This is a genomic window from Gracilimonas sp. (assembly GCF_040218225.1).
GTDB lineage: Bacteria > Bacteroidota > Rhodothermia > Balneolales > Balneolaceae > Gracilimonas.
Genome location: NZ_JAVJQO010000002.1, coordinates 115,343 through 571,809 on the forward strand (window position 1 = coordinate 115,343; position 456,467 = coordinate 571,809).

Consider the following 456,467-nt stretch of genomic DNA (forward strand, 5'->3'; position numbering starts at 1 on the left):
GAAATTTTGGGCATATGGTTTCCTTCATCGACCAGGAAATTGTAGCTGTACCTCTCGCAGAGGCCACAAAAGGAAACAACCTCGTTGACCCGGACAGCTTTTTAGTTCAAACGGCTAAAGGTGTTGGGATTAGTTTTGGGGATTGAGTATATCCCATTAATAAAGACGAGCTTCTAAGGCGGTTAATTTTACAAATCATGACTTTTATGAAATTCAATTTAGAGCATTCTATAGAAATTTTGCAGCGTACTCCAGCTATTTTGAACGAGATGCTAAGTAATCTGCCATCAGAATGGACAAGTGCCAACGAGGGGCCTAATATCTGGAGTCCTTTTGATGTGGTCGGCCATCTGATTCACGGAGAGAAAACCGACTGGATTCCAAGAATGAAAATTATTCTTTCCAGCCAAACAGATAAAACATTTCAACCCTTTGACCGGTTTGCACAGTTTGAGGAAAGCAAAGGTAAATCTCTTGAGCAACTACTTGAAGAATTTAAAAACTTACGAAATGCGAACATTGAACAGCTGAAAAATCAGAAACTTGGTTCTGGCGATTTTGAGAAAAAGGGTTTTCATCCTGATTTTGGGGAAGTAAATTTATCTCAATTATTGAGTAGCTGGGTGGTGCACGATCTTAACCATATCGCACAAATATCACGTGTAATGGCCAATCGATACAAATCAGAAGTAGGCCCTTGGGTCAACTATCTGGGAATATTAAAGCCATAACATTTTAATGGCTTCTACCCCACCCTGAACTTCAGTTCATCAATTTTAGACAGAATTTCGTCCCGATCCATCTCACGATATCGCTCCGGAAGTAATTCTTTAGACGTACATTCTATCACGGCACTGAGCGTCTGAAGTTCAACTTCTTCCGGATAGGTTGGCGGAAGAAAATCGGCTAAAGCCAGGTCCAGAATTTCGGGGGTTACTTTCTTTCTTCCCTCAGCAGCTGCGCGGAATTTAGCTCGGGTTAAAGCGGCTTCCATATCGGCACCTGAAAAGGTTTTGAAACCCTCTTCAATCACGGCAGGAATGTAATCTTCAGTCATCTGAAGGCCGGTTTTCTTTTTCATGGCTTCAAAGAGCTCCACACGTTCCTCATTGGTATGAGGCGGAAACAGGGCAAGGTGTTCCTCGGCTCTTCCCTGTCGCTTCAGGTCAATAGGCATGAGATCGGGACGCGCGGTCATCAGGAACCATACAATACGACCCCGGTTTTCAGTATCGCTCATAAAGGTAGCTATTTGTGAGAATACACGGCTTGAAACGCCACTGTCACCGCTTGCATCACGATCACCGAGGTAGGCATCCGCTTCATCAATCATCACCGCTACCGGCGACATCGCCTTCAAAAGAGAAAGTATTTTTTCCAGGTTTCCTTCCGTCACCCCTTGCCACTGACTTCGGAAGTTTTTGAGTTTCACCATGGGAATACCAACTTCACTCGCGAAGCAGGTTACCAAAAAGGTTTTACCGGTTCCTACCGGACCACAGACCAGATATCCCATAGGCATTACATCCTGTCGGCCCGATTTTAAAGCTTTGACTGCCTGTCGGAGATGTTTTTTTACATGGGTGTGGCCTGCTACATTGTCCAGAGAGTATTGGGTTTCTACAAACTCCAGCAACCCGTATGCTTCTGCCTCAATCAGCTCTTTCTTGGTTTCTGACAAACCCTCGAAAGTGATTCTCTCCTTATTCTCCCGGGCATGAGATAACACGCTTCGGATGTTCACAAAATTCAGTCCGGCCGTTTGCTGAGCCACGATATCCGGCTTTACATCTGAGAGTTCTTTCCAGGTATCATTCTTGGTCTCGAAATCAATGAATTCCCTTCTCTCCCGTTCTCCCGGAATATTGATTTTTATATCTGTGGTATAAGGATTTTGAACGAGCGTTTTATTTAAGTCAGCCAGGTTTTCCGTAATCATCACCGTGGTGAAATCAGAAGCCAGAAACATAGGGTCGTGAGCCCAGCGCGACAAATAGACCATCGAAGTTCGGTCTTCATTTCCAATCGAAGCTGCATCACTCATCGGTACTATAGTCTCGGCATAATCAATAATGAGGGCCACACTTTTCTTTTGATCCAGACGAAGACGGAAATACTGTTCCAGCAACGACATTACCCTCACGGGGTCCTTAGGCATCTTCTTGGCGTATTCCGTTCCCACCAAACTATCCCGTCCGGCGATGGCCTGGTTGAAATCTGCCTGGGATTCCTTATCCCTGAAATAAATACCTGAAGCGCGATCATAGAAAATCACGAAATCCCGGGCACCGAAGAACTCATCCGACAGAAAAGACTTCAGGCGATGAAATTGAGTTCCTTCATCCGTTTTAAGAGACACTAAATCGTGTACGTTCCCGTGCAGTATAAACTGATTGATGGTTCTGCTCAGATACTTTCGAGCAAATTCCTGAGACCATTTTGGATAGTGATCAAACATATTCTTTAATTTTCAAAGTGAATAAGTAACAAAGTAACATAGTGCAAAGCTTCTCTGTCACTATGTTACTTTGTTATTCAATTAAAATGAGCTTAACCGTTTCAATGCGACTGGGTGTGGCTTTACTGATAATGAATTTCTTACCCTCAACCACCACTTCCTCATTTACTTTCGGAATACGCCCCAAATGATTAATGATGAATCCCGCTACGGTATCATACTCGGAAGGTTCCAGTGGGAGTTCAATTTCATCAAATTTTTCCATTAACTCCTGAATTTCCACATTCCCGCTTACCACATACGTATTTTCGGAAAGCTTTTTCATGATCTCGTCTTCCACATCATATTCGTCCTGAATATCACCAACTACCTCCTCCAGTAAGTCCTCGATGGTGACCATCCCCGCAGTACCTCCGTATTCATCCAACACAATAGCTACCGACATGTTCGACTGCCGGAACTCGGTAAGCAAGTCTTTGGATTTCTTACTGGAAGGAACCAGCTTAACCGGACGAATAATTTCGTTTAAAGATTTCGGAGTGTGAAAGAAATCATGTGCAAATACGACTCCGATTACATCATCAATAGACTCTCTGTAAACCGGTAGTTTTGAATGTCCCGATTGTATGAACATATTCAAAACTTCTTCAATGGGCGTATCTTTTTCTACTGCTTCTATTTCGATACGGGGAATCATTGAGTCTTTAACCCGCTTGTTGGACAGTTCCAGAACATTGTGTAGGATCTCTGAATCGTCTTCATCAATATCTTCACTGCCTCCGCTGTCCCGAAGCTCTTTAAAGATCATTTCCACATCCTGCCGGCGATAATAGCTTTCTACTACCTCAGCATCTTTTACCAGCCAGCGAATCAGAATATTAGATGAGCCTTTCGAAATTTCGATAAGCGGACGAAACAGATAATAGGCGACCCGCAGAGGAACCGAAATCACTGCGATCATATTATCAGCCAATGCCCTGAAAATAGCTTTGGGCAAAATCTCACCAAATAACATGATAACCACAGAAGCAATAATAGTCTGGATAATCAGGATTTGAATTTCAGAAGGAACAACCCCAAACCAGGCTTCTCCATAAACCTGAATCGGTTCAACAAGGAAAATTGCCATGAATGTAGCATAGAGTACATTAACAATATTATTTCCAACAAGGGTTGTTGTCAGAAATGTTTCCGGTTTACGGGTAAAAAACTCTATAGAATTGGACAGAAAGTTATTCTTCCGTGAGGCTACTTCCAGCTTGAGCTTATTGGCTGTTACAAAAGCAATTTCAGAACCAGAGAAAAAGCCACTCAGCAATATGGTTATGACAATCAGGACAAACTCAAACATGGCTTACCCCGGTTTTTTTAATTGTGAAGAGAAAAAGAAATGTGCTACCCGATGGAGGTTCGTCTTTCATTCAATACTTAGTTCGTTTCTATTTACCGGAGAAATTGGGCTTTCTCTTTTCGAGAAAAGCACTGGTTCCTTCCCTAAAATCAGCAGTACCGCATAATTCTCCAAACAGACTGGCTTCAGATTCATATCCTTTTCCTGAGCCTACCTGTTTTACCGCCTGAAGAGCATTTTTAATAGCTAATGGTCCTTGCTTCATAATTTTATTCAGCATTGATTTGGCTTCATCAATTGCAGAATGCCCGGTAACCTGATTTACCAATCCTATTTCGAAGGCTTCAACAGCTTTAACCTGCCGGCCAGTCATAATCATTTCAAGGGCCTTGCCTCTACCCACAAGCTGGGTAAGCCGTTGGGTGCCTCCATAACCCGGAATCAATCCCAAACTAACTTCGGGTAACCCAAAAGCAGCCTTTTCAAAAGCAATTCGCAAGTGGCAAGCCATAGCCAATTCACATCCGCCACCCAGAGCATATCCGTTTACAGCCGCAATCACAGGAATGGTCAGATCTTCGATCTTCTGAAAAATATCCTGTCCTTTTTTTGATACTTTTTCTCCTGAAACGGGATCTAATGAGCTCAGTTCTTTGATATCAGCACCGGCAACAAAAGCCTTTTCACCAGCCCCGGTAATTACCAGCGATTTAACCTGATAATTCTCTTTGATGTCATCAATTGCTTTATCGAGTTCCTCTAATACCTGATTATTCAGGGCATTGAGTTTATCGGGACGATTAATGGTGAGCGTACAAATGCCGGATTCATCGACTTCTGTAAGAAGCGTTTCGTAAATCTGGTCCATATTCTATTCTTTGACTTTCTTAGCGGGTTTAATTTCCGTTTTCACTTCGTCTGAGAGTTCATCCAAAATGGAATCAAAATCCAGATCGTTCTCCCACTCCGTAGTGTACTCAGGTAAAATATCCTGATCTAAGTCGTCAATCAATTGTGAAGTTTCCTCAACTTCAGTCAGCAGATTATCAAGCTGGAAGCCAATCTCTTCAGGATTACTCATCGTCATAGACTGCTCGTAGATATATCTGACGGCATCTTCAATGGTTTCAAGATGAGTTTCACACACCAGATATTTCTCTTTGGCCACGTTAAATTTCTTCAGGCGCTTTTGCATGATGGCAACACGCCGGGCTTTTGTGCGCTTCAGCTTCTCCGATTCCAGGGTCTTAATTTCTTCAATTTGCCGTACTACCTCTTCCTTTAAGCTGCTTTCCAGTGATGTATTCAAATACACTTCATACCGCTTAATCAAATCAAGCAACGTCAGGTAATTACCCAGTAGCTCGTCAATTTTTTTACCGATGTTATCCAATAAGCCTTGCGAACTGTAAGGAAGCTTCTCAAAGTTCTCCTGAACCAGTTTAGCCAAATGCTTCAGTACCAGAAATCTCTTTTGAGATTTATTATCCAGCGATTGAAATAATTCTTTTTCGTTATTGGCTGCGTGACGTTCTTTGATTTTCTTCAGCTCCAGTTTTTTACGGAAGCGCGGTAATTTGGGAACTATACCCAGGTACATTAACTCAAGTCCAAAAACAGAAGTGAGCAAAAGACTGGAAAAATCTCCCAGTCCGGTCATAAAAAAAGCGGTAAGCGTGGAAACCAGCAATACCCCCAAATTTATGGGGTTCATAAAAGCTTCCCGGGTATAGTTGATATTCAGTTCGTCACTCATGATTCAGGTTCTGATGAATTATCTTTGCTGTCTGAAGCCGGTTTTTTATTGCCAATCGTTTTTTCGGTTCTGATTTCATCAGCATGCTTTTCTATTTCGTTATAGAGCATACCCATTTCGGCTTTTACCTGCTTCAACGTCTGCTTGGCTTTTTGCTTTTTCAGCTCTTCGTCAAGTTCTTCTTTCTTAATTTTACTGCCGGCCTCAGTATCTTCGTCTTCCAGGCTATCCATAGCTACATCAAGCCGGGCTTCTACGTTTGTAACCTTTTCACGCACTTTTCCCAGGAATTCATCGACCGTTTCGAGAAGATTATCAGCATTCATATTATTGACTGCCTGGGATATTTTCCCTTTCTGCTCTGCTCTTTTCAGCCGTTCTTTAGCCTCTTTAATACGCCGATAGTGTTCTTTGTACTCTTCTTTGAGGCGTTCCCGTTCTTGTTCGCTTTTGCTGCTCATGGCTATTTCCTATGAACTGCTTTTTTCTTTGTTGCCTACAGTCTTGGAGCTGTCTTTTTCTTTAGCTGGTTCTTCTTCGTCAATATTGATAGAACCGCTCTTTTCGCCCATTTCCATCTTGAATTGCTCAACTAATGATTTAGCACGCAGTTTCTCAGCATTAGCTTCGATTTCCATAGTCTCGGTGTCAATGCTATCGAGTGCGATTTCCATACGGGCTTCGTTCTTAGCTGACTGCTCATTGATACGGTTGATCATCTCATCATGAGTGGCATCAATCCCGCCCACTTCAAACTGTTCCAGCGTATCCGCAATTTTGGCTTGCCATTCAGAGCGCTCACTTGCGCGAAGAGCTTCTTTAGCTTCCTGTATCTTGCGATCTTTCTCACGCATAAACACTTTTTTCACCTTAATAGCTTTTTCGTAAGCCTTTTCTGCAAAGGCAAGCTGATCTTTGGTGTGTGCGTAATTTTCTTTCGCCTTTTCTAGTTGAAGCGCATAACCCTCAGCAATATCATCCCGATTAGCTTGGATAGCTGACTTAACTTTAGCTGTTAAATCCTGTATCGCTTTTTCATTGCGATTCATTTCCTTTTGGAGCATCAACAGGTTGGCTTTAACCGTAGCGATATTCTCGTTCATCTGGGGAATTTGATCGTTTAAGTCCCGGATGTTTTGCTCAAGGATGAGTTTTGGATCCTCCATTGAGCTTATTAAGCCACCGAACATTGATTTGATAGCGCGGATAAATCGTTGAAACATAGTACTTTCCTTTATTTTTTAATGCCCTGTTAAACTACAAACTAAATTAACCGATTATTAGTGTATTTCAAGCAGTTAAAGCTCAAATGCCCTGCTGCCGTTTTTGTCGATTGTGTGACTTACCAAATGCACTGCCTCGGGTTTAGTTTCGGCAATAGTTACTGCCCCGAATAACTGCTCGCTTGCAGCGTCTATTGCTGATGGCTTGTTCGTATAACCAGTCAAAATTGTTTCACCTTTTGAAATTTTGTCTCCAATTTTCTTTTGAAGAACAATTCCGGCCTGTGGATCTACGTCTTCTTCCTTGGTTTTACGGCCTGCACCCAGCTCAACAGAAGCCATCCCAATTTCAAAAGAATTCATCTCTGATACATATCCATCCTTTTTGGCTTTAATTTCAAATTCGTAACTGGCTTTTGGATATTTTTGGGGTGATTTAATCATATCCGTATCTCCACCCTGCTCTTCAACAATATCCAGCCACTTCTGAAAAGCAGCTCCGTTTTCAATTTGTTCTTTGCTGATTTCAATCCCCTCCCTAACATCTCCAGCCTTTCCACCAAGATAGATCATGGTTCCTGCCAAAAGATGAGTAATCTCCATGATATCATCAGGTCCATCGCCATGCATGGCATCTATACATTCTTCCACTTCCAGCCAGTTTCCGATTTTATATCCAAGGGGCTGATTCATATTGGTCACATACGCAATCGTTTCTTTTTCAAACTGAGTACCAATCCCAACCAATGCCTCTCCCAGTTTGATGGCATCTTCTGTTGTCTTCATAAAGGCGCCGGAACCCACTTTCACATCCAGCACCAAAGCATCAATTCCCTCAGCCAGCTTCTTACTCATAATACTTCCCGCAATCAGTGGAATGGATTCTACGGTGGCTGTTACATCACGGAGAGCGTATAAGCGTTTATCAGCTGGAGCAATTTCCTTGGTTTGCCCGGCAAGCACCAGATTATGTTTTCCGATAATTTCTTTATACCGGGCCAAATTCATATCTACTGTAAATCCCGGAATTGACTCCAGTTTGTCAAGCGTTCCGCCGGTATGACCTAACCCCCGTCCCGATATCATTGGCACAGGAACTCCGGCAGCAGCCACCACCGGTGCTAGAATCAGCGACAGTTTATCACCCACCCCGCCTGTTGAATGCTTATCCACTTTCTTTCCTGAAACATGCGAGAGATCAACAATTTCTCCGGAATGAAGCATTGCTTCCGTGAAAGCAGCCGATTCTTCATCATTCATTCCATTCAAGAAAGCGGCCATCAGAAACGCACTAATTTGATAATCAGGAATCTCATCGGCTGTATATAAATTAATAAGATGCTGAATCTCTTCTTTCTCCAGAGTTTTCCCATCTCGTTTTTTGCGAATAAGTGAAACTATATTGTATTTTGAATCCATATCGAAGTATAGGCTTAATCCAACTTTTTTTCTCATTCAATCAGCACTTTTTGATACACGTTTCAGCCGACCAAAATCTGTATAAAATTGAGGAGCTCATTCCTCCGCAAACAGAGCTTAATCTATATAATCCTTCAGACGGAATCCCGGACCTGAATCAGGCCGATGCCTTGTTACTTCGAACTGTAACCCATTTAACCGCAGATACTTTCCCGAATCCTCCAAAAAATCTCAGGTTCATCGGAACCGGGTCATCAGGAACTGATCATCTGGACAACGAATACCTGGAAGAAAAGGGAATTACCCTCGCCAGTGCAAATGGCTGTAATGCCCGTGCGGTTGCCGAGTACGTAATGACCTCCATTCTGCTGTGGCGCGAAAAAGAGCAACCTGACGAATCGTTTGGGAGTGTGGGTGTGATTGGGGTTGGCAAAGCCGGATCTGCAGTTGTTGAGTTACTCACTAATTTTGGGATTGATTGTGTGCAGTACGACCCACCCAGGGCAGAAAGAGAGCCTGATTTTAGCTCAGTCTCGCTGCAAGAAGTCTTGAATTGTGATATTCTCACCTTTCATGTGCCCCTGAACAGAAAAGGAAATTATTCCACCTTTCACTGGCTTGATGAAGAAAAGCTAAAAGGCCGTTCTTACAAATTGATCATTAACGCTGCACGGGGTGGAGTTATTAACGAGTTAGCCCTGATGAAATATTATGTTGAAGGTGATATTCAGGATTATATCCTCGATGTATGGGAAGATGAACCTGATTTTAACACCGAAGTGGCTAAACATGCATTTATCGCTACGCCACACATCGCCGGTTATTCCGAGCAGGCTAAAGTCAACGCTACAAAACTAGTTTGTGATCAATTGGCTAAATTTTTTAATCTGGCTTCCGGGCCGGTTCACTACGAAATACCCGAACGTGCTGAGGATCTCGCTCACATTCAGTATGATCTAACCAAACTCATTACCCGCCTGCATCCTATTCTGGGTTATGACAAAGCCCTGAGAGATTTATCTGGCCGACCGGATAAGAAAGTCTTGTTTCGGAATCTGAGAAATGAATGGCCATATCGTTTTGAGTATCCTTCCCTGAAAATCAGGAAAGAACTTCTGGAAGAGTTCCCTGAATTGAAGAAACTTGGTGTGAAGGCAACGGATTAGTTAGTCCGGGTCTTTGTGATCGTAGCTTAATACTCTCTTCAAGATCCACTCTCCGTCTTCCAACAGCCACAAGTGGGTAAATCGGGCAAAGCCGGTTTTGTACATTTCTTTGCCTGGCTCCAGAATATAAAATTCGTGTTCTCCCCGCTGAATTGCACCGTATAGTTCTCCGTTATCCTTCAATTCAAATGCCTTGAGTGTTCAAGGTATAAGTTTACGGATGGGCTTTTTCTCAGACCCTGAGCAAATATTATTGCTGTAAGCAACGAAAAATTCTTCTCTGTCCTGAAATCCTCCGGTGTCATGATAGAATTCAAGGTCAGCGGCCATTAAACCTTCAAACTTTTCTTTGTTGCACTTGTTAAATCCCTCTATAAATAAAAGACTGTCATTTGCAGCCAGTGTCTGAAATAATTCTGAATGATCATCAATCTGCGCATGAATTCCAGAAACCGGGATCACCAAAAGTGGAAGAATCAAAACATGATACTTGAGAAAAGAAAGAAATGAAGACATAACGTACAGAAGAATTGATTCAGATTTCATTACCGGAGATGGCTACGCAGAATTTTTTTCCATGTTGCAATGAAGTCTCAATGCCGATTAAAAAGAAGAAATAATTTTAACTCCCTAAGCATTGGCAGTAGTTATTTTTCTAAAATTGTTGCATAATTGTAATTGTGAATTCTTCTAACTCCATGTATTACAGATGAATAAAAATCTACTTCATATTTTCTATGTCTGTTTGTTTTGCCTCTTATTTCAGGGATGCAAGACCTGGCACACTCTTGAATATGAGACCGATAATCAGCCTATTCAATTAGGTCCTCACCAAACAGCTTTAAAAGCAGATACCATGGGAGTCATCACTGGATATTATCGTCTGCATTCCGAAGATGATGTCTATTCCGAATCGGATAATGTGAGCGTAACTTTAGGCGGAGACGAGTATATAGAAGAAAATATCAGTACAACCATCTATCGTTCACTGGAGGATAACCCTGATCATTTCATCGCCGACGGTGTACTGCAAGTTGAAGTTGAGCAAGGAATCACATTTTGGGGCTTCTTAAAAACGGTAATTGCCGGAGCTATTACGGGAGGTGACTCAAGCGGAGGAGAATTTTCAACCCAAACAATCCGCCACTCCGGAGTTATTTATAAAATTGATTCAAAAGAAGAAAAAGATGAGAACAAGTAACTTCAATTTGCCCCTTTTGGTCATATTTCTTTTAGCAGGAATAACCTTTTCGGGATGCTCGGTTGGTGCAAAAATAACAGTCACCGCTTCGGAAATTGATTACCCGGTATCGCACACCAGCAGTTTTTATAATCAACAGGATCGTTTGCAAACTGAAGAACAATACGAAGCAGTAAAAAACTTCGGTTTTACCTTCACAAAATGGGGCGTTTCCTCTCTTATTGAAATTGAAAACAGTGAAGATATATCTAACCGGTTAAACAAAATTATTGAGAAGAATGGTGGAGACGCCATTGTTAATCTTCACATTTCAGTAAACAATCCAACCGGAAAAAATGGATTGCTCTGGTTTTCAAAAACTATAACTACAACGGCTTCCGTCCTTTTTTCTTTTTTAGCCATTTCAGACCCAAAGCCGGAATTTGCGGCCATTGCTGTGGGGTCTACAGCCGCCGCTTTATTTACCCCTGCTGCCGCGGATATCAGAGTTGAGGGTACGGTAGTACGGATTTCAGAAAGAAGAACTGATTGATTAGTCAGATACTATTCCCCGTGTGAAAGGCTTTCAATATTTATAACGCCTTCCTTTGTGAATATCATATTCCACTCCGGCCTATTTATGAGTTTCTTTAGCTCAACAGCTTCACCATTTACTTTGGCAGTCGGATATATGAGTCTTAATCCATGGCTGTAATCCTCATAATCTTCACTATGAACCAAAGACAAAGGTTGAATGGGATCATCCACCGCATAATGCCATCCGTAAATAGCTAACCTTCCAATTTGTTCGATTAACCGATTCGTGATTACCACATCTTTTTTATGCCCGGAAACCAACCTCCCCTTTTCAACCCCTTTAAGCTGTTTTTCGATCATCTGCTGATGCCTTCTATAGTAATCGTTACTTCTCATTTGCTCACCGGGCTGCATCGGAATGGGCTGAAGTTTAACATGAGCCTTTGAGTAAATTGAGTCTACCATAACAGATGTTGGGAGATACATACCCAGTGACGATGCGATCTTTCTGGCTGCCGGAAGCGACAACGGCATACGAATGAAATCTCCCTCTGTCCCTATCGACATATAATCACAAGTGACCAAAATTACAGCCTTTTCATTATTGGTGTTCTTAAAGCTTACCGGAACCAATTCCCTCAAGAAAGAAGGAATCTGTCCTTCCAGTATCCATTCGGCGGCAGCTCTTTGACGAGCCTCATAATCCAGCGACCTTGTTTTGATCAAAAAATCAGTTGCGGTCCTAACTTGCTCACCTGAAATAGCTGGCAAATCAAGCATTGGAGTGCTTTGTACATTTTGAGCATTTACATGAACTGACAGAAGCACCAACCAAATAGGTGCATACAGGCTTAAATGAGAATAACCTTTGGCGTATTTAGCATTCCTGATGAGTATGTAAAAGACATCATTCATTTTTTAAGTCGCTTTTTTGGTATGAATATGAGCAAAAATATTCTATTGTTTAATCTTAATTTAACATAGCCCTTCGAAATCATCATTACCTTTGGGCTGTAAAAAAAATATGATCAGTACATTTACGGGCATAAAATTTTAAAGAAGAGAATTAACGCACATGACCTATAATTTCTTCGACTTTCTTCAATTAATTGGTGCGCTTGGGATTTTTATATATGGGATGAAGGTGTTCAGTGACGGACTTCAAAAAGTTGCTGGAAATCGCCTGCGTGCAATCCTCAAAGGCATGACCACCACACGTTTTCGTGGTATATTTACCGGGTTTGCAGCAACAACCATTACACAATCTTCAAGTACTACTACGGTGATGGTTGTCAGTTTTGTAAATGCTGGTTTGTTAACCTTTCTGGAATCTACTGGTGTTATAATGGGGGCCAACATCGGTACTACGGTTACCGCTTGGATGGTCTCTATCTTTGGGTTCAAGATGCAAATCACCCCTATTGCAGTCATGCTAATTGGTATTTTCTTTCCTTTTATGTTCTTCGGAAAGGAGCGCCTCAAGGACCTTTCGGAAGCTATGATTGGTTTTGGTATCCTTTTTATTGGCCTCGATTTCATTAAGAATGCAGTCCCTAACATCCAGGATAACCCTGAGATGTTCATGTTTGTTGACCAATTCACTGAATTCGGGTTCTTTTCTATTCTTATTTTTGTTTTTGCAGGTACTTTATTGACTCTTGTCACCCAATCCTCATCGGCTTCTACAGCCATTACCCTGGTTATGTTATTTCAGGGATGGATTGATTTTCCAATTGCAGCCGCTATGGTACTTGGGGAAAATATCGGGACTACCGTTACTGCTAATATCGCTGCAGTTGTTGGGAATGTGTATGCTAAAAGAGCGGCCAGATTTCACTTTGTGTTCAATGTTTTTGGGGTGATCTGGATGCTCATACTTATGCAACCTTTTCTTATGGGGATCGATGGTATAATGGGCTATTTCTCACCTGAAGCCGGGTCGGTTTTAAATACAACCGACCAAATGGGAAGGGCAAATGCAACACTGGCACTTTCTCTCTTCCACACTACCTTTAACGTTCTGAATGTATTATTACTTATTTCTTTCGTGCCTTACATGGTACGCTTCATTGAAAAATACCAGAAAGAAAAAGACAGCAACGACAGTATTTATCGCCTGCAATACATTTCATCAGGAATGATGTCGTCACCCGAATTATCTATCTCCCAGGCTCATAAAGAGATTGAACTCTTTGCCAAGCTGATTGAAAAAATGCATTACAGCTTAAAGGGATTGTTTTTAAACAAGCAGGGAAAGCAGGACAAATTCCTTAAGAAGATCAAGAAACGGGAAGAAATCACCGATACCATCGAACTGGAAGTAGCGGAATACCTCACTAAAATTTCGAGCACTAATCTTACAGAAAACTCAACCCGTCGGATCCGTGGCATGCATAGCATTATTAATGATCTTGAACGCGTTGGCGATATCTATTATCAAATGTCCAAAACGTTTGAAAGAATGCTGGCCGATAACATCACTTTGAATGAACCCGTGATGATCCGTATTCGTGAGATGATGAACCTGATTCATGAAGCTATCCTCTTGGTGCGCAATAACCTTGAAGAAGACTATGGTACCATCAATCTGGATGAAGCCATGGAAATTGAATCCTATATAAACTCCTACAGGGATGAATTACTGGAATTTCACTACAGCCAGCTTGAAAATAGTGCGTACAGCAATAAAGTAGGTTTTGTGTTTCTGGATTTTGTAAACAGAATGGAGAAAATTGGCGACCATATCTTCAATGTAAATGAAGCACTTGCCGGGGTAAAAGTTAAAGCTGCTTACGAAAGGGTTGTGGAAGAACGTGGCTAACGCTGTTAAATAGTTTTACACAAAAACGGTTTTGGTGTTTTTTTGTGAGTGAACAATTGCTTAGGATTGGCACTTAAATTTCTCACTCACAATTCGCTGCTTTTGAGACGTATAGCTACTTTATTTCTGGTACTCTTTTTTATTCAATTTCAGGCCACCTCCTTCGCTCAGACTTTATCGGAGAAAATCGGGCAAATGATTATGGTTGGTGTTGAAACCAGCCAGCAACACCAGGACTCTTTGATGTATGATATTGAACACCGAAACCTGGGCGGAGTATTGCTGTTTGCCTACAACCTTCGGTTCCCCAGTCAAATAAGAACTCAGAATTCCCGATTTCAGGGGGCTGCCAAAACGCCTCTTTTCCTGGCAACTGATCAGGAAGGTGGTATTGTAGCCCGCCTTGATGAGCAAAATGGCTTCGAACGCACTTATTCCGCTCACGAACTTGGCACTGAATTCAATTCAGAAGACTCAACCCGAAACCATGCGGCTCTAATGGCCAGCTGGATGGTAAATTCAGGATTCAACATGAATCTGGCTCCCGTGGTTGATGTAAATGTAGACCCCAACAGTCCTGCTATTGGCGGACTCGACCGCAGCTATTCCAGTGATGAAAATGTGGTATATCAGCATGCTTCCTGGGCAATAGATGAGTTTCATAAGCAAAATATTGCCACCTCGCTCAAACATTTTCCAGGTCACGGAAGTGCTGTTTCAGATTCACACGAAGGATTTACCGATATCACCGATACCTGGGAAGACCGTGAACTTGATCCCTTCAGATTCATTGTTGAAGATGGATATAATGATGCCGTGATGACCGGCCACTTATTTAATCAGAACTGGGATGAAGAGTACCCCGCTTCGCTGTCAAAGTACTCTATCACAGATATCTTAAGGGACAGTCTTGGCTTTGACGGAGTCGTAATTTCAGATGAGCTTTTTATGGGAGCCGTTCAGGAAAATTATGGCATGGAAGAAGCTATTATTCAGGTCGTTAACTCTGATACCGACATTCTTTTGTTCAATAGAAATCTATATCAGGATAAATCGCTTACGGGGTATGTTATTTCTCTAATCACAGACAAGATTGACGAAGGCATTATTTCCGAAGAAACCATCAATAAGTCTTACAACCGCATTATGGCGCTGAAAGAGAAGCGCATACCCACAAGTTCAGAAATTGACTACCTGCCTTCTGACGACGACCTCCCCCGCACTGTTGAAATTGCCAACTATCCGAATCCCTTCAACCCTACTACAACGATCTCGGTTTCTCTGGATCAGGCTAGTCAAATACAGGTTCAGGTTTTCAACTCTATAGGCCAAAAAGTGCAGACATTGGTACAATCTCAGCTTTCATCAGGTATTCATGAATTCCGGTTTGATGGAAGCAACCTGAGTTCAGGAATGTATCTGGTTGTAGTGAGTACCCCTGAAATCAGGGAAGTACACAAGATGATGCTCATTAAATAGCTGCATAAAAAAAGTCCACCGCTTAATGCGACGGACTTTATAGCTTAAAAACCGAATCTGATTATTCGAATTCAATAACATCAGCTGTGATGGTAACCTTCGCTTTGGTATAAAGAACAAAATTAGTAGTACCTGAATCGTATTGGATATTTACCAAAGCCAGTTTTCTTCCCTCTGCAGGAGAATTCTGTGCTTCAAAGTTTGTCCATAAATTTTCACGGGCATCCTTGTACAGGGTTTTGCTTCCATCCAGGGGAATTAAGCCCATTGAATTTGTAGCCATACCCCAGGAATAACTTCCACCCAAAATATATGCCGACTCAGCCGTTCCCGTTACGTTCTTGGCTACAATGGTATAGTTACCCTCCTTCAGCTGGACTTCGGTGCTGTTGCTGGCTACAAACATACCGGCGTTTCCGCAACCTGTGAATAATAATACAGATACCAAAAGTGCTAATAATGTATATGATTTCATCATGATGAATTTTGTGAGTTAAGATTGAAACTGAATGAAAAGCTTAAACAAGTATGTATACTTTTGATGAAGTTTTTGGAACTAATTGTGTCACTTCATTCAAATTTCTCTTGAGAAATACCCATCCCCTTTTTCATTCGGATAACTCAAACGGATTTTAAACCAAAAGGTTCAGAAAAAATGAACAGCGTCTTTTTTGTTTGAAATGGAACTTGCCGGTCAAACTATTATTGAAGGAATAGCAATATAATCAGCAATAAAGCGGTGATATTGGAAAAGGCTGTTCGGATTAGGTTCCACTTCACCCATCTTGACTCAAAATTATTTCGGGCTTCTGCCTGTTCCGAAGCATCCATCTCATCTATATTCAATTCTTGAAGAATGTTATTCAATGGGATATTTATTCGAATAGTAGGTAACTGAACCCCAAGCAGATAAGTGCCTACAGCTAACATCATGAAGGCCCACCCTATGGAGTCAAGTTTGCCTAATCCTAAAATAGCAGTAATAATTAAAGCAATAATGGAACCCACCCAGAAGATCATAAAAATGACTTGTCCGTTTTGAATCACGCGGTCAATAGCTTGAAACGCACGGATAAACTCTCCGTCATTTAGATTTTTAATACCCGGCATCACCACAATGGAAAAGGCCATTAAAAATCCGCCAACTACAGAACACAAAAATGTGGCCGTGATTAAAGTGATTTGAAAAATATCCATGGTGAGTTCCCCGAAAAATTACAACTGAGTTAAAACCAATAATTGTCAGGCAGAATGTAATTAAGCACAAAAAATTAATCCACCCTTTTAACCTCTCTTAATTCGGAGTATTAGTCCAGCTTATATCATCCTTTGTAACCACAAGGTCAAAGTAGTCCGAATCTGAAACCAAAGTAGAAATATCTATGGGGCCGCCCACTTCCATCATCGGTTCGCCCCAGAGTCCTACTTCTGTAGATGTTACGCTATACACATGGTACACGCCGTTGGCATTTCGGGCATGTAATCCGTCTTCCGAAATCTCATCGGCCGGAAACGCGATTTTGTGGAAAGTAAAGCCGTCAAAACTACCTCCTCCGCCACCAAGCATCGGTGGTTTTTGCACATAACTCTGTACAGAAGCAGATATCGTTATCAGATCCTGACGTACAGCGTCATTATTCAAAGAATTTGATGCATCGCCAAAAACCGTAATGGCGATAACCGTTGCGATACCTACTAATACCGTAACCAATATTACCAGGAGTAGTTGTTGCTGTCCCATAAGCCTAACGTAGATTTAATTTGACCTATAATATTGAAGTATGGGAAATATCAGAATTAGAAATTACTCATCTAATTCGCGCTCAATGATTTTCAAAGATTGGAATGTGAGCCAAAATTTAAAGAATCAGGACTCCTGGCTGATCTATAGCAGCTAATATTTACTTATCACTACTTTTCCTATTAACAACGGATTGGACAAGCTCATCCATAAAAAAATCATGCTCATCAAAGTTTCCGAAAACATTGGTAAAAGCAACCACCAGTATCTCTGACTCAGGATGAAAAGCCAGCATGGAGTTGATCCCTCCCGGCCCATCTCCCAAAGAAGTATATAATACCCCATATGGCTTATGGTGAACCGTAACAATACCTTGCCGAACCGTCCCCGGATCTTCATTTTGAATGTTGTCCCCAATCGACAAAAGCCAATTCTTACTTTCTTCAGTCAGGAAATCATCAAAATACACCGCTTCGCCCAGTTTCAGGAGATCGGCTGCCGTACTGACCATGCCAGCACTGGCATCTATTTGTTCAACGGCTGCTGTTGTATTTATCAGGCTGTCGTTAGCCGGTTCAAAAATAGATGGAAGCTCAATAAAGCTGCGTATGATTTCCGAGTCTTTAAGGTAACCCTAAACTGTTGGGGAAACTTCGATGCTTCCGGTATCGGTTTGGGTGCCATAGAACCCGGTATTTCGAAGTTCCAACGGGTCGATTATGGTACTCTTGAGATACTGACGAAAAGAAACACCTGAAATTTTTTCGATGATCAGACCGAGAAGAATTGTATTCGTATCCGAATAATAGTGACCCGAGCCCGGTTTGCCCTGTGGTTCAGCATCACCGGTATGTGCTAGTTCAATCAACTGTTCCGGTGTCCAGCTAATGCCATCCGCTGCTTTGCTCCCGATGTAGGTATTCACATATCGCAGGTCGTTATTAAAACTGTATATTCCGCTTGAATGATCTAATAAATGATGGACTTTTATTTTATTTTTTAAAAGGAATGTCCCCAATCAGGGAATTGGGCAGCAACGTATCAACCGAACTTTGCAGGGATAACCTGCCCTCATCGATGAGTTTTAAAACCGCTACCGATGTAAACAATTTTGTTACGCTGGCAATATGGAACCGGTCATCTGCACGCATGGGCGTTTGGTCTTCAATACTTGCCAATCCTTCACTCCCTATCCACGGTTTATTATCCCCCTGCTGAATACCCACAATGATACCCGGATATCCTTGCTCTATTCCACTTTCCAGTACTTCCTGATACTCACGATTTGAACAGGCAACAAAAGTCAGCCCAGCCACTACCAGAAACAACAAGCGCTTCCTATTTTTTGTATGTATAGACATAATCAGGTGATTATTTGAATTGATATTGCTTTGGCAATCAAATCTCGTCCGATTTAAAACGCTTTGTTAGCCGTGCGAGAATTTCTTTTTGGCTTCATTAGCTTCAATGACTTTGAGTTCTGGTGGACCACCGCCGTGCATTTCACTTTGAGGAAACCACTTAACCCAGAATCTACCATCATTGGGGGCGCGATATAAAATTTCCCAGCCTGATTTGTCGACTGCCAATTTTTCCAAATAGTTCTCCGTCAAGTATTCAATTCTATTATAGGTTTCATCCTTAGAGAACCCATCTTCGGTTTCTATCCAGCCACCTGAAATTTTACTTTCCTCTGGGCCAATCTCTTTCTTCATATTTGGTAAGTACGGCTAACGACCCAGTGTTTAAACGGCGCGGAGATTATGAGTTAATAAACGTCTAAAAAGTTAAAACAAGCAACTCCTGAACCAACGGCACGTCCGCGTCCCCAGTTAATGCGCCTTGTTATGCCTGAGCAGCTTTAATTGGAGCAATTTCTTTGCTTGGTCGATGTGAGGATAAATCATGCATAGCCTGCAGATTTAACCAAAACTCAGGAGAGGTATTGAACGCTTTCGATAACAGCCAAGCGGTATCCGAAGAAATGCCTCTTTTCCCGCGTACAATTTCATTAATTCGCTGGATAGGAATATCCAAATGGTCGGCTAATTCCTTCTGCGTTAATTCCATTGGTTCAATGTACTCTTTCAATAAAATCGTCCCGGGATGTGTAGTTATTCTGTTTTGTGGAATCATGGTTTTCACCTTTTTCTAATGATAATCGACAATGCCTACATCAAATGCACTGGAATCTTGCCAACGAAAAACGATTCTCCATTGGGCATTAATTCTAATACTGTGATATCCTTTATAATCTCCACGCAGTGCTTCTAATCTGTTGCCTGGAGGTGATCGTAAATCATCTAGAGAAGTGGCAGCATTCAGTATATCTAATTTGTAGATCGCTGAATCAAGGATTTGAGTAGGTAACTTTCGAACTTTACTGCTCGAATTTCCATGAAACAGATCTGATGTTGCTTTATCTCCGAATGATTTGATCATTCTTTAATTTAATGGATTAACGGTATCCATGCAACGAAATTGTTTTGTGAAGGCATAACGGTTTGGCAAATAAGCGGCGCAGCTAAGTCCCTGAATGTATGGAACTAAACGCAAACGCGTTCGCTTAATTTGCTTTGTTATACCAACAGCCTATTTTATTTTGAAGCCCAAATTCTTTCTTGTTCTAAGACTGCCTCAGCATGTTTTTTATCTCCACTCTGTCCTTTCTGCCGATCATCCAATGATTCAAGAAGTGCAGCCCGTCCATACAGTGTTACGGTATCATCGTTATAAATTTTTGTCTCTCCTCGTGGTGCTCCGATATATTCTCCATTGCTTCGTTTTATTCCCAATACCAATATGCCTTCATCATGTAATTGCAAATCATTTAAGGTTTTGTCAGCCAGCCAATCTTGTTGTTCCACTTTTATTTCTGAAACCCGATAATTGTCTGAAAGATGAAGGAGACTATAATAATCCCTGACGTCTAAGGTCGTATAACGATTAAGTGCACGGTTGATGAGGTAAGAGAGTTTACGGTCAATCCATTTACTTTGCACCAAAAGCAAAAGCGCAATCAGGCCTACCATCAAAACCACTATTTCAATGGAAATATATCCGATCCGCTCGAGGGATATAAAACTGAGAATGAGCGATGAAATGGTTGAGATGACCCCTGCACTGCCAAGAAAAATTAATATCATCAAAATTTTACGGCGGACGGGATGATTAACTACATGCTCTGATTCATTTGTTGTAAACCCTGTTCCCGTAAATGCTGATCGAGCCTGAAATCGAGCAGCATCTTTTGATAGTCCTGTTTGAATTAATGCTGTGGCAGCTATTCGGGTAATGAGTATGGAAAGAGAAATAATAACCAGAAGTGAAATAATAGCAATCATAGCTATACCCATTTAATTAGTTTTTAAAAAGTAATATAGAGAATATTGAAAGAATAGAATGAATTGGAATTGGATTGTGAGACCTATGGGAATTGGCACAATTATTGTCATATAATTTTAGATAATATAATTATGTAGGGCGAGGGCTGATTCTAATTTAATTTTCAACCCTTTAAAATAGTTCCTCCCTCTTGCCCTAAAATGTTAATTTAGAATAAAATTAATGAAGGAAGGCACTTACGAAAATCAAAAACTGATAGATACCCTTGAACAATGCATCTCCCAATCTAATTTGGGAGTGGTCATCCTTGATAAAAATTTCAAAGTAATAAGTACTACTGACAAAATAACAGAGTGGTTCGGATATCAGTTGGAGGAACTCCAAAATAATGCCGCTACTGAACTGGCCTTTAATACCGTTGATGAAGAAGACCTGCAACTGGCTCTGAAGTCAATCGACTCACTCCTGGAAGGAAAGATGAAGAGCACATGTTATCATTTCCGGATTATTGCGAAGGATGGTTCGGTCAAACACACACGTTGGTACACCACACTTATAGATGACCAACAAGGGAATCCTCTTTATTTTATCTCAATAGTCGAAAACTTTACCGGTCTAAAGGAACTTGAAGACAGCCAGCAACGATTTGCAGAGATACTGGAATCCACTCCCGATTTTATAGGTCTTGCAAAAGCCGACGGGAATGTAATGTTCGTCAATGGGGTCGGGCAATCCATGTTAGGGTTTGAACAACTGGATGTTACCGAAACCAGAGTCTCCTGTTATGTTCCTGATGATACCTACCGTCACCTGCAGGATGAAATTTTCCCGTTTGCTTCCAGGTTTGGTTCATGGACTGGAGAATTCAATTTGCAGCGTTCCGATGGCACTCCGATTCCGGTTGCTGCGGTCATAAATGCCCACAAAAACAGTGATAATGAAACCGAGTACTACTCAGCTGTTTGCCACAATATTACCAACTATCAATCCATTCAGGATTCCCTGCGGGTTAGGGAAGAACGCCTGCAACTTGCTATGGAGGGTGGCAACATTGGATTCTGGGATTACTATCCGCAGGATAACCGGGTTGATTTTGACAAAGAGTTGATGTCAGATGCTTTGGGGTATCTTCCTGCTGAATTAAGTCAGAATACTGAAAAGTGGAATAAACTCATCCACCCCGAGGATCTGAAGCCTGTTAAAGATCGACTCAAAAACCATATTATTGGAAATCTATCTCATTTTGAGGCTGAATTTCGCTTGAAAAGAAAAGACGGTTCCTGGTGCTGGATACAATGCAGGGCTAAAGTAGTGGAAATCGATGATAATGAGTCTCCGTTGCGGATTACCGGGATATACCAGGACATCAACGACCGAAAGGCTTATGAACAACAACTGGAACAATCGGTCATGGAAAAACAGGTTTTGCTCCAGGAAGTCCACCACCGGGTTAAAAATAACCTGGCTATTATTTCGGGTCTGATGCAGCTGCAGGATTTTACTAAGCAAAATGAAGCTTTTTCGGACCTGTTGCTTACTTGTCAAATGAGGATCAAAACCATTGCTATGATTCACGAGATTCTCTATCAGTCCGAAAGTCTTTCAAAGATCGATTTTAACTTGTATGTCCACAACCTGAATGAGCTTATCAGAAATACCCTCAATCCCAAAAAAGGAATTAGGCTTTCAATTTCATGTGAGCCATTTCTGATCAATGTAAATCAGGCCATACCCTGCGCACTGATATTAAATGAATTGATTACCAACTCTGTTAAACATGCATTCCCGACAGACACGAAAGGTACCATTACCATCAATGTTACCATGGCCGATAATATTATAAGCCTTGAAGTTAAAGATGACGGCATAGGCCTGCCCGAAGATTTTGAGCAAATAAAAGACCACTCTTTGGGATTCACAATCATTGATGTACTTGTAAAACAGTTGAAAGCAGAATATGAAATAACCAGCAAAGAGGGGACGGTTACACGTCTCTCATTCAAGCGAGAAGATTTGTCCGGATCAGCAAGTTCAATGATGGATTGATAGATCTATTCGATAACCTTCTCAACCAAAGGAGCCTTACTCTATTGATCCAGACTCAAGGCAAATTTCCGGAAGTGGGTATAACATATTATTATCCGAACGAGGGTATTGTTAGGGCGAACGAGCCGAAACCGCCTTTACGCGCTTTCGTCCTCCTTCTTGTTCGCATAATGTGATTTTTGGGATGTTATCAGAACGGTCGTTAACCTAAGCTGTTCGTACAATATCCGCCTACGTTGAGCTAAGATAATACCTTATCTGATATTTTCAACTGTCATCAAATCCCAAATAACTGCTTTGCCGTCTCCGTGGTTTGGGCATCTATTTCTTCCGGGCTCCTATCAAAAATATCGGCGAGCTTTTGGGCGGTGTATTTCATGAAGGCCGGTTCGTTGCGTTTCCCTCGCTTTGGGGCGGGCGACAGATACGGAGCGTCGGTTTCCAGAACCATCTTGTCCAGTGGCAGCTGAGCTACGGTTTTATCTACTCCGCCGTTTTTGAAGGTCACCACACCGCCAATCCCCAGATGAAAGCCAAAGCCGATGGCCCGCTTCCCTTCTTCCACTGTTCCGTTAAAACAGTGCCAGATACCGGTCAGGCGGCCGTCCTGCTCGTCTTCCAGGATATCCAACACATCGCCGGTACTTTCCCGGTTATGAATGATGATCGGCTTTTGCACCTGCTTTGCCACTTTGCAGTGCAATCGAAGGCTTCGCTTCTGTTCCTCTATGTGATCGGTGCTCCAGTAGTAATCCAGTCCGGTCTCTCCCACTCCGTAAATGTCGTCCCGAGAACAAAGCCTCAATAATTCCTCCTCAAAATCATCCGGCAGGCTTTCCACGTCACAGGGATGAATTCCGGCCATTTTATAGAAGTCAATTTCGGGGTGACTCAGCTTCTCCATCTGCTCCAGCGATTGGAAGTCGATAGCTGGCATCAGGATTGCTTTCACGCCTGCTTCCACGGCTCGCTGGTTTACAGCGTCACGGTCTTCATCAAATTTGGGAAGGTATATATGGGAATGGGTGTCTATCACAAGAATTTTGGTTGGTTAAATCTGGGTTAGTCGAAATCATTCAATTAAAACTGCCAAGTCATTTCACGGCGTATGCCTGAAATCTGGTTGTGTTCATTATCTGCTTTTATAATAATAGTTAGCAGATCGAAAGATCCTGAATCGAGCTCAGGATGACAACTCAAAGATGATGCCCGGGCAGACTAAAATCATGAGCAAATTCGTCAATTAAAACAAACATACCCATGGCTTCTATTCCTCTTGGGCACATTACATTATCAAATTGTTGTTTGTTCCAAAACTAGTGAAGATTGTGTGGAATTATTCAGATTAAGCCTTATTTTGCGGGTTCTATCTTTTTCAGACCTGTCCTGTTTTAACAGGCCTTGCATCGAAATCAAAACCTAATCATTTTTTGTTTTATGTCTTCTACCCCACTCATCCGCCCTGAGTTTGAAAAGTATGAGAAAGTGTCTACCAAAGTTTTTGATACGGCCAAAATTGCTTCTAAATATGCTGCCGACGAAATCGCTTCGCTGATCCGTGAAAAAGCTAAAAAAGGAGAGCAAGCTGTACTGGGACTCGCTACCGGTTCTACCCCAACTCAGCTTTATGATGAACTGGTGCGGATGCACAAAGAAGAAGGCCTGAGTTTTGAGAATGTAGTCACCTTTAACCTGGATGAATACTACCCAATGGATCCCGACTCCATTCATAGTTATGTCCATTTCATGAATGAGTACCTGTTTGACCATGTGGATATCAAAAAGGAAAATATTCATATCCCGGATGGCACGCTGGATCGTGAAAAAGTGTATGAATTCTGCCGTGATTATGAGGAGAAAATCGAGGCGCTGGGAGGATTGGACATACAGATTCTGGGTATTGGACGTACGGGTCACGTTGGGTTTAACGAACCGGGTTCATCCATCAATTCCAGAACCCGCCTTATTGCCTTAGACAGTCTGACTATCCTGGATGCCGCCAGCGGATTCTTTGGGGTTGAAAATGTTCCCCGCCGTGCCATCACCATGGGTGTTGGAACCATTATGAAAGCGGATCGCATCTTCCTGATGGCCTGGGGTGAAGGAAAGGCCAAGATTGTTCAGAAAGCCATTGAAGGTGATATCACCAGCCAGATTCCCGCTACCTTTCTTCAAAAACATCCAAATGTTGAGTTTCTGCTTGATGATGCTTCATCTGCAGAACTGACACGAACCAAAACTCCATGGCTCGTTGGCCCTATTGAGTGGACCGATGAACTCCTCCGAAAAGCCGTTGTTTGGTTAAGCCTGTATCTGGAAAAACCTATCCTCAAGCTTACGGATGAAGATTACAGCGAGCATGGCATGAATGATGTGCTGATTGATATCGGACGTGCATATAACGTGAACATCCGCATCTTTAACGAGATTCAGCACACCATCACCGGATGGCCGGGCGGTAAACCCAATGAAGATGATACCTATCGCCCGGAGAGAAAATCTCCTGCCAAAAAACGGGTACTTATTTTTAGCCCCCACCCCGATGACGATGTGATTTCCATGGGTGGAACCTTTATCCGTTTGGTAGACCAGGGACATGAAGTTCATGTAGCTTACCAGACTTCCGGTAACATTGCCGTTTTTGATGATGAAGCCATTCGTTTTGCTGATTTCGTAACGGATTATCATGAAAACTTTGGCCTGGAGAATGAAGAAACCGTCAACCTTTTCAATGAGGTAAGAGAATCTATTAAGAAAAAGCAGCCGGGTGAAGTTGATTCCGAAGAAGTGAAGACGATCAAAGGGATGATTCGGCGCGGCGAAGCCAAAGCGGCCTGCCGGTATGTGGGAATCCCGGATGAGAACATGCACTTCCTGGACCTGCCTTTTTATGAGACCGGAAAAGTTCGTAAAAAGCCGATTGGCCCGGAAGACATTGAGATCACCAAAGATATTATCAAGAAGGTGAAGCCGCACCAGATTTATGCTGCCGGTGATTTATCTGACCCGCATGGAACACACCGTGTATGCCTGGATGCCGTTTTCAGTGCTTTGCGTGAACTTCAGGATGAAACGTGGATGAAAGACTGCTGGACCTGGTTATACCGTGGAGCATGGCAGGAATGGGATATTGAAGACATTGAAATGGCTGTTCCGCTAAGTCCGGAGGAAACCGACCGTAAGCGTAAAGCGATTTTCAAACATCAATCGCAAAAAGACCGCCCACTGTTTCCGGGAACTGACAAACGTGAATTCTGGCAGCGAGCTGATGACCGTACACGCACAACGGCCAGACTCTATGATAACCTTGGACTCGCCGAGTACGAAGCTATGGAAGCTTTCGTACGCTGGAAAGAGTTGGATTGACATCTTTAAATACAAAAAAGCGAAAGACATATTTCTTTCGCTTTTTTTTTACCTATACTTCTGACTTCGATTCAGACAAAGCTTAACTAAAAATCAGCACCGGCATGAGTTTAATAGCTAAACTAAAGAAAAATCCCTGGTTTTGGATTCCATCTCTTTATTACGCGCAGGGCCTCCCCTATATAATGGTCGTGGAAGTTTCTGTCATTATGTATCAGAACCTTGATATTTCCAATGCTGATATCGGTTTATATACCAGTTTGCTTTACCTCCCGTGGATCATTAAGCCTTTCTGGAGTCCGCTGGTAGAGAATACAAAAACGAAGAGGTGGTGGACTATCGGAATGCAATTTGTGATGGGAGCCGCCTTTGCCGGAGTTGCCCTCGTGCTGCTCACCCCTTCTTTCTTCTCATTCAGCCTGATTGTTTTATACTTATTGGCTCTCGCTTCTGCAACGCACGACATTGCCGCAGATGGGTTTTACATGATAGCCCTGAATGAAGAGAAACAGTCATTCTTTGTTGGAATTCGATCTACTTTCTACCGAATAGCTATTATAAGCGGTAAAGGTTTATTGGTGATATTGGCCGGCTATCTGATCGAAAGCGGAACTGAAGTAGATTATGCCTGGGCTGTCACCTTTGGAATACTAGCCGTTGCCATGACTGTTTTTGCACTTTATCACACTCTATCTATTCCCAAACCTGATGGTGATGTTGCTGAAGAATTTGAAACCACCAAAGATCAGTTAACGGCCTTTATTAAGGTATTCGTTGATTTCTTTAAAAAGAAGCAAATCTGGGTAGCCCTGGCGTTTATCCTGTTTTACCGGTTTGCAGAAGGTCAGCTCGTAAAAATGGGACCTCCCTTTTTCCTTGATGAAGTTTCCGCGGGCGGACTTGGCCTGTCAACATCAGATTTAGGGTTCATCTATGGTACCATTGGCGTGATTGCCCTGACCATTGGTGGTATTATCGGCGGTGTGGTTATTTCCAGAAAGGGATTAAAGTATTGGTTATGGCCCATGCTGATTGCCATGAACGTACCTAACCTTGTGTATGTGATACTAGCCTATTTCCAACCCGAGTCACACATTTTGATAAGTGCTTTTGTAGCCATTGAACAATTCGGATATGGATTCGGATTTGCGGCATTCCTCATGTTCCTGATTTATGTAGCCCGTGGAGAAAATAAAACAGCTCACTACGCTTTTGGAACCGGCTTCATGGCTTTGGGGATGTTAATTCCCGGTACCATCAGTGGTTTTATGCAGGAATGGCTTGGTTACCTGAACTTTTTTATCTGGGTAATGATCGCAACCATTCCCATTTTTATTGTAACAAAGTTCGTGGAAGTCGATCCTGAGTTTGGGAAGAAAAAAGAAAAACAGGAATAAGAGAATAATTTCGACATCCGGTGAGTTTTTCATATACCCTTTTTTACAAAGAATAAAATCTTTAACCCTCTATTACATAGCATCTTATAGTTAATAAATGCATCTTCATTAATTCCATTATGATCTGTAAATCGTTAAAACAAATAAGCATGAATTCTTTTTTATATCGCGCAACCACCGGCCTATTGGTGGCACTCTTTTTCTCCGTAACATCGTTTGCTCAGCCTTCTCCGAATGGAGAACCGGAAGTTCTTATCAGTGCGGAGAGTACTGATTTTATGAGCCCGGTATGGTCGCCGGATGGCACTAAGATTGCCTTTACTTCATCCCGCCAGCAAGGACTTTGGATAGCAACGGCAAATGGCGGTGATATTCAACAAATTACAGATCAGTCTGCCGGATATGGATTCTCCTGGTCGTCAGATTCGCAGTCCATTTTAACCCGTGTTTCCGAATATCAGAATAAGAGAAGGAAACTGGCTGTTAAAATCTTTCATACCAATGGAAGCGAGCCAACTCAGGTAACCGAATTCAGAGACGATATGCCAACCCTCCCGAAATGGGCGAATTATGATCAACAGGTAGTATTGATATCCAATAATGATATCGAGTCTTTCGATTCAGGAAAGGAAGTTTCAACCCGGCAAAAAGCTTCAACCACCAAACCTTTTTATGTGCTGAAGTCTAATCAAATTGCGAAAGGCATGGTTCCCTCCAACAGTACCGAGGATATCTCCCCTTTCGATGACGCTCAATATCTGAACCTGGAAGTATCTCCGGATGGAAGAAAACTCGCCTTTGAGATTTACGGCGGGAACTTATATGTGATGAATATCGATGGATCCAATTTAATGGATTTAGGCAGGGCCAACCGGGCCAAATGGTCTCCCGACAGTCAATACCTGGTCGCAATGGTAGCTGAAGACGATGGCCATGATTATACAAAATCAGATTTGTATGCATTGAGTATAGATGGAGAGCAACGCATTAACCTTACCGCTTCTACCGATATCATTGCCATGAATCCGGACTGGTCTCCCCAAGGCGATAGAATAGCTTTTGATAGCCCGAATGATGGGAATATTTACATCATGAACATCAGCAATTAACCTCCCTAAATCTATTAGTAACTAAGCAGCAACCATCTACAAATCGGCATTATGAAGAATTTTATTTCCGCATTAGCACTCGCAACCATCGTTTTCTCTTCCCCGCTTAACGCCCAAACAGTAACCGGCCTTGATGGCTTTAGCATTTTCCTGGACCCGGGGCACAGCCAAACCGAAAACATGGGACTTTATAATTATTCGGAAGCCGAAAAAGTACTTCGGGTAGGGCTTGCGCTGCGTGAGATGCTGCTTACGCAAACCGACATTGATACAGTATACATGAGCCGTACCAATGACTCACAACAAGTTTCCCTGTCTCAAAGAACAGACCTGGCCAATAGCCTGGCACCTGATTTTTATCATTCGATTCATAGTAATGCTGGATCTAATACAACCAACAACACCCTCTTTCTCCATGGCGGCTGGCGTTCAAATGGACAAACCGTAGAGAAAACGCCCAATGGTGGAAAAGAGATGGGTGATATCATGGAAGTGGAACTCACTGATGCCATGAGAATACCTACCATAGGAAACTGGGCTGATCGTAATTTTTATCTGGGCGGGTCTGTTCAGAATCATGCCAATCAATATCCTTACCTGCATGTAAACAGAACAACCAACATGGCTTCTGTGTTGAGTGAAGCTGGATTTCATACAAATCCAACGCAGCAAAAAAGAAATCTGAACTCAGATTGGAAACGCCTTGAAGCACAGTCTTTCTTTTGGTCAGTACTTGAATATTTAGATGCAGAACGGCCTCCCGTTGGTATCGCTGCTGGTTATATCACCAATGCCGATAACGGCCTCCCAATTAACGGAGCTACTATTTCTATCGGTGATTCAACTTATACTACCGATACTTTTGAGTCGCTTTTTAGTAATTACGTAACTAATGAAGGAGAGCTCCAAAACGGGTTTTATTACATGGAGGGTTTGGAAAACGGACCAGCACAAGTCATCGTTGAAGCCGAAGGTTTTTATACCGAGACCGTTGATACCAACATTATTTCCACGGATTTCACCTTTACCGATGTTGCTCTTATTTCAAATGTACCTCCTATCATAAGTTCCACTTCGGTAGGTACTGATAATGAAATCAATCCCGGCGAAGACCTGGTTATCAATTTTAGCAGAAGTATGAACAAAGACTCGGTCGTGAATGCATTGAGCTTCACTCCGGAAGTAGAATACAGCCTTAGCTGGAACTCAGCTGGTGATGAACTTTCTGTAACTACAGACAATTTTGATTTTGAAAGCAACTATACATTAAAAATAGATTCCACAGCCGTTGATAATTCTACTTATGCCCATAATCTTGATGGTGATTCAGATGGTACGCAAGGCGATTCATACGTATTAGATTTTGAAACAGGACCCGTCGACATTATACCTCCGGCTATTTCAGGTATTCGCCCCACAAATACGCAGCTGAATGAACTCAGACCTATTATTAGTGCGACTTTTGATGAACATCTGGATACCACACTTTTTGACGATACAACCATCGAAGTAAGCAAAAGCGATTACACTGTTCCAGGACAAACCGTTTATTACACTGTTGGAGACCGCAGCGTACTCAACTTTTTCCCATCCGAGCGACTCGATAAATCCCGGAACTATACGCTCTCTTTCTCCAAGTCGATCAGCGATACCGCTGGGAACAGCCTTGGTTCTGATGTTGTACGAACCTTCCCTACCGGGGACCAGGATATTGTAAATGAAATTAGTATAGATGATTTCGAAGGCGGTATAAGCTCATGGTGGGAGCCATCTCAAAGCGGAAGCACTGATGGCTATGTTGCAGAAGAAACCAATGTGGAGATAAGTTCTGACATGGTAAATCTTCTTACAAATAGCAGTGAAGCTATGAGGGTAAACTACGGATGGGATACCACAAGCACAGCCAATCTCATACGTGAATACCGAAGCAGTACAACTCCTACATTTGCTAATAATCTTGTCGTTCAGGCCTATGTTTTTGGTGATGGAAGCGGTAACAAATTCCGGTTTATGGTACGGGATGCCAACGGTCAGCTCGAAGGAAGTACGTGGTATGACGTAAATTGGCTGGGCTGGAAGCTGGTATCATGGAATTTAGCTGAAGATGAGATTGTACCTTGGGCTAACGGAAATGGTGACCTTAATGGTGATCTGTATATAGATAGCTTCCAGTTAACCTACACAGAAGGTTCTCCAACTACCGGCTTTATTGTATTTGATGACCTCCGGGCTGTGGAAATGGGGCTGGCTACATCCAACGAAGATGATCCTGTAGCAGCAGATATTCCTAAACAATTTGAACTGAAGCAGAACTACCCGAACCCATTCAACCCTTCAACAAACATCAGTTTTGGGTTACCTGAACGCAGTGAAGTCACCTTAAAAGTGTATGACATGCTTGGGCGTGAAGTATCTACGGTTTACTCAGGAATAAAATCTCAGGGTTTCCATACTATTCAGTTCGATGCCTCTGCCCTTTCAAGTGGTGTATATCTATATAGAATTAATTCTGACTTTGGAAGTATTTCAAAGAAAATGACACTGCTTAAATAAAGCATTTTACCCAGTGACATCTTAAATGAAAATTCACCATGCGCTATTTTTTTCTCCTGATACTTTTTGTAACCGGGGCTGGTCATATTTTTGCCCAGCCCTTATTCGAGCAAGGTCATTATTATGATTTAGGGCAGAATAAAACAGAGGGGCTGATTAGTATATACTCTGTCATTGACGAAAACCCGTACTTTCTCTTTAAAAAGAAACACAGAGGCAAACAGGATACCGTTTTCTTTCGCGATGTTAGTGAGATCAATGTCTCAGACTTTAAGTTCATCAGAAAAGACACAAAAGTGCTAACCGTGGAAGAAGCGGCCAACGATTCTGCCTTCACAGAAGAAAGTTTGTTATTACGGGTGGAAGTCGAAGGCGAAGCAACTTTATATAGTGTAAAATCGGGAGACGATTATACCTTTTACTTCTCTATGCCCGGCCAGATGCCCGAACAGCTCATTTATGCTCAATACTTTAGAAGCGATGGCAGACTAGCCCGGGATAATGCTTTCCGGGAACAGCTTGCAAGCAGCCTGCAATGCGGATCCTATGATTTTTCTTTTCTCCGGTATAATAAAGAACAGCTAATAACGGCTTTTTCCGATTATAACAATTGCGTACAGGAAAAATTTAAGAGATACACAGGAATTCCTTCCCTCTCTGCAAAGTATCTGAATGTTGGAATTAGCTATGGGAGATCTAAATATTTTGTGGAAAGCACGAATGTAATTCTGGATACAGAAAACGCCAGGTTTACTGGCACTACTCCGTACATCGAGGCTGATGTGGAATATCTTATCCCCTCTTTAAAGAATCGTATTGGTTTCTTTTTTACCGGTGGGTATGTGAAGTTTAGCGATAGCGACGAAAGAATATTACTTGGTACCCAACAGGTAATAGACCTGGAATATCAGGTTATCCAAAGCACTATTGGAGTCAGGGGATACTGGCCTGTCAACAATGCTCTTAAATTATATGGAGAACTTGGCCTTGGTAAAGATTTTGAATCCGGAAAGGGTATTTCCATCAACTATGAGGTTGATGGTCGTGGGTACCAGGATTTCGATAACACAAGACTTACCGGCCACCTGACGGGCGGAATTGGTATCGCATTTTTTAACAGATACATCATTCAAGCAAAATTCAAGCACCTGGACACCCAAGTTTCCGGCCGCTCTTCTGATCAAAGAGTAAAGCAAGCCTTATTTATGGTTGGATTTAAGTACCTCTTAAAAAGCTATTATAAGTAGCGCCTTTTATTTTTCAGGCATATCAGAAACCGTTTCAAGGTATCCATGCTGTAAATAAAACTCCTCAAGCCCTTCCACAATTTGTTCGGCCATTTTATACTGAAAATCCTGATCCGTTAGCAAAATTTCTTCTTCAGGATTAGAAATAAAGGCCGTCTCAACCAGCACATTTGGAAATTCTATCGGTGCATTCAGCGAGAAATTAAAGCTGCCCGTTAACCCATAATCTTTAAACCCTAATTCAAGCATTTTATCGTACATGATTTCTGCAAGGGGCTTAAAGGCCATGTGCTTATAAAACGAACCTGTGCCTCTGATATCCATCGGATCACTTCCATAACCAATCGAGTTTGTATGAATACTCACCAGGATATCTGCATTAGCCTCAAGGGTTCTTTCCTTTCTCTCACTCATATAAACATAGCTGTCATCAGTTCTGGGCAATACCACCTTCGCACCTCTTTCCTCCAGCAGTTCCTGCAACTTGTATGATATTTCAAGAGTCACATCTTTCTCCAGATTTCCTGCAGCTCCCAGTGAGCCATTATTATCTCCACCGTGGCCAGCATCAACTGAGATTGTTCTGCCGTCTAGCGGACTGTTGAAATTGGTTACTACCGGAGGCCGCTTTACTTCAACATTAAGCTGAGAACCCCATCCATATCCCACAGTATAGCCCCAGTTTTGGCTGCTATTAAGCTCAATCACTAACCGGAAGCGGTCATCTTCAACCTGCTGCCAGGTCACATCTTTTATTCCTTCTGAGCTTTTATGCTTTATTTTCCAGTTTGTATTGGAAGTTGCTCCAAATACATCAACGATGATTCTGTTGGGATCCAGTTCCTGGTACGTGATGTAAGGCAGTTTTTCTGAAAGTGTGAGCGTGATCAGGTCCGACTTATCTCTTCCTGAAACACGAATATTACCTGTTAATGATTCCGAAGGTGAAACGTATTCACTCTTTAGTTCTACAAACCGAACCGGTATCCACGCACTCAGGCTTCTGGAAAGCTTAACCCGGTAATTATCTTCTTTTTGGCCAATAATATTAAGCTTCACTCCTGGCTCGAGTTCTCCATACCGTGCTCCTCCCAAACGGTCAGACCCCATTCCGATATTCAGGTATGCTGCCTCATCCACAACTTCTGCTACGCGTGGCAGTCCGTTGAAACTTACGGTATAATCACTCTTTTTCTTTTCGTGGGAGAAAAGACCTTTCTTCATTTTAAAAGTGATGTGTTTGTCTTTTACTAAATCACCCGGCTTTACTGTATAGCTTCCCTGATATAATCCTTCTATTCCCGCTACCTCTTCAGGCACTTCCTTCATCGGAATATCATCTTTGAAATAGTCGATATTAAAAACCACTTCTTTACCCGGTGTTCCCAGGAATTGAACCTCGAGAACCTCGCCCGTCATCAGCCAAAGCTCACTGGCAGGTTTCATAAATTGACTGGAAATTACGCTCCCTTTCGTATCAATAGCTTTGGGAGGCTCTGGTCGTACCAAATACATGGTTTTTGACATTTCCTCTCCATTCAATTCAACCCTGAATTCAATTTGAGTAGTGTCATCCCGATGCTCTATCATATCGATAAATGCACCGCTTGAATACACTTTCACTGGCTTACCATTTATATAAGCTTCCGCAGCTGGATTTGTATTGGCTGCCACACGATATCGGGAATAGCCATAGGTAACCGTATCCGTTTCAGGGATCACGATATTCAGATATAGTGAATCACTGGTTACCAGGGAAGAATCAACCCGCAAAGAATCGACCTGAGCCTGCAGGCTTTGAAAACTGATTAGTGATATAAAAAAGGCTATGATTAAGCTTAAATACTTCATGTAATAATTAATTGTATAGGTAATAAGTTGATGATTTTTCTATGAAAGCAGCCGTGTCTTTAGACAAGTACTCTTCAATGTCAGAAACCTTATAATTCTTGCTGAATAACTTCCTGATTTGATCAGTACCTGTAACTTTCTCAAACATACTCCATCGGTTTTTGCCCATTTCGAAAACATTTTTATCGGGATACATTTCCTTATGAACCTGCATAAACCAAAACTGCAGCTTCATTAAATGAGCTTTGGTGTAATCGTTGAAATGAATTTGAACGCCATGCAAAGTCTTACCCTGATCTCTGCCGTAGAAAGGTTTGAAAACGGTCGGACGAAAAATCACACCTGGTATTTCCAGTGCATTCATGCGTTCTGCGAGTTCCCTTTCATCAATCCACTCGGCTGCAAATACCTGGAACGGTAATGTATAGCCAACACCTTCTGAGAACACTCCAAGCTCTCCCATTATTCCCGTGGCTACGTAAAAATAGGCGGAATATTCGTGCGGGATATGCGGTGAGGTAGGCACCCAGGGCAAACCCGTTTGATCAAAAGTCATGTCCCTTTTCCAGCCTTCCATCTCCACAATGGTAAGCTTGCACTTTTTACCATCTTTCAGCCAACCTTCATTATTAATCATTTTGGCAACTTCACCCGGTGTAAGCCCATAGATGTATGGAACCGGGAACTGGCTTACAAATGAAATGTAGCCTTCTTCTACAATATTGCCTTCCACTTTCTCTCCGCCCAACGGATTAGGACGATCCAGGACCACAAATTCAAGGTCGTGTTCTGCAGCAGCTTCCATCGCTAAACCCATTGTACTGATATAGGTATATGAACGAACGCCAATATCCTGAATATCATAAACGAGTACATCAACATTTTCCAGCATCTCGGGTGTTGGTTTTCTGGTAGCTCCATACAGCGAAAACACGGTTACACCCGTTACCTCATCCACATAGGTGTCTACCTTATCTCCAGCTGCAAACTCCCCTCTAACTCCATGCTCAGGTCCGTACAAAGCAGTGAGCTCTACTCCGGGAGCATTGTAGATCAGGTCAACTGTAGAAACCAAGTCCGAATTTACACCAGTAGCATTGGTTATAAGTCCTACTTTCTTCCCTTTAAGCATTTCAAAGTTATTTTCAGAAAGTACTTCAATTCCAGTTTTGACCATTTCTGAGGATTGACCAAAGCTTGGTGAAAACCCCAAAAAACTCATAAGAAGTAAAAGGAAAACATTTTTAATCATAATAAAATGGCTGATTTTTTTTTCGTTTTAAGCTGTTGAAGTTATACATTCTCAACCTGAACTTCAGGCACTAATGATTACTACTTGTAAAAAATAAAAACCCCTCGCAATCAAATGCCCAGCAATAAAATAAGAACAGTAGAACAACTTACTTTAAAAGAAAAAATTGGACAGCTTTTTTTAATAGGGTTCAGGGGGAACGATATTTCTGAAAGCTCTGAAATATTGGAGAATATTGAACAGTATAAACCCGGTGGTGTTATCCTCTTTGATAAAGACATGGTACACGACCAACCGGTTCATAATATAAAATCACCGGAACAGGTACGTCGCCTGACCGCCTCGTTAAAAAAAGCCTCAGAATCTCCGCTATTAATTGGCATCGATCAGGAAGGCGGTTTAATAAACCGGCTCAAACCAGAATATGGATTTCCGGAAACGTTGTCTCACCAAAATCTGGGTGAAAAAGATGATGTTGAGTTTACAAGATCACATTCCCTTCATATTGCAGAAACTCTTGCTAAAGCGGGTATTAATCTGAACTTTGCCCCTGTTCTTGACCTGAGTTCCAACCCGAAAAGTTCTATTATTGCGAAACGGGAACGCTCATTTGGCAAATCTCGCGAGAAGGTAACCCGGCATGCAAGAGCTTATATCGAAGGCCACCTGCAAGCAAATATTCTCACCTGCTGTAAGCACTTTCCGGGACATGGCAGTGCAGAAGGCGATACCCATGCTGGTTTCGTTGATGTGACTGATACTTGGAAAGAAGATGAGCTGGAGCCTTACAAAACATTAATCACCGAAGGGAATTGTCAAATGATTATGACGGCTCATATTTTTAATTCTAAGCTGGACGAAAATATGCCTGCCACCCTTTCTGAAAATGTTCTGCAGCATATTTTGAGGGAAAAGCTGAGCTTTACCGGTGTGGTAATTTCAGATGATATGCAGATGCGCGCCATTTCAGATCATTATTCCCTAAAAGAATCTCTGGGAAATGGCCTTAATGCAGGGCTGGATATCTTCTGTTTTGGCAATAACCTTCTCAAAGAACAAGTAGAACTTAAGGACGCCATTGCTGCGGTTGAACAATTACTGGATGAAGGAAAAGTAACAGAGAATCGAATCGATGCCTCCGTTTCCCGTATCCTCGATCTAAAAGCTAAACTGTAAGAGTTCTACTTCCCGAGATGGTTGTCCACCAATCTTTCAATGGGCTTTCTTACAATAATACCCAGCTTCAGTCCTCTCTTTGCGAGAACCTTTTCCAATGTTTCTCTGTGAATGGCTGCTATGGAACCGACAAAGCCAATGTCTTTATCTGTAATATCTCCAAAGTAGGCGAGCTGCTTTTCTGCAAAATCCTCAAAGCCACTCCGAACTATATCTTTGATAAAATCGTGCTCTGCAAAATCACCCAAAAGATGTGAAAAAGAAGCCACAAATCTATTCCCATTGGGCTCCTTATATACTTTTTGCAAAATCTGATCCAGCTCCATATCGTGTCTTTTTTCAAGTTCCTTTCTAAGATCAGAAGGCATCAAATTATAGAAATAGCTTCGCAGGATTCTCTTACCGAAATACCCTCCGGAACCCTCGTCACCCAGTGTAAAACCAAGTGAAGGAATCTGGTTTATGATTTTCTCTCCATCATACAGGCAAGAGTTAGAACCTGTTCCCAGAATACAGGCTACTCCCGGCTTATCCCAGAAGCAAGCCTTGGCAGCTGCCAACAAATCGGTATCAACGGTAATGGTTGCACTACCAAAGCAAGTTGATATTGCTTTTCGAATTATGCCTTTGCTCCTTTCGGTTCCACATCCCGCACCATAGAAAAAGATTTCGTCAACGGTTTTATCTTTGAGGGCACTAACCAGTCCTTCATTAATAACCTTCGTTAACTGCTCCAGAGACATGAAATATGGATTCAAACCATCAGTATGAAAATATTCTTTCTCCCCATTTTGATTGACTAAAATCCATTCTGTTTTTGTTGAACCGCTGTCTGCTATTAGTATACTCATTCATCCATTTTAATTGATTGTAGCGAAGATACTTAACACATTATTTCATTACCACTTTGGTTTCTTTTTTTATACTATTCGGGCTAATTAATGAAAAAATATGACTACACTAAGCGGCATTTCTTCCGGCAAACGACTTGTATCTTTGGACTTTTTCAGGGGGGCTACAGTGGCCGCCATGATTTTGGTAAATAACCCCGGATCATGGTCTCACATTTATGGACCTTTAAAACACGCTCCCTGGCATGGTTGGACTCCAACAGATCTTATATTCCCCTTTTTCCTGTTTATTGTTGGGGTTTCCATTGTTCTGGCATTTACCAAAGCGAGAGCCAAAGGTGCAGATGATTCGGATTTACTGAAGAAGACGCTGGTCAGAGCCGCCAAGATATTCGGCCTTGGGCTTGCCCTTTCTGCTTTTCCATACCTCACCTTCATTCCCGACTTTGGTTTACATCAAAACCTGATTGATATACGGATTCCGGGTGTTTTGCAAAGAATCGCCATCTGCTATGCTATTGGTGCTACTCTTTTTCTTTACACTAAACCCAAAACCCAAATGCTCACCCTTGCCGGACTTCTGATAGGATACTGGATATTGATGATGGGTATCCCGGTTCCCGGTTATGGGGCTGGAGCCATCGACTCCGCAGAAGGTAATCTTGCAGCATACATTGATCAAATGCTATTATCTGGTCATATGTGGAAAGAGAATTGGGACCCTGAAGGATTGCTTAGTACACTTCCTGCCATTGGCAGTACACTGATTGGAATCTGGACGGGCAGAATGTTAATGAGCGACAAGGACACCGAATCCTCAAGAACTTTACAGTTCTTTATTTGGGGATTTATACTCATCATGCTCGGTTATGTGTGGAGCTGGATTTTCCCAATTAACAAGAATATCTGGACGAGTTCTTACACGCTTTTCACAGGCGGACAAGCCATGTGCATTTTTGGGCTCTGCTATTGGTTTATTGATGTTAAAGGGAAACAGCGTTTTACCGACTGGGGCGTTGCCTACGGCATAAATGCCATTACCGTCTTCTTTCTGAGTGGAATCATTGCCCGGTTATTTAATATGATCCGGTTTTCATATGGCGGTGAATCCTATACGCTGAAAGGGTGGATCTATGAAGTGGTTTTAAACTCGATAGCTTCACCCATCAATGCCTCTGTTTTATATGCGGTACTATGGATTGTATTGTTTTACCTGCTGGCAGCCTTTATGAAAAAGAAAAACATCATTATAAAAGTTTAGCTCTTTTATTTTATAAGCGTCATTTTTCTGGAAATGGTAGCTTCACCTGTAGTCAGTCTGTATAAATAGATTCCAGATGATAATCTGCTTGCATCAAAATTAATGGTGTGGCTACCAGCACCCAGCCTCTCATCTACCAGGGAAGCTACTCTTCTGCCCAACACGTCAAAAACTTCCAGGTCAACCTGATCTGCACTTGGCAAGGTAAATGAGATTTTCGTAGTTGGGTTGAAAGGGTTTGGATAGTTTTGTTTCAAAGAAACATCTGTTGGAATTTCAGTATCTCCGGTTTTTTCATTGGAAACAGCCGTTTGGTTTGGATAAACAACCTCAAGATTATCAATAAAAATAGAACCCGAGTACCTTTCTCCGGTTTGCTGATCCGATGCCAGCTTAAAGCCTATGCTCTTGATTGTTATGGGATAGTAGAAAGTATTGAAAGGGTCAACAGGGCTAAGGTCACTCATCAGAGAGGGATAAATATCGAAGTCAGTACTTTCTGCCCATTTTTTTACACGAATCGTGAAAGATTCACCATTATTATCCTCCAGGGCTAAGTCGATCAAATGCTTTTTACCATCTGTTCTGGCATGGAAGTTAATGGAATCTGGCACCCCAAATACCGGGATATCTGTTTCCAGATAAGCCCATACAGTAGGTGTATTATTATATTCAAACTCGTAGTCCAATCGCAGGGAGTGTTCACCATCAGTGGCAACACTATCTACCAATACCAGTGCGGAGTTTTCCAGATCTATATTCAGTCCATCCAAAGACCAGCCATCAAGGCTCTCAAAACTGCTTAGTAATTCCCGTCCAGTGCCAATCTGTACTTCTACTTCAGCTGTATCTGAAACTCCATCGTACGTTCCGATTACATTTGTTATTCCTTCACTAATCCCTTTAAAAGTGCCATTTGTGATCATTCCTATGTCCGGGTTTTCAACTTCCCAGCTAATACCGGCATTTCCGACTTCCTGTTTCTGCCCGTCAAAATCATATGACTCGTTGAAATAATTAAATGCATAGGAACTATCGGTAACAGCATGCTGCGGGAAGATTGAGAAATCGGTTATGCCTTTTACAATAACCATCGCGGTATCTTTAAGTCCCTCATATTCCAGATACACATATCCGGTATCCGGAGTGTTGCCGGCAGTAAAATTTCCTTCACTGTCTATTGCAGCATCAAAACCTTCACTTAGAGAAAAACTCAGGTTTTGAGAATCAAGCTCGATGGGATAATGATTTACATCACTCCCACTTACTGAAAAGTTAAATGTATTTCCTCTGTATACTTTCTTAAAAGACGGAGCCAGATTCAGGTTCTCAAGCAAACCGGTTTTCTCTTTTGATGAAACCACCATCAGTGCATTAGCAACAGCTCGTTCACCAATTCCATCTGAAGGATCATTAACTACATTGTTGTGAACCACCATGGTCGTAGAACCTCCACCATCAAGATTCAGGGCATTCTCAACTCCAAATCTTTTCATGAACTCACCCATTTCTGTCAGAGTCATTCCTGCACTTGAAGCCTGTCTTCCATCAACGGTCATCAGGTAAAGTTTGGTAGAGTCTGCATTAAAACCCACTGCCGTCCTGGGATGTCTTTCCGGCCAATCACCCTCATTATTCCCATCATTCAGAAACTTACCACGGCCACCTACAACCTCTTTTATATTGTCGTAACCGGGTAATAACTGATGTTCTACACGTACAGTATCTCCGGCCTGAAATCCATCCAGATCGTTTGCAGAAGTCCCATGTCCGGATAGTACAAAAGTAGAATCGGTAAACTCGGCATCACCGGCAGATATTTTCTCGACTACTACTGCTCGTACTTCACCATTTACAACCCATTCATCAATACCTTTTAAGATAAGTTCTGTACCAAACTGGTTGGTTCCGGTTGATGATCCGAAATACTGATTGTAATAAACCAACGCATCTGTGGTTCGAGCCTGATTTATTCCTGTAATATCAAATTCATCATTCCCCGATCGTAGTTTACCGGTATAAGCAGTAGGGTTGATGAAAACTTTTTTGTCTTTTGTGTATCCAAATACATCCCTGCTAATCGGCTTTTTTATTATTTCCCCTTTTATAACCTGGGCATTAGTTGGATTTCCCCCTCCATAAAAATCACCGTTAACCGCTGCAACTACCTGATGTCCTTCAAACGATTTTCTCTGCGACATGGAACTGGTTTTTTCATAACCGCCAAAAGTATCCTGAGCTTTTACTGTTTCCAGTTTTGTTTCAGATTTAGTGAGATCTACTTCTACAACATCAAATGTCCAGGGAACGGCAGGAGCTTCGATTGTATAGTGAAATATCCCATCACCAATTTGCTGCACACTCAAAGTATCATATTTAATTTGAGCAATGCTCTGGATTGATAGTATGCTTAGTGCAAAAATTAAGATCGACTTCTTCATATCAGGTGTTGTAAGTGTTAGGAAATAATGTTTAATGTACAGTCAGAGCTCTTGTTCTAATCTTTATCTACTTCCACGTTATAAAGACTATCCTGTCTTTGCTCCAAATGTTGCCTCTCTTCTATTCTCTGTCTTTCTACGGTATCGTCGGGCTCTAGCTGATGCTCCCATTCATACTCAACCGGATACCACTGTAAAATATCTTTTTTTCCAAGTTCCAGAACTGTATAGCCGGGTTTAAATCCTAACCAATTACCTCCCCACCAGGCTGCAGAGGCAGCTTGAGAGGTGATATACCATACATCATTAAATCTAAAGTCTTCACTGATATGGGTATGTCCCTGAAGTAAAGCTTTTACATTATGTCGTTCCAGAACATGCCGAAGCTCTATGTTATCCTGTAGAACGAATGGGCTCATAGCCATCATCTCAAAATCATTATTAATTTGCCCTTTATGAGAAAAAGCAGCTAAGTGCGAAACCGCAATTGTTGGCATGTCTTTATGATCACCAAGATCGTAACGAAGCCAATCCAACTGCTCTTCACCGATCATAGCTTTATAAGCCGGGCCATTTTCGCCTTCAAACTCAAAAATCGAATTCAAAATCACAAAGTGCCACCCGTTGTGATTAAAACTGTAGTAATCTTTTTCCATCCCCATCTCTTGCATAATCATTTTTTTCCCAATGCCGGGATGGTCGGCAGGAACTTTTCGGCGTGATGATAACCCCAGTACATCATGGTTTCCAATGCAATTGTAATAAGGCATCCTTAGCTCATCAGTAGCACTTTTATAGAGCCGGATGGATTCTTTATAGGTCTCAAGTTCTGTGTACAAACCATCAAACACCATATCTCCACCCATCAGTACCAAATCTGGGGAAGGTTCCAATGAGTTTATGGATTCGATACATTTTTTATACCCTAGATGTCCCTGTCGCCGGGATGTTACATGCTGATCGGTAAGGTGAACAATCCGAAAGCTTTCCTCATTATTCTTGCTAGTATTGAAAAAAGTGCCCATTCCCAGGGCACTAATTCCAACATTTTTTAAAAACGATCTTCTGGACGACATTACTTAATGAGCGTCATTTTTCGGGTCATAGAAACATCTCCCATCTTCAGCTGGTAAATATAAATACCTGAAGACAATTTGGATGCATCGAAGTTAACCGTATGCTCTCCGGCAACCATAGTTCGCCCTACAAGCTCTGCAACTTGTCTTCCAAGCATATCATAAACCTTCAGAGTCGTAAAGCCACTATTAGGCAGATCGAAGGTTATCCTTGTAACCGGGTTAAAAGGGTTAGGATAGTTTTGTGACAATGATATCTGCTCCGGAGTTTCCGTTGTTTCCTCATTTGAAACAACAATACCTCCTTCAACTGCAGATGTAGGCTCACTCTCTACATTATTTCTGCTAACAGCTGTTACAAAATACCAATGACTTTCTTCTGAAGGCGGGGTGACATCCGTATAGCTCGTTTCTCCTGTAACGGCAATCAAGTTGTAAGGGCTCTCCATTTCTTCGACTGCATTAGGTGAAGAACCGGCATCGACACGATAAATCGCATATTTAATCAATGTATCGACATGACCGGCAGCGGATGTTTTAGTCTGTACATCGATTTGAGGTCTATCCCAGCTTAATTCAAATACATACTCTTTCTCCGAATCCCTGTTAACAACAAGGTTTTCAGGTGAATTGGGAATACTTGTATCCTTCCAATCCATCGTAGGCTGTAAAGCTGCATACTTGTAGTAATTATTCTTTAGTGAATCAGCAAATCCTTTGGACGAATAGGTTGTAATGTTACTTGACCTGAAGAACACACTTCCTGATATATTTTCATTATTTCTATTGTGCCGGATTTGACGAGGTATTTCATCTGCATCAAATAGTGTATTTGAATAGGTACTGCTGCTAGAACGGTATAGTCCATGTCCGGGGTATATATGCCGGCCATTAGCTGCAGCTTGTTCAGCCCACCAATCAGCGAGTTTTCCATAATCCTGTCCGGTACCAAATCGGGAGAAGGCCCAATATAGCTGTGGTGTTATATAATCTATCGTTTGTGCTTCCAGCCAGGCCACTCCATCACCATAGACAACGCTGTAAGCATCCATACCGCTGATTCCACTTGGCACTCCGCTTTTCCATATTCCAAAAGGACTAATACCAAATTTCACCCATGGTTTCACAACCTGAATACTATCGTGAAGCATTTCTACAAACAGATCGATGTTATTTCTTCTCCAATCATCTTTATTATCAAACCCTCTTGGGTATTGAGCGAAGGTATCATCATCAAGGGTATCATTATTGTTGCTGGCCATATGATTGGGTGGATACGGGTAGAAGTAATCATCAAAATGAATACCATCGACATCGTAACGGTTCACTACATCCATTACAACATCAATATTGTAATCAATTACTTCAGGTAAGCCCGGATTCATAATGGCAATTGCATCATTCATTACAAACAACCATTCCGGATGCTTATTAGCTACATGCATAGAATCTCGTGCGGTAGTACCCGGAAGTTTATTTTTTGATTCTGCATCATAATACCTTCCCAGGAACGGCTTTAAGCTTTCATCTATATTTTCATTATTAAATACTTTTTGGGTAAAATCGCCCGGGATCATGCGCATAGCCCGATATGGGTTCAACCAGGCATGAAGCTCCATCCCTCTTTTGTGGGCTTCTTCAATTACAAATTCTAAAGGATCCCAATATGGATCCGGAGCAACACCTTCTTCGCCGGTAAGGTACTTCGACCATGGCTCAATGTCAGAATCATATAGTGCGTCTCCTTCTGTTCTTATCTGGAAATACAGTGTATTTATACCAGCAGCTTTCATGTCATCCAATCGGTCTAACAAGCTTTGTTTCTGAAAGCTAACGGGTATGTTGCCGGATGCGGGCCAGTCTAAATTAATGACCGTAGCCATCCATGTAGCTCTAAATTCTTTTTTTGGTGGCTGATTCTCTTGAGCCTGAACATTTATGTAACAAAACAGGCATAGCAAAAGGATTGAAATGGGTTTTCTTAACAACATGATTTTATAATTTCGATATATAGAAAAAAAAAGGCAGCACAAGGCTGCCTTTTTTGTGGCTTTATGCCTTTTACTTAATAAGAGTCATTTTGTTCGTTAAACGAACTCCGTTTGTTTGCAACATGTAAATATAAACGCCTGAAGACAGGTTAGACGCATCAAAAGATACGGTATGATCGCCTGCACTCATGCGAGAGTTTACTAATGTAGCAACTTCACGACCAGTCATGTCATACACTTTAATTGTAACAGGACCAGCTTCGTTAATCGAATACTCGATATTGGTAGTTGGGTTAAATGGATTCGGATAGTTTTGCTTTAGGGTATATCCTTCTGGAATATCAGATTTTCCATTATTCTCGTTAGAAGTATAAACCTGCTCGGTTGTAAACTTCTGAACATCAACAGCCGTTTCTGTTGCGCTGAAAGCACCAACATAAGCGATAGTACCATCAGGTGAGAAATCTAGACCACGAGGTCTGGCTTGATCATATCCTCCGGAAACATCAGCACCAGCTACCCATTCAATACTATCCAATGCGGTTGGTGTGGTCTCAGGATCAAGATCTGCATAATCAAATGCATACCATGTTTGTGGCTGATATGGCTCGCCCGGAACATCATTCAATGAACCTGAACCTACCCATAGGTGGAATGTTTGTGGGTGAAGGTCGAAGCTTTCAGCTCTGATTCCTCTTAGTACAGTATCTGGTACCGTTGGGAAACTTTCGAATTCACTTGCACGAGCATAACGCAATACTCCAGGACCAGTATAACCAGCCCACCAGATTGTATTACCATCCGGAGAAACCTGAAGATCACGAGAGAAACCTGAAGTCAGAGTAAGCAGTTCTTCCGGGTTTTCAAGATTTGAATCATACTTGATAATCGGAGCATCTGTGGCTACTACAGCAGATACATAAATGTTTCCATTTTTATCAGCAGAAGCTTCACCAAGAGAACCAATACCTGGATCAACTTTGGCGATACCCATACCTGTTGTATGATCTACCTTGTAAACACGGTTAAACTGAGAGATAATAATGTCTCCATTATAATCTGCTTCAATACCACGTCCTGAATAACCTTCGTAAGCTTCACCTTGCCACACCTGACCTAAAGTATCAGCTGGGGTGTCATCTTCATACTCAATAACTTTGAGTGGTGAAAACGAAGCTGGTGTACCATCAGGATTATAGATGTAGATTACGCGTGTCGCTACTTTTACCCCGGTTCTGTTTAGTGTAACACTATCGGTTGCACCAAAAGGTTGTATCCAGATTTTACCTTCGCCGTCAACGGCAACACCATGAACTTCTACCCATGTATCACCTTCTTCCGGTACGAAAGTATCGTCCTGAGTCCAATTTTGTGCAAAAGCCAATGCTGGTATAAGCATGAAGCTAAGCACGGTTAGTATTTTATTCATTTTCATAATTATCTCCTTTGTATCTGTTTATCTATGCGTTTGATTATTTAGATTAAGTATTTGTGTTATCGTTTCAGTTAAAAACCGAAAATTCCTGCTCTTGTGCGGTCATACATATTCAAAAAATTGATACTGTTCTCATCATCTCCTCTTACAGTAACCACAGCAAACTCATCATCACGCCAGGTTATACTCGTAATTCCGGGCTTCAGCATGCCTTCATAAAATGCTTCATGTCTTCCATCCGGGTATACCCGTACCATGCTTGGTTTCGATACATCATCTATTTCTCTACCCGTTGTTATAATCAATTCACCGTTTGAGGCCAAAATCATATCCGAAATGCTACCGCCGTAATGTTGGGAATAATCAAAATATAGTCCACCCTGAGTCAAATTACCTCCACCATCAATGGTGAATTTCCATACTTTTTGGCCTCCCTGAATTTCACCTCCAACATACAGCTCATTATTGGCAGCATAAAAAGCCACTGATGAAAATGCACCAGCGAAATTCGTTTTAGACTCGGCTCTGTTAGTTACATTAAACCGGTGAATTTGGTCACTATCTACACCTACAACCCATAAGAATCCGTTATTATCAAAAACCATGTCACGGATCTTGAGAGCATTTGTAGTTGAAGCAGCCCAAACGTCTTCCTGCAAATCGTTGCCAAAAGTTTTCACGAAAACTGCCCGCAAACTCTGTTGTGCCAGAAAAAGATCCCCATTTGGGCCTACTGCCAGTGCAGAATAGCTGTTAAACCTCATAGTACTGTCGGATGGATAAGGGTTATCATCATCGTCAAGCTCACCCTGATATCGGGTGTTATCGGTGGTAACGGTCCCATCCGGAGAAATTCGGGTATAACGAATAATTCCGTTCGTATTTATTATAGCGTAAACATTGTTTTGTGCATCTACAGCAACAGGGGTGTTTGGATTGTTTGAGGAAGCGACTCCGGGATAAAGCCCAAAAGGCTGAATCAGATCATAGAGGTATGAGTCACTAAAAAACTCAGCTCCTCGTACAGATACCCTAACATTTAAATCGTCTCCCCAAATAGTTCCAGGCCGTACTACAAGTTGTGTTTTAGTTGCACTTTTGACGACACCCGCAGATCCACCAAAATTAATGGTGACACTATCAGGATCTGTTGCAAAGTTCTCTCCGGTTACGATAACGGAATCAACCCCAGCCAGATATCCATCTACCGGTGTTATATTTGTAACAACAGGGTTTGGCCTTGAAGGCTCATAATCAGGATCATATACACTGTTACCTTCTTTACAAGATATTAGCCCTGTAGTTAAAACTACCAATAATACGATGTGATTTATTTTTCTAAACTTCATACTTACTAATGTCATTTAAAATCCTATTTGAGCACTAAATCTGTTTACTTCACCAAATACACCAAACTGAGTGTACGAGTAGTCAACACTTAAGACCATGGGGCCAATAGGTTGCTTTATACCGGCACCAAAAGTTAGCTGCTCTTCATCTTTTGGAAAACCATATCCTCCCCTTATTACAAATCGATCTATGAACGTGTACTCCAGACCAAAAAGCAGTTGCTCATCGTAATCACGAGGCCTGTTTGCATCAATGCTGACAAGAAGAGAGTGAACATCCGGGTCAAGGTTACTTAGATCTAACACATCCATCGAAATTCCAATTTTGAAAGTAAGAGGGAGTTCAGCCCCTTCATCGTCGTAACTTACTTCAGGAGAAAAGTTTCTGAGCGCCATACCAAAGTTCAAACTCTCAAAACCTGTTTTATAAAGTACACCAAAATCGAGTACTCCTGTACCCGCAGAAAACGACTGTAATTCATAACCTCCGGAACCATCCATGGTTACAGCTGCTTTTCCTAAATTCTGATTACTGTACCTGAAGTTAGCACCTACCGAAAACTGATCTGTAATCGCATTTGCATACGACAGACCTACAGCAAAAGCCGTTGGATTTATAGTTCCTAAATCAACATACCCTTGTTCATTGTCTGCCCGGGCAGTGGAAAGGATTTCTCCATAATCAACAGAAATAGCGTTTACTCCAATAACACCATATTTCCCATCAGCAGGCTGATAAACCAGCGAAGCTGAATTGTGATTGATATCAGCAATCCATTGAACCGCACCTACACTAGCCGTATACGTACCATTTATATAAGCCATAGTAGCTGGATTGTATAAGGCTGAATAAGCGCCCATCTCTACAGATGTAACCGCTTCAGACATCGCCGAAGCTCGCGGAGATGGCGATACACTTAAAAATTTCATACTTGTTTGCGCCCTCTTCTTTTGTCCATATATATCTGTGGTACAAAGAAGCGCTAAAATACAGAGGAATAATGCTTTACTTAATCTCACTTTTACACCTATAGTATGATTACAATTTTTCTTGTAGCTACTTTACCAAACTCATCATCGTTTGGATCTTCGTTGATAATTCGGGCAATATAAATGCCACTAGCTACTCGTTGACGGTAGTCTGTTTTGACATCCCAGTAGATATCTCCACTTCCATTTGTATTGGTCAAAGTCTTTATTTTTTCACCTAACTCAGTATAGATGTTTATTGTACATCTGCTGGGCACTTCAAAGAATGCTACCCGGTCTTCACTGGCTACACTTCCAAATTTCAATTCAACAGGTGAGTTTGCCCTGTATGGATTCGGCACCACACGAATATCTTCCATGGCTTCACCCGCAGGTCTGAGCAGTCGGGCCGGATCATAACTTTGCATATAATAGCGGTTGCTTATCAACTCAGTATTTGTCGGTGTTTGTCCGGTCGGGTCGTTATTCAAAGATCCTACACTAACTATATAATAATAGTAGTCAAGTCCGCGGATGGGCGGATCAAGCAAATATTCAGGGCCACGATCTACGTCACCATCTTTGATAAAGGTTTCACTGGCGTCAGCCTCATAGAGAAGCCGGTAAGTACTGTCCAGTCTTCCCGATGCACGATAAATTCTAAAGCCATTAAGATTTGATGTGTCACCGGTATATTCCCATTCAAGGTCAATTCCATTACCTGCAGAAGTTACTGTAAAAAGACTGGGAGGTTCCGGAGCCTCTGGGATTGCATAACCCGACTCATAGTTTGCAATAGCTCTTTCAAACGTTTGAAATAAAGAATCTCTACCCTGGAATACTACCCTGTTCTTTTGTTCGGCATCAATCTCACCTCTCTTGAATGCAGCACCCGTTTCATTTGCCAATTCCCTTGATATACCTGATGAAGCCTCAGCAATAACTATAGTCACACTGTCTCCGAAGGCAATATCGTATGGACCGTAACCATAGGTATATGCTTGCCCGCCCTGTTCATCCGGTGGAGTAGGTGCATTTGTTGGGTTTACAAAACCATCGAATCCACTTGGCTCTACAACATAGGCATGTCGTGGGGTCACCCTTCCGCGGCTCATCATTTCATATTCTTCCTCCATTTTCGTGACATTAAAGGCGTCGTTGTTACTATACAATTTATCATCATTGTGCTCATAAGACATGGTAAATGGCTGTCCGGGGTCATCCGTTGGGTCTGTAGATGAAGCATCAGCATGCAAGGTTACGGTTCCAACAAAGTGATAGGCTGCAAGCCGGCCTGTGGTGTCATCAGCAGATAAATAACCACCTGTAGTATTCGGGACAAATATCGGAGCCCCAATATTGTCATAGTTTGGAGTTGCAAAGCTTGGGAAATACCCATGCCAGGCAAAAGAAGCTCTGAAATCTTCGGGTTCACCGGGTCGTGCACCATCACCCCGCTGATCATTCATTGTATTAACACCCCAGCCTGTCGCATTACCGATGGTATACCGGGAAGCTTTAACGGGAGCCATACGATTCAGAAAATAAGGAATAAATCCTGTGATGTCCTGACCAGGCATTTCAATTTCCGGATCACCATCCGTATTACCCGTATTTATAAATGTATACTCAATTACGTGGTAATTGTCATGAAACTCTTGGCCAAACTGTTTTATCGTACGTTTTACCGTAACTCCAATAAGTGTGTTCATTTCGGTACGAATCACACGATCGGCATCGAGATTTGGATCAACCCGGTCGTTCTGTACACTCTTGGAAAAAGAATCTAATCCATCAACATTTACTGAAGGCGGCTCAAACTTACTCACCGTTTCCATACTTACCGGATAAAATTCTCCCAAACCAGTTACCCGGGGGCCAACATGAACAACCCGTCGATTAAAAGTGGTTCCGTTTTCATCGGTATAATTGGTAACACCTAACCAGAGAGCCTTCATAGCCTGAGCATCCTGCCCTCTATAAATAGCAGGCCATTGCCAGCCACCCTGTTGTTCATTGATAAAGCCTTCTTCAATTTCTGAGCCAATACTGGAATAAAAATTGTGAAAAGAGCCAACTGATAACCACCTGTTTTCTACTTGCGAATAGGCATTAACAGATAATCCTATTGCTATTAGAAGCGAAGCACAGATATACTTATACAAATTCTTTCTACTCATTACGCCTTTTTTATTTTTACAACTCTGTTATTTAAAAAGAAAATCTTACACCGAAGCGGATCGTTCTGGGATCAAGAAAATTAAAGAACTGCTGATTGGGCATATTAATGTATGCCTTATCATCCAGCACTTTGTTTACATACCCCTTGTCAGCTTCCACAAAAGCTCCATCTTCATACTGATAGTACGCTCCTTCCTGTGTATTGTAGTATAATGCCCTGCCATTAGGATTACTGACAGTATTCAAATCAGTAGTTGTTTCGATAGGCACATATTGTACATCGGCAGGGCGGTAATCACCTGGCTTATCACTTCCGGGCACCCTGGAGCTTAGTAAATTAATTTCCTCAAGCTTTCCTTTTGGAAGGTGGAGTGATGCCATATAATCTAAATAGTCATTACCGTCAATGAGTCCCGAATTAAAGATATTAAAGTTTCTTCGGTTGATAACATTACTTACATCTGCAAAGAATCTCACATTCGAACCATCACCCAGATCAACACGTTTTGTTATTCGAAGGCTCGTACTCCAACTGTCTCTGTACTGTAAATTGTCTACAACTCCTGGGATTGAGCCACCACCGGTATAAGTGAATTTATCTCCAGCTCTCCAGCTAACCAAAGGAACAATTTGCCATCTTCCTAACGGGTAGCCACCAAGAAATTGTGGTCCTAATTCGGGTGGTGTCTGGAAATACAATTGCAGACGTGCGAAAGGACGAGGAGTTGATCTTGTTATATCGTTATCTGCTGTCAGGCGTTCATACTGTCGTTGCTCAAATGGGTTTTCGTAATTCTCAAGCGTTCCAAAGAAACCTGTCGTTTGAACATCATAGGTGTAATTAATCTCTCCCCAGAAAAATCTACCTCTTTGTTTTCTAAGTGTAAGTTCCACACCACGAATATCTTCATATGAAAACGGACGACTTACCGTATAGCTGCTATTATCTCGCCCGGTAAATGAAACCTGAATAGGCTGATTACTTAGATCTTTGTAATAGCCACTTATTCTCACCAGGTAATTGTCAAAAAGGTTTTGCTCATAGCCAAGCTCGTATGCAACGGTTTTTGGCAGAGGATTATTAGGCGAAGCTAACCTTGTTACTGTATTGGTAAATGGCTCAATACGGACTAAATAAAGGTTTTCTGGTTGTGGAAGCTGAACGAAATGACCATAGTTGAAAAACAACTTACTGTCATCCGTAATTGGGAATGAAACACCTAATCTTGGCTGTAATACAAGTTGTGGATCTACATCAGAAGTAGCAGCGGTGTCCAGCGCCGAGGCATTTCCTGTAGAGAATAAATCGGTAAAGGGCTCATAGTCATACCAGTCAACATTCGGGTCGTTGTAAGTTAAACGAAGTCCAAGATTGGCAATCATTCCTTCGAACTCAATTTTATCCTGCACATATGCTGCAATACGATATGGAGTTGTGTTCCAAACCGAGCGTGTTCGACCGGAAGGAAGTACCTTATCAAATGATCCATAATTGATTCGGCTATCCGTTCTTGTAAAATCAACTCCTGCTTTTACCAAATTATACCGATCCAGCTGACTGGTTATAGCAAAATTCACATTCAGATCTGAAACTTCACTGCTATCCCGGGCAGTACTCATACCCACTCCCATCCTCATACCTGAAGCCAGGCCGAAAGAAGTTTCATCAAAAAAGCCAAAAGGAGCTTCGCTAAAACCAACACCACCTATTGTATATACATCGGAAGTATCTCTGAATCCCCCGGGGTTGGTGCTTGTTTTATTGAAAAAGTTATTAATCTTAATTTCGTAAAAGGTATTATTATTTATGGAATGCGTGAACTGAGCACCGATGTTCCTGCTTATTTTTTCAGATGGTGCCCAGTAATCCGTAGCGAACAATCTGGATTCAATAAAACTAACCTGATCCATATCAGCTGAAATATCCGTACTGCTTGTGAAGAAATGAGAATCTCCAACAAAGTCACCAGAAGAACTACCTGTTTGACTTTCAGAAGTTCCTGTTTCCCGACTATACATACCATCAATTGAAAGCTTCATTCCGGGACCAACATTACTTGTCAGCTTGGTTTGCCAGGTTGTTTGATCATACCTGTCTCTGGAAAGAGGCACCATATACATTTCCTGTGTCTGTCTTAGAGAAACAGAAAAGCGAAGATCACCTAATTTATCACTAATTACAGGAAACGGACCACCTACCGTTAAATCAATCTCATAATCCGGCTCCGTAATCGCAAAATCTTTTCGGTGCTGATATAAAAATGCCTGCTGAGCAGCTTCAGGTGTTAAATCATTGGTTGGGTCCTCATCAGCAAGTAAACTTTGTGAGAAAGCATTCCAGCCCTGGAATGATGGGTAATTTCGCTGTGTGTAAGTATCCCAGGCGCCATTATTCGTTCCTGTCCAGGCTACTTCATCATCTAAATAGGGTCTAAGCCAATATGAATTCGGACTGTTTATATCCTGCCCGACATTTTTTTGCTGGGGCGGTGTAATTCGAAACAAGCCATCCACAGTATAGCGATCAGGACTACCTTCCTTACTTGTCACATTAATAAGACCCGACCGAACATTTCCATATTCAGCATTAAAACCACCGGTTTGTAACTGTACATTTTCTACTGAAGTCACACTGATACCAGTAAAAGGGGTATTATCACGACCTGATCGAAGGGCAAAACCATTTAAGTTAAACGTTACCTCATCTGAACCACTACCGCGAATGCTCAAACCTTCAACACCAGCCTGCAACCCAACCACATCAGTGACACTGGCAACAGGTAGTGCATCAATATTTTCTTTACTAATGTTAGCCTGACTTGAAGAAACATCTCTTTTAACCACAGGTTTTTCGGCTACAACTACTACTTCCTCTCCCTCAAAGGTTTCTTCGGACATTTCAATATTAACCTCAGTCGTCAGGTTAATATTTACCTCTACCTCTTCCACAACAACGGGTGTAAAACCTATAAAAGAAGCTTTTATAGAATACGTACCAGGTTTCACGTTCAGAATTTGATAGTATCCATCTGGCTGGGTAGCTGTACCCTGAGTAGTTCCTTCGATAATAACATTCACCCCTGGAAGCGGTTCCCCATTCGTATCAGTAACAAAGCCGGTTATCTTACCAGTTTGTGCGAGAAGGGATTGTGAAATGAGTAAAAAGAAGAAGAATGATAGTAGCTTTTTAACATCCATAAACAGATCAAATTATTTTAGCAGTAGAAATCCCGCTGTAGGATTTTTTCAGTATTGACTGAATCCGCATAGTATAAAATTCTGATTAAGAAATAAACTTTTGTTGAAGAATTTTTTAATAAAAATGAATTTCATAAACAGCCTGGGTTTAACATTGCTTTCAAATAATCAACCCTTCTGTCAAACTATATCCATGAAGCGCCTTATACCCTTATAAAAAAACTCAACTCCGGTATTAAATTCTGTTTCACAATCAGCAAAATTATGTTTTTAAATACTTTACCAGAATATTTTCTAATGAATTAGTGAGATTTAACTACTAAAAAACCCTTATTCAGTTGATTTCCTTATTACCAAAAAAACTTTCCAACTCATCAAATAGCGAATTTTGAGCACATCGATTTTTCAAAATAGTAGCGAAAATTATCTTAGATATTTTTTTTAAAACTGATTTAAAAGACCACTTTTTGAAAAACAGCTATAGAATTCAGACGGAAATCTTCAATTATTGGCCAGAAAATTGAGAGTTCTTGATCATTTTGCTTTACAAAGACCCTCACTCCTTTCTGTTAACAGTCGATTGTTCTGGCGAAACCAATAGTGTTTTAAATACGAGTAGATGTTAGCTACATAAGTTTTGCCTTCAGGATTTTTAACGTTTTTAAGGTCAGCCTTTCAAATTTAAATTGAACTTTAGCATCAATCACCTGATCTGGCTATTATTCAATGAATCAAATTTTACCTATGAGCCTTACGTATACCAACTACCTTAAAATCGACGAACTGCTTGAACTTCAGCAGCTTAAATCTGACCCACCTGAACATGATGAAACCTTGTTTATCATTATTCATCAAACCTATGAATTGTGGTTCAAACAAATTTTACACGAGTTCGGTAAGCTTCGAAAAAACCTGGAAGCCGGTAATACCTGGGGATCGCTTAAAACCATGCGGCGGATTTTGACCATTCTTAAAACTATGGTCTCACAAATTGATATTCTTGAAACCATGACCCCCCTTGAGTTCAACAGCTTTCGGAAATTTCTGGGGCAGTCCAGCGGATTTCAATCCCTTCAGTTCCGGGAGATGGAAATTATATGCGGCCTTCGCTTTCCTTTAATGAAAGAAGCCCATAAAGATCAGCCCAAACATATAAGGATATTGAAGAAGCGAATGGAAGAATCCACCCTGTGGGAAAGTTTCTGTGCTTACCTAAGAACCAGGGGTTATAATATTGAACCCAAACGCGTAAACGAAAAAGGACTGATTCATGAACCTTCGGATGAAATTCAGGAAGTATTGGTAGAAGCTATGCAGAATGATCCGGAGGCAGCTCTTATTGCCGAGCTGTTTGTAGATTATGATGAAGGACTTCAGGAATGGCGGTACCGGCATGTCAAAATGGTGGAGCGAACCATTGGCACCAAGAAAGGCACTGGTGGTTCTGATGGAGCGAAGTATCTTCATAAAACCCTAAACCATGCTATTTTTCCAGACCTGTGGGAAATTCGATCTAAATTTTGACTTATCCGAACATTTGATACCCAAAATCAGTTACCTTTGCACCCTTAATCTTAGGTTTATCCTCATTTTATATGTCTGATATTGATTTCTTAGCCAATAAGCTCTCTCCTCATTATTCTCATTTTGATGTTGCCAATCGACTGCTCTTTACCGGGCATTCTCACCAGGCCTGGCCCGATGTAGCCCGTGAAGGACAAACCGAATATTTTGATGTGTGCGCAAAGCATGTGGATAACAAATGGGACATCGCTTTTGAAAAGACCGAAATACTGAGAAATTACCTTCGTGATTTTTATGATGACCCAAACGGATTCTACTGCCGGGAAGAAAGTACCCATGTATTGTTTGTTAGCTGGATGAGCAGTTTAGATCTGAAAAATAAACCAAAAATCATCTCCACAGATGGAGAGTTTCATTCTTTGTTTCGTCAGCTGCACCGGCTGGAAGAAGAAGGCTTGGAGTTTGTTCGTGTAGCAACCGAACCCGATGAAAGTTTTGCTGAACGCATCATAGAAGAGATGGATGACCGAACGTCTGCCATCATGCTTTCCCGTGTATATTTTGAAACCTGCCTTATCAATACACATTTAACTGAAATTGCTGCAGCTGCCAGAGAAAAAGGAATCCCAGTTTTAATTGATGACTATCACGGAACCAATGTTGTTCCCCTTTCTATTCGTGAAGCCGGACTTGAAGACTGCTTTATTCTGATAGGAGGATATAAATACCTGCAATGGGGAGAATCAAATTGCTTTCTGCGCTTTCCTAAAGATTGTAATTACCGTCCAGCTATCACCGGATGGTTTGCTGCCTTCAGTTCACTCGATAAACCCAGAACGGACGCTCCAGTAGAATACGATAACGGCAACCAGCGCTTTGCGAGTGGTACTTATGACCCCTCTTCTCAGTTTCGGGCTGCAAAGGTAGTTGAGTTTTTTCAGGAACACGGGCTATCCCCAAATGTACTGCGGGAACAATATTTGGCTCAGGTTAAAATGCTAAGAGAACGGTTTCTGGCTAACCAATTTGACAAATCTGTGATACGCCTCACACACGAAGAACCGCTGGAACGAAACGGAGGATTCTTGTCTTTAACCTCCCCGCATGCAAGGCAAATTCGAGCTTCGCTAATGGACAATGGAGTCTTTACGGATGCCCGTGGTGAAATTCTGAGATTTGGACCTGCTCCATACATCACTTCCTCTCAGATAGATCAGGCTATGATTGAGCTAAAAAATGTTGTGAAAAATCTCTCTTAAAACTTTTTTTGTAAGGAATCTCTTTAAAGTTGCTCTAACATATATCACACATAAATAACTTTTTGGGGAAATATTTGCAATTAACACAACTGAGATTTGTCTATCACATATATTGAACATATATTGAAATCATTCAATTGAAGGTGACATAAAGTGTCACTGTTGTCCATTATATTTGCCTAAAATAAATTCAAAAAACCGAATACCATGTCAAAAGACGATCGAATGAAAGCCCTCGATATTGCCGTAGGGCAAATTGAAAAACAACACGGCAAGGGAACAATTATGAAGCTGGGAGCCGAAGCTATACAGGATATTGATGTAATATCCACCGGCTCAATCATGGTTGATTATGCACTTGGGGTACAGGGGATTCCACGCGGACGTGTAACTGAAATTTATGGGCCTGAGGCTAGTGGTAAAACCACCCTCGCCCTTCAGGTGATTGCGGAAGCACAAAAGGCCGGTGGTTATGCCGCTTTTATTGACGCTGAACACGCCTTTGATCCACGATATGCCAAAGCCCTGGGAATTAATGTAGAAGAACTATTAGTCTCCCAACCCGATAATGGAGAGCAGGCGCTTGAAATTACTGAAACTCTGATTCGCTCAGGTGCACTCGATGTAGTTGTAGTTGACTCTGTAGCCGCTCTTGTTCCCCGTGCTGAATTAGAGGGTGAAATGGGTGACTCACACATGGGTCTTCAGGCGCGATTGATGTCACAGGCCATGAGAAAGATTACCGGTATCATTAACAAAAGCCGGACATCCTGTATCTTCATCAATCAGGTTCGCGAGAAAATCGGAGTTATGTTTGGTAACCCGGAAACAACCACCGGTGGACGTGCTCTTAAATTTTATTCCTCCGTCCGTATTGATATTCGCCGGATTGGGTCCATAAAAAGTGGCGACGAAGTAATTGGTAACCGAACCAAAGTGAAAATAGCTAAAAATAAAGTAGCTCCTCCTTTCAAAGTGGTTGAATTCAATATCATGTATGGTAAAGGAATTTCACGCATCTCTGAGATCCTTGATCTTGCCGTGGAATATGACATCATTGAGAAGCGAGGAAGCTGGTTCCGCCATGGTGGAGAGCCTATTGGTCAGGGATCGGATGCCGCCATGCAATTCCTTGAAGAAGACCCTGAATTGGCGAAGAAAATTGAAGGTCAGGTTCGCAAAAAGCTAATGGGCGAATTACTGGATGAAGAGATCGAGGAGCAAGAAAAGGAGAAGAAAGAGAAAGAAACCGTTGAAGAAGAAGGATAAATACCAGCGGTATTCGGAGGAAGCGCTAAAGCTTCTTCCGGCTCCTGTCTCGGAAATTCAGGTCCAGAAAAAGAATAACAGTCGTTATTCTATTTTCGTAGACAACCAGTTTCTGATTGGAGTCTCTGATTCTACTCTTACCAAACTAGATATTAAGAAAGGCGTTGAAATAACGCCTTCTTTTTTACAGCAAATTGAGCATCAGGAAGAACAATGGGCTGCCAGAGAATATATGTTTCGCATTCTATCGCGTCGCGACCACTCCCGAAAGGAGTTAAAGGATAAAGCGTTCAAAAAAGGGTACTCGGGTAGCTTTATCGATGAAATCCTTGATGAGTTCGAACAGAAAGAATACATCAATGATCATAAGTTTGCCGAAAAGTATGCAGCTGATAAGTTCGAGTTCAATGATTGGGGGCCTTATAAAATCAGAACACAACTCTTTAAAAAAGGAATTTCGAAAGCCGTAGCAGAACGTGTTATCAATAACACTTTTGGTGATCAGGCGATTAAAGAAAGCATACTCTCCTTAATCACCAAAAGAAAAAAAAGATATCTTAGAGAACCAGAAGAAAAACGCCGCAAGAAAGTTTTCGACTATTTAATGAGAAAAGGCTACGATTCAGAAAATATTTTAAAGCATCTGGATGAACTTCTTAATCTTATTTCAAAAGAATGAGTCTTTTAGTAATCGATCGCTCCCCTTCCATTTCCAACCGATAGAAATATACACCACTGGCAAAATCGGCGGCGTTCCACTGAAAGTTATGTGTACCGGCAGTTTTTATCCCATCAACTAATGTAGCCACTCTTTGCCCAGTTAAATTAAAAATCTGGATTTTAATTTTTTCAGAACCATCGAGACGGAAAGATATAGTTGTAGATGGATTAAATGGATTGGGGTAATTTTGATATAATTCAATTCCATTCGCACTCTGTGAATCTCGTTCGTTGCTAACAGGTTGTGAGGTTCTTGAAAAAAGATACGTTTGGGTATAGTACCTATTACTTTTCAAGCGGTTTCCGGTTGGGGTTTTTCCGGTACTATCAGTGTTGATTCCACCAACAGCTACGATATAATAATAGTAATTGGTACCACGCTCAGGACTGTCTAAAAGAAAATAACCGGGATAGTTTCTCCGGGATGACGGCTCGCCATCAACAATTAAACGCTCTTCATTGTCCGCTTTATAAAGTAAGCGATAAGTACTATCTACTTTCTCTGATGCCCGATAGATTTCAAAACGCTCAATATTGTTGACCAAACTTTGGTCATATTCCCAATCCAAAACAATTCCTGAATCTGTTGAGCTAACTTCAAACCTTGAAGGAGGATTAGGGGCCATAGGTATTTGGTAGCCTGACTTAAAATTAGCTAAAGCACGCTCAAACGTTTGAAAAAGAGAATCCCTTCCTTGAAATACTACTTCGTTCTTTTCAACATCTGTTATTTCACCCGTCTTAAATTTTAACCCTGTTTCATAAGCCAGCTTTCTTGAAATGCCAGCTGCAGCTTCGGCTACAACTATCCTTACACTTTCTCCCGGTTCAAGGGAATATGGACCATAACCCGATGTATACGAAAATCCTCCACCCTGCCCTAAAGATGGATCTGCCCCCGGATCAATAAATCCCTCATAGCCTTCCGATTCTACTTGAAATGCATGTCGGGGTGAAGTCCTCCCAACACTCATCATTTCATATTCCGAGTTCATTTTATCAATGTTAAATGCATCGTTGTTACTAAAAAGAGGATCATCATTATGCTCTTCAGACATTGTAAAAGGCTGGTCAGGATCATCGGAAGGATCTGAAGAAGAAGTATCAGCATGTAACGTTACTGTTCCAACAAAGTGATAAGCTGCAAGTCTGCCAGTCGTATCATCAGCAGCTAAATACCCTCCCGAAGTATTTGGATTAACGATCGGAGCTCCAATATTATCATAATTAGCGATAGCAAAATCAGGGAAGTACCCATGCCAGGCAAAAGAAGCCCTGAAGTTTTCGGGTTCTTCAGGATGGAGCCCATCTCCCCGGCGATCATACATCGTATTTTTTCCCCAACCTGTGGCAGTTCCAATAGTATATCTTGACTGCCTTACAGGGGCCATCTGGTTCTTAAAGAAAGGGATAAATCCTTCAATACTTTGATTTGGAAGTTCTATTTCTTCATCCTTATCAGTATTGCCGGTATTGGTAAATATGTATTCTACAATATGATAATTATCGTGATACTGCTGACTGAATTGCATGACCTTACGTTCTACAGTAACTCCTAATAGCGTATTCATTCTGCTGTACAAAACTCGATCCGCATTCAAATTTGGATCTACTTCATCTACTGTGGTGTTGTTTTTATCCTCTAATCTATCACCTATTTGAATCTCCGGCTTAGGGAATTTTGAAATCAATTTAAACTCAACCGGAAAAAATTCTCCTTCTCCAGATACACGCGGTCCCACGTGAACCACCCTGTTTTCATATTTGGTTCCTGCACTATCTGTAAAGTTTGTTACTCCTAACCAAAGGGCTTTAGATGCCTGGGCATCCTGTGCTTTATAGATCGCAGGCCACTGCCAACCAGCCTGTTGATTAGGGATAAAGCCCTCTTCAATTTCAGAACCTATATTTGAATAGAAGTTGTGAAAACTTCCAACATCTAACCATTTATACTCAACCTGACCAAAAACTTCACTTGTTATAAAAGAAAAAAATATGACTAAAAAAGTAACTGCTTTTTTCACTATGTTTTGTTTATTGCAATTGATAATCAACTAAGTTTATAAATTAAATAGCAAAGATTCCTTGAGAAATATAACACTAGAACGGGTCGTAAAATTTATTCTTGGGGCAGCAGCTGTGGCTGTAGCACTGTTGATTTTATATAACTACTCTACACTGGTTATTTTTCTGATATTGGCTATGATTCTCAGCTATATTCTGGATCCTTTTGCCAACCGGTTACAATCTGCGGGACTGAACCGGACTTTTGGAATTACTTTGATTCTCGCCACTGTGATTTTGATCCTTGTTTTTATCTCAACCAGTGTCATTCCAATCATCGCTAATCAAATGGCAGAGCTAACGGCACAGCTCAGTATTGAAAACATCCGGCAGATAGCTGTAAAAGTAGAGAACCAGCTAACAACCAAGTTTGAGTTTCTCCCGGATGGTTTTTTGGAAGAAAATATTACCGCTGTAATGAATGAGCTATTTAATGTTAATCAGATTTCTACCATTGTAAGCGACGCACTCAGCATCTTTACCAATATCTTTTCAGCCGTTTTAGTCGTTCCTTTTGCTGCCTTCTTTTTCCTAAAAGATGGAAGCAAAATTCGCCGAGATTTACTTCAACTTGTTCCGAATAAGTACTTTGAGACCACACTTACCGTAATTGACAAAATTGAGCAACGTCTTGGACTCTATTTCAGAAGCGTTCTCTTCCAGAGTTTCCTTGTTGCATTATCGTCCTGGACCACATTGAGTATTGCCGGCTTAGACAACTCAATGTCGGTAGGAATTGCGGTAGGCTTGGCTAACACCATCCCCTACTTCGGGCCTATTTTAGGATATTTTTTGTCCATCATTGTGTCCATCATTGAAACCGGAAACTTCTCGTTAGTAGCTGCCTGTATACTTGCTATTTTTGTGGTACAGATGCTTGACAACATCGTTTTTCAACCCATGCTCTTTTCCCGTTCAGCCGATATGCATCCGGTAGCCATCTTGTTCATTATTTTAATTGGAGCAGAAACAGCTGGAATTATCGGAATGTTGGTTGCCATCCCTATAGCAACGGTGGTCAAAATCACTATTACTCAGGTAAGCTGGAGTTTTAATAATTACCAGGTATTCCGAAGAGATATCACCCAATCATCAGGGCCACCCGGATAGCAAGAAAGTCCTTCATCCAAGCTAAACATTTACTATCTTCTTCGCCCAATCAGGCACTGCAAAATACACTACCCACTTGAAGAATATTGTTGTTTTTGCCTCCGGCTCGGGCACAAATTTCCAATCTATTATTGACGCTGTTCAGCGTGGTGATATTTCTGCCCGTATTTCTGGTCTGATCACAAATAAATCGGGTATCAGAGCTATTGAAAGAGCTGAAACGAACAATATTCCAGTTCAAGTTATTAATCCTGATGAATTGACTAATGAAAATGAGTTTGGAGTTGAACTCATTCAGCAGCTGGAAGCCTGGAATACGGATGTAATTGCTTTAGCAGGTTATCTGAAAAAAATTCCTTCTGCGATAATCAAAAAATATCCAAACCGGATATTAAATATTCATCCTTCGCTGCTGCCAAAATACGGTGGAAAAGGTTTCTATGGCTCGAATGTTCACAAAGCCGTTATCGAAGCCGGAGAAAAGGAATCTGGTTGTACCGTGCATGTAGTTACCGAAGAATTTGATGAAGGACCCGTTCTTGCTCAAACAAAAGTTTCTGTTCATGAGAATGATTCCCCAGAGGAATTGGCTAAACGAATTTTAAAGCAAGAGCATCGTCTCTATCCTGAAACCATACAGAAACACATTCAAAACTTATAAAACCCAAAATCCATAAACGTGGCACTCAAACCTCTCTCATCCCTTCCAAGAACACCCCTCAAAATTAATCGCGCACTCCTGTCAGTTTCAGATAAAACCGGTTTACCTGCATTAGCCAGAGCTCTGCACACTGCCGGTGTCGAAATTATTTCAACGGGAGGAACCGCGAAAGCTATTGAAGCAGAAGGAATTCCCGTTAAAGATGTTTCTGAGGTTACCGGATTTCAGGAATGCCTGGATGGGCGGGTTAAGACCCTTCATCCGATGGTTCATGGAGGAATTCTGGCACGCACCTCTCACGAACCCGATGTGAAAGAAATTGAAGAACTCGGCATCACTCCCATCGAATTAGTTGTAGTGAACCTTTATCCTTTCAAAGATAAAGTAGCTGACCCAAATGTTACACCAGCCGATGCTACAGAGTTTATCGATATTGGCGGGCCAACCATGATTCGCGCAGCGGCCAAGAATTTTGCGCATGTTTCTATCTTGAGCTCTCCTGACCAATACACAGGCTTTATTGAAGAATTGGAAGAGAAAATGGAAGTGTCTTTTGAAACCCGGCAGAAACTAGCCAAAGCGGCTTTCGCGCATACTGCCGATTATGATAGCGCCATTGCAAACTACTTTACAGACTTGATTGAAGAGGAACCGGCTAAGCAATTCAACCTTTCTCTCCCACTCTCACAAGAACTCAGGTATGGAGAAAACCCTCATCAGAAGGCTGCCGTTTATGGAAATCAAAATGACTTTATCGATTGCTTTCATGGCAAACAGCTCAGCTACAATAACTACCTAGACGTAGATGCCGCTTTGAATATCATCTCTGATTTTGATGAGGATGAGTCCGCTTGTGCAATTATTAAACATACTATTCCAAGTGGAGTTGGCGTAGCAGAAAACCTGACGGAAGCCTACAAAAAGGCGTTTAGCACCGACCGTGTTTCACCTTTTGGAGGAATTGTAGTTGTTAACCAGCGAATGGATCTGAATACAGTAAAAGCCATTGACGAAATTTTTACAGAAATAATAATTGCTCCTGATTATTCTGAAGACGCCCTGGAACTTCTCCAGCAGAAAAAAAATCGTCGATTAATCAGGATCAAAAAGTCAGTTCGAGAAGTACAAGCTTCATCATTCCGGTCTATCTTTGGAGGATTGCTGAATCAGGATGCCGATTTAGCTCCTGCCAAGCCGGATGAATTTGAAATTGTGAGTAAGCGGAAGCCAACGGATCAGGAAATGAAAGACCTGCTTTTTTCGTGGAAAGTAGTTCGGCATATTAAATCCAATGCGATTGTGTATGCCAAAGATGGTCGAACATTAGGAATAGGTTCAGGCCAAACCAGCCGGGTCGATTCTTCGGAAATAGCCGTGGCAAAGGCGGAGAAAGAAGGCCTGAATTTAACAGGCTCGGCAATTGCTTCAGATGCCTTTTTCCCTTTTGCCGATGGTGTTGAAGCCGCAGCTAAAGCCGGAGCTAAAGCCGTTATTCAACCCGGAGGAAGTATTCGGGATGAGGAAGTAATCGCCAAAGCAGATGAATTTGATATGGCGATGATATTCACAGGTAAGCGGCATTTTAAACACTGATTTTTTGAGTGTGAAAAAGATCAAATAATTTCGTTTTATAAATTTCCTATTATTCGTTGTTTATACATTCGCAAATACAATTTCAATATTGTATTTTCTCATGATTCTATCATCCCATTTAATGTTCAAATCACTTAATCAGCGCAAATGTCAGATTCCAGCGGAGCAAACCCTTCACAGTCTTCAAAAAAACAAGCTCAGAAGGGCTTTTTAGATTTTCTTTACACCGATATAGCTATTGACCTAGGAACTGCGAACACGTTGATATACTCTCGCGGGGAAGGTATCGTATTAAATGAACCTTCTATTGTGGCTCTCAACCAGCAAAATGTACCTGTTGCTACTGGTCATCAGGCGCGACTGATGCACGAGAAAACGCACAACAAAATCAGAACAGTCCGCCCACTGCGTGACGGTGTTATTGCAGATTTTGAGGTTGCTGAGCAGATGATCCGGGGTATGATCAAAAAAGTAAAGATGAAGTGGTATTCTACCACACGTCAGATGGTGATTTGCGTACCCAGTGGAATTACTGAAGTAGAAAGACGAGCCGTACGGGACAGTGCCGAACATGCAGGAGCCAAAGAGGTTTACCTTGTTGACGAACCCATGGCAGCAGCCATTGGTATCGGTTTAGATGTGCACGAACCTGTAGGTAGCATGATTGTAGATATCGGAGGTGGAACTACTGAAATTGCCGTTATTGCGCTCTCCGGAATTGTATATGCACAGTCAGTACGGTTGGGTGGAGATGAACTTAATGAAGACATCATCAATTACTTTCGCAGAAACCACAACTTGTTGATAGGTGAAAGGACTGCCGAAAAGATTAAATGTGAAATTGGTTCAGCCGCCCCACTCGATGAGGAACTGGAGATGATCACCAAAGGCCGTGATCTGGTTAATGGGGTTCCAAGAACACGACATATAACTTCAAAAGATGCCAGAGAAGCTATTGCTGAATCTGTAAACACTATTGTGGAGTCAATTACAAAATCATTGGAGCAAACTCCTCCTGAACTTTCAGCGGATATTTTAGACCGCGGAATTATGCTCACCGGTGGTGGTGCATTGTTAAAGAACCTGGATAAATTGATCATGGAAACGACCGATCTTCCGGTTCATATTGCTGAAGACCCATTAACAGCCGTTGTTCGTGGAACCGGTGCCATACTTGAAAATCTCGAATATTACCGTCCGGTAATTTCCTAATACTCTGGAAATGAATGCGATTTAGATCGTTCAATTTAAGTGATGCTAAAGACTACATAGTTACCGCTCTTATCTTGCTTTTCGCCTTTGCTATTATGGTTGGCAGGCATCAGGGGGGAATTGACACCCTGCGAAAGATTTCCGTTACGGGTCTGAGTTTGCTTGAAGAACCATTAGCCAACATCCGGGTATACCGGCAAGCGTTAAACACAAACACCTATCTTCAGCGCCAAAACATTCTGTTGCAGGATGAACTCAGCCGGCTGCGATCTATTGAACAGGAAAACCGTGAATTGCGCAGACTTTTAGGCTACCAGGAACGTAGTCAGTTTGAATTAGCTCCTGTTTCTATTGTCGGAAAACAGCTTACCGGCCTGAATAATACCTTGACAATTGATGCAGGAAAAGCTGATGGCTTGGAAGATGGAATGCCACTGGTGACTTCAGACGGGTTAATTGGGAAAATTGTTCTTACTGGTACATACTATTCTCAGGTAATGCCTTATTATAACTCTTTATTTAGAGTAAGTGCTCGTATTCAGGAGAATCAAGCCCATGGAATTGTCAGCTGGCCCGGGGATCAATATGGAGAACTTGTGATGGATTTTGTACCCAAGACCATTCCAATAGACAGTGGGTTTGTTGTAGAAACTTCTGGCAACAGCAATCAATTCCCGGGCGGTATTCCCATTGGTAGGGTGATTAGGTTTGAACCCGAACCCGGCCGGGAAACCCAAAGAATTTACTTAGAGCCATTTGTTATGCTGGCTGATATTGCCCAGGGCTTTGTCATAGAGTTCCAGCCCGATACGAATATTGTCAACCTTCAACAGGATTATAACCAGCTTTTCGAATGAGTGTTGAAACCTTAAAAGATTTTTTGATTGGCTTGTGCTTTATTCTTGCTGAAGTACTCATTTTTCAGCACCTAAGCTTATTTGGAGCCACACCAGACCCCCTCCTTCTTTATTTACTTTGGCTTGCCATGAAATACGATCGAATCAAATTAGTGATTTTTGCTGCTGCGCTTGGGCTGATTCAAGACTCGCTTTTTGATTTCTGGGGACTGCACATGTTTGCTAAAACACTGATGAGTTTTGCCTTTTTTAATTTTGTGAACAGTCGCAAAGAGGGAAGATTATTGCTGTGGCAAATTTTTCTTGTAATCTCCGTTGCAGCCATTTTTCACAATCTCATATTCCTTGGATTGAGTAGCTTTATTGAAGCATATACTACCGGATTTATTCCTATAATTTTTATCCTTGGCAACAGTTTATATACTGCGCTACTTGGAGTGATGCTTTTCATTTTTAAAGGAAATTAATACACATGCCAACCGGGCAAACAAATCGAACAAGAACTTCTATCCGTGCTCTGCAGGTAATTATTCTTGGTCTGTCGCTAATTGTGCTGGGCCGTATTTTCTATCTGCAGATCGTGGAGTACGAGGTATATGCTGCTTTAGGACAGGAGAACTCAGTAAGGCAGGAGTATGTAGATCCTGCCCGCGGCTTGATTTATGATCGCAATGGCAGACTAATAGTAGATAATGAACCTATATTTTCTATTACAATAACTCCTTCCCTTTTCGACAAAAGTAATATTCCTCTTTTGGCTGACCTTTTAGGTGTTTCTGATTCCCTTTTGACTGTAAAGGTTCAGGAAGCTCAGCAATATTCCTGGCACCGAACCTCCAGACTATTTACTGAAATTGACTTCCCTACATTCTCAGCCATACAGGAAAATCTCTGGCAGTTACCCGGTATTGGGCACCAAATCGAAAGTAAGCGCCACTACCCTACAGAAATGAAGGCCTCCCATATTCTGGGATATTTACGCGAGGCAAATGAAAGTGAATACCGACAGTCTGAAACCATTCGGCTGGGTGATAAAATCGGGAAGAGTGGTCTTGAAATGATTTATGAGGACTCTTTAAGGGGAGAACTGGGAATCAGATATCTGAGAGTAAATGCTTTTGGACAAGCGCTTGGAGATTTTGAGGAAAATGAGATTGGCCGAAATCCTGTTCAGGGTAGCGATATTATCAGCACCATTGATACTGAACTCCAGATTTTTTCGGAAAAGCTGATGGAAGGCAAACGAGGTGCTGTAATTGCTATGAATCCAAATACCGGAGCGATTCTGGCCATGGTTAGTTCTCCTACCTATGACCTTAGTAAACTCGCTGGAAGATTAGATCAGGATTATTGGCAATCTATTAATGCTGATTCTACAACACCTTTGTATAATCGTGCAATATCGAGCCGACAGCCACCCGGGTCAACCTTTAAGCCGCTGATGGGAATCATAGGTCTGCAATTGGGAATTATTACTCCGCAAACAAAGATATATAACAGCGGTGCTTATGTGCGAGGGAGATCATACCGAGATTTAGCTCCGGTAGGCGAATATGATCTCCAGAAGGCTATTACTTATTCAAGTAATACTTATTTCTTCTCCCTAATGGACAAAATTGCGACTCAGGGAAAACTTAATGAGTGGAGCAATCTGGTTAAGGATTTTGGACTTGGAGTGTCCAGCAGTGTCGACCTGCCAAATGCCAATTCAGGCCTTATTCCGGATAGCACTTATCTAAACCGAAGATTGGGAGAACGAAGATGGGGTTTAGGTGATTTGATTAACTTCGGAGTTGGGCAGGGAATGGTTTCCGTTTCTCCCATTCAAATCGCACAAATGACGAGCACCTTTGCCAACGGAGGGTATCGGGTAAAACCTCATTTGGTACAAGCATTCCGGCAGCCGGACGGAGAATTAATTCGTGTTCAAACGGAGAAAACTAAAATTGATTGGCTACGAGATGAATACCTCGATGTTATCAAGAAAGGGATGCGTGGGGTTGTCACCGAAGGAAGCGGCCGCTGGTACGCTAATCACCCAAAAATAGAAATTGTTGGCAAGACGGGAACTGCTCAAAACCCGCACGGCATAGATCACGGCTGGTTTACTTCTTATGCTCCGCTCGATAATCCCGAAATTGTAGTTACAGCTTTTGTAGAAAATGCTGGTTTCGCATCTACTTCGGCAGCTCCGATAGCATCTCTGGTAATCGAAAAATATCTCCAGGGTGAAACAACCCGACCATATGTTTACAATTATGTCTTGAATTTTGAACCTAAAGAAGAACAAGACGAGAGTCCTTCCCCCCAGATAAATCAACAAGAAGGAAATGAATAATATAAGGGAATTTAGCTGGTCGGTAATATTTGCATGGGGAGTTCTTTTCACCATAGGCATTATAGCCATTTATAGTGCTACCCAGGGGCCTGTATCTCAGTTTCTGCCAGAGTACATTCAGAATAACTTTTATAAACAAATAGTCTGGATTCTGGTATCGATTGTACTTCTTGTTGCTGTTCAGCTTATATCCCCCCGATCTTTCATTCAAGTTTCATACTTGCTTTACGGCATCGGAATCATCCTGATGCTGCTAACCCTGGCTTTTGGTACAGAAGTAAACGGAGCAAAGAGCTGGCTGCGATTTGGTCCGTTTAATCTTCAAAGTAGTGAGTTCATGAAGATTGCCACCATATTAGCAACTGCAAATTATCTGACCAGTCGTCGTGATATATCTGCTGAAAATGCCCGTTATGCACTTATTGCCGTACTGATCATTATGCTGCCAACCTTCCTCGTTTTACTTCAAAACGACCTTGGAACAGCTCTCATCTTTTTAGCTTTAATTCCTGTGATGTTATTTTGGTCTGGGCTACCATACGGAGTTTCTCTTTTTATTATTTCACCAGCCATAATTGTATACCTGAGTGTAATTGAGTGGTATTATGGCTTGATTGCAGCTGTAGTACTAACATGTCTTATCTTTTTTATTCAGCGAAGGATTTGGCTCAGTATTACTTCTCTGATTACAGGTCTTTTGACTGTCTCTGGAGTACAACTTGCTTTAACTCAACTGCTTAAACCACACCAGATAGCACGAATTGCTGCATTTACCAACCCGGCTTACGATCCTACTGGTGCTGGCTGGAATGTGATTCAGGCCAAAACAGCTATTGGATCAGGTGGTTTAACCGGAAAGGGGTTTTTAGAAGGAACTCAAATTCAGCTTAAATTCCTTCCCGAGCAATACACCGATTTTATTTTCTGTGTAATTGGCGAAGAGTTCGGATTTGTTGGAGCTGCTATCGTTATCCTCACTTTCTTATTCCTGTTCATCAGGATGTTGAACATGGCAGGAAATCATAAACACCCTTTCGCGCAGCTTGTAACCGTTAGTGTGGCTTCCGTCTTTTTTGTACACTTTTTTATCAATGTAGGCAGTGCTTCTGCCCTGCTTCCGGTAATTGGATTACCTCTTCCATTTGTGAGTTATGGCGGCTCCGCTTTTATAACCAATACCCTGATGCTGGCTATTTGTTTGAACATGGATTTCTATAAACGCGAGTTCAGTATTTACCGTTAGCTGGTTTTATTATTTTGCGTACGTAGCTTATCCGTGCCTAGTTTGAATGAAGTCCGATGGTACTCCGTATATCCAAACTCTTTTAACCCCTTTTTGTGGATGGCAGTTGGATATCCGACATTCGTATTCCATCCATATTCCGGGAATACTTCATGCAACTTTTTCATCAAGTCATCCCGATAGACTTTAGCCAGAATTGAAGCAGCCGCAATACTCATTGATCGGTCATCTCCCTTCACTAAGCACGTGTAAGGAATCAGGGAACTGATAAATCGATTTCCATCTACCAGTAAATAATCCGGGGTGATCTTTGTAGAATCCACACATTTTTGCATCGTGTGAAGTGAAGCCCAGAGAATATTCAACTCATCAATTTCAGCAATACTTCCCTCCTGAACAGTCCATAAAAGTGCTTCTTCCTTGATTTGTTGAGCCAGCTCATTTCGCTCATCTTCTCCAATGGTTTTACTATCCCGTATTTTAGGAATATCTGTTTCAGGATGGAACACCACACCCGCTGCCACTACTGGCCCTGCAAGGCATCCACGCCCTACTTCATCAAGCCCCATAACATGTGTATAGCCTTCTGCCCACAACTGCCGTTCAAATTTTAACCGATCGATGATACTATTCCTTTTTTATTCAGAATCTGGTATTGAATATATCCATGAATTCAATTCTTTTCTGAGATAATGGAACTCATTTGACTAACTAAGTATTTGATATGGAAAAGGGATCTGATTATGCATTTTAAATATTTCGAGTGGGATGAACGGTTCGCCAAAAGTAACGGAAAATCTCCTTTTGATACATTGTGGGATTTATTTCAACAGCTTTTAACTATTTCCAGCGGTGAAGTTAAACAAGCTCTGAAATGGCTTACAGACCTCGATAATGAGTACGATATTACCGGCCAGTTTGATGACGGTTATTCATTAGGTGATTTTATTGATGAACTTCGGGAGCGCGGCTACATCGATAAAGATAGCGATGGTAGCGGATTCATTATGACAAAGAAAACAGAACGCAGCCTCAGAAAGCGTTCCTTAGAAGAGATTTTCAAGAATTTAGAAAAAGGCGGTGTAGGCTCTCATAAAACTCCGCATACAGGTAAAGGACTGGAGCGACAACCGGAAACCCGAAAATGGACTCAGGGCGATGATATTGGCCAAATAGATAGTGTTGGAACGATGCTGAATATGCTTAATCACAGCAGTATTGATGCTTTTAATCTGCAGGAAGATGATCTTGAAGTTTATGAAACCGACCACTATACATCAAATGCTACGGTTCTTTTAATTGACCTAAGCCACTCTATGATACTTTATGGAGAAGATCGTATCACCCCTGCAAAGAAAGTAGCTATGGCTCTCTCAGAGCTTATCATGAACAATTATGCCAAAGACTCACTGGATATTGTAGCTTTTGGAAATGAAGCCTGGAAAATTTCAGTTGACGACCTCCCCTATTTGAAAGTTGGCCCTTATCACACTAATACAAAGCAAGGACTTGAAGTGGCAAGGCATATACTTCAGCGTAAGAAATATGCCAACAAACAAATTTTTATGATTACCGACGGCAAGCCTTCTTGCATCATAGAGAATGGCAAGCTTTATAAAAACAGCTTCGGTCTGGATCGTAAAATTGTAAATAAGGTGCTTGACGAAGCCGTTAAATGCCGCAGAGATCAAATTACCATTACCACCTTTATGATTGCTCAAGATCCTTATTTGCAAAGTTTTGTGCGCGAAATGACTGAAGCCAATAAAGGAAAAGCTTATTTTGCCTCTCTGGATAATTTAGGGGGCTATATTTTTGAAGATTACATCCAGAACCGTAAAAAGAATGTGAAATAAAAAAAGCCGCTCATCTCTGAACGGCTTTAAGTTCTTATCTAAAGAAAGGTACTACCTGCTAGTTGAAAACACCCAGTTCCTGCATTACAGCATCAGTAATGTCATACTTTGACTGATATTCATCAGAAGCATACAAGATGATAAGATCGCCGCTTGAAGTAGTAGTATTCAACACATAGCTGAGACCTTTCTCTCTGGCAACTGCGTCAATAGCTGTCCCAATTTGAGTAAACATAGGACCGAGCAATTCCTGACGTCGTTGTTGTAGTGCTTGCTCTGCTTCCTGTTGTGCAGTACTCAGATCTTGCTGCAGCTGTGCCAGACGCTCCTGTTCTTTTTGGTTTGCTTCCTGAGAGATAACACCAGCCTTTTGCTCATAAGCCGCTACCTGCTGCTGGAAGTCTTGTTCTTTTTTCAATAGTTCTTGCTGCTTCTGCTCTGCAAAATTTTGCAGTCTTTTTTGAATAGCAGCCATTTCAGGCATTTTTGCTAGTACAGCTTGCGGATTTACGTACCCGATTTTCATTTCTGCATCCTGAGCCTTGGCAACATCCATTGTTGAAAAGGCAATCAAAAATGAAACAAGTAATAAGCTTAATTTCTTCATTTGTATCGTTTTATTGGCTTTGATTATTTTAATTTTGCTATAATTTTATCAGTTATATCAAGACCCTCATTATCTGCAAAAAAGATAATGGCGTCACCGTAAGAGGTACCTTCGTTGAGTACGAGATCAAGACCCATTTCCTGGGCAACCTCCTCCATGGCTGTATTCATTCTTTCTATAATCGGAGCCATCAACTCATTTCGCTTTTGACGAATTTCATTCATCATAGACTCCCGGTCTTGCTCAAATTGATCATTTAATTCCATTAACTCCTGCTCTTTATTAGCTCGTTCCTGTTGAGACAGGTTGGCCATTGAAGATTCGTAGTTTGAGAAAATCTGTTGAAGGTCAGTAGCTTTAGCAGCAAGCTCCTGATCTCTTTGTTCAATTAGTGTGTTTATTTGTTGATCAACCTCCTCTACTTCAGGAAGCTCGTTAAGAACTCGGGCAGGATTAGTGTATCCAATTTTGACCTGCGCCAGAGCATCCTGGAGTGCAAAAACGCTCAGGAAAAGGATAATGGCAGTAGTTCTTTTACTCATATTTATAAATCTATCGTTTTTTCTAATTTAAAAGTTTTTTCTAACAATTGTCGTTACTGTTCTTCTATCTCGATGCCCAGTTCTAACAAAATGTCGTCGTTTAAATTGTATTCATTATTAGCGTAAACCATATAAATGTCGCCTGAGCGGTCAAATACAAAGTCAAAAGATTGCTTTTGAGCTACAGCCCTTACAGCTGTGAAAATCTGACGCTGAATGGGTTCCAACAATTCGCGTTGTCTTGAAAAATATTCACCTTCAGGACCAAATTTTTGAGCAAGAAATTGTTCTTTTTCTCTTTTCTTTTGCGCTATTTCCTGCCTCTTCTGATTACGAATTTCATCGGTATATAGTATTTCTTTAGCCTCATAATCTTCCTGAAGCTGTTGAATCTCATTCTCGAGCTCTTCAACCTGTTCTTTCCATTGGCTGCTCAATAGATCCAGTTGTTGCTGAATACCTTCATATTCCGGAATCTGCTGTAGAATGTAGTCAGACTCGTAGAACCCAATTTTTTGTTCCTGGGCCCATAAAGTCTGAGATAGACCTGCAAACAGTACAGTAATAATCAAATACTTGTGTAGTTGCTGCATTAGAACGGTGCTCCTATGTTAAATAAGAATTCCCAGTTACCCGGTTGTATATCATTTCCATTAGGTACAGTTACACCATCAAGCCTGTAACCATAACTTAGATCAATCAAACCTAATATTGGAAGATACAATCTAACACCAAAACCAGCTGATCTTTTTACACGGAATGGATCGAAGTCGTTAAAATCCAGATAGGAATTACCCGCATCAGTAAAAGCATATGGAATTATCTGTACCTGCTCATTTGAAACAGCCGGATATCTCATCTCCATAGAGTACTTACTAAAGATTGTACCTGCAACTTTACGCCCGTCAACGATAGGGGAAATACTTGTGGTTGTGCCCCCCGGGTAACCACGCAGGTCGATATTATCATACAAGAAGCTTTGCCGCTGCTGTAGCTGAGTTCCACCAACCAGGAATTTATTAAGCTCACTTCGTTTATCCTGAGTAAAATATCCTATATAACCGTATTGCACCTGGCTTGTTAACACCAATTTATCAACAATTGGCACATGATGCTGGTACTCCGTTCGGAGTTTGTAATATTCTGAGAATCCAGGCAATGGAGGCGCAGCTTCAAAAGAAAGTGTAAATTTTGATCCTGTTATTGGGGAAATAGGATTATCAACAGAGTTTCTTTCCAGTACCTGCTCGAATGTTAAAAGGCTGGATGTTCCGTCAGCAAGAAAAGAAGAATTTCCTTCAATATTGTACAACTGGTATCCAATAATTGACCGGGTTGAGAAATAATCATCTGGCCATTTCAGTCGCTTACCCATCGATACTGAACTTGAAAACAGCTCATTTCTTTCCGTAGATCCACTGTAGTTCAATAAATTATAAGAAACATTGACACCTACAGAAGTCGGTTTTCCCCGAAACCAAGGCTCCTGAAATCCAAAACTGTAACTCTGATATCCTGTTCCGGTAACCTGAACTCCCAATGATAAATTTTGACCATCTCCTGAAGGGATAGGCGTCCACCCTCCTTTTTCAAATGCTCTTTTTAAAGAAAAGTTATTAAAGTTCACCCTTGCTGACAGAATTACCCCGATAGTTGGGCCGCCGTACCCACCTGAAAACTCGAAATTACTTGTGCTTTGACTGTCATCTAATCGATAATTTATATCAACAGTTTTGTCTTGCTGATTAGGTAACACATCAGGTTCAATATTTTGCGGGTCAAAGAATCCCAGTGTTCCCAGTTCCCGAATAGTTCTGATGATCGCATCTCTGCTATAGCGGTTTCCAGGAGTGGTTCTAAGTGTCCGGCGAACGACGTCGTCGTGAGTTCGTGTATTTCCAGAGAAACTGACGTGCCTTATCGTTGCAATCTCGTCTTCATATATATCGAAATGAATGTCAAGGGAGTCATCTGCCACTTTTGTTATGGTAGGAATAGCCTGGAAGAATAAGTACCCTATATTCTGATAGAGGCTGTTAATATCGGTGTTCTTTTGGTTGATATTTACATTCTGATCAAACTTTTGCTGATTAAATATATCTCCTCTTTGAAAACCAAGCGCCTCAGATAACCGCTCATCGCTATACACAGTATTGCCATCCCAGGTAACATTTCGAACCTTATATTGTGGACCTTCTTCGATGGTTACTACAACTCTAAGCCCTGTTTTATCCTTAAATAAGCCATCATGTTTATAAGTATAAACTGAGTCTTCGATAATCCGGACATCTGTAAATCCATTTTGGCGATAGAAACTCAGAACGCTCTCTTTCCCTTCTTCAAATTCTTCTTCTTTGTATACTTTTTTACCGAATATTTTCCACCATGCATCTTCTTTAAGCGGTTTTATCTTTCTGCGGAGCTTCCTGTCTTTAAACTCTTCGGCACCCTGAAAAACAATATCCTTAACCTCTAAGCGCTTACCCGGCTTTATGTCAAAAATCAACCTAACACGGTCTTCTACGTTTTCTACTTCTTTGGTACTTGTTTCTATTTCAGTGTACCAAAACCCTTTATTCTCATAAAACCGTCGAATGGTATTCTTTGCCTGCCCAATTGCAGATTCTGTTATAACTGTTCCGGGTGTTAGTACTAATAAGTCTTCCAGATCACGACGTTCAGAGCGCTTTATTCCCTTTAATTTGTACTCCAGGATTCTCGCTTGTTCTTCTACTTTGATAAGAAAACTAATGCCTGTGGAAGTACGTTCTGTGACATAGATCTTTACATCAGAAAAAAGACCTGAACGATACAAACGACTTATTGCTCGGGTCAGCTTCTCCCCACCCGGATAGGTAATAGAGCTTCCTTCAACGAGTGTACTCGCATTTTTTATAAATTGCTCTCGGGTGTTTTTATTCCCTTCTACTGTAACCTCCATAATTTGATATTCAACAGGGGTTAGTTCAGTTGGGTCTGTTAATTCAATATCCTGAGCCTGTAAAAGATGAGATGTGAAGCCGAATGTCAATAAAGTTGCAAAAAGTAATCTTTTCAAAAGTAACAACACGCCTTTTGGTTAATGCTTATGATTTTTTGTTTACTAAACGAGATGAATATGATTTTTCGTCTTTAGATGATTGAATTTTTCCAAACCTTCGATCTCTTTGTTGATAGGAACGAATGGCTTCATATAATTCATCTCTTCTGAAGTCTGGCCAATAGGTTTTTGTAATGTAAAGTTCTGAATACGCCAATTGCCATAATAAAAAGTTACTGATACGATACTCTCCACTGGTTCGGATAATTAAATCCGGGTCCGGTACATCTGCGGTAGAAAGGTGATCGCTTATCATCTGATCGTTAATAAGTTCCGGATCTAAACGGCCTTCCTTTACATGATTGGCTATTTTCTTAACTGCCTCAGTAATATCCCAACGACCTGAATAACTCAGTGCCAAGCACAATTCCAATAGTTTATTGTCTTTAGTGAGTTCAATTGCCTCCTGAAGCTCATTTTGACAATTTTTAGGAAATCGATTCATCTGACCTATTGTTGCCAAACGGATGTCATTCTTATTGAGGTTTTCCGCTTCTTTTCTGAGAGAGGACACCAATAACCTCATCAAACCCTGAACTTCCGCTGACGGACGGCCCCAGTTCTCCGTTGAAAATGCATAGAGCGTCAGGTATTTGACGCCTAATTGGGCACAAGATTCTGTGATATCACGAACTGAGTCGACCCCCACTTTATGACCGTGAAGACGAATACTGCCTTTGCTTTTAGCCCAGCGCCCGTTTCCATCCATAATGATGGCTATATGAAGAGGAATCTCACCCGAGTTCTTCAGGTTCTCCTGGTTCTTCTTATCGTCTTCAGTCTGTATGGTGTTTGTTAAAGTAAGCTCTTTCAAGTGATTTTTAGGGCTGTTTTTGAAGCTTTGAAAATTAGAGCTTTGCTTGTCCTTTATCAAGGTAAATAATCTTTTCAGGAAGTTAGTTTTTGTTCCATTGATATCATCTCCAAAAGGGCTAACGCGGCTTCTCCGCCCTTATTCCCTTTTTCGCCGGCTCGTTCCATAGCTTGCTTAACATCATCGGTAGTTAAAACTCCAAACGCCACGGGTTTATTATGTTTTAAAATTAAATCGGTTATTCCCCTGTTTACAGCGTCACAAACGTATTCAAAATGAGGAGTTCCTCCCCTGATTACTACTCCAAGAGCTACCACTCCAGCTACATCGCGATTTTCTATCACTTTCTGTACCGTCAAAGGTATTTCGTAAGAACCAGGACATTTCACTATGGTGATATCTGTCTCATCAATTCCATTTCCTTTCAGTGCTTTTAAGGCTCCTTCAAGCATCTTGTCGGTAATCATTGAATTCCACCTGGATACCACAATACCAATCTTCACTTTTCCGGGGTTTGTATCTCCTTCTATCAACTCTGCAGCCATACTAATTCTTTATTTCGGTGATATTTTTTCGTTGTTCTGTCATTTTTTTCATCTTCTCAACATGCTTGTAAGCAATAGTGACTACTCCCATATTTGTATATCCGGCTTCCGCACCCTCATGTGTATCACTTCCTCCTGTCATCAATAACCCGTGCTCCTCACAAAATTCTGTGTATTTTTTTTGAAGCTTGAAGTTATGACTGGGATGAATACATTCAATTCCATCAATGCCTGCCCCTACAAATGACTCTAGTTCATCCGAAGAATAAAGCTTGCCCGGATGAGCCACCACACTTGCGCCACCTACATTTCTGATAATCTCAATTACTTCACGGTAATCAGGGTATGTACTTTCGATGGAACCTAATTTCTGATTGCTAAGGTATCGGATAAAAGCTTCTTTAGGACTACTTACATATCCTTTTTGTGCAAGCACTCTTGCCAGATGGGGTCTGCCAATATTAGCTCCATTTGCTTCAGCCCAAACCTCATCATAATCTACATCAATACCTGATTTTTTTACAGTTTTGATAATTCCTTTTATGCGGTTTTTACGGGCTTTTTTTTGCTCGTTAAGAAATTCTTCAAGGTAATTTGTGTCCGGATCAAAATAGTACGCAAGTATATGTACTTCCTTATCTCCCAGCACAGATGTAATCTCTACCCCCGGGATTAGCTCGATATCCAGTTCACCAGCCTTTTCAATAGCCTGAAAATACCCTTTACACGTATCATGATCTGTAATAGAAAGGCTGACAAGCTTTTTATCCTTTGCCACCTGTACAGCCTCCTCAGGCGATAAACGGCCATCAGAGCAAGTGGTGTGGATATGTAAATCCGCTTTAGGGAGCATTCTCTATTCCCCTGAAAGCAGCTTGTTTAATTCCGCTTCGTTTGCAATAAATTCCAGGGCCTTAAGCACATCGGGGTCAGATTTAAGCCCGGCCTCTACTCTTCCTGACTGCCCCGCATAACGTGAAATTAACTCCAGGTAAAGCGTTCTGCGAATATCGGCTTCATCCTTGTTGAACTGCGTTTCTTTCTCATTCGATATTGCTGTTCTCAATCCATTTAATTGGTTTTCTGCCCCCTCTACTCCTGAAAGTTCCTGGGATAAATCATCAAGTAATTTTTCTGAGTCAGTCGTAAAATTAAACTCCTGTTCAGTAAGATAATCCCTGAATTCTGAATAAACTTCATCAGGCAACTCACCATATTCAAATGAATTATGTGTGGCCTCATATTCTGTTGCAAAATCGAAATACATTCCCTGTTGAAGTAATGCTATCTCAAGAATGCTCAGCTCACCTGTACCAGACTCTATATCGGGCTCAATACCTCTTCCCTCATATACCGTTCTGCCATTTCTGGTTTTAAACTCTCTTTTGGATGAATCCGCATTCATAACAGCAGAGTTGCGCCCCTGATGAGTGTACTGAATAGATTGTATACTTCTTCCACTCGGAATATAGTAACGGGAAATAGTGATCTTCAGAGAGGTGTTATAAGGCAAGGGTTTAACAACCTGAACCAAACCCTTTCCAAAACTTTGCTCACCTACTATTAAAGCACGATCTAAGTCCTGAAGCGCACCAGCAACCACTTCTGAGGCACTGGCACTACCTTCATTCATCAAAACTACCACAGGTTTTTCAAACATTATAGGTTCGCGGGTCGCAAAAGTCTGGTTGTATTCAGCTACTCGTCCGCGGATATCGACAACAGTGATACCGGGTTCAATAAATTTATCAATAATACCAACCGCTTCCTGTAATATTCCGCCCGGATTATCCCGCAAATCAATAACCAAGCCATTTAAGTCAGTACTTTCAGTCAAACTAATCATGGCTTCTCTGACTTCTTCCGCGGAGTTACTGCCAAATTGGGTTAACCGTACATATCCTGTTTTCTTTTCATTTCCAATCAATCCGGAATATGAAATATTACTCACTTCAATGCGCTGGCGGGTCAGTGTGAAATCGAGCGTTTGATCTAATCCAAACCGTTCAATAGAAATGGTAACTTCAGAACCCACCTCACCACTTGTGAGTGCGTTTACTTCTTCAGGTTGAAGTCTTTCGGTAGAAACACCATCAACAGCAACAATGACATCACCAGCCCGAATGCCTACCTGCTCAGCCGGACCTCCTTCCGCAGGTGCAATCACCACGACTTCGCCGTCCCGATATCCAGCTTCAATACCAATGCCAGCATAATTTCCCCGTGACATAATCTCAGCCTGCTCATTCTGAGATTCATTGAACATGACCGTGTAAGGATCAAGAGTCTCTAGCATCGCGTCGAGACCGTTTCGCATTAATACCTCGGGATCTACTTCATCCACATATTCGAGCGCAACGTTTTCATATGCCTTGCTAAAAATGCTGAAGTTCTTTTTTATCAGGAAATAGATATCCGACTGTTGTGCAGCAATGCCAACCGAAGCCAGCACAATCAGTGCAGTCGCAAAACCTGCTTTATATTTCCCTTTCCTCGTCATGCTTAATTAGTTGGCAGAAATTCTAAGTGTCTGACCTACATAAATGCGGTTTCCGGAAATGTTATTCAGACTTCTCAATTGACTTAATCCTACGCCAAAACTTTCAGCAATTTCACTCAGTGTATCATTCTGTTTAACGGTGTAGGTAGTATAATTGTCACTATCTGTAGAGGTTGCTGAAGCAATAAATATGTCCTCGCCGCGTCTTTGCTTACGTTCAATGGCTTGCTTTTCTGCATAGCTCATTTCATTAACTTTTTCATAGTGATTCTTACGGCTATTTGGGACATGAATAGTGAGTGATTGCCCAACACGGATGGTATTTCCGATTCCATTCCATGTACGAATATTCCATGCCCTGACATCATACCATTCAGCGATATGTCCAACGGTATCACCTGTCTTCACTTTGTAAGTAACGGCAGTAGAATTTGCTGGAGCACTGACCTGAGAAGAAGATGTTCTTCTGGTAGTTACGCTTCGTTGCTGATTTGTGGGTTTGTTAGCTGAAATTTGTGTAGCACTTCCCTGAGGCAGCGGAACAACGATTTTCTGTCCTGGATAAATAGTGCTCGATAAATTCTCATTGGAACCATATAAACCTGCTACAGTAGTTCCATATTTCCGTGCGATAATACCCAAAGATTCCCCTCTTTGAACCGTGTGCATAGTAATATTCTGACTGCGGCTTTCTTTTGGAATCTCCTTGTAATTAGCCAAAAACTCTTCCTGATCTGTATCCACAGGAATTTTTAGAGGATACTTACCGCCCGGAGGTGTAGCCCATCGCAGTAATTCAGGGTTATATTCTTTCAATTCTTCGGTAGTGATTCCAGCTGCAGCAGCTAAATCAGCCAGTTCCATCAAACCGTCCACTTCCACTACTTTATAGGAATAAGGCTCTCCGGGATAAGACTTCTGGAAACCAAACTCTTCCGGATTCATCCCAATAAGTGTCGTAGCTATAAATCCTGGTACATAACCACGGGTTTCTCTTGGGAGATACGGATATGCAGCCCAGTAATCTTCCACTCCACCTGCTCTGTTTATGGCTCGTTTCAGGCCCCGTGGACTGATGTTGTAATTTGCCATGGCCAGGTGCCAGTCACCCCAAATGTTGTACAGATCTCTTAGATGGCGTGCAGCTGCACGAGTAGCTTTTTCAGGGTCACGGCGTTCGTCAATCCACCAGTTTGCCTCCAACCCATAAACGGAGCCGGTTGCACGGATAAACTGCCACATTCCAACTGCTGCGGCCCAACTTCTAGCACTTGGGTTCAAGCCACTTTCAATAAATGCGAGATAGGTAAGTTCTTCTGGTACACCTTCTTCTCTGAAAATTTTGCGCATCATTGGCTGATATTTAACCGCACGCTGAAGCCATGTTTCCATTACTTCCGGCCGGCGAAGTGTGTAATATACCAGGTGGCGATTAACCTTATCATTTTGGATAAGCGGAACGTCTGTTTTATTCAATGGCAGATCGTCAGGGAAGTCATAATCTTCTTTCATCCAGCTATCATCTTCCGAGAATAATTCTTCCTGGATCGCAAAAATTTCACCTTCCGGCTCATTACCAACCTCTGTGATACCATAAAACTGGCGATATTCTGAGATTACGGAGCGATACAATTCTGTGAAGCGCCGGTCCCCCCGAATTTCAGGATAGTCATCCAAAAGACCCTGAGTAGCAGCCACAGCATCATTTATTTGAGCTTCAGCTTCCAATGGATCGTTACTTACCTGTGCTTCCATAGCCTTAATATGGATACGATAGATATCCGAAATTCGGCTCATAATGTCTTTCTGGAAGTTATCCAGTTCCTGCATAGCTGGCTGCTGGATAACACCATCACCATCCTCTATACCTTGCATTGGGCTTTTATAGTCTAAAAGCCGGAGAGGCATGTCTTTCAAATCAAGTGTTGCAGTTGTGTCCTGAGCAGAAATGCCCGGAGCGATAAACATACAACAGGTTATGGCAATAGCCGTTTTTCGTAACTTCTTAAGCATGTAGTTGGAGATGATTTTAAATTTTTATCTAAAGTACTAATTATTGCATAGAATTGGGAGAGTTGAACTCACGGCATGAACAACGCAAAAAATACCAAATTAGCGCTCTTCTTTCTGAATTTTTCCAGATTCGATGATTTGCTTTTCCTGACCGGTCCATCGCTGTACCAAGGGCCACCTGCGCCCGGTTCCAAATGCCTTAGCCGAAACTTTTAGCCCCGGGGGTGCCTGAAACCGCTTGTGTTCATTTAAATCTACTAATCGGAGGGTTTTATCTACGATTTGCTCTTCAATTCCGCTGCTGATGATTTCTTCTCTTGATCGCTGCTCTTCCAGATAGTATTTCAAAATGGCATCTAAAGTTCCGTAATCTGGTAAAGAATCTGAATCTTTTTGATCAGGGCGTAATTCAGCACTTGGAGCTTTTGTCAAAATGGCGTTCGGGATCACTTCTTCCCTATAATACTCTTCGTTCAACCAGCGACAAATATCATACACTTCAGTTTTATAAATATCTGAAATTACAGATAGTCCACCCGCCATATCACCATAAAGAGTGCAATACCCAACAGCCATTTCAGATTTATTACCCGTATTGAGGAGCATATATCCAAACTTATTGGCAATCGCCATCAACAAATCTCCGCGGGAACGACTCTGCAGATTCTCTTCTGCTACATTGAATTCTGCACCTTCAAAAACCAGAGAAAGTGCCTTTAAATATTCATCATATATATTTTTGATTGGGATTTGAAGCAGTTCAACACCCAGATTTTGAGCCAGTTTTTCAGAGTCGAATACACTGCCTTCGGATGAAAACTCTGAAGGCATCGTCACAGCTTTTACATTTTCAGCACCGAGGGCTTCCCTCGCGATCGTGCAAACAAGAGCAGAATCAATTCCTCCGCTCAATCCCAGAATAACTTTTTCGGCTGCCTTCGATTTTTTCAGGTAATCCCGAACACCCATTACCAGCCCCTCAAACATTACCTGTTCTTTGGATGGGGTTTCTAGATTCTTTTCAACATCAGTAATTGCTTCAACTACTTCAGTCTCTTCATTAAAAATGAGATCCATAAAATGTGGCTCAAATCGCTTTGAACGGGCAATCATTTTTCCTGAGCCATCAAATGCCAAGGAATCGCCATCAAACAGTAGTTCCGTTTGTGCTCCAACCTGATTCACATAAAACAATGGAATCCCAAGCTGCCGGGCATGGTTCTGGAGCATATTCTTCCGGGTTACCGGCTTATCTTTATTGAAAGGAGATGCTGAAATATTAATGATCGCTTTCGCTCCTTTTTTTGCAAGCACCTCGGCTGGATTCACATCATAAATGTGGTACTGAATATCGTTATCGTTAAACCATATATCTTCGCAAACCGTAATCCCGAACGGAAATCCTTTGATAACCACCGGCTCAAATTCATTGCCAGGCTCAAAATATCGCAAGTCATCAAACACATCATACGTTGGAAGTAGTGCTTTATGAACCCTTTCAAACTCTTCTCCATGTTGAGCAACAATAGCTGAATTATAACATCGGCGGCCTTTTCCGGTCAGGTTATCCGTAATAGAACCGAACACAACCGTTGTTTCTCCCGTTGAATCAATAATTTCGTTGTTCATCTTGTAGATCAGTTCCCGAAAAACTTTACGCTCCATCAAATCCATTGGAGGATAGCCACAGGTTACCAATTCAGGCAGTAGTAACAGTTCTATTCCGTCTTCCTCAGCCTGTTGTATAGCCGATAGAATCAGTTCTTTATTTCCGCTCAAATCCCCGATTATGGGGTTCAGTTGTTGAAGTCGTATGCGCACAATCCCTTAATTAATTCGATTTAAGATAAGTAGATAACATGAAAGTTGAGAGTTGATAAAGTGTTGAAAAGAGTAATCACTTTATCACCCTATCAAGCATTATTTTACGTACACCGTTTTGGTATTTACGAATTCACGAATGCCATACAAACCAAGCTCTCGTCCATATCCGGAATTTTTGATTCCACCGAATGGAAGTCTTGGGTCTGATTTAACAAAGTCGTTGACAAAACAACAACCGGCTTCCAGTTTTGCAGCTGCAATTTCTTCAGCACGATCCACATCCTGAGAGTAAACAGAAGCTCCCAACCCGTAATTTGTATCATTGGCTACTCTGATGGCTTCTTCCTCATCTTTCACTTTTATGATGCTAGCTACCGGTCCAAAAAGTTCCTCTGAATAAGCTGGCATTCCGGGTTTTACATTCGTCAATATAGAGACCGGGTAAAACGCCCCTTCTCCTTCTGGCTTTTCCCCTCCAAGTACTAACCGGGCCCCATGTTTAACACTCTCCTGAACCTGTTTATGAAGCTGGTCTCTAAGGTCAACCCGTGCTTGTGGACCCACATCTGTGTGTTCATCAAATGGATCCCCCACTTTTCTGTTCTCCATCAACCTGGTGAATTCATCCAGAAATTCATCATAAACCTCTTCCACAACCACAAATCTCTTAGCAGCAATACAGCTTTGTCCACTATTCAAAAGCCGAGAGTTGACACAAGACTCTGCACTGGCTTCTATATCAGCGTCCTTCAGGATGATAGAAGGATCGCTGCCACCAAGCTCGAGAACGGTTTTCTTAAGCATTTCACCAGCCTGAGCGGCAACGGCTTTGCCTGCACGGGTACTGCCCGTTAAAGTCACTGCGGCAATTCCTTCATGCTGTATAACTTTTTTCATACCTGATTTATCCCGGATAATACTTCGAAATAAATCTTTGGGAACACCAGCCTCATGAATAATCTCTTCGATCTTTAATGCGCAACCCGTGGTATTTTCTGAATGCTTTAGAATAGCACCGTTTCCAGCCATTAAAGCGGGAGCTGCAAACCTGAAAAGTTGCCAGAACGGAAAATTCCAGGGCATGATTGCCAGCACAACTCCCAATGCATTGAAGGTTACATAGCTTTTGGAAGCACCGGTTTTCACAGCATCATTCGCTAAAAAAGCCTCCGCATGTTCGGCATAATATTCACAAACCCATGCACATTTCTCAGCTTCTCCTATTCCCTGATTCAGCGGCTTCCCCATTTCTTCAGCCATTAACCGACCAAGTTCTTCTTTCCGTGTTTTTAGTATTTCAGCAATTTTATTCAGATAAGAGGCCCTTTCTTCAAAGGATTTTAGTTTCCAATCACTTTGAACCACATTCGCCTTTTTTATAATCGTATCCACTTCATCAAAGCTCATCTCTTTATAGTCTTTGATGACTTTTCCGGTTGCCGGATTAATAGTTTTCATAATATTCTCCTTTTATCACCCTTAACAAAAAGGGACTTAATCGAATTCAAAGTTTCAGGCGTGCTTCTGTACCGCAGATAGAATGATATGAAGTACTTCTTCCAAAAGTTCATCTTCAATAATCAGAGGCGGAGCTAAACGAATAAGCGTATTGGAGTGAAGAGTCCAGCCCAGCAAAATGCCATTCTCAAAACAGTCTTCAACAACTTTTTTAGTCAGATCCCAGCTTTCCAGCTGAAGCCCCAGCATAGCTCCTTTACCACGGACTTCTACAATACCTTTTCCGGTAAGTGTTTGCTTGATCAACTTTTCAATTTCTTTAGCACGCTGAAGGTAATTTCCAGATAGCAGTTCTCTGAGATTGGCAAAAGCAGCTGCGGCCGAAACAGGGTGACCGCCAAAAGTAGTCACATGATTAAGCGGTGGGTCGTATTTAAACGTCTGAAAAATTTCTAAGGATGAAACAAAAGCTCCCATAGGCATCCCTCCGGCCATTGCTTTGGCCAGGCAAAGGATATCCGGAACGACCTGGTATTCTTCAAACGCAAATAGGTTTCCTGTACGGCCGAAGCCGCTTTGAATTTCATCAAAGATCAAAAGAGCACCTGCTTCATCGCATTTAGTCCTCACTTTTTTCAACCACTCTTTTCGGGCAGGGATAATGCCACCTTCCCCCTGAATGGGCTCCATAATAACCGCAGCTGTTTTATCATCGATAAGATCTAATCCTTCATCCGAATTAAAGTCTAGAAAATGGACATCCGGCAACAGCGGTAAATATGGATCCCGATACACATCGCGGCCGGTTACGCTTAGAGAACCATGAGTATCTCCGTGATAACTGTTTTTAAAACCGATCAGTTTTGAACGACCCGTGAATTTTTTGGCGAGCTTTAAAGCCCCTTCTGTAGCTTCTGTACCGCTATTTACAAAATATACCTGATTTAATTTTTCAGGCAGATTTGAAGTCAATAATTCGGCAAAATCTACCTGCGGTTTCTGGACAAACTCTCCATATACCATCACATGAAGATGTTTATCTACCTGTTCATGAATGGCCTGAATTACTTTAGGGTGACGATGTCCGAGGCTGCTGACGGCTATTCCAGATATAAAATCAACGAAGCGCTTATTATCTGTTGTGAATAAATATGGGCCCTCCGCGTGAGATATTTCCAATCCCATGGGGGCATCACTGGTTTGAGCTATGTGCTTAAGGAATTTATCTAACACTGAATTGGCCGAATTTTTTCCTTAAGGTAATAATTCTTGCCGGATAGTTGAGGGCTGATAAAGTGATTTTGGCTCTATCAACTTCAAATTCCAAACTTAATCATCCCATTCATCAAGGAGCTTTAGAAATTCTTCTTGCATGGCTTTCCCTTTATTGCGGGCATACCAAAGATGCAGATTTTCAGTTGCCGCCTTATTTTCTATATCAGGATTTGCCCGTTCGCTCATGTATATATCCTGAATCTGTTTTGGCCGGGGCCCCCAGGTTCCCAAAACATTCAGGGTTTCGGTATCCAATGCAATCAGTTTGGGAATGGAGCGCGAACTATTGGTTAAAAACTCATCCATCACTTCAGGGTACTGGTCTCGGAGAATGAGCTTCAACTCGATGTTATGTGAAAGCGAAGACATTTTATAAATAAACGGTAAAGATTGTGCTGCATCCCCACACCAGCCCTCCGTTATAACCAGCCAGGTCATCTTCTTTGAGAAGTTGTTAAGTTGATTGGCAAGTTCGTCTGATATGTTCGCCCTCTTCTCCCATTTAGAAGATCGGTGAATGTTCAGCTTTGTGTATTCCAGCATATCGGGGCGGTTATCTTCGTTAGTAGTCCGGCCTTCATTAAATAACTTATTTACCAGATCTGTGTATTCGCCAAATGAATATGCTTTTTCAAGAAGACTTTTTGTAATAATTGAATCTACAGCTGTTTCCATAAATGATATTTAGCTCAAAAAGTTAATAGTGCGTCTTTCGATGAAAATTTTAAGTAACCGACTATATGGAAGTCTTAACAATCTGATTTCTTACCTCTTTCGTAGTCCATGAAAACAAATTTATTTGGAGATTTCATGAAGAAGATAAAATCAGCGTTGGTTATAAGTGATAATATTATTGTGCTTCAGGAAATGAAGCGAATGCTTGCTAATCTGGAAATCAAACATGTTTTTGAAGCTTATGATTCGGACTCAGGATTAAAATCAGCAAAAAAATACCAGCCCGATTATACATTTATTGATATGGATTTGGGAAAGAATTCTTCATTAAAAACACTTGAGTTGATAGAATCAAAAACCAGTACTCGTATTATCCTCATGGAGAAAAAGTGTGTCTTGAAAAATGAAATCTTAACCAATTCAAAATATACCCTTCTTGAAAAACCAGTGACATTAAACAGACTGAACGATATTGTACACCCAAATCTTAGTTTTGCTGCTTTATTACAGGAAGCACGTAAGCTGGTTAAAGAAGAATCTGTAGCAACAATGTTCCAGATATAAAGATGACAAAACTTAAAGAAGCGAAGAACTTTATACGCATCACAATGTCATATTCAGCTTGCTTGCCTTCCAGTTTCCAGACGAATACACTTAGTGCCAAGTAAGCTATAAATGTAACAACCCCAAAAATAGTCCCCAGCAGCTGGTTTTGAAGGTAAAGCATTATAGTTATTAACATGGCACCACCGATAAACAGAATCGCGAAAAACCACTGAACGCCCTTTAACCCGAATTGAACAGCAAAAGTATGATCACCTCTTTCCAAATCTTCCTCTGTTTGATAGACCTGAGAAACCGGATATAAGCTTAGGATAATAGCAGCTACCCCTATCGCAATTATATCCTGAGTAAAAGTGATTGGATAACCTCCCGCTGCAAGATATCCAAGGAAAAATGAATTTGTACCGGTGCTGATTCCAATGGCAATGATACTACGAACAGGCCTTCCTTTCCATCGTGCCAGCGGAGTTGAATACAGCCAGAAAAAGATCATGCTCACCCCATAAATTATAGCATAATTCCAACCAACCATAGAAGCCCACCCTAATCCCGCGAACTGAATAATCAAAGAGGCTGGCCACATCCATTTGTTCATTTTTGGCGGCGATTTTAACCCACCAATAGGTCCTTCATCTTTATCCCACCAAGAGTTGTAGGCTGTAGCGCCTCCGAAAAGCAGTACATGTACATTTAAGAACTGAAGCCAAAACTGCCGCCAGTTGATATCTTCAACAAATAACGCAGCCAGTAAATACCCTCCGGAAAGGATAAAAAACTGGTAGTGCAAACGAAGATGTATAATGAATTTCAGTAACTGTTTCAAAATTACTACACCTGATTGTTCAACATTAAAGAGCGCCTCTTCACGCCCAATCTAAACTTTAAATTTAAACTTTGAATTTTTAATTCCTGAATAATCATTCCTTATCTTTGTGTCATGTTATTAGAAAGAGAACAAACTGAGACAGAAAATCTTGTGGCTGAGCACGAATGGCTTCATGAAAAACAGAATCATGAGGAGCGTGTAGATGCCTTGCTGAATGACTACCTGGAAGCACGATCACGCCAGGAGAAGAATCCAGTCATGGATTTCATGTTTGAGTATTATGCATTCCGCCCATCTGGTTTAAGAAGATGGTCTCCGGGAATGGGCCTGGCATTGTCCTTTTCTGATTTTGATCAACTTCCCGAAATAAGTGAACTCACCATTCAGGAGGATATCGCATTTGTTGATCCTGCTTTGTTTCCTGAGAAGCGGATATCTTCGTTAAAATGGATGCTGAAGATGCTGGAGAATACACAATCCAGCCGGCCCTCTTTTGGGTGTTTTGGAATGCACGAATGGGCCATGGTTTATAAAACGGATAACCCACGCCATCAGCAGGTTCCTATGCGAATGGAACGGGATGAACTAGCAGAATTTGTGGAATCAAGACCGCTTTTGTGTACTCATTTTGATGCTTTCCGTTTTTTTACCAAACCTGCCAGGCCCATGAATCGGTTTGAATTATCCCGGGAAAAATTTCACGAAATGGAGCAACCCGGCTGTATCCATTCCAATATGGATTTATACAAATGGGCGTTTAAAATGTATCCGTGGATTCCCAGCTCTTTAATTCTGGATGCTTTTGAATTGGCCGTCGAAGCACGCTACATTGATATGCAGGCCAGTCCCTATGATCTAAGAGCGCAGGGATTGGAACCCATCAAAATTGAGACCGAAGCAGGACGGAAAGAATACAAGCAGAAGCAGGAAATGATTTTCCAAAAAGGCCTGCCTATTCGCGAGCAAATTATTGAAAATATGAGGGGTATTTTAGAGAGAGTTGAGAGTTGATAGGGTGATTGGAGTTATATTTTCTATTTAGTCCTTATCTAAAACAGGGGCAAATTTAAGAGTCATTATGCATCACTGTATCAACTCTCAACGCTCAACGCTCAACTCTCAATCCTTACTGATGCCGGTAATATACTTTTGCAACTACTTTCCAGCCGCTTTCGAACTTCAACAACGAAAGATAATCAGTAAACACATGCTTACCCTCATGGTGTAGTTCTAGTTCAACAGAAGCTGCATTTCCGGTAACACTTATGCTAGTAAACTTGGATTCCCAGACATTCTTTTCAGGATCAAAATCGGGACTTTCTTTTCGGTTCTTAGTGCTTTCAATCCAGTTTGAGATGGGATACCTGCCAATTTCTTCTCCATTCACAGAAAAGATCGCAAAGTCTTTATGAAAGGCTTCAGCCATCGCTTCCGGATTCAATTCATTAAAAGCTCCATGAACGTAGCCATTCATAATTACTTTTTTAACGGCTTCTTCTTCCTTTGGAATGTACTCGGTGGCATTCATTCCCACGAGTAGAAAGACAAATACAAAAACAGAACTTAATAGTACAGATCGCTTCATAATGTAATCGGTTTGGTGAGTATTGATACTGACTTATCACGTTAATGAATTTAATTAGTTACAAGATGGCGTTGAAAGTTGTGAGTTGATATAGTGCGCTCACTAACTGAATAATTTCTTTAGAGCCTGATTCACTTTTCTGACTTCTTCATCGCCAATTTCAAAATAGAATGTAGCACGAATAGTTTTGGGACCAAACGGAATCATCACAATGCCTTCATTTTCCAATTTCTTTAAAGCAGAAGCAGCATCTGCCTCCAACACATCAAAAATCAGGATATTGGTTTGTAGGCTATCCATATCTACTGAAAGCTTACTGCATTCGGAAATTACTTCAGCTACTTCCCGGGCTCTGCGGTGATCTTCTTTTAACAAATCCCAATGATAATCTACCGCATATTCGGCCGCCGCCGCAAGCAGGCCAACCTGTCGCATCCCCCCGCCCCACATTTTGCGGTACCGGCGCGCTTTGGCAATATTCTCTTTTGAAGAAAGCAACATAGAGCCGACCGGAGCTCCCAGCCCTTTGGAGAAACAAATTGAAATAGTATCAGCGATCTTTCCGAAATACTCAGATTCTATACCGGTGGCTGTCATAGCATTCCAGATACGAGCTCCGTCCAGGTGAACCATCAGGTTATGATCATCAGCAAACTCTTTGATCTCGCTCAATTCTTCTTTTGAATAGCACACACCTCCGCCTTTATTCGTCGTATTTTCGATGCATACTACTTTGGTTTTGGGCTCCCAATCAAAATTTCCACGGACATTATTTTCCAAAACACCGCGATTTAATTTCCCTTTGCTTCCCTGTAAAGTCTTTACCTGAACACCGGAAAGTGCCGGTGTTGCCGACGTCTCATAATTGAAAATGTGTCCCTTTTCATCAATCAGGATTTCATCTCCGGGTTCGGTTAATACCTTAATGCTCAACTGGTTACTCATGGTTCCGCTTGGCACAAACAGCCCGGCTTCCATCCCAAACATTGCCGCCATTTTATCCTGAAATTTATTCACGGTCGGGTCAGACTCAAATACATCATCCCCTACTTCAGCCGATATCATGGCCTTTAGCATTTCAGAAGTTGGACGGGTTACAGTATCGCTTCGTAAATCAATCATACTTTCATTTTGCTTTTTCATTTTCAAGGAATATAATCAATACCTGATGCGAACATAAGTCACGCTTTCTCAGCACATGAAAAAATGTTTAAAAGTTTACCACGCTCTTTTGGGGTATTCTGTCTTTCCGGAGGTTTGTTGTATTGAAGATTGAGGCCAAATACGATGTAATTATAGCAGGTGGTGGATTGTCGGGACTAAGCCTGGCCTGGTACTTAGCCAAAGGTGGTTACAAGGGTGAGGTACTTGTAGCAGATTCAACCTTTGCCCCAACCAACGACAAAACCTGGTGTTTCTGGACCAATAAAGAGCCTCCTTTTCGGGACATCGTTTATAAAAGATGGAAAAAGACCTGGGTTTCAGTTCTGGACTACAGCACATTCCGCTATTTGAATGAGTACAGCTATTACTGTATTCGAAGCGGAGATTTCAGGGAATATGTGCTTCGTGAACTGAAGAAGTATAAAAACTTTGACCTGTTGGAAGACAACATCCTCGACTTTTCATCCAGCAATACCAAGGCTGTGATGCTCACCAAAGGGGGCGACAGCTATATTGCCAATCACATTTTCCAAAGTGTGATGAAGCCAAAAAACCTGGACAGGTCTCAAATTAAATATCCTCTCATTCAACATTTTTTGGGATGGGAGATAAAAGCTATTGAACCTGCTTTTGATCCAGAGACATTCACCATCATGGATTTTGACAGCGAGTTCTCGCCGGGAGTTGGGTTTATGTATGTGCTTCCCTTCACCCCGGAAAAAGCACTGCTGGAATTCACCGTATTTTCAGGGGAGCCTATGGAGAAGAAAAAATATAAAAAGAAAATCAGGCATTACCTGTTGCATGAACTTGGGCTTGACAAGGATCACTATGAAATTGAACGAAAGGAATATGGGGAGATCCCAATGGAGGACCGGCCTCACATTCCTTTTTATGATAAAAACATATTCAACTTAGGAGCTGTGGGTGGGCAGACCAAGCCCAGTACCGGTTACACCTTCACGCGTATACAAGACTACACCCAGAAGCTTGCCCAGAATCTCATTCAGGGATTTGATCCACTTCCGCCTCAGCAATCGAAATTTAAGTACCGGTATTATGACCTGCTTTTGCTGCATATCTTAACCAATTCGACGGAAGACAGCCTCCGGGTATTCCGGTCACTCTTCAAAAAAAATAACTTTGACGAGCTTTTCAGGTTTCTTGGGGAAGAGACCAGTTTTAAACAAGACTTAAAGATCATGTCATCTGTGCCCTACATCCCTTTCTTCAAGGCGATATGGAAGAACTTATGAAACGATAATAGCTGCATATCCATTTTATGAAGTGAATTTTCAAAAAAGGAACAATGTATTATGGAAACTGAGAAGCTCCAAGATTATACAACCGACCTTTATGCACTTCTTAAACACACTCAGAAAGTTGTAAAAACGCAAAAGAGTTCAAATAAAGTAAGTCATTCAAAAGCTGTTGATTTACTCCACGATATTGATGTGGCATTATCCGAACAGCTGACCGATTTTGATGCAATGGAAGATCTGCTGAATGACGATACCGCTTCAACCATCAAAGAAAAAATGGCTACGGTCTCTGGTTCATTGGCTGGTTTAATGAATACACAGCGCGAAGATCCTGTTTCAAAAATGTTGCGTGATGATTACACCGCGTTGAGCATGATTGCATCAGGCTATACCATGTTACATACCGTAGCATTAGGAGCTGGTGAAGACAACCTGGCTGAATTTACCAAATCCAGCCTGACAACCATCGCTGCTCTGATTACAGAAACAAGCCGTGTAATGCCCCATATTGTTGCAAGTGAACTTGATGTGGAACAAATAGCGGAAGCGGCAGAGACTAATACACAGGAATGCTGGAATCCAGAGACTATGATGGCTGAAGCCTGATATTAATTTTGATTTACTCGTGCTACAGAGCCCGGTTAGCGCCGGGCTTTTCTATTCTGTAAACAGGTATTGAGAAAGCATTGTTAGCGCAGCGGTCTCAGCTCTCAGTCTGTTCTTTCCAAGGGAAATCATATGTGCTCCTTTATCTTTCGCCAGCTCTATTTCCCTATCCGAGAAACCTCCTTCTGGTCCTACCAGCAATAAATTCTTTTCGTGCTTCAGAGGTTCAGGCCTTTGGACTTCCGCCTCAACATGGGCCATCACCGAATGATACCCTTGATACTGCTTGAATACATCATCCAGTGAGCTTAAATACTTTACTTCGGGCAGCCATCTTCTTTTACTCTGTTTAAATGCACTTATAACAATCGATTGCAGGCGATCTTCATTTATTTTTGAACGCTCTGAATGATCAGCATTAAACACACAAATTTCCCAGGCTCCCAACTCTACAGCTTTCTCAACAGCAAATTCCAGCCGATCTCGTTTTTTTATAGCTCCAAACACCATCACTTTTTTTGTCTTCGGTTCCGGCTCTTGATCGGTTTCCAGGATATCAGCAAATACCGATTTTTTTGATATAGATGAGACCTTCGTTTTATATAAACTTCCCTTCCCATCAGAGGCGTACAATTCGTCACCTACATTAAAACGCAATACTTTGGATGCATGAGCCGCTTCCTGATCAACCAGTTCCAGATGATTTCCGATAATATGTTCAGGATGTGTAAAAAAGATATTATCCATAAACCAGCTATTAAATTAAGCTATTCGGTATTCGATTTTCTCTTGTAATAAACTCCGGGCTCAAATTCAGTTTCGCCGGTTTCAAACATTAGTTCTATGTAGGGAATGCAGAGTCCGCACCCGCAGCTGCAAAAATCCTCTGCCTGAAGTTCTCCTACAGATGTAATGTCTTTCTCTTTAGCAAAGGCTTTTACTTCTTTGAAGCTCCGGCTGTGACAAATACATCTGTTGACCAAGTATCGACTCATGGTTGCTTGAAATGCTTTCCGAGCTTTAAGTCCTGTCCCTGGTAATTGCTATCAATTTCTTCACCGTATACAAAGTCAGGTTTTTCGGCATTCGGCTCAAACTGCATGCTAAACATCGTCTGTCCATCTTCGATCATAAAGGGAACATCGTGCGAACGTACTTCAAGTACGGCCCGGGCCCCCTGATCTTCCACCGATCCCCCAAAACCACTATCGAAGAAGCCCGCGTAATGCGTACGAAGTTCACCTGACCCGGTGTCGTAAGCCATCATTTCACAAGCAAGGTGGGCAGGAACCCTGATTCGTTCTTTGGATGCAAAAATATAGAAAGCCTCCGGCTCCAGAATAAGCTGATCGTTTTGCTGAGCATAGATTGGTTCCCAAAATTCTTCAACGGCATAATGATCTATATTCTCCAAATCGATATAATTATTATGCTTCTTGGCTTTATAGCCAATAATGTCACCCTTCTTTCCTTTCAGGTCCACACTCATGAAGAGTCCCTGTTTTACCTTGATCTTCTCCATAGAAACAGGCTTTCTTTTCTCATTAAAAAGAAGCGGATCAGCAGCATGTATCCTGAGCAGGTCCTGATCCGGGAGTACCTCAAAACCATGGCGAACACGGAGCTGATTTAACCGCTGTCCGGTTTTCACTTTTATGGAGAATGATTTAGGAACAACCTCAAGGTACATTTTACCGCGGTACCCGGGAGTGATTTCTTCAAAACGATGGGAATAATCAGTAATGACTCTGGTGAATACATCCAGTCGACCCGTAGAACTTTTCGGATTTGCCTTAGCGGAAAGATTTTCAACAGTTCCTAATTTCACCTCACTCTCTTCCTGGTTCCCATTAAAAAGTCCCTTTTGAATCGTATTATTTGATTCCGGAAGCTTGAGCTCTTCCAGCAGGGGAATGATGTATACACAATTTTGCTCCAGCACGGCCCCGCCTGTAATCGGCACTTCATACATTTTCAGCTTTTCCACTTTCTCTTCTACCGTATCATTTTCTGGCAGGAAACTACAACGAACACGATATGCAACTTCTCCAAGACGTAAATCAATAGAATTGGGCTGAAACTGATCGTCCTGAATCGGATGGCTTGGATCAGAGGTTATAATACCAAGAGCATGAAGCAACTTGAGTTTTTGAACCGGTAAAATTCCTTTTGTGCGAAGCTGAACTTCTTTCAGAGTCTCGGGCATATTCAAATAGCGTGCTTATTTTCGACTGAAGATAACGACCACGTTCCAATATTCAATATTGAATATTGAATAGTGATTATTCATTTTTGATTCAATATTCACGTCATTTTATAAGACTCATCTTTCTGATAGAAACCTGATTACCAGCTTTAAGCCTATAATAATACACTCCGCTTGCTAATTCACCGGCATTCCATGATACCAGATAGGCGCCTGCTAACTTCCTTCCATCCACTAACTTTTCAACTTGCTGCCCCATAACGTTATATATAGTCAGCGAAACATCGGCTGCTTGTTTTAATGTGTATTTTATAGTTGTGACTGGATTAAATGGATTTGGATAATTTTGCTCCAAACTGAATCGGTCAGCTTTCCCGTCATCTTCATTATTCACCATCTCGGAATGGGTTAAACGGATACCAAGCCGCGGCATTAATTCTGTATTAACTGATTTAAACACCGGTTTTTTGAGTTCACTTACATGCTGTTTTTTCTGACGAGCTTCAATTTGAAATGAATAGGAATCTCCTTCTTCCATATGTATGGTTTCGCCGGTTTCGTAATCCGTAATTATGAAAGACCAGCTTTCGGGAATATTATGGAAATCAGGCCAGCTGAGTATATACGTTCCGCTTATACCTGCATCAAAGATAGCAAGTTCATACTTTTGATTCTCAATGGGATTCTCGGCCCTTGCATCCTGTACCAGCAATTCAGTTTTTGAATTATCATTTGTATGCAAGAAGCCCAGATATGGAGTTCCATCGAAGGGATACATTTTACTTCCATCATAAGCATCGAGTTGTTCTGAGGAATGCGGGCTAAAGAAAAGTTTATTTGATATGTCTTTCTGACCCGTTGGTGCTTCCAGATGCAATTCAATGAGCCTGTAAGCATCATTTTTCTGTTTTGAAAAATAGTATACTTCTGCTTCATCAGAAGTTTGTGCAGACATCGGAATAGTCAATCTGGTTGTTTCATTGTCATCTCTTTCAATAAAAAAACCAGACCAGGTACTAACTACGGCCCCGGTTCCAAAATTAACTGTGTTCAATCCATTTGAATCATAAAAATAAAGCGGACTCTTCAATCCCCCGTTAATCCCACCGCTGCCATTTCCCTGAATATCATCAAGGGTTATGTTGCTCAAAAAAGGATTCCCAATGAGCGTAAATTTTTCTGAGATATCAATATTAACATCTGATGCAGGTTCCTGGCCTGAGGCATCCAGTTTTAAAGGAAGTTCGGTGCTGCCATTCAGATTATTATCAAAAAAGTAGGCCAGAAACCCCAAACCATCTCCCCAGGATGAATAAATATCATCCGGTGACAGATACCCGTTTCCTGCCGAACCATCTGATGCCGGATTAATGTATATGTTTGGATCTGCTGTTGCATTGTTTCCACCCGCGATACCCTGAACCGCCATATCGTCTGCGATTTCTGTTACAGAAGCATTTGTTACCGGAAAAGAGAGCACTCTCCATCCTGCTTCACCCGAAATTTCTACTTGTGAGGCAATGGGTTCAATTTTGATCTTAAAATTTCGGCTGGTTGTAAACGTATAGGTCGAATCCTCTGCCATGGCTATGATTGAATCTTCATCCTCATCAATGAAATCCAGCTTCCACAAATTTGAAATGTTTTTAAAATCAGTCCAGCTAATCGTCAGTTCCCCAAAAAAATCGGCATGTTCCACTTCAAGACTATAAACCTGAACAGTATCAGGGAATAAATGGCGGGCATCCTGAACTAATTGTACTTCTCCAGCCCCAAAATTTTGCACAAAATACATATAGGGATTTCCAGGAGTGATTGAAGCCAGTTTTGAGCCATCGTATCCATCCTGATCTTCAGTTCCATTGTCATGGAAATACAACTTGTTGCTATAATCCTTTGTGCCGTTATCAGCATCCAGTTGAAAAGAGATTTCTCTAAAGCTGAACTCAGCTTCCGGATCAGATACCGGAGATGCAAGCGTGTCAAAATAGGCCCTGCGGATGAGTGTGGTATCATGAATAAAGGGATTTTTGTTTCCCTGGATACTTTCGATTCTCAAACTTCGGGCTACTTCATCTGCATTAACAGGATCCTGGGCATGCCATTCGTAAAGCGTCTCTTTCATATCCGAGAAAAATGCATCATTGGTGCCTTCAGAAACTACATCAGAATTATCTTGGTAAAGAGTCCAAAAATAGAAAATGGCACGGGCAATATTTCCTTTAAAATCTTCCCTTGGCTCAAACGCTGTAGTTGTAGCTTCACTGTATAAATTAATATTGGAAACGGGAATACTGGACGATTGTGTCCCATTATAGAGCCAGGTATCCGTTTCCGCATCCGAAATCTCCGCAAACTTAAGGCTGCCCCGAATTGAATTAACGGTCTGCCAAGTTGGGAAAAGATGATGAATATCACTGACCATCGGTGAGGCCGAATCAAAAAAGCCCTGAGGCCATACATGCTCGGTGTTGAATTCCGAACCGGATGAACCGGGAGTTCTGGAGCCATCTGCCGTTACCTCAAGCCCGGTATATACACAATAGATTTTCCCACTTGAAGTCACATCCAGCGAGATAAACATAGAATCTCTGGCAGTGTTGTAGCTTTTGATGGTGGTGGGATAGTAATCCTCTTTTATTGATGAAATAAGTTCTGAACCATACTCATCTGGAAGTATATCTTCAGTTTGTGCTTTAAGAAGTGAATGAAATCCACAAAAAAACAGGGTGATAAATAGGAGATTAAATTTTTTGCTGATCAAAAAGACACCTGAATCAAATTAAAAAATGGTACCTGAGTTTATTAATCAGGTACCATTCAGTGAACAATAACTTATCAATGCTGTTATAAATCAATGTCATTCATTTCAGCATCTTTTGCTTTTTTCCGATCCCGTAACTTTTTGATGGCATATCCTCCGCCAGCCGCTGCAAGCAAGCTTAATCCCCCATCAATAGGAGCCTGAGATGGAGCCGATGGCAAGCCCGGCTGAGCCACTGCAATTGTTGAAAGTAACAGGATGAACGCGAGTGCAATAATAATATAAATCAGTGTTTTCATAGTCTTTATTTTTTAAAAAGCTATCAGCTTTCAGATCTAAATTTCTTATTTAATTAATGTCATTTGTCGGGTCAATACCTGATTGCCAGCCTGCAAGCGGTAGTAATAAATACCACTGGCATTATTAGCTGCATTCCAGTTTACACGGTATGTACCTGCCGACTTATTTTCACCAACAAGCGTTGCTACTTTTTGTCCCATCAAATTATAGATGGTCAATGACACCAGCCCGGCCTCAGTCACACTGTACTGAATTTGTGTAGTCGGATTAAATGGATTTGGATAATTCTGTTCCAGAGCAAAGCTTTCCGGAGTGGCATCGGGCTCATTGCCCGTCGTTGTGTTAGTTGAAAGTGCAATGCCAAACCTTGGTGTTGCTTGCTCAGCTGAAGCTTCCACAGCAGCGGGATTCAGAACACTGGTTGCCCGTACTTTCTGTACTGCATCCACATCAAATTCATAGGTACTACCCGGAATCATATTTTTAGTATTTCCGGTTTCAAAGTCCGTTAGCGTAAATGACCAGTCATCGGGGATATTGGTCATCTCTGGCCAGCTTAGTGTATACGTGCCACTAACTCCTGCATCACTTAAAACAAGTTCATAGGTTTGTTCTGTTTCCGGATTTAGTGACCGAGCATCCTGTACCAATAATTCATTGCCTTTACCGAAATCGTTTACGAATGAGATAAATGGTGATCCGTTTAGAGGTGTAAGTTTACCTCCATCAAAACCATCACGACCTTCTGCAGACTGATCAGAAAAATATAATTTCCCGGATCGGTCAACCTGATTATTCGGCGCTTCCAATAACAATTCAATTTCTCTGAACTCTTGTGGCTTTTCTTTAGAGAAATAAGAAGCCGTGGCGGCATCTGAAGTTTTACCAGCCTCAGGGAAAGTTAACTGAGTAGTAGAACTGCTGTTTCTCTGAATAAAGAATCCCTGCCAAGTGCTTATCACTTCTCCGTTAGCAGAGCCGAAGTTTTCAGTTATCCAGCTTCCACTGCCATCAGTAGCCACTCCGTCATCCCAGAAACTCGCCGGACTTATCAGTCCATCATTTACACCCTGACCTGAATCATTTCCTGTTAGCTGATCAAGTGCAAAGTTACTGGCAAATGGGTTTCCAACCAATGTCCAGGTATCAGAAAGGGTAACATCCACATCTCCGGAAGGCTCGGTTCCGGAAGCATCCAAAGTGATAGGCAGTTCTGAACTTCCATTTGAACTATTGTCGAAGAAGTACATAATGAAACCCAATCCGTCGCCCCAGGGTGTCGTAACATTTGTTGGGGTAGTATATCCATTCTGGGCAGTACCATCGGATGCGGTATTGATGTAAAAGTTAGCATCATCGCCAGTGTCAGCTCCTCCTGTAATTCCCTGAACGGCAGCATCGTCAGAGACATCTGCTACGGTTCCGTCTTCAATAGGCAGAGAAAGCATGCGCCACCCGGCGTTGCCTGAGATTTCGATGCTGCCATCCAACTCCCCGGGAGTGGCTTCTGATCTTTCACCTTCCACAAAAGCCTGGCTGCCTAATGGAAATTGAAAATGTCGGGTTCCATCTCCAACCGAAATAGTTGTTGAGTCTATGTTCGTACTATTGTATTCAAGCACCCATCTTCTTCCTGTACCAAAGAACAAATTTGTATTACCTTCATTATAATTTACTCCAGAAATAATTGTCCCCCATTCGGTTTCAAATTCAGCTTCAGTAGCCCCCCTGGTTATAATTAAAAACCCATTGCCTGGAATGATGGCTGAACCTGATCCATCACTGCCAATATCAAAAGTATATTCGCTGCTTACACCATCAGAAGAATATCTTATAAGATTACTTGAAGTAAGATCAACCGGGTCCGGACCAGTATTATATAGTTCAATAAATTCTGAATTGAAGTCAGAAGCCGCATCTGATACTTCAGTAATAAAAACACTGCCATTTGAAGGATTCACAATATTCTCAATAGAAATTGCACCCGATGTTGCCCCTGTCAAACCTGTTGAAGTAACTGAAACTGTATAATCATCGACAGCATCAAACTCGACATCACTAAAAGTTGCAATCCCATTTACAGCTGTAACAGGAGTGGTAGCAGAAAGTGCTCCTGAGCCACTTGCTTTGCTAATGGCAACAGAAGCTGAACTATTTTCATCAACCGAATTGTCTTCTCTTTGAACTTCTACAGTAAATGAACTAATAGCTGCATCTACAGCACCAGAAGAAGGAAAATTTTTTATCACGAGTTTAGTCGGAGCTGCAAGAACCTCAAAAGCAGAACTTGTTCCAGAGGTTAATCCAGAAGCATCATCAGAAGCCGTTATAGACACTCCGCTTTCAGCTTCATCATAGGTTACTCCTGATATTGTCACTGTATTAGAGCCATTTGCCATTACTCCAGTAACAGTATCTCCTAAACTACCAGTTCCTGTTGCCAGAGTCAGTGTAATATCCGTCTCAGAATCTACGTTTGCAGGATTATCATCCGAATCTTGAGCCTGTACAGTAACGCTAAAACCAGTTACTTCAGTTGGTGAATCTCCATTATTAATGGTAGTAATAACTAATTTTGTTGCTGCATCGCCTGAAGGAGGAGCAATTCCGAATCCTGTTAAATCTGTACCTCCGGCTACTTGTGAGAACCTTGTACTTGGATCAGTAAATCCCGTAGATCCAGTTGTTATACCTTCATTCAATTCAATATTCTGATTATATGTTTGTACTCCATTACCACTCCATCCCGAACCAGGGTCACCTGTACCAGGATCACCAAATACATCTGTCTCTACCCCGCCATACTCTACAGAAAGAGCATCATCACCATTAAAAGTGAAGCTTTTCTCTTCAAAAAGTATAGAGGTTAATCCTTCATTTGTTAAATATGTTTCTATGTCAGAAGTCCCAATCACCATCACATCACCAGGAGCCAGTGTCCCAGAAGAAACTGTATAATCCTCTTCTAAAGGATCTCCATTGGTACCTTTTTTTATCACAAGGTTATCAACTGAAAAATCTAATGTAGAACTGGTATTATTCCAGATTTCAATTCCCTTAGGAGTAGTACCTGAACTCGTTTCTATATACTGTGAAATAATTTGCCCCTGTACCCCCAAAGAGAAACTTAAAAGCATTAAAAGCGAAAAAAGGAACGTAGTAATCTTCTTCATAAATAGTCTTTTTTGTATTGTGATTGCTATTTGTACCCTTCGTTATTTTAAAGAGCGATTTAAAATGTGAAGCAAGAAAGACAATCTCTGTTATTAAATTGTTTCTATTTCTTAACCCCTTTCTTAAAAAAACACTATTCGGGGATATAATCCCCTCCGCGGACAAACATTAAAGACTTCTAATAAACTTTGTGTGCATGTAAAGCTCATCTTCCCAAAAAAAGAAAAGCCGGATAAGAAATCTTATCCGGCTTGAGTTGCAAATCCTGTAAATAAAAAAGGCCCCAAATCGGAGCCTTATAAAATCTTACTTTTTCTTCTTGTGTCTGTTTTTTCTCAGACGTTTTTTACGCTTATGCTTAGCTATTTTCGCGCGCTTTCTTTTTTTACCGCTTGGCATAAATACTCACCTACATGTGTTTTATAGAAATTACTGTTGTTCGAACAGCTTTGAAAATAAGAAGTTTTATCAGGTTTTCTAAATCAATTTTCAACCATATGTGCTTCATTCACTGCTTCTTTAAAATCTTTAGACATTTTAAGCACAGGTGCAAACTGCTCCGGCACAATCACTTCTTCGTTTGTTTTTGGATTACGGGCTACTCTTTGAGCTCGTTTAACAACTTTAAAACTGCCAAATCCTCTAAGCTCAATGTTCTCCCCTCTCTTCATAGCGTCAATAACAGTTTCCATAAAACCGTTAACAACAGCTTCAGTTTCAACTTTTGTTAAACCTACAGATGAAGAAATTACATCTACAATATCTGCTTTAGTCATAATCTAAAAGGTTGTTTATAAGTTTGTCTATAGTTTCTTAAAAAATACTATAATGAAAACAAAGCTTCCGAAAAATCGTTCACAAGATTGAAGAAATTACAAAGTTGGCTTTCATTGTTTTACATTCTATTCTTTCTTCACTAAAAGTCAACACCGCAATTCAAGCTTCCGTTTACTTTCTCAACATATTACTTATATAAGCTGAAACTACTCACATTGCTTTTGCAAATGTTAATCCTTTAATATTCCCAAATGTTTTTTACTTTCAGCCTGCCCTCGTATAACATTCTTAACCTATAATATTTTATTCATGGAAGTATTTGAACAAATTGTAAACTGGCTGAATAATCTGGTTTGGTCTACCCCGGAACAATTCCCACTCATGGTTGTGGTACTTTTGGGATTCGGAATCTTTATCACTCTTCGCCTTGGCTTTGTACAGATCAGACGTTTTGCTCACGGTGTAAAATCTGTTATGGGAACCTATGACAACCCTGATGACACCGGAGACGTCAATCACTTCCAGGCTCTGACAACTGCGCTTTCTGCTACCGTTGGAATCGGTAATATTGCAGGTGTAGCCATCGCTATCCACTATGGTGGGCCCGGAGCTCTTTTCTGGATGTGGGTTACAGCCTTTTTCGGGATGGCCATCAAATACACCGAGTGTACACTTGCGGTTAAATATCGTATTCAAAACGCCGATGGTTCTGTATCCGGTGGACCAATGTATTACATCGAAAAAGGACTCGGCTCCAACTGGAAATGGCTGGCCGTCTTTTTTGCTGCAATGGCCGTTATTTGTTCTTTCCTGACCGGTAATGCTGTTCAGGCGAACACCGTTGCCGATACCATGTACAGTACTTTCCAAATCCCAAGCTGGGCATCTGGTCTGTTTACCGCCACTTTTGTGGGAATTGTAATTGTAGGTGGTATCAAGCGAATTGGCCAGGTTACTGCTCGCCTGATGCCGGTTATGGCTCTTATCTATGTGTTAGGAGCGCTTATTATTCTTGCCATCAACGCTGATGATGTGATTCCTGCTTTCGGAACCATTATTACTTCTGCTTTTACTCCTGAAGCCGGACTCTTTGGTGTGGGTTCAGGATTATTCCTGACCACTCTGGTTTGGGGTATTAAACGGGGTTTATTTTCTAATGAAGCCGGACAGGGGTCAGCCCCCATTGCCCACGGTGCAGCAAAAACAGAAGAGCCTGTACGTGAAGGGGTAGTAGCACTGCTCGAACCTTTTATTGATACCATTGTTGTTTGTACAATGACCGGCCTTGTAATTGTAAGTACCGGAGTTTGGGAACAACGCCACAACATGGTTTATGAGCCTGGCAACAGTAATAATGCTGTTGAAATCACTGACGGAAGCAATATGCTGATTATTGAAGATGGTGAACCAATTAATGGTACTGTTGAAAGAAATGACTTCCCTACCGGTAAGTTTTTCATTGATGAAGCTCAGAATACTACATTTTCCGGTACCCTTGAAATGGTAGATGGTGTTGGGGTATTCACAAATGAAGCCGGCGAACAAGTAGCCACAATCTATACCAATATTATTGAAAACGGAGCTCCGCTAACTTCCCTTGGATTTAAAAAAGGTCTCGCTCCTATTTTCCCGTATGGAGATTATATCGTAACCATCTGTGTGCTTCTTTTCGGAGTCTCTACAGCAATCAGCTGGAGTTACTATGGTGACCGTTCTATTCAGTATCTGGCAGGTGATAGGTCCATTATTTACTACAAAGTAGTTTACCTCGGGATGCACTTCCTTGGGGCTATATTCCCGCTTGCCACGGTTTGGGCTATTGGGGATATCGCACTTGGATTGATGACATTCCCAAATATCATCGCATTATTTGCCCTTTCAGGCTCTGTTGCTGTAGCCAGTAAGAAATATTTCAACAAAATGGACGAGCTCGAAGCAAAAGGCGAAATTTAATTATGAATCGACCTGTAACTGAAATAGATCATCCGGTTGTAAAGCGGTATCTGAGTATCCTTCGGGATAAAAGAACAGAAACCGCTCCCTTCCGGCGGGCTATGGGTACAATTGGAACCATTCTCGCTGCTGAAGCTCTCGTTGATCTGCCACTTCAGGAGTATGAAGTTGAAACACCCATTCAAAAAACAACCGGTTACAAGCCGGCTGCTGAAGTTTTTGTGATACCTATTCTCCGGGCGGGACTAAGCCTGGTGGATGGTATCATCAGTTTTATGCCCGATGCTAAAGTAGGCCATATTGGGGTTTATCGTGATGAAGAAAGTCATGAGCCGGTTAACTATTATCATAATTTTCCCGGAGGCTTAACAGGTGCTTACACACTCGTTGTTGACCCCATGCTAGCCACCGGCGGTAGCGGATCTCATGCCATCAAGTTTCTTAAAGAGAATGGAGCGGATAATATCCGGTTCGTTTCCCTGATAGCTGCTCCGGAAGGTATTAAACGCCTGCAAGATGATCACCCCGATGTACCCATCATTACAGCTGCTATTGACGAGAAGCTGAATGAAAATGCATTTATTGTTCCCGGCCTTGGCGATGCCGGTGACCGGTATTTTGGAACCCTGTAACTTTTTAAGCGAACAGCTTTAAGAATACAACCGACGGCTAAACCGTTATCAGCATATGATGCTTAAATACCCTCTGATATTTTCCATTTTGCTGTTTATTGGCTTCGGCTGTGGTGAGCTTACCGAATATGAAAATAAACAGGTACAGGAAGCTTTAAGTGACTCTCTGTTTACCACTACCGAAAGCTGGGGTATCAACATGGAGATCATGGAAGATGGTAAACTCACGCTGAAGCTGTCAGGCAGCTATGCATCTTCTATTAAAAATGAGAACCAAAACATCACTAAAATCTCCGGACCGGTTTACATTGAAATTTTTGATACAGAAGGCGAACCTGATACATTTGTGTACACCGACAGTGCTATTCACCTTCCTGATAAAGCTGCTTTTGAGATGTTCGGAAATGTTCGTGTTAACGCCCCGGAAGGCAAAAAACTCCGGTCTGAATATCTGAAATGGGAACGCGAGAAAGATCGGGTAAGTACTCCTGAGTTTGTGATTTTCATCTCCCCGCCTGATAGTATTGCCGCTCAGGGTTTCTTTGGTAATTCTGATCTCACCAATTACACATTGAATGAAGGCGGTGGACGTGCAGTCATTGATTAGTTATAAACTAATTCATCGTAATTGTATATTCGGTTTATGAATAGATTTCTTAGCTCATTTAAATCTGCCGGATTTGCATTACTGCTGATTGTGCTTTTCATCAAGCCATTTTCAGGGACAGCCCAAAGCGTTGTTAATATCGAGTCATTTAGCCGTGCCGTGGGAGCAACTTTAGATGGAGAGCAGGTTCAGAAACTATATAATGCGCGTCTTACTACCGGAAACATCGAAATGGTTTGTGATAGTGCGTGGCGTTTTATCAACCGAAGTGAAATAAGAGCTTTTGGGAATATTCAGATTGAAACCCCTGATGAAACGATCTGGAGTGACACCCTTTATTATTACACGAACAGAGATCTGAGCCTGCTCAGAGGCCGGGTCATAATTCAACAGGACAGCACTACTCTTTTTGGGAAACGGGTAGACTATAACTTCTTCACTAAAGTGGCCTACTTCGACAGCGGAATTAGGCTGGAAGATCAGGATGGCACACTCATAGCAGAAAGAGGAACTTATTTCCAAAATCAGGACAGTGCTATTTTCCGAGGAAATGTACAGCTTTCCGACTCTGCCCAATATGCTGAAGGCGACAGTTTATTCATCAACCGAACCTCCAAATACCTGCAGCTTTACGATAATGTTTTTGTAGTTGATAGTACCAACAATGGCACTCTAACCGGGGATTATCTGGAGGCTGATTCTACCGGGCGTCGTTTCGTGAATGGGAACGGTTATTTGCGAAGGGTAAGTGCCGATACCACCGATACAACACACATCAATGCCAATCAGCTTTTGCTTCTGGATCAGGATTCAACTTCCCTTATTCGGGGCTACAAAAATGTCAGGGTGTGGTCGCCTAAATTTTCTTCTGTTTCAGATACTCTCTTTTATGATTCATCTACAGAAATCTTTGAACTGATTTCCAACCCCATTGCGTGGCATGATAATATTCAGCTTACCGGCCCTTATATCGCCGTTCAGATGGACAGCAGTGAAGTCCGGGAGCTTAAATCTTTCCATAAAACTATAGCTGTTCAGGAAGACAGTGCCACCGGCCGACTTCATCAGATTAAGGGCGATACGCTGATTGCTGATTTTACCGATGGGAGTATCTCACGCATCAAAATCTATCCGAAAAGCCAGGTTCTATATCACACTCAAAATGAAGACGGCGATCCAGATGGAGCTGTTGAATACTCATCCCCGCAAACCATTATGTATTTTAGCAATGGAGATTTGAAACGGGTGGTTGCCGGTAAGAACGATGGGTATTTCTTTGAAGAGTTTCCAGGACTGGCTGATCGCCGACTCGATGGTTTTGCCTGGAATCCTGAGCGTCGTCCTACACGGCCCAAAACCGAAGTTGCCCCCCGCTTCCCTCCTGTTCCTCAAGAACGGCCTTTTGCACTCCCTCGAAGGTTTGTTGAATACATAAACTTGAATTCGCAAGATCCAGTCGGCGAATAGATTACCTGATGTTCAATCATTTCCCTATTTAAAAGGAATCAATTACATTACTGACAGTCTTTACCCGAAACTAAAAATGGGGGTACCCATGGATTGGTCAATCTTGGTAAGCATTTTTCTTTTTTATGCTATTCTTGTTGGTTTAAATATTCCAGCATCATTCCTTGGAATTGAATTTGAACGGGATTCAAAACCAAAACTCTGGTATCAGCCACCCGGATTTGTGATACCTATCATTTGGTTTGTACTCTTTGCAATGTTGGCATTATCCCGTCATCACCTGCTTCAAATTGGGCACGACGAACTGCAATGGCCACTTTTTATACTTGCCTTTATCTGTGCAGCCTACGCCTACTATACCATCGGGCTGTCAAAAGTAACAGGCATTTCGGTTTCCTGGCTTGGCCTTGCCGGAAATATGATCGTCATACTGTTTGCCGGCTATACAACTTATGTAATCTATCCCGAATCCATCTTTTCAGCTCTGCTTGTAGTGCCAACTATTCTATGGACAGCACTCGCAAGCCTGATTATTGTCGGTGAAATGAAGCTGAAGAAAGATACTCCACCTACAGCTGGACATCATTAAAAAAGCCAGATCCCTGCTTTTACAAAGATCTGGCTTTCTACTTTCGATGTTCCTTGTTCAGTGTTCCTACGCTTCCTGAAGTTCCAGGTTCTGATCAACCACGCGTTTTTGGACATCATGCGGAACTTGTGCATAATGTGAGAACGCACGCGTGTAAGTTGCACTGCCCTGAGTCATAGACTTCAGTCGGGTTGAATAATGGTCCAGTTCTTCCAGTGGCACATGGGCTTTGATTTTCTGAATAGAACCTTCGCCATCCATGCCTTGGATTTGCCCGCGCCGGGTACTCAGATCGCTCATCACATCTCCCATAAAGTCAGAAGGAACGGTAACTTCGATTTCATAAACAGGCTCCATTAGCTGAGGATTGGCTTGCATAAAACCATCCCGGAATGCCATTCGTGCTGCTGTTTTGAAAGCCGCTTCGTTGGAATCCACCGAGTGCATCGAACCATCAAAAACAGAAACCCGGATATCACGGGCACGGCAACCGCTCATCGGGCCGTTCTCCATTTTCTCCATTACTCCTTTAAGAATTGCAGGCATAAAGCGGTTGTCAATCACACCACCCACAATACAATTCTGGAACACCAGTTTACCACCCCAGTCCAGTTCATGCACCTGCACATCCCGAACCTTCAGGTCATCCGGTGGCGACATACCTTCTGTATAAGGCTCTATCAAAAGATGAACTTCGGCAAACTGACCAGCTCCGCCTGATTGTTTTTTGTGTTTGTAATGAGATCGTACTCCTTTGGTAATCGTTTCCCGGTAAGGAATTTTAGGAGTGATGAACTCGACATCCAGCTTGAACCTGTTTTTCAGCTGATCCTCTATCACTGCCAAATGCTCTTCCCCCTGACCATGAATGATAACCTGCCGCAATTCCTGACTATGTTCAATAACCACCGAAGGATCTTCCCGATGTATCTGATGCAAGGCATGTCCAAGCTTATCTTCCTCACCTTCTTTCCTGAGTTTAACAGCCGTGCGGATAGTCGTTGGAGGGAATTCAATGCCCTGAAGTTTGATATCGTGTCCTTTTTCATGAAGCGTGTCGTTAACCTCCCCATCTTTCAGCTTCACTACGGCACCGATATCTCCGGTTTGAATTTCATTGATCTCGATGCGCTTATGGCCTTCTGTTAGAAACAAACTCCCCAAGCGAACCGAAGAATTATTCGAGCTATTGATCAAATCCATTCCCGGCCGGATGGAACCGCCATAGGTCTTAAAATAGATCAAATCCCCTACATGAGATTCAGAATGGGTTTTAAATAAAAACATCACGGGTTTGCCGTCCGGATCAAGTTCAAACACTTCTCCGTCTTCGGTTTTAGGCGGATTTCCTTCCAGAGGATTCGGAGCCACATCATCCAGAAATCCCATTACCCGTCCGGTTCCCATATTTTTGGCTGCACAACTCACGAACAACGGATAAATCTGACCGTTTACCAACGAAATATGCAATCCTTTCTGCATTTGTTCTTCGTCCAGCTCCCCCTGTTCAAAATAGATGTCCATCAGGGTTTCATCATTCTCAGCGATGGTTTCCACTAATTCCTGGTGTAACTGCTGGGCCCGTGCCTGTTGTGATTCGGGAATAGGAAGTTTATCAGGCTTTCCTCCCTTCTCCAGGAATTCATACATCGTCATGCGAAGCACATCAATAATGGCATGAAAGTCGGGTCCTTCGCTGAATGGATACTGAACCACAGTTACCTGACGTCCAAAATGTTCTTTGGCTTCATCAACGGTTTTCCAGAAATCAGACTGATCCGTATCCGGTTTATTCACTACAAACATAGACGGCACACTATACTTTTGCACATATTTCCAGAGTGAATCGGTAGCTGTTTCCACGCCTTGTTCAGAGTTCAATACAAAAATAGCGGTATCAGCAATTCGGACAGCGCCTGCTACTTCCCCAATGTAGTCGGATGTTCCCGGCGTATCGATGAGATTAATTTTATGCCCCCGCCAATCCAGGTTCATGAAAGATGAAAAAATTGATTTTTGCTTTTCCTTCTCCAGGTTGTGGTAATCGGAAACGGTATTTTTTTCTTCGACCGATCCTCGTCGGTTAATGGCTCCGGCTTCGAAAAGCATCGTTTCGGCCAACGTTGTTTTTCCGGAGCCTGAATGCCCCAGCAGAACAACATTACGGATACGGGTAGGATTATATACTTTCATGGTGTCTCCTTTTTTTCTCTTTTATCAACTGCCACAAAATCTCTAAAACACGAAATAATTAATTACTTTTAGTGCTTCGGTGCTTTAATGGCGAAATTTCTGCTATGTTTGTTGATAGCAGATTAACTTGTCAAAAAGCGCGACCAACTTTTGCGCCAAAAATTCAATGAACAGTACCCATTCTTTTTGAACAGAATGTGAAGATCAAAAATAAACGGAGTCACGAATAAATCAACATGAAAAAGATTTTATTAATACAGACCGGGGGAACCATTGCCATGAACGCAAAAGGTGCGGGTGTTGAACTGGATCCGGAGAGATGGTCGAAAGTACTGTATGAAGAAATTCCTGAGCTAAATGAAATTGCTGAGATCGTCACTTATCCTCTTTTCTTTGAAGACAGTTCTGATCTTAACGCCTGGCACTGGATAAAGCTGACCGGCTGTATTGAAGAGAAGTATGCCGAATTTGATGGTTTTGTGATTCTCCATGGAACCGACACCATGGCCTATTCTGCATCCGCTCTTAGTTTTGGACTGAAAAATCTGGACAAACCCGTAATATTCACGGGCTCCCAATTGCCAATGAGCACCATCCGCAGTGATGCTCGACGGAATCTCGTAAACGCGATCGAATTGGCTACGATGGATTTTAAGGAAGTCGGGATTTGTTTCAACGATGCGCTTTATCGGGGAAACCGGGCTACCAAACTCAGCATTGGTGATTTTGATGCCTTTGGCTCCCCCAACTTCTCCCCTCTCGCTGATATCGGCATTCAGATTGAAGCCTTGGTTCAGGATCAATTCGGAAACGGTGATTTTGAGAACGCGGCTAAATATTCTGATGAGGTTTTTGTGCTTACGGCTCACCCCAATCTCAACCCTGAGCTGCTGATGGACCTGAAGCTGGAGAAAGTCAGAGCAGTTATTCTCAGAGCGTTCGGGAGCGGTAATTTTTGCGTGAAGGGTGAAAAGAGTCTCCTGCCTTTCCTTGATAAATGTCGTAAACAGGATGTGATTGTAGCTATTGTTTCCCAGGCCGATTATGACTCGGTTGATCTCACCCAATATTCAGCAGGAAGAGCCGCCTTAAAACATGGAGCCGTCAGCGGAAATGACCTTACCCTGGAAGCTGCTGTAACCAAACTCATGTTTTTATTAGCACATTACGATTCCAAAAGCGATATTGAGGAGCGTTTCCAGCAATCGCTGGTCGGGGAACTTACACTTTAACAATTGAGAATAGAACACGGATGATGCTGATTTGGCAGATCGTTACGGATTTGTGTTATTATCCTTCAGTGATTATCTGTGTTATCCGCGTTTCTTGCCAATATCACTAAATCTAATATTATGTTTTTCATTTTTGATGTAGAGACTATTCCGGATTTTGATTTCATTCGCCGGGTACTTAATGACCCGGATTCTGACCAGGAGCTCTTGCTGGAAAAAGCCAGCGAAGAACTCGCCCGCAATGCTTCCGGGTTCCTTCCTCCCATGTATCACCGAATGGTTTCCTGGGTTGGGCTTTGGATTGAAAACACCGGTGGGCCAAAACAGAAACTTGCCTGGAGCGGTGAGGACGAAAAAGAAGGCCTTAAACAGATTTTTGATGCCATAGGCACCTACAAGGATTTTGGACTTATTCATCATAACGGTAAAGGCTTTGATATTCCGGTTCTCACCTATCGTGCTATGAAACATGGGCTCCAAATGCCGGTTCGTATGCATGATTATGACATCCGCTATCGCTACAGTCGCCACAATATTGACCTTGTTGATGAATTCAGTAACTACGGTGCAAGTTCCTGGCCCAAGCTTAAACATCTGGGACAGCTGATTGGCATTCCCTTCAAACAAACCGGAGAAGGTAACGAAGTGCTGGCCATGTTTCAGCGGGGGCAACTCGACTTAATTGAACATTACTGCTACGAAGATGTGATGGCAACCTATATCGTTTGGCTCTATCACCAATTCACGGCTGGGCATATTCCCGAAGATCAGTTTAACAATTTAAAAGATAGGGCGATGAGTAAGCTGGAAGAGATTCAGAGTGGTTCTCCTAAACAATAATTTTAACTGACATAAATACTCAACATTATGAAATATACATTATTAGTAATTTTACTTGCTTTCACTACCGCTTGTGGCAGTAAAAAACAAGAAGAAAACAATGTTCAAGCATCTGAACCGGAAGCAATGGCAGTTGAAGCAGCACCCTCAGAAAATCAATATTACGATTATTCAAAAATCGATGAGACTTTAGCCATAGATGTAAATAGCATCTCCTGTAAATATTTAATGAATAGTATTGTTTCATGTGACTTTAATGTCACCAACCCAAATCAAAGAAATCTCTATGATTTGTTTGTAACATTTTATCCCATTAATGAAAATGGAGAAACCGGCGAATTAGGGATTTCACAAATGGATGCAGGAGATTATGCTGAGCTCAAAGCAGGCGAAACTGGCTCTTTTTCTGCAGTTTTGACCTCCTTCCCGCGAAGTACTGAATATTTGCGATTTACCATTGAAACCAATGAAAAACCATACGATTCAAACATTCAGGATTTTGATACGGATCAAATTCAAGGACTTTAGACTCTTTACAACGGTATGCGGTGGAACTAAAAACCGCTATACCACCCGGTCCGGATCGCTGAAATCCGGTACTTCTCCGCGATAGCCAAAAATGGTTTTTATCAGCTTAACCGACCATTCGCTTTGGTTTTTGATATACCATTGATCAGCCGCGCGACGGGCTCCCAGTCCCCAGCTTGGATAAGGATGAATGGTATCGGCGATTCCACGAAGTGAAACTCCGTTCTTCATAGCAACCGCATATTCGGATATAAACTCTCCCGCATGGGCTCCCACTACGGTTGCTCCCAGTATCTTCCCGGATAACTTCTTCGCAAATATTTTGACCAATCCTGTAGCTTCATTTTCTGCAAGCGCCCGGTCAATTTTGGAATAAGGGAAACGATATACTTCGTATTTTTCTCCTTCTTCTTTTAGCTGTTTTTCGGTTTTTCCAACATGAGCCAATTCCGGATCAGTAAAAGTAACCCAAGGAACCAGATCCTTTTCAATCTTCATGGGAACCACTTTAAGCAATGCTTTAGTAGCAGCAATTTTGGCCATATGTTCACTCATGTGGGTGAATTGATAACGGCCGGTAACATCTCCCGCTGCATAAATATGAGACTGATTGGTTCGGCAGGATTCATTAATAATTATATTTCCTTTTTCTGTGTTAACCCCGGCTGCTTCCAGATTCAATGTCGAAGTATTCGCCCTTCGTCCGGTAGCCATCAATAGCGCATCACCTTCAATTACTTTACTTGCCCCGTTAACTTGCACATGCACTTTAATGCGATTTCCCTCCTGTTCTGCTTTCTCTACAGAAGCTCCCAATTCATACTTTACTCCCTGCTTTGATAATTCACCCTGAAGAATACTGACCAACTCCGGATCATCATTAGCTAAAATGCGATCAGCCATATCAATTACCGTAACCTCAGAGCCAAGGTTTACAAAAGCCTGAGACATCTCCGTACCAATCGGTCCGCCGCCTATAATCAATAACTCTTTGGGCAAATCACTAATCTCAAAAAGACTTTCATTAGTGAGGTAGTCAACACTTTCGAGTCTGGCGATGGGTGGGACAAATGCTTTGGCTCCGGTAGCTATAATAAAGTATTTGGATGATACGGTACGGACTCCGCCCTCATTGAGTTCAATATCTACTGTATGAGAATCTTTGAAGGAAGCTTTTCCTGAAACCACTTCAATACCCATGTCTTCAAAAATCTCCGGGCGGTCGGCATCGTGATAAACTTCTTTTCGCACCTCATCTACATGCTGCATCACTTTCTTGAAGTCGACCTTTGGCTCACCGTCAATCAGCCCATATTTGCCGGCATCTTTGATTTGACGAGCTACTTTCCCGGCTTTGAGAAGGGTCTTGGACGGAATACAGCCGGTCCACGTGCAATCACCACCCAGACGATCCGCTTCTATCATCATGGTTTTAGCCCCGAAATTAGCCGCGATTCCCGAAGCCGTTAAGCCTGCAGCTCCACCTCCAATCACGATCATATCAAAATCATATCCAGCCATAAATCAATGTCTCCTTTTTAGATAGTGATGACTCAACCATCTGTGAGCTTACTTCATTTCAATAACTTTTTCGACTCCGAAAGTAAGCATTGAAGATCAATGATCTATGACTGGATTATCTGTTTGCTTGTTATCAGGCTAATAATGAATTCACCTTCTCGTCTTCATCAGTATTCTCTTCCCTGTCTTTACGAAGCACAGCCTGTGCCGAAGCCAAATGCGCTACCGGTACGCGGAATGGAGAACAGGACACATAATCCAAGCCCGTGTTGTATGCAAAGTTGATACTCTCAGGGTCGCCGCCATGCTCACCACAAATTCCGACTTTCAGGTTTTCATTTACCATCCGGCCAAGGCGGGTTCCTGCTTGCACAAACTGACCAACGCCTTCTTCATCCAGCACCTGAAACGGATCTTGCTTCAGGATTCCCCTTTCGATATAAGTTGGAAGGAACTTAACGGCGTCGTCCCGGCTGAATCCATACGTCAGCTGCGTGAGATCATTGGTCCCAAATGAGAAGAAATCGGCTTTTTCTGCGATTTGATCAGCCAGAATTGCAGCCCGGGGAATTTCAATCATGGTGCCAATTTTATAGTCAAGTTTTTCACCATGTTCTGCTAATATTTCGCGGGCTGTTTTGTCTACTAATGCCCGCTGGTGTTCGAATTCTTCCACGCTTCCCACCAGCGGAATCATGATTTCCGGAAGAACTGTCTTTCCTTCTTTCACCAACTCAAGTGCGGCTTCTATGATGGCTTTGGTTTGCATTTCGGTTATCTCAGGATAGGTAATACCCAGCCTGCATCCCCGGTGGCCCAGCATAGGATTGAATTCTTTCAGCTGATTCACTTTGTTCTCGAGAATATCAGTGGTAACTCCAAGTTCACTGGCTACCTTTTCGATCTCGTCTTTTTCCTGTGGGAGGAACTCATGCAGTGGTGGATCGAGCAAGCGTATGGTAACAGGGAGGCCTTCCATCGCTTCAAAGATCTCGATGAAGTCCTGTTTCTGGAAAGGAAGGAGGTTATTCAATGCCACGACCCTTTCTTCTTTGGTATTGGCAATGATCATCTTACGCATGAAATTAACCCTTCCCGGCTTAAAGAACATATGTTCTGTCCTGGCAAGGCCTATTCCTTTGGCTCCATAGGAGCGAGCAAGCTCGGCATCTTCAGGTGTTTCAGCGTTTGTTCTCACTTTCATCACCTCGATGTCGCTTACCCAATCCATAAATACCCGGTACTCTTTACTGAATTCGGGCTTGGACAGTTCTTTTTTACCCAGAATCACTTTACCTGTATTTCCATTAAGTGAAATCCAGTCGCCTTCTTTAACCGTGATTTCTCCGTTAGTGAATGACTTGGTTTTGTAATTAATCACAATATCACTGCAACCAGCTACACAAGGTTTACCCCAGCCCCGGGCTACTACAGCAGCGTGACTGGTCATACCGCCACGTGAGGTAAGAATGCCTTCAGCTGATGACATCCCTCCTACATCTTCAGGGCTTGTCTCAATGCGTACAAGGATAACTGTTTCTCCTTCTTTAGCCGCTTCTTCCGCTTTCTTCGAGTCAAAAACTACCTTACCAACAGCTGCTCCAGGTGAAGCCGGAAGTCCGGTTCCCAATACTTTACTACCATTTAAAGCATCTTCCTTGAATTGTGGGTGCAGAAGCTGTTCTATGTGACCCGGATCTACCAAATCACGAATGGCTTCATTTTTAGTGAGAACTCCCTCATTCACCAAATCAACGGCAACTTTAACAGCGGCCGCTCCCGTTCGTTTTCCATTTCTTGTTTGGAGGATAAACAGGCTCCCATCCTGAATGGTAAATTCGATATCCTGCATATTTTTATAATGGGCTTCCAGCTTTCGGGTATACCCCACTAGTTCTTTATAAATCGCAGGATTACGGCTTTGAAGTTCAGCAATATGGCTCGGTGTTCTGATGCCTGCAACAACGTCTTCGCCTTGTGCATCAAGCAAGAACTCTCCGTACAGTTTAGACTCTCCGGTAGATGGATTCCGGGTGAAGCAAACACCGGTTCCGCTTTTCTCGCCCATATTCCCGAATACCATCGCCTGAACATTCACTGCCGTACCTATCAGCCCATGAATATTACTGATTTGACGATATTTGATAGCTCTTGCACTATTCCATGATTTAAATACCGCGTTAATGGCAAACTTCAACTGCTCAACCGGGTCATCAGGAAACATATGCCCTGTCACTTTTCGGTAGATGGCTTTATATCTGTCTGTGAGTTCACGCAAATGAGAAGCATTTAGCTCGATATCATCTTCGACCCCGACTTCTTTTTTGAGCTTTCCGATAGCTTCTTCAAAGTAATCGTGGCCAACTCCCATTACCACATCTCCAAACATATCTATAAACCGGCGATAGCTATCATAAGCAAAACGTTCGTTTCCGGTTTTCTTTATGACAGCCTCAACCACTTTATCATTAATTCCCAAATTCAGGATGGTATCCATCATTCCCGGCATAGAAACGGCCGCTCCGGATCGTACCGAAATAAGTAAAGGATTCTTATCGTCCCCGAGCTTTAAACCCATTTCTGTTTCAATATGTTTGACACCTTCCATCACCTGACCAAAAAGTTCTTCAGGCCACTTCATGCTGTTTTTGATGGTGCTTCTGCACGCCTCTGTTGAAATCGTAAAACCCGGGGGAACCGGAATTCCTATTTTGCTCATTTCAGCAAGATTAGCTCCTTTTCCCCCCAACAGATGTTTCATTTTCCTGTTTCCATCCGTATTAAATCTACCGAAGCGATATACATATTTATCTGGATTAGCCATAACAATACCTCTCTGCACTTTTAGTTAAGAACAAGGTCTTTTGCCTGGCTGATATACCAACTCTTTCAACCCGGTCTTAAAGACCGAACAGTGGTAGTATTCAAAATAAATATGAAGTAATTATGTATATGGCTTAGAAAAGCGCTATCACAGATATTTAGTCAGTTTCAGGAAGGCCAGAATCTGCCTCTTCAATTCTGTATTTAACTTTATTATATGTAGACCAAGCCCCATATGCGATCATCACCACGACCACCCCGTACACCCACCATGGCACATTCTCCCCTGCGATGATCAGATAAAGATAAGCTGAAATAAAAAAGAACGTAGAGCTCAAAGCAGGTATAACTATCGATTTTTTCTGGCGATAATTTCTAACCAACCATCCAATACTCAACGTGAAGAATGGAATTGCCCCAACATAGATGCTGCCAAAAATAATGGGATTCACGCCATAATCGTCTCCGAGACTAAAAAACCATTCTTTTGCTATTTCAATAAATTCGGCCATATGGGTAGTTTTTAAATTGTGTAATAGTTACGAACGAATATATACTAATTAGCCTTGTTTTGATGATATTATGAGTTAAATTCTTACAAGTATAATACGGCAAACCTTTTTGAGCAGATTTAGAAATTACATATCTATTGCATTTCTGTTTCTGGCAGTTACAGGAACTCTTATTTCTATGGCTCACTACCATAGCGAAGGATTGGAATGTCTGCATCATGCCAATGAACAGCATTATGCTGAGACCGACCCGGTTTGCCCCGTTTGTACTATTGTTACCTACACTCCGGTTACAGAGCCAAGCTCATCTATTCATATTTTGGAGTATCAGGAAAGCCTGATTTCAATACCGGAATTTTTTATTTCTGATGAACCTTTTACTCCCCTTCTTGGCCGCGCCCCACCAGCCACGGTTTAAATAAGACTTATTTCCCTGCCTGTTTTTCAGGCTAATTATTCTTTTTATCAACTTATTTAAATCATTATATCCATGAAAAAAGTAAATCTTTTATCAACGGCAAAGGCTGTATTAACTTTCATTATTTTCGCCGGAATTCTAACGGCTTGTTCAAACTCCACCTCTTCGGAGGAGGATGAGCATGAACCTGTTGGATTTGTCATTTATCAAGGCTCAGATCAAGTCATCTCTAAAAACCTGAATGACAATACTACAGCCAGCTTATCTATCAGTGCCAATGCTTCTATACAATATCGTGTAGCATTTCTTGATCTGGAGGGAGATGTATTCACCCCAGAAAAAGATGAGCACAGCCTTCGGTTTGAAACCACCGATGGAACCGGCAGTATTTCAGTCCGTCAGGAAAATAGTGGTGAACCATTCCTTTTTACCCTTTCAGGTAATAACGCCGGTGAAGCTTCCTTTAGTTTTGAGCTTTTGCATGTAGGATCAGCAGAATTCGGTCCTGCCACTGTTTCTGTAACCATTACTTCTTCTAATTAAGTGAAGAAGACAACCTTATTTCTGTTATTTCTAGCTCTAATAACCGGCTCAAGGTCGGTTATGGGGCAGAATAACAGTTTTTCAATATCAGGAACTGTTACAGACGTGGAAACATCTGAACCTGTTCCTTTTGCTTATCTCCACATAGAAGAGCTGAACCGAACCATCACCACCAATGTGGATGGAAAGTTTGAAATTCGGAATATTCCAAAAGGCACGTTCACGCTAACCGCTCATCGCATTGGATTCCGAACCCAATCCAGAACTGTAATTGTGGAAGGTGAAGATTTGGAACTTGAAATTCGACTCAGTTCAACCGTTTTGAGTACCCAGTCTATTGAAGTGGTTGGATTAAAGGATCAACTTAATGGTTCTGGGTTAGAACATGCTTCCAAAAATGTTTTTGGCAGTGATCTAAGGAGAAATCTTGGTTCTACATTATCTCAAACTCTTTCAAACCTTCCTGGCTTTGATCAGCGAACAAATGGATCTGCACCCGGACGACCAGTAATCAGGGGGCTTGGTGACGAACGCGTTGTCATCCTTCAGGACGGAATGAGTACGGGCGATATTTCAGCACAATCATCAGATCATGCTGTAACTACCGATCCATCTTCAGCTAATGAAATTGAGATTGCACGTGGACCGGCCGCATTGGCTTATGGGTCTAATGCTATTGGTGGGGTAATCAACATTGTTAAGAATCAGATTTCCACCTCCCTTCCCAATAATATCAATGGATCATTATCTTTGAGTGGTGAATCCGTTAACCGTGGAGCATCCGGAGCTCTGAGCGCTCAGATTCCATATAAAGATTTAGCTATACAAATGGACTTGAGTGGACGGTTGGCCAATAACACCCGAACTCCCATCGGCCCTACAGAAAACACCTTTTTCCGTACTACAAATGATGGTGTTGGAATAAGTTATATACAAACCTGGGGTTATATAGGGGCTTCAGGAACACTCTATCAAAGTAAATATGGTATTCCACCAGATCCCAACGGTCATGAAAATGGAGTAGATATTGAGATGCAGAAATGGCAATACGACGCTAAGTCAGAAATTATTCTGCAAAATAATCTCTTTAAAGTGCTGGAAGCTGAGCTCTCCTTCAAAGATTATAATCATAAAGAAATTGAAGGTAAAGACGCTCAGGGTAGACAGGTTATCGGAACGGAGTTTGATCTACTCACAGCCAATTTCAGTTTACGAACCAAGCATCGGGAGTGGGGTTTATTTGACCGTGGATCGATGGGAATTACTTCTGAATTTGAAGATTATCAGGTAATGGGAGCCGGAACGCCACCTTCCCAAAGTTTCAAGGTTGGTGCATACATTATTGAAGAAGCAGACTTTGATGCCCTTCACCTCGAGGCTGGTCTCCGGGTTGACTTCATACAAAACAACACGAATGAAAGAGACTTGTTTTATCCTGTTGGAGCAGTAAATGGTAACATCGATTCTACTTTTTATAAAGACCGGAGCTTTCCAGCGGTGGCTTCATCATTTGCAGCGATTTACCAGCTTGGCAGTGGGTTTTCTGTTGGAGGAAGTTTTATTCACTCGTTCAGAGCGCCCTCTCTTGAAGAACTCTACTCAGAAGGCCCGCACCTTGCCTCCTATTCTTTTGAAATTGGAAACCCAGATCTGGAGCCGGAGCGCGCTTTAGGCAAAGAAGTCTTTATTAGGTTCAATGAAAATACACTTAATGCTGATTTTACGATCTTCCACAACGATTTCAGCAATTACCTGTATGCCCGAAATACCGGAAGACAAAATGCCCAGCGCCCTACCCTTCAGGATTATCAATTTGTAGGAACAGAGGCCTTACTTTACGGAGCTGAGTTTTCAGGTGAACTGCAATTTTTGAAAAATTTCGTTTTTGATCTCTCCATGAGTTACACTATCGCAGAACGAAAGGTGTCGGAAGCAGAACAAGCTAATTCGGGAACGACCGGCAATACCCGCCCCCTTCCCCAAATTCCCCCTTTTAAAATTAAATCATCTCTTAAATACGCGAAAGATAGATTTGAAATAGGAAGCAGAGTGCGGTACTCAGCAGAACAGGATCGTACCGGGGAGTTCGAGACACCAACTGAAAGCTATGTGTTGCTGGATGTTTTTTCACAATACAGGCTGGAAGGAGATAATCTGATGCATACATTTTCACTTAATATTAATAACCTGCTGAATACAGAATATTATGATCATCTTTCCAGAATAAAAGATCTGAGACCTCAGCCAGGAATTAATGTGAGTCTTTTATACCGGATGTACTTTTAGCCAATTCGATAGTCTCCCAAAATAAAAAAGCCCTGGAAGGTTCAGTTCCAGGGCCTTAGCTTTAGGTTTCAGCTTTAAGGAGTAAAAATCGACTAACTGTTAGGGTATAAACATTAATCTCACCTTTAAGCTGATTACAAGAGTATCACCAATCTCATTTGTTACACTTTTTTTTAAAAAAAATTTCCCTCTGCATAAAATTCGTCTTTTCAGCTATTTAAGAGGCAAATTTAAAGTCTGGAAAATCTTTTTTTTTAGATTTTGATAAATACTTTTGAGTCAATATTCTCTATTGATCATTACATTAAAAAAAGAACCTGTGACATACGTTAGCTTTTTAGAAACTCCTATTGGTCACCTCCGAATTTTATCGAACGGAGATGGCATTACTGAAATCAAATTCATGGACTTTGACGGACCGGAAGATCCTGACGTCCATACCGAATCGGCCAAAACTCAGCTCAGGGAATATTTTGAAGGTAACAGGGCAAGCTTTCATTTAGAGTTACAACCTCAGGGAACTAATTTTGAGCAAAAAGTATGGAGAGAACTGCTCGAAATTCCGCAAGGTTCAACCACTTCGTACGGAAGCATTGCCAAAAAACTGGGTGATGATAAAGCATCGCAAGCCATTGGTAAAGCAAATGGGAAAAACCCCATAGCCATAGTTATCCCCTGCCATCGTGTTGTCGGTTCTGATAATAAATTAACAGGGTATGCAGGAGGTGCTCAACGTAAAGAGTGGTTGCTCAAACATGAGGGGGCCTTACTTATCTAACTAAATTTTACGGCGAACGACCTCCGTTTGTATTACATTCACTTCATCTTATCAGAAAACTATTCACTCGTATGAAATTCACTATATCTCTGTTATCAATTCTAATTTTTTCAGCTTTATCGATTCAGGCGCAAATGCCTGACGCCCCGCAACGAACAGAGGGTGATGGACCTTATGAACGACTGATTATCCGCGGTGTAAATCTCATTGATGGAACAGGATCTCCGGCTACCGGCCCAGTTGATATTGTAGTTGAAGGAAATAAAATAGCGTCCATTCAAACAGTAGGCTATCCTAATCTTCCAATCAACGAAAACAGACGACCTAAAGCCGATGATAAAACAAAAGTAATTGATGCTGAAGGAATGTACCTACTCCCCGGTTTCTTTGATATGCATGCTCATACCGGAGGTGGTGCTCAGGGAACTACTCCTGAATATGTTTATAAACTTTGGCTGGCTCATGGAATTACTTCTATCCGTGAACCCGGGTCTTTCAATGGCATGGATTGGACACTTCGGCATAAAGAATTGAGTAGAAAAAATGAAATTACTGCTCCACGCATATCTGCATGGATTGGTTTTGGGATGGGAAGTGATAAACCGATCACTACACCTGAACAAGCCCGAAAATGGGTCCAAATGATTCACAAAGAAGGAGCAGATGGAATCAAATTTTTTGGAGCTTCTCCGGAAGTATATGCAGCAGCTATTGATGAGGCCAATAAATTAGGGCTTGGCACCATGACACATCATGCCCAAACCCGAGTAGTATATAATGATGCACTCAAATCCGCTCAGCTAGGGTTAACCTCCATGACACATTGGTATGGCTTACCTGAATCTATGTTTGAGGATAAAATTATTCAGGATTATCCACTAGACTATAATTATAACGACGAACAACATCGTTTTGAGGAAGCCGGAAAGCTTTGGAAACAAGCTGCTGCTCCAGATTCAGAAAAGTGGGAATCGGTTATGGATGAGATGCTCGAACTTAATTTCACACTCAATCCTACATTCACCATTTATGAAGCAAACCGCGATTTGAGTGCTCAGCGCCGAGCCGAATGGCATGAAAAATATACCTTGCCATCCCTGTGGAAATTTTATGCCCCAAGTCGCATTTCTCATGGTTCTTATTGGATTGAGTGGGGAACAGAACAGGAAATAGCCTGGAAAGAAAACTTTGCCCTATGGATGCAGTTTGTGAACGAATATAAGAATAAAGGCGGACGTGTTACTCTTGGCTCTGATGCAGGCTATATCTACAAGCTGTACGGATTTGGTTACATACAGGAAATGGAGCTCTTTCGGGAAGCAGGATTTCATCCATTGGAAATCTTCCAATCAGCTTCATTAAAAGGAGCTGAAGTGCTTGGTGTTGATGACCAATTAGGTACTATTGAAGTGGGGAAACTTGCCGATATGGTAATTGTAGATGCCAACCCTATGAAAAACCTGAAAGTTTTATACGGAACCGGAGCCATTTACGTCAACGAGGATAATGAGCCTGTTCGCAGGGGCGGGATTCGATACACCATTAAAGACGGGATTGTATTCGATGCCAAAGAGCTACTGAAGGATGTAGCTGAGATGGTGGAAGCTGCCAAGTCGGAAGAGACCTTTGAAATTACTCAACCCGGTTTAGACTATTAATATTAATCACTAAAAAAATTACGAAACGATTATGAAAAGCATACGCACCTTTTTGTTAATACTGATTATCGGAATTTCAACTTCAGCTTATGCCCAGGAAAGCAAGACAGCTGTTGGTGGTTACCTTTCCGGAATCTCAGCTAAATTCACTATTTCTGAGTCTTCAGCAATTCGTACCGATCTGGGACTCACCTTGATCGATTTTACGCAAATCGATCTGACTGCTTATTATCAGATCTATAAAACCGAGAATTCTCTCGGTGTTGAGTCAGGCACGTTAACCCCTTATTACGCTCCGGGTATTCGTATCTCATATGTAGATGCAGGAGCAAATGTTGACGGTGATGTATCCTATGGCATAGAGTTTCCACTCGGGGTTGAGTATGGTTTTGAAGAAGCCCCTTTTGAAGTCTTCATAGATATGGGCCCCTATCTTACTATAAACCCCAATCAACTTTTCGGATTCACCGGATCCATCGGATTCAGATATCAGCTATAGAAATAAAAAGGCGCCTTTTTACAGGCGCCTTAATTGTATCAATAAGATGTTCTTCTACATTCCGGGAAGCAACATTACCGCATTTTGAACCATCCGGCTTGGCCCTACCCAAAACATGCGATACTGGGTATTATCAAGCAAGAAAACCACTTTCCCGCTTCCCATATTCTCAACAGCGGCAAAAGCCATTCCAGCAGCTTGCTCTTTATTTTCTTGGGAAGCATACCCCGAGGCCAGCACCTCATCTCCTTCTTTCACATAATAGCCCACCGTTTGAAATGAAGTTGAAGGGACAATACCATCATCGCCAAACTTCAGGGAATAAACTCGTTCCGGCATCCCGAAAGCCAGCGGATTAGTAGTATCCAGCATCCCCTTGAATGCAGATCCGGGAATGCGTTCAAGGCCAAATACATCTTCCCGGTTTGCATATTTAGTGTATGCCTTGGGATCTATCTCTGTGCTGTCCTCATCTTCCTCAGAAAAAAGTTCCACTCCGGTAAAACCTGACCGATCTTTCGTGAGCCAGCTTCCGCTGCCTTCTGTTCCGATCAAAACTCCGCCATTTCGGACCCAATTTTTCAAAACTTCCATCTCAGAATCATTCCAGACTCCATTCAAACCACCCCATGCGCCGGGCATCAGAATAACATCATAGTTATCAAGGTCATTGCTGGAAAAACTGCCTGATCTGATTCTGCTGATCCCAAACTCCGTCCACTGATCAAACAAAAACCAAAGCTGGCCGGCTGTATAGGAACTAAAGGGAGAGTCTATCATCAATGCTACGTTCGGCTTCTTAACCGGCTGAGAATCACCAGAAGCCAAATCCATACCTTTACTCATTCTTCCGGTGTTGAAGCCTTCTATCACAACATTCGCTTCTGTAGCCACCTTCTGCATATCGGCCGCAATTTGATCCCTCTTCTCATAGTTTCGGCCAACTAATACAATGAGTGAACCTTCCGAATAGGTTTTCTCTCCATTATTGAAACTTCGGCGCGCACTGCGAACATTGTATTCCATTTCCCAGAGTTTGGCTAATGCTTTGGGGGCATGACGCTGCTTCCAGTCTATTACATAGGCATATTGAGCTCCGGCATTTTTCAATCCTGAGTTGTAAGTCAATTCTTCTGTTACCATTTCAGTATTTGCATCAACTCCACGAGTAGTCCAGGTTGCATCCAGATTATAAGCAAGAGGCACCGACCAGGTCGCCATATCGTACATCACCGAATCCTCAATTTCCATCTGCTTTCTGAACAGTGTATTTATGAACAAGTGCTTAGGCTGATCTGTCTTAATAATGAAATCACCCGATTTGAAATTTCTGTTCGATGAACTTCCATCCCAATAACTAAAAGAATTTCGCTGGCTGAAATCCTGAGTAGCCCGCTCTACTTTCACGCCATGCTTCATCAACATGTTAACTACCTGATAGGTGTAGTCGTTTTCATTATTCGGGAGAATATACGCTTCGGTGTTTCCCTTTTGGGCTGATTGTGAAACAGAGTTTTTGAAGTAGCTCAGAAGTCCTTGCTTATTCTCTACCGCCGTTTTCACAATTGACACACCATTCGTGTAATGATCAAACACGCGTTGCCGCAGAGTTAGTATATAGCCGTCATCGGTTTCTACCGCACGGCCACCGCGGCTATGTCCACCCTGTTCAGCCAGCATCCCTATACCGCCCATCACGCTGGGATAAGAAGAACCATACCCCGGGTAAAAGAAATCGAAAGCCTCACGTGTAGCATAATTCACTCCGGCCTCGTCAAATTCCTCAATCAAACCGCGACCAAAAGCATCTGCCCACTTGTCATATTCTGAAGGAAGCTCCAGGTTTCTCGGAGTAGTACCCGGCATGGCAAAATAGTTATTGTTGAAACCCTGCTCATGAAAATCCATATGCACCTGGGGCATCCATTGCTGGTAAGCGGCTATTCTTCCCTGAGATTCAGGATGAACCAGCCACACCCAATCCCTGTTCAAGTCAAACCAATAGTGATTTGTGCGACCCCCGGGCCAAATTTCATCATGCTCAAGGTCTTCTGAATTCGTATTTAAAATATTGGCGCGGGATGATTTGTACCAATACACATAGCGGTCCCGGCCATCAGGGTTAATCATGGGATCGATGATAACCACCGAGTTTTCCAGCCATTTTAGTGTCTCCTGATCGGCACCGGCTACTAACCGATACGCCGTTTGCATAGCCGCCTCGCTGCTGGATGGCTCATTCCCATGCACATTATAACTAAGCCAAACAACCACCGGCTTTTCTTCTATGCCGGAAGATTCAGGATTGTTTGCCAACTCCAGGTTAGCCTGCCGAATAGACTCAATATTGGCCTGATTTTCACCCGAACTGATTACGGCATAATATAAATCACGTCCTTCATAGGTAGTCGCATACTTGTGAAAAGTAATTTTATCAGATTCCTGGTCAAGTTGTTTAAAATAGTCCATCACCTGGTGGTGAAAGGTATACTCCTTTCCCAGCTCATAGCCAAGATAATCAGATGGAGAAGTTATTTCGGAGTCATAGGATAGTTCGGGATGAAATTGAAATCGTTCTAAAGCAAATTCATCCTGCCCGAAAATAGTATTGGTTATGAGTAGGAAAGCAAAGAGAGTCAGTATTTTTTTCATTTCAGATATTTTAAAATTTGATTGAAGCAAAGCTTTTTCAAAATAGCGGTATTATGTTAACAAGAAAATCCTTTGCTTTTTGAGGATTTATCTCAATTTTGAGATATGAAAAAAGCACTAAAAGTTTTTTTAATATTTGTTATAACTGTTGTAATTCTTTCCGGAGCCGTGGCATTAATCGCTCCAACCTTTCTGACTGAACCTTTAAAAAAAGCTCTCACTGAAGAATTTAGTCGTCAAACCAATCGGGACTATACCCTTGATTTCTCCACTTTCCACATCGGTATCCTCCGACGTACTATAACTGTAGATTCTATCGTCGTTCAACCCGATAGTGCCTCCCCACAAATAAAGAGAATTGCTGCATCCTCGATATCTATCGATGGTATTCAATGGTTCAGCTTAGTCAATAAACCATTTCCCAACTTTAAAACCATCACAATTAATGAACCAGATGTAGAATTGATTAACCGAGGTTTTTCAGCTTCTGCATTCTCAAATTCCGGAGGCAATTCAACCAATGATATAGCTAAGAAACTTGCCACATTTGATCTGTTTATAAAAAGCGGAAAAGGCCGGATTATCCGCCCCAATAAACAGGAAGTCTTTCGTGTTGATGATATCTCTGTAGAAGCAAGAGATATAAACATAAACGAACTTCTGGATGGCTCTCAAATCGTTTTTATGGATAACTTAATCCTCAGTGGCTCTGGACTGCGACTTTCAATGGAGAAGAAACTCTATGAAATAACAGCCGGGGATTTCAGCTTTAATAAAAAATCGGAGTATGCTTCACTGACCGATATTGCTCTTAACCCGCTGGCTCCAAAGTATCGATTTTCCGAAATTAAAAACCGCCAAATAGATCGCATTGATCTGAAGGTGCCAAAAATAGAGTTTATAGGCTTTGAAATGGATTCTCTCGCATCCCAACATTTTGAGATGGATTCCATGCATATTTCTGGAGCCCGAATGGAGGTTTTCCGGGATAAGTACAAAGAACGTCCGACCAGTATTCAGCGCAAACCACTGCTTTATGAGGTTGCTAACGCCATCGATTTCTCTTTTGGGTTAAACAAAGTTGCTATTTCAGAAACTGATATCACCTATGAAGAACATAAACCGCCCTCTGAAAAACCCGGAAGTATTTCTTTTAACGATATAAATGCAACTATTGAAAACTTTCGCACAGAAAGTCATCCTCGATTTTATGAAGACTCTCTGAAATTAAATGTGGACGCATTATTCATGAATGTCGCAACATTGAATTTAGATGTGAGTTATGCCGTTTTTGATAAAAATAACACCCACACAGTAGACGTGACTCTTGGAAGTTTTGATCCTCAGGAAGCCGGAGAAATGCTTCAAAATGTGGGGTTCGTCAAAATTGAAGACGGACTAATTGAAAGTCTGTCTGCTAACTATACCTTGAACTCTTCATCGTCTTTCGGGGAAGTAAAAGTCTTGTATCGGAATTTAAAAGTTTCTTTTCTTAATAAAGATAACCCTGAAAAAACAGGAGTGAAGCAGGTTCTCGGAGATTTTATCGCTAATACTTTTGTACTGAAATCTGATAATCTTGGCGAAAATGCCCGGATCGGAGAAATCAGTTTTGAACGGGAGGTTGAAAAATCTATTTTCGCTTATTGGTGGAAATCCCTGCTTGATGGAATTAAAGAAGTGATCAAATAAATTTATGAAAACCGTACTCACCCCTCCTACCCTATCTGACATCCGGGAAGCACAACAAAGGATTTCAGAATATGCACACCGTACACCTGTGCTAAACAGCAAACAGGTTAATCAAAAAATGGGTGCCCAAATTTTCTTTAAATGTGAAAACTTTCAAAAGGTCGGCGCTTTCAAATTCCGTGGAGCAAGCAATGCTATTTTTTCTTTGACCGATGAAGAAGCCGCCAAGGGTGTAGCTACTCATTCTTCCGGAAATCATGCACAGGCGCTGGCTTTGGCAGCTAAGCTAAGGGGCATTCCGGCTTATGTTGTGATGCCTGAAAATGCCCCAAAAGTAAAAGTGAAAGCCGTCCAAAACTATGGAGCTGAAATTACTTTTTGTGAGTCAACCTTACAAGCCCGCGAATCAACACTTGAGAAAGTAGTAGAGAAAACCGGCGCAACTTTCATTCATCCTTATAACGATGCCCGAATTATCGCCGGACAGGGAACAGCAGCCCTGGAACTGCTGGAAGATCATCCCGATCTGGATATGATAATGGCACCTGTAGGCGGCGGTGGGTTATTGAGCGGAACTGCATTGGCAGCTAAATCCATCAAGCCAGATATAAAAATTATTGGAGCAGAACCTGCTAATGCTGATGATGCCTACCGTTCTTTCCAAAAAGGTGAACTCATACCTGTTAGCAATCCTGATACCATTGCCGACGGATTACGTACTTCTTTAGGTGAACTGCCCTTCTCTTTAATCCGGGAATATGTTGATGATATTGTAACCGTTCCTGAAGAATCTATTATTGAAGCCATGCGTTACGTGTGGGAGCGCCTGAATATGATTATAGAAGCTTCCTGCGCCGTTCCCGTAGCAGCTGTTTTTGACGAAAAAGTAGAGGTAAAAGGAAAAAAAGTTGCCATTATCATTACCGGTGGAAATGTGGATTTGGATAACCTTCCCTGGTAACAAATTACTTGACTCACACTATAATCAGGTTCAGATAAAAAAATAGCACCCTCACTATTCTTTTTCACATAGTGAAACAATTCCTTTCTTAAATTCGTCCTTAGGTAAACAATTTACTGCCATGGGAAAAAAAGAAGATAATAAAACTCGCTCTTTCACTAACGATCTGGACCGTCACTCTGATTTTGATCATGATCCCGATTTTGATTTAGATGAATATATCCGCAACCAAAGTCAGGAATCAGGAAACATTGTTATTGAAGAAGAAACCAAAGATCCTGATCGCTATCTTTTCAAGAATGCCATCCTCATTTTCATCGTTTTTGCTGCTGCTTTTTTGTGGTTTAATAATTGGAATCCATCAGAAGCTTTTACCTTTGTTTTTGGAAATAATGAACAGGCAACTGAGGTAACTGCCGGAGCCCCAGATATTGATCGACTAGAAATTGAGATTCCGGAACCTCCTGAAATTCCAACTGTACCTGGTGTTGAAGCACCACCTGCACCAGCCAGTAATCTGGATATGAGCATCACTGAGTATCTATCTGTTTTACAAGACAAAGGCTACCTTGGAGATGAGATTTCAGGCTTTTCGGCCCGGCAGCTTTATGATGCAAATGTGCCCGTCTCTTACCTTGATGAACTTCAGAATGCAGGCTTTTTAGAAGACCTATCTTTCGTTTACATCACCAACTATTATCAAAACCAAATTCCATTATCCTATCTTGAAAGACTGCAGGATGCCGGTGTATATGAAGAATTATCGTTTGTGGATGTAACGGCCTATTACAATGACGATATTCCTGTAGAGTATCTCGTTACACTAAATGAAGCTGGTTATCTAGAGGAATTATCGTTTGTGTATGTAACCAATTTCTATAATGCCGGTGTTACCGTAGAGTTTTTAGACCAGCTTAAAGAACAGGGTTTATATGACGACCTCAGCTTCCTGGATATTGTGGATTTGTATCAAAGGGAAAATGGGGACGGTTAAACTAATTGAACATCAACATGAAAACAAAATACAGAGACAGCAATAGCGATCCGGATTTTGATCTGGATGAATACATCAGGGAGAAAAGTAAGGAGAACGATGAGATGTCCTACCAGCCTTTGCCTGAAGAAGATGACGGCTCGATGTTTAAAAATGCCGTCCTGATTTTCATGGTATTTGCTGCTTCTTTTCTTTGGTATCACGACTGGAGTCCTGCACAGGCATGGTCTTCTGTCTTTGGGAGTGATCAACAAAATGTGAATGTCAATATTCCCGACATTAACATTAATATTCCTGACATTGATATTCCGGAGATGGCTCCTTTACCAGATTTCAGCTTTGAAGGAGGCTTTGCTGATTATTTAGTGGAAATCAATGATGCAGGTTTAGACAACCTTTTTTCAAATTCCGGATACCAGGCACTTTATCAGACCGGAGTTCCCATCGAATATTTAGAGCAGCTAAATAATGCCGGATATCTGGAGGACGATTTTTCATATTCTGCAGTCATCGGACTTTATAACAGTGGAGTTCCTGTAGAATATATTGACGGACTGAATGAAATGAACTTACTGGATGAATTCTCCTATTCTGCTATCATTGGGTTATATAATTCAGGGGTTTCCTTAGATTATGTTTCTTCTTTAAACGAAGCCGGTTACCTGGATGTATTTTCCTACTCTGCCGTGATTGGATTGTATAATGGTGACGTAAGCATTGACTATCTGAATACTTTATTCGAAAATGGCTATCAGGATGTATTTTCATATTCAGGTATCATTGGCTTGTACAATGGCGGGGTAACTGTGGATTACCTGAATCAGCTCTCACAGAACGACCTGCTTAACGAGTTTTCTTATTCGGCAATAATTGGGATGTATAATGGCGGAGTAACGGTAGATTACATAAATGGTTTAGCTGAACGGAACCTGCTTGGGAACCTTAGCTACTCAGATATCATCCGGATGTACAATACGGATCAATAATCAAGCATTGAAATCTATAATCTATAGAACTTTAGGCTCGTCTAAATCACGAAACTGTAATTCGTAAAGGTGACTATAGAGTCCATTCCGTCCAATTAATTCGATATGGGTTCCCTGCTCCACAATCTTTCCTTCGTCCAACACAAGTATTCTATCTGCATGCTGAACCGTTGATAAACGATGAGCAATTACAAAAGTAGTACGATTTGTCATAAGCCGAACCAGGGCTTCCTGAACCTGGGCCTCTGATTCCGAATCCAGAGAAGATGTTGCCTCATCCAATAACAGAATAGCGGGATTTTTGAGAATTGCTCTTGCTATGGCCAACCTTTGGCGCTGTCCACCACTCAGCTTAACTCCCTTCTCTCCGATTAAAGAATCATATCCATTTTCCGTTTGCATGATGAAGTCGTGGGCATTTGCATCTTTAGCTGCCTGTATAACTTCCTCATCAGTAGCTTCCAGTTTCCCGTATGTAATGTTTTCCCGGATAGTAGTACCAAACAGATGAACTTCCTGAGGTACAATGGAAATATGTTCGCGAAGAGATTTAAACTTCAAATCCTGAATATTATTTCCATCTACAGAAATAGAACCTTTTTGAGGATCATAGAATCTTGGGATTAAATTTAACAGCGTGGTTTTCCCCGCCCCGCTAGGCCCTACCAGTGCTATCGTTTTTCCGGCTTCGGCTTTGAATGATATACCTTTCAATACATCTTTTTCTCCTTCGTAACTGAACCACAAATTCTCAACTTCCACTTCTCCATGCACTTCAGTTATGGCTCTCGCATCAGGATTATTCTCTATTTCAGGGGTTTCTTCTAGAAGTTCAAAAATACGTTCCGAAGCTCCAGCTGCAGTATTTACAGCTGTATACAATCTGGATGTCTGGCTGATTGATCGTGAAATGTTTAATGCATAAATAATGAACGCAACTAGATCTCCGGCAGTGAGCCGATCTGCAAGTACTTCTTTCCCGCCGTACCAAAATATGATAACCAAAGTGCTCATAAACATGATTCCCACACCCGACCAGAACAGCTGGGTTAGCACCATTTTTCGGCGGGCCGTCTTAAATAATTTTTCTACTGCTGTTTGATAACGGCCCACTTCATAATCTTCCCGCACAAATGCTTTCACCAGGCGAACAGCTCCAAGGGCATCTTCTGCCACGGCGGTAGAGTCAGCAAGTTCGTCCTGAATATCTTTGGAAAGATGACGGATCTTCTGACCAAAATAGCGGGTTGCCAAAGTGACAAAAGGTACCGTAACAAAAATCACCATGCTAAGCCGCCAGTTCAGAACTACCATCAATGAGACAGAACCAATCAGCGAAAAAGAAATAGTTAGTAACTGAGGAAGTGAATCCGTCAAAGCTGTTCTGATTGAGCCGACATCATTCGTAAGTCGTGAGGTAATTTCACCCAGTCTGCGCTCAGCAAAGAACTTAAACCCCAACCGGTGCAGATGCTCATATACTTTTTTACGCAGATCAGTAACCACGCGTTCTCCCACCCACTCCAGGTGATAATTTCCGAAAAAGGAGAATGCTGCCTGAAGCACAAAAAGCCCGAACAGCCCCATTGCCAGCCAGTTTAATAACTCGTTATTACCCGATTCAAAAACCGCATCCAGTAATTCCCTCAACCCCAAAGGAACTGTAAGCCATACAGCTGATGCTAATATGGTGACTATTGTTGCTGCATAAAAGCGCACACGATACGGCTTGCTAAGAGCAAATATCTGCTTCAGCGTGAGCCAAAGCGACTTAATTGATTTATTCTCTTTTTCGGGATTCTTACTCATCAGCTGTATTTAAATGCCACCAATAATAAAAGGCTTCATTTTGGTTTCTGCAATGGTATCCAAATACCGTGCCGCAGTTTAAAAGTCTGACATAAAATTAATCCAATTCAAATGAGATTTTTTGCACTCAAATCACTATCTATACTTAAACTTAAATCTAGTTTTCAGGTTATGGATAGCGAAATTCTGACGTGGATTTTTTTAATCGGGGGTATTCTGTTAATGTTCCTGGAGGCAGTCCTTCCCGGAGGCGTGGCATTTCTTCTTGGGTTTAGCGGTTTGGGAGTGGGTATTCTCAGATACTTTGGCTTTCTGCAAGACCCGTTTACAGCAACATTTGTCTGGCTGATGTCGTCAACTATTCTAACCATTGCTATTCGTCCATTCATCAACAAATATTTTAAAGGAGAAACTTCCTACAAATTTGCCGACGAAGATTATGAAGCAATGGACCAAATCGCCGAAGTCACTGAACCAATTAACGACCTGGATAATGAAGGCCGTATCAGGTTTCAGGGAATTTCCTGGCAGGCGCGTTCGCTGGAAGGTGAAATCCCAACCGGAGTGCAGGTTCGAATAAAATACCGGGATAACACAACCTGGATTGTAGAACCAGTAGATATTATAGAATCAAAGAAAAACCAACTTAAAGACTCAAACCAAAGCTAATATGTGGACCACAATTTTAGTAGTAATCGTTTTATCCTACTTCGTGCTGACACGGCTCTTTCAAATCGTGGAAATGCGTGAAGAAGTTATTCAGGAGCGACTAGGGAAATACAAAAAGACTCTTAAACCTGGGTTTCACTTCCTGATTCCGTTTGTAGACCGGCCCGCGTACAGCCAGGAAATGCGAGAGCAAGTGTTGGATGTACCAAGCCAAACATGTATCACCAAAGACAATATTGAAGTTGCAGTAGATGGCCTCGTGTACCTGAAGGTAATGAACTCTCATAAAGCCAGCTATGGAATTTCGGATTACCAGGCAGCAGCTGTGAACCTTGCCCAAACCACAATGCGAAGTGAAATCGGTAAAATGACGCTGGATGATACCTTTTCAGAACGAGAAAAAATGAATGAAAACATCGTTCGTGAGATTGATAAGGCTGCAGATCCATGGGGGATCAAAGTGATGCGATATGAAATAAAGAACATCCGCCCTTCCAGTGAAATTGTGGATACTATGGAGCGGCAAATGGAAGCTGAGCGAGCCAAACGAGCTGAGATTACAAATTCCGAAGGTCATAGACAGGCACGCATCTATGAGTCTGAAGGTGAACAACAAAGCCAGGTTTTGATTTCTGAAGCTCAGCGTCAGCGAAGAATCAACGAAGCAAAGGGACGGGCTAAAGAGATAGAATTGGTTGCCAATGCAACAGCTAAAGGACTTAGGAGAGTAGCTGAAGCGATTCAAAAACCAGGCGGAGATATCGCAGTTAAAACCAAGCTTGTTGAACAATACATCAAACAGTTTGGTAATATTATACAAAACTCAAATGTGTCGGTTCTCCCTACCGAAACGGCAAATCTTAAAACCTTTTTTGAAGGTGTAAGTACTATCAGCGACCACACAAAAAATCCAACAAACAAAACCAAAACATCTAACCGAGGAGAGCAATAATCATGGAAATCATGGAGACAATTAGTCAGGTTTTATTAGGTGTATTTTCGGTTTTTGTAATGTATAAATTCATTCGCTCACTACGGTTGGTTCCCAACCAGTACGCATACATTGTTGAGCGTTTGGGGAATTATCAAAAGACATTAGGCCCCGGTTTTCATGCTCTTATCCCCTTTGTAGACAAGGTCGTTTATAAACAGGATTTGCGTGAGGAAACCATCGAGGTAGAACCACAGGAATGTTTCACCAAAGACAATGTGAAAGTGGAGGTAGATGGCGTAATCTATCTGAGTGTGATGGATCCTGTTAACGCAAGTTATGGCGTCACCAACTACCGGTATGCTGCCGTACAACTTGCCCAGACCACAACCCGTTCTGTTTTGGGTAATATGGAGCTGGATCAAACTTTTGAAGAGCGGGCTGCTATGAGCCGCGAAGTTGTAAGTGTGCTTAGTGAAGTTGAACAGCTATGGGGTATTAAGGTACATCGCTATGAGATTAAGAACATTCTGACCCCTCGTACCGTCCAAAAAGCCATGGAAAGACAAATGACGGCGGAGCGCGACCGCAGGGCTATTATTGCTAAGTCTGAAGGTGTAAAAGGTTCTAAAGTAAATGATGCTGAAGGGATGAGAGCCGAAATCATTAATATCTCCGAAGCCGAAATGCAGCGCCGTATTAATGAAGCTGAAGGTCAGGCCGAGGAAATTTTATCCATCGCAGAAGCAACGGCAAAATCTATTGAAGAAATAGCAGGAGCGCTCTCCCAGCCAAAGGGTAAAGAGGCAATGCAACTTCAACTTTCTGAGAAATATCTGACCGTTCTCTCGGGGCTTGGCAGAGATGAAAACAGCGTAATTCTGCCAAAGGATATTTCCAACTACGATGCTGTTATGAATGGCCTCTCGCTTGATGAACTGACAGTAAAGAAAAAGGAAAGTTGAGTCATAGATCATATCTAACTATAGAGGGCAGTTCATAAATCATGAATTGCCCTTTTTTATTATTTATATTCCTTCCTGCGGAAAAAAGCCGCCTGAAACCAACAGATTCACTTTTATAAAATTCCTTAGAAATGAACGCATTAGATCCGGCTGTACAAGAAAAAATTGACAAATGGTTAAACGGAAGCTATGACAAGGAAACCAAATCAGCCATTCAACAAAAACTCGACGATAAGAAATTCGATGAGTTGACTGATGCATTTTATAAGGACCTGGAATTCGGCACTGGCGGACTTCGCGGGATCATGGGAATTGGTTCAAACCGTGTTAATAAATATACGTTTGGTATTGCCACCCAAGGCTTAAGTAATTTCCTGAAAAAAGAATATCCTGATCAGGATCTCAAAGTTGCCATTGCTCATGATTGTCGGAATAATTCTGAACAGTTGGCGAAAGTTGTTGCTGACGTCTTCACCGCTAATGGAATTAAAGTGTATTACTTTGATGCCCTGCGCCCTACCCCAGAGTTATCTTTTGCCATCAGAGAGCTTGGCTGCCAAAGTGGGGTGATGCTAACGGCATCCCACAATCCCAAAGAATACAATGGATACAAGGCCTATGGCGCTAATGGCGGACAGTTTGTATCTCCCTATGATAAAATGGTAATGGAGGAAGTTCAGAAAATTGACAGCGTTGATGATGTCAACTTTAATGGAAATGATAAGCTGATTGAAGTTATTGGCTGGGAAATGGACGAAAAATACCTGAAGGCTCTTACAGATTTATCTGTATCTGAAGAGGCTATAAAAAGGCAAAAGGATTTGAAGATCGTATTCTCTCCTATTCACGGAACTTCGCGAAACCTGGTACCGGAGGTTTTAAAACGATACGGATTTGAAAACGTAACTGTGGTCGAAGAACAAATGACGGTTGATGGCAACTTCCCTACGGTTGTATATCCCAACCCTGAGGAAAAAGAAGCACTCAATATGGCATTAGAAAAAGCTAAAGAAATTGATGCTGATCTGGTTATGGCTACCGATCCGGATGCAGACCGGGTTGGAATTGCCGTGAAAGATATGACTGGAGAATTTGTGCTCCTGAACGGAAATCAGACAGGTTCACTCATAATCAATTATATGCTAACGGCATGGGAACAAGCTGGCAAAATAACCGGCAATGAGTACATCGTTAAAACGATCGTTACTTCTTACCTTATTGATCGCATAGCCAAAGCTAAAGGAGTGGAATGCTTTAATACCTTAACAGGATTTAAATATATTGGTGAATTAATGACCGGGCTTGAAGGTAAAAAGCAGTTTATAGCCGGTGGAGAAGAAAGCTATGGCTACCTGATAGGCGATCATGTGAGAGACAAAGATGCGGTTGTGTCCTGCGCTATTATCGCAGAAATGACTGCTTTCTATAAAGATCAGGGAACCAGCTTGTATGAAGCGATGCTCGATATGTATGTAGAGCATGGATTTTTCCGTGAAAACCTGGTTTCGGTGACAAAGAAAGGAAAGTCAGGTGCGGAAGAAATTCAGCAGATGATGATGAATTTCAGAGCCAATCCACCAAAAAAACTGGGAGGTTCTCAGGTTGTGACAGTTAAAGATTATCAGACTGCCAAGTCTAAAAATATCGCCACTGGAGAAGTAACCGATATCGACTTGCCAACATCAAATGTTTTGCAGTTTATTACGGAAGATGGTGCCATCGTATCCGCAAGACCTTCCGGAACTGAACCAAAAATTAAATTCTACTGCAGTGTTAATACAAACCTGATGAGTACAGAAGATTACAATCAGGTTTCGGCTACTCTCGACAAAAAAATTGAAATGATGATTGAGAGCTTAAAGAGCTAATTTTACGATTCTTGGTTCTTTTTTTGCTTTTCCTGAGCCTTAAAGAAAGATAGGAAGGGTCTTTACTTTCATTATAAAACCTTATTAATTATTCGGTGTGTTTGATGGTTATTTATGGAACACCACGGGGCTGATTTTGTTGTATTAGTACAGTTCAACTAAAATTAATGAGGTAATAACTATGAGTGTAGTGAAAAGAGATACCATTGAGAAGCTAATCAATGAAACAAAGGATATTAATGTCACTATATTTTTACCTACTCATAAAACCGGTGAAGAAGGCAAGCAAGATACGATTCGGCTTAAGAACCTTATTCAAAAAGCAAAGAGTGAACTCATAGAAAAAGGCTGGCAAGAGAGTAAAGCAGAAGATCTCTTTAAAAAAGTTCAGTCTTTGACCGAAGAAAATCAGTTCTGGCTACATCAGGATAAAGGATTAGCTTTATACATAAATGAAGATTACTTCGACTACTTTAAAATACCGGTAAGTCCTGAAGAGAATTACTACATCGCTGAAAATTTTCTTATTACCCCTCTTTTGGAGCTTCAAAATCATCACGGCATTTATCATGTGCTCATGCTTAGTCAGAATGAGACAAAAATGTTCAAGATTGCTCCCGACTTAACTACCAAAGTCGAGTTTGAGAGTGTCCCAACAAGCATGAAAGAACATCTTAAATATCATGTCCACGAACGATCCATTCAGCAACATACCGGTACCAGTGGCAAAAATGCTATGTTTCATGGGCAAGGAGGCGATACAAATGAAGATGATAAAGAGCTTGAGCTTTTTCTAAAGCATATTGAAAATAAAGTGACCAAATATCTTAAGAAAGAAAACGGGCCACTCATAATAGCCGGACCAGAAAAAATGGTTGCCTATTATAAAAAGGCTAACAAATATTTTAATGTATTACCTACAACTATTACCGGTAATGTTGATAACAAGAGCGCAGATGAAATTGCTAAAGAATCGTGGAAGATTGCCAAAGATTATTTCCAGCAGGATATTGAAAGTGATATTGAACGGTTCAACAATCTGCAGGGAAGCGAGTTAATCTCTACTGAAATCGAGGAAATTGTCAAAAGCGCTTATTACGGTAAAGTCGACACGCTTTTTGTTCCTATGGGTTACAGGCAGTTTGGTGTTTTTCATCCCGATGAGAATCGCGTGGATATGTCAGAATCACTTAATGGTGAATCGGTTGACCTGATTAACTACGCAGCTATATCTGCCATCAGGACCGGAAGTACCTTATATGGCTTGCCACAAGCTGAGGTACCAAAAAATTCAGGATTGGCTGCTATTTATCGTTACAAAAGCTAGCATCCTGATAAATTAAATAAAGGGGCCGGGTTTGTAATAAATTCCGGCCTTTTCATTTTTTTGTAAGCATAACGGGAAGCTCAATATCGAACCTGTTGCCTCTATCCCCCTCATCAGATATGGACAAAGTCCCCCCGGCTTTTTTCAGCAACAAACGAATCGCCTGAAGATTCAGAGCTATACCTTTTTGATTTAAATCCTGGTTGTTATTAAAAATCTGACCGATTTGATCATTGGTTAACTTTGATCCTGTATTTTTGATAGTCAGTAACAGGTAATTTGATTTTGAAGCGCATTTATACTCCTGCCTCACCATGACCATTTCTCCCTCTAAGGTAAACTGTATAACATTTGAAATGAGGTTTCCTGCAATTTGAAGGACCTTACTTTTTGGAAAAGGCAAGTCTTCGCACTGCTGGTGATTAGCAATAGTAAGGTCAATATCTTTGATTTGAGCCTGTGGCTCATATAACTCCTTAAGCTTTTCTTTCAGAGTCAATAAATTGAATTCCTGTTCACCCGGTTTTCTTTCCCCATTTTGCTTTTCTGATGAAAGCCTTTCATTGGTAATGTCCAGTAAATTATTACCTGCTTTTTCAATTAAGTCCAGGTAGCGGACAATCTCACCAACCTGTTTCTCTAGATCCTGATCTTTAATAAGCTGAATCAAACCAAGAATACCACCAATAGGTCCGCGGATATCATGATTCAGTTTTCTTTTAAAATTATATCCCGCTATTAATCCGGACTGTAATTTTTCAACCTTCTTGCGGGTTTCAAGTCGTTCTACAATTTCGCTGGATATAATTTTTAGAAGCTCAGCTTTTTCCTTGGTTATTCTTTTTGAGTTGGCATCTAGCATGCACAATGTACCAATTTTAAACCCCTTGCTGGTTATAAGTGGTATTCCGAAATAATATTTGAGCCTTGGAGGATAAGCTACATATTTCCTTTCTCTGAACCTCTTGTCCGTACTCAGGTCTTGAACTTCAAAAGCCTGCTCACTCAATATCGTGTATTGACAAATACCTTCCTTTCTGGGCATTTGTTCTATATATAAGCCGTAGGATGCGACGGTCCACTGGGTGAAAGAATCTATCAGGTTGATAAGACAGATTTCAGTTTCCGCAATCTTAGCTGCTAACTTTGCCAAATCCTTTAGTAAAGGATCTAAACCCGAATAGTCTAAATCAAATGCAGATAATTCTAATATCCTTTCTAATTCCTTTTCAGGAACTGGATTCAATACACTGGTTTCCATGCGATAAATTTATCTATTGATTACCAGTGTTATCGATGGAGCTATTAGAAACTTAAGTATAAAAGTTCATAAATAAGCCAATTAGTAATCAGAGCAACTCGAAATTCTTTCCGGCTTTCTGCAGCACAATCCCATCCATTTCTAACTGAAGTAAAGATACTAAAAGCCGGCTGGTGCTGATTCCAATTGCATCACTCAAATCATCTACCTGAAATGATTCTTTTTCTAAAGCTTCACAGATTTTTATAGCGGTCTCATCAAGTTCTTTATCCCGCCAGTTTACTTTTTTCTCTTCTTGTGATATTTCTGCTCCGGAAGAATGCTCAACAGGTAATTCTTCCATAATGTCGTCTACCGTTTGAACCAGTTTAGCTGCACCTCTCTTAATCAGATAATTACATCCTGTTCCTGAAGGACTTCCCAGTGGATGTGGTACAGCAAAAACTTCCCGGTTTTGATCCAATCCAAGATCCGCTGTAATCATGCTTCCCCCTTTAATACCAGACTCTACAACCAATACCCCAAGACTCATTCCACTTACAATACGATTCCTTACCGGAAAATTGCCTGCATCAGGATTGGTTCCAAGAGTAAATTCAGTGATAACAGCGCCCCCCGATTTAACAATTCGATTCGCTAAATCAGCATTCTTTTTAGGATACAGGTTATCAATCCCTGAACCCAGCACGGCCACAGTAGATGCATTATGTTCCAATGCAGTTTGATGAGCTATCGAATCAATGCCATACGCCAAGCCGCTAAAAATGCACAATCCTTGTTCAGCCAATTCGCCCGTTAACTTCTTCGCCATATTCCGGCCATAAGCCGAAGTATTTCTTGTTCCGACAACAGCAACTCCCGGTTTAGAAAGGGCTTCGGGATTGCCTTTAATCCAAAATAGAGCAGGAGGATCATATATTTGTTTTAAAAGAGGAGGATAATCAGGATCACCTATAGTAATAATTTCAGAACCGGTTTTCTCTGTCTCCGAAATGAGAGCATCCACTTTTTCCCAGCTGTCAAACGCCAGGATCGAAAGTGCAGAGGCCTCTCCAATACCTTCAATAGACCGGAGTTTTCTTTTTCCAAGGCTGAATATTTCTTCCGGCTCGTCAATGTTTTTAAGCAGTTTATAAATGCGCCGGCTCCCAAACCCCGGAATTAAACTCAGCGCAACCAGTACCCTACGTTTCTTCTTGTTCTTTCCCATGTTGAATGTATTCCCATAGTTTCTCTCTCAGCTCGTCTATACCATGACCAGTAGCTGACGAAATAGGAATAACGGGAATTTCATCATCAAAGTGAAGTTCTTCTTCTAACTCAAACCCTTGTTTTAAATCCATTTTAGTAACTGCAAGAATGCGGGGTTTGTCGAGAAGGTCCTTTCGGTAGGACTTCAGTTCATTTAAAAGGGCCTCATATTCGTACTTAATGTCCGTCATAACGCTGACCATAAATAGCAACACATTATTGCGTTCAATATGCCGGAGAAACTGAATTCCAAGCCCTTTTCCTTCGTGAGCCTCTTCAATAATTCCAGGAATATCAGCCATTACAAAACTACGGAAGTCCTCAAATTTAACCACACCAAGGTTGGGCTCCAGCGTAGTAAAAGGATAGTCGGCTATTTTTGGTTTAGCATGTGATAAAGCCGAAAGCAAGGTACTTTTTCCGGCATTTGGAAACCCTACCAATCCCACTTCAGCTATAAGTTTAAGTTCCAGCTCTACGGTTCGTTCTTCGCCGGGTTTACCTTCCTGGGCATGCTGTGGGGTTTGGTTGGTAGAACTGCGAAAGTGCCAGTTTCCCAAGCCTCCCTTCCCACCTTTGGCTATCACCAGTTTTTCTTCGTGATCAGTAATTTCACCCAGCCTCTCTTTAGTGTCTGCATCAAAAACTACTGTGCCGAGCGGTACTTCCAGAATTTCATCTTCACCTGCAGCGCCAGAGCTTTTACTTTTTGCCCCGTTTTCCCCATTTCCGGCCCTCACATATTTTCGGTATCTGAGATCAAGTATAGTATTCAGCTGTTCGTTTCCAACCAGGATAACATCACCACCCTTGCCCCCATCTCCACCGTCAGGACCTCCTTTTGGGACATATTTTTCCCTTCTGAAGTGAGCAGAGCCATCTCCACCCCTTCCGGCCGTTACATAAATTTTAGCGTAGTCAGCAAAGCGCATAAAGTGTTTTTCTTTCAGTCAAAAGTACTTAATCAAAAGCACAATTAGATTTTCAGCATCCGGATCTCAGGCATTCGCCACGAGATGACACCTGGTTTAATTATAAATTTTCAAAAATGAAGTTACTCATCAGTTGATAGAGGTGTTTCCTGGCATTTCCACCATAAATACTGTGAGCTTTGTTGGGATAGATCATGGTTTCAAAGTCAACATCAGCCTCTATCAACGCATCTATCATTTCAACAGAATTCTGGAAGTGAACGTTGTCATCCCCGGTACCATGAATCAGTAAATAATTGCCTGTAATCTGATCCACTTTTGTGAGTGGTGCTCCTTCGTTATATCCCTCAGGATTCATTTGAGGAGTCTGCATGTATCGTTCGGTGTAGATGGTATCATAAAAACGCCAGCTGGTTACCGGTGCTACCGCGATGGCCGTAGTAAATATATCTGAACCTTCAGCCAATGCTAAAGATGACATATATCCACCATAACTCCAGCCCCAGATTCCGACACGGTTTTCATCAACATAAGGCCATTCTGCAATTTGTTTGGCAGCTGCAATCTGATCAGCCGTTTCTAACTGGCCCAGTTTCTTATACACCTGCTTTTTGAATTGCCGGCCCCGGGCTCCTGTTCCGCGATTATCTACTGAAACCACTACATATCCCTGGTTTGCAAGGTACTGATGCCACATGGGGCGCTGCCCACTTCCAAAAGCTTTTGTTACTGTCTGGCTGCCGGGGCCACCATATACATACATCAACACCGGGTATTTTTGGGTAGAATCGAAATCAGCCGGTTTCAGTACATAAGCGTTCAGGCTGGTGCCATTTACGTCCAGTGTAAAAAATTCTTTTTCTACAAAACTGTATTCTGCAAGGGTCTCGCTTAGGCCGTTATTGTCCTCGATAATTCTCACACTACGGCCATTACTTCGATGCAGACTCATCACCGGAGGCTTATTATAATCTGACCAGGTATCAATATAGTATTTGAAGTCCCGGCTCATGTTAATATCATGCCAGCCAGTGCCTTCGGTAAGCTTGTCTTTTTTCTTACCATCAATTCTAATGCTGTAAAGATGCCGCTCAAGAGACGATTCTTCTGTACTCACATAGTATAATTCATACGTTCTTTCGTTGTGACCTATCAGGTCTGTGACATCCCATTTTCCGGAAGTAATCTGCTCTAACTGCTTTCCCTGCGTGTTATACAGGTACACATGATTGTATCCGCTTTTGTCACTTGTAGTAATAAACTGCTCTCCATTTGTCAGGAAATACAGGTTATCATGAACATCCAGCCAGGTATCGCTTTGCTCTGTGAGGATCACTCTTGTTGAACCGGTTTCAGCATTTGCAAAAAGTAAATCCTGCTTATTCTGCAATCGGTTCATTCTGCGAATGGCCAATCGGCTGTTATCCCGGGTCCAGTTAATTCGCGGAATGTACTGATCGGTCTCTTCTCCTACATCCATCGTCACTGTTTCACTGGAATCAAGATGGTACACATGAATGGATACAATGGAATTTTGCTCTCCGGCCTTAGGGTATTTAAACTCTACTTCTTCCGGGTAGAGAGAGCCCCAATTGGTCATAAAAAATTCTTTCACCCGCTCTTCATCGAAACGATAAAAAGCGATCCGGTCTCCCTCGGGCGACCAGAACCAGGCTTTGGCAAAACCAAACTCTTCTTCATACACCCAGTCGGCGGCACCGTTAATAATCTTGTTGAACTCGCCATCAAAGGTGATTTGAGTTTCCTCACCGGTCGATAAATCAACCCAAAACAAATTATTGTTTCGAACAAAAGCGGCACGATTGGCTGAGGGTGAAAGTTCAGCATATTGCTGCTTTTCTTCAGAATTCGTCAGCTTGCTGAAATCACCTGATTCAATTTCATATACGTAATAATTCTCGCGGGTACTTCGGCGCCAGATTTGTTCTACATCCGTTTTAACGAGCAGCTTGGATTCATCCGAAGAAAATTGATAACCCTGAACCCGGATGGTATCGCCATCAGCATCCGTAAACTCATTTCCGTTAAACAGAACCTCTTCTGATCCATCAACAATATTAAACCTAATAATCTGATTATCTCTCGTAGCCGAATAATATTCACCATCATTCATCCAGCGCACGTTTTGCACGTTATTAGGTGAAAACGTCCCATCAAAAATATGTTCAAACTCAATAGGTTTTTTATCCTGAGCTACTGTAGCTACAGAACATATTGCCATCAATATTATTGAGAGTCTAAATACTTTCATAAATGATAAATTTGGATTAAAAAAGAAAAGAACGCCGGTTGAGCATTCTTTTCTGTGGTACTGTTTAAATGTCTTTTACTTCTTATGGAGAACCAGCTTCAGCAGCTTGGTAAGTTTTGACTTCATCTTGGTTCGGGGAAGGATGAAATCCAAGAATCCATGTTCGAGTAAATACTCCGCTGTTTGGAATCCTTCGGGCAGATCACGTCCAATTGTTTGCCTGATCACTCGCGGACCTGCAAATCCGATTAATGCACCCGGCTCAGCAATATTGAAATCACCGAGCATAGCATAACTTGCCGTTACTCCACCAGTAGTAGGGTCTGTCATATAAGATATATATGGAACCCCGGCTTCCTCGAGCTGAGCCAGCTTAGCTGAAGTTTTTGCCATTTGCATCAGGCTGAGCACACTTTCCATCATACGGGCGCCACCTGTTTGAGAAATAATCATCAATGGAATTTTATTTTCTCTGGCGTGATCAATAGCTATACCTAATCTTTCTCCTACAACCGACCCCATACTTCCGCCGATAAAAGAGAAATCCATGCAGGCAACAACCAGATCCAGCTTATTCATTTTCCCAACCCCAACGCGAGCCGCATCACTTAACCCCGTTTTTTCCTGATATTCTACCAGACGGTCTTTGTATTTCTTTCGGTCTTCAAACTCCAACGGATCGGTAGGCTGAATTTCCTGCCCGATTTCCTTGAATTTTCCATTATCAAAAATAATCTCGAAATACTTTTCACTTCCAATTCTGAAGTGGTATCCACTTAGCGGATCAACCCAAAGGTTATCTTCCAGCTCGCGTTTATGGATGGTTTCACCGGTTGTAGGAACTTTAATCCAAACCCCTTCCGGCATTTCTTTCTTGGTGTTGGTCTGGATGTTTTCGTCTTTTCTTTTAAACCAGGACATATACTGAGTTTTGTGAATTTTTCAGAGTAGTAAAATAAAGATTCTGAGTGTTAATTCTGAATCTGTTTATACGGAAGTATTATTAACCTGACTGCTGCTCAAATAATTTGATTCCAGCTCTTCAGCCGTTGTTTTTTTGAAAAATTGTTTACCCGATGAACTATTAAAAAGAGCGAGCAGAGCATTAGCCGAAATGTTTGTGGTTTCCTGCACTTCAAGTCCTTCCAATTTGTCTTTATTTAAACGGTCAATTCCGGTCCCTATAATCTTCTCACCGGGATTCAGCATCGGCTCAATTTCGGTAAGCTCCAGAATTTCTGAACCGGATGCAGCTGTAAGCTCCCCGGTAACCTCAAACTTTTGATGATACAAGTGCTTCCGCCGTGCATTAATCACAGCATGAACCGTTCCCTCACCGGCCGATTGAGCAAAACCTGCGAGGGTATTCCCAGCATAAATATCTATGTCTGAACCAAATAACATTCCTTTCACGGCACTTGCAGCAATCCGGAGCCCTGTATATGAGCCAGGGCCTGTACTAACCAGCACGGCATCAAGATCAGAAATTTTGAAGTTTTGCTCGTTCATCAAATCACGCACAAATAAAAACAAAAGCTCTGAATGCGAACCTTTTCGTTCGGTTCGTTTCTCAAACACATTTCCTTCTTCATCCTGAAAGGAAACCGAGCAAATATTGGTAGCTGTTTCGAAAGCAAGTATCATAGAATAGAAATTGACATCCTGAGGCTTTTATCAAAGAATCCTGATAAATGACAGGTCTGATATAAAGATCATTTTAGCTCGTTCAGAACCAACTGACCTTTATTAAAAATACCAACCGCCCGTCCTTTTAACTTTTTATCCAGATACGGAGAATTTTTGGACTTGGAGCGAACATTTTTTGGAGTGAACGTCCATTCCTCATCGGTATTAAAAAATGTCAGATTGGCTCTGGCTCCTTCCTTGATCTCCGGAGATTCAAGGTTCAGAATTCTGCGTGGATTGTATACGAGCTTATCCATCAGCTGCTGAAGATTCAATTTTTTAGTTTGCAGCAGCCGCTGATTGGTAATTGACCAAGCCGTTTCCAATCCAATGATTCCATTTGGAGCGTATATGAATTCAACCTCTTTTTCCTCTATGGCATGGGGAGCATGATCAGTACAAATAGCATCGATGGTTCCGTCTACTAATCCCTCAATCATTGCATCCACATCTTCCTGAGTTCGGAGTGGCGGGTGCATCTTAAAATTCGTATCAAAATTCTGCTTCTCAATCTCTTCATCGGTTAAATCAAAGTGATGAGTACAAACTTCAGTGGTAACATTGATACCCTTTTTCTTGGCTTGCCGAACTAAGTCTACCGCATTTTTTGTACTGATATGTGCTACGTGGATGTGTCCGCCAGTGTATTCAGCCAGCATAATATCCCGAGCAATCATCACTTCTTCGGCAATTCCCGGGGTTCCATCCAAACCAAGACGCGTTGCCACTTTACCCTCATTCATATGACCAGGCCGGGATAGTGCCAAATCTTCTTCATGATTAATGATTGGCAATCCCAGCATGGAAGAATATTCCAAAGCCACACGCATCACTTGTGAATTATACACCGGATCGCCATCATCACTAAAAGCAACAGCTCCGCCTTCTTTCAGGTCGGCCATTTCTGCTATAGATTTTCCTTTTCGCTCTTTAGTTACACATGCAATCGGATGAACATCTACCGCCAGTTTTTCTGCTTTTTTTATAATGAATTCCACCACATCGCGGGTGTGTGTGGCTGGCTTGGTGTTAGGCATGCAAGCCACTGCTGTAAATCCCCCGAAAGCTGCAGCATCGCAGCCGGTTTTTATGGTTTCTTTGTGTTCGAAACCTGGCTCACGCAAGTGCACATGCATATCCATCCAGCCCGGTGAAACATAGGCTCCTTCAAAGTCGTGAGATTCTTCCCCTTTTCCAGCTTTTAGCCCAGCACCAATTTCTTTGATCATGCCTTCCATGATACGAATATCAACGGTGTCTTTGCCTTTCTGAGAGTTACTGACAGGTTTCAGGTTTTTGAGGAGCATGAATTTATTTTTGAGCTTTCAGGTTCGACCACAAATATACCGTGATTCGGGGCTAAAGCACAAAGGGACTTTGGGATGTTTTCTGAATACCCAATACCCAATACCCAATACCCAATACCCAATACTCAATACTCAATACTCAAACACTATTTACTTCATCACTCTTTTAAAACCTCTATATTTGTAGCCGATCTTGAACCTGCAATCAACCCCCATGCCCGATAAACAAATTCCGTTTCTTTTTGATATTCCATCTGTTGCTGAGCTTACCGAGAAAATCAAAAATCTGTTGGAGCAGAATTTTGTAGATATTTTGGTGGAAGGTGAAACCAGTAATGTAAACCAAAGCCGGAACGGGCACTATTATTTTACGCTGAAAGACGCTGATGCCTCCCTGCCCTGTGTGATCTGGCGAAGCACTGCACAACGGCTCGATATCAATCTTACCGACGGACAACAAATTGTTGTAGGAGGAGACATCCAGGTTTATGCTCCGCACGGCCGCTACCAAATGATTGTTAACCTGGTGCAACAAGCCGGGATCGGGAAGCTTCAGCAGGCTTTTGAAAAGCTGAAGGCAAAGCTAAAAGAAGAAGGCTTATTTGATGATACTCATAAAGTGGCTTTACCCAAATTTCCGGAACGAATTGGTGTGATCACTTCCTCTACCGGAGCAGCCTTTCAGGATATACGATCTACCCTGGAGAAAAGATGGCCGCTCGCTGAGGTCAAACTCTACCATGCTAGTGTGCAGGGCGTAAACGCCGCCCCGGAAATCGTGGAAGGCATTAATTACTTCTCCAATCATAAAAATGTGGATGTATTGATCATAGGGCGTGGAGGCGGTTCACTGGAAGATTTATGGCCCTTCAACGAAGAATCGGTAGCGCGTGCAGTCTACCATTGTGAAGTACCGGTTATAAGTGCCGTTGGTCATGAAGTTGATTTCTCTATTTCCGATTTTGTGGCCGATGCCCGTGCTGCAACGCCAACTCAGGCTGCCGTACTAGCTGTTCCAGACATCAATGAAATCCGGTTCATGGTAGAAGATTACACCAAGAAGCTGGAAATGAACACCACCGGAGCCATTGAATTATATAAAGAAAAAGTGGCTAATATGGCGAAATCACATGCATTGCTTGCGGTGAAACAGAAGATGGAATCAGCCCGGTCCCGCATTCTAACTTTGAATGAAAAGCTGGAGCACCGGACGGAATCATTGGTTCGAAACCGAAAAGAACGTCTGACCAAATTATTTCACTCCTTAGATAAGCAGAATCCTAATGCACCCCTTGAAAAAGGGTTTGCCCGGGTATGGCAGGATGGAAAATGGATTCGTGAATCTCAGGCCTTCAAAAAAGCCTCTGGCTTCGATTTAGAATGGAAAGATGACAAAATCCCGGTTGAAAGATAAAACCCATATAACGGTATTAGGCGCCGGTGTTTCCGGTTTAACAACAGCCATTGTTCTTTTGGAAAATGGCTACTCTGTTAAAATCATTTCCAAACAACTACCTAAGCAAACAACCTCTGCCGTAGCTGCCGCCATCTGGTTTCCATACGAAGCCTACCCTGCTCATAAAGTATCCGTGTGGAGTAAAAATTCGCTGCTTCAATACCGACGTCTTTCTCAGGATGATTCTTCTGGTGTTTCATTTATTCCATTTACAGCTTATTTAAATACTGATGAGCAACCCTGGTGGCTGGATGCATTACCTTCAGAGAATATCTTAGACCGTAAAGTCTCTAGTCCGATCGATCCTAACCACCGAGGATTCAAGCTTTTTGTTCCACTTATTGAGACACCCATTTATTTAGATTACTTAGTGAACCGTTTTAAGGAATCGGGGGGCGAAATCCTTCAACAGGAAATTTCATCCATAGAAGAACTTGATGAATACCCATTGGTTGTTAATTGCCTGGGTTTGGGGGCAAAGCATTTATTTGATGACCACCTGCTATTTCCTATACAGGGGCAGGTTGTAAAAGTAGAACCATCGGCTGAAATTGAAGGCTCGGCTACTGAGTATCCATTGGGTAAAAACGGGGATGAAATGGCGTATATCATTCCCCGTAGAGATGGCATTATTCTGGGAGGTTCAGCCAAAAAACATCAGTCTTCCACTAAAACAGATGATTCCCTGACCAACCGCATTATTCATTATTGTTCCGAATTTGAACCGAAAGTCGCCAAACTATCCGTTTTAGAAACAAAAGTTGGATTGCGGCCCGGTCGGTCTGAGATCAGATTGGAAAAAGACGCGACTTTGCCTGTTGTACACAATTACGGACATGGTGGTGCCGGATATACAGTTTCTTGGGGCTGTGCAGAAGAGGTTCTGAAGCTCCTCTAAATAATCAGGTACTGATTTTCTTCATCAATTCTTTACCTGAACTTACTACCATCCAAAAAAACCGGGAGGAATTGTCATGTGCCTGATCAAAGTAAATACCCATAATTTTGAACTGGATGCTATTCCATGTGTAGACCTGAAAAATCCGAACAGCGCTGATCTGTTCAGGTATAACCGAAGCTGGATTTTAGCCCGTTTTGAAGATGGTATGGTTATCACAAAGCTTGATACCCCTGAGGAAGCTTTTATCGAATACCTGCCGGCTGAAAAAGCCTGGAAGCCTGTTTCTGCACCCGGATATATCTTTATCAATCAATTGTATGTTGCTGAAGATCACCCTGATGACTGGTTTAAATCCGAACTTCTGCTGCACTGCGAAGTTGAAAACAGCAAGAAGAACGGTATTGTTTTAATGTTGCCCAACGAATCATTTAAAAACAGCCAGCACTTCTATTTAAGTCGGGGATATCTTGAACATGCTCATCTTCCCGGATTCACTTTGTTAATAAAAAAATTCAAACCAGAAGCACCATCACCTTCTTTTGCTCTTTCCATGGAAGACAAACCGAATCCTATTCAAGCTCACCTGGTAACCATCAAATATGCAGACCAAAGTTCATTCATAAATTACTACATCTATGAGATGAAAAAAGTTTTTGAAGAGATGGGCTTTGAGGTTCAGCTAAAAAAACTACTTAGCGCGTCAGAAGCCCGTGAATCTGGCTCCCCTTATGGCACGTTCGGAGTTTTCCTGGATGGACATTTTCTGACCTTTCAACTTTTAAACAGAAGCGAAATTGAAGAGCTGATTGGAACTTTAGATCTAAACGAGATGTATCCTGAAGTAAAGCATTTATATGGTCGGCCGGTTGACTTCGATTTGTACTAACCGATATGATATCACATTTATAAACAGGTTAGTTGACACTTATAAGCCGATTTAAGGAAAATGGACTTCTGTCGATAAAGGAATGACATACTTCACAAACTCTAATCAGTAACATTAATCTACCAAGAGAATGATCTCCAGAATAGGTTTTACCATTGCAGTATTGGCTGCATTTTTTTTGAATGTACAAGCACAGGATAACAGTAATTTCAATTTTTCAGGGAATGCCCGTTTTTCTTATGGAAGCTCCTCCGGAGAAGCTTTTGAACATTTCGAAGGGACCTCTTTCTTAAGAGTTCGTGTTGGTGCTTTTTATGGTTTCAATGAAAATCACGGCTTTAAAGCTCGTTTGGCAACTACCCAATCCTCTGAATTTCCGGAAGCCAGCTTTACGATAAAAGCTGATGGCGGCGGTCTCAATACCGGCAGTATTTCATTCGATGAATTCTATTATCAGTTTAAAAACGAAAAAACTCAGGTAAAAGCAGGACGTTTCCAGCATACTCCAAAAGTACTTTCCAATGCCGGAAGAAGTCATATGCGCTTCATGAGTAACAACATCAATATCCATTGGATTGACGGTATTTATGTGAAAAGAAGCCTGAATGAAGACTGGTACGGTGAGGTGATTGGCGAATATCAGCCCCGCAATCACACCTCCTATTCTTACCGGGGCCCGCTTAACTTCGGAAACAATGAGCATAATGTTGCTTCTTACCTCGGCCTTGAAAACCGGACCCGTGATGACAATAACTTCATCCAAAAAGGATTTGGATTATTCGTTGCGCCCAATGCCTATCTCAAACCAAGCGGATACAGTACATATTTTGCCGTCATGAGCCACCTGGTCTACGACCTTCCGAAACCTGATGCCCTCAATGGCGGTAGCTTCCGGGTCGCAGCTGAGCTTGGCCAAAACCTGAATGCTGCTTTTGAAGATGGAACCAGTGCCGTACTATCCTTAGGCATCAATAATTTCGCCGATAAACATCAATTTATGGTAGAATTTGCAAGAACAGATTCTGATTGGTTAACTCCGAATGTATATGCCCCAAATGCCGATGAGCTCGAAATTCGGTATCGATATTTTATTTCTGATGATTTAAACATTGACTTCCGATATCGAATTCGTGAGTCCCGAAGTGATTTCGTTGACACAAACTATAACTTCTTTGCACGAGCTACCTATTCTTTCTAACTGAATAAGGGATTAATCTAAGCTTCTTGCTTAGGGTAGCAGCCGAGGATTTTAAGCTCCTCGGCTTTTTTATTGAGTTCATCCAAACCCACCGAAACTTCCGGGTCATCAATATTGGCATGGATATCCAGATAAAAAGAATATTTCCATGGTTCATTAAGCCGTGGCCGGGATTCCAGCTTGGCCATATTAATTTTGTGCTTGTGTAAAATGTTCAGGCATTCGATCAAGGAACCTTCATCATTGGATGTAACCATCATCAATGATGTTTTAGCTGGTATCTGTAGATCAACCTGAACCGGTTCTTTTGAAGCTATCACAAAACGGGTAAAATTTTCCTTTTGGTTGGCTATGTCATGTTCAATAACATGCAATCCGTATAGATCAGCGGCATGAGCACCGGCAATAGCTCCCTGAGAAAGATCGCCATCCTCCAGTACTTTCTTGGCCGACATTGCTGTATCAAGATATGATTCCACTTTACAGCGTGGTAGCTTGGATAAAAACTGCGAACACTGAGCTATAGCTTGAGGGTGCGACATAATCCGCCGAATCTTACTCAGCTCCACAGGTTCAACCGCCATCAAACAATGAACTACTTTCAGAATTTCTTCTCCCACGATATGAAGTTTTTCATTCCCTAAAATATCATAAGTATCGTTGATAGAACCCGCAGTAGTATTTTCAATGGGTAACAGAGCGTAGTCCACCTTTTCCTCCAAAACAGCTTGGGCAGCCTGTTGAAAAGTGTCGTAACCGATGGCTTCAACTTTTGAATAGCGCTCGCTGAAATGCCGGATAGCAGCCTGGTGACTGTAAGCCCCATCGGTTCCCTGGTAAGAAACCCGAATAGCATCGCCGTTTGGTTTTTCATTTTGATGGTCAACCAGAGAATGCGTTTGAAAGCGAACTGAGTTAGTTATAATCTCCCTGAATAAATGCTCTGCATAATATCGATCCAGCCCTACTTCGTGTGCCAAATCCCGGATTCGGTTCAGGAGTTGCTCCTCTCTTTCGAGATCCCGGATTCCCTTTTCATTCTTGAGTTTCAAATCCGAGACTTCCTTTACCAAACCCTGCCGCTGGGCTAGCGCCTTCAGGATGGTACGGTCTATTTCATCCAGCTGTTTGCGGATGGATTCTAAATTATCTGACATAAAATTATTAACTATCTGTGAGTGAGTACTGGAAAGTAGTAAAAGTGACGGGGATATGAAGAAGGAATTTCATCAGGAATAAATGAATGATTACAATTTGGGTAAGTGACTGGGGCGTAATCAGTAACTAATTTTCCAGTCTTCCGTAGCAAGCCTGCAACTCTAAAGAAAATTATACACTAAGTTAATGACAGAACGGAATATCAGCAGATCAAAAACCTTGGCAATCTTCATTTTCACAATCCTTTTTGGATTTATCCTGTTTATTATTCCTAATCTGTTCTTCGGTATTACAAAAGTTGGCGGCGGACTAACCGGAATCAATTTACTATATATTGCCCTTTTCCAGTTCTGCACGGTTACTTTACTCATCTACTACTCCCTTAAATGGATTGGAAAAGATTTTAAATTTATCGGGTGGTCGTGGGAAAACTGGAAGAAAGATGGCGGACTTGGCCTGATTGTTGGATTAGGCTGGGCTGTTTTACAATTTGCCTGGATTATTCCAGCTACCGGGGGCGCTTCGAGAGCTGATATTTCCCAAATTCTAGATATGATGGACGGAACCGTTATTGGGCTGATCTCATATATCTCACTTGGGGTTATTGGCGGAGGCATTACAGAGGAAATCTACAATCGAGGCTATTTCATCAACATTTTAAAAAGCACGTTCAAGAATCCGAAAACCGGGCTTTGGATCTCTGCCATTATTTCTATTCTGTTTTTTGCAGCCGGACACTTACCCACCAATATCATAGAATGGATTGATATTATGGTTCCCACAATTATGTATACACTTCTTTTTGTTTTCACTGGTCGTTTAGCTCCTTCCATTATAGCACATAGCATATACAATATGACGGGAATCCTTGCAGTCTACTTTTTGTACTACGGCTGATGCTTTTCACTTATTTGGCTTAAAAGTCTAAATTAACTATCGTGGTTAATCACTTTAATAAAGACCTATATCATGTTGAAGTTAATCTTCCTTCCACTGTTCACTTTACTATTTCTTAGCCAACCCAACGACCCTGCTACCGAAATAGATGCTTTCTGGGGTGAAATGAGCCGAACCGTAGCGGAGGGCGAATTCGAAGAATATGCGGCCTTATATCATGAGGATGCTGTTTTAGTGAATGGCATTTCCGGAGAAAGCTATCCTATTACTGATGCCCTGGGCGGCTGGAAGCAAGGATTTATGGATACTAAAGCTGGCAAAATGTCGGCCAGTGTAGAGTTTCGGTTCAGTACCAGATTACATAATGAAACCACAGCCCACGACACCGGTATTTTTCACTATACCTCACAAATAAATGGTGAAGACCCACAGCCTATTTTTGTGCACTTTCAGGGACTTTTGGTTAAAAAAGATGGTGAATGGAAGCTGGTGATGGAGTATCAGGAATCCATGGCATCAGAAGAAGAATGGAATGAGTTGAAATAATAATTACTCATTTTTATTAAAACTTTTTTCCAGATGCTCCGTAGTTTGCGGCTATGATTTATGCACTTATCGCCCTGTTCACATCCTGGCTTATCGTCTATGTATTGGAGAAAAGAAATCTATTAAGTATTTGGTTTACACCTTTAAATCAAAGAGCCAGGGAATTCATGACCGGGTTTATCATCCTCGCAATACTGAGTGCCATCACTCAACTATTTCTGGGATACTTGGGTGGTACTTACTGGCAGCTGAATAATAATATTACCGCCGACCTGGTTTTCAATTCAGCCTTTTATGATTTGAAATCTGTTTTATTTGAAGAGCTGACGTTCAGGGGCATCATTCTATACTTACTACTTCGATATACTAAAAGAACTCAATCCTCTCTTTTGATAACAGCAGCTGCTTTCGGTATTTATCACTGGTTTACCTTTGGTGTATTAGGAAACGTGATGGCAATGATTGTCGTGTTCATTACAACCGGATATATGGGGTATGTTTTCGCGGTTTCCTATGAAAAGACTAGCTCCGTTGTGCTTCCCATAGCCATTCACTTCGGCTGGAACCTTATTAACAACACTGTGTTTTCAAATGGCCCGAATGGAATTCAAATTTTTGAGGCTGTTCAGGGTCATCCTCCCTTTGATCTTGGAAATTACTCTGGTCTACTCTCTCTGGGGTGGTACTTGCTCATTCCTACAGTTGTTCTGATTATTCTTCACAATTTTTATACCCGTCAAACCAGAGACTTCAAATTATTATAGCTTAATCAAGGTTTGGAACGACCTAAAGTTCTAACTCGTTGCGCGGTAGAGAATACTGAGTCTAACTTAACTATGAGCGCCACCAAATCAAGTACATTATTCGGAACTGATCGCAGGGTTATCGCGCTTGGTGTAGCCCGAATGGCTGATGCAATGGGCAATTCCTTTCTCATCGTTGTATTACCACTTTATATCGCCAGCGGAAGTGTTTCAGGAGAACTCTTTGGGTTTTCAGAATCACTTATCACCGGACTTGTTTTAGGATTATATGGTCTGGTAAGCTCGGCTTTTCAACCCTTTGCCGGCCGGTTATCTGATAAAGCCGGAAAAAGAAGATCGTTTGTTATACTAGGATTGGTGCTCTTCATGTTTGCCAATTTTTCGTATGTATTGGCCGACAGCTATGAAATCCTTTTTGTAATTCGTGCAGCCCAAGGTATAGCTGCAGCTCTGACTATAACCGCCAGTATAGCTTTGGTCAGTGAAGTGAGCAGAACCGAAACCCGTGGTGAAAATATGGGTGTGTATAATTCCTTCCGGCTTATTGGTTTTGGAGCCGGCCCGCTGTTAAGTGGTATTCTGGTAGAAGCCGGACCTTATCCGGTTCCTTACATTGGAGAGATCAATGGATTTATTGCCTCTTTTTGTGTGGCAGGATTCATGGCCTTAATTAGCGGATTGCTTGTTTCTATCATGGTAAGTGATCCGGAAGAAACCGAGCCCAGCACTGAAAAAATGGTATTCAGAGTTACCTCAGATAGCCCCGATTATACACTTGACCCTATCTTTGCGTTGGGATTAGCTACATTTATTATGAGTACCGGATTTGCCTTGCTCGCCTCCATCGAGCCACAGATAAATGAACGGCTTTCGCAGGGAGCCTTCATTTTTTCTATTCAGTTTAGCGCACTCGTTGGGATGCTCGCACTCGTTCAGCCTTTTGTGGGCCGGCTTAGCGACCGGTATGGACGTAAAGTATTTATTGTAGCCGGATTGATTGGGTTAGTGCCCATCACACTTGCCCAGGGACTTTCAACAGAGTCGTGGCATCTTATTACAACCAGAGCCTTACAAGGTATAAGTGCAGCTATGGTTTTTGCACCGGCTTTAGCGCTTGCCGGTGATTTAACCAAGGCCGGACAGGAAGGGGCCCAGCTTTCTGTTCTTACTGTTTCCTTTGGAATCGGCATTTCTTTTGGTGCTTTTATCTCCGGATTTGCTATCCGTTTTGGTTTTATTGCACCTTTCGCTATCGGAGCTGCTTTAGCTGCCCTGGGAGCAATCCTGGTTCAGACTCAGGTTCCTAAAAAACCTGATGACTAGTTTTCATCTTCATTAAGCCAGCCAAACCTGCGTTGCAGCGATTTTATAGTTATAGCGTGTCGTTCGGTACCCCGGGTACCCAGCAGAAATCCGATGGGTTTGAGGTCATCTACATTCTCACATACAATCTTAAACAAACCGAGGTAAGGTATGATGATCAACATGCCTGGCAGTCCCCAAATCATACTGGCTGCAATCAAAGAAAAAATAATCACCAGCGGATTTATCTGAACATATGAGCCGGTGATATTCGGGGTAAGGATATTATTCTCTAAAAACTGAATAATCAGAAACTGGATAATAATCGGGATAGCCAAACCCGGAGTTCCTGTTCCCAGCGAAAAAAGCAATACCACGGCATAGCCAAGCACGGTTCCCAGGTAAGGAATCAGATTGAAAAGAGCGGCTATAATTCCAAATAGCAGGGCATAATCCAAGCCAATGATGTAAAACCCAAAGGAGTTTAATCCCATCAAAATAAAACATACAATTACCAGTCCTTTCAGGTATTTAGGTACCACTTCCGAAGCCTGATTAATAATATTTTGCGCCGTTTCTTCCTGACTGTTGTATATAAGCATCGAAATAAAATCACGAAATTTATCCCTATAAAACAGAAGCAGAAAGGTATAAACGGGAATCAGACCAAGGCTCAGCAAAGTGTTAGTGGTAGCGGTAAAAAGCTGACTTAAATATTGCCCCGTTTCTCCAAGAGACTCAATCAGTGAATCTATCCCTGAAATATAAATACCCGTGTAAGCACCAATGGTATTGAAGATGCTTTGAATATTTGTTTCAAACTGATCTTTCAATTTCGGAAAGTCCTCAGTGAAGCTCGCAGAAAGTGTGCCAATTGCTGTTACAACACCCGTTACAATAGCTATAAAACCCAGTATCACTATAAAGTTTGTGGCTATGCGCGGAATTTTATGCTCCTCAAGCCAATTGGCATAAGGAAAAAGCAGGTAAGCCAGCATAATGCTCAGGAAAAGAGGCACCAAAAGCGGTCGGGCTAAAATCAGTGCTGCTACAACCAGAAAGGCAAAAGCCAACCTGATGGTATTTCGTAGTAAAAGCGGGTATTCATTCATAGGGTTTAATTTTTCTACCTGAGGATACAACTCGTATCCGAATTTATCACTATAAGTATAAACTTAAGACTATATTATTTTTTCTATCAGGATACGACTTTGTTCCCTCTTTTTATTACACTGTTGATTCACTCTAACTAATTGTGCGCCTTATGAAAAGAATAATCGCTCTCTGCTTTGCTTTTTTAATGTATGTAAATGCTTTTGCACAGCTTAGTCAGTCCGACATAGATTTCGCTGTAGAATACCTGAATGCAACTCAACAGAACATTGTGAATTTGGTTGAACCTTTATCTGATGAAGCCTGGAATCATAAGCCGGAAGACGGAGGATGGTCAGTAGCCAACTGCCTGGAGCATATCCTGATTACTGAATCATCTTTTTTCCAGATGGCACAGGGGTATATGAGTCAGTCAGAAGCTAACCCTAATTTTGATAGTTCCTTATCCGATGGAGTTTTAATTGGAATGATGGCTAATCGCGGAAATCGTGTTCAAACAGCTGAACAGTTCGAGCCATCCGGAAAATGGACTACCAAACAGGAAATGCTGGATGCGCTGGAAGCCTCCCGAACCAAACTGATAAACTACCTTTCTGATTCAGAAATGAATCTCAGACACCATAAAGCAAATACTCCTTTTGGAGAGCTTGATACGTACCAGGTTTTCCTGCTTGTTGCCGGCCACAGCCAGCGACATACCTTCCAAATGCAGGAAGTGCTCGGTGAAATGGAAGGAATGTAATCAATTAAGCAGCCTGTGCAGAATATTATCCGGCCGGTACCCATCCAAAGGAATACGGCCGGAAATTTGCCATTGAGTACCTTCCAAAAAGTTACCGTATTCAGGATTATCAAACACTATGGCATAATCCAGAACTACATAAAACAAGTCTAATCCAAAGCCGAGAGACTGATAGGACATATCCGCTTCAAACCCACCTGCTTTTCTCAATCCCCATCTAATTGCAACTGTTTCCATAAACTTAACTTCGGCACCAGAATGCATCCAAATTTGCTGTTCTGGTTCAATGACTTTGTTATTAATCCCATCGTAATAGTTATAACTACCCCAGGAACTTGCCAAAGCTTTAAATGGATTCATAGCTACATAATAGGTCCCCGACTCATTGACTCTGGATTCTCTGCGAACTAATAATTTTGATGCATTTTGCATCACCCTTAGCTCCACAAAATTATACCCGTTTTTCTTCTGTAAGGATATAAATGTAAAGCCAACACCGGCTTGTAACCTTGTCGGTAATGAAGAAGATCTTTCAGAATTATAATAATCTACTCCTTTAAAGTAATTCACTCCTTTGCCAAAATTCGTCAAGGCCAGTCCGGAACTTGGCTTAATTGTTCCGAAATCATATTTCATGGAAAACTCATGTTGCAATCCTAAATCCATACTCCATGCATATACAGGCTCCACTTTTTGGGCAGAAACCATGGTCCCGATAGCCTCACCGCTGTATAAATAATTTAATGCGGCTCCTATCTTTAAGTTATTTTCAAATTGACGGGCATAGGCAAACTTTGTGATTAATTCAGTATTTCTGAATTTATAATTCATATTTTCGTAATAATAAGTTGTAACTAACTGACCACCTACTCTAAATCCCTGAATCGAAATTCCAATGGTGGATTTGTTCACATCATAGGTTCCCGACAATTGATAGCTTTTATAATCTAAAGCGTATGGGTGCTGAAAAGCATTAAAGTCGGGTGAAAGTTTTAGTACCTCATCCTCTCCAATTCCTGCCGGGTTTACAAATATACTACCATACCCATCGCTCAATGAAACGGTAGCTGTACCTAGAGAAAGACTTTTAACGTCAAAATTTTGTGTAGGTAATGGAAAAGCTGTGATATTTAACTGAGCGATAATAGAAGTTGAACCAGCCAGCATCAGAAACACCGATAAGATTACTTTCATAAAAGAAGTGATTAGTTAAATGTAATCGTAACGGTTTGCTTACATATAAATCGGGTTTAATTTCAATGTAATCTTGACGGTTAAAATTTTGATCCCAAAAATTGAGGACTTTATTCTTTTACAATTACAAATTGTGCCTGGTCAACTTTAGCTACGGTTGCAAAAAAAGATTTAAACTCTTCATATTCCTCTCTGGAAATATCTCGTTCTTGTATTATCAATTCTCTTTCCATCAAGATTTTACCCTCTTCTTTGGTTAGTGAAAAACGAAAGCTTCCGAAGTTATTTTCTACCAATTCATCGGCAGGTAAAGCCTCAACAGTGTAGCCTCCAGGAAGTTCAAATATCGTGGTGTCTATTTCTGAAAATTTATATGGAAGTCGCAACGCAGTTGACCTGAACTCTTCATCCGGGATATAAATATTCCACCTGTTCAACTTATTAACAGGTACAAATAATCGTTTAGATGAAGCTGAAGCAAAATCGCTGGCATTGATATTTGCCTGATAACCTGTTTCAGGTTCCTCATCGCTAAGTCCCAAAAACTTGTATGACTCAAGGCTAAAATCGTTAAGGGTAATGGATTTTATTAACCATTCTTCCCTCTTTTTCTCCGATAATGGCCTCAGTTGATGTACCATATCGTCATCCATTGCACCTTTATTGTGAAGCTTTGATAACAAAGAAGCAGAACCATCTTCACTTAACTTCACCTCAACAAATCTACTTACAACATTTTGTTCAGCATCAGAAATTCCTGTATTCATGATTTTGCCTCCCTCTGAAGTAACCAATAAGGCATTCTTACCTTCATTTCCGGCTCCAATTCTTCCAGGTTTAATATACTTGCTCGTACATTCAAGCCAAATAACCTCCCCACTTTGAAGTGTTACCCTCAATATTACATGATTGAATTGGTTTGATGGAAATTCTGCAATGACTTCTGGACTACCTATACCATTTCTGATTAAAGCTGGCTGAGCTTTTATACCCGCATATTCAAGAATGGCATGCATATAATTAACTAATGCTTTACAGTCACCGTATTTATTTTTGTACACAAAATCAGCTGAAAATGGTTCCCACCCTCCCAGGCCTAGTTGAATACTTACATATCTTACCTGGTCCTGCATATATTTATAAAGCGTAATGACTTTATCTCTCTCACTTTCAATTCCCGCTAACAACCGATCTATTTCTTCCCTGGCAGACGCCGGAAGTTCTCTTTTGCCTGCTGCAAGGTGATAGTACCATTTCCCAAACGACTCCCAGCTGCTTGCATCACCTTTGCTATTTTCTACTTTGAAGTTCGATGCAGAAACCACAACATTTGGAAAAATTTCTGAATATGGTGGACTGTAAACCTCTCGCTTTTTAGCTAATTCGGTATTTAGCTCCCATTTTGTACTTCTGTAATCAGCTAATTCTGTTACTGTTGGGTCACCCTCTATATTTTTACTGAAGTACCTTACGTTGCCTTTCGTATAATCTTTTATCTCAAATGATGCTTCATTAAGTGATTGACTATATGATTTTGGACGCCAACTTGGCAAGTTTAGCGTACCAGAATATTTGTATTTGTATTTATACTCAATGGTATATGGATATGAATAATAATAAGCCTCCAGCACTTTTACCCTTGCATCCGTAAAGAAATTACTGCCAGATGCACTAAAATCTTGAGCATCATCAATGGTGTAAACTCCTACTACCATCCCAGACTTATTTGTTACCTGAACATCCAAATACTCAAGTTCTCTAAAATGGTCATAGAAAAGCTGGAAGTTCCCCATATGCCTGTGCTCTTCATCGAGTATGGTAATGACTCCGTGTTCGGTATACTCTGCTTCGTCTTCACTGTAAAAACTGAGCACAACTTCCTGATCCCTAACACTTGATGATGCTCCAAGGGTATAAATATCGCTTACTGGTTTTATATACTCAGGATTAGGTTCGAATAGAATTTTCTGACCACCACACCCTGAAAAGATGAGTACCAAAGAAATCAGCGCAAGTTTATTCATCATCTTCATATTCCTAAATCTCTTTCTTTAATACTATGTTTTCACTGTGTCTGGTAACCAGGTCTTCATACATATCTTTAATTTTTTGATATTCTTCCGGCATAAATTTTTTCTTTTTTACATTAAAGATGTATTGAAATGAAATCGTATTTCCCATGGTCTGTACAATCCGCTGAAAATGCGCATCCTGAGACGGTAATGCATGTAAGACCGATTGGGGTATTTCATCAACCTTCCACCCTTCTGGAATAATTATATTTACAATAAGCCTTTTATTGAATGGGTAATCATATTCAACCGGATAGGTCCTCTCCTGTAGCTTAAAAGGATTTTTTGAAACACGGTCTGTGATCATCGGGTTGAGGTAAATGATACCAACAGAATCTTGTCCATTTTTATGAAATTCTATTTCGTATGAGTAAGGCTCTGTCAGGCTTGCTTGCTTCACAACCATGGTGTCAATATTGATACCATCGGCATTAAAAAAGTCGCTACTTTCTATAGACTCTGTTTTTGTTGAATCCATTTTCTCACGGTCAGCCATTGCAAAAAACCCTTCGTTTCTTGCACTAAGATCCCCTTCATATCCACCTGTTTCATCAATCGTCAGGTTAATTAATTTTATCATGCTGTGCTGTACCGCGTTATCGATATTAATCCAGATCGGACTTCCTTCATGAATCAGCAGCCCTTCCCCATTTGTAGTTGTGGCCGGAAGAAGGTTAAACGGTCTCTTTTCGTTATTTGCGTCTAACAAATAGTACCTATCGTCTACTTCTACATAGGCTATGGTGTGATTGAATTGAGAAACAAGTGGGAAAAGCTTAATAATCTCTCCATTCATACGGGTACTTAAAATTACCGGATACGATTTAAGCCCGGCCTCTCTCAGCATTTGTATCAGAATCAGGTTAATGGTACCGCTATTGCCACTACTGCTTTCATAGGCATCTTCAAGATCTTCGAATGCATAAATGCTGGTTCGCTCATTCCAAACCATCACTTCTGATATATGATCAAAAATCTTCTGTACTTTCTCTAAATCAGAATCACCATCAGTAATCAAATTATTTACGGCCGCTTTTAATTTTCTACTGCTTTCAAGCCGTTTACCAAAATCCCCGTCATCTAAAAGTTCTTGTGATAGCTCTGGCCACGTAGACAAAAAGTTTGTGACATAACCATCCGGAGACGTGAATGATGAGAGCTGAAACCTTACGTGCGATAAATAATCAACTGTTGCTTTCATATAAGGCTCGGGCCTGATAGCCGGTAAATTTTTCATGGCGTAAAAGTGCTTGTTCATCATTACACTTTCAGACCGATTCCCTATTCTTACAAAACCGACATGCGTGGATTTATCGGTACTATGGTATTCCTGAAAGCCTCTTTTAACCGAAAGGTAGCTGAACCATTCGGGGATGTTGGTCGTGTATTCACTCCAAAGAACCGGGATCTCCCGTTGAAAAAACCAGTCAGGAAAATCAACCGGATGATTCGACCATAATTCATATTCATACTCAAATACACTTCCCTTTTTTAAATTAGGGAGACTAAATTTTTCCTCCGACCAATTGTCTGATATTTTTTCTTTATAAACATCTCTTCGGCCAATATCCTCTTTGCTGACCTTCCCATTCTCTTCTAAATTATAAGTTTGGGCATTTATTTTTTTTACATCTTGCTCTGGATCAGTAGTTCTGTATCTGATACCTATTTCCCCTAAATCAAGCCCTTCATCTGTCAGGATTTTTATTCGTATATGCCGTTTAAACTTCACATGAAATTTCTCATTGTAGTACTCAACAAACGTCTCTCCTTTATCAAAAAGCACAACAGCCTTTGCCGTTGAGTCATTTTCATACACTGTCATCTCAAGTTGATGCTTCGGCACATCACCAAAATCATAAACCTGCTGAAATGCATAGCTCACATCAAAAGAAAAAAGTAAAAGTGTTAAAAGGATGATATTCTTCATTGTTACCAGTTTTGTAATTCTGCAGTGTACAGAATTTAATTTTGATTAATTTTTTTGATGACCACCGTTTTTGAATGACTTGCTGCTAACTCCAGAAACATCTCTCTAAGTTTTTCATAATCCCCGACTTCGTAAAACATCTTGTTGATAAAAAACTCCGAAGTTATACGAATGTTTGAATCAGTTGAGCTTACTTGTAAGCTGAACATCCCTTTATTATCAGGCATTGAAACCGTTGTAGATGCTGGCAATTCATCAATCATATATTCCTGAGGAATCTTTATGATTATGCTCTTGGATTCTTTAATGGGATATGGAAAGTAAAGCGGAAACTCACGGGTTGGTGCTTCCAATAAGTTTTCCTGATCGGCAAGAAACACAAATGGATTAAAATAATTTACTTCTCTGAGGCTGTCACCGTTGAACATATCAAAACTGAATTGTGTGAAATGAACGGCCGTATTATCGTAATTCCCCATCCCCCGAATAATTACTGTATCAATGTGTACATTTTCGATCTCTTTTAACATCCCTTTAGTAGCGTCCTCCATATTTCCTGCAGTCAAAAGATTTCTCCGGCTTTGTGCAGGGTAGCCTATACTGGTATTCGTCCATTCTGCCTTAGCTTTACCTGACAAATCAATTTCATAAGACAGAACCGAATTAGTTTCAGACTCTTGAGATGGCACAACTTCATACCATCCATAGCTATCGTCTTGTACTACATAGGCAAATTGATACAAGTTCTTAACCGGAGGTAAAAAGACAGATCGTTTTCCTTCAGTAGCATCTAATGTAAATACTCTGCCACCTAACTCTACAATTGCAACAATATGGTTAAACTGGTTTATGATGGGATAATCGGTTAGCACCAACCCATTACTACGTGTACTCATAAGACCATAAGACGCATCTATGCCTGCCTCCTCGAGCATCTTGTAAAGCAGAATATTAATGTCGCCGGAAGACCCTGTTTTATCCCTAAATGTATCTCTGATTCCTTTTTCCGAAATAACCTGATGACGGCCATTAAAAGACAAATAGGTAGAAGTAAACTCAAAGATTTTCTTCATCTTCTCTATTTTTGACGTCATGCCCTGCGTTAGCTCTTCAACCTTAGCCCGAATTTCTCTGTTGGTCTTTTGTTTACCAATATTTCGATGGCTTCTTATTTCATCAGAGATTTTTTCCCAATCTTTCAGATATTCAATTTTACTTCCATTATCCCTATAGGCGAAATTCAACTGCGTGAATACCTTGGAAATAAAATTATCTCTGCTATCTATAAATGGAAGATCTTCAACCGGGGGCAAACTATCCTTCGAAATTTCAATAAAGTACTCATTTTCATATGCCTGTTTTAAGCTGCCAGACCTGGTTATATAATGAGTATCTGTTCCTTTAAAAACCATATGATATTTAAACCGCCAGGGTATTCTCAAATATATGGAGCTATGTTGAACAGGTATTTCTTTGTGAAACTCCCAATCAGGTAAATAAAATGGGTTGCCCAACTTTTTTTGATAAGAATATTCCAGAATGGCTCCCTTCTCAACATTCGGCATTGTGAACTTTTTTGCATAAATATCTTCCACAAGCTTTTCTTCAAAAACATCTTTTCGTGATATTTCTGATCTCTTGAGATTCCCCTTATCCATAGTATATGTAACTGCCCTTACATCATTAATGTGCTGGTCTATATCCCGATCAAAAACCAGTTCTATGTTACCGTAATCAAGACCAGACTCGTTTAAGATTTTCAGCCTGGTGTGTCTTTGCATATACACATTATAGCGATCATCGAAGTGGACTTTAGCTACATCAAAAAGTGCAATAGCTGGAGAAGTACTATCATAAGATTGGTCGTAGTTAAAAAAATCAGCGATTCTCACATCCCCGAATTCACGATCCTGAGCAGAAAGTGAATAGCTAATTGATATAAAGAAAGCTACCACAAATAGAATGAATGAAGAGCTTAATCGCATTCGGACTACTTTTTTAAACTAAATTCCCTTTAAATAATTTCTGAGAGATTAGTTTAAACTTTTCTTTAATTCAACTCTAAATCATTGTTTTTTGTTATAATTCTACTCATGTAACAAAAAAACCCTCATCAGTAAATGAAGAGGGCTTTTAAAAAGGAAACTAATTTCACTTATCCGTCAGCCATGCAACACCTGGTAATTCTTTACCTTCCAGGTACTCAAGACTCGCCCCACCGCCTGTAGAAACGTGGGATACATCATCACTAAGTCCGGCTTTTTTGATAGCTGCAGCCGAGTCTCCCCCTCCGATAATAGTGGTTGCTCCAAATTTAGTGGCTTCTGCAAGAGCTTCAGCAACAGAAAAGGTTCCATCCGCAAAGTTCTCCATTTCAAATACGCCCATAGGCCCATTCCAGAGTACGGTCTTGGCAGACTTAATCTGATTTCCAAAAGCAATAGAAGATTGTGGTCCAATATCTAGTCCCATCCAGCCTTCTTCGATACCATCTTCATCTACCACTTTATGTTCAGCATCATTTTTAAATTCTTTTGCTACCACAGAATCTATCGGTAACATAAACCGGATGCCCTGATTCTCTGCCTTTTTGAGCAGTTCTTTAGCTAACTCTACTTTGTCGTCTTCAACCAGAGAATTCCCAATTGGCCAGCCTTTTGCTTTATAGAACGTGTAAGTCATTCCACCGCCAATAATGATGGTATCCACTTTAGGAATCAGGTTTTCGATTACCCCAATTTTATCAGAAACCTTGGCTCCACCCAAAATAGCCACGAAGGGCCGGTCGGGATCGTTTATACTTTCTTCCAGATATTTAATTTCTTTTTCCAGTAAAAAACCGGAAACTGCCGGCTGAAGATATCGGGTTACCCCGGCTACCGAAGCGTGAGCCCGGTGACTGCTTCCAAAGGCATCATTTACAAACAGATCGGCATGAGCAGCGAGGGCTTTGCTGAATTCTTCATCGTTTTTCGTCTCTCCTTTGTGGAAACGTACATTTTCCAAAACAACCACTTCTCCATGTTTGGCATTATATATAGCTTCCTCGGCTTTTTCCCCAATACAATCTTCAGCAAAATGGACTTTAGTATTGATCAATTCGGCTAAATGGTCCGCTGCTGGTTTCAGTGAAAACTCAGGTTCCGGAATCCCCGATGGCCGGCCAAGGTGACTTGTCAAAATCAACAGCCCCCCATGATCAATGACATGTTTAATAGAAGGCAGCGCTTGTACAATTCGATTGTCATCAGTGATTTCACCATGTTCGATGGGCACGTTAAAATCTACGCGCATTAGTACTTTTTTGCCTTTTACATCGACATCGTTGAGTGTGAGTTTAGCCATGAGTTGAGTAATGAATTTGTTATTTATTTCAGGTGTAAATGTACCAAGATCTCTTCACGAAATGAAGTTTTAATGAATTGAAATAGAATCCACTTCGGCCAGATAAGCATATAAAAACGTTACTCTTTTGAATCCTAATATTGAAAGCGCTTTTATGTCTGCTTTTCAATCAAATAATGGATATTTTCTCAGGGCAAAAAATGTAACTCAAATCTAACCTGTTGAATGCGAACGGTATATTTAGATCACGCCGCCACCACTCCATTGGATGATCGCGTGCTGGAAGCCATGCTTCCTTACCTGAAAGAAAATTATGGCAACGCCAACTCTCCCCATCACCTTGGGCAGAAATCCAAGGTTATTGTTGAGGATGCCCGCGAAAAAGTGGCTACTCTGATAGGTGCTGAACCTTCTGAGATTATTTTTACCAGCGGCGGAACCGAAAGTGACAATGCGGTTATTAAAGGTGTACTTGCTGTTTCTGGCGACAAGAAGGAAGTTATTACTTCCGAGCTCGAACACCATGCTGTACTTCACACCGTTGAGTTAGCGAAGATGCAGGGTGTAAAACCCGTATTTGCCAAATCAAAGGATTGCGGAACTATAACCGCTGATGCTGTAAAAGAGGCTATCACGGAGAATACCGCCTTAGTAACCATTATGCATGTCAATAATGAAATTGGCACCATCAACCCGCTAAAAGAAATTGCCGAAGTGTGTAAAGAGCATGGTGTACCACTTCATTCTGATACCGTTCAAAGCCTTGGGAAAATCCCGCTGAATGTAAAAGACCTTAATATTGACTTCCTGAGCGGGAGTGCCCATAAGATCTATGGCCCAAAGGGAACCGGCATCATGTATATAAAAAACGGCTCAAAATGGATTCCATGGATGCAGGGTGGCTCACAGGAACGTCGCCGGCGCGGAGGCACGCTGAACGTTCCTGGTATCGTTGGCTTTGCCAAAGCACTTGAACTTGCGGTTAGTGAAATGGATAATCATACCCGTCGTTTCAAGAAACTTCGTTCTCTCCTGCTTAGCACTATGGATGAGAAACTGGACTTCAAGTACAATGTAAATGGCCCTAAAGATAATGGAGTGCCGCATATTGTGAATTTATCTTTTAGTGATGATCAGGGTAAATACATAGATGGCGAGATGCTGCTTCTGAATCTGGATATCGAAGGAATTTGTGTTTCTAACGGTTCCGCTTGTACATCCGGAGCTGTAGAGCCTTCTCACGTACTCAATGGAATCGGCATGGAAGAAGGGCTTGCAAAATCCAGTATTCGGGTTAGCTTCGGAAAGCAAAACACAGAAGAGGATGTACTTTACTTCGTTGAAAAGCTGGACTCTGTATTAAAAAGAATGTTTTCTGTAGCCTGATGAAGAAAAATATTTGCGTGTATTGCGGTTCCCGTGAAAGTAATAATCCTCGTTTCCCCGAATTGGCCCAACAAGCCGGCAGGGAAATAGCCCGCCGAAACTGGGGTGTGGTTTACGGAGGCGGAAAAGTAGGGATGATGGGTAAGCTTGCTGACGCTGCCCTCGATAACGGTGGTGATGTTTTTGGGGTGATACCAACCCGACTTAAAAAAGCGGAAGTTGCCCATACTGAACTTACAGATCTTCACGAAACACAAGACATGCACACCCGAAAAGCACTCATGGAATCTCTTTCAGATGCTTTCCTTATCCTGCCGGGTGGGTTTGGAACCCTTGATGAGTTTTTCGAAATCCTGACCTGGAGGCAACTGGGCATTCATGATAAACCCATATTTCTGCTTAACAGCGAAGGTTATTTTGATGGATTGGTGAAGTTTACGGAAAGTGCTATTCAATACGATTACATTAGCAAAAAAAGCCTGAACCTATTTAAGGTGTGTACTGAGATTGACTCTTGTATTGAGATGCTGGAACGTTTTTTCGAAGAGGATTGATTCTTTCTCCATAAACAAGTTTCAATCTGCTCATGCCAAAAATTTCCCAGAATAATCCGCTTCCGCCCTGCCCGGTAACTCCAAATTGCATCCGAACTTCAGAAGAATATCTGGCAGGAGTTGAAAAAGTGTATGAAGCCTTCGTCCGTGTTTTTGATGAAGAAGCATACCGATGGGAAGTGATTGACCCAAAACGAATAGAATTACACGCCGTTTACCGAATTCCTGTTTTTGGTTTTAAAGATGATGTAGATGTAATTATGGAAGAAGCCGCAGGCATCACAACTGTTTATATCCGAAGTGCGAGCCGGCTTGGTGCCTACGACCTTGGCGTCAACAATCGCAGAGTTAAACGCATTCTCAAAAAAGCAGAGAATAAGATTAAGAGCTAATTCTTGGCTATATTCACCCGACGTAATCAAAGAAAAATAATATTAGCATATGTACGAAGGTTTATTACACGCGCATTCTGGTCTCCGATGGATTGTTTTGGTTTTAATTGTTTGGGCTTTATTCAAGTCTGCCACCGGCTGGGCTGGCAAAAAAGATTATCAAAAATCAGATAGACTGGCTGCATTGCTGGCACTGATTTTCACCCATATCCAGTTGTTGATTGGCCTGGCTCTTTATTTTATAAGCCCAAAAGTATCCTTCCAGTCCGGAGTAATGGAAAGTCAGTTGTTACGTTTTTATACCGTCGAACATATGTCAATGATGATCATTGCTATTGCACTCATCACTATTGGATTTAGTACAGCCAAACGTTTATCAGACTCTGTGGCAAAGCATAAGCGAATTGCCATCATGTATGGAATTGGGCTGGCTATCATCCTTGCTTCAATCCCATGGCCTTTCCGCGGATTGGGTGCCGGATGGTTTTAGACCAACTCTTCAAATAACTTTCTTACAGGCTCATCCAGGATATATACATTATCCAGTTGCTCAATATTTGGGATAGGTATTTCCTGTCTTTTATCCTTTTTATCTATACCCACAACCAATATGCGGTTAGAATGATACTCTGATGTAGGGATGAGTTTCAGGTATCGTTTTCTGGTAGCTGAAAGCCCAATGTAAGCTGTATCATCATCCGAAAAATCTACACCTCTGCCAAACCCTCCTGTTTTAATGGTATCCTTAAACTGCCATTCCTTATCGAAAATTTTGGTTGACAAATCACTGCTATCTTGTACCCAGTAATCACCATCTATCTTACGTACAGAATGTGGGCTCTGTAGACGTAATTGTATCACTTCCTGTTTATCAAGATTGATAATACCTCCATCTCCCTGCTTTTTTACCAACATCTCGAATAACACCCTATAAAAAAGCCAGCCGTTGATGGAGTGAATAAGTACACACAAGTCTCCATTATAGTCTCTAAAAACCTGGTTGCAGTGAAAGCGATCTTTTACTTTTTCTATGTCTTCATCCCTATCGATATCATCCAGACTTAATCGGAATGTATCAAGTGACCTTTTTTCTACAACCTTTCTTTTTTCAGCATCATATCCAATAGCCTGATCATACTCTGTATTAGAAATCCAGAGCAAGTCATCTATGAAATGGATGTCGTGTAAATCCCCGATTTCACCTAAATCTAATACTTCAAACTCCCTGGTCTTCGCATTTAATCTTCGGATTTCATCATTAACCGAAACAAATAATTCATCAGGAAAGCGGGCCAGGTCCCAGGCTATCGAACTTACTCCTACTTTTCCCCAGTCATTAAAAAAATTAACCTGTTTTACCCTTTCATCGGGCGTAACCAACTGTACGGGACGAACTTTGCTTCTATCGATTTTTTGATCCTCTTTTTTAGCATTCTGTGATCCTAAAACCAGCAAATGATGATTAATTGCCATTTTTTGAAATATTATTAAACAGTTACTTATTTAGCTATTTAGGATAGCGAATGCTCTCCACCATCTCCTGCACATCTTCCGGTGGTTCTGGGAAAATCATACCAACTGCAAACGAAACCAGAAGGTTCAGAATCATTCCGAGTGTACCAATTCCTTCCGGTGAAATACCAAACCACCAGTATTCCGGTGAGTTGAATTCAGGGAAGGCAATCTTGAAGAACACCACATAGGAAAGCGTGAACAGTAGTCCGGCGATCATTCCGGCGATAGCTCCCTGGCGGTTCATTTTCTTATAAAAGATGCCAAGTATGATAGCCGGAAAAAATGAAGCCGCAGCCAGCCCAAAGGCAATAGCTACCACTTCTGCCACAAAACCCGGGGGATTAATGCCAAAATACCCGGCTACAACTACTGCTGCTGCTGCCGAAATACGTGCCCACATCAACTCGGCTTTATCAGAAATATCGGTTTTAATCTGCTTTTTGATTAAATCATGTGATACAGCTGTGGATATTACCAACAATAATCCTGCAGCTGTCGAAAGGGCCGCTGCCAAACCACCTGCGGCTACCAATCCGGCAACCCAGGCTGGCAAGTTTGCGATTTCAGGATTAGCCAGAACCATGATATCACGGTCTACATAAAGTTCATTATTAGTATCTGTGAGTTCATTGTTGACCTTTACCTCACCAAATGCTCCCCGAATTATTTCTCCATCGGCATTTCGCTGAATATCCGGTAATCCTACCATAGCTTCACCGGGAGCATAGGTAATAATGCCGTCATCATTTTTATCCACCCAGGTTAGTAGTCCCGTTCGTTCCCAGGTATTGAACCAGGCAGGCATTTCCGTGTATTCTTCTTCACTAACCGTTTCCATCATATTGTATTTGGCAAAGGCAGCGATGGCCGGAGCTGTCGTATACAGAATAGCTATAAAAATCAGTGCATAACCTACCGAAACGCGGGCATCTTTCACTTTGGGAACGGTAAAGAATCGTACAATCACATGTGGCAGTCCGGCTGTACCAATCATTAATGCGGCAGTGATAAAGAACACATCCTGCATGCTTTTAGTACCACTGGTGTAGGCTGCAAACCCAAGTTCAGTGTGCAGTTGATCAAGCTTCTCAAGCAGATATTGTCCTGATCCATCCGCTAAGGTCGAACCAAATCCAAACTGCGGAATGGGATTACCTGTGAGTTGAAAAGAGATAAAGAAAGCGGGTACCATAAAAGCAAAAATCAGCACACAATACTGAGCAACCTGCGTGTAAGTGATTCCTTTCATCCCTCCTAATACTGCATAGAAAAACACAATTGCCATTCCAATCAAGACTCCAAAGTCGATGTTTACTTCCAGGAATTTTGAGAATACAAGCCCTACACCGCGCATTTGTCCGGCTACGTAGGTGAAGGAAACCACGAGTGCACAAATTACCGCGATCGTTCGGGCAAAGTTGGAATAATATCGGTCTCCAATAAAATCCGGTATGGTAAACTTTCCGAATTTCCGGAGATAAGGCGCCAGCAATAAAGCCAGAAGCACATAACCACCTGTCCACCCCATCAGGTAAACAGAGCCGTCATAACCCATGAAGGAGATTAAACCAGCCATAGATAAAAAGGAAGCCGCTGACATCCAGTCTGCGGCTGTAGCCATGCCGTTTGTAATCGGATTTACATGAGCTCCTGCAACGTAGAAGTCACTGGTAGTAGCAGCTTTTGCCCAAATCGCAATTCCAATATAAAGTGCAAAGGTTATCCCAACTAAAATATAGGTCCAAACTTGTACATCCATGATCAGTCCTCATCCACTTTAAATTCGCGGTCCAATTTGTTCATCAAATACACATAGACAAAAATGAGGATTACAAATGTGTAAATAGCGCCTTGTTGTGCAAACCAAAAGCCAAGCTTAAAGCCTGCAATCTGAATTTCATTTAAGGCAGGTACGAGTAAAACTCCAAACCCATATGATACCACAAACCAGATGCTGAGCAAGATACCCAGGTATTTCAGGTTTCTTTTCCAGTATCCTTTCAAGTCGCGTTCTTCCATCTGTATGACCTCCATAGTTTTATTCCGGCTTAGTATGCGGTATTTGAAGGAATGAATCAAATTTTGGCTGGACAGAATCCGTAAAAACGGAAGGAATCATTCCTGCACACTTCTAATTATATTACTCCACATAAAAAAAGGAAATTATGAAGTATCATAAGTTGGGTAATTCGGATATAGAAGTAAGTGAAATCAGTTTTGGGTGCATGTCTCTTGAAGTAGAGAAAAACCCGGATTCCACTTCTTCCCTTCTCCGTGAGGCTCACGATAAAGGCATTAATTTCTTTGACACAGCTGATCTATACAATCGGGGTTTGAATGAAGAAGTAGTTGGAAAGGCGCTGAAACCGTACAGGGATGAAGTCATTATTTCGACCAAGGTAGGAAATGTGTGGAATGAAGATGGTTCCGGCTGGGAATGGAATCCCACAAAAGAATATATTTTAACCGGGGTGAATGAAAGTTTGCGCCGCCTTCAAACAGAATATATTGATTTGTATATGCTGCACGGTGGCACTATCGATGATCCCATTGACGAAATTATTGAAGCCTTTGACCGGCTTAAGGATCAGGGGAAAATCCGTGCTTATGGAATCTCCTCCATCCGGCCAAATACTATACGTCAATATGTGGAACGATCAAGAATGGATTGTGTAATGATGCAATATGGTTTACTGGATCGCCGTCCGGAAGAAGAAAGTCTGGACCTGCTTGCTGAACATGACATCAGCGTTATAACCCGGGGAACGCTTGGAAAAGGATTACTCATCGATAAGGCCCCACATGACTACCAGGGATATTCCAGACAAGAAGTTGAGGCTCTTCAGAAGGTTGTCAATAATACAGGAAATCCAATTTCAGTAGCCGTTCAATATGTTCTGCAACATCCGGCTGTTGCTTCTGCTGTTTTGGGCATAAGAACAAAAGAGCAGCTTGATGAAATTATCCAGGCTTCAGACCAACCTATCCAAGCCAGCCAATTAGAAGCTGTTAAAGAAATACTAGAGCCTAAGTTTTACGAGCAGCATAGATAGCTTATCAGTCGTTATATTTTTCTTTCTCAGGCTAACTTTAAATCGAGAATCAAAATATCTCAAATCTCTGTAATTTCGCTGCAATATTGATACATTGGCTATCTAGAATTTCATCCTATACCATACATGGCTATTCACTACATCACGGAGAATAAAGATCTCGAAAAACTAAATTCTGAGCTTCAGCAGTCCAAAGAGTTTGCTATAGACCTGGAGTTTGACCGCAATCGGTATCGATATGGGTTTAACATGTGTCTGATGCAAATCTATGACGGAGATGATTGCTATCTGGTAGATCCCCTGAGTCATAATCTGGACATTAAAACCATTTTTCCTGCTATTGAACATCCGGATGTTCAGAAAGTAGTGTTCGCTTTCGGAGAAGACCTCAGGCTACTTCATTCCCTTGACTGCTTCCCCAAGAACCTGTACGATCTGGATGCCGCTACCAGCCTGTTGAATTATGAACCGGCTTCCCTAACCAATCTCATCAAAGAGGTTTTAAATGTAGATGTAAATAGCTCATCTCAGCAAAGCAATTGGTGGAAACGCCCTCTTTCTGAAAATCAAAAACAATATGCCGCTGATGATGTCATTTATCTGCTCGAGTTCAAAGCCAAACTTGACGAACAGGCTGAAAAGCATGGTATTCTGGACTGGATCAAACAAGAGAATGCGATATTCGATCATCTTGATTACAGTGATGAAGATCACAACAACCTCATCAAGGAAAAGGACAAAAATAACCTCACCGTTTTTGAATGGTTTATCTATTGCAGGCTGATGGATTTCTTTGATGAAAAGGCCCGTGAACTGAACAAGCCTATGTACCATCTGGTAAGCAAAAAAATTGTGAGTGATTTGGCTCAAAATCCCACTCGTGTACATGACTGGAAACAAACCAAAGGTGTTTACGGAGGGATTAAGAATGAAAGTTTTAAATCTCAGTTACAGTCGGTACTTGATTCTTCTATCCATGAAGCCAAGGAGCAGCAATTATCTGATTCCCGTAAGGCAAGCGACACAATGTCCAGTCAGGAATACCGGGCTATGAGAAATGAGCAAAACCAGATCAATGACATCAAAAATAGGTTGCTATCTCCCATACAAGATCGGTTGGTTACGGATTTTGGCAAACATGCCAAGTCTTTTATCCTTCCCAACCGGCTCACCAAAGAGATTATTGCCGGTGAAACTGAACTGATGCCTGATTATAAAGTGAAACTGCTCCGAAGATATGCCGAAGAGCTGGACCTGGATTTGAGTGAATATGTATAGCTAGCCTACAACCGGTGCTTGCCATCAGAGGCTACATTTTCTACGGTCCACTCCAGTCGCTCCTGAAATGGATGCTGACGCACTTCACAGTTCTCCACTTTGCATAGTGAGCAAGAAAATTCCTGACAGAAATCGGTATGGATGAAAATCTCAATTCGGTTTCCAAACTTCTTGGTGATGAGTGCTTCAATTTTATCTAACTGAGCATGTGCTTCCTTAACAGTCAGATACCAGGGTAGAGTTAGATGAGCATCTACATGCAGGATACGACCATATTTGGTGATCCTAAGATTGTGAAGATCAATCCATTTTGGATCCCGGTTTTGCTGTAAATAGGTAATCAAATCTGCTAGCAATTCCTCATCTGCTTCATCCATAATTCCAGCTATTGCTGCTCTCAGAATCCTGAAGCCCATCCTGATAATCAGCAACGCAAACAGAATAGCTACAGCTCCATCCAGCCATAGGATATTAGTGAAGCGAATAAGCACCAATCCTGCAATAATACCCATCGTGGTATAGGTATCAGTTTGCAGATGACGCCCGCTTGCCTGAAGGGCTAACGAGTCGTTCTTTTTTCCGGTTTGATAAGCCCAGTACCCAAACCCATAGTTGATTACCGCTGAAATGGCGATCAGAATAATCCCAAGATCCAGGCTTTTAAGAGGTTCGGGATTTATAAAGCTTTGAATAGCTTCAGCTACAATAAAAAGTCCGGCAAGGGTAACAAGCGTCCCTTCTATTCCAGCTGATATAAACTCAACTTTTCCGTGTCCATAGGGATGATTTTCATCCTTTGGTTTTGCCGACAAATAGAGACTATATAAGCCAATAAACCCACTGAGTACGTTCACAATACTTTCAAGTCCATCGGTTAAAACGGCTACGGAATTGGTCAAATACCAGGCAGCCATTTTGATAATAAACAGTATCACCGCAACCGCCACGATAAACCACTGAACCCGGATATTTTCCTGAGCTTTAGCCATCAGGATCTATTCACCAAACATTTCTTCGTAATCTTTGATAGAAGCTTCGATTACTTTGTAAGCATGATCGGCATCAAAGATTCCTTGCACATATACATCGTTTTGATTTTTTCCCGGAATCAGTTTGTAAGTTCCAAAATAGTGACGGAGCCGCTCAATCAGCACAGGAGGCAAATCATTCACGCTGTGAATATTGCTGTAATAGGTATCATTATCCAGGACGGAAATGATTTTATCATCGGCTTCATCATGATCTACCATATGCAATCCGCCAATTACCCGGGCGCTTAAAATCACCTCGTTTCGATCAATGGGACGTTCACTCAGCACGCAAATATCCAGTGGATCGCCATCTCCTTTTACATCTTCATTCGACAGTTCTCCAACATGATTCCCGCAATAAGTCCGGGGAATGAATCCGTATAGAGATGGTGGCAAAGACGAACTTCGTTGTGGGCGATCAACCCTCATATAACCGGTTTTCTTGTCCACTTCGTATTTAATGGTATCGAATGGGGTAAGTTCGATGAAAGCGTTGACGATCTTTGGCTGTTCGGCGCCAACTTCCAGTCCATGCCACGGATGCGGCCTCCATCGGAAAAAAGGATTGGGAAAATTCATAGCTCAATGGTGAGTGTTAGAATTTTGATGTAACTAAAGTTAAAACTAATGACTGAGAGTTGCTGATCCGAAATTTTATTAAATAAAAAAACCCCGGTGGTTAACCGGGGTTTGAATTTTAGTTGTCTTTCAGCCCTTGAGCTGAACGGTCATCGGGTTTGGGTGCTGGTGTCATCTTGTTGGATGACTCATCCACCATCTTCATCACTTCTTCGACTACCCGTTCCATCTGTGGGTCACGGCCCTGCATCAGCATATTCGGATTATCCCAAACCGGGATGTCAGGGCGAACTCCCTCGCCTTCCCAGAACCAATGCCCGTCATTATCATACAAACGTGCACCCGGAACGGTAATACCACCGCCATCGATCAGCTGATGTCCGGTTGCCGGACCCACTAAAATACCCAGCGTACGTTCCCCAACAATAGGCCCGGCTTCCAGTTCCTGGAATGCCCATGGGAGTCCATCTCCACCAGAGCCTGCCCAACCATTAATAAGCATTCCCATTGGTCCGGTATTAGTGTGAATAGGCTGTGTATGGTCTTTTCCGTGGCGCCAATGCAGATTATAAACTACCGGTCGCTGCATTAACTCGAGGAATCGGTCAGCCAGCTGACCTCCGCCATTAAACCGTTCATCAATGATAAAACCTTTTTTATCCAGCTGACCGTAGTACATTCGAACGAGCTCCAGCTGTCCCTGAGAAGAGGTGTTCGACATATAGATATATCCGAGTTTACCGTCAGATAACTCTTCCACGGTCTTACGGTTATTCTCAATCCAGGCAAGATAGCGCAACTGACCTTCTTCGCCCTGACTTAGGGTATTCACAATTACTTTCTGAGCACTAGCCGGTTTTCCATCAGAGCTAATCATAAGTGCAACGGTTTCTCCGCTTAAGCCTTCAAAAGCTGCATATGGATCTTTATCCGAATCTAATTCCTCACCATTCACAGAATGAATGTAATCCCCTGCATTTACAGTAACTCCCGGCCGGTCAAAAGGAGACCGAATTTCCGTATCCCATTCCGCCGGAGTGATGATTTTTTTGATCCGATACTTACCATTAGCTTTCTCCCAGTCAATTCCGAGGTAACCGGTTCCCCTGAAATCCACACTTTCGTTATCACCGCCGAACGTATAGGTATGACCTGCACTCAACTCTGCGGCCAGATTCGACTGCAGATTGGAAATATCCCAGCGGGTTCGTGCATCATCAATAAGAGAACCATATTGTTCTTTCAATCCATCCCAGTCTACACCGTGCATATCCGGATCGTAGAAGAAATCACGATGTCGCCTCCAGGTATCGGTAAAGATTTGTCTCCACTCGTCTTTTGGAATCAAATCCATCACAAGGCCATCTGTAGGAACCGGCTTCTCAATGCTCTGCCCGGGCTGAGGCTGAATAATTCCATACTGTCCACGGCTTTGAACCAGCAGCGCTTTACGATCGGCTGTAGGCACAGCTGCGCCAACGCCTTCCATGATCACGACTTCCTCGCGTTTATCCACATCATACGCCACAAGCTTTGGCGGACCTCCATCCGATCCGGTATTTGAAAAACGCATATATACGATCATACCTTCGCCAAATTCGCCCAACACATTCCCCATGTTTCCAGGAGCTACGGGGAGAACTGTAATCCGTTTTTCAAATCCATCAAAGTCGATTTCAACATTAAGCTCTTCTTCTGCTTCTTCTTCAGAACCTTCTTCTTTTTCTTCCGGCTCCTCCGGAATTTCATCATTTTTAGGCTGCAGTAAATAAGGCACTTCCTTGGTGAGGCTCACGGCAACCAAATGTGTGGAATTCGGATAGACCCAGGTGTTGTCGTAATCTGAGTACACCGCATCGAAATTTCGGTTGGTGGTGTAGTATAGATATTGTCCATCATTGCTGAAAACCGGATTTGATGAAGTATAGAATCCACTTGTTGCCCGATGTAATTCTTTGCTTTCGGTATCATAAAGCATGATTGCATAGTTGGCATTGTCCATTCCTGAAGTGAATGCTATCCAGCGGGAATCCGGCGACCAGGAAATCGGGTAGCCATCTCTTCCACCGTGACCTACATTCCAGTTTGTATTCCCGACTTCTGTTACATTCCCATTATTTACATTGACACTATATATGGTATTAGTCTCATCAATAAACGCAATATGCTTGCTATCCGGTGACCAATACAGCGAATAGCCATAACCTTTGTCGCGGGAAGTCAGTTTTTGCGGCTCACCTGGTCCATCCGCTTTCGCTAAATAAATCTGATACTCACCATCTGCATCACTCCAGTAGGCAATGTGTTTTCCATCAGGCGACCATGACGGATGCCGGTCAAAAGCTCCGCTCGATTTCGTCATATTCATGGAATACCCTTCCGTAGCCGGCACATTAAATAATTCACCCCGGGCTTCAAAAACCACCCTTTTTCCTTCTTTGGAAGCAGTCATATGCTGGATGTTATTACTCACATCCACTTCCCGAGGCATTTCATTAGACAGATCACTGACCACATCAATTTCTACTACTTCATATTCATTGGTTTCGGGATTCATGAGATATAAATCACCGCCCATCTCAAAGACCAAATCTTCCGGTCCAGCCGACAAAAACGAAATATCGAACTCCTCAAAATTGGTAACCTGATTCATACTTCCGTCAGCGGTATTGTATTCCCAGATGTTAAGTCTGAAATTTTCTCCCTGATCAGACAGGAAATAGACTTTATCACCAAACCAGGCCGGCTTACCGTCGTTATATTCATTATCCGTAATTCGTTCTACCTTGTTGCTTTTCATATTATAGATCAGGATATCAGATGCCAGTCCGCCTTTATATCTTTTGAACGGATAATTCTCTGTGATCTTGGTGATGTAAGCTAACTTGTTACCATCGGGTGAAAAACTTGCCAGCTCTCCATAAGGCAGTTCCAATTTCTCCGGCATTCCACCTTCTTTGGAAACCATATAAAACTCATTAGCCGAACGCTGCCCCATTTCTCGCCGCGAAGCAAAAAGCAGACGCTCTCCATCCGGATGCCACTCCACCATCCGATCACTAAACGATGGATAAGTTACCCGATGTGGAATCCCACCTTTCACCGGAATCACATATACGTCATCATTTCCATTGTAGCTGGCTGTGTAGGCAATTTCGGTTCCATCTGGTGAAAAACGTGGCCAGGATTCTTCTCCCTGAGACGAAGTCAGCTGTACAGCGGTTCCTCCATCTTTGGGAGCCAACCAGATATCGCCCCCGTAAACAAAGGTAATTTGTGATTCAGATACATCCATGTAGCGCATCAGCTTGGCACTGATTTGGGCATATGCAGAGCCCGTCATCGCCACAATGGTTAGCGTGAGTATAAGTCGTTTCATGTTGGTGAAGTTTTGATTTGAATTAGTTGGTAATACCTTACCCCGTTGAATACCAAGCGGTATTTACAGTAAATCTTTGATAATTCCCAATCGCAGAAATTCAGCTCAAAGATTCAGATGAGGCTACGGGATAGATTGGGTGAGTGTTGCAGGTTGACTTGGCATGATTAACGCATAGAAACTTTAGCAACCTCGCCCCCCTGAATTCCCTCCAAGGAGGGGAAACTCATGATTTAACGTGGAGCGGAAGAGTGAAACTCATCTGTGAAATCTCTGAATCCAAAAAATCTGTGTTCCAATAAAAAACCCCGACTGGCGATCGGCCAATCAGGGTTTATCCTGTTCTCCATGAAAGTTTATGAATCTCCCATCAAAGCTTCGTCCGGGAGATTGCTTCAGGTTGGGCATTCGCCGCAACCTTCGCAATGACAATCATTTATTAATTACGAGCAGCCGGTGGTAGAACCACAGGTGATACACTTCATGCAGGTTCCGTTACGGACCATGGTCATGCTGCCGCATTCCGGGCAGGCTTCGCCGGTGTATCCCATTTGCTTGGCTTTGTCGTATTCACTTTCATAACTATCGGCCTGTACCGCTTTTTGCTGAACCTGAGCACTTTCGCTGGTATCAACAGCGGCCGGTTCGGGTTCAGCTACGGTCTTTTTTGCGACAGCATCTGATGATGTTGCATTTGGGGCTTTCGCCTCGGTCTGTGTGTCCGCTTTTGCTTCTGGCTGGGCATCAGCAGTTGGACGTAAATTTCGGGTTTCAATCTGATCAGCCGGTACATGTGCCAGATCTTCTCTGCCCAGGTAGGTAACCGCCAACTCGCGGAAGATGTAATCAATAACCGATGTACTCATCTTCACGTGTGGGTTTCCATTTACCATACCGCTTGGCTCGAACTTGGTGAATACGAATGCATCCACGAATTCTTCCAGAGGTACGCCATGTTGCAGTCCAAGTGAAATGGAGATCGCAAAGCAGTTCAGCAAGCTTCGGAAAGCGGCACCTTCACGGTGCATGTCAATAAAGATCTCACCCAGCTGGCCGTTTTCGTACTCGCCGGTTCGGAGATAAACGCTTTGTCCGCCAATCTTCACTTTTTGTGTGTAACCTTCGCGCCGGAATGGAAGTCGCTGGCGACGGGCCACATATTTGTGGATGATTCGCTCCGCCACCTCAAGCACTTTATCCTGTGCCATAGTGGTTTCAGCATCAGCCGGAGCGTCTTCTTCCTCGTCAATTTCTTCCAGCACATCCGCCATAGAGTTCAGCGGCTGGCTGAGTTTGGAACCGTCACGATACAGTGCATTTGCTTTCAGCATCATCTCCCATGAATCCATATAAGCGTCCTTCATATCTTCGATAGTCGCTTCATTTGGCAAGTTGATGGTTTTTGAAATAGCACCTGACAGGAACGGCTGAGCAGCAGCCATCATGCGAATATGTCCTTTTGCAGAAATGAATCGGGTTCCGATTCGGCCACAGCGGTTCGCGCAATCGAATACCGCGTAATCTTCTTCTTTCAGATGTGGTGCACCTTCAACCGTCATGGTTCCGCATACATAATCGTTGGCTTCCTGGATTTGTTCTTTGCTGAATCCAAGGTAGCGCAGCATATCAAAGTTCATATCGTTGAGCTGCTCTTCGGTAATATCTAACACCTCCTTGCAGAAGTCTTCGCCCAACGTCCACTGATTGAAGGCAAACTTGATATCAAAACTTCCAGGCAGTGCTTCGTTGATCGCATCAATCTGCGTTTCAGTAAAACCTTTCTCACCCAATGTTTCAGGGTTGATGTGCGGACAGCCTTCCACAGAACCAGCTCCTTTTGCGTAGTTGATGATATCCTCAGATTCCTTCACAGAATAACCGAGATTCTTCAGCGCCTTAGGAACGGCCTGGTTGATAATCTTGAAGTAACCACCACCAGCCAGCTTCTTAAACTTCACAAGAGCAAAGTCAGGCTCAATACCAGTGGTATCACAATCCATCACCAAACCAATGGTTCCGGTTGGAGCAAGCACGGTAACCTGTGCATTTCGATAGCCGTGTTTTTCGCCCAGCTTCAGCGCTTTGTCAGAAGCTTTTTTAGCGGCTTTTACGAGGTAATCAGGACAGATGGAAGCATCGATACCCATTGGCTTCACTGTTAATCCTTCATAGTCTTTCGGATCAGCGTTATAAGCTGCACGGCGGTGATTGCGAATCACCTTCAGCATATGTTCTTTGTTACGCTCGTAGCCTTCAAACGTACCAAGCTCTTTCGCCATCTCGGCTGAAGTAGCGTAGGATGTCATGTGCATGGTTGCTGTAACCGCTCCTGCAACAGCAGCTCCTTCTTCACTATCGTACGGAAGTCCCTGTACCATCAGCGCAGCACCAATATTGGCATAACCCAATCCAAGCGTGCGGAATACATAGGAAAGCTCCGCTATTTCTTTGGATGGGAACTGAGCCATCAGCACCGAAATCTCCAGGACAACCGTCCAGATTCGGGAGGCGTATTCCAGCGACTCAATATCAAATTCCTTGTACTCACCATCGCCTTTGAAATATTTCATCAGGTTCAGGGAAGCGAGGTTACATGCGGTATTATCAAGGAACATATACTCCGAGCAAGGATTACTTGCATTAATCGGGCCATCTTCGGGGCAGGTATGCCATTCATTGATGGTGTCGTGGTATTGTGTTCCCGGATCGGCGCATGACCAGGCTGCATAGGCGATGTCATCCCAAAGCTCTCGGGCCTTCATTGTTTTCATCGGCTTGGGATCGCGGCCTTCTTCTTCCGCATCATCCAGTTCAACCCGACCATACAGATGCCAATCTTTATCTTCCTTCACAGCTTTCATGAACGAATTTGGCACCCGAACGGAATTATTTGAATTCTGACCACTTACGGTAGAATATGCTTCGGAATTCCAATCAGTGTCGTAAGTATCAAATTCCAGATCAGTAAATCCTTGTGCCGCCAGCTGGATTACACGCTCTATATAATTAAGCGGAACCTGATTTCTCTTGGCTTTACGGATTTCACTAGCCAGTTCTTTGTTCTTCAGCGGATCACGACTCATAGCTCCGTTAAACGTCCGGCCTTCAATTTCTACCGGTGTGTGGCAAAGCTTGATGATATTCTTCAGGTGCTTTTGAACGGTTTTAGAACCAGCCACCAATGCGGCTACTTTCTGCTCTTCGCGAACTTTCCAGTTAATGTATTCTTCAATATCCGGATGATCCAGATCAAGAGTTACCATTTTAGCAGCGCGGCGGGTTGTGCCACCAGATTTAATGGCGCCGGCTGCCCGATCTCCGATTTTCAGGAAGCTCATTAAACCAGAACTTCTTCCGCCACCACTCAGCGGCTCAGCAGCTCCGCGGATTTTTGAGAAGTTACTTCCGGTTCCGGATCCATATTTGAACAACCGGGCTTCCCGAGTCCAAAGATCCATGATACCGCCTTCGTTCACCAGGTCGTCATCCACACTTTGAATGAAGCAGGCATGCGGCTGCGGGTGTGTATAGGCATCTTCGGATTTTTTGAGCTCTCCGGTTTTACCATCAACGTAGTAATGCCCTTGTGCAGGTCCGTTAATTCCATATGCCCAGTGAAGTCCGGTATTGAACCACTGCGGACTGTTCGGTGCGGCCATCTGATTGGCCAGCATGCACGCTAATTCATCGTAAAAAACTTTCGCATCTTCCTCGCTGTCAAAATAGTCGTGTTTCCACCCCCAATAAGTCCAACAACCCGCCAAACGATGAAAGACCTGCTTGCTATCAATTTCATGTGTATAACGTTCTTCTTCGGGAAGATCCTTGAGCGCTTTTTCATCAGCTTCAGATCGCTGTAACCATTTCGGCACTCCCTTTTCTTTGATCTTTTTCAGTTTCGCAGGAACCCCGGCCTTACGAAAATATTTCTGAGCTATAACATCTGTTGAAACCTGAGACCAGCTGTCAGGAACCACAACGCCTTCCATATGGAATACCTGTGAGCCGTCCGGGTTTTTAATTTCTGAGGTGCGTGTTGCAAATTCGATTTCGTCAAATGGAGTCTTCCAGTCAGACTTAGTATAGAAGCGAGTAAATTTCATTGGCGTACTTCGTTTTTATTCGTGTTGTGTTGAAACCTTCGTAGATGAGAGACAATTTTAAATACCCAATCCCGATGAGTTATCTCCTAAAGAAGTACGAATTAATATAGACGAGCAGAGGTGATTGGGCAAGAAAAAAATCAAATACTTTTCCACAAAATCGGGGACTTATCCACATCTGTGAATTTATGATTTACTAACTTGACAAATCAGAATGTAAAAATGATTTTTTTATTATATATGTATCCGAAAAAACAAACATGCGCAAAGGAATATTCTTCCAAAAAAGCGTGATAAAATTATCTTAAACGATATTTTTGAGCCAGAATTAAACATACATTAAAGAAAAAAGTTATCCACAATCATTTTTCCACAGGAAATATATAATTCTATTTTTATATAATTATTATTCATTATTTAATAGTCAATATTTAGAATAATTTAGTTTAAACATAATTGATCAATATATGTGCAATTTTAATTCTACATATAAGGCAATAAAAGAAAGGGATATTGTAAAAAGCCTTGCCTGCAAATGCGTAGAGGATATTAACAAATAGTATGCTGAAACAGACCGGGTATCATTATATTTGAACAGACACCCGGTTTTTTCATCTCCTTATTATATGCGAATTACAAAAATCAGAATGAGAATTTCGCCCCGCCTTTGAAATTAAAGCCGGGAGTGTTGAAACCATAAACTTCGGTATACTCTTCATCCAATATGTTATTTATGGATGCAAACAATGTGAGTTGCTTGCTCAGTAATTCATACTGTAAATTGGCATTCACCAACACATAGCTATCCAGTTCAACTTCTTCATTGGCAAACGTCTGAGTGTTATAATAAATGTCTTTTCGATCTCCCATAAATTGTCCACTCAGGTTGATACTGAAATCAGGGGTAAGTTGCTGGTTTAGGTTTGCTCCAAAACTATGATCAGGACGACGGATCAGGTTATCAGTTTCCTGCCCATTCTGAGTTATAGCTCCGTCTAAATAATTGTAGAATACTTCCACTTGTGTTTTGGGTAAGCTATAACCTACTGACAACTCAATTCCAGAATCATTTTGTTCGTTTACATTGATATAACCTAACGTACCGTCATAGGAAATTAAATCATCAATGCTTCTTTGGAAATAAATTGCAGAAGTCGTGATTCTGCCATCTAAAGTATGAAACTCTATCCCTGTATCTAAAGTGAGGCTTTCCTGCGGTTTCAAATCCGTGTTTGCCCCAAACGGACCAAACAGCTCATTAAGTGTTGGCGCTTTGAATCCGGAACTGAGGGAAGCCAGCAGCTTAATCTGTTCGGTAACATTATAAACCGGTGCAATATTAAAGGTCCAGTTGCTTCCATATTCTGAGTGGCTATTAAGCCGTAACCCCAGCTCACCATTCAGTCCAAATCCGGATCGTAAAAAGGCTGTCGCATATGGACTCAAAATCCGGGAACCTTCATCAATCCCATCCAATTGAAAGTTCAGATCCTGAAAATTAAAACCAGCCAGGAACCGGACTTTTTCAAATTTGTTGTGGATGCCGTATAGATCAGAATTAAACAGCGATGCTTCGGGATTGAATACCCCAAAGCCATCCGTAAACTTTCTTTCTGTTTGTGTGAACGTTGCGGCTTCTTTGATTTCGAAATGCTCACCTTTGTAGTTAACTCTTACTCCGGTGTTCAGCAGATCAGCTTCGTAACGATTATCGGCATCAGAAAAAGCACCTGCATCATAATCCCCATCATATTGGGAGTAATTCAGAAATGGTGTGACAGTTAGTCCCTCCAACGGCTTGACGGATACCTGGGCATTGATTGCATTACGCAGAAACCCATCTTTTGTGAAATTGGAGCCACTCTGCGGTTCCGCTTCAGAAATGCCGTCTGTTTGTGTTCGTGTCAGGTTAACCGAATAATCGATTAGATTTGATCTTCCGCTGGCACCCAGCTCCCATTCGTTGGTATTAAAAGAACCGTAGGACGCTTTTCCGTTTATATTGAAAGTTCCTTCTTCACTATCTCGTGTAATAATATTAATAACACCGGCGATGGCATCTGATCCATATAATGTACTCATGCTGCCTTTTACGATTTCAATGCGCTCTACATTTTCAAGAGGCAAGAGCCGAAGGTCAAAAGCTCCTCCTTCTCCGGAAGGATCGGTAGCAGGGAAGCCATCAATAAGAATAAGCGTAAATCGGGTTGTTGCTCCCCGAAGATAAACTGACTTGTCTTTACCAGGACTTGATACTGCGCCATTAATGGTAATTCCATTTTGTTGATTTAATAATTCTGAAATTGATAAGCCTGCATGCCTTTCAATTTCCTTCCGTTCAATTACAGTAACCGGCTTTGTTGTTTCCCGGTCGGTTGTAGGTGTTTTTGATGCTGTCACCACTACTTCTCCCAAATCGAGGGTATCAGCAACCTGAGCATAGCCGGGTTGATAAACCGCCAGTAAAAAAATGATAGGTATAGTGTATAGAAACTTCATTTATCTTGTTTATTGGATTATAAATATAATTAGGCGGGTAAAAACTTTTATCTGAAGTAAATACAGTAATGCCACGGCTGGTTTTCAGCGTGATAAAAATGAGATAAAGTTCAGAGCTAAAAGCATTGTTTTTTGAGCTGCACATCCTTTTACCCGAAAGAGGTGCATCGGTTAAATGATGGCAGGTCTCCTGGCTTCTCCGATTGCAGCGCCTTCCCGTTTCTTTTAGGAAACAGTGGCAAAGGTGAGGCTGCACTTCATCCGCCGGCTGGCGAATTCGGATTACAGTTGCGGGAACAGCTCTCGTTTCTCACGAGATTCCCTTTTAACTCTGGGTGATGAAATAAAAACATCTACCCGAGACCATCATTAATTCGCCGCTAAACTAAATACATTTTTTTATAAATCAAATGCCGAATTCCCTAAGTCGATCTGTTTCATGAGAATATCGGCCTGACACTGATGTTGTAAAAAACTGACAATTCCCTACCAAACATTGACTTAGTCTCTGTTTCTGTTCATAATCCCAACAGAGAATACTCGGCTTTAAAATCAATCAATTCAGAAAGGATATCATGAAAAACATGAATAAAGTAATGCTTTTTTCAGGAGGCATTTTTCTTGGGTTTTTACTCGCATTCACATTCATACAAGACAAAAATGCTCCGATAACTTCAGCGATGATTCAGGATGCTGCTTCTGTAATCGGACTTGAGTTCACACAGACTGAAAGAGATACTATGATTGAATCGCTTGAAGATACCCGGGAAGATCTTCAAACGATTCGGGATTTTAAATTGAATAATTCGGTTCCGCCCTCCCTGAATTTTAATCCGATTCCTGTAGGCAAACGCTTTGACTTTCAACAAAGATCACAAACCTGGGACCTGCCTGAAAATGTAGCTCTTCCTGAAAACAAATCGGATCTGGCTTTTTATACCATTGAAGAATTGGCTTCACTCATCAAAGACCGAAAAATCTCCTCTGTTGAACTCACTGAATTTTTTCTGGACCGAATTGAACAACATGACGAAGAGCTGGAAGCTATTGTTACTGTAACCCGTGAAAGAGCTCTCCAGCAAGCCCAACAGATGGATGTGGAACTTGAGCAAGGCACTTACCGCGGACCACTTCACGGCATTCCATACGGAGCAAAAGACCTGCTGGCCGTTGAAGGTTACAAAACAACCTGGGGGGCTATGCCTTTTAAGGATCAGGTAATTGATGAAACTGCAACTGTTATCCAGAAGCTGGATGAGGCTGGTGCTGTTTTGATAGCTAAAACAACCCTTGGCGCACTTGCTTATGGAGATATTTGGTTTGGAGGCCGGACAAATAATCCATGGGATTTGGAGCAGGGATCAAGTGGGTCTTCTGCGGGGTCGGCTTCAGGTACTGCAGCCGGACTCTTCCCTTTTGCAATCGGTACTGAGACTTTAGGTTCTATTGTTTCTCCTTCAACCCGTAATGGAACAACCGGACTGCGGCCTACATATGGAAGGGTAAGCCGAACCGGAGCTATGGCCTTAAGCTGGAGTATGGATAAAATAGGTCCGATTACCAGAAGTGTGGAAGACGCAGCACTGGTTTTTAATGCTATTTATGGTCCGGATGGAAAAGACCAAACCATCATCGACCTCCCGTTTAACTACAATGCGGATCTGGATATCACCAATCTAAAAATTGGATATATAAAATCTGCCTTTGAACAAGACTATTGGAATAAAGAACGGGACAGCCTGGTATTGGAAACTTTCAAAGATCTTGACGTTGAGCTCATTCCTATTGAGCTTCCCGAGTTTGAAACCGGCGCGCTTAGCATCATTCTTACTGCTGAAGGCGCCGCTGCTTTCGATCAGTTGACATTAACCAATCAGGACGACACAATGCAGTGGCAGGAACCCAATGCGTGGCCGAACACCTTCCGGGCTGCTCACTTTATCCCGGCAATAGAATATATTAATGCCAACCGGGCCAGGTATCAGCTTATTCAGAAAATGGATTCCGTGATGGAACAGGTGGATGTCTATATCTCCCCTTCTTTTGGTGGAGGAAATTTACTGATAACCAATTTAACCGGACATCCAAGCGTGGTATTACCCAATGGGTTTACCGATGATATGCGTCCGACGAGCATCACTTTTGTGGGTGATTTATTCGATGAAGCAGCCGTCCTTTCTGTAGCTAAAGCTTATCAGGATGCTACCGATCATCACAAAAAACATCCGCCAATTTTTAAAGAGTAAGCTGGTGACTTAAGTTAAAAGCCAGCACTCAATTGTAGTGCAAATACATTGTCATCCAATTCAGTGCCGCCATTAGTGGAATAAAGGTACGAAGCTTTCAGAATCACATTTCGATCCAGCTTAAATCCCGTTGTGAATTCTATGCGTTCCCGGTCATACGTCCATTTCTCATAGTTATATGCAGACTGATTGTTTTTGAGGTCGCCTGAAATCAGACGCTCCAGCCTTATTGCTGCATATGCTCCGGGCAGAAATGGAAAATCAGCTATTAACTCTGAGCTTATGTGCTGAACCTGGACTTCATCCTCCCAAACAAACAATAGTGGGGTGCCAAGTGAATCAAAATAAGGGGCTTCCCATTTACTCCAGTTATAGGATGCCAAAAATGTGAAGTAGTGATAAGACAGTTCTACATCTGTTCCAAACAACGTTTGGGTATAATTCTTAAGTTCATCATCGGACAGCACTTCGTTCATCTCGTCTCTTTTCATATATGAACCATGGCTCAGAGAAAGACCTAATCTACCCCATACAAAAGGTTGAAAAACTAGCCTTCCGGTAAAAGCTGGAGTGGCATGTTCCCCGTATTCAAAATGGCTTGATGCAGCCGCCAGAGTTGCTGCAAGATTATATCTGAGCCAACCCGAATCTCCTACCCTATTCCCTATCATAATTCCTTGAGTATACATACGCTGATAAACCATAGTCAGGCCTGTTATGTCGTCCCCATAATCCACCCCATCAATTAAGGTACCCAGAGTTTTACTGATTGGAAGACCTGAGGCATGTGATAGTGGTAAGTGAACAAATGGATTATCAGAAGAAAGTACACGGCTGGAATAGGCTCCATAGGGTGTTACAAAGCGACCAGCCGTAATCGTAAAGTTGGACTCATCAACTGGCATGTAGTTGATATTCATCACCGAAAAGAAAGGAGAACTAAGCTGCTTTCCATCGTAGTAATCAGCCTGTAAAGCAGCAGAAACAAACCATTTCCTTGAAATGTTACCGCTGATAAATAATCGTAAATAAGGGGTGTAAACGGATATATTTTCATTCGGAGTTTGGTTCACGTAAGGAGATGAATCGCTCCCTCCCTTCCGAATTTCGAAATCAGCAAGACCACCAATCTGAACCTGCCCTTTTACGGATAGGGAATGAAAATTAATTCCTAAAAAAATTACAAAAACAAAAATCGTTTTGATTTTCATGACAAACCTCCCCGGCTTTCAGCAATGGAAGTCATCCGTTCGGTATCCCAGTCAATCTCATAAATTTGAACTGGCTTCTCAATTCCTTTTACTTTTATTGTTTCAAGTTCATTGATGGGCACTTTGCGTTCCAGGTTCAGAAAAACAGATTCTGAGATTAAGATCTGGTGTTGTTTAGCTGCCGAACACAAGCGGGCTCCCAAATTAACGGTACTACCTAATACTGTAAAATCCATTCTATTCTCACTCCCCATGGCTCCCATAACCACTTCACCGCTGTTAATGCCTATACCAACTGCTAAATCTTCTTCCTCTTTCTGCAAAAGAGACTTCAATTTCTTCTGGATTTGAACGGCTGCATTTACGGCCTGTTGCTCTTTGTCTTCCCCCTGAAATACAGCAACCAGCTCATCACCCACAAACTTGTCTACGTCTCCCCCAAAATCATGTACGAGGTCTGCCTGATAACTCAATAAATTATTCAGCATATCAATGACCTGCTCGGGAGTATGGTTTTCGCTCCATGCAGTGAAACCACGTATATCAGAAAAAAGAACCGTGATATCTCTTCGTTCGCCTCCAGGCTCAATGCGTGATATATTTTTCTTTATCGCATCAAGTGTGGCCTCCGAAACAAACTTCAGCATAAGAAGCCGTTCGCGCAGTCCTTCAACCAATTCATTAAATGCACGGGTTAACTCACCGATTTCATCCCGGCTGGTAATGGGTACTTCTTCACTGAAATCTTCTTTCTCTACCCTTCGGACGCCATCTAACAGTAAATAAATTGGTTTTGTGATTCGGCTGGTAATCCAGATACTAATTGCAATAGCCCCTGCAATTGCAAATATCCCAATACCAAATATCAACAATTGTAAGTTTTGAAGAGGAATCAGCTCTCTTGTCAGAGACTTTGCCACTGCATAATACCCGTCAATTCCCTTAATGCTGCCCGTGGTTTCAAACATTGGCGCAATATAAATAAGCCAATTTTCAGACCCCAGAGACACTTCGGTTGAGGTTGCCTGTCCATTTTTAAGTACTTCAAACGTCGCAGCGTGTATATTCCTTGAAAGTGTGTTTTTATTGGAAGATGAAATGCTTTCGAAAGAACCCGCCAAAAGCTGATTATCAACATAGTATAGTACTTCGAGCCCCATATCTCTGGAAAGTTGTTCGGTCTCAAGCTGCCTGATAGGAAATCCATAAGATAGAGTTCCACCCAACTGATTTCCTGACCAAACCGGAATAGTGATTACATTGAAATACCTCTGACCTTCTTTCCAAATATAGCTTTGAACTGGCATTTCTCCCTGTAATGCCGTGCCTATTCCAGCCCTGTCTGCAATTGAATATCTTGGAAGAGGAGCTGATGACATTTGCCCAAGCGGCCTTCCTTCCGGGTCACAAATAATCAGTAATCCCGCTGAGTCAGGATTCATATAGAATTCGCTTGGAACAAGTGAATCCGGAATAATAGGATCGAAATCCAAAAGATACAGCAAATCTTCCCGGAGTACATGATTTACAGTAGCCGTATCACCGGTAGAAATGGCGGCCTTTAAACTTGGGATATCGGCTAACAAAATGGCTGTTTGCCTTAACTGGCGGAAACGGATATCCTGGATACGTTCGAATACTCTGCCTGCTTCACTAAAGTTGGAGTCAATATCCTGTCTGATTCGCGATTCCAGAATCTGGCTGGAACTGAAAAGAAGGATCAAAACGGTCGTCAGAACCAGTGCTACAAATCCTGTCAGAAGTTTCCATCTCAAACTAAAGAATTGACTGCTGTTCATAGCTTAAAAATTAAGCGTTACAGTTCCAACTTCAATAGCTTCTTCTGAAATAATTTCGACTGGAATAGCTTTCTCCTGATAACCGAGTGCATAAACTCGAAGCTGGTAATCTCCAGAAGCAATATGATCAAAAGAAAATGAATCCCCGTTCTTTACTTTGGTCCATGTTATCACACTTGGCGGCATTACATAAATTGTAGCACGCATGTTTGAATGAATATCACAAAAAACATCTACCGCACCAGGTTGATCAAACGTTACATCCAGATACTGACCTTTAGGTCTGCGTCCCACATCAAACCTTTTCTTTGGGGAAAGACTAAATACATTGTGATATACAGGATCGGAATTGCGAATTCTGACAGAGCCATGTTGACGAACAGGCAATAAGGAAGGACTAAATGATAAATCTTTCTGGTCGAGCAAAACCGGTGTTTCCGAGGCTTTCCCCGATGACGAAGATGAGCTTTCAAGCCAAATCAATACAGAATCGGTCACTGATGCCGTAGAGCCCGCTGATCGTGAAGGTCGCCCATATCTTCCTCCCACACTCACAGAAGTCTCCTTGGCAGTCAACAGCACAACCCCTTCAACCTTTCCATGAGGTTGGCTTTGTCGGGCAGATACAAATTCTTGGGGTATAATCAGAAAAAAACTGAAAACAGCCACATACGATAGAACTAGCGTCCCCTTCATCATACTGAGTTTAATTAGCATTGACGTTACTTTAAAAACCCTTTGCTCAATCAAGTCAATCTACTAAAAATAACCTATTGTTGTAACCACGTAATGCGAGATACAAAAAGACTGTATTAAATCATAAATTCGCCTTTTCCGGGTCTCATAATTCCTTTATTAAGATTTTACCATAGCCAATTAAAAAATTATTTATTATATATTTACTAGTTAAATGTTATGGGTTATAAATAATCGGGCAAAGCAATGATGAAGAAAGAGGTTATTGTACGACCAAAAAAATGGCTACTCCTCTCATTATACACGATAGGACCACTCTCTATATTTATCTGTACCTATGTGTTAATTCAGCTTTTTGTTGTAGGAACTAATGAGCCTTTTGCTTTTAAAGTAATTTTGTCTGCCGTTTGCACTCTGGCTATTGTAGTAATCGCACTACAGCTTCCCACCTACCACAGGTTTAATATTGTTTTTAGCAGGGATGGGATTTTTCAAAATGGGATTATCAGCAAAAAATTAGCCTACGATGAAATTGAGAAAGTAGTGGTTAGAAGTGCTGGTGTAGAAATATATGGTGACAACTATTTCAACAATATTACCATTGCCGACTTGTATATCAACTACGAGGAGGCGGCCGAATTTTTAGCTGAAATGGTTAAGGACAGAAAAGATATTTACATCACAGGTAACCGGACGTTTGTGCAAAGTTTTAAAAACTCCATATAGGCTAAATAAAAAAATCGCCCGGAACACTTTTCTATAATTTTTCGGTTTGAAATCTTAAAGAAACAAGGCCGCGGACTTTAATTTCGACCTTCCCACCAATTATACCGTAGTACTTTCAGTGACTTTGTTCACTAGTTAATTAGCACAAACCCCGAACAATTGTCAATAAAAAAATCACCTATTTTCCCACAACTTTCCCACAGAGTTATTCACATTTTTTGTGGATAACTTTCTCTTTATTTTCCTAAGTATCAGTTAATTATAATTGTAGAGCATTCCATTTTTTCACAGGATTTCCTGATAATCTGTGCATTGAAAAATATGCCTGAGTATCATTAAAGGTTTTGGCAGGTGGCTTAAATAGGCTTGTTCTATTACGGGAACTTGCTCAGAACATGTTGATGAAAACCTGTCCTGGTTGAAAACATTTGTAATACTACAATTCACTCAAAGTACTGCTTGAGCCTTTCTCTTTGTCTTTCCTGAACTCAATTTGATAGGTAACACCACCCTTTCCCGTTATCGTCCATTCTGCACCAATTTGGCTTAACAGTGCCTTTATTAGGGTAATGCCCAAGGAGTTCTTTCTTGCCAGGTTTTCTTCACCCGAAAAACCAATCCCATTATCTTTTATTCTGCTATAGATAATTTCATTCTTCTCCTCAAGCTCTACTCTTAATTCTCCACTTTTTCTTCCGGTAAAAGCATGTTCAAGAGCATTGGAAATAATTTCATTAAGAGCCAAAGCAAAGGGAATAGCCTGATTTATATTTAGTTCAATATCTTCAATTTCGGTATGTATTTTCACCTCGGTATTACCAATCTTGATGCTACTCTTAATCTGATCGATCAGGTCGTCTATGTATTCAAGTATAGAAATTTTACTCAGGTTTTGAGATTGATATAGTTTCTCATGGATCATGGCCATGGTTTGAATGCGCATCTGGCTTTCCTGAATCAACCGCTGAAATTTCGGGTCAGAATATTCATAAACCTGTAGTTCCAGCAAACCTGAAATCACAGCAAGGTTGTTTTTTACTCTGTGATGAATTTCCTGCAGCAATACTTCTTTTTCATTTAACGTAGCCCGTAATTCATTTTCTCTCTTTTTTAGGTCACTAATATCCTGGCCAGTACCGATGATAAATGTTTCACCATCTCTTTCAAACAAAACTGCATTTACATTACGGGCTAAAGTCTTCCCATCTTTTGTTATAGGATTGGATTCTAAGCTTACTTTACCATGTTTAAGAAGTTCATCTACCTTACCATGTAAAAGCTGTTTATTCTTTTCGGAGTATTGATCAAGCATTTTCCTGTTTAGCAGTTCTTCAACAGAATACCCTAAATCGTGAGCAAGATTTTTATTCGCTCTCAACAAATTCAGGTCTTTATCCAGCATAAAAAATGTACCTGGCAGCCCGTCAATAATAGCATCAACAAATCTTTTTTCTTCAATCAGTTCCCTCTCCATTTCTTTTTGTTTACCAATATTTAACCCAATAATCAGAAACACTTCCTCCCCATCCATCATAATAGTGCTACCCCGCCAAAAATAGGGGCTTATCTTTCCCCTCTTATGTTGCAAGTTCACTTCTTGCCCCGCAGACTTATTGGCCAGAATTTTTTTCATGGCTTCAATAAGGTCTTTATGATTCTCTTTGGGAGTAAAGTCAAAAGCTGACATGTGCTTAAGTTCTTCGGCTGAGTATCCAGTCAGTTTTTCACCTGTTTTATTCCAGAGCAGAAGGTTCATTTTTTTATCAACCACTGTAACAATACTAGGTAGGTTATCTAGTATCTGCTGGGTAAAGTTTCTCTGTTCAATAAGCGATTCTTTCATTGAAAGCCGCTTCAGGAAATTCCCAATGATTTCTACGGAAGTCTTGAGTGTCAGTAACTCATAATGCTCCCATGAACGAACTTCGCCCGTAGAATCAAAACCCAGGAAACCAAACCAATCATCCCCCTGAAAAACAGGAAGCAGTAAAACAGATGAAATCCCTTGCATCTCCATCAATTCACGTTCTGGAGAGGGCAACGCAGAACTTGGCTGATTAACAATAAGATTAGATGAAAGCCTTTGTTGAAAAAAAGGAAATTCTTTGTAGGGAATATCTTGTAATTCCGGATTATTGATCTGTGGCTCAACACCTTCGGCACAGGCTTCAAACTTTTGGCTTACCAATAGGTTGCCATCTTCAGTAGTTTTATTGGTAAAGAAGTAAACCCGATCAGTTTCTGTTATTCTTTGCAGGATTTGAAGCACTTCCTCAAAGACGCTAATATCCGAGGCGTCTACTAATAAATTCGAACATTCAGCCAGTGCGTGTTGGTAGGAAAGCCTGCTTCTTAATTCTTTCTCGGTCTCTCTTTGGGCTTCCAGCTCGGATTTTTTTCGTTCAGTAATTTCAAAGGATGTTCCCAAAATTGATTCGGGTTTGCCCGAATCATTATACTGCAGTTTAATTTCATCTCTTAGCCATATGAGCCGGCCATCCTTTCTCTTAAAGCGGTATTCATTGATTGCAGTTCCCCCATTTTCAAGCACTTGAAAGAACCTGCCGGCCACTTTCTCCTTATCGTCAGGATGAATACGACCAGACCAAGCACCACTTTTCGTAAAAAAATAATCAGCCGAAAAACCTAGTATCTTTTCAACATTAGCGCTTACAAAAGTAACAGGGTATTCGCTTGTAGATGCACATTTGAAAGCAATAATACTGCCATCCTCGAACAGCTGTTCTACATCCGTACTGGTTAGTGTTTTCCGATTATCCTTCATTATTTTTATAAATATTCCCTGAAACCTGTCCTAAAATAGTAAATTTACCTTCTCAAAACCTTTGCTGATAAGATTTTAACGATCTTACTATCTTGTTGAGCCTTTAGTTTATTATCGGAATAAAAAGTTAAAAATTAAGTGTGCTATGCCTGATCAATATAAAGTACCTGCTCAAACCCGAATTGGACACGTTCACCTGAAAGTATCTGATTTGGATCAATCACTGGATTTCTATTGCAGGTTGTTGGGCTTCGAGCTCATAACTACCTATGGTGATCAGGCTGCTTTTATTTCTGCGGGAGGCTATCATCATCACATTGGGTTAAATACCTGGCAGAGCTTAAATGCTCCTCCTGCCCCTCGAAAAAGTACGGGCCTTTTTCATACGGCTATCCTCTATCCCACCCGAAAAGATCTCGCTGAGATTTTACAACGGCTCATAGATGCTGATTACCCATTATCGGGAGCATCGGATCATGGGGTATCGGAAGCACTATATTTGGATGACCCCGACCAGAATGGGGTAGAACTATATTGGGACCGACCTGAAAATGAATGGCCAAAAAACGAAGATGGCTCGTTAAATATGTTTACAAAAGCTTTAGACATTCAGGATCTTCTAGCTGAAATTGACTAACTACTAAAAATTTTACTGAATCATAATATTCTCAACGTTATCTTTGATAAAAATTTTAAACCAATCTCATCTTCAATGAAAAAGCTCCTTACCCTTTTATCCATATTTGCTTTAGGATTTACCTCAACCGCTAATGAAGCTCTTCGCTGGGGACAAATTGGTCACCGTGCCACCGGGCATGTTGCAGAGCAATACCTCACGGATAAAGCTGCATCAGAAGTAAAAAGAGTGTTAGGGAATCAATCACTCGCCGAAGTAAGTGTCTGGATGGATGAAGTTCGCTCTGACGATGCTTATGATTTTATGGCACCATGGCATTATGTAACCATACCTGAAGGCGAAACCTATGAAACGGTAGAGAAAGCCGAAGGTGGTGATATCATTTGGGCGTTGGAAAAGGTGGTTAAAGAGCTGAAGGAAGGCAATCTCACCCAAAAACAAGAAGAGGAAAATCTGAAGATACTCGTTCACCTTGTTGGTGATTTGCATCAACCACTTCATGTGGGTAATGGAACCGATCGTGGTGGAAATGATGTCCGGTTACAGTGGTTCTGGAGCAACTCGAACCTGCATCGTGTGTGGGATAGTGAAATGATAGATGACAAACAACTTAGCTTCACAGAGCTTTCTGATTTTATAAACCACCCTTCAGACCAGCAAATCAAAAAATGGCAAAGTACCTCTATCAGAGACTGGGCTTATGAATCGCAAGCTTTGCTTCCACAGGTATATGATTTCCCGGAAGACAAGGAACTAAGCTACGAATACTCCTACAAGAACTGGGATACTGTAGAGGAACGATTGGTAAAAGCAGGTGTTCGAATGGCCGGTTTGATAAATGAGATTTATGAGTGATGAAGTAGATAAGTGGGCTATTTTTAAAGATAATCCCGGATTCATAAACCTGCGATTCAGAAGCTGAACTACAATCCATCAAAATTAGTTAATTTCCATAATCTATAAGTCGCTCACTACATCACTTCATTACCATATCACTCCCTTCAATCTTCATAAAGTGTAAAAACTTAAATCGGGTTTGGTATTGGCAAATATTCAGGGGATCTTTGGTACACAAATTAAAGGCAACATCGGTATTTATTTATTAGTACAGTATTTATTTCCCTTCTATAGTTTGTATAACTAACACACAATCTTCACAGCCGATTTTAGAAATGAAGTATGCTCATATTGAAGCATATAGTACACTGTGCCTGTGAAAAAAACACTTATTATTTATTATGGAATACGGTAAAATTAAATGGTTTGACGGCCAAAAAGGATTTGGTTTCATTAAACCTGAAAATGGTGAAAAAGATGTCTTTGTTCACCGAAACAACGTCGAAAACCTCGGGTTTAACGAGGATATCAACGACGGTGAAGAAGTTGAATTTGCTGTTGAAGAAACAGACAAAGGACTTAGCGCAGTAGATGTATATCTGCTCGAATGATGTCCTGATTCAATAGATCTGAATGCCTCACATAGATTTATGTGAGGCATTTTTTTTATCTGCTATTCTTTTCTTGAAACATCTCCCCGGTTCAGCTACTCTTGTTCTAAACCAACCATGGGGAATACAAATGATTTTATATAAAAAACGACGACACTATAAGTATACTTTGGTCGAATCCTATTCCAGAACACTTGAAATTCAGCCCGATGAGAAGCTGGGTAACAACTTTATGTATCTGGATACAAACGGAAAACTCTATATTTCAAAAGGGTACTCCTGGGATGGTCCAAGTGGCCCAACCCTGGACACTAAAAACTTTATGCCGGGCTCATTGGTACATGATGCATTGTACCAGTTGATGAGAGAAAAATATTTGGATTATGAGTACAGAAAGTATGCAGATGAACTTCTCAGAGATATGTGTGTAGAAGACAGTATGAGTAAGATTCGGGCTTTCTTCGTGTATTGGGCAGTTCGCATATTCGGAGCTTCTTCAGCTAAACCAGACACTCTTAAAGCTCCATAAAATAAACCAGAAAAGCGCCATTGCGAGGAGATCGCCTCATCGAAACAAGATAGTTTAGCTCAAACTATAATTCTCCTCGCGATGACGGTAGGTTTATAACCGGATCAATACCTTGCAGGCATTCCTTCTTCCGGAATGGAGTTTTCTATGAATACCCGGATGTCTTCATTGGAAGTAGCCAGGTCTTCAGCGCGCAGGTACATCATATGTCCACTTCGGTAGCCTTTAAATGAAAGGCGATCTTTTAATCTGCCACTGGGATCCATATTCCACATGGTGTATTTCGCATCGAAGTAATTAGTACCACCGTCATAATAACCAGATTGTATCAAGGTGTGAAGAAATGGGTTTTCAGCCATTGCTGATCTTAGATCTTCTCCGGTGTTATCTCCACTACGATTCCATGGGTGAACCGGTCCAAAAGTCCAGTACTGCAGATCGGTTTCATAACCAAGTTCACTCCGGAGATAGTGGTTGATTGCAGGTGTAAATGCATGATTCCAGGCCGTTAAAGCAGGGTCGTAATCGTAGCGCTCACCCGCATTTTCACGGTCCACTCCGCGGTAACGAGAATCGAGTCGGCCAACCGTCAAACCCTGATCTCTGAGTAACTCTTTCCAGAAAAATGAAGTTGAGATTCGCAGATTCCGGTCCAGAATAGATTGTACCGATAATCCCGAATATTCAGATACTTTTTCTGCAATACGTCTTTTTTCTGTCTCTTCTAAGAATCCACCTTTAGCAAGTGCAGGTATAAATTCATCAATAGCAAAAGCTTCCACTTCGGGAAGAATTTCATCCAGATCTTTACTTTGCAGTTCACTGCCCAGGGCATTATGGTACCAGGCTGTTGCGGCATAGTATGGCAAAGCGGTAGCATCTTCTACTGCCCCCTCTCTCTCAACACCAAGTCCGGTTGGAGAAACTAAAATCACTCCATTCAGATACATCCAGTAAGAAGACTGAAGCTCATTAGCCAAACCGGATACACGAGTTGTACCATAGCTTTCACCAATAAGGTATTTTGGGGAAGGCCAGCGATTCTGCCGGTTTACAAATGTATTGATCCAGTCGGCCAGGTACTCAATATCAGCGTTCACGCCAAAAAACTCAGAACGATCTGTTTCAGAATCAATGATACGGGAGAAAGCCACATTTACCGGATTCACAAAAACAATATCAGCAACGTCCAAAATAGAATGTGGATTATCTTCTACTCCGTAGGGTTGAATAGGAAAACCTTCGTCATCAATTTTCAGTTTTTTAGGTCCGGTATAACCAATGTGCATCCACACAGATGCCGAACCCGGGCCTCCGTTAAATGAAAAAACCAATGGGCGACGCTCTTTATTTTTTATATCTGAACGCTCGTAATAAGTATAAAATAAAGTGGCTATTGGTTTTCCTTCCTCATTCCATACTGGTTGGTTACCGACGGTGGTTGTATAAGGAATCTTCTTGCCTTTGATAGTAACCTGATGGTCAGAGGTCTTGGACCAGTCTACTTTGGATACCCGTTCAGTTGGGGAAGAATCGGGGGCCACGCTTACAGCCTGGCTAACACCCATTTTAGGAAAAGCTGCTATCGAGAAACTGCATAGAAATACAAATGCTTTTATACCTGCTTTCATAGTTAGAATAATTTTTTAATTGAAGAGTAACGATGAGTATTTACCAATTCTGGAGCTGAATTTCCTGTCAAATTCGGTAAATATTATTTTTTAGGATCAACCTTAAGCTCGTTTTCTAGCTTAAACCGAAAGCTTTTATATAAACTGTCTCTTTGAACTCTAAGTCTTATTCTCGAATCCTGTCTTTTCTGAAAAATATTAAGCACATCATTTAAATTCATACGAGCTGCTGCCTCCCCATTTATGTACTTAATAATGTCTCCAACCTGAACCCCATCCTTCTGAGCAGGAGAGCCTTCCCTTATATCGGAAATAACATAAATTGGAAGATTCGGAACAGGAGTGTTTACTTCTATTCCACTAAGGTTGTAATTAAAGTCATCTCCAAAGTCTTTATTTTTTCTTAGTAGTATATAACCACCCTTATAGTGAAAAATAATTTTAAATCGACGGAGCACTTCTCCGCCAAGACTTCCATTCCTGTCACCTAACTCAAAAGCTTTACGTATGGCAAAACTATCAGGGTAAGCTACAACAGGTTGTTCAAAAATATATTCACTTCCCAGTTTCATTTTTTGAACCCTACCCAAGTAGCCATTTACGTTTCCACTCAGCCCTACACCAATAAGAGTACTGATATTTGATTGGGGAACTACAATGCTATCATGAGTCATTGTATAAAGGGAAAAAGCATTACTTGATCCGGAATCAATCAACAACCGGATTTGAGTATACGAGACTCCCGGATTATGCTTAAAATCGAGTTCTATGTATGGTTTTTTTTGCTCAATATGAATTGGAAGCTTAAACCACTTTCGATGCTTGGGTAGTTCTTCAAACTTCTCTTCAAATTCTACTGGGTCATATAAGACCAACTTTTTATTTTGATAATCAATTTCAACTGCATATTGAGAAAATAAATCGTACCCGATTAAGCCATGAACGTACGTTCCCATTAAAGAGGAAAGCTTAAAAATATCCGTCTTTAGAAAAAGAATTTCTACATTATTTCCCTCAATCCTTCCAATATTAAGTTTGTTTTGATCAGCATAAAAAGCCTCAACTGGTTCTCCTTCACCCAAACCCGATAGAGTAACTGTTCGTGAGCTTTCCAGAAAAACTTCTTCCCCATTTGGCAAGGAGCTTATAAGTGTGTTGCTTACGCCAGTATCAACTATAAACTTCAAAGGTACTGACCCATTTACACTGGCTTCTATAATAATCAGGTTATTTATAAGCTCGAATGGAACAATAACCGGCCGATCAGGTCTCCCATTTATATTAAATGTAGTTTTCTCAGTTTCACTTAAGACCGTATTTTGGGCACATATTTGCTTTTCATCTATAAAAAAAGCCGAAAACAAAACCAAAATTCCCGAAACTAAACTCCGGTACCCGCTAAGCTTTTTATATGCCGACAAATTAGTCACTGGATCCAAATTATATTCATTCTAACCATACCAGACACCCATATAAAAGTACTCATGATCACATTTATTGTCTGGTTAGTTTACAAGTAATCTAGCTCAGAACCTCTTAATCAAATTTCAAACAAACAATCCTAATTTTCCTGTTGTACATATCTACTAAATAAACAGGGCATTATTTGGTATTAATTGTAATAAAGAAGATATTAGAGGTGATGCAAATGTATGGTAAGAATCAGTATTAGTAATTTAGTTTAGTATTTGTTTCCCCTCTATAGTTTGTACAACTAACAAAAAATTATGCAGCCGCACTCTTAAATACTTCATTAACTGAACTTTAAGGATACGCTGCGTTCAATACAACACAACACATTATGGAATACGGTAAAATTAAATGGTTTGATGCACAAAAAGGTTTTGGTTTCATCGAACCTGAAAATGGTGGAAAAGATATTTTTGTTCACCGCAACAACATTCAAAACCTTGGATTTGAAGAGGGGCTTGCTGATGGTGAAGAAGTAGAATTCGAAGTCGAAGAAACTCCTAAAGGCCTTAGCGCTGTAGAAGTTTCAAGAGTCGGATAATTCTATCCATTGATTCTTTATTTATCAACCCCTCACTTGAATCAAGTGAGGGGTTTTTTTATACCTTCTATTTCCTTTTGATAGTACTATGATTGATAAACCATTTGATCTCATCCTTATTGGAGCAACCGGATTTACCGGCAAACGGGCTGCTCATTATCTCAAAAAACATGCCCCGGAATCTTTCAAATGGGGGATTGCCGCCAGAAATCCAGATAAAGTCACAGCACTATCCCATGAATTGAATATCCCGGATGATCGGTGCTTTATCGTCGATAACCTTAATAAAAGAAAGGTTGAGGAAGTTGTTCAAAAAGCAAAGATAATCATTACTACAGCTGGTCCATTTTCACTGTATGGAGAAAATGTAATTTCAGCATGTGCCACCTATGGAACTCATTACCTGGATATAACCGGAGAAGTGGGCTTTATTAAAGAAATGACCATCAAATACGAAAAGGATGCTGAAAATAGCGGAGCTCTTCTGATTCCTTTTTCCGGCTTCGATTCTGTACCTGCCGACATCACTTCTTATCTGCTGCAAAAAGAATTTGATCATCCCGAAAAGCTAAGCATCAAAAGCTATTATTCAATTAGTGGAGGATTCAATGGCGGCACAATCGCTACGATGCTGAACAAGTTTGAAACCGGTGAGTACAAAAAAATGAATGATCCTTCATTATTACTGAATGGTGACAATGTTCAGCAAATACATACTCCCAAAGACGTTCAGTTTTTTGGGTTTGACACCGCTATAAAACGCTGGTCGGCACCGTTTATCATGGGAGCTATTAATTCCAAGGTAGTTTATAAAACAGCCGATTTAATGAGAATTCAGGGCATACCTTATGCTGAAAGCATCTCTTACAGCGAGCACTCTACCCTTGGTAAATGGTATAATCCCCTCCCTTTTTTAGTGGTATCAACAATTGTGCTTTCTATAACTTTTTTTGGGCCCTATAAATGGTTCAGACATCTACTCCAAAAAATAATGCCTGCACCAGGAGAGGGGCCTTCTGAAGAACAGATTGAAAATGGGTATTTCAAGCTGCGAGCTATTGCCCGAAATGAAAAAGGACAAAAGGCTTCTTTGAAAATGAGGTATCCTGGTGATCCGGGAAATAAATCTACCGTATTCTTTTTATGTGAATCAGCTCTCTGCTTAGCTGAAAACTCAGACAAACTGAAGTCACAATCGGGAATTAAAACCCCTATATCGGCATTGGGTAATTTACTTGTCAAACGACTTTCGAAACGTGGACTAATGATAACACTAGCTAAAGAATGATTTTGGCATAATTATACGTATTTTGAGTGATGGCAATGATTAACTAAAAATGGGGCTTCGTGAGTGTAGAAAAGGTTACGTTCAATAATAAAATTGATAAAGAATTCAGCCGCACCGTCAAAAAAAGGGTGAACGAATATTTTTCAGAAAACAATCTATCTCAGCATGCAAATGCAGCTATGGTCATTAAGACTATAGCTTTGTTGACTCTTTATTTTGGAGCTTATGCATTAATCATAACCGGTCAGCTCTCCCTTGGTGCAATGTGGGTTCTTTGCATTGCCATGGGAGTTGGAATGGCTGGTATCGGCTTTTCTGTAGCTCACGATGCTCTTCATGGAGCCTACTCTTCCAACAACACGGTTAATTATCTGCTCGGCCTTACTTTTGATTTAATGGGTGCTAATGGCTACATCTGGAAAATTACCCATAACATTATTCATCACACCTACACGAATATTCACGGCCATGATGAAGACCTGGAGGTAGCCGCATTCATTCGCCTTTCTCCACATTCCAAGCACAAACCTGTACATCGCCTGCAGCATATTCTGGCGTTTTTTGCTTATAGTTTTGCCACCTTCTTCTGGGTTTTTGTTAAAGACTATTGGTACTTTTTTAAAAATCCTTTAGGTCCTTACGAAAATAAACAACACCCGATTTCTGAGTGGGTTACTTTGGTTGTGACAAAAGTCATTTATTATGGCTACACCATTGCCTTACCATTACTCCTATTGGATATCACCTGGTATCACTGGCTAATTGGATTTATGAGTCTCCACCTAACCGCTGGTTTTATTCTGGGGATTATTTTCCAACTTGCTCATGTAGTAGAAGAAACGATGCACCCTGAGCCCAACGAAGACAACGTTATTGAAAACCACTGGGCGATTCATGAAATGATTACAACCAATAATTTTGCCCGGGAAAACAAACCTCTGTCCTGGTACATCGGCGGACTTAATTTTCAGATTGAGCACCATCTCTTCCCAAAAGTGTGCAGTATTCATTATCCTCAAATCAGTTATATAGTAGAAGAAACAGCCAAAGAATTTGGCATTCCCTACAATCATCACCCGACGTTTCGCCAAGCCGTTGCTTCACACTATAGAACACTCAAAAACTTTGGGGATCCAGATTTTAAGTGGCAGCCAGCCGAAGCCGTTTAAGTTCTAATATTAAATAGACTTTCATTTCCATACATTCTGGCTATACAATACGTCAGGGTAAGTAATGCAAATAAGCGGCCGTAATCTATACAGCATAGTCTGTATCTGGGTTCTATTTTTATTATACAGTACACCATCAATAGGTCAACCACTCGCTGAGAGAGGCGTAATTGATTTATCTGTTGTTGACTTTCAGGAACAAAAATCTATTCAATTGAATGGAGAATGGGGTTTTTATTGGAAAAAACTTGTTCCACCTGAAAAGGTAAATATCGACTCATCAACGTCTTTTGTAGACTTTCCTCATCTCTGGAATGAAGATCCTGAACTATCTTCTTATGGATACGCCACCTACAACTTAACCATCCTCAAACCTAAAGACCATCCGCCGCTATCACTAACCATACCTGATCTATATACTGCTTATACCCTTTATATAAACGGCGAGGAAGTTTCACGAAATGGTCAGGTGGCCACTAGCAGAGAGACCTATACTCCTTTTTGGTTGCCTCAAACTGTTTCTATTGACCATTTTACTTCCGATACGCTGCAGATGGTTTTGCATGTATCTAATTTCAGACACAGCAAAGGTGGTATACGTTTACCCATAAAATTAGGGACAGAAGAATTTCTTGAGCGCGAACGAACAATCGAAATCGGTTTTATCCTTCTTTTAACCGGTTGCCTTTTTATGATTGGGCTTTTCTTTATGGGGCTTTACCTATTTGGCCGGCATGAGGTCCCTATGCTATATTTTGCTTTTGTTTGTTTCTTCTTCAGCTATCGCATTTTTGGAACTGAACTCTACCCCCTTCACTATTTATTCCCATACCTGCCCTGGATACTCACCATTAAAGCTGAGTACTTTTCGCTTTACTTTACAGCAGCCATTTTCTGTCTTTTTGTACAGAAATTATATCCTCAGGAAACTTCAAAAAGGATCATCTATACCTTTGCAGCAATTTTTGGAGTTTTGTCGCTCATTACTCTTCTCTTCCCTCCGTTCTATTTCACATCTCTGATCAACTTGTTTTTTGGTGCTATTCCGGTGGCCCTCGCTTACATTACCTGGATTTATATAAAAGCTGCTTTAAATAAAAGAGAAGGTGCTGGTTTTGCGCTGGCTAGTGTGGTTATGGTTTTCACTGTTTTTATGCACAATCTTCTGGAGTATCTAACGCTGGTTGAAGAAAACCTTCTACTCAATTTCATTGGGTTTTTCTCCTTCTTCTTTTTGCAATCGCTGATTCTTTCCTATCGGTTTACAAATTCCTTAAGTCGGGCAAGGGTTAAAGCAGAAGAAGCAGCCAAAACCAAGAGTCAGTTTCTGTCTACCATGAGCCATGAAATCAGAACTCCTCTGAATGCGGTGATTGGGTTATCTGATTTACTGCTTGAATCAAACTCGGAACAGGAAAAGCAGGAGTTTGCACAAAACATCAAGCAAAGTGGTGAAAACCTGCTCGATATCATCAATAACATCCTGGACTACTCTAAATTTGAATCTGCAGGAATTGAACCCATTTTGCACCCTGTCAATATCAGGCAGGCAATTAAAGAAATATTGAATATGCTTTCTCCGCTTTCATCCGGAAAAAACATTTCTATTTCTCTGGAAATAACTCGAGACACTCCTATGTGGTGTGTCACTGATGAAACACACTTTAAGCAAATACTGATCAATCTTATTGGAAATGCGATTAAGTTCACCTCTGAAGGTAAAATCTCCATACTTGTCCGGCCCAATTCAAACTTCGATAAACCGGGTAACTTATTATTTGAAATTACTGACACAGGGACTGGTATTTCAGAAAAAGATGCTCACCGGCTCTTTAAAAGCTTCACTCAGGTAGATTCCAGCCGAACACGCAAGCATGGAGGAACCGGTTTGGGACTTGTTATTAGCAAAAAACTGGTAGAGGCTCTTGGTGGTGATATTTGGTTTGAAAGCGAAGCAGGTCAGGGAACATCATTTTTCTTCACTATAAAAGCTGAAGAAACTGAACCTGATGAACAGAATAAAGAAGATTTTAAATATGCAGATCATGATTCAGGTACAGATCTAAATGCGCTTAAAATTTTAGTTGTCGAAGATAATTTTATGAATCAAAAAGTGATCACCAGCATACTCAGTAAAAATAATCTAAATCCTGATATTGCCACCAATGGACAGGAAGCACTTAAACAGCTTCATTCGAAAACCTACGACTTGGTTTTTATGGACATGGAAATGCCTGTTATGGATGGTATTGAGGCTACCAAACAAATCAGAAATACCCTGCCTGAACATAAACAACCAATTATAATTGCGATGACCGCCAACGCTTTTTTTGAAGATCGCGAACGTTGCATAAAAGCTGGCATGAATGACTTTTTATCCAAGCCCATCTCAGTTGAAATGGTAAAATCCTCTCTTAAAAAATGGTTCTCATAATTTTACAGAGCTTTACGCTTACGTATCATTTTTTTTCAAATAGATATAAAAAGGTTGCTTAAAATTAGCCATAGTTTAAATTCAAATGTCAAAATTCAACATGGTTAATATCCCATCGTTACCAATTTTATTAGCGACTACCATTGGATTTTTAATTTCTGGCTGCACTCAACAACCAAATGTGTCAGAACAAAATGTATCTCGCATTATTCAAACCTTAAGTTCTGACCAAATGAAAGGTCGGCATGCTTTTGGAAGTGGAATTGATAATGCCGCTGATTTTATTTCTGCAGAGTTTGATCAAATCGGACTTTCTACCCTGCCTGATCATGACAGCTACAGACAGGAATTCAATATCTATGCGTTGAAACCAAAACAGGCCCTGGTTTCGGTTAATAACAAAGAATTAGGAGATCAGCATTACTTTGGACTTACCAATGCTGAAATGGTTAACTGGACCCCTGAAAACTCTGATGTCCATTACATATCTGAACAGGATAATTATCGTGATAAGTTTGGTGAATATTCTTCCGATGATCAATCATCGGTTATCATTGTTGATAAAGAGCATGAAAAATGGTTCCATCGTTATCGAACCTATTTTACCCGGTCAAACCGCACGTTCGAACTCGACTCAAAACCCAATGACGTATTCATTCTTTTTGACGGTAAAATTGACTCTTATGATATTACCTTAGAAAACAATATTAAAAGTCAGACCCTTTCCAATGTAGTCGGAAAGATTGAGGGGAAGCGCGAAAATGAGATCGTTCTTTTTACTGCTCACTATGACCATATCGGAGTAGTTTCAGCCGTTGATGAGGATTCAATAGCAAATGGTGCAAATGATAATGCCTCTGGGGTTTCTGCTGTAATAGAGCTGGCACGTTATTTTCAGAAAATGCCTAAACCCGAACGAACGCTTTATTTTGTGGGGTTCACAGCAGAAGAAGTAGGTGGTTACGGCTCTAAGTTTTTTTCCAGGCAGTTAAATCCTGATAAAATCACAGCTATGTTTAACATAGAAATGATTGGTAAACCAGCCGTTGAAGGGCCAAACTCTGCATGGATAACTGGTTTTGATAAATCCACCTTTGGAGAAATTCTTCAGAACTCTGTATCTGACTCCAACTTTGTATTTTATCCTGATCCTTACCCAAATCAGAACCTATTTTATCGTTCTGATAATGCGACTCTTGCCAAATTAGGTGTCCCGGCTCATACAATAAGCACAACACCTATCGATGTTGATCAGGATTATCATAACGTTACCGATGAGTTTAGTACGTTAAACATCTTACACACTACCAACACTATAAAAGCAATTGCCAAAGCTGCAAAAGTGATCATTTCAGCAGAGCAAACTCCGACCCGCATTACCAACGAAGAAGAAAATTTAACTTCTAACAACTAGTTTATGCCATACCACTGTTGTGTAATGCAGTGGATGGAACCTTGTCCCCATACCAAATCAGAGCATTCTATACCAATGACTTTCCTTCCCGGGAAGTATTTTCGAAGTAGTTCCAGTGCTTTCCCATCATACTTTTTATCGTAAAGAGGAACAAGCACAGTTCCATTAGCTATATAGAAATTAGCATAGCTGGCAGGTACGTATTCTGAGCCATCCACCGTTGCCCCGTCTATTTTAGTTTGAGGAAGTGGAAGCGTTTCAATATTGAGTTTATTCCCCCCTTTCAATTCAACCTGTTTCAGGATTTCAAGGTTTTCCTGCAATGCTTCGTAGTTTACATCTTCTTTATCTTCGCAAACCATCGTCAGAACGGTGTCTTTATTCAGCCAGCGGGTGAGGTCGTCAATATGGCCATCGGTATCGTCTCCCGCTAACCCTCTTTTAAGCCAAATAATTTGATTGACACCAAGGTATGTTCGCAAGTATTTTTCGATATCTTCTTTAGAAAGATCAGGGTTACGGTTTTCGTGAAGCAATACTGATTCGGTTGTAAGTAATGCTCCATCTCCATTTACATCAATCGAGCCACCCTCCAAAATAATCCCCGGACGAACCCGGTTCACTCCGTATTTATCAGCGATAAAAGCAGGAATGGCATTATCATCCTCCCACGGCGGATACTTTTCGCCCCAGGCATTATAATCCCAATCCGTGATCACAAAATTGCCCGACTCATGCTGAACAAAAATGGGGCCACAATCACGAGCCCACACATCATTTATCTTTTGCTGATGTATGATCACCCGATCCAAATCCACAGCCCGGCCAGAAAGCTTCTGCATTACCCGGTTTCGAATTCCAAGGCTTTCAACAAACAAATGTATCGGTTCAAAGAAATGCAATTCTTCTATGATTCTGCAATAAACCTCTTCCACTCTTTCCAGTCGTTCTCCTGGCCAGGTTTTACGATTTGAGGGCCAGTGAAGCTGGGTAGCTGAATGCCGGGACCACTCTGCAGGCATCCGTAAATCTGAAGTATCCACTAATCGTCTATTCTTTTTAAAATGGGTTTGTACAATTCGATTCTCCGATCCCGGAAAAAAGGCCAGGCTTTGCGTTGTTTATCAATCTCACCCAAATCAATTTCAGTGACAAGAATTTCTTCTTTGCTTCCTGCTTTATTTAGTATCTGCCCAAATGGCCCGGCTACAAAAGAACCACCCCAGAATTTAGATCCTGATTCCTTACCCACCCGGTTTACGGAAGCAACATAGCAACCATTGGCTATCGCGTGGCTTCGCTGAATGGTTTCCCAAGCATCCTGATATTCTCTTGCCTCTTGTTTGCCTTCGGTGGCGAGTGTGCCTATAGCCGTGGGATAAAACAAGATATCAGCCCCTTTCAAAGCAGTAATGCGAGCTGCTTCCGGATACCATTGATCCCAGCATATCAAGGTGCCTATTTTACCATAGGCTGTATCAAAAACTTTGAAACCGGTTTCTTCATCACCGGGAGTAAAATAGTATTTCTCATAAAATCCAGGGTCGTCGGGAATGTGCATTTTTCTATAGCTTCCCAATACACTTCCGTCAGCATCAATCACTACCAGGGAATTGTGATAAATACCCTTTGCTCTTTTTTCAAAAAAAGGAGCAACCAGCACAATTTTGAGTTCCTTAGCTAAACCCGAAAGGCTTTTTACCAAGGCTCCATCCAGTGGTTCTGCCCAGTCAAAGTTTGCTTCATCATAATCCACACAAAAATAGGTGGTATTAAAAAGCTCTTGAAGACATATAATTTGAGCTCCTTTCTCTGCAGCTTCTCTTATCAGTCCCATTTGTTGGTATAGATTGTCTTTGGGATTTTTGGAGGAAGAAGTCTGTATTAACCCTATTGATACTTTTTGTTCACCCATAAAAATAGATTTTAGTGAACTGATAAATTATGGAAAGTCCTGACCAAATAGAATGCATAAAAAAAGGAAGGCGAAATGCCTTCCTTTCATTCTGAGCCCCGAAAACCCCATTTGTAAAGCAAAAGATATTTGCTTGTACTTATACTTGTATGCGTAAAGAAAATCTAAAAGGGTTCATTTTCTTATTTAATGAGAGTCATTTTATCGGCATTACATCATTTATTACGAAGCAGAGAAGAGAAACCGCTCATTCCCAATCGCAGAAAAGACAAAATTTTCTCAATCAGGGTTTATCTGAATTTCACGGTTCCGGCTTTTAAAGCACCCAACGCATTAATTATTAAGCTATTAACTTTACTTCCTTTAAAATTAATTTAATTTTGACTTTAATCCCTCAGCTTTGAATTTTCTGTTATTATTTGAGCAGCATTCATTACTAAGGGTTTCGGATGAAAAAAGAAGAAGTAACTCAGCTTTTACAACGGCTTAAGTCGGGAGAAAATAAAGTTTACGAACAGCTTTATCCTCTTATCTATGGAGAGCTGAAACAGCTTGCTTATCGCCATATGAGACACCAAAGAGATGATCATACTCTTTCCAAAACAGAGCTGGTTCATGAAGCCTATCTGAAAATGATTGACCAGTCAAATATCAGCTTTACCGATAAAAGTCACTTTCTGGCTATAGCCTCTAAATGTATGAGGCAAATCCTGATCGACCATGCCCGAAAAAAACATGCTCAAAAACGAGGTGGAAAAAATAAGGACCTCACCTATATCGATGAACTTTTCAGCAAACAGAAGAAACAAGCTAAAGAACTAATTGATATCGATGATGCTTTGAATGAGCTTGAAAAACTAAATTCACGTCTGGCTAAAGTTGTTGAAATGAGGTTTTTTGGGGAAATGACCATTGAAGATACTGCAGAAGCACTTAGTATCTCTAAAAGCACAGTAAAAAGAGATTGGATGAAAGCAAGAGGATGGCTCTACAAAGAGCTTAAGGGGAAATTCGAAGTATAGAAATGAGCGTTCCGGGAATCATTCTACGTAGAATATTCTAAAGGATGTTTTTGGAAGGCGAGTAATTCATTGGCAATTTTTTATTTATGGACAATTATAACTGGCAAACAGTTGAAACGATTATAGATGAGGTTTTAGAACTACCTATCGACAAGAGAGAAGCATATCTGCTGAAAAGATGTAAGGGCAATGAAGATCTGCATAATGAAGTAAAATTACTGCTTGCTTCCATTACTGAATCTGAAGGATGGCTTGAACATCCTGAAAAATACAAAGAAGGATTATTTGACCAGGCATCCCAAGACCTGTCTTCCCTTTCCACAGACCATTCTGTAATTGGAACCAAAATCGGCTCATATATCATTACGGAGAAAATCGGCGAGGGAGGAATGGGCTCAGTATTTCGGGCCGAGCGTGCTGATGAGGACTTTACTCATGAAGTAGCGCTGAAAATCATTCAGAAACACCGTGCTACTGATGAAAACATCCAACGATTCAAGAAAGAACAGCAGATCCTTGCAAATCTAAAGCATCCCGGAATTGCTCAGCTTTACGATGGCGGCGTTACGGATGAGGGCTTTCCGTTTATTATAATGGAATATATTGATGGTGAGCCAATCACCGAATATTGCCAGCAACAAAACTGTTCCATAGAACAAAAAATTGAGCTGTTCAAAAAAGTACTGGACGCCGTTCAATATGCACATGAAAACCTTACCATCCATCGCGACCTGAAACCGGATAACATTCTTATTGATCAGCAAGGAAATGTAAAAATCCTCGATTTTGGTATTTCTAAACTTCTTGATGATGACGACTTCAGCATTACCAAAACCGGGACACAGATTTTAACACTGAGATATGCCTCTCCTGAACAGATTATAAACGGAAACATCACCACGGCTTCTGATTTCTACTCTCTGGGTGTGATTCTCTATAAACTTCTTACCGGGCAGGAGCCTTTTGATCTGGACGACCTGACCAGATACCAGGTTGAACAAATCATTGTAGAAAAAGAACCTGAACTGCCAAGTTCGGTTGCAGGAAAGGATACCAGAGAAAAGCTGAAAGGTGATCTCGATGCGATTATCATGAAATCAATTCGCAAAGAGCCGGAATCACGCTACCGTACCGCCAGTGATTTCCTCAACGACCTAAACAATTATAATGAAGGATTACCGGTTTCAGCACGTGACGACTCATTCCGCTACCGTTCAGGGAAATTCATGCGCCGGCATCGTCAGGGTATCACTATTGCCGCTGGTATCCTGATTGGGATTTCAGCTTTAATTGGATTTTATACCTGGAGGATTACCCAGGAACGAAATCAAGCACAGCTTGAAGCTCAAAAAGCTGAGGAAGTGGCTGGATTTCTTACCGACCTTTTCAGTCAATCAAACCCCTATTTTGAAGAGTCTGAAAGTGGTCTGGATCAGACACTGGGTTCCATACTTAGGTATGGTTCCGACAAGATTGATGATGAACTTATAAATCAACCCGAGATTCAGGCTGAAATGAAAAGTGTGATCGGCGATGTATATAACAGTCTTGGTGAATTTGCGAAGGCCGAAACACTACTTACAGACGCTCTTGAGTTACAAAAACAAATCAGCTCAGGCCCTGATTTTGCACAAGCTGAAGCCATGAGAAACCTGGCCTTTCTCTACCAGGAACAAGGCAGATTCTCTGAAGCAGAGTCTTTACTCATTGAAAGCATTGGCTACTTTGAACAAACGGAAGAAGGTCTTGAAAATCAGCCTGCTATTTCTGCTCTAAATCACTTAGGAAACCTGATGTGGTTTAATAAGGGGGATTATGATACGGCAGATTCAATGCTCACTAAAGCACTAAATTTGCGGTACACAATTCATGGACAGGAGAATCATGCACATGTAGCCAAAAACCTCAATGATCTGGCTACTCTTTTTCATGCTCAGGGTTTGTATAACCAGGCAAGGCCTTATTACAGACAGTCGGTTGAAATGTATCAGGAGGTCTTGGGAGATCATCCAAATACCGCCATCATTATGAGTAACTATTCGGCTCTGCTCAGGGAAAGTGGCCAACTCGAGGAAGCCGAGAAACAACAGCTTGCTTCCCTTGCCATGCATCGTAATCTTACAGATGAAAATAGTATTGACGTGGCCCTTGGTATTGGAAGTTTAGGCCATATTAAATTGGAACAGGAACAGTATAAAAAAGCAGACTCTTTACTAAATATTGCCTTCCAAAAACTAACCAAACTCTATGGAGATCAACACCCTTATGTTTCCCGTACGAGGCTAAATCTGGGGAGAATAGACCTGCGGACTGGAAACTATGATCAGGCAGTGGAAATACTCAATCAGGTAAACGAAGAGTATAAACAAATTTATCCTCCCAGCCATCCACGAACCTCAGATCCTCTTTTTGCATTAGGACTTGCCTACCTGGAAACCGGTCAACTTAAAAAAGCAGAAGAAATGCTGAAGAAAGCCCATGAAATTCGCCTCAGCGGTTACCCTTCTGATAGCTGGAGAGTGGCTCAGACAAAAAGTGCCTATGGATTTAGTTTATCTCAACAAGATAAGTTTGAACAATCCGATTCGCTGTTAGTTGATGGGTATCGCGAGCTTGGCAGTTCAATTGGATTGGATTATCCTTTTACAGAAACTGTAAAAGAGTGGCTTGAAATACACTATACCAGCTGGGAAAAACCAGAACGTTTAGAGCTAATTGAAAAAACAGTAACTGAGAATAATCTCTGATTTTTATATTATTTCCACAGCTTAAGCAGCAGAAAAGTAAATATTTTTGAAGCCTTGCCTCGACCTTGCTTTAATAATTCAAGTATTCATCCTTCTTGTCAATCTTATTTAAGTAAAGAAACCCATCTTCATTACTTAGAAAAGCGCTTCCAAGCTATTTCATTAATCTTTTCGTATTTAAGTTTTACGGTCTTGAAAGGTTAATATTATTAGAGCTTCTCCTTACCTTTGAGACTTATAAAATTGAACCACAAAAAGTGATATGAGTGTAGATACAATGACCCAGCCAAATTCTATAAAAAGCCTGGATTATATTGGTTTGGGTGATAATGAAAATGTGTTTTGGAACCTCTCACCTTCTGAACTCTATGAACAAGCTATCCTTCGTAATGAAGCTGTTCTAACCAAAGATTATGCATTGCGTGTTCTCACGGGTAAGTTCACAGGTCGCTCTCCCAAAGATAAATTTATTGTAGATCAGCCTTCTATCCACGATGATATTGACTGGGGAGATGTGAACCAGCCTATTTCGGAAGATGTTTTTGACAACTTGTACGAAAAAGTTGTGAACTACCTGCAAAACAAGGACCTGTTTGTGAAAGACTTGTTTTGTGGAGCGGATGAAAATAACAGACTTAATGTTCGTGTTGTTAGTGAAGCGGCTTATCATGGCCTTTTTGCTCACAACATGTTTATTCGTCCTACCGCTGAAGAGCTGGAGAATCACGAGCCGGAATTTACCGTTTTAGCTGCTCCCCACCTAAAAGCAGATCCGGAGAAAGACGGAACCCGAACCAGTACTTTTATCCTGTGTAACTTTGATAAAAAGATCATTCTTATTGGTGGTACTCTTTACTCTGGGGAAGTGAAAAAAGGAATTTTCTCCGTAATGAATTACCTGCTTCCTAAAAAAGGCGTGATGGCCATGCATTGCTCTGCAAACCATGACGAAAATGGAAAGACGGCTGTATTTTTTGGCCTGTCCGGAACAGGTAAAACCACCCTTTCTGCGGATCCTGATAAAACACTTATTGGAGACGATGAACACGGCTGGAGTGATGAAGGTACTTTTAATTTTGAAGGTGGCTGTTACGCAAAGACTATTAATCTCTCTAAAGAGAACGAACCGCTGATTCACGCCACAACAAAAATGCCGGGTACCATTCTGGAAAATGTGGTACTGGATGAGAACCGTGAGCCTGATTTCTCCGATGTCAGCCTGACTCAAAATACCCGCTGTTCTTATCCGCTGGAGTTTATACCAAATGCTAGTAATACCGGGAAAGGCGGACATCCTGAAAACATCATCTTTTTAACATGTGATGCTTTTGGCGTACTCCCTCCCATTTCAAAACTAACTCCCGACCAGGCTATGTATCACTTTATCAGTGGTTATACAGCCAAAGTTGCTGGAACAGAACGAGGTGTAACAGAACCACAAGCCACTTTTTCAGCTTGCTTTGGAGCTCCTTTCATGCCTTTGCACCCAACGGTATATGCAGAATTACTGGCAGAGAAAATCCGTAAGCATGATGCCAATGTATGGTTAGTTAACACGGGATGGACAGGTGGTGAGTATGGTGAAGGTCACCGAATGAAGCTGCCTCATACCCGTAAAATGCTAAGCGAAGCCATTGCCGGAAACCTTGAAAAGGCAGAATATCAAAATGACCCAGTTTTCGGTTTCCAAATCCCGACCTCAGTTAATGGCGTTCCTTCAGAAGTTCTGATTCCACGAAATACATGGAAAGACAAAGAAGCTTACGACAAAAAAGCCAAAATCCTGGCTGAGATGTTTATCCATAACTTTGAACAGTTTAAAGATGAAGCAAGTGAAGAACTACTTGCTGCAGCTCCCAAAGCCGGATAAAAATTAACGTATCGATCATATCGATATCTCCTGAAAAAGCCTGCGTCATAATCGATACAGGCTTTTTTTATTCTTCGGCTAAGGCGTTTAGTTTTTCCAGATTGTCCTGAACCCGAAGTGCTTCTATAGCTTCGTCAATTCCGCCTTTCATGATGTTATCTAAATCATAAAGCGTAAGATTGATGCGATGATCGGTGAACCTGCCCTGCGGAAAGTTATAGGTACGAATTTTAGCAGAACGGTCGCCTGTTGAAACCTGACTTTTACGTTCAGCCGCTCTCTCTTTTTGCTTTTGCTCCAGCTCAATATCATACATCTTGGCCCGAAGCATGGTCATGGCTTTTTCTTTGTTTTGATGCTGTGAGCGCTCTTCCTGACACTCAACTACAATACCTGTCGGTTCATGAGTCAGGCGAATAGCTGAATCCGTCTTATTTACGTGCTGTCCACCAGCACCACTGGCACGGAATGTATCAACCCGCACATCTCCCATGTTAATATCAATATCTACTTCTTCAACTTCCGGAAGAACGGCTACAGTTGCAGCTGAGGTGTGAACGCGGCCCTGACTTTCGGTTTCAGGCACCCGCTGTACCCGATGTACACCACTTTCATACTTCATCTTTCCAAACACTTCATTCCCTTCCAGCTGAAATACAATTTCTTTATATCCGCCTTTCTCAGAGTGATTGATACTCATGATACTCATCTTCCAGCCCTGCTTGTCGGCATATCGGCGATACATTTCAAACAAATCTCCAGCGAAAATAGCGGCTTCATCGCCTCCTGTACCTGCTCTAACCTCAATAATGGCGTTCTTGGAATCCTCCGGATCTTTAGGAATCAGCTTCATCTTGATTTCCTCTTCCAGATCGGCCAGCTGTTGCTTAATCTCTGTATTCTCTTCGCGAGCCATTTCCGTAATCTCGGCATCCTCATTCATCTCAATGAGTTCTTTATTGCCCTTCTGCCGGTTCTTCAGATCACTCCAGGTGTCATAATCCTGAACCAGTTCCTCCAGGTCGCTACGTTCTTTGGTGAGCTCGGTATATTTATCAGGATCGTCAAAAACGGACGGATCGCTCATCGCCGCATTTACTTCTTCGAACCTTGATTTAATTTGTTTTAGCTTTTCTTCTATATCCATTGTAGAACTGATATTATTTCAGCGCTAAAATTACGGAATTGTGATGTGGATTGATATAGAAAAAGCCGATTCAATTTCCTGAACCGGCTCTTCGTCATGAAGTCTAAATCTTGCTCTTACTTAATCAGCATCAGCTTGCGGGTTTGGGTGAAGTTCCCCGCTTCAATTCGGTAGATATAAGTACCAGATGATAAATTGCCAGCGTCAAAGTTAACGGCATGAGTGCCAGCTGCTTTTCGTCCATTAACTAAAGTGGCTACATTTCGGCCCAGCATGTCAAATACCTGAAGTTTCACTTCTGTAGCTTGAGGCAAAGCAAAACTAATTTTTGTGCTTGGGTTGAAGGGATTTGGGTAGTTTTGGTGAAGGCTGAAAGCCGTTGCTATTTCATCAGGGGTTTCATTGGAGACCGTGTTTCCAGTTCCATAGGTATATTCCATCTTATAATCAGGTCTCCATTGTCCCTCATATTCATATTCATAAAGCAGATTAGTAATTTTCCCATCTGTATAATTTGCAACCGTACGGCTAGTACTATATTCGAGGGTATCAGCATATGTGTCCGTCTCAGAGTTATAAGGTTGCCATGCCCACTTAAAAACTTTCTGATTCTCTGACTCATCAACTAATACCCTGTATTCGTCTATGTAATATTCTCCGCTTTCACTGTCTTTATATTCATATTTAATTTCCATGTCGTACCAGAGGAAGAAATCAACCCAATATTCTTCCATATCCAGGAATTGATCCAAAGTGATTCCATAGTAAGTGTCTCTGAAATAATCTTCGTAGCCTTCATCGCTATCTACTCCTTCATCTATAATATTTTCATCTACACTTCTTAAAACCCCTTGATCACCATAATTATTATTTCGAGATTCGCTCTCATAACTAATGGTCCCATCTTGGTTGTAAACGAATTCAATTTTCCAGTTTGAAACCCATTCATCCATTTCCAAGTCATCTTCGGTGTACTGTACTATATTACCTTCTTCATTATAAGTTATGGCTATTCGATAATCTGAAGTCCATTCATCATCGAAATCATCATATTCATACTCATAAATGAACTCTAGATTTCCAGATTCGTCAAACATAAGTACGGCTTTTTCCTGAGAGTCTAATTCCTCTTGGTCATAGTATTCATTTAAAATCGAATATCCGCTTTCACCTTCATTAGAACTAAAAGTGTATTTGTCTTCCAGTAGCCATTCCTGAAAGACTCCAGCGGTATCATTATTGGCATAATATCCTTCAATCTTTTCAATGTTATAAGGAGTATTCTTCGCTGATTTCATTCTGTTATGACTTACACCAGCTAAACCTAAAACCTTCAATGCCGATCTTCTTTCCGTTTTACTGTTCACATGGTTTTTTAAAAAATCAACTTTCCCGAATTGCAGGGAGCTTCTATTATTTTTACTGAGATTTTCTTGAGAATATGCAACCTCAGGAATTGTTAACCCAATGATTACTAAGCTTCCAAGTAATCCTTTTTGTAGTACCCTTAGTGTCCTTCGTATCTTTATTTTCATAACTTTAATACCTGTTTAATTGTAATGTTTAATTAGAAACACCTTCAGATTTACCGCATTTACTAAAGCAAGATAATTTTGAAGTTGTTATTTAATCTAAACTTAATATATACTCTAAGTCTATGCACTACATATTTATGCAGTAATTTTAATTTATCTTTCCTTTCCCTGCTTCTCTATCTAAAACCCAATTACTCATCACTCAAAATATCCTTACCTTTAAAAGAAAAACTTCAATATGTCACGTACTTCAATACCCGCGAACCTTAAGCTTGGATTTTTAGGTGCTGGTCAGCTGGCCCGAATGAGTTCTCTTGAAGCTTTTCGATTTGGAATTCAGGTAGCTGCATTCTCTGACAGAACTGAGAACGAACCACTTCAATTTATGACACCTTATTCTACCTCCGGGTCTTTTGAATCGGTGGATGATATGGTGGAATTTGCCAAAGGCTGTGATGTCATCACCCTGGAAAACGAATTCATCAGTTCCGAGATCCTGAAAGAAGTACAGGAAAAAAGCGGAACACCAATCTATCCTTCGCCGGATAGCTTTGCATTGATTGAAAACAAGCTGATTGAGAAGCAAACTTTTGAAGCAGCGGGAATTCCTGTCACCCCTTATAAACTGGTCGAGGGAGACTCTGATTTAAAGGAATTCGGGGAAGATAATGGATGGCCTTATATGCTCAAATCTTCCAAAGGCGGTTATGATGGGTACGGCAATGAGACTGTGAACAATCTTGATGAAGCAAAAGAAGCTTTTTCAAATCTTGGTGGCGATAAAGGACAGGATATTCTGGCTGAAGCTTTTGTGGATTTCACCAAGGAGCTTGCGGTTCAGGTAGCAAGGAATGAAACCGGCACTGTTGTTTATCCATGTTGTGAAACCGTTCAGAAAGATCATATTTGTGTCGCTGTTTTATCTCCTGCTCCCGTTGAGAAAATAGTACGGGAAATGGCTCAGGAATTAGCCTTTAAAGCCACTGAAGCTATCGATGGAAAAGGAATTTTTGCCTTCGAGTTCTTTCTTACAAAGGATGGTTCACTGATTCTGAACGAGTCAGCCCCCCGGCCTCATAACTCTGGTCACTATACCATAGAAGGAACCGTGGCTTCCCAATTTGAAAATCATGTCCGTGCTGTTTTAGGTCTACCTCTCGGTTCAACCCGATTAAACAAACCTGCCGTTGCAATGATTAACCTGCTGGGTACACATAAACGTCCTGCTGAAACCGACCATATAAAAGAAGCCATGGAAACCGAAGATGGTCATCTTCATGTATATGGAAAAGTGGATAGTAAAGTAGGTCGTAAGATGGCCCACTACACGCTGCTGGGTGATAGTCTGGAAGAGACTTATAAAAAAGCGATGCATGTCACCAGGGAATTCGAAATTTAAAGCCTTGTCATGCTGAACTAGTTTCAGCATCTTCATACTAACAAATAACTAATATAAAGTGATGAGCAAACCAATCGTCGGAGTAGTTATGGGCAGCGACAGTGACTGGCCCACCATGAAAGAAGCCGCTGAAATCCTCGATTATTTTCAGATTCCATATGAAAAGCGTGTGGTTTCCGCTCACCGAACACCCGATATCATGGCCAGCTATGGTAAGGAAGCCAGAGAACGGGGAATTCAAGTGATTATAGCGGGCGCAGGTGGCGCTGCTCACCTTCCGGGTATGCTTGCCAGCCATACTACCCTACCGGTAATTGGTGTTCCTGTTAAAACTACAGCCTTAGGTGGTGTAGATAGCCTTTATTCGATTGTACAAATGCCCAATGGTATTCCCGTGGCAACCGTGGCAATAGGAAAAGCAAAAAATGCCGGATTACTCGCCATTCGTATGCTGGGCATGGACGATGATTCTCTAACCAAAAAGCTGGAAAATTACCATCAGAAAATGGCACAAGAATCTATGAAGAAGACAGAAAATTTAAAGTAGACTGAACTTTTATCTTACCGGCATTCAGTATATCCAGGCTCAAAAAAGACACTTACTTAGTATTCATCATCAAAATAAAGCCCTTCAGCAATATACCGAAGGGCTTCTTTGTACTACAAATAAAGTTCGTTTTATTATTTTAACAAAGTAATCAACTGATTCTTTTGATAGCCATCAGCTTCCATCCGAACGATGTAAATACCACTTGCAAGATTATCTGCATTAAATAAAACCCGATGCTCGCCTGCAATTTGAGAAGTATTAATTAATGTAGTTATAAAGCGTCCTAGCATGTCGTACACGTTGATACGCACATTACCGGCTTTCTCCATGGAGTATGTAATACTCGTTGTCGGATTAAATGGGTTTGGGTAGGCCGGATTCAGACGAAATGAAACTGGTTTTTCAGGTTTTTCTGTGCCTGTAGATATACCATTCCATTCAAACTTATACTTATAAAGGTTCATCCCTTGAAAAGGATAAATTGTAGAGACAATTTCATCAAATAACCCTGCTGAATTATAAATATAGTTCTCTTTGGTATAAACAACCCATTCTTCTGTTTCTGCACCTGTGTAAGTAAAGAAACTTAAAATGGTAGAATCGGCTAGTGTTTTACCATTGTAATATTGAACTAAACTGAGGTAAGGTTTCCATTCATCATCTTCCCAGCTTAAGGCATTAACAAATTTTGTATCCAATGCTTGGTTTGGAGTATTGTAAATAGTAGTGTATTGCAGTTCGAAGTTCACCCATTTCTCACCATCCCATTCCTGTGATAAATAATCAGGATACTGAATAAATGAAGTCAACATAGAAAACTGTATGCTTTCTAAGATATTGAGCTCAACCTGATACAGTTCTTCCAGTGTCAGATTCGGATACAATTCCCTGCCATAATTTACCCAACCACCCATATTATCGCTGATCTGAGTAGTTGCAATCAATGTATCATTCTCAATTTCAAATGTATAATACTCGGTTGGTACCCATTCCTCATTTTCCCAGTAAAGTGTAGTAGCTTCTGTAATTTTTCCACCCACGACTGTGAATTCATCTTTATACCCAACAATCCATTCGTCACCTTCCCAATCTTCGTAAATCACTTCTGAAATAATACCCGTGGTGTAATCGTATGTATATCTTTCATAAAACTGCAACCCACCGGTCACAAAATCAATTTCCTGATGGGTTTCCTGTTTTAGCAAACCATTTTGATATTCCTTGGTTGTCAGTTCGTGTGTAACCCATTCTTCGTCATCAAGGCTGAGCACTTCCTGACTCACCATTTTGCCATTATCATAGTCCATCTCGATTTTTGTACCAGTAAACCAGACTCCTTCTGACATAAAAGAAACTTCAATTCCTGTTAATAAGTCGTTATCCGCTACTTTAAGCGATCTGGAATGATGTTGTGCTCTTGCAGTACGCTCAATAAACTTTTGAAAAGTTGATTTATCCTTATTCAAAGAGCTTGATATAGAATTTTGTGCTTGTGTAATAACACCAGATGAAGCCACAAGCAGGCATACTGTCATCCAGCATAATTTTGATTTCATAGTTTAAAGTATTAATTGTTTTAAGTTGCGATACACACAACTGATTTCGCCGGCTGGAAAAGCAGAGCCTGACTACATTTCAGGTGAGTTTTATCGACCAATATTACGACTAATTTTGAGAATAGTTATATGGCCATAAAAAAAATTATTGCCTTAAATCCTTTGTGAAAGGTCTAAAATAACGTACTTTTAGAATGGATTTACGATGATACTTAGACTTTTGAATTCATTCAGATTTTAGCTCTGATTTCTCCTATATCCGATAATTTTTAACCACATTTTGATACTATGAATATTTATATAGGAAACCTTAGTTATGATGTTTCCAGCGACCAACTCAGAGAAGTTTTTGAAGCTTATGGTGAAGTAAGTTCAGCCAAAGTTATTACCGACAGAGGTTCAGGCCGTTCAAAAGGTTTTGGATTTGTTGAGATGGATAACAAAGCTGAAGCTGAAGCCGCTATCGAACAACTCGACGGTGCCGAAATTGACGGTCGCCCTGTAAAGGTAAATGAAGCCAAACCCCGCAACTAATACTTCGGGTTATAAAATTTTCAGCCCCCGCTCATGTATATGATCGGGGGCTTTTTTATTAATTTTTTTCTACGGATCCATTTTTTGAAGTAACTTTTTTGATCCGGATCAGTACATAACTAAGTCATTTAAATTCAACTAACTTAGGGAGCTATTACTATGATTATGACCACCACCAATCACCTGGACAGAAAAGAAGTACAAAAATATCTGGGTATTGTAACGGGAGAAGCCATTTTGGGAGCAAATATCTTTAAGGACTTCTTTGCCGGTATCAGGGATATCGTTGGCGGACGTTCCGGTGCTTACGAAAAAGAACTGCAGCAAGCACGTAAACTGGCTTTCGAAGAAATGGAATTAAAAGCCAACAGTGTAGGTGCTAACGCCATAATCGGCATCGACATTGATTATGAGACCATCGGAGCAAATGGAAGTATGCTCATGGTTTCCGTAAGCGGAACAGCTGTTTCTGCTGAATAAGTATAATTAGATAAAAAATTGTAGAGACACGAGGTTTTGTGTCTCTACAATAATCATATAGACCTTATCCAAACATGTCTTTCATTTTTGAGAAGAAATTCTTCTCACTTCCATCCAGGTTGGACGGATCAAAATTTTCGGACCCTTTAAACGATTTCATCGCCTCTTTCTGCTTGTCGTCTAGTTCTTCTGGCATATATACGTTCAGTCTAACGTACTGATCTCCATCACCAGAATTGTTCAAGCCCTTAATTCCCCGGCCACGCATTCGGAGCATTTTACCTGGCTGAGTTCCGGGATCAATTTTTAGTTTTGCTTTACCTTTAAGCGTCGGAACTTCCACCTCTGTTCCAAGCACAGCATCAGGAATACTCAGGGTTAGATTGTAATAGATATTATTACCGTCACGGTCAAAGTGCTCGTGTTCTTTTTCTTCAATCAAAACGATTAAAGCACCGGCAGAACCACCTCGTCGGCCAGCATTACCTTGCCCCCTTAGAGTAATGTAATTGCCATTAGATACACCGGATGGGATGTTAACCTTAATGGTTTCTTCGCCTTTCACACGGCCTTCACCACTGCATTTCTTACATTTATTCTTGATAATCCGGCCTTCACCATTACAGTTTGGACATGCCTGAACATTCACCATTTGACCGAGCATAGTTCGGGTTACCTGGCGAACTTCACCCATTCCATTACAGGTGCCACAGGTTTCAAAATCTGAATTAGTCTCGGCCCCGGTACCATTACACTCATCGCATTTAATCTGCTTTTTGATTTTGAGCTTTTTTTCTGCTCCAAATGCAATCTCTTCAAGGGTAAGAGGCATTCGGATTTTCATATCTGAACCTGGCTGCCCAGGTTCTTTTCTTCCACGTGATCGGCCTCGTCGGCCTCCCCCGCCTCCAAAGGCTTCTTCACCAAAGAATCCGCTTCCAAAGATATCCCCAAAGCGGCTGAAAATGTCTTCGAAGCCCATATTATCAAAGTCGGCTCCGCCTCCAAATCCGCCCTGGCCATTTACTCCCTGATGGCCAAACTGATCATATCTGGCTCGCTTGTCAGAATCTTTGAGCACTTCGTATGCTTCAGATGCTTCCTTAAATTTTTTCTCTGCTTCTTTATCCCCCTTATTGCGATCGGGATGGTACTTCATAGCCATTTTCCGGTAGGCTTTCTTTATATCGGCCTCCGAAGCACCTTTATCAACTCCAAGTATTTCGTAATAATCTCTTTGGGTAGACATATTTTACTCGCTTACAATTACTTTAGCATGACGAATTGTTCGATTGCCGATTTTGTAGCCACTGTCCAGAACTTGAAGCACTACATCACTTCCGGTTTCCTCATCAGGAGCCGGTTGCTTCATCATGGCATCGTGAATATTTACATCGAAAGGAACGCCTGTTTCATTTATTCGCTCGACGCCGTGCTTTTCCAGCACTTTCTCAAATTTGTCAGCAACCATTTTCACTCCTTCGAGAAAACTATCCTCAATCTCAGATTCTTCCGCTGCTTTAAGTGTGCGAAGCAAATCATCACTTATGGGCATAAAATCTTCAAGAGCGCCGGCTTTAACCTCTTCAAATAGCTGTACACGTTCGCGCTGAACTCGTTTACGGACGTTTTCTAACTCAGCTGCCTTTCGAAGCAAACCATCTTTAGTGTTAGCCAGCTCTTTTTCCAGCTCTTCTATTCTGGCTTCTTGTTCATCCTTAGCTGATTTTTGCTCCTCAGATTCGGTTGCTGTAGCTTCTTCTTTTTCTTGCACGTTTTCAGTAATCTCTTCCTGAGTCGAGATATCCTCTTCTGAAATTTTTTCTTTGCTCATCTACCTTTCGTAAGTGTTATTGCTTAAAATTTGCTTTATTTATGCTGTTTAGAGCAAATAGTATGCCATGAATCTCTCCACTCTTTTAAAGTGACAAAGTTACTTCATTCTGACATCTCATTAAGAAACTGGCATAAAAAAGCCCCCGCTCATGTATATGAGCGGGGGCTTCAAAGTTCTGTTAGCAGTCGTTTAGTTCAGGAATTCATCAAATGTCAATGAGACATAATAGATGGCACCCAAACTTGGTCCGCCGTAGTTCAGAATATGTCGGTTGTTGGTGATGTTGCTTCCTCCAACTTTAACAATCGAGTTAAGGCTGTTCAGCTTATACGATACCTGGGCATCGATTGTGGATACCGCAGGAACGGTTCCATCTGCAAAAGAAGAAACCCATCTGAACTCATCCTGCCATCTCCAGGTCACGTTGAAACCCAGACTTTCGGTCAGACTTCTGTTGCTTAAACCAACATTAACTTTATGCTCCGGAGTGTTATAGTCGAAGATAAAGCCTTCATTCTGATCGGTAATCAGTTTATTCCAGTTGTAGTTTGCACTTACCTTAAAGTTGCTTGGCAAGCTATAGTCGAACCCAACTACAGCACCTTGCGATTCTACCTCGTTGTCAACATTGGTATACACCTGGAAGGTGTTAAGTGCTGAACCGGACAATAGCAGTGGCGCCGTTTGTGCAGTCAATGGCAGAATTTCACTATCCTGTATAACTCCATCACTGTTCTGATCCTGGTTGATCTGACGTACGCGGAACTGAGCAATAAAATCGTTATAGATATTGTAGTAATAAGCCATGTCGAAGAATAATTTATCTCCTAACAGACCTTTATATCCAATCTCAAACGTCTGGATTTGCTCTGGCTTAACGGGCTCAAAGTTATTGTAAGGTACCAGTTCTCCCGCTGCAGCAGGATTTCCTGCTAATACTTGCGTGGTGAAGTCCTGAACACTTTCCAAAGTGAAGGCACTCTGAGTAATGTTATACTTATCCGTGAGGAAAGGCAGACCACCTAATAATCGGGCCGTAAGTACATTCAAGTCGATGTATTGCCCCTGTGTAGTCGGGTTGCGGAAACCGGTTTGGTATGAAGCCCGCAGGTTTTGATTATCAAAGGTGTTAATCACCGTTGAAATACGTGGGTTAAACTGCCCATCGAAGTTCTCATTCTTATCATAACGCAGAGAACCGATCAGTTTAATCCGATCCTCCATAAAGGATTTAGAACCCTGAACAAACCCACCAAACTCGTTAATCTCTACGCCACCGTCATCATCAAAGATGGTTCCATTAGAGCGCAGTTGATACTGTCTGAAGCTCACACCAGCCTGAAGATCCATAAAATCTATTTCATTTTTGAAGTTGTACTGTCCTTCAGTGTGTAGGAAGCGGGACTGATCATCGAAAAGAGCACCATTAGGTACTACATTTTGAAGAGCTGTATTCTTAGCGTTGTTAAAAGCATCAGAACCAGGTGCAAAACGGTTTGCATCGGCTGCTGCCCGGGCTGCTGCATGGAATTGACTCACTACTGCCGTGTTACTCAGGATAGCGTTAACCGTAGCTTGGTTGTACGAAGGGTCGCCTCCCTGAGCTTGGGCTGCCGCTTGAATAAGCCCGCCGGCAAACGTACCGCCATAGGCTCCATACCATTGTGAGGTATTCAGATACTGATCATTAATAGAAAATCCAACAAAATCAGCGATGTAAGAATCTCCGGAATTTTCAAAAGTTCCGTAAGCCTTCACCATGAAGTTATCGCCTTCAAGCTGAATCTTGTGCTGGGAGATATTAAAGTTCTTCAGGCTGTAACGTTGAGCTCCACTGTAAACCGAAGTTCCGTAACCGTAATTAAAGGTATAGCTGGCTTCAACAGCATCATTCAAACGGTAGTGTAAAGATGTTCCGAGCTTCAGGTTTTCAGCTCCACTGTCAACGAGATATTCTTCCCGATATCCTGTCCTGGCAACCGGCTGGGCTGGCAACGCCGCTAAATATTGTTCAACTTCGTTTTCCGGTACACCTGTTTGGGCCGAAACGTTTTGTGCGATTTGTGTTCGGGTAGGTCCGGGCAGGCCCAATAATGCAATATTGAAGGTACCATCATCTCCGTAGGTATGAACTCCGTCATAGGCTGGGTTGTTCGCAAAACCGTTATTCAGGGATGAATTTTTGTCGGAATAATTAATACCTCTCCAGTCTTCAGCCTTCGAGTAAGAGAAATTCACTTTAAAAGCGAATTTGTTATTAAATGATTTGGCATAACGAATCGCCGTTTCAAAAAGCGGCTGTGCATCTTCCGGTTCACCTAATGTTGGACGGCTGTCAAGATGATTTACCCCTGATTTAACCATAACGCTTAAGCCGGGATAGTTAAATGGGTCCTTGCTGTTCACCAACAGAATACCGTTAAAAGCATTTGGCCCGTATAGTGCGGAAGAAGCACCCGGGATAAATTCCATGCTCTCTACATCTAACTGAGAAGGGCCATTCAAATTCCCGATGGGGAAGTTAAGCGCCGGCGCCTGGGTGTCCATTCCATCGGTTAACTGCACCATTCGTGTGTTACCGGTAGAATTAAATCCCCTTGCGTTCACAATCTGAAAGTTGATACTGCTGGTAGTCATATCAACACCTTTAAGGGTGCTAAGCGCTTTGTAATAATCATCGGAAGCAGCTGTTCTGATCTGAATTGCATCCTGGCGCTCGATCGTAACCGGTGCTTCTAAAATACTTTCCTCAACCCTGGAAGCCGAAACAACAAGGTCGCCACCCGAAATGGTTTGTTCTTCCAGAACAATTTCAAGATCTTCAACAACGGCTTCGGTTATTTCTACTCGCTGAGATGTAAATCCAACAATAGATACAATAAGCGTTAATGGAGGATCTTGCTGCGCGGTTAAACTAAAGGTGCCGTCAGGACGCGTAGAAGTCCCGATTACTTTACCGTCAACCCTGATGTTAACCCCGGCTAATGGCTCACCATTTACATCAGTGACTATTCCCGATATTACTGTTTCATCTTCTATGTTCGATGCGTACGTAACTGTGCTACACACGCAAAAGATAAGTATCATACACAAGGTAAATACTCGTTGAATCATGTTGCTCATTGTATTGATCCTTTTGATTATGGTTAGAGAGGCCAACTATTTATACCGTCTGTAAAATAAGTCCATATTCATGGAAACTCGTATTTTGGCCGAACTTTTATATAACACCAAATAAAAGTCTGTTTTTGGGATAAATGCAAGCGCTTCCACTACTTTTTATTTATGCATCATTGCTTTGCTTCTCTTATCCTTAGCAGAACTTTACCTACACCCTTTAAGGACAGTATTCATGAATGTTTCAGTAAAATCAATTTTTAAATTTCTGCAGATATTATTTCTTGCTTTTCTTTTATCTAATTGTGAGTCAAAGGTTAAAAAGAACGCCTCTGATTCTGCAGAACCGGTTTCTTACCTGGCCCTTGGCGACTCGTATACCATTGGCACCGGTATTGATCAGACAAATAATTATCCCAACCAGTTGGCTGATTCTCTTTCAACACTTGGCTTTCAAGTTGATACCACTCAGATTATCGCCACAAATGGCTGGACTACAACCGATCTTAAAAATGGGATTGCTGAGAACAAACCACCGTCTGATTTTGACCTCGTTTCTTTATTAATAGGAGTAAATAATCAATATCAATGGCTGGATATTGAGCTATATCGAGCGGAATTCCGTGAATTACTGGAGCAGGCTGTTGAATTTGCCGGTGGGAAAAGTGAGAATGTATTTGTTATCTCTATTCCCAATTATGGTGTAACCCCTTTTGCCCAGTCTAAAGACCCTGAAACCATTCGCAGAAAAATTAAAGAATACAATAACATAGCTGAAGAAATCAGTAATGAATTTGATATTTTATTTATAAATATTACCCCAATATCAGAAATGGCAGCTAATGACCTTTCATTGTTAGCTTCCGACGAGCTCCATCCATCCGCAAAAATGTACAGCATGTGGATTGAGGAGATGTTACCAACAGTAACTCAAATTATAGAACCATGAAAGCCGAATTTAACCTCACCCACCTTTCAGCTTCCAAAGATCCTTTAACCGATCGGATCACATTCACCGAAACCATCGAATTCAGACTTTGGATGGCAGTCGCTGTACTTAGTTATCTGAGTTTTCATCTCTTCAGCTTACTTGATATTGAATTGGCAGGATGGCAGCAGATGCTTCTTGCTGCAGGTATGGTAGTAGGTTATGGATTCGCATTTATGGGAGTGCTGTTCAGAAGCAGCGCAGGGAAAGCGGCAATATCAAAGGATGAAATCAGGCTATATCCCACAAAAAAAAAGAAAAATTTCCAGATGTTCCTATTCCTGTCACCAAAGAATCCGAGATCAAAGTTTATGTAGTCCAGAAACTCAACTGGTTCACCCCTAAAGCTATCTTACATTTTTCTGTTTCTAATGAAGGTCATGAGAATGAATTCACAATAAAATTGGGGAACAAAAAGAGTAAAGAACAATATTTGGAGTTGTTGGAAGGTTGGTACAGAAGCGGATATTCTTTAGAGGAGTATGACATTACAGGTAGCCGAATTTTTAAATTAGACCGAGGAAAATCGTATGCAGACATTCAAAAAATCAAAGCCGAATATGGTATCAGCTGGTAAAAAACTCTCAAAAATCACCCTTGTTGTTTCCATGATGTTTCTGGGCTTTGGCGAAAAAGCTTCCGCCCAAAATAACCCGGACGAGCGAACCATTACCATAAATATGAGTTCATCTGAACTATTGCCGGCCGACCTGATTATCTTTAATGTGAATATTAACGCGGAGGCCGAAACTCCCCAGGAAGCGTATCGAGTTCATAAAGAAAGGGAATCTCTTTTAGCTAAACTATTAAAGCAGAATAAGATCGAGGAAGAAGATATTGATTATGAACCTATTCGTATGAATAAGGTAAGTGCAAACTATCGCAACCAGGATGATTCTAAGGTTACACGAACTAATCAATCTGTAAGCCTTACTTTTAGCGACTTTTCTATTTATGAGAAGATTCAAGTCGCGTTAATTGAAAATGGCTTTGATTCTTTTAACGGGCAATTTTCTTCTACCGAAATTTCTAAAGGCAAGGAACAGGCTTTGATAAGTGCCATCGAGTCAGCAAAGAAAAAAGCTGAGCTCATTGCTAAAACTTCCGGGGTTACATTGGGCAAAGTTCAAACCATCAATTACTCCGACCATCAAATCGGAATACCTCAAAAGTCCAGTCTTATGTCTATGGAGGCCATGAGAAGCGATGCCTCTATGATGGATTTTAGCCAAACAGTTTCCGTAACTGCCAACATAAACATCTCTTTTAATATTGAATAAGTAAGAAAATTGTCATCCCGGGCTTGACCCGGGATCTCTACGTGCTCAGATCCTGAATCAAGTTCAGGATGACTAAGAATTCACGGCTCAACGGCATTAACAGCTTCAAAATATTCAGCAGCTTTAGTCAGCCCCTCTTGTCCGTTCATTTCTACATACCAGTACTGCTCGATTACCCCTTTCTCACTTTGCATAAGCAGCTGCATAGTTCCCTGTGATTTGTGTTCAGCAATCACCCAGTTTCCGATAATGTTATAATTCATCCGGTCATTCACACCAAAGGTTTGGTTTCGGTTAAACTCAAATACCTGTCCCGGCATTACTTTGGTTTCCGGATGTCCCTCCAGCTGAGTAAAGGAAACACCGGGATCTTCTTCTCCCCTTCGTATAAAGGCTTCCAATGCAATAGGTCGATCTGATTCCGGTAAGGTTTTCAGGGCTTGAAGAGCAATTACAGCTGAAGCTTTATGATGTCCATGCGTGGTTTCATAAGGAAGCATTAGAAACAGAAAATCATAGCCCCCCTGCTGCATGATGTTGGCAAGCTTTGTCCGCGCCCAATCCGTATTCCATTTTTCCAGGGGAATACTCACATCTTCGGTATACTCAAAATCCGGCTGGTCCAGAAAGAAGTAATTCCGGATTCCAACAATATTTCCCCCGGCCATTAGCTCCTTCTTCCTGATTCCGGGAAGCCACGCCCGTCCCACTTCCTCCTTATCCAATTCCTTTCCATAAATATAATTTCCAAGGGTTGAGTATGTATAACCTCCTTCGCCATTGGTTAGAAGTGCCAAATCAACAACTCCATTTAGTAACCTGGTAGTCTTAAAAATAGTGGCTGAGAAGAGCGCATCGTCATCAGGATGGGCGGTTACTAACAGGACTTTGGGTTGATAATTGAGGAGGGTATCCTGGGCATTTATATTGAAAAATAAGATCAGGAATGTACAGATTGTAAAAAGTAGCTTTTTCATAAATGAAGTTTTGTTTCAATAAACTTTATCAAAATAGAAACTGAAACCCTCTAAATCAGAGGCTTTTTAAATGAAATCTTTACAAATATTCCTTCAACACATCCCAAACCGTTTCCGCAATAATTCCATGTCCTTTTGGGGTGGGATGAATGCCATCTCCCTGAATCAGTTCTTCACTCCCTCCCAGCTTATCCATGATTAAGGGAATGAGAGGCAGATCGTTTTCCTCAGCCAGTTCCGGATAAATAGTCTGAAATTCTGAGGTATACTCCTGCCCGAGGTTTGGAGGAACTTGCATTCCAGCTAAAATGATCTGTCCATTCGGGTTTTTCCTTTGGTATTTATCGATGATGGTTTGAAGGTTTTCCTTTGTTGAACTTAAGTCAATTCCTCTCAATCCATCATTTCCTCCCAACTCCAGCACCATAATGTCGATGTGTCTGCGTAGAATCCAGTCGATGCGGCGCACACCTCCGGCTGAAGTTTCTCCGCTCAAGCCACCATTAATCACTTCATAGTTCAGGCCAAGTGAATCTATTTTCTCTTGTATCAATGCCGGAAAAGCCTGTTCCTGCTGAACGCCAAGGCCAGCGGTAATACTATCCCCGAAAAAAAGAATGGTTTTTGTTTCGCTATTCTGGGCTGATACCAAAAATGAAAAACTTGTTAAAAAGGCTATCGCAATTATCAATTTCTTAATCATAGACAACAATTTGAATTATATCTCGTACTTTTCTCAAGATTTTACGGAATGTTAGAAGGCAATTCCCTTGTTAGTTTCGGTATCACCAAAAATAAGAAACGTGTCAAATATACTCGAAGTTCATCAGTTATACCGCAAGTTTGAAAGCGGCTCAAAAATATTAACCGTCGTAGACGATATTAACTTTTCCATTGAGGAAGGTATTTCCTGCGCTATAGTCGGGCCTTCCGGTTCTGGAAAAACAACCTTGTTGGGTTTATGCGCCGGATTAGACCGTCCCAGCTCAGGAAGTGTTTCCCTAAACGGGATTCCTTTAAATCCCCTCAACGAAGACGAACGCGCTCAGGTCCGAAATCTGCATGTGGGATTTGTATTCCAAACCTTTCAGCTTGTTCCTACCCTAACCGCTGTTGAGAACGTAATGGTTCCGCTGGAATTGCGTGGAGAAGCAACACAGGAAGTTCGTGAGCGGGCCATAGAGTTACTTACAAGCGTTGGACTTGGCGATCGAACCCATCACTACCCTACACAGCTTTCGGGTGGAGAACAGCAGCGTGTAGCCATTGCCCGTGCATTCATTAATCAGCCAAAAATCCTATTTGCGGATGAACCCACCGGCAACCTGGATACCGAAACCGGAGAGTACATTGAAAAGCTGATTTTTGATTTAAATGAACAGCAAGGTACAACCCTGGTTTTAGTTACTCATGACCTGGAACTAGCCAAAAAATGTGACCGCATTATCAAACTTAGAAATGGTCAGGTTTACGAAGATAGTTTTGCTGAGCAACAACCTGAAGCCGTAGCCAAATAGTCCATGAGTAAGAAAAATTCTATGTGGTGGACTTTCAAAATGGCGTGGAGGGATTCCCGTTCCAACCGATCTAAGCTTTTCCTTTTCATGGCGGCTATCATTGTAGGTGTTGCTGCCCAGGTAGCCATTACTTCTTTCAGAGATAACCTGAATACAAGTATTGAAAATCAGGCGAAGGAGTTACTAGGCGCTGATCTTGAAGTGGAACGAAACGCGCCTTTTCAGCCCGAACTACAAGAGGTGCTTGACTCCCTCGGCGGTGAAGTTACAACTGGTTTGGGTTTCAATTCTATGGCTTTCTTCCCAAAAACCGGAAACACACGTCTTTCTCAAATCACGGCTTTTGAAGGGAACTTTCCCTACTACGGAGACTTAGTCACCGAACCTGCTTCAGCAGCAGATGTTTACCAGGAAAATCAGTCCGCTTTGGTGGATGAACCTATAATGAGATTATTCGGAATTGAACCGGGAGATTCCGTAAAAATCGGTCAGGTTACCTACAAAATCGAGGGAGCTATTATTGAGATTCCCGGTCAGCCTGTAGCGGCTTCTTTCTTCGGCCCTCGTATTTTTATTCCTAAACAAGGGGTAGAAGAAACCGGGTTACTTCAAAGGGGTAGCCGGCTTGAGTATATCTCCTATCATAAGTTCCCGGAAGGTACCGATATGGCCTATGTAGATGACCGGCTTGATCAGCTCAGGGACGAACAAAACCTGCGTTTTGGTTATGATACCGTTCAAGAGCGTGAGGAAGAAGTTGGAGAGGCCATCCTATACCTGTCTAATTTTCTGAATTTAATTGGCTTTATTGCTCTTTTATTGGGAGGAATTGGAGTTGCCAGCTCAATATTTGTTTACATCCGTCAAAAAATTAACACGGTGGCTGTGCTTCGTTGTGTAGGTGTGTCCTCTAATCAGGCGCTATCAATTTATCTCATTCAGGCCACGGCAATGGGTTTCATTGGTTCTGTACTTGGGGCCATTCTAGGCTCGATTGTACAGCTATATCTGCCCGTATTAGTGCAAGACTTTCTTCCTGTAAATATTGAATTATATGTATCATGGGTTTCTATTTTTATTGGAGTGGGAACGGGTGTGATTATCTCCATTTTGTTCGCCCTTTTCCCTCTGCTTGCAGTGAAGAAAATATCGCCCTTGTTTTCGTTGCGTTCTGTAGAAGTCAATCTATCCGGACTTCTTCAAAGTTCTACTAAAATTATTCTGGGCGTGATTCTGGCTGTTTTCATCACTGCTTACGCATGGCTGATGCTAGGCGAGCTCTTACCCGCTCTGTTTTTCACACTTGGTCTTGCCGTTTGCCTGTTATTATTAACGGGATTTGCCAAGCTGATTATGAAAGCCTCCCGCAAGTTTCTACGAGCTGGATTCAGCTACGAACTACGCCAGGGACTTGCCAACCTTTATCGTCCAAATAACCAAACAACAACCCTGTTGCTTACTTTTGGTTTGGGCGTAACAATGATTAGTTCATTATATCTAACCCAGGATATGCTGCTTGATCAAATTAATTTTGGAGGCCAACAAGATCTTCCAAATCTTGCGTTATATGATATTCAATATGATCAGAATGAAGGGGTTAATGAGATTATCAGATCCAGCGGCCATGAGTTGCTTCAAAATGTACCCATAGTCACCATGCGCATTCAGGGAGTAAATGGATATACCAATGCAGAATGGGACGAGGATACTACAAGAAATGCAAGTGGCTGGGCTTTGAACAGGGAATACCGTTCAACTTACAGAGATTCTTTACTCCCCTCTGAAACATTGGTGAAGGGTGAATGGATTGGAAATGTGGAAAATATGGAAGAGCCATTTCCAATTTCCATTGAAGAGGATCAAAGAGATAATCTCGCCATCGATATCGGTGACACCTTAACCTGGAACGTACAGGGTATTCCTATTCAAACCTATGTGGCGAGCACCAGAACCGTAAAATGGGATCAGCCTCAACCTAATTTCTTCGTTGTATTTCCTTCAGGAGTCTTAGAGTCAGCTCCCCAGTTCTTTGCAACTACTGTAAATACCACCAGCCGGGAGGCTTCCCTCTCTCTTCAGCAGGATCTTGTGCAAAGTTATCCAAATGTTTCTGCCATAGACATTGGGCAGGTCCTTGAAACAGTTCGTAATTTCATAGACAAAGTAACTTTTGTGATTCAGTTTATTGGATTGTTCAGCATCATAACGGGTCTGATAGTTCTTGCCGGCTCAGCATCTACCAGTCGTTTTCAGCGAATATGGGAGGCTGTTTTACTTCGCACGTTAGGAGCAGCAAAGAAACAGGTCATTAAAATACAGGTCATTGAATACGTACTTCTCGGAGTGATGGCTTCAATTACCGGCCTTATTCTTTCGCTTGGAGCAAGTACGTTAATTGGGTATTTCTATTTTGAAATTGAATTTGTACCCAACTTCTTCATCATTGGTGTTGAGATTCTGATTCTTACTGCCCTGGTGCTTCTAATCGGATTATTGAATACGCGCGGAGTCCACAATAAGCCACCTCTTGAGGTTTTAAGAGCTGAGGCAGCCTAAGATCAACCTTTTGTTCTTGAAATCTTAGAATCTGGAACATCCTTCCCATGATCTCTTTTTAAGTGATAGAATGACAACTAAATCATCTATCATGAGATCATTACGTTTTAAATCCTTAGTAGTAATTATTCTTCTTTTACTTCCCTTTGCCTCCTGTAAAAACTGGAGCAAAACGGCTAAAGGAACTACCATCGGAGCAAGTGCAGGAGCATTGGCCGGTGCTATAATTGGAGAAGCTGCTGGTAACACAACTACCGGAGCAATAATTGGAGCTGCGGTTGGTGGTGCAACAGGAGCCGCCATTGGTAACTATATGGATAAGCAGGCTGAAGAACTGGAAGAAGAACTTCAGAATGCAGAAGTAGAACGTGTTGGAGAAGGAATTAAAATAACTTTCGATTCTGGTATCCTATTTGATACCGAATCCTATGTAATAAAAGATCCTTCCAAAAGAGACCTTGAAGATTTAGCCAGAGTTCTTAGAAAATATGAAGACACCAACATCATGTTTGGAGGCCATACCGATAGCCGCGGCTCTGAAAGCTATAACCAGGATCTTTCCGAGCAAAGAGCAAGATCTGTAGCTGAATTCATGGCTTTTATAGAAGTCGACCCTGAAAGAATGACCATTGTTGGATACGGTGAAAACCAGCCTGTAGCTACAAACGACACTCCTGAAGGCCGCCAACAGAACCGACGGGTTGAAATAGCAATATGGGCCAATGAAGAGCTAAAAGAAGCAGCTGAGAATGGGAAAATAGGTGGCTGATATCAAAATACTTATCAGTTATTATTATAGTCCTGTGGTTATGAAACTGCAGGACTTTTTTATTTCTTTTGTCAAAAACTATCACGATTCTAAAAGGGCCTTTTAAAATTTTAGTTTACAGATGAAAAAAATAAAGAAAAGACTTCCCATCCCCTCTTTTTTAAGACATAAGCAGAGTTCAAAAAAGCCAGGTCAGGCTCCCGGAACTCTCCATTTTACTGGTGAAAAGCGGCTGGATAACGTTTTAATGAACCTTTATGATTATGATGTTGAACACCTGTCAGAACATGATCTTTCAGAAATTGATGACAGCAAGCCTTATCTGGATTCTCCGTCAAAAACCTGGATTAATGTATGTGGTCTTCATGATATTGAGAAACTGAAAGATATCTGGGACTATTTTAACCTACACCCTCTTATTCAGGAAGACATACTAAATACTCACCAACGGCCAAAAATTGAAGAATATTCAGACCATATGTTCTTTGTCCTGCGAATGATGAGTATCGAAGATGAGACAGGGGGGTTAAAAGTTGAACAAGTGAGTATTGTGTTATCTCCGAATTCTGTGCTTTCATTCCAGGAGGACGATTACCCCATCTATGAACCGGTATTACATCGTCTCAGAAATGCAGCTCCGCGCCTTCGCAAGCATGGCCCCGATTATCTAGCCTATGCCCTGATTGACACTATAGTAGATCATTATCTGAAGGTAATGGAAAAGATCGGAGATGAAATCGAAGAGCTCGAAAATGAAATTCTGCAAAAATCAGACGAATCTATCCCAGAGAAAATCCATGCCTTGCGTCGTAAACTCATTTACTTCAGAAGATCTGTTTGGCCTATGCGGGATAGTCTGAATTCACTGCTTAGAGAAGAATCACATCTTGTTCACGAGGAAAATAAAATCTTCTTCAGGGATGTTTATGATCACCTTGTTCAAATCATAGATGGTATTGAAAACTATCGGGATATGGTGATGGGTATGCTTGACATGTATATGTCACAAGTCAGTAATAAAATGAATGAGGTAATGAAAGTACTGACAATCATCGCTACTATATTCATTCCGCTGACATTCATTGCCGGAATCTATGGAATGAACTTTGAATATATGCCTGAACTTGGATGGAAGTGGGCTTATCCAACGGTATGGGGTCTCATGATTGCAGCAACCATAGGAATGGTCTTTTATTTTAGAAAAAAAGACTGGTTGTGATAACATAAAAAAAGGCCTCAATCACGAGACCTTTTTCTAACTAACTACGGAGGTTTTATTGGGGATTCAAATCTTCTTAAAACAGCAGTCTAACTCCAGCCAATATTTTTAACGTATTCACTTCATGATCTATGACTTCTGATCGGGCAACATTGTCGGAGTAGTCAAAATAGTTGTACAGAGTTGAACGGTCGTTCCAAAATGAATATTGCCCACTTACATCAATAACAATACTTTCAGTTACTTTAGCAGAAAAACCAGCAGAAATTACATTTCTATCTGCTTCATACACCTTACTCTTGGCAGGCAGATATCCGTAACCGGCTTTCAAGTCAACACCATCATTAATGGCAAAACTCAGACCGGCTTTAAGATTGAGAACTCTTTGGTAGGAAGACTCCATAAAGTTTTCAAGAGCTTCTTCATTATCTCTCAGTGAAACTTCCTCGTCAAAATCCAGGTCATTACCTGAAATTAAGTCTAGCTTTAAATTAGAGTAATCAATCATTTCACCTGACACTGAAAAATTAAACTTTCCAATGTTGTTCAGGGCAATACCCGCTTTCAGCTCTCCGGGTTTTTCAATTCGGTATTCATAATCCTGGCCACTGGCAAAATCTGCCTGAAAAGGGGTAGAGCCATCATCCAATTCTGTTCTTATTGAGGAGTAATAGCTTTCTCTGACTACCAATGTAGATGGTAATAAATAGCTAACCCCAACATTCACTTTTGGATTGACCTTATAAATGATCCCAGATCTTAGTGTAAAGCCAACTATCTCTGCATCAATTTCATCATGGGTTAAAATGCTGTTGATGTCAGTCCCTTCCTCCGAAACATCTGATGGGATAAAATTATAATTGTAGTCATTCTGATCATCGAGCTCTAAAAAATCTCGCCGATAGGTATAATTCCCGGAAGTTAGCCCTGCAGAGATACCCACAAAAAGGTCTTTTTGAAACTCAGTGCCAAAAAAGAATGAGTACTCTCCTATGTTTGTGGTATGTGTAATTTCAGCATCCTGAGTTATGCCGGGATAATCCTCAAAACCGATTCTGAATATCGATTCCAGGTAAGTCGAATCAACATCACCCCAATCTGTCGCGTAGGTATCAAAAGCAATGTCGTAATAGTCACTGGATGGTTCCCGAAATTCATCTGTAATCGTACTTTCTGAATTTCGCCCACCAACCCGGTATAAACCTCTTTGGTTATTTAGCTTATTGTAACCAGCACCCATCACAAAACTACCCTGTTCGGTTGGAATTTTATATATAAAACCCAGATTCCCGAGCCTGGTATTTTCATCCTCTGTAGTTATCGTATTTCCGAGATAAGTATTTTCATATTCTAAGCTATTATTGAACAGGCTAAAGCTTACATATCCATCCTTAACTAAAGCTATACTTGCGGGATTATCTGCAAAACTTCCATAACCATTTTGGGAAGCGACTGATGGAAAAAAACCTGTGGCCGCATCACCATTAAAATCCTGAGCACTAAACTGTAAGGCTAAATTTGAATATGACACCTGTGTATTTCCATCCTGCGCATTTATTTTGGATGAAATCAATAGCAAGGGTAATAAGAGAAAGAATTGAATCCTCTTCATAGATTATTTAATAATAATTTTGGGTTGATTAAAACTGGTGACTTAGTTTCCGCCCCGGCTTTTTTTCTTTGAACTACTTGATGAACCACGACTTCGGGTACCTGAAGATCGACTGGAAGATGAACTTCTTGTAACTTTTGCTCCTGAACTTTTCCTTGATGAACTGTTAGAGAAACTGCCTCTGTTCGTACTTCTGGAGCTACTGGTATTAATTCGGCTGCGTAAATTAAAATCAGAAGACGTTGTATTGAAAATGGAGCGGCTAAAAAAGTCTCGAAATGCTGATCTTGATGAAGAAGATCTATTTAACCCACTAGTACGAACTTTACGAGCGGGAATAGTGTATGACCTGCCATTGTAGTCAGAAATATCGATGGTTCTAACTGAGGTGCTGCTTAGTGCGGAATCATTATTACCTCTGGATCTTGATTTGGTCCCACTGCTTCCATTGCTCTTACTACCCCGATCTTTACCTACGGAAGACCCGCTTCCTCTGCTTCGGCCATTATTGTTACTGGAACCAGAACGACTTTTACCAACTGAAGAACCTCTTGTGCGAGTTCCGCTGCTGCGCCCCACTGATGTACCCCGGTTGGTTGATGAGCCAGAACTTCTTACACGGACGCCTGAATTGATGCCTCTTGACCTTGTAAGTCCATTTCCTCTGGTATTATTAGTTAAACCTCTTCCTGATCTTGTCCTATAATCACCCGAATTACTTAACCCAGATCCACGGGGTCCTTTACGATATATATCAGCATTACGACTATATTTTTTTGACTTGTGGTAATTATTATACACGATGATAGTACTTCCATAGTAAGAAGGGTATCCATACCAATCCCACATGCCGTAATAAGGGTGATAGCCTGGATATCTGTAAAAGCTGTGCCCGAAACCAAACCCTGCATATCCATACATTGGATAACCAAGTCTTGAATATCGTGAAGAACGAAAACCATTAAATGAATAAGGATAATCGTTATAAGCTAACCATACATTGAAATAGGAATAACTTCCATAATTAAAACGATACCATGTACGGAATTGGTTTCTATGGATAATATTAGAGCTATACCAATTATTATAAAACCAAGCACTATCCCAATAATCAGGTCTAAGGTCATCTGTTGCATCATGATATCCATCTCCATAGCCAATCCAATACATTTTCTCCGGATTGGAATAATTAACACCCGTTGCAAAATGATCTTTATACCATTGCTCGGTTTCGTAGTCGATGTAGTAAATGCCATCTTCTTCGAGTGCTAATTCTTCATCAAGGTATTCCTCTTCCTCATTTATATAATATGAAGTACCACTATTATCGATATCCGTTGATTTTCCTTCCTCAAATCCATCCCAGGAGTAGTAATCAGCGTATCGATCACCCTCTATTGGGAATTTATCAAACGTCTGAAATTGAGTGTAGCAACCTGTAAACAGGAAAGGCAAAAGGAATAGAAAAAACCGGTTTGTTGCTTTTTGAAATTTCATGATGGACACCTTTTCAAGACTTCATTTTAATTTACATATCTAATATGGAACATTTTTTTCTAAAATTTTATCACATGATAATGTTAAAGGCTAGATTTCACCGCGCAGCGATTTGGCAATCACTTCTGCCTTTGAGTTAACATGGAGTTTTTTATAAATATTCCGGATATGTGCGCGAACTGTGTCTATAGATATATCAAAACGATCTGCGATCATTTTATAGCTGAGTCCATCTACCAAACCATTCACTATATCCTGCTCCCGGTTAGTGAGCATACTGTCTTCATTTTTCTTTGGGGCTTCTTCATTAAAATGAGAAATCACCTTTCGGGCTATCTGTGGCGACATTGGAGCACCACCCTTCAATAAGTTCTCTATTGATTCCTTGATATCTGGAAGTGAAGTGTGCTTAAGTAAATAACCAGAAGCACCGGCCTTCAAAGAATCAAATATTTTATGTGAATCGTGATAAACTGTAAGCATAATAATTTCTATTTCCGGGTATTTCGACTTAATAATCTCCATCCCTTTTATCCCAGACATTCCGGGAAGCTGAATGTCCATCAGCATTACGTCCGGCTTTTGGTGCTCTTCAAGGTACTCCAGCATTTCCTCGACAGAGTCTACCGCTACCGGACACTGCATTTCCTTTTGCATATCCAGATAGCGCTGTATTAAATCCCTGATTTTCTTGTTGTCTTCCACAATTCCTACAACAGCCATGATTCTACTCTAGTCCTTAGTTAGTATTTAATTTTCCCTCAACTTTAATTGAGAACCCATCCTCCGTGTTAATAGTAATATCTGCGCCAATTCTTTTCGCTCGCATATCCATGTTACGCAAGCCATGTCCTGTTTTCTTGGTTCCTTTTCCTGAAGTTCCGTTATCGGCTATAATAAATTCAAAATAGCCGTTCCTGTTTTCCATCTCAATATTCACACGGTCTCCATTTGAATACTTGGCGATATTATTAACAGCCTCTTTAAAAATTAAATACACATTTTCTTTAACAGAAACAGGAAGTTTATTATCCATTTTGAGATTATCGAAATCATAATTCACTTCCATATTTTTCGACTCGAGTGTATGAAGTATGTAATCCTGCATACGGTCTGTTAAGTCTCCAAGGGTGTCATTTCGGGCATCTATCGACCAAACTATATCATCCAGACTAGATACAATTTTCCGGCATTGCTTTCCTATTTGTTCAAGCGACTTTTTAAACTCGGTGTCAGCATCTCCTGCTTGCAAAAAATCAGACTGAAGGGCAATCTCTGTCAAACTAGCTCCAACATCATCATGAAGGTCACTGGCAATGCGAACTCTCATTCTTTCTATATCTACCATTTTACGCGCCCGGTAGTAGTTATAAAAAAGAAATATGATTCCGACTACAATTGCGAGAACAAGTATCCAGAACCACCATTGCATCCAAAAGGGAGCCGCAATTGTAAATTTAACTTTCTCGATATCAGGACTCCATGCGCCGTTTATATTTCTGGCATGTACCTGAAACGTATATTCTCCCGGAGGCAAAGACGGATATTTTACTGAACGAGCAGAAGTTTGTTGCCAACCTGCATCAATCCCATTTAATTTATATTCGTATAAAATTTGGTTGGGAGCAGTAAAATTGATGCCCGAATACTGAAATTCAATATTGTTTTCTTCATGAGATAGCAAGAAACGTTCATCAGGCTGATACTCTCTACCGGATACATTCACCCCAACAATATGTACCTTGGGCGGCACCTGATTTCCTTTATAAGTTCTTGGATTGAACCGGCTGAGTCCTTCCACTGTACCAAACCATAAGTACCCTTCTTCATCCTCGTAAACTGCACCCAGATTTAACTCATCAGCAATAAGGCCTTGTTCTTTATTAAGAACTTTAAATGCTTGTCTTTGATCATCTTGTCCTTCACCAAAATATATATCCGCATCAAACCTGACCACTCCGTTGGTTGTGCCAATCCAATACAACCCATTCTCATTCTGGTGTATAAAGTAACAAACCCTGTCGGGAAGGCCTTCATCCTGAGTAATGCTCTGAAATTTTAATCCATCAAACCATGCAATACCACCAAAAGTAGAAGCCCATATTCTGCCATTATCATCTTTAAGAAGGTTCATTACTGCATTATTAGGCAGGCCTTCCTGTATAGCAAAACTTTGAAACTCCCCTTCTTTAAAGCGAGTAATGCCACCATAAGTGGCAATCCAAATTGAACCATCATCTCCTTCAATGGAAATCAGGACGCGGTTGCTTGCCAAACCATCTTCTGTTGTAATTTGGTTGAATGTACCATCCTGGAATCTAATAATGCCATCATCATAAGTACTGATCCAATATGTTCCATCAGATGCTTCCATAATATTCCGAACCTTTGGGTAAGGAAATTCCTGGTCACTGAAAACCTTAACACGCGTACCTTCTATATACGCCAACCCTTCACCCATTCCTATCCACATTCTGCCTCTAGAATCTGTAAAGAGCGTGTATACCTGATTATCAGGCAGCTTACTATTAACTTCGTAATCATTGAAAGTACCATTTGCAAGAGCTGTAATTCCTCCTCCATAGGTCGCTATCCAAAACCTTCCATATCCATCTTCTGAGAAAGATGTAACTAGTTTATTAGGCAAGCCCTGTTCTATATCGTAGTTGGCGAAATAATTTCCCAAAAATAAGTTTACACCTCCACCATATGAACCAAACCAAATATTCCCTTCCAGATCCAACAAAGATGAGTATATCATTTCAGTTGAGAGTCCCGACTCTACTGTATAGTTCTGAAATTGATTTCCATCGTAGTAACTAGCTCCTTCCTCAGTCCCAACCCAAACATCTCCATCATCGGTAATCGTCAATGTTTGAACGAGATTATTTACTAAGCCATCTTTGGTTTCTAAAAGTGTAAAGTTATCTCCATCATACTTTATAAGTCCCCCTCGTGTACCAATCCAAACATTATTATCTCCATCTACTTTAAGGTCACGTATGCGCTGATTTGGCAATCCTTCTTCTTCAGTAATATTAACAAAATTACCATCTCTCAAAATAGTGACACCCTCTCGGGTCGCAAACCAAAGTTCCCCATTACCTCGCTCTGCTATCGCACGGACACGATTGTCTACCAAACCATTAGAAGTAGAATACTGGGTTAGTAACTCTCCCTCTGAATATTGCCAAACACCATTTCCATCTGTTCCAAACCAAAAATCACCCAGATTGTCTTCATAAATGCTTATGACCGTCATATTTTGCAGAGAAGAGAGTACGGGAACTGAATGGATACTATCGGCCTCCCAAAAATTTACGCCAGCTTCAGAACCAATCCAAATCTTGCCCCCACTATCCTTGAACAAAGATCGAATACGACTGCTATTGAGTCCATGCTCTTCGAAATAATTTTGAAACCGAATACCGTCAAAACGGTTTAGCCCATATCCGGTTGCAAGCCATATGTAGCCCTCGTCATCCTGAGTTAAATCGTAGACTACCGATTCGCTTAGTCCTTCTTCTATAGAAAAAGTTCGGAATGGGTAGCGTTGCGCTTCCAGAAATTGGGTTAAGCCAATGCTTATATAAAATATGAGAAGTAATCTTTTCATCACTTTAAATGTAACGCAAACAAGTGGAGATTAGTAGGACAGAAATCCTCTGATATAAAAAAAGTCCCACACATTAATAATGTATGGGACTTATATCTCACGAATAAAACTACCCGAATATTATCCGAGATAGGCTCTCAAGGCAGCACTTCGGTTATGATGTCGTAGCTTACGGAGTGCTTTTTCTTTAATCTGTCGTACTCGCTCACGAGTAAGGTCAAATCTTTCTCCAATTTCTTCCAGCGTAAGTGAATGTTCCCGGCCTATTCCAAAATATAGACGAATAACTTCAGCTTCACGGGTTGTAAGTTTTGATAGTGCGCGTTCAATTTCCACTTTCAGAGATTCTCCCATCAAATCAAAATCGGGATTTGGAATCTCTTCATTTTCCAGAACGTCTAACAGGCGGTTGTCTTCGCCCTGTGCAAATGGTGCATCCATCGATAAGTGACGACCGGAAATTTTCAAAGTATCAGCTACTTCCCCAACGCTCATCTCAAGGCTTTCAGCAAGCTCATGGGCTGAGGGAACACGCTCATATTCCTGCTCTAATTTAGAGAGCTCTTTACCAATTTTGTTGAGAGCCCCAACACGGTTTAATGGAAGGCGAACAATACGTGATTGCTCAGCCAGTGCCTGTAAAATAGACTGACGAATCCACCAAACAGCATATGAAATGAACTTGAATCCACGGGTCTCATCAAAACGTTTTGCTGCTTTGATCAAACCGAGGTTTCCTTCGTTAATCAAATCACCCAGAGAAAGCCCCTGGTTCTGATATTGTTTAGCAACAGAAACCACAAATCGAAGGTTAGCTTTGGTAAGATCTTCGAGTGCTCTCTGACTTCCTTTTTGAATTTCTTTGGCTAGCCGGACTTCGTCATCCGGGGTAATAAGTTTCTCTTTTCCAATTTCGTGCAGATACCGATCTAATGACTCTGACTCACGGGTAGAGATTCCAGAACTTTTTGCCACTGTAAATACCGTTTAATGAATGTTTGCGTACGCTAATGCGCAGATGATATTATGAATAAGCTTTGTGTAATCACGCGTGAAAAGCTTAAATATTGCGTCTGCGACTTAATGAATTTTACAATTGACTAATATACGAAATTCTTGCTGAATATTAAATTTGAGCAACAGGATTATCAACCTCTAATTATTAGATAGAAACGATTTGCCCGGGAAGTCATTCTCAACCCTAAAAAACTCCGCTACACTGCAGGCAATATTGGAGAAAGCAGCTCCGGTTCCGAGGTTTTCCTTCTTTGCTCTCCCTTTTGGAAAAACAAGCAACGGCACAAATTCCCGGGAATGGTCGGTACTATCTGAACATGGATCATTTCCATGATCACCGGTAATAATGAGCAAATCTCCTTCTCTTATTTTTGAAACGATGGCAGGAATGGCGCGGTCAAATTCTTCCAGACTTCCAGCATATCCTTCGGGATCTAAACGATGGCCGAAAAGCTGATCGGTATCAATCAAATTCACAAACACAAAGCAGTTATCCATTTGAGCCGACATCAAGCTCAATAGCTGGGAAATACCCTCCGCATTGCTTTTAGTCGGACGGTATTGGGTAAATCCTTTTCCGGCAAATAAATCAGCGACTTTGCCAATCGAATAAGTTTTTATGCCAGAATCATACAATTTTTGTACCAGGTTATTCTCTGGTGGAACGGATGAGTAATCATGGCGTTTATCTGAAATTCGTTCAAAATTCCCAGGCTTTCCGGTGAATGGGCGGGCAATGACCCGCCCTACTTCGTGCTCCCCGATGCAAACTTCATTGCGCGCAAAATCACACCATTCATACAATTTCTTTACCGGCACAACATCTTCATGGCAAGCAACCTGGAATACGCTGTCGGCTGAAGTATAAACAATAGGGTGACCGGTTTTAAGGTGCTCTTCGCCATAATCCCGAATGACATCTGTCCCTGAATAGGGTTTATTGCAAAGTGCTTTCTCTACTCCAATTCCCTTGCAAAAGTCGTCGATAACAGTTTGTGGAAATCCATTCGGATAAGTTGGAAAAGGGTTTTCAAGCTGAATACCAGCTATCTCCCAATGACCTGTGGTTGAATCTTTACCGGCAGAAACTTCTCTTAGCTTTCCAAAGGCTGCAAGCGGGCTTTTATTTTCAGGAACCGAAGCCAGAGGAATGATATTTCCAATGCCCATTTTTTGAAGATTAGGTAGCTTAACCCCTGTTTTTTCTGACACATGACCCAGTGTATTCATCTCAGCATCACCGTATTGACCGGCATCTTCCTGCGCCCCCACTCCGAGTCCATCTACAACAATGATATAGGCATTTCCCATTATGCTTCCACCAACTCTGCTTCCTTGTCATTCATGACTTTTGACAATGCTTTCTTCGCTTTTTCCATAACCTGATAAGCGTTTGCTGATTGTTCGGTAAGCTTGGTATATCCAACCTTGAACTGAGGGCGCATGGTCCCTCCAATAGAAAGATTCATGCCTGCTTCCAGCTTTGATTTCATCTTTTCCATCCAGAAAGAAACGGCTTCCTCATCATCACTTTGAATCAAAATCGCGTATACATAATCAGAGTTGTAACCTACAAATCCAGGAATTCCATATCGGGATGGATTTAAAACGGATACAAAATCGGTTTGAATTTTTTGCAGATCTTCCAGCCTGAATTTTGTTCGGAGTGCGGATACATCATCCGGAGCCACCAGCCCCAACCAAGTATTTTCTGATGTGCCTTTTTTCAGTTTTTCCAACTCATTATTAAGAGCAATCTCCCATAACTCAGGAGTAAAAGCACCAAAATTCTGGGTTAAAATTTCCTGAACCATCCCTGACTTCTTGACTGAAGACTGCACGCTCAAAGCAGCAACCCGAACTAAATTTGAGAGTTTATGCTTTGTCGATTCCTTAAACGTAAGTGGATCGTTATCATAACAAACCACAACACCTTGTCTGCGGTCATGGATCATTACAGGGATGGCGTAAGTAGCTCCTTCGGTTCTTTTTTCAGACGAAGTAATACGTCTTGGGTTATTATTGAAATGCATCGTGAAAATAGGCTCCCCTTTTTCAAGTGCTTCGTAGGCTACGCTTTTTTCTTCCAGCTGAAGTCCCAGTTTTGGGGGATTCTTGGAGTTTTGAGTTCTTAGAATCACATTCCATGATTCCATACCGGGAGCCAAAAGCACAGCCCCTCCATTAGAGAGGTTTTTCTGCATCTCTTCCATCATTTTTGCAAAAATTTCTACACGGTGACCTCTATAATCCAGCTTATTCAGAGATTCCTCGTAATCTTCCCACTCCTGTTGATGTTCATGCAAGTCGACTACTTCGAGGTAAGTATCAAGCACATTCACCAAGGCATTATTATATGCCATAATGCGGTCCTGAATAGCTTCCTGATCCAGTTCTTGCTCACTTTCAAGCACGGTAAGCGCAACTGTTTCTCCTTTATTTATAAAAGGAACAATCAAAATGTGTTTAGCCTGCACAAAATCGAAATAATGAATCAGTTTGGCTTTCTCGATATCCTCTCCCACCACTAACTGAATAATCTCGTCGGTATCCTTAAACTTATTCAGGAAATGGTTTTCAAATGCTACCCGATCCTGAAACATTACATTGGGAAGCCCGGTACTGTTGGTTTCCCACACAAATTGTTTACGAGCCCGGTTCACCCAGCACAAATAAGAGAGTTGTACTTTTGTTGAAGTTCGAAGTAAATGCACTAAATCCTGAAGGATCTGCTTGTATTCCCGTAAGGCTTTTTCTTGTCGGTCTAAAGACATTCTTGATATTTTAAAAGTGTATTAAGCTATTGGAGTGTATGAAATTTCGGGGAATTTAATTAGCGAGCTCTTTTGCCATTTCCTCAGCTTCTTCTACCATGCGTTCAAACGAAGCAAGGCCTTTATTCCAAAAATCAGGTTGAGTTATGTCCAATCCCATTTTAGCCACCAAATCATGTGGCCATTCTGAACCTCCTGCACTCAACAATTTCAGATATCGGTCCGGGAAACCCTCCGGACGCTGTGTGTATTCTTCATATAAAGCCAATACCAGCAATTCCCCGAAAGCATAAGCATATACATAGCCCGGGGTATGCAGGAAATGCGGAATATAGCTCCACCAAATGCTATACTCATCAGTAAGGGTAACAGCATCTCCATAAAGTGCCTTCTGCTGCTCCATCCATAATTCAGAAAAGCGTTCTTTGGTTAACTCACCTTCTTCTCGTCGAGCCGTATGCATGGCATGTTCAAAACGGTTCATCGAAATCTGACGAAATACCGTAGCAATGGTATCATCAATTTTTCCAATCAGCAGAGCCAGCTTTTCTTTTGGATCATCCAGTTCTTTCATCAGTTTTTGGAACACCAGCATTTCGCCAAAAACGGAGGCGGTCTCTGCCGTGGTTAGCGGTGTTGAAGATTGCAAAACTCCCTGCTGGCGTGATAAGTACTGATGTACACCATGTCCCAGTTCATGAGCCAGTGTCTGAACGTCCCGGATTTTCCCATCAAAATTCATGAATACATAAGGGTGAGCCGAAGGAACTGTACTTGCCGAATACGCACCACCTCGTTTGCCCGGCTTAATAGCCGCATCAATCCAGCTCTTCTCAAAAAACTCTTCTGTAATCTCTCCCATCTGTGGGTGAAACTTACTGTAAGAGTCCAATACCATTTCTTTGGCTGAATTCCAGCTGATCTTAGCTTCATTTTCCAGGATCGGAGCATATCGGTCATAATCTTTCATCTCATCAAGACCAAGCAGCTCACGCTTTAGCTTATAGTAGCGTTGCACCAGCTCATATTTCGAAGTCACTGACTCGACAAGAGCCTCAACCGTCTCTTTGTCCGTTTGATTGGACAGGTTCCTGGAGTCAATCCAACTATCGTACCTTCGAAGTTTATCGTTGGTTGATTTATCAGCTAATACGGTATTAAAAACAAAAGTGAGCTGACGGCTCAGATCATTGAATTTATCTGTCAATGATTTATGAGCACGAATTCTTAAATCCCGGTCGCTTTCATGCAGCTTACTCAGTACTTCCTGTTCGCTAAGTTCCTCCCCATCCAGTTCGAATTTGGCAGAACCCAGTGTTTCATCAAAAAAACGAACCCAGGCACTTCGCCCGGTAACGGATTTGGCTGACATAATCTTTTCCTGACCTTCTTCCAGCACATGCTCTTTATATCGGCGAGAACTCTCCAGGTAGTGTTTGTATTTACTAAGCTCTTCGCTCTCAATCAATTTTTGGGCTTCTTCATCAGGAACCTGTAGCCATTCTACATCCAGAAAAACCAGCTTTTGGCTTACCTCAGATGAAAGTTCATTCGATTCAGCTACCAGCTTTCCGTAAGCTGTGTTGGTGGTATCTGTTGACCACTGCAGATACGCAAAAGATCCAATTTTACCGGATAGGTCCAGAATTTTCTCATATTCATCCAGCATTTTCTTGAAATCAGAGGCATTTAGTTCAGCTATCTTACCCCGATATTTTTTACCAAAAGCTCCAGCATGTTCAACCACCTGCTTTTTGTCTTTGGCAAGTTGTGGGTCTTCGTTTGATGAATAAAGGTCAGAAAGATCCCAGTTTATATTTTCCGCCCCTGTTTTTTTCTTCGATGAATTCTCGCTCATTCCTTAATCTTTTGAGTCTTTCGCCAGTTTGATTTTACGAGCTTGAATATAGGGGTTGCCGAAAGCGAATTAAAGACATCTTTCGAACTAAAGTCAGAATATTATTAATGGGAAAACATCCGTGTTCTTCTTACTGAAATTCAATATTTAAATCGAACTTTAGCGCCTAGATATTTGAATGTGGGCCTCTTTCGGAGATCTCAAATTTGAATCTCAACTTAAATCTTCCCTTTGTAACCACATCATAATCTGCATGAAGCTGGTCAAGTTGGGCTTGAATAAGATTCAATCCCAGGCTTTTTGAATTATGGAAAGTATTATCACCCCTAAAACCCGGGCCATTATCCTGGTAGGTAAATTCCAGGTGATTTTTATCACTCTTCATTGATATATCTATGCGACCATCAAAAATTTTAAGGAAGGCATACTTAAATGAATTGGTCAATAGCTCGTTCATTAGTAATCCGAGCGGGATCGCCTGATTAATATTCACCTCATAGTCTTCCAGATCGAGATTTATCTCTACATCTGTTTTCATTTGCATGGTTCGATGAATAGCCGGTATCAACTGATCTAGGTAATTCTTGATATTGACTGACGACAGTTTTTCAGTCTGATACATCAGTTCATGAACCATAGCAATGGAATGAATCCGGTTAATACTCCGCTGAAGAGGCAGCTTCAATTCACTATCTGTTTCCATGCTTTGCAACTCAAGTAATCCGGAAACAATCGCCAGATTATTCTTTACACGATGATGGATTTCTGAAAGCAAGGTCGTCTTTTCCCGAAGAGCATCTTTAAGGATTGTCTGCTGATCATTAATCTCCCTTTCAAACTCGATTCTCTTGGTAATATCAATAAAGGTAGTAACAACACGCTCAAGGTTTCCCTCTTCATCGAGGTCTGGGTTTGAATCTACCTGAAACCAGTGATATTGTTGTTCTTTCGGGTTGTATACACCCATAATTACATCCCGCACTTCCTTTTTTGTAGCAATGGCGATGGCCGCAGGAAGTTCATCACCTGGAAATTTTGAGCCGTCTATTTTTATTATGTCCCATTTCTCATCATAAACCGAACGACCATACAAGTCATTTTTGGTGACACCCAGCAATTCTTCTGCTTTAGTATTGGATAATAAAATGCTTGAATCAACATCCTGAATTACTACCCCAAGCTGCAAATCATCAATTAATGTATTTAGTGTTTTATCAGAAAAATCATTAGCCGTTTTTTCTTTTTCCACAGCAACCAGATCGTGCCCAATATGGATGATCAGATTCTTTTTCTGGCTGGAATTTTTAGTTTTTGTGCATTCCCACTTTACGCTTTTGTATCGGTTGGTATTCTTTACTCTATTGCGATTTATTATTTGCAATGGCCCTTTAAAATTTTCATTCGAACAGACCACCATCCCTTCAGAGATAGACTCAACGTCAGTTGGATGGAGCGTATCTTTAAAATTCAGGGCCGTAAAACTTTCCGGTGCGTGTAAAAAGCTATTTTTATAGTGCTGGTTTGCAAAAACAATATCTCCCTTGGTATTTGTTACAACCAAGTACGTACTCTTAGAATGAATAAGCCATTCATTTATCTCTAAGGCAAGGTCTTTATGACTAAACTTCAATGTAGTATTTCCTCAAGGCAACGTTTAATCGGATGTACCTGTAAGGCCCCAACTTAAATTAGCCAATACACCTATCTTAAATGTGCTCTCTGTTTAACTCGTATTTATTCCTTCCAATAATTACTTCGAATGTAGCTAATGGAAAAGTACAATACCACTGGCCGTAAAGTTTTCTTTTTACCCTTTGCGTATTTTTAACTTAGAGCTTTCAGAAAATGTCGTTTTTTAAGAATGTAATCCTTAATTTTCGGGTTAGTTAAATACATGCTAAATATTCAAAATCTGAATCTTTAGAGCTGAATTTTCATTACCTATTTAAATCGCTGCCAAAACCCTGTAGAGGTTAATCACCATTGAAATCACTTGAAGCCGTATTTGGCCCTAACTCTGCGCTTGTAGAAGAACTATACGATCAATATAAAAATGAACCGGAATCGGTTCCTGCCCATTGGAAAAGATATTTTGATGAACTTGAGGGTAAACCGGTAGACGCTACCGAGCCTGAAGAATTACAACCTTCAGAATCAACTACAACCGTATCTTCGAATGGTGCTGATGCAGCTGAAGCAAAGCAAGCTCCCTCTAAAAACAAAAAGGAGTCTAAAAAAGAAGTAGAAGCTCCTAAAAATGCCACTCTTGAGAAAATAAAGGGCGTGGCCACAAAGATCGTAGAGAATATGGACGAAAGTCTGGAAGTACCTACGGCAACTTCTCTTCGGGTGCTTCCTGTAAAAATGATGGTGGAAGACCGCAGCATTATCAACCGCCATTTATTAAGACGAAATGAACCCAAAGCTTCCTTCACTCACTTTATTGCCTGGGCAATTATCAGGGCGCTTAAAGATTTTCCAAATTTAAACAGCTCTTACCTGTATAAAGACGATAACCACTATCGTGTAGTGCCTGATTCTGTGAACCTGGGTGTGGCTGTTGACCTTCAAAGTAAAGACGGTTCACGTAACCTGGTGGTTCCAAACATTAAGGGCGTAGATAAAATGAACTTCAAAGAGTTTTTGCATGCTTACGCGGAACTCATTGACAAAGCCCGAAACGGGAACCTCCAAATTGAAGACTTCCAGAATACCACCATTAGTATTACAAATCCTGGTACTATAGGAACGGTTTCTTCCGTTCCCCGCCTGATGAAAACCCAGGGAGCTATTATTGCTACCGGTGCTATTGACTATCCTGCTGAATATCGTGCGATGTCAAAAGATGTACTGAATCAGCTTGGTGTAAGTAAAGTGATGACGGTTACTTCTACTTATGACCACCGCGTTATTCAGGGAGCTGAGTCCGGCATGTTTCTGAAGAAAATGGATGATTTGCTCAGCGGACAGGAAGATTTTTATGAGCAGATTTTTGCGGATCTGGATATCCCCTATGAACCTCTTCCTTATGGTGAGGACACTTATTCTGGTCCATTTGGCGGTGGTTCTCCAACACTTGAGCATGACAGCCGTGTCGTCGGCGTTTGGAGATTGATTAACATGTATCGTATGCGCGGACATGTTCTTGCTGATCTTGATCCACTTCAAAAAGAGCCGGGTAAAAACCCGGAATTGGATCTGGATTACTACGGACTTTCACTATGGGATCTCGACCGTGAGTTCTACTGCGGAGGACTTGGAGGGAAAGAGCGGGCTACACTTCGCGAGATCATCAGTCTGCTCCGTGATACCTATTGTGGAAATATTGGTGTTGAATATATGCACTTGCTGGATCTTGAAGAGCGTAAGTGGCTTCGTGAGTCCATGGAATCTACCGGCAACAATGCCCAGCTTGAGAAAAATGACAAGCGTGAAATTCTGCATAAGCTGAATCAGGCGATGGCCTTTGAAGAGTTTCTGCATAAGAAATACATCGGGCACAAGAGATTTTCTCTGGAAGGAGCCGACACGCTCATCCCTATGATTCACTTCATGCTTGAACGAGCTGGTGAACATGGAATTGAGAAAATGTTTATGGGTATGGCTCACCGCGGACGTTTAAATATGCTCGTAAACATCATGAACAAACCTTATCACCGGGTATTTGCAGAGTTTGAAGGAAACATTGACCCCGACTCTATTCAGGGCTCCGGTGACGTAAAATATCACCTTGGTGCCAGAGGAGTTCATAAAGCTGCTAATGGAGCTGAGATTGATCTTCAGCTCATGCCAAACCCTTCACACCTTGAAGCTGTAAATCCGGTAGTTGAGGGTGCTGTTCGTGCCATGCAGGATCATCACGAAAAAGAAGATCCTGCCAAACGCGTAGTTCCTGTACTCATGCACGGAGATGCCGCATTTGCAGGACAAGGGGTTGTAGCAGAAACTCTGAATATGTCGCAGCTGGAAGGTTATAAAACCGGTGGCACAATGCACATAATCATCAATAACCAAATCGGGTTCACTACCCTGCCAAAAGACGGGCGATCCACTGAATATGCTTCCGACCTTGCTAAGATGATACTTGCTCCTATCTTCCATGTGAATGGAGATACGCCGGAAGCAGCTGTTCATGCGATGAAAATGGCACTGGACTATCGTCAAAAATTTGGCAAGGATGTTATTATTGACCTCATCGGTTATCGTAAACACGGACATAATGAAGGCGATGAACCTGCTTTCACACAACCGGGCATGTACAAAGAGATTAACGACCATGCGCCGGTTCGCGATCTTTACACCGAACACCTGGTTAAAAACGGGGAGCTCACCAAAGAGGAAACCCAGCAGATTTTTGATGAATTTGATCAACTGTTGCAGGAAGCTTTCGAGGATGCTAAAAAAGCTCCAAATCTTGAGATTACAGAAAACCTGATAGATCGTACTGAAACTCCTCAGGATAAATGGAAAGCTTATCCGGATACCACCTATCCTGCTGAAGATCTCAAGGAAATTGCCGTTAAGTTAAATACGGTACCTAAAGACTTTGACGCCAATCCCAAGTTGCTCAAACAACTGGCTAAAAGAGCAGAAATCGTTAACAATAACGAAAAGAAAATAGATTGGGGTTTTGCCGAGCTCCTGGCTTTTGGCTCACTGCTGAAAACAGGAACTACCATCCGCCTTACCGGGCAGGATGTAGAGCGGGGAACTTTCTCTCACCGCCATGCTGTACTGCACGGAACAGAGACTAATCAAAAGTTCACGCCGCTAAACAACCTTACTGAAGATCAAGCCAGATTTCATGTTCATAACAGTTTGTTAAGTGAATTTGCAGCTCTCGGTTTTGAATTTGGATACAGTGCTGAAAAACTGGATGCCCTGGTGATCTGGGAAGCTCAGTTTGGTGATTTTGCTAATGGAGCTCAGGTCATTATAGACCAATTCATTTCTTCAAGTGAAGCGAAATGGGGACAAAAAACAGCCTTAGTAATGAACCTCCCCCATGGATATGAAGGTCAGGGGCCGGAGCACTCATCAGCCCGACTGGAGCGTTTCCTGCAACTTTGTGCAGAAGACAATATGCAGGTGATGAATCTAACAACTCCGGCTCAATATTATCATATGCTGCGCCGGCAAGCCCTCCAGGAGCACAAGCGTCCGGCTATACTGATGACACCCAAGAGTTTGTTGCGTCACCCAATGGCAACATCCAGCAGAGATGAACTGGCTGATGGAAAATTCCAGCCTTTCATCGTAGATAAAGACTTCACCGATCCTAAAAACCTCAAGCGTCTTGTAATCTGCTCCGGTAAAGTGTATTACGACCTTCTCAAATATCGGCAAGAGAACGAAATCGAAAACGTAGCTATTGCCCGGCTTGAGCAATTCTATCCATTTGCTGATGACGAGATTATGGATCAACTCAAAGACTTCACCAATGTAAAAGACATTGTATGGTGTCAGGAAGAACCTAAAAATATGGGTGCCTGGAACTTTGTAGCTCCACGATTTATGGAGCTCTTACAAGATGGGCAAAAACTCAGTTATGCAGGCCGTCAGGCTTCCGCTTCTCCAGCTGCGGGTCAGAAGAAGATTCACGAAGCTGAGCAGAATAAGCTGATCGAGGATGCTATGAAGGTTTAATTATTTCGAGTAATTTAAAATCTAAAGCCCGTCAGTAATTTACTGACGGGCTTTTTTATTGCTTAATCATCTGCTGAAAGTTACTTTTGTATCTATGCAAGAAATAGGTCCTTTTAAATGACAAAACTAAAATCTGTCAAAGAATACATTTCAAAGCATTCGCAGTGGACAGAAAGCCTGAACCATCTGCATAAGCTCATCTCCAAAACTGAACTTGAATCAGATATCAAATGGGGACAGCCAACCTATTCTTTGGATGGAAAGAATGTTGTGGGTATCGGAGCTTTCAAAGAGCATTTCGGTCTTTGGTTCTTTAATGGTGCTTTGCTGGATGATCCCGAGGGACACCTTCATAATGCCCAGGAAGGCAAGACCAAAGCTATGCGCCAGCTTCGATATACCTCTTTTGAAGAATTGGACGACAAGATTATTACTGAGTTTCTGCATCAGGCTATTGAGAATCAGAGAGCCGGTAAAGAAGTTAAAATCAATACCAGCAGAGAAGCAAAAATACCTCCCCTGCTTGCAACTGCTTTTGAAAATGATGAAGAGTTAAAAACACAGTTCGAGGAGCTAACTCCGGGCAGGAAGCGGGAATACGCTCAGTATATTTCTGAAGCTAAACAAGAGGCCACCAAACAGCGACGACTGGATAAAATCATCCCGATGATTAAACAAGGAGTCGGGTTAAGTGATAAATATCAGAAGTAGTAAAATATTTAACCTACATCATCGCCTTCCTCAAGTAATTTCTTTTTATTTCCTTAACTAGCCATATTCATTTGCAGTTGTAGTTTTTCCGGCTAAATTAAATCATAATGCTTTGTATGCAATAGATTTACCCGATTACTGTTCAAATTAACCCACGAAATTGGTGATATATAATGAAGAAATTAAAACTCACACTCGTAGCGGTATTATGTCTTATTCTGATATTGATAATCATACAAAATACGGCTTCTGTTGAAGCCCATTTTCTATGGTTTTCAACGGACATGTCGCTGGTGGTTCTCTTATTTTTAACCGGAGTTATTGGTTTGATATCAGGTCTGATACTTGGATTTCTTATTAAAGGTAAAGATCATAAAAAACCTTCCACAGACGCTGAATAATTTACATCGAATGGAGAACTCTTTCAGAGTTCATATTTAAACTCGTAGAAGTGTTTTCCGTCCTCAATGTTGATAGCCATCTTTCCCGACAACCCCTCCAGTTCATCTGTTCCGGAATCAGGAACTACTTCTAAAATCAACTTTTGATCTCCTTTATTCATAATCCCAAAGTGCTGCAACACAAAACTCCCTTTCTTCCCTGATAAAGTTCCTGTTACCTGCTCGATGGCTACATATCCTGCTGATCCCTTGACGGGAGTCATCGCACTCAACATCTCTCCTTTACTGGTAGCATTCAGTTCCCCTTCAAACGTTTTGTCAATCGACATACGGTTCAATGAAATACCTTCTGCTCCTTTAGCATAAGCCTCGATTGGATTCAGCTTTACTTCAAACTCACCCGATATTTTCATGAATCTTTGCTTTGAAATTTTGCAGCTAACACAGCCCCCAGATAAGCCATTGGGATATATGCTCCCAACAGATCTACAGCGTTAAACCAAAGTGGTGACGGTAACACAGCCACATTTGCAATTCCTCCTATCAAAAAGAATGCCCCAACACCCAGTGCCCATTTCTTTTGAGATGATGTTGCGATTAGCGCCGTTAATAACGCCCCAACCAAAGTGCCAAGAGCATGAGCCAGAAATGGCATCAAAAAATTGATGGGTTTGAAAAGATGCATGGACTCCTGCAGTCCTTCCATGGTAGTCACATCTGCCCCTGCCGGTGGAGGGATAATAGAACTGCTGATCATGATAATTCCCATATTAACAAATCCCCCAACCACCAATCCGGTAATTAGAGCAAGAATATTTCTGACGACTGGTTTCATAGCAATTGGATTAATTGACTGTAAGACAGGAGATTATAGTGAAACCGTTAAGCAATAAAAAACCCCGCACAACAAAATGTGCAGGGTTTCTAAATCTTGTCAGAGATTTATGAGGGATGATGGTTTACATCATTCCGCCCATGCCTCCCATTCCTGGCATTCCGCCGCCCATGCCACCTGGCATGCCGCCTCCGCCGTTGTCATCGTCGTCGCCTTTAGAAGGCTTCTCAGAAATAACAGCTTCGGTGGTGAGCATCAATCCTGATACAGAAGCAGCATTTTGCAGTGCTGTTCTTGTTACTTTGGTAGGATCAATTACACCGGACTTAATGAGGTCTTCGTACACTTCGGTACGGGCATTGTAACCAAAAGCTCCTTTGCCATCCAGTACTTTCTGTACTACTATAGCTCCTTCAGCACCGGCATTATTTGCAATGGTGCGAAGCGGAGCTTCAAGCGCTCTTCGGATAATTTGGACACCAACATTTTCATCGTCATTGGCTCCTTTAATTTTGTCAAGAGCAGCGATAGTTCTCAGCAACGCTACGCCACCGCCAGGTACAATACCTTCTTCAACAGCAGCACGTGTTGCATGTAAAGCATCCTCTACTCGTGCTTTCTTCTCTTTCATTTCAACTTCAGAAGCAGCACCGATGTAAAGAACAGCAACACCGCCTGCTAATTTAGCAAGACGTTCCTGCAATTTCTCACGGTCGTAATCAGAAGTAGTGTTCTCAATCTGAGTCTTAATCTGATTTACACGAGCCTGAATGTCGGTGTCTTTACCGTTACCATCAACAATAGTAGTATTGTCTTTATCGATAGTGATACGGGAAGCTTTACCGAGGTAGTCAAGAGTAGCATTTTCCAGCTTGTAACCGCGTTCTTCAGAAATCACGGTACCGCCGGTAAGAATGGCGATATCTTCAAGCATTTGCTTACGGCGGTCGCCAAATCCAGGAGCCTTAACGGCTGCAATCTTCAGAGAACCACGTAGCTTGTTAACTACCAAGGTAGCTAATGCTTCGCCTTCAATATCTTCAGCGATGATAAGCAGTGGATTTCCGCCTTGTACTACTTTCTCAAGAATTGGAAGCAGATCTTTCATCGCAGAAATCTTCTTGTCAAAGATCAGGATGTAAGGATCTTCCATTTCAGTGATCATCTTCTCAGAATCAGTCACGAAATAAGGAGAAAGGTATCCGCGGTCAAACTGCATACCTTCTACAGTCTCGAGATAGGTTTCAGTTCCTTTGGCTTCTTCAACAGTGATTACACCGTCTTTGCCAACTTTTTCCATTGCATCGGCAATCAAATTACCAATGGTTTCATCGTTGTTGGCAGAAATAGTACCAATCTGAGCAATCTCTTTACGGTCGTCAATATCACGACTCATTTTCTTGAGATCTTCAACAATGGCTTTAACTGCTTTTTCAATTCCTGATTTCAGGTCCATTGGATTTGCACCAGCAGTTACATTTTTCAGACCTTCGCTTAGAATAGCTTGCGCAAGCACAGTTGCCGTTGTAGTGCCGTCACCAGCATTATCACTGGTACGAGAAGCAACTTCCTTCACCATTTGAGCGCCCATATTTTGAACTTTGTCGGACAGCTCGATTTCTTTTGCAACAGTAACACCATCTTTGGTTACCGTCGGTGAACCGAATGATTTTTCTATAACAACATTGCGTCCACGAGGGCCAAGCGTAACTTTAACAGCATTGGCAAGCTTGTCAACGCCTTTCTTTAGTGCGTCGCGAGCTTCTATATCGTAGTGAACTAACTTAGCAGACATAATTATCTATAATTTTAAGTTTATGATTTAATTCTTTAAAAAGGTGGGTTACTTAATAATTCCCATAATCTGAGATTCTGGCATAATCAAATAGTCTTCACCATCAAGTGTTACTTGATCCCCAGCATATTTTCCGTATATGACTTTGTCGCCTTCTTTAACGGTCATTGCAATTTTATTGCCGTTTTCCACTTTCCCGGCACCAACCGCTTTCACAGTTCCTTGCTGCGGTTTTTCTTTAGCCGTATCTGGAATGATAATACCGGAGCTGGTTTTCTCTTCGGCAGGTTCTGCCTGTACCAACACGCGGTCGCCTAAAGGTTGAATCTTAGCCATTTTTATGACTCCTGTTAGTTTTTAGTTTATGGTTTAAAGTTTTTTTGCGGGCAATGCCCTTTCATTGTTTCGATAACGGGTATGCAAGTTCCGTACCAAATCAATTTAAAAATGCAATAGCAGACTTAATTGACCACTTAAAGCACTTTTAGGGAAGGAAGGGTTCCGTAGTTAAGATAACTTGTCAGTCTGCTGGAGGTGCTCTGCCAACTTTGCATAAGTTTCGGGTGCCCAATGCTCGGCTCGGTCATCAAAATTGAACCCTTCGGGAAGGTAATCACCCAAAACAGGCTGAAGGGAATTACTGAGTTTTTTGCGGCGCTGGTTAAAAGCCGTACGTACTACTTCTTTTATTTTTTCATCCGAAACTGTAAGCGGCTCTTTATCAAATTTCAGTTTAACAACAGAGCTTGTGACTTTAGGCGGAGGAGTAAATGAATGAGCCGGTACATCAAATAATAATTCCGGGGAACAGAAAAGCTGTGTTTGTACACTCAAAATTCCATATTGCTTGGAAGAAGGATCGGCTACCAATCGTTCGGCTACCTCTTTTTGCATCATTAATGTGGCTTCTGTGAAAAGCTGGCGATGTTCAAGTAAGTCAAACAGAATAGGTGATGTGATATAGTAAGGCAGGTTACCGACAACGATATTCTTCTTATCAGGATCAACAATATCATTCCACTTTATTTTCAAAATATCGTTTTGGTGAACTGTGAGATTCTCGAATTTCTCCTCCAATACTTTTACAGCCCGTTGGTCAATTTCAACCGCATGCACATCATCACACCCGGAAAGCAGCCACTTGGTTAACGCTCCGGTTCCGGGACCAATTTCAATAACCCGGTCGCTCTTCCCTGCAACAATGGCATCTATGATTTTGAAGATGATGGTGTTATCAGTTAAAAAATGCTGACCCAGACTTTTCTTGGTTCTAAAAGACATTCAGTGGATTGACGATTGACGATTGACGATTGACAGAAGGTTGGGCTTACTATGGCTAAAGTCAAAATTTAAATCTGATCCAGTTACTGTTCACATTCAAAGAATATCTGGCCTCAGTAAACTGCAAAAAGATTTGTAAATTGTCGGATGCTTGGTATACTTCTAAGTAAATCCTCATATAATCATATTAATGAGCTTTCTTGAAAAAATCGGATTAGGCCAGAAGAAAAAAGAGCTTACCCCTCTTATAGGCGAGAAAAAGAAAAAAGAACAGGAAAAATACTCGCTGAAACGCAATCCATATATCCGGATAGCGATTCTTATTTTTTTTATTGCCATAAGTGCCTTTTCACTTCCTCAAAACCCGGTTAACTCTGGGCTGAATTACACTCCCGGGCAGCCATGGAGAAATCCTGATTTAACAGCTCCTTTTACCTTCGCACTCAATAAAACAGCGAATGAACTTGAACAAGAACGGGAAGGAATCCGTGAAAAGACGGCCCCCATTTTCAGGGTAGATACAAGTGTTCCCATTACCATTCAGGCCCGGCTGGATTCTATTTACCGGGATGTGCAGCCCGTTCTGGAGGCCTATGCTGATTGGCAGATCGCCGAGGCTAATGAAATGCCTTCTGTTTACGATGACAGCGTGCGCTTTGCCCGCGAACTAAATATAACTGAGGTTGAGCTTACCGAACCTTCATGGCAAATTCTTTTTAACAGCTATGAACAGGTACAAAGCCAAAATCTCCCTCCCAATCGATTTGTAGGTGTTTCCATAAAACTACAGCTGGAACAATTGATCGATCAGCTCATGAATCAGGGAGTGATTAACAGGAATAAAAGTAATCTTGATACTGATAAAATCACCGTGCGGAATACCCTTGAAAGCACGGAGCAATCTATTGATTTGGCCAGGGTTCGTGATCTAAGGGAAGCCAACGAATTTATGCAATTTCAGCTGAATCGTGTTTTTGATGAACAACGGATGAGGCTGGCCATGGAGCTGTATAACAAAGTGATTATCCCAAATTATAAATACAGCGAAGAAGACACTCAGGCCCGGCTTGAAGAGGCGCTATCTACTATTTCGGAAACTAAAGGGGCCATTGCGCAAGGACAGGTAATCGTACGCCGCGGGGATCTGGTAACTCCCGAGCGAGCCAATATTCTCCGAAGTTTGGCGGAAGCCCGTTCCGAGAATGCAACCAATATTGAGAAATGGGTCCGTTTTGCCGGACAGCTAATTATTATAATAGCGGTTACGTTCGTCTTCTTCATGTATATCTACTTATACAGAAGAAACATCACCTCTGATAACGCGCTCTTTCTATTGGTATTCCTCACTATGGGGCTCGTTTCGTTTGGGTCTGGTCTCGTCAATTATCTCGATATAGCAGATCCTTATATCATTCCAATAGCGATAGCTCCAATCATATTGACCATTATTTTTGACTCCAGGGTCGGTCTGGTTTCCTCTATCACCCTTGCCACTTTATTGGGATTGGTAAATGGAAACAGCTTTGAATTTGTCGTTGCCACTTTTGCTGCCTGTAGTTTAGGTGTTTTTTCGGTTCGGGATATTAAAGACCGATCTCAGTTTTTCTTTACCACTCCCGGAATCGTGTTTATAACCTATATCCTTGTTGTTGGCTCGTTCAACATTGCTACCCTCAGCGGCTGGGAAATGTTTGCTTCCGACCTTATGTACATTGCCATTAGCTCGGTATTCATTTTATTTACCTACCCGATTATCCTGCTTTTTGAAAAACTATTTGGTGTTACTACCGACTTTACTCTCATCGAACTTGGGGATACCAATCAACCGATCCTCAAGGAGCTAATGAACAAAGCGCCGGGTACATTCCATCATAGTTTGCAGGTAGCTAACCTTTCAGAAGCAGCTGCTTCAGCTATTGGGGCAAATTCTTTGTTGTGCCGCGTAGGAGCCCTTTACCATGATATCGGAAAAATGGTGAAGCCAGAATATTTTGTTGAAAACCAGACAAAAGGCGCAAATGAACATGATAAATTAAAGCCTCAGATGAGCGCTATGGTCATTAAAGCCCATGTAAGTGAAGGCGTGAAAATGGCCGAAGAAGAAGACCTTCCTGAGATTATCATCGACTTTATCAAAACGCATCATGGAACCTCAGTTATTCGCTACTTCTTCGAAAAAGCCAAAGAAGATGAAAGCATGAAAAGCATGTTGCAGGAAGAACAGTTCCGTTATGAAGGCCCTCTTCCCTCTTCCAAAGAAACCGGGATTTTGTTGCTGGCTGACGGGATTGAGGCCGCTTCACGAGCCATGAAAAACCCTACTTACAGCAAACTGGAAAATCTGGTAAACCGCATGGTTGATGATCGTGTGGCAGAAGGTCAGCTCAGTCACTGTCCGCTTACATTCCGCCATCTTCAGGTGATTAAAGAAACCTTCCTGAATATTTTGGTTGGTGTTTACCATAGCCGTGTTGAATATCCCGAAGATAAAGAACGGGACAAGGAAGAAAAGGCCAAAGAAAAAGAAGCTGAAGCTCAACGGGCAGGTTCTGAAAACGGCTCAGAACAACCGGAAGAAGAACAAGAAAAAACCAGTGAATAACCGTGGCGTTCAAGCAGGAGCTGGATTTATATCTGCAGTTTGTAAAGCTTGAAAAAGGGTTAACTGAAAACTCCGTAGTCTCCTACAAGAACGATCTTGAGCGATATTTTCGATATCTCACCTCCGAGAAAAAAATCAATGATCTGGCCGGAGTAACTCTTTCTCATATCGAGGACTTTTTGAATTTCCTGGTGGATGAGGAGTTGCTCTCCGCCAGTTCTCTTGCCCGGAATATTTCCAGCATTCGCGGTTTTCATGAATTTGCTGTTGTAGAAGGAATTACCAAAGCTAACCCAGCCGAACTGGTTGAATTACCCAAAAAAGCATCTAAGCTTCCGGAAGTATTAGACCGGGATGAAATCGAGGCCATCCTCGAAACTCCCGACCTCACTACCCCGACCGGCATCCGGGATAAAGCCATTCTGGAGACTCTTTATGGAACCGGAATGCGGGTAAGTGAACTCACCGGGCTCGAACAAGACCGGCTCATTTTCGAAATTGGATTTATCCGCGTGATTGGAAAAGGGAATAAGGAACGACTGGTTCCGGTAGGCGAAATTGCACAGGATGCTATTTCTCACTACACAGAGCATGTACGCAAGCAATTCTTCAATCCCGAAAAAGCTCATAAAGCCAAAAATAAAGTCTTTCTTAGTGTTCGGGGAAGTGCTCTCTCCCGAATGAGCATTTGGAATATCGTTCAAAAAGCAGCCAAAAAAGCTGAAATCAAAAAGAACGTATATCCGCACATTTTTCGTCACTCATTTGCTACACACCTGCTGGAAGGCGGTGCCGATTTAAGAGCCGTGCAAGAAATGCTGGGACATTCCTCCATCCTCACCACTGAAATCTATACCCATATCGATCGATCATTTTTGCACCAGGTACATAAGGAATTTCACCCCAGGGCATGATGTTTTTTTACTTGATAACAGAAAGAGAAACTTAGCACAATAACCTTTTTTTAATTATAGGTAATAAATTTCGGTCTGATTATATTTTTATTAGTTCTGATTACCTGACTCACCCTTAATTAATCAAGTGAGTTATAAATGGTGTTTTCAAGAAGTTTTATGGTATTTCTTTGCGGACTGTTCTTCTTTACAGGCTGCAAAAAAGATCCGGCCGGCCCCGGTACTGTAAAAGAATTTGGGCTGGAATCTCCTTTCTACACTTTCCCGGTTTCTCACAACACCTATTACGGCACCCTTCTTTGGCCGGAAGATGGAACGGCTTTCTGGTATGGCGGTCATGGCCTGTATCGAATTTCCGTTCCGGATGGCAATGCAACTAATGCAGATAATCAGACCGGATATTATGCTGCTTATGAACCTGATTCTGAGACAATTTATTACCTCCCGACGGAATGCCTGTCAGGTTGCTTAGCCCCTGTTTTCAAAGTCCACATTAACGGAGGAACCCCGGAAAGAGTCTCCGATCTTGAAATTCAGGTTTCTGGCGGAAGTCCGGTCATTCCTGTATCGTCAAATCAATTTTTATTTGTTCAGTTACATCCACAATCTTCTGTTCTTTCTACCTATCTGTATGACCAAGCCACCGGAGACAGTACACAGCTTGCTGAAGGCATTCCCGAAACTTTATCACCCAACCGTTCAGAAGTGTTGGTTTACCAGCTGGATGAAACGGTGCATACCGAAGAAGAGGATATTTACCAGCTTGCTTTTGTCTCTTTGGATGGAATGATCAATGATACCTGGCAGCTTTCCGGCAACCCGTTTACCCACCTGCCGCTCTATCCTCCCCTTTGGGATTTAAACGGAATCCGGATCCTCTACATGAAACGGGATTATGACAATAACGCCCGGATTTCGCTTTGGCTTAACCACTATCCCGACTCCCAAGAAGAAAAGCTTTGGGAAACTTCAGGCGGACCCGAAAAAACCATTGAAGGACCTTTTCGCTGGTCGGATGATAATACCCGGCTTGCTTTTTGGGAACGTACCTGTCTCGAAGCAAGCCTTTATAGCTGCGACGGCGGTTATCAATGGACACTTTGGGTGTATGATATTATCAAGGGTGAAGCGACAAAACAGGTTGTAGATAATTCCGATGAGACAAACATTGCCCGCGATCATAGGTTCTCTTCGGATGGTTCACAGCTGCTTTTCCTCTACAATCGATCGTTGTACCTTAAAGATGTAAAGTAACCTTTCTCAATTTGGCATCAGCTTTACAATTAAATTTATCCCAGAGCATAAAGCCATTAATAAATTTACATTCTTTTCGTTCAGCTTTAAACCTGAGTTCTTTTATTTTAAGTAAAATTTCAAAAATAAAGATCTGATACATGACCAATATCATACGTTTGCTTCTCCTCACACTCACCTTCGTATTCACTTCTCAATCCTTATCGGCTCAGGTTCTCAATTCAAAGACCTATGAAAACGGCCTGGTCGTTACAGCTGACAAATATGCCTCAGAAATAGGAAAAGAGATATTACAGAAAGGAGGGAATGCAGTTGATGCTGCAGTTGCCGTTCAGTTTGCCTTGGCGGTAACCTTACCAAGAGCAGGTAATATTGGAGGTGGCGGGTTTATGGTTGTACATCTTGCAAATGGTGAAACAGCAGCCCTGGATTTCAGAGAAAAAGCCCCTCAACAAGCTACTCGCAATATGTATGTGCGAAATGGTGAATTTAAGTCTGATTTAAGCTGGGAAGGTATTTTGGCTGTGGGCGTCCCTGGAACCGTTGACGGAATGATTAAGGCTTTAGAGCGATATGGTCGCATGCCCCTGGATGTGGTTATTCAGCCAGCTATCAAACTTGCAAGAGAAGGATACCAACTCTCATATTCGCAAGCTCAGGATCTCAACAATCGCAAAGAGACATTTCTAAAATACCAGGCTTCAGCTAAATACTTCACAACCGGAGATTCTACTTTATTTGAGGAAGGGGATTTATTTATACAGAAAGATTTAGCTGAAACACTGGAACGCATTTCCCGCTTTGGCAGAGAAGGTTTTTATTCTGGTCCGGTTGCCGATGCGATCGTAAACGAGATGGAGCGATATCGTGGCCTTATTACGTACCGCGATCTCCGCAATTATGATAGCAAATGGAGGGAACCGATTGTAGCTGAGTACCTGGGATATAAACTACACATCATGCACCCACCCAGCAGCGGTAGCATAGCAATCGCCCAGATTCTGGAAATGATTGACGATTATCCTTTGGCAGAAATGGGACATAATTCCGCCGATTATGTACATGTACTTGCAGAAGCCATGCGCCGGGCATTCGCCGATCGCTCCTATTATCTTGGAGATCCTGACTTTGTGGATATTCCCATAGAAGAAATGATCAGTGAAAGTTATAATAATGGGAGAATGAATAGCTTTACAATGGATTCCGTGACTCCTTCATCCTCTTTATCCCATGGAAGTATTCAAGGTTACGCAGAGTCTATGGAAACCACACACTTTTCTATTATGGATAAAGATGGAAATGCGGTGGCAGTAACTACTACTTTAAATGGCTCTTTTGGAAGCCACGTTTCCGTAAATGGAGCTGGGTTTTTGCTCAATAATGAAATGGATGATTTTTCAGCCCAACCCGGGGAACCCAATGCGTATGGACTGATTGGTGCCGAAGCTAATGCGATAGAACCCGGCAAAAGGATGCTGAGTAGTATGTCACCCACTATCGTAACCAAAGATGGGAAAGTGAATATGATTTTAGGAGCAGCTGGTGGACCCAGAATCATCACAGCTACCTTACAAAGCTTTTTGAATCGTGCCGTATTCGGAATGAGAGCTCAACAGGCAACTTCAGCAGCTCGTTTTCACCATCAGTGGTTACCTGATGTATTGATGCCCGGACAGTTTGGATTGAGCCCTGATACTAAAAGGCTGCTTGAAGAAAAAGGTCATAAGATATTTGAAATCCCGAATGTGGGTCGTGCCCATAATATTTTTGTTGAGCAAAACGGCAACTTAAGTGCCGGCGTAGATCCCCGTGGAGATGGCTGGGCCTCCGGGTATTAATTTTTTACGATGGAACGCTGATAAAACAGATAAGGCAGAATTTCACGGATTTAAGTTAAATGCCTGAAATTTATGATGTGATGTTGGTGTTTTTATATATTCAGAAGTATTAATCACAGAATGCCTTTATGCTTCATGAAGAATTAACTGAAAAAATTATTGAGTCTTTCTACCTGGTTTACAACAAACTGGGTTATGGTTTTTTGGAAAGTGTATATGAGAATGCTCTACTGATTGAGTTAAAAAGACAAGGGTTGAATGTAGTAAATCAAGTACCTATTGAAGTACAATATAGGAATCAAAAAGTTGGTACTTTCTTTGCTGATGTTTTAGTAGAAGAGAAGGTTATTTTAGAACTGAAAGTATCCAGAAAACTATTGCAAGAACATGAATTTCAGTTAATCAATTACCTAAGAGCGACTAATATTGAAGTCGGACTTCTTTTTAATTTTGGAAAGAAACCCGAATTCAAACGAAAAATATTTTCATACAAATCTTAAGTACAATTTGAACAGCGAAGATCAGCTCAATCGAGTTCATCCGCGTTCCATTTAAAAAGCCAAGATAAGTAATGCAACAAAACTACCAATCAATTACCTGGCAAGACGATCACTTAGTAATCTTAGATCAAACGCAGCTTCCTCTGCGAGAAATCTATTCTGATGTAAATACCATCGGGCAGGTTTGGGATGCCATCAAAAAGTTAAAAGTACGTGGAGCACCAGCCATTGGCATTGCCGGAGCTTATGGTTTATATCTTGGCGTGAGGGATTTGGAATCAAAGAACTTCACCAGTTTTAATGTAGAGCTTAACCGCTGGATTGAGTATTTGAAATCGTCCCGTCCAACAGCCGTTAACCTAAGCTGGGCACTGGAGCGGATCAATCAAACGGTATATGCCAACAAGAATAAAGACCTGGAGGAGATTAAAGAAATCATCCTTAAAACGGCCAAAACCATTCATGATGAGGATAAACGAGTGTGCCGGAAGATAGGTGAAAACGGAGCAAAATTAGTTAAGAAAGGCTGGAATATCCTCACACATTGCAACACCGGTGGTTTGGCAACCGGAGCCTATGGAACCGCCTTCTCTGTTATTCTGCATGCCGATGATGACGATAAGGATATTCATGTTTGGGTTGATGAAACCCGCCCCCTCTTGCAGGGAGCTAGACTTACCGCATGGGAGCTAAAGCAAGCGGAAATTCCCTTCCACATGATCACCGATTCTATGGCAGGTTCGCTGATGAGACAAGGTAAAGTGGATATGGTTATAGTTGGGGCTGACCGCGTGACCGCCAACGGTGATACCGCCAATAAAATCGGAACCTATCCCCTCGCTGTTTTGGCTAAAGAAAATGAAGTGCCATTCTATGTGGCCCTTCCGCTTTCAACATTTGACCTGGAAACCGAAACCGGAGACGAAATTGAGATTGAAGAACGGGAACCGGAGGAGGTAACGCATTTAGCCAAAACTCCCATCACCCCGAAAAAAACGGATGCTTATAATCCGGCTTTCGACGTCACCCCAAATAAGTATATTACCGGTTTCATAACCGAGAAAGGTATTGTTGAGCCTGATTTTGAGAAGAATATTAAGAAGCTGTTTTCTGATTAGATGATTGCCGGGATTTATTCTCGCCTGCAACATCAGCGATTTCTTGTGCCTCTAAATCGTCTAACAATTCATCATCTTCCTCACGGTGAATATTATAAGTGACTGCTAAGGTACTGCCTAAAATGATACCTACCCCAACCCAAAAATATAAGCCCGAGGACTGTGTAAGTCCTACTCCATAGCCTGCCAGACCTCCTATTAGAATTCCACAAATCCAGATGATTGTATTCTTCATATTCTCTGGTTTCTTACAACAGCGCTTTTTTGCGCATAACTAAGTTTAAAAAATTACTTTTGTTTTATACTAACTCAGATACTGTATCCGCAATTATCTGGTTATGCGAGCCATGCCACGTCACTTTTCCTTCTTTTATCACAAATAACTGGGGAGATTCATGCCGGATTCCAAGCTCATCGGCTATATGCATTGAAAGTGGCCGCTGGCCAATCACATCTACAATATAATAGTCCGCCTGGTTTTGCTTTTCAGTTGAAATAGATTCCACGTTTTTCTGAGCAAAGTAGCAGGTAGCACATCTTGAGCTGTGTTTATAGATCACCTGAGTTTTTCTATTTGAGGTCTGCAGAATACCTGACAGCTCTTCTTCAGAATTAAGTTCATTCCATTTAAAACCTGGCTTCTGTTGATCTTCAGAACCAAATAAATTGCCGATTAAACTAAAAATGCTCATCTGTCCTTTTTTTATTACACTAAATATACAAGTATTTCAGCATTGAAATTAGCTCATGAAATACTGATTGAGATCAATTTGAGAAACAACGAATCATTTTTGTCTGGTTTTCATTTACCTAAGTAGTTTACGATAACAGATTTAACTTAACTAAATAAGGAGATCATGAATACACAAGTTAAAGCACACTGGCTGGGGCATTCTGCCTTTAAGCTGGAGAGCCAAAGTGGAAAGATTATTTATATCGATCCTTTTCTGAAGAATAATCCCTCCACCCCGGAAGAACTCAAAGAAGTAAAAGAAGCCGATTATATTTTACTTACGCATGGACACGAAGACCACGTAGGCGATACGGTTGAAATTGCCAAGAATACCGGAGCCAAAGTTGTGGGTATTCTGGAGCTGATGGGACTTTTACAGGAAGAAGGTTTGCCGGAAGATCAGGCCATTGGCTTTAATAAAGGCGGAACCGTAGACTTTGATGATTTTTCCGTGACACTGGTTTCTGCCAATCACAGTTCTTCCTACAAAGGAAAATATGCAGGTGACCCCGGCGGACTTGTACTTTCATTCGAAGATGACATCTGTATTTACCATATGGGTGATACCAATATTTTCGCTGATCTCGAACTCTATGGACAGCTTTACCGGCCTCATGTAGTTCTGGCCCCAATTGGTGATCACTTCACAATGGGACCTGAAGAAGCAGCCTATGCTGTAGAATTGATCGAAGCCAAAATGGCGGTGCCTATCCACTACAATACCTGGCCTCCTATTGAAGCAGATCCGGAAGAATTCAAAGAAATACTGGAAGACATCACCGAAACGGAAGTAGTAGTGCCTGATATAGGAGCGAATTTCCTGGGATGATATACTGAGTTTCCCCTCCCTAAGCCACAAATCTGAAAGATGGTTTGTGGCTTTTTTTGTTTGATAAATGGAAGATCTTTCATTCCCCGAAAATTTATTTGCATTATAATTCATTTTAAAAGAGATTAAGAGAAATCAATTACATGGAGGAAAACATATAGTCAGATCATAGCTACCACATCTTTAATTTATAGCTAACAGCATGCGATCTGTACTATTCTTAACATTTTTTCTTTTCAATTTGAACCTCCAGCAAAGTTTTGCTCAACAGCCTTTCAGTATTGCGTTATTTCCTGGTTATCACATCAGCAACTCTAACGATGTAATTTCTTTCGGGGCAGCATCTAAAATCACATACATTTTTGGAAGTACTATATCTACCAGAAGTAATATAATGGGACTTCCAATGGAAGTTTCGGTCGGATATTCCTGGGGTAACTCAATAGTTCGTCCTTATAACACCAAACCCGGAGGCTATTATATTCCATATAAATTTAACCTCAGGTACCAAACTATACCTGTTGAAGCATTGTACATTCACCGCCTGAATGAAAGGGTTGAATTGATGACTGGTTTGAATATTTCAGGTCAATATCGAAAGCTCTTTCTTCAAGATGGCACTACCAAAAAAAATGAACATCTGTTTAGATTTGGTATTGGATTAACTAGTAAAATTCAATCTATGCTCAAAGAATTTGAAAATGGAAAGGGAGCTATCTTCGTAAATCTGACTGCCCGGTGGACAGAATACCTTATTGATGATGCAGACGACAGGAGTTTAAATGATTATAGACTCCGGCATGTAACCTTAACTCCGCAAATTGGATTTAGCTGGAATTTAGCTCAACAAGCTTCCCGAAATTAATTACTTTAGCGAAAATTACTTCAACAATTATAATCTATGAAAATACTCTTCATCGGCGGAACCGGAAACATCAGCACTTCTGTAAGTAAACTAGCTTTATCGAAAGGCGTGGATTTGTATTTGCTGAACCGGGGAAAAACAGAAGGCGAAATTCCCGGAGCCAAAACCATCACGGCCGACATCTACAATTTTGCGGAAGCCAATAAAGCCCTGAAAGACCACAGCTGGGATGTCGTCGTAAACTGGATTGCTTTCTCTCCTGAGCACATCGAAAATGATTTGAAGCTATTAGCCGGCAAAACCAAGCAATACATCTTTATCAGTTCAGCCTCTGTGTACCAAAAGCCTCCTACTCTACCGGTTATTACAGAGTCTACTCCGATTGTGAATCCATTCTGGCAATATTCGCGCGATAAAATAGCTTGTGAAGATGTATTGAATGATGCCTACCGGAAAAACGGATTTCCAATCACCATCGTCCGCCCATCCCATACCTATGATACCATTATCCCTGTCGCCATTGGCGGAAGCTCTGAGTACACCATCATTGACCGGATGAAAAAAGGAAAGAAAGTAATTATTCATGGGGATGGTACCTCGCTTTGGACGTTAACCCACTCCCGTGATTTTGCGAAAGGATTTGTGGGACTTCTGGGAAACCAAAGAGCCCTTGGACAAGCGGTGCATATCACTTCGGATGAAGTGCTTACCTGGAACCAAATTTATCAAACCGTTGCTGATGCCGCTGGGGTCGAACTAAATGCTGTTCACATTTCGTCCGAGTTTATCGGTAAAATTTATCACGAGAAAAAAGATGGCTTACTGGGCGATAAATCCCATTGTGCCATTTTTGATAACTCAAAAATCAAATCACTGGTGCCCGATTATAATGCCACCATTCCTTTCAGTGAAGGTATCAGAGAAACACTCAATTGGTTTGAAGAAAAACCTGAACGAATGATTGTAAATCCCGAAACGAATGCCATAATGGATAAAGTGATTGCAGCTTACGAAAGCTGACACACTCATGGTATGGGTTGGGTTTAGTGCTTTACTCTTCATAAGCTTAATTATTTCTTCCCGAGCTTGTTACCATACTCCTTAAAAACACCCGTTCAATAACTCAATAAATTAGTACCTTAGGCCTAAAGCTGAATTTTCATCGCAAAACAAACGGGTACATCACAATGAAATACACGACTGTTCACCTTGGGGATAATAAGATCGAGCTCTTCAATTCATTCCTCGGGAAAGAAACAATAAAAGTGAATGGAGAAGTAGTCTCTTCCATCTATTCTCTATTAGGGGCCGAGCATAGGTTCTCTATCCGGGAAGATGGTAAAGATGTTGAATGTTCTATTCAATTTGGGTTTGGCATGAATGGTGTGGTATTTGACCTTTATAAAGATAAAACCCCGATTATTGAATCTGAGAAAAAAGGTTGTATGGGCTTGTTCATTGTATTCATTATTGTATTCAGCGTGATTTTTGTGCTGTCTCAGATCTAATTATTAAGTCAGGAAAAACGGTATGAAGTTTAGCCTATTTTTTATTTTACTTCTGTATTTCAGTCATTTTAATGTGTTAGCCCAGGTTGCTGTAACGGCTGTACCTTTTCTTCAAGTTAATAACGATGCCCGAAGCATCGGACTTGCAGGATCAAACGTAGCCATGAATAATTTCCGAAATGGCATTCACCTGAATCCAGCCACTTTTGGCAAAGCCAATACCCTTGAATTTTCAAGTCAGTTCGGCTATGATGGCCTTGGAACCCAGTGGCTACCAGCCTTTAATGCCGATGATTTAAAATTTTACACACCCCAGTTGATTGCCGGATTTGATAAGCTATCTATCGGTTTTCAGTACACTTATTTTGATTTAGGCAATCAGTTTCAAACGGATCAGACTGGAAATATTGAAGATGTATTTCAACCATATGAACGAGCACATACAATCTCTGTTTCATATGACATTACTCCCCACTTTTCCGCAGGGACAGGCATTAATTTTATAAGAAGCAGTCTTGTTACAGGCACCACTGTCGGTGGTCAGGAGGTTGAAGCAGCTTCCCAAACAACATGGGATCTTGGTCTTTATGGGGAGTATCCATTTCAAACCGACTTTGCAGAATTCACCCCTTCCATTGGGTGGTCAATTACAGATATCGGAAACCCAATCAGATATGTGCCCACATCCCGGGCCGATCCACTTCCTATCACCATGCGGGGCGGACTTGGGTTCAAAGTCGATTTCACAGACAAACCTAATACGATGACCATATTGAGCATGTCGGGATATCTGAGTTTGAGCAAAACGATGGCACGTATCAAAGAAGATGGAAGCCCGATGAAACCATTGGAAGCTATCTTCAATTCCTGGGATGAGTATACCCGTTTCAATGGAATGGAATTTGTGACCCTTTCTTTAAAAGATCAGCTTATGCGGCACAGTGGACTGGAAATCACCTTTCTTGAAATTATCAGTGCTCGCTTTGGCCATTTTTATGAGCATCCTATGAATGGAGACCGAAACTATAATACCATTGGAGTTGGACTCCATTACAAATATTTCACTTTTGATTATGCCAGGCTCATTACAGATGAAACAGATCATCCATTACAGAACACCCAGCATTTTCAGTTTTCTGTCAGTGTTCCTTTCTAATATCTGAGACCACATTAATATTTCTATCCGAAACAAACCTTTCATCTGGGCGTAAGCCACACCGTCGAAAATAATCAAAACGGTTTTAATACACTCAGATGAAAAATTTACGCTACTCCCTCCCGCTTTTCTTGATGGTTACAGCTCTTGTTTTTACTACAGCCTGTAACAATGGAAACGAAGAAAATCAAAATGGTGAAGATGAGAAACTGGTTATCCCGGTTGAAGTCAGTAATGTGAGCCGGGGTAATATTTCCGCTTACTATGCCAACACCGCCACTCTCGAAGCAGAACAAGAAGCTACTATTGTATCAAAGGTTCGTGGAATTGTCCGGGAAATTTATGTGGAAGAAGGTGAAGAGGTTAAAGCGGGGCAGGTTATTGCCAAAATTGAGGATGATCAATACCGTATTGAGGCAGCCCGTGCCAAAGCCACTCTTGACCGGCTCAAAAATGATTTCGACAGAAATAAGGAGCTGTATGAGAAGAACCTGATTGCCGCTGAAGCCTATCAGAATTCTCAATATGAATATGAGTCTCAGAAGGCCGCTTATGAGCTTGCTCAATTGAATCTTGAGCATACATCTATAAAATCTCCGATTGGTGGTGTGATTTCAGAACGTTTTGTGAAAGTCGGGAATATGATCGGCACCGACCAACAGGTATATCGGGTAACAGACTTTAATCCTCTCCAGGCTATTCTGCATGTGCCTGAACATGAGATGGCAAAAATCAGAAAGAACCAGCGCGCTGAATTAAGAGTTGATGCCCTTCCAAACCAAACCTTTGCCGGACATGTAGAACGTATCAGCCCGGTAGTTGATGCTTCAACAGGAACTTTTAAAGTCACTGTGTATGTGGATGAAACCAAAGGCATGTTGCGACCCGGGATGTTTGGCCGTGTTAAAATTGTATACGACACCCGCGAAAACACCCGTATGATTCCTAAATCAGCGGTTATGTCTGAAGACCTTGCTCAAAGTGTTTATGTAATCAGAGACTCGCTCGCCTTCAAGAAAGCCATCAAAACAGGATATACCAACGGGGTGAATGTAGAGGTTATTGAAGGACTGGAAGACGGCGAAATGGTGGTTACCATTGGACAAGGAAGTCTTCAGGACAGCACCAAAGTAAATGTTATCTCCAATCTGTAAACGGGCATTTCTATGAAGATCATTGACCTTTCTATACGCCGGAAAGTTACCATCGCTATGTTTACAGTGGGGATTCTGCTGTTCGGCATGGTGTCCCTTTCCCGGCTTAACGTAAACTTATTACCGGAGCTCAGCTACCCTACCCTTACCATTCGTACCGAGTTTGAGGGTGCTGCTCCTGTTGAAGTTGAAAACCTGATTACCAAACCTGTTGAAGAAGCCGTAGGTGTCGTAAAAGGCGTTCAACAAGTACGTTCTATTTCAAGAGCCGGTCAGTCTGATGTAGTGCTGGAGTTTGCCTGGGGAACCGATATGAACATCGCGAACCTGGATGTAATGGCTAAGCTCGATGCCGTTCAGCTTCCTCTGGACGCCGACAAACCCGTTACATTACGCTTCGATCCAACGCTGGATCCAATAATGCGGTACGCTCTTTATTATAATGAAGGAGAAAGTGATCAACCCGCAGATGAAGAGGCCAATGTCGATTATGCTTCCTATCAGGATCTGGAAAGCCCGGACGCCATTGCCCGGTTAAAAGGGCTTCGTGTTTTGGCCGATGAACAACTTAAGAAGAACCTGGAATCTGCGCTTGGGGTAGCCTCGGTAAAAATTAGTGGTGGACTTGAAGAGGAAATCCAGGTTAATATTGATCAGCAGCGCCTGTCTTATCTGAATATTCCCATTGAGAATGTGACTCAAATTCTAAGTGCGGAAAATGTAAATCTTTCCGGTGGACGATTGGAAGAAGGAACTCAGCAATATCTGGTTCGTACCTTAAATGAATTCAAGTCCGTTGACCAAATTCGAAATGTAGTAGTTGCCCGAAATCAGGATAATACCATTTACCTGAAAGATGTAGCCGACGTAACACAAGCCTACAAAGAACGGGAAGCCATCACCCGCCTTAATGGAGCTGAGGCCGTAGAAATTGCTATCTACAAAGAAGGCGATGCCAACACGGTTGCTGTAGCTGAAGCTGTTGGTGCCCGCATGGGTGATATTCAGCAAGCTCTGCCAGATAACATGAAGCTTGAAAAAGTTTACGATCAATCGGTCTTTATAGCTTCTGCGGTTAATGAAGTAAAAAATGCAGGTATCATCGGAGGTATTCTTGCGGTACTTGTGCTTTATTTATTTCTGAGAAATTTCTGGACCACCGTCATCATTTCTGTTTCCATTCCCGTGTCTATTATTGCCACTTTTAACCTGATGTATGGCAATGACATTTCCCTCAATATTATGTCTTTGGGAGGTATTGCACTCGGTATTGGGATGCTGGTGGATAACTCCATTGTGGTGCTCGAAAACATAGCCCGGCATCGGGAAATGGGTAAAGGAATTTTAGAATCGGCCCGGGAAGGAGCCGGAGAAGTAGGGATGGCTGTAATTGCCTCTACCCTTACGACTATTGCTGTATTCTTCCCTCTCGTTTTTGTGCAGGGAATTGCCGGACAGTTATTCCGTGATCAGGCTTTGACGGTAACTTTCTCCTTGTTGGCTTCGCTGATTGTTGCCATCACACTTATTCCAATGCTTTCTTCTATTGGAGGAAAGAAAACCGAAACTCAGCCACTAGATCTGAAAGAGCCTAAAACCAAAGCCGGCCGTGGCTTGCGTTCTGTACGAATGTTTCTGTTCTATACCATCCCGACAGCAATTACCAAAGGTATTAAATTTATTTTCCGGTGGATCGGTAAAATTACGAAGGCTTTATTCGCTCCCTTTGTTTGGGCATTTGATAAAGTCTATCAGGCCACGGAAAATGCTTATTCAGGGTTACTCCGCTGGTCACTGAATCACAAGTTTGTGGTACTTTCAGCTGCGCTGCTATCATTTGTAGGATCACTTGCTTTGGTTCCTCAGATTGGAATCGAATTAATACCTCAGCTGTCACAAGGTGAGTTTGCTGTAGAATTTAAGCTTCCTCCCGGCACTCCTATCGAAGAGACCGACAAAGCTCTTCGTTCGGTTCAAAATAATTCCAAAAACCTCGACAATGTACGGACAACGTTCGCAGTAGCCGGAACCGGTAACCAGATGGATGCCAATCCTGAACAAGGCGGCGAAAACTGGGGTGAACTAAGCGTTACGCTTGCTTCGGGTTCTTCTTCCATGGATGAAGAAGTGGCTATGAATCAGATGCGTTCTTCCCTCCAGCAGGTACCAGGATTACAATATAAATTCTCCCGGCCTTCCCTTTTCTCTTTCAAAACGCCAATTGAAATTGAAATTTCAGGGTTTGATTTAGATAAACTGAAATTGGCCGGTGATGCCGTAGCCCGCAAGCTTTCTTCTAATGATCGCTTTGCCGATGTAAAAAGCACGATGGAAACGGGAAGTCCTGAAATCCAGATTTTATTCGACCGCGACCGTGCCGCAGCGCTTGGACTGCAGGTACACGAAGTAGCCGACCGCATTGTAAGTAACGTCCGTGGTGATGTAGCTACCCGATATTCGTGGAGAGACCGCAAGATTGATGTTTTGGTTCGTGCCCGTGAAGCCGACCGTGCCTCTATCGATGAAATCCAGCGCCTGATTGTAAATCCCGACAGCGAACGCCCTATTCCACTTAGTGCCATAGCTGACGTTCAGATTGCAAACGGTCCCGGAGAAATCCGGCGGGTATCTCAGCAACGCGTAGCCATCGTATCCGCCAACCTGAACTACGGTGACCTGGGTGAAGCAGCCGAAGAAGTAGAGCAAGCTCTTTCAGAAGTAACCCTTCCACCCGGAATTTTAGCCGAAATTGGCGGGCAAAATGAAGAAATGGCCGATTCATTTCAGTCACTCATTTTTGCACTTTCGCTGGCTGTTTTCCTTGTTTACCTGGTGATGGCTTCCCAGTTTGAGTCACTGCTCCACCCTTTTATAATTCTTTTTACCATTCCGCTGGCTTTAGTTGGAGCAATTCTGGCTCTGTATATTACCAGCACCACTATTAGCGTGGTTGTATTTATAGGACTGATACTTCTGGCCGGTATTGTGGTAAATAACGCCATTGTACTCATCGACCTGATTAACCAGATGCGCATGAAAGGCGTTGAAAAGCTGGAAGCCATTAAAGAAGGCGGGAAATCCCGATTGCGTCCGATTTTGATGACCACCATGACGACGACACTTGGCCTTTTACCACTGGCTATTGGTTTTGGAGATGGAGCCGAACTGCGTGCCCCAATGGGTATCACCGTAATTGGCGGACTCTTATTCTCAACCCTGCTTACCCTGGTGGTTATTCCCGTGATGTACGACATCCTTGATCGTAAATCATATACTCCACAACCTGAAACCGAAACGGCTTAACAGACTGTCATGCATATTACCGACTTATCCATACGACGCCCGGTAACTACACTCATGGTTTTTGTGAGCCTGTTGGTTGTAGGGTTGATTGCCACCCGGCTGGTACCGCTCGAGTTCATGCCAAATATTACTTTTCCTGGGGCTTTCGTACAGCTTCCCTATCCGAATTCGACCCCGGCTGAAGTAAATGAAAATATAGCACGACCTATCGAGGAAGTACTGGCTACCATCAGTGGTGTTGAGCGTATTAATTCCAACTCTGGTGAGGATAACGCCGGGGTGATTGTCACATTTAAGCAGGGAAATGAAATTGACCTGAAAGCCATCGAAATTAAGGAAAAGATCGAGAGTATCCGAAATCAGCTGCCAGACGACTTCGAGTATTACCAGATTCACAAATTCCAGGATGGGGATGCACCTACCCTCCAGCTCCGGATTTCAAGTCAGCGGGATTTATCGGATGCCTATGACTTACTGAACCGGAACCTGAAACAACGTATTGAACGCATTCCCGGAGTAGGTCAGGTTACCTTATACGGTGTGGAGAAAAAAGAAATACGGATAGAGCTGGATCCAGATCGCCTCACCCAATATAACATCAATCTGAACCGGCTCAGCAGTACCCTTCGCCAAGCCAATTTCTCTATTTCGGCCGGAAAGATTACCGATTCCGGCCTCCGCTACATGGTTCGTCCGGTTGGCAATCTGAATGGTGTGGAAGACATTGAAAACCTGATTATTGCCAACAACAATATCCGGGTTAAAGATATTGCTACGGTTAAATACACCTCACCCGAACGAAATTATGCACGCCACCTTGACCGTAAATATGCGATTGGACTTGACATTACCAAAGAATCGACGGCCAACACCGTACAGGTGGTAGATGAAGTTCTGGCTGAGATTGATAAGGTAAATGAACTCCCTGAAATGCAGGGAATCGAAATTTATGAAATGTTTAACCAGGCTGATGGAATTCTCAGCTCACTGCGCGAACTGTTTAACTCTGGTATGATTGGTGCCCTCCTATCCGTAATTGTACTCTATATTTTCCTGCGACAGATGAGCACAACGTTGATTGTGGCAACGGCCGTCCCCTTTTCTTTGATTGTGACCCTTGGCTTTTTCTACTTCCTCGATATTTCCCTGAATATTCTTTCCATGATGGGATTGATGCTCGCCATTGGTATGCTGGTTGATAATGCCGTTGTTGTTACGGAAAACATCCACCGGTACCAGCGCAAAGGAAGTGATGCCCAGAAATCAGCCATCTTTGGAGCCAAAGAAGTTTCGATTGCGGTTACCGCCGGTACGCTGACTTCCATCATTGTATTTCTCCCCAATGTAGTGAACGAGAGCTTTATCTCTCAGCATATGTATTATATCGGTATGGCTATTATTATTGCCTTAGTAGCTTCACTGGTGATTTCTCTTACCGTAATTCCTCTGCTTGCCTCCAAAATTCAACCTCCGGAGAAATCCAGAAAGAAAACCATTATCGACAAGCTTTCTGTGAGGTATGCAGCTGTGCTTGAATGGCTGCTGGAAAGACGTACCATATCCGTAGTATTTATAACACTGCTATTTCTAAGTGGCGGTATTCCCATGGCCTTCATGGATGTGGATATGTTCCCACGGGTTGAAGAACGACAGCTCAACCTTCAGTACAACCTGAATGCCAGCTACACGCTCGATCATGTTAAAGAATCGGTAGATCGAGTGGAAGACTACTTGTACGAAAATCAGGATAAGTTCGAGATAGAATCCGTTTATACCTACTATGAACCTGAATACGCACAATCTACCATCAACCTGATTGCTGATGATGAAGCCGAGAAGTCCGTCACACAAATCAAAGAAGAAATTGAAAAAGAACTACCCAAAATTGCGATTGGTCAGCCCGCTTTTGAATACATAAGCCGGAACAGCGCCGAACAGGTACGCGTATTTGTTCAGGGCGAGTCGATGGATGTACTTGAAGAATTAGCCGAACAGGTAGAATGGCGGCTTGGTCAGATCGAAGGCTTTGCAGATGTTCGCTCCGAAGCCGAGGCCGGAAGTGATGAAATCCGCCTGACCGTAAATCACGATCGTGCCCGTAACTTTGGCCTTACCTCTTCTGCTGTAGCCAATATGGTATCAGGTGCCCTGCGCGGACAAACCGTACAACGTATTCGGGGTGAAGACAGCGAAATTGATGTAATTCTGGCTTTCCAGGACGTAAACCGACAAACCCTGGATGATCTCAAAAATCTTCCTATTTCTATAAGTGAAGAACAATCGGTAAAACTCGCCACTCTTGCAGATTTTGAAGAGCGGGCCGGAGCCGGACGGATTTTCCGTGAAAACCGCCGAACCTCTCTGGGAATCGGGATTAACCTGGAAGACATTACTTCTGATGAAGCTCGTGAAAAAATTTCCACGGTTATGGATCAGATTGTCTACCCCGCCGGATATGGCTGGAGTTACGGCCGGAGTTTTGGCAATGATATCGACGCAATGAATACCATGCTGTTTAATATTGGCATTGCCTTCTTCCTGATTTACCTGATTATGGCTTCACTTTTTGAGTCGCTCATTTATCCAACCAGCGTGATCTCCTGTATTTTTTATGGTGTGATTGGAATCTTCTGGTTCTTCTTCATCACCGGCACGAGCTTCGACCTTATGGCCTTCATCGGAATTCTCATTTTGATGGGGATTGTAGTAAACAACGGGATTGTACTTATTGACCACATCAACCACCTGCGCAGTGAAGGGTTATCCCGCCGGGAAGCTGTTATACAAGGCGGAAAAGACCGTATGCGCCCTATTCTTATGACGGCAGCAACCACCGTGCTTGGCTTGGTTCCCCTTTGTTTTGGAACCACGCAAATTGGCGGCGAAGGACCTCCCTACTTCCCGATGGCCCGAGCCATTGTAGGCGGACTCACTTTCTCCACCATCGTGACGTTGCTCGTGCTTCCGTCTATTTATGTAATCCTGGATGACATCAAGATCTGGAGCAACCGTATTTTACACGCGGCAAATTAATTCAGGAGATCATTCTAACCTGATTTTATTTGGAAATACCATCCGGAATTAATCGCTCAAAAATTCCGGATTACATACTTTTCTCCTCTTTCTCAACAAGGATGTTGACCTGTCGCTTGACAAGCTGTTCAACTCGCTACAGGGCTATCTTAATATCAGGAAATTGAATAATATATATGCTTCTCTCCAGGCATTTTAATCAACTTGTAGAATAAAAGAGTTGATTAGTAACAATCATAAGAACAAGAACAATGAACCATCAAAAAATTACTCCCTGCCTTTGGGTTGAAAAAGATGCACAAGCGGTTGCAGAATATTATCTATCCATTTTTAAAGACGGCAAGCTGAAGGATTATCGCAAGATGGAAAATCCACCAAATGAATTCAGTAGTGACGCCAGTACCTTTGAAACAGCGGTAATGGAAATAGCAGGAATGGAGTTTAGTATCCTTGCGGCAGGCCCCATGTTTAAATTCAATGAGGCGGTATCATTTGTAGTGAATTGCAAAGACCAGGCAGAAGTAGATTACTATTGGGATGCTCTTACCAAAAATGGAGGAGAAGAAGGTGTTTGCGGATGGTGCAAAGACAAATACGGTTTGTCATGGCAAGTTGTTCCCGTTGAATACTTTGAACTCATACACAGCGACAATACAGAGGTGAGAGAAAAAGCATTGCAGAACACATTTAAGCAGAAAAAACTAATACTTTCTGAGCTTAAGTAGATAATCATCTTGCTATAAAATCCTGTAACAAGGCGTTCTAAATCAGACCATCCAGCTCGTTCCTAACATCCTTATTGGGAACGAGGGCTAAAAAACTGTACAGTCAATAACTATCACATAAATCCTTTTTTTCGGTTATGTTTGAGGTGACTCGGAACTTCACATTTATAATGACTGACGATATTACCAAGCACAGCGAAACGTTTACCATCCGGGCCAGTGAAGTTGGTTCCGGAGGTCAAATCACTCTTCCGGCTCTTTGTTCTCTCTTCCAGGAGGTAGCCGGAAACCATGCCCTCAAGCTCAACTTTGACATTACTCAGCTCCACGAGCAAGATCTGACCTGGGTACTTCACCGCATGGATATCAAAATAGATCGCTACCCAAACTGGCGGGAAAAAATTACCGTTGAAACCTGGCCAGCTGCCGGCGACGCCTTACGCGCCTATCGCGATTACCGTATTCTGGATGAAGAAGGAAATCAAATCGGAGCCTGCCTCAGCTACTGGATGATGATCAACTTAAAAACCCGCAAACCGACCCGGATGCCCAAAGAGGTGCTTGATCTCCGGTTATCAGAAATAGATCACGTACTTCCGGTAAAATCGGATCGGATCAGTTCTTTTGAAGAAGCGGATGTGACTAAGAAATTCGTTGTTCGCAAGTCAGATCTGGATATGAACGAGCATGTAAATAATGCTCGCTTTGTGGAATGGTTAATGGAGACGTATGATGATGATAAAGCCTACCTGATCAAAAACATCGACATCATGTTTATGCAGGAAAGTCATGCCGGTGATATGATCACTTCAGAACGAAAAATAGAAGAACATCAAAACTACAGGCATCAGCTTAAAAACCAGGATGGTGATGTTCTGGCCTTGGCTGCTTGTAGCTGAGTTGTTTTTTCGTTGCCTAATTAAGCACCACCCTAATCCTTCAAGGGTTTCGGTAATAATCCAAACTCAAGCTTGTGGGTTTTAACCCTTGAAGGGTTGGTTAATAGATTCCACTTTCCACTTCCTTACTTATCCCATTCGGGAGCAAAGTCAGGATCAACCAATCGGGTGTCTTTCTCGATGTCATCGATAGCATAGAAATCGTCATCTTCCAACACAAAATCGAATACATCAATATTCTCTTTCAGGTGTTCTTCGGTAGACGCCTTCGGAATAGCCACTACCTGCTCCTGTTCTATGAGCCAGCGGAGTGCAATTTGGGCAGGTGACTTTCCGTATTTCTCTCCCAACTCCTGAAGAAGTGGGTTATCCATCACCTGAGCTTGTGCCAGTGGCGAATAAGAGGTAAAAAGGATGTCATGCTCAGCAGTATAATCGAGTAAGTCAAACTGACTTAAGAAGGGATGATACTCAACCTGACTGCAAAAGATAGGAGCGCCTAGCTCCTCATTCACTTCTTTCAATAACTTCAGAGGAAAGTTCGCCACTCCGATGTTTAACGCTTTACCCTGATCACGGAGAGAGAGAAAAGCTTCCATTGTCTTTTCGATATCCACATCGGGATTGGGCCAGTGAATCATCAGAAGATCTACATAAGGAGTGTCTAACTCACGGAGAGAGTCCTCCGCTATTTTGAGAACATCCTCTTTTTCAAGATGGGTATGCCAGATTTTTGTGGAGAGGAAAATTTCTTCCCGATCTACATGAGATCTTTTTATAGCCTCTCCAACTTCTCTTTCATTTTTATAGCTTTGGGCAGTGTCGATATGACGATAGCCAAGATTTAGTGCCAGCTTGATTGTGTTTTCGCCTTCTCTGCCAATTAATCGGTGTGTTCCTAGCCCTATTTCGGGCACTTCCACCCCTTGAATTGTTTTAAACTGCATGATAGGTAAAGAGTACTTGTCCTTTTTTGGTTTATTATGGTTTCTTGTTTGGAATAACTGTTATCACGCGAAATCTGTTCATTATTTAACTAACGTCATTTTTCGGGTCATAACACTCTTTCCAACTTCCAGCTGATAAATATACATCCCGCTGGGTTTGTCGGTAGCGTCCCATTCAAACTGGTGCTCCCCCGCCGACATGGTTCCCTCTGCGATCACAGCTACAGGTTGCCCAACAATATTAAAAATTGACAGACGAACTTCTTCCGATTCCGGTAAATAAAATGAAATGATTGTAGCCGGGTTAAATGGATTAGGAAAATTTTGGTGAAGTTCTACTTCCTGGGGAAGTGTATCATCCTGTTCATCACCTTCTACTGATTGCCCCGGAGGATTTATATGAACTACAAACCGGTCTTTTACAGTATAGTCCTCTAGTGTAGTTTCCCGATCGGATTCACTCTCTCCGGTTAATACCGTGTGATCAAAAGTGATACTAAAATCTTCCCTTAAAGTGTATTCTTTTCCGGCTGTTTTATCTACTAGCTTAACTTCCCAGTCGGAAGGAACGGATTCCCATTCGCTTACGGAAAGTGTCAGCTTGCCCGAATTCGAAGAACTAAATTGCAATGGTAGTAACAGTGCCTGTTCAATTTTAGACGACAGCGTCATTTCTTTAAAATAATCATCCCCTCCAGCAAAGGCCATGTTCAAAAAAGCTTGCTGATTGCCTAAAAACAACCCTGGATATGAATTCAGGTCTTTAACACTTTCGGTTCTACCCTCATTCACAAAATTCACCGACACCATCTCTTTCCGGTTTTGAGTGCTCAGAAGAAGCTTAATAGATGATGCCGCCTTCTCTGTTTCTTCCACTTCAACGGGATTAGCTAATTGAGCTATTTCCTGCAGATCAAAATTCAGTTCGATTTCAGGTTGAAAGTTATCAAGCAAAATCCAGAATGGTGCCTGTGCAGGAATCTGTTCATCTTTCTTCAGAGCCACAAAATCCAGCTCTCCGGTAGCCGTTCGGTGGAAATAATAAATATTTGGATTAAGAGCTATCTCAGGGTACTTCTCTTTGGCCAGTGTAATCAAATGACTTGCTTCGATGGGCACATTTAGCCTGTTATATGCTAGGTTCAAGCCTTCAATTCCATTTAAGATATCATTCTCATCATGGTCGGTAGCTGAAACCGTAAATGTAAGGCTGCTTATACTTTTAGACTTCTGGTATGATAAGTCTTTCCACGCTGCAAGTTTTTCTTCTTCCTGAACTTCAAAAAATCCTATCAGTGTTTCATACTTTGAAAATGCATCAGAAGAAACTTCGTGAAAGCTTTGGTCGCTTTCATCCCAACCGTATAAAATAGTTTCAGGGAAAGCTTCCGCTAAGCCGGTTGTATTTGAAATCGCCGTAAAGCCAGGCTGTATAGATTGGAGTATAGATGCCTGAGGATTTAAGTCATTAATACCTCGCACCTGATTTTGATTGGTAATAATCTTATTGCCGGTTATTACCTCATTGCGGCCAGATGTTATTTCACTTTGCTTTTTGAGTTCTGTATAGCTGAACTGATGCAGACTTTCTCCATTATAGTCTTTCAGAATCAATTCGCCCCCTTTTCTGTGCAGTAAGGGCTTTGCATTATCTGTATAAATAATGGTTGAAGAGTCATCCTCACTCAAGTTTTCAGATCCATCTTTCACCCGGATGGTTTGCTGAGGGTACAATACTATATCTCCTGTAAAAGTGTATGATTGATCTTTTGTCGAAAGGCTCCACCCATTTAAAGCAACAACCCCATCTTCCATATTTTTGATTTCAATAAAACCGGCACCATCCGGGGCATTCATCACCTGAGAAATCAATACTTCCGGCTTTTCATTATCCAGAATAATCTGGCTGTGGGTCAGGAAATCACCATAGTTTCCTTTTGATAAATTCTGCAGTGTGAAAATACCAGTTTCTCTTCCTTCATAATCAGCATCGTCATTAATGGGCACTTTTACTTCATAAACTCCATCCCCAATCAAACCGGTAAAATTAAGAGTCGCTGTCTGAAACTCTACGTAGTCATCAGGTGAAGTAATACTCCTTAATGTATCAAACTTAACGTCTACAGATAATCTTGATCCATCGTGTTCATAAATTGCGACATTTAAAACAGCTACTGAATCCGATTCATTGACTGTGGAAATACTTTGATCAAAAAGGACAACGGGTGGAGTCAGCAAATTGAAAGACGTTCCAAAAGCAGGGTAAGGAGCCGAATCTTTGCCACGCCAGTGACTAGGGTTACCTACATACTGAAGCAGCAGATTTCGGGTTCCGCTGGCTCCGTTTCTGATATAATATTGATAATTGGATGCCTCGCCAAGGGTTAAGAAAGTGTGCTTGTTTCCTTCAAGACTTTCAGGGATATCGGAACCAAGGGTTTCTTCTTCTGATGCATTCCATACAACACCCTTACCCCAACCGAGTGCAAAAATAAACCGGTATACCTCTTCCTTTTGGTAGGCAAAGAGTCGGTGAGTTCCACCTTCAAAATTGATTTCCCCGCTTACTTCCAGCCGTTCATCTGTCACATAATTTAAATGAATATTGGTGCCGGCCTGTACAGAGGTATTGAATAATACTTTCAGTTCGCTGCCAGAAAGTGTTTGAGCAGAACGATCCCACTTCCCATTCGAAAAATACAGTTCCGTACCTTTCTCGATATCGATAAGCGGTATAAAATCGATGGACTGAGTATCCGCATTGGCAGATACTATAACTACATCACCCGGAAGTAATACAGACTGGGCTGTTGCCTTGATACCCAAGGAGGCAACCAGAAAGAAAAGGGCGATATGTAGAGTTTTTAAATGTTTACCAGATAGTAACTTTTGGGCCATAGGCACGAGCGTTACTCATTAGTTTTGTCATCTTAATTAACAGATTTTCAGGCATAAAGGCATATAAAATTTCCTCTTTTCTGAAATTCTAATCATCCAGATTGGGTGCTCCTAATCGTCCTTCTGAGGACGCTACAGCTACTGATACCGCAGCGTCACCTGTAATATTTACTGTGGTGCGACACATATCCAGAATACGGTCTACCCCGAGTATGAGAGCTATACCTGCCGTTGGTACCTGAATGGCTTCAAGAACGATAACCAACATCACGATACCGGCCCCCGGAACCCCCGCTGCTCCAATAGAAGCTGCCGTTGCTGTCAATACAATCATCAGCTGCTGTGCAATAGTTAAGTCCATTCCCAGAGCCTGTGCAATAAACACGGCTGCAACTGCCTGATATAAACTGGTTCCATCCATATTAACAGTAGCACCAATTGGAAGTACAAAACTGGCTACCTCGTCTTCAACACCCAGATTTTTTTCTACCCGTTCCATGGTAACCGGCAGCGTAGCTGAACTTGAACTGGTACTAAAGCCAAGCAACATGGCGGGTTGAATGGCCCGGAAGAATGTTGACAGCTTCATATCACTGGTAATTTTAAACAAGCTGGCATAAACCACAAACACATGAACAATGAGTGCAATAATAACGGTCAAACAATACCAGCCCAATGCATACAACAACTCCATAGCCTGAGATAAGTCATCGCCGGCAAGGTCTATGATAAGCGAAGCCATCAGCGCAAAAACACCATACGGCGCGGTCAACATAATGAGCTCTACAATCCGTATGATTACATCATTAAAAGCATCGAAAACATCCACTAATGTCTGTGCCTTTTTACCTCCAATCTGGATAATCCCAATTCCAAGAAGGATTGCCACAAACACAACTTGCAGCATGCTTGAATTATTTGCAGCGGCGGCAAAAAAGTTTTCAGGTACAATATCTACAATGAAATCCAGCGGCCCGCGATTCTGAACCAACTCGGCGGTAGCACTACGGTCATCGACCGAAGAGCTGTAGCTTTCCTGCAGCGCTGCCGTGGTTTCTGCGGGCAGGGTTTTCCCGGGCTGAATTACATTCACCGCAATCAACCCTATAGTGATGGCAAAAACGGTGGTAACAGCATAAATAGATACCGTTTTAAATCCCATCCTTGAAAGCTTGGTCGTATCATTAAGGCTGGTTACACCTACCACCAGCGAAACCAAAACAAGAGGCATCGCAATTAACTTCAGCATGGCTATAAAAATGGTGCCAAACGGTTTGATATAATCAGTAGTAAAGTCATTCAAACCGGTTACACTGGCCATTAATCCCCAAAGGAGACCTAAAATCAAACCAATTATAATTTGCCAGTGTAGTTTTTTATACCATTTCATACGCCAATGATTAAGATTAATATCAAACTGATTACTGAAGCCAGACCTGCAGAAATCCAATTCACAAAATTGTTGCTAACATACATATTCTCCAAACCAATTGATGATAGTCCGGGAATTTTGTACTCCGCATTCTGAAACCGGGCGCCAATGTAAGAATCGATGAGTGAACCAAAAAATCCTGTTACAGCAATTATCAAAATGGTTGACAGAGCGGATTCAATAGCAAAAACCCAGAACACAGCGGCAATGAATCCTGCTCCACAGAGAGCGGCTATTGTCCCAAAAAAACTTATTCCACCATCCGTTCCCGGAGGCACTTTTTCTCCTGAAGTGATAAGTCTTGTTTTTCCCTTCAATCGGTTTGCCCCAATTTCGGTAGACCAGGTATCAGAAGCGGCAGTGGCTATGGAAGTTACAGCCCCTATCAGAAAAGCATCCACATCGGTTAAGAACCATATTAAAACCCACAGAGCAAACCAAAATCCATTCGACCACACCTGCTTGCCATCGCGCCGGAATTTTTTTTCCAGAAAACCTTCTCTGGAGATTAAATCTTTTGACAGAACTGATCCGGAAATAAAAAATGCGAGTACTACTGCGGCTCCAGCCATTCCCCCCAAGCCATAAGCGAACCCCCCAAATATAGTTGCTGATGAGGCTCCGTCAATAGTTAACCAATTTAAAATGAAGGCAATAACCGATAATAATGCGGCAAGGAAAAGTCCCAGAAGAATCTGGTTGTGTTGTTGGGAATCTCCAAATAATATGAAGACAAAAACCAGAGCTAACGAAAAGAAGATATTTACCCAGCGATCGAGCACGTCTTTAATTAGCTGGATGCTGCTTCAGGCTCTTCATCACGATCATGTTTCATGATGGCAAAAATCACTAAAATGTAGCCCGCCATGATCACAATTGGAGAAATGAATAGCGAAATAAAACCGTCAACCTCATTTTCCATATACATGGCCGTAAAACCAGCTACAATCAGGAAAATAGCAATCCCGATAAGTTTGTAGTTATATGCGGAAAAAAACATCGGTTGATTATCCGCTTGTTTACGTCCTCGTTTTGCCATGTTCTTTTAGTTAACTTAGTTGAAATTTATGATCGAACGGTTGGCTAAGTTATTTAATTATCTGCTAAACCCAAAAGTACAAATACGGTATGATGCGAATTGTTTTGGCTTCTCAGAGCCCGCGAAGAAAGAAACTTCTACAACAAATAGGTCTCGCTTTTGAGATTTGCCCAAGCAATGCTGAGGAAATCAGTTCCCACACTGATCCTGAATTGCTGGTCGAAGACCTTGCCGCTTTAAAAGCCGAAGATGTAGCTTCCAAATTCAGTGAAAGTTTAATTATTGGTTCTGATACCATCGTGGTGCATAATGGGGAAGTACTGGGCAAACCCAAAAATGAAACTGAAGCAGCTGCTTTCTTACAACAACTGAGTGGAACCGATCACTTTGTGTATACTGGAGTCGCTTTTGTTAAAACTGATAAAAATGGCACGATTCAAGCTAAACATACCTTTAATGAACAAACAAAAGTAACCTTCAGTACGTTAGGTGAACACGAAATTAAAGCATATATAAAAAGTGGTAATCCATTAGATAAAGCAGGAGCTTATGGAATACAGGATGATTTAGGTGCCTTGTTTGTAGAAAAAATCGTTGGCGACTACTATAATGTAGTTGGTTTTCCGCTGAACCGTTTTTACCGGGAAATGCAGTCCTTCATTCCAGAATTTGATATCATGACTTCATGAAGAAATTATTCAGAACTATTTTCTCTTTTTTTATTGTCGGGTTTTTGGCCTGTCCGGTCTTTGCTCAAAACAACAGCGATTTTCAGCTTGCTACCCGCCTTATGCAGCAACAGCAATATGCTGATGCCCTCCCTTTGCTTCAGGAATTGAACGAGGAGAATCCAGAAACTTATGTATATGCTGACCGGCTTATCGATTGCCTCATCCAGTTGAAGCAATATGATCGTGGTTTAGAGATAGCCAAAAAATATGAAGGAGAGCCCGAATTCGATGGACAGGTTCAGGTACGGATTGGAGAACTCTATCATTTCAAAGAAGAAATTGAAACCGCATTGGATATTTGGAATGCCAATCTTGAAACTCATTCCCGGCAATTGCAGCTCTATATAACCACAGCCAGAACCATGGTTAGTCGGCGTGAGTATATGGAAGCCGTAGATGTTTATAAACAAGCCCGTACCGTATTCCAAAATGACCGGTTGTTCTTTGGTGATATTGCCAACGCCTACATGAGAGCCGGTGAATACGAACTGGCTATTGAAGAATGGCTTAACTTATTGGAAGCTTCACCCAACCAAATTTCATTTATTCAGCGAAGCTTACTGAGATATAATGATCCCATTCTCTACGACATTACCATAATTGAACTGAATGATCGACTGGACAACATTTCCATTTCTTCGCCAAATTATCAAACTTTTTACCAGCTCCAGATCTGGTTGCTCCAGGAAAATAAACTCTACCGGCGGGCACTTGCAGCTGCCAAAGAATATGAAAGCCGATCTGACTCATATAATTATTCCCTATTCAATCTCGGCCGGCAGCTTACTGATAACAACGAATTTGAGTTGGCTCGAGAGGCATTCACCTTCTACACCGATAATGCCTACGGCGAAATAAAATGGAGAGGCATGGAAGAACTTGCCGATACCTACTCCAAATGGGCTAAATACATTGATGATTACAATCTCGACTTCAGCAACAAACGAGATAGCCTGTACAAATTAGCCACAACCATGCTGGATTCTATTGAAATAGAAACGAATAGTTACAGCGGTATGGGTAATGTGCAGCTAAAAAGAGCTGAACTGGCGCTTGATCATGTTTTCGATCTTGATAAAGCACAGGCAGCCCTCAGAAAACTAAAAAATCTTCCAGCCATGCGCGACTCTCCCGAAATCCCCTATTTAGAGGGTAGAATCCATCTTGCCAAAAAAGAATTTACCGAAGCGCGTATCAGCTTTACCCGGGCCAATAAACAAGCCGAGATTGGTGAACTCGCTGAAAAGACCCGATATTTTCTGGCTCTCACCGATTTTTATTCCGGAGATTATGAGTTTGCCGGTATTCAGTTAAAATCACTTGGGCGACAAAATACATCTTATTATGCCAATGACGCTCTGGAACTCCGTTTATGGCTGCAACAGGGAACAGCATCAGATACCACCGGTGAAAATTTATCCCGATTCGCAGATGCTGTTTTTAAAGAAAACAATGGTGCTTCAGAAGAAAGTGCCCAGGCATTTCTTAGTATGATTGATGATGAAGGCTTTACTGCTCTAAAAGATGACGCTCTGCTTTTCTTTGTGGAATCTCCCCATATCAAAAAAGAAATTAAATATAATGAGCTCAGTGTTTACCTGGCTTCAAATGCAGCAACCCCCATTAAGGAGAAACTATTATGGGAACAGGCTAAGCTGGCAGAACAAACAAATATCGAGTTGGTAAAAAATGCCTGTGGATCTGCTGAAGATTGCTTTTTCAATCTTGATTCGACAAATTCATTACAAGAAATTTCGCCGAAAGATATTTACGAAAAGCTTATTCTGGAATATCCACAAGGCTTTTATGCACCTTATGCAAGAGAACGATTAACTGCTTTAACCAATCAAAATTCCTGATATGATCAAGAGATTTTTATCGCTACTAATTTTTGCGCTTGCACCACTATTTATGATCAGTGCTCAACAGCATGTTATTATTTCAATGGATGCTTCACAGACTAATCATTTGAAAGCATATGGTGTAGTATTTAATCATATCACTGATGGCTACACTGCTCAGTGGTTACTGAACTATAGAGGCGGCAGTTTTCTGGCCAAGGTTGAAAATGATATCGTCAGAAAAAGCAGGCTTCGAAATGTATCACTCGAAACCATCAGTGCTTCCGAAGCCCAGCGTATTATTGCCGAAGTGGAAAGCAACAGTAGTAATACCGCGGTTGTAAATCTCGAAAAAGCCCCAAAAATAGCGGTTTATACTCCTGATCAGGCTCTCCCCTGGGATGATGCGGTTACGCTTGCTCTTACCTACGCCGAAGTAGAATATGATAAAATCTGGGATGTGGAAGTATTGGAAGGAAAGCTTGATGAATACGACTGGCTTCACCTGCATCATGAAGACTTCACCGGTCAGTATGGAAAATTCTGGGCCAGTTACCGAAATATGCCCTGGTATATTGCTCAGGTCAAACAAATGGAAGCCATGGCCAGTGAACTGGGCTACTCTTCGGTGAGTGAGCAGAAAAAAGAAGTCGCCCGCACTATCAAACGCTATGTAGGTAATGGTGGGTTTCTGTTTGCGATGTGCTCAGGTACCGATACCTTCGATATTGCCCTCGCTGCAGAAGGCGTGGATATCGCCCCCGAGCAATTTGATGGCGATCCGGCAGATCCAAATGCCCAGGAAAAGCTGGATTTCAACAAAACACTGGCCTTTGAGAATTTCGAAATAGTATTGAATCCGAGCGAATATGAGCATGCCGATATTGACGTCCCGGTAAGTATTAACCGGGTTGACCAATCGCTGGATTTCTTCACCCTGTTTGAGTTTTCGGCTAAATGGGATCCGGTTCCTACCATGCTAACCCAGAATCACGTTAGCAGTGTACGAGGTTTTTACGGACAAACCACTGCTTTCCAGAAAGACAAAGTGAAATCTTCTTCCGTTATTCTTGGAGAATCTCCGGGAAGGGAACAGGTCAAATATATTCACGGAAACTATGGCCGTGGAACCTTCACCTTTTACGCCGGACATGATCCTGAAGACTACACACATCGAGTAAATGATCCTCCAACAGATTTAGCCCTTCACCCAAACAGTCCGGGCTATCGGCTCATCCTGAATAACATCCTCTTCCCCGCCGCTAAAAAGAAGAAGAAAAAAACTTAAGTGAATTAAAGATTCAAAATTAAAAATGAAAGATTGGTACCTTCCATTTTTAATCTTGAATTTTGAATTTTTCATTACATAAACATGAAGCCAAGCCGGAAGTTTGAGGACCTTGTAGAGCTAGTAGCTATTCTCAGGAGAGAATGTCCGTGGGATCGAAAACAAACCCATGAATCTATTAAGGATAACCTGATCGAAGAAGCCTACGAGGCAATTGAAGCTCTTGATAATCACGACTATGATGAGTTTAAAAAAGAGCTCGGTGACCTGCTGCTTCATGTAGTTTTTCATTCCCGCATGGCAACTGAAACAAAAACTTTTGACATGGGAGACGTCATTCACACATTGATGGAAAAGCTTATCCGGCGACATCCACATGTTTTTGGTGATACTGAAGTTGATGGTGAAGGACAGGTTTCAGAGAACTGGGAAAACATCAAACTCAAAGAAGGAAAGAAATCTACATTAGATGGACTACCTGCCCATCTTCCTGCTTTAATCAGGGCACAGCGCATGCAGGAGAAAGCAGCGAATGTAGGATTCGACTGGCCGGAGTGGAAACTAGCCTGGGAAAAACTGGATGAAGAGTTACAAGAATTCAGGCAAGCGCTGGAGGGAAATGATCCGGATGAACTTTCCAATGAATTTGGGGATGTTTTATTTTCTCTGGTAAATGTTAGCCGGTATTTTGAACTTAATGCTGAAGACAGTCTCCGAAAAACAAACTCTAAGTTTGAAAAACGGTTTCGCTACATCGAGAAAAAGCTAAAGGAACAGGATAAAGCACTTAAAGATGCCACACTGGAAGAAATGGATGTCTTCTGGAATGAGGCAAAGAAGCAGCGTTAGTCTACCGCCGTCCATTTCTTATTCCCAAACTTTTCAATAAAGTAATTTTTCTTCTTTTTAATCAGGTAAGCTCCAACTGCAACGGTGACCCCAGTTGCACTTCCAACCAGCATCCAAAAGCCACCCCAGTCTGCAAAGCTAAAAAATCGGGTAAAGGTTTCCGACCAAAATGCCGCATACAATCCAACTACCGACCAGTTCATAAACTCATAATGATATTCCAGCCAGCTACCTTCAGGTTTCTTTAAAAAAGCTGGAACAAATCCGCCGATTACACTGCCCAAACTTATCAAAGCAAACACATGAAAAGGGCCAAAAAAACCAAAAAGCTTGTAAATCAACAAAGCAGATACATTCAGTCCAACCATTGATAGGCAATAAGCATATCCTAACTTTTTATGTATCGATCCTCCTTTCTTTGTGAAAATGATGACCGCGCCTAAGATCATGGAAAGAATGGCGAAGCTGAAATGTATAAACCCGATCAGGTCAAATTGATATGAATCCATTATGAAGCTTTAGTTCAACATGAAAGTACGCTTCAATGGATTGCTTGTTACGTTTTATCCTGTTTTCCAATTCTTTAAGGCTTTCTTCACATTTTCTTCAAGTTCGATTGCTTTATTGGAATAGTTTAAAACATTTTGACTTAAAATTGTGCGGTCGTTTTACTATATTCGATGCTCTTCTCAAATGAGAATCGGATTTTTTTACCAACATAAACGCTTGTTTATTTAAAAATGTTAACAGCGTAAAGTTGGCTCTTACCGAGCATATTATTCTTTTAACACAAATTGGAGTACTAAATGTCAGAAGGCATTCACACAGGCTTTGACGAGCAACAATATCCTTATATAAATAAAGGACTTGAAGGCATTGTAGCTTTTTCTACAACCAAAAGTTTTATTGACGGACAAAAAGGCGAACTCATTTATTCCGGGTATTTGATTGATACCCTTGCAGAAAATGCAACCTTTGAAGAAGTTTGCTTTTTACTTTGGAACGATCGACTGCCAAATTCAGAAGAACTGGAAAGCTTAAAGAAGCTCTTGATTGAGCATCGTTCACTTCCACAGCCTGTGCTCGATTATATCAAAACAACTGATAAGACTGCTGAGCCAATGTCGGTGTTAAGAACAGCAGTTTCCATGCTTGCTGATTTTGATGATACCCACGGCAAATTTGATGAGTCATTGTTTGAAGGTCAGGCTATAGACATCACTGCAAAAATTCCAACAATTATTGCAGCCTTTGACCGTGCCCGTAAAGACAAAGATATCGTAGAGCCTCTTGAAGAAGGCAGTACAGCATTCAACTTTCTTTATATGTTGAATGGAGAGAAACCAGGTGCACAGGCAGAAAAAACTATGGACCTCTGTCTGATTCTACATGCTGAGCACGGCATGAATGCCTCTACTTTTACGGCCAGAACCATTTGTGCTACTCAGTCTGATATGTATTCAGCTGTTACCGGTGCTATTGGCGCTCTGAAAGGCCCTCTTCATGGTGGAGCAAACACAGCGGTTATGAATACGCTGTTAGAGCTCGACAAAGATCCCGATACAGCAGATGCAGTAGAATTCACCAAAAAGAAATTAGCTAACAAAGAGAAGATTTCTGGCTTTGGTCACCGTGTGTACAAAACTTTTGACCCTCGTGCCCGACTCCTTCAGCACATGTCTGAAGATCTTTCGGAAGAAACCGGACATCAGCAATTATATCAATGGTCAATGGATATGCTGAATACCATGAAAAGTGAGAAGAATATCGACCCCAACGTAGACTTCTTCTCGGCTACGGTTTATTATTCTATTGGAATTCAGCCCGACCTTTATACTTGTATTTTTACCATGAGCCGTATTTCTGGCTGGACCGGACACTTTATGGAGCAGGCCGCAAACAATCGCCTGATTCGTCCACGTGCTCTTTATGTTGGTGAAAAGGGCCTGGATTGGGTACCAGTAGAAGAGCGGTAACAATTGCATTTTTATGAAATCATAGAATTTCGTAAACAAAGAAAAGAAATTGGCTCCGATGCTTTGCGTCGGAGCCTTTTTTATGGAAGTAATAGTTACTTAATTAGTCGTCATACTGAACTTGATTCATCATCTGAAAAGGTTTAGTAATAGCCTAAAACAACTCAGAGAGCTGGTTTACTTCACAACCAGATTCACAATCTTCCCGGGCACAAATATTTCCTTCACCAAATTACCATCCGCTAAGTATTTGGCTACGTTTTCTTCTTCTTTTGCCAAGCCAAGCACGTAGTCTTTATCTTTCGCTTTATCGGCATCTACTTCGATATCAGCCCGGACTTTCCCATTTACCTGAACCGGATAGGTAATAGAATCGGCCTTCAGGTATTCTTCATTGAATTGTGGCCAGTCTTCATATGCAAGAGTATTTTCATGTCCTAACATTTTCCATAGCTCTTCTGTGATATGAGGAGCAAAAGGATTCAGAATCTGAATGAATTCTTCAGCCACAGACAATGGAATTTCATCCCAGCCATTGGCTTCATTCACAAAAATCATGAGCGCTGAAATAGCCGTATTGAACCTCAGGCTTTCGATATCTTCACTGACTTTTTTGATAGCTTCATGCAGCGGCTTCAAATGCTTTTTCTCTGCCTGAATATCTCTAACCTTTTCTGATATTTCTCCAGAATCTTCATCCACCAGCAAGCGCCAAACACGATTCAGGAATCGGTTCACCCCTTCCACGCCTTTCGTACTCCAGGGTTTTACCTGCTCCAGAGGTCCCATAAACATTTCATACAATCGAAGAGAATCGGCGCCGTACTGGGCAATGATATTATCCGGGTTGATCACATTGCCACGGCTTTTCGACATTTTATGGGCACGGGCTTCTACTTTGGTATCGGTACCTCTTAGAACAAAGCCCTCTCCCTTCTTCTCCACTTTGTCTTCGGCGATCTTTTTACCATCCGGACCGGTGAATTCCATCTCACCTAAAATCATCCCTTGATTTACCAGTTTCTGAAATGGCTCCTTGGTTGAAACCACTCCAATATCGTACAGCACTTTATGCCAGAAACGGGCATACAACAAGTGCAGGACCGCATGTTCAGCTCCACCCACATACAGGTCAACAGGCATCCAGTACTTTTCGTAATCAGGATCTACCGGACCACCATCAAAATCAGGACTAATGTATCGCAGGTAATACCAGCAAGAACCAGCCCACTGAGGCATTGTGTTGGTTTCGCGAATTGCTGTTTTTCCGGTCTCAGGATCAGTGGTTTCCACCCAGTTTTTTGCATTGGCCAGTGGTGGCTCTCCATCACCTGTTGGCTGGTATTTATCAACCTCAGGAAGCTCTATGGGTAATTCAGATTCCGGAAGTGGTTTGGGTTTACCATCCACATGAATAATCGGAAAGGGTTCACCCCAATAACGCTGACGTGAGAACAACCAGTCGCGCAGTTTATAATTCACCGACTTTGTTCCAGCCCCTTTATCCTCCAGCCAGGTAATAATCTTTTTCTTGGCTTCCTTGATGTTCAATCCATTCAGGAAATCACTATTGATAGCCGCGCCCTCACCCGTATAAGCTTTCCCTTCAAATCCTTCTTCAGGCTGAACCGTTCGTACAATTTCCAGATCAAATTTTTCTGCAAATTCCCAGTCCCGCTCGTCCTGCCCGGGAACCGCCATAATAGCACCGGTGCCGTAACTGTCCAGCACATAGTCGGCAATCCAGATGGGAATTTCTTTTCCATTGGCAGGATTGATGGCGTAAGCACCGGTAAAAGCTCCTGTTTTTTCCTTGTTCAGTTCCTGACGCTCCAGGTCTGATTTCTTGGCTGCTTTTTCTTTGTACTCAGCAATCGATTCTTGTTGTTCCTCAGTGGTAATTTTATCAACCAAATGGTGCTCGGGTGCCATTACCATATAAGTAGCTCCGAAAATCGTATCCGGGCGTGTTGTAAAAACTTTCAGCTTGTCTTCATACCCGGAAATCTCAAAGTCAATTTCAGCACCCACCGACTTCCCGATCCAGTTTCGCTGCATTTCTTTCAGAGACTCCGGCCAGTCCAGTTCTTCGAGATCCTGTAATAACTCTTCTGCGTATTCTGTGATCTTGAGTACCCATTGACGCATTGGCTTACGGATAACCGGAAATCCTCCAACTTCACTTTTTCCGTCAATCACTTCTTCGTTTGCCAGTACCGTTCCCAATTCCGGGCACCAGTTTACAGCAACTTCATCTTCATACGCCAACCCTTTTTCATAGAGCTTCAGGAAAATCCACTGCGTCCACTTATAATAATCCGGATCAGTTGTATTCACTTCCCGATCCCAATCATAGCTAAAACCAATTGCTTGCAGCTGTTCGCGAAATTTATTCACGTTTTTCTCTGTGGTAATCCGTGGATGAGTACCCGTCTTTACCGCATACTGCTCGGCCGGCAATCCAAATGCATCCCAGCCAATTGGATGAAGTACGTTAAAGCCTTTCATCCTTTTATAACGGGCAATGATATCAGTGGCTGTATATCCTTCCGGGTGCCCCACGTGCAGCCCCGCCCCACTCGGATAAGGGAACATATCCAGTACATAATACTTGGGGTTGGATTTATCGGTGGGCGTTTCAAAGGTTTTATTTTCGAGCCAGTACTTTTGCCATTTGGACTCGATGTCGGCCGGATTGTAAGAGTGCATTTATGCTTTTTTGGATTTCAAAATTCTCAGAGCCCTAAAGATAAGACAATCCTGTTTAACCTTTGAAATGGATTTTGGGGTAAATTAGCAGTTATCAACTTTAATCAAGGCCATCTCTAAATCCCATTAATCCGGGTTCAAAATATGACATGGTATATACTCTGAGTGTTTGAACCATGATTAGCAAGATTAACTGATTACCTCGATTTTTTGGGATGCCTTGGGTTTCCTTTATGACCCTCATCCTTGAACTTATTATTATAAATTCTTTTGAATTCCAGGCTTCGGGCACCAAAATTTATCAGCAGACCAACTTCTAAATTATATGCTTCAAGGTAATTCATAGCCTGTGATAAATGGACATCCTGTAATTCAATAACAGCTTTAAGCTCGACAGAAATCACATTGTTAATCAAAAAATCTACTCTTCGGCTCCCGATAATAATATCCCTGTAGAACATTTCGACTTCTCTGGCAAATTCTATTTTTTGCAGGTCCATTTCATATGTCATAGCACGCTGATATAAAAACTTCCTGAAAACCATTGCCTAGTTCAGAATGAACCTTCATGGCTCATCCAATTATTTGATGAGTTATTTCTCCATATTTCATGAATCTCCCACTCTTTTAACCACGCAACTTATTCAAGGCCATCCTAAAATCCAATAAATCAAGGTTCAAAAATCTACCGGTATAGACCCACGATTTTAAAGATTTGTCGATTACCCTGATTCTTCATTCTTAACAATTTACCCATAGCAGTTCTGCCAGTTTTTTCTTTTTATAGCTTTCATATTCTTCAACAAAGCGGGCATCTATGCAAAAATCACTGCTGACCTTTTTAACCATTCTCTTGTTTTTTTCTTTTCAATATGAAATAGAAGCTCAACCTTCTTCCTCTCCTATTGAAGATGCTATAATTGTTTATCAGGAAGACCACGGGGCATTATCCAGGAAGTATTCTGTGGAGTCTTCCGAACAATATTTCATCCGCTTTGAGGAATTCTACACCCAATGGTTGGGCTATCTTGATGATACAGACTTTCAGGGATTAACCCATTCCCAGCAAGTGGACTACCTGCTTTTCAAGAATGATGTGGAACGGTCTTTATATTTCCTGCAGGCCGATTTTAAGCGTTTTAATGACGTTTCAGAACGCATCCCTTCAAGAACAGAAATGATGGACTTTATCACCCAGCGCAGATCTGGTACTTCCATGGAAGGTAAAACAGTCGCTGCACGGTTCAATGAATGGAATTACAAAACTCAGAAGCTTCTCAAAGATCTCGAGCAAACACCTAAACTATCCAAGCAGAATGCAGGATTTGTAGCCGGGGTTATCAAAGAAAGACGGGAAGCTATAACCGAAGCTTATGAGTTTTATTACGGTTATGATCCCGATTTTAGCTGGTGGGTGGAAGAGCCTTTTAAAGCTCTCACTTCCTCTCTCGAAGAATATGGGCAAGCGATTGCTGAACACTACAATCAAAATCCGAAAGACGATGATGGTTCCGGGATCATTGGCAACCCCATTGGCGAAGATGAAATTAACCGCCGTTTAGGCTTTGAGATGATCTCCTACACTCCTCAGGAGCTTATTGATATTGCCAACGAGCAGTATGCGTGGACCTACAACGAAATGCTTAAAGCCTCCCGGGAACTCGGTTATGGCGATAACTGGAAAGCGGCTTTGGAATACGTAAAGACAACTCATGTACCGGCCGGTGAGCAGCCACCGTTAGTTAAAGACTTAGCCGAAGAAGCTATCACCTTTCTGGAAGACCGGGACCTGGTCTCCATTCCGCCTTTAGCCAAAGAAACCTGGCGCATGGTTATGCTGAGTCCTGAGTGGCAAAAAATAGCCCCTTTCTTTTTAGGAGGAGAAACCGTCCGGATTGCCTATCCCACCAACACCATGACTCAAGAAGAAAAGATGATGAGCATGCGGGGGAATAATCCACACTTTTCCAAGGCAGTAGTCCATCATGAACTTATTCCCGGTCATCACCTGCAGCAGTTTATGAACCGGCGATATGAAACTCATCGCCAGATGTTCAGAACTCCTTTTTGGACCGAAGGCTGGGCATTGTATTGGGAATTTGTGCTATGGGAAAAAGACTTCCCAAACAACCCCGAAGATAAAATCGGGATGCTCTACTGGAGAATGCACCGTGCCGCCCGAATTGTCTTTTCGTTGAATTACCACCTTGGAAACTGGTCGCCCCAGGAATGTATTGATTACCTGGTGGATAAAGTGGGCCACGAATACGCCAATGCCGAAGCCGAAGTCCGCCGTTCTTTTGAAGGCAACTATGGTCCGTTATACCAAATCGCATATATGGTTGGCGCCATGCAGTTTTATTCGCTGCGACTGGAACAGGTGGAATCCGGCCAAATGACGGAAAAGGAATTCCATGATGCGATCCTCCAAAACGGGAGCATTCCGGTTGCTATGGTGAAAGCGTTGCTCACCAATCAGGAATTAAGCAAAGACTTTACATCCAACTGGAAGTTCGGAGATTACATTGAGGGGATGTGAGTGCTTAAACCGAAGTAATTAAAATTTCAGTTTTTAGTTTGACCTGAATTTGCTATTCTAACTGAAATTTCAAGAATTACTTCGTCGAGAATGAACAGCAGCTGTCAGGTTCATAGGTCTTTTTTAGTGCTCATTTTTATGTTTTTGCTTTGCTCAGAAAACTTAAGAGCGCAACAACCAATTTCTCTTTCTGCATGGGTCAAAGTAGTTGCAGATCTAGATGAGTATTATGTAGTTATAGATAAAGATTTTGAAAATGCTCATTTAGTAAACCGGGGTGATAGTTTACAAGTTGAACCAGGTGTTCGGCATATAACTGTTGTTTGGAAAACGATCCATGATCAATCATTTACCACCCGTGCCAAGACTGGTAAAACTAACGAAATACGGGTCTATCATACCTTTCCGTCTTACCCAAGAAGTTCCCACGAAACTATTGCCAGACAAACAAATTTATTCATAGCCACAGATGAAAATTCCGACGTTTACATTAATGGTGAATACTCTGGTAAACACCTGGTTAAAACCTTACTCAACCCAGGAACACATCAGCTACGCATAGAGCATCCTGATTTTGGTGTATTGGAAAAAAGAGTAGAAGTAAACAGTCAAAATATTACGAAAGTAGCTAGATTTAACGAAAATCCATCCACCCTTCCGTTTGCCATGAAATTGTTACCCGGAGCTGAATATATCGCTTCAAGAAGGTATAAACGAGCCACTATTACCTACCTGGGTTTAGGTTTATTGACAGCTAATCTGATAAGACAGGATATGGCCTACTCAAAAAAACTAAGCAAGTACAACGAACTGGAAGTATTATATCAAAATGCTCAAACAAGCGAGGAAGCAATAATTCACAGAAGAAATGCCCTCTCAGCAAAGAATAAACTAGATCAGATAAGTAATAATTTCAATCTAACTTTACTGATTAGCGGAGGGCTTTATTTAATTTCAACTTTAGATGCTTTTCGAAAACCAAAAAGCGGATATAGGCACCCATCCAATTTTTTTGGTGCAGATATGACACTTACAACAAGTTCTGTGGCTTCAAAGACTTCCGCCTTGCTATCACTAAAAATCGAACTTGATTAGTTCTATGCCAAAAATTTCATCTTCATATCTAACTATCATCCTATTAAGCTGTTTGCTCTTCTTTAATTTTGGCTGTAAAAATAGTCCCACTTTTAATCATGATAATGAAAGAGATCCTTTGAGCTCAAGTTTTGAAGTACCTGAGCTAAATAGTTTTACTATTGATCCAAATTATGTAAATGATAATCGTCTTAATGGTTTCAATCTAGGCTGGTCTATGCAGGAAAATGTCTATTTTGATGGTTTTACCTTACAACTTTACGATCCAGAATCTCAAGAATTTATTGATTATCAAACTTTTCCACCTTCTTCAAATTCTTTTTATGATACAAACAGAAGTCTCCCTTTAGACATTGTTTATCGCATAAAGTCATTTATCAAAATTGGAAAGGATTCTTATCTATTTTCTGGTCCCTCAGAAGTATCCTATAAACAAAATGTCACTGAGATAGAAGCTTATTTTATTAATATTCGTGCCATCGAAGTAGTCTGGAATCATGATATCCAGAGTAGTATGCGACTAAAAATTGAGCGACAGATAAATGATGGCGAGTTTACACTTATTAGAGAACCAAGATCTGGTGTATACAGAAGAAGCTTTATCGATCAACTTGATCCAAACTTAGAGGATAAAATACGATATCGGGCATATGCCAGAACAAATTTTTCCGAAACTGATACAGTGTACTCGGATACTATTAGTTTAATAAACTATACAATGAATTAGGTTTATGACAAAATATCTATTTCTATTTCTTACTTTATTTTCAACCACTTTATATGCCCAGAATAAAACGGGCTTTATAAAATTCGAATTCAATACTGATTCGGCCTACGTAATACCTGGAAACGATTTATTTGAAGCTGTTAAACTTGCTTCCGGAGACTCTCTCAAATTTACTGAAGGTACCCGACTGCTATCTTTTCAGACCTATTTCGATAAAAGTAAAACTCAATTCATAAAGGTAATCGGGGACTCCACTGTTATTTATTCTCATACCTTTGAAAAAAATGGTTTAAGTATCGCTGCACTTTCTGATAATATAGCCGCACGGGATTATTACAATGCAAATGCCATGATTCTTACCGATGAAGACTCTGAAATTTTTTTTGAGGGTAATTATGTCGGAACCGGATTCGCAAAGTTTAATACTTTTGGAAATATTGGAAAGCTGACCATCAAAAACCCTGATTTTGGTATTTCAGAAAGTCGATTAAATATCCCTGAACAAAAATTGATTTTTATCACCGACAAACTGAGGCCGAGTAAATCTGCCGCAAGATTCTTTTCTGTTTTTCCGGGAGCCAGCCAATTTTATAAAAGGCAGCATGTTAAGGCTCTTCTATTAGGGGCTTCTGCTGTAACAATATTCGCTGCCGCTGCACTAAAGTCTGCGAATTATAAAGAAGAACTGAGCTTATTTAAAGAATATCAGAATAATTATGAAAATGCAGAAACTGAGCAAATAGCTCTCCGTTTCGGTGATCTAGCTGAAAGTCAGCAATCTAAAGTCAAGAAGTTAGATAATCAGCGCCGCGGGTTATTATTAGCTGGTATTCTTATTTATGGATATAATATCTACGATGCTTTTACAAGCAAACCTGCTGGCGGATACCTGAAGAAAAAAAGAGATTTTCAGTTTTATTTGTCGGAGCTGCCAATTTCCGGGAATATTGGAGCAGCCGGAACTTTAAAGTATAATTTTTGAACATGAAGAGATTACTGCCCATACTTCTGTTTTCTATTTCCGCTGGTTTACTTTTATCAACTTGCAGCACCGGGCCTGATTTTGAAAGGGATAATAAAAATGATCCTGAGTCAAATGAATTCCTACCTGATACACCTTCAGGTGCCAACTTCAGTTTTAGCGTCGATACGATAATAACTATTTCATGGGAAGATCAAACCCAGTTCGAAACTGGCTATAGAATTCACAAGAAAATTGGAGAAGTGTATAATAAACTGTTAACAACATTATCTCCTAATGCTGAACAGTTTGCTGACAGTACAAAAGAATTTGGTTTTCCAACAACCTATTTAGTTACAGCAGAAAAGAATAGTTCAACTTCTGACTCTTTAACAATTGAAATAGACTTTGGAAATATAGAAGACTTGAATTCTTCTTTAAAGATTCGAACAAATAATCAGTCTGAAATCAACTTAGAATGGATCGATAACATTTATTTTGAAGATGGTTTTTTCCTTATGAAAGTTTTAAATCAAGGTAGTGCTGAAAAAACTCTTAAAGTACTTGATGCAAATCTCGAAAAAACTTCAATTCCTCTTCCAAACGATAGCTTTATTCATGAATTTAAAATTGTACCATTTAAGATTTTCAAAAATGATACAACAATACTTGCTCTTGAAAACTCCACGACTTTTTCTTTAGCACCAAAAAACCTCGATATGAAACTAATATCTGAGGATTCCCTACTATTCACATGGGATTTTGATGCAGATTTTCATGATGAATTTTTATTAGAACTTGAAACTGAAGTTGAGACTAAAGAATTTAAAGTAAATAAAAACAAGACTGAACTGAAAATAAATCTGGATGTTAACCGTGACTTTGAGTACAAAGCAAATCTATCAGCTTCAATAGGAAATTTAAATAGTCCTAAGGTCTCTACTTCCAGAAGATTTGAATTACCATCTATTCGAATTGATAGTATTGGACATGTCTCTGAATCTGAAATACTCATACGCACTAGTAATCCATCAAGCACACACCTAGTTAAGCATGTTTACAGAAGCACTGGTTTGTCAAATAATTTTTCTAAAGTAGGTGAAATTCCCAAAGGCGAAAATGAATTTTATGATACCAACCTCAACAAAAATAATATCTATACTTATTACATATCTACGAAACTATCCGATGAGTCATCTCAAATTTCAGTTAGCAATAGAAAAGGACTCAGGGTCCTCAAGTCATTTACATTAGAAAAACAGGTTAAATTTTTATCTCAAAATAGAATTAATAAAAAAAATCTTTCTCACTCTTTTTTAGCATCAGATTTTAACTCAAGAGAGCTTTTACAAATAGACTATTTGACCAATGAACAAGTACCAGTATTTGACTATGACTTTTATGCTATAGAGTTTGCACTACACTCCGATCAAAATATAATTGCAACGCTGAGAGGTACTGAAACAGAAATAGGTTTGCACCTTTTCAACAATAATAAAAGCATATTAATCGATTCGGTAAGTTCAGGAAGTTCTACCATCCGCAACATAGATTTTGTGGACGATAGAATATTCTATTTAATCAGAAGAGAAAATTATCATTGGAGGTTAATGGCATCTTCTTTAAATGGAGTTCAAAAAGATACCTTACTAGTGTTTACTTCAGAAAATGAAGATCCATCATTTGTTGTTAGTCGCGATAAGAGTGAGCTTTATTTAATTAAAAACACAAGTTATAATGAATTCCAACTTTCAAATTATAGTGTTTCTGAATCTAGATCAAGGTTACAAGAAACTACTACCATCAATACATATCCGATTGATTTCTCACCTACTTTGGATTCATTAATCATATCCAGGGCCCAATACAACGTAACTGTTATTGATGTAAACACTAATAAATCATTGTTTTCTGAAGAATTTTCATTTTATAATAGTAATAGCCTGGGTCAATCTTTTTTCTTTGGGGATGGATTACTTTATGTCCCGGATCAGGCGAGTGCTTATATTATTGATTCACGAAATACATCAGATCCGATACTTCAAACCATAGGGTTTAAATGTTGTAGTATATCTTTTGCAGGTGCTTTTTGGAACTACAAAACTCAGCATCTTATAGATATGCGAAGGTCACATACTTCCGGCATTCCAGATTTTTATACGGTTTACAAATTGGAATCTTTCTGGAGAATATTAGAGGAATAAACTTTGTGGTTTATCAGTTTTTCTGAACGTTGCTGAGATTAATTTTCCAACATTTTTATCAAGAAATTCAATTTATAAACCGAATTTACTATTCTAACTGAAACTTCAAGAATTACTTCGTCGCAAATGAACAGTCGTTTTTATGTTCAGATAACTTTTTTCTCTATTCTTCTTTTTTTGTGTTTGCCCCTCTCGTCCGTTTTTGCACAGACACAAGGTGGAAGCGGCAGTATTTATTTTTCATTTAATGTAGATACCGCTTTTGTCCAATTTGGGATAAATAAAACTACCATACAAAAAGTAGCTAATAATGATACTCTCGTAGTAAAAAACGGATTTTATCACCTTCACCTGTCTTACCCAACCAATGAAGATGTATACCTCACATTAAATGTGTTGAAAGATTCTTTATACGAGGTTTCTCATGAGTTTGACCTGAATAAAAATAGTATCGACTTGAACAGTAAGAATGCTTCAATCCGATACTTAATCGGTGGAGACCTTGTTGCTTTGAGTGATTCTAATACTAAAATCAAACTTGAAGATTCAACAATAGGCGAAGAATTTGCTATAATCGATTTAGAAAAAAATTCTGCACAAAAGCTTTCTTTTCAGAACCCAGAATATTTTTCCAAGCACTTTCAGGTTTCCCAAGACGAATCCGTCATATTTAAAGAACATTACTTCCATTCTGAAAACCAGTCCGTCACCTTTCTTGAATTCATTCCAAGTATCTCTCAGTTCAAAAGAAAAGAATATGTCAAAACAGGTCTTATACTTGGTTCACTGATTGCTTCCACTTCTTTTTTCTTAAAGTTTCAAAATAAATTCAGTGATAAAAAAGCAGAGTATTTATCTATTCGCAAGCAGTACCTTAATGCTGATACCGAAAGCCAGGCACTGTTATTGGGGGATCTAATGACTGAAAAAGCTGAAAAACTAAAACCTCATAACTTGAGGCGTAATTTATCTCTGTTAGGAGTTTTAGCTGTTCTGGGATTTGATGTTTATGATAAAATAAGATACAAGCAGAAAGTTAGCCCTCCGGATCAGAAAAAATTTGAACTGCTACTCGAACCTAATTTTGAGCAGTACATCTCAATCGGTGCTACTTTGAAACTTTGAAAGGCTCTAAATGAAACATTCAACTTTCTTACTTATCATATTATTCCTTAATGGCTGCATTATAGGTTCAGAATATGAACGTACAAATTCTCTCGATCCTGATTCACCCAAATTTAAGGCTGATTTTTCTGACCCAGAAGCCATTTTAAAATTAGATGACCGCGCCTTTCAAATTCAGTGGATAAGCAGGTCTAGCTTTGATGATGGGCACCTTATTGAAAAAAAGTTGAACAATAAATTTTTCACGCTGGACACTTTATTATCAGAAAGCTTCTATATGGATTCGTCAGGTGAGTACACAACTGATATGGAGTACAAAATCTCATCTTTTAGGTTTGATGAGAAAGGGAATATCAAAAACAAGTTTTCAAAAAAGATTAAAAAAATAAATTTCGGGAATGTTAGAAGTCTCACCGCTTTTAGAAATAATGACTCATTATCAATTCAATGGTTTAGGAATAGCTTTTTGGACGACCTCACAATTTTAGAGTTCAGAAGTGATAATGATGAAAATTGGAATGAACTTTATTCTGAAAATCAGCAAAGAGACACCTTCAGAAGAATAACTTTTGACCTTCCGCTTGATCAAAGCTACGAATTCCGAATCAGGCTTTTCATGGATAACTATAAGCATGAACAAGAAGAATTCTACAGCGATACCATTTACTACGACAACATGTAAATTTTACTATTATTTGATTAGTCCATTAACCAAATCCATCCCATCCGGTTTCCACCACAGATTAGGTCGTTGGGCATTGGCAAGCTTCTCTGTCTCGATCCCCTTAATCTCTCCACCAACAGTGTAAACCGATTGCACCTTCTTCCCGAACAGAGCTTTTAACTCCCTGACTTTTTCCTCTCCTCCATTTACCCAGTTCACCGTAAAATCAGTATCCGGGAGTTCATCTGTTTCCTGGATTAAAAAATCTCCCAGCCAAATCTGATTTCTCTGAATAGCTTTGTTGTAGGCATATTGATATTCCAAAACTGGGGCCGGTTGCTGATATTGAGGGTTTTCTTTCCAGAATTCATGAATACCATCCATCAACTCTTCTTTGACCTGATTCAAGGTAAATTCAGCAACTACTACCGCTACTGATCGGCATCCTTTCCCGCCATATCTTAACGTGGCTTCAACCAAATCTCTTTTTACTTCTTCATTCCAGTCATTGAGGTAAGCAATGGAGAACTTGGCGGTGCGGATGATGTACTTCGCCTCTTCTCCTGAAGCATTCAGCTTCAGCACTTTTTCTTCTACTTCAGGAACCGATTCTTCTGACCCTGCAAAAACAACTTTATCTGCCTGCAGATTCTGGAAGTCATTCAATTCTGTGGAATATTGTACTTCCTGACCAAAACCTGCTTTTTTCATGATATCCAGAAAGGATTTCAGTAAGTAAGGATCTTTACGCGAGAGCTTGCCATGATAATCAGCGCCGGAAAGCAGGGTTCCCAAAGCAGTTTGAAATCCCACCAAGGGCAAATTTCCTGCATGAAGGCAGAGCACTTTTGTACCTTTGGCATTTTTCTGATCGTTCAACCCTGAACGCTCGGCCCATTCTTCAATTTCATTATTTCTGATGCTCTCTCTTAAAACTGAGAGCTGAAACTCAATGTCTTGTTTACTGAAGAGTCCTTCATCCACCGTTTTCCTAACTGCTTCCTGTAAAGATGTATTTACTGGATCCAGCCATTCCCCGGTCACTTTTCTGATTTGATCGATATGTTTATCAATCCAGCTCAATCCTGATCGATTAAAAAGTTGCAGCCCCGCAGGTTTTCAGGGTTCCATCTCCCCAGCACCTTGAATTTCCCATCTTCCCGCTGAATGCCTTTATCTCCTGTCAAAATAAAAGAACACGAATACAAGTTTGTCAGATCTGTTATCCCAATCAATCCTTCTTCCCCATATTCAACTTCTCCCAGCGGGTTTTGGGGATTTCGGATACCCACTTTCATCCAGGGAACACATTCAAACCATTCTGCTTCTTTGCTGTATGCCTGACTTAACAGCTCTGCCATCCCGTATTCGGAGTGAACTTGCGACTTCGGCAAACCAAACCCAGTTGCTAATCTTTCATGCAATTCAGCTTTCGTTATTTCCCGCCGGTGGGTTTTCATCCCTCCTGTTTCAAGGATTACGGAGTCTTCAGGTAACTGAATGTTCTGCTTCTCCAACATATCAAGCAAACCAAACGCGGCTCCGAACAGCATCAATTTCTTACCGGACTTTCGGACCTTGTCCAACTTATTTTCATCCAAAGGCTGATCTAGTTCCAGAAACCGGCTCATTCCTGAATTCTCCTGTTCAATAAGCGCATTCAGCATCCAGATTAATGAAGAATTCGGATTTTCAATATAGCCCGGTGCGTATGCCCAGATCACATACTTATCCAGATCATAGAAATAATTCATTCCCCTAAGGATTGATTGCCGGTATAACTCAGGATCAGAAACAACATGCCTGCTTCGACTCATTCCAGACGTGCCGCTGCTATAAAATTCTAAATTTTGAATTTTGAATTTTGAATTTCCAACTGCAGTGAGCACTTCGGTGTCTTTAAAAGCCTGTATGGGCATCAATGGGATTTCAGAAAGGGAATTTACTTCACCGATTTCTAAAGCATCGCAAAAGCGTTGATAAACCGGATTACTCGTTCGTTGAAATTCAAAAACCTGCAGAGCTTTTTCCCGGAAAGGAATATCAGCATCAAAGATCTGATGAGGAGTAATCATTGCTCAAGGCCTGAAACTTTAAACAGTACTTCGGCAGTCAGTATAAAAGCTATGCCTTCTAAAACCTGGACATCAACGACGTTAACTTCAGAAGTTAATTGTATCGTCTTCTTTTGCTTAGAACGGTTTTCAAATTCAATACGATTTGAAAAAGATTTCCATAAACCCTGCTCAGTAGTAAATAAAGCCCTTACCCCATCAGCTGCATAAAAACCCTGGTAACTACCGTTCAGTGCTAACCGATGTATAGTGGCCGACTTCTTATCCAGGATCAAAATTTCTCTGGAGGTTACACCCATTTCATTCACAGATTCAATTTCCGAAGAAATTCTAAATTCATCCAAGAGATTGGAATCCAGGTCAAAACGACGGATATAGTTCTCTGCTTCATCCACGAAAAAGACTTCACCCAAACCATTCACGGCTATTTGTGTTGGGTTATATGGACGATTGTCACCAAAGGTATCACTGGCAGAAATGCTGCTCAGATATTGTCCTCTTTTATCAAAAACCTGCACCCGACGATTATTGTAATCTGTAACAAATATTTTGAGTCCGTTCGTGGCGTCTACATCAACCGGCTTACTGAACTGGTAATTTCCACTCCCTTTTCCACCGATGGTTTCTAATAGCTTTCCTGAGTGATCCAGCTTTAACAAACGATTATTCCCTTGCTCTACCACATATATTGAATTCTGGGTTACATAAAGAGAAGTAGCATTATCTAACCCGGAATAGATTTTTTGAAGAGGTTGGGCTTTTAAGGATGGAAAACTAAAAAAGAGCAGCAGGAATATTAAACAAATCAAAGACCGTGAAGAGATTTTTACCCTCCTCTTAATCCCTTCACAAGAAGGGAAACTGAATGTTAAATAGTCAATGCTCAATGTTCTAATATTTGAGGCCTTTCGCCCCAATATCGCTCCGGTAGTAGGCTTTGTCAAAAGCTAATTTTTTGACTTCTGCATAAGTATTGTCAATGGCTGTCTGCAGGTCTTTTCCTGAACCGACTACATTCAGAACCCGGCCGCCATTGGTAAGAATTTGATCGCCTTCTGTTTTAGTGCCTGCATGAAAAAGAATGGCATTCTTAATGTCATCCAGTCCCGTAATCACCTTCCCTTTTTCATAGGATTCCGGATAGCCGCCTGATGCCAATACCACACAGCATTTCACTTCATCATCAAACTCAATATCAACGGTTCCTAATTTTGATTCTGTGCATGCCACAATGACTTCCAACATATCCGCTTTAAGCCTGGGAAGTATAACCTGGCACTCGGGATCTCCAAACCGGCAGTTATACTCTACTACTTTAGGGCCTTCTTTGGTGATCATCAGTCCACAGTAAAGAATTCCTGCATATGGATTTCCTTCTGCTTTCATTCCTGAAATTGTCGGTTCGATAATCTCTCTTTCTACGCGATCAAGTATTCCATCGGTGACCACAGGCGCCGGAGAATAAGCTCCCATTCCACCGGTATTCAGTCCGGTATCTCCCTCTCCAATACGCTTATGATCCTGGGCATTTCCGATGACTTTATAGGACTCACCATCTGAGATAGCAAATACAGAGGCTTCTTCGCCAATCATATATTCTTCTATTACCAGTCGGCTTGCTGCATTCTTAAGGGAATCACTTGTTTTTAGTTCCTCAAGGACTTCCATCGCTTCGGCTTCGGTTTCAGGGATGAAAACGCCCTTTCCACCGGCCAAACCATCCGCTTTTAACACTACAGGATATTTACCCTGTTTCTTGATGTAATCAGCGGCATCATCAAAATTGTCCTGATCAAAGACTTTATAGGCAGCCGTTGGAATATCGTGGCGCTGCATGAATTCCTTGGCAAATTCCTTACTCCCCTCCAGCATTGCGGCCTGAAGTTTCGGCCCAAAAACCGGGTGATTCTTCGTTTCCAGGAAATTGGCAATACCGTCCACCAGTGGCTGTTCTGGTCCCACTACGGTTAGGTTAATGTCGTTAGCCTGTATAAAGCTCCAAACCTCATCAAAGTCAGAGATAGATAAAGCGACGTTTTCTCCCAAAGATGCTGTCCCCGGGTTGCCGGGTGCGATGAAGAGTTTTTTTAACTTAGGAGATTGAGAAATAGCCCATGCCAGTGCATGTTCACGTCCACCGCTTCCCAGTAACAGAACGTTATATTTCATAACTCAGGAAAGTTCTTCAGCAATAGTGATAATTTCAGAAAAGCTTTCGGCGTCGAGACTGGCACCCCCGATCAGTCCGCCATCCACATCAGGCTGACTCAACAGCTCTTTGGCATTGGCAGGCTTCATACTTCCGCCGTACAAAATATTGATCTGATCGGCTGTATCCGGACTATACAACCCGGCAATTACTTTACGAATGTGCTCATGCATTTCCTGTGCCTGTTCCGTTGAAGCTGTTTCCCCGGTTCCGATCGCCCAAATGGGTTCGTAAGCGATAACTACATCCAAAACATCTTCATCAGAAATATCAAAAAGTGCTGCCGTTACCTGATTCTTAACCAGATCATAGTGTTCATTGGACTTTCTCTGGTCCAGGCTTTCTCCCACACAAATAATTGGAGCTAATTTGTGCTCAAGCGCTTTATGAGATCTTTTGTTTACCGTAGTGTCGGTTTCTGCGAAATACTGGCGGCGTTCAGAGTGTCCGATGATCACATAATTGCACCCGCTTTCGGCGAGCATGCTTCCACTTATCTCTCCTGTATAAGCACCGTTTTCTTCAAAGTGAAGGGTTTGTGCTCCTACCTGGATATCGGTGTCGTGAAGGTAATTTACGGCCATCCCGATGGATACAAAAGGAGGACAAACCAATACATCTACATTTTCGTCGACCTCTGCTTTCTTGTCTTTGAGTCCCTCCAGCAATTCAGCTGCGTCATAAGGACCGCAATTCATTTTCCAGTTACCGGCTATCAAAAATCTTCGCATGATGTGAGTGTATTTTTAGCTTGGTGAGTTCCTGTTATCAAATGCTTTATTTAGTCCCTGTATTACTTCTTCAAATTCTCCACGTTCGTACTTACGGATCAAAACTCCGTTTTCATCAATCAAGAAGCGGGTGGGAACCTGAACAACGTTAAATTTCTGAATCATATCCTGAACATCAAATGAACCTAGTTCAGCAACTGACCAGGCTTTACGACGTTCCTCGAAAAACCCTTCTACTGTAAGCGGGCTTTCATCCAAGGGTACCGTGAATATCTTTAACCCATAGTTTTTATATATCTCATTGATGATGAGGGTTCGGTCATAATCATTTTGATACTCAGGATTGGCAAAAGGTGAAATTTCCAGTATGTACACATCCCCTGCTAAAGAAGTATTACTTACCGTGTCTCCTTCCATGGTTATGAACGAAAAATCAGGGATTAAAACGCCTGGAGCCAGGTAATTCAAATCGTAACGAATTCTTCGGGCCCATTTTTTTGATTCTGAACTTGAATACTGTTCCTCATACTTAGCAAGCAGCGTTTTAGCTTCTTTTACCCGGGAACTATCAAAATACATCATGATTTTATCCCGCTTGATAGCTTCCTGTACCGATTCGTTTGCTGATATCTGCACTAACGAATCGAGATAATCAGAAGTGGCCTCAAAGCCACGGGACTGAGCGATATAAGGTTTAGCAATATTCAATGCGACTGAAATCATATAATCTGCAGGCAGCGCAGCATCTATGCGATCCAACATTTTTTCCTGGTCAAAACTACTAACAATTCCTGCTGACTTTTCCGCTGCGAGATAAGAAGCAATCGTGTTTGGGTTCTTTTCAAATACTTCCCAGTATAAATCAGACCATTTTTTTACCTCGTCCAGCATTTGTGAATCAGGAATTGCTCCACTTCTTGCAAAAGCTCCAACTCTTTGAAATCCACGATCAACCCGCAGGAAAGTATTCATCGCATTGTGCTCCCGGGAACTTAGTGTCAAGGTTTGATCCAGACCCGGTAACTCTGCATTTAGGGTCACGGTATCGTTCTCGGCTAAAATTACTCCCAAGTTTCCAAGGTTCGTTCCATTTCGGCTGATGAACATTCGGAAATATCTTTTTTCAGGAAACTGGACAGTACCCATAAATGAACCGGACGCATCTGTCTGCTCATTAAATAAAGTATCACTAAAAGCATCGGATGAATCGCGAACAATAATAGATATTTCTATACCAGAAAAATCACCACTGCTATCGATAGAATCTGCTACCGAGATATTCCCTTTTACCACCGTTTGTAACGGTTTCGGTTCATTAGAACAAGCTGCTATCAAAATTGATGCAGCAACTAACAAATATAGTGCGAATTGTCTCATATTTAACCTAAAGACTGTGTTTTCAGTCGTCTAATTTTTTTGAAATTAAATCTTTAACCAACTTTGGATTAGCTTTACCCTGGGATGCCTTCATTGCCTGCCCTACGAAGAACCCAATCAGCTGTTTCTTTCCTTCCTTATAACGTGTTACCTCATCCGGATTATTTTCTATTATTTCATCCACGATAGGCTCAAGAAAACCGGAATCTGAAACCTGAATAAGGTTCATTTCTTTAGCCAACGCTTCCGGCTCTTTGTCTTCTTCCAGCATTGCATTAAAAATCTGCTGCATAGCTGAAGAATTGATTTTGTCTTCATCTTTCAGTTTTACCAGATCTGAAACTTTTTTAGCTGAAATGGAGAACTCCCGAATGTCAATACTTTGCTCATTCAACACCCGAAGCACCTCACTGAGTACAATATTGGATGCTGACTTCGGGTTTCCAAGATGCTCAACTACTTCCTCGTAATAATCAGCCAGATAGCGACTGTCGGTGATGGTTACCGCATCATCTTCACTCATCCCGAATTCTTCCATAAAACGCTTGCGGCGTACATCAGCCAGCTCGGGTAGTTCTTTCCGAATCTCATCCAGCATCTTGTCGGTTACAATTATAGGAGGTAAATCCGGTTCAGGGAAATAGCGGTAATCATGCGCCTCTTCCTTCGAACGCATTGGACGTGTTTGCGATTTTGAGGTATCCCAGAGCCGGGTTTGTTGCACGACTTCCCCGCCATCTTCAATCAGTTCAATCTGACGATAAATTTCATAATGGATGGCACGTTCCACATTCCGGAACGAGTTCATATTCTTAAGCTCAGTTCGGGTACCGAATTTTTCTTGTCCTCGCGGGCGAACCGATACGTTGGCGTCACAACGCAGACTTCCCTCTTCCATATTTCCGTCACAGATTTCCAGGTACTGAACAATCTGCTTGATCTTGGAAAGGTAGGCATAAGCTTCCTGCGGAGTTCTTAAATCCGGTTCGGAAACAATCTCGATAAGCGGCGTTCCGGCCCGGTTTAAATCAACCAGCGTATTGTAGGGATCCTGATCGTGAATAGACTTCCCGGCATCTTCCTCCATGTGAATACGCGTAAGCCCGATTCGCTTGTCATATTCTTCCAGGCTGATGTCCACAAACCCGCCAAAACAAATAGGCGTATCGTATTGGGAAATCTGGTAACCCTTAGGCAAATCAGGGTAGAAGTAATTTTTGCGGGCGAAAATAGACTTTTCCGCTACATCACAATTCGTCGCCAACCCCATTTTGATGATATAGCGAACCAGGTTTTCATTCACCACCGGCAGTGTTCCCGGATGTCCCAGACATAGCGGTGTAACCTGAGTGTTAGGAGCTCCGCCATATTCGGTAGTAACCGCGGCAAAAGCCTTGCTTTGCGTTAACAATTGGGCGTGAACTTCGAGGCCGATCACCGCCTCGTACTTCTCGTGGGCAATAGTGCTCATTAAAATTTTTGTGTATCAGGATTTTTCAGAGCCTGAAAGATATTAAAGTTGACGGTTAGTTTTGAATGTTTCTTACAGAAATGAAGGAAGCTTTGGACCCGGGCTTTAAAGATGAATAATTGCTACCTATCTATTACATTAAATAAAGACATTCCTACTACTTATGAAGAAGTGCCTACTCATACTTTCTTTGGCGTTATTTGGAAGCACGCTTTCCTTTGGGCAGACTCTGGATAAATCCTGGCAATTCACCCATCTATATACGGCCGATGATACAGCTGGTCAAACACATCTTTTTTACTATTTAGACGAAAGAAGAAAGTACATATGCTCAGATGTATGGGGTAGCAGACTTTATAACTCTTCAAATAGAGATTTTCGCCACATGAATCCAATTAACGATTCAGATTCCACATTTATGCATGCTGTTGGTATAGGTGGAATTGGTTGTAGCAGCTTTAATCCATGGATTAATATCATTGATTTTCATCCATTCGACGACAATCTTAAAAATTTCATTTTTGTTGGAAGCTCAGGTGATGGTTTTGAGCCTTACGGTTATTCCCAGATTGGGACCCGACAGTACTACTTAGCTCCTTTATTTGATTATTTTGAACGCGTTGAAGCAAATCCTTATTTGGGAGAATATTTTTTCCTTCCCAGGGATAATCACACAGTCAGAGTTCCCATAACCACTAATAAAGATACAATAAGGTATATTAATAACAATTGGTACGATATTGGTTATGGTGAAGAGATTATTTCAGACTCTATCTTAAAGGTTTTTGATTTCAGGCTTGAGAGTTTTTCTCCTTTTAATGACAGCTTGACCTTTTTTACCAAGCATGGCTCGTTGATCCGTTCAGAAGATTTAGGTATTTCAGGAGATACTTTGGCAATTCCTGTTTCCTCCAGTTCTCAATTCCTATTTGACCAAGACTCTCTCCATGTTTACGCAACAAGTAATACCGGGAATCTTTTGGTTTCTGATAATTACGGGAAACCAGGAAGCTGGATAGAATTAACCTTGCAGGGCAGGTCGTCAACACTTCAAATTGATCCCAAAAAAACCGGGTTTTTATACGTAGCTGACTCAACTTCCATTTACAGATCAACAGATTTTGGGCAAAGCTTTCAAGAAGTGTATTCATCAAATCACTTTATTCTTGATTTCTATCCCAAACCAGCTTCGGGTGTTTACTACGTAATGCAAAAAGACCAAATTCTGAAAATAAATACTGATTCTGTTTCAATACTAAAATCAGCACCTGAAATTTCTGAACCCGAGATGAGTCTTGACAACTTTCCCTACCAGAATGGAAATGAGTTTGTTTTTACAGTAAGGCAAAAGGACCCCAATGATGATAGTGAATATTATGACGTGCTTACCCTTGAAGAATTTAAAACCACAACAACCCAGGAAGAAAACGGGAAGGGATCTGTTATCTATTTCGATGATGAGTCTCGGCACCCATTATTTAAGGAACTTAGGCTCGACTCCCTCTCCAATCTTATAGCTACAAATTGGGCCCGTGACAGCAGTTGGACTTTATTAGACATGACCAAACCCCGTTATAAAGCTTGGTATCCCATCGCAGAAACCGATTCCATTATTATTAAGGGTTTATTTAGTGAAGATGTTACAACTCGTATAAATGGCAAACCTTTCGATGAAGGCATTAGTCTGGCTTATTATTCTGAAAAAATAGTAGAATCAAAAACATACTTTAATGGTGCGATTGCTACTGCAGTGTGGTCGCCTAAACTTGGCTTTACATACTTTAGATTTGGAGTAGATGGTTTAATTTACTCCCTTAAAGGTGCTTATATAGATGGCACTGTATATGGTGATACAACTGCAATTAAATATGTTTCAAACGAGCCAAGCCCAACAGAAATACCCAAACAAGTAACGCTAAGCCAAAATTACCCCAATCCCTTCAACCCTTCTACAGTGATTAGTTATCAACTGGCAGAAAACAGTTTGGTACAGCTAGAGGTCTTTGATGTGACCGGACGAAAAGTGGCTGTTTTGGTGGAGGGAGAAAGGAAAGCTGCCGGAACGCATGAGGTTAGCTTTGAGGCTGAAAACCTTGCGTCAGGAGTGTATTTCTACCGGCTGGAAACCGCCGGGCAAACCCTGACTCAGAAAATGCTGTTGGTAAAATGAAAAAACTATTATTCATACTGATTGGTGTGGCTTTTTCCACCAACATAAATGCTCAGAATAAAATTACTGATGCCTATTTCCATGAGTTAAAAGGGATGGAAGATTCCACTGATACTACGCATCTGTTTTACAGAAAATATGTGAAAGGTCAATACGAATGCACCGGCGATAATCCTGCAGGCTCTCCCAGTGAAAATCAGAATAATGTTTATCATTTTGATCTAAATTCTCAAAAAGACTCCGTTTTATTTGCAGATTATTATTCTGAATGGTGTCTGGCAGGTTCCGTTGACAGCAAAACTGTATTCTCATACACTTTTTATGATAACAACCCAAAAAAGTGGATCATTTCTGGAGCATATGAATACGCAATCGGGATCTCCGATTATTCTGGAGCCACATTAGATTATAATGTGGCTATTGCTGTAAAAACGTTTAAAGAAGGCTCAAAAAGTAATTACATCCCAAAAGAACTTATTCTCTCTCCTAGTGGCGACTCGCTTTACGTTAAAACCTTTTCAGATATTACTATTCCTTTTTCGGGAAACAATAAAGAATGGCCTGTAATTGATGAAGATTTTGAGTTCATGGCATATGCTGATTCCGTAGCCATAGACTGGAACATCATCAATATCCATCCTAAAATTGACTCCCTCTACTTCGCGACCAACTCCTCCGGTGATTTATATCGAAGCACTCACTATTCTTCAGATTTCACCTTTGCCGATTCGAGCATGTATTTCAGAAACTTATTTTTTGATACCGATACTTCCCACGTTTATTCATTGACCTCATCCGGAGTACTTCTTTCTGATAATTTAGGAAACCAAGACTCCTGGGAAGTTTCTGAAATTGATTTTAAAACGAGTTCATCTAAATTTCTTACGGTTGACAAATCTGTTTCAGGAAATTTATTTGTATCTGATTCTACTGCTATCCTTTTTTCTCAAAATTATGGAGCTACTTTTACTTCCCTACTTTCAGTTGATGATGAAATCACCGGCCTCTACAAAAAACCGGATTCTGATATTCTATATGTACTTACGCGGAAAGAATTACTGGAAGTAAATACTGAAACCAAAGAAACTACTACACTTAAACAGTTACCGGTGAGCAGTGAACAGTTGACAGATGTTCCCACTCAAATCTCACTCAATCAAAACTACCCCAACCCCTTCAACCCAAGTACAGTGATCAGTTATCAGTTGGCAGGAAACAGTTTGGTGCGGCTGGAAGTGTTTGATGTGACCGGACGAAAAGTGGCTGTTTTGGTAAATGGAGTACGGAAAGCAGCGGGGACACATGAGGTTACTTTTGATGCAGAGAATCTGGCTTCAGGTGTTTATTTCTATCGTCTTGAAACGGCCGGGCAAACGCTAACTCAAAAAATGCTGCTGGTGAAATGATTTTCTGACTTCACAGGTTATTTCTATATTTATCAACCAATCCTTTTTCTTATGAAAACTGCTCTTCTATCCATTTTTGCCCTGCTACTATCGGTTTCTTTGTTTGCACAAGATTATGCCATTCAGCAACTGGAAAATTCTCCCCGCCATCACGAATGGGTGACCATTGAATCCAACAATCGGACACTGCATAATTTTGTGGTTTATCCGGAGACTTCAGAACCTGCTCCTGTAGTGATCGTCATTCACGAAAACCGCGGACTCAATGACTGGGCCCGGAGTTTTGCCGATCAGCTGGCCGGAGAAGGTTTTATAGCGGTTGCACCTGATTTAATTTCAAATACGGTGGAAGGGATAGAGAAAACCAGCGATTTTGAGACTTCCGATGCTGCCCGACAAGCCATCTACAGTCTCAATCCGGATCAAGTAACCACCGACCTGCTGAACGTGCTCGAATATGCCAAAACCATCGAGTCTGGAAACGGATCATTTGCCGTAGCCGGCTTTTGCTGGGGTGGTTCTCAATCCTTTCGGTTTGCCACCAATGCCGGAGATGCGATTGACGCTGCCCTGGTATTTTATGGGACCGGCCCCGAAGCTGAAGAAGCCTACCGTAACATTGAAGTTCCTGTTTATGGGTTCTATGGTGGCGATGACCAACGCGTAAATTCAACCATCGAGCGGTCGGAAACTGCAATGAAGAAGTTTAGCAAGATTTATAAATACGAAATTTATGAAGGCGCAGGCCATGCTTTTATGAGGCGTGGAGATGATCCTGAGGCTACTTCTGAGGATCCAAATGTAATTGCACGAAATAAATCATGGGATCGTTTAGTTTCTATTTTAAGTGAGTTTTAGAACTCTGTTTTAGAGCCAATACAACTTAATTTTATTTTCGTATTCATTAATGAACTAAAACTATTAAATTCATCTATCACTAATTTAGTTGTAACTAAATCCTTTTGTTTTGAAAAGATACGCTACCATCATTTTAGCATTAACTTTGGGGATCGGGTGTTCATCCTCAGATAAAAAGAGTGCTTCATCAAATCAGGAAACATCAACATCTCAAACAGAAATAGAATCAGGTAAAGAGGATACGACTATAATTTCCCGTCTTTATACACCCGGAGCAGACACTTCAGGACTCATTCACTTTACGGGCCAATTAAATTATACCGGGAACGAGCCATTCGCTGTTCCTGCCCTCTTCGTATCCGGAACTAAAACCGTGCGTTTAACAGGCGATTCCACTTTCATACATCAAACTTATAAAACAATAAATGGTAAAAAAGCTACCATTTACGGGGAAATGAAAGATATGGGCATCGATTCGATGTTAGAAGTACATTACTATGAACTAAGAGAATCTAACTGACTATGAAAAAACTATTATTAACAACCGTTCTAAGTATCATTTTTGCATCATCCACTGCTTTTGCTCAGAATGCAAAATTCAAAGAAAATCAATCTTTGGATAAAGAGAGTTACCCGGTTCATGTAAGCGACCGGTTAAATAATAGCGAGGTAATGAAAAAACTAAAGGCTATTGATTCTCAAACACCTACCCGTCAGAAATCTATGCTTGTAGTAGACGAAGTTGGTGACGAGCGTACTTTTTTCGTTAACAATTTTGAAACCAACGATTTTGACTCGTACAACTTCCGGCTTGTCAGAAAAGGCGAGCTCACTCAAATTTGGTTCGAAATAGGAGAAATCGAAAATGGACATCTCAATGATGCTGTAGCCGATAGTATCTTCAAATATCTTGAAGAAGAATCTAACCGATATTCTTTTAATCCTAACAAAGGAATTATAGAGCTGAGTAACGAATATCTTGGAACTCCTCCAAACTACGACGGTGATAATCTGGTTGATTTTTTAATCACTGATGTCAGAGATGGCTGGTCTCCTGAAGAAGGTGGAGGTTATACCGCTGGTTTTTTCTATGGAGTTGACCAATTCACTGACCAGCAGGCACAAGCTTCCGGAGCGCGTTCAAATGAAAGAGATATTTTGTACATAGATTCATATCCCGGAATTTTCTCAAATGGTGAAGCCGATGCTACACGACCTTTGGGTACATTATCTCATGAATATCAGCATTTGATTCATTACAACTATGACAATAATGAACTGACATTTATTAATGAAGCACAATCCAACTTTGCTTCTCTGTTAAGTGGTTATGTTCCCTATTCTTTGTCTCAGTATTTGTCGAACACAAATGTACCTATCTTTCAGTGGGATAGAGAAGGCGATGTGTTTTCGGACTACAGCCGTGCTGCTATGTTTACAAGCTATATGTGGGATCAACTGGGTTTCGAAAACTCAGGAGAGCTAACTCAGAATGGCCAGCGTGGACGTTTTGGAGTTGAATCTGCTTTTTCAAATTTAAATGCTCCTTTCACATTTGAGGAATTTTTAGTGAACTGGGGAATAGCAAATCTCGTTAATGATAAAAGCCAGGATGAAAAATATGGATATGAGCATCCATTCCTTGAGAATGCAAAAGCTCAGGTAAGCTTCCAAACACCTAACCTTATAAACAGATCTATTTCTGTTAAAGCCGGAGGAATAAAATATTATGGATTTCAGGAAGTAAAAGATGTCACAGTAAATGTCACAAGTGGTGCCCCCACAGGAGAGATGCGCGTAGTTGCAGTATCTGAGGGTGATGTAACCGTTACTACCCTCACCAGCGGTCAGGATTATACAACTCCGGCAGGCGCTTTATATAATCAATTTTACGTCATGTTGGTAAACACAGATACTGAGAGTTCCAATTCAAGTTTTACTGTTAATGTAAACGGAGAACAATCTTACGAACTCACTACGGTTAAAACCTTTGGACAAACTCCAAAATTTTACTGGGCTGTTCCTTACGAAAATGATTCTGGTGTAGGGCGCCTTGGGTTTAGTAATAAATTCACTGTTGGCTTTGATGCACTCGTTCACTCTTTACAGCTTTTTATTGTTAGCGGTGAAGATGGCAGTACAGGCGAAACTATTGGAGTAAAAGGTGAAGGAGACCTTCGAATTGCGGTTTACGATGACTCTAATGGAAACCCGGGCACAGCGTTAGCTGCTGACACCGTGTCGTTTAGTGAAATCGGTTCTAACTGGCAAACTTTTAATGTAACCGATTGGGATCTTACGCTCGATCAAGGTCAGGTAATTCATGTTGTGTACGAACTTATAGTTCCCACACTTAATAGCGACATCAATTCTATTCCGCTTAGGTTAGATGATGGTAACGGACCACAAAGTGTTACAAAAATCGTTACTGCACCCGGAGAATTTGCTACCATGTTTACTGATAGTGAATCTGGTGGAGAACATGGTGTATGGAATCGTCTGATTTTAGCTGAGTCTCTTGTTACAAGTACCGAGGATCCCGGAGTGAATCAACCGAACGCTTTTAAACTAAGTCAAAATTATCCTAACCCTTTTAACCCAACTACCAATATCGATTTTAGCCTTCCGGCAGTCACGAACGTTCAAATAGATATTTACAGCATGCTTGGGCAAAAAGTCGCAACATTGGTCAATTCCCCTATGTCTGCAGGAACTCACTCTGTAACCTGGGATGCCAGCAACATGGCATCCGGAGTTTATATTTATAAGATCGTAGCAGGTGATTTCACTCAAACCCGAAAGATGTTGCTACTGAAATAATTTTGAAATATTTAATTTATTTTATTTCAAAGGCCTGATAAAAAACCAGGCTTTTTTTATTCACTTTATGTAATAAATTCAAATTCTCTTTACCTTTGTATCTAATCGAAAAGCCCGAGTGGCGGAATTGGTAGACGCGTGCGCTTCAGGTGCGTATGTCCTTCGGACGTGGAGGTTCAAGTCCTCTCTCGGGTACAAAAGCCCTGTAAGAATTTTTGTCTTGCAGGGCTTTTTTATTCCCTCCTTCCCGTTAAAATTTTTCGCAATCAGAACCAGGATTTTTTCTAATGCAGATGTTGCTATAAGCAAGCTGACCTGTTTAGCATAAAGGCATAGCCTTACCAAACCCACTCTGCACTAAGAACTTATAATTTTCATAGGCTTGAGGGTAAAATCTGAGTAGTAATGTTTATGAAAATTAGTAAAAAGTGAGATTATTAGGTATATTAGGTATAGAAATATATTAAACAGCTTATAATATTAAAGATGGCTATTGATTTTCAGGATTCCACCCCTCTCTACGTCCAGATTGTTAAGGACATAAAAACAAAAATATCTACTGGCAAACTTGAAACCGGACAGCAACTTAAAACGCACAAAGAATTAGCCAAAGAATATGATGTAAGCCTGATTACAGTTAAAAGTGCTTTATCATCTTTAATCGACGATGGGTATTTATTCAGTCGGGTCGGAAAGGGTACTTTTGTAGCGAACAAAGAGGACACTCCGACCATATCTCAGCATGATTCAGTTGGCTTGGTTCTACAGGATCTTAAAAACCCTTTCTTTTCTTTAATTGCACACATGGTTGAAGAGACCGCCTATTCAAAGCGATATAATTTGTTGCTTTCCAATAGTTCCAGCAAAATTGAAAAAGAAGAGGGACAAATTACTCATTTTAAAAAAATGGGAGTAAAAGGCTTAATCATTGCTACTTTTCGCAAAAAGCCACATGCACCGGAAATCATACGAAACCTTCACAATGAAGATTACCCATATGTGATGGTTTCCTATGTAGCTGATGAAGATATTTGGTATGTAGGAACTGATCATGAAGGTGGGGCCCATATGGGAACCAAACATCTTATCGATTTAGGTTATACCAAAATTGGGTACATCAACAGTTATACAAATAATGCCCTGGGAGAGGTTAGGCATACCGGATTTAAACGTGCATTAAGCGAATATGATATTCCCTATAACCCAGATTTTAATCTTCGCCCCTCTTTTCCCAATTCACTTAATGGCTTTGATACCGGATATCAGCTGGGTGATGTTTTTAACCAACTAGAGCATAAACCCGAGGCGTATTTTTCATACAATGACTTAACCGCCCTTGGATTTATAAAACGAATTCAGGAGCTGGGATATCGGGTGCCTGAAGATGTTGCCGTAGTCGGATTTGATGATATTGACCAGGCTGATTATGCCAATGTCCCTTTAACCACTATTCATCAGCCGGTTGAAAAAATCGGAGCTGCCGCCATTGACAAATTGATTAACAGGATTGAAGGAAGGCCAACCGAACACCGGACTATATTCCCTCCTACTCTGGTAATCAGAGAGTCCTGCGGAGCTTCCATTGCAGAAAGTGTAGAGTCAGATTTGAAAAGTCATTGATTATCGTTTAAGATTGGATATCTGAATTAATTGGGCGGGAATTTAATGAGCTTGCCGTTAATACTAACATTTTTGAATTCCAGACCTTCAACATGAGCGATGTTTTGAGGTTTATCAGCATCAGCAATATTTAAGTTGATAACCGTAATATTTTTGGCGGGCATTTCAGGGATGCCTAAAATTTCAATTCCCACTCTGGCCTTTTTAGCTTCTACATTTTCAATGACAAAGTGTTCATATTCAGCCGGGAAATTCCCTCCACGGTGAGAATGATAGTTGGTATGAAAACGAAGCAGAATATCAGCTGCTTCAACCTTGGTATCTTTCACATACACATTCCGGATAAATCCACCCCGATCCAGATTTGATTTGAAATAAATGGCTGAAGCAACCTTTCCTAATTCGTTATTCTCCATATAGATGTACTGTACTCCGCCAGACATTTCACTCCCTACTGCAAGTGCATTATGGCCTTCCATATAATTGTTACGGATTACAATATCCTCACTGGTTTTGGCTACTCGCCAGCCATCCTGATCCCGGCCGGATTTTATTACGATACTATCGTCTCCGGTTGAAAAACTATTTCCCTCAATGAGAGCTTTTGTGGAGGAATCAAGCACTACCCCATCGTTGTTTAAGCGGTAGCTTTTTACAGTTACATTTCGAAGTGTAATTTGAGTGCTATAAATAAAGTGATTTACCCACATGGGTGAATTTTTAATCGTAATCCCTTCTACCAAAATACTGGAGCTTGAAAAGAACTGTATAAAACTTGGCCGCAAATAATCATTTAAACCAAACACACGCTTATGTACCGGAGTACCTTCTGCCCCCATTTTCCTGAGCCTGTTCTGAGCTTCACTTTGTTTATCTCGCCAGGTCGCAAAACCATTTTCGGCATTGCCATTTAAGATTCCGCTACCGGTTATAGCCACATTATGTACCTGGTAAGCGTATATCAGGGGTGATAAATTGTACGCTTCTGTTCCTTCCCAGCGGGTCAATACCTGTGGCAAATAATCTGCAGGATTAGCACTAAAAACCAACTCCGCTCCATCTGAAATATGCAGGTTAACATTACTTTTGAGATGAATCGGACCTTTTACCAGCCACGTTCCTTTTGGGATAATAACTTTCCCCCCACCCTCATAATTTGCCTTAATTATGGCATTTTGAATCGCAGGTAGTGCATCCCCGGAATCGGCACCGAAATCAGTGATAGTAAATGTTTGGTCAGGAAATGTAGGAAGCGTTATATCAGCTACAATTTTATCAGCTGCATTCCATACATCCGATTGGGCTTGTGCACCTTGATAACCAGCTAGCCCTATGAAGACCGTTAATAAAACTAATAAGGCTAAGGATCTCTTTTTCATTATCAAATGTGTTTAAACAAAGCTTAAGAAATAGGCTAATAACAAGTATCCCATTACAATGATCCAGGAAATTCCAAAGCCTTTGAGATCTACTTCATAATTTTTGAAGCTGAATGTTTTCCTGAGATTCAGCAGATCAACAAGCAACAAACCTTCCCCGTTTTCTAATGCAGTCTTATTATCCAGCATTTTGGTTTCTCCGGTTGCTTTGGGAATGTCGTCTGCCACATTGCTGTCATCTGAATCGGGAATCAGGGTTTTGTCATCCAGTTCACTTTCATCGACATCAGAAACTTTAATTCCAGCTTCTTTCAACCGGTCTTCGTGACCAACCGGTGTATTTAGCAAAGAATAGAATACATTCAATCTACGCTCTTCTTCAGGTTTTGTGAAGTAACTGACCGTGATCATGGTTGCGAAGCCAATGGGAAGATACAGGGCAACCTGTTCCGGAAATGTCCAGCCATAATAATCGGTGGTAAAAGCTAAAATGGCAGTAATAATCATCGATGACCACGCTCCATAGCGATTTGCCTTCTTCCAGAAAACGCCCATCCAGAAAGCAATCCCGAGAAACGCCATGATCTTCCATATCAAAAATAATCCTTCAACAACAGAAGGAATATAAAGTGCGATACCAACTCCGGCTGCAACAACCGCCACAGAGCTTGCTCTGGCTACCGTCAGGTAATGTTTTTGATCTGCTCCCTTATTTAAAAAGCGCTGATAAAAATTCCTGGTGAATAAAGCCGATCCATTCACCATAAAGTTATTACATGCTGCCACCACAGCGGCAACGATAGCAGCTATCATCAAACCTATAAAACCTGTGGGCAGTAATTCCAGGATCGCCAGGCCAAATGCCTGTTCCCTTTGCGATACATCAGCAATCATCAAAGAAGGGAAAACAACTGCAATAAAGATTCCACTGAATACCCAGCCCAGAGTTACAAACCGCTTAAGGAAGTTGCCATACGTCCACCCACTACGACAGCTGATTTCTGTTTTCCCGGAACCATTTATTGACATATGATGTGGTTGCACTACAACACCCACCAAACCATTCAGCACTGCCATTACAATAAAGAACAGGGTTACCTCTTCATTCGCAACAAGACTAAACCAATCTTCTGGCAGGGCTTGATGTACAGCAGCCATTCCACCAGCCTGTTCCAGAGCAAAAGGTATAAGTAGAAAAGAAAGAAGTATGATGAAAAAACCCTGAATTAACTGAGTGCTCGCAGCGGCCACCAGCCCGCCCAACAGGCCATAAAGCACAAAGAAAGCAACCATACCAAATACAGCCATTTCCGTAGAAATTACTCCCCCGCTAACTGCTTCAATAGTTACCCCTGTACCTTTAAGAACAACACCAATGTTAGCTGCAAACCAGGCGAGGCCTACAAATGCGTAAGCTGCACCCATGCTGGTTCCGTACCTTTCTTCAAAAAAATCTCCGATTGTGATGTACCGCAAACGACGGTAGATGGGAGATATCAGCCAGTAAAAAGGTGTAGAAAATAAATACAACCACTGATACCAAATACCGGCAAGTCCAATTTGAGAAGAAGCCCCGATGACTGCCACTGCCTGATCAGCTCTTGTGCCTGCTCCGAATGCCTGTGCAATCATCAAAAGCTTTCCAAAGCGGCGACCTCCCATAAAATAATCGCCGGTTGATTTAACTGCCTTATTAGAATACCATCCTATAGCAGTGATTAAAACTATATATCCGGCTATTACCGTCCAGTCTAACAGGTTAATTCCAAGAAATACGTAATCCATAATTATTCCCCTTCCCCTTGCTGGTATCTTTCAACAGAAATGGCCGCATAAAGCAATGCTCCCAATCCGCGGGGATCACTTCGGCGCGTTCCCCAATTCGCATATTCTTCATCAGAAAACATAATGGGGGTACCGCGAACAATCCCTACAACATCGCCCTCTTCATTAATCTGCTGGGTTAAAGAACTCCATCCTTTATTTATTGCTTCATCATATACAGATCGATCCAGCCAGCCTTCATTTACACCCGTTGCAAAGGCTCTCACAAACATAGCTGTGGCTGATGTTTCAAGGTAAGTAGATGGGTCATCCAGCACCTGATGCCAGCGTCCATCCTGTGATTGTACGGCTAACAATCCTTCAGCATGCTGGCTGAAAATATTACGTATTCTTTCTTTCTGAGGATGATCGTCAGGCATGGCTAGCAGCAACTCCGTTTTCGCCATCATCGTCCATCCATTGGCGCGTCCCCATTTTGTGGATGAATACTCTCCATGTCTTGAAAAGTATCCGTGCCAATAAATACCGGATGGCTCATCCAACAAGTACTCATCAAACTTAATGACCTGATGAATCACCTCATCCAGGTATTTTTCTTCACCCGTAAGTTCATGCATCTTGAGCAACACGATACTTGCCATAAATAAATCATCAGCCCATACCGACATGGTATCCGGTGTAAAGCGGGCAAAAGTACCGTCCGGAAGTCGCGAAGCATCATTCATAATATAATCAGTAACTCGCTCGGCCAGCTTATACTCTTGCGATTCTTTATCAATTTGATTCTGCGCAATCAAACGATTTACAAATGGAACTGTCTGCATTCCCATATCATCCAGTAAGGAGAAGCGGAAATAATGGCCAAAAGGACTTTCAATCAAGCCATAATCTTCTCGCATTTGGGCAATATCATCAATGTTATTGAGGAAGAAATCCATGTGCTGATTGATATAATCGCTGTAATCAAGAGAAGAAAACTCGTTGGATACATTATTTATGGCATCAAGGAAAGTACCCCCCGAATAGTGCCAGTTTTGGTAGGTCAGCCAGCCGGGTAAAGATTTCACCAAATGCTTTTTTGGAAGATCCCATCGTATAATCTCCCCATTAACCGACGAAAACTCAGCTGTGACCAACTCCTGAGCACTTAGTTCAGGATTCATAAATGCAGATTCACCGGCTCCCTCCTGCACGGGACCGATCCACCAATATCCATAGCCAGTCAATTCTTCTTCTGTGGAAGGTGCCTGCGCATGAACAGCAGGGTGACTCAGTCCATTATCAGAGCGCACAACATTGAAGTAGATTCGGCTTGGTGCATCCGTACTGTTGGGAATAAATTTAATAGCCAGCTGATGCCCGCCATTATCTAACGAAACCGGAATCCGGTCCTCATATTCAAAGAGTCCATAGTCGATATAGTCAAAATGTCCTGCTGAATTTGTTGATTTTGAATAGATAGTTTTTCCGTCCAATTGAACTTTAATGGTTCCTGCAGGATAGGTGATAGCAAACTGAGGAGAAAAATCATACTCTCCGATTCCCTCTACCCTGAGCACCGAACGTGCGTAATAAATTCCACGGTCTCCGGCAGGAAACTCAACCATAAATATGCCATCTTGTTCGAATTCCTGAACAGCAGGTTCGAAATGAAATTCGGTTCCTTCCACAATTACATCCGAAACATGCCGGGCAAATTCCTCCGGAGACATAGCTGGGTCAGATTGCTGAGCACATCCGCCGAATATTGAAACAGTCATCAAAGCGGTTAAAAAAGATAGATATTTAAACATATTCATAATTGGTCGGTTTCAGATGAGAAATCGTGGTTTAGCGTTTGTAAATGAGTGGGTTTAAGTCTGTTGCAGCTACATCTCCGGGTTCAAGTCCGGGTAAAAAAGCATCCCGGTCAGCATAATGTGCTTCCCGCTGAAATTCACTGACTTTCACTCCATCCTCCATGTAAATGATCGTCATTACAGCCCGGACTTTATCTGACGTATTGGGGCCTGCCCGATGGAAAGTCCACCCACCATGGAAGCTTATTTCCCCGGCATCGAAACCTGAATCTACGAGTTCCAGATTTGCATCTGCCAGTTTTTGTTGGATTCTTGCTTCACTTTCGTCACTAATTTCCATATTACGACCAAAATCATATTTCTGGCTTTTTTTACTGAATGCAAGAGGCCCCATATTTTGAGTGGTTTCCTGCAATGGAATCCAAGCGGTAATTGTATTATCCGTATCTAGTGGCCAATAGTATTGGTCGGCATGCCATGGAGTAATATTACTGGTTTTACCTGTTGGTTCTTTGTAAAGTGCCTGATCGTGATACAAACGCACACCTTCAACTTGCATTAAGTCTGCCGCAATTTTACCAAGTCTTTTGCTGAGTACCAGTTTTTTTATAATCTCATTGGAATTAAACAAGTTTCCAATTTGGATAAATGCTTTCTCAAAAGTTGAGCGCTCTTCCATGGGTTTCTTAATCAGCGGATTTTTCTCGTGTACCACTTTGGTGATTTCATCATTAAAATAGTCCAGTGTTTCCTGATCCAGAACATGCTTCAATTTTATGAACCCGTTTTCCTGATAATATTCTATATCTCCGGGTTTCAATTCATAAGGTTCGCTTAATCTTTTCTCGATGTCATTCATGATAGTTTCTCCATGATGTTTTTTGATGAGTGAGTGTCTAAGTAAAGTTTTGCATTCGGATGAAGCCGCAATACGGTAGATGGGCATTCTGTTGAAACAGGATGAAATACGGTTTTTGCAACCGCTTTGGCTTTAGCAGATCCGGGAACTACAACCGATAAGTAATCTGCCTTCATTAAAGTTGGGATGGTAAGTGTTACGGCAGTTTGCGGAACTTCATCCAGTGTTTTGAATTGCCCGTCATTAACCTGTTGCTGTCTGCATATTTCATCCAGCTTTACTTCCTTAAACACTTCAGGGTCTTTAAAATCAGCTACAGGAGGATCATTAAATGCAAGATGCCCATTCTCTCCAATCCCAAGGCAGATAATATCGATATCCGCTTCGCTGATAAGGTTTGAGTAGGTTTCAAAATTGCTTTGTATGTAATGCACTGCCCCAAATGGTTTGTACTGAAAAAGGTGTTCTTTTAGGAAATTACCAAACCTTTGAGGGGCTTCGTTTGTAATGGTATGATATTCATCCATATGAAAAGCGATAACCTTTTGCCATGGGATGTCATCAAACTCAAGCAGTTCTTCGAAGAATTCTTTTTGTGAAACAGCTGCTGCAAATACCATCCGAATGGATTCTTTCTCAGCTGAAACTTTCTTAATTCTTTCAGCTACCTCATGAGCAGCTTCCCTGCCCATAGTTTGCCGATCCTCTGCGATAGAGATTTTTAAATTACCTGCAATATGTTTTTTGATCGTACTCACCACAATCTCGTCTTATTCAATAATTCTATATCGGTTCTTGTAACTGCGCATTTCCGAGTCCGGCAACCGAAAACTAAATGCCCAGTCACCGTTGCTGTTTGTTACTCTGATCATCAGGTGATTCCTTCCTTCACGAAGCGGTAAATACATCTCGTCTTCATCCAGTTTAAAATCTCTTTCCACATAATTTTTGTGCACCTGCTCTCCATTCACAAAAACTTCAATACCATCACTGCTTCCGGCCAATGCCCGAACTTTTCTGTCTTCAGGTACATCGATGTGGGCAAAAGCGTATCCAATTACATTTTCTGATCTGCCGTGAATTTCATCTAAATCAACTTTTGCAAAGTACGGTGTATTAACTCGTCTCCAGCGGTACTTCACATCATCATAGAAAAACTCTTCGGTCACATTAGGGAAAGTTTCTTCAATTCCGCTCATATCTTCCAGATGATCAACTCCCGGATCTTTATAGCCTCCCGGATTAGGAATGGGTTCAATCATCAGCCATCCCTGGAAATACCATCCTTCACTTTCTTCGATATCAAGACGGATTTCTGAAGGTGAAGGCAGCTCCTCTTCCTTATCAAAACCATAAGTTACGCTTAAAACAGAATCTCTTAATTCGGATAGGTTTGCAATCTGCATATCATACTTTTCAATTACCCGATCTAAGGCATACACTCTGTTTTCCATAGACCACAAGTGCTGATTCCGAGTCTTTAACTCAGTCAAATCAGTATAAGCTTCAGAAATAAGTCCATATGCTTTCACCAATTTTGAACGGGCAGCCATTCTATCTTCATTCTGAATTGATAATGCCTCTGTATAATTAGAAGAAGCCTCCACCAATGCAGGGCGACTGGTAGCCATAAACTTGTATAAATCGATGATGTGCTGGATGTATAAAAGATCTTCCTCATAGATCAGAGGGTCGTAGCTTTGTAGATGATCTTCTGCTTGCTGAGCTATGTCCATCACCTTAGGCCAGTCCTGAATATTCATGAGAACAGTCTCTCCTTTTTCCGGAACTACTTTAGCCCAAATGATATCTTCATTCATCTTCTCTGTTGACTTCAAATTGGCCAACTCGTTTAGGGAATGAATAGCTTCAGAGAGTCCATTTCCTTCTGCTCCATATACCGCGCGGTTAAACCGGGTGTCATAAGTATCATCATCGAAGTTACTGTGCCAGCTTTGGTCGGCCGCATAAGCTACTCCGTACCAATCTCTGGAGAACAGTGCAAAACCGCCATCATCCCAAACCGTATTTAACATACCCCAGGCACCTTGTTTTACTGTTTCTTCCATAAATCCACCGATATTTCCTCTAGCTACGTTAAAATCCGGAATAGTACTGTAGGAGTTCAGGATTCCTGTTGATACAAGTTGGGTAAAGCCCGCCTCTTTAAATGGAATAATTCTGTGGGAATAATCTTCCATAATGTCGTAACCCCACGTAATCAGGATGATATCTTTAGGAAGCAGTTCAAGCAGCTTGGGATGCTCGAGGGCAATATCTCCCCACATCATAACCTTCTTGCCCATGCCTGTAATAATCTTGTGTATTCTTTTGATGTGATTTGCATACACCACTTCCATTCCCAAACTGTCCACCATTCCCTTAGAAGCGCCGGTGCCTAAATCAAAGGTTTCATCGGAATTGATGTGAAAGTAATCAGAGTGAAAAGCCGGGATCATTTCCGAATAAATATCTTCAAGGAGTTCATAACTTTCTTCAAAAGCCGGTGAAAGCAGCATCCCGCTTTCTCCCAAATGTGCATACTCAGGATGCTTCAGGATCTGATCGAAGTGCCCAAATGATTGAAAGTTGCCAACCAGGTCAATGTGGAATTTTTTTGCGTAATCAGCTAACTCTGCCCACTCGTCGATATCCAATGCACCGCCGGGAGGAGCAAATGCAGGGTGACTTTCTGTCTTCACCACATCCTGTGTATAGTACGTTAACAGATTGATCTTCATCTCTGCCATACGCTCAATCTGCTGACGCATGTACTCTTTGGTTGGAACCGGACCACGACTTATATCATCCATCATGCCACGTATTTCCAGATCGGGCCAATCCGTAATCTTTAAAGCTGGTATTTCGCCTTCTTTTCGTTGGGTTCTCACCAATTGTTTTAAGGATTGAACGCCGTAAAAAGCACCTTTTATGGTATTTGAAGAGATTAAAATCAGATCCTTTGATACCATCAGTTGGTAGCCTTCATCTCCGATTTTGTCATTTGTACTTACTCCATACTTTTTAGCTAATCGATCAAATTTATTACTATCACCAAAAATCCCAACTACAATTTTATGGTCCGCTTTTGCGGAAATTTCCTTATCCAAGCTTTGCTGGAATTCCTTAGATAATTGCTCAGCAAGAAAAGCTTCTTCTTCACTATCACTTAGATGAAATTCAATTGAAATATCCTCAGAAAGAGAAAACGTGCCCTGCATGAATTCAACCTGCTGGGGATTTGGAACCAGGTTTATATTCTGTTGAGCAACTACTGTATTTATACAGAGAGTAGTAAACAGAACTGCGAATAACGTATTTCGAATGGTTTTCATAGTCTTATAGCTTTTCTTGAATAAATTTTGCGGCATGGGTATATGCTGAATCTAAATCGGCTACATCCGACTCATCTCCTCCGATATCAATCCCGAAATGTCCTTTAAAACCAATTACATCTAAAGTCTCAAAGAAATCATCCCAACGGATTATTCCTTCTCCAATAGCCAGGTGTTCAACTTTTTTTCCTCTGTTATCCGAGATGTGGATGTAATCGATGTAATCTTTAAGTCTTCTTAGAGAAAGCTGGAGGTTATCCTTGAGGAAGTATTGATTGGCAGTATCGAAATTAAAACGAAGATTATCTCGCCCAACAGCATCATGAAAATGCAGAAAGGCATCTGTTGTAGAGGCTAAAACACCCAGAGCCGGATGCATTTGGTACGTAAGATTATAGTTTGCAGCAATGTCACATGCCTCCCGATACGTAGATGTAAGCTGCTCCCAATACTTTTTCCAATTCAGGTTTTCAGGGAATTTTGCTGCAAGAATTACATCTTCATGATAATGTCTTACAACCGGGATATCTTCCGGAAACTGATAGGGTGGTAAAGGAGCATTATCCAAAATTCCGACTGATCCTAAAGCAGAAGCAACTTCACAGCCTTTCTCAAATAACTCAAGATTGTGTTCTCTTTCTTTTGGATTATCTGATGAAAGTCCGGGCAATACCGCACAGAAATAGGGAACTTCCAGTTCCAGCTCTTTTACTTTTTTGCTGATGCCCTGACGCAATTCATACACCTCATTCAGGTGGTCTTCCCTGATACCTTCAAGCTCTATTGACTGAAAGCCCATAGCTTTAAATTCATCCAGGTATTGGAGCGTATCTCCAGCTGGAGGGGGATACCCATACTTACTGATGGTATATAAATATGCACAAGTGATTCTTGAATTAATCATTGTTCTGTAAATCGGGGTCGTTAAAAAGTTCTTTAATCTCAGCTATTCCTTTTACCGAAACAATTCCTGCAATCACAAAAAATATAATCGCAAATACTCCAAATATGATCATCCAAATCATGGTAGCTTCATTCATAACTAATCTCCGCTTCGTTAATAATTTTGGCCGGATATTTCTTCTGTGTAGCCAACGAACCAACTATCATACCTAAAGCTGCAAGAATAAAACTAAGAAACCCTGCGATGTTAACATCTGTTGCGAATGCAAGCCAAGACGGCAATTCAGATGAGAATTTTTCCAAAAGCAGAAAGGCTGCCGGAGTTACCGCTCCTAAAATTAATGCAGCCTGAGCCCCTACATCGTTCGCCTTTTTCCAATATAAACCGGCTGTAACGGTGCCCAAAGCACCTGCTGTGTACATGGTCCCCGTTATAAATATGTACTGAAAAGCCGTTTCAGGAATTTGATACCATAGTCCAAATACGAGCAAGAAAAGCCCAATCAATCCTGATATAAATCTGGATATGAGCATTTTGGTTTGCTCACTAAATCCGCCCGGTTTCAAAATTGAAATAACATCCAAAGTTATCACCGAACTCCAGGCGAGTACATACGAACTATAGGTAGACATAGAAGCTGCTAACAAACCTGCTACCAACAAACCGAGTAAGCCAACCGGAACCAATTCACCAAGTAACATGGGCATGGCGGCTGCACTATTCTCGCCAGCACCGAAGTAGGCGAAAGCAGCAACTCCCCAGAACATTGGAATCATGGCTCTTCCGGCAAAAGTAAGTCCTGTAATCCAAAATACTTTCTTAGCTACTTCAGGACTTTCAGATGATAATGCCTTGGATGTACCCGGCTGCCATAGTGCAGCAGCGGCAACATTTGTCACCAGGATCCAGACTATAAAGCTCCAGCCAAACCTTGGATTTTCTATTGGATTAAAACCACCGCTGCCAAAACCTGACATTACGGATTCGGAAATCAGGCTTAGATCAACTTCCAGCAGAACGATTATAGTCGTAGCAAGCATTGCAAATGAAAGCACCACATATTGCATGAAATCTGTAATGACAACTGAAAACATTCCCCCGAGAATGGTGTACGACATTACCACAATTAGCATCAAGGTCATAATAAACCCCAAAGCCTGTGGCCCAAAACCCATTACTTCGGAAAGAAATATTCCGTCAAATTTCAAAAAGATTCCCATATTCAGCACACCTCCAACAAACAGAATCAGGCCGCCGGTTACCCGAACTTTCTTATTGAACCTGAGTTCATAGAATTCAGGAATGGTCATCATTCCATAGTGCCGGAGTTTTTCAATAATAAAGCCAGTTTTCCCAACTGTTGTGTATGCTATCATAGCCAGAATTCCAATGACAAAGCATGAGAAACCTGTCACATATCCCAGTTCCCCAAAGTAAACGAAGGTTACCGTACCTAACTCAGTAGCGGTAAAAGTAGCCACGCCCAGCGAAACTTTAATCTTCCGGCCGGCTACCATATAACCACTAAGATTCTGAACATACCTCTTCACCCAGATACCCACATAGACGGTAACTGACAAATAGGTAATTAGTATTATCCAGTCTATTGGTGTGAAATTCATGCCTTGGGATTAAACAGTTGTGTCCAGAATTGCTGGTATTGTTCCCACTTCATGAAATTAATTCCCCAGTGAGGACTGGCACCGGTCATCCAGGTTGAAACCCTGCCTTTACCAAATTCATGCTCTGCTAGTAAAGGATGCCACTCCCCCATATTTTCAATTTCAACAATGGCAGTAGCAGATGATTTAAGCTTCGTTTCATTGAATCCCAGTATGGGAGGAACGGTATCCCAATCGAGTCCCTTAACGGCTCGGTGACTATCTTCTACCGTTCTTACTTTATAACTCGAAGTTGATTCTATCAAATCATCACCAACCAAACAGTCTACGGGTAGCACATTCTTGAACCGGGATCTGCCCCAGCCACCTTTACCAAGTTCACCCGAAAAGCTTAGCCATCCTCCATTCATATGAAAATGGCCACCCTCTTCCACCCATTCTCTCAGCAGGTCAAACCGGTCCGGGAAGGTAACATAGGAATCTTCCCATTTCGTGCGGTTAAAGAAGTCAGGATGTAACATCAGGCATTTAGTTTCTACATCTGCAAAAATAATGATGTCGGCCCATTCCAGTCTCTCGTCAAACTCTTCCGGTGACATATGATACAATTCCCAGGACGGTTGTGTTATAACCTCAGCTGCAGGAATTTTCCGCAAAGTATCCACAAAAGGCTTTGCATAGTTCAGTACTTCTACATCTTTACTTGGAGCCTCAAAAGGAGATTCCACATACGTTTGGCCTATATGAATACACCAGTTTCCAACATGCCAAATAGTTAATCGATCCGAACTCATACTTCTATCCAGGACTTAATTTAATACTGCTTATTTATTTTATATCGGGTATCAGGAATCCTGATTTAGGTTCCTTTGGGCGGTGGTCATCCAGAATCTTTTCAAATGAATTCCAATGATCTCTTAACTTGAATGCCACACTTTTTGGGTGACGGTCGCGTGTAAATACACCTTTCTTGTTTAGTACAACTCTGCGGAAATGCTGTGGCGTCATAAAATCGGCGAAGTTCCATACATGGGCTCCGGCAACAAAATCTCTCTGTTCCATGACCTCCAGATATTTAAAAATAAAAGCCGTCTGAAATTCTTCCGTAAACATTTGTGCAGTAGTAGCATGCAAGCCTTCCACTGTATCTGCACCAAACTCAGTAACCATCATTGGCTTGCCATATTTTTCAAATGTGGCATCCAGTTCTCTGGCTAAATCTTTACCTGCCTGCTCCAGGTCTACCGGCTTTGTGTACCAACCATAGTATCTGTTTATTCCAATGATATCACACGATTCCAGCACTACATCTTCTTCTTTATGTGCTGCCATAGAAATTGACATGATGGGGCGGCTGTTATCTAATTCCTTTGTGAACTCATACAACTCTTTAAAATACTTTTTACTGGCATCATTTTGATAAAATTCTTCAGCCCATAGATTTGGTTCATTAGTAATGGACCATGAAATCACACTCGGGTGGTTCTTATCCCTTTTTATTAATTCCCTGATCGCTTTTTTATGATTATCGAGCAGTGGTTTTAATTCATTAAAATCATCTGACCAAAACCCCAGACTTACCGCCGGAACCTCGTCTATCACCAGGAAACCAAGCTTGTCTGCCAAACGCATCATTTCTTCATCGTAGGGATAATGACTTGTCCGGTATGAGTTGGCACCAATCCATCGCATTAATTCATGATCTTTAAGGTATGCCGGACGAAACTGGCCTCTCCCCACAATTGGAAAGTCTTCGTGCTTACCAAAACCACTCATAAAAAGCGGCTCATTGTTAAACATCACTTTTCCTCCTTCAACCCGAACTTCACGAATACCAAATTGCTCGTGATATTCATCTATAACCTTACCTTCTTTTATCAGAGAAATTGTAGCGGTGTACAGATAAGGATTTGAAGGAGACCACCAAACAGGGTCATCTATGGAAAGTTCACACTTTCCGTTTTTACTTTGGCTTTCAGCTATTTTTTGATCATCCGCAGACAAGATCTGGACATTATAGTCCAGATCCCCTTTTATGTCTGCGGTGATGGTTACTTGTCCTTCCAGAGTAGAAGTAATGGAGGTATCTTTAATAAACTCTTTGGGAGTTGTAACCAGTTGTACAGAGCGTGTGAGCCCGCCATACGGGAAAAAATCAAATCGGGTGGCCGGATAAAGATGCCGGCGTTCATAGCTTGGCGTATTGTAAAGCGGTGATTCCGGGCTTACGTCCTGTGGAATGGTATGCATCGACAGAGAACTGTCTACACAAACCACAAGGTGATTCTTCTGGCCTTTATCAGTAAGTGCGTCTGTTAAGTCTAATTCAAAAGGCAGAAACCCTCCTGAATGTTCACCTATAAAATGTCCATTCAGCCAGACTTCTGCCTTATGATCAGCAGCGGCAACACGCAGCCAAACTTTGTTTTTATCCTGAATTGCCTCGGGAATGGAAAAATATGTTTCATGCCATGCTTTACCCACATAGTTGCGCAATCCTTGCTCTGCAAGCTGTTCATTCCAGGATCCCGGAATAGCTATAGAATGCACTTCCCCGGATAGTTTATTCTTATACCATTTTTCCTGATGACCTTTTGCATCAGGATCTGCTTTTAAATTCCAGTACCCACTTAAATCAAATACTGCGCGAAAATTATTTTGTTGTGGAAAGAGCATGCTATCCTTCTAATTGTTCAATGTTACTATTTTCTAAATCCCAAAAATCCCAATGATTCCCAGTACTGCCATTATGAGTGAAAAGAGAAAAATCACACCCAAAACTACATTTTTGGCTGGTTTGAGAGCATGTTCTCCCACCACCTCTTTTCGATTCATAAGAATGATCATAAACAAAATGACAACCGGAGTAACTGTAGCGATAAACGCCTGGGACAATATCATTATGAAGACGGGTCTGCCTCCAAATAACGGCACCGTGAGAGTTAATAAAACGATGCCTAGTGAGATTAATCTGTTCGTCTTGGATTGAAAGTCAGGATTCACCCCCTGATAATCCGAAAGCAGCATGGGAGCCAGCATAATGTGGGGAAACAATGAAGAAAGTCCTGCAGCCAGAATACCACCCACAAAAATTGAAACAGCAAATCGTCCGGCAAAAGGCTCAAGAAGGCGTACCATATCTATGGCATTATCTACCTTCATACCCTGCTGATGCAATGTGCCCGCTGCAGCTGCCATCACCGCAATACTTAATACAAACATCAAAATGGCTGATATCTTTGCGTCTCTTTTTTCGAGTTTAAACTGTTCGACTCCCCATCCTTTTCCTTTAATAAGCACCGAGCGAACTACATAAATTACGGCCCCCATCGTTGTGCCAACCATACTTGCGATAAGCAAGAAGGCTCCAGATTCATTAGGGACTCCGGAAACAATGCCCGCGATTACTTCCGATGGTTCAGGAATCACCATAAACATGGTAATTATGAAGCTCAGCCCCATCACTCCTACAAATACCGCGAGCACTTTCTCGAAGAAGTTTTGCTTACCCTTCCAAAGCAAAGCATACAATGCCCCACCAAAGAAAATAGTTGAGTATAGCGGATCTATTCCTGCACCGGATGCTGTAAGTGGACGCGTCCACTCCTGAGTAACCTGGGTCACTATGGCCATGACCCCAATACATCCTACTGCCTCTGTAAATATTAAAGCAATAAGTACAAACAAGCCTGCAGGTTTACCGAAGTGCTTTTTATAACTGTGAATAACTGTATCACCGGTCACAATTGTATACTTGCCAAAAAGAACAATAAGTATGTACGTAAAAATGCAGGAAAGCATTAACGGCCATGCCATTCTCATCCCATACTCAGCTCCGGTAGAAGCCATTGAAGTTACACTTCCGGTTCCAATATTGTAACCAATGATGAACAATCCCGGCCCAATAGAGATAATGAAAAGCTTAAACTTTTCCAGAAAACCTGTTTTTGATAGTGAATCTGACATCTACACTTATTTAGAAATTTGTTGAATAGAAATATTGACTAACTGTTTAGATGGCAGCTTTAACCGGATTCTATCACCACCTTTATTTATGGTGATATCCCTTGATTCGAAAGTCTCTCCCCGGGTGATTAATTTCATTTTGTAGTTCCCTTTCGAAAGTTGCCAGGAGCGCATGGTTAGTTCTTCATCCTTCTCTGAAAAAGAATAAAGATCTGCTTCCAGCATTGTCGAATCACTATCTGTAACCAAATAGGTAATATCCCTGCTGGCATCTTCCCAGCTTACCGCTATATAAGGTGAGGAGCTTTCAGCAATACCGTATCCCGTAACCATACCTTGTACAATGCCTATTTCTCGTGCATTACCTGGCCCGATATGAATACGATCGGTATGGATTGCTTCCGTAGTAAATAGCGGATAGTTGTAGCGGATAGTTTCCAGGTAGGGTTGAATACCCTCAACCAAATAACTGGTATTACCAGAAAGTCTGTATTTAATGAATGGAGTGCCATGAGCAATGATTAAATCATCATAGTCTGTATAGCCAGTAAGCAATCGCCAGGTACCAACTACATTCCAAAACCCATCACTGTTACCCAGCTGATAAGCAGCCCAGCCTTCAGAACCCTCTTCAAAAGGATTATCCGACTTCATCAGATAGCTGTCATACTTTGAAACCAAATCTAAATGCTGAACAAAAGGCTTCAGGTACTTATCGTTGCCTGTCATTGTCCAGGTAAATAGCAGCTGATCCAGAATAGCGCTCCCTCCGCTCCAGTCGAAGTAATCCCAAAACATATTTGCCGTATACCAGTTGTCTTCACTTCCGTTAAATTCTTCAGACGGAAATGCTACAGAAGCTGGTATTATACCCAAAGGTTTACCCTTATCGGTTTTTTGAGATACAGCCAGCCAGCCATCTGCCCATTCTTTAAGAGCTGTTACAGTAGGTTCATCCTGTGTTTTCCAGGCATAATACCGAACTGCTTTTGCAGCACGTGTGGTATATGGAACATCCCGGTTTTTGGGCGGTTCTGTTTCTATTTCTGTTGAGCTAAACCACGCTGATTTAAAAAAGCGGTGGTTATTATCATTAAACCCTGTCCACAAGTCCTTAAAATATTTTGCAGAATAGGATAATCGCTCTTCATATTTGGTATCGTCATTATACAAAACCATAAGAGGAGCTGTATCAGAAATAAATTCTGAGGAGTGTTCTACATCACTTGGGTTCTTGGCATATCCCTTATATACTTTTGAGCTGTTCCAAACGCCATCGGCCAACTTCTTCCATCCCTGATACACCACAGAATCACCCGATAATATCAACGGTGACCAAAAGCGCAGAATCTCAACATCATCGCCGTATTTTCCTCCAAATTCACCTCGTTCGTCCTGCTGCTCCAGCACCCACCAGTCGGCAATATGCTTCAACCGATTGGTTACTTCCCATTGGGCAAAAGCCCAATCAGGAGCATTCGATGGCTTTTTAACATTATCAAAAGGATCTCCGTTATCAATTTTCTCTCCGTTGTACATTCGAACCAACTCATTCTGAGGATGAAGCTCTAGCATTTTAGCTAAATCTCTTTCGGCCGCATCCTTCTCATAATGAATTCCTCTTTCGAGCCATAACCAGTACAGCAATCTCCCTCTGTACCAAAGTTCCCGTTCATAGAGTGGGTTTTCATCTGCTCCTTCGTAATTTAGGAGTCCATCGTAAAGCATTACCGTTTGATGCAGGTGATCAAACAGCCCTAATTCAGTTTGTTCGGTGTATTTGCTCCAACCCCGGTACCAAAAGTATTTCTCTGCTTTCTTCAAGATTTGGAGCTGTAGTTTCCAGAATGCTGCAAAGTTCTCGTATTCTTCTTGTTGAGCCAACCGATCCAGTTTTTCTATCATTGGCTCCAGTTTTTCTTCACTATCAAAACCACCGGCAGATTTCATTTCTTCATAAATCTCTGCTGCCTTTCCCTTTGGTTCTGAATCCGGAATTACTGAAAATCCGAGAAGCCGAAATACATCTTCATTCCCTACAAAGTCTAATTGAAGACCCTGATCTTCTACCGTCACTTTTTGCTGGATCACACGATATATTTTCTGAATGCTTTCCCGCTCTTCAGAATTGGGAGTAAATGTTTGTAGCCAGGGAGTAATATTTTTACCATTAGCTATTATGTTTGCTGTGCTTGAATCTTCTAGCCCTGCTTCAAACCAAACGGTAACCCACCATTCTCCCTTGGAAATATCCGCTTTGAAATTTAGCTCATCCCCTGCAATTCCATCTATCAGGAAAGCGTCTCGGGAAGGTTCCCAACCTTCATGAAAAAAGCTTTCGCCTTTATTATTACTGAGCCAGCCATATCCATTTTCTTTGGAATACTGCCAGCTTGCCGTCAAAGGAACACCATTATCTGAAAGCTCAGACTGAGCTGCTCCCGCATCAAAAAAATAGGGTTGCTGTTGAAAAGATATGGGTTCGGGTTGGTTTACTGATTTGCATGATCCGAATACAACGAGCATACAAGCCAAACACCACCAGAAATGTATATAGCTTTTGTACAAATTCTTTTTCGACTTCTTAAACATGAGTGAGCGTGCAATTAATACCGGAGGGCTCTTTCACCCGCCCTCCGGCTATTTTATGGAATCAATTTTGATCTTACTTGATAAGAGTCATTCTTCCGGTTTTCACAAAACTATTGTTACCAGCATTAGCTGTAACTCTGTAAATGTATAACCCGGATGTGAGACTGGAAGCATCAATCTTAATATTTTGGTTACTTCCTGCACTCATTCTTTGAGCAGGAATAGTCATCACCCGCTGACCAATCACACTAAATACATCAACACTTACATTAGCAGCTTCTGACAGGTTGAATGAAATATTGGTAGTTGGGTTGAATGGATTTGGATAATTACCATTTAGCTTAAATGATTGAGGAGCATCTTTTCCAGGCTCTTCAACTTCATTGCTTACGGTCATACCGCCATGCCAGATTAATGAACCAAGTTGCTGACCTGAGGTACCCGCAGTATAAGAATCAAAGGTAGCTGCGTATCCAAAGTCGAATGGTTCGCCATCAGTTGGCATATCCGGTTGAGAAGCATCCGGAGTTGCGTAGAATGAAGTCATAACATCTACAGGAACTGCCGGACCATTTGTAAAGGTGACATCCTCTGAGATGTTTGAACTTCCGGTACCCGCAGCCTCAATATAAGACACAGCGTTGGCATTAAAATCCACTGCTGGAAGAACGGAGTCAGGATAGGCATCGGTTAATGACTGATCTCTGTAAATGTTATTATTGCTGATAGTTACCGAGGCTTCACCCAGAGAATCTATCTGCGCCTGTGAAAGAGGATCAACACGTACTACGAACAATGATTCCTCTGCAACCTCAGATTCCGGTCTTCCCATGAAGGCACCATTAATAACCAGGTTATTGGTAAAGTATGCTTCAACAACTTGTCCAAATTCGAAGGCACCATTTTTTCCAATATTCACAACTGTGTTATGGTTAATATTGGCATAGTTTATTTCTCCACCAGCATCTCGTAATACCTGACTGGTAATATTATAGAATGTGTTGTTCTCCATAACAAGAGTATCAATCTGACTTCCTCGGTCATCAATTACGCGTCCATTATCCAAACTGGCTGTAGTACCGATGTTGCTAATTGTAGAATTGGTTATAAAAATCCGATTCCCCGAATTGTCAATTCGGAATGCAGCCTGTCCATCTTTGTCAAGATGACAATCATCAACTGTGATGGTAACATCATTTTCACTTACGCGAATAATTCTCAAATCACCATTTAAGGCACCGGTATTATCTTCTCCGGTAATATAAAGTCCTCGTACAGTTAAGTCTCCACGTGCACGAATGGGGCGGCTAGAAACTCCTCCCTCTCCAGCGGCAGGAACAAGCATTGGTCGCTCTCCTTCGCCTTCTTCAGCAACAATGGATAGATGATATCCTCTATTCTGTATACTTCCTTCCAAAGCATAAAATCCACCACGCTCAAGAACATAAACGGTATTCGAATCCACACGTGCACCTGTTTCGGTAGTATCACTGGCAATTGCCTCATTTAAGGTTCCTAAACCAGGCTCTACATTTACTGTTCGCTGTGCAAATACATCATTACTCGCAAACAACATCACTGCTGCTACTAGCAACAGTTTCGATATAAACCCTAATAGTTTTTTACTATTTATGGGCCTCCTTGTAGTATAAGTAGTATTCATATAAGCCTCCTTTTTGGCTGTATGATTTATTGTTATCTCATTTTGGTATTAGTTAACACTAAAATCTATATCTAACCCCAACATCTGCGGTTAAACCAAAAACTTCATTCTCTCCCGTAAACTGCCTTGCACCTGTAAAAGAGCTTTCTGATTCGCGAGTGAAGTTGTTGACGTTTAGGAAAAACACAAATGAATCCAGGCTTTTGAATTGCTGATTAATTACCAAATCCCAGTATCCGTAAGCATCTGCCACTATATCTGACTCTGGAAGCCGGCCTACACGCTCAAGAATTTCACGCTGGTAGGAGTAGGAGACACGTCCGGAAAATCCACCTTTTTCATAACCGATTGTCAAACTGGATACGAAGTCTGGCTGTCCGGGAAGTTTTCCTGCCCGGGAAGAATCTTTATAGATAGGGTTGAACGGCGGCTCCGGATTATTACCGGCCACCACTAATAATGGAAAGAACGTCTCCGATTCTATAAAAGAAACGTTGGCATTCAGTATTAAACCATCCAGAGGTTTGGGTAAAAACCTGAAGTCTGTTTGCAAATCCAATTCTACACCACGAACGGTAGATTCACTCCCATTTATGGGTTCTGTTAAACTAAAACCGGCAAATTCTCCTTCCCGAACCCTGGTTTCTGCAATGTAGTCGATGTCGTCTAGTTCTTTATAGAACGCTCCGACTGAGAAATAACCAAGGCTGCTTTTATAGAATGAAAGGAATACGTCATAGTTTATAGCTTTGGTATGCTTAATGTTTGGATTACCGCGGCTAATGGTAAACTCTGCCTCATTTATAAATTCAGATGGAATCAAATTATAATAATCAGGACGAGACAAGGTTCTGGTAACAGCTAGTCTCAGATCAATTCCTTCAATAATGTTTAATTTGAGATGAGCCATGGGCAGTAGCTCTCCATAGTTTTGCCCACCCGTTGTATCTCTGAGGGTTCCGCTTCTGCCAAGGTTATTAAACAGATTGCCATAATACCCTTCATAATAATTTTCGGTGTATTCATAGCGAACACCTGGAAGAAACATCAACTTAGAACCCAAATTGATTTCTGTCATTATATAGGCTGCTGAAATATTCTCTCCCGCCGTGTAATCTGATAGTTCTACATAACGATTGGGATCATACTGGTCTTTATAATTTCTATAAAACTGGTTCAAGAGATTGTCATCTAACCCAGGACCAAAATCGTATTCACCATCCAAGAAGCCATTGGCTTTAAAATCCGGATCCAAGAAATTACTAATCAGTATATGCTCATCATTATATAATTCATATTGATCACTATTCGCTTGTCCAATATCACTTATCACTCCAAAATCTGTTTGATAGGAGTCTATATCTTGTATTCTTTTTTTATCCCTGTATTTCGCTCCAAATTTCAGATACCCCGAAGTATTGCCAAAGAGTTCATATGGAATCTCCATATTTAATTCTCCCGTTACGTCTCTATCACTCCCTTCTTTAGGATCAAAAGTGCTGTACAAAAAGTAGGTTTCACTCAACTCATTTCTGGCGAACTGTGGAATAGGTTCTGGACCTTGATTATCAACCAGGCCATTCTCATAAGCTGTTAATTCCTGGAATCTGGAATACACTGAATATGGGCGCTCTGTAAGCGTATAAGAATGCGCTGCCTGCCAATCTAGTTTTGCCCAGCCCAGTTCATGCTCGCCTCTTAAAGAATTGGAAAATACTTGTTCATTGATTTGCCGATCTCTTAAATCGTACTCAACACGCCCATTTCCTACTCTGTATCTTTTTCGTCTTCTCAGTTCATCCCGGTCCGTTCTCCCCCAAAAACTGCTGAAGAAAAATTGAGAGTCTTCAGATAAGTCATAATCCAAAGAAACACTGGCACCGTACCTCTCTCGTGTTTCATAAGTATCAGCCAGGTTAAGGTTCTCAATTTCCACACTTCCCGACTCTTGCCGGTACACGTAATCAGCTTCTAATAGATCAGAACTTCGATTTACCTTTTGAATACTACCTGTAACCAATAAGCCAAGCTTATCGTCGAAAAAACGGTCACTTAAGTTAATACTAGCCTTATATTGCCCAAATTCATTTTCTAAATCATTATATCCTGTTTGGACACGAGCACTACCGCTGAAATCAGATTGAGCTTCTCTTACCAAAAGATTAACTGTACCCCCAATAGCATCGCCATCTTTATCTGGTGTAAGTGCCTTAAACACTTCAATCCCTCCTAATACATCAGGTGGAATTAAACTAAGATCAACAGATCGGTTATTCTCATCTGTTCCGGGAATACGCACCCCATTAACTGTAATAGAGTTAAATTTTGGGGATAAACCTCTTACCACTACTTTTTGTGCCTCACCAGCATTTCGCTGCACTGAAACCCCAGGCAATCTCCCTACCGATTCAGCTGCATTTTGATCAGGCAATTCATTTATTCGTTCCGCTGACACAACATTTACAATTGTGTTAGATTGAATCTGGTCTTTTATTGCAGCTGCCTGACCTGCTGCCTGCGCCAATACCTGAACCTCTTCACCGGTAATAAAATCGGGTAATAAAGAAATGTTGAGAATGGTTGTGCCACCACCAGAAATAACTATACTAAAAACTTGTGTTTTATAACCCAGGTAAGAGAAACGCACATCATATTCACCTTCAGGGATTGATTCTATTCTATAATTTCCATCACTATCAGTGGCAGCCCCTCTGGAAATTTCTGCTATATATATATTAGCCCCTAAAATTGCCTCATTATTAGTTGAGTCTACCACCTGCCCTTCCAGAACACCTACAGACTGCGCTTGAATAGCCACAGGAAGGCTCAATGCAAAAACTAACATGACTATTTGTATTACGGGAGGCATCACACCTTTAGAGTTATCTAAAAGCTCGGTTTTTACAGTCCAACTCATTGCATACTGATTTAATTAATTCCTTCTTTTTTAGCTTTACTACTCACAAAAGCGCTTTCAAAACACATGCTCAATATGCTAGGTATACTTTATATATGCAATATTTTTTTTATTTGTTTTTTGTAAAGCAAACAAGTGAATGGAAAATATACATTTATAGAATCACTAAATGCGAGCTCTTTAAGTTTAAAATATTTAAAAAGCAATTAAAGGCTACAAAGTATTGGCCAAGATTTAGTGTTAAAGAATCAAAAGTGAAGAGGAAAAATCGGGTGTTGTTGAAAAAACGGACTACAAATTCGAATGGGCTCCCCTGCCTTTGGCCTCAAAATAGAAAGTGAATTTAAACCCCTCTACTGACTGTATTGTATAATCTGCATTCAACTGGTCTATCAAAGTTCGGATGAGAGTAACACCCAGAGTATTGGAATGTTCAAAAATATCCTTATCAAAACCTTTGCCGTTGTCTTGGTATACAACTTCAATTGATTCTCCCTTTTCCTTAAAGCTTATAAAGATCTTCCCCTCATTCTGTTCATTAAAGGCGTGTTTAAATGAATTCGTTATTAGCTCATTCATGAGCAGGCCCAATGGAATAGCCTGATTTATATTTAACCCTCTTGATTCAAATTGATGTTCTATACTGATGTTCCTTTCCCCGCTGTCAAACATACTCCTGATCCGGTCTATCAGCTTAACGGCATATTCCCCAAAGGTGATCTCTGTAAAACTTTCTGTATTATAGAGCAACTCATGAACTCCGGAAATGGAATATATCCGGTTTTGTGTCTCCTTCAGAATCATTTGGAGTTTCTTATCAGGCACACCTTCCTTTTGCAGCTCAATTAGCCCAACAATAATAGCGAGATTATTCTTTACCCGGTGATGAACTTCCGAGAGTAAGACCTCTTTTTCGTGAACCGAGTTTTCAAGCTGTTTTTTATACTCTGTCTCTTTGGTGATATCCTCAACAATTGCCAACATCTGTTGGTTTTCACTTCCATTCCCTACAAGCTTACTCACATTTAAGCGCATGTGTATGGGGGAGCCGTCCTTTCGCTGTCGTACAATTTCTTTGTTTTTGATTTCTCCTTCCTTCAGGCTTATATCCATCAGCTCTTTAAAATCATCTTTCCATTCCTGCCCTATGTGAGGCATAAATCGTCCTATAGCCTCTTCCTGGCGCCAGCCCAGCATTTCTTCAGCAGCTTTATTCCAGAAATCCCTGACCACTCCATTTGTATCTATAGCGTAAATACCCATTGGTGAAGACTCAATTAACGCACGTATTTTCTCGTTGGCATGCCGGGATGATTTCTGTGCCGTAAACGCCGTTTGCATATAGTAAAATATGACCGAGATAAGTATGCTTAGTGCCAAACCCAGCACAAGATTCAGGTATGAGCCTAATGAGGAATTTGCTGTTTCAAAAATTGTGTTCGGATACACGTGTATGACCCATGACCCAGAATCCGTGTTGTTCAACTCAATTGGATTCTCGATAGTATAGCTTGGAAAGTTTTCTGCTCTGGCGCTTTCTCCATACTGATAGAATAATGTTCCTTTGTCATCAAGTATTTCAACGTGATACTGATCCAGGCCCTGCATTACCAAATCGAACTGAGAAGTAAAATTCATACCTGCAGTGATTGTCCCCTGGAAAGTACCGTCATAAAAAACGGGAGCATCAATCAAAAAAGCCTGGGGGCCCTGAACCAAACCAAGCCAGTGTGTAAAATTGATAATGGAATCTTTTTTGGTTTTGAGCCAATCCTCGCGCCGGTAGTCCAGCTTTGAAATATCCAGACCAATGGCCTCTTCGTTCCCTTCAAATGGCTGCACTTTTTGAATAACCATTGTACTATCGATCCACTCAATGAAAAGAAATGAGGGATCCTGCTCAACAATTAGCCCTGCATCATATTCCCAATAATCAAAATAACTGCCATTCGTAATTTGCAGTCTATTCTTGAGATTTTGAAGGGTATTAATATTCCCCTGAACAGCTTTTTCAAACTGAAGTGTTACAAGTTGCGCCGTTTCTTCAACCTTTTTTTTATGTGTTTGTTCAATGTCTTTCTGATTTCCAAGCCACATAATAACAACCAAAATGCTTAAGAAAACACCTATAAGAAACGAACTGGCCAACCTGTATTTTTCAAAAAACTTTTCCAAAGCAAAAGAGCCCCATCAGTTTTAACCTTTCAAAAATATGCCCTTATTATTACACATTATTTATGTGAAAAACATCCCTTTTATAAAGTCCGGCATTCTACTATTTATCGTATTATCGGCTTAAATAGAAGAGAGTCAAACAAAAAAATGTTGATGCCAAATTAGAAAACAGAGATCAACACTTATTTCAACCCTTAAATCTAAACAAATAATGCTCTATTTAAGCTGCTAAGCTTACCAGCCTCTTCCCTGTTTATTTTGTTGAAGTTAATCTTCATTTCTCCCCAAAATTGCCCCACCCTCCACAGATCAGCATCCGCAACCTTGGCTATCCTCGGGTATCCACCCACAGCCTGTCCGTCCTTCATAATAATAATGGGATTTCCACTTTCAGGTAACTGAATAATTCCTGGTATAACCGGAGCTGAAGTCATTTGTACTTTTTCTGATTTAATGTTTTGCCCCGACAACCTGACTCCCATCCTGTTACTTTTGGAACTAACCTGATACTCTGCATTCAAAAGTTGCGACTGCTGTTTCTTAGTCAACCAATCCCATTCCGGACCTTCCAAAATCCGCAATGTTACTTTAGAAGAATAGTATGGCAATTTATCTTTTGGAACTTCCTTTAAAGAAAAATCTTCTGTGATTTCATCCCAAAAAAGCTCATCTCCCTGAGCCAGCTTACGGCCTTCAAACCCTCCGAAGTTACCCGTCAAATACGTTGAATACGAACCCAGCACTTTTTGGATATCAAGTTGGCCGCGTATAGCAAGATAACTTCTGCATCCTCTTTTACAGTAGCCCAAAGATAATACATCTCCTGCTTTGACTTCCACAGAGACATTCATCTCAACCTTCTTATCATTTACCTTTGGCTTCATATAAGCGCCGGTAATAGCAATAATAGAGTTTGAATTGAACTGGTATGTTCCCCCTTTAAGTGTCATTTCCAAAACTGGCGAGCCTTCCGGATTTCCTACAAGCCAGTTCGCAAGTCTGCAGGCATAATCATCCATTGCTCCTGAAACAGGCACACCATATTGTCTGTACCCAAACCGGCCATTATCCTGAATAGTGGTTAGTAATCCGCCGTCTATTACTTCCAGGCTATTTTTCATACCTCCTCTTTCTTGAAGTTTGTAAACTGTACTTCAGGGATACGCTTGAAAACAATGGTATCCCCAGCTCTAACTTTAATTGGCGGGTCTTTTCGCACATCAAAAAAAGAGAGCGGAGTTCTGCCAATAATTTGCCACCCCCCCGGACTTTCAAGCGAGTAAACCCCCGTTTGATTTCCTCCAATACCAACCGATCCAGCGGGTATACTGGTTCTTGGTTCTGCCTTACGTGGACAAGCAATTTCCTCCTTTAAACCTGACAGGTACAAAAAGCCGGGAATGAACCCCATCATGGCTACTTTATAGGATACTGATAAATGCTTTTGAATTACTTCTTCTTTTTCAAAACCGGTTTTCTCTTCTACTTCTCTCCAGTCTAACCCCAACTCATAGCAAACCGGAATCTCACAAGTTTGGGATGAATACGTTTCAACTGTTTTCTCTTCTACAGCTTTTGATATAATTTCAATCTCTTCATCAAGATTACCCAAAAGCCTGCTGTAAACTATTGCTATGCTGTCGTAAGCCGGTATAATATCTACAACAACTGGAATTGATGCAGCTTCAATAATTCTCACTGACTCATGAATGACCGAAAGCGGAATTTCATCCAGCTTGGGTTTTAGCAGAAGCGCCTTTTCCCCAAGTACAGAAACCAGCCAGTTTGTGTCATTAAGCGGAAGTAATTTCGATTCCATTTTTCTCCAGAAAATCGTGAATCTCTTTCGCTAATTCAGCTGCTCCTTCAGTATCGCTGTGAAGACAAATAGTTTCAGCTGTAATGGGTAAATCCAGTCCGCCATACGTATGAACCACTCCATCCATAAAGGCCGAAAGTTGTTTTAAAACCGCTTTCTTTTCATCCAGAACTGCTCCTTCGAGGGAACGTGATCTCAGGCTGAGATCATCTTCATATTGCCGGTCTGCGAATACTTCACTTTTTACCTTAAGCCCTACATCTTTGGCAACTTCAGCCAGTTTAGATTGCGCTGGTGCATAAATCATCATGTCTTTTTGAATCTTTACAATCGCTTTAGCTATTCCGAGTGCCAAATCTTCATTTTTAGCGGCATGATTGTATAAAGCACCATGCGGTTTTACGTGGTGAAGTTTCCCTCCTAATGATTCCGTCATTCCCTTCAGTGCAGACACCTGATACAGCACGCAAGCTTCCAGTTCTTCGGAAGAAAGGTTCATAATCCGGCGGCCAAAGCCTTGCAAATCCGGATAGGAAGGGTGTGCCCCTATAGCAACATTATTTTCCAGAGCTAATTGAATGGTTTTGGAAATGGTAACCGGATCACCGGAATGAAACCCACAGGCAATATTACAACTGGAAATGAACGGCATAATTTTAGAGTCACGACGTTCATCATACATGCCGTAAAATTCACCTAAATCACAATTCAAATCAATTTTGTTCTTCATAGCTAAAAGAAATTAAAGACTGAATTCAGGCTTCTGAACCCAATTAAAATCGTAACTATAATTACAATTACACCAAAAATGTTTTGCCGGTTTGAATTGGAGTTGGTCCCAAGCAGCAACGGCTTATTCATAATGTACAATAAGAAAACAGCAATCACCGGTAATGTGATTCCATTGGCAATTTGAGCAAACTCAATAAGCCTGACCGGATTAAAACTAATGGCAGAAAAAACAACCCCGGTGAAAAGTACAATCATCCATATGAGACGAAATTTGAAATCCTTGAGATCATCTTTCCACCCAAACATTCCCTTAGCTGCATAAGCAGCTGCAAGCGGAGCTGTTACCGCAGATGTAATTCCTGCAGCAAAAAGCCCTATTCCCATGAATGTTTTTGCCCAGCTTCCCAATAAGGGTTCTAGTTGTTCAGCCATATCTGCTGCACTGGTTATATTACCCAATGAACCATCTGAAGCTGCAGCACTGGTAATTACAATACACATCGAGATCAGCCCTCCCAAAATAATCCCTACTGCATTTTCAATCCGCATATCACGCAGCTGCGAGAAGCTCGAATAACGTTCCTGAACCGTAGAAGCATGCAAGAACAGGTTATATGGAACTACGGTCGTTCCAATCAAAGCGATCACAGTAAGGAGTTCATCTGGTGAGGCCGATGGAATAAATAGACCTTTAAGGATAGCCACCATATCAGGCTGAATAAGTACTGCAGTGGTCACAAATACAATACTCATTATGCCCACGAGGGCGGTCATTACATTTACAATCCGCTTAAAATTCCCGGAAAATAATAACCAAAAAGCTACAGCCCCTATTACTACAGAAGTAATCCGGATATTTAACCCATTAATAGTAAAATCCAGACCAATGAAAAACTCTTCCCATCCCAATACAGCCCCGGATATATTCCCTCCTTCATAGGCTATGTTTCCGACTATAATGGCACTGAAAACTAATAGTATTGCCATTATTCTAATTACCGGACTCTCAAGCTGCTCACGAATTGCTTCTCCAAATCCTTTGCGGGTAATAATCCCTAAACGTCCGGTCATTTCCTGCAAAACAATTGTGGCTATTACAGAAAAAAGCAGCGCCCAAAGCAATACATACCCGGACCTTACGCCCGCCAGTGTACATACCGTAACCGTTCCCGGACCTATAAATGCGGCAGCCACTAATGTGCTGGGACCAAAATACTTTCTAAACGGATTGTTCATATTTGAGTATATAGTACCTAACTCATAAAATCCCAAACGGATTTACGCTTCTAAACAAAATGAAATTTGAGTTATCTTAAGAAACGCCCTAAACAATTAGATAAAAATTAGTGTTGAGGGATAAATTATAATTCAAAAAAATCTTTCACCTCAATATGGACGGCAAAAATAGAGCAGATATCAGGCCTGGCATGCAGGTGGGTATAGTGCTCAAGAAAGACCAAAGAAGTGGTAAAATCACCAACGGAGTAGTACAAAATATTTTAACTAATTCAGCTACTCATCCTCATGGAATTAAAGTAAGACTAACAGACGGACAGGTGGGACGGGTTAAAAAGTTTATATGAATTCAATGAACATCGGGGATTTTTCGGAGCAAACGCTTGAGCTCAAAGAAGACTACGAGGGCGAAGTAATTGCTACATTGGTCCGGTCTCCTGAAAATGATACAGCAAGACCTTCCGTGTTATATATTCATGGATTGAGTGATTATTTCTTCCAGGTTCATGTTGCTGAAGCCTTCCATGCACAAGGATATAATTTTTATGCCCTTGATTTAAGGAAACATGGCCGGTCTCTTCTTCCACATCAAACCCCAAACTACTGTCGCTCTGTTGAAGAGTATTTTCCGGAGATAGATCGTGCTCTTCAAATTATTGACTCCGAAAATAAGGGCGGTATTATTCTTTTTGGTCATTCCACCGGGGGACTTACCAGCAGCTTATACCTGAATGAAGGCTCTAATCGTAAACTGGTAACAAAACTCATCCTGAATTCGCCTTTTCTACAATTTAATCTGAGTTTTTTTCAGCGAGCTTTTTTACTACCCGCCGCTGGTATTATCTCATGGTTTTTGCCTTATGCATCTCTTGAAAAACCATTCCCACATTTGTATGGAGCAAGCATTTCCAGCAAAAAATACGGAGAATGGGATTATAACACGGACTGGAAACCCCTGAATGGTTTTCCGGCTTACCTGAAATGGGTTTCTGCAATGAATAAAGCTCAAAAAAAGCTACACCATAGTTCAGATATCAATATTCCCATTCTGATACTTCATTCAGATAAATCGAGCAGAAATCAGACCTGGAATGAGAGCATCCTGAAAACCGATATGGTCCTGGATGTGGAGCACATGAAAGCCCTTGGAAAGAAATTAGGTCCGGATGTATCACTTGCGGAAATACCCAATGCCATACATGATGTATTTCTTTCCAAAAAAGAAGTAAGAGAGTTGGCTTTTGACCACATGTTTGAATGGCTGGAAAAAACTTTCGACGACTGATATCCTTTCAGCTTGCAAATCTCGAAAAAATCCTTTTATTACAAGTACAGCCAATTGTAATTAAGGGAGGTACGGAATATGCAGGTAAAAGAAATTTTAAATCAGAAAGGACGGGATATATTTGCCGTAAAGCCTGATTCGACGGTTTATGAAGCCATAGCTAAAATGGCTGAATTTAACATCGGGGCTTTACTGGTGATGGAAGATTCAAAGCTCGAAGGGATTATCTCAGAAAGGGATTATCGAAATAAGGTGATTCTTGAAGGACGCACGTCAAAAACGACCAAAGTTCAGAAAATCATGACAAAGAATGTCATTCGGGTTGAGCCCACAGATACAGTAAACCTTTGTATGCAGCTTATGACGGAAAAGAAAATTCGTCACCTGCCTGTTGTAGATAATGAAAAGGTTGTTGGGGTAATTTCGATTGGTGATGTGGTCAAAACAGTAATCGCCAACCAAAAATCGGAAATTGATTCGCTCCGCAACTATATAGGCGGAGGATATCCTACATAGTAATAAGCCAGATTTCTTAGAACTTCCGGTTTTTTTATATACCCAGTGTCCAACTCTCTTGAATTGAATGTTTGGCAAATTCTTACGGTTCCACTATCAACTTCCAACTAATTATATATTATGATTCGAGCGGTTTCTATATTCTTTTTTTTAGGATTATTCACTTTCAGTACAGCCTTTGCCCAACTGGATAACAATCCTGATCGGGTTGAAACTGATGAGGGTGAACTGGTGATTCATCCCATATTACACGGCACGGTAATTTTTGAATGGAATGGACGAACAGTTTATATGGATCCGTGGGGGCAAGCAAATTTATATGATGATAAACCAGCTCCTGATGTCATCCTTATTACTCATCCACATGGTGATCATCTTAGTCCTGAAACACTGGCCAGCTTAGATACGGAGAACACTTCATTTTATGTCCCTCAAGCTGTTGCAGATCAAATGCCGGAAGAATATTTAGCTCAAACTACAGTAATCGCCAACGGTGAGACTATGGAATATGAAGGCATCACCATTCGGGCTGTCCCGATGTATAATCTTCCCGAAAAAGATGCAAGGCATGCCAAAGGCTGGGGCAATGGCTATGTACTTACCATGGGTGGAAAAGATGTCTATGTCTCCGGAGATACCGAAGGAATTCCTGAAATGAGGAACCTGGAAGGTATCGATATTGCCTTTGTTTGCATGAATCTACCGTACACCATGGATATAAATCAGGCTTCTGATGCTGTCTTAGACTTTGAGCCCGCCATCGTTTATCCCTATCACCACCGGGGACAGGATATACAGGAGTTCAAAAAACTGGTTGATGCCGGCGATAAGAACATCGAAGTGAGGCTGAAAAACTGGTATCCAAGATAGAGCTTAACATCTGATGGGAAGAACTCCTACCTTCCTTCAAAAAGAATGATGAAGTGTACGCTCTGTTCATCCAAGACAGAACCGTTCTATTATTATGAGAATGAAGACCGGCAGTATCACCGATGCACCAACTGCCGGGCGGTTCTCATGGATACCGACGATTATCCAACTCCTGAAGAAGAGATATTCAGGTATGAAAGTCATGATAATGATGTGGAAGATCCCCGATATCAGGAGTTCGTGTCACCGCTGGTGGAAAAAATTATGGAGAGGTTTAACCCAGATTCACTTGGGCTGGATTTTGGTTCCGGAACCGGGCCCGTTATCACTAAAATGCTTACCGACAAGGGATATTCCATCAACACCTTTGATCCCTTCTTTGATAATAACCCGGACGTTCTGGACTTGAACTATGACTATATCGTCAGTTGCGAGGTAATGGAACATTTTCATCATCCTCATAAGGAATTTCTGAAGCTGAAAGAAATGCTCAAACCAAAAGGTGCTCTATTTCTGAAGACCGATGTATTTACAGACGACATTGATTTCCATGCCTGGTATTACAAAAGTGATGAGACACACGTCATCTTCTACCACCCCGATACGCTCCACTGGATGAAATCTGAGTTCAGCTTTAGTGGCTTAGATATCGACGGAAGACATATTACCTTCCTGATTTAGGACTTTTCCCCACACTTTTATCCATAGTAGAAAATCACCCTTTTTTTATGCAAATTAGTCCCAATCCTATGGGGCTTTTGGGTTTAAAGAAAAAGGGGTACCAAAGCTTCTCTAACTACAAATGTAATGCTATGAAAAAGTTATTAATGGTGCTGGGTGTGCTATTTCTAATTGTGATTGTCGGGGTAGCTGGTTTATTGACATATGTATCGAATGCCCTTCCAAATGTCGGTCCGGCTCCGGACATTCAAATTGAACAAACGACGGAACGTATCGAACGGGGCAAGTATCTGGCCAACTCCGTTATGCTATGTACCCATTGCCACTCTCCTCAGGAGAAAACAAAGTTTACGCATCCAATAGACAAAACTATGCTGGGCGCAGGGGGAAATCGTTTTGGAGCAGAAGAAGGATTTCCAGGCAATTATTACGCTTCAAATTTGACCCCTGCCAATCTGGACAATTGGACGGATGGTGAAATTTACCGCGCAGTTACCGAAGGTGTAAGTAAAGATGGGCGGGCGCTATTCCCAATTATGCCTTATCCAAACTACGCTAAAATGAACAAAGAAGACATTTACTCAATCATTGCTTATCTCCGTACTCTCGATCCTGTCGAAAATGAAGTGCCTGTTTCAGAATCTTTCTTTCCGATGAATTTGATCATTAACACCATCCCTATGGAAAGTGAGCTTGCTGAAGAAGAGCCAGACAAAACGGATCCGGTATCATGGGGTAAATATTTAGTCACTGCAGCCAGTTGTATGGATTGCCACACTCCGATGGAACAGGGTACTCCCATTCCCGGGATGACTCTTGCAGGGGGCATGGAATTTCCTATGGAAGATGGCAGTATTGTCAGAACGGCCAACATCACTCCGGACATAAAAACAGGTATTGGTTCCTGGACAGAGCAGCAGTTCGTAAGTCGATTTAAATATTACGCTGATTCCACTTTTAATTTTCACGAAGTGGCCCATGGGGAATTTAACACAGCAATGCCATGGAGTATGTATGCCCAGATGTCGGAAGATGAGCTAAAAGCTATTTATGCTTACCTGAGAACCGCCGAACCGGTAGATCATTTAGTTACAAGGTTTACACCTGTCGTAGACTAACAATCAGATCGTTTAACAAGAGGTTCAGGTTTGTCCTGAACCTTTTTTAATTTCCAAGCAGATTAAAACTTCCCACATAATAATTCGGATCAACAGTAAGAGTGTACGACTCATTGGATTCCAGGGAAATAGTCTTCCAGCCGGTGCCTGGCTGTAGTCTCCGCTTTTCTCCGTTCAATGTGACATCGACAGGCAGGTTAAATCCATCTACTGCATTTCCCCATCTGTACATCAGCGTGTTATTTCTGAACGCATATTCAAGTGTGGGAATGCGAATATCCCGTAAGTACTGATCAAAAACAGGGTCTAAATTCATTCCAAACTTATCGCTGATGTAGTTTTCTATTTGGGTGGTTGTTACGGTTTGATGATAGAATTCCCGGTTCAAACCTCGTAAGGTTTCCCGCCACAGAGAATCATTGTCTGCCACCTGTCGCAACGTATGCAGCAGATTTCCGCCTTTGTTATACATATCACTCGACCCTTCGTGATGCACCCCGTAAACCCCTATTAATGGACTATTATTTTGAATTCCGAGCCTGAGTCCCTGTACATATTCATTGGCCGCTTTTTCACCATAATGATAATCCAGATACAGACTTTCGGAATAATTGGTGAATCCTTCATGAATCCACATATCAGCTACATCGGCATAAGTGATGTTATTGGAAAACCATTCATGGCCGGTTTCATGGATAATGATGAAGTCGAATTTCAGTCCCCAGCCCGAACCACTTAAATCCCTGCCCAAATATCCGTTCTGATATCCGTTTCCATAAGTAACCGAACTCTGATGTTCCATACCCAGATAAGGAACTTCCACCAGTTTGTATCCATCCTCATAAAAAGGGTAAGGACCAAACCAGTACTCAAAAGCATCCATCATAGGTTTCACCTGTTTGAACTGCTCTTTGGCTTTCTCCAGGTTTTCCCTAAGCACGTAATAATCGAGATCCAGGATCCCTTTTTCCCCTTCGTATTCTTCCCCGAAATGCACATAGTCGCCAATATTAATATTCACCCCATAACTGTTGATGGGATTTGACACAAACCAATGCCAGGTTTTTGTCCCGTTTTGGTGCTCGTCAACCCCTCGCAATCTTCCGTTCGAAACATCCATCAGAGAATCAGGGGCATTTACGCTGATCAGCAAACTGTCCACTTCATCATAAGGATGATCTTTGTTTGGCCACCAAATACTGGCTCCTATACCCTGATTGGAAGTGGCAACGAATGGCCGGCCATTACTGTCTTGTGTCCAGGTAAAACCTCCATCCCACGGTGGACGAACAGCAACTTTGGGTTTTCCTGAAAAATGAACAACAACCTCATTGATATCTCCGGTTCTTTGCCTTTTCTCAAGTGTAATAAAAAAGGCATTTCCATCCCTTTCGAACTCAAGGTCACTTCCACCCTGAGTTATCTTTGTAATATTCATTGGCGGCTGAAGATCGATCTGCATGGTTTGATAGGGCTTCAGCACTCTATACTGAACCTCGTTCCATCCAGAAATTGAACTGTCCGGGATATTCACCTCAACGTTCAGGTGATAATAGGTCAAGTCCCACCATTCCCTTTCTTCTGTAATGGAACCCCTAAGGCTATCCTGATGAGTGAACCCGGTTTGCGGAGCAAATATTTGGGCATTCACATCCGAAAATCCAGACGCAATAATTAGTGAAAAAACAAGAACCAAAATTCTGAACGTTTTCAATTTTATATCCTTTTTAATAGCCGATGAGGTTAAGCTGTATCCAGCTCAACAACCAATTTTTTCTGATTACTATGCTTAGGTTAATGGTTTTATGACATTAACTGAACAGATAATACTTGAAACTGAGTCTCAGCTTGTTACCTTGAAGTGATTTAACTAACAGATTTTTAAAATCTTAAGTAAAAACACTTATTAAAGTGAAGTTAATTTCCTATAAAACTTCTCAGTGTTCTCTCCCAAAGCTTCGGGACGAGTTTCTTTATTCAACTAACTACGTAATGGTAACTAATTTTAATTTTCAGAGCTAATCATGAAATACTTAAGCTTACTCGTTACTTCCTTTTTATTGCTTTTTTCAACTTTCGCTTTCGCTCAGGAAGATGAATCTTCGTTATCGGTAGGCGGAGCTGTACGATATAATGTACTGCTAACCGACTATGAAGACGGTAATATCGATAATAACGATGCCCAGTTCACATGGGATACCTGGCGACTGAATGTAAATGCCGAAAAGAACGGAGTGAAACTTAATTTTGAGTACCGCTTCTACCCTACTTTTAACACACACTTTGTGAAACAGGGGTGGTTAGGATATGACTTTAATGAAAAGAATAATATCCAGCTTGGAGTAACCCAGGTTCCATTCGGCAATCTCCAGTACAATTCTCATAACTGGTGGTTCCAGGGACCTTATTATGTGGGCCTTGAAGATGATCACGACATGGGACTGAAGTACACGCATACCGCAGAGAACTGGGACTTGATGGCAGCATATTTCTTCCAGCCCGAACCTGCAGGTCCGGCCGGTGGTAGCGGATCGTTTGGTTTTGGTGGATCAGGTCGCTATTCCTATGATATTGTTCCCTCAGGTAATCAAACCAACTATGAACGTAATCAGTTGAACCTCCGTGTTACGCGCACCATTGATATCGAACGGGGAAGCATTGAGTTCGGTGCCAGTGGTGAAGTTGGGCAAATCTGGAATCAGCCGCTGGATGAAACATCATCCCGATATGCACTCGCGGCCCATACAGATATCGACTATGGCAACTGGAATTTCAAAGGGCAATTTATCAATTATGGAATGGATGCCCAGAATAATAGCGGACAGAGCGTTGACATCGTCAATATGGGGGCATACGGAACTCCATATTCGGTAGCTACAGAAATGAATATCTACTCTGCCGGCTTAAGCTACAGCTACGATGTGGACTGGGGCCCCATCACAAACCTTAATTTCTACAATGACTATACCTACTTCCAGAAGAATATTGATGGTTTCTACGATGCCCAGCAAAATGTAATTGGCTTTCTACTCTCGGCTGGAAATGTGTATACCTACTTCGACATTGCCCGGGGAAGTAATCAGCCCTGGATCACACAAAACTTTGGTAGCGGACTTGGCCAGGGAGTAAGTGATGCCCGCTGGAACACCCGGTTCAACATAAACATTGGGTACTACTTCTAAGCTATAACGAACATACATCCTGCTTGATGCGGGATGTCCTGAAAACGGAACCGAATTCCTTTTTGAGGAGATCCCGGACATCATATAACTCAATAATTTTTGAACGAAGGACATATGGCCGCTATAACCGTAAAAAATCTCTTTAAAATTTTCGGGAAGAACCCTGAAAAGGCCTTTCCCTTAATAGAAGAAGGCAAATCCAAAGACGAAATCCTGAATGAAACAGGAAATACCATCGGTATTAATAATGCCAGCTTTGAGGTAAAAGAGAAAGAGATGTTTGTGATCATGGGACTTTCCGGAAGTGGAAAGTCTACCGTGCTGCGCTGCCTGAACCGACTAATAGAACCCACCAAAGGTCAGGTACTGATTGGCGATGAAGACATTACCGAAGTGGATAAGGACAGGTTGCTGGAAATGCGCCGCAAAAAAATGTCGATGGTGTTTCAGAACTTTGGCTTATTTCCCCATCGCACCGTTTCTGAAAATGTACAATACGGGTTGGAAATAAGTGGCATGGATAAAGATCAGCGAAAGAAGAAAGCGTATGAAGCTATCGAGAAAGTTGGACTGAAAGGATATGAAGAGCAGAAGCCTGACGAACTCAGTGGCGGCATGCAGCAGCGTGTTGGATTGGCGCGGGCATTAGCCAACGACCCTGAAATCCTGCTGATGGATGAAGCATTCAGTGCCCTCGACCCCCTTATCCGCGCCGATATGCAGGACGAGCTGCTGGAACTTCAGGCGGAAGTCCACAAAACGGTCGTTTTTATTACACATGACCTGGATGAGGCTCTTAAAATCGGAGACCGGATTGCCATTATGAAAGACGGATATGTAGTTCAGGTAGGAACTCCTGAAGAAATTTTAACCAATCCAGCTGATGATTATGTGAAAGCTTTTGTGCAAAATGTAGATCGCACCAAGATCATCACAGCTCAGGCTATAATGAGAAAAGCACCAACCGTTCAGGTACCTAAAGACGGTCCATCGGTAGCTATACGAAATATGGAAAAAGTGGGGGTTTCAACCACCTATGTGGTTGATGAAAACCGTCACCTCAAAGGAATTGTCAAAATTGATGACGCGATTAAGCTGAAGGAACACGGGGTGAAGGATCTCGAAGAAATCATCATTTCTGACATTGAAGTCTGCGGTCCGGAAACCCCCATCAACCAATTACTGCCCAAAGCCATCGAAGCCAAGTACCCGATTGCGGTTATTGAAGCCGACAGCAGCCTGCTTGGCATTGTTGATCGTGCTACCATTATGGCAGAGCTCAACGAAAATGGCTTAGATACCCAAAAGAAAGAAACCAAGAATAACGAAGAAACTACTACATCCTGATTATGTTTGACCTACCTGTTGGAGATGCATTTGAATTTGCAATCAACTGGCTGACCGATAACCTGAGCGGATTCTTTGACCTTGTTACCCTCGTGGTTGACTCTTTTCTGGTGGGGATAGAAAACCTGCTTTTATTTCCTCACCCCATCATAATGATTGTGCTGTTCAGCGCCCTTGCCTGGTATGTATCAGGAAAGGGAGTCGGTATTTTCACCGTACTCGGACTGTTCGTCATTGAGGGAATGGATATGTGGGACGGAACCATGGAAACGCTGGCTTTGATCATCACCGCGGTGGTTATCGCTTTGTTGATTGGTATTCCACTCGGAATCTGGGCTTCCAAAAGTAAGACTGTGGAAAAGGTTGTTCGGCCGATTTTGGATTTTATGCAGACCATGCCCGCCTTTGTGTACCTGATTCCGGCTGTATTATTTTTTGGGTTAGGTCAGGTTCCGGGAGTGATTGCTACGCTCATTTTTGCTATGCCACCGGCTGTACGGCTTACGAATTTGGGAATCCGGCAGGTACCGGAAGAAATCAGGGAAGCTGCCCTGGCTTTTGGATCTGATTCTAAACAAATGCTTATGAAAGTTGAATTACCGGTCGCCCTGCCAACCATTTTAGCAGGTGTAAATCAGACTATTATGCTGGCTCTTTCGATGGTAGTTATCGCTGCATTAATTGGCGCCGGTGGATTGGGACAACCCGTAGTGACCGGATTACAGCAACTGGATATTGGACTGGGGTTTGAAGGCGGACTCGCTATTGTAATACTGGCTGTGTTTTTGGACAGAGTCACCCAATCGTTAGGAGCTTCGACAGGATAAGAATTTAAGATTTAAACAGAACCATAACATCAAACCAAAAGAACCATGAGAACGAATAACAGAATATGGAACATGCTATCAAAGCTGGGGATATTCGTCCTGGCTTTTGGGCTGATTACAGCATGTAGTCAAAAATCAGAAAATGAAACCAAAACAGCCGACTTAGTGTATGTTAATTGGGCTGAAGGGATTGCTTACACCAATCTGGCAAAAGTAGTTTTAGAAGATAAGATGGACTATGAGGTTGAAATTACATCGGCCGGAGTAGGACCTGCTTACACAGCCGTAGCCAATGGAGACTCTGATGCCTTTATGGAAACCTGGCTGCCCACGCTACATGCCGACTATGTAGAACAATACAAAGAGGATATTGTTGATTTAGGTACGGTTTACGAAGGAACCCAAAGTGGCCTGGTAGTACCTGCTTACGTTGAGATTAACAAAATATCGGAGTTGAATGCTGTACGTAACCAATTCAATGGTGAAATCACCGGCATTGATGCAGGCGCCGGGATCATGAAAACAACCAATGAAGTAATTGAGGACTATAATCTTGATTACGAATTGATTCAATCAAGCGGACCTGCCATGACCTCAGCTTTAAAGAAAGCTTATGAGAATCAGGAACCGATTGTAGTAACGGGTTGGAAACCTCATTGGATGTTTGGAAGCTTTGACCTGAAGTTTCTTGAACAAGACGAAGACATGATGAAGTGGAAAACAGGCAGTATCCACATCATGGGTCGTAAAAATCTGGAAGAAGACAAACCTGAACTGGCAGCATTTCTTACAAACATGCACTTAACGGATGCTGAACTTGCTGACTTAATGGTTCAAATCAATGAGTCGGATATGTCGGAAGAAGAAGTTGCGAAGGAATGGTTAACCAATAATGAAGATGTGGTTGCTGACTGGATTCCTGAAGATGAAATGCAGGCAGGAATGTAACTTCAACCACTTTTTAATGAGACTAGAGGAAATGCGTTAGCTCGTGTTTCCTTTTTTTATGCGATCACTTTTTTTACTGACCCAGCTACGGTATCAATAATAGCGAGCTTTAGCTTATCCAATTTAACCTGAGCCAGTCCCCTTTGTTTGAGTGCTTCCATTTCGGCGAGGTCTTTTTTGGCTTTTATCAGAAATTCAAAATCCTCAGGACTAAGATCGCCATCTTTAAGCTGCTTCGACCATCTGATCAGATCGTCTTTGGTACTTAGAGCGAAACTTTTGGCATCTTTTAGCAGATCATCCTTCAAATCTTCTCCAAAGTCCGTAACCAGTTCTGAGAGATCCGTTTTCAAGGTTTTCAGAAAAGCATCAAAATCGAACATAGCTATTCTACCTCACCCGGTTTTATTTTTCCACTCTCCAGCCCAATAATAGTATCAAAGGCATCCGCAACTACTCCGCTATATTCCCCTATAAAAGCGGGTGAAAGAGTTTGCTGTTCTTCCCAGCGGGCCAGAAATCCTCCCATTAGATTCCGGTCTGGATCTACCATGATTTCCCACTGCCTGGCACTTATGTCATTTTTGGGACGGCCCTTCGCATATTCAAAAGCAGTAAGCATGTCTTGCTTCAGTTGCTGAGCTGCTTCTTCATGTCCCGAATAAGGCTCATCCGCCCTATCAATCAACGACATCGACCTGACTTTAAGCTCAACCGCCTGTTGGTAAGCTGTCTCATTAAACTGAGAGATCGTTGGCGCACAGGCATTTATTATGAACCCAAAGGCCACTAAAATGGCCAAACCTGATATGGTTTTGATATGACAAGTGATTCTTGATTTCATATATCAATCTGCAAAAAATTAGCGAGAAATTCCTTGCCTTTTCAGAACCTGGTAAAAGATTATTCCTGTATTAGCTTCAGAATTTCTTCAACCGCTTCATCCACAGAAATTGAATCTGTGTCGATCGTTAAAGCCGGGTCTTCTGATACTTCATAATCCGCATCGTAGCCTGTCAGGCCAGTGATCTCGCCTTCCTGAGCTTTTTTATACAAGCCTTTAGGGTCTCTTTCCTGGGCAGTTTTTGGATCACATGTGATATGAATTTCCTTGAAATCTCCTTCAGGAAATAGTTGCTTAGCCGCTTCACGGTCTTCCGTATAAGGCGATACAAAGGTGCAAAGCACGATGTTGCCGTGTTCAAAGAATAATCGGGCTACTTCGCCAACACGACGTATATTCTCGGTTCTGTCAGCAGGGCTAAATCCAAGATCACCATTTAGTCCATGGCGCACCTGATCTCCATCAAGAAGCACCGTTTGTTTGCCTTCTTCCCAAAGCTTTCTTTCCAGCTCTTTGGCAATCGTACTCTTGCCTGCTCCGGAAATTCCGGTAAACCAGAGAAGCTGCGCCTTATGGCCATTTCTTTTCTCCCGTAATTCGCGGGGAATATTCCAGGGTTCCCAAACTACATTTGGAGATTTTTGCCGGGTTTTCTTGTCTTTAATGCCAGCTTCAGAAGTGTCTTTTGAAGATTTGGATTCTGTTGAACCTGCCCGAATCATTCCAGCACCTATAGTCACATTGGTAGCCGGGTCAATAATGATAAAACTACCGGTTTTCTGGTTTACCTGATAAGGATCATAGAAAATAGGCTGGCTGGTTTTTAGTTTTACGCGACCAATTTCATTCAGTCCTAATTTAGTAGCATCTTCACGGGTCAATGAATCCACATTCATTCGATAGAGCAGGTCTTCCATAAAAACCTGTACTGTACGTGTAGTATGTTGCAGCACATATTGCTTGTTCAGCTCCATGTCCTTCTCATTCATCCAGCAAATGTAAGCTTCGAATTCATTGCTGACCGCCGGCACGTTATTCTTTCGGACAATCATATCCCCACGGCTGGTATCAATTTCGTCCTCAATGGTGAGGGTAATAGAATCTCCCGGATACGCAATGTCAAGATCTTCATCCCGGGTTACAATTCTCTTCACTTTTGATGAAAGTCCGGATGGAAGCACCGTAACTTCATCTCCCGGCCGGACGTGCCCTGAAGCCACCCTGCCAGAGAATCCCCTGAAGTTCTGATTCGGGCGAATCACATATTGAACCGGGAAACGAAAGTCTACAATATTATCAGAAGCATCTACTTTTACGGTTTCCAGATGGTGCAATAATGTAGAACCGTTGTACCAATCTGTGTTGTCGCTTTTTTCTACAACATTATCGCCTTTCAAAGCCGATATCGGAATGTACGTGATATCGCTTACATTCAGTTTCTTGGCAAAACTTCTGAATTCTCCAACGATCTCATTAAACACTTTTTCATCATACCCCACCAAATCCATTTTATTTACGGCTACCACCAAATGTGGAATCCTGAGCAGCGACGAAATGAAAGCATGCCGGCGGGACTGTGTCAATAATCCTTTTGAAGCATCAACAAGGATAATGGCTAAATCGGCTGTAGATGCGCCAGTGACCATATTTCGGGTATACTGAGTATGACCCGGGGTATCGGCAATAATGAATTTTCGCTTTGGAGTTGCAAAATAACGGTACGCAACATCAATGGTAATTTTCTGCTCACGTTCTGCTTTTAAACCATCGGTTAACAATGCAAGGTTAACGTTCTCTTCACCGCTACTCTTACTGGATTTTTCAATGGCTTCCATCTGATCTTCAAAGATAGATTTTGAATCGTAGAACAGCCGCCCGATCAGCGTGCTTTTTCCATCATCCACACTTCCGGCTGTAGTAAACCGGAGCAGATCCATATCCAGGTATTTATTATCAGTGTTAGGGTTGTTTGATTGTCCGTTGCTTTCGCTCATTTGAGAAATAAAATTCGATGTTCAGTATTCTTTAGTAGATCTTGAAGGGGTTGCTTAGAAGTATCCCTGTCGTTTTCGGTCTTCCATTGCGGTTTCACTTCGCTTGTCATCGTGGCGATTTCCACGCTCTGTTTGTCGTGCAGAAGCCACTTCCTGTATAATCTCTTCCATATTTGAAGCATCTGACAAAACAGCCCCCGTACAGGTAGCATCTCCAATAGTTCTGAAGCGAACCGTTTTTGTTTCCAGCTCCTCTTCTTCCATTCTATTTACATAATCGGTATCAGCAAGCCACACTCCCCGACGGTTAAATACCTTGCGTTCATGTGCAAAATAGAGCTCTGGAATGTCGATATCTTCCTGGGCTATATATTGCCAAACATCCATCTCTGTCCAGTTACTGAGTGGAAATACCCTGAAGTTTTCACCCGGATTTTTTCTTCCGTTGAAGAGATTCCAAAGCTCGGGTCGTTGATTTTTTGGGTCCCATTGCCCAAATACATCTCTGTGAGAGAAAAACCGTTCTTTAGCACGAGCTTTTTCTTCATCGCGACGTCCACCGCCTAAAGCGGCATCTACCTGATATTCCTTCAGAGTATCCAGCAAAGTAGTTGTTTGAAGCGCATTTCTACTTGCATCAGGTCCGGTTTCTTCTTCCACCTTTCCTTCATCAATAGATTTCTGAACACTCCCTACAATTAATTCAACTCCGTATTTTTCAACGAGTTTGTCTCTGAACTCAATCGTTTCCGGGAAATTATGTCCCGTATCGATATGCATTAACGGAAAAGGAACTTTGCCGGGATGAAACGCCTTCAGTGCCAGGTGAAACATAACTATGGAATCTTTTCCACCTGAGAAAAGCAATACCGGACGCTCGAACTGAGCGGCTACTTCTCTCATTACATAGATTCCTTCGTCTTCCAGCTCTTTAAGGTGTGAATGTGATCTTTTTTCACTCATTTTTCTAAAAAAGTATAATGTGAATTTTTCTGATGGTCAGGCTTCCTTATAAACTCTCAACATCAACGTGTTCATTTAATCCCAATAGAAAATAAGGATTTTTAAGGGATTCTTTATTATAGACCAAAGGCGAGTATTTCTCTCCATTTTTTGAAGAATACCGGTAAATGGCATCCGCGGCAGCAGTATCCCATTCCATGGTTGGGCCAAAACGGGGGTATAAGTCTGCTTTTCCTTCTGCAACCAAACAAAACTTGATGGAGCTTCCTGACGGCACCTCTTCTATAACCTCTATTCCGATATCGGAAAGCTTTTTAGCTGTTTGATCATCACCGTGAGAGCGACTCACCACAATTCTTGCTTCTCCCGGTTTTTCAAACGAATCGCTTTCCAGCTTTTCGGCTTCTTTGTCTGCCTCTTTCTTAAATGCCCCTATGCTTTGTTCAGCGTAGTACATGACATCTTTGGCTGGAACATATACAACCCCAAGAATGGGCTTCTCATCTTCAATAAGAGCTATATTAACCGTAAATTCTCCATTCTTCTTGATGAACTCTTTGGTGCCATCAAGTGGGTCTACAAGCCAAAATTTGTCCCATTCTTTTCTTTCTTCAAAATCAGGAATTCCAGACTCTTCGGATATTATTGGCGTTCCGGGGTCAATCTCTTTAAGAGCATCAACAATGATATGATGTGCAGCCAGATCCGCCTTGGTAAGTGGGGAGTCATCGTCTTTTGTAATGACTTCTACATCCGTCTGGTAAAATTCTAATATTTTTTTTCCTGCCTCTTCTGCCGTCTTAATGACTCGATTTAGCATCAAACTAATTTATTTTTAAAAATTCCATATGTGAGGAATCAAAGATACGGCTACTGTAGCTACGATCAAATTTAAAGGGAGGCCTATTCTGGCAAAATCCGTGAATTTATATCCGCCTGGTCCATATACCATAAGATTTGTCTGATAACCAATCGGTGTAGAGAAACTGGAAGATGCAGCAATAATCATAACCATGGCAAAAGGCATAAAATCAACGCCCATCGACTGTGCAAGTGATAAAGCTATTGGAAATATCAGAACCGCAGCTGCATTATTAGTTATCATTTCGGTAAGTAACCACGTAGCGAGGTAAGTAGCTAACAGGGCTAATGTGGGGTCATTAGCAGCAAGCGACAAAAGATTTGCAGCTAAATGTTCTGCCACACCGGTGTACTGAAGCGCACTTCCCAAACCTAATGCAGAAGCAATAGCAATAAGAACACGCCAATCGACACTTTCAAGAGCGGTTGTATATCTGAAGCATTTTGTAACGAGCAGTAAGCCCCCCGCAAAAATAGCAGCCTGAAGCATGCTTAGTACGCCAGTAGCTGCCAGCACTACCATTCCTAATAAAGAAAGTGCTGCAACCCAGGCCTTTTCATAGGTAACCGGTGAAGAATCTTCTATGGAACTAACCAGGTAAAAGTCGTTGGAGTTTCGGTATTTCTGTACAAAATTAGGATGTGCTTCCAATAACAATACATCACCACTTTTGAGGGTAATATCGCCAATTTTCTCGTTGATTCGCTCGCCACTCCGGGAAACTGCCAATACTACAGCGTCATACCTGTCTCTGAAATTCCCGTCTCTGATGGTTCTTCCCATTAATGGATTTGATCTCGAAACTACAGCCTCAATCATCTGTCGTTCATTTCTGGGCGCATTCAGTTTAAAAACCTGATTGGTAGCTGGCTCTAATCCTGTAATCTGTTGTAAATCTATGATAGAATCTACGATACCCGTAAAAATGAGCCGGTCTTCCCCTCTCAACTTTTCATATGGTCCCGGAGCTGGAATAGCGCGGCCATTACGCTGTATTTCAATAAGGAATAAGCCGGGCAGATTCCTGAGTCCGGCATCTTCTATGGTTTTACCAGACAATACTGCACTGTCTTTTACAATCATCTCTATGGTGTATTCTCTGGGGTCCTGAAAGGTATCCATACTTGAACCCCTTTCCGGAAGCAGCTTATCTCCAAAAATAACCAGATAGATAAAACCTGCTATTGCACAGGGAATGCCAATAAGTGCAGGCTCAAGAATCCCAATTGCCCGGGTTGAAGCTTCTTCAATCATTAAACCATTAAGAATCAGGTTGGTGCTTGTACCAATGAGAGTACAGGTACCTCCTAAAATTGCTGCATAACTAAGTGGGATCAAAATTTTTGAAACGGGAATTTGAGAAATACGACTCCATCGCTCAAGTGCTGGTATAAAGGAAGCAACAATTGGAGTATTGTTTAAGAAGGCACTCATTACCATAACAGGACTCATTATCCGTAGCTGAGCTTTCTTTACCGTACGGGCATTACCCATTACTTTCTGCACAATGAAGTGTATGGCGCCGGTCTCTTTTAATCCGGCCGCAACAATATAAAGTGCCCCTACAGTCAGCATACCCTCATTAGAGAAACCTGAAAGTGCTTCTTCTGCTGGAATAATGCCAGATATGAAAAGGATGGCAAGTCCTCCGAATAGAACAATATCAACTGATATTGAAGTGCTGACCAGTAGGATTAAACAAACCAGAATTACACCTAATACCGCAATTCCTGCAATTGTCATATTGTAAACTCACTAATTAAAAGCTCTTTCTGCGAGTATAATAATAGTCAATGCGCTGGTAAGTGTAGCAACAGATTTTTGCAAAATTTCTCCTGCGCTCTGTCTTTCTGCTACTGGCTCAGGTGCCTCATAAATTACATTTATACGGGCTCCATCCTCAACTTTCGGGTTTTGCTTGAATAATCCTTTTCGCTTCACCTGATAAATAGCACCGTTTGCTTGTGTTAGCTGAACGTACTTGTAACTGTCTTGCTGCATACCACCGGCCTGGTCTAAGTAATAGGTCAAGCGTTCGCCTTCTTTGAATTTTATAAATCCGTCAAGTGCAACATTCCCGGTAACTAAAACGGTATTTGGCACTTGAGGCACCCGAATGGAATCTCCGGACTTTACAAAGATTTCCTGGGTTCGGTCTCCATTTAATAATTCTTCAAGATTTATGATCACTTCCTGATCTCCTCTAAACAACCGTGCTCCGGCAGCATAAGCCTCTCGGGTTAATCCTCCAGCTCTCTCTATGACTGCAGTGAGCCTTTCATTTTCTGAAAGAATAGTGTAGGTGCCGGGAAATTCCACTTCTCCTTCAATAGAAATAAACCGCTGTTCATTAAATCGGGGATTTCGTCTTATGTATACCTGATCTCTATGGTCAAGCTCAAACCTTTTAGCGTTATCAAGTATCGCCCAGAAATAGTCTACTGAATAGAAATCATCTTTTTTATCGGAATCAGAGATTAATCCATGAGTAAGTTTACTGGTCAACATATTCTTACTAGGAGTTTTCTCTGTCCTCGTTATCTCTGCATCTCCTATGTAAGCAGCTTCGGTGAATCCACCAGCCTTCAGAATTAAATCTTCCAGACTCATATTCTCGCTATATCGAAATCTTCCGGGATTATTCACCTCTCCGGTTATGTTTACATATCTTTGATCTATAAGTTCTACTGTATTCCTGAAAACCTGAAGGTTATCTCTTTTTTGAAGCGTAAAATTCTGGCTGGAACCTTCATCTTTCATCACTTCTTCAAGAACAACACTATAGATTGTTGTTGTAGAATCGTCGTTGGTTCGTGTAAGTATTGCTCTTCCTATAAAGGCATCATCCTGTAAACTGTCTGCAGCTAAAACCAGGTCTCTTACAGTCTGTATTTGTCCGGATAACTCATAGGTGCCGGGTTGATTGACTAAACCTGAGATTTGAACATAGTCATCAGACACCTCTGATATCTTGAATAACTTCACTTTGTCCTGATCAAAGAGTTTCACTTCTCTTTGTCCGGAAAGCACCTCTTTCAGAGGATAATCAAGTATTTCCCTTGCGAAACTTGGATCAAGCCTTTCTTCAATTGGTATCACCCTGCTGATTTGGAACCGATCTCCATAAACTTCAGGCCTTACTCCTCCAGCAAACTCAATTAATTTGCTTAATCCCTCATTTGTTTTCAGTTCATATATTGCCGGTCTTCGAACCTGTCCCTGAATGCTTACCGTACTTTCACGCGGGGGGATAAATATTCTGTCGTTATTAAGTAAAGGCACATTTTGATTATCTGTACCTCTCAGCAAAAGATCATACAAATCGATCGTAGCAACCTGCTTACCCTCTCTGATTACCCGGATATCCCTTAATGAACCAGAAATCTTAGGCCCCCCAACACCATAGAGAACATTGAAAATGGTAGAATTGTGAGTGAATGAGTATCCACCTGGATTTTTAACTTCCCCTAACACAAATAACTGGATAGGTCGAAGACGAGTAACCGTCAGATCAATAAAAATAGTTGGAGGATTTCTCAGCAATCCTGAATAGCTTTTTCCAAGCCTGACTTTTAAAGATTCTCTTAAATCAGAAAGCTTTTGTCCTGCCACCGTCACAAGGCCGATGTTAGGAATCAATATCCTTCCTTCCACATCAACCTGAAGTTCGTATTGAAATTCTGTTGCTCCCCAAACGGTAAGCCGGAGCTGATCTTCGGGCCCTACAACGTATCCATCACCAACAGGTCCGATTGTTTTAGGTTTGAATGGATCTGGTGTATCGGAAAAAATATTATACCCGAAATATTCCAAACCAGAAGTATCCTTTAAGGTGGAAGTTCTGGGTTTCTTGTCCTGATCTGCTTCTGCACTTAGTTCAATATCATCTGCACTAGTTACATTTCCACTCAGATCTTCTAACCCGCTTCCACTGGTATCGCTCCCATTCTTTAGTCTCAGGTCAATCAGCCATTCCTGAATTTGTTCTTCTGAAACTCCTCTCGCTCTTGCAACCCGGGCTATCTGATCCGGATCATTGGGATTAATTCCAGCCTGCCTGGCTAACTCCTGAGCCTGAGATAGCGTTAAATTTCTTCTAGATAACTCCTCCTGCACCGAACTTTGAGCGTTCACAGAAACAGTTAAAAATAGTAACCCAACCAATAAAAAAAATATACTTCTAATACCCATCTTAAATAAAGTTTAGTCTAACCTAATTCTCCCCGAAATTTTTATTCCTTCGCAGAATGTTTTCAAAATAAAAAATAACCTTCAACTAGCAATGGTAGATTCTTAAATATTTTGATTTGTTAATAAACATGAATTTATAACTGAAGCCGGATTTGCAAACCCACAGAGTTCCTTACACTTCCTTTAATCTCACTTAACCCGCTGCCAATTACCTGTGTATCTTCAAAAATAGTTATCCCATATTTAAACCAAACATCAAAATATTCTGTTAACTCATATTTTACAGTAACATATGCGCGTTGACCTTGATCATACAAAACCGTATTTGACAATACATAAAGCAAGTCACTTTCAAATTGGTATACCCTTGTTGAGAAACTTTCTGTATCAAATACAGAAATTCTTCCATCAATTCTAAGTTCATTTGTTGGCTCTATTCGAATATCCTGATACAACAAAAACCCTTTTTCCCAACTTGCTCCTGCTTCTTTATTGCGCACAAACTCTATTCTTGAGCGTAAACGAACATCAGGACTTACCTGATACTCAAAATTTGCCCTGATGCTTGCTCGCTTCTCTTCTCCCATCAGTAATTCCTGAGCACCGCGTACATTTATAATCTCAAATTCCTGATCTTGAATTTCATTTCTGATTAGTAAGTAAACATTCAGTTTAGGAGTGAATTCCAGTTCAGCTAACCCCAGCATATCAAAACCTCCTGTAGCTTGTGAGGTTCCAAAACGGGGAGAAGCAAACCGATACTGATCGATATAACCGCTTAGTGTAATTAGCGAATTGAGTTGATGACGAGCTCCAACATAAAAACCTTCTTCATTCTGAGGAGCTGAGGAACGTTCCCCAAAGCCACTCGACAAAAAGGATTGAAAATCTTTCTGGTAATTACGATAGGACAAAGCCAAGTCAGTATTATCGGTCACAGGTGTCTCAATTCCAGCTACCGCTCCCAAGCCCCCATTCTGACTCCTCGCTACCTCTCCAAATACAAAAGCATTCCCAACCAAACCCCGATAATCAATCCCCAAAACCGAATTTTCAGATCCTTCAAAATCATATAAATTGCTAAGCGATGTACCTTTGGCTATGTAGCTGCTGAATTCATTGTAATACCCGCTAACCCCAATCAAACCAACGGGTGTATCCAACCGAGCCCGTCCGCCTACAACCATTTGATCAATATTATTTCTTCGCTCTAACTCATTTTCTGTTCTGTGAAAACCTGCTGATGTTGGAAAGCGTGTGGTATCACCGCTTATGACAGAGGCCGTTCTGGGGCGATTTGAGTAGAATGCCGTTATTTCCAGCTTCTCTCCATAAGTTGCAGCCACACCTCTAAAGAAATCCGTTTCCTGGGCAGAAGAATATGCCTTAACTCCCCGTTCATTCTTACTGATGGTCCCTGTTACCTCCCTTCCTTTCCCGAAGGCGCCACCTGTCCAAAGTACAAGCCCCTGACCAAAGCTCAGGCTGTAATCCCCAATTACAAAATCTTTGAGTTTTCCATTATCTGTAAGAGCAACATGACCTGAATTATAGTCAAAGCCGGTTACACCCTGCAAGGTTTCACCCGGATCTTTCTCCTGTGTCAGATTTAAAGATAAATGGTTACTGGTTATCCGAAATCGCTGGTAGTATTTAGCCGGACTACCAAGATACCCTCCTGCAGAGTCTGGCTCCCTGAACCCTTCCCTCATTTGCAGATTCTGCTGGTAACGTGAAAACACTTCTACCTTTCGGTTGGCCATCCAGTACTCAGGTCTCATATACATATCCCGAAACCTGGACTCTGCGCCACCAATGGTAATATAGGGCACCATTCTCTGATAAGTTGCCTCTCCGATACCCCGTACTTCAAGAAGTTCACTTTTTTCCTCAAATGGTTTTGAGCTTCGAAACTCAATGATTGCTCGTGCTATTTTCAGGTTGATGCCCGGCACCTGCAGTAAATCATCCAATCCACTACTATTGATATTAACAGGGTTTGCAGCCAGATCTTCAAGGAATTGAGTGAGTTGCTCACCGGCTTCTCCAACTTCTTCGGAATCTAATTCTTCAAATGCTTTTTCGAGTTGTTCTTCTACCTGAGTTGCTGTGGTATCCTGCTGAGCATGTGCTGATTCAGGCTTGAAAAGCATTAGCCCGAAAATCATCAAAAGCGCTATGCCAATCTCACCACCTTTCATCAGAAATAAATCATGAAATCGAGACCGGGGCTAAACCCAAGCAACTCGTGCTTTTGTACTGCAAAATTAACATCCCATTGTTCCCTCCCATAACCAAACCCAAGAGAATAAGTCAAAGGTTCTGTGGTAATGCCAACCCTTCCTTTCAGATTTTCGATAACTTTAATCTCAATTCCTGATCGGTATGCCACTGGAAAGTTGACATCTTTCACTACATCAAAAGCGAATAAAGCCAACTCATTTAGTTCATAAGAGAATCCGATACCGGTTTCACGGGGTAAATCTTCATTAATACCTCTATAAGAAGACCGGTTTATGTTTACTGTTTTTGCCCCTACCCAAAGATTATTGGATACTTTGGCAGCTACTCCTACATCTATCCCAATAGCTCCACCTGAACCGTAATCTCCTCCAAAAGAAATGTGACTGTAATTGCCAACAATTCCGAAGTGCAACATTCGCCAGTCGTTTTTATAACCAAGCCTGAGCCTCGTTTCGTTAAACAAATTAGCGCCATACCGATGAAAGCCCACAGACGTAACCCCCAATCGGGTGGGCACACTTGCGATTGCAGACATATCGGTAAGCTCGGCAAAGCCATAATTTCGAAGACCATAAAATCCAACGGAGATATCTTCGTTGTTTAAAAGGGCAGGATTTGAAAACAATGCCCAATCGTATTGAGGAAGTGCTAGATTGGCTTGGCCCATACCTAATCCTCTTGCGCCCATCGAAAGCTGGCCGTAAACAGGAATGGAAATCAACCCCAGAATAATTCCCAAAGAAAATTTATTTAGAACGTGTCGTATTCGTATCATTAGGACCCCAAATGTCGACAAAAAAATATGATCTCTCTCAGTAATTATATTTCTAAAATAATAAAGCCCATCATTTTATGTGGGATAATTTTCCTGTTTACCCCCTTTTCGTTAAAAGCACAGGAATTTGAATGTACGGTTACCGTTAATATTGACCAGCTTGAAGGGTCTTCTTTCAGTTATCTTGAGAATCTTAAACCCACACTGGAAAATTATATTAATGAATATCAGTGGACAGATCAGGATTTTGAGGAAGAAGAGCGGCTCAATTGTCAGATTCAAATTGCAATAACAACAGGAACTTCTGATTATACTTTTTCAGCTGAAGTCGTCTTTCAGGTTCAGCGACCCATTTATAATACAACTGCAAAAACAACTACTGTTTTACTTAGCGATAACGCCTGGCAGTTTAGCTATCCTGAAGGGAAAAGTTTGATTCATGACGAGCTTCAGTTTGATGCCCTTACCGGTTTTATCGATTTCTACTGTTATACCATGCTTGGCTTTGATTTTGATACATTCTCTGAACATGGAGGAGATCCCTATTTTGGCAAGGCTCAGAACATTTTAAACCTGGCTGAAAGCACATCAGCTCTTGGGTGGACGCGAAGCACCAATAATCGCAGAAACAGAAATAATATGATTACTGATCTGGTTTCTTCGAATTACAGGCCTTTGCGTTCCGCTTACTATCGATATCACCGGCTTGGGCTCGACCAATTCGTAACCGATCCTGAACTAGCCCGGCAAGAAGTTTTATCTGCTCTCAAAACCATACAGGAGACAAAACGAAGATCTACCAGCAACTTCCTCTTTGATATTTTCTTTGATACAAAAGCACGGGAAATTGCAGCCATTTTTGATGAAGCAAAAACCGATGTTCGCCTTGAAGCATATGATGTTTTACAAAACACCGACCAGGGTCATTTATCCGAATACGAAAGCTTGCAGAACTAAAATATTTATCTGCTGGTTTTGTATATTAGCCGCCCAAAAAAGCGGTTCCATAACTGAATTTATTAAGACGAAAAATTATATCGAATGAAATTTTACGTATGTATTAAAATGGTGCCAGATGTTAACGCACCTCTTCAAATAAAAGACGGACAATTAATTCAGGATGCCGACCGGATGATTCTCAATGCCTATGATGCTTCAGCAGTTGAAGAAGCCCTGGTTTTAAAGGAAAAGCACGGTGGCGAAGTTGAAGTTGTTTGTATCGGCTCAGCGAAAGCATCCGAGACTATTCGAAAAGCATTGGCTATGGGAGCTGATAAAGCAACCCATATTCAGACATCCGGTGACGAACAGTATGATTCCGGATCTTACGCTCGCATACTTGCTAAATTTTTCGGAGACAAAGAATACGATGTGCTTTCTCTGGGTAAGCAATCTCAGGATACCGATTCTGGTTTAACGGGTAGCATGGTGGCTGAACTTCTGGAGCTTCCCTACACCACCAACGCGGTAGGACTTGAGGCCGAGGACGGCAAACTTATCGTAAAGCGACAGGGCGATTCCGGCCAGGAGATGATTGAACTGCCTACTCCATGTGCTGTTACCTGTTCTAATGATATGAATGAGCCCCGCATCCCGAACCTGAAAGGAATCATGGCTTCCAAACGGAAACCAGTAGACCAGATTGAGCTTTCTTCGTTAGGATTAAGCGATGATGAATTGACTCCTAATACTTCCGTTAAGGGATATGAAGAGAAACCCGGACGTGAACCTGGTAAGAAATTTGAGGGTGAACCTGATGAGATAGCCCGCGAAGTAGCCCAGCTTCTGGATACCGAAGCTAACGTACTTTAAAGTTCTCAGCTTAAGCCAAAACCAAATTCAAGCAAAAGAAAAGAAATTAAATCAAACTCATGAGCACAATTCTCACACATATTGCAATTTCAGATGGTAAAATTAAGCGTTCATCTCTTGAAGTTTTATCACACTGCAAAAAGATAGCTGAATCTGGCGGACATTCTGTTGAAGCGGTTATTATTGACGAAAAAGCCTCTTCCTATGTGGATGGAGTAAAAAAATATGGAGCTTCAAAAATTTATACTGTTGAAGATCCAGTATTTAAAAATCACATGAATACGCCTTTGCTAAAAGCATTAGCAAAAGTAATGGAAACGGCTAACCCATTTGTATTTGCTTTCGCCTCCACAGAAGGAACTAAAGATATTTTAGGGGCTCTCGCTGCCAATCAGGATGCTTCCGTTCTTCCCGATGTTTCTTCCTTCGAACTCATTGATGGAGGTATCAAGGCCAAACGTCCGGTTATGGCCGCTAAGATTGTCGCCAATACCGAAGCCAAAGGTGACAAAATTTTGGTTTCCGTTCGATCCGGGTCTTATGATTTGGTTGAAAGTGAAACTGATGCTGAAGTTGTGAACATAGATTTCAATTTGGATGACAGTGACCTTAAAGCTACGCTTAAAGAGATTATTTCTGCTTCCGGTGACACCATCGACCTGAACGAAGCGGAAGCCATTGTTGCAGCCGGACGTGGTGTAAAAGACGAAGAAGGACAAAACCTGATTTCAGAATTGGCTTCGGTGCTTAATGCAGGTATTGGGGCTTCCCGTGCCTTAACCGAAGCTGGAGTTTACGATCCAAGTTTACAGATCGGCCAGACCGGAAAGGTTGTTTCTCCACAATTGTACATTGCCGTTGGTATTTCAGGAGCTATACAGCATGTGGCCGGGATGGCCAACTCAAAGGTGATCGTAGCCATTAACAAAGATCCGGATGCCCCTATTTTCGAAGTAGCGGACTACGGGATTGTGGGAGACTTGTATAAGGTACTCCCTCCCTTCATCGAAGAAATCAAAAAAATTAAGAATTAGCAGAGAGCTATGAGTTTTGAGTGATGAGTTTAACTCTTTCACACAAAACTCCAGACTCCTAACTCAAAACTGATCCATATGGACGAAAAGTTTGATTGTATTGTAATTGGTGGTGGTGTAGCCGGGCTGGCTGCAGCCATGACCCTCGCCCGAAACAACATGAAGTTCCTCTTAATTGAACGGGGAGAATTTGCCGGATCAAAAAATGTATCTGGTGGAGTTTTGTGGGGAAGCGACCTGGCTAAACTCGTTCCAAACTACTGGGAAGAAGAAGACGGTGGCTGGGAGCGGTTTATCAATCATCGCCGGCTTACTTTTATGGACGAACAATCGACGTTTTCTCTGGACTTCAAGTCATCTCACTTTAATGAACCGCCTTACTCAGGCGTTGTTGTGCTTAGATCAAAGTTTGATAACTGGCTCTCAGGTAAAGTGCAGGAGGCCATCGATGCTTCTGACTACGCTATGGACTCCTTCATTGCTACCAACATTAAGGTGGATGAAGTACTCATGGAGAACGGCAAAGCGGTGGGCATCAAAACCGGTGAGGATGAATTTCATGCCGATTCCGTCATCATTGCAGAAGGTGTCAATAATTTACTTACCCGTCAGGTAGGCCTTCAGGACAAATACGTGCCAGCCGACCATATGCTGACCGGAATCAAAGAAATTATCCGCTTTGACCAAGACGTTTTGGAACAGAAGTTTCAGCTTAATGGACTCAGCGGAATGAGCAATGAATTTGTTGGCTGGGCTACTGATGGCGTAGAAGGCGGTGGATTCTTGTATACCAATCGTGATACGATCTCACTTGGTCTTGTTCTTGGAATCAAAGATATGCGGGAAAAGAATAAGAGTCCGCATGATATTCTGAATCACTTCAAAACACACCCTACCATCGCTGATATTATCAAGGATGGTGAAATCGTAGAGTATTCAGCGCATGTTGTTTCATCCGGTGATAAGCGGGCCATGCCCAAAGAATTGTATAAAGATGGAATTCTGCTGGCAGGAGAGTCCGCTAATTTGCTGATGAATGCAGGTAAAGCAATTCAGGGAATGGATTATGCAATGCGATCAGGAATATTGGCTGCTGAGACTATTGTGAAAGCAAAGGAGAAAGGCGACTTCACTTCAGCTACCCTGAAAGAATACCGCAAAGTGATGGATGAAAGTTATGTGATGAAAGACATCAACGGTTTCCAGGATGCCGTTCATCTTCTTCATACCGAAACCATGCAACAAAAAGTACCTAACTTAGTTTGTGACTTTGGACGGCAGTTCTTCACTATCAAGAACGAGCCTACTCCTAAATCAAAAGACATGCTTAAGGGAGCCATCAAACGACATTCATCTATCTGGGAATTAGCAAAACTCGGATTTAAAGCAGGAAAATCTCTTTAAGTGAAAAGGCAAAAGTGAAAGATGAAAAGTGTCTAAACCATATTTGATAACATTGCAAATACCTCGTTTGCCAGTTTTTCGACCTTCTTTGTTTTATTATTAGTTAGATATTTGAGATTAATTGAAATTTCGAGTTGGGTATCAAGTTCTACTAACGAAGACCTCGATATTCGATAAAATCGTTTTCGGTCTTTGTCAGATTTCCTGGAAGCACCTTCTGATAAGTTCGAAGGAATTGAAACCGCAGCGCGTCTCATTTGACTTGATAAGCCAAAAGTTTCTGTCTTTGGAAAGTTTTCAGTTAGCCGATAAATTTCGCTAACCAGTTCAATGCTTTTTTTATAAACGTTTAAATCTTTGTGATTTAATTTAATCATGGTACCCCATTAAGATTGTTTTTCACAAATAAATACCAAAAAAATTAGAAATCTGGAAAGCTGAAAATGATCTTTCACTTTTGCCTTTTCCCCTTTCACAAATAGTAACGATATGAAGAACTTAAAACTCACAGAACGTCTTGGACTTGTAAGCTATCGTAATCAGGCTAAATCCGAGATCAAGCCGCATATTATTGTTGACACCGACATTTGTAACTCAACATGCCCTCATAAGTGTACTACCTATGTTTGTCCTGCAAATTGTTATACCATGGATGACAACGGAAAAGTACATTTCCAGGTAGAAGACTGCATAGAATGCGGAACATGCATGTATGCCTGTGATCAGGGTGCCGTAGACTGGAATTACCCAGACCCTGAAATTGGTCGTGGCGTTACCTGGAACTTCGGATAATCAAAAACCGAGATTTTGCAGCTTCTCATCTTTTGTAGCTAAAGGAAACTCATTTAATAGCGCCGTTGCTACAATGAGGCGGTCGGCTGGATCATCCGGAAAATCTGACGGAAGTTTTTCCTGAGCTAGGATTACCTCTTTATCGATGGGGATAACCTCGCAAATTTCAGGTTTTGTTGCCACTTCGATCCATTTTTTAAAGTTAGGCTGAAGATCAATAACCCCTTTTCGAGCCAGCATTTCCGTTTCCCAAATCGAAGCTGCTGAAATAGCTATTTCCTTTTTTGAAGCCGACTCATCCAGAGTCTTTCTCTCCTCTTCGCTCAAAGGACCTTCATCTAAAAGCCACCATAACCAAACATGTGTATCAAGTATAATCATCCTATTCTGTGAATATCCTATTTATCAAAACCTGACTTATTTGCTGAAAGTCCTGAAGTCGTTCCTTTACCTTTTAGGTCTTTCCAGGGAGTTCCTTCAACTTCATTTTTAAGCTCAAGCTCTTTAGTTAAAGACCGGATGATTAGATCTTTCAGACTAATTCCTTCTTCCACTGCCTTTATCTTGGCTTTCTTCATTAAATCATCGGGTATATCTACAGAAGTTCTCATAAACCAAAACTATGCATATTTATGCTTATATGTCAATGAGTATAACATAGCAGAATTTTTTGAGTAGAAAAGAGGATTGTGTATCCTTCAAAAAAAGACAAAGCTACAATGAATATGAAAGTTTTGAATATCGGCTGTTTATTCTTGATGATTTTCATCCTGAACATCTTCACGAGTGCTGTTCAGGCCAAAGAGTATTCCATTCCGGAATTAAAAATTGAAGTTACAATTAACCCTGATGGAACAGTAACCATAACCGAACACAGAACCTATGTGTTTGATGGTGACTTCTCCTGGGCAAATTACGAACTCCCAAAATCAGGGTTTTCAGCTATTCGGAATATTCAGGTCTCGGAAAACGGCACAAATTACACTAACCTGAATGCAGAAGAACCCGGGACTTTCCTGGTAGAAGAATCAAACAGAGCCTTCAATATAAAATGGTTCTATAATGCAGAAGACGAAGAGCGGATATTTACGATTTCCTATACCTTTGAAGGCGCGGTTGTTACCGGACCCGAGTGGAGTGAATTCTTTTGGAATTACGCAGCTGCCGGAAGAGAAAAATCGACCGAAGAGATAACCATTCAGGTACAACTTCCAGAGACGTTGCCCGATTCCAGCTTACATTCCTGGGTTCGTGAACCCAGTTGGGTGATAGAATCCGCAACTTTAGAAAATGGTTTCCAATTCACTGGTTCTGATATTAGCCGAGGTCAGGCCGTTATCATCCGAACAGTGTTTCCTGCTTCCGTCTTTAATTCATCTGCTGTTAGTATTACTGATCCCGAATTCTCTCTCTTGTGGGCTCAAAATGATGAGATAAATTATCGTCAGCAAAAGATCGCAGAAGCTGAAGAAAGAGAGCAAATGATGAATTACGCTATTGAATTGTCTGTAGTTATCGCTGGGTTGAGTCTCCTTTGTTTTATCTTTTTCTACCGTAAATACGGAACCAGGCATCAGATTAACTTATCGAGAAATGAAAGCCTGATGATTCCCGGAAATCAAAAACCAGCGGCTATAGGCTGGTTGCTTATGCATCGTACCATTACCGGTGGGCATGTTACTGCTACCCTTCTTGACCTTGCCCGTCGGGGATATTTAGTAGTCAATGAAGTAGAACCTGAAGAAGATAAGAGCTGGTTCTCCGCTTCCAGCGACCAGAACACCTTTGCAATCACTCTCAATGAAAAAGAACCGGAATCTAACATGCCTGAATGGGAGTTATCCTTATTGAATTTTGTGAAAGACCGAATATCTGATGGAAATACTGAGATCAAGGAAATCTTCAAATTCAGTGACAGTAATGTTTCCAAATGGTACTATAGCTGGAAAGATGAGCTCAATAAATTCACCAAAAAACAGTATTGGATAGACTCAGAGAGTTACAAAGGTGCTTGGTGGAATTTTGGTATTCAGCTAATATTTATGTTGGTAGCCGTTGCGGGTATATTCATTCTTCATCCCATTGTTGGGATAGCAACATTCATTGTTTTCGTAGCATCAGTTCTATCACTCGCTATAATCAGAAGAACTCCTAAAGGGGAAGAACTTTATCAGAGCTGGAAGAACTATCATAACGCCTTAAAAAATGCGAAGGAATATTCTATCCCAGAAAACCACCTTGGACGGCATTTCATCTATAGCATTGCATTTGGATTGAGTAAAGATCACATAGAGCAAATCTTTGAACAAAACCCAGCGGCTGTTTCACATATCACATGGATTATCATACTGCCTGGAAGCAACAGTACTCCGGCTAGTATCGCATCATCATTTGGTAATCTTGCAGCTACAGGAACAATTTCGGCCGGAGGCGGGAGCGCAGGAGCAGGGGCTTCGGCTGGGGCAGCAGGCGGAGGGGCTTCAGGTGGTGCCGGTTAAATACTTGTTTGGTATATCTTTAAATAACTTCATTAGAAATTACCCTTAAATTGAAACATAATTAGTTCATACTTGTTGGAATGGATGAAATTTCAAACCAATCAACCACAATAATGAACTACTTTATTAAGAGATTTAGAATTTTATCACTACTGCTAATTCTCGTTACATCTTTTGCCTTTACGGCTTGCAATACAAATAGCGGTTCAGGTACCGGAACTATGAAAATTTCGTTGACGGATGCACCTGCTGCCTATGACGAAGTAAACATTGAGATTCGCCAGGTTTTGGTAAATAAGGATGAAGATGCTGAAGAGCCAGAAGACAATGGCGAAGATACCGATGATGGCGAAGAAGATGGAGACGATGAAGAAAACGGCTGGTATTCTATTTTAGATGATTCCATGACCGTAAATTTATTGGACTACCAAAACGGAGCTACCCTTGAATTAGGTGAAACCGAACTCGAAGCTGGTCAATACAATCAGATTCGACTAATACTCGGAGATGATAACAATGTGGTAATAGATGGAGAAACATACGCTCTCACCACACCAAGTGCGCAACAGTCTGGTTATAAGCTCCTGGTAAATGCTGATGTTGAAGAAGGCCAGGTGTATGAATTAGTAATAGACTTCGATGCTTCTCAATCCATCGTAGAAACCGGTAATGGAATGTACATTTTAAAACCTGTGCTCCGCTCTGTTGATCTGGAAGAACAGGCTAGCATCTCTGGTACTGTACTTCCACTTGACGCCGAACCCTATGTGTATGCTATTGTTGGGGAAGATACCGTGGGAACCCAGCCTGATGCTGAAGGTAACTTTCGCATCGTAGGACTTGAAAACGATACTTATAAAGTATCTTTCAATCCAACAAATGATGCTTACGCTGATTCTCTTGTTGAAGGTATAGAACTTGAAGACGGAGAGGAATTCGAATTTGAAGAAACCATTGAATTGAAAAGCTCCGGTATACTCAAATAAACGTTCCGCTTAAGATTGTATTTAAAAGCCCTGCACTTAAACTATAAGTGCAGGGCTTTTTTTATGCCTATTATTTCCAAATTAATTTGTTATGATATAGACTGTAGAAAATCCCATTTGGAAATATCTGTATATGAATGCGAAAGAGTTTTATGAGGAACTAACCATTGTTCCTTCCTTCAGAGAGGTTTCAGATCATTCTCTTTATACCCCTCTTCCTGAGGATTGGTACATAGCATTGGCTGATATTCGGGGCTCTACAGATGCCATTCGCCTTGGAAAGTATAAAGAAGTAAATATGGCAGGTGCTTCTATCATTGCCGCGCTCAACAACCTCTACAAAAAAGAGGATTTACTTCCTTATTTATTTGGAGGCGACGGATCTCTGATCGCACTACCTGATCAACAAATAGAGAAAGTAAAAGGCGTTTTAGCCTTTTGCAGAAAAGCCGTAAAGGATGCTTATGGTTTGGAAATGGCTACCGGAATAATTCAGGTAAAAAAGCTTAGGGAACTAGGTCATGATGTAAGCGTGGCTCGACTATATTTATCAGAATTTCTGGATCAAACTATATTTTGGGGAAGCGGAATAACTTATGCTGAACAACTCATAAAACAAGAGGACCAACTCAAAGACGTTGAACCCACTGAAGCAGATTTTATAGGTCTGGAATGCCGCTGGAGTCAGGTACCCAGCGATAAAGATGAAGTAGCAGCATATATCATACAGTCTTACGAAAAAGACAACGAAGAAAGTGCTAAAATTTATGAGCAGTGTTTCGAAATAATAGAACGTATTTACGGAACCGAGGATAAATTTCATCCAATCCGGGAAGACGATCTCCAAATGACAACAAACCCATTGTTGCTTGGTGTAGAATGGAAACTAAGAACTCAACCTCCCACACTCTACAAAAAGCTCAAACATATCGGTATGATGATTTTTCAACTTGTGACCGGGTTGTATCTTATGAAATTCAAAAAGAAAACATCTGCTACTGACTGGGGCGATTACAAACCCGATTTGGTTCGCCATGCCGACTATAAAAAATTTGGAGACGGGCTCCGTTTTGTCGCTTCCGGAACTATTCAACAGCGGATGGAAATGACACAATATCTTGAAGATCTATTTAGTGAAGGACACATCGTGTATGGCGTTCATTCATCCTTTGCTGCTATGGTTACCTGCTACGTCAGGAGCTACCAGAGCAATCACATCCACTTTGTTGATGGAACTGATGGCGGTTATGCAAAAGCTTCTCAAGAGCTAAAGAACCGAAGAGCACAATTGGAAGCTCAGACCAACTTGGCAAACTAACCTTACGCTGGTGATCCCTGCCCCAGTTTTTCGCGCACAGCCGGTGCCACTTCTTTGGCAAAGAGCTCAATCGACTTCAGTAATTTTTCATGAGGAACACTGCCTACGCTCATCTGAAGCAGAAAGCGGTCGTGATTAAAGATCTCATGCTGATACATGATTTTATCAATTACATCCTGCGGACTTCCAACTACATTAGCTCCTTTCAAAGTAATCGATGCGTCAAACTGCTGCCGGCTCATCGGAGGCCATCCTCTCTCCTTTCCGATTTTATCCATGGTGGTTTTAAAAGCAGGAAAAGCAATGTCAGCAGCTTCCTGTGTGGTTTCTGCAATGAACCCGTGGGAGTTTATACTCAATGCGGGCTTGGGTTGATTGTGTTCTTCGGCAGCGCGGCGGTGCAGGTCGGCCATCTGTTTGAACTGAGCCGGTTGCCCCCCAATTATCGCGATAGCCATCGGCATACCCATCGCTCCGGCTTCAAAAGCTGATTTTGGTGTTCCCCCAACGGCCCTCCACACGGGCATTTTATTCTGATAAGGCTGAGGATATACTCCCCTGTTATTAATAGAAGGCCGGTGCTTGCCTTGCCAGGTGATTATCTCCTCTTCCCGTAGCTTCATCAACAATTTTAGTTTCTCAGAAAACAATTCTTCATAATTCTGCAGGTCGTACCCAAAAAGAGGAAAAGATTCGATGAACGATCCCCTGCCGACCATTATTTCTGCTCGTCCTTCGGTCAACAAATCAATCGTAGAGAATTGCTGAAAGACCCTGACCGGATCTTCCGATCCCAGAACCGTAACCGCACTGCTCAGTCTGATGTTTTTCGTTCGCGAAGCCGCCGCGGCCAACAATGTTGATGGAGAGGACGAAACATATTCTTCTCTGTGATGTTCCCCTATAGCGAAAACATCAAGCCCCAGCTTATCAGCCAGTTCAATTTCTTCCATCAAATTTTTGAGCCGTTTTGATGGATGTAACGTTTTTCCGCTTTCGGCGTCAGGTGTGTTTTCTACAAAAGTATAAATTCCAAATTCCATGAATATATGTTTTCACAATTACGATTATTTAAGAAGGGAGCTCAATAGACTTCTATTAAGTTCGAACGAATTGCTTACTGAAGTTTTAAAACTAATTTCACCATTTTGGTTCCTTACGTGTCGGGCTTAAACCTTGTCCTGTTTTAAGCTCGGTATATTCTTTAACCCACATAGTAGCGAAAGCATTTATTCTATCCATTAATTTATGTACCGTTAGTAACGAATGAAGACTTTTGAAACTACATATAATGGAATGTAAACTCAGGTATTTCTTGTGTTATGAATAAAAAAGAAAAAAAGCATTCAGCTTCTCCTGGCACCGAGCAAATCGAATTTATCAGAAATGTCTGCATTGAAGCCGCAAAGGAAGGCTTCATGGATGCTTCTATGAGCGGACTTTGCATGGAAGGAGCAATTGAAGCGGCTATCGGTTCCATTCAATCACTGGATATTCAACAGAAGATTAAAGAAAAGACCAAAGAGATCCAGTCATGATTAAGCTAAAAAGAGTGTATGAAGAACCATCTGAGGAAGATGGTTACCGAATTCTTACCGAGCGTTTGTGGCCGCGAGGTGTCTCCAAAGAACGGGCTAAACTCGACCAATGGATGAAGGGAGTATCCCCCAGCCCTGGTTTAAGAAAATGGTTTGACCATGACCATGACAAATGGGAAGAATTCAAAGACCGATACCGGAAAGAACTATTTGGCTCTGAAGCTATTCAAGAGCTTATTGATATCATTCAAAAAGAAGATACAGTCACTTTCGTGTTTGCCTCAAAAGATGAAGAACATAATAGTACCGTAGTGCTGAAAGACTTTATAGAACAACTTCTCTCCCAATAGCCTCTGCCGGGTGATGTTCTTCATCTACTAATCTTTTCAGTTTCAGCCAGAATAATAATACAGCAACTACCGGCAGAACAGCCGTTACAGCTAAGGCATCATATATCCATAATCCCGTCAGAGATTCAGGCCAAAGACTGGTCATCAGTACAAGACTCATCAATAACAGAACTACAGATAGTAACACAAAGTAGAAGTATTTCTTTTGCATGATCGACATTTGATGCAGAAACCAGATAATCCCGACTGTAAAGGCGCCAAGCAGAATAGTATGAAGATATAAAATCCGTATTCCATGATCGGAAAGCCACATTTCCATGGGTGAAACCGAGGCTATTACCTGCATCACGGATTTAAGCACTAGAAAAAGGAGTGGCCAGATCCAGATTGAGATATTTTTGCGCCTGCCTTTAATCACAGAATACACAAATAACAAAACTCCTTCAGCAATAAGGATGCCTCCCGTCCGGGCAGCTACCGATAAATCAAAGTTGATCAGGCCTTCTGAGATTCCATAAGGAAATGTGAGTGGTGCGCCGATTGCAATCAACCCAATTAAAACGGAAGGTGGAACCACAAAATCATCTTCTTCAATTGAGAGTGCTTTTGTAATCAACCCCATTAATAGCAAAATGATCCATCCTTCTATGAAAGTTGACAGGAAAAAGTGGGTCAATGCTTTAGACAGCAGAACGCTTCCAACATCTGCCATTTGAACTATGCCAACAGCCCACGCACCCAGCGAACTCACGAAAAGCATAACTAATGCTCCATCAAAAAATACATTTGGCTGATACCCTTTTTTTCTTCGGCGGGTAATCAGATATCCAACCATGAATACGTACCAGCCAATCATAACCATCCCGGAAAAAATCACAGATAATGGAAGGGAAGCACTACCAATCATGATGGGTTTATATCCATAAAGCAGAAAAGCCGGGTACGAGAGCAATCCGAAAATCACTATCCACCAGAGCGCATTCTTCATGAGCCGAACGCCAAAAGCTGCGTGATACCCGGAAACTATATCCAGCTTGATTAAATATAGCGGCAGTAATGAAGCCCAGCCAAAGAACATGAGATGTGAGTGGGCATGCCTCATATTTTCAAAGTTCAGATCGGCTGGTAGTGGTTGTACAAAACCTAAGCGAAACAGAAAGCCAGTTAAGCCGGCTAAAACAAAACTGAACATGGCCCATTGCCAGATTCCTGAATTTTTTGCTAACGATGTCATCAAACAATCCCTTTATTAATTTCAGCTTTTAAAGAATACGTTAGTTTCGTTAAGGTTAAATGAAGATTTTTCTATCTCTCGTTAATTACACGGTTCTGGAAAACAGGTTTTCTCTTGGTTTACTTTCTTGAAGTTTTCTATCAAAAGCCATGCAAATATTCCGAACAAATGGAATTCCTGCTCTTGTGACCGTTACTTTCCGCCCGTTTATTTGAACCAACCCATCAGATAATAAGTCCTGCAAATCTTCACGTATCAATTCGAATAAATGAGAACTTCCTTCGAATTCTGTTTCAAACCGACACATAATATTAAGGATGTTCTCGCGTAGCAGCAGGTCTTTATTACTTAGCAGGTGTCCACGGAATATGGGAAGTTCTCCTTCTTCCACCCTCGCCTGGTAGTCACTAAGTTTCTTCTCGTTCTGTGCAAAACTGTACCAGCTGTCACTGATGGCCGACATCCCCAACCCAATAAGCACTTTGGTTGAACCAGACGTATATCCCATAAAATTGCGATGTAATTCTTTGGTTTTCATCGCTTCATACAACGAATCAGAAGACAGGGCAAAATGATCCATTCCTATTTCTTCATAAGCATGATCAAAAAACATTTGTTTACCTAACTCATACAACGCACGTTTTTCATGGTCTTTCGGAAGATCTTTTTCATTAAATCCGCGCTGTCCATTTCCCTTCATCCATGGCACATGCGCATAGCTGTAAAAGGCAATACGGTCGGGGCGTAACTGATTCGTCTTTTGAATGGTATCCTCAACACTTTCCAGTGTTTGATGAGGAAGCCCAAATACCAGGTCATGATTAATAGAAGTATAACCGATTTCTCTTGACCAATCGTGAGCCCTTTTTACATGCTCGAAAGGCTGAATGCGATTGATGGCAAACTGTACCTGTGGATCATAATCCTGCACGCCATAGGATACCCTTCGGAATCCCATATTATATAAAGACTGCAAATGTTCTTTGGTCGTATTGTTGGGATGACCTTCAAAACTAAACTGATAGTCTTCAGCTAATTCTGCCCGGTCTAATATTCCGCTGATGAGTCGTTCCAGATTTGACACACTAAAGAAAGTGGGAGTTCCACCCCCCAAATGAATTTCACGGATCCGGGGGGTTATAGGAAGGAAATCGAGATATATTTGCCACTCTTTTAAAACAGTGTTTATATACGGGGCTTCAACATCATGTCGTTTGGTGATCTGTTTATGACAGCCGCAAAAAGTACACAGGCTTTCGCAAAATGGAAGATGAATATATAAACTAATCCCATCGGCATAGCTTTCCACAAAAGAACTGATCAGCGTAGATTCCCAATCCTCAATAGCAATTCCTCTCTTATTCCAAAACGGAACGGTTGGGTAGCTGGTGTAACGCGGACCCGGAATATTATACTTTCTGATTAATTCGGTGTTCATCATTCCTCATAGATTTATGAAATGATGATACCCGGCTTTTGTAAAGTTTTAATGAATTCTCTTTTGAACAGAAAAACATCGAACAAGGAACTTCCAACACCGAACGTTTAACTTTCGATGTTCCTTGTTCGATGTTCTTAAGTTTCTATCCCCAGATTCTCAGCATAAAGAATACCAAGACGCCGGTAACTGACACGTACAGCCAGATGGGGAAGGTCCACCGGGAGACTTTTTTATGGGTTTTGAATTTTCCGCTTAGCGAAAAGTAAAAGCTGGAAAGAACGAGCGGAACTACAAAAACCGAAAGCACAATGTGACTTATTAATATGAAGAAATAGACCGGCCGGATAAATCCTTCTCCCATAAATTTGGTATCCCCCACAAAATGATGGTAAACCACATAACTCACCAAAAATAATGATGAGGTCACAAAAGCGGCAAGGTTAAACCGCATGTGCTTCTGAAAATCTTTGCGCTTAATTTCACGAAAGGCGAGCAACAAAAAGATGGTACTCAGGAAATTCAATCCCGCATTTACAGCCGATAAATTCTTAATCCACGGCACCGGAGCTTCCGCTCCCTCTTTAAAATAAATCAGCCAAAACAGAAACAGTACGGCAACGAAACTCAGTCCGGCTATTAACCCAATCGCTTTCTTCGCACTGATTTGCTCTAAAATACGTGAGGATTCGGGTAAGGTAAATTTTTCAAGCATGTCTTTTTTACTTCTATATGTTTGCGAGCCAAAGTTAAGACATGCTAAACCAAAAGGTGAGTTTTTTCGGTTCCTTTTTTTGGGATTTTAATTTGCCACAAAAGCTCTAATACCTGAAAAGAGATGGCACAGGTTGCGCGGTTGGTCGCAGGAATTGGATTAGGTTACAAGGCTATCTTTTTAACCCTTGTTTCACTCTCGTTCCGAACGCTCTGCGTCGGGACGTGGAGTTGAGGCTCCATTCACAAATCGGTCAATCGGTTCATCATCCATCGCATTTTCATCTAAAGTTGGTTTTCGTTGTTTTCAATATATCCAGTGATTAATATGTGAAAAGCGTCTTCTTTTCTTACTTAAATATATGGGGTGACGAAATGTCTAAAAAATCCACTCTTATTATACTTTTCGTGATTTTTTTTACGATCTCTTGTGGTTCCTGGAAACATAGAAACCAAATTCTTAGTCCCGTTTGGAGTGATGATAACTCGGATATCGCCTATATTTTAAATAGCTACGAGTTTAAAGAACATTGGCCAACAGGGGGAGATTCTCGCAATCGGTCTTTCAGCATTTACATGATGGATAGCGGACTTCAAAGTAAATCGTTACTTGTATCTGACATACAGGGGCAAGCCGGCACACTCTTTTATATGAAATCTCAAAAGTATGTTATCGCTGGGATAAGAAACGCTGATTTTCATATGATTGACAGTGAAACAGGTGAGTTAATACAAACTTTTAAGCCAACTGAAACAGTGTTATGTGCTGACAAAATAGGTGATTTCCAATCATTCTTTGTACTGCCCTCTCTCCATGGTGATAAATTAGCCGTCGTTGAAACCACCCCAAGTTGTGAAATCAACATTAACTTTCTAATACAAAATGACAATAATTGGACAGATGGCAGCAATTATAAAATTCAAGGTAACGATTTTGATGATTTGACCTGGGTGAGTAACGACTCACTGCTTATTAGTAACTGCCTCGAAACATGTAGTGAAGAGTATTATCTGATAAGTATAGATTCCGGTGTTGAAAAAGTTGCCTCGGTAAACGATTTCTATGAACCCTGTACGTTTATTAATACCAGCAGCAGTTTTGTTTCAAAAGATGGAACCGAGCTCTATTTAGATCCTGAAGAAAGGAATAAGATTTCTAAACGTTCGATTTTTGAGAATCCAGATTTATTTCTCTATGGTGAATTAAGTGAAGAGTATTATCAGCCGGGGTGTAATAGGTTTTAATCTTTCCACAGCTATTCCATTATCCCTAAGTTAAATGCCTTTCAGCAAAAATTAGAGGCATACCGCGCGATACACCTCATACACTGATCTGACTGATAGTCTGCCACTAAAGCTCTAAAAAAACGAAAAGGAATGGAACACAGATGACCCAGATTGCACGGATAGTCTTGATCCTTATTCTATCTCGCTCTGAACGTTCTGATTCGGGACGATGAACAATTTCTTAGCTGCTTACTTGGACCGGGTGGTCCAGAGAGGCATTCCCAACTTGGGAGTTGGGAACGAGATCAAACGAGCATCAGCCATGAAAAGGGGATACTTCGCTTCGCTCAGTATGACATGGGTGGGGATATTACCCAAAGCCGCCACCGGCGGCTTATTCGTTGTTATTAATAACAATGTCATCCTGAACGAAATGCAGCGTAGCGGAATGAAGTGAAGGATCTCCCTTTCATGGCAACTTGCTAAATATTAATAGCTGGTTACATAGCTCCGGCTGCGTAACCCCCTCCCGGAAGCACCAGCTTCAAATCCCTAATCCCCAGCACATGTTTCTAACAAATCAACATCAACATACAGTTCTTCAAGTTTTCTCCCTCGCACCAATTTGTTCTAAAACTCTTCATGATTCAGGTAGCGTAAATTTTCCAGACAAATTTTTTCCCTTCTATATGTTTGCGAGACAAAGTTAAAAGATGCCTTACCAAAAGGTGAGTTTTTTCCATTCCTTTTTCGGCATTTTTGCCAAATGTATACTATCTTTTCGGCCTCACATCATTAGGGTGTGACCAGAGTTTGGGTTAAACTATTTAGAACAGTTTTAAATAAAAGACTTTCCGTCCTTTTTCTTCAATTTAGATTGAAAAAATTGATAGATTTGCCCGGCTTCAGAACGGGAGCAATCCTGCTCTATACGTAAACTTAAATCAGCAATCTTTATGGCGCAGATTTTCCCCAAGTGGACAAATCAGGTTCCCCGAAAAATTTTAATTGGATTAATCGTGGTACTGAACGCAATTATTTTTGGTGTTTGGTACTTCTTCTCTCCAGAATATACTGACGTTGGCTACGCTCCGGAACAACCCGTTCCTTATAGTCACAAAATACACGTAGACCAACTTGGTCTCGATTGTCAGTATTGCCACACCAGCGTTTTCGACTCCAAGCAGGCAAATATCCCTGCCACACAAACCTGTATGAATTGTCACAACCAGGTACAAGTACAAAATCCAGAAAACCTTGAGCTTGTAAAGGAAAGCTGGGAGACCGGAAAAGCAATTGAATGGGTTCGTGTGCACAACCTGCCTGACTATGCTTATTTCAATCACTCTGCACACACCAATGTGGGTGTTGGTTGTGAAAGTTGCCACGGCAGAATTGATAAAATGGAAGTGGTGTATCAGTCTGAGCCGCTCAGCATGGGCTGGTGTTTGGATTGTCACCGCGAACCAGAGAAGTATATCCGTCCGGTTGATGAAGTTACAACTATGGGTTACCAGGTTGAAAACCAGTTAGAAATAGGCCGTGAACTGGTAGATAAAAAGAATATTCATGCTCCAACTTATTGCCAGGGTTGCCATTACTAATGAATGATTTAGAATCTACAGATCGACAGATGAGTGAAGAAGTGAAAGAAACTACGTATTGGAAGAGTTTAAACGAACTAGCCAATAATAAGGAATACCAGAAATTTGCTGAACGCGAGTTTCCTGAAAACGCCACCGAACTTTCGGATGGTGTTTCACGTCGTGGATTTTTACGTGTGATGGGAGCTTCTGTAGCTCTGGCCGGACTCGCCGCTTGCCGCCGACCGGTTCAAAAAATTCTTCCTTATTCCAAGCAGCCTGAGGATGTCGTTCCCGGCGTACCTTTATATTATGCAACAGCAATGCCGGTTCAGGGTAACCTGGTTGGTTTGATTGCTGAGAACCATGAAGGCCGCCCTACCAAGCTGGAAGGTAATGACATGCACCCGGCCAGCCGTGGCGGAACCAGCATTTATAATCAGGCAGCCATTCTTGGGCTTTACGATCCTGATCGGTCCAAGTCACCTTTATATAATGGTAATAAATCTACCGCTGCTGACTTTGAAGCATTTGCCAACTCTCATTTCGCAAATACTGGTCAGCGCATTGCCTTTATTTCTGAAGCAAACTCCTCTCCTACTTATAATAACATCAAGGAGCAGGCGCTTTCGAAATTTAACAATGCAACCTGGGTTACCTACGAGCCTTTCGGTGAAGACAATATATTAGAAGGTAACCGGATTGCATTTGGCGGCCGGTTAAGAACCCACTACAATTTTGAAAATGCAGATGTCATCGTTTCTCTGAATGATGACTTCATGAGTTCGACACATCCAAATAATGTTGAATACGCTAAGCAAGTATCCGGCCGACGAAAAGTAACCGGCACTGATGGCGAGATGAACCGAATTTACTCAGTAGAGGATTCATTCTCGCTCACCGGTTCTTATGCGGATCACAGACTGAAGATCAAAGCCAGCCAAATGGAGGCATTTACCTACGCCCTGGCTGCTGCACTTTCAACCCGTATTAATGGACTGAGTGCGTTCAATGGTTATACAAATGAATTTTCTGATCACAAGTGGATCACTGTTCTTGCTGACGAACTGGCTGCTAATGCCGGACGTTCTGCGCTTTCTTTGGGAAGCCAGCATAAGCCTGAAACACATGCCGCTGTTGCAGCTATCAACCAAGCTTTAGGTAATGCGGGCAACACCGTTCATTATTTAGAAGTACCGCATCTTGACGAGCAAAGCAGCAACCGGGCTTTTGCCAATGTTGTTTCTGAAATGAAAGCGGGTAACATCGACACCGTTGTAATGGTTGGTGTGAACCCGGTATTTACCGCACCAGCTGATCTTGACTTTGAAAATGCCCTCTCTAATGTTGAAACTGTAGTCAGCCTATCTGACTATGTGGATGAGACTTCCAAAAAAGTAAATTGGCACGTTAATCGTGCACACTTCCTGGAAGCATGGGGAGACGGATACTCTTTTGGCGGAGCACGTTCTGTGATTCAGCCACAAATCCGACCACTACATGAAGGTCTGAGTGAAATTGAGTTTTTAAATACTATCGTATCCGGTTCTATGACTTCCGGCTATGATCTGGTACGAAATACCTTCCGCGGATATTACCGATCCGGTTTTGATAATCGATGGACTAATATCCTGCATGATGGAATTGACACAACCGGCAACTTCAATGAAGTCAATGTTCGGTTAAGCTCAGGTTTTGCCTCTGCAATGAACCGTGCTACCTCGAATGTAACTTCAACTTCGGGAATGGAAGTCGTTATTCGTCCCGATGCTACATTATATGACGGCCGTTATGCAAACCTTGGCTGGCTTCAGGAACTGCCTGACCCAATGACGAAAGTTACCTGGGATAACGTAGCTCTTATGAGTCCTGCTACAGCAAAAAGCTTAGGGATTGAAGAAGCCAGTGCCGGACAAGATGATTATGATGTTGTAGAAATTACTGTAAATGGCAAAACGATCAATATTGTAGCCTGGATTCAGCCGGGACATGTTGACGACGCCATTACCCTAACCACTGGTTATGGGCGAAAAGGAATTGGCCGTGTTGCCAGTTCTTACATCGATTATACCGCTGGCGGCGTGGATGTGTATCCACTCAGAGGTACAAGCAATATGCTGTATGCTTCCGCCAACGTTTCCAAGACCGGTGATACCTACGAAATTGCCTGTGTTCAGGATCATCACAGCCTTGAAGGACGAGATATGTATCGTCAGGCTTCGATTTCTGAATACAAAGAAAACCCAGACTTTGCTTCCTTTGCTTCGGTTCATACCTATGAAGTTCCCGGAATGAAAGAAGCCGAAGAAATGGGCGAAGATCAGCCTATCTCTCTCTTTGACGAGCAAACCTATCCCGATTACGAACCACAATGGGGAATGGCTATCGACCTGAACTCCTGCTTTGGTTGCGGAGTTTGTGTGATTGCTTGTCAGTCTGAAAACAATATCCCCGTTATAGGGAAAAAAGAGGTGAAACGCGGCCGTGAGATGCACTGGATCCGTAATGACCGCTATTATGTAGGTGATGATGCTGATTCACCACAAGCGGTTCATCAACCAGTTCCTTGTATGCACTGTGAACTCGCACCTTGCGAGCAGGTTTGTCCTGTTGCGGCAACAACCCACAGTGACGACGGTATGAACCAAATGACATATAACCGCTGTATCGGTACTCGTTACTGCGCAAATAATTGTCCTTACAAAGTTCGCCGTTTCAACTTCTTCAACTATCCAAAAGAATATATAACCTCGGGCGACGATCCTGATATCATCCAAATGGCGATGAATCCGGAAGTAACCGTTCGTTTCCGTGGTGTCATGGAAAAATGTACGTATTGCGCTCAGCGCGTAAATCGTGCAAAAATTGAAGCCAAGAACAAAACCGGTTCACCTAAACCAGCAGATGGCGCTGTTAAAACTGCTTGTCAGCAAGCATGTCCTGCCGATGCCATTTACTTTGGTGATTTAACCGACGATAACAGCGAAGTTGCGAAAATGAAGCGCAATGAGCGAAACTTCCAGATGCTTGAGGAGCTTAACACGCGTCCGAGAACATCTTATATGGCTAAACTTACGAATCCAAACCCGGCTTTGGCTTAAGATATTAATCAGGAATACATCCAAAACATGAGTAAATACCAATACGTACCGGAACCCGCTCTTGTAAAAGGCGATCATGACTTTTCGAGCCTTACGAGACTGATTACCGATATAAATTTACGCCCTACTCCAAAAGCATGGTACTTGTGCATGATCGTTGCCAATGCCCTGCTCTTTGTTATGGTTGCCGCCATTGGCTACCTGATCTGGGAAGGAACTGGAATTTGGGGGCTTAATAATCCCGTTGGATGGGGTTGGGCCATCATTAACTTTGTATGGTGGGTTGGTATTGGTCATGCCGGAACCCTGATTTCTGCGATTTTATTTCTCTTCCGACAAGATTGGCGTACAGCCATTAACCGTTTTGCGGAAGCGATGACCATTTTTGCCGTAATGTGTGCCGGGGTATTTCCTGCTATCCACGTTGGTCGTATCTGGGTGATTTACTGGGTATTCCCAGTTCCAAACTCAATGGCGATGTGGCCAAACTTCAACTCTCCCCTTCTTTGGGATGTGTTTGCTGTTTCTACCTATTTCACCGTTTCCCTGTTGTTCTGGTATGTGGGACTTGTTCCTGACCTTGCAACTATCCGTGACCGGGCTACCGATAAAATCAGAAAAGTGGCTTACGGTATTTTCTCTCTGGGATGGACCGGTTCAAACCGCCACTGGTGGAATTACGAGAAAGCTTATATGATTCTGGCCGGACTAGCTACTCCTCTGGTACTTTCGGTTCACACCATTGTATCCTTTGACTTTGCCGTTTCTATGATTCCGGGATGGCACACCACTATTTTCCCTCCTTATTTCGTTGCCGGTGCTATTTTCTCCGGTTTTGCCATGGTGCTTACCCTGATGATTGTTGCCCGCAAGATCTACGGAATGAAGGACATTATGACCGATGATCACATGGAGAAAATGAATATTGTGATTCTGGTTACCGGTTCCATGGTAGGCTTTGCTTACATGATGGAATTCTTTATCGCCTGGTACAGTGGCGTTGAATATGAAAAAGCGATTTTTATTCTGAGAGCAACCGGGCCTTATGCATGGGCATACTGGGCTATGATGACTTGTAACGTGTTGTCTCCTCAGTTCTTCTGGTCAAAAAAATTACGCCGCAGCGTTGGCTTCACCTTCTTCATCTCCATTGTGGTGAACATCGGTATGTGGTTCGAACGATTTGTAATTACGGTAACTTCACTGGCAAACGATTACCTGCCATCAAGCTGGGATTATTATTCCCCAACTATCTGGGACGTATTAACTTATGTTGGAACATTTGGTCTGTTTTTCACCATGTTCCTGCTGTTCCTGCGCTTCCTTCCAATGGTTGCCCTTGCAGAAATTAAAGCTGTAATTCCTTTGGCTGATCCTCACAACTATGACGAAGAAACCAAAGAATTTGAAGCTCCAAAAGTAGAAGTACCGAAACCTCAAGCTGAGAAGGTTTAAGATTATGAGTACAACAGAAAAGAATGATTTATACGGCATTATAGCCGAGTTCAAAAATCCAAAAGAACTGATTGATGTTGCCAAAACAATGTCAAAGTCAGGATTCAGCAAGTTCGATACCTTTAGTCCTTTCCCGATTCACGGAATGGATAAAGCTATGAAGCTGAAAAAATCCAAGCTTGGTTGGATTGTACTGGGTCATGCTTTTATTGGTTTTTTCGGCGCACTGGCAATGATGTACTTCATGGCGGTTATGGATTATCCAATGAATATCAGCGGAAAACCATTTTTTAACGCTCCGGCCTGGGTGCCAATCACTTTTGAATTAACGGTACTTTTATCCTCTTTTGGAGCTGTTTTTGGGATGTTTTTCTTAAACGGACTCCCAAGACTTAACAACCCTCTTTTCAACGTTGAGCGATTTAAGAAAGCTACTGATGATGGTTTCTTTGCCTGTATTGAAGCTGAAGACGATATGTTTGAAGCTGGTAAAGTGAAGAAATTGTTTGAAGAAGCCGGTGCTACTCACATTGAGGAAGTTTATGAATAAGACGAATACTCAAATATCATTTCCAGGAATGAACATTAAAGGAATGTTTAAGATTGCGGGCATTTTTGCGCTCGGAATCACTCTTTCGGCCTGCCAGGGACAGCTTTCTGAAAAGCCTCCTATTCACCCAAATATGAATATGGACCAGCAGCCAAGAAAAGAAGCACAAGAGGAAAATAACTTTTTCGCCGATGGACGCTCTATGCGTCAGCCGGTAGAAGGAACCGTTGCAAGAGGTTTAGCTAAAACCGATCGTGCCTATTATGAGGGTGTCGATGAAAACGGAGAGTTTATTGATTATATCCCCGTTGATCTGACCAAATCATTCCTTTACCGCGGGAAGGAACGCTACGAAATTTATTGCACACCTTGTCACGGACAAACCGGTGCCGGAGATGGCATAATCATGGAAGGAAATTACGGATACGTTCCTGCTCCTTCTTATCATGATCAAAGGGTAAGAGATTTATCGGATGGGGAATTGTATTCAGCTATTTACAACGGTGTACGAACCATGCCCTCTTATTCTACTCAGGTTCCTGTTGAAGACCGATGGGCGATTGTTGCTTACATCCGTGCCCTGCAAGAAAGCCAGAATGTTACTGAACAGGAAATTCAGGAATATCCGGTTGACCTGTCTGCCCTTCAGGAAGAATTCACCAAAGAAAAAGCACGACAAGATTCTATTACAGCTACACGGGCTCCTAAAGATGCGCCTCAACCAACCGTCGACCTTGGTAAAGAAGTAATTACAGCTAACGGCTGTGCGGCCTGTCATAATGAAGATGGTGCACCCGGTGGTATTGGACCAACATGGGCCGGACTGTTTGGTAGCGAAGGTGAGGTAATAACTGCCGACGGTGAAACAATCACTGTTACTAAAGATGAAGATTATATCCGTGAATCAATTGTTGCCCCTGAAGCGAAGAAACCTGTGGATTATGCACAGGGAGTGATGGCTTCTTACAGCTACCTTGCTGATCATGAAATTGAAGCCATTGTGCTTTACATCAAAAATTTATCTGAAAACTAAGAACTTTGCTTAATACACTTACACAATGAGTCATAAGCCTACAATAACAGATTCTTTACAATTCCCAGCCGACAGCAAAGTTCCTCGTGCCCTTTTCGGTGTTGGTGCCGTTGGCCTGATTGCCAGCCTTATTGGTTACTTTTTAGATGCTGACCAGTTTTTCTTTTCATACCTGGTTAGTTTTGTCTTTTTTACCGGAATTGCTCTTGCAGCTCTTTTGATGGTAATGTTGCATCATATCACTCGCTCTTCATGGGGTGTTCTGGTGCGAAGAATTTCTGAATCTTTTACTGCTAACATCTGGATATGGGCGATCTTTGTGATTCCGGTAATACTCGGAATTCATAACCTTTACCATTGGAGCCATGAAGATGCTGTAATGGCCGACAAAATCCTCAAAGGAAAATCAGCTTACCTCAATACCCCCTTCTTCATTGCCCGTCAGTTTATCTACTTCGCAATCTGGGGATATTTAGGTTATAAACTCCACAAGGTTTCTGTAGAGATGGACAAAACTAATGACTGGGGTTTGACCAGCCTGCTTCGAAAAGTGAGCGCCCCTGGTATTCCTTTGTTTGCCCTGTCTATTGCATTCGCAAGTTTCGACTGGTTGATGTCGCTTGACCCTCACTGGTTCTCTACCATGTTTGGCGTGTATTTCTTTTCTATTAGTTTCCAGGCTTTTTGGCCAATCATGATTCTGCTCATTTTCTTTATGCAGAGTAAAGGCATTCTTAAAAACACCATCCGACAGGTGCATATTTATGATTTAGGAGCATGGTTCTTTGCTTTCACTGTATTCTATGCATACATCGCGTTCAGTCAGTTTTTGCTGATTTATTATGCGAATTTACCCGAAGAAACTTTATGGTATTTCCACCGCCTGGAAGGTAGCTGGAAGTACATTGCCTACAGCTTGTTGATTTTCCGTTTTGCACTGCCATTCCTGGTTCTTTTAAATCGTGAAGCCAAGAAGAATCGAACTGTTTTAGGTATTGTATCGGCAATAGTACTCATTATTCATTTTGCAGAAATCTACTGGATTGCAATGCCGGTCTTGTTTAAGCATGGCATTCACTTCAGCTGGATGGATATCACTACTTTCCTTGGACTGGGAGGTATTTTCTTTGGACTGTTCTTCAACAAATTCAAGCAACACGATATGGTTCCGAAGAACGATCCAAAACTGGAAGACTGCCTCTCCAAATCGTATCACCAATAATCGAATTTACCGATGTCAGAAAAGTATAGCTCAGAATTTAAAGCAAAAGTAGCACTCGAAGCTGTTGCACAAGGGCGTTCTGTAATTGAGAAGATCGCTCAAAAGCATAACGTTTCAGAAGATGATGTAATTGAATGGGCAGCTCAGCTTCAGGATGAAGCTTCTCAAATCTTCACGACCGAATCGGCCCATACGGATGAAGGTGACGTTGAAGAAGTTGATATCACGACCGAAGACGAAGAATTTGCCGGTGCTGTTGAGCACGGTGTAATGAGTGATACACTCAATTACAACAAATTGATATTTTGGTCTACCCTTGGGACCGCACTCGTTGTTATTTTTGTTATCGGTTTAGTTTATTTTTCTCAATACAGCCTTTTTGAAACACAAAAACAGGTTTCAAGCCAAAGCACCTTTTCAGAAGTAAAAGAATTAAAAGCTGAACAAGATCAAGAGTTGAACAGCTTTGGAGTTGTTAACCTTGAGGAAGGTATTTACAGAATTCCTATTGACAGTGCTATTAGTAAAATAGCCACAGACTGACAACCATCAACATTATGAGACGTTTTACACTGTTAGCAATTAGCTTGCTTGCAGTGTTTCTGAGTTCACAATCTGCCAATGCGCAGGTAAATCGTGAAACACCGGATGCGCTGCAAGATCTCGGTATCGATGAACATCTGGGAGATTTTATCCCTCTTGATGCCAAGTTTGCTACATCAAAAGGTGACAGTGTTGTTCTGGGTGATTTACTGGAGGAAGGAAAACCTGTTTTATTGAACCCCTTATACTATGAATGCCCTATGTTGTGCGGCCTGGTAATTGATGGGGTAATAAATGTTGTTGATGAGCTGGCCTGGAAACCTGGCAAAGAATTTATTGTGATTTCAATCAGTATCGACCCACAGGAAAATGCTGAACTGGCAGCGAAATCGAAAGAAAATTACCTGTCCGGAATGGATTCCACCACTAAAGCCGGGTGGCATTTCCTGACCGGTAAAAAAGACCAGATTGACAAGGTAATTGAAGCTGTTGGATTTGAATACAAAGAAATTGAAAAAACCGGAGAGTTTGCCCACAGTGCGGCAATCATGCTCCTGAGTCCGAAAGGAAAGATAACCCGTTATTTGTACGGCATCTCCTACGACTCATTCAATGTTCGCAGTGCCTTATATGAATCTGCAGATGGAAAGATTGGTAACACCGTCGACAAACTGGTGATGTACTGTTATCAATACGATCCGGATTCCGGCAGTTATGCGCCGGTAGCAATTAATATTATGAAGCTTGGCGGCTTGGCTACACTGATTATTCTCGGTATATTCCTCGGCGTGCTTTGGCTTCGCGAAAAACGCAAAAAACCAACCTCAAAAACTGAATTTAACTAATGGGCAGTTTATTCGATTTTATGCTCCCGGAGCTTAAATCTCCGATGACGGGAGCAAGTACCGATGCGCTGATGGCATTCATCCACATCGTCAGTTTTATTATTCTTGCCGGTGTCACCATTGCAATGATTTACTTTGCAATCAAGTACAAGCGCAAATCAGAAGACGACAAAACACCTCTTATTACCCACAACAACACCCTGGAAATTACCTGGTCGGTAATTCCCCTTTTACTGGTATTTGTTGTATTTGGATGGGGATACAAAGGCTGGCTGAATCTTAAAACCGTACCTGATAATGCCTACGAAATTCAGGTTTCTGCCTACAAGTGGGGCTGGACATTCAAATATGAAACCGGAGCTCAGGTTGGTAATGAAGTACATGTACCTGCGGGTCGGCCTGTGAAATTGGTAATGCAGTCTCAGGATGTACTCCACTCCTTTTTTGTACCTGATTACCGAATCAAGCACGATGTACTGCCCAACCGTTATACTTATGTCTGGTTTCAGGCTGAAGAACCCGGAGAGTCACAGGTTTTCTGTACTGAATATTGCGGTACCTCCCACTCTGATATGTTGGCTAAAGTTATTGTTCACACCGAAGAAGACTTTCAAGCCTGGCTAGATGAGCAAGGAACAGGTGGTGGCGGAACTCCCGTTGAACGCGGCGAACAGCTTGCTACTTTACAAGGTTGTGTAACTTGTCATTCCGTAGATGGCTCTGACAAAATAGGACCCACCTGGCAGGGACTGTATGGCAGCGAGCGTCAAATGGAAGACGGCTCTACAGTTACTGCCGATGACAACTATATCCGAGAGTCTATTCTTGATCCAAGCGCAAAACTTGTTGAAGGATATCAAAACCAAATGGTTAGCTATGAGGGTCGCCTTAGTGACGACGACATCTCCGACATTATTGAATACATTAAAACGTTAGAAGAATAACATGGCAACAGCTGAAGTAACACCTTCCTCTTCAGGGAACGTACGAACATTAAAAGTAAAGCGGTTTAAGCCGTCAGAAGATCCCAAAAACACTTATCTGACCGATGAAAAAGGTCTTTGGGCATGGATGACGACCGTAGATCATAAGAAAATCGGGCTTATGTATTTAGGCTCCGTTGCTTTCTTCTTTCTGCTTGGCGGCGTGCTTGCACTCTTACTCAGGACCGAACTTCTTACACCGGCTAAAACCTTTATAGAAGCTGACACTTACAATCAGTTTTTTACCCTGCACGGTGCCATTATGGTATTCTTTGTGCTGGTTCCATCAATACCTGCTGCCTTAGGTAACTTTGTGCTTCCCATGCAGCTTGGAGCCAAAGATGTGGCTTTTCCAAGGCTTAACTTAGCCAGTTTTTATATTTATGTGATTGGTGCCATCTTTACTTTCATCGCTCTTGCGAACAACGGACTTGACACAGGCTGGACGTTCTATACTCCTTACAGTACAACCTCATCATCCAGTGTGATTTGGGTAACCCTGGGAGTCTTTATACTTGGATTTTCATCTATTTTAACTGGTACAAACTTTATTTCTACCATCCATAAAATGCGAGCTCCCGGTATTACCTGGGGTAAGCTGCCGCTGAATATCTGGGCGCTGTATGCAACCAGTATCATTCAGGTATTGGCAACTCCGGTATTAGCTATCACACTTTTACTTCTTACGATGGAGCGTTTCCTGGGAATTGGGATCTTTGACCCTGCCCTTGGTGGTGACCCCGTACTGTTCCAGCATTTCTTCTGGTTCTACTCACACCCTGCGGTATATATCATGATTGTACCGGGTTTTGGAATCATTTCAGAAGTAATCACCACCTTTTCCAAGAAACATATTTTTGGATACTGGGCGATTGCGCTTTCATCACTCGCTATTGCCTTCATTGGTTTCCTCGTTTGGGGACACCACATGTTTACCTCAGGTCAGTCTGCCGTAGCAACTACTGTTTTCTCATTCCTTACCTTCCTTGTAGGTATCCCAACCGGTATTAAGATTCTGAACTGGATTGCTACGCTCTACAAGGGGTCAATTGAGATGAAAACCCCTATGATTTATGTGTTCATCTTCTTATTCCTATTTTCAATTGGCGGATTTACTGGAATTATGTTGGGCGCTCTTTCAGCCGACATTCACCTGCATGATACCTACTATGTAGTAGCTCACTTTCACTATGTGATGATGGGTGGAACGCTGATTGCCCTGCTTGCCGGACTCCACTACTGGTGGCCTAAGATGACCGGCAAGATGTACAACGAGTTTCAGGCTAAAATTGGATCTGCACTTATTTTCATCGGCTTCAATATGACCTTCCTCCCGCAGTTTATCATGGGATCACAGGGAATGCCACGACGATATTACAACTACATCGATCAGTTCACCGTATTCCACCAAACTTCAACTATTGGATCTTACATCCTTGGAGTTGGCTTCTTACTTATTGCATATTACCTGTTTGTATCATTATTCAAAGGTGAGAAAGCCGGTTCAAACCCATGGGGAAGCCGTGGACTGGAATGGCAGGCAACTTCACCACCAGACTTCCACAACTTCGATCATACACCAGTTGTAATCAACGGACCGTATGACTACCACAAGCCAATGGAAGAATTTCAGCTTGGACTTGCAGACTCACATAACGGTCATGATCCAAGTCATGAAGCAGTTGCTGCTAAGCAAAAAGTAGAATCCAACTAAAAATTTAAATTCAAACAACACAACTCGGGAAGTAAATGGCGAATCATTCGACTTCACACCCCACACATGTGCAGCATCACTTTGTTGACGCCGATCAGCAATTTGATACCGCAAAAATGGGTATGTGGGTGTTCTTGGTAAACGAAATCCTATTCTTTGGCGGATTATTCTGTGCTTATATCATCTATAGAGCATGGTATCCTGAACTATTCACGGAAGCAGCACTCGAGCTTAATACCTTTTGGGGAGCCGTAAACACAGTGGTTCTGATTGGTAGTAGTTTAACCGTTGCAATGGCGATTCGGTCTGCTCAGAAAGACCAAATGAAAGGTTTAAAACTCAATCTTCTATTTACAATCGGTCTGGCAGTCATCTTTATGGTGATTAAAGCTTTTGAGTATGCTCATAAATTTGAGATGGGAATCTTTCCTGGTGAATACTATACCTATGAAGGTCTTGAACATGCACAAGCGGCCATCTTCTTTAGTATTTATTACATGCTAACCGGAGTTCACGCTCTTCACGTGCTGGTTGGAATTGGACTTATTTACTGGATTTATCTCCGTGCGAAGAAAGGAGAATTCAGCAGTGAATATTATACCCCCGTTGAGATTACCGGCCTTTACTGGCACTTGGTTGACCTCATCTGGATCTTCCTGTTTCCACTCCTATATCTCATTGAATGACAGAGATTGATACTATCACCACCTAAGAACTTAGAATACAGATATTATGAGCGCACATAATCACGAACATCACGTTTCTACAGCAGGCCAGCTTTGGGCCGTTGGTACCGCACTACTATTCCTTACTATATTAACCGTAGTATTTGGGAAATTTGTAGCTATTCCGCCTCCATTTGATGTCATCACTGCGATGAGTATTGCACTTGTGAAGGCATTTTTAGTAGCGGCATTCTTCATGAACCTGTACTGGGATGTCAAATTTAATGCCATGTTGCTTATTATGGCGGTTTGCTTCTTCCTGTTAATGGTTATCATTACCCTGTTAGATACCATGTATAGAAACGATGTGGTTCCCTCATTTTAGATAGCCGGAACCTTCAAAAATTTAAAAGCCCCGTGCCAATCGTGCGGGGCTTTTTTATTTACTGGTCGTTAGTTGTCATACTGAGCGGCACGATAATTAAAAGGCATTTTTTGCGGACGCGAAGAATCTCAAATTATATTAAACATCTTAACCTATACACTTCTGAGATCCTTCGCGCTAAACAGTTGTAGCTTGATTGAATATATTATGTGCTCAGGATGACAAGTAAGGTTTCAATAACCATTTAACCTTGTAAATAAAGGTAGCTCATTCTGAATACTCTTCGCTGATTGTTATATTCAAATTGAACCAATAAAACTGTCCATGAGCTTATCAAAAACTACTTTAGGTCCTTTTGAAATATACACCATCGAAACCGGGGACTTCCGCTTAGATGGTGGCGCTATGTTTGGTGTAGTTCCCAAAACATTATGGTCGCGTGGTTTGCCTGCAGATGATAAAAACCGTATCCCAATGACTATGCGATGCCTGCTCATCAAGTCAAACAATACCGGCAAACTGTACCTGATTGACAATGGAGCAGGCACTAAGTTCAACGATAAAATGGAGAATATTTACCAGCTGGATTACAGTGTTAAGAATCTGGAGAACTCTTTTGCGCATCACGGATTTTCTTTTGAGGATGTAACTGACATTATTTTCACTCACCTTCATTTCGATCATTGTGGAGGAAGCAGTTTTTATAATGATGAAGATGAACTTGAGCTTACCTTCCCAAACGCAACTTATCACGTTGTTAAAAAACACTGGGAAAATGCGAACAGTCCAAATGCCCGCGAGAAAGCCAGTTTTTTACCAGAGAATATCAATCCGCTAAAAGAATCCGGGAAACTAAATTTGGTAAAAGAGAATCATGAATATGAACCCGGCTTGTCTGCGGTAAATGTTGATGGCCATACCATTGGCCAGCAGCTTCCAAAAATTGAAGGTGATAACAAGACTCTCGTTTTCGTGGCAGATCTTTTGCCAACACATGTTCACGTACCTCTTCCGTGGGTGATGGGATATGATATGTACCCAGTGCAAACGCTGAGTGAAAAAGATGCGTTTCTAAAACAAGCAGCTGAAAGCAACTGGAACCTATACCTGGAGCACGATGCCCACCAGGAAATCATCCGTATTGATCATAAAGATGGACGTTTTTCTGTATCTGAAAACCTCACGTTAAATGATCTCTGACTGCAATAAATAGTTTTGCAAGAAGTTTTCATCACATACTTCTCTTTCTTATAGTAGTACATGGCAAATTCTGATAAACATACATCAAGTACACAAGTTCAGGAGCTTCTTCAGCAAGCTTATCAATCTGTTCAGTCCAAACAGAATGTAAGTTTATTATTACGTTCTGCACTTATACTGCTTGCGGGCTTTACTGCTTTCATGATCACCGAGCATGTATTTTATCTTACTGCAACTACCAAGCTGGTGACCGTTGGAATCTTAGTATTTACTGCGGCTTTTGCCTTTTGGAAAGGATTTACATCTTCCGATCAGACTTCCTTTAAAGAATTTTACCGGCAGTTCAGCCGAAAAAGTAACTTCCCGGAACTTAAAGACACTTTAGATCTGGAAAAATCAGCTTCCGGAAATCGGGCTTTGGTGGATGCAGCTATCCTGCAAAACCTATCTAAAATTGAACCACAAAGGCTGGAAAGCACCCTTTCAGCATATATCAAAGACTCTACTGTCTACCAGGGTTATTCCCGATTTCTAACGCTTTCTATTGCCACGTTGATTGTTCTAGGGATTACTGCTTTCAATTTTAATTCTGCAGCTGAACGCTCCCTTACTTTTTGGAAATCTTATTCAAAACCCAATCCTTTTCAGTACACGGTAAATCCCGGAAGTGTTACCGTGGAACAAGGAAGCCCTTTTCAGGTCGAGATTCAATTCACCGGAGATCTCATTCCAAGAGATGTGAGTCTGCGAATAAAGACCTCTGTGGAGGAGGAATTCAGAACACGTGTCATGGAAGCTTCAGGAACTTCTTTCCGGTCCATTCCACAAGATCTGAACAATGATTTGCAGTACTATGTAGAAATGGATGGTTACAACAGTGAGCTCTATTCTGCTGATGTTCAGCTACGCCCTCGATTTAGTCAACTGCAAGCAACCATCATTCCACCTGTTTACACGGATCTTGATTCATCCATCATATCTTACCCTATTTCACAACTTAGAGCTTATGAAGGATCTGCCCTGAAGCTTGCCGGAGAACTTAATAAGACAGCTTCTTTACTTCAGATGCAAACATCTGAAGGGTTTTTGACTTTGAATGTGCAATCAGACAGTACCTTCCGTCATGAAATTCAGGTTAATAAACAGGATACTCTGCGATTCCATATCGAAGACGAAAACGGACTTACCAATCAAAATCCCTTTCAAATTGTTGTAGCCCCTCAAGCTGATGAATATCCATTGGTGGAGCTTGTTGAGCCTGAGGAATCTATTCGCGAAGTAAATCCTACAAATATCGAGCTCCTCTACAGAGCCACTGATGACTTCGGGTTGACATCGGCTTCGCTGAATTATGAACTTCGACGTGCTTATGTGGAACAACCTATCACTGGTTCCATCCCACTAAAAAAACCACAGGAAGGAACCCTGCAACCTTTCGTTTGGAACTTGCAATTATTTGAGTTAAAGCCTCAGGATGAACTCACTTTCTGGATTACCGCAAGTGACAACGACCAGTATAATGGATATAAATCTTCGAATTCTCAAAAGCTAAAGCTGACCGTTCCCTCTCTGGTAGATTACTTTGAAGAAGTGGATAAGAAAGAAGACGATGTCGAATCGGAGCTGGAAGATATTTCAAATTCTTTTGATGAGACACAGCGCCAGTATCAGGAATTCAAAGAGAGGATGAAAGACAACCCTGAAAATACCGGATATGAAGAAAAGCGGGAATTAGAGCAGGTTCAAAAACAACAGGAAGAGGTTCAGAAGAAAATTGATGAGCTAAATCAAAAATTTGAAGAGCTCAAACAAGAGATGAGTAAGGACAATATGTTGTCTGAAGAGACACAAAGAGCTTATGATGAGCTGCAGAAATTGATGAAGGAAATTGATGACCCTGCTTTCCGGGAAGCGATGGAGAAACTCCAGGAGCAACTCGGACAAATGAATCCCGAGCAGCTGCGCCAAGCCATGGAAAATCTGGAGTTTAATGAAGAGTTATACCGTGAGCGACTGGAACGTACCGTTGAACTTTTTAAACAACTGAAACTGAATTCTGATCTCGATAAGCTGGCTAAATCGTTTGAAGATATGGCCAGAAAAGAAGAAGAGCGGGCTCAGAGTGAATCGAATGAAGCTGCACAGAATCAGGAACAGCAGCTTGAGCAATCCCTGAAAGAAAATGAAAAGCTCAAAAACCAGGTTGATTCCCTTTCCAAAAACACATCTTCCAAGAATAAAAAGACGATCAATGAATTTCAGGAGAAGACCAAGCAGGAACTACAACAGCTTAGCGAAGAATTAAAGAAAGAAGTTGAAGAGTCTCAGAGTAAATCGGGAGAACAGGGAGAACAGGGAGAACAGGGAAAGAATCAAAATTCCCGGGAACAAGAAAACAACCAGTCTCAGAATCAGCAGAATAACCGGCAAGAACGGTACGAGCAGCTTGCAAAGAATACCCGAAATATGATGCAGAACATGGGTCAGGAACAAATGAACATCAATATTGCCGGTCTGCAGTATGTTCTATATTCCTTGCTGAATCTTTCTCTGGAGCAGGAGGATTTAACGACCCTGGCCTCAGCTACAGAAAACAGAAGTCAGGCTTATGTGAATTATGCCCGAAATCAAAGGAACGTAGAAGAGATTTTTAAAGCCGTATCCGATTCTCTGTTTAAGCTCTCTGCAGAAATCCCACAGTTTTCAAACCAAATTAATAAGAAGAAGTTGGAAGTTGAACAACGTTTACAGCGCTCTTTGGAGCAAATGTCTGAGCGAAATCAAAGTCAATCTTCTGTTGCATCACGACAGGCATTGGGTGGAATTAATGATATTTCTTTTATGATCGCTAACCTTCTGGAACAGCTTCAGAATTCTCAAAGCAGTGGTGGCGGTGGCGGTGGAATGAGCATGCAGCAAATGATGGAGCAGCTTCAGCAATCAGGCCAAATGCAACAGCAGCTTAATCAACAGCTACAGGATATTATTAATGACATGCAGGGTGAGCGATTGAACCAGAATCAGATGGAGCGCCTGAATCAAATCGCCAAACAACAAAACCGAATCCGAAAACAACTTCAGGAACTCCAACAGCAGGGAGAAATGAACGGAGACCGGATAGGCAGCGAGCTCGAGCGTATGATTGAAGATATGGAAGATACCATTAACGACCTGCGAGGCGGCTCTACAGACCCAAATATGATTCAACGGCAGCAGAATATACTATCAAGGATGCTGCAGGCTGAACAGGCAATGCAAGAACGTGGAGAGGAAGAAAAACGGAAAGGCTCTCTGGCTGAAGAATATGAGCAATCACGACCGCCTGAACTAACTCTGGAAGAGCTGGAAAAACAAATCAGAAACAGGCTGAAAGATCCCAACTTTACTAAGTATTCCCCCGACTATCAGCGACTCATTGAGAATTACTTTGAGCTATTGAAAAGTCTGCAAGAGCGACAAGAAAGTATCAACTAACTTTCTCTTCTCTTAAACCTTGATTTTTGGGATTAAGGGATTGCCCTGATTAATCTATGCGGATCCTGCCAATCCTTAAATCATGAAAATCATGGTTCAAAATTCAACCCTCGTCATTCCTGCAAAGGCAGTAATCTTGTTAAAACATTAGCAGCCTAACTCCTTCATCTTATGATAAGATTTCCAACATACGGCGCAAAATGATCTTTCTTTATTATGAAGCAGAAACCAGGCTTCGGTTATAAACAATGATTTGTTCATAAGCTTCCAGTACACCTTCAGTTGCTTCACCTGTAACATGATCTACGGTGTCTTTTACAAATGATTTTGCGTTCACAGGAGCAAATGACTTTCCAACTATCTTCAATCCTGGCATATCACCGCTACTATCACCAATGTAAGCCACTTCTTCCAGATCAATTTCAAGGAGTTCACAAAGCAGTTTGATTCCCACTCCCTTGTTGGCTTTCTTTAGAATAATATTTACCGAAATATCTGTTGCGTGAACTTCAAACATTGGATAGCGGGCCGGAATGTAGTTCAAAATCTCCTCGTGCATCAACGCAACTTTAGATGGATCCGGATTTACCAAACCCACATCCGTGTATTTAGCAAACTCTGGGTACGTTCCCTTATAATTCTTAACTAAGGTTCCGTTTATCCAATCCTGGATTTCAGCTACAGCTGTTTTAGCTTCTTCATCAAAATGTGGATTCCAGGTAATTTCATTGGTCTTAAAGTCATACATGCCTCCCCCACTTTCAAAAACCATCGGAATATTGACATCCAGCCACTGGGCAACTGCCTCCACATAGGGGAATGGCCGGCCCGAACAAATGGTCAATGCCGGGATTTCCTCTTCCTTTCTGCTACGCTGATTCAGCTTCTTAATCCTGGAGATAGACTCCCAGTCAGGACTTACAAATGGATGAGAAATACAGCCGTCAAGATCGGTAATGAATAGTTTAATCATGAATAAATGTAGGTAAGGTAAGTGTGCCTGAATTGAATATTAAAATTAGAACTGCTAACGACCGAAGTCATCTTCCAGACGAACAATATCTTCTTCATTGGATGGATTTTCTGCATCTACATGCTGCCATATTTCTGCAATGATGCCCCAGTTTTTGAGCCCAACTAACCGGTGGCGTTCGCCTTTTTTTACCGTGATTAAATCACCTGATTTATATTCCTGAACCTCTCCCTGCTTATCTGTCATACTACGCACCACACCAACCGGCCCTTCCAGCACTTGCCATACCTCTGCCCGGCGGTGATGATACTGCCAGGAGAGACGTTTTCCCGGTTCAACCAAAAGAATTTTAGGACTTAGTTTTCCCGAGATATTAACATCGCTTATACCAACTTTATCATCAAAATAAATGTCGATAAACTTTTGGATTTGCTGTTCATCAATCACAAAAAAACCTCCCCAGGGACGATTAAAATCATAATCCTGAATCTCGAAACCCCGGGTTTTTAATATTTTCCCGGTTTCTTTAAATAGCTTTTCTTTCTCAGTTTTGCTCATTCCAAAAATTTATGTTATTCGCTACTTGAACCGGAATAAGATGGAACCAACACATATATAAATAAGAAAAGTAGTGCTAAAGCACCCATCCACTGGTATTGATTTTTATAATCGGCATACTCCTGACTGGCAAACTCCCCCTTCTCCAACTCGTCCATACGAGCCAAAAAAGAATCGATACCGTCGTTTCCACGTTCAATTGAATAATATTCTCCGTTTGCAGAATTAGCTATGCTTCTTAATTTTTGGGGTTGAAGTACCGTAGTGACTACCCTCCCATCACTGTCTCTTTTATAGCCTATAAGCTCATCCGTTCCTTCTTCATACAGGGGAATGGTGGTTCCATCTGTAGTTCCTACTCCCAATGTATAAACCGAAATATCTTCTCCAACCAGGGCGGTCAAAGCTTCCTCATAGGATTGCCCATGATCTTCCCCATCAGAAATAATCAGCAGCACCTTAGCCGCTTCGGTAGCATTTTCTTCCAGGGCATTAAAGGCTTCCAGAGCGGTCTCCATTGCCGACTTAAAATCCGTGGCCGAACTCGGCATTTGTTCGGTATCTGCTATATCAAGAAACAGACGCAAAGCAGAATAGTCGAGCGTCATCGGACTTTGAAGATAGGCTTCACCCGTAAAAACGATTAGTCCAACACGATCGCCCCGAAGTCTTTCGATTAGCCGATTTATTTCAAACTTAGCTTTTTCCAATCTGCTGGGGCGTACATCTTCGGCATTCATGCTGGCAGAAAGGTCAAGTGCAACCAGCATATCAATCCCCTGTCGTTTTACCTCCCGAACTTCTGTACCAATCTTAGGACCAGCAAGGGCTGCAATCAGGAAGAATAAGCCACTTAACATTGCAATGTTTTTAAGCCGGTTACCCAGTGGCCAGAATCCCTGTCGAAGTGAGGAAAATAATTCATTGCCAAAATACTGCTTTTTCCTGTTTCGCAGGCTGCGGGATTTCCACCAGATCAGCGCAATGAATGCAGGTATCAGTATAACCAGCCATAAAAATAAAGGTTGTTCCCAGATCATAGATTCAAACTTTTTAAGACTCTCAAGATAGAGATTTCAAAGCGTTTGTTGCAGTAATAAAATTATAAAATTATTTGAGGTTAATTAGGATTAATGGCCAGCTCTTTTATGGCCAAATAATATTTTTCAAGGTAATTAGTTCATTGTTTTTATCGAATTAAAGTTTTATTCCATCAAAATCTGATCGTAAATAGAAACTTCAATTAATAACCGGAAAGCGTTTATAGAGTTAAAAATTAATGAGTTTAGTGGTAACGAAATTGTTGATTTCAAACCATGAAACAAAATCACGGTTTCTAAGTGAAAATAATAATAGAAACAGCATAAATTTGGCTAAATAAGGCTTCAGGGTAACTACAATGACTTATTTTATAGTTATTGATTTTACTCTTTTTATTGTTACTCTTTCTTATAAAAAGTCTTATCATTACGATTCTTATTAATATCCCACAAAAAGGACATTCTATTACATGTTAAAGCGTATAACTACATTCCTCTTTGTAGCTTTAATAACTATATCAGCACAGGCACAAAACTTCGGCATTGATTTTGAAAACATCAGGGTTGATGACTTAAGCGACCAGCAAGTCATGCAACTATATGAACGCATGCAAGAAAGAGGGCTTTCGATTTCTGAAGTCGAGGCGCTCGCTTTGGCACGGGGCATGAATCGCTCTGAAGTAAACAAGCTTCGCTCCAGGATTAATCGTGTACGATCGTCAATGAGTGGGCTAGAAAATAGTGGACAAGCCTCCAACCAAGGCCGACTTCGTAGCGGAAACCTCCAACAAAGCCAGTTAAGTAAACCCAGAGGAGTCAGTCCTGATACCCTGGATGTTCTTTTAGATACTATGCAAAGAGATACTTCCGATGTATTTGGGGCGGATATTTTCTCATCTCAGAGTATATCTTTTGAACCTTCACTTAATATCGCTACCCCAAAAAATTATACCCTGGGTCCGGGAGATGAACTTTTTATTGATATTTGGGGCGCTGCGGAAACCACCTACCAGTTGGTAATCAGTCCTGAAGGGTCCATCCAGATCAGTAATGTGGGTCCAATTGCAGTTAGCGGTTTAACTATTGAAGAGGCCAAAGAACGTCTGACCAGTAAGCTTTCGAATATTTATTCCGGATTAAAAGGACCCAATAAAACCACTTATATGCAGGTCACTTTAGGGAATATCCGGAGTATAAAAGTGAGTATTGTTGGCGAGGTTAAGGCTCCCGGAACATACACGCTCAGCTCTCTATCCTCTGTTTTCAATGCGCTCTATGCTGCCGGCGGGCCTAATAAGCAAGGAAGTTATCGTTCCATTAAGGTTCTGCGGGATGGAAGTGTTCATCAAAGAGTAGACCTCTATAAGTTCCTGGTGTCTGGTGATCTTTCAGACAATATTATTCTAAAAGATCAGGATATCATTAAAGTTGAGCCTTATATAAACCGAATTACGGTAAAAGGTGAAACCAAGAATATTGGACTATTCGAAACCCTTGAAGGAGAAACATTCAATGACCTGTTGGAATATACCGGAGGATTCAATCAGTTTGCTTATAAGAAAAGAGTAAAACTGGAACGCAAAACGGATACGGAAAAAAGAATTGTTGATATCGCATATCCGGAAAAAGGTAATACTGTTCTCCAGTCAGGTGATATTATTACAGTGGGCAGAATTTTGGACCGATATGAGAATAAAGTATCGATCAGGGGACCTGTTTTTCGTCCCGGAGAATACCAGCTGGAGGAAAACCCTACCCTGACAGAACTTATTGAAAATGCGGAAGGCCTTATGGGTGATGCATTCATGGATCGTGCTGTGATTTACAGAACCCAGCAAGATTATAGCATTGAAGCCATTCCGGTAAACTTAGGGCGATTACTTAGCGACACCTCATCTACAGAAATTAGTCTTGTAAAGGATGATGTAGTACAGATTTCGTCAATTTTTGATTTACGCGAACAGCGAACCGTGACAATTAGTGGGTCTGTTCTAAATCCTGACACTTATGACTTTGTAGAGAACAGCTCTCTTAAAGACCTGATCTACCAGGCTAATGGCTTCAAAGAAGAAGCAGCTCCTCATAATATAGAAATTGCCCGGCGGGTACCTGATACAAAAACAGGAGAAATGAATAATCAGATTGCGGAGATTATAACCGTAAACATTGGTAACGGGCTGACCTATGACGAAAAACTGGAGGAAGTTGAACTCAAACCTTTCGACCAGGTTTTTGTTCGTAAGTCTCCCTCTTATGAAGTGCAGAAAACAGTTCGTGTTACAGGAGAAGTGCTGTACCCTGGTGAATATGCCCTGAGTACGCGGGATTTCAGACTCAGTGACTTAATCAATAAAAGCGGAGGACCAACAGACTTCGCTTATGTAGAAGGTGCCTCTTTGACCCGTAATTACGACCAGGATATTGATGAATTAGATATTAATTTAGAGGATTCAGTTGCCACAGAAGAGGTGGAATCTTTGTCAAAAGTAGGTATTCAGTTGCAGGAAGCTCTGAACGACCCCGATTCCGAATACGACCTTTTGCTGCAGCCGGGAGATGTAATTAATATTCCCAAGCGATTACAGACTGTACAAATCAGAGGCGAGGTACTGTATCCCATTAATGCCCGTTATGAAGATCGGCGTTCTTTCAGAAGCTATATAAGTGCAGCCGGTGGCTTTACAGAACAGGCGAATACCAAAAAAGCATATATCGTTTATGCCAATGGAGAGGTGGATCGTACCAAAAAATTCTTATTCTTCAAATCTTATCCTAAGGTTAAACCAGGATCTGTACTAATCATTCCTCCAAAAGAACAACGTGAACGCCTCTCTCCGCAAGAGAGAATTGCAATATTCTCCACTATTGTATCTATGGCGGCTATCGTCACTAACACCATTTTCCAGATTCGACGGAATTGATTGATAAGTCATCGCGGGCGGAGATACAGGATCTCCGATTATTATGATTCAACCATATCCAAATTAAGCGAAGGGCTGAACCCCTTCGCTTGTGTACTGGAAGAAAAGCCCCTCTTTTACAGATTTCGTCATCCCGCACGAAGCGTGGCGGAGATACGGGATCTCCATAATCGACATCCATACTCAATCAAGGAGATCGCGGGTCTATGCCCGCGATGACGTGCTTTATTGAATGTCATCCCGCGGCGAATGCCCGGGATCCTGTTGTTTGATAAAAATATGGCCGTTGATTTACATCCCAACCCGATTCCCCGACCTCTCTAAATCTCTCCTTCTCAAGGAGAGACTTTACTTACGTGGTTCTAATAAACACCTTAACTCGTTTCTTCGAGATTGCGTCGTCGCTATGCACCCCAAACCTACATTCAAAATCCGGGCTTCTCGCAATGACAGGTTTTAATTAGCAAGTCATCCCGCGGCGAATGCCCGGGATCCTGTTGTTTGATAAAAGTATGGCCGTTGATTTACATCCCAATTCGATTCCCGACCTCTTTGCATTTGAACCCTGATTTTTTTGGGATTATATGATTTCCTTGATTACTCTTCATCTCTTCCGCGAATCGTTTTAATCAGGAAAATCATGGTTCTAAGTAATGCACTCTTCCACCATCAGCTCTGTTTTAACCAGCAGTAGAGAACACCTGGAAGCTTTTTCACAAATCGATCATTCGATTTCAGGAGATTCTTCACTCCGCCTACGCTTCGCTCAGAATGACAGAGCCACTAATAACCATTCTAATGCTGCTATCGCAGCAATGCCTTTCAGGCATAAGTAATATTCTGGCTCTTAAGAACAACTTCAATATTGAATGTTCATCATTCAATATTCCCTAGTCCGTCCCGAATAAGTCCCTCGTATAAACTTTATCCTTTACATCCCGGATTTCATCCACCATCCGGTTTGCAATAATTACTTCGGATATTTTCTTAAACTCGTCAAGATCACGGATTACCATGGAATGATAAAATTCTTCCTGCTCCAGATAAGGCTCATAAACAACAACGGTTATTCCCTTTGCCTTAATACGTTTCATAATACCCTGAATAGCACTCTGTCTGAAGTTATCTGAGCCTTGCTTCATCACCAAACGATATACCCCAACTACCTTGGGATCGTTCTTCCAAATTTGTCGGGCTATAAAATCTTTGCGGGTAGAATTGGCATCTACAATAGCCCTGATCAGATTATTAGGCACATCCTGAAAGTTAGCCAGAAGCTGTTTGGTATCCTTAGGCAGGCAGTATCCTCCATATCCGAAAGAAGGATTATTATAATGATCACCAATACGGGGGTCAAGTCCGACACCCTCTATAACCTGTGAAGTACTCAGGTTATGAGTTTCACAATAGGAATCCAGCTCATTAAAATATGCCACACGCATAGCCAGATACGTATTTGAAAACAATTTGATAGCCTCAGCCTCTGTATTGTCAGTAAAAAGCACCGGTATTTCATCTTCTTCCTTTTCTGCACCTTCAATCAGTAAATCGGCAAAAACACGGGCACGTTCCGACTGTTCCCCAACTACAATCCTTGAAGGATATAAATTATCATACAGCGCTTTTCCCTCCCTTAAGAATTCGGGAGAAAACATGATGTTCTCTGAATTAAACTTCTCCTTAAGGCTTTTAACGTATCCTACCGGAATGGTAGACTTAATAACCATTACAGCATCCGGGTTAACCTGCAGCACTTCCTTAATTACTGCTTCTACCGACTTCGTATTAAACTTGTTGGTTTCCGGATCATAGTCGGTGGGAGTAGCGATAATGACATACTCAGCGTCCTTATAAGCTTCCTCCGGATCAAGGGTCGCCGTTAAATTCAAGTTCTTCTTTTCAATAAAGAATTTTTCTATTTCCTTGTCTGTGATTGGAGACTTTCGGTTGTTAATGAGTTCTACCTTTTCCTCAACAATATCTAATGCTACAACTTCATTATGCTGTGATAACAAAACAGCAAGTGAAAGTCCTACATACCCGGTTCCGGCAACGGCAATCTTCATTTTCAATATTTTTAATGGTATTGATTAAGGGCACAAATATAGAAGTTTTATGACTTTCAAACTTGGACTAAAGTTGGTATTGTATTCTTCGTTTCAAAACAGTGGATATTGATTTCTTCAGCTCATGAACTCTAAAAAATATCTTATTAAGGCAGGTTTAATTTCAGCATATGTGCTTTTTCATATATATCTGCTCCGACCTGTGAGAACAGCCGTATTTCAGTTTCAGGTAGATGAAGATTTCATAGAGTCTATAAATGAAAGTGAGGGACTTTCTTTCCAAAAGCTGGACATTCGACTGGCTGTTTTTGAATACACTAAAGATGATGTTGAAAAACTATTTTTCTATAAAGTACCTTTTGGTTCATTCTTTTTCCTCGGTATAATCGGACTCATTCTTATAGGCGCAGACGCAAAGTTTTTTGGAATTTTGATCTCTGCTCACGGTTTTATTCTACTATGGTCCCTCATTATTTTTTCAATGGATATAGCCCAAAACCTGATGCTCTTACACATTCTGGATTTTTTGTCAACCTACCTCGCTCCTTTATCCGCTCTTGGTGTTATTCCACTCTCGCTATATTATAAAAGACTCCATCATTCTTCGACGTGAATAGGACATTCAGTCAACATTGTTCTGTGATCGCGAAGGGATGAATCCCTTCGCTTGTGTACTGGAAATCATCTTTGCATTACCCAACATCCCGTCATCCCGGACTTGATCCGGGATCTCCATAATCAACTTGGGTTATCGATAAAGGAGATTGTGGGTCTCGGCCCGCGATGACGAAGTTGTTGTTTGGCTTGGTTGCCATACCAGGGAGATTGCTTCGTCGCTATGCACACCAAACCTACATTCAAAATCCGGGCTCCTCGCAATGACAGATTTTATCAGCAAGTCATCCCGCGGCGAATGCCCGGGATCCTGTTGTTTGATAAAGATGTGGCCGTTGATTTACATCCCAAACCGAATCCAGAGATTCTTCACTCCGCTTTCGCTTCGTTCAGAATGACAGTGGCACTTATTACCTCTCTTATGCTGCTATCGCAGCAATGCCTTTCATGCATGTAAACAAGAAATTTTACGGTTATTTAACCACAAACAACTCTTCTAAGCTTTAAAAATATGCTTATCATTTTTCGGCTTAACACCCTTCATTGCATTCCGGGTATCAACGATGCAATCATTCCACTCGGCAAGCTCGGAGTAATCGATAGAAGAATGATTGGTAGAAATAACTATCGCATCAAACTCAGCTATAACCTCTCTGTTCCATTCAATGGATTTATGGCCGGTCCATTCCGCATGCTCACGGGTAGGGAGAACTTCAGGAATATAAGGATCATAAAAGGATACTTCGGCCCCAACTCGCTTTAATAAATCAAAAATCTTGAAAGTAGGAGATTCCCGCATATCATCTACGTCTGGTTTGTAGGCCAAACCAATAACCAACACCCTACTCCCGTTCAATGCTTTTTTATGGGCATTCATAGCCAGCATAGTCTGATCGATCACATACTGAGGCATATTGGTATTCACTTCTCCGGCTAACTCTATAAAACGGGTATGTTTTTCAAACTCACGCGCTTTCCAGGTCAGGTAAAAAGGATCGATAGGAATACAGTGTCCACCCAAACCCGGGCCCGGAGTAAATTTCATAAATCCAAAAGGTTTAGTTCCGGCTGCATCCAGTACTTCATGCACATCTATACCCATAGCCTCATACACTACTTTAAGTTCATTCACCAAAGCAATATTTACGGAACGAAAAATATTCTCAGTAAGCTTGACGGCCTCTGCTGTCTTGCAATCAGTGACTGGTACCGTTTCTACAATAGCGGTGTCATACATTGCTTTAGCCAGCTGTAGCGCCTCTTCTCCATGTCCACCCACCACTTTAGGAATCTTGGCAGTATTAAAATTGGGATTACCCGGATCTTCCCGCTCAGGGCTATAAGCCACGTAAAAATCCTCCCCCGCTTTGAGCCCCGAGTTTTTTTCCAGAATAGGAATCATTAATTCCTCGGTAGTGCCCGGCCAGGTAGTGGATTCCAAAATCACCAGCTGTCCCTTTCTCAGGTACTTGGATACGGTATCCGTAGTCTGTTCCACATAACTCATATCCGGTTCCCGGTGATGATCCAATGGAGTTGGCACGCATAAAAGAATAGCATCCGCTTCATCAAGACGGGAGAAATCAGACGTAGCATCACAACGTTCGGAACCGGCTAATTCCCCCATCATCTCTGACCCAAGGTGTTTAATGTAAGATATACCAGAATTTAGATTATCTACTTTCTTTTGATCAATATCATAACCAATTACAGGCATCCCTTGTTGATGAAAAGTCCACATTAATGGAAGGCCAACATAGCCTAATCCTACAATCCCGATTTTGTACTCTTTATCTTCTATTTTTTGAAGAAGGTTACTGATGCTCATTTATTTTGGGCTAAATGAATGTTTGATTTTCAGGGCTTGAAGGTAAGGATATTTCCATTCTTTAAGAAGCTTGATTTACAATTCCAGTTTTCCCTTCCCGAGGGGATTGTAGGGAGGGTAAATATAGCCAGAGGCAACCAAACCTGACCACCATCGCACAAGTGGAGAGGGTGCATTCCAAACCCGATTCCCGGATCTCTTTAAATATCTTCTTACCAAGAAGAGACTTTACTTACGTGGTTTTAATAAACACCTTAACTCGTTTCTTCGAGATTGCTTCGTCGCTATGTACCCCAAACTTACATTCAGCAACTCAGACTCCTCGCAATGACGGGTTTTAATCGGCAAGTCATCCCGCGGCGAATGCCCGGGATCTTGTTGTTTGATAAAAGTATGTCCGTTGATTTACATCCCCATTCGATTCTCCGACCTCTCTAAATCTTTCCTTGCCAAGATAGACTATACCTGCCGGGCTTATTTCACCTCTTTCCATTTGAACCCTGATTTTTGGGATTATTTGATTTCCTTGATTATTCTGCACATCTCCTGCCAATCGTTTTAATCGGGAAAATCAGGATTCTAAGTAATGCACTCTCTCTACCACCAACTCTGTTTTAACCAGCCGTATAGAACACCAGGCAGCTTTTTCACTAATCGATCATTCGATTAATCAATCTATCGCAAATTGAGGCGTCCCTTCTCCTTATGAAGGAGAAAGACAGAAAGAGGTTTGTGTGAAATAGAAAACAAGCACAAGTAAGAGACTTCGCAAATCGGTCGCCCGGTCCATCGGTTATACGCAATTCAATCAGGGTATTATTCAACATCCTAAACCAATTCACCTACCTCTCTTCTTCTCAAGGAGAGACTTTACTTACATGGTTTTAATAAACACCTTAACTCGTTTCTTCGAGATTGCTTCGTCGCTATGCACCCCAAACCTACATTCAAAAACCCGAGCTCCTCGCAATGACAGGTTTTAATCAGCAAGTCATCCCGCGGCGAATGCCCGGGATCTTGTTGCTTGATAAAAATATAGCCGTTGATTTATATCCCGAGCCGATTCAAGGAGATTCTTCACTCCGCATACGCTGCGTTCAGAATGACAGTGGCACTTATTACCTCTCTTATGCTGCTATCGCAGCAATGTCTTTTATTAAAAAACCATTATGAAGGTACTCCTGAAGAATCTTTGCCACGAAATGCTTGCTTGGGCTTTTACACCCCGTCATCCCGCACGTTGTGAATACGGAGATGCTGGATCTCCTTAATCACTTGGGATGTCGATAAAGGAGATCGCGGGTCTGGGCCCGCGATGACGCGGTTGTTGTTTGTCTTGGTTGCCATGAGAGGGAGATTACTTCGTCGTTATTCAACCCGAGCCTGCATTCGGCAATGCGGTCTCCTCGCAAAAACCGGTTTTTGGTACGTCATTGCGAGGAGGAAGCCAAGTCTGACCTCTACTTACCAACACTTTCGACGCGGCGATCTCCTTTACATTCCCAAATGCTGGTTTCAGGGAGATTCTTCACTCCGCATTCGCTTCGTTCAGAATGACAGAGGTGGTTAATACCATTCTTATGCTGCTTCGCAGCAATGCCTTAAGATATTTTATTCTGCAGATACTACCGAAGAACTTCTGCTATGAAAGCTTACCAGATATGTTTCAAAGAGAGAGAATTATGTATTCTTAAGCTAGTTACTACGGGCTTTCTTAACAAGAATATTATACCAAGCTTTAAAAAAGTACCTAACATCTGTTCGAATAGGATGTTCCAGGTAGGATTTTAGATACTTTCTTTCCGATTCAATGATCTCTTCAAGGGTCTGAGGCATATCAGCATAGAACGGTGGCACCAATCCAGGTTTTACTTTTGTTCTAAGCTCTTGAAGGTCTTCCGGATATAAATTAAAGTAATGCCTGCTTAGCGGTCTTACCCCTACAAGTTTCATCTCCCTTTTGAAAAAATTAATAAACATGGGCAATTCATCAATCCATAATTTCCTGAACCATCTCCCCCAGGTTGTTACCCGGAAATCGTCCTTAATCTTACCACCCTGTTGTAAGCTATTTTTCTTAAAGGCATAATCCTGAAGATATTCTGAATATGGATGCATTGTTCGGAGTTTATATACACTAAATAATTCTCCACCCTTACCAATTCTATTTAGCTTTACCAAAGCTCCATAAGTTGGTTGCATATCATAAGCAGGATCAGATTGCTTTTGACTTAATATATATGTGGTATAACCAATTCTCTGATATCCAATAATGTCAAACCCGCAAGACGTTAAACGCCCTAAACTTTCCGTAAGAGACAAAACCCTGCTTTTACCATTAGTAAACCAAAAATAAAGCCCTTTTGTAAAAGATATTTTGGGAAGCACCCGCTTAAGAATAAAATCCAATACATATACCGGATAACCAATGAATTTTGGATAGTTATTCAGAATTTTATTTTTTCTTGTATCCTTAGTCTCAACCGCTGTTAAAAAATATTTACCTTTTTCTAAACGGTGATTCGCTTCTTCAAAAAATTTATTGATTCTTTGAATATCATTGATCGGTTGAATATTGGCAATTCCAGAATAAGAATTTGAAGCATTTGGAATCTTATCTTTATCTGTACTATCAAACCATTCAAGCTGAGAACTATCAATACCCAAATTTAAGGATTTGATGAACTCATTGACCCCTTTCTGTTTTGTACCAACCCTGGAAATTTTCAGAGTTTTTTCACTCAGTTCCATATTTACTAATTCTCACTTCAATTATTATTCAGTAAAGAGTTTAACATATGAATAATATATTTAAATTATAATCTAGTACCCTCTCATAAAATTTTCTAATAATTCAACGGATTAGATTACTAACCATTACTCAAGATACATTAATTTATTTATGTTCTTAAATAAAACCGATTGTTCTAATAAAGGATTGTCTTTTTACTATATAACCTTCTTCTATTATCAATAAAAAAATATCACATCCATCCTATTAAATAATTAACAATTCTTTTTGAAGTTTTACCATCCCATTTTTCTGGTATCCCACCTTTTTTCCAGTTTCCTGAAAATAATTTTTCCATTGCCGGTGCTATAGATTTTGGGTCTGTTCCGAGCAACTCATTTGTTCCGATATAACAGGTTTCCGGGCGTTCTGTACTATTCCTTAGGGTCATACAAGGTATTCCCATAACTGTAGTCTCTTCAGTTATCCCTCCCGAGTCTGTAATAACTGCTTTAGAGTGTTTTACAAGATAGTTAAACTCAAGATAACTTAGAGGGTCTACATAGTGAAGAGTGTTGTACTCTATCCCAATTTTTTCGAGGTTTTTGCGCGTCCGTGGGTGTACTGGGAAGATAATAGGTAATCCATCAGATGATGTAACAATTTCATTAATAAGCCTTTTCAACTGTTCTTCTTCGTCAACATTGGAAGGCCGGTGGAGGGTCATCACCAAATACTGTTGATTTTTTAGCTTTTGTTCCAACCAGACCTGAGGCTTAATAAGCTTATCAGAATTATCTAAAAGTGTATCAATCATAGTATTACCTACAAAGAAAATTTGGTCCTTAGATATCCCCTCTTTTTGTAAGTTTTTATTTGCAACATCACTTGTTGTAAAAAAATAATCAGTTATGGAATCTGTAACCAGCCTATTTATTTCTTCTGGCATACTTCTATCACCCGACCTAATTCCTCCTTCAACATGCGCCACTCTGATATTCAGTTTTTTCGCAGTTATTGCACAAGCCATAGTAGAAGTCACATCACCAACTACCAAACACAGATCACTTGGACTATCAAATAAAATCTTCTCATAGCGAATCATTATTCCCGCAGTCTGACTTGCCTGGGAACCGCTTCCTACTTCCAAGTTAAAATCAGGAGCAGGTATATTAAGTTGTTCAAAAAAACTTCCACTCATATTTCTGTCATAATGCTGCCCTGTATGAATTAATCGATATTTCAAATTTGAAGTCTCACTTGACCTTTTTTTTATTTCTTTTATGATTGGAGCAATCTTAATAAAGTTAGGTCTCGCTCCTGCTATTATATCGATCAACATAAAATTGTATTCTTTTAATTAATTGTCTGACAAAAAGTTGGATATATAGTTATATAAATAGTCTGCAGTATTTATCTTTTCCTTCAACATTAACTTTCTTTTAGTTTCAAAAACTTCTTTTCCACTCGCATTTTTTGAGGCTAATTCAATTGCTACATTAACTAAATTCTGTGGTTGATCTGGTGTAATTCCAAATCCAAGCCCGTACTTTTCTTCTAATTCTTTCAAATAACCAATTTTACCAACAAAATCATTGTACCTAATATATGGGGTTCCTAGAACCGCTGCTTCAGCCGACATAGTTTGGCTGTCTCCAATAACCAGGCTTGCGAAAGCTAAAAAATGATGAATGTCCAATGGATCAATCGATAATCTGTATGGTTCAAATTTATCAGATAGTTTTCTTTCTGACGTTATTAATATCTGTCCAAATTGTTCTAGCTCTTTTATCAATCTTGAAGCTAACTCATCATTAATACCTCTCACATTTTCATCGTGATGTGCTGTCAACCCAGCAAATCTTACAATAATAAATTTGTTATTTTTTTTTAAGTATTTGTTAATAACATTTTTATCTGGTTTAAAATGATCGGGATGAAGATAAGCTAGTTCATGATATCCTGGATACTTGGTCGTTTTATTTTCCCACCTTCCGTTATTACAGCAATCCGGACTCAATATAGAAGTTGCGAATGGATAGGCCATCCAAGCGTACATTGGCACAACGCTAGCATCATCTTCATTCACATTGATCGAAGGTATTTTTAACAACTTTCCTAAATATGAAATATCAGCTGAGGTACCTATCAATAGATTTGGATTATTTTTTTTACAATACCTATAAATATTTTTACCCCTAACTATTAAATCTTGGAACAAGCCAATTTTACCTGCAGATTTTCCTTCTGGCAAAATATTTTCATATGGAATATTTGAATCATCTAATAGCTTTTTTAATACATCTTTTTCTTTAATTACTATATCTACTTCGTGATCATTTTGAATGAGCTTTTTAATTACAAACTTAAACAGATGAAAATGAGCAGGGTGCCCAAGATGAAATAATACCCTCATTTTACCTAATAACTTATGCTTTTATAATTTTAGTTTCTTGGTACATGAGTAAATTTGATAAAGCCGCAAACATCCACGCATTAGACCACCTCATGAACGAAGTTTTTAAGGTGTACCACTTAAATTTTCTAAAATAAAAATAGCCACTTTCATCTTGCATGTTCTCAATAGTCCAATTGGCAACTTTTTTTGCAAGGTCATATTCCTTAAATCTGAGTAAAGTAAGAATTGATTGTGAAGCAGAAGTACAATCAATTGGGTAAATATTATCCGAATAAAAAGATGGTTTACCATTCCTAGAAAAAAAATTGTGCTTGTAGAATTCAAATCCACTTAGAAGGTTTTCATTGAATGTTTGATCCTTACATAATTCGATATATTCATTTAAACAATCAAGAACGTAACCAGTATGGTAGTTATCAATCCAGTTTCCTTTTTTGGCCTGAGAATAATACCAAGAACCATCTTGATTTTGATTCTGAATAACATATTCAACTGCTTGCCGGGCTACCATTTTTGCCGATTCACTTTCTGTCAATGAATAAACCTGGGCCAATATTCGTACCCCTTTCATTGAAGCATTGAAGACCTTTTGATTATCAAATGGGGAGTATGAAAAACAAAGCTTTTCATCTTCATATGACCTATTAAGGTCCTTCAATACAAAATCAGCTGAGCTCACAACCAATCTCTTCAGAGATTCCCTTCCGGTGATCTTCCAAGCTGAATAGAGACTATTTACTATTATACCTGTAGCTACTACTGTGGGTTGATACGCAGGAATTTTAGCGTACCTGGCTTCCCAATCAAAATCATACCCCCAACATGCTCCTGAATAACCTTCAGGAATGAGATGAGTTAATTCCTCCTCTAAAGATCTGATCTTCTCTATATAAAAATCTTTTTTATCAGGTTCAGATATAATTAGATATGCATAAGCTTGAATACTTAGACCCAGCGAAACTGGATTCAAACCTTTAGAAATAAGTAGTAATGGTCTAATGTTAAAAGGAAAACGTTTAACTAATTGCTGTATTCCGAATCTTAATAGTTTACTCTTCTTAAAAATGGGTAACCTAAATAAAGGGGATTTTAAAGCATCATATGGGTCATACCCTCTATATTCATTATGCTCTAAGTGCTCTTGAAGATTTCTCAAGGGTTCTTTTATATCCATCAAATCATGATTTTCCTGCGGTGTAATAAACTTTCGGTAATCTTACAGGTAGCTAATGAACTGAGATAAGACTCTTCAAAAGAGATCGGCGTTTTCTCACCCTGTTTAATCGCTTTAAGAAAAGCATCTATTTCAGATTTATGGCCCTTATCCTGATTTCTATATTTTTTTCTTTTTTGATTATCCGCATAAATAGTTAGCTCTTTAAAATCATCAATCTTTGCAACGATACCCCCGGAGAAGACTTCAATGTATTCTTTTGACAGACTTTTATTCCCATTTGAAAAATAATTGATAGAAGCTATACTGCCATTATCCATTTCTAAATTAATAACAACGGTATTATTTAGATTGTTCGGGTCTTTCATAGAGTCTGCTGAAACACTAATGATTTTTCCTCCTGAAAGATACATTGCCAAATCAACAAAATGACAAGCCTCACCAATTATTCGTCCACCACCTATATCAGAATCATTAACCCAATGGTCTTTTGGCAAATTACCAGCATTAACTCTTATTAAGATAGACTTAGGTTGTTCAGGTTCAAACAAATCTTTAATTTCTTTGACGGCTGGTGCAAATCTTCGATTATATCCCACCATTAAATGAGTATTTTTACTTTCCTCAGCAGCTTTTTTTATCTCCAATAGCTCTTCTTCATTCATACCCAATGGTTTTTCAACAAATACATTCTTATTCGCCTTTAAGGCTTTAATAACATATTCAGCATGAGTATTATGTCTGGTTGTAATGAAAATAGTGTTCGTATTTTCATCCTCAAATATTTCCCGAGAGTTCTCAGCACAATATTTAAAACCATATTTTTCACCTACACTTTTAGCGGTAGTACCACTACCAGTTACAATACCAGAAAAATCACAATGCCCCTCTAAATTAGGCAAGAGGGTACCTTGAGCGAAGGAACCTGCTCCGATAAAACTTACATTGGCATTAGAAGGCTTAAAGCTCTTATTGTTTAATTGAACGCTTTTTTTAAGTTCTTTACTTTGATCATATTCTATTACAATCCCAGTAAATTCCTCCTCATTACTGAGTATCAGGTCATATGCTTTTGGTGCATCAATCAATGGAAATGTATGGGTAATAAGTGGAGTAATATCTATTCTTTTAGAAGCTAATAAATCAATAAAGCTTTGCATGTTTCGATTCTCAGTCCATCTGACATAACCAATGGGGTAATCCAGGCCTTTTTCTTCATAATCTGAATCATTTCGCCCAGGTCCATATGAAGAAGACATTCGCAGGTCTAATTCTTTCTTATAATAATTTGCTCTGCTAAATCCTGTTGGAACAGCACCAACTACTACAATTTTTGCTTTATGTCTTGCAATTTCTCCAGCAAATTCAACAGGATCTAGAGATGAAGTGCCGGCAGTAATTATTATCGAATCACACCCATTGCCTCTGGTATGAAGCATGATTTTATTAACAATTCCATTCGCATTCCTATTAAAAACATTCTCCATTCCAGCTTTTCTTGCCTGCTGAATTTGCGCTTCTGAAATATCTATTCCTAAGGGCTTAACTCCGGAGGCTTCTAAAATTTTATATGTAAGTTGTCCGATCAAACCCATCCCTATTATTACACAGTTCTCACCCAATTTGAGATCTGCCTGACGAATACCTTGTATAGCTATTGCGGCAATTGTTGTTAATGAAGCTTGCTTTAGACTTACATCTTTGGGTACTTTTACTGCTAAGTTAACGGGAACACTTATAACATCAGCATGATTGGCAGTATTACCCCCACAAGCAACGTAATCACCAACCTTAAATTCTGATACCCCTTCACCAACTGCAATTACCTCACCAGCCGAACTATATCCCAATGGTGAATCAGCTTCCAGCTTATTCATGACCATTTTATAGGTGGATATCAAGCCATTTGTCTTAACCATTTCAATGACTTGCCTTACTTCTTTTTGACGACTTTTTGCCTTAGCTATGTAGCCTTTTCTTGCATCAGAAACTGTTTTTCCTTCAGTACCAGAACTAATAACAGAGTAGAAATTTCTGACCAAAATTTTCCCCTTACCAACAGTTGGAAAGGGCACTTCACTAATATTCATTTCGCCGCTTTTAAGTTTTTGTGTTAATTGGTCCATATTCTGTTTGGCTATTTCAATGATTTTCAGCAGGGTCAATAATCCTACTTTAAAATTTTATTAATTAATAAATATTCGTAAGAGAATTTATAATTTATTTCTTCATTTTTTTTTCTGTCATAGTCAAAACTAAAATTACTTAGCTTTTCTGTAAGATCTCTATTAGAGTCATAATAATATCCTGACACTTCATTCTCCAACAAATGATTAAGTGTGTTTTTGTAACTATAAGTGGGTAACATCACAAATAACCCCGTCCCAAGTGCCTGTTGGATACTTATTGAGGGCCTGTACCAATAACCCACATCAGCAATATTTAAAAGCGCATTTAACTTTTCCGGGTCTTGAAAATCTAACAAAATAAGCTGATTACTAAAGTCACTCTCCAGTAATTTTTTCTTCAGATCTTTAGCGTAGGCTGTATCATTAAAACCAACGAGCACGTAAACCAATTCCTTATCTCTTTCAATTGCTTTTAATATTGGCTTTATGTGTTCAAAAATATGTTTGTACTCAACTATCCTTGTAATAGTAATTATTACCTTTTTATCATTTACGTTCTGTCTTTTTCTATATTCCTTACGCAAGCTTTCATCAAAGTTAAATATAGATTTATCATATCCTAAACCAGTCATTACTATTTTCTTAGCATCTTTAGGATTTCTCAATTTTGACTTTAAAATCTCTACTGTCTGCATTGTATTAGCGATTACTCTATCAGATTTTTTTATGCTTTTACGAGTCCAGTAGTTTTTAAATAAAATGCGGGACAATCTTCCTTTAATACTAGTACTGCTATGATCTTCCAAATCCCCAAATAAGGAAATAGTTTGTGCTTGTTTTGGAATTGCTCTAAGTAAGTGGAATGGAAGCCCCCAAGTTGGATGAACCAAAATAACATTATCGGGGTTTAACTTTTTCAATAAACCATATTTATAGAATGCGAAAAAAATGGTCGTCGAAAGTTTTATGATCTTGTTGAGTCTAATAACCTTATAAGAGTTATTATCTTCATTGATTCTTTTATTTTTATCAAACTGACTTCTGTTTGATGTTACAACAGTGACTTCATGGCCTAACCTATGAAGTGTTTCAGCAATTTGTACTTCTTGATATGAAAATTCAGGCTCAAAAAAATTTGAAATAATAACAGATTTACTTTTTCCCATTTCAGTCAGAATAGATCTCCATCTTCTCTTTAATTACTCTTCTATCCGGATAACTTATGAGCACAGCTTTATGTGGCATTCGATAAATAAATATACTTCCAGCACCAGCTGCCACCGAATTTCCCACGGATAAGACCTCAATCAAATCCTCAACACTCCCAGCTCCTCCTAAAGCCACAACAGGAATATCAACGCTCTTATTAATAATCTCAATTAATGAAAGGTCATAACCTTTCATTACTCCATCGTTATCTACTGAATATATAATTAGTTCACCAGCACCAAGCATTTCTGCTTTCTTTGCTAACTCTACTGGCGTTAGTTTAACCCTTTTCTTTTTTACATGATCATAAACAAAGTATCTACCCAAAAAATCTTTCTTTACATCAATACCTACGACAATACTTTGTGAACCAAAATTATTTGCTGCTTCTGTAATAAACTCAGGATTTGTTAAAGCATGATTATTTATGATTACTTTTTCATAACCCAACCTAAATATCTTAGCAATTTCACTTATCTTTTTTATCCCGCCTCCATAGCCCATAGGCATAAATGCCTCTTTTGCTATTCTATTGAGTAGCTTAAAATTGGGTGGTTGATTCTTCTTTGATACTCCAATATCCAAAAGTACCAACTCGTCTGCTAATTTTGCATTAAATATCTTTACAACATTAATTGGATCCCCAACATAATTGGGATTTTTAAACTTTGTTGTTTTAACCAATCCCCCGTTTGAAAGCAAAAGACTAGGAATAATTCTGTATTCTAACATCTTATATTTTTAAATAGGATTCTATTAGATCCATACCAAATTTATGACTCTTTTCCGGATGAAACTGAGTCGCAAATATATTATCTCTTTCGATAGCAGCTACAAATTCTCTACCATAATTCACAGTGCAAAGTATGTCCTCATCATTTTCACATTCTACATGATAAGAATGAACAAAATAGTACCTGGAGTTCTCCAATACATCTGAGTTCAATTTGCTTTGATTATTCTTTACTGTTACGGTATTCCATCCCATATGAGGAATTTTAAACTCCTTACCAGTAAAAGTAAATTTTTTTGCTCTTCCCTTTATCCATCCCAAACCAGGAAGATCTCCCTCTTCACTTTTTTCTGTTATCAGTTGCATACCTAAACATATACAAAGAACTGGTGTTTTATCTTCTAAAACTTTTTTATTCAATACTTCAATTAAATCGTATTCATCTAATTTATTCATTGCATTATCAAAAGCACCGACCCCGGGAAGAAATAATTTCTCTGCCTCAAGTATAGAATCTTTTGAGCTACTGGTTATAGCATCCCCACCCACTCTTCTTATCATATTTTGCAGTGATCCTACGTTACCGATGCCTAAATCAACTATACAGTTCATCGTTCTACCTTTTCAAAACTTTTTTAAGTTTTCTTTTTAACAATACCCCGATAGAGTTTGGGTAATCCCAATAAGTTTTAGGCTCAGTGCTCATAATATCCTCAAATTCTTCTTTCTCGATATCAAATTTGCTTAAAAGGTATTCTATATCTCTCTTTAGTTCTTGAGAATCATATAAAGGGGTTTCTAGTTCTTTGAGAGCCTCTTCTCTGTCAATTTGTCCTGCTACAATTAGACTTGATAAATGAGCCTTTCTTTTATCAAAACCAAACTTTTCGGGCAATATATATGACTGGTATATTTTTGTATAAAATGATTCATGATGTTTGCCACCATAGTCTCTCCAATTAATCTCATCTATCAAAAATTGTTTGGCTTTGTTCTTATCATATTCAACATAGTTAAGAAACTGCACTTTATTATATACTAACCTGTCCCAAAGCTGTTTGGCAAAGTTCCTATGCGGAAATGATTTTAATCTGACTGAACCAAATTCTTTTTGAACGTTTTTTATGTATCTCCAATCGTCATGACCCTGAGACCATGCCTTTGGCAAAATTGATTCAGATGAAGAATTCTGTCCCGTTAAAATATATTTAACCCCCCATTTTGATGCCTGTTGATAAAGCAAAGATTTTATCGCATGATCCGTTGGAATCTCAGAGTCTGGTGTAGAAGCTTTTAAAAAAGATAATTGTAAATCTTTAAATTCTTCCCAATCAATTACATAAGTAAACAAATCAATATCAAGAGAATCACAAATATGTTCGATATTTTTATTCGCTAACTCTGAATTCCATCCATTATCAAAATGAACAGCGAGAGGATTAAGACCAAGCTTTTTAATTCTGTAAGCCGTATATGAACTATCAACCCCCCCACTTACTCCAATAATGCAATCATACTTTGAGCCTTTTTGCTTTCTCTTTATTTCTTCTACTAATGTTTTTAAGGCTTTCTCTCTATAATCTTTATCATTTAAAAGTCGATTAGACTTTAAGAAAGCTTCTGAAGATTTACAATGGTGGCACCTTCCGTTTTCGTCAAAAGTAATATTAGGATCTGTTGTATCCATTACACAATATGTACAAATCTGATAATCCATAAAGTTATGCAAGTTTCAGCTTATAATTTAAATTTTTTACGTTTACACGTAGTAAAAGCATCATCATTAAAAAGAATTGAAGGTTTGTATACCATGTCCACAAACCTTCATTGACTATACTTTGTGATAAGGCGGTAATAAATAAAATTACACTAACTGTGTATTCTTTTTCAGTGCATTTTTTCTTAATTATTTTAAGTGTAATAATATAAGGTAAAATCAATATGAAAACCCCAAGTAGCCCAAACTCAATTGTTAACAAAATTAGAAAGGCATCGGAAAAACTATAGCCAGAGAATATAAATCCTGGTCCAAATCCAAAAATAGGATTTTGGAAAAGGTATTGAATGAGTTCCATAGAACGGCTTAAGGTAGTATTCCCTAACAAATTTGAATCAAATATTGCAAATATTCCTAATATCCTTATCAACGGATTTTCAAAATTATTCCCAGCTGCAGCGGTAGTAGAATACTCGATCAAGGAAGAAATTGATGTCACTAGTATTGGCAAAACAACGAAGGCTATTACAGTTGTAAACAAGAATAGTTTTTTATTAGCAAACCATAAGATTGCAAAAAAACTTATAAATAAACCTAGTAAGGGAGCCCGAACACCAGTTAATAACATAGTTGCAATCGAGAAAATTATTACCCAATAGACAGAATTACCTATCTTATAGATCTTAAAATATTTTATACAACCTAAAAAAATGATATTTAATAATAGAAAGCTTGACAAATTTTGCATTGCCAAAAGAGTTCCTGTAACAACTTGCTCAGATTTAAATTGCTGAGCTATGGCTAATTCTGTCTTACCATATCTCTCGTATGTCACTATCTTAAAGAAGTCCGAAATCTCAGGTATATAATACTGTAGTAACCCCAACAAAGCTTGAATAAGAGTTAACACAACAATAAAGTTTACATAAGTACTTACCTGATACTTCTTTTTGACTCTTTCTGACAAGAAAATTGTAAATAGTAAAAAATTAAAGAAATAGTTTTTTACATAATCTATATAGATAATTGGGTCATCCCCTCTGTATACAGCCAGAACAAATAAATACATAAATAAACCTATAATACACGATAGGTATACGATCAGATATTTATTTTTTGATAGCCTGGTAAATAATAAATAGTAAACAAATAAGAGTACTATGGTAATATTTATGAAAATCCCACTAGCGAAGGCTATATGAGGAATGATTTTAAATAGAGTTATTTTCAAAAAGACATGCAGTCCTAAGATAAAGGATACAGTAAGTAAAAAGTCTTTCCTGCCCAGGTAAACTGAAACCAAAAAGAAGAGAAAAGGAAGTATGATGAAATAAATAATCATATTATTTCGAGAATTTAAACCAGCTCATTGGGAACACTTTATTACCCATATACCAAGAGATCAAATAACCCACTACATTGATTATCAGTAATGAAAGTGCCCCGCCTTTAAGACCATACCATTCAACAAATAGATAGCTCAATATTATATTTAGTGTTCCAGTTGTTAGTGTTATAATCAGTATTAAATGGGTTTTTTTGGAATAGAAAATATAATTCACATGCATTTTATACATTCCATCAAAAGCAGAGGCTAAACACAATAATAATACAACCTCTTTGCCCTCAGAATATGCCGTACCAAATACAGGCTCAATCAATAACAAACCCAAAAAACCTGTGATAGAAGAGAATAAAAGCAAAGAAAAATTATATCCATAAGTAAGCTTAACAATCTTATTTTCTATTTCCTGATTAAAATTATTTAGCTTTTCAAAAAGATAGGGAACAAAAGCCTTATTAAATGAATCTTGAGTATATTTAACAATTAATCCTATGGTAGCACCGATTCCAAAAGATCCAGTTGCAGCAGTACCCAAAATTCCGCCGATAATAATTCGAGTTGCTGAATCAGCTAACCAGCTTCCAATTCTGTGTAATGAAAGTGGATAACCAACTTTTATATTATCAACAATGAAATCTTTTCGTATTACTGTTGAATATAAGTTATGAATGCTAAAAAAGTAGAGGCTGATTAGAAAAAATAAAGCATAGCTTAGAAGGTACCCAACAATGATCCCCTGCCATTTCCACCCCAAAACGATAACAAAAAATAGCATAGATAGATTTTTTGTTGCCGTAAGCGATATAGAAAAAATACCGTATTTTTTAGGCTGGCGTTTTACCTGATACATATTCAGGGCTAAGCTCGTATGTAATTGAAAGAAACAAAAAACAATTATACTTATGATCCAGCTTGCAGGGAACTCCGTTATATCAGAAATTGGATTCCTTAACACATATAATATCCCACCAAAAGCAAGAGAGCTACCAATTAACATCACATAGCCACTTGAAAAATAACTACTAAACTCCTCTTTCTTTACTTTAAAATAATTTAAGAGAATTGAAGAGTCTACACTCAAAGTTATTAGAGGTAAAGCTATACCGGCAAGAGCTTGGAATAATACAAAAACTCCGTATTCTGAAGGATCCAGTTCACGTGTTATGATGGGCAATAGCAAAAAGGGGATAAATTTATCAACCACTCTAAATATAGTATATATACCTGCATCTTTGGCAAGAGTGCTTTTCTTTAGCTTTTGAATTGATTCCTTTAATCCCATATCAGTATGAATGGTTATTTTTACTATATGGAAAAGATTAAGCGAGGTCTTCGGACAAAAGAAAATTTCTCAACAGAGATGTATGTTTGTCAAGCAAATAAACGGCTGCTTTTTTTTCTCTTCTTTTCGTTTCCTTTTTTATTATCTCAATACAAGTTTCTTCGTCTTCTGCATATTGAAGAAACCCATTTTCAACTTCTTTTCTGAATAAAGAATTAGCAGACTTATGAATGGAAATAGATTTTATATCACAATACTTAGCATCTAAAATAACTGAAGAGGTCTCCGTTAAATGTAAATCAATATGCATAAGTATATCGTACAATGAATTATTAGTTGCCTCTTCTATAAATATATTTTCTTTGTAGCTATGATCTTCAAAGAATCTTCTTATCTCTTCAAGTTGATTAAGCATATTTGGATGTAGACGAACCCACCAACATAGCTTTGAGTCTCCTTTATCAATTAATTTCTTATAAAAATTCAAAGTCTGCCTTCCCGGCTGCAGTGTTATCAAAATATTTTTGCAATCTGATTTCAGTTTAGCAACATCATTAATGCCATCGGAATTATTTAAGTTTGAAATTATTGTAACATTCCCACCCACAACAGCTCGGTGTTTTCGAGTCTTTCCAGCCCAGCTTTGTATTACTTCCTTTGAGTTTTCGTCCCAAGCCAAGAAAATATCTGGCAACAATTCATATCCATTTCTAGGAATATTCTGCCATTCAGTATATGCAAAGTGATTCTCACCCTGAACCCCATGTTGCACATCTACAGAGGTTATATTCAACTCATCTGCAGCAAGGTTAATAGCCATCTCAAGACCATAGTAATTAGAACCAAATACATGAGTAGGTGTGGTTTTTTCAAGTACTTCTTTAAACCAATCAGCCAATAATCTTATAAAAGTAATTCTAAACCATATCTTTTTTAAAGAAAGACTATGATTAATCCCATCTTGGTCCATTTTTGAAATTATTTCTTTCAACTCTGTTTTTAACTCTGTTGGCATAGAAACAAGCTTGGACTTCAAAATAGATTTCAGACGTATTGCCCTAAATACAGCATCAATACTAACAAACTCATTCTTGTTATTTGCTAGTGCCTGTCTTGTAGAGTATAAAAAGGTAAGATGCTTTTTATCATGTTTAAGATTCTCAATAATAGGTGACATGTATATGTCTAATTCTTTAGACCCTATCTTTTTTTGAGCAGCTCCATATGTAATAAATACTATGTCTTTATTGGACCTTGAAACAGAATATTTTCCTGAAACAAACTTAATAAAATCAAATATCGACGATACAAAGCCATAAATCTTTGACCATAACCTAGTCACTCTGCTGGCATTTTCATTTCCACCAGATGCAATCGTAAAATTATCTAAGTTAAGGCCTAAAAAAACTCTAACTATCGGCCAAGCATTAAATCCCGATACCTCGTAGTTAGCGAGCTTAATATTTCTTTCAAGAGAATGTAAATAGTCAACAACCTGTTTAGTTTCCAATGGATTAGTTTAGAAAATTAATCTTCAAGGCCACCATTCCAGACATTGTGACGAAGTTTCCATTCATCATTTTTATCTTTACCCCATAGATGTGGTGAGCGGAATTTATCTGTTAATTTATTTTTAAAATATTCAGGATCCATATCTAAATAGTCCATTATTTCCTCGAAATACCTGTCTGGAAACTCTCCATCAAATCGCTTAACAAGAGCTTCTCCTTCTTCTCTGGTAAGATGCCTATTCCGGATTTCCTGTGACGCATCATAAGTAGCACGTCCAATACCAAACTTTATAAAGGTTGTGTAATAATGAAGATCATCAATCTTGTCATCAATGGAATTATACTTACTGTATGTTCCCTGCGTTCGGAATGGCCTTGCTTTAAAACCTGTGTTTTCTACAGCATAATAATAGACTTCTTGAGGAGTCCATTTGAGATAATAACCCAGGTAGCGAACATCAACTTTTGCCTGTTCCATTTCTTCCACAGGCATTGGAAGGAATGACATGATATCCTGCATTTGAACGTCATACTTCTCTTTCAGTTCTTTTACAGAAACGCCTCCCAAATACAGTTCATCAATATTCTTAAACGTGTAATAGCTCTTATCTCTTAACGAAGTTGCATTATCTGCGATCGGGTTTCCATATTCGGCTTCGTTCTCACCATAAAAAACCAAATTAATTCCATACTTGGCTGCTATTTTGGGCCCAATATTCTTCTGGCCCAATATGAAAGTCTGGAAAGGGTGAAAAAGATTCTCTATGGATAGCTTTGTCAGTAGTTTCATAATTTTTCCATTTCTATAAAATGAAATATTATCGAAACCACTATCCAGCCAATTTTTCCAGTTCTGATATCCGTAATCAGTATAAAGTATAGGAGGCCAAGTAACCGTTAACGGGTTCATGCCATATTTATATTTTAATACATGAGCCTGATAGGCACTGTCTTTCCCCCCGCTACCGGGAACCAAACAATCGTAGCTACCGTCATTGCTTCTGTGTTTATCCAGCAGCTTTAAAAGCTCTTCTTCTCTTTTTTCCCAGTCTATCTTTTCTTTTTGTTCCGCCATTCTACAAGCATCACAAATCCCCTCTTCATCAAAGTTCATGGTGGTTTTCTTAGAGTCAATGGTGTGTTTAAACTCCACCGCAGACGCCGGTCTTTGATTAGACATTACACATCGCTTACAAAACTTAACTTCTTCTGGTAGTCCGTAATATGTTTCTTTCTTTCCCATTATTCTGAATTTGTCTTATGGTAATAAATTATAATTTTTTGCCCATTGCTTATAAATCCTGAGCCCATTCTCACCGCTTTTTTCCGGATGAAACTGTGTGGCAAATACATTCCTGTTGTTAAAAACAGCAGAACAGTATTCAAAGCCACAATAGTTGGTATTAGTCAAAACCTCACTATCGTTATCAGGCTTTGCATAAAAGGAATGAACAAAATACATAAAAGAGCTATCCTTTATTCCAGACAAAGACGATGAATTCCATAGAGTCTCATTCTGCATGTGTATTTTATTCCAGCCAATTTGAGGAACTTTTAGCTGTTTGGATTTATAGTTCTTTGGAAACTTTAAAATCTTTCCCTTTATAATATCAAGCCCCATCGAATTTCCGAATTCCTCACTTTCTGTAAACAGCATTTGTAGGCCCAGACAAATACCGAAAAGAGGTATTCCTTCGCTTACTTTTTCTTTGATTACAGTTGATAACCCTAAATCGTTAAGATGATTCATTCCTTCTCCAAATGCCCCAACACCCGGCAAAATCAATGCATCGGAATCTGATATAAATGAGGCATCCGAAGTAATAACTGAATCCAAACCTATGTAATCACAAGCGTGTTTTACGCTAAATAAATTACCTAGCTTGTAATCTATAATTGCTATTTTCTTACTCATTGGTTTCCACTCTTACTGAAATTTCATTTTCAAACAAATACTGCTTTAGTGCATCAAGCGAACATTCCTTAAAGGTGTGAAATGATTTTTTTCTGTTTAGAAACTCAATATTTCCTTCCCCCTGATGATCTCCGATTTCATAACCATTATGGATGTAGTCATAGTGAAGCAGCGAGGCCAATGAAACAGCTTTAGCATCCGTTTTATTAAACAACTCTTTTACATCTTCTTTCTTGCCAACTCCACCATGAGCAATCACGGGAATGTCAACCATCTCAGATATTTTCTCAATCATTGAAATATCCATGCCTTCCCCGGTCCCTTCACGATCTACAGAAGTGATAACAAGTTCACCGGCTCCCATCTCCTCAACTTTCTGTGCCCATTCAAAAATATCGATACCGGTATATTCTCTTCCATTATCTGTATAGGCCAAATATTTATCAGATTTATATTCTTTAATAGCCTCTATGGCCACAACAATAGTTGATGAACCGAACTTAAGAGCTGCTTCGGTTATAATTTCTGGATTATTTATGGCGGCAGTATTAATACTTACCTTATCTGCACCCGCCCTGAGTACGTTTCTGATGTCTTCAATGGTTCTAAGCCCACCCCCCACGGTAAGTGGTATAAAAATTTCTTTAGCCGTATTTGAAATAATATCATGAAGACTATTTCTTTCATAAAGGCTGGCAACCACATCCATGAAGATCAATTCATCTGCACCCTGCTTGTAATAATATTTTGCAAAATGTTCGGGCTTCCCCAGTACACGAAGGCCTTCCAAATGAATGCCCTTTACAAGATTAGGACCTTTAATATCAAGTCGGGGTATTACTCGTATTGTATTCATGTTATCTTCTTAAAATAAATTCAGCTAAGTTAAAATCGAATTCATCATCAATATCAATTGATGATTCTTTATTCATGACATATTTCTTTGTTCTACTGAATACAAGTGTATCACTTGACAATAGAGATTTGGTATTAATTATATAGATGGCTCCATTAATTTCATAAACAGTAGGGCAGTCTTGTTTTCTTGTAAAATCTCCTGATAAAACCTTTTTAAGGTATCCGTCTTCACCTTCTTCAAAAAGCAAAAAATAAGGATTGGAATCTGTTTCTTTTACTGATAAAACCTGGTCTACTTCCTCATCATATAGCTTTAGGCACTCATTAATATGGGTTCCATTCCTCAAAGGCGAAGTAGGCTGGAGCAGTACAATGGTATCAGCAACATAGCTTCTGGCTTGTTTATAAAAATTATAAGCATGTAACAGAACACTCCTTGAATCCGCAGCATCAGTTGCCAAAGACTCAGGCCTCAAAAAAGGCACCCTGATTCCTGTTTGTTCTGCAACTTTCTTTATGGATTCATCATCTGTTGAAACGCATATAACCGAATCGTCAAAAACCTCCCTTGCAGCTTCAATGGTATAATGAATTAAAGGCTTTCCTTTGAGCGGTTTTATATTCTTACCTGGTAATCGTTTGGATCCACCGCGTGCCGGTATAATTACTAATGGCTTCATTTAAAACTTGATGGTTTTAATATCTTCCTGTGCCTTTTCAAAATCTTCCGGCTTTCCAATATCAAGCCAGTATCCTGACAATGGATAGGACAGAACCTTTTTGCCTTCTGCAATAAGTCTTTCCATGAGGTCGGTAGTGTTGTAAAAACTATTCTTGGGTATACCCTCCGTAACTTCCCGTTTCATTAAATAAATACCCCCGTTGGAGTAATACGTATAAGTAGGTTTTTCTTTAAAATTCATCACATGTCCATTCGATGTCTCCAGAACAGCATAAGGCACGTCTACTTTGTATGGTATGGTGACTACGGCAAAATCTGCATCTTCTTCTATGAATCGAATAAAAAAATCTTCATAATCAAGATTGGTAAGGACATCGGAATTGGTAACCAGCACGTAATCATGAATAAAGTTTTCAATCTTTGAAACTGAGCCTATGGTTCCAAGAGGCTCATCTTCCCAGATATAATTGATGTTTAGGTTCTTCTGATTCCCATTTCCAAAATACTCTTCAATTTGTTCCCCCAGGTAGTTTACGGTTATCCAAAAATCATCCATTCCAAATAAGCTTAGCCGGTGAATGTTATGTTCAAGAATAGGTTTATCCCCTACTTTTAATAGTGGCTTGGGAGTTTTTTCTGTAAGAGGTCGCAATCTGGTGCCCTTTCCCCCTGCCATTACCACCACATCTACAGGAAGATAGGACTTTAGCTCTCCAAAATTAATCACATTTACGATGCGATCCTGATGATCAAGAATTGGAATTATTTTAAAATCATTTTCCCGGTACTCAATCACCTTTTGAATGTCCTGATCACCTTTTCGTATAAACCTGGGATTTGATTGAATAATATCATCGACCGGCTGATCAAGCCCAGCTCCTTTGATAAGACCCCTACGTACATCCCCATCGGTTAAAGACCCTATTAATCTATCATCTTTGTCAACTACAAAAGAAATAGCATCATGAGACAGCTTTTCTAAAACCTCTAATGCTTCTCTAATTGGGGTTTCTGTTGGTATTAAATGTTCTTTATAATGACGCATAATTATTTTTTAATGTGTCAATTATTGACCTTACCGTATTTGGTTTTCGATAAATATTTGATCCTTCAAAAGAACCTAAATCTTTTAATTTTGAAACAGTTTGCAAGATATCACTAGCTCCAAATTCACAGTCTATTACATTTTCTCCTTTCGTGCGTCCCTTTTGTCTATTACCAACATTAACAACATATTTTCCGAACGAAGCAGCCTCAATAATTCCACTCGAAGTATTTCCCAAAAGGAAGTTCGAATACTTCATGGCATTGAAATAATTGGTTTTCCCAAAGTTTTCTATGCAAAGAATTTGTTCAGGTATCTCTTTCTTTAATTCTGCAATAGAATTCCGAAATATCTTACCATTGGTATCTGCATTGGGCATGGTAATAACTAAAAAGTAGTCAGTACTGATTTCACTCATAGCAGATTTCATCTCTAAAGCATATTCTTGATTCGCCTCAGGGTTTACTGTTTCAGGATGAAAAGTAATTAATATGTACGGCTTGTCAGGAATTCCAAATTTATTGCGAAAAACATTTTCTTCTAAAAATTTGAACTCTTCTATCCCATCCAAACTTAAAGAACCTACATTATATACATGCTCATCATACCCTATAATTGTCTCAATTTTATCTTTATATGCTTCTGTAGATGGAAAATGTATACTAGAGGCTAGAGTAATTTGATGCCTGTAAATATTATCAATGGCACCTAATGTTGTTTCTCCCCCATGAATATGTGCAAACTTAACTCCAAAAGGAATTCCAGCCTGCACCGCTGCTGACATTTCAAAACGATCTCCCAAACAAAAGACTAAGTCAAAAGTATTTTCAGACCAGTAATCAGCAAATTTATTCACTGTAAGTCCATAAGATGTACTAATTCCATTTGGGTTATCATTTAATAACAAAGATTGTATAAGATCAATATTCTCAAAACCAGCTTCTTGAATTTCAGAAACTGTTTTACCATGATACGGTGAACCATGTGTTCCAAAAGCAATAACTCTCAATTCAAAAAACACATCGTCTTTTAATTTCTTAAGCAAAGGAAGATAAATTCCAAAATCAGCTCTCGAACTTGTAAGTACACCTACCTTCATTTCAACGAACTCCTTTCAAGCATTTCTGCTGCCGCATAGGCTCGGCTAACCTTCCTACCAATAATATTTTCCCAATCCATAGGTGAAATACCGTCTCCGGGACGAAGTGCTATAATATCTTTTTCCTTTATCGCTTCTCCAGCTTTCATTGATCGTGTTGTATGGATACTTTTTCGGGCTACTGTCTTATTCTTTTTTTCACTTCGGCTAGGCTCTTTTTCACCACTTCCCGAAATCGCCTTTTCTATATTCTTTATGGCTTTAACCATATCTTTGAGCTCATCCGGTTCCAAAGAAGCCCGATGATCAGGTCCGGGTAAATTTCGATCCAAAGTGAAGTGCTTTTCTATGACACAGGCTCCCATTGCCACTGCCGCAACCGGAACTTCAATTCCTAATGTATGATCTGAGTATCCTACCCGTACGCCGAGTTCCTTTGCTATGGTATTCATAGCCTTCAGGTTTACATCCTCCATGGGGGTGGGATACTCTGTATTACAATGTAATACAGTAATGTCCTTTTTGGTCAAGCCATGTTTTAATAATACCTCAATAGCATTTTTTACTTCTTGCATATCTGCCATCCCGGTAGAAAGTATTACCGGCTTTCGTTTTTCAGCCAAACGTTTCAAATATGGATAATTGGTAATCTCACCAGACGGACTTTTGAAAAACGGCATTCCGAGATCATCTAAAAAGTCAATTCCGTCCACATCAAAAGCCGTAGATAAAAACTGGATTCCTCTTTTTTCACATTCCTTAATTAATACTGTATGATCCTCTTCACTCAATTCAAGTGATTTGAGCATGTTATATTGGCTCTCATCACCATCTCCTATATTTTGAGATTGATATTTTGCTTTTTTAGCCGTTTTTGATACTAATTTGTCTGCTTTGAAAGACTGGAATTTTACTACATCAACTCCTGCTTGAGTAGCTACTTCAATCAGCTCAATTGCCTTTTGCAAATCACCATTATGATTCACTCCAGCTTCTGCTATAATATAAACGTGTTCCTTCTTACTCATTTTTAAACCGAGCCCCAACTCTGAGTTTTACTTCAGTATCAACTTCAAGAATTTCCACAAATGAATCTTTCGTTTTTACTAAAAATCCATCTTTTGTTTTTGAAAGAATTTGTCCTGGTATATTTATGTACTGTGGTGCACCTTCTATTAATTTAACTCGATTAATTTTGACCTGAACATTATCAATAAAAGTTGTTGCTAAAGGTCCCGGTGAAGACAAAGCCCGCACAAAGTTAAATATTTCTCTTGATGTACTTTTCCAATTAACAATCTCATCTCCAACTGAACGCCTACCGCAATAAAAACCAACAGGATGGATCGTATTCTGTTTTACCACTTTGAAACTTCCATCCTGAATTTGCTTAATTGCTTTATATAATAATTTTGCGCATTCATCATATGCTACAGAAAGCAATGTATCATAAGTATCTTCATCTGTTATTGGATAGGTCTGTTGCAAAAGAATATCTCCGGTATCAATTCCTTCATCAACAAAATGAACCGTTATGCCAAACTCTTTCTCATCGTTAATCAACGCCCAATTGAGAACATTTCTGCCACGATAAAAAGGTAATTTACCAGCATGACAATTTATAGTACTGTATTTAGGGAGATTGATTATCCTCTCCCTAAAGATTTGATTAAAACTCATAGAAACAAACAAATCACAATTGTACGATTTCGCCTTTTCTATAAATTCTTCAGAGTTAACCTTTACTGGATGCAAATAATCTATTCCGTATTTTCCTGCAAAATACTTTAGAGTATCATCTTTAGTATCCGTTCTTGGCACAATAAAACATATTTCAATTTCTTCATCTTGAATCAACAATTCAAACGCCTTATGCGACCAAGGCCCATCTGCAAAGTACCCTATTTTAAATTTACTCATATTCTTACACTACTTGGGATATTGACGATACGATCTTCAAGAAACTCAGCGTTTTTTTGATCGTCTCTGAAGCAATTCTCATACATGGATAATTTATACATTAGCTGCCATATTGGACGGGTCATTACTCCCTTTTCATTGGTCTCCTTCAAAAATTCATCCCGGTTATTCCGATTAGCCAATTCCACACACATCAGCCAATAATTCGCTTTTGTGTTTTCATTCTCAGTCCTGAACTTAATTCCCAGTTCATTAAAATGTGAGGTATATTTATAGGCTAGTTCTCTTTTATTTTCTATAAAATCATCCAGTTGTTCCAATTGAGCACAAATTAACGCCGCATTTAAATTCGGCATGCGGTAATTGTGTCCCAATTCGTCATGCACGTATTCATACTTATGAGGTTTTTTGGCTGTGGTTGTTATATGCTTAGCGAAATCTCCCAACTGCTCATCTTTGGTTACGATTGCTCCACCACCTCCAGCCGTGACAATCTTATTTCCATTAAATGAATAAATTCCAAGTTTCCCAAAGCTCCCGGTTGGTTTTCCATGGTAGGTAGAACCTATGGATTCAGCCGCATCTTCCACCACCGGGATATTCCATTTATCGCAAACTTTCATAAGCTCATTCAGATGCACCGGGAAACCGAAGGTGTGCATGGGTAAACATGCTGCGATTTTATTACCTGTCTTTTTATTATAGCATCCATCTTCCCGGATTTCACCGAACTCATTCAGGAAACCTTCAACAGCATCAGTTGATAACCCCATTGTATCTAAATCTACATCCAGAAAAATAGGGTGAGCATTGTTATAAGCTATGGCGTTAGCAGTTGCAACAAAAGTTAATGCCTGTGTTAAAACTTCATTTCCCTGCTTAACACCTGCTAATCGAAGAGCTACTTGCAAGGCTGCTGTACCATTTACTACGGCAACAGCTCGGTTTGTTTGAGAAATTTCAGCCATCATCGCTTCAAATTTATCTACGTAAGCCCCAACTGAGGAAACAAAAGTAGAATCTATTGTTTCCATGACATACTTCTTCTCATTGCCTTTAAAACGAGGTTCATGTAATGGAATGAAATCAGCAGTTTTATACTGATCCCGAACAAATTCTATAAACTGATCAATTTGTTTCATTACATCTTTGAGTCTAAATACTTTCCGGTTTCTTTATGGTCAAATCCTGGAAGTAGTTTATGAAAAAGTTTAACTAAGTCAGGTTTTGTCCAGCTAAGGTTAGTCTTCATTTCTTCAATGGCACTTAAAAAGTAATCCAACTTACCTTTTTCAAAGCCGAGATTACTTTTCACTATTCCTAATTTCTCGAAACGCTCTAAATCAAGCGTTTCACCTTCCATAAAAAACTCTTCAAAATCTTTCTCACCTGTCGTATCACTTTCCGTGAACAGGCATGGCCATTTACCTTTTTCTGGTAATATACTCACTAATTCTCTTGCCTCATCTTCATTGGAGCATAAGTGAGCTTCGTACCCCATCATCTCCAAATACTTGATTGCTATCTCAGAAAACGTAATCAAATGAAGATCTTCACTTAACTTTGGGAAAAAAATATCCCTGTTATCTCCCAACAAACACGACATCAAACACAATTCGCCGGACTCCTGAGGAGTCACGAAATAGCGCTTAATATCATTAGGAGCAACAATGGGCTGTCTTTTTTGAATACGCTGGTTAAAACTGTGCAAAAGAGATCCATCTGAAAAAGCAACATTTGCAAAGCGCGCGGTTGAAATATCGATATTCTCACTTTCACGCATCAAAAAGAGTTCCATAATACGTTTGGAAGCGCCCATCATATTCACTGGGTTGGCCGCCTTATCTGTAGATACACAAAAATATTTTTGTGTCCCTTTATCTTTAGCCTGCTGAATGGTTTTTATGGTATTCAGAATATTAACCTCAACCATTCTCATAAGCGTGAATGGATCCTTTTCACTTCTTACATGTTTTAAAGCTGATAAATTCAATACATAATCATATTTACCATCAGCTTTAATAAAAGCATCGTACTCATATGATCCGGCATCCAGAGCAAAAGTCTTAAACTCACCACTAATATACCCTTCTGAACTCCGGATATCCCGTACTAACTCCACCATATTGTTTTCGCTAATATCTACAACATGGAGCTTTCGCGGGTTTCTTTTGAAGATCTCTTTAGTTACAGCTTGACCAATAGAGCCAGCTCCGCCAATTACAAGGAATTTTGAGTTAGACACTTTTTCTGATAACTCAGAATCATTTTGATTTAAATCAAATGAAAATAGATTTTTAGTACGCCCAATAAGTTGAAGAGTATTCATTTATATTGCAAGGGATTCTATTAACTTTTCAACGACTATGTCTTGATCCTCTTCACTTAAAAAAGGATGCATCGGTAAGCTTAATACCTCTCTTGATGCTTTTTCGGATTCAGGGAAATCTCCGTATTCATATCCTAAATATTGGAAAACCGGCTGTTCATGAAAACATTTGGGGTAGTATATACCCACAGGCACTCCTGCGTCTTTCATGCTGGAAACAATTTCATCCCTCTTTTCTTCAGCTACTCTAATCGTATATTGTGCATATACATGTGTATTCCCCTTATCAACAACTGGAGTAATTACATGATCATTTAAGAGTTCTGTATACCTGGCTCCTATTTGATTCCTGGATTTCACCTCATCTTCAAAACCTGCCCACTTCCCTAATATTACAGCAGCCTGCAAAGTATCGAAACGACCATTCATGCCAATATGCGTATGATAGTGCCTTTTTATACCTCCATGGGAGCGTATGGCTTTCATCGTTTCTGCCAACTCATCATCGTTCGTAAATAAAGCTCCACCATCTCCATAGCAGCCTAATGGTTTCGCTGGAAAGAATGAAGTACTGGCGATTAAAGAAGCCCCACAACTGCGTTTCCCATTCCGGGTAGCTCCAAAACTCTGAGCCGCATCTTCAATAACAGCTATATTATGCTTGTCTGCTATTTGATTAATTCGTTCCAGATCAGGCATTTGACCAAAAAGACTGACCGGCATAATAGCTTTGGTATTTTCTGTAATGGCGCCCTCCAAAAGATTCGGATCCATATTATAGGTATCCGGTTCAATATCAATGAAGACCGGCTTTGCCCCAACAGCAGAAATTACTTCAGCTGTACTGATCCAGGAAAAAGGAACCGTTATTACTTCATCACCAGAACCAATATCAAGAGCTCTCAAAGCAATTTCCAGGCTATCTGTGCCACTTGCTACCGTTATACAATGTTTGACCCCAACATATTCTGCAAGAATTGCTTCCAGCTCATCAATTTCAGGGCCCATAATATACTGTCCATGCTCGAGAACAGCTTTCATTTTTTTATCAATCTCTTTCTGATACTTTCTGTACTGTGTATCTAAATCGATAAACTCCATCTTACTTATGCTCTTATTTTAAATTTTGAATACTTGGATGAACAATACCTTTAGGATTCTCTGTAATCGGCATAGTTCTCAATTTGTGTACCAGTTCAATAGAGGGGCGGGCATCATCAATTCCAAATCCATTACCCTTCAATGTTTCTTCATAAACACGGGTATGTAAATCTGTAAATCCGCCACTGAATTCTAACTCATCTCCATCAACATTGATAGAACGAAACGTTCGCTGACTGTCGTCTGCGTTATTAGGAATATCTTCAGGTTCAAGTGACAAAAACCACTCTACATCTGCATTAGGAAGTTCCAAAAAACCACCCATTCTATTTTTCTCTCTTACATAGAGCTCCATATTCTGCGCAGGTCCAAATAGCCACATAAGCATATCAAAAAAGTGAATGCCAATATTGGTACCTATACCACCAGACTGTTCCTCATTTCCTTTCCACGAATAATGATACCAGGTTCCTCTGGATGTTATATAGGATAACCTGATCTTGTGCCTCTTCTCAGATTTCTCAGCATCTATTTTCTTCTTTAGTTCTATTAATGAGGGGTGAACTCTAAGTTGCAAAATGGTCCAAACTCTCTGACCATACTCTTCTTCCAGTTCTTGCAATACATCTAAATTCCATGGATTCAATACCAGTGGTTTTTCACATAAAGCATCTGCTCCAACTCTCATTGCTAAGCGTATGTGTGCATCGTGCAAATGATTGGGAGAGCATATAGTCATATAATCAATTGCCTCTCCATTTCCTTCTCTTCTAATCTTTTCCAAGTGACGATCGAATCGCTCAACTTCCGTGAAGAAACTGGCCTTCGGAAAATAACTATCAATAATACCTACAGAGTCATGGGGATCAACAGCAGCCACTAAACGATTCCCTGTATCTTCAATTGCTTTTAAGTGGCGAGGTGCTATGTAACCTGCTAAACCGGTAAGTGCAAAATTTTTCATGTATACTATATTTGTTTAATTCAAAACTAATTACTTATCCCCGTATGTATAAGTGGATTGGAATCTTCAATCTCTTAGTTTAACAATGTTCAGGAGTCAGTCTTGAAAGGATTTAACGCAAGGAACTGCCGGATGAAAATCCACCCGATAGAAGCAATGCCACTCAGCATCACAAACACAATCAGGACCATCCCTCCACTCATCTCATCGTTTACCGGAACCTGTACCGGCTGAAGCACTTTAAACACCGGGGTTTCTTCCTGTACTTTCAGCTTTGCCTCTTCGTATTGTTGTGTAAGTGAATTATACAAATTGAAAGCAATATCATATTCGGAATTCAGACGCTGTTCTTCGGTTCGGGCCCTGGCTGTTAAGTTCCCCTGGTTACTATCCCGAAATTCAGCTAAGGCCAGCTGCGCCTCTTGGAATCGTTCTTCGGCTTTTGTCAACTGCTCTTCAATAAACTCCAGATCACGAAGTACTTTCTCCGTTCTGTATTCGGTTAAATATGCAGTGAGCTCCTGGATGGTATACCGGGCAACATGAGCAGCTAATTTCGGATCAGACATCTGAGCTCTTACCGTTACCACTCCTGATTCTTCATCCAGACTTGCAGAAACACGGGATCTAAGACTTTCAATCACCTTCATTTCGTTTTTGCTTAACTCAACAATTTCATCATCATTACTTACTGCTGTACTTGTAGCAAGTTCTTCTTCTTTCTTAAATACACCAATAATTGTACTGGGCAAGCCGATGGTGTACTGAGCTATATAGCCTAACACTCCGGGAGTTTGTATTTCTAAATAGTATTGATAAATGGAAGCGGTAGTATCATAATCCGGAAAATAGAATTCCTGACGGGCCAGCTGGTCCTGAAAGCTCAGGCTTTCTACAATTTTGGGATATAGATCGACCCTTATCGCATTACTGGCAGAATTGTAGGTCCCTCCTCCGCTCAGCCCAATCAAGCCACCGTATTGTCTTAAAAGACTGGAAGCTCCTCCCTGACTTTCTGTACTATATTCCGGCATTAGGGTGGCATTACTCACATATTCTTTTGGGCTAAGCAACGCAACAGCCACACCAAGCACCACTCCAACTGCTACAAACCGGTAAATGGTTTTTCGGTTATCCCAAATGGTCTTGGCCAGTTCAATCAGGTCGATTTCGTCTTCTTCGTAGCCATCATACCCCTGATCTGCCGGGACTAGTCTGTATTCCTGAATGGGAAAGTTCTCCGGGCTTTTTTTCTTACCCGGCTTATTGTCCCCATGTTCTTGATTTGAATTGTTCTCTTCGCTCACTTTCTACCAAATTTTGTTAAGCAATGATGATACGAAGTTTGACCTTCTATTTAAAGAGGTATTTCGATGATAGTTGATAGGTTGATGGTGGTGGTTGGTGCAGCGGAGCTTTTCGCAGAGCCAGAGTATTTCATGCCGACAGGCATTGCCGCTCTGCGGCATTGGGGATGTTCACCCGGTAACATGTCATCCTGAACGCAGCGCATGCGGAGTGAAAGATCTCCATAACCTGCTTATTTTTATAGTCATCCCGCACGAAGCATAGCGGAGATGCGGGATCTCCTGGTCCAACTTGGGATATCGTTAAAGGAGATCGCGGGTCAGCGCCCGCGATGACTGGTTGTTTAATAAGGCCTGCGACGGACAGGGTTTACTGATAGCTGAAACCTGACAGCTATCCTAAACCATTGCCTCTGGAGCTTTTTCTGGCCTTTCGCCATCGCCAAACGGTTTCATCGGTGTCTCGTTCATATACTCATCAAGCGTAAACTCATCCACCTGTATGGCATCATTCCGTGCACGCTCGGTTTTCTTGACGTGCTCACCTTCTTCTTTGGTTAGCACGCCTTTTTCAACAGCCAGATCTGCGATATCAAGGTAGGGTTCCTTGGGCAGTTCTCTCGCTTTAATGGCTTTATACAACTTCTTGAATGCAGGCCAGGCTTGCTCTACCAATTCCATAGTGTGCTCATAACGACCAATAGCAGATTCTTTATCTTTCGGAAGGAAAATTCCTGCTGTTATCCGATCCCGATCTTCTCCCCGAGTCTGCATAGCCTGGGCTACTTTATGTCCGAGTTTGTCTGAAGGATAGGTGCCGATTGGATTCAATCTTCCCCACACTCCAGCCAAACGGAATACCCAGCTTAGTCCGGGTACTTTTATTTCTCTCAGAATACCTTCAAAGGCTTGCTGAATTTTCCAGAAACTGTATTCCATCGCCCACTCAAAATACGGACGGTCGGCTTCCGGTCTTCCTTCAGCTTCAAATCGTTTGAGTGCTCCGGAAGCCAGATACATATAACTCAGAATATCGGCGTAACGCCCGGCTATTTTTTCTTTCATTTTTAAGGCTCCGCCATACGAGCCAAGGGCAATATCAGCAAAGAATGCGAAGGAAGCAGAAGCCCAGGCCAGCTTGCGAAAGTATTTAGCGGATGGACCACTTACCGGAGAACTTGCCAACCGACCTCTGGTGATACTCAACAAAAAAGCACGCGACTTATTCCGGGCTACATGACCAATATGCTTCCAGAAGTTATCGTCAAAGGCTTTAACATCTTTGTTCATTAAAGCATCTATTTCATTAAAAGCATAAGGATGGCATCGAATCGCACCCTGGCCAAAGATCATCAGCGTTCGGGTGAGAATATTTGCTCCCTCTACGGTAATCGCAATTGGCATAGCCGTGTAGCTGCTGGCAAAGATATTTCGGGGACCGCGGGAAATTCCGGCTCCTCCGACGATATCCATCGCATCGTTTACAATTTCCCGTCCCAATTCTGTAAAGTTGTACTTGGCGATAGCCGTTACCACAGCTGGTTTTTGACCGCTATCCAGTCCACCGGTCGTATATCGTCGGGCGCCTTCCATCAGGTAGGTGTACCCTCCAATTCGTGCCATAGGCTCTTCGATTCCTTCAAACTTCCCAATATTCAACCCGAATTGTTTTCGGATGGCCGTGTAGGCACCAATAGCACGGGTGGCTACCTTGGATCCACCCACACTCTGCGCCGGAAGGGAAATTCCCCGTCCTACAGCCAGCGACTCCATCAGCATGCGCCAGCCATTGCCGGCTCCTTCTTTACCTCCTATAATAGCATCCAGCGGAACCACCACATCTTTACCGTCAATCGGGCAGTTATAAAATGGAATGCCCAGCGGGTCATGACGGCGGCCTAATACCACACCCTCTGTGTCAGAAGGAATGAGTGCACAGGTAATACCCCGGTTTTCTTTATCACCAATCAAATGATCCGGGTCTTTAAGATTGAAAGCTAATCCAATCACTGTTGAAATTGCGGCCAGCGTGATATATCGCTTCTCAAAATTCATGCGAAGATACAGCTCTCCGTCATCACCCTTGAAAACAACTCCTTCAGAACGCATGCTTCCGGCATCAGATCCGGCATTGGGTTCTGTAAGACCAAAACACGGCATTTCTTCTCCGGTTGCCAGTTTCGGCAAGTAATGGTCTTTTTGCTCATCGGTTCCGTAATGGAGCAGCAACTCGGCTGGACCTAAAGAGTTAGGAACCATGACCGTTGTTGCCAACGGACCACATCGTGAAGCCAGTTTTGCGACAATCGCACTGTGAGCGGTGGCAGAAAACTCGAGTCCGCCATATTTCTTGGGAATAATCAACCCAAAGAATTTTTCTTTTCGCATGAATTCCCAGACCTCATCCGTGAAGTCTTTTCGAACCATCACATCCCAGTCGGTGACCATTTCACACAGCTTTTCAACCGGACCATCCATGAAAGCCTGTTCTTCTTCCGTTAAATCAGGATAATCCTCATCCAGAATCCGCTTGAAGTTGGGCTTCCCGGAAAACAACTCCCCTTCTACCCATACATTTCCTGCTTCAATCGCGGTTTGCTCAGTTTCCGAAATTTTAGGCAGGAAATTCAACGCATCCAGCAACTTCATAATTGGGCCACTGAGAACTACTCTTCGAACCGGCTTAATATTAAATACCAATACTAATACGGTGTAAGTGATGAATACCCAGTTGGGCGCACCCAGCCCAGCCAATCCGGCATAACCGGCAATAGCCCACAGCCAAAGCGGCGCTCCGGTGTAACCCAGTATAAATATTAGTAAAACGGCAGAGCCAATTGATGCCCACAGCGGGATTTCACTAAAAAATCCAAGTAATTCCATAATCGCTTCCATAATCTTTCCTCATTTATGATACTGTTGTTCGAATCAGAAATCCCTGCACCACATGCTCTATGGATTCCTCTATAAATTGTTGCTTATCAATGCGGCTATCCAGTCTTTTATTAAGTACAACCGATACTACACCGTGTAATTGTGCCCAAATCGAGTAAGCTGCAACAACAGGTTGATCAACCTCCATCAACCCATTATTTACACTTTCTTCTATAGTTTTTACCAACAATTCGTATGCTCGCCTGGCTTTCCGAAACTTCTCCTTCGGATATCGCGCCATTGAATCGGACCGGACTTTGTATATAATCTCGTACTTTTCCGGATTCTCAAGCCCAAACTGCACATAGCTTTCTGTGATCGCTTTAAAACGTTCGATACTATCGGTTTTTGATAAAGTCTCAGATTCTATAAACCGGCTTAAATCCTCCACCGACTCTTCAATCAGCGTGTGCAATAAGTGATCTTTATTTTCAAAGTAGAGGTAGATACTTGTTGCGGATACATCGGCCTGTTTGGCAATTTTCCGCATCGATAATGATTTATATCCTTCTTCGTACAGCAGATGCCGGCTGATATCGAGTATCTGGTCTCTTAATGGTACTTCTTCGCTCATTCTTATTATTAGGTTAACGGTGTTAACTTCTGTAATGTAAACATTCCACAGCGAAAATCAAGACGTGATGTTTTTGTATCTCAGTCATCCTATAACTTATCCAGGATCTCTTTTTACATCGTCATCCCGCAAGAAGCGTAGCGAAGATGCGGGATCTCCTTAACCGGCTTGGGATATCGATAAGGGAGATCTCGGGTCTAAGCCCGCGATGACTGATCTGTATATACCGACGTAGTTCACAAATCGGCCGCCCGGTCTATCGGGCAATCGCAAATGAACCTTACACCGCATGTTCGAGGCGGAGCCTCCATCCGGCATTGCACAGCAGAGCAGCGCAACAAGGGGGGAAATTTTAAGATCCATTGTCCCAAACATTCCCTGGCTAAGATCCTTCGGGGGTACCCTCAGGATGACTTGGTGATTATATGGTTGAGGATATTACCTAAGAGTCCTTTCCCCTTCTGAAGGGGAACTTGTGCTGGACGGGATTCAGTAAGGCAGAAAAGGGGTCTGTCGCTAAGTGATATAAGTTCTTATAAACACATTCCCATTTCAAGGATCTTGCTTCGTCGTTATCCATCCCAATCTTATGTTCAGCAAACCGGCCTCCTCGCAAAGACGCTATTTTTTAGATTGGAAAATATGTTCACCAAGAAAAGCCCTAATCCAGTAAACCAGGGAAGCCGTTCAGGGCTTCGCTTACTGTCAGCTTCACATCCTAAACTTCAGATACTTAATCGTTTTTCCTTTTTCGAGGTGCATACTTTCATAATAGGTGATAATGGAAAGCTCGGGATCATCCGGCCGATTTTTGTGAACATTGGGTTCATCATCCAACAGCTCAAGTCCCTCTTGCTCAATGATTTCTTTTGTGTACTCATAGAGCACATCACTGTCGGTTTTCAGGTTAATGACTGCGCCTGGCTTCATCACTTTTCGATATACTTCCAGAAACTTGGGTGCCGTCAGCCTTTTTCTCTCTTTCTTGATATAGGGATCTGAAAATACAATCCATGCTTCGTCGACTTCATCCTTTCCCAAAAACTGATCGAGATGATCGATAAAACACCGCAAAAAGCGCACATTCCCCAGATTCTTTTCAAGGGCTTCGGTGGCTCCCACCCACATGCGGTTTCCTTTGATATCCAATCCCACATAGTTTTTATCGGGGTGAAGTTGAGCCAATCCAACCGAATACTCTCCTTTACCACAGGCTAATTCCAGTACGATTGGCTGATCATTTCCAAAAATATCCGAATTCCATTTTCCTCTGGGGGCAGGATTATCTTCATCAAAATCGGTATACACGAGCGTATTTTCGAGCTTGGGCAACTCTTCCATCCGCTCTTCTTTTATCTTAGGCATAAATCAGGGCGAGAGTCTTTTTATGTTCCACTTTTCACCAGTCAATTCATACTTAACCCTGTCATGAAGCCGGCTTCTCCTTCCCTGCCAAAATTCAATGGCTTCGGGAATTACGCGATAGCCACCCCATGTTTCCGGCATGGGTACTTTTCCTTCCGGATATTTCTTTTCAAGCTCTTCAAATTTCTTTTCCAGAAATGCACGGTTCGGAACCTCTGCACTTTGGTTTGAAGCCAGGGCCCCAAGCTGACTTTTGTATGGGCGTTGTTGGAAGTAGGCTTCACTTTCTTCTTTTGGAAGTTTCTCGACTTTCCCATCAATGCGAACCTGACGTTCCAGTTCCAGCCACATGAAACACAAGGAGGCATTCGGATTTTGTTCCAGCTCTTTTCCCTTATCACTGACATAATTGGTATAAAAGATAAAGCTGTCATCTTCCAGCCCTTTCAACAACACTATGCGAGAATGAGGTTTATGATTGGCATCTACGGTAGCCAGCGTCATGGCATTGGGCTCCGGTACTTCAGACTTAACGGCTTCTTCCATCCAAAGCCCAAATTGTTTGAATGGGTTTTTATCTACTTCAGATTCATCGAGCGAACTTTTAGCATAGTCTTCTCGGAGCTTTTGCAACTTTTCGTTTTTCATTCCTTATTTATCCAAAATAATCCGGGGCATTTCCGGGTTTCCATTTAATGTTACATCCCATACTGGGTACTTGCTTATCCTCAGGAATTTGTTGCCCATCAAGTAACGCGTCCAATGCTTCCCGAAGATCTTTGCCGGTAACCGGGGTGTCCTTTTTGGGGCGACTGTCATCAAACTGACCACGATATACCAGTTTTCGGTTCTCATCAAATAGAAAAATATCGGGCGTACAGGCAGCTTTATAGTCTTTGGCTACTTCCTGTGATTCATCATACAGATACGGAAATGGATATTTTTTCTCAGCCATTTTCTCCGGACTGTCCTGCGGATATTTATCTACATCATTAGAGCTAATGGCGATGAATCCTATTCCACGGGCAATATATTCGTTAGCAACATTTACCAATTCGTCCTCAATATGCAGCACATATGGACAGTGATTACAGATAAACATCACCACAAACCCCTTGCTTTGATCGGCATAGCTTAACGAGAGTTTCCCTCCGTTCACACTTGGCAGAGTGAAATTTGGTGCCTCAGTTCCTATTTCCAGCATGGTTGATGGTGTGGCAGACATAATGCTCCTGACTTTTGTCGATTAATGGTTTTAACTTCAGTGCATGAAATCCACTACAAAGATATTGAATGATCAAGACAAAATTTTGTTCGAAAAAGCATTGAAGTTCTACTTCTATGCACGACAACAAGATGTCGGTAAGCTTAATTCGCAACTAAAGCAACGCTTTTCCTATGCAGGCCAGGTAGCCTATTCCCTGATTATAACATACATTCGTGAAGGAAGTTTGAAGCTGGAATACATGGATTTCCTGAATGAAGAACTCAAAACCATGCGTGGACTGGATTCAGAATTTCTGGAACCCCTGATGATCAAACCGCATGAGATTGATGAGATAGAATTCAAACAGGAAATTTCTATTAAAGTTTTTGACGAAGATAATGATACTGACATCCGGATCATCTACAGCCCGGATCAGAGTGTTGCCAAACTGGAGCCGCTGAACTAACCCGTCATCCCGTACGAAGCGTAGCGGAGATACGGGATCTCCTGTTCCAACTTGGGATATCAATCAAGGAGATCGCGGGTCTACGCCCGCGATGACGGCTGTTTTTTGCTAGCTGAATTTGATTCATTTCTGGCGTAGTATTCTACACCATTCAACCCACCCCGTCATCCCGTACGAAGCGTAGCGGAGATACGGGATCTCCTGTTCCAACTTGGGATGT

The 456,467-nt window shown here is 41.3% G+C and carries 376 protein-coding genes, 1 tRNA gene and 1 riboswitch (1 of these 378 cut by a window edge); of the genes, 173 read left to right on the forward strand and 204 right to left on the reverse strand.

Features of this window, described 5'->3' with window-relative positions; all coding sequences use genetic code 11:
- Together RIB15_RS00555 and RIB15_RS00560 are read left to right on the forward strand one after the other, a co-directional pair.
- Positions 1 to 146, forward strand: partial view of a 6-phosphofructokinase gene (locus RIB15_RS00555; RefSeq protein WP_350200194.1) — the end only. Its footprint begins 949 nt before the window's first position; the window shows 146 of its 1,095 coding nt (coding positions 950–1,095); its start codon lies off the left edge, out of view; its stop codon occupies positions 144 to 146.
- 51 nt (positions 147 to 197) lie between these two features.
- Positions 198 to 731: a DinB family protein gene (locus tag RIB15_RS00560; protein ID WP_350200195.1), complete on the forward strand. Its 534-nt coding sequence runs from the start codon at positions 198 to 200 to the stop codon at positions 729 to 731.
- Between the two features lie 14 nt (positions 732 to 745).
- On the opposite strand, the gene RIB15_RS00565 is transcribed toward RIB15_RS00560, so the two are convergent.
- The 7 genes from RIB15_RS00565 to RIB15_RS00595 form a co-directional block, all read right to left on the reverse strand.
- On the reverse strand, positions 746 to 2,458 hold the full coding sequence (locus RIB15_RS00565; protein WP_350200196.1) for an ATP-binding protein: 1,713 nt from the start codon (positions 2,456 to 2,458) through the stop codon (positions 746 to 748).
- Between the two features lie 73 nt (positions 2,459 to 2,531).
- On the reverse strand, positions 2,532 to 3,809 hold the full coding sequence (locus RIB15_RS00570; protein WP_350200197.1) for a hemolysin family protein: 1,278 nt from the start codon (positions 3,807 to 3,809) through the stop codon (positions 2,532 to 2,534).
- An 88-nt stretch (positions 3,810 to 3,897) separates the two neighbouring features.
- Complete coding sequence (locus RIB15_RS00575; protein ID WP_350200198.1) at positions 3,898 to 4,677, reverse strand: enoyl-CoA hydratase/isomerase family protein; 780 nt, start codon at positions 4,675 to 4,677, stop codon at positions 3,898 to 3,900.
- Positions 4,678 to 4,680: 3 nt separating this feature from the next.
- Complete coding sequence (locus RIB15_RS00580; protein WP_350200199.1) at positions 4,681 to 5,565, reverse strand: hypothetical protein; 885 nt, start codon at positions 5,563 to 5,565, stop codon at positions 4,681 to 4,683.
- Entirely contained in the window at positions 5,562 to 6,026 is a 465-nt protein-coding gene (locus tag RIB15_RS00585; protein ID WP_350200200.1) for a hypothetical protein, read from the reverse strand. The genes RIB15_RS00580 and RIB15_RS00585 overlap by 4 nt, the downstream gene beginning before the upstream one ends.
- 9 nt (positions 6,027 to 6,035) lie before the next feature.
- Positions 6,036 to 6,788 (reverse strand): PspA/IM30 family protein, encoded by a 753-nt coding sequence (locus RIB15_RS00590; protein WP_350200201.1) that lies wholly within the window; start codon positions 6,786 to 6,788, stop codon positions 6,036 to 6,038.
- Positions 6,789 to 6,863: 75 nt separating this feature from the next.
- On the reverse strand, positions 6,864 to 8,207 hold the full coding sequence (locus RIB15_RS00595; protein ID WP_350200202.1) for a thymidine phosphorylase: 1,344 nt from the start codon (positions 8,205 to 8,207) through the stop codon (positions 6,864 to 6,866).
- Between the two features lie 50 nt (positions 8,208 to 8,257).
- Between RIB15_RS00595 and RIB15_RS00600 the strand changes: the two genes are divergently transcribed.
- Complete coding sequence (locus tag RIB15_RS00600) at positions 8,258 to 9,373, forward strand: 4-phosphoerythronate dehydrogenase (RefSeq protein ID WP_350200203.1); 1,116 nt, start codon at positions 8,258 to 8,260, stop codon at positions 9,371 to 9,373.
- Here the strand turns inward: RIB15_RS00600 and RIB15_RS00605 are convergent, their stop codons facing one another.
- Positions 9,374 to 9,556, reverse strand: a complete 183-nt coding sequence (locus RIB15_RS00605; protein ID WP_350200204.1) for a hypothetical protein — start codon at positions 9,554 to 9,556, stop codon at positions 9,374 to 9,376.
- 18 nt (positions 9,557 to 9,574) lie between these two features.
- The gene (locus RIB15_RS00610; RefSeq protein ID WP_350200205.1) at positions 9,575 to 9,889 is read right to left on the reverse strand and encodes a nuclear transport factor 2 family protein; all 315 of its coding nucleotides are present in this window, start codon (positions 9,887 to 9,889) and stop codon (positions 9,575 to 9,577) included.
- Positions 9,890 to 10,082: 193 nt separating this feature from the next.
- Here RIB15_RS00610 and RIB15_RS00615 point away from each other — a divergent pair, with 193 nt between their 5' ends.
- Positions 10,083 to 10,574 (forward strand): hypothetical protein, encoded by a 492-nt coding sequence (locus RIB15_RS00615; protein WP_350200206.1) that lies wholly within the window; start codon positions 10,083 to 10,085, stop codon positions 10,572 to 10,574.
- Positions 10,561 to 11,106, forward strand: a complete 546-nt coding sequence (locus RIB15_RS00620) for a hypothetical protein (protein ID WP_350200207.1) — start codon at positions 10,561 to 10,563, stop codon at positions 11,104 to 11,106. Before RIB15_RS00615 ends, RIB15_RS00620 begins: the two co-directional genes overlap by 14 nt.
- A gap of 11 nt (positions 11,107 to 11,117) precedes the next feature.
- Here RIB15_RS00620 and RIB15_RS00625 read toward each other — a convergent pair whose 3' ends face one another.
- The gene (locus RIB15_RS00625) at positions 11,118 to 12,005 is read right to left on the reverse strand and encodes a hypothetical protein (RefSeq protein WP_350200208.1); all 888 of its coding nucleotides are present in this window, start codon (positions 12,003 to 12,005) and stop codon (positions 11,118 to 11,120) included.
- Between the two features lie 160 nt (positions 12,006 to 12,165).
- Here RIB15_RS00625 and RIB15_RS00630 point away from each other — a divergent pair, with 160 nt between their 5' ends.
- Positions 12,166 to 13,911: a Na/Pi cotransporter family protein gene (locus RIB15_RS00630; protein ID WP_350200209.1), complete on the forward strand. Its 1,746-nt coding sequence runs from the start codon at positions 12,166 to 12,168 to the stop codon at positions 13,909 to 13,911.
- Positions 13,912 to 13,977: 66 nt separating this feature from the next.
- Entirely contained in the window at positions 13,978 to 15,390 is a 1,413-nt protein-coding gene (locus RIB15_RS00635) for a glycoside hydrolase family 3 N-terminal domain-containing protein (protein ID WP_350200210.1), read from the forward strand.
- A gap of 61 nt (positions 15,391 to 15,451) precedes the next feature.
- On the opposite strand, the gene RIB15_RS00640 is transcribed toward RIB15_RS00635, so the two are convergent.
- From RIB15_RS00640 to RIB15_RS00685, 10 genes are all read right to left on the reverse strand, one after another.
- Positions 15,452 to 15,868, reverse strand: coding sequence for a DUF6567 family protein (locus tag RIB15_RS00640; RefSeq protein WP_350200211.1), 417 nt, complete (start codon positions 15,866 to 15,868; stop codon positions 15,452 to 15,454).
- Between the two features lie 224 nt (positions 15,869 to 16,092).
- On the reverse strand, positions 16,093 to 16,587 hold the full coding sequence (locus tag RIB15_RS00645; protein WP_350200212.1) for an anthrone oxygenase family protein: 495 nt from the start codon (positions 16,585 to 16,587) through the stop codon (positions 16,093 to 16,095).
- A gap of 97 nt (positions 16,588 to 16,684) precedes the next feature.
- A complete protein-coding gene (locus RIB15_RS00650) occupies positions 16,685 to 17,131 on the reverse strand; it encodes a hypothetical protein (RefSeq protein ID WP_350200213.1) in 447 nt (148 codons plus the stop codon).
- 160 nt (positions 17,132 to 17,291) lie between these two features.
- Positions 17,292 to 17,642, reverse strand: coding sequence for a serine hydrolase domain-containing protein (locus tag RIB15_RS00655; RefSeq protein WP_350200214.1), 351 nt, complete (start codon positions 17,640 to 17,642; stop codon positions 17,292 to 17,294).
- Between the two features lie 123 nt (positions 17,643 to 17,765).
- The gene (locus RIB15_RS00660) at positions 17,766 to 18,149 is read right to left on the reverse strand and encodes a serine hydrolase domain-containing protein (protein ID WP_350200215.1); all 384 of its coding nucleotides are present in this window, start codon (positions 18,147 to 18,149) and stop codon (positions 17,766 to 17,768) included.
- A complete protein-coding gene (locus RIB15_RS00665; RefSeq protein ID WP_350200216.1) occupies positions 18,124 to 18,492 on the reverse strand; it encodes a serine hydrolase domain-containing protein in 369 nt (122 codons plus the stop codon). Before RIB15_RS00665 ends, RIB15_RS00660 begins: the two co-directional genes overlap by 26 nt.
- Positions 18,493 to 18,558: 66 nt before the next feature.
- Complete coding sequence (locus tag RIB15_RS00670) at positions 18,559 to 18,846, reverse strand: Imm27 family immunity protein (RefSeq protein ID WP_350200217.1); 288 nt, start codon at positions 18,844 to 18,846, stop codon at positions 18,559 to 18,561.
- Positions 18,847 to 18,976: 130 nt separating this feature from the next.
- Complete coding sequence (locus RIB15_RS00675) at positions 18,977 to 19,267, reverse strand: HigA family addiction module antitoxin (protein ID WP_350200218.1); 291 nt, start codon at positions 19,265 to 19,267, stop codon at positions 18,977 to 18,979.
- A 15-nt stretch (positions 19,268 to 19,282) separates the two neighbouring features.
- Positions 19,283 to 19,573 (reverse strand): type II toxin-antitoxin system RelE/ParE family toxin, encoded by a 291-nt coding sequence (locus RIB15_RS00680; RefSeq protein ID WP_350200219.1) that lies wholly within the window; start codon positions 19,571 to 19,573, stop codon positions 19,283 to 19,285.
- A 155-nt stretch (positions 19,574 to 19,728) separates the two neighbouring features.
- Entirely contained in the window at positions 19,729 to 20,475 is a 747-nt protein-coding gene (locus RIB15_RS00685; RefSeq protein WP_350200220.1) for a TrkA C-terminal domain-containing protein, read from the reverse strand.
- A gap of 223 nt (positions 20,476 to 20,698) precedes the next feature.
- Between RIB15_RS00685 and RIB15_RS00690 the strand changes: the two genes are divergently transcribed.
- A complete protein-coding gene (locus RIB15_RS00690) occupies positions 20,699 to 22,522 on the forward strand; it encodes a PAS domain S-box protein (RefSeq protein WP_350200221.1) in 1,824 nt (607 codons plus the stop codon).
- Positions 22,523 to 22,799: 277 nt separating this feature from the next.
- On the opposite strand, the gene RIB15_RS00695 is transcribed toward RIB15_RS00690, so the two are convergent.
- Positions 22,800 to 23,558, reverse strand: a complete 759-nt coding sequence (locus tag RIB15_RS00695; RefSeq protein ID WP_350200222.1) for a TatD family hydrolase — start codon at positions 23,556 to 23,558, stop codon at positions 22,800 to 22,802.
- 401 nt (positions 23,559 to 23,959) lie between these two features.
- Between RIB15_RS00695 and nagB the strand changes: the two genes are divergently transcribed.
- From nagB to RIB15_RS00720, 5 genes are all read left to right on the forward strand, one after another.
- Entirely contained in the window at positions 23,960 to 25,888 is a 1,929-nt protein-coding gene (gene nagB / locus RIB15_RS00700; RefSeq protein ID WP_350200223.1) for a glucosamine-6-phosphate deaminase, read from the forward strand.
- Between the two features lie 104 nt (positions 25,889 to 25,992).
- The gene (locus RIB15_RS00705) at positions 25,993 to 27,285 is read left to right on the forward strand and encodes an MFS transporter (RefSeq protein ID WP_350200224.1); all 1,293 of its coding nucleotides are present in this window, start codon (positions 25,993 to 25,995) and stop codon (positions 27,283 to 27,285) included.
- Between the two features lie 149 nt (positions 27,286 to 27,434).
- Positions 27,435 to 28,394, forward strand: coding sequence for a hypothetical protein (locus RIB15_RS00710; RefSeq protein WP_350200225.1), 960 nt, complete (start codon positions 27,435 to 27,437; stop codon positions 28,392 to 28,394).
- A gap of 51 nt (positions 28,395 to 28,445) precedes the next feature.
- Positions 28,446 to 30,947, forward strand: coding sequence for an N-acetylmuramoyl-L-alanine amidase (locus RIB15_RS00715; RefSeq protein WP_350200226.1), 2,502 nt, complete (start codon positions 28,446 to 28,448; stop codon positions 30,945 to 30,947).
- A gap of 38 nt (positions 30,948 to 30,985) precedes the next feature.
- Positions 30,986 to 32,194 carry a hypothetical protein gene (locus RIB15_RS00720; protein WP_350200227.1) on the forward strand — a complete coding sequence of 403 codons (1,209 nt, stop codon included), beginning with the start codon at positions 30,986 to 30,988 and terminating at the stop codon, positions 32,192 to 32,194.
- A 6-nt stretch (positions 32,195 to 32,200) separates the two neighbouring features.
- On the opposite strand, the gene RIB15_RS00725 is transcribed toward RIB15_RS00720, so the two are convergent.
- Positions 32,201 to 34,045 (reverse strand): N-acetylmuramoyl-L-alanine amidase, encoded by a 1,845-nt coding sequence (locus tag RIB15_RS00725; RefSeq protein ID WP_350200228.1) that lies wholly within the window; start codon positions 34,043 to 34,045, stop codon positions 32,201 to 32,203.
- 7 nt (positions 34,046 to 34,052) lie between these two features.
- Entirely contained in the window at positions 34,053 to 35,297 is a 1,245-nt protein-coding gene (locus RIB15_RS00730; RefSeq protein WP_350200229.1) for an exo-beta-N-acetylmuramidase NamZ family protein, read from the reverse strand.
- A 114-nt stretch (positions 35,298 to 35,411) separates the two neighbouring features.
- Between RIB15_RS00730 and RIB15_RS00735 the strand changes: the two genes are divergently transcribed.
- The gene (locus tag RIB15_RS00735) at positions 35,412 to 36,473 is read left to right on the forward strand and encodes a glycoside hydrolase family 3 protein (RefSeq protein ID WP_350200230.1); all 1,062 of its coding nucleotides are present in this window, start codon (positions 35,412 to 35,414) and stop codon (positions 36,471 to 36,473) included.
- 5 nt (positions 36,474 to 36,478) lie between these two features.
- On the opposite strand, the gene RIB15_RS00740 is transcribed toward RIB15_RS00735, so the two are convergent.
- Positions 36,479 to 37,324, reverse strand: coding sequence for a BadF/BadG/BcrA/BcrD ATPase family protein (locus RIB15_RS00740; RefSeq protein ID WP_350200231.1), 846 nt, complete (start codon positions 37,322 to 37,324; stop codon positions 36,479 to 36,481).
- A 100-nt stretch (positions 37,325 to 37,424) separates the two neighbouring features.
- On the opposite strand from RIB15_RS00740, the gene RIB15_RS00745 reads away from it, so the two are divergent.
- Positions 37,425 to 38,585 (forward strand): acyltransferase family protein, encoded by a 1,161-nt coding sequence (locus tag RIB15_RS00745; protein WP_350200232.1) that lies wholly within the window; start codon positions 37,425 to 37,427, stop codon positions 38,583 to 38,585.
- Between the two features lie 5 nt (positions 38,586 to 38,590).
- Here the strand turns inward: RIB15_RS00745 and RIB15_RS00750 are convergent, their stop codons facing one another.
- The 8 genes from RIB15_RS00750 to RIB15_RS00785 all read right to left on the reverse strand — a co-directional run bounded on the left by RIB15_RS00750 (position 38,591) and on the right by RIB15_RS00785 (position 53,225).
- A complete protein-coding gene (locus RIB15_RS00750; RefSeq protein WP_350200233.1) occupies positions 38,591 to 41,026 on the reverse strand; it encodes a phosphodiester glycosidase family protein in 2,436 nt (811 codons plus the stop codon).
- Between the two features lie 56 nt (positions 41,027 to 41,082).
- A complete protein-coding gene (locus RIB15_RS00755; protein ID WP_350200234.1) occupies positions 41,083 to 42,102 on the reverse strand; it encodes a metallophosphoesterase family protein in 1,020 nt (339 codons plus the stop codon).
- Positions 42,102 to 44,093, reverse strand: a complete 1,992-nt coding sequence (locus tag RIB15_RS00760; protein ID WP_350200235.1) for a family 10 glycosylhydrolase — start codon at positions 44,091 to 44,093, stop codon at positions 42,102 to 42,104. The genes RIB15_RS00755 and RIB15_RS00760 overlap by 1 nt, the downstream gene beginning before the upstream one ends.
- 70 nt (positions 44,094 to 44,163) lie before the next feature.
- A complete protein-coding gene (locus RIB15_RS00765) occupies positions 44,164 to 45,528 on the reverse strand; it encodes a T9SS type A sorting domain-containing protein (protein WP_350200236.1) in 1,365 nt (454 codons plus the stop codon).
- A gap of 71 nt (positions 45,529 to 45,599) precedes the next feature.
- Positions 45,600 to 46,877 (reverse strand): IPT/TIG domain-containing protein, encoded by a 1,278-nt coding sequence (locus RIB15_RS00770; protein WP_350200237.1) that lies wholly within the window; start codon positions 46,875 to 46,877, stop codon positions 45,600 to 45,602.
- A gap of 15 nt (positions 46,878 to 46,892) precedes the next feature.
- Complete coding sequence (locus tag RIB15_RS00775; protein ID WP_350200238.1) at positions 46,893 to 47,897, reverse strand: PorV/PorQ family protein; 1,005 nt, start codon at positions 47,895 to 47,897, stop codon at positions 46,893 to 46,895.
- 8 nt (positions 47,898 to 47,905) lie between these two features.
- The gene (locus tag RIB15_RS00780; RefSeq protein ID WP_350200239.1) at positions 47,906 to 50,026 is read right to left on the reverse strand and encodes a T9SS type A sorting domain-containing protein; all 2,121 of its coding nucleotides are present in this window, start codon (positions 50,024 to 50,026) and stop codon (positions 47,906 to 47,908) included.
- A gap of 31 nt (positions 50,027 to 50,057) precedes the next feature.
- The gene (locus RIB15_RS00785; protein WP_350200240.1) at positions 50,058 to 53,225 is read right to left on the reverse strand and encodes a TonB-dependent receptor; all 3,168 of its coding nucleotides are present in this window, start codon (positions 53,223 to 53,225) and stop codon (positions 50,058 to 50,060) included.
- 744 nt (positions 53,226 to 53,969) lie between these two features.
- Between RIB15_RS00785 and RIB15_RS00790 the strand changes: the two genes are divergently transcribed.
- The 4 genes from RIB15_RS00790 to RIB15_RS00805 all read left to right on the forward strand — a co-directional run bounded on the left by RIB15_RS00790 (position 53,970) and on the right by RIB15_RS00805 (position 57,956).
- Positions 53,970 to 54,749 (forward strand): tryptophan 2,3-dioxygenase, encoded by a 780-nt coding sequence (locus tag RIB15_RS00790; RefSeq protein WP_350200241.1) that lies wholly within the window; start codon positions 53,970 to 53,972, stop codon positions 54,747 to 54,749.
- A 71-nt stretch (positions 54,750 to 54,820) separates the two neighbouring features.
- Positions 54,821 to 56,008 carry a kynureninase/PvdN C-terminal domain-containing protein gene (locus RIB15_RS00795; protein WP_350200242.1) on the forward strand — a complete coding sequence of 396 codons (1,188 nt, stop codon included), beginning with the start codon at positions 54,821 to 54,823 and terminating at the stop codon, positions 56,006 to 56,008.
- Between the two features lie 207 nt (positions 56,009 to 56,215).
- Complete coding sequence (gene recA, locus RIB15_RS00800; RefSeq protein ID WP_350200243.1) at positions 56,216 to 57,277, forward strand: recombinase RecA; 1,062 nt, start codon at positions 56,216 to 56,218, stop codon at positions 57,275 to 57,277.
- Entirely contained in the window at positions 57,261 to 57,956 is a 696-nt protein-coding gene (locus RIB15_RS00805) for a regulatory protein RecX (protein ID WP_350200244.1), read from the forward strand. Before recA ends, RIB15_RS00805 begins: the two co-directional genes overlap by 17 nt.
- On the opposite strand, the gene RIB15_RS00810 is transcribed toward RIB15_RS00805, so the two are convergent.
- On the reverse strand, positions 57,940 to 60,021 hold the full coding sequence (locus tag RIB15_RS00810; RefSeq protein ID WP_350200245.1) for a T9SS type A sorting domain-containing protein: 2,082 nt from the start codon (positions 60,019 to 60,021) through the stop codon (positions 57,940 to 57,942). The two genes, RIB15_RS00805 and RIB15_RS00810, sit on opposite strands and share 17 nt — an antisense overlap.
- 61 nt (positions 60,022 to 60,082) lie before the next feature.
- Here RIB15_RS00810 and RIB15_RS00815 point away from each other — a divergent pair, with 61 nt between their 5' ends.
- The 8 genes from RIB15_RS00815 to rodA all read left to right on the forward strand — a co-directional run bounded on the left by RIB15_RS00815 (position 60,083) and on the right by rodA (position 69,075).
- The gene (locus tag RIB15_RS00815) at positions 60,083 to 61,171 is read left to right on the forward strand and encodes an AI-2E family transporter (RefSeq protein WP_350200246.1); all 1,089 of its coding nucleotides are present in this window, start codon (positions 60,083 to 60,085) and stop codon (positions 61,169 to 61,171) included.
- A gap of 76 nt (positions 61,172 to 61,247) precedes the next feature.
- Positions 61,248 to 61,832 (forward strand): phosphoribosylglycinamide formyltransferase, encoded by a 585-nt coding sequence (gene purN, locus RIB15_RS00820; protein ID WP_350200247.1) that lies wholly within the window; start codon positions 61,248 to 61,250, stop codon positions 61,830 to 61,832.
- Positions 61,833 to 61,850: 18 nt separating this feature from the next.
- On the forward strand, positions 61,851 to 63,425 hold the full coding sequence (purH, locus tag RIB15_RS00825) for a bifunctional phosphoribosylaminoimidazolecarboxamide formyltransferase/IMP cyclohydrolase (RefSeq protein WP_350200248.1): 1,575 nt from the start codon (positions 61,851 to 61,853) through the stop codon (positions 63,423 to 63,425).
- A gap of 147 nt (positions 63,426 to 63,572) precedes the next feature.
- Entirely contained in the window at positions 63,573 to 64,637 is a 1,065-nt protein-coding gene (locus RIB15_RS00830) for a rod shape-determining protein (RefSeq protein WP_255134876.1), read from the forward strand.
- Between the two features lie 14 nt (positions 64,638 to 64,651).
- The gene (gene mreC, locus RIB15_RS00835; protein WP_350200249.1) at positions 64,652 to 65,494 is read left to right on the forward strand and encodes a rod shape-determining protein MreC; all 843 of its coding nucleotides are present in this window, start codon (positions 64,652 to 64,654) and stop codon (positions 65,492 to 65,494) included.
- Positions 65,491 to 65,961 (forward strand): rod shape-determining protein MreD, encoded by a 471-nt coding sequence (mreD, locus tag RIB15_RS00840; protein WP_350200250.1) that lies wholly within the window; start codon positions 65,491 to 65,493, stop codon positions 65,959 to 65,961. The genes mreC and mreD overlap by 4 nt, the downstream gene beginning before the upstream one ends.
- A 5-nt stretch (positions 65,962 to 65,966) precedes the next feature.
- The gene (mrdA, locus tag RIB15_RS00845; RefSeq protein WP_350200251.1) at positions 65,967 to 67,832 is read left to right on the forward strand and encodes a penicillin-binding protein 2; all 1,866 of its coding nucleotides are present in this window, start codon (positions 65,967 to 65,969) and stop codon (positions 67,830 to 67,832) included.
- Positions 67,825 to 69,075, forward strand: a complete 1,251-nt coding sequence (gene rodA / locus RIB15_RS00850) for a rod shape-determining protein RodA (protein ID WP_350200252.1) — start codon at positions 67,825 to 67,827, stop codon at positions 69,073 to 69,075. Before mrdA ends, rodA begins: the two co-directional genes overlap by 8 nt.
- Here rodA and rnhB read toward each other — a convergent pair.
- A complete protein-coding gene (rnhB, locus tag RIB15_RS00855) occupies positions 69,072 to 69,671 on the reverse strand; it encodes a ribonuclease HII (protein WP_350200253.1) in 600 nt (199 codons plus the stop codon). The genes rodA and rnhB overlap by 4 nt on opposite strands.
- A 147-nt stretch (positions 69,672 to 69,818) precedes the next feature.
- Here rnhB and RIB15_RS00860 point away from each other — a divergent pair, with 147 nt between their 5' ends.
- Positions 69,819 to 70,931 carry a vWA domain-containing protein gene (locus tag RIB15_RS00860; RefSeq protein WP_350200254.1) on the forward strand — a complete coding sequence of 371 codons (1,113 nt, stop codon included), beginning with the start codon at positions 69,819 to 69,821 and terminating at the stop codon, positions 70,929 to 70,931.
- Between the two features lie 58 nt (positions 70,932 to 70,989).
- Here RIB15_RS00860 and RIB15_RS00865 read toward each other — a convergent pair whose 3' ends face one another.
- The 13 genes from RIB15_RS00865 to RIB15_RS00925 form a co-directional block, all read right to left on the reverse strand.
- Entirely contained in the window at positions 70,990 to 71,538 is a 549-nt protein-coding gene (locus RIB15_RS00865; RefSeq protein ID WP_350200255.1) for an OmpH/Skp family outer membrane protein, read from the reverse strand.
- A 23-nt stretch (positions 71,539 to 71,561) separates the two neighbouring features.
- A complete protein-coding gene (locus tag RIB15_RS00870) occupies positions 71,562 to 72,080 on the reverse strand; it encodes an OmpH/Skp family outer membrane protein (protein WP_350200256.1) in 519 nt (172 codons plus the stop codon).
- A gap of 53 nt (positions 72,081 to 72,133) precedes the next feature.
- Entirely contained in the window at positions 72,134 to 72,673 is a 540-nt protein-coding gene (locus RIB15_RS00875) for an OmpH/Skp family outer membrane protein (RefSeq protein ID WP_350200257.1), read from the reverse strand.
- Positions 72,673 to 75,138: an outer membrane protein assembly factor BamA gene (gene bamA, locus RIB15_RS00880; RefSeq protein WP_350200258.1), complete on the reverse strand. Its 2,466-nt coding sequence runs from the start codon at positions 75,136 to 75,138 to the stop codon at positions 72,673 to 72,675. Before bamA ends, RIB15_RS00875 begins: the two co-directional genes overlap by 1 nt.
- Positions 75,139 to 75,166: 28 nt before the next feature.
- Positions 75,167 to 75,994, reverse strand: a complete 828-nt coding sequence (gene uppS / locus RIB15_RS00885; protein WP_350200259.1) for an undecaprenyl pyrophosphate synthase — start codon at positions 75,992 to 75,994, stop codon at positions 75,167 to 75,169.
- Positions 75,995 to 76,068: 74 nt separating this feature from the next.
- Positions 76,069 to 76,539, reverse strand: a complete 471-nt coding sequence (ribH, locus tag RIB15_RS00890) for a 6,7-dimethyl-8-ribityllumazine synthase (RefSeq protein ID WP_350200260.1) — start codon at positions 76,537 to 76,539, stop codon at positions 76,069 to 76,071.
- Between the two features lies 1 nt (position 76,540).
- A complete protein-coding gene (locus tag RIB15_RS00895; protein WP_350200261.1) occupies positions 76,541 to 77,392 on the reverse strand; it encodes a PHP domain-containing protein in 852 nt (283 codons plus the stop codon).
- A gap of 3 nt (positions 77,393 to 77,395) precedes the next feature.
- Positions 77,396 to 79,039 carry a S41 family peptidase gene (locus RIB15_RS00900; RefSeq protein WP_350200262.1) on the reverse strand — a complete coding sequence of 548 codons (1,644 nt, stop codon included), beginning with the start codon at positions 79,037 to 79,039 and terminating at the stop codon, positions 77,396 to 77,398.
- A 6-nt stretch (positions 79,040 to 79,045) separates the two neighbouring features.
- A complete protein-coding gene (locus tag RIB15_RS00905) occupies positions 79,046 to 81,052 on the reverse strand; it encodes a LysM peptidoglycan-binding domain-containing protein (protein WP_350200263.1) in 2,007 nt (668 codons plus the stop codon).
- Positions 81,053 to 81,151: 99 nt separating this feature from the next.
- A complete protein-coding gene (locus tag RIB15_RS00910; RefSeq protein ID WP_350200264.1) occupies positions 81,152 to 82,873 on the reverse strand; it encodes an NAD+ synthase in 1,722 nt (573 codons plus the stop codon).
- Between the two features lie 99 nt (positions 82,874 to 82,972).
- Positions 82,973 to 84,334: an NAD-dependent succinate-semialdehyde dehydrogenase gene (locus RIB15_RS00915; protein ID WP_350200265.1), complete on the reverse strand. Its 1,362-nt coding sequence runs from the start codon at positions 84,332 to 84,334 to the stop codon at positions 82,973 to 82,975.
- Positions 84,335 to 84,388: 54 nt separating this feature from the next.
- The gene (locus RIB15_RS00920; protein WP_350200266.1) at positions 84,389 to 85,567 is read right to left on the reverse strand and encodes an aspartate aminotransferase family protein; all 1,179 of its coding nucleotides are present in this window, start codon (positions 85,565 to 85,567) and stop codon (positions 84,389 to 84,391) included.
- 96 nt (positions 85,568 to 85,663) lie between these two features.
- Positions 85,664 to 86,284: a thioredoxin family protein gene (locus RIB15_RS00925; RefSeq protein WP_350200267.1), complete on the reverse strand. Its 621-nt coding sequence runs from the start codon at positions 86,282 to 86,284 to the stop codon at positions 85,664 to 85,666.
- 135 nt (positions 86,285 to 86,419) lie between these two features.
- Between RIB15_RS00925 and RIB15_RS00930 the strand changes: the two genes are divergently transcribed.
- The gene (locus tag RIB15_RS00930) at positions 86,420 to 86,848 is read left to right on the forward strand and encodes a response regulator (protein ID WP_350200268.1); all 429 of its coding nucleotides are present in this window, start codon (positions 86,420 to 86,422) and stop codon (positions 86,846 to 86,848) included.
- Here RIB15_RS00930 and RIB15_RS00935 read toward each other — a convergent pair.
- Entirely contained in the window at positions 86,811 to 87,671 is an 861-nt protein-coding gene (locus tag RIB15_RS00935) for a UbiA family prenyltransferase (RefSeq protein ID WP_350200269.1), read from the reverse strand. The genes RIB15_RS00930 and RIB15_RS00935 overlap by 38 nt on opposite strands.
- Before the next feature lie 114 nt (positions 87,672 to 87,785).
- Between RIB15_RS00935 and RIB15_RS00940 the strand changes: the two genes are divergently transcribed.
- Positions 87,786 to 88,685: a 3-methyladenine DNA glycosylase gene (locus tag RIB15_RS00940; protein WP_350200270.1), complete on the forward strand. Its 900-nt coding sequence runs from the start codon at positions 87,786 to 87,788 to the stop codon at positions 88,683 to 88,685.
- Positions 88,686 to 88,800: 115 nt separating this feature from the next.
- On the opposite strand, the gene RIB15_RS00945 is transcribed toward RIB15_RS00940, so the two are convergent.
- A complete protein-coding gene (locus tag RIB15_RS00945; protein WP_350200271.1) occupies positions 88,801 to 89,259 on the reverse strand; it encodes a nuclear transport factor 2 family protein in 459 nt (152 codons plus the stop codon).
- Between the two features lie 102 nt (positions 89,260 to 89,361).
- Positions 89,362 to 90,402, reverse strand: a complete 1,041-nt coding sequence (locus RIB15_RS00950; RefSeq protein ID WP_350200272.1) for a threonine aldolase family protein — start codon at positions 90,400 to 90,402, stop codon at positions 89,362 to 89,364.
- Positions 90,403 to 90,524: 122 nt separating this feature from the next.
- Between RIB15_RS00950 and RIB15_RS00955 the strand changes: the two genes are divergently transcribed.
- Positions 90,525 to 91,679 (forward strand): lycopene cyclase family protein, encoded by a 1,155-nt coding sequence (locus RIB15_RS00955; RefSeq protein WP_350200273.1) that lies wholly within the window; start codon positions 90,525 to 90,527, stop codon positions 91,677 to 91,679.
- A 60-nt stretch (positions 91,680 to 91,739) separates the two neighbouring features.
- Positions 91,740 to 92,291 (forward strand): hypothetical protein, encoded by a 552-nt coding sequence (locus RIB15_RS00960; protein WP_350200274.1) that lies wholly within the window; start codon positions 91,740 to 91,742, stop codon positions 92,289 to 92,291.
- Positions 92,292 to 92,342: 51 nt separating this feature from the next.
- Here RIB15_RS00960 and RIB15_RS00965 read toward each other — a convergent pair whose 3' ends face one another.
- From RIB15_RS00965 to RIB15_RS00995, 7 genes are all read right to left on the reverse strand, one after another.
- A complete protein-coding gene (locus RIB15_RS00965) occupies positions 92,343 to 93,038 on the reverse strand; it encodes an RsmE family RNA methyltransferase (RefSeq protein ID WP_350200275.1) in 696 nt (231 codons plus the stop codon).
- Positions 93,039 to 93,058: 20 nt separating this feature from the next.
- On the reverse strand, positions 93,059 to 93,286 hold the full coding sequence (locus tag RIB15_RS00970) for a hypothetical protein (RefSeq protein ID WP_350200276.1): 228 nt from the start codon (positions 93,284 to 93,286) through the stop codon (positions 93,059 to 93,061).
- Positions 93,283 to 94,497: a 2'-deoxycytidine 5'-triphosphate deaminase gene (locus tag RIB15_RS00975; RefSeq protein WP_350200277.1), complete on the reverse strand. Its 1,215-nt coding sequence runs from the start codon at positions 94,495 to 94,497 to the stop codon at positions 93,283 to 93,285. Before RIB15_RS00975 ends, RIB15_RS00970 begins: the two co-directional genes overlap by 4 nt.
- A gap of 103 nt (positions 94,498 to 94,600) precedes the next feature.
- Positions 94,601 to 97,261, reverse strand: a complete 2,661-nt coding sequence (locus RIB15_RS00980) for an endonuclease (protein ID WP_350200278.1) — start codon at positions 97,259 to 97,261, stop codon at positions 94,601 to 94,603.
- An 83-nt stretch (positions 97,262 to 97,344) separates the two neighbouring features.
- The gene (locus RIB15_RS00985) at positions 97,345 to 97,560 is read right to left on the reverse strand and encodes an Fjoh_0651 family PID-CTERM protein (RefSeq protein ID WP_350200279.1); all 216 of its coding nucleotides are present in this window, start codon (positions 97,558 to 97,560) and stop codon (positions 97,345 to 97,347) included.
- 45 nt (positions 97,561 to 97,605) lie between these two features.
- Positions 97,606 to 100,734, reverse strand: coding sequence for a lamin tail domain-containing protein (locus tag RIB15_RS00990; RefSeq protein WP_350200280.1), 3,129 nt, complete (start codon positions 100,732 to 100,734; stop codon positions 97,606 to 97,608).
- 483 nt (positions 100,735 to 101,217) lie between these two features.
- Positions 101,218 to 101,511, reverse strand: a complete 294-nt coding sequence (locus RIB15_RS00995) for an HU family DNA-binding protein (RefSeq protein WP_349354351.1) — start codon at positions 101,509 to 101,511, stop codon at positions 101,218 to 101,220.
- Between the two features lie 310 nt (positions 101,512 to 101,821).
- On the opposite strand from RIB15_RS00995, the gene RIB15_RS01000 reads away from it, so the two are divergent.
- The 5 genes from RIB15_RS01000 to RIB15_RS01020 all read left to right on the forward strand — a co-directional run bounded on the left by RIB15_RS01000 (position 101,822) and on the right by RIB15_RS01020 (position 106,760).
- Positions 101,822 to 103,465 (forward strand): alanine/glycine:cation symporter family protein, encoded by a 1,644-nt coding sequence (locus tag RIB15_RS01000; protein ID WP_350200281.1) that lies wholly within the window; start codon positions 101,822 to 101,824, stop codon positions 103,463 to 103,465.
- A gap of 2 nt (positions 103,466 to 103,467) precedes the next feature.
- Positions 103,468 to 104,097 carry a uracil phosphoribosyltransferase gene (gene upp / locus RIB15_RS01005; RefSeq protein ID WP_350200282.1) on the forward strand — a complete coding sequence of 210 codons (630 nt, stop codon included), beginning with the start codon at positions 103,468 to 103,470 and terminating at the stop codon, positions 104,095 to 104,097.
- Between the two features lie 58 nt (positions 104,098 to 104,155).
- The gene (gene lptC, locus RIB15_RS01010) at positions 104,156 to 104,704 is read left to right on the forward strand and encodes an LPS export ABC transporter periplasmic protein LptC (RefSeq protein WP_350200283.1); all 549 of its coding nucleotides are present in this window, start codon (positions 104,156 to 104,158) and stop codon (positions 104,702 to 104,704) included.
- 36 nt (positions 104,705 to 104,740) lie between these two features.
- Positions 104,741 to 106,171, forward strand: coding sequence for an OstA-like protein (locus RIB15_RS01015; RefSeq protein ID WP_350200284.1), 1,431 nt, complete (start codon positions 104,741 to 104,743; stop codon positions 106,169 to 106,171).
- 88 nt (positions 106,172 to 106,259) lie between these two features.
- Positions 106,260 to 106,760: a TspO/MBR family protein gene (locus RIB15_RS01020; RefSeq protein WP_350200285.1), complete on the forward strand. Its 501-nt coding sequence runs from the start codon at positions 106,260 to 106,262 to the stop codon at positions 106,758 to 106,760.
- A 66-nt stretch (positions 106,761 to 106,826) separates the two neighbouring features.
- On the opposite strand, the gene RIB15_RS01025 is transcribed toward RIB15_RS01020, so the two are convergent.
- A complete protein-coding gene (locus tag RIB15_RS01025) occupies positions 106,827 to 108,953 on the reverse strand; it encodes an elongation factor G (RefSeq protein WP_350200286.1) in 2,127 nt (708 codons plus the stop codon).
- Between the two features lie 236 nt (positions 108,954 to 109,189).
- On the opposite strand from RIB15_RS01025, the gene RIB15_RS01030 reads away from it, so the two are divergent.
- The 3 genes from RIB15_RS01030 to RIB15_RS01040 all read left to right on the forward strand — a co-directional run bounded on the left by RIB15_RS01030 (position 109,190) and on the right by RIB15_RS01040 (position 111,553).
- Positions 109,190 to 110,185 carry an asparaginase gene (locus tag RIB15_RS01030; RefSeq protein WP_350200287.1) on the forward strand — a complete coding sequence of 332 codons (996 nt, stop codon included), beginning with the start codon at positions 109,190 to 109,192 and terminating at the stop codon, positions 110,183 to 110,185.
- A gap of 120 nt (positions 110,186 to 110,305) precedes the next feature.
- Positions 110,306 to 111,025, forward strand: a complete 720-nt coding sequence (locus RIB15_RS01035; protein WP_350200288.1) for a ribonuclease H-like domain-containing protein — start codon at positions 110,306 to 110,308, stop codon at positions 111,023 to 111,025.
- A 27-nt stretch (positions 111,026 to 111,052) separates the two neighbouring features.
- Positions 111,053 to 111,553: a hypothetical protein gene (locus RIB15_RS01040; RefSeq protein ID WP_350200289.1), complete on the forward strand. Its 501-nt coding sequence runs from the start codon at positions 111,053 to 111,055 to the stop codon at positions 111,551 to 111,553.
- A gap of 36 nt (positions 111,554 to 111,589) precedes the next feature.
- Here the strand turns inward: RIB15_RS01040 and RIB15_RS01045 are convergent, their stop codons facing one another.
- The 3 genes from RIB15_RS01045 to RIB15_RS01055 form a co-directional block, all read right to left on the reverse strand.
- Positions 111,590 to 113,074: a dihydrolipoyl dehydrogenase family protein gene (locus RIB15_RS01045; RefSeq protein ID WP_350200290.1), complete on the reverse strand. Its 1,485-nt coding sequence runs from the start codon at positions 113,072 to 113,074 to the stop codon at positions 111,590 to 111,592.
- Between the two features lie 133 nt (positions 113,075 to 113,207).
- Positions 113,208 to 115,898, reverse strand: coding sequence for a pyruvate, phosphate dikinase (gene ppdK, locus RIB15_RS01050; RefSeq protein ID WP_350200291.1), 2,691 nt, complete (start codon positions 115,896 to 115,898; stop codon positions 113,208 to 113,210).
- Positions 115,899 to 116,055: 157 nt separating this feature from the next.
- Positions 116,056 to 116,409 (reverse strand): ABC transporter permease family protein, encoded by a 354-nt coding sequence (locus RIB15_RS01055; protein WP_350200292.1) that lies wholly within the window; start codon positions 116,407 to 116,409, stop codon positions 116,056 to 116,058.
- A gap of 109 nt (positions 116,410 to 116,518) precedes the next feature.
- Here RIB15_RS01055 and RIB15_RS01060 point away from each other — a divergent pair, with 109 nt between their 5' ends.
- From RIB15_RS01060 to RIB15_RS01085, 6 genes are all read left to right on the forward strand, one after another.
- Complete coding sequence (locus RIB15_RS01060) at positions 116,519 to 116,827, forward strand: hypothetical protein (protein ID WP_350200293.1); 309 nt, start codon at positions 116,519 to 116,521, stop codon at positions 116,825 to 116,827.
- A 72-nt stretch (positions 116,828 to 116,899) separates the two neighbouring features.
- Positions 116,900 to 117,370 (forward strand): hypothetical protein, encoded by a 471-nt coding sequence (locus tag RIB15_RS01065; protein WP_350200294.1) that lies wholly within the window; start codon positions 116,900 to 116,902, stop codon positions 117,368 to 117,370.
- Positions 117,371 to 119,656: a TonB-dependent receptor gene (locus RIB15_RS01070; RefSeq protein ID WP_350200295.1), complete on the forward strand. Its 2,286-nt coding sequence runs from the start codon at positions 117,371 to 117,373 to the stop codon at positions 119,654 to 119,656.
- Positions 119,657 to 119,975: 319 nt separating this feature from the next.
- Positions 119,976 to 120,434 (forward strand): methylated-DNA--[protein]-cysteine S-methyltransferase, encoded by a 459-nt coding sequence (locus RIB15_RS01075; RefSeq protein ID WP_350200296.1) that lies wholly within the window; start codon positions 119,976 to 119,978, stop codon positions 120,432 to 120,434.
- A 134-nt stretch (positions 120,435 to 120,568) separates the two neighbouring features.
- Positions 120,569 to 122,092 carry an amidohydrolase family protein gene (locus tag RIB15_RS01080; RefSeq protein ID WP_350200297.1) on the forward strand — a complete coding sequence of 508 codons (1,524 nt, stop codon included), beginning with the start codon at positions 120,569 to 120,571 and terminating at the stop codon, positions 122,090 to 122,092.
- 31 nt (positions 122,093 to 122,123) lie between these two features.
- A complete protein-coding gene (locus RIB15_RS01085; RefSeq protein WP_350200298.1) occupies positions 122,124 to 122,591 on the forward strand; it encodes a hypothetical protein in 468 nt (155 codons plus the stop codon).
- A 54-nt stretch (positions 122,592 to 122,645) separates the two neighbouring features.
- Here RIB15_RS01085 and RIB15_RS01090 read toward each other — a convergent pair whose 3' ends face one another.
- Positions 122,646 to 125,243 (reverse strand): M14 family metallopeptidase, encoded by a 2,598-nt coding sequence (locus tag RIB15_RS01090; RefSeq protein ID WP_350200299.1) that lies wholly within the window; start codon positions 125,241 to 125,243, stop codon positions 122,646 to 122,648.
- Positions 125,244 to 125,348: 105 nt separating this feature from the next.
- Between RIB15_RS01090 and RIB15_RS01095 the strand changes: the two genes are divergently transcribed.
- From RIB15_RS01095 to RIB15_RS01110, 4 genes are all read left to right on the forward strand, one after another.
- The gene (locus RIB15_RS01095) at positions 125,349 to 126,935 is read left to right on the forward strand and encodes an AsmA family protein (RefSeq protein WP_350200300.1); all 1,587 of its coding nucleotides are present in this window, start codon (positions 125,349 to 125,351) and stop codon (positions 126,933 to 126,935) included.
- Positions 126,936 to 126,939: 4 nt separating this feature from the next.
- Positions 126,940 to 127,896 carry a pyridoxal-phosphate dependent enzyme gene (locus tag RIB15_RS01100; RefSeq protein ID WP_350200301.1) on the forward strand — a complete coding sequence of 319 codons (957 nt, stop codon included), beginning with the start codon at positions 126,940 to 126,942 and terminating at the stop codon, positions 127,894 to 127,896.
- Between the two features lie 121 nt (positions 127,897 to 128,017).
- Positions 128,018 to 128,890 carry a hypothetical protein gene (locus RIB15_RS01105; protein ID WP_350200302.1) on the forward strand — a complete coding sequence of 291 codons (873 nt, stop codon included), beginning with the start codon at positions 128,018 to 128,020 and terminating at the stop codon, positions 128,888 to 128,890.
- 17 nt (positions 128,891 to 128,907) lie between these two features.
- Positions 128,908 to 129,876 (forward strand): hypothetical protein, encoded by a 969-nt coding sequence (locus RIB15_RS01110; RefSeq protein ID WP_350200303.1) that lies wholly within the window; start codon positions 128,908 to 128,910, stop codon positions 129,874 to 129,876.
- Between the two features lie 21 nt (positions 129,877 to 129,897).
- Here RIB15_RS01110 and RIB15_RS01115 read toward each other — a convergent pair whose 3' ends face one another.
- On the reverse strand, positions 129,898 to 131,685 hold the full coding sequence (locus tag RIB15_RS01115) for an ABC transporter ATP-binding protein (protein ID WP_350200304.1): 1,788 nt from the start codon (positions 131,683 to 131,685) through the stop codon (positions 129,898 to 129,900).
- A gap of 171 nt (positions 131,686 to 131,856) precedes the next feature.
- Between RIB15_RS01115 and RIB15_RS01120 the strand changes: the two genes are divergently transcribed.
- From RIB15_RS01120 to RIB15_RS01140, 5 genes are all read left to right on the forward strand, one after another.
- A complete protein-coding gene (locus tag RIB15_RS01120; RefSeq protein WP_350200305.1) occupies positions 131,857 to 132,354 on the forward strand; it encodes an NfeD family protein in 498 nt (165 codons plus the stop codon).
- 1 nt (position 132,355) lies between these two features.
- Entirely contained in the window at positions 132,356 to 133,306 is a 951-nt protein-coding gene (locus tag RIB15_RS01125) for an SPFH domain-containing protein (protein ID WP_350200306.1), read from the forward strand.
- Between the two features lie 2 nt (positions 133,307 to 133,308).
- A complete protein-coding gene (locus RIB15_RS01130; protein ID WP_350200307.1) occupies positions 133,309 to 134,250 on the forward strand; it encodes an SPFH domain-containing protein in 942 nt (313 codons plus the stop codon).
- A 131-nt stretch (positions 134,251 to 134,381) separates the two neighbouring features.
- On the forward strand, positions 134,382 to 136,118 hold the full coding sequence (locus RIB15_RS01135; RefSeq protein WP_350200308.1) for a phospho-sugar mutase: 1,737 nt from the start codon (positions 134,382 to 134,384) through the stop codon (positions 136,116 to 136,118).
- A gap of 181 nt (positions 136,119 to 136,299) precedes the next feature.
- On the forward strand, positions 136,300 to 137,445 hold the full coding sequence (locus RIB15_RS01140) for a baeRF7 domain-containing protein (RefSeq protein WP_350200309.1): 1,146 nt from the start codon (positions 136,300 to 136,302) through the stop codon (positions 137,443 to 137,445).
- 52 nt (positions 137,446 to 137,497) lie between these two features.
- On the opposite strand, the gene RIB15_RS01145 is transcribed toward RIB15_RS01140, so the two are convergent.
- From RIB15_RS01145 to RIB15_RS01175, 7 genes are all read right to left on the reverse strand, one after another.
- Positions 137,498 to 138,706: a GAF domain-containing sensor histidine kinase gene (locus tag RIB15_RS01145; RefSeq protein WP_350200310.1), complete on the reverse strand. Its 1,209-nt coding sequence runs from the start codon at positions 138,704 to 138,706 to the stop codon at positions 137,498 to 137,500.
- Between the two features lie 88 nt (positions 138,707 to 138,794).
- On the reverse strand, positions 138,795 to 139,916 hold the full coding sequence (gene dprA / locus RIB15_RS01150) for a DNA-processing protein DprA (protein WP_350200311.1): 1,122 nt from the start codon (positions 139,914 to 139,916) through the stop codon (positions 138,795 to 138,797).
- Positions 139,891 to 140,889, reverse strand: a complete 999-nt coding sequence (gene obgE, locus RIB15_RS01155; RefSeq protein ID WP_350200312.1) for a GTPase ObgE — start codon at positions 140,887 to 140,889, stop codon at positions 139,891 to 139,893. Before obgE ends, dprA begins: the two co-directional genes overlap by 26 nt.
- Before the next feature lie 100 nt (positions 140,890 to 140,989).
- Positions 140,990 to 143,161: a S9 family peptidase gene (locus RIB15_RS01160; RefSeq protein ID WP_350200313.1), complete on the reverse strand. Its 2,172-nt coding sequence runs from the start codon at positions 143,159 to 143,161 to the stop codon at positions 140,990 to 140,992.
- Positions 143,162 to 143,236: 75 nt separating this feature from the next.
- Positions 143,237 to 144,082, reverse strand: coding sequence for an acetyl-CoA carboxylase, carboxyltransferase subunit beta (gene accD / locus RIB15_RS01165; RefSeq protein ID WP_350200314.1), 846 nt, complete (start codon positions 144,080 to 144,082; stop codon positions 143,237 to 143,239).
- Between the two features lie 66 nt (positions 144,083 to 144,148).
- Positions 144,149 to 144,805, reverse strand: a complete 657-nt coding sequence (tsaB, locus tag RIB15_RS01170; RefSeq protein ID WP_350200315.1) for a tRNA (adenosine(37)-N6)-threonylcarbamoyltransferase complex dimerization subunit type 1 TsaB — start codon at positions 144,803 to 144,805, stop codon at positions 144,149 to 144,151.
- Positions 144,806 to 144,873: 68 nt separating this feature from the next.
- The gene (locus RIB15_RS01175; RefSeq protein WP_350200316.1) at positions 144,874 to 146,154 is read right to left on the reverse strand and encodes a dihydroorotase; all 1,281 of its coding nucleotides are present in this window, start codon (positions 146,152 to 146,154) and stop codon (positions 144,874 to 144,876) included.
- Between the two features lie 214 nt (positions 146,155 to 146,368).
- Between RIB15_RS01175 and xseA the strand changes: the two genes are divergently transcribed.
- The 4 genes from xseA (at position 146,369) to RIB15_RS01195 (ending at position 150,595) form a co-directional block, all read left to right on the forward strand.
- Positions 146,369 to 147,568: an exodeoxyribonuclease VII large subunit gene (xseA, locus tag RIB15_RS01180; RefSeq protein WP_350200317.1), complete on the forward strand. Its 1,200-nt coding sequence runs from the start codon at positions 146,369 to 146,371 to the stop codon at positions 147,566 to 147,568.
- Complete coding sequence (locus RIB15_RS01185) at positions 147,543 to 148,508, forward strand: FAD-dependent oxidoreductase (protein WP_350200318.1); 966 nt, start codon at positions 147,543 to 147,545, stop codon at positions 148,506 to 148,508. The genes xseA and RIB15_RS01185 overlap by 26 nt, the downstream gene beginning before the upstream one ends.
- A gap of 76 nt (positions 148,509 to 148,584) precedes the next feature.
- Positions 148,585 to 149,397 (forward strand): YoaP domain-containing protein, encoded by an 813-nt coding sequence (locus tag RIB15_RS01190; RefSeq protein WP_350200319.1) that lies wholly within the window; start codon positions 148,585 to 148,587, stop codon positions 149,395 to 149,397.
- A 130-nt stretch (positions 149,398 to 149,527) separates the two neighbouring features.
- Positions 149,528 to 150,595, forward strand: coding sequence for a hypothetical protein (locus RIB15_RS01195; RefSeq protein ID WP_350200320.1), 1,068 nt, complete (start codon positions 149,528 to 149,530; stop codon positions 150,593 to 150,595).
- Positions 150,596 to 150,612: 17 nt separating this feature from the next.
- Here RIB15_RS01195 and pheA read toward each other — a convergent pair whose 3' ends face one another.
- Complete coding sequence (pheA, locus tag RIB15_RS01200) at positions 150,613 to 151,752, reverse strand: prephenate dehydratase (RefSeq protein WP_350200321.1); 1,140 nt, start codon at positions 151,750 to 151,752, stop codon at positions 150,613 to 150,615.
- A gap of 187 nt (positions 151,753 to 151,939) precedes the next feature.
- Between pheA and RIB15_RS01205 the strand changes: the two genes are divergently transcribed.
- The 4 genes from RIB15_RS01205 (at position 151,940) to RIB15_RS01220 (ending at position 155,283) form a co-directional block, all read left to right on the forward strand.
- Complete coding sequence (locus RIB15_RS01205; RefSeq protein ID WP_350200322.1) at positions 151,940 to 152,650, forward strand: CPBP family intramembrane glutamic endopeptidase; 711 nt, start codon at positions 151,940 to 151,942, stop codon at positions 152,648 to 152,650.
- Between the two features lie 72 nt (positions 152,651 to 152,722).
- Positions 152,723 to 153,196 (forward strand): YybH family protein, encoded by a 474-nt coding sequence (locus tag RIB15_RS01210; protein ID WP_350200323.1) that lies wholly within the window; start codon positions 152,723 to 152,725, stop codon positions 153,194 to 153,196.
- 53 nt (positions 153,197 to 153,249) lie between these two features.
- A complete protein-coding gene (locus RIB15_RS01215; RefSeq protein ID WP_350200324.1) occupies positions 153,250 to 153,960 on the forward strand; it encodes a CPBP family intramembrane glutamic endopeptidase in 711 nt (236 codons plus the stop codon).
- A 72-nt stretch (positions 153,961 to 154,032) separates the two neighbouring features.
- A complete protein-coding gene (locus RIB15_RS01220; protein ID WP_350200325.1) occupies positions 154,033 to 155,283 on the forward strand; it encodes an MFS transporter in 1,251 nt (416 codons plus the stop codon).
- On the opposite strand, the gene RIB15_RS01225 is transcribed toward RIB15_RS01220, so the two are convergent.
- Complete coding sequence (locus tag RIB15_RS01225; protein ID WP_350200326.1) at positions 155,280 to 156,374, reverse strand: AI-2E family transporter; 1,095 nt, start codon at positions 156,372 to 156,374, stop codon at positions 155,280 to 155,282. The genes RIB15_RS01220 and RIB15_RS01225 overlap by 4 nt on opposite strands.
- Positions 156,375 to 156,526: 152 nt before the next feature.
- Between RIB15_RS01225 and RIB15_RS01230 the strand changes: the two genes are divergently transcribed.
- The gene (locus tag RIB15_RS01230; RefSeq protein WP_350200327.1) at positions 156,527 to 157,117 is read left to right on the forward strand and encodes a DinB family protein; all 591 of its coding nucleotides are present in this window, start codon (positions 156,527 to 156,529) and stop codon (positions 157,115 to 157,117) included.
- Here the strand turns inward: RIB15_RS01230 and RIB15_RS01235 are convergent, their stop codons facing one another.
- The 5 genes from RIB15_RS01235 to RIB15_RS01255 all read right to left on the reverse strand — a co-directional run bounded on the left by RIB15_RS01235 (position 157,118) and on the right by RIB15_RS01255 (position 165,658).
- Positions 157,118 to 158,311, reverse strand: a complete 1,194-nt coding sequence (locus tag RIB15_RS01235; protein WP_350200328.1) for a PorV/PorQ family protein — start codon at positions 158,309 to 158,311, stop codon at positions 157,118 to 157,120.
- A gap of 110 nt (positions 158,312 to 158,421) precedes the next feature.
- On the reverse strand, positions 158,422 to 160,338 hold the full coding sequence (locus RIB15_RS01240; protein WP_350200329.1) for a DUF3858 domain-containing protein: 1,917 nt from the start codon (positions 160,336 to 160,338) through the stop codon (positions 158,422 to 158,424).
- A 10-nt stretch (positions 160,339 to 160,348) separates the two neighbouring features.
- A complete protein-coding gene (locus RIB15_RS01245; RefSeq protein ID WP_350200330.1) occupies positions 160,349 to 162,313 on the reverse strand; it encodes a DUF3858 domain-containing protein in 1,965 nt (654 codons plus the stop codon).
- A 35-nt stretch (positions 162,314 to 162,348) separates the two neighbouring features.
- On the reverse strand, positions 162,349 to 164,298 hold the full coding sequence (locus tag RIB15_RS01250; protein WP_350200331.1) for a DUF3858 domain-containing protein: 1,950 nt from the start codon (positions 164,296 to 164,298) through the stop codon (positions 162,349 to 162,351).
- A 166-nt stretch (positions 164,299 to 164,464) separates the two neighbouring features.
- On the reverse strand, positions 164,465 to 165,658 hold the full coding sequence (locus RIB15_RS01255) for a phosphoglycerate kinase (protein WP_350200332.1): 1,194 nt from the start codon (positions 165,656 to 165,658) through the stop codon (positions 164,465 to 164,467).
- 225 nt (positions 165,659 to 165,883) lie between these two features.
- Between RIB15_RS01255 and RIB15_RS01260 the strand changes: the two genes are divergently transcribed.
- The 4 genes from RIB15_RS01260 to RIB15_RS01275 are packed head-to-tail and all read left to right on the forward strand — an operon-like array spanning position 165,884 to position 168,480.
- Positions 165,884 to 167,044: a cysteine desulfurase family protein gene (locus RIB15_RS01260; RefSeq protein ID WP_350200333.1), complete on the forward strand. Its 1,161-nt coding sequence runs from the start codon at positions 165,884 to 165,886 to the stop codon at positions 167,042 to 167,044.
- On the forward strand, positions 167,044 to 167,598 hold the full coding sequence (locus tag RIB15_RS01265; protein ID WP_350200334.1) for an LOG family protein: 555 nt from the start codon (positions 167,044 to 167,046) through the stop codon (positions 167,596 to 167,598). Before RIB15_RS01260 ends, RIB15_RS01265 begins: the two co-directional genes overlap by 1 nt.
- Before the next feature lie 32 nt (positions 167,599 to 167,630).
- The gene (locus RIB15_RS01270) at positions 167,631 to 167,990 is read left to right on the forward strand and encodes a DUF1499 domain-containing protein (RefSeq protein ID WP_350200335.1); all 360 of its coding nucleotides are present in this window, start codon (positions 167,631 to 167,633) and stop codon (positions 167,988 to 167,990) included.
- Between the two features lie 49 nt (positions 167,991 to 168,039).
- Positions 168,040 to 168,480, forward strand: a complete 441-nt coding sequence (locus RIB15_RS01275; protein WP_350200336.1) for a cytochrome B — start codon at positions 168,040 to 168,042, stop codon at positions 168,478 to 168,480.
- On the opposite strand, the gene RIB15_RS01280 is transcribed toward RIB15_RS01275, so the two are convergent.
- Genes RIB15_RS01280 through RIB15_RS01290 form a run of 3 tightly spaced genes read right to left on the reverse strand, consistent with a single transcriptional unit; the run spans position 168,477 to position 171,524 of the window.
- Positions 168,477 to 169,463, reverse strand: coding sequence for a DUF4915 domain-containing protein (locus tag RIB15_RS01280; RefSeq protein WP_350200337.1), 987 nt, complete (start codon positions 169,461 to 169,463; stop codon positions 168,477 to 168,479). The genes RIB15_RS01275 and RIB15_RS01280 overlap by 4 nt on opposite strands.
- Before the next feature lie 34 nt (positions 169,464 to 169,497).
- The gene (locus tag RIB15_RS01285) at positions 169,498 to 171,264 is read right to left on the reverse strand and encodes a sodium:solute symporter family protein (RefSeq protein WP_350200338.1); all 1,767 of its coding nucleotides are present in this window, start codon (positions 171,262 to 171,264) and stop codon (positions 169,498 to 169,500) included.
- Positions 171,265 to 171,266: 2 nt separating this feature from the next.
- Positions 171,267 to 171,524: a DUF4212 domain-containing protein gene (locus tag RIB15_RS01290; protein WP_350200556.1), complete on the reverse strand. Its 258-nt coding sequence runs from the start codon at positions 171,522 to 171,524 to the stop codon at positions 171,267 to 171,269.
- A 146-nt stretch (positions 171,525 to 171,670) separates the two neighbouring features.
- Here RIB15_RS01290 and RIB15_RS01295 point away from each other — a divergent pair, with 146 nt between their 5' ends.
- Together RIB15_RS01295 and RIB15_RS01300 are read left to right on the forward strand one after the other, a co-directional pair.
- Positions 171,671 to 172,558 (forward strand): aldo/keto reductase, encoded by an 888-nt coding sequence (locus tag RIB15_RS01295; protein ID WP_350200339.1) that lies wholly within the window; start codon positions 171,671 to 171,673, stop codon positions 172,556 to 172,558.
- Positions 172,559 to 172,684: 126 nt separating this feature from the next.
- Positions 172,685 to 173,836, forward strand: coding sequence for a ribonuclease D (locus RIB15_RS01300; protein ID WP_350200340.1), 1,152 nt, complete (start codon positions 172,685 to 172,687; stop codon positions 173,834 to 173,836).
- 5 nt (positions 173,837 to 173,841) lie between these two features.
- Here the strand turns inward: RIB15_RS01300 and RIB15_RS01305 are convergent, their stop codons facing one another.
- From RIB15_RS01305 to RIB15_RS01325, 5 genes are all read right to left on the reverse strand, one after another.
- Entirely contained in the window at positions 173,842 to 174,825 is a 984-nt protein-coding gene (locus tag RIB15_RS01305; RefSeq protein ID WP_350200341.1) for a cation diffusion facilitator family transporter, read from the reverse strand.
- A gap of 6 nt (positions 174,826 to 174,831) precedes the next feature.
- Positions 174,832 to 175,446: an inorganic pyrophosphatase gene (locus RIB15_RS01310; protein ID WP_350200342.1), complete on the reverse strand. Its 615-nt coding sequence runs from the start codon at positions 175,444 to 175,446 to the stop codon at positions 174,832 to 174,834.
- A gap of 118 nt (positions 175,447 to 175,564) precedes the next feature.
- Positions 175,565 to 178,825, reverse strand: coding sequence for a S41 family peptidase (locus RIB15_RS01315; RefSeq protein ID WP_350200343.1), 3,261 nt, complete (start codon positions 178,823 to 178,825; stop codon positions 175,565 to 175,567).
- Positions 178,826 to 179,268: 443 nt separating this feature from the next.
- Positions 179,269 to 182,928, reverse strand: a complete 3,660-nt coding sequence (locus RIB15_RS01320; protein WP_350200344.1) for a vitamin B12-dependent ribonucleotide reductase — start codon at positions 182,926 to 182,928, stop codon at positions 179,269 to 179,271.
- A gap of 642 nt (positions 182,929 to 183,570) precedes the next feature.
- Complete coding sequence (locus tag RIB15_RS01325; RefSeq protein WP_350200345.1) at positions 183,571 to 185,427, reverse strand: TonB-dependent receptor plug domain-containing protein; 1,857 nt, start codon at positions 185,425 to 185,427, stop codon at positions 183,571 to 183,573.
- 163 nt (positions 185,428 to 185,590) lie between these two features.
- A riboswitch (cobalamin riboswitch) is annotated at positions 185,591 to 185,810 on the reverse strand.
- A gap of 192 nt (positions 185,811 to 186,002) precedes the next feature.
- Here RIB15_RS01325 and RIB15_RS01330 point away from each other — a divergent pair.
- Positions 186,003 to 187,673, forward strand: a complete 1,671-nt coding sequence (locus tag RIB15_RS01330; protein WP_350200346.1) for an amidase — start codon at positions 186,003 to 186,005, stop codon at positions 187,671 to 187,673.
- Positions 187,674 to 187,687: 14 nt separating this feature from the next.
- Here the strand turns inward: RIB15_RS01330 and RIB15_RS01335 are convergent, their stop codons facing one another.
- The 3 genes from RIB15_RS01335 to RIB15_RS01345 are packed head-to-tail and all read right to left on the reverse strand — an operon-like array spanning position 187,688 to position 191,379.
- The gene (locus tag RIB15_RS01335) at positions 187,688 to 188,884 is read right to left on the reverse strand and encodes a hypothetical protein (protein ID WP_350200347.1); all 1,197 of its coding nucleotides are present in this window, start codon (positions 188,882 to 188,884) and stop codon (positions 187,688 to 187,690) included.
- Positions 188,881 to 190,683 carry an adenylate/guanylate cyclase domain-containing protein gene (locus RIB15_RS01340; protein ID WP_350200348.1) on the reverse strand — a complete coding sequence of 601 codons (1,803 nt, stop codon included), beginning with the start codon at positions 190,681 to 190,683 and terminating at the stop codon, positions 188,881 to 188,883. The genes RIB15_RS01335 and RIB15_RS01340 overlap by 4 nt, the downstream gene beginning before the upstream one ends.
- Before the next feature lie 3 nt (positions 190,684 to 190,686).
- The gene (locus RIB15_RS01345) at positions 190,687 to 191,379 is read right to left on the reverse strand and encodes a cupredoxin domain-containing protein (RefSeq protein ID WP_350200349.1); all 693 of its coding nucleotides are present in this window, start codon (positions 191,377 to 191,379) and stop codon (positions 190,687 to 190,689) included.
- A gap of 246 nt (positions 191,380 to 191,625) precedes the next feature.
- Here RIB15_RS01345 and RIB15_RS01350 point away from each other — a divergent pair, with 246 nt between their 5' ends.
- Positions 191,626 to 192,105: a hypothetical protein gene (locus RIB15_RS01350; RefSeq protein ID WP_350200350.1), complete on the forward strand. Its 480-nt coding sequence runs from the start codon at positions 191,626 to 191,628 to the stop codon at positions 192,103 to 192,105.
- A gap of 436 nt (positions 192,106 to 192,541) precedes the next feature.
- Here RIB15_RS01350 and RIB15_RS01355 read toward each other — a convergent pair whose 3' ends face one another.
- Positions 192,542 to 194,890 carry a PAS domain S-box protein gene (locus tag RIB15_RS01355; RefSeq protein ID WP_350200351.1) on the reverse strand — a complete coding sequence of 783 codons (2,349 nt, stop codon included), beginning with the start codon at positions 194,888 to 194,890 and terminating at the stop codon, positions 192,542 to 192,544.
- Positions 194,891 to 195,035: 145 nt separating this feature from the next.
- On the opposite strand from RIB15_RS01355, the gene RIB15_RS01360 reads away from it, so the two are divergent.
- The 4 genes from RIB15_RS01360 to RIB15_RS01375 all read left to right on the forward strand — a co-directional run bounded on the left by RIB15_RS01360 (position 195,036) and on the right by RIB15_RS01375 (position 197,504).
- Positions 195,036 to 195,527, forward strand: a complete 492-nt coding sequence (locus RIB15_RS01360; protein ID WP_350200352.1) for a VOC family protein — start codon at positions 195,036 to 195,038, stop codon at positions 195,525 to 195,527.
- A gap of 75 nt (positions 195,528 to 195,602) precedes the next feature.
- Entirely contained in the window at positions 195,603 to 196,382 is a 780-nt protein-coding gene (locus RIB15_RS01365) for a S1/P1 nuclease (RefSeq protein WP_350200353.1), read from the forward strand.
- Between the two features lie 383 nt (positions 196,383 to 196,765).
- Positions 196,766 to 196,975, forward strand: coding sequence for a cold-shock protein (locus tag RIB15_RS01370; protein WP_255132402.1), 210 nt, complete (start codon positions 196,766 to 196,768; stop codon positions 196,973 to 196,975).
- Positions 196,976 to 197,099: 124 nt separating this feature from the next.
- Positions 197,100 to 197,504, forward strand: coding sequence for a hypothetical protein (locus tag RIB15_RS01375; RefSeq protein ID WP_350200557.1), 405 nt, complete (start codon positions 197,100 to 197,102; stop codon positions 197,502 to 197,504).
- A 104-nt stretch (positions 197,505 to 197,608) separates the two neighbouring features.
- On the opposite strand, the gene RIB15_RS01380 is transcribed toward RIB15_RS01375, so the two are convergent.
- A complete protein-coding gene (locus RIB15_RS01380) occupies positions 197,609 to 199,072 on the reverse strand; it encodes a S10 family peptidase (RefSeq protein WP_350200558.1) in 1,464 nt (487 codons plus the stop codon).
- 146 nt (positions 199,073 to 199,218) lie between these two features.
- On the reverse strand, positions 199,219 to 200,556 hold the full coding sequence (locus tag RIB15_RS01385) for an aspartyl protease family protein (RefSeq protein ID WP_350200354.1): 1,338 nt from the start codon (positions 200,554 to 200,556) through the stop codon (positions 199,219 to 199,221).
- A 380-nt stretch (positions 200,557 to 200,936) separates the two neighbouring features.
- Here RIB15_RS01385 and RIB15_RS01390 point away from each other — a divergent pair, with 380 nt between their 5' ends.
- From RIB15_RS01390 to RIB15_RS01410, 5 genes are all read left to right on the forward strand, one after another.
- Positions 200,937 to 201,146, forward strand: a complete 210-nt coding sequence (locus tag RIB15_RS01390; protein ID WP_255132410.1) for a cold-shock protein — start codon at positions 200,937 to 200,939, stop codon at positions 201,144 to 201,146.
- An 88-nt stretch (positions 201,147 to 201,234) separates the two neighbouring features.
- Positions 201,235 to 202,434, forward strand: a complete 1,200-nt coding sequence (locus tag RIB15_RS01395; protein ID WP_350200355.1) for a saccharopine dehydrogenase family protein — start codon at positions 201,235 to 201,237, stop codon at positions 202,432 to 202,434.
- A 59-nt stretch (positions 202,435 to 202,493) separates the two neighbouring features.
- The gene (locus RIB15_RS01400; RefSeq protein ID WP_350200356.1) at positions 202,494 to 203,603 is read left to right on the forward strand and encodes a fatty acid desaturase family protein; all 1,110 of its coding nucleotides are present in this window, start codon (positions 202,494 to 202,496) and stop codon (positions 203,601 to 203,603) included.
- A gap of 64 nt (positions 203,604 to 203,667) precedes the next feature.
- A complete protein-coding gene (locus RIB15_RS01405; RefSeq protein WP_350200357.1) occupies positions 203,668 to 206,037 on the forward strand; it encodes an ATP-binding protein in 2,370 nt (789 codons plus the stop codon).
- 181 nt (positions 206,038 to 206,218) lie between these two features.
- On the forward strand, positions 206,219 to 207,451 hold the full coding sequence (locus RIB15_RS01410) for a M20/M25/M40 family metallo-hydrolase (RefSeq protein WP_350200358.1): 1,233 nt from the start codon (positions 206,219 to 206,221) through the stop codon (positions 207,449 to 207,451).
- Here RIB15_RS01410 and RIB15_RS01415 read toward each other — a convergent pair.
- A complete protein-coding gene (locus RIB15_RS01415; protein ID WP_350200359.1) occupies positions 207,448 to 208,494 on the reverse strand; it encodes an agmatine deiminase family protein in 1,047 nt (348 codons plus the stop codon). The genes RIB15_RS01410 and RIB15_RS01415 overlap by 4 nt on opposite strands.
- Complete coding sequence (locus RIB15_RS01420; RefSeq protein WP_350200360.1) at positions 208,494 to 209,366, reverse strand: carbon-nitrogen hydrolase; 873 nt, start codon at positions 209,364 to 209,366, stop codon at positions 208,494 to 208,496. Before RIB15_RS01420 ends, RIB15_RS01415 begins: the two co-directional genes overlap by 1 nt.
- 449 nt (positions 209,367 to 209,815) lie before the next feature.
- On the opposite strand from RIB15_RS01420, the gene RIB15_RS01425 reads away from it, so the two are divergent.
- From RIB15_RS01425 to RIB15_RS01435, 3 genes are all read left to right on the forward strand, one after another.
- Positions 209,816 to 210,388, forward strand: coding sequence for a sigma-70 family RNA polymerase sigma factor (locus RIB15_RS01425; RefSeq protein WP_350200361.1), 573 nt, complete (start codon positions 209,816 to 209,818; stop codon positions 210,386 to 210,388).
- An 86-nt stretch (positions 210,389 to 210,474) separates the two neighbouring features.
- On the forward strand, positions 210,475 to 213,135 hold the full coding sequence (locus tag RIB15_RS01430; RefSeq protein ID WP_350200362.1) for a tetratricopeptide repeat protein: 2,661 nt from the start codon (positions 210,475 to 210,477) through the stop codon (positions 213,133 to 213,135).
- Positions 213,136 to 213,397: 262 nt separating this feature from the next.
- The gene (locus RIB15_RS01435; protein WP_502881328.1) at positions 213,398 to 215,005 is read left to right on the forward strand and encodes a phosphoenolpyruvate carboxykinase; all 1,608 of its coding nucleotides are present in this window, start codon (positions 213,398 to 213,400) and stop codon (positions 215,003 to 215,005) included.
- A gap of 67 nt (positions 215,006 to 215,072) precedes the next feature.
- On the opposite strand, the gene prfA is transcribed toward RIB15_RS01435, so the two are convergent.
- Entirely contained in the window at positions 215,073 to 216,146 is a 1,074-nt protein-coding gene (prfA, locus tag RIB15_RS01440; protein ID WP_350200560.1) for a peptide chain release factor 1, read from the reverse strand.
- A 122-nt stretch (positions 216,147 to 216,268) separates the two neighbouring features.
- Positions 216,269 to 217,450: a T9SS type A sorting domain-containing protein gene (locus RIB15_RS01445; RefSeq protein ID WP_350200363.1), complete on the reverse strand. Its 1,182-nt coding sequence runs from the start codon at positions 217,448 to 217,450 to the stop codon at positions 216,269 to 216,271.
- Between the two features lie 475 nt (positions 217,451 to 217,925).
- Here RIB15_RS01445 and RIB15_RS01450 point away from each other — a divergent pair, with 475 nt between their 5' ends.
- Positions 217,926 to 219,086 (forward strand): 5-(carboxyamino)imidazole ribonucleotide synthase, encoded by a 1,161-nt coding sequence (locus RIB15_RS01450; RefSeq protein WP_350200364.1) that lies wholly within the window; start codon positions 217,926 to 217,928, stop codon positions 219,084 to 219,086.
- Positions 219,087 to 219,147: 61 nt separating this feature from the next.
- The gene (gene purE, locus RIB15_RS01455) at positions 219,148 to 219,633 is read left to right on the forward strand and encodes a 5-(carboxyamino)imidazole ribonucleotide mutase (protein ID WP_350200365.1); all 486 of its coding nucleotides are present in this window, start codon (positions 219,148 to 219,150) and stop codon (positions 219,631 to 219,633) included.
- A gap of 134 nt (positions 219,634 to 219,767) precedes the next feature.
- Here purE and RIB15_RS01460 read toward each other — a convergent pair whose 3' ends face one another.
- A complete protein-coding gene (locus RIB15_RS01460; protein ID WP_350200366.1) occupies positions 219,768 to 221,192 on the reverse strand; it encodes a T9SS type A sorting domain-containing protein in 1,425 nt (474 codons plus the stop codon).
- A 288-nt stretch (positions 221,193 to 221,480) separates the two neighbouring features.
- Here RIB15_RS01460 and rbp point away from each other — a divergent pair, with 288 nt between their 5' ends.
- Together rbp and RIB15_RS01470 are read left to right on the forward strand one after the other, a co-directional pair.
- The gene (rbp, locus tag RIB15_RS01465) at positions 221,481 to 221,726 is read left to right on the forward strand and encodes an RNA-binding regulator (RefSeq protein ID WP_350200367.1); all 246 of its coding nucleotides are present in this window, start codon (positions 221,481 to 221,483) and stop codon (positions 221,724 to 221,726) included.
- 159 nt (positions 221,727 to 221,885) lie between these two features.
- Positions 221,886 to 222,206 (forward strand): heavy metal-binding domain-containing protein, encoded by a 321-nt coding sequence (locus tag RIB15_RS01470; protein ID WP_255132458.1) that lies wholly within the window; start codon positions 221,886 to 221,888, stop codon positions 222,204 to 222,206.
- A 64-nt stretch (positions 222,207 to 222,270) separates the two neighbouring features.
- Here RIB15_RS01470 and dnaJ read toward each other — a convergent pair whose 3' ends face one another.
- The 3 genes from dnaJ to RIB15_RS01485 all read right to left on the reverse strand — a co-directional run bounded on the left by dnaJ (position 222,271) and on the right by RIB15_RS01485 (position 227,166).
- On the reverse strand, positions 222,271 to 223,455 hold the full coding sequence (dnaJ, locus tag RIB15_RS01475) for a molecular chaperone DnaJ (RefSeq protein ID WP_350200368.1): 1,185 nt from the start codon (positions 223,453 to 223,455) through the stop codon (positions 222,271 to 222,273).
- 3 nt (positions 223,456 to 223,458) lie between these two features.
- Entirely contained in the window at positions 223,459 to 224,040 is a 582-nt protein-coding gene (locus tag RIB15_RS01480) for a nucleotide exchange factor GrpE (RefSeq protein WP_350200369.1), read from the reverse strand.
- A gap of 192 nt (positions 224,041 to 224,232) precedes the next feature.
- A complete protein-coding gene (locus RIB15_RS01485) occupies positions 224,233 to 227,166 on the reverse strand; it encodes a TonB-dependent receptor (protein ID WP_350200370.1) in 2,934 nt (977 codons plus the stop codon).
- Positions 227,167 to 227,395: 229 nt separating this feature from the next.
- Here RIB15_RS01485 and RIB15_RS01490 point away from each other — a divergent pair, with 229 nt between their 5' ends.
- The 3 genes from RIB15_RS01490 to RIB15_RS01500 all read left to right on the forward strand — a co-directional run bounded on the left by RIB15_RS01490 (position 227,396) and on the right by RIB15_RS01500 (position 229,428).
- On the forward strand, positions 227,396 to 228,109 hold the full coding sequence (locus RIB15_RS01490) for an SGNH/GDSL hydrolase family protein (RefSeq protein ID WP_350200371.1): 714 nt from the start codon (positions 227,396 to 227,398) through the stop codon (positions 228,107 to 228,109).
- Complete coding sequence (locus tag RIB15_RS01495) at positions 228,106 to 228,465, forward strand: hypothetical protein (RefSeq protein WP_350200372.1); 360 nt, start codon at positions 228,106 to 228,108, stop codon at positions 228,463 to 228,465. Before RIB15_RS01490 ends, RIB15_RS01495 begins: the two co-directional genes overlap by 4 nt.
- Before the next feature lie 213 nt (positions 228,466 to 228,678).
- On the forward strand, positions 228,679 to 229,428 hold the full coding sequence (locus RIB15_RS01500; RefSeq protein WP_350200373.1) for an SIMPL domain-containing protein: 750 nt from the start codon (positions 228,679 to 228,681) through the stop codon (positions 229,426 to 229,428).
- Between the two features lie 80 nt (positions 229,429 to 229,508).
- Here the strand turns inward: RIB15_RS01500 and RIB15_RS01505 are convergent, their stop codons facing one another.
- Together RIB15_RS01505 and RIB15_RS01510 are read right to left on the reverse strand one after the other, a co-directional pair.
- The gene (locus RIB15_RS01505; protein ID WP_350200374.1) at positions 229,509 to 230,405 is read right to left on the reverse strand and encodes a PIG-L family deacetylase; all 897 of its coding nucleotides are present in this window, start codon (positions 230,403 to 230,405) and stop codon (positions 229,509 to 229,511) included.
- Between the two features lie 79 nt (positions 230,406 to 230,484).
- Positions 230,485 to 231,108 carry an arylesterase gene (locus tag RIB15_RS01510; protein ID WP_350200375.1) on the reverse strand — a complete coding sequence of 208 codons (624 nt, stop codon included), beginning with the start codon at positions 231,106 to 231,108 and terminating at the stop codon, positions 230,485 to 230,487.
- Between the two features lie 100 nt (positions 231,109 to 231,208).
- Between RIB15_RS01510 and RIB15_RS01515 the strand changes: the two genes are divergently transcribed.
- The 4 genes from RIB15_RS01515 to corA all read left to right on the forward strand — a co-directional run bounded on the left by RIB15_RS01515 (position 231,209) and on the right by corA (position 236,466).
- Positions 231,209 to 231,922, forward strand: a complete 714-nt coding sequence (locus tag RIB15_RS01515) for an ABC transporter ATP-binding protein (RefSeq protein ID WP_350200376.1) — start codon at positions 231,209 to 231,211, stop codon at positions 231,920 to 231,922.
- A gap of 3 nt (positions 231,923 to 231,925) precedes the next feature.
- A complete protein-coding gene (locus RIB15_RS01520) occupies positions 231,926 to 234,478 on the forward strand; it encodes an ABC transporter permease (RefSeq protein WP_350200377.1) in 2,553 nt (850 codons plus the stop codon).
- A gap of 91 nt (positions 234,479 to 234,569) precedes the next feature.
- Positions 234,570 to 235,247, forward strand: a complete 678-nt coding sequence (locus RIB15_RS01525; RefSeq protein ID WP_350200378.1) for a YiaD family glycine zipper/OmpA-like lipoprotein — start codon at positions 234,570 to 234,572, stop codon at positions 235,245 to 235,247.
- A 121-nt stretch (positions 235,248 to 235,368) separates the two neighbouring features.
- Positions 235,369 to 236,466 (forward strand): magnesium/cobalt transporter CorA, encoded by a 1,098-nt coding sequence (corA, locus tag RIB15_RS01530; protein WP_350200379.1) that lies wholly within the window; start codon positions 235,369 to 235,371, stop codon positions 236,464 to 236,466.
- Between the two features lie 76 nt (positions 236,467 to 236,542).
- Here corA and RIB15_RS01535 read toward each other — a convergent pair whose 3' ends face one another.
- From RIB15_RS01535 to RIB15_RS01575, 9 genes are all read right to left on the reverse strand, one after another.
- Positions 236,543 to 238,078 carry a hypothetical protein gene (locus tag RIB15_RS01535; RefSeq protein ID WP_350200380.1) on the reverse strand — a complete coding sequence of 512 codons (1,536 nt, stop codon included), beginning with the start codon at positions 238,076 to 238,078 and terminating at the stop codon, positions 236,543 to 236,545.
- A 42-nt stretch (positions 238,079 to 238,120) separates the two neighbouring features.
- Positions 238,121 to 239,575: a hypothetical protein gene (locus tag RIB15_RS01540; protein WP_350200381.1), complete on the reverse strand. Its 1,455-nt coding sequence runs from the start codon at positions 239,573 to 239,575 to the stop codon at positions 238,121 to 238,123.
- A gap of 90 nt (positions 239,576 to 239,665) precedes the next feature.
- Positions 239,666 to 240,298: a response regulator gene (locus tag RIB15_RS01545; RefSeq protein WP_350200382.1), complete on the reverse strand. Its 633-nt coding sequence runs from the start codon at positions 240,296 to 240,298 to the stop codon at positions 239,666 to 239,668.
- 16 nt (positions 240,299 to 240,314) lie between these two features.
- Complete coding sequence (locus tag RIB15_RS01550) at positions 240,315 to 243,191, reverse strand: sensor histidine kinase (protein ID WP_350200383.1); 2,877 nt, start codon at positions 243,189 to 243,191, stop codon at positions 240,315 to 240,317.
- 120 nt (positions 243,192 to 243,311) lie between these two features.
- Positions 243,312 to 244,166, reverse strand: a complete 855-nt coding sequence (locus RIB15_RS01555) for a sigma-70 family RNA polymerase sigma factor (protein ID WP_020402403.1) — start codon at positions 244,164 to 244,166, stop codon at positions 243,312 to 243,314.
- Between the two features lie 180 nt (positions 244,167 to 244,346).
- Complete coding sequence (locus RIB15_RS01560) at positions 244,347 to 245,522, reverse strand: phosphopentomutase (RefSeq protein ID WP_502881331.1); 1,176 nt, start codon at positions 245,520 to 245,522, stop codon at positions 244,347 to 244,349.
- Positions 245,519 to 246,982 (reverse strand): GAF domain-containing protein, encoded by a 1,464-nt coding sequence (locus RIB15_RS01565; protein WP_350200385.1) that lies wholly within the window; start codon positions 246,980 to 246,982, stop codon positions 245,519 to 245,521. Before RIB15_RS01565 ends, RIB15_RS01560 begins: the two co-directional genes overlap by 4 nt.
- A 55-nt stretch (positions 246,983 to 247,037) precedes the next feature.
- Complete coding sequence (locus tag RIB15_RS01570) at positions 247,038 to 248,840, reverse strand: M3 family oligoendopeptidase (RefSeq protein WP_350200386.1); 1,803 nt, start codon at positions 248,838 to 248,840, stop codon at positions 247,038 to 247,040.
- A 166-nt stretch (positions 248,841 to 249,006) separates the two neighbouring features.
- Entirely contained in the window at positions 249,007 to 250,470 is a 1,464-nt protein-coding gene (locus RIB15_RS01575) for a PAS domain-containing sensor histidine kinase (RefSeq protein WP_350200387.1), read from the reverse strand.
- A 353-nt stretch (positions 250,471 to 250,823) separates the two neighbouring features.
- Between RIB15_RS01575 and RIB15_RS01580 the strand changes: the two genes are divergently transcribed.
- From RIB15_RS01580 to RIB15_RS01590, 3 genes are all read left to right on the forward strand, one after another.
- Positions 250,824 to 254,486 (forward strand): multifunctional oxoglutarate decarboxylase/oxoglutarate dehydrogenase thiamine pyrophosphate-binding subunit/dihydrolipoyllysine-residue succinyltransferase subunit, encoded by a 3,663-nt coding sequence (locus RIB15_RS01580; RefSeq protein ID WP_350200388.1) that lies wholly within the window; start codon positions 250,824 to 250,826, stop codon positions 254,484 to 254,486.
- A 117-nt stretch (positions 254,487 to 254,603) separates the two neighbouring features.
- Entirely contained in the window at positions 254,604 to 255,197 is a 594-nt protein-coding gene (locus RIB15_RS01585) for a YdeI/OmpD-associated family protein (protein ID WP_350200389.1), read from the forward strand.
- Positions 255,198 to 255,370: 173 nt separating this feature from the next.
- Positions 255,371 to 255,598 (forward strand): LapA family protein, encoded by a 228-nt coding sequence (locus RIB15_RS01590; protein WP_350200390.1) that lies wholly within the window; start codon positions 255,371 to 255,373, stop codon positions 255,596 to 255,598.
- A gap of 23 nt (positions 255,599 to 255,621) precedes the next feature.
- Here RIB15_RS01590 and RIB15_RS01595 read toward each other — a convergent pair whose 3' ends face one another.
- The 5 genes from RIB15_RS01595 to rsmA form a co-directional block, all read right to left on the reverse strand.
- A complete protein-coding gene (locus tag RIB15_RS01595; RefSeq protein ID WP_350200391.1) occupies positions 255,622 to 256,011 on the reverse strand; it encodes a DUF3224 domain-containing protein in 390 nt (129 codons plus the stop codon).
- The gene (locus RIB15_RS01600) at positions 256,008 to 256,433 is read right to left on the reverse strand and encodes a hypothetical protein (RefSeq protein ID WP_350200392.1); all 426 of its coding nucleotides are present in this window, start codon (positions 256,431 to 256,433) and stop codon (positions 256,008 to 256,010) included. The genes RIB15_RS01595 and RIB15_RS01600 overlap by 4 nt, the downstream gene beginning before the upstream one ends.
- A gap of 124 nt (positions 256,434 to 256,557) precedes the next feature.
- Positions 256,558 to 258,228: a chaperonin GroEL gene (groL, locus tag RIB15_RS01605; RefSeq protein WP_350200393.1), complete on the reverse strand. Its 1,671-nt coding sequence runs from the start codon at positions 258,226 to 258,228 to the stop codon at positions 256,558 to 256,560.
- 48 nt (positions 258,229 to 258,276) lie between these two features.
- Complete coding sequence (groES, locus tag RIB15_RS01610) at positions 258,277 to 258,564, reverse strand: co-chaperone GroES (RefSeq protein ID WP_350200394.1); 288 nt, start codon at positions 258,562 to 258,564, stop codon at positions 258,277 to 258,279.
- Between the two features lie 171 nt (positions 258,565 to 258,735).
- Positions 258,736 to 259,509: a 16S rRNA (adenine(1518)-N(6)/adenine(1519)-N(6))-dimethyltransferase RsmA gene (gene rsmA / locus RIB15_RS01615; RefSeq protein WP_350200395.1), complete on the reverse strand. Its 774-nt coding sequence runs from the start codon at positions 259,507 to 259,509 to the stop codon at positions 258,736 to 258,738.
- Positions 259,510 to 259,699: 190 nt separating this feature from the next.
- Here rsmA and RIB15_RS01620 point away from each other — a divergent pair, with 190 nt between their 5' ends.
- The 6 genes from RIB15_RS01620 (at position 259,700) to mtnA (ending at position 267,735) form a co-directional block, all read left to right on the forward strand.
- Entirely contained in the window at positions 259,700 to 262,111 is a 2,412-nt protein-coding gene (locus RIB15_RS01620) for an HD family phosphohydrolase (protein ID WP_350200396.1), read from the forward strand.
- A 2-nt stretch (positions 262,112 to 262,113) separates the two neighbouring features.
- Positions 262,114 to 263,025 carry a site-specific tyrosine recombinase XerD gene (gene xerD, locus RIB15_RS01625; protein WP_350200397.1) on the forward strand — a complete coding sequence of 304 codons (912 nt, stop codon included), beginning with the start codon at positions 262,114 to 262,116 and terminating at the stop codon, positions 263,023 to 263,025.
- A gap of 138 nt (positions 263,026 to 263,163) precedes the next feature.
- On the forward strand, positions 263,164 to 264,279 hold the full coding sequence (locus RIB15_RS01630) for a TolB-like translocation protein (protein WP_350200398.1): 1,116 nt from the start codon (positions 263,164 to 263,166) through the stop codon (positions 264,277 to 264,279).
- Between the two features lie 140 nt (positions 264,280 to 264,419).
- Complete coding sequence (gene ggt / locus RIB15_RS01635; protein WP_350200399.1) at positions 264,420 to 266,117, forward strand: gamma-glutamyltransferase; 1,698 nt, start codon at positions 264,420 to 264,422, stop codon at positions 266,115 to 266,117.
- A gap of 128 nt (positions 266,118 to 266,245) precedes the next feature.
- The gene (locus RIB15_RS01640; protein WP_350200400.1) at positions 266,246 to 266,617 is read left to right on the forward strand and encodes a GxxExxY protein; all 372 of its coding nucleotides are present in this window, start codon (positions 266,246 to 266,248) and stop codon (positions 266,615 to 266,617) included.
- Between the two features lie 71 nt (positions 266,618 to 266,688).
- Positions 266,689 to 267,735, forward strand: a complete 1,047-nt coding sequence (mtnA, locus tag RIB15_RS01645; protein ID WP_350200401.1) for an S-methyl-5-thioribose-1-phosphate isomerase — start codon at positions 266,689 to 266,691, stop codon at positions 267,733 to 267,735.
- Here the strand turns inward: mtnA and RIB15_RS01650 are convergent.
- Both RIB15_RS01650 and ytxJ read right to left on the reverse strand, forming a co-directional pair.
- Entirely contained in the window at positions 267,713 to 267,970 is a 258-nt protein-coding gene (locus tag RIB15_RS01650; protein ID WP_350200402.1) for a hypothetical protein, read from the reverse strand. The genes mtnA and RIB15_RS01650 overlap by 23 nt on opposite strands.
- A 64-nt stretch (positions 267,971 to 268,034) precedes the next feature.
- Complete coding sequence (gene ytxJ / locus RIB15_RS01655) at positions 268,035 to 268,427, reverse strand: bacillithiol system redox-active protein YtxJ (protein ID WP_350200403.1); 393 nt, start codon at positions 268,425 to 268,427, stop codon at positions 268,035 to 268,037.
- Positions 268,428 to 268,592: 165 nt separating this feature from the next.
- Here ytxJ and RIB15_RS01660 point away from each other — a divergent pair, with 165 nt between their 5' ends.
- The 10 genes from RIB15_RS01660 (at position 268,593) to RIB15_RS01705 (ending at position 281,940) form a co-directional block, all read left to right on the forward strand.
- Positions 268,593 to 269,297 carry a metal-dependent hydrolase gene (locus RIB15_RS01660; protein WP_350200404.1) on the forward strand — a complete coding sequence of 235 codons (705 nt, stop codon included), beginning with the start codon at positions 268,593 to 268,595 and terminating at the stop codon, positions 269,295 to 269,297.
- Between the two features lie 202 nt (positions 269,298 to 269,499).
- On the forward strand, positions 269,500 to 270,162 hold the full coding sequence (locus tag RIB15_RS01665; RefSeq protein ID WP_350200405.1) for a hypothetical protein: 663 nt from the start codon (positions 269,500 to 269,502) through the stop codon (positions 270,160 to 270,162).
- 36 nt (positions 270,163 to 270,198) lie between these two features.
- Positions 270,199 to 271,182, forward strand: coding sequence for an SDR family oxidoreductase (locus RIB15_RS01670; protein WP_350200406.1), 984 nt, complete (start codon positions 270,199 to 270,201; stop codon positions 271,180 to 271,182).
- A gap of 167 nt (positions 271,183 to 271,349) precedes the next feature.
- Positions 271,350 to 271,670, forward strand: coding sequence for a hypothetical protein (locus tag RIB15_RS01675; RefSeq protein ID WP_350200407.1), 321 nt, complete (start codon positions 271,350 to 271,352; stop codon positions 271,668 to 271,670).
- 22 nt (positions 271,671 to 271,692) lie between these two features.
- Positions 271,693 to 272,826 (forward strand): PorV/PorQ family protein, encoded by a 1,134-nt coding sequence (locus tag RIB15_RS01680; protein WP_350200408.1) that lies wholly within the window; start codon positions 271,693 to 271,695, stop codon positions 272,824 to 272,826.
- A 98-nt stretch (positions 272,827 to 272,924) separates the two neighbouring features.
- The gene (locus tag RIB15_RS01685) at positions 272,925 to 273,980 is read left to right on the forward strand and encodes an efflux RND transporter periplasmic adaptor subunit (protein ID WP_350200409.1); all 1,056 of its coding nucleotides are present in this window, start codon (positions 272,925 to 272,927) and stop codon (positions 273,978 to 273,980) included.
- Between the two features lie 12 nt (positions 273,981 to 273,992).
- Positions 273,993 to 277,283, forward strand: coding sequence for an efflux RND transporter permease subunit (locus RIB15_RS01690; RefSeq protein ID WP_350200410.1), 3,291 nt, complete (start codon positions 273,993 to 273,995; stop codon positions 277,281 to 277,283).
- A 9-nt stretch (positions 277,284 to 277,292) separates the two neighbouring features.
- Positions 277,293 to 280,316, forward strand: coding sequence for an efflux RND transporter permease subunit (locus RIB15_RS01695; RefSeq protein WP_350200411.1), 3,024 nt, complete (start codon positions 277,293 to 277,295; stop codon positions 280,314 to 280,316).
- 251 nt (positions 280,317 to 280,567) lie between these two features.
- Positions 280,568 to 281,041 carry a VOC family protein gene (locus RIB15_RS01700; protein WP_350200412.1) on the forward strand — a complete coding sequence of 158 codons (474 nt, stop codon included), beginning with the start codon at positions 280,568 to 280,570 and terminating at the stop codon, positions 281,039 to 281,041.
- Positions 281,042 to 281,211: 170 nt separating this feature from the next.
- Positions 281,212 to 281,940 carry an acyl-[acyl-carrier-protein] thioesterase gene (locus RIB15_RS01705; protein WP_350200413.1) on the forward strand — a complete coding sequence of 243 codons (729 nt, stop codon included), beginning with the start codon at positions 281,212 to 281,214 and terminating at the stop codon, positions 281,938 to 281,940.
- A 125-nt stretch (positions 281,941 to 282,065) separates the two neighbouring features.
- On the opposite strand, the gene RIB15_RS01710 is transcribed toward RIB15_RS01705, so the two are convergent.
- From RIB15_RS01710 to RIB15_RS01730, 5 genes are all read right to left on the reverse strand, one after another.
- Entirely contained in the window at positions 282,066 to 282,887 is an 822-nt protein-coding gene (locus RIB15_RS01710) for an aldo/keto reductase (RefSeq protein WP_350200414.1), read from the reverse strand.
- An 81-nt stretch (positions 282,888 to 282,968) separates the two neighbouring features.
- Positions 282,969 to 285,785: a lamin tail domain-containing protein gene (locus tag RIB15_RS01715; RefSeq protein WP_350200415.1), complete on the reverse strand. Its 2,817-nt coding sequence runs from the start codon at positions 285,783 to 285,785 to the stop codon at positions 282,969 to 282,971.
- Between the two features lie 88 nt (positions 285,786 to 285,873).
- Complete coding sequence (locus RIB15_RS01720) at positions 285,874 to 287,175, reverse strand: dicarboxylate/amino acid:cation symporter (protein ID WP_350200416.1); 1,302 nt, start codon at positions 287,173 to 287,175, stop codon at positions 285,874 to 285,876.
- A complete protein-coding gene (locus tag RIB15_RS01725; RefSeq protein WP_350200417.1) occupies positions 287,172 to 287,999 on the reverse strand; it encodes a DUF92 domain-containing protein in 828 nt (275 codons plus the stop codon). Before RIB15_RS01725 ends, RIB15_RS01720 begins: the two co-directional genes overlap by 4 nt.
- Positions 288,000 to 288,007: 8 nt before the next feature.
- Entirely contained in the window at positions 288,008 to 288,256 is a 249-nt protein-coding gene (locus RIB15_RS01730) for a hypothetical protein (protein ID WP_350200418.1), read from the reverse strand.
- A gap of 89 nt (positions 288,257 to 288,345) precedes the next feature.
- Between RIB15_RS01730 and RIB15_RS01735 the strand changes: the two genes are divergently transcribed.
- From RIB15_RS01735 to mazG, 4 genes are all read left to right on the forward strand, one after another.
- Entirely contained in the window at positions 288,346 to 288,945 is a 600-nt protein-coding gene (locus tag RIB15_RS01735; protein WP_350200419.1) for a Maf family protein, read from the forward strand.
- Positions 288,942 to 290,846 (forward strand): tetratricopeptide repeat protein, encoded by a 1,905-nt coding sequence (locus RIB15_RS01740; protein ID WP_350200420.1) that lies wholly within the window; start codon positions 288,942 to 288,944, stop codon positions 290,844 to 290,846. The genes RIB15_RS01735 and RIB15_RS01740 overlap by 4 nt, the downstream gene beginning before the upstream one ends.
- Before the next feature lies 1 nt (position 290,847).
- Positions 290,848 to 292,116 (forward strand): asparagine synthetase B, encoded by a 1,269-nt coding sequence (locus RIB15_RS01745; RefSeq protein WP_350200421.1) that lies wholly within the window; start codon positions 290,848 to 290,850, stop codon positions 292,114 to 292,116.
- A gap of 84 nt (positions 292,117 to 292,200) precedes the next feature.
- Positions 292,201 to 292,965 carry a nucleoside triphosphate pyrophosphohydrolase gene (gene mazG, locus RIB15_RS01750; RefSeq protein ID WP_350200422.1) on the forward strand — a complete coding sequence of 255 codons (765 nt, stop codon included), beginning with the start codon at positions 292,201 to 292,203 and terminating at the stop codon, positions 292,963 to 292,965.
- On the opposite strand, the gene RIB15_RS01755 is transcribed toward mazG, so the two are convergent.
- Positions 292,962 to 293,474, reverse strand: a complete 513-nt coding sequence (locus tag RIB15_RS01755; RefSeq protein WP_350200423.1) for a DUF2306 domain-containing protein — start codon at positions 293,472 to 293,474, stop codon at positions 292,962 to 292,964. The two genes, mazG and RIB15_RS01755, sit on opposite strands and share 4 nt — an antisense overlap.
- A gap of 297 nt (positions 293,475 to 293,771) precedes the next feature.
- Between RIB15_RS01755 and RIB15_RS01760 the strand changes: the two genes are divergently transcribed.
- The gene (locus RIB15_RS01760) at positions 293,772 to 294,941 is read left to right on the forward strand and encodes a citrate/2-methylcitrate synthase (protein ID WP_350200424.1); all 1,170 of its coding nucleotides are present in this window, start codon (positions 293,772 to 293,774) and stop codon (positions 294,939 to 294,941) included.
- A 177-nt stretch (positions 294,942 to 295,118) separates the two neighbouring features.
- Here the strand turns inward: RIB15_RS01760 and leuS are convergent, their stop codons facing one another.
- Entirely contained in the window at positions 295,119 to 297,650 is a 2,532-nt protein-coding gene (gene leuS / locus RIB15_RS01765; RefSeq protein WP_350200425.1) for a leucine--tRNA ligase, read from the reverse strand.
- A 197-nt stretch (positions 297,651 to 297,847) separates the two neighbouring features.
- The gene (locus tag RIB15_RS01770; RefSeq protein WP_502881329.1) at positions 297,848 to 298,162 is read right to left on the reverse strand and encodes a GxxExxY protein; all 315 of its coding nucleotides are present in this window, start codon (positions 298,160 to 298,162) and stop codon (positions 297,848 to 297,850) included.
- Between the two features lie 305 nt (positions 298,163 to 298,467).
- On the opposite strand from RIB15_RS01770, the gene RIB15_RS01775 reads away from it, so the two are divergent.
- The 7 genes from RIB15_RS01775 (at position 298,468) to RIB15_RS01805 (ending at position 306,983) form a co-directional block, all read left to right on the forward strand.
- The gene (locus RIB15_RS01775) at positions 298,468 to 300,189 is read left to right on the forward strand and encodes a DUF885 family protein (protein ID WP_350200426.1); all 1,722 of its coding nucleotides are present in this window, start codon (positions 298,468 to 298,470) and stop codon (positions 300,187 to 300,189) included.
- Positions 300,190 to 300,279: 90 nt separating this feature from the next.
- Complete coding sequence (locus RIB15_RS01780; RefSeq protein ID WP_350200427.1) at positions 300,280 to 301,284, forward strand: PEGA domain-containing protein; 1,005 nt, start codon at positions 300,280 to 300,282, stop codon at positions 301,282 to 301,284.
- A gap of 4 nt (positions 301,285 to 301,288) precedes the next feature.
- Positions 301,289 to 302,011 (forward strand): hypothetical protein, encoded by a 723-nt coding sequence (locus RIB15_RS01785; protein WP_350200428.1) that lies wholly within the window; start codon positions 301,289 to 301,291, stop codon positions 302,009 to 302,011.
- A 4-nt stretch (positions 302,012 to 302,015) separates the two neighbouring features.
- Entirely contained in the window at positions 302,016 to 302,993 is a 978-nt protein-coding gene (locus tag RIB15_RS01790) for a DUF5683 domain-containing protein (protein ID WP_350200429.1), read from the forward strand.
- 2 nt (positions 302,994 to 302,995) lie between these two features.
- Entirely contained in the window at positions 302,996 to 305,176 is a 2,181-nt protein-coding gene (locus RIB15_RS01795) for a hypothetical protein (protein WP_350200430.1), read from the forward strand.
- Between the two features lie 183 nt (positions 305,177 to 305,359).
- The gene (locus tag RIB15_RS01800; protein WP_350200431.1) at positions 305,360 to 306,301 is read left to right on the forward strand and encodes a hypothetical protein; all 942 of its coding nucleotides are present in this window, start codon (positions 305,360 to 305,362) and stop codon (positions 306,299 to 306,301) included.
- 10 nt (positions 306,302 to 306,311) lie between these two features.
- Positions 306,312 to 306,983, forward strand: a complete 672-nt coding sequence (locus RIB15_RS01805; RefSeq protein WP_350200432.1) for a hypothetical protein — start codon at positions 306,312 to 306,314, stop codon at positions 306,981 to 306,983.
- 9 nt (positions 306,984 to 306,992) lie between these two features.
- Here RIB15_RS01805 and RIB15_RS01810 read toward each other — a convergent pair whose 3' ends face one another.
- From RIB15_RS01810 to gatB, 7 genes are all read right to left on the reverse strand, one after another.
- Entirely contained in the window at positions 306,993 to 308,048 is a 1,056-nt protein-coding gene (locus RIB15_RS01810) for an acyl-CoA reductase (protein WP_350200433.1), read from the reverse strand.
- Complete coding sequence (locus tag RIB15_RS01815) at positions 308,045 to 309,040, reverse strand: LuxE/PaaK family acyltransferase (protein ID WP_350200434.1); 996 nt, start codon at positions 309,038 to 309,040, stop codon at positions 308,045 to 308,047. Before RIB15_RS01815 ends, RIB15_RS01810 begins: the two co-directional genes overlap by 4 nt.
- The gene (locus tag RIB15_RS01820; RefSeq protein ID WP_350200435.1) at positions 309,037 to 309,849 is read right to left on the reverse strand and encodes an NHL repeat-containing protein; all 813 of its coding nucleotides are present in this window, start codon (positions 309,847 to 309,849) and stop codon (positions 309,037 to 309,039) included. The genes RIB15_RS01815 and RIB15_RS01820 overlap by 4 nt, the downstream gene beginning before the upstream one ends.
- Positions 309,850 to 309,931: 82 nt before the next feature.
- Positions 309,932 to 311,209 (reverse strand): phosphoribosylamine--glycine ligase, encoded by a 1,278-nt coding sequence (purD, locus tag RIB15_RS01825; protein ID WP_350200436.1) that lies wholly within the window; start codon positions 311,207 to 311,209, stop codon positions 309,932 to 309,934.
- 3 nt (positions 311,210 to 311,212) lie between these two features.
- Positions 311,213 to 311,980 carry a triose-phosphate isomerase gene (tpiA, locus tag RIB15_RS01830; RefSeq protein WP_350200437.1) on the reverse strand — a complete coding sequence of 256 codons (768 nt, stop codon included), beginning with the start codon at positions 311,978 to 311,980 and terminating at the stop codon, positions 311,213 to 311,215.
- A 15-nt stretch (positions 311,981 to 311,995) separates the two neighbouring features.
- Positions 311,996 to 313,357, reverse strand: a complete 1,362-nt coding sequence (locus RIB15_RS01835; RefSeq protein ID WP_350200438.1) for a peroxiredoxin family protein — start codon at positions 313,355 to 313,357, stop codon at positions 311,996 to 311,998.
- A 22-nt stretch (positions 313,358 to 313,379) separates the two neighbouring features.
- Positions 313,380 to 314,828 carry an Asp-tRNA(Asn)/Glu-tRNA(Gln) amidotransferase subunit GatB gene (gene gatB, locus RIB15_RS01840; RefSeq protein WP_350200439.1) on the reverse strand — a complete coding sequence of 483 codons (1,449 nt, stop codon included), beginning with the start codon at positions 314,826 to 314,828 and terminating at the stop codon, positions 313,380 to 313,382.
- A 163-nt stretch (positions 314,829 to 314,991) separates the two neighbouring features.
- Here gatB and RIB15_RS01845 point away from each other — a divergent pair, with 163 nt between their 5' ends.
- The 7 genes from RIB15_RS01845 (at position 314,992) to RIB15_RS01875 (ending at position 323,702) form a co-directional block, all read left to right on the forward strand.
- Positions 314,992 to 316,998: a T9SS type A sorting domain-containing protein gene (locus RIB15_RS01845; RefSeq protein WP_350200440.1), complete on the forward strand. Its 2,007-nt coding sequence runs from the start codon at positions 314,992 to 314,994 to the stop codon at positions 316,996 to 316,998.
- A complete protein-coding gene (locus tag RIB15_RS01850) occupies positions 316,995 to 318,404 on the forward strand; it encodes a T9SS type A sorting domain-containing protein (RefSeq protein ID WP_350200441.1) in 1,410 nt (469 codons plus the stop codon). Before RIB15_RS01845 ends, RIB15_RS01850 begins: the two co-directional genes overlap by 4 nt.
- A gap of 51 nt (positions 318,405 to 318,455) precedes the next feature.
- A complete protein-coding gene (locus tag RIB15_RS01855; RefSeq protein ID WP_350200442.1) occupies positions 318,456 to 319,262 on the forward strand; it encodes a dienelactone hydrolase family protein in 807 nt (268 codons plus the stop codon).
- A gap of 109 nt (positions 319,263 to 319,371) precedes the next feature.
- Positions 319,372 to 319,782: a hypothetical protein gene (locus RIB15_RS01860; RefSeq protein ID WP_350200443.1), complete on the forward strand. Its 411-nt coding sequence runs from the start codon at positions 319,372 to 319,374 to the stop codon at positions 319,780 to 319,782.
- Positions 319,783 to 319,784: 2 nt separating this feature from the next.
- Positions 319,785 to 322,082, forward strand: coding sequence for a T9SS type A sorting domain-containing protein (locus RIB15_RS01865; RefSeq protein ID WP_350200444.1), 2,298 nt, complete (start codon positions 319,785 to 319,787; stop codon positions 322,080 to 322,082).
- Between the two features lie 112 nt (positions 322,083 to 322,194).
- Positions 322,195 to 322,277: transfer RNA gene (locus tag RIB15_RS01870), tRNA-Leu, on the forward strand.
- A gap of 291 nt (positions 322,278 to 322,568) precedes the next feature.
- Positions 322,569 to 323,702, forward strand: a complete 1,134-nt coding sequence (locus RIB15_RS01875) for a substrate-binding domain-containing protein (protein WP_350200445.1) — start codon at positions 322,569 to 322,571, stop codon at positions 323,700 to 323,702.
- Positions 323,703 to 323,728: 26 nt separating this feature from the next.
- Here RIB15_RS01875 and RIB15_RS01880 read toward each other — a convergent pair whose 3' ends face one another.
- From RIB15_RS01880 to RIB15_RS01975, 20 genes are all read right to left on the reverse strand, one after another.
- The gene (locus RIB15_RS01880) at positions 323,729 to 325,081 is read right to left on the reverse strand and encodes a glycoside hydrolase family 28 protein (RefSeq protein ID WP_350200446.1); all 1,353 of its coding nucleotides are present in this window, start codon (positions 325,079 to 325,081) and stop codon (positions 323,729 to 323,731) included.
- A gap of 12 nt (positions 325,082 to 325,093) precedes the next feature.
- On the reverse strand, positions 325,094 to 326,866 hold the full coding sequence (locus RIB15_RS01885) for a sodium:solute symporter family protein (RefSeq protein WP_350200447.1): 1,773 nt from the start codon (positions 326,864 to 326,866) through the stop codon (positions 325,094 to 325,096).
- A gap of 2 nt (positions 326,867 to 326,868) precedes the next feature.
- The gene (locus RIB15_RS01890) at positions 326,869 to 328,659 is read right to left on the reverse strand and encodes a glycoside hydrolase family 88/105 protein (RefSeq protein WP_350200448.1); all 1,791 of its coding nucleotides are present in this window, start codon (positions 328,657 to 328,659) and stop codon (positions 326,869 to 326,871) included.
- Between the two features lie 37 nt (positions 328,660 to 328,696).
- Positions 328,697 to 329,524, reverse strand: coding sequence for a phytanoyl-CoA dioxygenase family protein (locus RIB15_RS01895; RefSeq protein ID WP_350200449.1), 828 nt, complete (start codon positions 329,522 to 329,524; stop codon positions 328,697 to 328,699).
- On the reverse strand, positions 329,521 to 330,282 hold the full coding sequence (locus RIB15_RS01900) for a 6-phosphogluconolactonase (RefSeq protein ID WP_350200450.1): 762 nt from the start codon (positions 330,280 to 330,282) through the stop codon (positions 329,521 to 329,523). The genes RIB15_RS01895 and RIB15_RS01900 overlap by 4 nt, the downstream gene beginning before the upstream one ends.
- Before the next feature lie 12 nt (positions 330,283 to 330,294).
- A complete protein-coding gene (locus RIB15_RS01905; RefSeq protein ID WP_350200451.1) occupies positions 330,295 to 332,859 on the reverse strand; it encodes a beta-N-acetylhexosaminidase in 2,565 nt (854 codons plus the stop codon).
- 4 nt (positions 332,860 to 332,863) lie between these two features.
- Positions 332,864 to 333,763 (reverse strand): sugar phosphate isomerase/epimerase family protein, encoded by a 900-nt coding sequence (locus tag RIB15_RS01910; RefSeq protein WP_350200452.1) that lies wholly within the window; start codon positions 333,761 to 333,763, stop codon positions 332,864 to 332,866.
- Positions 333,756 to 333,899, reverse strand: coding sequence for a hypothetical protein (locus RIB15_RS01915; protein ID WP_350200453.1), 144 nt, complete (start codon positions 333,897 to 333,899; stop codon positions 333,756 to 333,758). Before RIB15_RS01915 ends, RIB15_RS01910 begins: the two co-directional genes overlap by 8 nt.
- The gene (locus RIB15_RS01920) at positions 333,892 to 335,385 is read right to left on the reverse strand and encodes a sodium:solute symporter family protein (protein WP_350200454.1); all 1,494 of its coding nucleotides are present in this window, start codon (positions 335,383 to 335,385) and stop codon (positions 333,892 to 333,894) included. The genes RIB15_RS01915 and RIB15_RS01920 overlap by 8 nt, the downstream gene beginning before the upstream one ends.
- Positions 335,382 to 336,179: a glutamine amidotransferase gene (locus RIB15_RS01925; RefSeq protein WP_350200455.1), complete on the reverse strand. Its 798-nt coding sequence runs from the start codon at positions 336,177 to 336,179 to the stop codon at positions 335,382 to 335,384. Before RIB15_RS01925 ends, RIB15_RS01920 begins: the two co-directional genes overlap by 4 nt.
- Positions 336,180 to 336,213: 34 nt before the next feature.
- On the reverse strand, positions 336,214 to 338,061 hold the full coding sequence (gene uidA, locus RIB15_RS01930; RefSeq protein WP_350200456.1) for a beta-glucuronidase: 1,848 nt from the start codon (positions 338,059 to 338,061) through the stop codon (positions 336,214 to 336,216).
- Positions 338,062 to 338,094: 33 nt separating this feature from the next.
- A complete protein-coding gene (locus RIB15_RS01935; protein WP_350200457.1) occupies positions 338,095 to 339,351 on the reverse strand; it encodes an NRAMP family divalent metal transporter in 1,257 nt (418 codons plus the stop codon).
- A 6-nt stretch (positions 339,352 to 339,357) separates the two neighbouring features.
- Positions 339,358 to 341,943, reverse strand: coding sequence for a hypothetical protein (locus tag RIB15_RS01940; RefSeq protein ID WP_350200458.1), 2,586 nt, complete (start codon positions 341,941 to 341,943; stop codon positions 339,358 to 339,360).
- Positions 341,944 to 342,016: 73 nt separating this feature from the next.
- Entirely contained in the window at positions 342,017 to 343,537 is a 1,521-nt protein-coding gene (locus tag RIB15_RS01945; protein ID WP_350200459.1) for a T9SS type A sorting domain-containing protein, read from the reverse strand.
- A gap of 127 nt (positions 343,538 to 343,664) precedes the next feature.
- Positions 343,665 to 346,523 (reverse strand): TonB-dependent receptor, encoded by a 2,859-nt coding sequence (locus tag RIB15_RS01950; RefSeq protein WP_350200460.1) that lies wholly within the window; start codon positions 346,521 to 346,523, stop codon positions 343,665 to 343,667.
- Between the two features lie 291 nt (positions 346,524 to 346,814).
- Entirely contained in the window at positions 346,815 to 348,620 is a 1,806-nt protein-coding gene (locus tag RIB15_RS01955) for a histidine kinase dimerization/phosphoacceptor domain -containing protein (RefSeq protein WP_350200461.1), read from the reverse strand.
- Between the two features lie 278 nt (positions 348,621 to 348,898).
- The gene (locus RIB15_RS01960) at positions 348,899 to 349,819 is read right to left on the reverse strand and encodes a 5-oxoprolinase subunit C family protein (RefSeq protein WP_350200462.1); all 921 of its coding nucleotides are present in this window, start codon (positions 349,817 to 349,819) and stop codon (positions 348,899 to 348,901) included.
- On the reverse strand, positions 349,816 to 350,517 hold the full coding sequence (gene pxpB, locus RIB15_RS01965) for a 5-oxoprolinase subunit PxpB (RefSeq protein ID WP_350200463.1): 702 nt from the start codon (positions 350,515 to 350,517) through the stop codon (positions 349,816 to 349,818). Before pxpB ends, RIB15_RS01960 begins: the two co-directional genes overlap by 4 nt.
- Positions 350,492 to 351,247: a LamB/YcsF family protein gene (locus RIB15_RS01970; RefSeq protein ID WP_350200464.1), complete on the reverse strand. Its 756-nt coding sequence runs from the start codon at positions 351,245 to 351,247 to the stop codon at positions 350,492 to 350,494. Before RIB15_RS01970 ends, pxpB begins: the two co-directional genes overlap by 26 nt.
- A gap of 2 nt (positions 351,248 to 351,249) precedes the next feature.
- On the reverse strand, positions 351,250 to 352,485 hold the full coding sequence (locus RIB15_RS01975; RefSeq protein WP_350200465.1) for an Nramp family divalent metal transporter: 1,236 nt from the start codon (positions 352,483 to 352,485) through the stop codon (positions 351,250 to 351,252).
- A 155-nt stretch (positions 352,486 to 352,640) separates the two neighbouring features.
- Between RIB15_RS01975 and RIB15_RS01980 the strand changes: the two genes are divergently transcribed.
- From RIB15_RS01980 to RIB15_RS02005, 6 genes are all read left to right on the forward strand, one after another.
- Positions 352,641 to 352,832, forward strand: a complete 192-nt coding sequence (locus RIB15_RS01980; protein WP_350200466.1) for a YwbE family protein — start codon at positions 352,641 to 352,643, stop codon at positions 352,830 to 352,832.
- Positions 352,829 to 353,770, forward strand: a complete 942-nt coding sequence (locus RIB15_RS01985) for an alpha/beta hydrolase (RefSeq protein WP_350200467.1) — start codon at positions 352,829 to 352,831, stop codon at positions 353,768 to 353,770. Before RIB15_RS01980 ends, RIB15_RS01985 begins: the two co-directional genes overlap by 4 nt.
- A gap of 78 nt (positions 353,771 to 353,848) precedes the next feature.
- Entirely contained in the window at positions 353,849 to 354,286 is a 438-nt protein-coding gene (locus RIB15_RS01990) for a CBS domain-containing protein (RefSeq protein WP_350200468.1), read from the forward strand.
- Between the two features lie 120 nt (positions 354,287 to 354,406).
- Complete coding sequence (locus tag RIB15_RS01995; RefSeq protein ID WP_350200469.1) at positions 354,407 to 355,156, forward strand: MBL fold metallo-hydrolase; 750 nt, start codon at positions 354,407 to 354,409, stop codon at positions 355,154 to 355,156.
- Positions 355,157 to 355,201: 45 nt separating this feature from the next.
- A complete protein-coding gene (locus RIB15_RS02000) occupies positions 355,202 to 355,837 on the forward strand; it encodes a class I SAM-dependent methyltransferase (protein WP_350200470.1) in 636 nt (211 codons plus the stop codon).
- Positions 355,838 to 355,968: 131 nt separating this feature from the next.
- A complete protein-coding gene (locus tag RIB15_RS02005) occupies positions 355,969 to 356,955 on the forward strand; it encodes a c-type cytochrome (RefSeq protein ID WP_350200471.1) in 987 nt (328 codons plus the stop codon).
- Positions 356,956 to 357,001: 46 nt separating this feature from the next.
- Here RIB15_RS02005 and RIB15_RS02010 read toward each other — a convergent pair whose 3' ends face one another.
- Positions 357,002 to 358,630 carry a M1 family metallopeptidase gene (locus tag RIB15_RS02010; RefSeq protein WP_350200561.1) on the reverse strand — a complete coding sequence of 543 codons (1,629 nt, stop codon included), beginning with the start codon at positions 358,628 to 358,630 and terminating at the stop codon, positions 357,002 to 357,004.
- Positions 358,631 to 358,979: 349 nt separating this feature from the next.
- On the opposite strand from RIB15_RS02010, the gene RIB15_RS02015 reads away from it, so the two are divergent.
- The 4 genes from RIB15_RS02015 to RIB15_RS02030 all read left to right on the forward strand — a co-directional run bounded on the left by RIB15_RS02015 (position 358,980) and on the right by RIB15_RS02030 (position 363,259).
- Entirely contained in the window at positions 358,980 to 360,137 is a 1,158-nt protein-coding gene (locus RIB15_RS02015; RefSeq protein ID WP_350200472.1) for a hypothetical protein, read from the forward strand.
- A gap of 114 nt (positions 360,138 to 360,251) precedes the next feature.
- Positions 360,252 to 361,484: a quaternary amine ABC transporter ATP-binding protein gene (locus tag RIB15_RS02020; protein ID WP_350200562.1), complete on the forward strand. Its 1,233-nt coding sequence runs from the start codon at positions 360,252 to 360,254 to the stop codon at positions 361,482 to 361,484.
- Positions 361,485 to 361,486: 2 nt separating this feature from the next.
- Complete coding sequence (locus RIB15_RS02025; protein ID WP_350200473.1) at positions 361,487 to 362,311, forward strand: ABC transporter permease; 825 nt, start codon at positions 361,487 to 361,489, stop codon at positions 362,309 to 362,311.
- Between the two features lie 45 nt (positions 362,312 to 362,356).
- Positions 362,357 to 363,259, forward strand: a complete 903-nt coding sequence (locus RIB15_RS02030) for a glycine betaine ABC transporter substrate-binding protein (RefSeq protein ID WP_350200474.1) — start codon at positions 362,357 to 362,359, stop codon at positions 363,257 to 363,259.
- Between the two features lie 56 nt (positions 363,260 to 363,315).
- Here RIB15_RS02030 and RIB15_RS02035 read toward each other — a convergent pair whose 3' ends face one another.
- The 9 genes from RIB15_RS02035 to RIB15_RS02075 form a co-directional block, all read right to left on the reverse strand.
- Positions 363,316 to 363,642: a hypothetical protein gene (locus RIB15_RS02035; RefSeq protein ID WP_350200475.1), complete on the reverse strand. Its 327-nt coding sequence runs from the start codon at positions 363,640 to 363,642 to the stop codon at positions 363,316 to 363,318.
- Between the two features lie 2 nt (positions 363,643 to 363,644).
- Complete coding sequence (locus RIB15_RS02040; protein ID WP_350200476.1) at positions 363,645 to 364,103, reverse strand: hypothetical protein; 459 nt, start codon at positions 364,101 to 364,103, stop codon at positions 363,645 to 363,647.
- 59 nt (positions 364,104 to 364,162) lie between these two features.
- The gene (cysN, locus tag RIB15_RS02045; protein WP_350200477.1) at positions 364,163 to 366,097 is read right to left on the reverse strand and encodes a sulfate adenylyltransferase subunit CysN; all 1,935 of its coding nucleotides are present in this window, start codon (positions 366,095 to 366,097) and stop codon (positions 364,163 to 364,165) included.
- Between the two features lie 54 nt (positions 366,098 to 366,151).
- Positions 366,152 to 367,060: a sulfate adenylyltransferase subunit CysD gene (cysD, locus tag RIB15_RS02050; RefSeq protein ID WP_350200478.1), complete on the reverse strand. Its 909-nt coding sequence runs from the start codon at positions 367,058 to 367,060 to the stop codon at positions 366,152 to 366,154.
- Between the two features lie 46 nt (positions 367,061 to 367,106).
- A complete protein-coding gene (gene cysQ, locus RIB15_RS02055; protein ID WP_350200479.1) occupies positions 367,107 to 367,880 on the reverse strand; it encodes a 3'(2'),5'-bisphosphate nucleotidase CysQ in 774 nt (257 codons plus the stop codon).
- Positions 367,881 to 367,895: 15 nt separating this feature from the next.
- Positions 367,896 to 369,665, reverse strand: coding sequence for an SLC13 family permease (locus RIB15_RS02060; RefSeq protein ID WP_350200480.1), 1,770 nt, complete (start codon positions 369,663 to 369,665; stop codon positions 367,896 to 367,898).
- A gap of 12 nt (positions 369,666 to 369,677) precedes the next feature.
- A complete protein-coding gene (locus RIB15_RS02065) occupies positions 369,678 to 372,113 on the reverse strand; it encodes an SLBB domain-containing protein (protein WP_350200481.1) in 2,436 nt (811 codons plus the stop codon).
- A gap of 134 nt (positions 372,114 to 372,247) precedes the next feature.
- Positions 372,248 to 374,314 (reverse strand): ComEA family DNA-binding protein, encoded by a 2,067-nt coding sequence (locus tag RIB15_RS02070; protein WP_350200482.1) that lies wholly within the window; start codon positions 374,312 to 374,314, stop codon positions 372,248 to 372,250.
- Positions 374,314 to 375,132, reverse strand: a complete 819-nt coding sequence (locus tag RIB15_RS02075; RefSeq protein ID WP_350200483.1) for a hypothetical protein — start codon at positions 375,130 to 375,132, stop codon at positions 374,314 to 374,316. Before RIB15_RS02075 ends, RIB15_RS02070 begins: the two co-directional genes overlap by 1 nt.
- Positions 375,133 to 375,159: 27 nt before the next feature.
- On the opposite strand from RIB15_RS02075, the gene porD reads away from it, so the two are divergent.
- The 4 genes from porD (at position 375,160) to RIB15_RS02095 (ending at position 379,382) form a co-directional block, all read left to right on the forward strand.
- A complete protein-coding gene (gene porD, locus RIB15_RS02080; protein WP_350200484.1) occupies positions 375,160 to 376,089 on the forward strand; it encodes a type IX secretion system protein PorD in 930 nt (309 codons plus the stop codon).
- An 84-nt stretch (positions 376,090 to 376,173) separates the two neighbouring features.
- Complete coding sequence (locus tag RIB15_RS02085; RefSeq protein WP_350200485.1) at positions 376,174 to 376,944, forward strand: electron transfer flavoprotein subunit beta/FixA family protein; 771 nt, start codon at positions 376,174 to 376,176, stop codon at positions 376,942 to 376,944.
- 59 nt (positions 376,945 to 377,003) lie between these two features.
- The gene (locus tag RIB15_RS02090) at positions 377,004 to 377,978 is read left to right on the forward strand and encodes an electron transfer flavoprotein subunit alpha/FixB family protein (RefSeq protein ID WP_350200486.1); all 975 of its coding nucleotides are present in this window, start codon (positions 377,004 to 377,006) and stop codon (positions 377,976 to 377,978) included.
- A gap of 78 nt (positions 377,979 to 378,056) precedes the next feature.
- Positions 378,057 to 379,382, forward strand: a complete 1,326-nt coding sequence (locus RIB15_RS02095) for an FAD-dependent oxidoreductase (RefSeq protein WP_350200487.1) — start codon at positions 378,057 to 378,059, stop codon at positions 379,380 to 379,382.
- Positions 379,383 to 379,414: 32 nt separating this feature from the next.
- Here RIB15_RS02095 and RIB15_RS02100 read toward each other — a convergent pair whose 3' ends face one another.
- A complete protein-coding gene (locus RIB15_RS02100) occupies positions 379,415 to 379,759 on the reverse strand; it encodes a four helix bundle protein (RefSeq protein ID WP_350200488.1) in 345 nt (114 codons plus the stop codon).
- 112 nt (positions 379,760 to 379,871) lie between these two features.
- Here RIB15_RS02100 and RIB15_RS02105 point away from each other — a divergent pair, with 112 nt between their 5' ends.
- The gene (locus tag RIB15_RS02105) at positions 379,872 to 380,174 is read left to right on the forward strand and encodes a ferredoxin family protein (protein ID WP_350200489.1); all 303 of its coding nucleotides are present in this window, start codon (positions 379,872 to 379,874) and stop codon (positions 380,172 to 380,174) included.
- Here the strand turns inward: RIB15_RS02105 and RIB15_RS02110 are convergent, their stop codons facing one another.
- Together RIB15_RS02110 and RIB15_RS02115 are read right to left on the reverse strand one after the other, a co-directional pair.
- Entirely contained in the window at positions 380,175 to 380,555 is a 381-nt protein-coding gene (locus tag RIB15_RS02110; protein ID WP_350200490.1) for a type II toxin-antitoxin system VapC family toxin, read from the reverse strand.
- A gap of 17 nt (positions 380,556 to 380,572) precedes the next feature.
- Entirely contained in the window at positions 380,573 to 380,785 is a 213-nt protein-coding gene (locus RIB15_RS02115) for a hypothetical protein (RefSeq protein WP_350200491.1), read from the reverse strand.
- A 108-nt stretch (positions 380,786 to 380,893) separates the two neighbouring features.
- Here RIB15_RS02115 and RIB15_RS02120 point away from each other — a divergent pair, with 108 nt between their 5' ends.
- The 3 genes from RIB15_RS02120 to RIB15_RS02130 all read left to right on the forward strand — a co-directional run bounded on the left by RIB15_RS02120 (position 380,894) and on the right by RIB15_RS02130 (position 384,976).
- Positions 380,894 to 382,672 (forward strand): DUF2207 family protein, encoded by a 1,779-nt coding sequence (locus tag RIB15_RS02120; protein WP_350200492.1) that lies wholly within the window; start codon positions 380,894 to 380,896, stop codon positions 382,670 to 382,672.
- Positions 382,673 to 382,785: 113 nt separating this feature from the next.
- Complete coding sequence (locus RIB15_RS02125) at positions 382,786 to 383,658, forward strand: DUF4382 domain-containing protein (RefSeq protein ID WP_350200493.1); 873 nt, start codon at positions 382,786 to 382,788, stop codon at positions 383,656 to 383,658.
- Between the two features lie 133 nt (positions 383,659 to 383,791).
- Positions 383,792 to 384,976, forward strand: coding sequence for a DUF3095 domain-containing protein (locus RIB15_RS02130; RefSeq protein ID WP_350200494.1), 1,185 nt, complete (start codon positions 383,792 to 383,794; stop codon positions 384,974 to 384,976).
- A gap of 2 nt (positions 384,977 to 384,978) precedes the next feature.
- On the opposite strand, the gene RIB15_RS02135 is transcribed toward RIB15_RS02130, so the two are convergent.
- A complete protein-coding gene (locus RIB15_RS02135; protein ID WP_350200495.1) occupies positions 384,979 to 386,019 on the reverse strand; it encodes an LLM class flavin-dependent oxidoreductase in 1,041 nt (346 codons plus the stop codon).
- Positions 386,020 to 386,298: 279 nt separating this feature from the next.
- Here RIB15_RS02135 and RIB15_RS02140 point away from each other — a divergent pair, with 279 nt between their 5' ends.
- Positions 386,299 to 386,514 carry an acetyltransferase gene (locus RIB15_RS02140; protein WP_350200496.1) on the forward strand — a complete coding sequence of 72 codons (216 nt, stop codon included), beginning with the start codon at positions 386,299 to 386,301 and terminating at the stop codon, positions 386,512 to 386,514.
- On the forward strand, positions 386,511 to 386,864 hold the full coding sequence (locus RIB15_RS02145) for a DUF488 domain-containing protein (RefSeq protein ID WP_350200497.1): 354 nt from the start codon (positions 386,511 to 386,513) through the stop codon (positions 386,862 to 386,864). The genes RIB15_RS02140 and RIB15_RS02145 overlap by 4 nt, the downstream gene beginning before the upstream one ends.
- Here the strand turns inward: RIB15_RS02145 and RIB15_RS02150 are convergent.
- The 3 genes from RIB15_RS02150 to RIB15_RS02160 form a co-directional block, all read right to left on the reverse strand.
- Positions 386,839 to 388,098: a hypothetical protein gene (locus RIB15_RS02150; protein WP_350200498.1), complete on the reverse strand. Its 1,260-nt coding sequence runs from the start codon at positions 388,096 to 388,098 to the stop codon at positions 386,839 to 386,841. The two genes, RIB15_RS02145 and RIB15_RS02150, sit on opposite strands and share 26 nt — an antisense overlap.
- Positions 388,099 to 388,183: 85 nt before the next feature.
- Positions 388,184 to 389,536, reverse strand: a complete 1,353-nt coding sequence (gene hemN, locus RIB15_RS02155; RefSeq protein WP_350200499.1) for an oxygen-independent coproporphyrinogen III oxidase — start codon at positions 389,534 to 389,536, stop codon at positions 388,184 to 388,186.
- A gap of 145 nt (positions 389,537 to 389,681) precedes the next feature.
- On the reverse strand, positions 389,682 to 390,251 hold the full coding sequence (locus tag RIB15_RS02160) for a DUF420 domain-containing protein (protein WP_350200500.1): 570 nt from the start codon (positions 390,249 to 390,251) through the stop codon (positions 389,682 to 389,684).
- 374 nt (positions 390,252 to 390,625) lie between these two features.
- On the opposite strand from RIB15_RS02160, the gene RIB15_RS02165 reads away from it, so the two are divergent.
- From RIB15_RS02165 to RIB15_RS02235, 15 genes are all read left to right on the forward strand, one after another.
- Entirely contained in the window at positions 390,626 to 391,495 is an 870-nt protein-coding gene (locus RIB15_RS02165) for a hypothetical protein (RefSeq protein ID WP_350200501.1), read from the forward strand.
- A 938-nt stretch (positions 391,496 to 392,433) separates the two neighbouring features.
- Positions 392,434 to 393,081, forward strand: coding sequence for a cytochrome c3 family protein (locus RIB15_RS02170; RefSeq protein WP_350200502.1), 648 nt, complete (start codon positions 392,434 to 392,436; stop codon positions 393,079 to 393,081).
- On the forward strand, positions 393,081 to 396,161 hold the full coding sequence (locus tag RIB15_RS02175) for a TAT-variant-translocated molybdopterin oxidoreductase (RefSeq protein WP_350200503.1): 3,081 nt from the start codon (positions 393,081 to 393,083) through the stop codon (positions 396,159 to 396,161). Before RIB15_RS02170 ends, RIB15_RS02175 begins: the two co-directional genes overlap by 1 nt.
- 27 nt (positions 396,162 to 396,188) lie before the next feature.
- Positions 396,189 to 397,616, forward strand: coding sequence for an NrfD/PsrC family molybdoenzyme membrane anchor subunit (nrfD, locus tag RIB15_RS02180; protein ID WP_350200504.1), 1,428 nt, complete (start codon positions 396,189 to 396,191; stop codon positions 397,614 to 397,616).
- 4 nt (positions 397,617 to 397,620) lie between these two features.
- Complete coding sequence (locus RIB15_RS02185; RefSeq protein ID WP_350200505.1) at positions 397,621 to 398,166, forward strand: DUF3341 domain-containing protein; 546 nt, start codon at positions 397,621 to 397,623, stop codon at positions 398,164 to 398,166.
- Positions 398,159 to 399,199, forward strand: a complete 1,041-nt coding sequence (locus RIB15_RS02190) for a c-type cytochrome (protein WP_350200506.1) — start codon at positions 398,159 to 398,161, stop codon at positions 399,197 to 399,199. The genes RIB15_RS02185 and RIB15_RS02190 overlap by 8 nt, the downstream gene beginning before the upstream one ends.
- Before the next feature lie 25 nt (positions 399,200 to 399,224).
- A complete protein-coding gene (locus RIB15_RS02195; RefSeq protein ID WP_350200507.1) occupies positions 399,225 to 400,421 on the forward strand; it encodes a hypothetical protein in 1,197 nt (398 codons plus the stop codon).
- A gap of 12 nt (positions 400,422 to 400,433) precedes the next feature.
- The gene (locus RIB15_RS02200; RefSeq protein WP_350200508.1) at positions 400,434 to 400,964 is read left to right on the forward strand and encodes a transposase; all 531 of its coding nucleotides are present in this window, start codon (positions 400,434 to 400,436) and stop codon (positions 400,962 to 400,964) included.
- Between the two features lie 14 nt (positions 400,965 to 400,978).
- On the forward strand, positions 400,979 to 401,809 hold the full coding sequence (locus RIB15_RS02205; protein ID WP_350200509.1) for an SCO family protein: 831 nt from the start codon (positions 400,979 to 400,981) through the stop codon (positions 401,807 to 401,809).
- Positions 401,809 to 402,753, forward strand: coding sequence for a cytochrome c oxidase subunit II (coxB, locus tag RIB15_RS02210; protein WP_350200510.1), 945 nt, complete (start codon positions 401,809 to 401,811; stop codon positions 402,751 to 402,753). The genes RIB15_RS02205 and coxB overlap by 1 nt, the downstream gene beginning before the upstream one ends.
- 1 nt (position 402,754) lies before the next feature.
- Complete coding sequence (gene ctaD / locus RIB15_RS02215; RefSeq protein ID WP_350200511.1) at positions 402,755 to 404,506, forward strand: cytochrome c oxidase subunit I; 1,752 nt, start codon at positions 402,755 to 402,757, stop codon at positions 404,504 to 404,506.
- Positions 404,507 to 404,541: 35 nt separating this feature from the next.
- Positions 404,542 to 405,192, forward strand: coding sequence for a cytochrome c oxidase subunit 3 family protein (locus tag RIB15_RS02220; RefSeq protein ID WP_350200512.1), 651 nt, complete (start codon positions 404,542 to 404,544; stop codon positions 405,190 to 405,192).
- A gap of 46 nt (positions 405,193 to 405,238) precedes the next feature.
- Entirely contained in the window at positions 405,239 to 405,556 is a 318-nt protein-coding gene (locus RIB15_RS02225; RefSeq protein WP_350200513.1) for a cytochrome C oxidase subunit IV family protein, read from the forward strand.
- A 324-nt stretch (positions 405,557 to 405,880) separates the two neighbouring features.
- Entirely contained in the window at positions 405,881 to 406,756 is an 876-nt protein-coding gene (locus RIB15_RS02230; RefSeq protein WP_350200514.1) for an MBL fold metallo-hydrolase, read from the forward strand.
- Positions 406,757 to 406,816: 60 nt separating this feature from the next.
- Positions 406,817 to 410,230 (forward strand): DUF4175 family protein, encoded by a 3,414-nt coding sequence (locus tag RIB15_RS02235; RefSeq protein WP_350200515.1) that lies wholly within the window; start codon positions 406,817 to 406,819, stop codon positions 410,228 to 410,230.
- Positions 410,231 to 410,444: 214 nt separating this feature from the next.
- On the opposite strand, the gene RIB15_RS02240 is transcribed toward RIB15_RS02235, so the two are convergent.
- Genes RIB15_RS02240 through RIB15_RS02250 form a run of 3 tightly spaced genes read right to left on the reverse strand, consistent with a single transcriptional unit; the run spans position 410,445 to position 412,801 of the window.
- The gene (locus RIB15_RS02240; protein ID WP_350200516.1) at positions 410,445 to 411,203 is read right to left on the reverse strand and encodes an HAD family hydrolase; all 759 of its coding nucleotides are present in this window, start codon (positions 411,201 to 411,203) and stop codon (positions 410,445 to 410,447) included.
- A gap of 54 nt (positions 411,204 to 411,257) precedes the next feature.
- On the reverse strand, positions 411,258 to 411,761 hold the full coding sequence (locus tag RIB15_RS02245; RefSeq protein ID WP_350200517.1) for a cupin domain-containing protein: 504 nt from the start codon (positions 411,759 to 411,761) through the stop codon (positions 411,258 to 411,260).
- A gap of 14 nt (positions 411,762 to 411,775) precedes the next feature.
- Positions 411,776 to 412,801, reverse strand: a complete 1,026-nt coding sequence (locus RIB15_RS02250) for a vWA domain-containing protein (RefSeq protein ID WP_350200518.1) — start codon at positions 412,799 to 412,801, stop codon at positions 411,776 to 411,778.
- A gap of 470 nt (positions 412,802 to 413,271) precedes the next feature.
- On the opposite strand from RIB15_RS02250, the gene RIB15_RS02255 reads away from it, so the two are divergent.
- Positions 413,272 to 415,722 carry an SLBB domain-containing protein gene (locus tag RIB15_RS02255; RefSeq protein WP_350200519.1) on the forward strand — a complete coding sequence of 817 codons (2,451 nt, stop codon included), beginning with the start codon at positions 413,272 to 413,274 and terminating at the stop codon, positions 415,720 to 415,722.
- An 890-nt stretch (positions 415,723 to 416,612) separates the two neighbouring features.
- Here RIB15_RS02255 and RIB15_RS02260 read toward each other — a convergent pair.
- Positions 416,613 to 417,788, reverse strand: a complete 1,176-nt coding sequence (locus tag RIB15_RS02260) for a nucleotide sugar dehydrogenase (protein ID WP_350200520.1) — start codon at positions 417,786 to 417,788, stop codon at positions 416,613 to 416,615.
- A 124-nt stretch (positions 417,789 to 417,912) separates the two neighbouring features.
- Here RIB15_RS02260 and RIB15_RS02265 point away from each other — a divergent pair, with 124 nt between their 5' ends.
- Positions 417,913 to 418,401, forward strand: coding sequence for a hypothetical protein (locus RIB15_RS02265; protein ID WP_350200521.1), 489 nt, complete (start codon positions 417,913 to 417,915; stop codon positions 418,399 to 418,401).
- 498 nt (positions 418,402 to 418,899) lie between these two features.
- On the opposite strand, the gene RIB15_RS02270 is transcribed toward RIB15_RS02265, so the two are convergent.
- Complete coding sequence (locus RIB15_RS02270; protein WP_350200522.1) at positions 418,900 to 420,231, reverse strand: nucleotide sugar dehydrogenase; 1,332 nt, start codon at positions 420,229 to 420,231, stop codon at positions 418,900 to 418,902.
- Between the two features lie 915 nt (positions 420,232 to 421,146).
- Between RIB15_RS02270 and RIB15_RS02275 the strand changes: the two genes are divergently transcribed.
- Positions 421,147 to 421,404: a hypothetical protein gene (locus RIB15_RS02275; protein WP_350200523.1), complete on the forward strand. Its 258-nt coding sequence runs from the start codon at positions 421,147 to 421,149 to the stop codon at positions 421,402 to 421,404.
- A 522-nt stretch (positions 421,405 to 421,926) separates the two neighbouring features.
- On the opposite strand, the gene RIB15_RS02280 is transcribed toward RIB15_RS02275, so the two are convergent.
- From RIB15_RS02280 to RIB15_RS02400, 25 genes are all read right to left on the reverse strand, one after another.
- On the reverse strand, positions 421,927 to 422,982 hold the full coding sequence (locus tag RIB15_RS02280; protein WP_350200524.1) for a sugar transferase: 1,056 nt from the start codon (positions 422,980 to 422,982) through the stop codon (positions 421,927 to 421,929).
- A 233-nt stretch (positions 422,983 to 423,215) separates the two neighbouring features.
- Positions 423,216 to 424,304 (reverse strand): non-hydrolyzing UDP-N-acetylglucosamine 2-epimerase, encoded by a 1,089-nt coding sequence (gene wecB, locus RIB15_RS02285; RefSeq protein WP_350200525.1) that lies wholly within the window; start codon positions 424,302 to 424,304, stop codon positions 423,216 to 423,218.
- An 18-nt stretch (positions 424,305 to 424,322) separates the two neighbouring features.
- Positions 424,323 to 425,378 (reverse strand): DUF354 domain-containing protein, encoded by a 1,056-nt coding sequence (locus RIB15_RS02290; RefSeq protein WP_350200526.1) that lies wholly within the window; start codon positions 425,376 to 425,378, stop codon positions 424,323 to 424,325.
- A gap of 13 nt (positions 425,379 to 425,391) precedes the next feature.
- On the reverse strand, positions 425,392 to 426,555 hold the full coding sequence (locus RIB15_RS02295; protein ID WP_350200527.1) for a prenyltransferase/squalene oxidase repeat-containing protein: 1,164 nt from the start codon (positions 426,553 to 426,555) through the stop codon (positions 425,392 to 425,394).
- Complete coding sequence (locus tag RIB15_RS02300; RefSeq protein WP_350200528.1) at positions 426,555 to 428,681, reverse strand: bi-domain-containing oxidoreductase; 2,127 nt, start codon at positions 428,679 to 428,681, stop codon at positions 426,555 to 426,557. The genes RIB15_RS02295 and RIB15_RS02300 overlap by 1 nt, the downstream gene beginning before the upstream one ends.
- A 44-nt stretch (positions 428,682 to 428,725) precedes the next feature.
- On the reverse strand, positions 428,726 to 429,850 hold the full coding sequence (locus RIB15_RS02305; RefSeq protein WP_350200529.1) for a glycosyltransferase: 1,125 nt from the start codon (positions 429,848 to 429,850) through the stop codon (positions 428,726 to 428,728).
- A 1-nt stretch (position 429,851) separates the two neighbouring features.
- Complete coding sequence (locus RIB15_RS02310; RefSeq protein WP_350200530.1) at positions 429,852 to 430,625, reverse strand: AglZ/HisF2 family acetamidino modification protein; 774 nt, start codon at positions 430,623 to 430,625, stop codon at positions 429,852 to 429,854.
- A 1-nt stretch (position 430,626) separates the two neighbouring features.
- Positions 430,627 to 431,238, reverse strand: a complete 612-nt coding sequence (hisH, locus tag RIB15_RS02315) for an imidazole glycerol phosphate synthase subunit HisH (RefSeq protein WP_350200531.1) — start codon at positions 431,236 to 431,238, stop codon at positions 430,627 to 430,629.
- A gap of 4 nt (positions 431,239 to 431,242) precedes the next feature.
- Entirely contained in the window at positions 431,243 to 432,343 is a 1,101-nt protein-coding gene (locus RIB15_RS02320; RefSeq protein ID WP_350200532.1) for an N-acetyl sugar amidotransferase, read from the reverse strand.
- A 4-nt stretch (positions 432,344 to 432,347) separates the two neighbouring features.
- Positions 432,348 to 433,412 (reverse strand): O-antigen ligase family protein, encoded by a 1,065-nt coding sequence (locus tag RIB15_RS02325; RefSeq protein ID WP_350200533.1) that lies wholly within the window; start codon positions 433,410 to 433,412, stop codon positions 432,348 to 432,350.
- A gap of 274 nt (positions 433,413 to 433,686) precedes the next feature.
- The gene (locus RIB15_RS02330) at positions 433,687 to 434,970 is read right to left on the reverse strand and encodes a lipopolysaccharide biosynthesis protein (RefSeq protein ID WP_350200534.1); all 1,284 of its coding nucleotides are present in this window, start codon (positions 434,968 to 434,970) and stop codon (positions 433,687 to 433,689) included.
- Between the two features lie 37 nt (positions 434,971 to 435,007).
- Entirely contained in the window at positions 435,008 to 436,480 is a 1,473-nt protein-coding gene (locus tag RIB15_RS02335; protein WP_350200535.1) for a hypothetical protein, read from the reverse strand.
- A 17-nt stretch (positions 436,481 to 436,497) separates the two neighbouring features.
- A complete protein-coding gene (locus RIB15_RS02340; protein ID WP_350200536.1) occupies positions 436,498 to 437,724 on the reverse strand; it encodes an N-acetyl sugar amidotransferase in 1,227 nt (408 codons plus the stop codon).
- A gap of 15 nt (positions 437,725 to 437,739) precedes the next feature.
- Positions 437,740 to 438,396, reverse strand: coding sequence for an imidazole glycerol phosphate synthase subunit HisH (hisH, locus tag RIB15_RS02345; protein WP_350200537.1), 657 nt, complete (start codon positions 438,394 to 438,396; stop codon positions 437,740 to 437,742).
- Positions 438,389 to 439,252, reverse strand: coding sequence for an imidazole glycerol phosphate synthase subunit HisF (gene hisF, locus RIB15_RS02350; protein WP_350200538.1), 864 nt, complete (start codon positions 439,250 to 439,252; stop codon positions 438,389 to 438,391). Before hisF ends, hisH (RIB15_RS02345) begins: the two co-directional genes overlap by 8 nt.
- Position 439,253: 1 nt before the next feature.
- Complete coding sequence (locus RIB15_RS02355) at positions 439,254 to 439,934, reverse strand: acylneuraminate cytidylyltransferase family protein (protein ID WP_350200539.1); 681 nt, start codon at positions 439,932 to 439,934, stop codon at positions 439,254 to 439,256.
- The gene (locus tag RIB15_RS02360) at positions 439,935 to 440,981 is read right to left on the reverse strand and encodes a nucleotidyltransferase family protein (protein WP_350200540.1); all 1,047 of its coding nucleotides are present in this window, start codon (positions 440,979 to 440,981) and stop codon (positions 439,935 to 439,937) included.
- Positions 440,968 to 442,080 (reverse strand): UDP-N-acetylglucosamine 2-epimerase, encoded by a 1,113-nt coding sequence (neuC, locus tag RIB15_RS02365; protein ID WP_350200541.1) that lies wholly within the window; start codon positions 442,078 to 442,080, stop codon positions 440,968 to 440,970. The genes RIB15_RS02360 and neuC overlap by 14 nt, the downstream gene beginning before the upstream one ends.
- Positions 442,077 to 443,108, reverse strand: coding sequence for an N-acetylneuraminate synthase (gene neuB / locus RIB15_RS02370; protein ID WP_350200542.1), 1,032 nt, complete (start codon positions 443,106 to 443,108; stop codon positions 442,077 to 442,079). The genes neuC and neuB overlap by 4 nt, the downstream gene beginning before the upstream one ends.
- Positions 443,101 to 444,000: a methionyl-tRNA formyltransferase gene (locus RIB15_RS02375; protein WP_350200543.1), complete on the reverse strand. Its 900-nt coding sequence runs from the start codon at positions 443,998 to 444,000 to the stop codon at positions 443,101 to 443,103. Before RIB15_RS02375 ends, neuB begins: the two co-directional genes overlap by 8 nt.
- Entirely contained in the window at positions 443,997 to 445,142 is a 1,146-nt protein-coding gene (locus tag RIB15_RS02380; protein ID WP_350200544.1) for a LegC family aminotransferase, read from the reverse strand. Before RIB15_RS02380 ends, RIB15_RS02375 begins: the two co-directional genes overlap by 4 nt.
- Positions 445,142 to 446,329 (reverse strand): UDP-N-acetylglucosamine 4,6-dehydratase, encoded by a 1,188-nt coding sequence (locus RIB15_RS02385; protein ID WP_350200545.1) that lies wholly within the window; start codon positions 446,327 to 446,329, stop codon positions 445,142 to 445,144. The genes RIB15_RS02380 and RIB15_RS02385 overlap by 1 nt, the downstream gene beginning before the upstream one ends.
- Entirely contained in the window at positions 446,330 to 447,430 is a 1,101-nt protein-coding gene (locus tag RIB15_RS02390; protein WP_350200546.1) for a DegT/DnrJ/EryC1/StrS family aminotransferase, read from the reverse strand.
- Between the two features lie 13 nt (positions 447,431 to 447,443).
- Complete coding sequence (locus RIB15_RS02395) at positions 447,444 to 448,394, reverse strand: Gfo/Idh/MocA family oxidoreductase (protein WP_350200547.1); 951 nt, start codon at positions 448,392 to 448,394, stop codon at positions 447,444 to 447,446.
- Positions 448,395 to 448,483: 89 nt separating this feature from the next.
- Positions 448,484 to 449,701: a Wzz/FepE/Etk N-terminal domain-containing protein gene (locus tag RIB15_RS02400; RefSeq protein ID WP_350200548.1), complete on the reverse strand. Its 1,218-nt coding sequence runs from the start codon at positions 449,699 to 449,701 to the stop codon at positions 448,484 to 448,486.
- A gap of 66 nt (positions 449,702 to 449,767) precedes the next feature.
- Here RIB15_RS02400 and RIB15_RS02405 point away from each other — a divergent pair, with 66 nt between their 5' ends.
- On the forward strand, positions 449,768 to 449,896 hold the full coding sequence (locus tag RIB15_RS02405; RefSeq protein WP_350200549.1) for a hypothetical protein: 129 nt from the start codon (positions 449,768 to 449,770) through the stop codon (positions 449,894 to 449,896).
- Between the two features lie 204 nt (positions 449,897 to 450,100).
- Here the strand turns inward: RIB15_RS02405 and RIB15_RS02410 are convergent, their stop codons facing one another.
- From RIB15_RS02410 to RIB15_RS02430, 5 genes are all read right to left on the reverse strand, one after another.
- Complete coding sequence (locus RIB15_RS02410; protein ID WP_350200550.1) at positions 450,101 to 452,596, reverse strand: acyl-CoA dehydrogenase; 2,496 nt, start codon at positions 452,594 to 452,596, stop codon at positions 450,101 to 450,103.
- 13 nt (positions 452,597 to 452,609) lie between these two features.
- Positions 452,610 to 453,209 (reverse strand): TetR/AcrR family transcriptional regulator, encoded by a 600-nt coding sequence (locus RIB15_RS02415; RefSeq protein WP_350200551.1) that lies wholly within the window; start codon positions 453,207 to 453,209, stop codon positions 452,610 to 452,612.
- A gap of 711 nt (positions 453,210 to 453,920) precedes the next feature.
- A complete protein-coding gene (trmB, locus tag RIB15_RS02420; RefSeq protein WP_350200552.1) occupies positions 453,921 to 454,574 on the reverse strand; it encodes a tRNA (guanosine(46)-N7)-methyltransferase TrmB in 654 nt (217 codons plus the stop codon).
- A gap of 3 nt (positions 454,575 to 454,577) precedes the next feature.
- The gene (pdxH, locus tag RIB15_RS02425) at positions 454,578 to 455,222 is read right to left on the reverse strand and encodes a pyridoxamine 5'-phosphate oxidase (protein ID WP_350200553.1); all 645 of its coding nucleotides are present in this window, start codon (positions 455,220 to 455,222) and stop codon (positions 454,578 to 454,580) included.
- A gap of 7 nt (positions 455,223 to 455,229) precedes the next feature.
- Positions 455,230 to 455,799 carry a thioredoxin family protein gene (locus RIB15_RS02430; protein WP_350200554.1) on the reverse strand — a complete coding sequence of 190 codons (570 nt, stop codon included), beginning with the start codon at positions 455,797 to 455,799 and terminating at the stop codon, positions 455,230 to 455,232.
- A gap of 43 nt (positions 455,800 to 455,842) precedes the next feature.
- Between RIB15_RS02430 and RIB15_RS02435 the strand changes: the two genes are divergently transcribed.
- Entirely contained in the window at positions 455,843 to 456,247 is a 405-nt protein-coding gene (locus RIB15_RS02435) for a hypothetical protein (protein WP_350200555.1), read from the forward strand.
- Positions 456,248 to 456,467 lie beyond the last annotated feature (220 nt).

Excerpts from the sequence above, each read along its gene's own strand:
- RIB15_RS02005 (WP_350200471.1), top strand. The coding sequence starts at position 355,969 with ATGAAAAAGTTATTAATGGTGCTGGGTGTGCTATTTCTAATTGTGATT.
- RIB15_RS01980 (WP_350200466.1), top strand. The coding sequence starts at position 352,641 with ATGGACGGCAAAAATAGAGCAGATATCAGGCCTGGCATGCAGGTGGGT.
- pheA (WP_350200321.1), bottom strand. The coding sequence starts at position 151,752 with ATGTCAGATAATTTAGAATCCATCCGCAAACAGCTGGATGAAATAGAC.
- RIB15_RS02130 (WP_350200494.1), top strand. The coding sequence starts at position 383,792 with ATGAATGCGAAAGAGTTTTATGAGGAACTAACCATTGTTCCTTCCTTC.
- cysQ (WP_350200479.1), bottom strand. The coding sequence starts at position 367,880 with ATGCTAAATCGAGTCATTAAGACGGCAGAAGAGGCAGGAAAAAAAATA.
- RIB15_RS02150 (WP_350200498.1), bottom strand. The coding sequence starts at position 388,098 with ATGACATCGTTAGCAAAAAATTCAGGAATCTGGCAATGGGCCATGTTC.
- RIB15_RS01705 (WP_350200413.1), top strand. The coding sequence starts at position 281,212 with ATGACTGACGATATTACCAAGCACAGCGAAACGTTTACCATCCGGGCC.
- RIB15_RS01710 (WP_350200414.1), bottom strand. The coding sequence starts at position 282,887 with ATGCAGTTTAAAACAATTCAAGGGGTGGAAGTGCCCGAAATAGGGCTA.
- RIB15_RS01495 (WP_350200372.1), top strand. The coding sequence starts at position 228,106 with ATGAAAGCCGAATTTAACCTCACCCACCTTTCAGCTTCCAAAGATCCT.
- RIB15_RS01595 (WP_350200391.1), bottom strand. The coding sequence starts at position 256,011 with ATGAAAATATCGGGTGAGTTTGAAGTAAAGCTGAATCCAATCGAGGCT.
- RIB15_RS00790 (WP_350200241.1), top strand. The coding sequence starts at position 53,970 with ATGAGCCTTACGTATACCAACTACCTTAAAATCGACGAACTGCTTGAA.
- RIB15_RS00930 (WP_350200268.1), top strand. The coding sequence starts at position 86,420 with ATGAAGAAGATAAAATCAGCGTTGGTTATAAGTGATAATATTATTGTG.
- RIB15_RS00900 (WP_350200262.1), bottom strand. The coding sequence starts at position 79,039 with ATGACGAGGAAAGGGAAATATAAAGCAGGTTTTGCGACTGCACTGATT.
- RIB15_RS02135 (WP_350200495.1), bottom strand. The coding sequence starts at position 386,019 with ATGGAATTTGGAATTTATACTTTTGTAGAAAACACACCTGACGCCGAA.
- groES (WP_350200394.1), bottom strand. The coding sequence starts at position 258,564 with ATGGCTAAGATTCAACCTTTAGGCGACCGCGTGTTGGTACAGGCAGAA.
- RIB15_RS02255 (WP_350200519.1), top strand. The coding sequence starts at position 413,272 with ATGTTAAAGCGTATAACTACATTCCTCTTTGTAGCTTTAATAACTATA.
- RIB15_RS02110 (WP_350200490.1), bottom strand. The coding sequence starts at position 380,555 with ATGATTATACTTGATACACATGTTTGGTTATGGTGGCTTTTAGATGAA.
- purD (WP_350200436.1), bottom strand. The coding sequence starts at position 311,209 with ATGAAATATAACGTTCTGTTACTGGGAAGCGGTGGACGTGAACATGCA.
- RIB15_RS01365 (WP_350200353.1), top strand. The coding sequence starts at position 195,603 with ATGAAAAAGCTCCTTACCCTTTTATCCATATTTGCTTTAGGATTTACC.
- RIB15_RS01345 (WP_350200349.1), bottom strand. The coding sequence starts at position 191,379 with ATGAAGGGGACGCTAGTTCTATCGTATGTGGCTGTTTTCAGTTTTTTT.
- RIB15_RS01435 (WP_502881328.1), top strand. The coding sequence starts at position 213,398 with ATGAGTGTAGATACAATGACCCAGCCAAATTCTATAAAAAGCCTGGAT.
- RIB15_RS01905 (WP_350200451.1), bottom strand. The coding sequence starts at position 332,859 with ATGAAAACCATTCGAAATACGTTATTCGCAGTTCTGTTTACTACTCTC.
- RIB15_RS01715 (WP_350200415.1), bottom strand. The coding sequence starts at position 285,785 with ATGGCCCAAAAGTTACTATCTGGTAAACATTTAAAAACTCTACATATC.
- RIB15_RS01405 (WP_350200357.1), top strand. The coding sequence starts at position 203,668 with ATGCAAATAAGCGGCCGTAATCTATACAGCATAGTCTGTATCTGGGTT.
- RIB15_RS01290 (WP_350200556.1), bottom strand. The coding sequence starts at position 171,524 with ATGGAAGAACGCGACTTGAAAGGATACTGGAAAAGAAACCTGAAATAC.
- RIB15_RS00610 (WP_350200205.1), bottom strand. The coding sequence starts at position 9,889 with ATGTCTTCATTTCTTTCTTTTCTCAAGTATCATGTTTTGATTCTTCCA.
- RIB15_RS01315 (WP_350200343.1), bottom strand. The coding sequence starts at position 178,825 with ATGAAACGACTTATACTCACGCTAACCATTGTGGCGATGACGGGCTCT.
- RIB15_RS01340 (WP_350200348.1), bottom strand. The coding sequence starts at position 190,683 with ATGAACAGCAGTCAATTCTTTAGTTTGAGATGGAAACTTCTGACAGGA.
- RIB15_RS01430 (WP_350200362.1), top strand. The coding sequence starts at position 210,475 with ATGGACAATTATAACTGGCAAACAGTTGAAACGATTATAGATGAGGTT.
- RIB15_RS00670 (WP_350200217.1), bottom strand. The coding sequence starts at position 18,846 with ATGAAGAAAGAGATTGGCCCAGAGGAAAGTAAAATTTCAGGTGGCTGG.
- mtnA (WP_350200401.1), top strand. The coding sequence starts at position 266,689 with ATGCAACAAAACTACCAATCAATTACCTGGCAAGACGATCACTTAGTA.
- xseA (WP_350200317.1), top strand. The coding sequence starts at position 146,369 with ATGCCCGATAAACAAATTCCGTTTCTTTTTGATATTCCATCTGTTGCT.
- RIB15_RS01025 (WP_350200286.1), bottom strand. The coding sequence starts at position 108,953 with ATGAAAGTATATAATCCTACCCGTATCCGTAATGTTGTTCTGCTGGGG.
- RIB15_RS00690 (WP_350200221.1), top strand. The coding sequence starts at position 20,699 with ATGAAGGAAGGCACTTACGAAAATCAAAAACTGATAGATACCCTTGAA.
- RIB15_RS00950 (WP_350200272.1), bottom strand. The coding sequence starts at position 90,402 with ATGAAAAAGCAAAATGAAAGTATGATTGATTTACGAAGCGATACTGTA.
- RIB15_RS01260 (WP_350200333.1), top strand. The coding sequence starts at position 165,884 with ATGCGAACGGTATATTTAGATCACGCCGCCACCACTCCATTGGATGAT.
- RIB15_RS01510 (WP_350200375.1), bottom strand. The coding sequence starts at position 231,108 with ATGATTAAGAAATTGATAATTGCGATAGCCTTTTTAACAAGTTTTTCA.
- hisH (WP_350200531.1), bottom strand. The coding sequence starts at position 431,238 with ATGAACTGTATAGTTGATTTAGGCATCGGTAACGTAGGATCACTGCAA.
- RIB15_RS01970 (WP_350200464.1), bottom strand. The coding sequence starts at position 351,247 with ATGAAGAACAAAATTGATTTGAATTGTGATTTAGGTGAATTTTACGGC.
- RIB15_RS00585 (WP_350200200.1), bottom strand. The coding sequence starts at position 6,026 with ATGAGCAGCAAAAGCGAACAAGAACGGGAACGCCTCAAAGAAGAGTAC.
- RIB15_RS01795 (WP_350200430.1), top strand. The coding sequence starts at position 302,996 with ATGAAGAGATTACTGCCCATACTTCTGTTTTCTATTTCCGCTGGTTTA.
- RIB15_RS02020 (WP_350200562.1), top strand. The coding sequence starts at position 360,252 with ATGGCCGCTATAACCGTAAAAAATCTCTTTAAAATTTTCGGGAAGAAC.
- RIB15_RS01525 (WP_350200378.1), top strand. The coding sequence starts at position 234,570 with ATGAGATCATTACGTTTTAAATCCTTAGTAGTAATTATTCTTCTTTTA.
- RIB15_RS01660 (WP_350200404.1), top strand. The coding sequence starts at position 268,593 with ATGAATACACAAGTTAAAGCACACTGGCTGGGGCATTCTGCCTTTAAG.
- RIB15_RS02035 (WP_350200475.1), bottom strand. The coding sequence starts at position 363,642 with ATGTTCGATTTTGATGCTTTTCTGAAAACCTTGAAAACGGATCTCTCA.
- RIB15_RS02385 (WP_350200545.1), bottom strand. The coding sequence starts at position 446,329 with ATGAATACTCTTCAACTTATTGGGCGTACTAAAAATCTATTTTCATTT.
- RIB15_RS02355 (WP_350200539.1), bottom strand. The coding sequence starts at position 439,934 with ATGAAGCCATTAGTAATTATACCGGCACGCGGTGGATCCAAACGATTA.
- RIB15_RS00785 (WP_350200240.1), bottom strand. The coding sequence starts at position 53,225 with ATGGATGTTAAAAAGCTACTATCATTCTTCTTCTTTTTACTCATTTCA.
- RIB15_RS01690 (WP_350200410.1), top strand. The coding sequence starts at position 273,993 with ATGAAGATCATTGACCTTTCTATACGCCGGAAAGTTACCATCGCTATG.
- RIB15_RS00795 (WP_350200242.1), top strand. The coding sequence starts at position 54,821 with ATGTCTGATATTGATTTCTTAGCCAATAAGCTCTCTCCTCATTATTCT.
- RIB15_RS02375 (WP_350200543.1), bottom strand. The coding sequence starts at position 444,000 with ATGAGTAAATTTAAAATAGGGTACTTTGCAGATGGGCCTTGGTCGCAT.
- RIB15_RS01135 (WP_350200308.1), top strand. The coding sequence starts at position 134,382 with ATGAACGCATTAGATCCGGCTGTACAAGAAAAAATTGACAAATGGTTA.
- RIB15_RS01785 (WP_350200428.1), top strand. The coding sequence starts at position 301,289 with ATGCCAAAAATTTCATCTTCATATCTAACTATCATCCTATTAAGCTGT.
- RIB15_RS01445 (WP_350200363.1), bottom strand. The coding sequence starts at position 217,450 with ATGAAATCAGCGAAGAATACTCCTTATAACATTGAAAAGATTGAAGGA.
- RIB15_RS01670 (WP_350200406.1), top strand. The coding sequence starts at position 270,199 with ATGAAAATACTCTTCATCGGCGGAACCGGAAACATCAGCACTTCTGTA.
- RIB15_RS00975 (WP_350200277.1), bottom strand. The coding sequence starts at position 94,497 with ATGCCCGAGACTCTGAAAGAAGTTCAGCTTCGCACAAAAGGAATTTTA.
- RIB15_RS01330 (WP_350200346.1), top strand. The coding sequence starts at position 186,003 with ATGAAAAACATGAATAAAGTAATGCTTTTTTCAGGAGGCATTTTTCTT.
- RIB15_RS02340 (WP_350200536.1), bottom strand. The coding sequence starts at position 437,724 with ATGGGAAAGAAAGAAACATATTACGGACTACCAGAAGAAGTTAAGTTT.
- RIB15_RS01975 (WP_350200465.1), bottom strand. The coding sequence starts at position 352,485 with ATGAACAATCCGTTTAGAAAGTATTTTGGTCCCAGCACATTAGTGGCT.
- RIB15_RS00565 (WP_350200196.1), bottom strand. The coding sequence starts at position 2,458 with ATGTTTGATCACTATCCAAAATGGTCTCAGGAATTTGCTCGAAAGTAT.
- uidA (WP_350200456.1), bottom strand. The coding sequence starts at position 338,061 with ATGCTCTTTCCACAACAAAATAATTTTCGCGCAGTATTTGATTTAAGT.
- RIB15_RS01620 (WP_350200396.1), top strand. The coding sequence starts at position 259,700 with ATGAGCTTTCTTGAAAAAATCGGATTAGGCCAGAAGAAAAAAGAGCTT.
- RIB15_RS02125 (WP_350200493.1), top strand. The coding sequence starts at position 382,786 with ATGAACTACTTTATTAAGAGATTTAGAATTTTATCACTACTGCTAATT.
- RIB15_RS02305 (WP_350200529.1), bottom strand. The coding sequence starts at position 429,850 with ATGGGAAAAAGTAAATCTGTTATTATTTCAAATTTTTTTGAGCCTGAA.
- RIB15_RS01275 (WP_350200336.1), top strand. The coding sequence starts at position 168,040 with ATGTACGAAGGTTTATTACACGCGCATTCTGGTCTCCGATGGATTGTT.
- RIB15_RS01590 (WP_350200390.1), top strand. The coding sequence starts at position 255,371 with ATGAAGAAATTAAAACTCACACTCGTAGCGGTATTATGTCTTATTCTG.
- RIB15_RS00615 (WP_350200206.1), top strand. The coding sequence starts at position 10,083 with ATGAATAAAAATCTACTTCATATTTTCTATGTCTGTTTGTTTTGCCTC.
- RIB15_RS02220 (WP_350200512.1), top strand. The coding sequence starts at position 404,542 with ATGGCGAATCATTCGACTTCACACCCCACACATGTGCAGCATCACTTT.
- RIB15_RS00680 (WP_350200219.1), bottom strand. The coding sequence starts at position 19,573 with ATGATCAAATCATTCGGAGATAAAGCAACATCAGATCTGTTTCATGGA.
- upp (WP_350200282.1), top strand. The coding sequence starts at position 103,468 with ATGAATCGACCTGTAACTGAAATAGATCATCCGGTTGTAAAGCGGTAT.
- nrfD (WP_350200504.1), top strand. The coding sequence starts at position 396,189 with ATGAGTAAATACCAATACGTACCGGAACCCGCTCTTGTAAAAGGCGAT.
- RIB15_RS01665 (WP_350200405.1), top strand. The coding sequence starts at position 269,500 with ATGCGATCTGTACTATTCTTAACATTTTTTCTTTTCAATTTGAACCTC.
- RIB15_RS01535 (WP_350200380.1), bottom strand. The coding sequence starts at position 238,078 with ATGAAGAGGATTCAATTCTTTCTCTTATTACCCTTGCTATTGATTTCA.
- rodA (WP_350200252.1), top strand. The coding sequence starts at position 67,825 with ATGAATAATATAAGGGAATTTAGCTGGTCGGTAATATTTGCATGGGGA.
- RIB15_RS01390 (WP_255132410.1), top strand. The coding sequence starts at position 200,937 with ATGGAATACGGTAAAATTAAATGGTTTGATGCACAAAAAGGTTTTGGT.
- RIB15_RS00715 (WP_350200226.1), top strand. The coding sequence starts at position 28,446 with ATGAAGAATTTTATTTCCGCATTAGCACTCGCAACCATCGTTTTCTCT.
- RIB15_RS00580 (WP_350200199.1), bottom strand. The coding sequence starts at position 5,565 with ATGAGTGACGAACTGAATATCAACTATACCCGGGAAGCTTTTATGAAC.
- RIB15_RS01105 (WP_350200302.1), top strand. The coding sequence starts at position 128,018 with ATGGGAAAAAAAGAAGATAATAAAACTCGCTCTTTCACTAACGATCTG.
- RIB15_RS01775 (WP_350200426.1), top strand. The coding sequence starts at position 298,468 with ATGCAAAAATCACTGCTGACCTTTTTAACCATTCTCTTGTTTTTTTCT.
- RIB15_RS01370 (WP_255132402.1), top strand. The coding sequence starts at position 196,766 with ATGGAATACGGTAAAATTAAATGGTTTGACGGCCAAAAAGGATTTGGT.
- RIB15_RS02395 (WP_350200547.1), bottom strand. The coding sequence starts at position 448,394 with ATGAAAAATTTTGCACTTACCGGTTTAGCAGGTTACATAGCACCTCGC.
- RIB15_RS01940 (WP_350200458.1), bottom strand. The coding sequence starts at position 341,943 with ATGTTTAAGAAGTCGAAAAAGAATTTGTACAAAAGCTATATACATTTC.
- RIB15_RS01380 (WP_350200558.1), bottom strand. The coding sequence starts at position 199,072 with ATGGGTGTTAGCCAGGCTGTAAGCGTGGCCCCCGATTCTTCCCCAACT.
- RIB15_RS01115 (WP_350200304.1), bottom strand. The coding sequence starts at position 131,685 with ATGAGTAAGAATCCCGAAAAAGAGAATAAATCAATTAAGTCGCTTTGG.
- trmB (WP_350200552.1), bottom strand. The coding sequence starts at position 454,574 with ATGCCTAAGATAAAAGAAGAGCGGATGGAAGAGTTGCCCAAGCTCGAA.
- cysD (WP_350200478.1), bottom strand. The coding sequence starts at position 367,060 with ATGAGTGAAAAAAGATCACATTCACACCTTAAAGAGCTGGAAGACGAA.
- RIB15_RS02120 (WP_350200492.1), top strand. The coding sequence starts at position 380,894 with ATGAATATGAAAGTTTTGAATATCGGCTGTTTATTCTTGATGATTTTC.
- RIB15_RS00990 (WP_350200280.1), bottom strand. The coding sequence starts at position 100,734 with ATGAAGAAGATTACTACGTTCCTTTTTTCGCTTTTAATGCTTTTAAGT.
- RIB15_RS00645 (WP_350200212.1), bottom strand. The coding sequence starts at position 16,587 with ATGGATATTTTTCAAATCACTTTAATCACGGCCACATTTTTGTGTTCT.
- RIB15_RS00710 (WP_350200225.1), top strand. The coding sequence starts at position 27,435 with ATGAATTCTTTTTTATATCGCGCAACCACCGGCCTATTGGTGGCACTC.
- RIB15_RS00985 (WP_350200279.1), bottom strand. The coding sequence starts at position 97,560 with ATGAAAACACTGATTTATATTATTATTGCACTCGCGTTCATCCTGTTA.
- RIB15_RS01540 (WP_350200381.1), bottom strand. The coding sequence starts at position 239,575 with ATGAAATTTCAAAAAGCAACAAACCGGTTTTTTCTATTCCTTTTGCCT.
- RIB15_RS01120 (WP_350200305.1), top strand. The coding sequence starts at position 131,857 with ATGGATAGCGAAATTCTGACGTGGATTTTTTTAATCGGGGGTATTCTG.
- pdxH (WP_350200553.1), bottom strand. The coding sequence starts at position 455,222 with ATGAAAAACGAAAAGTTGCAAAAGCTCCGAGAAGACTATGCTAAAAGT.
- RIB15_RS01890 (WP_350200448.1), bottom strand. The coding sequence starts at position 328,659 with ATGTTTAAATATCTATCTTTTTTAACCGCTTTGATGACTGTTTCAATA.
- RIB15_RS01485 (WP_350200370.1), bottom strand. The coding sequence starts at position 227,166 with ATGAGCAACATGATTCAACGAGTATTTACCTTGTGTATGATACTTATC.
- RIB15_RS02240 (WP_350200516.1), bottom strand. The coding sequence starts at position 411,203 with ATGATTAAACTATTCATTACCGATCTTGACGGCTGTATTTCTCATCCA.
- RIB15_RS00570 (WP_350200197.1), bottom strand. The coding sequence starts at position 3,809 with ATGTTTGAGTTTGTCCTGATTGTCATAACCATATTGCTGAGTGGCTTT.
- RIB15_RS02225 (WP_350200513.1), top strand. The coding sequence starts at position 405,239 with ATGAGCGCACATAATCACGAACATCACGTTTCTACAGCAGGCCAGCTT.
- RIB15_RS00870 (WP_350200256.1), bottom strand. The coding sequence starts at position 72,080 with ATGAGTAAAAGAACTACTGCCATTATCCTTTTCCTGAGCGTTTTTGCA.
- RIB15_RS01885 (WP_350200447.1), bottom strand. The coding sequence starts at position 326,866 with ATGGATTACGTATTTCTTGGAATTAACCTGTTAGACTGGACGGTAATA.
- RIB15_RS02105 (WP_350200489.1), top strand. The coding sequence starts at position 379,872 with ATGAAGAACTTAAAACTCACAGAACGTCTTGGACTTGTAAGCTATCGT.
- RIB15_RS01995 (WP_350200469.1), top strand. The coding sequence starts at position 354,407 with ATGATTCGAGCGGTTTCTATATTCTTTTTTTTAGGATTATTCACTTTC.
- RIB15_RS01640 (WP_350200400.1), top strand. The coding sequence starts at position 266,246 with ATGCTTCATGAAGAATTAACTGAAAAAATTATTGAGTCTTTCTACCTG.
- RIB15_RS01215 (WP_350200324.1), top strand. The coding sequence starts at position 153,250 with ATGATTTATGCACTTATCGCCCTGTTCACATCCTGGCTTATCGTCTAT.
- RIB15_RS01910 (WP_350200452.1), bottom strand. The coding sequence starts at position 333,763 with ATGATTAATTCAAGAATCACTTGTGCATATTTATATACCATCAGTAAG.
- ribH (WP_350200260.1), bottom strand. The coding sequence starts at position 76,539 with ATGGCTGCAGAGTTGATAGAAGGAGATACAAACCCCGGAAAAGTGAAG.
- RIB15_RS01270 (WP_350200335.1), top strand. The coding sequence starts at position 167,631 with ATGCCAAAAATTTCCCAGAATAATCCGCTTCCGCCCTGCCCGGTAACT.
- RIB15_RS01090 (WP_350200299.1), bottom strand. The coding sequence starts at position 125,243 with ATGAAAAAAATACTGACTCTCTTTGCTTTCCTACTCATAACCAATACT.
- RIB15_RS01805 (WP_350200432.1), top strand. The coding sequence starts at position 306,312 with ATGAAACATTCAACTTTCTTACTTATCATATTATTCCTTAATGGCTGC.
- RIB15_RS01295 (WP_350200339.1), top strand. The coding sequence starts at position 171,671 with ATGAAGTATCATAAGTTGGGTAATTCGGATATAGAAGTAAGTGAAATC.
- neuC (WP_350200541.1), bottom strand. The coding sequence starts at position 442,080 with ATGAAGGTAGGTGTACTTACAAGTTCGAGAGCTGATTTTGGAATTTAT.
- RIB15_RS02065 (WP_350200481.1), bottom strand. The coding sequence starts at position 372,113 with ATGGGTATTAGAAGTATATTTTTTTTATTGGTTGGGTTACTATTTTTA.
- RIB15_RS02310 (WP_350200530.1), bottom strand. The coding sequence starts at position 430,625 with ATGTTAGAATACAGAATTATTCCTAGTCTTTTGCTTTCAAACGGGGGA.
- RIB15_RS00725 (WP_350200228.1), bottom strand. The coding sequence starts at position 34,045 with ATGAAGTATTTAAGCTTAATCATAGCCTTTTTTATATCACTAATCAGT.
- RIB15_RS01960 (WP_350200462.1), bottom strand. The coding sequence starts at position 349,819 with ATGAAAAATAGCCTGGAAGTAATAGACGGCGGATTACTAACCACTATT.
- RIB15_RS02205 (WP_350200509.1), top strand. The coding sequence starts at position 400,979 with ATGAGACGTTTTACACTGTTAGCAATTAGCTTGCTTGCAGTGTTTCTG.
- RIB15_RS01865 (WP_350200444.1), top strand. The coding sequence starts at position 319,785 with ATGAAAAAACTATTATTAACAACCGTTCTAAGTATCATTTTTGCATCA.
- RIB15_RS00655 (WP_350200214.1), bottom strand. The coding sequence starts at position 17,642 with ATGGTCAGTACGGCAGCCGATCTCCTGAAACTGGGCGAAGCGGTGTAT.
- RIB15_RS01245 (WP_350200330.1), bottom strand. The coding sequence starts at position 162,313 with ATGAAGAATATCATCCTTTTAACACTTTTACTTTTTTCTTTTGATGTG.
- RIB15_RS02100 (WP_350200488.1), bottom strand. The coding sequence starts at position 379,759 with ATGATTAAATTAAATCACAAAGATTTAAACGTTTATAAAAAAAGCATT.
- RIB15_RS01095 (WP_350200300.1), top strand. The coding sequence starts at position 125,349 with ATGAAAAAAGCACTAAAAGTTTTTTTAATATTTGTTATAACTGTTGTA.
- RIB15_RS02390 (WP_350200546.1), bottom strand. The coding sequence starts at position 447,430 with ATGGAGTTTATCGATTTAGATACACAGTACAGAAAGTATCAGAAAGAG.
- RIB15_RS00705 (WP_350200224.1), top strand. The coding sequence starts at position 25,993 with ATGAGTTTAATAGCTAAACTAAAGAAAAATCCCTGGTTTTGGATTCCA.
- RIB15_RS00620 (WP_350200207.1), top strand. The coding sequence starts at position 10,561 with ATGAGAACAAGTAACTTCAATTTGCCCCTTTTGGTCATATTTCTTTTA.
- RIB15_RS01895 (WP_350200449.1), bottom strand. The coding sequence starts at position 329,524 with ATGAATGACATCGAGAAAAGATTAAGCGAACCTTATGAATTGAAACCC.
- RIB15_RS01875 (WP_350200445.1), top strand. The coding sequence starts at position 322,569 with ATGGCTATTGATTTTCAGGATTCCACCCCTCTCTACGTCCAGATTGTT.
- RIB15_RS02250 (WP_350200518.1), bottom strand. The coding sequence starts at position 412,801 with ATGATCTGGGAACAACCTTTATTTTTATGGCTGGTTATACTGATACCT.
- hemN (WP_350200499.1), bottom strand. The coding sequence starts at position 389,536 with ATGAACACCGAATTAATCAGAAAGTATAATATTCCGGGTCCGCGTTAC.
- RIB15_RS01140 (WP_350200309.1), top strand. The coding sequence starts at position 136,300 with ATGAGTGTAGTGAAAAGAGATACCATTGAGAAGCTAATCAATGAAACA.
- RIB15_RS02175 (WP_350200503.1), top strand. The coding sequence starts at position 393,081 with ATGAATGATTTAGAATCTACAGATCGACAGATGAGTGAAGAAGTGAAA.
- RIB15_RS01745 (WP_350200421.1), top strand. The coding sequence starts at position 290,848 with ATGATCAAGAGATTTTTATCGCTACTAATTTTTGCGCTTGCACCACTA.
- RIB15_RS02380 (WP_350200544.1), bottom strand. The coding sequence starts at position 445,142 with ATGAAACAAATTGATCAGTTTATAGAATTTGTTCGGGATCAGTATAAA.
- RIB15_RS02090 (WP_350200486.1), top strand. The coding sequence starts at position 377,004 with ATGAGCACAATTCTCACACATATTGCAATTTCAGATGGTAAAATTAAG.
- corA (WP_350200379.1), top strand. The coding sequence starts at position 235,369 with ATGAAAAAAATAAAGAAAAGACTTCCCATCCCCTCTTTTTTAAGACAT.
- RIB15_RS01600 (WP_350200392.1), bottom strand. The coding sequence starts at position 256,433 with ATGAAACCAGTCGTCAGAAATATTCTTGCTCTAATTACCGGATTGGTG.
- RIB15_RS02325 (WP_350200533.1), bottom strand. The coding sequence starts at position 433,412 with ATGTATTTATTTGTTCTGGCTGTATACAGAGGGGATGACCCAATTATC.
- RIB15_RS01030 (WP_350200287.1), top strand. The coding sequence starts at position 109,190 with ATGAAAAAGATTTTATTAATACAGACCGGGGGAACCATTGCCATGAAC.
- RIB15_RS01160 (WP_350200313.1), bottom strand. The coding sequence starts at position 143,161 with ATGAAAGTATTTAGACTCTCAATAATATTGATGGCAATATGTTCTGTA.
- RIB15_RS00650 (WP_350200213.1), bottom strand. The coding sequence starts at position 17,131 with ATGGGACAGCAACAACTACTCCTGGTAATATTGGTTACGGTATTAGTA.
- RIB15_RS01985 (WP_350200467.1), top strand. The coding sequence starts at position 352,829 with ATGAATTCAATGAACATCGGGGATTTTTCGGAGCAAACGCTTGAGCTC.
- RIB15_RS00640 (WP_350200211.1), bottom strand. The coding sequence starts at position 15,868 with ATGATGAAATCATATACATTATTAGCACTTTTGGTATCTGTATTATTA.
- RIB15_RS01855 (WP_350200442.1), top strand. The coding sequence starts at position 318,456 with ATGAAAACTGCTCTTCTATCCATTTTTGCCCTGCTACTATCGGTTTCT.
- RIB15_RS01835 (WP_350200438.1), bottom strand. The coding sequence starts at position 313,357 with ATGAGACAATTCGCACTATATTTGTTAGTTGCTGCATCAATTTTGATA.
- hisF (WP_350200538.1), bottom strand. The coding sequence starts at position 439,252 with ATGAATACAATACGAGTAATACCCCGACTTGATATTAAAGGTCCTAAT.
- RIB15_RS02000 (WP_350200470.1), top strand. The coding sequence starts at position 355,202 with ATGATGAAGTGTACGCTCTGTTCATCCAAGACAGAACCGTTCTATTAT.
- RIB15_RS00675 (WP_350200218.1), bottom strand. The coding sequence starts at position 19,267 with ATGATTCCACAAAACAGAATAACTACACATCCCGGGACGATTTTATTG.
- RIB15_RS00765 (WP_350200236.1), bottom strand. The coding sequence starts at position 45,528 with ATGAAAATGAATAAAATACTAACCGTGCTTAGCTTCATGCTTATACCA.
- RIB15_RS00575 (WP_350200198.1), bottom strand. The coding sequence starts at position 4,677 with ATGGACCAGATTTACGAAACGCTTCTTACAGAAGTCGATGAATCCGGC.
- RIB15_RS01740 (WP_350200420.1), top strand. The coding sequence starts at position 288,942 with ATGAAGAAATTATTCAGAACTATTTTCTCTTTTTTTATTGTCGGGTTT.
- RIB15_RS01235 (WP_350200328.1), bottom strand. The coding sequence starts at position 158,311 with ATGAAAGTAATCTTATCGGTGTTTCTGATGCTGGCTGGTTCAACTTCT.
- RIB15_RS01320 (WP_350200344.1), bottom strand. The coding sequence starts at position 182,928 with ATGAAATTTACTCGCTTCTATACTAAGTCTGACTGGAAGACTCCATTT.
- RIB15_RS01735 (WP_350200419.1), top strand. The coding sequence starts at position 288,346 with ATGATGCGAATTGTTTTGGCTTCTCAGAGCCCGCGAAGAAAGAAACTT.
- RIB15_RS02195 (WP_350200507.1), top strand. The coding sequence starts at position 399,225 with ATGAGTCATAAGCCTACAATAACAGATTCTTTACAATTCCCAGCCGAC.
- RIB15_RS01395 (WP_350200355.1), top strand. The coding sequence starts at position 201,235 with ATGATTGATAAACCATTTGATCTCATCCTTATTGGAGCAACCGGATTT.
- RIB15_RS01585 (WP_350200389.1), top strand. The coding sequence starts at position 254,604 with ATGACAAAACTAAAATCTGTCAAAGAATACATTTCAAAGCATTCGCAG.
- RIB15_RS01420 (WP_350200360.1), bottom strand. The coding sequence starts at position 209,366 with ATGGGTGAACAAAAAGTATCAATAGGGTTAATACAGACTTCTTCCTCC.
- RIB15_RS01630 (WP_350200398.1), top strand. The coding sequence starts at position 263,164 with ATGGTGTTTTCAAGAAGTTTTATGGTATTTCTTTGCGGACTGTTCTTC.
- RIB15_RS00970 (WP_350200276.1), bottom strand. The coding sequence starts at position 93,286 with ATGAGTCGATACTTGGTCAACAGATGTATTTGTCACAGCCGGAGCTTC.
- RIB15_RS01755 (WP_350200423.1), bottom strand. The coding sequence starts at position 293,474 with ATGGATTCATATCAATTTGACCTGATCGGGTTTATACATTTCAGCTTC.
- RIB15_RS01845 (WP_350200440.1), top strand. The coding sequence starts at position 314,992 with ATGAAGAAGTGCCTACTCATACTTTCTTTGGCGTTATTTGGAAGCACG.
- RIB15_RS02165 (WP_350200501.1), top strand. The coding sequence starts at position 390,626 with ATGTCTAAAAAATCCACTCTTATTATACTTTTCGTGATTTTTTTTACG.
- RIB15_RS00960 (WP_350200274.1), top strand. The coding sequence starts at position 91,740 with ATGGAAACTGAGAAGCTCCAAGATTATACAACCGACCTTTATGCACTT.
- RIB15_RS01545 (WP_350200382.1), bottom strand. The coding sequence starts at position 240,298 with ATGGCTGTTGTAGGAATTGTGGAAGACAACAAGAAAATCAGGGATTTA.
- RIB15_RS01990 (WP_350200468.1), top strand. The coding sequence starts at position 353,849 with ATGCAGGTAAAAGAAATTTTAAATCAGAAAGGACGGGATATATTTGCC.
- RIB15_RS00995 (WP_349354351.1), bottom strand. The coding sequence starts at position 101,511 with ATGACTAAAGCAGATATTGTAGATGTAATTTCTTCATCTGTAGGTTTA.
- RIB15_RS01335 (WP_350200347.1), bottom strand. The coding sequence starts at position 188,884 with ATGAAAATCAAAACGATTTTTGTTTTTGTAATTTTTTTAGGAATTAAT.
- RIB15_RS01175 (WP_350200316.1), bottom strand. The coding sequence starts at position 146,154 with ATGCTCCTCAAAAACCTGAAACCTGTCAGTAACTCTCAGAAAGGCAAA.
- gatB (WP_350200439.1), bottom strand. The coding sequence starts at position 314,828 with ATGAGCACTATTGCCCACGAGAAGTACGAGGCGGTGATCGGCCTCGAA.
- RIB15_RS00755 (WP_350200234.1), bottom strand. The coding sequence starts at position 42,102 with ATGTCGTCCAGAAGATCGTTTTTAAAAAATGTTGGAATTAGTGCCCTG.
- RIB15_RS01255 (WP_350200332.1), bottom strand. The coding sequence starts at position 165,658 with ATGGCTAAACTCACACTCAACGATGTCGATGTAAAAGGCAAAAAAGTA.
- hisH (WP_350200537.1), bottom strand. The coding sequence starts at position 438,396 with ATGAGTAAGAAAATAGCAATTATAGATTACAAGCTAGGTAATTTATTT.
- RIB15_RS01145 (WP_350200310.1), bottom strand. The coding sequence starts at position 138,706 with ATGGAAACCAGTGTATTGAATCCAGTTCCTGAAAAGGAATTAGAAAGG.
- RIB15_RS00560 (WP_350200195.1), top strand. The coding sequence starts at position 198 with ATGACTTTTATGAAATTCAATTTAGAGCATTCTATAGAAATTTTGCAG.
- RIB15_RS01305 (WP_350200341.1), bottom strand. The coding sequence starts at position 174,825 with ATGGCTAAAGCTCAGGAAAATATCCGGGTTCAGTGGTTTATCGTGGCG.
- RIB15_RS02025 (WP_350200473.1), top strand. The coding sequence starts at position 361,487 with ATGTTTGACCTACCTGTTGGAGATGCATTTGAATTTGCAATCAACTGG.
- RIB15_RS01065 (WP_350200294.1), top strand. The coding sequence starts at position 116,900 with ATGAAAAAAGTAAATCTTTTATCAACGGCAAAGGCTGTATTAACTTTC.
- RIB15_RS00595 (WP_350200202.1), bottom strand. The coding sequence starts at position 8,207 with ATGGATTCAAAATACAATATAGTTTCACTTATTCGCAAAAAACGAGAT.
- RIB15_RS02070 (WP_350200482.1), bottom strand. The coding sequence starts at position 374,314 with ATGAAAGGTGGTGAGATTGGCATAGCGCTTTTGATGATTTTCGGGCTA.
- RIB15_RS01520 (WP_350200377.1), top strand. The coding sequence starts at position 231,926 with ATGAGTAAGAAAAATTCTATGTGGTGGACTTTCAAAATGGCGTGGAGG.
- RIB15_RS00860 (WP_350200254.1), top strand. The coding sequence starts at position 69,819 with ATGCATTTTAAATATTTCGAGTGGGATGAACGGTTCGCCAAAAGTAAC.
- RIB15_RS02320 (WP_350200532.1), bottom strand. The coding sequence starts at position 432,343 with ATGGATTATCAGATTTGTACATATTGTGTAATGGATACAACAGATCCT.
- purE (WP_350200365.1), top strand. The coding sequence starts at position 219,148 with ATGAGCAAACCAATCGTCGGAGTAGTTATGGGCAGCGACAGTGACTGG.
- RIB15_RS00730 (WP_350200229.1), bottom strand. The coding sequence starts at position 35,297 with ATGATTAAAAATGTTTTCCTTTTACTTCTTATGAGTTTTTTGGGGTTT.
- RIB15_RS02300 (WP_350200528.1), bottom strand. The coding sequence starts at position 428,681 with ATGGACCAATTAACACAAAAACTTAAAAGCGGCGAAATGAATATTAGT.
- nagB (WP_350200223.1), top strand. The coding sequence starts at position 23,960 with ATGTCTTCTACCCCACTCATCCGCCCTGAGTTTGAAAAGTATGAGAAA.
- RIB15_RS01680 (WP_350200408.1), top strand. The coding sequence starts at position 271,693 with ATGAAGTTTAGCCTATTTTTTATTTTACTTCTGTATTTCAGTCATTTT.
- RIB15_RS01675 (WP_350200407.1), top strand. The coding sequence starts at position 271,350 with ATGAAATACACGACTGTTCACCTTGGGGATAATAAGATCGAGCTCTTC.
- RIB15_RS01760 (WP_350200424.1), top strand. The coding sequence starts at position 293,772 with ATGTCAGAAGGCATTCACACAGGCTTTGACGAGCAACAATATCCTTAT.
- RIB15_RS01355 (WP_350200351.1), bottom strand. The coding sequence starts at position 194,890 with ATGAAGGATAATCGGAAAACACTAACCAGTACGGATGTAGAACAGCTG.
- RIB15_RS01505 (WP_350200374.1), bottom strand. The coding sequence starts at position 230,405 with ATGAAAAAGCTACTTTTTACAATCTGTACATTCCTGATCTTATTTTTC.
- RIB15_RS01470 (WP_255132458.1), top strand. The coding sequence starts at position 221,886 with ATGATTATGACCACCACCAATCACCTGGACAGAAAAGAAGTACAAAAA.
- RIB15_RS01265 (WP_350200334.1), top strand. The coding sequence starts at position 167,044 with ATGAAGAAAAATATTTGCGTGTATTGCGGTTCCCGTGAAAGTAATAAT.
- RIB15_RS01285 (WP_350200338.1), bottom strand. The coding sequence starts at position 171,264 with ATGGATGTACAAGTTTGGACCTATATTTTAGTTGGGATAACCTTTGCA.
- RIB15_RS00740 (WP_350200231.1), bottom strand. The coding sequence starts at position 37,324 with ATGAGTATACTAATAGCAGACAGCGGTTCAACAAAAACAGAATGGATT.
- RIB15_RS00745 (WP_350200232.1), top strand. The coding sequence starts at position 37,425 with ATGACTACACTAAGCGGCATTTCTTCCGGCAAACGACTTGTATCTTTG.
- leuS (WP_350200425.1), bottom strand. The coding sequence starts at position 297,650 with ATGCACTCTTACAATCCGGCCGACATCGAGTCCAAATGGCAAAAGTAC.
- RIB15_RS01780 (WP_350200427.1), top strand. The coding sequence starts at position 300,280 with ATGAACAGCAGCTGTCAGGTTCATAGGTCTTTTTTAGTGCTCATTTTT.
- RIB15_RS02085 (WP_350200485.1), top strand. The coding sequence starts at position 376,174 with ATGAAATTTTACGTATGTATTAAAATGGTGCCAGATGTTAACGCACCT.
- RIB15_RS01035 (WP_350200288.1), top strand. The coding sequence starts at position 110,306 with ATGTTTTTCATTTTTGATGTAGAGACTATTCCGGATTTTGATTTCATT.
- RIB15_RS01080 (WP_350200297.1), top strand. The coding sequence starts at position 120,569 with ATGCCTGACGCCCCGCAACGAACAGAGGGTGATGGACCTTATGAACGA.
- RIB15_RS02060 (WP_350200480.1), bottom strand. The coding sequence starts at position 369,665 with ATGACAATTGCAGGAATTGCGGTATTAGGTGTAATTCTGGTTTGTTTA.
- RIB15_RS00685 (WP_350200220.1), bottom strand. The coding sequence starts at position 20,475 with ATGATTGCTATTATTTCACTTCTGGTTATTATTTCTCTTTCCATACTC.
- RIB15_RS00905 (WP_350200263.1), bottom strand. The coding sequence starts at position 81,052 with ATGCTTAAGAAGTTACGAAAAACGGCTATTGCCATAACCTGTTGTATG.
- RIB15_RS00630 (WP_350200209.1), top strand. The coding sequence starts at position 12,166 with ATGACCTATAATTTCTTCGACTTTCTTCAATTAATTGGTGCGCTTGGG.
- groL (WP_350200393.1), bottom strand. The coding sequence starts at position 258,228 with ATGTCTGCTAAGTTAGTTCACTACGATATAGAAGCTCGCGACGCACTA.
- RIB15_RS02115 (WP_350200491.1), bottom strand. The coding sequence starts at position 380,785 with ATGAGAACTTCTGTAGATATACCCGATGATTTAATGAAGAAAGCCAAG.
- RIB15_RS01880 (WP_350200446.1), bottom strand. The coding sequence starts at position 325,081 with ATGAAAAAGAGATCCTTAGCCTTATTAGTTTTATTAACGGTCTTCATA.
- mrdA (WP_350200251.1), top strand. The coding sequence starts at position 65,967 with ATGCCAACCGGGCAAACAAATCGAACAAGAACTTCTATCCGTGCTCTG.
- RIB15_RS00590 (WP_350200201.1), bottom strand. The coding sequence starts at position 6,788 with ATGTTTCAACGATTTATCCGCGCTATCAAATCAATGTTCGGTGGCTTA.
- porD (WP_350200484.1), top strand. The coding sequence starts at position 375,160 with ATGATCTCTCTCAGTAATTATATTTCTAAAATAATAAAGCCCATCATT.
- RIB15_RS01425 (WP_350200361.1), top strand. The coding sequence starts at position 209,816 with ATGAAAAAAGAAGAAGTAACTCAGCTTTTACAACGGCTTAAGTCGGGA.
- RIB15_RS00915 (WP_350200265.1), bottom strand. The coding sequence starts at position 84,334 with ATGAAAACTATTAATCCGGCAACCGGAAAAGTCATCAAAGACTATAAA.
- wecB (WP_350200525.1), bottom strand. The coding sequence starts at position 424,304 with ATGTTGATCGATATAATAGCAGGAGCGAGACCTAACTTTATTAAGATT.
- RIB15_RS01700 (WP_350200412.1), top strand. The coding sequence starts at position 280,568 with ATGAACCATCAAAAAATTACTCCCTGCCTTTGGGTTGAAAAAGATGCA.
- RIB15_RS01650 (WP_350200402.1), bottom strand. The coding sequence starts at position 267,970 with ATGAAGAATACAATCATCTGGATTTGTGGAATTCTAATAGGAGGTCTG.
- lptC (WP_350200283.1), top strand. The coding sequence starts at position 104,156 with ATGCTTAAATACCCTCTGATATTTTCCATTTTGCTGTTTATTGGCTTC.
- RIB15_RS01850 (WP_350200441.1), top strand. The coding sequence starts at position 316,995 with ATGAAAAAACTATTATTCATACTGATTGGTGTGGCTTTTTCCACCAAC.
- RIB15_RS02245 (WP_350200517.1), bottom strand. The coding sequence starts at position 411,761 with ATGAGCAAAACTGAGAAAGAAAAGCTATTTAAAGAAACCGGGAAAATA.
- RIB15_RS02330 (WP_350200534.1), bottom strand. The coding sequence starts at position 434,970 with ATGGGATTAAAGGAATCAATTCAAAAGCTAAAGAAAAGCACTCTTGCC.
- obgE (WP_350200312.1), bottom strand. The coding sequence starts at position 140,889 with ATGCGCTTTGCTGACTACGCTAAAATTTATGTAACGGCCGGAAGGGGT.
- ppdK (WP_350200291.1), bottom strand. The coding sequence starts at position 115,898 with ATGGCTAATCCAGATAAATATGTATATCGCTTCGGTAGATTTAATACG.
- RIB15_RS01280 (WP_350200337.1), bottom strand. The coding sequence starts at position 169,463 with ATGGCAATTAATCATCATTTGCTGGTTTTAGGATCACAGAATGCTAAA.
- RIB15_RS01205 (WP_350200322.1), top strand. The coding sequence starts at position 151,940 with ATGACAGAACGGAATATCAGCAGATCAAAAACCTTGGCAATCTTCATT.
- RIB15_RS02295 (WP_350200527.1), bottom strand. The coding sequence starts at position 426,555 with ATGGATATAAAAGAACCCTTGAGAAATCTTCAAGAGCACTTAGAGCAT.
- RIB15_RS01955 (WP_350200461.1), bottom strand. The coding sequence starts at position 348,620 with ATGTGGCTTGGAAATCAGAAAGACATTGAACAAACACATAAAAAAAAG.
- RIB15_RS02015 (WP_350200472.1), top strand. The coding sequence starts at position 358,980 with ATGAAATACTTAAGCTTACTCGTTACTTCCTTTTTATTGCTTTTTTCA.
- RIB15_RS01045 (WP_350200290.1), bottom strand. The coding sequence starts at position 113,074 with ATGGCTGGATATGATTTTGATATGATCGTGATTGGAGGTGGAGCTGCA.
- RIB15_RS02430 (WP_350200554.1), bottom strand. The coding sequence starts at position 455,799 with ATGTCTGCCACACCATCAACCATGCTGGAAATAGGAACTGAGGCACCA.
- ggt (WP_350200399.1), top strand. The coding sequence starts at position 264,420 with ATGACCAATATCATACGTTTGCTTCTCCTCACACTCACCTTCGTATTC.
- RIB15_RS01240 (WP_350200329.1), bottom strand. The coding sequence starts at position 160,338 with ATGATGAATAAACTTGCGCTGATTTCTTTGGTACTCATCTTTTCAGGG.
- RIB15_RS01055 (WP_350200292.1), bottom strand. The coding sequence starts at position 116,409 with ATGGCCGAATTTATTGAAATAGCAAAAGAATGGTTTTTTAGTCTCGGA.
- RIB15_RS02270 (WP_350200522.1), bottom strand. The coding sequence starts at position 420,231 with ATGAGCATCAGTAACCTTCTTCAAAAAATAGAAGATAAAGAGTACAAA.
- mazG (WP_350200422.1), top strand. The coding sequence starts at position 292,201 with ATGAAGCCAAGCCGGAAGTTTGAGGACCTTGTAGAGCTAGTAGCTATT.
- RIB15_RS02265 (WP_350200521.1), top strand. The coding sequence starts at position 417,913 with ATGAACTCTAAAAAATATCTTATTAAGGCAGGTTTAATTTCAGCATAT.
- RIB15_RS02435 (WP_350200555.1), top strand. The coding sequence starts at position 455,843 with ATGAAATCCACTACAAAGATATTGAATGATCAAGACAAAATTTTGTTC.
- RIB15_RS02230 (WP_350200514.1), top strand. The coding sequence starts at position 405,881 with ATGAGCTTATCAAAAACTACTTTAGGTCCTTTTGAAATATACACCATC.
- RIB15_RS00865 (WP_350200255.1), bottom strand. The coding sequence starts at position 71,538 with ATGAAGAAATTAAGCTTATTACTTGTTTCATTTTTGATTGCCTTTTCA.
- RIB15_RS01915 (WP_350200453.1), bottom strand. The coding sequence starts at position 333,899 with ATGAATGAAGCTACCATGATTTGGATGATCATATTTGGAGTATTTGCG.
- RIB15_RS02290 (WP_350200526.1), bottom strand. The coding sequence starts at position 425,378 with ATGAGGGTATTATTTCATCTTGGGCACCCTGCTCATTTTCATCTGTTT.
- RIB15_RS01125 (WP_350200306.1), top strand. The coding sequence starts at position 132,356 with ATGTGGACCACAATTTTAGTAGTAATCGTTTTATCCTACTTCGTGCTG.
- RIB15_RS01195 (WP_350200320.1), top strand. The coding sequence starts at position 149,528 with ATGATCTCCAGAATAGGTTTTACCATTGCAGTATTGGCTGCATTTTTT.
- RIB15_RS00940 (WP_350200270.1), top strand. The coding sequence starts at position 87,786 with ATGTTATTAGAAAGAGAACAAACTGAGACAGAAAATCTTGTGGCTGAG.
- RIB15_RS02410 (WP_350200550.1), bottom strand. The coding sequence starts at position 452,596 with ATGGAAGCGATTATGGAATTACTTGGATTTTTTAGTGAAATCCCGCTG.
- RIB15_RS02040 (WP_350200476.1), bottom strand. The coding sequence starts at position 364,103 with ATGAAATCAAGAATCACTTGTCATATCAAAACCATATCAGGTTTGGCC.
- RIB15_RS01815 (WP_350200434.1), bottom strand. The coding sequence starts at position 309,040 with ATGATTACTCCTCATCAGATCTTTGATGCTGATATTCCTTTCCGGGAA.
- RIB15_RS00735 (WP_350200230.1), top strand. The coding sequence starts at position 35,412 with ATGCCCAGCAATAAAATAAGAACAGTAGAACAACTTACTTTAAAAGAA.
- RIB15_RS02160 (WP_350200500.1), bottom strand. The coding sequence starts at position 390,251 with ATGCTTGAAAAATTTACCTTACCCGAATCCTCACGTATTTTAGAGCAA.
- RIB15_RS02280 (WP_350200524.1), bottom strand. The coding sequence starts at position 422,982 with ATGGAACTGAGTGAAAAAACTCTGAAAATTTCCAGGGTTGGTACAAAA.
- RIB15_RS01310 (WP_350200342.1), bottom strand. The coding sequence starts at position 175,446 with ATGAATTTTCCCAATCCTTTTTTCCGATGGAGGCCGCATCCGTGGCAT.
- RIB15_RS00830 (WP_255134876.1), top strand. The coding sequence starts at position 63,573 with ATGTCAGATTCCAGCGGAGCAAACCCTTCACAGTCTTCAAAAAAACAA.
- RIB15_RS01000 (WP_350200281.1), top strand. The coding sequence starts at position 101,822 with ATGGAAGTATTTGAACAAATTGTAAACTGGCTGAATAATCTGGTTTGG.
- RIB15_RS00965 (WP_350200275.1), bottom strand. The coding sequence starts at position 93,038 with ATGGATAATATCTTTTTTACACATCCTGAACATATTATCGGAAATCAT.
- RIB15_RS02170 (WP_350200502.1), top strand. The coding sequence starts at position 392,434 with ATGGCGCAGATTTTCCCCAAGTGGACAAATCAGGTTCCCCGAAAAATT.
- RIB15_RS01460 (WP_350200366.1), bottom strand. The coding sequence starts at position 221,192 with ATGAAATCAAAATTATGCTGGATGACAGTATGCCTGCTTGTGGCTTCA.
- RIB15_RS01300 (WP_350200340.1), top strand. The coding sequence starts at position 172,685 with ATGGCTATTCACTACATCACGGAGAATAAAGATCTCGAAAAACTAAAT.
- RIB15_RS01920 (WP_350200454.1), bottom strand. The coding sequence starts at position 335,385 with ATGAATTTCACACCAATAGACTGGATAATACTAATTACCTATTTGTCA.
- RIB15_RS02360 (WP_350200540.1), bottom strand. The coding sequence starts at position 440,981 with ATGCGTCATTATAAAGAACATTTAATACCAACAGAAACCCCAATTAGA.
- RIB15_RS01500 (WP_350200373.1), top strand. The coding sequence starts at position 228,679 with ATGCAGACATTCAAAAAATCAAAGCCGAATATGGTATCAGCTGGTAAA.
- RIB15_RS01020 (WP_350200285.1), top strand. The coding sequence starts at position 106,260 with ATGGATTGGTCAATCTTGGTAAGCATTTTTCTTTTTTATGCTATTCTT.
- RIB15_RS01565 (WP_350200385.1), bottom strand. The coding sequence starts at position 246,982 with ATGTCTTTAGACCGACAAGAAAAAGCCTTACGGGAATACAAGCAGATC.
- RIB15_RS01570 (WP_350200386.1), bottom strand. The coding sequence starts at position 248,840 with ATGAGCGAGAATTCATCGAAGAAAAAAACAGGGGCGGAAAATATAAAC.
- RIB15_RS01190 (WP_350200319.1), top strand. The coding sequence starts at position 148,585 with ATGTGCCTGATCAAAGTAAATACCCATAATTTTGAACTGGATGCTATT.
- neuB (WP_350200542.1), bottom strand. The coding sequence starts at position 443,108 with ATGAGTAAGAAGGAACACGTTTATATTATAGCAGAAGCTGGAGTGAAT.
- RIB15_RS02405 (WP_350200549.1), top strand. The coding sequence starts at position 449,768 with ATGATAGTTGATAGGTTGATGGTGGTGGTTGGTGCAGCGGAGCTTTTC.
- RIB15_RS01220 (WP_350200325.1), top strand. The coding sequence starts at position 154,033 with ATGAGCGCCACCAAATCAAGTACATTATTCGGAACTGATCGCAGGGTT.
- RIB15_RS02145 (WP_350200497.1), top strand. The coding sequence starts at position 386,511 with ATGATTAAGCTAAAAAGAGTGTATGAAGAACCATCTGAGGAAGATGGT.
- RIB15_RS01130 (WP_350200307.1), top strand. The coding sequence starts at position 133,309 with ATGGAAATCATGGAGACAATTAGTCAGGTTTTATTAGGTGTATTTTCG.
- RIB15_RS00625 (WP_350200208.1), bottom strand. The coding sequence starts at position 12,005 with ATGAATGATGTCTTTTACATACTCATCAGGAATGCTAAATACGCCAAA.
- tsaB (WP_350200315.1), bottom strand. The coding sequence starts at position 144,805 with ATGATACTTGCTTTCGAAACAGCTACCAATATTTGCTCGGTTTCCTTT.
- RIB15_RS02185 (WP_350200505.1), top strand. The coding sequence starts at position 397,621 with ATGAGTACAACAGAAAAGAATGATTTATACGGCATTATAGCCGAGTTC.
- RIB15_RS01550 (WP_350200383.1), bottom strand. The coding sequence starts at position 243,191 with ATGAAAAGATTACTTCTCATATTTTATATAAGCATTGGCTTAACCCAA.
- RIB15_RS01085 (WP_350200298.1), top strand. The coding sequence starts at position 122,124 with ATGAAAAGCATACGCACCTTTTTGTTAATACTGATTATCGGAATTTCA.
- cysN (WP_350200477.1), bottom strand. The coding sequence starts at position 366,097 with ATGAGCGAAAGCAACGGACAATCAAACAACCCTAACACTGATAATAAA.
- RIB15_RS01925 (WP_350200455.1), bottom strand. The coding sequence starts at position 336,179 with ATGAGTTCGGATCGATTAACTATTTGGCATGTTGGAAACTGGTGTATT.
- ytxJ (WP_350200403.1), bottom strand. The coding sequence starts at position 268,427 with ATGAGCATTTTTAGTTTAATCGGCAATTTATTTGGTTCTGAAGATCAA.
- RIB15_RS01450 (WP_350200364.1), top strand. The coding sequence starts at position 217,926 with ATGTCACGTACTTCAATACCCGCGAACCTTAAGCTTGGATTTTTAGGT.
- RIB15_RS00770 (WP_350200237.1), bottom strand. The coding sequence starts at position 46,877 with ATGAAGTTTAGAAAAATAAATCACATCGTATTATTGGTAGTTTTAACT.
- RIB15_RS00945 (WP_350200271.1), bottom strand. The coding sequence starts at position 89,259 with ATGAAGCGATCTGTACTATTAAGTTCTGTTTTTGTATTTGTCTTTCTA.
- RIB15_RS01950 (WP_350200460.1), bottom strand. The coding sequence starts at position 346,523 with ATGAGTTGGACTGTAAAAACCGAGCTTTTAGATAACTCTAAAGGTGTG.
- RIB15_RS01225 (WP_350200326.1), bottom strand. The coding sequence starts at position 156,374 with ATGAATGAATACCCGCTTTTACTACGAAATACCATCAGGTTGGCTTTT.
- dnaJ (WP_350200368.1), bottom strand. The coding sequence starts at position 223,455 with ATGTCTACCCAAAGAGATTATTACGAAATACTTGGAGTTGATAAAGGT.
- RIB15_RS01480 (WP_350200369.1), bottom strand. The coding sequence starts at position 224,040 with ATGAGCAAAGAAAAAATTTCAGAAGAGGATATCTCGACTCAGGAAGAG.
- RIB15_RS01185 (WP_350200318.1), top strand. The coding sequence starts at position 147,543 with ATGACAAAATCCCGGTTGAAAGATAAAACCCATATAACGGTATTAGGC.
- pxpB (WP_350200463.1), bottom strand. The coding sequence starts at position 350,517 with ATGGAATCGAAATTACTTCCGCTTAATGACACAAACTGGCTGGTTTCT.
- RIB15_RS02235 (WP_350200515.1), top strand. The coding sequence starts at position 406,817 with ATGGCAAATTCTGATAAACATACATCAAGTACACAAGTTCAGGAGCTT.
- RIB15_RS01100 (WP_350200301.1), top strand. The coding sequence starts at position 126,940 with ATGAAAACCGTACTCACCCCTCCTACCCTATCTGACATCCGGGAAGCA.
- RIB15_RS00895 (WP_350200261.1), bottom strand. The coding sequence starts at position 77,392 with ATGCTCCCTAAAGCGGATTTACATATCCACACCACTTGCTCTGATGGC.
- RIB15_RS01110 (WP_350200303.1), top strand. The coding sequence starts at position 128,908 with ATGAAAACAAAATACAGAGACAGCAATAGCGATCCGGATTTTGATCTG.
- recA (WP_350200243.1), top strand. The coding sequence starts at position 56,216 with ATGTCAAAAGACGATCGAATGAAAGCCCTCGATATTGCCGTAGGGCAA.
- RIB15_RS01210 (WP_350200323.1), top strand. The coding sequence starts at position 152,723 with ATGTTGAAGTTAATCTTCCTTCCACTGTTCACTTTACTATTTCTTAGC.
- RIB15_RS01935 (WP_350200457.1), bottom strand. The coding sequence starts at position 339,351 with ATGTCAGATTCACTATCAAAAACAGGTTTTCTGGAAAAGTTTAAGCTT.
- accD (WP_350200314.1), bottom strand. The coding sequence starts at position 144,082 with ATGTCCTGGTTTAAAAGAAAAGACGAAAACATCCAGACCAACACCAAG.
- rsmA (WP_350200395.1), bottom strand. The coding sequence starts at position 259,509 with ATGTCTTTTAGAACCAAGAAAAGTCTGGGTCAGCATTTTTTAACTGAT.
- RIB15_RS01790 (WP_350200429.1), top strand. The coding sequence starts at position 302,016 with ATGACAAAATATCTATTTCTATTTCTTACTTTATTTTCAACCACTTTA.
- RIB15_RS02190 (WP_350200506.1), top strand. The coding sequence starts at position 398,159 with ATGAATAAGACGAATACTCAAATATCATTTCCAGGAATGAACATTAAA.
- RIB15_RS00760 (WP_350200235.1), bottom strand. The coding sequence starts at position 44,093 with ATGTTGTTAAGAAAACCCATTTCAATCCTTTTGCTATGCCTGTTTTGT.
- RIB15_RS02140 (WP_350200496.1), top strand. The coding sequence starts at position 386,299 with ATGAATAAAAAAGAAAAAAAGCATTCAGCTTCTCCTGGCACCGAGCAA.
- tpiA (WP_350200437.1), bottom strand. The coding sequence starts at position 311,980 with ATGCGAAGATTTTTGATAGCCGGTAACTGGAAAATGAATTGCGGTCCT.
- RIB15_RS02200 (WP_350200508.1), top strand. The coding sequence starts at position 400,434 with ATGTCAGAAAAGTATAGCTCAGAATTTAAAGCAAAAGTAGCACTCGAA.
- RIB15_RS01730 (WP_350200418.1), bottom strand. The coding sequence starts at position 288,256 with ATGGCAAAACGAGGACGTAAACAAGCGGATAATCAACCGATGTTTTTT.
- RIB15_RS02415 (WP_350200551.1), bottom strand. The coding sequence starts at position 453,209 with ATGAGCGAAGAAGTACCATTAAGAGACCAGATACTCGATATCAGCCGG.
- RIB15_RS01015 (WP_350200284.1), top strand. The coding sequence starts at position 104,741 with ATGAATAGATTTCTTAGCTCATTTAAATCTGCCGGATTTGCATTACTG.
- RIB15_RS01230 (WP_350200327.1), top strand. The coding sequence starts at position 156,527 with ATGAAAAGAATAATCGCTCTCTGCTTTGCTTTTTTAATGTATGTAAAT.
- RIB15_RS01350 (WP_350200350.1), top strand. The coding sequence starts at position 191,626 with ATGATGAAGAAAGAGGTTATTGTACGACCAAAAAAATGGCTACTCCTC.
- RIB15_RS01250 (WP_350200331.1), bottom strand. The coding sequence starts at position 164,298 with ATGCGATTAAGCTCTTCATTCATTCTATTTGTGGTAGCTTTCTTTATA.
- RIB15_RS02095 (WP_350200487.1), top strand. The coding sequence starts at position 378,057 with ATGGACGAAAAGTTTGATTGTATTGTAATTGGTGGTGGTGTAGCCGGG.
- coxB (WP_350200510.1), top strand. The coding sequence starts at position 401,809 with ATGGGCAGTTTATTCGATTTTATGCTCCCGGAGCTTAAATCTCCGATG.
- RIB15_RS01685 (WP_350200409.1), top strand. The coding sequence starts at position 272,925 with ATGAAAAATTTACGCTACTCCCTCCCGCTTTTCTTGATGGTTACAGCT.
- RIB15_RS01040 (WP_350200289.1), top strand. The coding sequence starts at position 111,053 with ATGAAATATACATTATTAGTAATTTTACTTGCTTTCACTACCGCTTGT.
- rbp (WP_350200367.1), top strand. The coding sequence starts at position 221,481 with ATGAATATTTATATAGGAAACCTTAGTTATGATGTTTCCAGCGACCAA.
- RIB15_RS00665 (WP_350200216.1), bottom strand. The coding sequence starts at position 18,492 with ATGTCTATACATACAAAAAATAGGAAGCGCTTGTTGTTTCTGGTAGTG.
- RIB15_RS02075 (WP_350200483.1), bottom strand. The coding sequence starts at position 375,132 with ATGATACGAATACGACACGTTCTAAATAAATTTTCTTTGGGAATTATT.
- RIB15_RS01720 (WP_350200416.1), bottom strand. The coding sequence starts at position 287,175 with ATGAAATGGTATAAAAAACTACACTGGCAAATTATAATTGGTTTGATT.
- RIB15_RS02030 (WP_350200474.1), top strand. The coding sequence starts at position 362,357 with ATGAGAACGAATAACAGAATATGGAACATGCTATCAAAGCTGGGGATA.
- RIB15_RS00875 (WP_350200257.1), bottom strand. The coding sequence starts at position 72,673 with ATGCAGCAACTACACAAGTATTTGATTATTACTGTACTGTTTGCAGGT.
- RIB15_RS02260 (WP_350200520.1), bottom strand. The coding sequence starts at position 417,788 with ATGAAGATTGCCGTTGCCGGAACCGGGTATGTAGGACTTTCACTTGCT.
- mreC (WP_350200249.1), top strand. The coding sequence starts at position 64,652 with ATGCGATTTAGATCGTTCAATTTAAGTGATGCTAAAGACTACATAGTT.
- ctaD (WP_350200511.1), top strand. The coding sequence starts at position 402,755 with ATGGCAACAGCTGAAGTAACACCTTCCTCTTCAGGGAACGTACGAACA.
- RIB15_RS01325 (WP_350200345.1), bottom strand. The coding sequence starts at position 185,427 with ATGAAGTTTCTATACACTATACCTATCATTTTTTTACTGGCGGTTTAT.
- RIB15_RS01490 (WP_350200371.1), top strand. The coding sequence starts at position 227,396 with ATGAATGTTTCAGTAAAATCAATTTTTAAATTTCTGCAGATATTATTT.
- RIB15_RS01360 (WP_350200352.1), top strand. The coding sequence starts at position 195,036 with ATGCCTGATCAATATAAAGTACCTGCTCAAACCCGAATTGGACACGTT.
- mreD (WP_350200250.1), top strand. The coding sequence starts at position 65,491 with ATGAGTGTTGAAACCTTAAAAGATTTTTTGATTGGCTTGTGCTTTATT.
- RIB15_RS00925 (WP_350200267.1), bottom strand. The coding sequence starts at position 86,284 with ATGGAAACAGCTGTAGATTCAATTATTACAAAAAGTCTTCTTGAAAAA.
- RIB15_RS00780 (WP_350200239.1), bottom strand. The coding sequence starts at position 50,026 with ATGAGTAGAAAGAATTTGTATAAGTATATCTGTGCTTCGCTTCTAATA.
- RIB15_RS00720 (WP_350200227.1), top strand. The coding sequence starts at position 30,986 with ATGCGCTATTTTTTTCTCCTGATACTTTTTGTAACCGGGGCTGGTCAT.
- dprA (WP_350200311.1), bottom strand. The coding sequence starts at position 139,916 with ATGGGAAAGAACAAGAAGAAACGTAGGGTACTGGTTGCGCTGAGTTTA.
- RIB15_RS00750 (WP_350200233.1), bottom strand. The coding sequence starts at position 41,026 with ATGAAGAAGTCGATCTTAATTTTTGCACTAAGCATACTATCAATCCAG.
- RIB15_RS01770 (WP_502881329.1), bottom strand. The coding sequence starts at position 298,162 with ATGACATATGAAATGGACCTGCAAAAAATAGAATTTGCCAGAGAAGTC.
- RIB15_RS01695 (WP_350200411.1), top strand. The coding sequence starts at position 277,293 with ATGCATATTACCGACTTATCCATACGACGCCCGGTAACTACACTCATG.